This is a genomic window from Pseudonocardia abyssalis, assembly GCF_019263705.2.
Classification (GTDB): domain Bacteria; phylum Actinomycetota; class Actinomycetes; order Mycobacteriales; family Pseudonocardiaceae; genus Pseudonocardia; species Pseudonocardia abyssalis.
Genome location: NZ_JADQDK010000001.1, coordinates 3,684,645 through 4,139,442, shown reverse-complemented (window position 1 = coordinate 4,139,442; position 454,798 = coordinate 3,684,645). Strand labels below are relative to the sequence as shown.

The following is a 454,798-nucleotide window of genomic DNA, read 5'->3' as shown; positions in this document are numbered from 1 at the left end:
TGCTGGAGAACGGGCTGTTCGACGGCGGATGGGCCGCGCGGACCGCGTTCCGCGCGTTCGACGGGGAGCTGCCGGCCCCCGCCGCGGTCGTCACCGTCCGGCCGCCCTCCCTGGGCGCCTCGCCCGACCATCTGCCGATGCGCCCGGCCACCGGCTGGTCCGGGAGTCCTGACCTGCCCGCCGGGCTGGACGTCCCCGGGCCGCGACCGCGGCTGCTGGTCAGCCGCAGCACGGTGCCCGGGCCCGGTGCGGGGGATCCGACCCGGGCGGTCCTGGCCGCCGCGGACGGCCTCGACGCCGACGTCGTGCTCGTGCGGCCCGCGCCGAGGATCGCCGCGGGGCCCCTGCCCGCCAACGTCACGACGACCGGCTGGATCCCCCTGGACGCCGCACTCCCCGCCGCGACGGCGATCGTGCACCATGGCGGCGCGGGCACGACTCTCGGCGCGCTCGCCGCGGGGCGCCCGCAGCTCCTGCTGCCCGGGATCGGTGACCGCCGGGGCAACGCCGAGGCCGTCGCGGCGGCGGGCGCCGGGCTCGCCGAGCCGGTGCGCGGGATCACCGCCGAGGTGCTGACCCGCCTGCTCACCGATCCGGCGCTCCTGGTGGCGGCGGAACGCGTCGCCGCCGAGATCGCGGCCATGCCGGTCCCCGAGGACCTGGTCGGCCCGCTGCTCGCGTTCACCTGACGCGGGACCGGTTGCAGCACGGTCACCGTTGCGGCACACGCGTAACGACCGCCCGTGCGCCACCGAGAATGCGATCGACATCGCCCCGCCGTCCCGACGACGGCGGGGTGCGGGGTGGTCGTCCATCAGCGGGCCGGGACGGCGGCGGAAGAAGGAGAAGTCATGGGAGAGCGCACGCGCTCGATCGGTGTCCGTGCGATGGTCGGGGCGTTCGTCCTGGCGGGTGCGACCGGGTGCGGCGGCACGACCCCGGCCCAGGCGCCACCGGCCGCGGCTCCGACCACCACGGCGAGCGCCGCGGCCACCACCGAGGCGGCGGCGACCGGCGCACCCGCCGCCGGACGGGCGCTGGCGCAGGTCTTCCCGAACGTGGACGACGCCACGTGCGTCCCCTCGGGCGGCGACGTGCGCACCGGCACCGGCGCGGTCCCGACCGAGGCGTACACGTGCGACTACTCCTCCGTCGCCCCCAACGCCACGGTGATCTTCGCGCAGTGGCCGGACCAGACGGCCGCGCAGGCCTGGTACCAGGACACCGTGGACCTCGGTGCACGGGTCGAGAACTTCGACAAGTGGCAGGTCGGCGGCGTCGACGAGGGACCGCTCTACACCGCCCGGAACGCCAACGACGTGGTCATCTCCACCGGCGTCTACGAGAACCTGCCCTACACGTGGGAGATCCGGACCGCCACGCTCGACGAGTCGAACACGATCTTCAACCAGCTGCAGCTGAAGGGCGCGGCCGGCATCGGCTGAGCTCGCTCAGGACTCGTGGTCGAGCAGCCGCTGCTTGACCTCGACCCCCCAACGGAACCCGCCGAGCGTGCCGTCGGTGCGCAGCACCCGGTGGCACGGCACGAACAGCGCCGCGGCGTTGCGGGCACAGGCCGACGCCGCCGCCCGCACCGCCGCGGGGCGGCCGGACCTCGCGGCGTACTCGGTGTAGGTCACCGGCGCGCCCGCCGGCACGGTGCGCAGCACGTCCCAGGCGTGCTCCAGGAACTCGCCGGACCGCTGGCGCACCGGCACGTCGTCGATGGCCGAGAGGTCGCCCTCGTGGTACCGGGTGATCGCCTCGCCGACGGCGCCGAGGTCGCCCTCGGTCGTCGTCGCCGGGCGCAGCGAGGAATGGATCAGGGGCAACAGGTCGTCGAGCGACGCCGTCCAACCCGAGGCCAGCACGGCCCCGGTGTCGTCGACGACGGCGGTGAACGGTCCGATGGAGGTGTCCAGCGTGGAGTGCGTACTCATGATCTCCTCCGGGGAGTCGCTGCGGCTGCCCGCCACAGGTGGGTCGCGGCGTAGGAACGCCAGGGTTTCCAGGTCTCCGCGCGCACGGTGAGGCCGTCGGCATCGGACGGGAGCCCGAGTGCGGCGGCGCCGTGGCGCACGGCGAGGTCGGTGGCGAGCAGCTCGTCGGGATCGCCGACGAGCCGCATCGCGAGGTAGCCGGCCGTCCACGGGCCGACGCCGGGGAGCGCGACGAGCGACTCCCGCAGCCCGACGGCGTCGCGGCCGGGGTCGAGCACGAGCGAGCCGTCGGCGACGGCCGCGGCCAGCCCGACGACCGTCGCGATCCGCCGCGCCGGCCCGGTCAGCACGGACCCGCCGTGCTCGGCGATCGCCTCCGCCGTCGGGAACAGCAGGTCCGGGCCGTCCGCGGCGAGTGCCGGTGGGAGCCGGGTGCCGAGTGCCGCCGCGAGCCGGGCCGTCGCGGTGACGCCTGCGGCCAGCGAGACCTGCTGACCCAGCACCGCGCGCACGGCCGTCTCCAGCCCGTCGACGGTGCCGGGCACCCGGATCCCGGGCACGGCCGCCACCCGCGGTGCGAGCGCCGGGTCGGCGCCGAGCACCTCGTCGACGGCCACGGGGTCGGCGTCGAGGTCGAGCAGCCGGCGCAGCCGGGCGACCGCGGGGCCGAGGTCGCGAGGGTCGGCGAGGCGGAGTGTGGCGCGGACGTGTGCGTCCGACGGCGCCAGGTCGACGGTCGCGGCACCGTGCGGCAGGCGCAGCGTGCGGGCGTAGTGCCCGTCGGTCACCTGCTCGACGTCCGGCAGCGCCCGGGCCGCGAAGTGCGCGAGCAGGCCGTCGGCGTCGAAGGGCGCGCGGTGGGGCAGCCGCAGCACGAGCGTGCCCGCGACGGGCGCGGGATGGCGCCGCCCGGCCTCGGTGCGCAGCACGGTCGGCGCGACGCCGTAGACCTCGCGCACCGTGTCGTTGAACTGCCGCACGCTCGTGAACCCGGCCGCGAACGCGACGTCGGCCATGCCGAGCGGCGTCGTCTCGATCAGCAGGCGCGCGGTGTGTGCGCGGTGCGCGCGGGCGAGCGCGAGCGGCCCCGCGCCCAGTTCCGCGGTCAGCACGCGCGTGAGCTGGCGCGTCGAGTAACCCAGCGAGGACGCGAGCCCGCCGACGCCGTCGCGCTCCACGAGGCCGTCGGTGATCAGTCGCATCGCGCGGGCGGCCAGGTCGGCGCGGAGGTTCCAGTCCGGCGAGCCGGGCACGGCGTCGGGGCGGCAGCGGCGGCACGCACGGTAGCCGCGCAGCTGGGCCGCGGCGGCCGTCGGCAGGAACTCGACGTTGGTGCGCTTGGGCTTCATGGCCGGGCAGGACGGGCGGCAGTAGATCCGGGTGGTCCGCACGGCGGCGATGAAGTGACCGTCGAACCGCGCGTCGCGGGAGGCGAGGGCGTTGTAGCAACGGTCGTGGTCGAGGGGCACGGGAGCGACTCTGCCACCGTCGGCCGGCGCGCACTGGCGGGAATCGGACGTGGCTCCGGCGCGCAGATGAGAGCCGTCTCATCGGACTCTCACGGTCCGGTCACCCCGGTCGCCCAGGATCGTCGACATGCGAACCCCCCTGACCGTGGCGATCGGCGTGCTCGTCGTCGCCGGGGTCGCGGTCGGCGTCGGCTCCGTGCAGGCCGCGACCGAGGACCCCGTATCCGTCCAGCCCATCCGCGTCGAGGCGCCCGACGCGGTCGACCCCGCGGCCCCCGTCCCGGTGGCCCCACAGGATCCCACCCCGCAGGCCCCGGCCGCGCCGCAGGACGTGTCCCGGGACCCGGACGGCTACGTCGCACCCCCTCCGGCCGACGACGACGATGACGACGGACCCGACGACGACCTCGACGATGACGACGACGGCTGACCCTGCGACGCTGCGCCGGTCGATGACACCGCTCCCGACGACACAGCGCCCGACGACACCGCTCCCGACGACACCGCTCCCGACGACACTGCGGCGGGCGACCGCCGGCCCGGCCCGCCCCCCGTTCCCCGAGGACCCCATGACGAGCACGCCGCGCCTGCGCCTGCCGGGCACCGCGCGCACCCGGATCGTCGGGTGGGTGCTCGCGCTCGTCCTGCTCGCCCTCGGGGTCGTCACGGTCGTCACGTGGCGGCTGCTGATCCAGGACACCGACGCCCGGATGCGCGGGGCGCTGCTCAACGAGGTGCAGGAGTTCGGCTCCGTCGTCGCCGACGGCGTCAACCCGCGCGACGGCGCCCCGTTCCTGTCCGTCGGCGACGTGCTGGACGCCGCGATCGCCTACAACCAGGCGCGGCCCAACGAGAAGTTCCTCGGCTACGTCGACGGTGCGTTCGCCTACCAGAGCCGCCGCGCCGACGCCGCCCCCGCCGTGCTGCAGAACGATCCCGCGTTCACCGCGCTCGTCGGCGGCGTCACCGAGCCGGTGCAGGACACCTACGGGAGCAGTGCCGGCGAGGTGCTCTACCTGGCCGTGCCGATCGAGTTCCCGGACCCGCAGGGCAGTACCGGCGTCATCGTCGCGGCCTACCTCGCCGATGCGGAGCGCGAGGCCGCCCACTCCGCGGCGCGCGTGATGCTGCTGGTCGGTGCGCTGACGGCGCTGCTCGCCGCGGGCGGGGCCTGGCTCGTGGCGGGCCGGATCCTGCGCCCGCTGCGCGACGTCGCCGACACCGCGCGCTCCATCACCGAGACCGACCTCTCGCGTCGCATCCCGCTCGGCCCGGGTGGGCGGGACGGGTCGAGCGACCGCGACGAGCTGCGGGACCTCGTCCGCACCGTCAACGCCATGCTCGACCGCGTCGAGACCGGGGTCGACGTCCAGCGCCGCTTCGTCGACGACGCGGGCCACGAGCTGCGCACGCCCATCACGATCGTCCGCGGGCACCTCGAGGTGCTCGACGCCCATGACCCGGCCGACGTCACCTCCACCGTCGAGCTCGTCGACGACGAGCTGGAGCGGATGAACCGGATGGTGTCGGACCTGCTGCTGCTCGCCCGCTCCGAGCAGCCGACGTTCCTGCACCCCGAGCAGGCCGACGTCGGCGAGCTCACCGAGGACGTGTTCGGCAAGATCGTCAAACTGGGGGAGCGGGAGTGGGTGCTGGAGACCGCCGCGCGCGTCGCCGCCGTCGTCGACCCGCAGCGCGTCACGCAGGCGATCGTCGCGCTCGCCGACAACGCCGTCCGCTACACCCGCCCCGGCGACCGCATCGCGATCGGTTCGCAGCTCGCCGGTGGCCAGCTGCGGTTCTGGGTCGCCGACTCCGGACCCGGCATCGCCGAGGGCGACCGCGCGCGCATCTTCGAGCGGTTCGCCCGCGGCACGTCCACCGGCCCGCGCTCCGAGGGCGCCGGGCTGGGTCTGTCCATCATCCGCGCCATCGCGGTCGCCCACGGGGGCCAGGTGCTGCTCGACAGCGTCGTCGGCCGGGGCGCCACGTTCACCATCGCCGTCCCGGCGATCCTTCCCGAGGAGAACCCGACGTGAGTCGCATCCTGATCGCCGAGGACGAGCCGCGGATCTCCGCGTTCGTCGAGAAGGGGCTGACGGCCAACGGCTTCGTCACCACGGTCGTCGCCGACGGCCTCTCGGCCTTCGACCACGCCGTGACCGGGGCCTACGACCTGCTGGTCCTCGACATCGGCCTGCCCGGCATGGACGGGTTCGAGGTGTTGCGCACGCTGCGCTCCGACCGCTGCGCGATCCCGGTGATCGTGCTGACGGCCCGCGACAGCGTGCAGGACACCGTCGCCGGGCTGGAGGGCGGCGCCGACGACTACATGCCCAAGCCGTTCCGGTTCGAGGAGCTGCTCGCGCGCGTCCGGCTGCGGCTGACCACCGAGCGCTCCGCCGAGCTGACCGTGCTCACCCACGGCGGCCTGCAGCTCGACCTGCGCACGCGCCGCGCGCAGGTCGAGGGGCGCACCGTGGACCTGTCGGCCCGCGAGTTCGCGCTCGCCGAGACGTTCCTGCGCCACGCGGGGCAGGTGCTCTCCCGCGAGCAGCTGCTCTCGCACGTGTGGGGCTACGACTTCGACCCCGGCTCCAACGTCGTCGACGTCTACGTGCGCTACCTGCGCCGCAAGCTCGGTGCGGAGCGCATCGTCACGGTGCGGGGGATGGGCTACCGACTCGACGCGATCGACTGAGCGGCCTCAGCCGCAGACCGCTCCGAGCACCCCGCCGCAGGACGCCCCGAGCGGTTCGGTGACGCGTCCGAGCAGGGAGTCCGGCCGGTCCCCGGCCTCCGTCCCGGCGTCGGATCCGGCCCCGGAGCCGGTGTCGGAGCCGGTGTCGGCGTCGGCCGACCCGCCGTCGGGCTCCCGCGACGGCTGGTCCGCGGGGGGTGCGTCCCGGGTGGGTTCCTCGAGGCGCGGCGCGGGCGCCGGCGCGGCCGGGCCTTCCGCCGGGACCGCGACCGGAGCAGGGGTCGGCGCGGGCGCGGGCGCGGCGACGGGTGCCCGGCGCGGGGCCGGTTCGGCGGCGCGGCCCGGGGCGCGGCGGGCGGGCTCGGCCACGGGCTCCACGAGGACCGGTGCGGGGGCGGCCGCCGCCGGCTCGGGCTGGACCTCGCTGGCGGGCAGCTGCGGCACCAGACCCTCCCGGGCCGTGGCGTCGGCGTCGACCGCCTGCGCCGCGGCGGTGTCGGCGACGGCCTCATCGGAGAGCCGGACCACCGTCGTCCCGCTCGCGACGAGCGCCGCCCCGGCCGCCGCCGCGAGCAACGTCCGGACGATTCCGCGCACGAGCCCCACCCCCGGTCGCCTGCGATGTCTGGCGGGCAGACGGTACCGCCGATCGGCCTAGCGTGGCGAACGGTGGGTACCCACGCCGCGCGAGCCCCTCCCTCCCCGCCCCCGAGTCGCTGTTCCTCAGCCCGCGAGTCGCTGTTCCTCCGCCCGCGAGTCGCTGTTCCTCAGCCCGCGAGTCGCGGGATTCCCGCCCCCGAGTCGCGCCTGCGACCGGTCCGGTGGCGGCGACTACGCTGGTACCTCGTGTCACTCACCCTCGGGATCGTCGGCCTGCCCAACGTCGGCAAGTCGACGCTGTTCAACGCCCTGACCAACAACGACGTGCTCGCCGCGAACTACCCGTTCGCCACGATCGAGCCCAACGTCGGGGTGGTCCCGCTGCCCGATCCACGGCTCGCCGAGCTCGCGAAGATCCACAGCTCGGTGAAGCTGGTGCCGGCCGTCGTGTCGTTCGTCGACATCGCCGGGATCGTCAAGGGCGCGTCCGAGGGGGCGGGGCTGGGCAACAAGTTCCTGGCCAACATCCGCGAGTCCGACGCGATCTGCCAGGTCGTGCGCGTGTTCGACGACCCGGACGTCATCCACGTCGACGACCGCATCGACCCGGCGTCCGACATCGAGACGATCTCCACCGAGCTGATCCTCGCCGACCTGCAGACGCTGGAGAAGGCCGTCCCGCGCCTGACCAAGGAAGCGCGGATGCAGAAGGACCGCCGCCCCGTCCTGGAGGCCGCGGAGCAGGCCGTCGAGATCCTCAACGGCGGCACCACGCTGTTCGCCGCGGGCGTCGACACCGAGCCGCTGCGCGAGCTGACGCTGCTCACCACGAAGCCGTTCCTCTACGTCTTCAACGCCGACGAGGGCGTGCTCACCGACGACGCGAAGCGCAAGGAGCTCGCCGAGCTGGTGGCCCCGGCCGACGCGGTGTTCCTCGACGCCAAGGTCGAGTCGGAGCTGCTCGAGCTGGACGAGGAGTCGGCGCGCGAGCTGCTGGAGTCGATCGGCCAGGCCGAGCCCGGGCTCTACTCCCTGGCCCGCGCCGGATTCCACACCCTGGGCCTGCAGACCTACCTCACCGCCGGGCCGAAGGAGGCCCGCGCGTGGACGATCCCGCAGGGCGCCACCGCCCCCCAGGCCGCCGGCGTGATCCACACCGACTTCGAGCGCGGCTTCATCAAGGCCGAGATCGTGTCCTACGACGACCTCATCTCCGCGAAGTCGATGGCCGCCGCGAAGGCCGCGGGCAAGGTGCGCATGGAGGGCAAGGACTACGTGATGGCCGACGGGGACGTGGTGGAGTTCCGCTTCAACGTCTGACCGTCACCGCGATCCCGCGGCCACCAGCCTCGCCGTGAGGGGCTCGAGCGCGGCGAACAGCTCGTCGAGCTCGGCGGGGGACAGGGCGTCGTACGGCGCGGCGGCGAGTTCGTCGGTGAGGTCCTCGATGCGCTGTTTGGTCTCGCGGCCGGCGTCGGTGAAGTGGCCCCCGGCGTCGACGAGCCCGCGCTCGCGCAGCCCGTCCATGACCTCGACCAGCCGCTCCCTCGGCAGGTGGTGGATGCGCCCGAACGACTCCGGCGGGTGGATGCCCATCTCGAGCGCGGACAGTACGTGGGCCTCCGCCCCGCCGATGCCGGTGCCGAGCAGGACGGCGACGTGCCCGTCACCGCGGTGCTCGCGCAGCATGGTCGCGGAGTGCCACAGCCGGGTGACCGGGTCGCTCGGCACGGGGAGGGCGCGCCATCCGGCGTACAGCACCCGCCCCTGCACGGGCGCGCTCGTGGCCGCCACGGTGACCAGGTCGGCGGCGCGTGCCAGGCCGGGCGAGTCGGCCAGCCCGTCGCCGAGGATCCGCCGCACGGAGGCCGCGCTGCCCCGGCGCCACGAGGCGAAGGACGTCTCCGGCGGGACCGTCTCCCACGCACTCGGGATGTGGCGTGCGACCTCCCCGTCGGCGAAGCTGTAGAAGGCCGCGTCCACGACCTCCGCCGGCACCCGTCCCAGCGGCGCGGCGCGGCTGGCGAAGTAGCCGTCCCAGTAGGTGCGGTGGCCGAGCGCGGTCAGCTCCTCGGCGGACTCGCCGGCGAGGTAGGTGACCAGGCAGATCGGCTCGAGGAGCTCGAACATGCGGCGGGCGGTCGTCGTGGCGGTCATGCTCCTCCGACGTCGTGGGTGCCCCGGACTCATCGGTCCGGGCCGGTCCTGTGTGCCCCGCGATCTGCCGGGAGCGCGCGGAAGGGCTCGGGCCTACTGCGCGCTCCACGGCCGGAGCCCCCCGGTACCTTCCCCGGCCCGCGCGCCCGTGAGATCGACCTCCGCGGCCGTCGCGGTGGTGGCGGTGCGGCCGGGGCCGCTCTGGAACCCCCAGTACAGGTTGGTGTGCGCGATGACCTGCGGGGGCGGCGGGGCGCCGTAGGCCGTGAGGTCCTCCGTGGTGTGGGCGTCGGTGACGAGGACGGTGTCGTAACCGCGGACGAACGCGCCGTGCAGCGTGGCGCGGATGCAGGCGTCGGTCTGGGCGCCCGCGACGACGACCCGGCCGACCCCCAACCCGGCGAGGACCTCGGCCAGTTCGGTGGCCTCGAAGGAGTCGCCGTGCTCCTTCTCGATGCGCGGCTCGTGGTCGGCGGGGTCCAGCTCCGGCACGACGCCCCACGTGTCGCTCCCCCGAGGGAACTCGTCGTCGGTCTGTTGCACCCACACCACCGGCACCTGCTCGTGGCGGGCGCGGGCGACGAGCGCGGCGACCTTGCCGACGACGGCGTCGCGATCGTGCGCCTCGACGACGACACCGTTCTGGACGTCGACGACGAGCAGTGCGGTGTGCGGGCGGTCCGGCCAGGTGGTCACGGACCGACCGTATCGCCGCCCCCTGACATTCTCCGGCGGCCGGAGCGATGATTCCCCGGCGGCGGGCGGGTCTCCTCCCCGTCAGCCCGTCCGACGCAGGAGGTACCCCGTGCAGTCGTCCCGCGAGACCGTGTGGTCGCTCGTCCACGACGAGCGCGCCGCCCTGGCCGCCGACCTCGCCGACCTCGCGCCCGAGCAGTGGGCCGTGCCGTCGCTGTGCGGTCGGTGGTCTGTGGAGGAGGTCGTCGCCCACCTGACGGCGGCGGCGAGCCTGGGCCCGTTCCGCTGGATCCGCAGCATGGCGGGCGCCCGGTTCGACGCCGAGCTGCACAACGCCCGACGCCTCGCCGAGCACCGCGGTGCGACACCCGCGGAGACGCTGGCCCGGTTCCGCGCGGTCGTCCCGAGCACGACGGCCGCGTCCGGGCACACGCCCGCGTGGCTCGGGGAGGTGGTGGTCCACGCCGGTGACCTCCGCCGCCCGCTCAGGCTGCCGCACTCCCCGTCGGTCGAAGCGGCCACGGAGGTCGCCCGCTTCTTCGCCTCCCGCGACTTCACCGTGAACAGCCGGACGGCGATCGCCGGGCTGCGGCTGGAAGCCGTCGACGGGGAGTTCGCGACGGGCGAGGGCCCGCTCGTGCGCGGCACCACCGTCGCGCTGGTGATGGCGATGTCCGGCCGGGCGGCGTTCTGCGACGACCTCGAGGGCCCCGGCGTCGAGACGCTGCGGGGTCGGGCCTGACCGCTCACGGTCCGAGCAGGTCCCAGCGGTTGCCCGCGACGTCGAGGAACACGGCGATCCGGCCGTAGGGCTCGGTGCGGGGGTCCGTCACGAACTCCACCCCGGCAGCCGTCATCCGGTCGTGCGCGGCGGCGAAGTCGTCGACCCGCAGGAAGAAGCCCACCCGGCCGGCGGCCTGTGCGCCGACGGCCGCGGACTGCGTCGGCCCGTCGGCTCGGGCCAGCAGCAGCCCGGTCTGCGCCCCGGGTGGTCGCACCACCACCCAGCGCTTCGGCCGGCCGTCGTTCGTGAGCGAGGGGGAGTCGTCGACGAGGTCGAACCCGAGGACGTCGACGTAGAAGGCGATGGCGGGGTCGTAGTCGTCGACGACCAGCGTGACCAGCTCGATGTGCACCGCCGGACTTTAGCGTCAACCCGGGGTTGACGACACTCGATCGTCAACCTACGGTTGACGCATGACGATCCGCATGGACAACCCCGTCCGCCTCGACGACCTGATCGCGGCCATCTCCTCGGTCCACGAGGAACCGCTCGAACGCCTCTCCGGTGCGGTGATCGCCGCCGATGCCCTCGGTGACGTCGCCGACCACCTCATCGGCCACTTCGTCGACCAGGCCCGCCGCTCCGGGGCGTCGTGGACGGAGATCGGCGCGAGTATGGGTGTCACGAAGCAGGCCGTGCAGAAACGGTTCGTGCCGAAGGCCGACACGGCGGAGAACTTCAGCCGCTTCACCGCACTCGCCCGCGGTGCCGTGGTGGCGGCGCAGAACGCGGCGCACGCGGCGGGCAACGACTCGATCACCCCCGCCCACCTCGTGCTGGGGCTGCTCGCCGAACCCGGCTCGGTGGCCGCTGCGGCGTTCGCCGCACAGGGGGTGGAGCCCGCTGCCGTGCGCGCCGCGGCGACCGCGGTGCTGCCGCCACCGGCCGCGGAGGTCCCCGCCCTGATCCCCTTCGACGCCCCGGCCCGCAAGGCGCTGGAGCTGACGTTCCGGGAGGCGCTGCGGCTGGAGCACGAGACCGTCGGCACCGGGCACGTCCTGCTCGCGCTGCTGGAGGTGGAGGACGGCGACGGACCGCTGTCGGGTCTCGGCCTCCGCAAGTCCGTCGTGGACGCGACCCCGGACGGGGAGCTGGAGTCGTAACCTCCTCTCCCATGAGGCGGATCGCGGTGCTGATGGTGGCGGCCGGACTGGCGGTGCTCCCGGCCTGCGCGCCGGCCGCGGCGACGGCTCAACCGGAGGCGGCTCCCGGTGCGCCCGGCATCGGCGACCCGTACTTCCCGCTCGACGGCAACGGCGGCTACGACGTCGACCGCTACGACCTCGACGTCACCTACGACCCGCCCACCGACGTCCTCACGGGCGTCGCGCAGGTGTCGGCGCGCGCGACGCAGGGGCTCTCCGCGTTCAATCTCGACCTGTCCGGGCTGGAGGTCCGCGCGATCACCGTCGACGGCGTCGACGCCGCCTTCGCCCGCGACGCCGGCGAACTCACCGTCACCCCCGCGGAACCGATCGCCGACGGGGCCCCGTTCACCACCGTCGTCACCTACGACGGGGTGCCGCGGCTCGTCGTGGACAGCTTCGGTTCGGCCGGGTTCTTCGCCACGGACGACGGGGCGCTCGTCGTCGGGCAGCCCGACGTCGCCGCGACCTGGTTCCCCGTCAACGACCACCCGCTCGACCCGGCCGCCTTCACGTTCCGGATCACCGCGCCCGACGGCCTGGCCGCGATCGCCAACGGCGTGCTCGACTCCACGACCAGCAGCGGCGGCCTGACCACCACCACCTGGATCGCCGATGAGCCGATGGCGCCGTACCTGGCGGGCATGGCGATCGGGGCGTTCGACGTACAGGCGTACGAGCGGGACGGCATCCGCTACTGGGACGCGTTCGCACCCGGTCTCGGCGCGGCCGACGCGGTGGCCCGCGCCTCGCTCGCGCGCCAGCCCGAGGTGCTGGGCTACCTGCAGGAGGTGTTCGGGCCCTACCCGTTCGACGCGGCGGGCGGCATCGTCGACGACGAGCCGCGGCTGGAGTTCGCGCTGGAGAACCAGACCCGCCCGATCTACTCGCCGAGCTTCTTCGCCGACGCGGTCTCGGGCGATTCGGTCGTCGTGCACGAGCTGGCCCACCAGTGGTTCGGTGACGGCCTGCCGCTCGCCCGGTGGAGCGACATCTGGCTCAACGAGGGCTTCGCGACCTACGCCGAGTGGCTGTGGGCCGAGCGCGAGGGCACCGCCACCGTCCGGCAGCAGTTCGACGAGGCCGCCGCGCTCCCGGCTGCCGACCCGTTCTGGTCGGTGACGATCGGCGACCCCGGGTCCGAGCGGATCTTCGACGAGGCCGTCTACGTCCGCGGCGCGATGACCCTGCACGCGTTGCGCACCGCCGTCGGCGACGAGGCGTTCTTCCGCATCCTCCCCGGGTGGGCGGCGACCCGCGCCGGGACGAACGTCGCGACCGCCGACTTCGTCGCGTTCGCCGAGGAGGTCTCCGGCCAGGAGCTCGACGAGCTGTTCACCATCTGGCTCGCGACGCCGCAGAGGCCCGCCGGGCTCGGCTGACGGGAGTCAGCGGACGAGGCGGATCCCCTGGCGGGGGATGGTGCAGACGGGCTCGGCCGATCCGGAGGCCAGCAGGCGCAGCACGCCGGCCATCGCCCAGCACCGGTCCTCGTGGGAGCTGTCGGTGTCGATGTAGAGCACCCAGCCGTTCTCGGTCGACTCCAGGCGGGCCACGGAGTCGCGCATCGACGTGTAGACGACGCCGGCGAGTGTGCGGACGCCCTCGACGAGCTCCTCGGCTGCGGCCGACGTCCTCATTCCCATGGCCGGCCGACCGTGGGCGGGGCGGGGCGTTCACAGGGCACGCTACGACTCCTCGTGCGGTAGTGCGCTGCGACGCGAGGTCAGGGCGGGGTCAGCACAGTGCGGGCCCGGGCCACTGGTCCTGGCCGGGTCTCGGGGTACGTCCCTCATAGCGGTGACCGGGTCGCCGGTGTTGCACGCCCGGGCCGACTGCACCGGATCAGTGCAACGGCACGGGGTCCCGATCACCGGCTGTCAGCGCGCGGCTCACCGGTTGGGCCGTTGTGACGGCGGCGGGAGGGGGCAGCCGACTTCGGCCAGTCGACGGCCGTGTCCGCCGCGCGGGCCGCCGGCACCGCCCCGTCGCGGTCCTGTGCGGAGTCGGCGACCGCCGCGCGGACCAGGGCCAGGATGGCGTCGCGCATGACGTCCGGCAGCCGCTCCGTGCCCTCCGGCAGCAGCGCCGCGAGCGCGCTGGCCTGCGAACGGACGTCCAGTCCGACCGCACGGGCGGCGGCGAGCACCACGGTGGTGATGTCGACGTCGAGCACGGTGGCGATGACCGTCAGGGACGCGGGGTCGGGGAACCTCTTCTGCGGTGTGCCGGAACCCAGTTGCTGCCACCGGCCGCGGGTGAGTGCGTGCGCCGAGCGGTTCTCGAGGTCGGTGTAGGACCAGCCGTGCTCCGCCATCCGGTTGCGGATGAGCTGGTTCAGCATCACCGGCACGTCGCCCGGTCCGGTCGGTCCCGTCACGCGTCGGCCTCGCTCCTCGTGGGACTCGCTCACAGTCGACCGGCCGTCGCCCTTGACGCTTGGTGCATCACCGCTTGACAGACCGTAGTGCAAGGCGCAGGCTGTTGTTTGTCAAGCAATAGAAGACGGTCACGGGTCGATCACTCGGTCGCGTGAGCGTACAGGCCGTCACCGGCGTCGGTGACGCCATCACGTCGTCCGGACGCCCGGCCCGCGGCCCCCGAGGCCGCACGCGTCCCGGTGCGACGTGTCCCCGGCTGCTCGAGGCCGCTCCCCGCCGCCTCCGCGGCGCACATCCCCTTCCGGCGCGCCCGCCGGCTCATCTCGGCACGCCCTGGACGGGGTGGCCGACCCCTGTCTGGAGACGACGTGCCCACCATGAACCAACCCGTGCCGCCGGCCGGCACGAGACGGGCCCGCATCGGTGCCGCCGTCACGGCCACCGTCGCGCTGCTCGTGACCACGCTGATGCTGCTGGCCGCGGGTACCGCGCTGGCCGCGACGGCGGTGCCGCTCGGCACCGCGGCGAGCTTCGCCGTGCTCGCGGGCTCGACCGTGACCAACACCGGTCCGACCCAGGTGTCCGGTGACCTCGGACTCAGCCCGGGCTCCGCCGTGACCGGGTTCCCGCCCGGTCTGGTCAGCGGCGGCACGCAGCAGGTCGCCAACTCCGTCGCGCTGCAGGCCCAGTCGGACCTGACGATCGCCTACGACAACGCGGCCGGTCAGCCCCGCGACGCCGCGTCGGGCACCGAGCTCGGCGGGCAGACGTTCGTCGCGGGTGTGTACGGCGACGCCGGACCGCTGGGCCTGACCGGCACCGTGACCCTGGACGCCCAGGGGGACCCCGGCGCGGTGTTCGTCTTCCAGGCAGGTTCCACCCTGATCACCGCGTCGAACAGCACGGTCGCCCTCATCAACGGCGCGAACGCCTGCAACGTGTTCTGGCAGGTCGGCAGCTCCGCGACGCTGGGTACCGGCACCACGTTCCGCGGAACGGTCATGGCGCTGACCTCGATCTCCGCCAACACCGGCGCGACCGTGCAGGGCCGTCTGCTCGCCCGCAACGGCGCCGTCACCCTCGACAACAACGTGATCAACCGGACGGGCTGCGCGGCCACCCCCGCTCCCGAGCCGACCACGACGCCGCCGACCACGACGACGGCCCCGCCGACGACGACCACGACGGCCCCGCCGACGACGACCACGACGGCCCCGCCGACGACGACCACGACGGCCCCGCCGACGACGACCACGGCCCCGCCGACGACGACCACGACGGCCCCGCCGACGACGACCACGGCCCCGCCGACGACGACGACGGGCAACCCCGGCAACCCCGGCAATCCTGGGAACCCGGGCAATCCTGGGAACCCGGGCAATCCTGGGAACCCGGGCAACCCCGGTAACCCGGGCAACCCCGGTAACCCGGGCAACCCCGGAAACCCGGGCAACCCCGGAAACCCGGGCAACCCCGGAAACCCGGGCAACCCTGGAAGCCCCGGTAACCCGGGCAACCCCGGTAACCCGGGCAACCCTGGAAGCCCCGGTAACCCCGGAAACCCGGGCAACCCCGGAAACCCGGGCAACCCCGGAGACTCTGATGAGTCCGACGTTCCCGGTGACGAGGACAACTCCGACAACGGCGAGGGCGTCGACAACGGTGAGGACTCCGGCAGCGGCGAAGGTGTCGAGAACGGCGACGACACCGACAACGGTGACTCCGAGGACCGGGGGGACGTGACCACCCCGGCCGCCGGGAGCGGTTCCGGTAGCGGCGGCGGTGACGGCGGCGTGACCGGGGGCAACGGATCCGGTTCCGACGTCGTGGTCCCGCTCGGTTTCCCGGCCACCGGCGCGGGCGGCACGGCCGGCCCCGACGACGTGGCCTGGGTGCTCGCCGGCGGGTTGGTGCTCCTCGGCTCCACCGCGCTGGCCCTGCGGTTCCACCGTCGCCGGAACGTCCGGTGATCGCCGCCGGGCGGCGGTTCCGGCCGGGCGGGCGGCCCGTCGCACCTGCCTGCACGCGACCGCGGGACCGTCGACCCGGCGTACGCCGGTGAGGCCCGGTCGGTGGCGGGTACCCCGGATCGGGCGGGAGCGGTGGGTCGCCGTGGCCGCCGGGCTGGTCCTGCTGCTCGGTGCGGCGGTCGTGCTGCCGTGGGTGCTCGACCGGCCGGTCCCGGCGGCCGGGGACGCCTCCGCTCCGGCGGCGGTTCCGGCCGTCGTCCCGGTCGCCGTCGTCCCGGTGTCGCGGCCCGTCAGCCTCGACATCCCCGCGATCGAGCTGGCCGGCTCCCCGCTGGGGGAGCTGGGGCTCAACACCGACGGGACCGTCGAGGTGCCCGTCGACTACTCCATGGCGGGGTGGTTCGACCTCGGGCCCACACCCGGTCAGGTCGGGGCCTCCGTCATCCTCGGGCACGTCGACTCCACCACCGGTCCGGCCGTGTTCTTCCGCCTGCGCTCCCTGGAGGCGGGCGACCAGGTGGACGTGGGGCTGGCCGACGGGACCGTGGCGCGGTTCGCGGTCGGGTCGGTCGAGACGTACCCGAAGGAGGAGTTCCCGGCCCGGCGGGTCTACACGTCCGCCGGGTCGCGGGACCTGCGGCTGGTGACCTGCGGCGGTGAGTTCGATCCCGTGGCCGGCCACTACGAGTCGAACGTCGTCGTCTACGCGACCCTGCTCGACACCGTCCCGGCGTGACCGCCCACCGGTCGAGGCGGCCGGACGACTGGCCGGACGTACTGGCCTCGCTGACGACCGAGCTCGACGACTGCACGGCCTACGTCGTCACCGTGGCCGACCGCGTCACCCACGAGATCGACGCCTACGGCCCGCTGGGCGCCGAGCAGGCCGTCCACGAGGCCGACCAGGTCCTGCGAGGGCTGCGGGACGAGGAACTGCAGAGCGTCTCGGTACGGGTGGTCCGGCTGCACACCGTGCCGGCCCCGGTCGCCGGGGTCGGTCACCCCGTGACGGACGACCGGCCCCGACGCCCCGCCACGGCCGACGCCAGCTCGTCCAGGACTTCGGCGGTGGTGTCCCAGCCCATGCAGGCGTCGGTGACCGACTGCCCGTAGGTCATGTCGGCCCCGAGCTCCTGGCGTCCACCGACGAGGAAGCTCTCCAGCATCACGCCCACGACGCCGCGCTCCCCGCCGGCGATCCGGGTGGCGACCTCGCGGGCCACCCCGGCCTGCCGCACGTGGTCCTTGCCGCTGTTGGCGTGGCTGGCGTCGACGATCACGCGCTCGGGCAGCCCGGCCTTGCGCATCCGTGCGAGCGCGGCCGTCACCGAGTCGGTGTCGTGGTTGGGGCCGCCGGAGCCGCCGCGCAGGATGACGTGGCAGTCGGGGTTGCCCGCGGTGGTGATCAGGGCGGCGAGGCCGTCGGGGTTGATGCCCATGAACACGTGGCTCGCGGCCGCCGCGCCCACCCCGTCGACGGCGACCTGCACGTCCCCGTCGGTGCCGTTCTTGATCCCCACCGGCATCGACAGCCCGCTGCACAGCTGGCGGTGCACCTGGCTCGCCGCCGTCCGCGCGCCGATCGACCCCCAGCTCACGACGTCGGCCAGGTACTGCGGCGTGATCGGGTCGAGGAACTCGCAGCCCACTGGCAGCCCGAGCGCGGAGATCTCGAGGAGCAGGCGGCGCGCGGTCCGGAGTCCGGCGTTCACGTCGAACGTGCCGTCGAGGTGTGGGTCGTTGATCAGGCCCTTCCACCCGACGGTCGAGCGCGGCTTCTCGAAGTAGGTGCGCATGACGATCCGCAGCTCACCCTCGTGGCGGGCGGCGACCGCGGTGAGCCGGTGGGCGTAGTCGAGCCCGGCGGCCGGGTCGTGGATCGAGCAGGGGCCGACGACGACGAGCAGGCGGTCGTCGAGGCCGTCGAGGACGTCGACGACCTGGGCGCGGGCCCGCGTCACGGTGTCGGCGACGGTCTCGGAGACCGGGAGGTCGTGGCGCAGCAGCGACGGTGAGATCAGCGGGCTGACGCGCGTGGTGCGGTGCGCGTCGAGTGCGGGAACGGTGAGCACGGGAGGCGGTCCTTGCTCCGGGGAGCGGCCCGCCGAGAAGTCCCCGTCCGAGCCGTTCGATCCGGCTCGTGGGGAGGAGGTCAGCGCAGCGGTTCGACCGCCGACCCCACACGGGCCGGATCGGTAAACCAGTACTGGCGCTGCACGGGGCGACCGTACCAGCCCGGTCACCCGTTCATGGTCGCGATCTGGATGAGGTTGCCGCAGGTGTCGTCGAGCGTGGCCACGGTGACCGGCCCCATGTCGGCCGGTTCCTGCACGAACCGCACCCCGGCCGCGCTGAGCCGCTCGAACTCCGCGTGCACGTCGTCGACGCCGAAGGAGGTGAACGGGATGCCGTCGGCCACCAGCGCCTCCTTGAACGGGGTGGCGGCCGGGTGCGCGGATGGCTCCAGCAGCAGCTCGGTGCCCTCGGGGTCCTTCGCGGAGACGACGGTGAGCCAGCGGTACTCGCCCATCGGGACGTCGTGCTTCTTCACGAACCCGAGCACGTCGGTGTAGAAGGCGAGCGCCTTGTCCTGGTCGTCGACGAACACGCTGGTGACGGTGATGCGGATCATGACTGCTCCCGGATCGGCCAGCGCTCGGTGATCGAGCGCAGCGGGGTGGTGTCGAGGTGGTGGAACTTGTAGCGGCCCTCGCGACGGGTCGTGACCAGGCCGGCCTCCTCCAGTACGGCGAGGTGCTGCGAGATCGCCTGCCGCGACGACGTGAGCCCGTGCTTCATCGTCAGGCGTGAGCAGATCTCGAACAGCGTCTGGCCGTCGCGGTCGACGAGCTCGTCGAGGACGGCCCGCCTGGTCGGGTCGCCGATCGCCTTGAACACGGCGTCCACGCGACCTTTATAGGCAAGTAGCTACTTGCCTGTCAACCCCGCCAGTCCAGGCACAACACCGTCGAGTCGTCCTTGAGCGCGCCGCCGGTCGCCTCGATGACGGAGTCGCTGAGCGCGCGCACGACCTCGCGCGGGTGCAGGTCGACCGTCGTGCCGAGCACCGCGGGCACGTCGACGTGGGCGCTGTTGCGGTCGAGCACGCCGTCGGTGACGAACAGCAACCGGTCACCGGGGCGCAGCGCGATCTCCTGCACACCGTGGTGGGACCCGGCGTAGAGCCCGAACGGCAGGTCGATGTCGAGCTCCACCTCCGACACCCGCCCGTCGCGCAGCAGGATCGGGAACGGGTGCCCGGCGTTGACGAGGGTCGCGCGGCCCGTCGCGAGGTCGATCCGGGCGACCTGGCCGGTCACGAACTCGCCGACGGGGGAGTGCTCGGTCAGCGCGTCGTTGGCCGTGTCGACCTGTTCCTGCAGGTCCAGGTTGCGTCGGCGTCCGTTGCGCAGGCTGCTCACCAGCACGGTGGCCAGCAGTGCCGCGCGCACGTCGTTGCCGACGGCGTCGGTGATCGACAGGTGCAGGGTGTCGCGGTCGAGCGCGTAGTCGAACGTGTCGCCGCCGACGGTGCTGGCCGGCTCCAGCCACGCCGCGAGGCTGAACTCCTCGGCGTCGAGGCTGAACGCGTCGGGCAGCAGTCGCCGCTGGATCTCCGCGGCGAGGGTGAACGGGGCGGTGCGCTGGCCCCACTCGAACAGGTCGGTGTAACGGCGGTTGGCCACGACGACGTACCCGAACGCCTGCGCGACCTCGTCGATCTCGGTGAGTGCGGCGTCACCGGGCGCATGGGGGAGCCACAGCTCCAGTACGCCGATCGCGTCGCCGCGGACGGTGACCGGCACCGTCACCACGACGCCGTCGTGCTGCTCGCGCACGTCGGTGATCTGTGCCCGCAGTACCTTCTCGTACACGCTGCCGGCGAGGGTTATCGTCTCCGCGACCTCCTCGCCGCGGCGCCGCGTGCCTGCGCGGGCCCAGCTCGACCGGTCGAAGCGCACCACGTACCGGCCGGAGTAGTCGGCGATCAGCAGGTTGACGTCGCGCGCGCCGATCACGTCGCCGAGCTCGCTCTCGGCCACGTCGATCGCGTCGACGGGGGCGGCCGCGTCGATGCGGCCGAGCAGGGTCCGGCGCGTCATCCGGGCCCGCCGGCGGGCAGCGTGGCCGCGTGGTCGGGCACCTCGTGGAACCGCTCCCGTGGCGGGCGCTCGTAACCGCGCTGCGGCGGCCGCCTGGGCAGCTTCAGCCTCCGGCCCGGGATCGGTTCCCAGGGCACGCTGGCCAGCAGGTGGGCGATCATGTTGATCCGGGCGCGGCGCTTGTCCTCGGCCTCGACGACGTTCCAGGGCGACGACGCGGTGTCGGTGTGGGCGAACATCTCGTCCTTCGCCCGCGAGTAGTCCTCCCAGCGGGTGATCGATTCGAGGTCCATCGGCGACAGCTTCCACTGTCGCATCGGGTCCTTCATCCGGCCCCGGAAGCGACGCTCCTGCTCGCCGTCGCTGACGGAGAACCAGTACTTGCGGAGCAGGATCCCGTCCTCGACGAGCAGGTCCTCGAACACCGGTGCCTGGCGCAGGAAGCGGGCGTGCTCCCCGGGGGTGCAGAACCCCATGACGCGCTCGACGCCGGCGCGGTTGTACCAGCTGCGGTCCAGCAGCACGATCTCGCCGGCGGCCGGGAGGTGCTCGGTGTAGCGCTGGAAGTACCACTGCGTGCGCTCGCGCTCCGACGGCGCGGGCAGCGCCACGATCCGGCAGATGCGCGGGTTGAGGTACTCCGCGACCCGCTTGATCGCCCCGCCCTTGCCCGCGGCGTCCCGCCCCTCGAACACGACGACGAGCCGTGCGCCGGTCGTCCGTACCCACTCCTGCATCTGGACCAGCTCGCCCTGCAGGCGCAGCAACTCGGTCTCGTACGGGATGCGCGGGAGCCGGGCCATCGGGCCATCGTGCTAGTTGAGGACCCAGATGGCGAGGTTCAGTGTCGAGGCGAACGTGACCCATGCCAGGTACGGGACCAGGAGCAGTGCCGCGGGGCGGCTGTGCCGGGCGAACAGGACGATCGTCGCGACGATCGTCAGCCACAGCAGCACGATCTCGACGAACGCCACCCCGAACAGTCCGGCGCCGAAGAACAGCGGCGTCCACAGGGCGTTGAGGACGAGCTGGGCGGCGAACACCGACAGGGCCGAGCGGGCCCCGCTCCATCCCGCCGTGCGCCAGACCAGCCATCCGGCGACGGCGATCGTCACATAGAGGACGGTCCAGACCGGGCCGAACAGCCATGCGGGCGGGGCCCAGGCGGGCTGCACGAGCGCGCCGTACTGGTCGGAGGCGGACGCCGCGGCGAGACCTCCGACGAGGGCTGCGGCCGCGGCGGCGACCCCGAATCCGGCGAGTCCGACGGCGGCGACGGGCAGGGAGGGGCGGGTGTATGTGCTCACGATGAAGAGTCTTCACCATCGAGAGATATCGTGCACGTCCGAACGTCGTGTCACGCGTCTCGACGCAGCATCCGGTAGGTCGTCAGGCCCATGCCGACGGCGACGTAGCACAGGGCCCGCAGGGAGCTCTCGATCATGCCGTCGAGCGGGAGGGGGTCGCGCAGCGCATCGGCCCCGGCGCCCCAGCCGCTGGTCAGCAGCCACGGACCGAGCCACTCCAGAGCCGGGATCGCGGCCAGCACGCCGAACACGATCAGCCCGCCCAGCACCGAGGCCAGCACGACGAGCGGGTGCTCGGTGACCGCGGAGACGGCCAGCGCCACCGCGCCGACCGCCGCGAGCTGCCCCACCACCCAGACGACGACGAGCCCGACCCGCAGCAGCGCGTCGCCCAGGCCGACCGCGGTGCCCGACAGCGTGACGAGCTGGCCCTCGGCCCCGCCCACCACGACGAGCCCGGCGATCACGCCGACGACCGCGACCACGAGGGTGGCCAGCGTGGCCACGACGAGCACGCCGAACGCCTTCATCGCCACCAACCGCAGCCGCGACACCGGCGAGAGCAGCAGCCCCCGCAGCGTGCCGTGGGCGCTCTCCCCGGCGATCGCGTCGGCGGCGGCCATCGAGACGGCCAGAGGCAGCAGCAGCGCGAGCGACAGCGTCATCGCCGCGATCGGGAGCACGAGACCGTTGCCACCGATCGCGGTGATCAACCCGGGGCCGCGGCCGGTGGACCCGGCGACGGCGACGCCGATCGAGATGAGGATCGGGATCAGCGCGAACAGGCCGAGCCCGACGAGCGTGCGCGGGCGGCGCAGTACCCAGCGCAGCTCGGCACCGAGCAACCGGCCCAGTGGCGCGGTGCGGGGTGGGTCCAGGACCGTCACGGGGTCTCCTCGGTCAGTCGCGCGAACAGCTCCTCCAGCCGGGCGCGACGGCGCCGGGCCTCCTGCACCGCGACGCCCGCGCGCACGAGCAGCGCGATCGTCTCGGCGGTGGGCGGGCCGTCCTCGCCGACCACGACACCGGGCTCGTCACCCGGAGCCGCGTACGCGGGCACGCCCGCGGCGCGCAGGGTGTCGAGCGCGAGGTCGACGTCGGTGGTGACGACGTCGAGCCCGCCGGTGCCCGACTCCAGCAGCGCGGCGAGCTCGCCCGCGGCCACCAGCGACCCGGACTGCAGCACGGCGACGTGCGTGCACGTCGCCTCGACCTCGTCGAGCAGGTGCGACGACACGATCACCGTCGACCCGGCGGCGTGCAGCTCGGCGATGATCCGCCGGACGTCGCGGGTGCCGGCGGGGTCGAGGCCGTTGGTCGGTTCGTCGAGGACGACCAGGCGGCGCGGCAGCAGCAGCGCCCCGGCCAGCCCCAGGCGCTGCTTCATGCCGAGGGAGTAGCCGCGGAACCGGCGGCCCGCGGCGGCGGAGAGCCCGACACGGTCGAGCGCGGCGTCGACCGCCCCTGCCATCTCGCGCGAGCCCAGCAGCGGCTCGGTGGCCGCCACCCGCAGCAGGTTGTCGCGGCCGGAGAGGAACGGGTGGAAGCCCGGACCCTCCACGAGCGCGCCGACGTGCGGCAGCGCGCGGGCGGCGTCGTCGGGGATGGGGTGGCCGAGCAGCTCCGCGGTGCCGGAGTCGGCCCGGGTGAGCCCGAGCAGCATCCGGATCAGCGTGGTCTTGCCGGATCCGTTGGGGCCCAGCATGCCGAGCACGGAACCGGCGGGTACGTCGAGGTCGATGCCGTCGACGGCCACCGTGGAGCCGAACGTCTTGCGCAGCCCCACCGCGCGCGCGGCGAGGGGGCTGACCGCGGCGGCCGGAGGGGGTGTCGCCGCGGTCAGCGTCGAGGGGGTCGTCACTGCGCGAGGGCCTCGGTGAGCACCTGCTCGGGCACGGCACCGGCGGCGACGCGGCCGTCATCGGTGACGATCGCGTTGGCCACGGCGGTGCTGATCAGCGTCCCGCTGCCCCACGGGCCACTGACCGGGGAGCCGAGCGCGGTGAGGTCGAAGCCCTCGGGGTCGTCGCCCTCGGGCACGGCGGGGGCGGTCGCGAGGACCACCGTGTCCCAGCCGTCGCCGACGATGCTCGGGGCGGTGGCGCCCTCGGGACGGCCCTCCGGTGCGCCGTCGGGACGGTCGGCGCCGGGCTCCACCACGGTCGATCCGGGCGGTGCGGTGAACGTGAACAGCGCCGGGTCCTGCGCGCCGAACGTCAGCTCGGTGAACCCGACCTGCAGCGCGGGGTCGGAGGATCCGGTGGCCAGCACGGTCATCCGCAGCGGCACGCGCTGCTCGGAGTCGACGGCGATGCGCACCTCGCGCAGCAGCGTCCGCTCGTCGGGGGCCGGGGTGAGGACCAGCTCGTAGGCGGGGCGCCCGGCGACCTCGGCCGTGCCGTCGACGGTGACGACGCTGCTGGTCTGCAGCGTCCGGATCGCCTCGGTGGCCGCGGCGGTCGGGTCGGTCATGTCGGAGGTGTCCGCGCGGCCGTCCTGGCGGGTGCCCTCGGTGACCGTGCGGTCCTGCGAGTCGTAGGCCCAGAACGTGGTGCCGTCACTGACGAACGTCTTCTCGCCGTCGGAGGTGGGGAGCTGCACGCGCCCGCCGCCGTCGCCGTTCGACCAGATCCGGGCGGTGCTGGTGCCGTCGCCGGCCTGGGGCACGTCGGGCAGGACGGGCAGGCCGAGGGAGTTGTCCAGCTCGACGGTGCCGGCGAACGCGTCCGGTTCGGCCGCCAGCACCGAGGCCACCAGGTCCTCCGGGGTGACGGGCGGCAGCTCCGGGGCCGCTCCCGCACCTCCCGGCAGCGCCAGCAGCCCGAGTCCGACCACTCCCGCGACCGCGATCCCCGCGGCCGCCGTGCGGCCCGTCGTCCATCGTCCGGTTCCCATGGACACAGCCTGACGCACGGCGGCTGAGAGGCGGCTCAGCGCCTGAGAGGAACCTGAGGCCGGCCGCCGTCGATGGCGGTACGTTCCCGGGGACATGGCGCGCGTGCTGGTGGTCGACGACGAACCCGGCATCCGCACGGCCATGGCCAGAGGCCTCACCTCCGAGGGCATGGAGGTCGTCGCGCGCGGCGACGGCGACTCGGCGCTCGAGGCCGCGCTCACCGGCAGCTTCGACGCGATCGTCCTCGACATCATCCTCCCGGGCCTGTCCGGCTACCGGGTGCTCGAGCAGCTGCGGTCGGCGGGTGTCGACACGCCGGTGCTGCTCGTGTCGGCCAAGGACGGCGAGTGGGACCAGGCCGACGGCCTCGACCTCGGGGCCGACGGCTACCTCGTCAAGCCGTTCGCGTTCGTCGTGCTCGTCGCGCAGCTCAAGGCGATCCTGCGCCGCCGTGACGCCGCGCTCGGGCGGGTCGGGCAGCGCGTGCGGCTCGGGTCGCTCGTCGTCGACCCGGTGGCGCGGGCCGTGAGCTGGGACGGCGAGCCGGTGGAGCTCTCCCCGCGCGAGTTCGCGCTCCTGCACGCGCTGGCCAGCCGGCCCGACACCGCGGTCGCCAAGGACGACCTGCTGCGCATCGTCTGGGGTGACGAGGGGGCCGCGAGCCGCAACGTCGTCGAGGTCTACGTCGGGTACCTGCGCCGCAAGCTCGACGCCGTCGGCGCCGGGCAGGTGCTGCGGACCGTGCGCGGGTTCGGGTACCTCGTCTCGTCGTCATGAGGACCTGGTGGGCCGCCCGGGGTCTGCGGTTCCGGATCACCGTGGTCGTCGGCGGGGCGGCACTGGTGGCCCTGCTCGCGCTGAGCCGGCTCGGGGTCGGGCTGTTGTACTCGACGCTGCTCGCCGCGGCCGACGAGGAACTGCGCGCCGACGCCGCCGCCGTCGTCGTGCGGCTGGAGGCGGGGGAGGTGCCCGCGTCGCTGCGCGTCCCGACGGTGCGGATCGTCGACACCGCGGGTGATCCGGTCGACGGCGGGCGTGCGTTGCCGCTGGAGCAGCGCGAGATCCGGACGCTGGCCGCAGGCGACGGGGTCGTCGTCGGCTCCTTCGACGAACTGCGCCGCTACCTCGCGGTGCCCGCCGTGCTGCCCGACGGATCGACGCGACTCGTCGTGGCCGTCGGCGACATCGTCGGGGGGGCGGTCCTGCTGGCCAGGGGGGCCGGGGCGTTCGTGCTCGGGGCGCTGCTGGTCGCGGGTGTCGTCGCGACGGCGTCGTGGGCGGCGACGCGGGCCGCGCTACGCCCGGTGGAGCGGCTGCGCTCGGCGGCGTCGATGCTCCCGGCAGGGGAGCGGCTGCCCGTACCGCCCGCCCATGACGAGCTGCGCGCGCTGGCCGAGGAGATGAACCGGCTCCTCGCCCGCCGCGACGACGCGGTGGCCCGGCTGCAGGTGTTCACCGGCGACGCGGCGCACGAGCTGCGGTCCCCGGTGGCGGCGATCCGCGCGCAGGCGGAGGTCGCGGTCGCGCACCCGGACCCGGACCTGGCCGACGAGACGCTGCGCGCGGTCGCGGTGGAGGCCGAGCGGTTGTCGGTCCTGCTGTCGGACCTGCTCGCACTGGCCCGCGCCGACGCCGGTCGCCGCCCGGACCCCCGCCCCGTCGACCTGGTGGCGGCCGCCCGTTCCGCCCTCGCCCGCGCCGGTGCGCCGCCCCCGGCCCTCGACCTGGTCGCCCCCGCGCCGGCGCTCGTCGCCGCCGGGCCCGCCGAGGTCGACCTGGTGCTCGACAACCTGGTCGCCAACGCGCGGCGCCACGCCCGCTCCGTCGTCCGGATCGGGGTGCTGCCCGCCGGGCGCTGGGTGCGTCTGGTGGTGGAGGACGACGGGCCCGGTATCCCGCCCGCCGACCGCGAACGGGTCTTCGACCGCTTCGTCCGCCTGGACCCGGAGGCCGGCGGAGGGGCGGGCCTGGGACTGGCCCTGGTCGCGGCACTGGTGACGGGCCGGGGCGGGCACGTGGTGGCCGGGGAGGCGACGGGGGGCGGGGCGCGCCTGGAGGCCCGCTGGCCCGCCGCCACCCCGACCCCCACCCGCTGACGCCCGCGAGTCGCCGGGTCTACGCCCACGAGTCGCGGGTGCTGGCACCATCGCCGGGTGCCGGTGCTGCGTTCGACGACCCTGATCACCGCCCCGCCCCGGACCGTCGCCGGGGTCCTTCGCGACGTCGACGTGCTCGCCGCGGCGCTGGGCCGGTACGGGCACCGGCTCGGTGCGCCGGCGCGGTGGCTGGGACCGGAGGACGAGGTGCGGATCCGGCTGCGCCCCGGGGTGTCGCTGCGGGTGCGGGTCGAGGCGGTGTCACCGGCCGGGGTGCGCGTCACCTGGCGGGGCGGGGCGCACGCCGTCACCCTCGCCCCGGTCGACGGCGGGACGCGGATGGTCGGCGAGGTGCGCTGGAGCGGCCCGGTCCCGCACGGTCAGGTCCGGCGGCTGCTGTCCGCCCGCGCGGCCGCGGTCACCTCCGCCGCTGAGGCCCTCGTCGCGGCGCGGGCCGTCGTCGCCACCGCGCTGGTCCGCGACCGCTCGGTGCTGGCCGCGCAGCGCACCCGGCCGCCTGCGCTCGCCGGGCTGTGGGAGCTGCCGGGCGGGCGGGTCGAGGAGGGGGAGTCCGATGCCGACGCCGTGGTGCGCGAGTGCCGGGAGGAGCTCGGGACGGAGGTCGTCGTCGACGGGCGGCTGGCCACCGACCTCCGCATCGACGCAGGCGTGCTGCGCGTCCACACCGCCCACCTCGCCGACGGGGGGCCCGAGCCGCGGGCCCTGGAGCACTCCGGGCTGCGGTGGGTCACGGCGGCGGAGGTGCCGGGCGTCGACTGGGTGCCGGCCGACCGCGCCGTGGTCGCCGACCTGGTGGACCTGCTCCGACCATGATCAGCGGATCGGAACCGGCGGCGGGGCCGGGCCCGCGGACGGTTCCGAAACGGTGATCACCGCGATCCGGCGTTCGCACGAGCACCGGATCCGGGCCGGAACGGAACCGGGAGACGTCGGGATCCGTCGAAGTCGGTCATGTCCATCGACTCGTTGCTGGCCCGCCAGGCGGGCGTCATCTCCCGTGAGCAGGCCCACCGCGCGGGCCTCTCGCGCGACGCGATCGACCACCTCGTCCGCCGCAGGCGCTGGCGGCCGCTGCACCCGCACGTCTACCTGGCGGCCGGGCACCGGTTAGACGACGAGGTCGCCGTCCGCGGGGCCGTCCTGTGGGCCGGTGACGGCGCGGTGCTCTCCGGGTGCGCCGCCGCGTGGTGGCACGGCATGGCCGACCGCGCACCGACCGCGGTCCGGGTGACGGTGCCGCGGCACCGCAACCCGCGCGGCCGCCCCGCCGTCGACGTGCGGCGGCGTGCGCTGGACCCGGTGGACGTCACCGAGGTCCGCGGGATCGCGGTCACCGCCCGGCCGCTCACGGTCGTGGAAGCCTCGGTCGACCTCGGCGGCCGGTTCCTCGACCGGGCGCTGCAGCGCACCGTCCGCTTCCCCACGGTGTACGCGGCGCACTGCCGCAACCTCGGTGCCCAGGGATCGGCGCGGGCCGGGCAGCTGCTGATCGCGGCCGCCGATCGCTCGGCGTCGGAGGCGGAGCGGCTGCTGGTGAGGATGCTGCGCGCATCGGGTGCTCGGGGCTGGCACTGCGGGTTGCCCGCCTCGGGGTTCCTGATCGACATCGCGTTCCCGGAGGCGATGGTCGCCGTCGAGATCGACGGATGGGCGTGGCACATGGACGCGGTGCGGGCACAGGCGGACAAGCGCCGGCAGAACGTCCTGGTCCGGGCCGGCTGGACGGTCCTGCGCTACACCTGGCACGACCTCGTGGAGCGGCCGGGGGCGGTGCTCGCGGAGATCGGGTCGGAGGTCCGCCGGGCCCGCCGCGCCCGATGATCGAGGACTGGGAACGGGGAGCGGGTCGGGGCCCGCACCCGGTTCCGGGACGGCGATCATGCTCGGTGCCGCCCTGCCCGTGGGAGCACCCTGCGTCTCGTTCCCCGGGACCGGGACGCGGTGGCAAGGAGTGATTTTGGACACGTGTCGCCGCGGGGGCGCGGTCCACGGAGCGGGCCGCGGGCGAGCGGCGCCACCCGTCGTCGACGCGACGGATCGCGCTCCGGCGCCCGGTACGGCGGGCGGAGCGTCCACGAGACCCGGGTCACGGCCGGGAGGATGACAGTACGCCCGATCTACCGCCCGTCGCCCGATCTTCGCCGCTCATCGGACCGGAACGGGCGAATCGGTTCAGTAGACGCGTGCGGCCTTGACCGCCCGGCGGAGCTCCTTGCCCCGCAGTCCCCGGCTCTCGATCTTGTCCAGGCGCAGTGCGACCACCGGGCAGTTGGAGCAGCGCGTCGGCTTCGAGCGGCAGCACTTCTTCTTCACCTTGCCCATGATGAGGAGAGCCTAGGCTCACACCTGGGCGAGGGCCAGGAGCCGGACGGGCTACCGTGAACTGTGAGCACCACAACCTCCGATGCCCCCGCACGCCCCGGCGCGATCCGCGGGGACGGCGCGCTGCGCAACGTCGCCATCGTCGCGCACGTCGACCACGGGAAGACCACCCTCGTCGACGCCATGCTCCGCGCCTCGGGCGCGTTCGGTGAGCGTGCGGCCGTCGTCGACCGGATCATGGACTCGGGCGACCTCGAGCGCGAGAAGGGCATCACGATCCTCGCGAAGCACACGGCGATCAACTGGCACGGGATGACGCTCAACGTCGTCGACACCCCCGGCCACGCCGACTTCGGTGGTGAGGTCGAGCGCGGCCTGTCGATGGTCGACGGCGTCGTGCTGCTCGTCGACGCCTCCGAGGGCCCGCTGCCGCAGACCCGCTTCGTCCTCCGCAAGACCCTGATCGCCGGGCTGCCCGTGGTGCTGGTCGTCAACAAGACCGACCGCCCCGACGCCCGCTGCGAGGAGGTCGTCGACGAGAGCCTCGAGCTGCTCCTGGAGCTGGCCGACGAGCTCGAGCTCGACGAGACCATGACCTCGCGCCTGCTCGACCTCCCCGTCGTCTACGCGAGCGGGCGCGCCGGCCGGGCCAGTCGCAACCGCCCCGCCGACGGCGACCTCCCGGACGAGCCGGGGCTGGAGAGCCTGTTCGACGTCATCTCCGAGACGGTCCCGCCGCCCGCCGACGACGCCGACGCGCCGCTGCAGGCCCACGTCACCAACCTCGACGCCTCGTCGTTCCTCGGCCGGATCGCGCTGTGCCGGGTCCGCGCGGGCGTCATCCGCCGCGGCCAGCAGGTCGCGTGGATGCAGGACGGCGGCAAGGTCAACCGCGTCAAGATCACCGAGCTGCTGCGCACCGAGGCGCTGACCCGCGTGCCCACCGACGCCGCGTACGCCGGTGACCTCGTCGCCGTCGCGGGCATCCCGGACGTCACGATCGGCGACACCCTCGCCGACCCCGAGACCCCGGTCGCGCTGCCGCGCATCCACGTGGACGAGCCCGCGATCTCGGTGACGATCGGCATCAACACCAGCCCGCTCGTCGGCCGCGACCCGCACCCGGGCACCAAGCTCACCGCCCGCCAGGTGAAGGGCCGGCTCGATTCCGAGCTGATCGGCAACGTGTCCCTGCGCGTGCTCCCCACCGAGCGCCCCGACGCCTGGGAGGTGCAGGGCCGAGGTGAGCTGGCCCTGGCGATCCTGGTCGAGACGATGCGCCGCGAGGGCTTCGAGATGACCGTCGGCAAGCCCGAGGTCGTCACCCAGACCATCGACGGCAAGCTGCACGAGCCGTTCGAGCAGCTCTCCGCCGACGTCCCCACCGAGCACCTCGGCGCCGTCACCCAGCTCCTCGCGGGCCGCAAGGGTGAGATGAGCCAGATGGTGCACGGTGACTCGCGCGTCCGCCTCGACTACCGCGTCCCGTCGCGGGGCCTGATCGGCTTCCGCACCGAGTTCCTGACGATCACGCGCGGAGCGGGCATCGTCAGCCACGTCTTCGACGGCTACGGCCCGTGGGTCGGCGAGATCAACAACCGCCTCCGCGGCTCGCTGATCGCCGACCGCACCGGCCCCGTCACCGGCTACGCGGTGGAGCAGCTCGCCGACCGTGGCGTGCTGTTCATCGGCCCGGGCACGCAGGTGTACTCGGGAATGGTCATCGGCGAGTACACGCGCGCCGAGGACCTCGAGGTCAACATCGTCCGCGAGAAGAAGCTGACGAACATGCGGAAGTCCACGAGCGACGAGCTGGTCAAGCTCACCCCGCCGACGGTGCTGAACCTGGAGCAGAGCCTGGAGTTCTGCGCCAACGACGAGTGCGTCGAGGTGACGCCCGAGTCGGTGCGGATCCGCAAGGTCGAGCTCGACTCGCACCTGCGCGGGCGTCAGCGCTCGAAGGCGAAGGCGGCGGCCGGCTGATCGGCGGCGGGCGGACCGGGTCACCCGACCGAGTGGCAGGATGACCGGGTGATGCGCGCCGTGGTCCTGGCTCTGCTGACGGTCCTGCTGGCCGCCTGCACCCAGGTGCCGCTGGCCGAGCCGCCCCCGGTGGCGCCCGAGCCCACCGCGCAGCCCGAGCCGAGCGAGCTGGTGGTCGGCGTCGAGGATCTGGGTGCGGGCTTCAACCCGCACCTGCTGGCCCACTCCTCGTCGCTCACCACGGCCGTGGCCGCGCTCGTGCTGCCGTCGGTCTTCCGCCCGGGCCCCGACGGAGTCCCGCAGCTCGACCGCACCATCGCCACCAGTGCCGAGGTCGTGTCCACCGAGCCGTTCACGGTGAGCTACGAGCTCAACCTCGAGGCGTCCTGGTCGACGAACACGCCGATCGCGGCGGAGGACTTCGTCTACCTGTGGGAGCAGATGCGCGCCGACGCGGGCGTCGCCGACGCCGCGGGTTACCGCCTCATCACCGACGTGCGGTCGCGCGCGGGCGGCAAGGCCGTCGACGTGGTGTTCGACGAGCCGTACCCGGCCTGGCAGGGCCTGTTCTCCGACCTGCTGCCCGCCCACCTGCTCAAGGACGCCCCCGGCTCCTGGATCGGGGCGACGACGGGCGGCCTGCCGGCGTCGGGCGGCCCGTTCCGGATCGCGACGGTCGACGCGGGCCGCGGCGAGGTCGTGCTCGCCCGCAACGACACCTACTGGGACACCCCCGCCGTCCTCGACACCCTGGTCCTGCGGCGCCTGGACGACGCCGCGATGGCCACCGGGCTGGCCGCCGGTGACGTCGACGTCGCGCTCTCCGAGGCCGACCCCGCGATCCGCACCGCGCTGGGCGGCCTGAGCCCGGTCCCGCGCACGCAGCTCGCCCCGCTGCCGACGGTCACCCAGCTCGGCCTGCGCTCCGTCGACGGGCCGCTGCGCGACGCGCGCGCCCGCCAGGGCCTCGCCGCGCTGCTCGACCGCGAGGCGATCCGGCTCTCCGTCGCGCCCGAGGCCCTCCCGGCCGACGCGTTCGGCCTCGCCCCCTCCGAGCCCGGGTACGCGGCGAGCGCCCCCGACGGCGCCCCCGCCCGGCCCGACCCGATCGCGGCCGAGCAGCTGCTCCGGTCCGCGGGCTGGGCCCGGGACGCGTCCGGGAACTGGACGGTCGACGGGCAACCGGTCGCGCTGGTGATCGGCTCGGCGGCCGAGCGGCCGGAGGACGGTCGCGTGGCGCGGCTCGTCGCGGCGCAGCTCACCGTGGCCGGGATCGACACCACCGCAGTCGAGTCGCCCGCTGCGGAGCTGTTCGTGCAGGGCAGTGCGCCCGCCACCGAGATCACCGCGACGACCGCGCCGGCCACGACGTCGTCGGCGGCCCCCGCCACTTCGTCGGCCGCCCCGACGACGGCACCGCCACCCGGCGGGGGAGTGGCGGTCGACGTGATCGTCGGCCCGCGCACCGTCGGCGGCGCACCGGGTACGGAGCTCGCCTCCGACTACGGCTGCGCGCTGCCCACCGCGGTCGTCCCCGATCCGCCGTCGACGCCCACCGGCTTCTGCTTCCCGGCCCTGCAGCTGCTCCTGGAGTCGCTCGCGGCGGGCAGCGGGGAGGACGACCCGGCCCGGTTCGCCACCGCGGAGCGGGTGCTGTGGATGCAGCTGCCCGCTCTCCCGCTGTTCCAGCCGGTGGGCCTGGTGGTCAGCAGCGCGGCCGCCGACGCCGCGACGGGCATCGCGCCGGGCCCGCTCACCGAGGGCCCGCTCGCCGGGGCCGCCCGGTGGAACGAACCGGCTCGCTGAATCAGGGGCGCCGGTAGCGCGTCACCCACAGGTCCGGCTCGACCTCCGCCTCGTCGGTCACCCGGAACCCCGCCCGCTCGTAGAGGATGCGGGCGGGGTAGTTCGCCCGACCGGTCGACACCGTGACCGCGCCGGGGGCGAGGTCGAGGACGTGGGCGACCAGCGCCGTGCCGACGCCCCGCCGGAACGCGCGTGGGGCGACGACGAGCCGGTCGATGTCGACGACCCCGTCCGCGGCCGTGGTGGCGACGGCCCCGAGCAACCCGGTCTCGTCGCGGCAGCCGTACCAGGCGAGCCCCGCGGTGGCGAGCGAGTCCAGGGTGTCGTGCAGGGCCGGGATGGCGTCGGTGCCGAGCAGTGCGGCCTCGACGAGGTACGCGTCCCGTTGCACCCGCAGCAGTTCGACGTCGGGCGCCAGGGGTGCGACGGGAGGCGTCATCGGCTCGGGTGGGCAGCCGGATCAGGTGGGCAGGAGGTACTGCTCCTCGGCGTGGTGGCACGCGCTGGCGTGGCCGCCGGTGCGCAGCTCCAGGGCCGGCTCCTCCTCCGCGCACAGGTCCGTCGCCTTCCAGCACCGTGTCCGGAACCGGCACCCCGACGGGGGGTTGACCGGGCTGGGGACGTCGCCGGTGAGGCGGATCCGCTTGCGCCCGACCCGGACCGACGGGTCCGGCACCGGCACGGCCGAGAGCAGCGCCTGGGTGTACGGGTGCGACGGGCGCGTGTAGATCTCGTCCTCGGTGCCGATCTCCACGATCTTGCCCAGGTACATCACGGCGACGCGGTCCGACAGGTGCCGCACCACCGACAGGTCGTGGGCGATGAAGACGTAGGACAGTCCGAAGTCGCGCTGCAGGTCGCCGAGCAGGTTCATCACCTGCGCCTGGATGGAGACGTCGAGCGCCGACACCGGCTCGTCGCAGATGATCACCTCGGGCCGCAGCGCGAGTGCGCGGGCGATGCCGATGCGCTGGCGCTGGCCGCCGGAGAACTGGTGCGGGTACCGGTTGATGAAGTCGGGGTTCAGGCCGACGACGTCGAGCAGGTCCTGCACCTTCTTGCGGCGCTCACCCTTCGGCGCGACCTCGGGGTGGATCTCGAAGGGCTCCCCGATGATGTCGCCGACCGTCATGCGCGGGTTGAGCGAGGTGTACGGGTCCTGCAGCACGATCTGGATCTGCCGGCGCAGCGCCTTCAGCTCCTTGCCGCGCTTGCCGAAGATGTCCTCGCCGTGGAACCGCACGGACCCGCCGGTGGGCGGCTCCAGGCGCATCAGCACCTGCGCGAGCGTCGACTTGCCGCAGCCGGACTCGCCGACGACGCCGAGCGTCTCGCCCTTGTTGAGCGTGAACGACACCCCGTCGACGGCCCGCACGTGCCCGACGGTGCGCTTGATCGCGATGCCGACCCGCACCGGGAAGTGCTTGACGAGGTTCTCGACCTCGAGGATCGGTTCGTTCTTCTGCAGCGATGTCACGCGCTCACCAGCTCCTCGGCGAACAGGCAGGCCGACGAACGGCCGCCGGGCAGTGGCTCCAACGACGGCACGACCTCGCGGCAGCGGTCGACGGCCATGGGGCAGCGGGGGTGGAACGGGCAGCCGGACGGGATGTTCGTCAGGTTCGGCGGCAGGCCCTTGATGGCCCGCAGCTCGGTGCCCTTGCTGTCCAGGCGCGGGATCGACTCCAGCAGCGCCCGCGTGTACGGGTGGCACGGGTTGGCGTAGAGCGCGTGGACGTCGGCGTTCTCGACGATCCGCCCCGCGTACATCACGGCGATCCGGTCGGCGACCTCCGCGACCACACCGAGGTCGTGGGTGATGAGGATCAGGCCCATGTGGCGCTCGGTCTGGATGTCCTTGAGCAGGTCCATGATCTGGGCCTGCACGGTGACGTCGAGGGCGGTGGTGGGCTCGTCGGCGATGAGGACGTCGGGGTCCAGGGCCAGCGACATCGCGATCATCGCGCGCTGCCGCATGCCGCCGGAGAACTCGTGCGGGTAGTTGCGCACCCGCTGCGTCGCGCCGGGGATGCCGACCTGGTCGAGGAGCTCGACGGCCCGCTTCTCGGCGTCCTTCCTGCTCATCCCGCGCCGGGTGCGCAGCTGCTCGCCGATCTGGAACCCGACGGTGTAGACGGGGTTCAGGGCGGAGAGCGCGTCCTGGAAGATCATCGCGATGTTCTCGCCGCGCAGCTCGCGGCGGCGCTCGTCCTCCGCGGTGAGCAGCTCCTCGCCGCGGTAGCGGATCGAGCCCGCGGTGATCCGCCCCGGCGGCATCGGCAGGATGCCCATGACGGTGTTGGCGGTGACGGACTTGCCGGAGCCGGACTCGCCGAGCACGGCCAGGGTCTCGCCGGCCGCCACCGAGTAGCTGACGCCGTTGAGCACCTTGGCCACGCCGTCGCGGGTGTGGAACTCGACGTGCAGGCCGTCGACCTCCAGCAGGGGGCCCGTGGTGTCGCCGTTCTTGTTCAGGTCCACGTCAGCGGCCCTTCGGGTCGAACGCGCTGCGGACGGCGTCGCCGAGCATCACGAACGCGAGCACGGTGACGATCAGGAACGCGCCGGGGAAGACGAGCAGGGTGGGGGCGACGCGCAGCGAGGTCTGCGCCTCGCTGATCATCACGCCCCAGGAGACCACGGGGTCGCGCAGCCCGATGCCCAGGTAGGACAGGGTGGCCTCGGCCCCGATGAACGCGCCGAGCGAGATCGTGGCGTAGACCAGCACCGGGGCCACGCAGTTGGGCAGCATGTGCTTGACGATGATCCGCAGCGGCCCGGCCCCCAGCCCGCGCGCGGCGCGGACGTAGTCCTGGTTGCGCGCGGCGATCGCCGCCGACCGCATGATCCGCATGACCACGGGCCAGCCGAGTGCGGCCATGGTGCCGATGACGATCGCGGAGATCCCGATCGGGTTGTTGCCGACGGCGTCGCGGAACGTCGAGAGGATGACGATGGCGCCGAGCACGAACGGCAGGCCGAAGAACACGTCGGCGAAGCGGGAGATGACCGAGTCGACCCGGCCGCCCGCGAACCCGGACACCAGCCCGAGCACGCCGCCGATGAGGACGGTCAGCACGGTGGCGAGCACGCCGACGACGATCGAGACGCGGGCGCCGTAGATCGCCCGGGCGAACACGTCGCGGCCCAGGGCGTCGTAGCCGAAGATCGCGTCCGACGACGGACCCCGGCGCGAGCGCGACAGCTCGCCGACACCGGGGTCGACGGAGGTGAACAGCTGCGGGAACGCCGCGATGACCAGCAGGATCACGATCAGCACCGCGGACACGATGAACAGCGGGCGGCGGCGCAGGTCGTGCCATGCGTCGGAGGTGAGGCTGCGGGGCCTGTCGGTGGTGGTGGGCTCGCCGGGGGCGCCGGCCTGGCTGAGCGGGGTGGGGCTCGCGGTGGCGATGGCCTGCGGGTCAGTCAAGGCGGATCCTCGGGTCGAGAACGGCGTACAGCACGTCGACCAGCAGGTTCATCAGCAGGTAGACGATGACGAGGAGGACCACCACACCGGTCACGGTGATGCCCTCCTTGGTGACGATCGCACGGAAGACGAGCCCGCCGATGCCGCGGATGTTGAAGATGCCCTCGGTGACGATCGCGCCACCCATCAGCGCGCCCAGGTCGGTGCCCAGGAACGTGATCACCGGGATCGCGGAGTTGCGCAGCAGGTGCACGCCCACGACGCGGCGCGGGGTGAGGCCCTTCGCGACCGCGGTGCGCACGTAGTCGGCGCGCTGGTTCTCCGCGATCGACGTGCGCATCAGCCGGGTCACGTACGCCATCGACAGGCTGCCGAGCACGAACGCCGGGGCGATCAGCTCGCCCCACGTCGGGTCGATCGACACCGTCGGGCTGATGATCCCCCAGCGCAGGCCGAGGAACGTCTGGACGACGAAGCCGGTGACGAACACCGGGACCGCGATGAGGAACAGGGTGGACACCAGCACGAGGTTGTCCAGGAAGCCGCCGCCGCGCAGGCCGGTGAAGACTCCCGCGGCGAGGCCGATGACGGCCTCGATGAGCAGCGCCAGCAGCGCCAGCCGGATGGTCGTCGGGTAGGCGTCGGCGATGAGCTCGCTGACCTGCAGGCCGGAGAACGTCTCGCCGAAGTCGCCGGTGAGGAGGTTGCCCAGGTACTGGAAGTACTGGGAGAAGATGTTGTCGTCGAGGTGGAACTTCTCGCGCATCTCCGCGACGTACGCCGGAGGGCACGGACGGTCGCCGCACTTGGCGGCGAAGGGGTCGCCCGGGATGGCCCAGACGAGTGCGTAGATCAGGAACGTCGTCCCGATGAACACGGGGACGAGCTGGAGCAGCCGACGCAGCACGTAGCGGCCCACGAATCACCTCCTGGGTGCGGCGCGGCCCGTGCCCGGTGGGGTCGCGAGGCCACGGTCTGACCCACATCCACAGCGTAGGGCGGCGACCGGGGTGCCCGGCCGCCGCCCTGAGCTGTGGTGGGTCGTGCTGGTCGTTACTCGGACACCGTCGCCGTGAGCAGGTCGAGCTCACGGAACTGGTTGGTGGTCGCGGTGGACATCCGCGGCGACCAGCCGGCCTGGGTGGTCGAGTAGAACGTCGGGATGGTGGGCATGTCCTGCAGGATCAGGCGCTCCGCCTCCTGGTAGAAGCCGAAGCTCTCCTCGGTGGACGGGGCCGAGTCGCCCTGGGCGAGCAGCGCGTCGACCTGCGGGTTGGTGTACTCGCCGTCGTTGGAGGACGCACCGCTCCTGTAGAGCGGGTTGAGGAAGTTCTCGATCGACGGGTAGTCCGCGGACCAGCCGGTGCGGAACGGCGTGGTGGCCTCACGGGCGTTGATCGTGGTGCGGAACTCCGCGAACGTCGGCACCGGCACGAAGTTGCAGGGGATGCCGGTGGCGTTGGTGATGGAGATGCAGAAGGCCTGGAAGACCTCCTGGTTGCCCGCGCCGTCGACGTTCGAGGTCAGCTCGATCGGACCGGTGAAGCCGGCCTCGGCGAGCAGCTGCTTGGCCTTGTCCGGGTTGTACGTGCACAGGTCGCCGCACTGGCCCTCGACGAAGCCGTCGAGGCCGGGCGGGACGACGCCGGCGGCCGGGTCGCGCAGACCGTCGTAGACCTGGTCGCTGACGGCCCGGCGGTCGATGGCGACCGAGAGGGCCTGGCGCACGCGGGGATCGGCGTACTTCGGGTCGTAGACCGGGAACGCGATCGTGTTGATGCCGAGGTAGGTCGTGTTCGAGTTGCGGCCGGCGAGGTCCTGCTCGAAGAGCCGGCCGACCAGCGACGAGGGCGGCAGCTGCTCCATGTAGTCGAGGTTGCCGGACACCAGGTCGGCGTAGGCGGCCTCGGGCGAGGCGTACGAGCGGTACTCCACGCCCCCGATGCTGGGCTTGCGCTCGCCCGGCCAGTCGGCCCAGGTCTCGAGCGTGATGTTGGCGCCGGGCTGGCGGTCGACGTAGCGGAACGGGCCGTTGCCGATCGGGGCGGCCTCGAAGCCGGCCTGGTCGGTGAAGAACGACGCGGGCAGCGGGGCGAACGCCGAGTAGCCGAGGACCGTCGGGAACACCGAGAACGGCGCCGTCAGCGCGACGGTGAACGTCTTGTCGTCGACGATCTGCAGGCCGGACATCGTCTCGGCGGCGGGGGCCGGGGCCTCCGCGGGGCCGGACTCGCCGTCGGGGTCGGTCGGGTTCACGTCGGCGAAGCCCTGGATCTGGCTGAAGAACGACGAGTTCTGCTGGGCGTTGGGCCCGTACGCCGCGAAGTTCCAGGCGTCGACGAAGCTGGAGGAGGTGACGGGGGTGCCGTCGTGGAACGTCCAGTCCTTCAGCGTGATCGTGTAGTTCTGCGAGTCGGTGGTCTCGATGGACTCCGCGACCTCGTTGTACGGCGCGGCGTCCTCGGTCTCGTAGCTGACGAGGTTGCTGAACAGCGAGTCGATGACCTTCCCGCCGCCGACCTCGTTGGTGTTGCTCGGCACGAGCGGGTTCTCCGGCTCGGTGCTGTAGACGCTGATGGTGGCGGCGGCTCCGTCGCCACCTGCGCCGCCCGCGGAATCGCCCCCGCCGCCCCCGCACGCGCTGGCGAACAGCGCGACGGAGACACCGACGGCGAGTGAGGCTGCAACTCGACGTGATCGCATGTGTTTCCAAATCTGACAGGCGCGGCGGAACGGGTGGCGCTCCTCAGCCGCGATCCGGGCAATGTGACCGCACAGTAACCGCAGTCCCGGCGGCGGAAGATAACAAATCGGTTGCGCGCCGGACCTCGCTCGTCCGACCCCGGTGAGCTGCGCGGACCGCCTAGGCTCGACTCCGTGACCCGTTCCCCCACGGACCGAGGGGCGCGCCGGATCGTGTTCGTGCACGCCCATCCCGACGACGAGACGCTCGCGACGGGAGGCACCCTCGCGACGCTCGCCGCCCGTCCCGACACCGCCGTCACGCTGGTGACGTGCACGCTCGGCGAGCAGGGCGAGGTGATCCCGCCGGAGCTCGCGCAGCTCGGTCCGGACGACGCCGACCAGCTCGGCGGCTACCGCATCGGCGAGCTCGCCGGGGCCTGCGCGGCGCTCGGCGTCAGCGACCACCGCTTCCTCGGCGGGGCCGGCCGCTGGCGCGACTCGGGCATGGCACTCGCGGGTCACGGCGTGCGGGCCGCCACGCCCGAGGTGCTGCACCCCCGGGCGTTCGCGGCCCCGGAGGCGTTCGACGACCAGGTCGGCGCGCTCGCCGCGGTGCTGGCCGACGTCGCGCCGCAGGTCGTCGTCACCTACGGCCCCGACGGCGGCTACGGCCATCCCGACCACGTGCGCGCGCACGAGATCACCGTGGCCGCGGTGGCCCGGGTCCCGGCGCGGCTGTTCCACACGGTCATCGGGCGCTCCACCCTCGACGCCGGGCTCGCCGGGCTGGCCGGCACCGCCGGCGTGCCGTTCCGGATCCCCGCGCCCGACGAGCTGCCGAGCGTCCCGGACGCCGCGGTGACCACCCGGGTGGACGTGTCCGGGGTGCGGGCGGCGAGGATCGCGGCGATGCGGGCGCACGCCACGCAGATCTCGGTGTGGGAGCAGGGTGGTGTCGTGGCGCTCGCGATGAGCAACGGGGTGGCGCAGCCGCTGCTGGACGTGGAGGAGTTCTCCGGTCCGGCGGGCGGGCTGTTCGGGGACGGGTCGTGACCGCACCCGGGAACGTGGTCGCGCGCGAGATCTCCCCGCGGCCGGAGTCGCGCCTGGCCGGGATCGGGGCACTCGTCCTGCTCGTCCTCGACGGCGTGCTGCTCGGCGCGTTCGGCGTCGCGTTCGCGCAGATCTACACCGGCGGCGTCCCGGTGCCGATGGGTGTGGTGCTGACGGTGCTGATCCTGCCGTGGCTGGTGCTGCGCGCGGGGGAGATCGACGACCGGCCCGCGGTCACCGGTGCACCGATCGTCGCGTGGTTCGCGGTGGTGGCGGTGCTGGCCGTAGCGGGTCCGGGCGGCGACGTGCTGGTGCCGATCAACTGGCAGTCCGGGGCGCTGGTGCTCGGTGGGATCGCGGCGGGGCTGTGGGCCCTGCAGCGCGTGATGAACGGGGAGTTCCGTGGCTGACACGACATCGAGCGGGCCGATCACGGACGGGGCGATGGTGGCGGCGCTGCGGCCGTTCGTCCGGGCCACGCGCCCGGTGCTCGACGGGCTGCGGGAGACCGACCCGTTCGGTCTGCGGGCGCGGGTGGCGGCCGTGCAGGGTCCTGACGACGAGCGCGGCGTGCGGGAGAAGGTGCTCGACTTCCTCGCCTCCGTCGAGATCCCCGGCACGGCGGCGTGGGCGTCGATGCAACCCGCGCAGCGGTCGCGCTGGTGGGTGCGCCGCGTCGGCCGGTTCACGACGCTGATCGCGGCGATCCCCGGCATCGGCGGGGTCCTGGCGAAGCGGCTCCCGGTCTCCTCGGCACTCGGCGCGGCCGGGCAGGGGCTGGTGCTGGTCGCGATCGCGGGCGAGCACGGCGTCCACGACGAGGACCGGCTCATCGGGCTGCTCGGTGCGGTGCTGTTCCGCCGCGAACTCGTCGTCGAGCGACCGGACGCGGCGGCGGACGAGGTGGCCGACGCCCGCGCCGCCGAGCTCACCGGTGACCTCGACGGGGCCGACAGCCGCCCGACGCTGCCGCGCATCGGATCGGCCGTGTGGCGGCTGGGTCGGGCGCTGTTCGCCGTCGAGGCGGAGCTCGACAAGCACCCGCACGGCAACTGGTTCCACTCCGCCCTGAGCAACCTCCCGGTCGTCGGGGTGGTCGGGAAGTACCTGGGGGAGTGGTCCGGGCTCAAGCGCGCGGCCCGCGAGGCGGAGAAGCGCCTGAAGGTCGCCTGACCTATCGGACGGGGGGTACGAGGTACCGGTAGCGGTGGTGCTCGGTCCAACCGGTGCCCTCGTAGAGGGCGCGGGCACCGGTGTTGTGCAGCGCCACCTGCAGGACACCGAAGCGGGTGCCCCGGGCCCGCGCCCACCCCGCGGCGGCGGCCATCAGCGCCGCGCCGAGCCCCCGGCGGCGCGCGGCGGGCACGACCTCCAGCCAGGACAGGTGCAGGTGGTCCTGCGCGACGGTGGCCCGGACCTGCCCGACCGCCGCGCCCGCCGGGTCGCGCGCGAGCACGAACGCGGTGGAGCCGTCGGCGGGGTCGAGGACGTGGCGCTGGACAGGGGTGGGGGTGCCGCCGTGCAGGCCCATCGCCCACCAGTCCGGGTCGGGGCGGTCCGGGGTGGTGATCGTCCAGGGACCCCCGTCGGCGGTGACGCCGGCCAACCCGGTGACGAGCACCGCGACCTCCGCGCCCGCCGCGTGCCCGGTGTCGAGCACCCAGCCCGCCCCCGACACCGCGGTGTCCCACGGCGACCCCGTCGGCACCGTGACGCGCGGCGGGATCCCGTGCGCCGCGGCGAAGGCACGCACGGCGTCGAGTGCCTCGGGGACCGGCATCCCGGGGTCGCCCAGGGCCAGTGCCGCGTTGGCGCGGCCGGTGTACCCGCCCGCGGCGCGCAGCCGCCACGCGCCGAGCCGCTCGTCGGCGGGGGCGGGCCAGGCGTCGGCGCACAGCTCCTCCAGGTGCACCACCGCTCCCCACGACGCCCGGCGCGGCGGTGCGGGCGGGACGGCGCGCACGGCGACGACCGCGTCCCGCGCGACGTGCACCGGACCACGGCGCGTCTCGACGGTGACGGTGTCGGGTCCCGGGGTCAGCTCGCCCACGGCGTCGCTGAACAGGGGCCGGCCGTCGCGGTCGCCGACGCGGTGGCGCAGGGACACGCGGCGGCCGGCGAGCGAGTCGAGGAGATCCACTCGGCTATCCTCCGACGACGCGCGTCACACCGCCCCGGCTGGGTGCGACGTCCCTTCCCGATACATACTGTCCACGCCCCGACCTGCCCGACCGGAGGACCCCCGTGACCTACGTGATCGCCGAGCCCTGCGTCGACCTCCTCGACAAGGCGTGTATCGAAGAGTGTCCGGTGGACTGCATCTACGAGGGCGGGCGGATGATGTACATCCACCCCGACGAGTGCGTCGACTGCGGTGCCTGCGAGCCGGTCTGCCCGGTCGAGGCCATCTACTACGAGGACGACGTCCCCGAGCAGTGGACCGCCTACACCAAGGCCAACGTCGACTTCTTCGACGACCTGGGCAGCCCCGGCGGCGCGTCGAAGGTCGGCAAGACCGAGATGGACGTCGAGCCGGCCAAGAGCCTGCCCCCGCAAGAGCACGACGAGTGATAGGGCAGCTACCCGACTTCCCCTGGGACTCGCTCGCCGAGGACAAGGCCCTCGCGGCCGCGCACCCCGACGGCATCGTCGACCTCTCCGTCGGCACCCCGGTCGACCCGATCGCGCCCGTCGTGCGGGCCGCCCTGTCGGGTCCGGCCGCCGACGAGCCCGGCTACCCGACGACGCACGGCCCCGTGTCGCTGCGCGTCGCGATCGCGGGCTCGCTGCTGCGGCGCTTCGGCGTCACGGTCGACCCCGTCGCGGTGCTGCCGACGATCGGCTCGAAGGAGCTCGTCGCCTGGCTGCCCACGCTGCTCGGCGTGGGCGCGGGCGACACCGTCGTCATCCCGGAGCTGGCCTACCCGACCTACGAGGTCGGCGCGCGGATCGCCGGGGCCACCCCCGTGCGGTCCGACGGGCTCACCGCGCTCGGCCCGGCTCGGGTCGGGCTGGTGTGGGTGAACTCGCCGTCCAACCCGACCGGTCAGGTGCTCCCGCCCGAGCACCTGCGCAAGGTCGTGGCGTGGGCCCGGGAGAGGGGTACGGTCGTCGCGTCCGACGAGTGCTACCTGTCGCTGAGCGACGGCGCCTCCTCCATCCTGCACCCGGACGTCTGCGGCGGGTCGCACGAGGGACTGCTCGCGGTGCACTCGATGTCGAAGTCCTCCGGGCTCGCCGGGTACCGCGCGGGCTTCGTCACGGGTGACCCGGCGCTGGTGGCCGGCCTCCTCGAGGTGCGCAAGCACGCCGGAATGATCGTCCCGCGGCCGGTGCAGGCCGCGATGGAGGCCGCCGCGTCCGACGACACGCACGTCACCGCGCAGGCCGCGGTCTACGCGGCGCGGCGCGGGCGGCTGCGGGTGGCGCTGGAGAAGGCGGGCCTGCGCGTCGACCACTCCGGGGCCGGGCTCTACCTCTGGGCCACCGCGGGGCGGCCCTCCCGGTTGACGGTGCGGGAGTTCGCGGCGCAAGGTGTCCTGGTGGCACCGGGGGAGTTCTACGGACCGGCGGGGGCGCAGCACGTGCGCGTGGCGCTCACCGCGACGGACGAGCGCATCGACGCGGCGGTGGCCCGGCTCGCTCCGTGAGCACCGTCGTGCGTCCCACGGCGGTGCGGCCGTGGGTGGTCCTGCTCGGCCTGCTCGCGCTGGCCGTGAACCTCCGTGCGTCCCTGGCGGGCTACCCGCCGCTGCTGGAGTCCGTGCGCGCCGAGCTGGATGCGTCCGCGGGCGTCGCCGGGCTGGTGCAGGCCGGCGCCGTGCTGATGATGGGCGCCGGGTCGTTCGCCGGGCCCGTGGTCGGCGCCCGGTTCGGCCGGGAACGCGCGCTCGGCGGGGCGGTCGGGCTGGTCGCGCTGGGCGGGCTGCTCCGCGGTGTCCCCGAACTGGGTCCGTCGACGGCGCTGTGGTCGCTGATCGGCGGCAGCCTCGTCGTCGGGGCCGGGATCGGGCTGGCCGGCGTGCTGCTGTCGGGGGTCGTCAAGGAGCACCTCGCCGAACGCGCCGGGCTGGCGACCGGCGGGTACGTCGTCTCGATGATGGTCGGGGCCACGGTCGCCAGCGCCGTCGCGGTACCGCTGTCGGTGGCGCTGGGCGGCTGGTCGTTCTCACTGGCGGTGTGGGCGGTGCCCGCGGTGTTCGCCGTCGCGCTCTGGACGCCGATCGCGCGCCGCGTGCCGGTGCCCGAGCGAACCGGCCACCGCACGCTGCTGCCGTGGCGCGACCCGTTCACCCGCCTGTCGGCCTGCTACCAGACCGGCACCTCGGTGATGTTCTACGGCTGGCTGACCTGGCTCGCGCCCTACTACGAGGGCCAGGGCTGGAGCCCGACGCAGGCCGGGCTGCTGCTCGCGGTGTGGAGCGTGACGCAGATCCCGGCCGCGCTGCTGGCCCCCGCGTTCGCCGAGCGGCGTCGGCGCTGGCGGTTCTGGGCGATGCTGACGCTGGCCTGCGGGGTGGCCGGCACCGTCGGGGCGGCGGTCCTGCCGATGCCCCCGCTGCTCGGCCCGTGGATCTGGGTCGTGCTGATGGGCGTCGGCGTCGGCGCCGGGTTCCCGCTCGGTCTCACGGTGATCGCCTGGCGTACGCCCGACGGCGCGGCGAGCTCCGCCACCACCGGGTTCGCGCTCGGCGTCGGCTACACCGCGGCCGGGCTCACCCCCCTGCTGATGGGCGTGCTCCTCGACGTGACGGGCGCGTACCCGGCCGCGATCGCCGTCCTGCTCGCGGCAGGTGCGCTCCAGGCGTTCGCGATCGTGAAGATCGGCGACCGGCCCGTCACAGGCTGATCGCGGCGACCTTCTCCCACGCCGGCCACCACTGCGCGCGCTTCGCCTCGGCCCGGGTGCGCTCACGTTCCACCAGGCGGCCCGCGACGAACACGACGTGGGCGTCGAGATCGTCGCCGAGGCCGTCGAGCAGCTCGCGGATGCGGGTCTCGGCGACGCAGGCGTCCTGGTGGTCGCCCAGGACCTCCTGCAGCTCCTCGGTGGCCCCGAGCAGCTCCTTGATCGACTTCCCGGTCGGGGTGCCGCGGAACGCCGGCTGCACGAGCTCGCCGGTGTAGCGCACGCGCTTGCCGTGGATGCGCAGCGCGTGCAGCACCTCGTCGGGCGGGTCCTCCCCGGCCCTCCGCACGGCCTTCGTCATCTTCGCGGCCTCGGCGCGGATGAGGTCGATCAGCTCGGGCTGCGCCTGCGTGGCCGACGGCGTGGGCAGGGGCAGCCGGATCGCGTCCGCGATGCGTTCCACCAGTGCGAGGTAGCGCGGGGCGTCGAGCGCGGCGAGCATCTCGGCCCGGGCCTCGACGTGCTCGGCCTCCAGAGCGGCGACCAGCGCCTGCCCTGCCTCCTGCTCGGCGGCGGGCAGCGCGGCGACCTCGCCGCGCAGGCGCAGCAGCATCACGTCGAGATCGCGGACCGGTCCGAGTGCACCGCCGAGCCAGCCCAGCTCGGCGCGCAGGCCGTCGCCCCAGGTGAGGTCGAGCAGCGGACGCGCGGCCTTGAGAGCGGCCCGCATCCGCCGCACCGACACGCGCATCTGGTGCAGGTCCTCGATGTCGTCGCCGGTGCGGGTGCCCGGGTCGTGCTTCAGGAGGGCGCGCAGGCGCAGGTCGAGGGCGGCGCGGACGTGGTGCGGAGGGGCGTCCGAGGGCGCCGCGGTGAGCGGGGCCGGCAGGTCGAACGCCTCGGCCGACATCGATCGGTGGCGGCGGGGGGCAGCAGTGGGCACGACGGGAGAGCCTAGTTGGCGTGCAGCGCCGAGTTGAGCGCGATGCCCTCGCCCGTGCGGGGGAGCACCTCGACGGCGCCGGACACCGAGTTGCGCCGGAACAGCAGACCGTCCCGGCCGGACAGGGTGCGGGCGGGCGTGGTGGAGCCGTCGGGGCGGGTGACCTTCGTGCCCGCGGTGACGTAGAGGCCCGCCTCGACGACGCAGTCGTCGCCGAGGGAGATGCCGATGCCCGCGTTCGCGCCGAGCAGGCAGCGCCGTCCGATCTCGATCGTCTCCTTGCCGCCGCCGGAGAGCGTCCCCATGATCGACGCACCGCCACCGACGTCGGAACCGTCGCCGACGACCACACCCGCGGAGATCCGCCCCTCCACCATCGACGAGCCGAGCGTGCCCGCGTTGAAGTTGACGAAGCCCTCGTGCATGACGGTGGTGCCCTCGGCGAGGTGCGCGCCCAGGCGCACGCGGTCGGCGTCGGCGATCCGGACGCCCGACGGGACCACGTAGTCGACCATCCGCGGGAACTTGTCGACGCCGTAGACGGTGACGGGGCGGCGGGCGCGCATCCGCATCCGGGCCAGCTCGAAGTCGGGGACCCCACACGGGCCGCGGTCGGTCCAGACGACGTTCGCGAGCAGCCCGAACTGGCCGTCGAGGTTGACCTCGTGCGGGGCGACGAGCCGGTGGCTGAGCAGGTGCAGGCGCAGGTAGACGTCGGAGGCGTCGACGGGCGGGTCGGCCAGGGACCCGATCGCGGTGCGCACGACGACGGTGCGGACCCCGCGGGCGTCGTCGACCCCGGCCATGGGCTCCAGGTCGGCGGCGACGTCGGTCGCGTCGGGGCCGAGCGCGGGGGCGGGGTACCAGGTGTCGAGGACCGTTCCGGTGGTCAGGGTGACGGTGGCCAGGCCGGTTCCGGAAGCGCCCTCGCGGCGCGGTGTGGTGCTCACGCGACGACGTTATCCGGTGCCGGTCACGACCGGCCGGCCGCCGCCGCGTGCGTCCACGGCCCCCCGCCCGCCTGGCAGTGGGGTGGCTTCGCTCCGACCTGGTTGCGGTAGAGCCACCCCACTGCACGGTCGGGGGTGGCTCGGTGCCCTGCCGCGCGTCGTGTCGCGACTAGCCTCGCCGTCGTGACCTCCCTCGACCTCACCGCCTCGCCGATCGACCTCTGCGCCGCGCTCGTCGACACCCCCAGCGTCTCCGGTGACGAGGCCGGGCTCGCCGACGCGGTGGAGACGGCGCTGCGGGAACAGGCGCCGCACCTGGAGGTCCTGCGAACGGGAGACGCGGTGCTCGCGCGCACGCACCTCGGCCGGGGGGACCGGGTGCTGCTGGCCGGGCACCTCGACACCGTCCCGATCGCCGACAACGTGCCGAGCCGCCGTGACGGGCACCTGCTCCACGGCTGCGGCACCTCGGACATGAAGGCGGGCGACGCCGTCTTCCTGCACCTCGCCGCCACGCTCCCGGAACCGCGCCACGACCTGACGTTCGTGTTCTACGACTGCGAGGAGGTCGAGGCCGCGCGCAACGGGCTCGGGCGCATCGAGCGGGAGCACCGCGACTGGCTCGTCGCCGACCTCGCGATCCTCGGGGAGCCGACCAACGTCGGGGTCGAGGCGGGCTGCCAGGGCACGCTGCGTGCGGAGATCTCCACCACGGGGCGCCGGGCGCACTCCGCACGGTCGTGGCTGGGCGACAACGCGATCCACAACGCGACCCCGGTGCTCCAGCGCCTCGCCGCGTACATCGCCCGCGACGTCGACATCGACGGCTGCGTCTACCGCGAGGGGCTGCAGGCCGTCCGGATCGCGGGTGGGGTGGCGGGCAACGTCGTGCCGGACGCGTGCGTCGTCACCGTCAACTTCCGCTTCGCCCCCGACCGCGACGCCGCGGCCGCGGAGCGGCACGTCCGCGAGGTGTTCGACGGCTTCGACCTCGCGGTCACCGACCTGTCGCCGGGCGCACTGCCCGGTCTGACGGCCCCGGTGACCCGGGAGTTCGTCGCCGCCACCGGTGCCGTGCCGAGCGCGAAGTACGGCTGGACGGACGTCTCGCGCTTCGCCGGACTCGGCATCCCGGCGCTCAACTACGGCCCCGGCGACCCGAACCTCGCCCACACCCGCGAGGAGAACGTCGACACCCGCCAGATCACCGAGTCCGTGGACGTACTCCGCCGGTTCCTGCGGTGAGCGCCTCACTACCCTGACGGACATGAGAGGCCGTGGGGATCAGCGCCCCGACGAGAAGCAGAAGGGCCCGATCGTGCTGCGCGGAGAGCGCCGCAACGAGTCGACCACCACCGACCAGCGGCTGCTCGACTCGCGCGGCCCCAGCGACTGGGTGCACACCGACCCGTGGCGGGTCATGCGGATCCAGGCCGAGTTCGTCGAGGGCTTCGGGATGCTCGCCGAGCTGCCCCGCGCCGTCACGGTCTTCGGCTCGGCCCGCACCCCGCGCGACCACATCGAGTACGCCCAGGGCCGCGCGCTGGGCACCGCCCTCGCCGAGGCCGGCTACGCGGTGATCACCGGTGGCGGGCCGGGTGCGATGGAGGCCGCGAACAAGGGCTGCTCCGAGGCGGGCGGGCTGAGCGTCGGGCTGGGTATCGAGCTGCCGTTCGAGCAGGGCCTCAACGACTGGGTCGACCTCGGGATCAACTTCCGCTACTTCTTCGCCCGCAAGACGATGTTCGTCAAGTACTCGCAGGCGTTCGTCTGCCTGCCCGGCGGGTTCGGCACGCTCGACGAGCTGTTCGAGGCGCTGACGCTGGTGCAGACGAAGAAGGTCACCAAGTTCCCGGTGGTGCTGCTGGGCACCGACTACTGGGGCGGGCTCTACGACTGGATCGCCAAGACCGTGCTGGAGAACGGCAAGGTCGGCGAGAAGGACATCAAGCTGCTGCACCTCACCGACGACGTCGACGACGCCGTGCGGGTGGTGCACGAGGCCTACAGGGCCTGGGAGGACGCGCACTGATGAAGGTGTGCGTGTACTGCGCGTCGATCGAGACCATCGCCCCGCACTACCCGGCGCTCGCCGCCGACGTGGGCCGGGAGATCGCCGCGCGCGGTTGGGAGCTGGTCTCCGGCGGCGGGCAGCGCTCGATGATGGGCGCGGTCGCCACGGCGGCGCGGGCCGGCGGGGCCCGCACGACCGGCGTCATCCCGCGGTCGATGGTGGAGCGCGAGTGGGCCGACCTCGACTCCGACGAGCTGCTGGTCACCGAGACCATGCGTGAGCGCAAGGCCCTCATGGAGGCCCACGCCGACGCGTTCCTCGCCCTGCCCGGCGGGCTCGGCACCTGCGAGGAGCTGTTCGAGGTGTGGACCTCGGGCTACCTCGGCATGCACGCGAAGCCCGTCGTCCTGCTCGACCCCGACGGGCACTGGACGGGCCTGCTCGACTGGGTCCGCGGGCTCGGCGAGCGCGGGTTCGTCACACCCGACGCGATCGCCCGGCTCGTCGTCACCAGCGACGTCGCGGCCGCGCTGGACGCCTGCGGGACGGGCGTGGCCGTGCCACCATCGACCGTGTGATCCGTTTCGGCACCCGCGAGCCCGCCCAGGACCGCGCGCTGGTGATGGCGATCGTGAACCGCACCCCCGACTCCTTCTACGACCGCGGCGCCACGTTCTCCGACTCCGCGGCGATGGCGAAGGTCGACGCGGCCGTGGCCGAGGGTGCCGACATCATCGACATCGGCGGGGTCAAGGCCGGTCCGGGCGACGAGGTCGACGCCGCGGAGGAGATCCGCCGCGTCATCCCGTTCGTCGCGGCCGTCCGCGCCCGCCACCCCGACGTCGTGATCAGCGTCGACACCTGGCGCGGCGAGGTGGGCAAGCTCGCCGTCGCCGAGGGGGCCGACCTGCTCAACGACACCTGGGCCGGGGCCGACCCGAGCCTCGGTGAGGTCGCCGCGGGTACCGGGGCCGGGATCGTCTGTTCGCACACCGGGGGAGCGGTGCCGCGGCGCCGCCCGCACCGCGTCCGCTACGCCGACGTGGTGGCGGACGTCATCGCCGACGTCGTCGGGCAGGCCGAGGACCTCGTCGCGCGGGGGGTGCCGCGGGAGGGCGTCCTGATCGACCCGACCCACGACTTCGGCAAGAACACCTTCCACGGCCTGACGCTGCTGCGCCGCGTCGACGAGCTGGTGGCCACGGGCTGGCCGGTGCTGATGGCGTTGTCCAACAAGGACTTCGTCGGCGAGGCGCTCGGCGTGGAGCTGAACGAGCGGCTGGAGGGCACCCTCGCCGCCACCGCGCTGGCCGCCGCGGCCGGGTGCCGGGTGTTCCGCGCCCACGAGGTCGCCGCGACCCGACGTACCGTGGACATGGTCGCGGCCATCGCGGGCACCCGCCCGCCGGTGCGGACCGTTCGCGCCCTCGCGTAGGAGTTCGATGCAGCCCAGTACCGACGCCTGGTTCGCCCGCCGCACCTGGCAGGAGTCGGCATGGACCGTCGAGGAGCTGGTGGCCGCGAAGGCCGGTCGCCGCGTGTCGGTCGTGCTGCCCGCGCTCGACGAGGAGGAGACGGTCGGCGCGATCGTCACCGCGATCCTGCCCCTGACGACCGGTGCGGCCCCGCTGGTCGACGAGCTGGTCGTCGTCGACTCCGGGTCGACCGACCGCACCGTCGCCCGCGCCACCGCGGCCGGGGCCCGGGTCGTGCACCGCGCCGACGTCCTGCCGGAGCTGGAGCCGCTGCCCGGCAAGGGGGAGGTGCTCTGGCGTTCGCTCGCCGCCACCGACGGCGACGTGATCTGTTTCCTCGACTCCGATCTCGTCGACTTCGATCCCGGATTCGTCCCCGCCCTCCTCGGCCCGCTGCTCGCGGAGCGGGGCGTCGCGCTGGTGAAGGGCTTCTACCGGCGCCCGCTGCGCATGGAGACGACGCAGAACGACACGGGTGGGGGTCGGGTCACCGAGCTCGTCGCCCGTCCGCTCCTGGCCGCACTGCGCCCCGAGCTCTCCGGGATCGTGCAGCCCCTGGGCGGGGAGTACGCGGCCACCCGGGCGCTGCTGGAGTCCGTACCGTTCGCGACGGGGTACGGCGTCGAGATCGGGCTGCTGCTCGACACGCACTCCCGGCTCGGCCTGGACGCGCTCGCGCAGGTCAACCTCGGCGTCCGCAAGCACCGCAACCGCTCATTGCTGCAGCTCGGCGTCATGTCCCGGCAGATCGTGGCGGCCGCGCTGTCGCGCTGCGGACTGGCCACCGGGGGCGGGGAGCTGACGCAGTTCGTCCAGGTCGGCGGCGAGTGGCAGCCGTCGACGATTGACGCGCCGGTCGCGGAACGGCCGCCGATGACCACGGTGTCGGGGTCCCGTGGTTCCATCTCGGGGTGGGGACCGCGCTGATCTACCTGTTCGTCGTCGTGCTCGTCGCGGCGGCGTTCTTCGGGGTCGCCGCGTTCGTGTTCGGCCGCGGCGAGGAGCTGGCGCCACTGGCGCCCGACGCCACGCCCACCCGGCTGCCGTCGGGGGAGATCGCCGGGGAGCACGTGCGCGAGCTGCGCTTCCCCCAGGCCGTGCGCGGCTACCGGATGACCGAGGTCGACTGGGTGCTCGACCGCCTCGCCGAGGAGCTCGACCGCGTGGGCGCCGAACGCGACGGACTGCTCGGCCGCGTCGCGGAGCTGGAGGGATCCCGGTCGGTGCGCACGAGCCCGAGCGGCGAGGACCGGGGGCTGGAAGGATCGCCGCCATGAACAACCGGGTCGAGCTGACCGTTCCCGTCGACGTCAACGCGCCCGTGGAGGCGGTCTGGCGCACGATCACCGACTGGCCGGGCCAGGGCGACTGGATGCTCGGCACCCGCGTCGAGGTCGTCGGCGGGGGCGACGGCCGCGAGCTGGGCGCGTCGCTGCGGGCCGTCACGGGCATCGGGCCGCTCGGCGTCACCGACACGATGGACATCGTGGAGTGGGACCCTCCGAAGCGCTGCGTCGTCCGGCACACCGGCAAGGTCGTCAAGGGCGACGGCGTGTTCGAGGTCGTCGAGCTGGGCCCCGAGCGCGCCCGCTTCCTGTGGACCGAGCTGCTCGACCTCCCGCTGGGCCCGCTCGGCCGGGCGGGCTGGCCGCTGGTGCGCCCGGCGTTCCGCGCGGGCGTCGAGATGTCGCTGCGGAAGATGGCGCGGCAGTGCGAGCAGGAGTACCGCCGGGGTGCCTGACGACGGGGTCCATGACGGCAGGGTCCGCTGCGCGTGGGCGGGGTCCGAGCCCGAGTACACCCGGTACCACGACGAGGAGTGGGGACGTCCCGTCCGTGGCGTCACCGCGATGTTCGAGCGGCTGAGCCTGGAGGGCTTCCAGTCCGGGCTGTCCTGGATCGTCATCCTGCGCAAGCGCCCCGCGTTCCGGGCGGCCTTCGCGGGCTTCGTCCCCGAGGAGGTCGCCCGGTTCGACGACGCCGACGTGGAGCGCCTGCTCGGCGACGCCGGCATCGTCCGCAACCGGTCCAAGATCGCGGCGACGATCTCCAACGCCCGCGCGGTCCTCGACCTCGACACCCCGCTCGACGACCTGCTGTGGTCCTTCGCGCCCGCGTCGCACGTCCCGCCCGCGACGTTCGCCGACGTGCCTGCCACCACCCCGGAGTCGGTCGCGATGGCCAAGGAGCTCAAGCGGCGCGGGCTCCGTTTCGTCGGGCCGACCACCTGCTACGCGTTGATGCAGGCCGTCGGACTGGTCGACGATCACGTCGCGGAGTGTTGGAGATCCGCTCCGCAGCGTGAACCTTGGGCGGATTGATCGCTCCGGTTGCGGCCCTGTCCCTCCGATGAGGAAAGATGTTCCTCAGCATCCCGTCCTGCGCTCTCCCCGGCGCAGCGGCGCCCTGCAGACATGATGACGGAGGGAGCAGGACATGGCGGCGATGAAGCCCCGTACCGGTGACGGTCCCCTGGAGGTGACCAAGGAGGGACGCGGCATTGTCATGCGCGTCCCGCTGGAGGGCGGTGGCCGCCTGGTCGTGGAGATGTCGGCCGAGGAGGCCAGCGACCTCGGCGACGCCCTCAAGGCCGCATCCGGCTGAGACACGGGACCACCCCGGTGGTCCACCGAACGACACGGCACCCGCACGCGAGGAAGCGTGGGGGTGCCGTTCGTCGTCCGGGGCCGGGTCAGAGCAGCGAGCGGTAGATGTCGACGGTGCGGGCCGCGGCCTGCTCCCACGCGAACTCGCGCTCGGCGCGCACCCGCCCGGCGGCCCCCATCCCGGCGGCGCGCGACGGGTCGGCGAGCAGGGCGTTGACGGCGTCGGCGATGCCCGTGCGGAACTCGTCCTCGGCGTGCTGGTCGTAGTGCACGAGGGTGCCGGTCACCCCGTCCTCGACGACCTCCGGGATGCCGCCCACGTCGGACGCGACGACCGCCGTGCCGCACGCCATCGCCTCGAGGTTGACGATGCCCAGCGGCTCGTACACCGACGGGCAGACGAACACCGTGGCCGCCGACAGGAGCTGGCGGATCTCCGCCGTGGGCAGCATCCGGCGCACCCACACGACGTCGCCCCGCGCGGTGGCGAGCTCGGCGACGGCCTTCTCGGTCTCCTCGGCGATCTCCGGGGTGTCCGGCGCGCCCGCGCACAGCACGACCTGCGCCGCCGGGTCGATGCGGTGCGCGGCCGCGACCAGGTGCCCCAGTCCCTTCTGCCGCGTGATCCGGCCGACGAACACGACGATCGGCCGGTCGGGGTCGACACCCGCGGCGCGGACGGCGTCGCGCCGCTCGTCGGGGTGGTAGAAGACGGTGTCGATGCCGTTGTGCACCACGTGCACCCGTGTCGGGTCGAGCGCGGGGTAGCAGTCGAGGACGTCGGTGCGCATGCCCGCGCTCACCGCGATCACCGCGTCGGCGTACTCGTAGGACGTGCGCTCCACCCACGACGAGAGCCGGTAGCCGCCGCCGAGCTGCTCGGCCTTCCACGGCCGCCGCGGCTCCAGCGAGTGGGCGGTGACGACGTGCGGCACCCCGTGCAGGATCTTCGCCAGGTGCCCGGCCATGTTGGCGTACCAGGTGTGCGAGTGCGCGATGTCCACGCCGTCCAGGGCGGCCACCATCGACAGGTCGACGCCGAGGGTCTGCAGCGCGGGGTTCGCACCGGCGAGCGCTCCGGGCGCCCGGTGGGCGTAGGTGTCGAGTGCGCCCGTACGGGGTTCCCCGAAGCAGTGGACATCGACGTCGATCAGGGCCCGCAGCGCAGGTACGAGGTGCTCGACATGGACCCCGGCCCCCCCATAGACGTCGGGCGGGTATTCACGGGTGAGCAGGCCGATGCGCACGCCGTGCACCGTAGCCGCCCGGAGACCCCCGCGGGTTGTCGTGCTCCGCACGGATCCAGATGTGGCCGGGCACGGGCCGAGGCCACTAGGCTCGGCACCGTGATGCTGCGGGGATGGCTGCTGTGACGGGCGCTCGGCTCACGGCTGCGTCGCCCCGCGGTCTGCCGGCCAACGTGCTGGGCATCGTGCTGGCGGGCGGTGAGGGCAAGCGGCTGTGGCCGCTCACGGCCGATCGGGCGAAGCCCGCCGTGCCGTTCGGCGGCAACTACCGCCTGATCGACTTCGTGTTGTCCAACCTGGTCAACGCCGGGCTGCACCGCATCTGCGTGCTGACGCAGTACAAGTCGCACAGCCTCGACCGGCACATCTCCACGACCTGGCGCCTCTCGAGCGTCCTCGGGCAGTACATCACCACGGTGCCGGCGCAGCAGCGGCTCGGCCGGCGTTGGTACACCGGCAGCGCCGACGCGATCTTCCAGAGCCTCAACCTCGTCTACGACGAACGCCCCGACTACATCGCGGTCTTCGGGGCCGATCACGTGTACCGCATGGACCCGAGCCAGATGATCACGCAGCACATCGAGAGCGGCGCGGGCGTCACCGTCGCCGGTATCCGGGTGCCGCGGGCGGAGGCGAAGGCGTTCGGCGTCATCAACTCCGACGAGTCCGGGAAGATCATCGAGTTCCTGGAGAAGCCGTCCGACCCGCCGTCGGTGCCCGACGACCCCGACCTCACGTTCGCGTCGATGGGCAACTACGTCTTCACCACCGAGGTGCTGCTCGACGCGCTCAAGGCCGACGCCGAGGACGGCGACTCCGACCACGACATGGGCGGCGACATCATCCCGCGCCTGGTGAACGAGGGGCAGGCGTCGGTCTACGACTTCGCCGAGAACGTCGTGCCCGGCGCCACCGACCGCGACTCCGGCTACTGGCGCGACGTCGGCACGATCGACGCCTACTACGAGGCGCACAACGACCTGTGGTCGGTGCACCCGATCTTCAACCTCTACAACGACCGTTGGCCCATCCGTACGGCCACCGCGCCGCTGCCGCCGGCCAAGTTCGTGGAGGGCGGCATCGCGCAGGACTCCATCGTCGGCTCCGGCACGATCATCTCCGGGGCGATCGTGCGCCGCTCGGTGATCAGTCCCAACGTGCTCGTGCACGCGGGGGCGGAGGTGTCGGACTCGGTGATCCTGCCCGGCGTCCGCATCGGTCGCGGGGCCGTCGTGCGCGGCGCGATCCTGGACAAGAACGTCAACATCCCGGACGGCGCGCTCGTCGGCGTCGACCTGGCCACCGACCGGGCCCGCTACACCGTGAGCCCGGGCGGCGTCGTGGTGCTGGGCAAGGGCCTGACGGCCCTCTAGACGACCAGGCCCGGAGACCGTGGCCGGAGCCACGGTCTCCGAGCACCAGGGGGATCAGACCGTCTTGCTCGCGTGCTGGTCGATCAGGCGGCCCAGGCGGGGCAGCGCCTCCTCGACGTTCTTCTGGCCCTGCGGGCGCAGCTTGCCGTAGACCTTCTTGACGGCGTCGGAGCTGCTGCCCTCGGCGCGGCGGTCGCTGACCGACAGGAGCGCGTTGGCGGCCTCGGCCGGGCGGGCCGAGAGGTAGGCGCCGAAGTCGGTGCCCGCGGTGGCGCGGTAGTCGGCGTAGAACGGCTCCAGCGCGGTGGCGAAGTCGGGCAGCATCTTGTCGACCGCACTGGTCACGATGCCCGGCTTGACCTTCTTGACCGTGGCGTACCCGGTCTTGATGACGGCGCCGGAGACACCGCCGGAGTCCGAGACCTCCTGGTCGACCAGCGTCTGCAGGTCCGTCACGACGGTCGGGCGCCGGGTCGGGTCCAGCAGGATGGCGTTGAGGGTCTGCGTCACGGGTGTGTCGTCCTTTCTGATCCACTCACCGAGGCATCTCGGCCGGGCAGGACGGTAATGCAAGATCGAACTCGCGAAGCGCCCGGGGCACCCGATCAGGTGGTGACCACGGCGGCCAGCAGCCCGTCGCCCAGCGGGAGCAGGACCGGGACCAGGCGCTCGTCCTCGCGCACCTGGCGGGCGACCTCGCGCAGCGCGACGCTCGACACGTCGGTGGCGGCCGGGTCGGTGACCCCACCGGTGAGGACGCCGGCCATCGCGACGATGCCGCCGGGGCGCAGCAGGCGCACGGCCTCGTCGAGGTAGCGGGGGTAGTCGGCGGCGGCGGCGTCGACGAAGACCAGGTCGTAGCCGCCGTCGGTGAGCCGTGGCAGCACTTCCAGGCCCATACCGTTGATCAGGCGCAGCCGTCCGGGGGCGTATCCCGCGGCCACGAACGCCGACCGGGCGACGCGCTGCGCCTCCGGGTCGACGTCGATCGAGGTCAGGACGCCGTCGACGGCCATCCCGCCGAGCAGCCACAGCCCGCTGACGCCCGCGCCGGTGCCGATCTCAACGACCGCGCGCGCGCCGATCGCCGCCGCGACGAAGCGCAGACCGACCCCGCAGCCGGGCCCGATCGGGGCGCAGCCGAGCGCGTCGCCACGGGTGCGCGCATCGCGGACGACGTCGTCCTCGGTGAGGTACCCCTCGACGTAGTCGCGGACGGCCCACGGGTAGCCGTCGTCCGTGCGGACGGTCATGGGGGGAAGGCTACTGGGTGGCCGTCGCCACGTCGGGGAACTGCACCTTCACAGGTTCCTCTCAGTCGCTTCTCACCCCTCGTTCACAGACGTAGGGCACCGTGGTGCACAGATCGGTCGGGGTCGTCGGCCGGTGCACCGCAGATCGGGGAACTCCCCGGAGACTGAGGACGTTGGCACGAGCAGCACGACCCGCGCCGAGAGGGTTCGAGAAGATCATGACCGACGGCCTGGCCACCGCCACAGCCCCGCAGCACACCGACGCGGTGCTGTCCGGCGAGACGGTGCTGCCCGGTGGCACGGTTCTGCCCGGTGAGGGGGCGCCGTGGACCCCGCCGACGTGGGACGAGGTCGTGCGCGAACACGCGGACCGGGTCTACCGCCTCGCGTACCGCCTCACCGGCAACCCGCACGACGCCGAGGACCTCACCCAGGAGACGTTCGTCCGGGTGTTCCGCAACCTCGCGTCGTACCGCCCCGGCACGTTCGAGGGCTGGTTGCACCGGATCACCACCAACCTGTTCCTCGACATGGTCCGCCGGCGCGCGCGCATCCGCATGGAGGCGCTGCCCGACGACTCCGAGCGCATCCCCGGCCGCGGACCCGAGCCCGAGCAGGTGTTCTCCGACACCCACCTCGACCCGGCGCTGCAGGCCGCGCTCGACGAGCTGCCCCCCGAGTTCCGTGCCGCGGTCGTCCTCTGCGACGTCGAGGGGCTGTCCTACGAGGAGATCGGCGCCACGCTCGGCGTGAAGCTGGGTACGGTGCGGAGCAGGATCCACCGCGGCCGCGCCGCGCTGCGGGCCGCGATCGAGCGCGACCGGGCCGCGGGGCGCACCGCGGGCACGCAGGAGGAGGTCAGGGCATGAGCGAGCGTCGACTGTTCACGGTGAACACGTCCGACTGGGGTCAGACACACCTCACGTCGGACGCCGTCGTGGCCTTCGTCGACGACGAGCTCGCCCAGCGACCGCACGCCCGCGCCACCCAGCACGTCGCCGCCTGCCCGGACTGCGCGGCCGAGGTCGTGGCCCAGCGCCAGGCGCGCACCGCCCTGCGCGGCGCCTCCTGCCCGTCGCTCCCGACGTCGCTGCTCTCCGCTCTGCGGGCCATCCCGCAGGACACCGATCTCCCCGACGTGCCCGCCGGTCTCGCCGTCAGCACCGAGGGGCAGCTGGTCTCGGTGCTGCGTGCCGACGCCGTCCCCGCCGACGCCGTCCCCGCCGACACCGGCCGTCCCGGCTTCGCCGACGGGCAACGGACGCACGGTGCGCGCCCGGCCGCGGCACGGCGCCTGCGCCTCGGCGCCGGGGTCGCCGCCGCCTCCGGTATCGCCATCGGCGCGCTCGCCTTCGGCACCGCCGCACTCCCGTCCGTCCCGGGCCCCACCGCCGACCGCGGTGTCCTCGGAGGGTCCGTGCTGGGCGTGTCCGGTGTCGTGCCGGCCCGCCTGGGTCTCGACGCCACCACCGCGGCCGAGGATGCCCGGCTCGGCGGCCTGCGCGCCCCGCGCACGTTCCTGCGCCACGGCCTGCGCTGACGGCCCCCGGGGCCCGGTACACGGACTTCACCCCGGCTGCGGCAGGCTGACCACGGCCCGTCCCGCCCGCCGTCCCAGGAGTCCCCGCCGCCGATGACTGACCGCGCGACCAGCGACGCCGCCCGGGATCCAGGGCGTCCGGCCGACCCGGAGGACGGGCAGGTGAACGGGGCCGGGCCGCCGCGGCTGGAGCCGCGCCCGCTCGACCGTCCCGCCGTCGACGCCTCCGCGGAGTCGGTGTTCGGCCGCCCGGCCGGGCTCGCCGCGGGGTTCGCCACACCCGCCGCGCGGGCCGCGGCCCCGCCGGTCGCGACCGGCGCCCCGCCCGCACTCGCCGCGGCGTTCGGGCGCCCGGCCGCCGGCGCCGACGCGCTGCAGCGCCCGCCCGGCTCCGGGGCACCCGATCCCGGCGCGGACGACCCGCTGTGGGCCGGGGCCGAGGACGACCCGTGGCGCGACCCCGCCAGCGGGGTCGCGCTCGGCCCGCCCGCGGTCGACCCCGCGGCCCCCGCGGCCGCACCCACCGACGAGGGGTCACGCCTGAGCCTGCGCGAGGTGCTGTTCGGGCGCCGCGTCCACCCTCGCGCGCTGGCCCTGCTCGCCGTGGTCGCGCTCGCCGTCGGCGCGGTCGGCGGGATCGTCGGCCGCTTCACCGCCGAGGGCGCCAACTCGCTGACCGAGCCCGGCGCCACCCTCGCGTCGGTCGAGCCGGCCATCGCGCGCCCACCGGGCTCCGTCGCCGACATCGCCCAGCGGGTCGTGCCCGCCGTCGTCTCCATCGAGGTGCGCGTCGGCGAGGAGGGCGGCACCGGCTCCGGTGTCGTCATCGACGGCAGCGGCTTCGTGCTCACCAACAACCACGTCGTCGCCCCGGCCGCGGAGGTCGAGGGCGCGACGATCGAGACGGTCTTCAGCGACGGCACCCGCACCAGGGCCGCCATCGTCGGGCGCGACCCGAAGACCGACCTCGCCGTGATCCGCGTCGGCGTCACCAACCCGGTGGTCGCGCAGATCGGGACGTCGTCCGCGCTGGCCGTCGGCGACGCCGTGATCGCCGTCGGCTCCCCGTTGGGGCTCGCCGGCACCGTCACCGAGGGCATCGTCAGCGCGCTCGACCGGCCGGTGCGCCTCGAGGGCGGCGGCAACGTCAACGCGGTGATCGACGCGATCCAGACCGACGCCGCGATCAACCCGGGCAACTCCGGCGGCCCGCTGGTCGACGCCACCGGGGCCGTCGTCGGGATCAACACCGCGATCAGCAGCATCGGCGGGGGCGAGGGCGGGTCGATCGGGCTCGGGTTCGCCATCCCCATCGACGACGCCCGCGTGATCGCCGAGGAGCTCATCCGCACCGGGATCGTGAAGCACGCCGAGCTGGGCGTGAACGCGCGCTCGGTCGAGGACGACACGTCCGCGGGTGCGCAGGTGCAGAACGTCCAGCAGGGCGGTGCCGCCGCCGCGGGCGGCATCCTGGAGGGCGACGTGATCGTCACCCTCGGCGAGCGGAGCATCGCGGGCGCCGACGAGCTCGAGGTCGCCGTCCGCGAGTTCGAGCCGGGCGCCACCGTGCCCGTCGGGCTGATCCGGGAGGGCCGTCCGCTGACGGTCTCGGTGGTACTGGCCTCGGACTGATCCGGGGCGCGAGTAGGATCGGACCATGTTCGACAGCGTCGGCTGGGGCGAGATCATGGTGTTGGTCGTGGCCGGGCTGTTCATCCTCGGTCCCGAACGGCTCCCCTCGGCCGCCGCCTGGTTGGGCGGCGCGATCCGCCAGGTCAAGGAGTACGCCTCCGGGGCGCGCGATCAGCTCAAGGGCGAGCTCGGCCCGGAGTTCGACGAGCTGCGCAAGCCGCTGGAGGAGCTGCGCGGCCTGCGCAACTTCAACCCGAAGACCGCGGCCACCCGCGCGCTGTTCGACGACGGCCCCGCCGAGAAGCCCAACGGGTTCGCCCCGAGGAACGGCACGGGCAACGGCTCGCCGTACCTGTCCAAGGAGAACGGCGGCACCCCCCAGCGCCACCCGGCCACCGGCCCGGCACCGGAGGCGCTCGCGAAGAACGAGCGCCCCCCGATCGACCCCGACGCGACCTGATCCTCAGCCGAGGGGCGGCCGCGGCCGCTGCAGGTGCCAGGAGGTCGTCGACTGGTACGCGTGGGCGGCGGCGAGCACGGCCGCGTCGGCGTGGCGGGGCCCGACGATCTGCAGGCCGATCGGCAGGCCGGCCCGGGTGAATCCGCACGGCACGCTCGCGGCGGGCTGCTGCGTCATGTTGAACGGGTAGGTGAACGGCGTCCAGGACGTCCAGCGTTCCCGCGGCCACCCCGACGGCACCTCGACGCCCGCCTCGAACGCCGGGATCGGCAGGGTGGGGGTCAGCAGCAGCGAGTAGCGGGTGTGGAACTCGCCCATCGCCTTCCCGAGGTCGTTGCGCACGGCCATCGCCGTGAGGTAGTCGAGCGCGCTCGCCCCCGCGCCCTGCTCCGCGACGCGCACCAGGGCCGGGTCCATCTGCGCGCGCTGCTCCGGCCCCAGGTGCTCGATCGACTTGGCGGCTCCGGAGAACCACAGCGTCTCGAACGCATCGACGGGGTCGGTGAACCCGGGGTCGGTCTCGGTGATCGACGCACCGAGCGTCGCGAACACGTCGACGGCCGACTCGAACGCCGCGGCCACCTCCGGGTCCACGTCGACGTAGCCCAGCGTCGTGCTGGAGGCGATCCGCAGCCCGGACACCTGGGCCCGCGCGACGGCGTCCGACGCGGACAGGCCGGGGGCCAGCGCCCACGGGTCGCGCGGGTCGAAGCCGGAGACCACGTCGAGCAGCAGGGCGGTGTCGGCGACGCTGCGCGTCATCGGGCCGACGTGCGCGAGCGTGCCGTACGGGCTCGCGGGCCAGTTCGGCACGCGGCCGTAGGTCGGCTTGATCGTCGAGGTGCCGGTGAAGCCGGCCGGGATGCGGACCGAACCGCCGCCGTCGGTGCCGAGGCTCAGCGCGCCCATCCCGAGCGCGACGGCCGCCGCGCTGCCGCCGCTCGACCCGCCCGCGGTCCTCGTCGGGTCCCACGGGTTGCGGGTGACCCCGGTGAGCGGGGAGTCGGTCACGCCCTTCCAGCCCAGTTCGGGGGTGGTGGTGCGACCGAGGATCACCGCGTTGTGCTCGCGCAGCCGCGCCACCGCGGGGGCGTCGACCTCCCACGGGCCCGCCGGGTCGATGGTCCGCGAGCCGCGCAGCGTGGGGCGGCCCGCGGTGAGCAGGAGGTCCTTGACCGAGGTCGGGACGCCGTCGATCGATCCCTCCGGCTCGCCGCGCTGCCAGCGCGCCTCCGACTCCTTCGCCGCGGCCTGCGCCTCGTCGGCCTGGACGAGGCAGAACGCGTTGACGACCGGGTCGTAGGTCTCGATGCGGTCGAGCGCGTCGCGGGTCGCCTCGACGGGGGAGAGCTCGCCGGAGCGGTACGCCGCGAGCAGTTCGACGGCGGTGAGGTCGGCGGAGGTCATCGAGCACTTCCCGTCACGAAGCCCAGCGTCTTGTCCACGACGTTGGCCAGCGGCTCACCCGCCCGGTAGCGGGTGAGGTTGTCGACGAACAGGGTCTCCAGCTCGTCGCGCCAGCCGAGGATGTCACCCGACATGTGCGGGGAGACGATGACGCCCGGCAGGTCCCACAGCGGGGAGCCGGCGGGCAGGGGCTCCTTCTCGAACACGTCGAGGGCGGCCCCGGCCAGCGTGCCGTCGCGCAGTGCGGCGACCAGGTCGTCCTGCACGACGAGCGCGCCGCGGCCGACGTTGATCACGCGGGCCCGCGGTGGCAGCAGGCCCAGCGTCGTGGCGTTCAGCATCCCGCGGGTGGAGTCGGTGAGCGGGGCGGCGAGCACCAGCCACTCCGCGCGTGGCAGGAGCGTGGTCAGGTCCTCGATCGGGTGCACGCCCTCGTCCGCGCGGCGCCCCACCAACTCGACGCGCATCCCGACCGCGGCCAGCATCGCGGCGGTCGCGCGCCCGATCGGACCGCTGCCGACGACGACGGCGGTGCGCCCGCCGACCCGCTCGTTCTCCCGGTGCCGCCACTCCCGCCGCGACTGCGCGTCGATCGTGCCGGCGAGGTCCTTGGCCATCGCGATGACGAGGCCGGTGACGTACTCGGCGATCGGGGTGTCGAAGACGCCGCGCGAGTTCGTCAGCACGACGTCGGAGTCGAGCAGCGCCGGGAACGTCAACCGGTCGACGCCCGCGCTCGCGGTGTGCACCCAGCGCAGGGAGTCGGCGGCCGGGAACGCGTCGCGCACGGCCGTGGACATGAAGTCCCAGACCAGCAGGATCTCGGTGCCGGGGAGTGCCGCTGTCAGCGTGTCATCGGTGACGAAGCGGACACCCGGTCCGTCGAGGTGTTTCGGACGGTCGGCGGAGTGCAGGATCGTGATGACGGGATCGTGCCCCTGATCTGCGGAAACGGGCACGTTCATGATCCTCTCGACGGGTGCGGGTCGACCGATTGACACGCTAGGAAGCGTTCGTATGATTGTCAACAATCTGCCTGCCCAACCCGAGGTGATCTCTGTTGTCCAAGCTCCTGCGCATCAGCCTCGAGCGCCGCGGCGTCTCGTGCGTGGCCGAACTGCTCGAGAAGCAGGCCCCGCGCACGGTCGCCGCGGTGTGGGAGGCGACGGCCGACGGCCCGCTCGCCGGCCCGGCCCAGCACGCCAAGTACGCGCGCAACGAGGTGTACACGATCGTCCCGCGGTTCGGCCCGCGGATCGGCCACGAGAACACCACCGTCACCCCGATCCCGGGGGACCTGTGCTACTTCGACTTCTCCGGCGGCGTCCTCGACGAGGCGTTCAAGGCCGACCAGGGCATCGACAGCGAGGCGGGCGGCATCGACCTCGCGATCTTCTACGGCCGCAACAACCTGCTCATCAACGGTGACGTCGGCTGGGTGCCGGGCAACGTGTTCGGCGCGATCGTCGAGGGGCTCGACGTGATCGCCGAGGCGTGCCACGACGTGTGGCGCTCCGGGAGCGTCGGTGAGCGTCTGGTCTACGAGCGCGCATGACGACCGTCGGCATCCTGTACCCGGGCTACTCCGCGGAGGACGACTACCCGCGCGCCGAACGGCTCCTCGACGGTCCCCGCCTGCCGCTGGTGCACACCGAGATGCGCGAGGACGCCCACCGCGTCGACGCGCTGCTCGACATCGGGGGCGACGACGTCCTCGCCGCCGGGGCGCGGGCGCTCCCGGGCCCCCTCGACTCGATCGTGTGGGCCTGCACCAGCGGGAGCTTCGTCTTCGGCTGGGACGGCGCCACCGCGCAGGTCGAGGCACTCGGTGTCGCGGCGGGTGTCCCGGCGTCGAGCACGTCGTTCGCGTTCGCCGACGCCTGCGCGCACCTCGACATCGCCCGCGTCGCGGTCGGCGCGACCTACCCCGACGACGTCGCGGAGCGGTTCGTGGCGTTCCTGGCCCGGGCCGGGGTGACGGTCGTCCGGCTGTCCGCGCGCGGGATCGTCACCGCGGCGGAGGTGGGTACCCTGCCCGCCGACGACGTGCTCGCGTTCGCGGAGGCAGCCGATCACGCCGACGCGCAGGCGGTGCTGCTGCCCGACACCGCGCTGCACACCGTCGACCTGCTCGACGCCCTGGACGCGCGCGTCGGCAAGCCGGTGCTCACGGCCAACCAGGTGAGCATCTGGCAGGGGCTGCGGCTCGCCGGCGCGGGTGGTCCGCGCCCCGGCCTGGGGCGGTTGTTCGCGACGTGACCATGGACCTGACCGATCTGGAACCGGTCGAGCGCCGCTCCACCGCGGCGATCGTGGCCGACCGCATCCGCACCGCGATCATGCGCGGCACGTTCCCGCCGGGCACGCAGCTCGGCGAGGTGGAGCTGGCGACCAGGCTCGGGGTGAGCCGCGGGCCCCTGCGGGAGGCGATGCAGCGGCTCGTCGCGGAGGGGCTGCTGCGCAGCGAGCGGCACCGTGGGCTGTTCGTCCGCGACCTCGATGCCGCCGACGTCCGCGACATCTACCACGCGAGGGCGTCGGTCGAACGGGCCGCGGGCCTGCTGCTGCTCGACGGCGACCGCGCCGGCGCCGCCGACCGCCTCGACGACGCGCTGGCCGCGATGGCCACCGCGGTGGCCGCGGGCGACCCGGCGGCGATCGCCGACTCCGACCACGCGTTCCACGCCGAGCTCGTCGCGGCGTCGGGGAGCCCGCGGCTGCGGCGGATGGCCGACGGGCTGCTCGTCGAGACCCGCATGTGTCTCGCCGCGCTGCAGCAGACCGCGCCGCCGCCGGAGGGGCTGCTCGCCGAGCACCGCGAGCTGTGCGAGGCCGTGCGGGCCGGGGACAGGGACCGGCTCACCGCCGCTCTGGAGGCGCACATGGCCGACGCGGTGACCCGCCTGCTGGCCCCGGTGGCCGTCACGACAGCGACGCAGGCTCCTGCGCCGCCCGCGTAGTCGCGAGCCGCACCGCCAGCACCACGCAGCCGGCACCGAGCAGGACGCCGTGCGCGATCCGCAGGCCGGGCGGGGCGAAGAACTGCGGCAGGAACAGCACCATCCCCGCGGCGAACAGCACGGCGTCGCGCCGCAGGGCCACTGCGACCCGCACGGCGGACACGGCCATCGTGACCAGGCCGACGCCGAACACGACCGTCTGCACCGGGCCCATCCGGACGGCCTCGGCCAGTGCCGCGAGTTGCTCCGGGTCGGTGACCCGTCCGCCGAGCGCGTGCAGTGCGAACGTCTCCGCGCCGTAGTAGGCGATGGTCAGCCCGGCTCCGGTCCACCACAACCCGGTCGCGGGACCGAGTCCGCGGTCGCGCCGGGTCAGCGCGACCAGGCCGAACCCGGTGAGCAGGAACGCCGCCACCGCGGCGAGGTGGGCCACGAGCCACGCGGGGGAGGCGAACGCGGCGGCGGTCGCGGCCGGATCGAGGTCGCCGTAGGGGCGGACGGCGGGGTAGAGGACGAACAGGGCGCCTGCCGCCGCGAAGGCGACCGCGCCTGCGGTGTCGGAACGGTGCGGCACGGGATCCTCCGTGGATTCGAGAGCAGTGCTCGCAGTTTGTCCGGGGGAGCGGAGCGCGTCAAGAGCATTGCTCTCGACGGTTGACACTGCTCCGGCCGGTGGGTCCGGGCGCCGGGCGTGGTCCTCACCGCAGGGAACGGACGACGTCCGCCGACGGCGGCGGCCGCGGGCGTGCCGGGGGCGCAGGTCGGGCTGGTCGAGGGCCGGGACCACGGGGTGGATCGAAGACGTCCCCGCCCCGGTCCTCGTGGAGTTCGTCGGGGCCCGAGTCTTGCCCCGGCCCGGGCGCATGTGTTTCCCTCGACGTTGTCGACAATCCGACAACATCAGGAGTGCTCATGGCTCGGCTGTCCCCCGTCCTCCAGCAGGCGACCCCCGTGCAGGTCGCGCGTGGCGAGGGCGTCTACCTGTACGACACCGACGGCCGCCGGCACCTCGACTTCACCGCGGGCATCGGGGTCACCAGCACCGGGCACTGTCACCCGCGCGTCGTCGCGGCCGCGCAGGAACAGGTCGGCACGCTGATCCACGGTCAGTACACGACCGTCATGCACCAGCCGCTGCTCAAGCTCACCGAGCGCCTCGGCGAGGTCCTGCCGGCGGGCATCGACCGCGTGTTCTTCCTCAACTCCGGCAGCGAGGCCGTCGAGGCGTCGGTGCGCCTCGCCCGCCACGCCACCGGCCGTCAGACGATCATCGCGTTCGACGGCGGCTTCCACGGCCGCACGATGGGTGCCGCCGCCCTCACGACGTCCGGCGGGAAGATCCGCGCGGGCATCGGCCCGATGATGGGCGGGGTCGCGTTCGCGCCGTTCCCCTACGCGTTCCGCTACGGCTGGACCGAGGAGGAGACGGTCGCGTTCTGCCTCAAGGAGCTCGACCGGATCCTGGTCACCGCCGCGCCCGCGCGCGACGTCGCCGCGTTCCTCATCGAGCCGGTCCTCGGCGAGGGCGGCTACGTCCCGACGTCGCCCGCGTTCCTGCGGGGCCTGCGTGAGCGCGCCGACGCGCACGGCATCCTGCTGATCGCCGACGAGGTGCAGACCGGCTACGGCCGCACCGGGAAGTTCTGGGGCCACCAGCACGCCGACGGCGTCACCCCCGACATCCTGATCACCGCGAAGGGGCTCGCGTCGGGCTTCCCGCTCTCCGCGATCGCGGCCCCCGAGGCGATCATGAGCAAGGCGCTGCCGGGCTCGCAGGGCGGCACCTACGGCGGCAACGCGGTGTCCTGCGCCGCCGCGCTGGCCACGCTCGACGTCATCCAGGACGAGAACCTCGTCGCCAACGCGGGGGAGCAGGGCCTGCGGCTGTTGGAGGGCCTGCGCAAGGTGGCCGTCGAGCACCCCGGCATCGCCGACGTCCGTGGCCTGGGCCTGATGGTCGGCAACGAGTTCCTGACGCCGGACGGGGCGCCCGACGCGGCCGCGGCGGCGAAGGCCCATGCGGCCGCGGCCGAGCGCGGCCTGCTGCTGCTGACCTGCGGCCCGTTCGGCAACGTCGTCCGGATGATCCCGCCGCTGATCGTCACCGCCGAGCAGATCGACGACGGCGTGGCGCTGTGGTCGGAGGCCGTGCGCGCCTGACCGGTCGCGCACGGGCCGCGTCAGCGGCTGACCGGCGTCAGGTTCAGGCTCATCCCGGCCAGGCCGCGGGCGCGGGTCGTGAGCTTGTCGGCCACCTTCTTCAGGGCCTTCGCGCTCGCGCTGTCCGGGTGCTCCAGGACGATCGGGGTGCCGGCGTCGCCGCACTCGCGCAGCGCCGTCTCCAGCGGGATCTGGCCCAGCAGCGGCACCGGCGCGCCGATCGCGCGGGTCAGCGAGTCGGCCACGGTCTGCCCGCCGCCGGACCCGAAGATCTCCATCCGCGAGCCGTCGGGCAGCTCCATCCACGACATGTTCTCGACGACGCCCGCGATGCGCTGCTTGGTCTGCAGCGCGATCGACCCGGCCCGCTCGGCGACCTCGGCCGCGGCCTGCTGCGGTGTGGTGACGACGAGCAGTTCGGCGTTGGGGATGAGCTGCGCGGTGGAGATGGCGATGTCCCCGGTGCCCGGGGGCAGGTCGAGCAGCAGGATGTCGAGGTCGCCCCAGAACACGTCGGCGAGGAACTGCTGCAGCGCGCGGTGCAGCATCGGGCCGCGCCACACGACGGCCTCGTTGCCCGGCGTGAACATGCCGATCGAGATGACCTTCACGTCGTGCGCCTGCGGCGGCATGATCATGTCGTCGACCTTGGTGGGCAGGGTGGTGGTGCCCAGCATGCGCGGGATCGAGTGGCCGTAGATGTCGGCGTCGACCACGCCCACGGACAGGCCGCGGGCGGCCATCGCGGCGGCCAGGTTGACCGTGATCGACGACTTGCCGACCCCGCCCTTGCCCGACGCGACGCAGTACACGCGGGTCATCGATCCCGGCTGCGCGAACGGGATGACCGGCTCGGCCGCGTCACCGCGCAGCCCGCGGCGCAGCTCGGTGCGCTGCTCGTCGTTCATGACGTCGAGCTCGACCGTGACCTCGCTGACGCCGGCGACGGCGCCCACAGCGGCGGTGACGCGCTTCGTGATCGTGTCCTTCATGGGGCAGCCGGCCACCGTGAGGTACACGCCGATGTGCGCGATGCCCTCCGGGGACACCGACACGCTCTTGACCATCCCGAGGTCGGTGATCGGCTTGTGGATCTCCGGGTCCTCGACGGTGGCCAGAGCAGCGCGCACGGCCTGCTCGATCGTGGTGGTCTCAGTGGAGGTGGACACCCCGTCATGCTACGTGGACGGCCGGATCCCGCCCGCCGGTCCGTACCATCCCTGGACGTGCCCTCCCGTGACGTGACCGACACCGCCTCGACCGCTGCGGCGCGCGTCACCCCGTCGGTCGACCAGCTGACGGCCTGGCGGGCGTTCCTGCGGGCCCACGCGACGATCACGCGGGCGCTGGAGTCGGAGCTCGTCGCGGAGCAGGACCTGTCGCTGGCCGCATACGACGTGCTGGTGCAGCTGGCCGAGGCCCCGGACCGCCGGCTGCGGATGACGGAGCTGGCCGACGCCGTGCTGCTCTCGCGCTCCGGGGTCACGCGGCTCGTCGACCGCATGGAGCGCGTCGGATTGGTGGCGCGCACGCGCGTCGAGGGCGACGGCCGGGGCGTGGCCGCGGAGCTGACCGACGAGGGCTACCAGCGGTTGCGGGTGGCCTCGCGCACACATCTGGCGGGCGTGCTGCGGCACTTCGTCGCCCGCCTCGACGCCGACGACCTGTGCGCCCTCGAACGGATCAGCCGCCGACTCTCGGGCTGACCTTCTCCCCTAGGCGCTCCAGCTCGCCCCGCAGGTAGTCGCGGGTGACGACCTCGCCCACCGCGATCCGCAGCGCGGCCAGCTCGCGCGCCAGGTACTCGGTGTCGGCCTTGGTGCGCTCGGCGCGGGTGCGGTCCTCGTCGAGTGCCACCCGGTCGCGGTCGTCCTGGCGGTTCTGCGCCAGCAGGATCAGCGGCGCGGCGTACGCGGCCTGGGTGGAGAAGGCCAGGTTGAGCAGGATGAACGGGTAGGGGTCCCAGCGCAGCGACACCGCGACCAGGTTGAGCACGATCCAGACGATCACGATGACGGTCTGGATCGCCAGGAACCGCCCCGTGCCGAGGAACCGGGCGATGCGCTCGGAGAACTTCGCGAAGGCGTCGGGATCGAGCTCGAAGCGGCGACGGCCGGGCCGGTCGAGCCGCCTGCGGGGGGCGTCAGGCATCGGTGGTCTCCGGCTCCGGGTCGTGCGCTGCCTCGTCGGTGAACCGGTCGCGCCAGTCCGTCGGGAGCAGGTGGTCGAGGACGTCGTCGACGGTGACGGCGCCGAGCAGGTGGTCCTCGTCGTCGACGACCGGCCCCGCCACGAGGTTGTACGCCGCGAAGTACCGCGCGATCTCGCCGAGCGTCGCGGCGGGGGACAGGCGGGCGAGGTCGGTGTCGAGCACCCCGGCGACCAGCTGGAACGGGGCTTCCCGCAGCAACCGCTGGACGTGGGCGCACCCGAGGTAGCGCCCGGTCGGCGTCTCGGCGGGCGGGCGGCAGACGAACACCATGCTGGCCAGCGCGACGGGGAGGTCGGGGTTGCGGATGCGGGCGAGGGCCTCCGCGACGGTGGCGTCGGGGCGCAGGATCACCGGCTCCGGCGTCATCAGCCCGCCCGCGGTGTCCGAGGAGTAGCTCATCAGGCGGCGCACCGGGGCCGACTCGCCGGGTTCCATGAGCGCGAGCAGGGCGTCGGACTCGGCCGTGGGCAGGTCGCCGAGGAGGTCGGCGGCGTCGTCGGGGCTCATCGCCTCCAGCACGTCGGCCGCGCGCTCCGAGTCGAGGTGGGCGAGCAGCGTGCGCTGGTCGTGGTCGGACATCTCCTCGAACACGTCGGCGAGCCGCTCGTCGTCGAGGTTGTCGACGACCTCGTGCTGTCGCTTCGCCGGCAGCTCCGACAGTGCCGCGGCGACGTCGGCGGCGCGCATCGTCTCGAACACCGACAGCAGGCCCGCGGTGCCCTGGCGGTCGGTGAGGGAGAGCCCGGTGACGGCGCTCCACGGCAGCTCCTGCACGTGCCCGCGCCGCGTCAGGCCGTGCCGCCGGGCCCGTACCGCGAGGCGGCTGACCACCCAGTCCCGCGAGCGGGTCGGCTCGATCGCCGCGTCGACGACGACGGCCGTCGTCCCGCCGTCGTCGATGGTGACCGGGGCGTCGAGGAGCTGGCCGACGACCAGCGTCTCGTTCGGCCGCTGGGTGAACCCGCGCAGGCTCACCGATCCGGTGGCCAGTGTGACCGCGCCGGGGTCGATCGAGGTGACCCGCAGCATCGGCACGAAGATCCGCCGCCGCGTGACCATCTCCACGAGCAGCCCGAGGACCCGCGGCGGGTTGGCGTCGACGCGGACCGTGACGACGACGTCGCGCACCCGGCCGATCCGCTCGCCGTCCGGGCCGAACACGGACAGCCCGACCAGCCGTGCGACGAAGACACGGTCCATGGCCATGGGGCGCAGCGTAGAGCGCTGGTCCAACCCGCCCCGGCTACCGTCTCCGGTCGTGTCCGGCGGGGGCCACGACGGGGATCGACGTGTCCGCCGCGCTCGCGGCGATCCGGTGTCGCCGCCCCGGGTCGCCCGGCCTGTTCGCGTGGCGGGCCGGTAGACAGGACGCATGACAGGACAGGCGACATGATCCCGTTGCGCTACGACGTCGTCGACGTCTTCACCGACCGCGCCTACGCCGGCAACCCGCTGGCCGTCGTGCACGGCGCCCACGGGCTGACCGCCGGGCAGATGCAGGCGATCGCCGGGGAGTTCAACCTGTCGGAGACGGCGTTCCCGCTGCCCCCCACCGGCGGGGCCGACTACCGCCTGCGGATCTTCACTCCCGGGCGCGAGCTGCCCTTCGCCGGGCACCCGAGCGTCGGGGCGGCCTGGGTCCTGGCCCGCGACGGGCTGATCTCCACCGGGGAGGTCGTGCAGGAGTGCGGGGCCGGTCTGCTCCCCGTGCGCGTCGACGACCACGGCGCGCAGGTCACCGGTGGGGCGTCCGAGGTCGGGCCGTCGCTCGACGGGGACGCGCTCGCCGCGGCCGTCGGGCTCGCTGCGGCCGACGTCGACGCGGCGGTGCCCGCCGGGGTGGCCGGGGCGGGCGTGCCGTACGCGTACGTCGTCGTCCGGCCGGACGCGGTGGCCAGGGCCGTCCCGGACCCGACCGCGGTCCGCGCGCTCACCGACGGACTCGTCGGGCTGGTGGTGGTGTCGTTCGACGCGGGCGCCTCCGCCGCGCACATGCGGATGTTCGCCCCTGACGTCGGCGTGACGGAGGACCCGGCCACCGGCTCCGCCGCCGTCGCGCTGGCGGTGTTCCTCGTCGATCGCGGGGTGCTGGCGGCCGACGGCCAGAGCGGCTTCACGGTGGCGCAGGGCGCGGAGATCGGCCGCCCGTCGACGCTCGGTGTGCTGGTGCACGCCGATGCGGGCGCGGCCGTCCGCACGTCGGTCCGGGGCACGGTGAGGCCCGTGGCCCGCGGCGAGCTGGTGGCGTCGCCGCCGCTGTGACGGCGCTACCGCGGCGTGCCCGGTGAGGCGGGGAAGATGTCTTACTGTCCTTCGGTGATGCGGCGCAGGCCCGGTGGTGATCTGGTTCCCGCCGGTGGCGGTCACCGCGCTGGTGGTGCTGGTGCTCGGCGCGTTCGACCTGGCCGACGCCCGGACGGCCCGCCGCCGGGTGAGAAGCCCATCACCCCGGGGCGCCGCGCAGCGGCACTCCGTGCCAGCATCCAGGTCCACCCGCCGACGTCGACGAGGAGCCTTCACCGATGACCAATCAGATCCGTCCCCGCCGCTCGTGCCTGGCCGTGCCGGGGTCGAGTCAGAAGTTCATCGACAAGGCCCGGACGCTGCCGGCCGACCAGGTCTTCCTCGACCTCGAGGACGCGTGCGCGCCGCTGGCCAAGCCCGGTGCCCGCAAGACGATCGTCTCGGCGCTCAACGAGGGCGGCTGGGAGGACAAGATCCGGGTCGTCCGCGTGAACGACTGGACCACGGAGTGGACCTACCGCGACGTCACCGAGGTCGTCGAGGGTGCGGGCGCCAACCTCGACGCGATCATGCTGCCGAAGGTGCAGACGGCCGAGCAGGTCGTCGCGCTGGACCTGCTGCTCACCCAGATCGAGAAGTCGATGGGCTACGAGATCGGGAAGATCGGCATCGAGGCGCAGATCGAGAACGCGCTGGGCCTGACCAACGTCAACGCCATCGCCGCCGCCTCGCCGCGCGTCGAGACCATCATCTTCGGCCCGGCCGACTTCATGGCCTCGATCAACATGAAGTCGCTCGTGGTGGGCGAGCAGCCCCCCGGCTACGACGTCGGCGACGCCTACCACCACATCCTCATGAGCATCCTCATGGCGGCGCGGGCCTACGACAAGCAGGCCATCGACGGCCCGTACCTGCAGATCAAGGACGTCGACGGCTTCCGTCGCGTCGCGGGCCGCTCCGCCGCGCTCGGCTTCGACGGCAAGTGGGTGCTGCACCCCGGCCAGATCGACGCGGCCAACGAGACCTACAGCCCGCTGCAGAGCGACTACGACCACGCCGAGAACATCCTCGACGCCTACGAGTACTTCACCTCCGAGGCGGGCGGCAAGCGCGGCGCGGCGATGATCGGCGACGAGATGATCGACGAGGCCAGCCGCAAGATGGCCCTGGTGATCTCGGGCAAGGGCCGGGCCGCAGGCATGGAGCGCACCGACCGGTGGACCCCGCCGGAGTCCTGACCCGGCAGCACGGGTGAGATCGACACCACTGGGGTCGGGCGCCGTCGGAACCCCGATGACGTCGATCTCACCCGCGGCGCACCGGTAGCGGTGTCGGCCGGCCGTCGACGAACACGCGGCCGCCGGGAGCGAGCGCGGCGGCGATCCGGGCCCGGGCCGCCCGCCCCGCCACGGGTGGCGGCCCTCCAGCGCCCCCACCCGCACCGCGAACACCACGTCGAACGGGGCTCGTCCGGTCGCCGGACGAGGTCCTCGATCGCGACCTGGCGCACGTCGATCCGCCCGGCGTCGATCTCCTCGGCGCAGGCGCAGGCGCAGGCGCAGGCGCGGGCGCAGGCGCGGCGACCGCTGCGGCCGAGCGGTCGATCGCGACGACCCGGCCGTCGACCAGGCGCCCCGGCGACCGCATGGGCGGCCGCACCCGGGCCGCAGCCCACCTCCAGCACCCGCGACGACGGGGTGAGCGGCCGGGAGCCGACGACCGCGGCGAGAGCGGGGTCACCCGGCCACCGAAGCGGCCATGATCACCGCTACCCGCGCATCAGCGCCCTGACCAGGGCCGCAGCGTGCGGTGGAGCCGATCTCCCGGTCCGCGGACGCGATCCCACCCGGAGCCCGACCGGGTGGTCGTGGGGAGGTTCACAGGGTTCACCGCGCTGCCGGACCGGGTCGCACAGGATACTTACCACCCAGTACCCAGCGCCGGGACGCACCCGGCGGCCGATCGTCCGTCCGGAGGAATGACCATGGCCCGGCTCGCCCAGACCGCAGGTCTCACCGAGATCCAGCAGGAGATCCTGTCCACGGTCAAGACGTTCGTGGACAAGGAGATCATCCCGCACGCCACGGCCCTGGAGCACGCCGACGCGTACCCGCAGGACATCGTCGACGGGATGAAGGAGATGGGCCTGTTCGGGCTCACCATCCCCGAGGAGTTCGGCGGGCTCGGTGAGTCGCTGCTGACCTACGCGCTCGTCGTCGAGCAGATCGCGCGCGGCTGGATGAGCGTCTCGGGCGTGATCAACACCCACTTCATCGTGGCGCACATGATCGCCCATCACGGCACGCCGGAGCAGAAGGCGAAGTACCTGCCGCAGATGGCGCTGGGGGAGACCCGCGGCTCGTTCTCGATGTCCGAGCCCGACCTCGGCTCCGACGTCGCCGCGATCAAGACGAAGGCCGTGCAGGACGGCGACGACTTCGTCATCGACGGCGCGAAGATGTGGCTGACCAACGGCGGCACGTCCACGCTCACCGCGGTACTGGTCAAGACCGACGAGGGGCAGCCCAAGCCCTACCAGAACCTCACCTGCTTCCTGGTGGAGAAGCCGGTCGGCTACGGCGAGGTCGCCCCGGGCCTGATCATCCCCGGCAAGATCGACAAGATGGGCTACAAGGGCGTCGACACCACCGAGATGGTGTTCAAGGGCCACCGGGTGCCCGCCGACCGGATCCTCGGCGGCAAGCGCGGCGGCGGCTTCGCCCAGATGATGGACGGCGTCGAGGTCGGCCGCGTCAACGTCGCCGCCCGCGCCTGCGGCATCTCGATCCGCGCGTTCGAGCTGGCCGTCGAGTACGCCCAGCAGCGCTCCACGTTCGGCAAGCCGATCGCCCAGCACCAGGCGATCGCGTTCAAGCTCGCCGAGATGGCCACCAAGGTCGAGGCCGCGCACCTGATGATGGTCAACGCCGCGCGGCTGAAGGACTCCGGCGAGCGGTTCGACGTCGAGTCGGGCATGGCGAAGCTGATCGCGTCGGAGTACTGCGCCGAGGTGACGCAGGAGTCCTTCCGCATCCACGGCGGCTACGGCTACTCCAAGGAGTACGAGATCGAGCGCCTGATGCGCGAGGCCCCGTTCCTGCTCATCGGCGAGGGCACCTCGGAGATCCAGAAGACGATCATCAGCCGCGGCCTGCTGAAGGAGTACAAGCTCCGGTAGGTCTCGATCCGGGTGTGATCCGTGCCGTCTGCGGCACTACGGTGCAGGCCGAGGCGTTGTAGAAGCAGACACACCACCCACGGAGGCCCGAAATGAGCACACCGTTCGGCGGGCCCGCGCGCACCGCGCCCGGCCTGCCCAACCTGCCGACCCCGCCCACCGGCTGGCCGGTCGGCTCGTACGCCACCTACGAGGAGGCGCAGCGGGCCGTCGACCACCTGGCCGACTCCGACTTCCCGGTCCGCGACGTCACGATCGTCGGTGTCGACCTGATGCTGGTGGAGCGCGTGATCGGCCGGCTGACCTGGGGCCGGGTGCTGATGTCCGGCGCGGCGTCGGGGGCCTGGTTCGGGCTGTTCGTCGGGTTGCTGCTGAGCCTGTTCAGCGGCAGCGAGGGCGGCACCTTCGGGCCGATCCTGGTCGGCCTGGCCAGCGGCGTCGTGTTCGGGCTGGTCTTCGCGGCCGTCGGCTACGGCGCCACCCGCGGCCGGCGCGACTTCACCTCGGCCAGCCAGATGGTCGCCGGCCGCTACGACGTCCTGTGCCAGCCCCGCAACGCGGAGAAGGCCCGCGAGCTCCTGGCCAAGCTGGCGATGGGCGGCCCGATCCAGCAGAGCTGACCCGCCCCGGTGCCACCCGGTCGGTCCACGTGCGACGCACCGGTGGGCCCGGGCGGCGCCGGTGCGGGAGGATCGGTCCCGTGAGCCCCAAGCAGCAGCCCGGCCGGATCGACGCCGGCAACGTCTCGCGGTCGTTCGACGTGCACGCGCGCACCTACGACAAGCTGGTCGGCTCCAACCCCGGCTACCACGAGCACCTGCGGCTCTCGGCGAAGCGCATGGGGCTGGCCGGGGGCGGCGCCGGGCTGCGGCTGCTCGATCTCGGCTGCGGCACGGGTGCCTCCACGGCCGCGCTGCTCGACGCGGCCCCGCAGGCGCAGATCACCGCCGTCGACGCGTCCGCGGAGATGCTCGCGCAGGCGACGCGCAAGACCTGGCCGTCGACCGTGCGGTTCGTGCACGCCAACGCCGAGGACCTCGACCCGGCCAAGTTCGCCGGGCCCTACGACGGCATCCTCGCCGCGTACCTGCTGCGCAACCTGACCGACCGCAACGCCGCGCTGCGGCGTTACCGCGGGCTGCTCAAGCCGGGCGCTCCGCTGGCCGTGCACGAGTACTCCGTGCGCGACTCAGCCCGCAGCCGCGCGGTCTGGACGTCGGTGTGCTGGGGCGTGATCATCCCGATGGGGCGGCTGCGCACCGGCTCGACCGACCTCTACCGCTACCTGTGGCGCAGCGTCCTCGACTTCGACGGCGTCGAGGACTTCACCGGCCGGATGACGGCGGTGGGCTTCGAGGACGTCCGCGTGCAGACGATGCCGGGCTGGCAGCAGCACATCGTGCACACGTTCCTCGGCCGCAGCCCCGGCGTCGCGGCCGGTGCCGACTCCGAGGCCCCCACCCCGCCCGACGGCCTGGACCTGACGAAGTAGCCACCGGGCCGGACGCGGGGGCACCGCGGGCACGGTGCACACCGGGCCGCCCCCGTGCACACGTCGTGGCCCGTCCACCGCGACCGTGCGGTCTGCACGGTCGGTGGGTCAGTGGCGGGAGCGCAGGTCGTAGCGGCGTTCGGCGTAGTCGAGGTCGTCGCGCCACAGCCGCTTCGCGACGATCGTGACCAGCGGACGGATCGCCGCCGCGACCCTGCGGGAGTGCCCGAACCCCGGCCGGTCCGAGTGGGCGACGACGGCCTCGACGACGGCGGTGCGGGGGCGGCCGTCCGGACCGGGGCGCAGGGGCGTCGCATGGGTCTCGACGACCGAGCCGCTGCCCTCGCCGTCGACGATCTCCATCGTGATCGTGCGGGGGTCCGGGCAGGTGAACTCGGCCTTCACCGGCACGCCGAGCCGACGGCCGAGGGTGAAGGTGACCTCGACGAGGAAGCGGTCCTCGGCGGGCGGGCAGTCGAGCGGGGGAGCCGACAGCACCCGCAGGTTCGCGAACGAGTACGGGTGGAACCACGCGCCGTGCCACGGGTCGAGCCGGTTGGCCAGGACGTCCTCCGGCTCGCACCGGCCGATCACGGTGGCGACCGTCGGGAGGCTGCGGGCCGGGTCGGGGCGGGGTCCGAGCACCGGGGCGTCGGTGACGGCCTCGCCCGCCTCCTCCAGCCGCACCCAGGCCAGCACTCCGTCGTCGTGGGCGGGGAAGGTGCGCCAGCCCGGCCGTCCCTCGGGGCCGAGCGCGAGCCCGTGCCAGCGGCAGACGACCCGCCCGTCGTGGACGGGGGTGTCGCACAGTGCCGCGCCCAGGTGCGGGCAGGCGCCGGGGCCCGCGTGCAGGGTGCCGTCGGCGGAGCGCCACAGGATCACCTCGCGCCCGCCGACGACCCGGCCGAACGTCGTCCCGGGCCGGACCTCCCTGCTCCCGGCCACCACGAACCAGCCCCCCGACGGCCGGGCCCGCGCCCGGGCCAGCGCGGCCCGGATGATGCCGGGCCTGGCGTCGGCCCAGGTCGGGGACTGCTCGGCCCATTCCGGGCGGCGGAGCAGGCGCAGGGGGTTGACGGGGCGGTCGGAACGGTGCTCGTTCACGCGCCCCAGGCTAGGGCTGCGCCCGGGGCGCGGCGCGTCGACCCGCGAGCGTCACAACCAGTGGTTGCGCCGGAACTGCCGGAACAGGAAACCGCAGATCAGCACGATGGACAGCAGTACGGCCGGATAGCCCAGCGGCTGCGAGAGCTCCGGCATGTACTCGAAGTTCATGCCGTAGATGCCGGCGATCATCGTGGGCACCGTGATCAGCGCGGCGTAGGCGGTGATCTTCCGCATGTCGTTGTTCTGCTGCATCGTGATCTTCGCCAGCGACGCGTCCACGAGCGTGGTGAGGAGTTCGTTGAACCCCGCGACACGCTCGACGACGGTGACGAGGTGGTCGTCGACGTCACGGAAGTAGGAGCGCACGTCGTGCGGGATCAGCGCGCTGTAGCCCTCGGTCAGCTTGCGCAGCGGCGTCGACAGCGGGACGACCGCGCGCCGCAGCTCCAGCACCTCGCGCTTCATGACGTAGATCTGCTCGGCGTCCATCGTGGAGCGCGGCGTGAAGACCTGCGCCTCCAGCTCGTCGATGTCGTCCTCGATGGCCTCGGTGACCTCGAGGTAGGTGTCGACGACGCGGTCGGCGATGGCGTGCAGCACGGCGGCGGGGCCGAGTGCGAGCTGCTCGGGGTCGGCCTCGAGCCGGCTGCGGACGTCGCGCAGGGAGGAGTGCTTGCCGTGCCGGACGGTGATCGCGAAGTCGGACCCCACGAACACCATGACCTCGCCGGTCTCCACGATCTCGTGCTCGGCGGTGGGCTGCCCGTTGCCGATGTAGCAGACGGTCTTGAGGACCATGAACAACATGTCCTCGTAGCGCTCCAGCTTGGGGCGCTGGTGGGCGTGCACGGCGTCCTCGACGGCGAGCTCGTGCAGCCCGAAGACGTCGGCGATGCTGGTGATCTGCTCCTCGTCGGGCTCGTGCAGCCCGATCCAGACGAAGCCCTCCTCACGCTTGCGGACCTCGGCGAGCGCGCCGTCGTGGGTCCAGCGGCCGGGGAGGCGCTCGCCGTCGACGTACACGGCACAGTCGACGACGTAGGCGGAGACGGGCACGCGGAGCTTGGGAAGCAGCGGCTCGGAGATGCGGGTGGTGATGCGCGACGCGGCCCGGATGGCGGGACGGATCGAGGACAACGGCGGCACGGGGTACCTCCAGGAAACTCGGAACGCACGGAACGCGCCCCGGACCCGGAGGAACCCGCTAGTGGCGGGCTCGGTCGGAGGCGCGGCGACTACTACAACCGGGTGCCGTCGGCACCGCGCTCACCTCACATCTCATGTGTCGATCACTACCCGCCGTCCGACGGGCCGTTGACTAGATTACTCCTCCGGGCAGTACATCGGCTGAGGAGGCGTTCACGTTGCAGTTCGGGCGGTACTACGAGGAGTTCGAGGTCGGCGCGGTCTACAAGCACTGGCCCGGGAAGACGGTCACCGAGTACGACGACCACCTCTTCTGTCTGATCACGATGAACCACCACCCGCTGCACCTCGACGCGCACTTCGCCGAGGAGACCACCGAGTTCGGCAAGAACGTGGTGGTGGGCAACTACATCTACTCGCTCCTGCTCGGCATGAGCGTGCCGGACGTGTCGGGCAAGGCGATCGCCAACCTGGAGGTCGAGTCGCTCAAGCACACCAAGCCGACGTTCCACGGCGACACCATCTACGGCGAGACCGAGGTGCTGGACAAGACGCCGTCGAAGTCGAAGGACGACCGCGGCGTCGTCTACGTCGAGACGCGCGGCTACAAGCAGGACGGCACCGTCGTGTGCACGTTCCGGCGCAAGGTCATGATCCCCAAGAAGTCCTACGGCGACGCGCGCGGCGGCGAGCAGGCCGGGCGCCCGACCCCTCAGGTCTAGGCGGGCAGCGCCCCCCACGTCGCGAGCGTCTGCACGAGCTCGTCGACGAGGGGGAGCGCGGCGAGGTCGGCAGCGGAGCACCACCGGGCATCGAGCGCGTCGTCGCCGGCGAGCAGCGCGCCGCCGAGCACGGTGCAGGCGTAGTCGGAGATCAGGTACGGGCCCCGCGTCACTCGCCCGATCAGGCGACCGGGGGCGACGTCGAGACCGGTCTCCTCGCGCATCTCGCGCATCAGTGCGGCCGCGTCGTCCTCACCGGCCTCGACGCGCCCGCCCGGCACGGACCACAGCCCGCGACCAGGCTCGTTCCCGCGGCGGATGAGCAACAACCGACCCACGGCGTCGTACGCCAGGCCCCCCACACAGGGAGTCAGATCGTTACGTTCGGTCACAGATGCGCACCGTACTTGCCCGCGTGCCGGATACCCTGGACCGCGCGGGTGCTGTACAAATCAAGTCGTAGTCAGACCCACTTCGGTTCGGAACGGTGGTACGGGTGAACGTCAGGAAGATCGTCGGACTGCTCGCGATCGCGCTGCTGATCTTCTTCGTGGTCACTCAGCCGGGGAGCGCCGCCGACTCGGTGCAGAACATCGGCAACATCCTCACGAACGCCGCCAACTCGCTCGTCACGTTCTTCACCGAGCTCGTGTAAGGCCGTGCTCGCCCCCCGCGAGATCGACGAGTACCTGCTCCCGACGGAGCGGCGGGTCATCCGCGTGCGTCAGCACTGGGCCGTGATGATGAAGCACCTCACGGAGACGGCGCTGTTCCTGCTCCTGCTGGTGATCGTCCAGCTGTGGATCGAGCCGAACACCCCCGCCTCCGGCACACCCGGCTTCGGCGCGGTCGTCGCCGACAACATCACGTTCTACCTGGGCCTGGTCGCCGTACTGCGGTTCACCGTGCTGACGATCCTGTGGTGGATCGAGCGCATCGTGATCACCGACAAGCGCGTGATGCTGGCCGAGGGGATCATCGTCCACAACGTCAAGATGATGCCGCTGGGCAAGGTCACCGACCTCACGTTCCAGCGCACGCTGGGCGGCCGGATGTTCGGCTACGGCACGATGATCGTGGAGTCGGCGGGTCAGATCCAGGCGCTCAACCGGATCGACTACATGCCGCGCCCCGAGGAGATCTACGAAGCGCTCTCCGAGCTGGTGTTCGGGGAGAAGGGCAAGACCCGCGCCACCGGCATGCTGGCCCGCCCGCGCTGGCGGAAGTGACGGGTTAACCTCGGGCGTGGCCCGCCCCCCGAGGATCGACCTGCACACCCACTCGACCGTCTCCGACGGCACCGACACGCCCACCGGGCTGGTGGCCACGGCCGCCGCCGCGGGTGTCGACGTCCTCGCGATCACCGACCACGACACGACCGGTGGCTGGGACGAGGCCGTCGCGGCGCTCCCGGCCGGGATGCGGCTCGTGCGCGGGGCCGAGTTCTCGTGCGTCAGCGAGACGGGGCGCGACGACGACGAGGTGTCGGTCCACCTGCTGGGCTACCTGTTCGACCCCACGCACGAGGCGATCGTCGCCGAGCAGACCCGGCTGCGCGAGGAGCGCCACCACCGGCTCGTCGGGATGGTCGGGAAGATGGCCGACGCCGGGTACCCGGTCGACGTCGAGACGGTCTTCGCCTACCTGCCCGAGGGGGCGAGCGCGGGGCGGCCGCACCTGGCGCGTGCGCTGGTCGCCGCGGGCGTCGTCGAGAGCGTCAACGAGGCGTTCGCGAAGCTGCTCTACACGGGCAGCCCGTTCTACGTGCCCAAGCGCGACACGCCCGTGCGCACGGCCGTCGAGATGGTACGGGCCGCCGGGGGAGTGGCGGTGTTCGCGCACCCGCTGGCGCGCAAGCGCGGGCGGGTGATCGAGCCGTCGGTGCTGGTCGAGCTGGCGGCGGCGGGGCTGGGCGGCGTCGAGGTCGACCACCCCGACCACAGCCCGGAGGACCGGGCCCTGCTGGCCGACCTCGCCGCCGGACACGGACTGGTCACGACCGGGTCCAGCGACTACCACGGCACCAACAAGACCACCCCGATCGCGGCCGAGACCACCGCCGCCGACGCCCTCGACGCGCTCGTGGAGCGGGCCGTGGGCGGCATCGAGGTCGTCACCGGCTGACCGCTACCGTTGCTCCGGTGGACGGACAGCTGGGCTTCGACTTCGTCGCGCCCCGGCTGGTGAAGGTCACGCCCGCGCGGCTCGGCACCTGGCGGGACTGCCCCCGCCGCTACCGCCTCGGCTACCTCGACCGCACCTCGCGCGGCGGGGCGTGGGCCAGCAGCACCCTCGGCGCGGTGGTGCACCTGGCGCTGCGCGCGTTCTACGCACTGCCCGCCGACCGTCGCACCCCCGACGCTGCCGCCGCGCTCGTCGACCGCAACTGGAACGGCGAGGGCTTCCGCGACCTCACCCAACAGCGCGAGTACCGCGAGCGGGCCCGGGGCTGGGTGGCCGCCTACGTCGCCGACCCGGCCGGACTGGCCGACGGGTCCGAGCCGCTGGGCGTCGAGCAGTGGGTGTCGGTGTCGACCGAGCGCATCGTGGCCGAGGGCCGGGTCGACCGCATCGACGCCCGTGGCCGCGAGGCCGTGATCGTCGACTACAAGACCGGGCGCCGCCACCTGTCCGCCGCCGACGCGCGCGACTCCGAGGCGCTCGCGCTGTACGCCGTGGCCACCTCCCGGACCCTGCGCAAGCCGAGCACCCGCGTGGAGCTGCACCACCTGCCCACCGGCGAGGTGCACGCCTTCGAGCACGACGCGTCGACGCTGCGGGCCGCGGTCCACCGCGCCGAGGAGACCGCGACGGAGCTGGCCGACGCCTCCGACGCGCTGGCCGACGGCGGCGACCCCGAGGCGCTGTTCCCGCCCCGGACGTCGCCCGGCTGCGGCACCTGCGGGGTGCGCCGGCACTGCCCCGAGGGGCGCGCGGCGGCCCCGGAGCCCGCGTCATGGGAGGGGCTGGCGCCGTGAGGGCACTGCGGAAGGTCTCCGGGGTGCTCGCCGGCGGGCTGGTCGTGCTCGCCGTGGCGCTGGGCGTCGCCTGGGTCGCGGCGACCCGCACCGGCGCACCCGGTCCCGCCGGGAGCTTCCTGGCCTGGCACGCAGTGGCGGCGGTGGCCGCGGTGGTGGCCCAGATCCGGGCCGACCGCGCCCCCGACGGCCGCGGCGCGGGGGCCGCGCTCGTCGTGCTGGTGATCAGCGCGGTGGTCCTGGCCGCCCTGTGGCTCGCCTGACGCCGAGGAACGCTGCGCGCAGCGCACCCAGCCCGGCGGTGGTGGCGATGTCCGGGACGCGCGGGATGCCGTAGAGCCGCTTCGCCCACGGCGGCAGCAGCCCGATCGCGACGGCCGCGACCGCGGTCCACGCCGGCCGGGCCAGCGCGAGCGACGCGGCCATCTCCCCGAGCGGCCCCACCGGTAGCCCGACCGGGATCCGCGTCGGGATCGGCGCGAGCGCGAGCCGCCGCGCCGCGCGCCGGGCGATCGGGCTCGCCACCAGCTCCGGGCGGACCTCGGCGAAGTAGGCGTCGACCTCGGCGCGGCTCACCGGCAGGTCGACAGCGCCGAGCAGCGCGCCCGCCCGTACCTGCTCGGCGAGGAAGCGGTCCTCCTCTCCCGGGTCGATCAGTCCGAGCCGGCGCACCGCGGCGGAGAACGAGCTGACCTCGGTGACGTGCACCCAGCGCAGCAGGTCGGGATCGTCGGCCGAGTACTCCCGGCCGGTGACCGGGTCGGTGCCGCGGACCGCGGCGTGGATCCGCCGCACCCGCGCCGCGGCGGCGTCGGCCGTGGCGGTGTCGGCGAACGCCAGCGTCGTGACGTACTCGGCGGTGCGCTGCAGACGGGGCCAGAAGTCGTCGGGGAACGACGAGTGCTGGTCGATCCCCGCCATCGCCCGCGGGTGCAGGGCCTGCAGGAACAGGGCGCTGAACCCGCCGATCAGGGCGGCCGGGTCGCCGATCACCCGACGGGTGGCGCTGCCGGGCGGGAAGTAGCCGGTACTCACCCTCCGAGGCTATGGAGTGGGGACGAGTGCGGCCACTCGGTCGCCGCGCTGCTCCAGCAGCACGTCACCGTCGACGGCGGGGACGACCGGCGCGCCGGGGTCGGGTCGGTCGACGGGCAGGAACCGCTCCGGGGTGCCGCGGTCGGGGTCGAGGACCCGGATCCCGCCCTCGACGGGGACGAGAAGGTCGATGCCGTAGCGGACGGGCGGGCCCAACGCGTCCGGGAACGTCCAGAGCAGGGCGAGCTGCCCGGCGTCGAGCGCGAGGACCGATGACCCGGTGAACCAGTAGCGGTGGGAGTCGTCGGCGGAGGTGGGGACGACGCCGCCGGGCGGGTCGACGACCTCCCCGTCGACCTCGCTGACGGAGAGCTGCACCCCCGCCGCGTCGTAGACGACGAGCCGTGCGGGATCGGGCAGCGCGACCGCGACCTGCTCGTCGGAGACCGCGACGACCGCGGCCCCGGAGCCCGGGAGCAGCACGGAGAACTCCTCCTCCGGCTTCTCGGCCCCGTCGGCGCCGTCGGCGGCGAGCACGGTGAGCCGGTCGGTGGCGTCGTCCGGGCAGCGCTCGAGCACCGCGACCCGGCGCCCGCCGAGCGCGGTCGAGCCGTGGGTGCACCCGGGCCGCGGCTGGCGCCCGACCTGCTCCTGCGCCGGGACGACGCCGTACTCCAGGGTGCGGACCAGGTCGGAGCGCCACACCTCGAGGTGGTCGGTACCGGTGGCCAGCACGTAGGTCTGGTCGGCGAGCAGCCGCGTGCCCGGCCGGGCGTCGGGGTTGCGGGCGCCGACGCGTGCGCCGGTGTCGCCCTGCAGCATCGTGACCTCCGAGCAGTAGGTGCCGTCGCCCGCGCCCGGGTCCTCCCCGTTGGCGTAGACGGCCAGCACCCGGCCCGCCTCGACGCCGGGGAACCCGGCGCCGACGGTGCACAGCGGCAGGTCGCGCGCGTAGCTCCAGCGCTCCTCGCCGGTGCGCGCGTCACGACCCGAGACCGTCGACCCGTCGGCGGTGACGACGGCCGGACCGGCCACGACGGGGACCGGCGTGCCCGGGCTGGCGGCCTCCCAGGCCTGCGCGAACGCCACCGGGGCCCCGGACGCCGGGGGCGGGATCTCGATCGGGACCTCGGCGACGCGGTCGGTGGTACCGGCGACGTCGCTGGTGACGGAGACCGTCACGACCAGGGCGGCCAGGACCGCCGCGATCACCCCCGCCGCGACCAGGTCGCGGCGGGAGCGTCGTTCGGGCGGTGGTGCGCGGAACATCGAGCGCGGGGTGGGTCAGCTCGCGGCGGCGTTCTCGGAGGAGTCGTCGGAGTGCGGCCCGTCCGACCCGGCGCTGCGGCCACGGCCGCCCCGGCGGCGACGGCGGCGCGGACGGCCGTCCTCACCCTCGGCGCGCGGGCCGCTGCTCTCGGGTCCGGCGGTGGGTGCGCCGGAGTCCGCGGCCGGAGCGGCCGCGTTTGTCGGGGCGTCGACGGCGCGGGACTCGGCGGCGCGGGACTCGGCGGCGCGGGACTCGGCGGCCTCGCCACCCTCCAGCGTGACGCCCCCGCGGCTGCGGGTGCGCGACCGCGACCTGCGCGGCTTGCGCTCGGGAAGCACGACGTCCTCGGCGCGCTTGGGGCCGCGGTCACGGTCGCGACGGCGGCCGCCGCCCTGGTCGCCCTCGGTGTCGACGTACTCGGCCTCCAGCCCGGCCCGGGTGCGCTGCGAGTGCGGCAGGCGGCCCTTGGCGGTGGTGGGGATTCCGAGGTCGGTGTAGAGGTGCGGAGTGGTGGAGTACGTCTCCGGGGCCTCCGGCATGTTCAGCGACAGGTCGTCACTGATCGTCTTCCACTTGTGCAGCTCGTCCCAGTCGACGAGCGTCACCGCGACGCCGGTCTTGCCCGCGCGGCCGGTGCGGCCGATCCGGTGGACGTAGGTCTTGGAGTCCTCGGGGCACTGGTAGTTGACGACGTGCGTGACGTCGGTGACGTCGATACCGCGGGCGGCGACGTCGGTGGCCACCAGTACGTCGACCTTGCCGGAGCGGAACGCGCGCAGGGCCTGCTCGCGGGCGCCCTGTCCCAGGTCGCCGTGCACGGCGGCGGCGGCGAAACCGCGGTCGGCGAGGTCGTCGGCCACGCGCTGCACGGTGCGCTTGGTGCGGGCGAAGACCATCGTGAGCCCGCGGCCCTCGGCCTGCAGCACGCGCGTGAGCAGCTCGACCTTGTCCATCGCGTGCGCGCGGTAGACGTGCTGCGTGGTGTTCTCGTGCGTGGAGCCCGAGTCGGGCTCCTCCGCGCGGATGTGCGTGGGCCGGTGCAGGAACGCCCGCGAGAGCGCGAGGATCGGGCCGGGCATCGTGGCCGAGAACAGCATCGTGTGGCGCTGGTCGGGCAGCATCCGCAGGATCTTCTCGACGTCGGGCAGGAAGCCGAGGTCGAGCATCTCGTCGGCCTCGTCGAGCACGAGGGCCTTGACGCGGCCGAGCACCAGGTGGCGCTGCTCGGCGAGGTCGAGCAGGCGGCCCGGTGTGCCGACGACGACGTCGACGCCCTTGCGCAGGGCGGCGAGCTGCGGCTCGTAGGCGCGCCCGCCGTAGATCGCGGTGACGCGGATGCCGAGGTGCTTTCCGGCGTCGGCCAGGTCGGCCGCCACCTGCACGCACAGCTCGCGCGTGGGGACGACGACGAGGGCCTGCGGGACGTCGCGGGTGCGGTCGGCGGCCTCGCCGTCGAGCGTGCCGGCGGGCTGCTCCGACGGCGGGGTGACGCGCTGCAGCAGCGGCACGCCGAAGCCCAGCGTCTTGCCCATGCCGGTGCGGGCCTGGCCGATGACGTCCTCGCCGGCCAGGGCCAGCGGCAGCGTCAGCTCCTGGATCGCGAACGTGTGGACGATGCCGGCCTCGGAGAGGGCCTGCACGATCTCGGGACGGACGCCCAGGGAGGCGAAGGTGGGGGACTCGGGGCGGACGGGGGCGTCGCCGGTGAGCGGCTTCGCCTGCGCTGCGTCCTCGGGGGCTGCCCCGATGATGGGGGTGGAGTTATCGGTCTCGACGGACAGGGTGATCGCCTCTCTCCGCGCACAACTGCCGGGGCCGGCTCGTCGACCGCGCGGCGCGGGCGCCCGGTTCGGGGCCTCACCGTGCGGGAGAGCCGACGAGGCGCTGCACGCACCAGGTCGTTGCGGCCTGACCGTCGTCGGATGCGGGCCGCGGGTAAGCGCGCACCCCGTACGGGTGCTGCGCTGGGTCGCATCCTACCCCGTGGGTCACCCCGCACGGCAGTGCGGAGTACGGGTGGTCGCGTGACGTGTGCCGCCCCGACCGGGTGGCGCCGCCCTCTAGGCTTCGGACCATGCGCAGATCAGGGCTCCTGCTGTGGTGACGGCGGTCGACGGCGGCACCGCCGCCGGCCGGGCCACGATCGACCTGCTGGGGGTGCTGGCCTACGGCGAGCTGTCCGCGTTCGACCGGCTCGCCGAGGACGCCCGGCACGCCCCGACGCTGAGCGGGCGGGCCGCGCTGTCGTCGATGGCGGCCGCGGAGATCGGGCACTTCCGGCTGCTGGAGGAGCACCTGCAGGGGATCGGCGTGCCGATCGAGGACGCGATGGCGCCCTTCGTCGTCATGTGGAACGGCTACCACGCCTCGACCGCGCCGCGGAGCTGGCTGGAGTCGCTGGTCAAGGCCTACCTGGGTGACGGGCTCGCGGCCGACTTCTACCGCGAGGTCGCGGCCTGGGTGTCCGGCCCCACCGGCGAGCTCGTGCGCCACGTGCTGGCCGACACCGGGCACAGCGCGTTCGCCGAGCGCGAGGTGAAGGCGGCATGCGCGGCCGACCGCCAGGTGCACGACCGCCTCGCCCTGTGGGGGCGGCGGCTGCTCGGCGAGGCCGTCACCCAGGCCCAGCACATCGTCGCCGAGCGCGACGAGCTGGCCGAGTTCATCGTCACCGGCTCCGGCGACCTCGCCGGGATCGGCGCCCTGCTGCGGCGCCTGCAGTCCAACCACGGCAAGCGGATGACGAAGCTGGGGCTGTCCTAGTTCGGTCACGGCCGTGCTTCGGTCACGGCCGTGGTTCGCTCACGGCACACCGCCCGTCCATGCCCGGGCCCGTCCGCTCGACTAGCCTGGTCGGCGCACGTACACACATGACGACCAGGAGGTCCCCCCGTGGAGGTCAAGATCGGCATCGCGGAGAGCCAGCGCGAGCTCGTGGTGTCCAGCGACCAGACGGCGGACGAGGTCTCGAAGCTGGTCGACGAGGCACTCGGTGGCGGCGACGGCCTGCTGAGGCTGGTCGACGAGAAGGGCCGCAAGTACATCGTCCGCTCGGCCCAGATCGCCTACGTGGAGATCGCGCCCGAGGAGGGTCGCCGGGTCGGCTTCGTCTGATCCGTCCGACGCAGCGGGTCCGACGCGGTGAGACGGTCCCGGCCGGTACATCCGGTCGGGATCAGTCGTCGTCGAGTGCGGGTTCCTCGACGGCGTACGGGAGCCGGCCGACGCCGGTGACCCGGTAGCGGCCCCACGGGTCCTGATCGCCGATGCGGGCGTCGGCGCGACCGCCGTCGGTGCGCAGCTCCAGCCGGCTCGACGCGGCCGTGAGCGCGCCGAGCAGAGCGGGCTCGACGTCGCGTTCCAGCGACAGTCGCCCGAACCAGTGCAACCGTCCGTCGTGCGGCTCGTGCCGGGCGCCCAGGACGACGCGGACCGGCACGTCCCGCCCGTCGACGGTGAGCGTCGCGGGCCCCCGGTAGCCGTCCTCGTGCTCGTCGTCGGTCATGTCGGCTCTCCCGTTCCGGTGGGCGGCAGCAGGCGCAGCGGGGCGTGCGGGGTGGCGGCGTTCTCGTCGCCGAGCACACCCGCGACACCGCCCCAGATCAGCGTGGTCAGGTAGTCGGTGATGGCCTCGCGGCTCATCGTCTGGCGCTCCAGCCACCAGTCGCCCGCGCTCTGCACCATGCCGACGAGCCCGATGGCCCAGGCCTCCGCGCCGCCCGGGTCGAGGTCGGCCTCGCGCAGGCGTACGCCGATCAGCGACGACAGCAGGCTCGCGATGGTCTGGCGGACGTCGTCGACGACCTCGGCTCCCGGCGTGTGCTCGCCGGGATTGTGTACGACGAAGCGCCAGAGCTGTGGCTCGTCATCGACGCCGGACAGGAAGCCGTCGATGATGCCGCGGATGTGCTCCTTGGGCTCGCGGTTCTTCATCAGCTCCGGGGCGATGCGGGCCATGAGCAGCGCGGCGGCCTCGTGCCCGACGGCGCGGTGCAGGTCGGCGCGGTCGTCGAAGTGGCGGTAGAGCACGGGTTTGGTGATGCCGGCCTCGGCGGCGATGTCGGCGACCGAGACGCCCGGGCCGTGCCTGCGGACCGCGTCCATCGCGGCCTGGACCATCTCGGCCCGGCGCTGCGCGCGGCGGGCCTGGCGGTCGGTCGGCTTGACAGGAGGCTCCACTGGAGGCACGGTACCAGAAGTAACAGTTACCGTTGGTAACACTAGGAGGGGCGATGACTGCTGGAATCGCGAGCAAGGTGGGCGACCGCGAGGCGACCGCGGCCCGGCTGCTGAAGTCGTCGATGGACCACTCCTACGAACCGAGCATCGACATCGACTGGAGTGCGCCACTCGTCGACGGGATGTGGGGCGTGCCGGAGCACCGCGTCTCGCTCTACGGCACCGAGCTGTGGGACACGCTCTCCGACGAGCAGAAGCGCACGCTGTCGATCCACGAGCTGTGCAGCGTCGCGCGCATCGGGTTGTGGTTCGAGATGATCCTCATGCAGATGCTGCTGCGGTACTCCTACGACCGGGACCCCCGCAGCGGGCACATCCAGTACGCGCTGGTCGAGATCGCGGACGAGTGCCGGCACTCGATCATGTTCGCGAGGATGAACGCGCACTGCGGCGTGCCGGACTACCGGCCGCGCCGGGTCACCCACGAGCTGGGCCGGCTCTTCAAGGCCGTCGCCTCGGGCCCCGCGATGTTCGCCGGCACGCTGTTCGTCGAGGAGATCCTCGACCAGATGCAGCGCGAGGCGATGCGCGACGAGACCGTGCAGCCGCTCACGCGCATGGTCAACAGGATCCACGTGACGGAGGAGGCCCGGCACGTCAGGTACGCCCGCGAGGAGCTCGTCCGGATGATGCCGAAGGTCAACGTCGCCGAGCGCGCCCTGGCCAACTACCTCACCGCGCGGATCGCCTACGTCGTCGCGACGAACCTGATCCACCGCGACGTGTACAAGTCGGTCGGCATCGACCCCGCCGTGGGGTACCGGACCGCTCAGGCCAACCCGCACCATCAGGAGATGATGCGGTGGTCGGCGCGCAAGCTGGTGCCCTTCCTGCGCGAGCAGAAGCTCATCGGCGGGCCGACGGAGATCCTCTGGCGGAAGGCGCACCTGGTCTGATGTCCACCCCATCCCTGACCGCCGCGGACGGCGTACCCCTGCACCTCGAGGTCGACGGGTCCGAGTACGCCCCCGTGACGGTCGTGCTCGCCCACGGCTGGACGCTCGACTCCTCGACCTGGGCGCCCGTCGCGGCCGCGCTCGCCGGGCCCGGTGTGCGCGTCGTGCGCTACGACCACCGCGGGCACGGGCGCTCCGGCGTCGCCGACCCCGCGTCGCTGACGCTCGACCAGCTCGCCGACGACCTCGCGCTCGTCATCGCCGAGGTCGCACCCACCGGGCCGCTGGTGCTGGCCGGGCACTCGATGGGCGGCATGACGCTGATGGCGCTGGCCGACCGGCATCCCGACGTCGTGGCCCGCGCGGCCGGGATCGCGCTCGTCGCGACGGCGTCGGGCGGGTTGGCGAACACCTCGTTCGGCCTTCCGCAGCGGACCGTGCCCGTCGTGCGGCGGGTGGAGGAGCGGCTCTACGGGTCGAAGCGCTGGTCGGCGGGGTCGCGGCTGGGGAGCCCGCGCGCGCTGGCCCCGGCGATGCGCTGGCTGCTGCTCGGGCCCCGGGCCGACCGCGACGCCGTGCGGATCACCGTGCGCGCCGTGGCCGCCTGCCGCCCGTCGACGGTGTCCGGGTTCCGCCCGACGCTCGCCGCGCACGAGCGCGACGCCGCGCTGGCGGTGTTCGCCGGGATCCCGACCGTGGTGCTGGCGGGGTCGCGCGACAAGCTCACCCCGGTCTCCGCGTCGCGGCGCATCCACGCGGCGCTGCCGTCGGCGGCCCTGACGATCTTCCCCGACGCGGGCCACATGCTGCCGGTGGAGCGGGTCGCGGGAGTTGCGGGGCGGCTGGGCGCACTGGTCCGCGGGGCCGTCGGGACGGAGCGGCACCGGGCCTCCTGAGACGCGCGGTGCCGCCCGGGCTCCTCGGGCGGCACCGTCGCCCCGTCCCGCGCCCGCCCCGCCCCGCCCCGATGGCAGCAAGGCCACTTTGCTGCCATCTCGTTGCGGCATGGTGGCTTTGCTGCCATTCGGGCGCGGGCATCCGGGGCGCGGCATCCGGGCTGGGAGCCGCGGACACGGAGCCGCGAGCCACGAGCCGGGGCGGGCGGGCGGCGGGGTCGGGTGTCAGGGGCTGATCAGCGGGAAGCCGGCCAGGCCGCGCCAGGCGAGGCCTGCGGCCAGCTCGACGGCCTCGTCGCGGGGCACGGTCTTGCCCGAGTCGAGCCAGTACTGCGCCGTGACCTGGCTCAGTCCGACCAGCCCGACGGCGAGCAGCCGTGCGCGCGGTTCGTCGAGCCCGGCGTCGGTGGTGACGGCCTCGGCGATGAGGTCGATGCAGCGGCTCGACGCCCCCTCGACGACGGCAGCCGCCTCCGGCTCGCCGCGCAGGTCGGACTCGAAGATCAGTCGGAACGAGCTGCCCTCGTCGGCGACGAAGTCGAAGTACGCCGAGACCGACGCGCGGGCGCGGTCGCGGTTGTCGCCGGGGTGGCTCAGCGCCGCACGGACGCGGTCGACCAGCTCGTCGGCGTAGGTCGTCAGCAGAGCCCGGTAGAGCTCCATCTTGCCGGGGAAGTGCTGGTAGAGCACCGGCTTGCTGACGCCGGCCTTCTCGGCGATGTCGTCCATCGCCGCGGAGTGGTAGCCCTGCGCGGCGAACACGTCGCGGGCGGCGACGAGCAGCTGCGCGCGGCGGGCGCTGCGGGAGAGGCGCGCCCCGCGGTTGGGGGGCGCGGTGGCCTCGGTCATCGGCCCGGGGAGTGGGTCATCGGCGGCGGCCTTCCGATCGCGTGCGTGCCCCGGTCCGGGGCGAAGCCACACACTACCCGCTGGTAGCCCCGATCGGGTGGGCCGCTCCCGTCGGGAAGCGGCAGCGCCCGCAGCGCGAGGACCAGCAGCGCGACGCAGGCCGGGACGGCCCCCGCGGTGGCCGGGCCCAGCGCGCCCGTGGTGGCCGTGGCCGCGCCGAGCGCGGCCGCGACCAGTGCCGCGACCTGTGCGGTCCGCCGCCTGCGGGTGCCCGCCCGCGGGGCCGTCGCCATCTCCAGCCAGCCGCGCGCCACCCCGTCCCACGCGACGCACCACACCTCGACCCCGCGCGCGGCGGCCCGTGCCGCGGCCTCGGTGGGGGACACGCCGTGGGCGGCCAGCCAGCCCGGCGGTCCGGCGAGTGCCGCGTGCGCGACGACCCGGTCCGGGCCGTCCAGCTCCGAGACCACTCCGCGCAGGCCGGTGGCGGGGTCGCCGTCGGGGTCGGACACGCCGGGCAGAGTCGCGTGCCGGGCCTGCGCCGCGGTGGCGACGGCGTGGCCGACCGGCGCCGTCCCGCCCTGCGCGACGTGCAGTGCGCCCGCCGTGCGCAGGACTCCGGGTCCGTGCGCGGCGGCCACGACGATCCGCGGCGGACCGTCGGCGAGCCGGGGGAGCAGCAGCAGGGCGCACGGGCATCCGGCCACCAGCACCGCGACCGCCGCAGCCGCCCCGCCGGCGGCGTCCCCCGCGCCCAGCCGGAATCCCAGCGCGGCCACGGAGAGAGCCGGGAGCGCCAACCCGAGCAGGCGCACCCCGCGGACCTCGCCCGGCGCACCACCGGGCCGGTCGCGGACGAGCAGCAGCGCCGCCAGCGCGGCCGCCGCGTCGAGCGCCAGCACCGGCGCTCCGGGCGGCTGGGTCATGCCGGGCACCCCGGCCCCGCCCATCAGCAGCACCGCCACCGACCAGCCGAGCGCGCCGAGCGCGCCCGCCCCCGTCAGCAGGCCGGTCGTGTCGCGGACGGAGCGCACCGACCGCAGCCCGACCAGTACCACCGGTACCGCCAGTGCGAGGGCGACCCACTGCCAGTTCCGGAACTGCCACGGAGGTGCCGCCGAGAGCACGACGACGGCCACCGTGGCGGCCGCCGCCGCACCGGTGCCGGGTCGCACGTCGGCCACGCGCGTCAGCCGACGTCGACGGTGAACTCGGCGGTCCGCACGACCCCGCCGTGCCGGAAGTCCAGGAACAGCCGGTACCCGCCGGACGCCGGCACCTCCGCGACGAACGCGACGCCGGGTCCCGAGCGGTCGGTCGGGGCGGGCGTCGCCGCGCTGGGGTGCACATGCAGGTAGGCGAGGTCGCTGCGGCGCAACGCGACGAGGTGGCCGAACGCGCCGAGGTAGGGCTCCAGGTCGGTGACCGGGGCGCCGTCGAGGCTGACGGTGGCGAACACCGGCGAGGACGTGCCGGGGACGAGGTCGCCGTCGAGCCGCACCTGGTAGCCGTCGACCTGCGCCACCCGCGACGGCCCGAACGGGATCGGGGTGAAGTCGCCGGGCGCGAACAGGTCGGTGCCCAGCACGAGCTCGGGGCCGCCGGTCGGCACGAAGTCGGCGTAGACGCGGTAGATCCCGCCCGCGGGCAGCGTCAGCGGGACCCGCCACACGCCGTCGGGCCCGAGCGCGGGGTGCAGGTGCTGGAACCCCGCGGCGTCGCGGCGCACCACGACGAGGTGCAGCAACTGCTCGTGTTCGACGTCGAACGCGGTGACCGGGGCCCCGTCCGATCCGGTGACGGTGAACGCGTACTCGCCCGCCATCCCCGGCTCCAGTGTGTCGACGGCCGGGACGAGCGTGTAGCCCGCGGCGGTGGCGGCGAGCCCGTCGGTGCCGCCGTCGTCCGCGCCGTGCGCCTGCCCGTCGGAGGACTGCCCGTCCGAGGAGTGCCCGCCGGACGGGTGGGCCGCCACGGCGGGAACGGCGGCGGGGGGCTCGCCGACCGCCGACCCCACGCCGAACGCCGCACCGAAGACGACGGCCAGCGCGGTGGCGTACCCGGCGACGCGGACCGCGGTGTTCATACCCGTACAACGCGCGACCCGACCGGCGGTGGCGGGTGGGTGTTGACAACTGAGGGCCCGTCACGTTACCTGTGGTAACAGTAACCACCGGTAACACCCAATGAAGGGTCCGGGCATGAAGGTCACCGACCGCGAGTCCGTCGCCGAGCGCCTCCTGCGCTCGTCCCTGGAGCACTCCTACGAGCCGGCGATCGACGTCGACTGGGACGCGGACCTCGTCGCGGGTCTCTACGGCATCAGTCCCGAACGCTGCTCGCTCTACGGCACCGACCTGTGGGACGGGCTGACCGAGGAGCAGAAGGTGACGCTGTCGATCCACGAGATCTGCAGCATCGCGCAGGTCGGGCTGTGGTTCGAGATGATCCTCATGCAGATGCTGCTCCGGTACTCCTACGACCGCGACCCGCGCACCGGCCACGTCCAGTACGCGCTCACCGAGATCGCCGACGAGTGCCGGCACTCGATCATGTTCGCCAAGCTCGCCGCCCGCTTCGACGTGCCCGACTACCGGCCGGGCGCGCTCGTGCACGCGCTCGGCGGGCTGTTCGCGGCGACCGCGGGCGGGGCGGCGATGTTCGCCAGCGTCCTGGTCGCGGAGGAGACCCTCGACCAGCTCCAGCGCGAGTCGATGCGCGACGAGCGCGTGCAGCCGCTGAGCCGCATGGTCAACCGGATCCACGTGACGGAGGAGGCGCGGCACGTCCGCTGGGCGCGCGAGGAGCTGGCGCGGCTGATGCCCCGGCTCACCGACCGCCAGCGACGGGTAGCGCAGACGCTGACGCCGGTCGTGTCGTTCGTCGTCATCCGCAGCCTGATCCACCCCGGGGTGTACGCGAGCGTCGGGCTCGACCCGGCCACCGCCCGCCGGGCGGCGCTGGCCAACCCGCACCACCGCGCGTCGATCGCCTGGTCGGCGCGCAAGCTCATGCCGTTCCTGCGGGAGGTCGGCATCGTGGGCGGGCCGCTCACCCGGTTGTGGCGGTGTGCCAACCTGATCGACCGGACGGACTAGTCGGGCGCTGCGGCGACGGGGGTGGGCGTGGACGAGATCATCGCCGACGTCGGGCGCAACTGGTACATCTACCTCTCGATGCCGCTGGTCGCGGCCGTCATCGGATACTTCACCAAGATTGTCGCGATCGAGATGATGTTCCGGCCACTGGAGTTTCGGGGCATCCCGCCGTACCTGGGCTGGCAGGGCATCGTGCCGCGGCGCGCGGCCCGGATGGCGAGCATCGTCTGCGACACGATGACCGAGAAGCTCATCAGCCCGGAGGAGATCTTCGACCGGCTCGACGCCGAGCGCGTGGCCAAGGAGATCGAGAAGCCGCTCCTGGACAACATCGAGACCATCACCCGGCAGGTCGCGACGCAGTTCCAGCCCGGGCTGTGGGAGTCGATCCCCGAGGCCGTGCGCCGGATCGTCATCGGGCGGGTGCAGAAGCAGGCGCCGGTGATCGTCGAGCACATGATGGCGGCGATCAAGGACGACATCGACGGGGTCTTCGACCTCAAGGACATGATCGTCACGAACCTGGTCAAGGACAAGGCGCTGCTCAACCGCATCTTCAAGGAGGCGGGGCACAAGGAGTTCGCGTTCATCCGGTACTCGGGGATCTACTTCGGCGCGATCATCGGGCTGCTCCAGGCGGTGGCCTGGGCCCTGCTCAAGCTGCCGATCATCATGCCGATCGCGGGCGGGCTGACGGGGTGGTTCACCGACTGGCTCGCCCTGAAGATGATCTTCAACCCGAAGCGGCCGACGCGGTACTTCGGCCTGTTCGTCTGGCAGGGGCTGTTCCTCAAGCGGCACAAGGAGGTGGCCGCGGCGTACGGGGAGCTGATCGCGAAGGAGATCATCACCCCGCACAACATCATCGAGGCCGTCCTCACCGGGCCCATGTCGGACAAGCTGTTCGTGATGGTGCAGAAGGAGGTCCAGGTCGTGCTGGACTCCCAGGCCGGGCTGGTCAAGCCGCTGCTGGTGTTCTCCGTCGGCAGCACCCGCTACCAGGAGATGAAGCGGATCGTCAGCGCCCAGGTGATGTCCGCGCTGCCGGAGACCATGGCCTACATGGAGGACTACGCCGAGGACGCCATGGACATCCGCAACATCCTGGTCACCAAGATGCAGGAGCTCTCGCCCGAGGAGTTCGAGGAGATCCTGCGCCCGGCGTTCTCCCAGGACGAGTGGATCCTGATCACGGTCGGGGCGGTACTCGGGTTCGCCGTCGGCGAGCTGCAGTCCTACGCGGTCGTGCACTTCTCCGTCTGACCCCGCGAGTCGCTGCTTCTCCGCCCGCGAGTCGCTGTTTCTCCGCCCGCGAGTCGCTGTTTCCGGGCCCGCGAGTCGCCGGTCCTCGACCCGCGAGTCGCGTGCTTCGCGCCCGTGATTCGCGGCGTCAACGGGCTGAGATCCGGCGACTCGCCGGGCGGGAAACAGCGACTCGCCGGCCGGGAAACAGCGACTCGCGGGCGGGGAACAGGCGACTCGCGGGCGGGAATGTGGCGACTCGCGGGTGGGTGTCAGTCGTCGCGGGGGTGGCGGCCGTTCCCGTCGGTCGCGCGGGGGAGGGGGACGTCCAGCGGCGCCGTGCGGGGCACGACGACCGCGGGCTCCGGCGGGAGGACCTGCTCCCACGCGTAGCGGGTGGGGCGGTCGACCACCGGCTCGACCCGGACCTGGGCCGCGCCCGCCGGTTCCGGGGCGGGCTCGACGTCGGCGTGCGGGTGGCAGGCGTCCCACAGGTCCCGGCCCAGCGGCGAGATCCGCACCGTCGCGCGGACGAACCGGGCCCGGCCCTCGGCGCGGGCGGCGTCCTCGGCGTCGCGCACCGTCTGGTCGGTCATGAGGATGTCGTACTGGACGTTCAGGTCCGTGGCGGCCTCGCCGAGCTCGACGAGGTCGAAGTGCAGCAGCCGCGACAGGTACCGCGGCACCGACGGCAGTACCGCGACCCCGGCCGCCCGCCCGACGGTCGAGGCGTAGGACAGCATCCGGCGCGACCCCGACACGCCGGTGCGGCAGTCGACGTGGACGACCGGGTAGGTGCTGCCGTCGGCGAGCGCGGACAGGATCCGGGCCTCGTCGGGGACGAGCTGGCGCAGCAGCGCGAGGTAGAGGTACTCCCTGGCCCGTTGCTTGGACTGCTCCAGCGACCGCCCCAGCAGCTCGGCCATCGCCACCCGCAGCGGCTCGGTCTGCTTCGGCGGCGGGGCGTTGCGCGTGGGGTTCTCGACCGGGCCGTCGGGGGCGCCGTCGTCGAGGGGGTCGACGGTGTCGAGTCGGCGGCGCAGCTCGGACAGCGCGACCCGTTCGAGCTGGCCGAGCTCGGACTCGACGGCCGCGGCCCCGGGCAGGCGGCGGGCCATCTCGGTGCCCGTGCGGGCGGCCCACCGGGCGAACGTGCCGGCCCGGGTGACGAGCGCCTCCGCCTGGGCGTTCAGCCCGTCGGCCGGGGACGGCGTGTTGTCGTGGGACACCGGGACACCCTCCGCGGAACGGGTCGGATGCGGCGGAAGCTATCACCGCCGCACATGTTACCGATGGTAACTCACACCACCAGGACTGGCCGGACGCCCGCCGCGGGGGTGATGCTCGGGGGGTGAGCACACAGGTATCGGCCGAGCGCGGCCTCCGCGAGCCGTGGCCCGGACGGGAGATCACCTCCGGCGGCGTCACCCTGCACGTCCGCGAGACGCCGGGGCCCGACGGGATCCCGGCCGTCTACGTCCACGGGCTGTCCGGCTCCGCGACGAACTGGACCGACCTCGCCGGGCTGCTGTCCGGGCGGGCCACGGGCACGGCCGTCGACCTCCCGGGGTTCGGCCACTCGCGCCCGCTCGCGACCCCGGACTGGTCGCCAGACGGCCACGCCGACGCCCTGATGTGCTTCCTGGCCGGCCGCGGCGAACGCGTGCACCTGCTCGGCAACTCCCTCGGCGGCGCGCTGTCGATCAGCGTCGCGGCCCGGCGGCCCGAGCTCGTCGCCTCGCTGACGCTGGTCTCCCCGGCGATGCCCGACCGCAGGCCCGACCCCCGCCGCATCGCCGACCCGCGGCTCGCGCTGGCCATGGTCCCGGTGCTCGGGCGGCGGGCGAAGGCGCAGATCGCGGAGCTGACGGCGACCGAGCGCGCCCGGCAGACGATCCGGCTGTGCTTCGGCGACCCGGGCGTCGTGCCGCCGCACCGGCTGGCCCAGGCGGTGGCCGAGCTCGAGGCGCGTGCGGGGCTGCCGTGGGCGCGCCAGGCCGTCATGGGCACCGCGGGTCAGATGATCGCGAGCTGGGCGCTGGGCGGGCTGTGGCGCCAGGCCGCGCGGGTGCAGGCGCCGACGCTCGTCGTCTGGGGCGGCCTCGACCGGCTCGTCTCGCCCCGGCTCGCGGCCCGCACCGCGGCGACGATCCCGGGTGCGCGGCTGCTGATGCTGCCCGGCGTCGGACACGTCGCGCAGATGGAGGCGCCGGAAGCCGTGGCCGAGGCGGTCGCCGAACTCTGGGAAGATCCCGCTGCGGTCTGACGTTGCCGCACACAGACGACGACAACCGAGGAGCATGTCCCATGGCGCTACCGCCGCTCGTGGAGCCGGCCGCCGAGCTGACGAAGGACGAGGTGGCGCGCTACAGCCGTCACCTGATCATCCCCGATGTGGGGATGACCGGGCAGAAACGGCTGAAGAACGCGAAGGTCCTGGTCGTGGGGGCGGGCGGCCTCGGCAGCCCGGCCCTGCTGTACCTGGCCGCCGCGGGCGTCGGCACGCTCGGGATCGCCGAGTTCGACGAGGTCGACGAGTCCAACCTGCACCGCCAGGTCATCCACGGCCAGTCCGACATCGGGCGGCCCAAGGGTGAGTCGGCGCGCGACTCGATCAAGGAGATCAACCCGTTCGTCGAGGTGCGGCTGCACCCGGTGCGGCTCGACAGCTCCAACGTGCTGGACATCTTCCGCGACTACGACCTCATCCTCGACGGCACCGACAACTTCGCCACCCGCTACCTGGTGAACGACGCCGCCGTGCTGTCGGGCAAGCCGTACGTCTGGGGCTCGATCTTCCGGTTCGAGGGCCAGGCGTCGGTGTTCTGGGAGGACGCGCCCAACGGCAAGGGCCTCAACTACCGCGACCTCTACCCCGAGCCGCCGCCCCCCGGCATGGTCCCGTCCTGCGCGGAGGGCGGCGTCCTGGGCGTGCTGTGCGCGTCGATCGGCTCGATCATGGTCAACGAGGCGATCAAGCTCATCACCGGCATCGGCGAGCCGCTGCTCGGCCGGCTGATGGTCTACGACGCGCTCGAGATGAGCTACCGCACGATCAACATCCGTAAGGACCCGGAGACGAAGCCGATCACCGAGCTGATCGACTACGACGCGTTCTGCGGTGTGGTGTCCGACGACGCACAGAGCGCCGCCGCGGGCCACACGATCACCGCGACCGAGCTCAAGGAGATGTTCGACGCGGGCAAGGACTTCGCCCTCATCGACGTCCGCGAGCCGCACGAGTACGAGATCGTCAAGATCCCGGGCTCGGTGCTCATCCCCAAGGACCGCATCCTGTCCGGTGAGGCACTCTCGGAGATCCCGCAGGACAAGCCTGTGGTGCTGCACTGCAAGTCCGGTGCCCGCTCCGCCGACGCGCTCGCGGCCCTGCACAAGGCCGGCTTCCGCGACGCCGTGCACGTCGGCGGCGGCGTGCTGGCGTGGGCCAACCAGGTGGACAGGAGCCTGCCCACCTACTGACGCCTCTCCGCCGACGAACGGCGCGCCCGCCCACTCCGGTGGGCCGGCGCGCCGTTCGTCGTAGGGCCCCGGGACCGCTGCAGGGTGACAGCGGGGTGGGCCGGTCCGTCGCGCCACGCGGCCGGCCGACGCTCTGCGCGCCGGCCGCGGACGGAGCGTGAGAATCGACCCCCTCATGTACGCAGCGTCACTCTGACCAGCGGGTACTTCCCACTTGGAGCAGTGACAACTTCGGCTCGTCGAGGTACGTTCGCCTCTCGGAAGATCAAGTTCAGCAGCCGCGGTGATCGTCACCCGGGCGGGTCTGCATCCGCCCGCCGTCGGCGGGGGGGCGTGGGGCGATGACCGAGGCGACACGGCGGTGCGCCCTGCCCGGGTGCGCGGTGGCCATCGAGGACCTGCCCGGCCGACCGCCGCGCCGCTACTGCACCGCGGCCCACCGCGCGGCCGCGCGGCAGGCCCGCCGCGCGTCGATGCAGTCCGGGTCCGACGCCCGGCTGGCGGCCACGCTGCCCTGGCTGGCCGAGCCGGCCGACGTGCCCGACGCGCCCGCACCGGGCGACCCCGATCCCTCCTCGGAGCCCGCGGCGGTCGCGCCGCAGGTGCCGGTCAACCGCGCCGCGCGCCGGCGGGCGGCCGCTCTCGTCCGCCGCTCCGACACCCCGCCCGGTCGTCGCACCCGCGGCCTGAACGCCCCGGTCCCGCACCGGCGCCGCGCGCTCGCGGTGCTCGGCGCGGCCGGGATCCTCGCCGGCGGCTACGCCGTCACCGCGTCGCAGCCGACGTCGCCGACGGCCACCGAGGCCGCCGCCGCGTCGGAGGAGGAGTGGGCCCGCGACGCGCGCGTCACGCTCGCCTCGGTCAACCGGCAGCTCGACACGATCGCGCAGGTCGAGGCCGAGTGGCTGCGGCTCCCCGCGGAGCAGCGCTCGGCGAGCCCGACCGCCCCGGTGGAGGCTCTGGAGCAGCGTCGCGAGCTGCTGGAGAACCGGCGCGCCACGCTGCTGTCGCAGCTCGACTCGTTCGAGGAGCTCGACGCCGTGCGCGCCGACCTCGCGGAGGCCGAGCGCAGCCTGTCCAGCCTGGAGACGACGCTGGCCGCGGCGCCCCCGCCGTCGCAGCGCTCGCCCGAGCAGGCCACGGCGCTCTCGGCGCTCGACGAGCAGCGTGACCTCCGGATCCGGCAGCGCGACGCCCGCCGCGACGAGCTGGCCGCGCTCGAGGGCGGGGTCGAGAACGCGGTGGCCCGCCCGCTGCCCGACGACGTCGCCGTGACCGAGCAGGTCGGCGAGGACGTCCGTCAGGTCATCCGCGGGGAGGACGTACCCACGCCTGCTCCGACCACCCCGCTGCCGACCCGCCCCGACGTCGTCGGCGGGCGCGAGGAGCCGGGCGGCGCCCCGCGCCAGGACGTCGACACCAGCGGCCCGCCCGAGCCACGGGGTCCGGGTGACGAGGCGGTCGGTGTGCCGCCGACCCCGCCACCCGCGGAGCCGGCCGTCCCGGCCCCGGTCCCGGCTCCCGAGGGCCCGGTCGACCAGCTCGCGCAGGGTGTCGACGGCGCCGTCGACGGCACCGCCGACACCGTCGGGGGAGTGCTCGACGGGGGTGCGCGCGAGCGGGACCGGGAGAGGTCGGCCGACCGGCCCGGTGAACCCGCCCCGGCCCCTGCTGAGGCTGCCCCCGCCGAATCGCGCCCTGCGGAGCCGGCCCCGGCCCCGGAGGAAGCGGCGGGGCCGGTCGACACCGTCGAGGACGTCGTCGACGGGCCGGCGCCCGGCGAGCCCGCAGCCCTGGACGTCGCAGCCCCGGACGTCGCAACCCCGGACGTCGCAACCCCGGACGTCGCAGGGGGGCCGGACGAGGCGGGCCCGGTCGGGGAGGTCGTCGACACGGTCGGGGGCGCGGTAGGCGAGGTCGTCGACGGGGCGGACCAGCCCGCCGACGAGGCGCGCGACCGCGATCGCGACCGCGGGGCCCGCGAGGACGCCGACGCGAAGCGCACCGCGGAGCAGGATTCCGTCCCGGCCCCTGCCGCGCCGGCGCCCGCCGCCGCGGCGCCCGCTCCCGTCGCGGACGCGATGCCCCCGGTCGTCGACGACCGGTACCCGGACACCCCGTCCGACCTGCGGGTCGCCCCGGCGGCCTCGGTCCGCGACGCCGACGGGGCACGGTCCGACGACACGTCACCGCCGGAGGACGGTGCCGCGGTCCGCGGCGCTCCGGTCCCGGGTGACCCGGCCCCGAGCGGCCCGTCCGACGACGCTGAGCTCGCCCTCGACGTCGTCCGGTCCACCCCGGCCGCGGCGTGGACCGCGCCGTTGGTCGAGGCGGCCGTCGAGGAGACAGCCCGCCAGGAGTCTGCCGACCCCGAGGCGTCCGCCTCCGCTCCGACGAGCACTTCGCCGATGAGCGGCGGCACCGGCACGACGGGCAGCGAGGAGGCCGTCGCGGCGGCTCTGGGCATGTGGGGTGTCGACGACGAGAGCATCGACGCCCTGAACGAGGCGGCAGCGTCGTCGGCGGCGGGGTCCGGCTCCGACGAGTCGGATCTCGCCGCGGCGTACGGGGTCCCGCCGGACTCCGCGTCCTCCTCGGACTCCGGGACGTCCTCGGGGTCCGGCTACGACCAGGCCGAGCTCGCGGCGGCCTACGAGCGGGCGGTCGTCGAGGCGTACGGGATCCCCGCGGACGAGCCCGACGGATCCGACGGTGCGGACCCGGACGGGTCCACCGGGATGTCCTCCCAGGACTCGGGCGGCACGTCGAACGACACCGACCCGACCTACGACACCGACCCGACCTACACCGACACGACCTACACCGACGACACGTCGGGCTACGCGGACAGCACGACCGGCGAGGACGCGGCAGGGGCCGACGACCCGTCGGGCACGGACGACTCCGACGCCGGCGACCAGGACGGCGACCAGGACGGCGACCAGGACGGCGACCAGGGCGGGGACCGGGACGGCGACCGGGGCGGGGACCGGGGCGGGGAAGAGGACGACCTGGAGATCGAGGACCTCTCGGAGGACCACCCCGGCCCGGCCGAGGACACCGGCGTCGACGACGTCGAGTACTCCGCGGACGCGGATACGGAGGACACGGACACGAACACGAACACGAACACGGACACGGACAACGGCGACACGGAGGGCTCCGACGCCGCCGACAGCGCCGAGGGGCCGGCGGACACCGTGGACGAGTCCGACTCGGCCGAGGACCCCGACGAGGATTCGGGCGGGGATTCCGACGACGGGGAGTCCGGCCAGGGGGACTGACGGTGACCACGGGGGCCGACCTGCACGATCCCCGCTACCCCGCCCCGCGTGGCGCCGTCGATCGCGGACCGTCCGCCGGTAGCGTGCCCGAACGTGACAGCAGCTCCCGTCCTCCCGAGCGGACCCACGGGGACCACCCTGCCGCCGCACGTCCGCACCGCCTTCGGCGTCCAGGACACCGATCCGCGCCCCGTCGTGTGGGCGGGCAGGCGGGCCTGGCACTGCGGCGACGTCCTCGTCCGCCCGGTGCCCGACAACGCCGTGGCCGCGTGGTCGGCCGGGGTCCTCGACGGCCTGCAGGTCGAGGGCCTGCGCCTCGCGCATCCGGTGCGGTCCTCCGACGGCCGCTGGGTCGTGGCCGGGTGGGCCGCGAGCCGCTACGTCCCGGGCGTGCTGGAGCCCCGCTACGACGCCGTGATCGAGGCGGCCAACCGTCTGCACGCCGCCACCGCCGAGCTGACCCGGCCTCGCGTCCTCGACGGCCGCGACGACCTCCTGGCCCGGTCTGCGGCCGCGGCGTGGGGGGAGCGCAGGCTCAGCCTCGACCCGGCCACCGGCGGCACCCTCTACGCGGAGCTGGCGGCGTACCGCACGGCGGTGCAGGTCACCCCGCAGGTCGTGCACGCGGAGCTGTTCGGCGCGGTCCTGTTCGACGGCGACGTGCCCGCTCTGGTCGATCTCGTGCCCGCGTGGCGCCCGAAGGAGTGGGCGGCCGCCGTCGTCGTCGTCGACGCCCTGGCCTGGGGCGGAGCCGACGACACCCTCCCGCACCGCTGGGCCCACCTCGACGAGTGGCCGCAGATGCTGCTGCGCGCCGCGCTCTACCGCCTCGCCCTGCACGCCCAGCACCCCGAGGCCTCCGCCCGCACCCTGCCCGGCCTGGAGCGCGCCGCCGGCCTGGTCACCGCCCTGCTCTGAGGCTCACACCTGCCGCAGGGCGCCGTGAGAACCGGTTATCGCGCGTGACACGTGAACCGGACGAGTCCGTAACGGGCCGTGCCTAGCGTTCGACGTCGACCCACCCGACGACGGAGAGATGAGGCCGGCGTGACCACGACGGACCAGGAGCAGCCCCAGGCACGGTCAGCGCTGGCCGGTCGGTGGATCGACCACTGGGACCCGGAGGACGCCGGGTTCTGGCAGCGCACCGGGGCGAAGGTCGCCAACCGCAACCTCTGGTTCTCGATCCTCTCGGAGCACATCGGGTTCTCGATCTGGACGATGTGGTCGGTGCTCGTCCTGTTCATGGGTCCCGAGTACGGCATCGACGCGGCGGGCAAGTTCTTCCTGGTCGCGGTGCCGACGCTGGTCGGGGCAATCCTGCGGCTGCCCTACACGTTCGCCGTCGCGCGCTTCGGCGGCCGCAACTGGACCGTCGTGTCCGCGCTGCTGCTGCTGCTCCCCACGATCCTGGCCGCGATCGTCATGCAGCCCGGCACGCCGTACTGGGTGTTCATCGCGGTCGCGGCCGTCGGCGGGCTCGGCGGCGGCAACTTCGCGTCGTCGATGACGAACATCAACGCGTTCTTCCCGGAGCGGAAGAAGGGCTGGGCCCTCGGGCTCAACGCCGGTGGCGGCAACATCGGCGTGCCGGTGATCCAGCTGATCGGCCTGCTCATCATCGCCACCGCGGGCACCGGAGCGCCGCGCGTCCTGCTGGGTGTCTACATCCCGCTCATCCTGGTCGCGGCCGTGTTCGCCGCGATCAAGATGGACAACCTGACGTCGGTCAAGAACGACACCGGTGCGTTCCGGGAGTCGATCCAGGAGAGCCAGACCTGGGTCATGGCGTTCCTCTACATCGGCACGTTCGGCTCGTTCATCGGCTACAGCTTCGCGTTCGGCCTGGTTCTGCAGAACCAGTTCGGCCGCACGCCGCTGGAGGCCGCGGCCGTCACCTTCATCGGCCCGCTGCTCGGCTCGCTGATCCGCCCCGTCGGCGGCACGCTCGCCGACAAGCTGGGCGGCGCCCGCGTCACGTTCTGGAACTTCCTCGCGATGGTCGTCGCGACCGCCGTGATCATCGGGGCGTCGGCGATCGACTCGCTGGGCCTGTTCACGGCCGGGTTCGTGCTGCTGTTCGTGTTGACGGGGTTGGGCAACGGCTCGACCTACAAGATGATCCCGGCGATCTTCCGCGGCCAGGCGCGGGTCGCGATCGCGGCCGGCGCCGACGAGGGGGCGTCCTACCTGCGGGCCCGCCGCATCTCCGGTGCCGTGATCGGTATCGCGGGCGCGGTCGGGGCGCTCGGCGGGCTGTTCATCAACCTGGCGTTCCGCCAGTCGTTCATGACGACGCAGTCCGGCGACACGGCGTACTGGTCGTTCCTCGCGTTCTACGTCGTCTGTGCCGTGGTGACCTACGTCGTCTACCTGCGACCGGCCCCGGTCGACGCCACCGCGCCGCGTGCCGCGTACGCCGGCGTCTGACCGTTCACGACCGCACACGATCGGCCGGCTTCACGGAGCGTGAGAATCTCACTCTCCGTGAAGCCGGCCGGTGTCGTCAGTTGAGCGGCTGCGTGCCCTCGGGCAGCGCCCCGCCGGCGAGCAGGTCCTTCGTCAGGCCGGCCAGGTGGGTCAGCGCCGAGCGCTGCGTCCACGGGCCGAACGAGATGCGCGCGACGCCGAGCTCGGCCAGGCGGGCCTGCGGCAGCGACCCGGGCACGTTGATCACGCTGACCTTGCGCTCGCCGATGCCCTCGACGAGCGCGACGACGGTGGGCTCGTCGAGCTTGCCGGGGACGAACACGCACGGCGCACCGGCGTCGACGAACGCGCGGCCGCGCTCGATCGCGTCCTTGAGCACGTCGGCCTTGTCGCGGTCGCCCGCCTTGACGAACGCGTCGGTGCGCGCGTTGAGGACGAAGTCGACGCCTTCGGACTCGCCCGCCTTCAACGCGGCCTCGACCGCGGCGACGGCCTCGGCCAGCGGCGCCATCTTGTCCTCGAGGTTGGCCCCGACGATGCCGACGCCGATCGCGCGGCGCACGGTCTCGCCCGCGTCGCCGTACCCGCTCTCGAGGTCGGCGGTGACGGGGATGTCGACGGCGGCGGCGATGCGCCCCACCATGTCGATCATCAGGTCGCGGGGGATGTTCTCCCCGTCGGCGTAGCCCAGCGTCGCGGCGATGGAGTGGCTGGCGGTGGCGAGGGCCTTGCTGCCCTGGTCGGCGACGACCTTCGCGCTGATCGCGTCCCAGACGTTGACGACGACGAGGATCTCGGGATCGGAGTGCAGACGCCGCAGCTCGGCGGCCTTATCGGAGAGGGTCACGGGCGCAGGCTACGTCGGGTGCGACCGCCCTGCCGGGCCGCGGGGCTCACCGCTCCCACCTGCCGATGTGCGGGGCGCGTAACCCCGGTGTCATCCGACGCCGCGTGTCCGTAACGGCCGCTACCTACCGTCGGCGCCATGTTGGAACTCGTCGTCATCGGCAACGGGATGGTCGGGCACCGCCTCGTGCAGGCCCTCTGTGATCGCGATTCCGCGGGCACCTGGCACATCACTGTGCTGGGCGAGGAGACCCGTCCCGCCTACGACCGGGTGGCCCTGTCGTCCTACGTCGACGGGGTGAGTGCCGAGGACCTGACGCTGCCCTCCCTCACCGTCGACCTGCACCTCGGCGACCCCGCCGTCGCGATCGACCGCGACACGCGACGGATCACCACGGAGACCGGCCGCGTCCTGCCCTACGACGCGCTCGTGCTCGCGACCGGTTCGGTGCCGTTCGTGCCGCCGGTGCCCGGCCGCGACCTCCCCGGCTGCTTCGTCTACCGCACCCTCGACGACCTCGACGCGATCAAGGCGGCCGCCGCCGACGCCGTGGCCCGGCCCGGTGCCGGCCGGCGGTCCGCGGTCGTCGTGGGCGGGGGCCTGCTCGGCCTGGAGGCGGCCCGCGCGCTGCGCTCGCTGGGGCTCTCGCCGCAGGTCGTCGAGATCGCGCCCCGGCTCATGCCGGTGCAGGTCGACGAGGGCGGCGGGGCGTTGCTGCGACGGCTGGTCGAGACGGAGGAGCTGCAGGTGCGCTGCGGTGTCTCCGTCAACGGGATCGCCGAGGATCGCGGGCGGCTGGTGGCCACCCTGTCCGACGGTGTCGAGCTGGACGCCGACCTCGTCGTCTTCTCCGCCGGCATCCGGCCCGCCGACGCGTTGGCCCGCGCGGCCGGGCTGCCGGTGGGGGAGCGCGGCGGGGTGCTCGTCGACAACCGCTGCCGGACCTCCGACGAGCATGTCTGGGCGATCGGCGAGGTCGCGGCACTGGAGGGGCGCACCTACGGGCTCGTGGCGCCGGGGTACGCGATGGCCGAGGTCGTCGCCGACCGGCTGCTCGGCGGTCCCGCGACGATGACGCCCGAGGAACTCGACATGTCGACGCAGCTCAAGATGCTGGGCGTCGACGTGGCCAGCTTCGGCGACGCCCAGGCGACCACCCCCGGTGCGCTGGAGGTGGTCGTCAACGACCCGGTGGCCGGGACCTACGCCAAGCTGGTGATCTCCGACGACGCCCGCACGCTGCTCGGCGGCGTGCTCGTCGGCGACGCCTCGAAGTACGCCGCGCTGCGCCCGCTGGTCGGCTCGCCGCTGCCCGCCGACCCGGTCGCGCTGATCGCGCCCGGGGGTGTGGAGCTGGGGGCCGACGCCCTGCCGGACTCGGCCCAGATCTGCTCCTGCAACTCCGTCACCAAGGGCGCGATCGTGCACGCGATCGGCGACGGCGCCGACACCGTGGCCGCGTTGAAGAGCTGCACCAGGGCCGGCACCAGCTGCGGATCGTGCGTGCCGCTGCTCAAGAAGCTGCTGATCGACTCCGGCGTGCAGGTCTCGAAGGCGCTGTGCGAACACTTCGCGCAGTCGCGGGCGGAGCTGTTCGAGATCGTCGCCGGGTCGGGGATCCGGACGTTCTCCGAGCTGGTGTCGCGCTTCGGTCAGGGGCGCGGTTGCGACATCTGCAAGCCCGCCGTCGCGTCGATCCTCGCCTCGCTCGGCACCGGGCACGTCCACGACGGCGAGCAGGCGACCCTGCAGGACACCAACGACCACTTCCTCGCCAACCTGCAGCGCAACGGCACCTACTCGGTGGTGCCGCGGCTGCCCGGCGGGGAGGTGAGCCCCGCGCAGCTGATCACGATCGGCGAGGTCGCCCGTGACTTCGGGCTCTACACCAAGATCACCGGCGGGCAGCGGATCGACATGTTCGGCGCCCGCGTCGAACAGCTTCCCGCGATCTGGCGCCGGCTCGTCGACGCCGGGTTCGAGTCCGGGCACGCGTACGGGAAGTCGCTGCGCACGGTGAAGTCGTGCGTCGGGACGACGTGGTGCCGCTACGGCGTGCAGGACTCGGTCGGGCTCGCGGTGGCGCTGGAGCTGCGGTACCGGGGGCTGCGGGCGCCGCACAAGTTCAAGTCCGGGGTGTCGGGGTGTGCGCGCGAGTGCGCGGAGGCCCGCAGCAAGGACTTCGGGATCATCGCCACCGAGGAGGGCTGGAACCTCTACGTCGGCGGCAACGGCGGGTTCACCCCGCGGCACGCCGAGCTGCTGGCCTCGGACCTGGACACCGAGACCCTCGTGAAGCTCATCGACCGGTACCTCATGTTCTACATCCGCACCGCCGACCGGCTGCAGCGCACGGCGCCGTGGATCGAGTCGCTCGACGGCGGCCTCGACCACCTGCGCGCGGTCGTCGTCGAGGACTCCCTCGGCATCTGCGCCGACCTGGAGGCCGCGATGGAGCAGCACGTGGGCAGCTACGCCGACGAGTGGCGCGGGGTGCTGGAGGACGAGGAGAAGCTCGCGCGGTTCGTGTCCTTCGTCAACGCGCCCGACACGCCCGACCCGCTGGTGCAGACCCGCGAGGAGCGCGGGCAGCGCGTGCCGGTCGCGCTCGGGCTGCCGGGGGTGGGGGCGTGACGGCCACGGAGACCACGGTCCGCTGGGCGACCATCTGCCCGCTCGACCGGTTGATGCCCGAGCGCGGGGTCGCGGCGCTCGTCGGGGACGTCCAGGTGGCGATCTTCCGGCTGCACGACGGCTCCGTGCACGCCGTCGGCAACGTCGACCCGTTCTCCGGGGCCGCGGTGATGTCGCGCGGGATCGTCGGCGACCGGGGCGGCGTGTCGACCGTCGCGTCACCGATCTACAAGCAGGTGTTCAGCCTCGTCGACGGGCGCTGCCTCGACGACGCCGACGTGTCGTTGCCCTCTTATCCGGTGCGCGTCGCGGACGGACAGCTGGACGTCGGGCTACCGTGGTAGCCGCCGTGACCACCACCACCGCATCCACCACGTCCCCCGTCGAGGTCCCCCCGCTGGCCGGGTTCACCATCGGCGTCACGGCCGCGCGACGGGCCGAGGAGCTCGGCACGATGCTGGAGCGCCGCGGAGCGTGCGTGCTGCACGGGCCCGCGCTCCGGATCGTCCCGGTCTCCGACGACACCGACCTGCAGGCCGCCACGCGCGACCTCATCGCGCGCCCGCCCGACATCACCGTCGCCACCACCGGGATCGGCTACCGCGGCTGGGTCGAGGCCGCCGACGGCTGGGGCCTCGGCGAGGACCTCCTCGCCGCGCTGGGCTCCGGCACGCTGCTCGCCCGCGGCCCGAAGGCGCGCGGGGCGATCCGGGCGTCCGGGCTGGTCGACGCGTGGTCGCCGCCGTCGGAGTCGTCGGCGGAGGTGCTGGAGTACCTGCTCGCGGGCCCGCTCGAGGGCAAGCGGATCGCGGTGCAGCTGCACGGCGAGCCGCTGCCCGACGTCGTCGAGGCGCTGGAGATCGCGGGCGCGTCCGTCGTCCAGGTGCCGGTGTACCGGTGGCTCCCGCCCGCCGACCTCGGCCCGCTCGATCGCCTGCTCGACTCCGTGCTCGCCGGCTCCGTCGACGCCCTCGCGTTCACCAGCGCCCCCGCCGCGGCGAGCCTGCTGGCCCGCGCCGGCGAGCGCGGTGTGCGCGAGGACCTGATCGCCGTCCTGCGCGGGCCGGTCCTGTCGCTGTGCGTCGGGCCGGTCACGGCGGCGCCGCTGGAGGCCGTCGACATCCCGACGGTGCAGCCGCAGCGCTCCCGCCTCGGGGCGATGGTGCGCAAGCTCGAGGCCGAGATGCCCGACCGGGCCCGCCGGCTTCCGGTCGCCGGGCACCTCCTGGAGCTGCGCGGGCAGGCCGTGCTCGTCGACGGTCGGCTGCGCGCGGTGCCACCCGCGGGCATGGCGCTGCTGCGGAGCCTCGCCCGCCGTCCCGGCCGGGTGGTGGGCCGCGCCGACCTGCTGCGCGCGCTGCCCGGCGGGGGCGACGACGAGCACGCCGTGGAGACGGCGATGGCGCGGCTGCGAGCCTCGCTGGGCGAGCCGAAGCTGGTGCAGACCGTGGTCAAGCGGGGGTACCGGCTCGCGCTCGATCCCACGGGCGGCGGGCACTGCCAGAACGGGGACGGCCGGTGAACCTGCTGCTCGTCGCGCACGGCACACGCGACCCGGCCGGTGCGGTCGTCACGGAGGCGGTGGCCGCACTCGTCCGGCACCGGCTCGGGGTGCGCGTCGAGCCCTGCTACGTCGACGTGCGGCACCCGACGCCGTCCGACGCACTCGCGGACCTGCCCGGGCCCTGCGTCGCCGTCCCGATGTTCCTGGCCGCGGGCTACCACGTGCGTGTCGACGTCCCGTCGCAGATCAGCGCGACGGGACGCTCCGACGTCGTGATCGGGGAGACGTTCGGACCCGATCCCGCTCTCGTCGGCGCGGCGGCCGACCGGCTGCGCACGGCGGGGCTGCGCGACGGGGACGCCGTCGTGCTCGCCGTCGCCGGGTCCAGCGACCCCTACGCGCAGGCCGACGGCGAGCGCGCCGCCCGGCGGCTGGGCCGTGCTCTGTCCCGTCCCGTCACGCTCGCGACCATCGCCACCGGCGGCCCGAGGGTGGGCGACGCGGTCGCCGCGCTGCGCGACGGCGGGGCCCGGCGGGTCGCGGTGGCGTCCTGGCTGCTCGCCCCCGGGCTGTTCCAGCGCACGCTCGACGAGTGCGGGGCCGACGTCGTGGGGGCCCCGATCGCCGCGCACGACGCCGTGGTCGAGCTGGTGGTGGACCGGTACCGGGCCGCGACGGCCGCGCAGCGGGACACGGCGGAACTGCGCACGGCCTGACCGGTCGGCGTTCGGCCGCCGGGGAACCGGGGTCGTCCGCAGTCGGTTCCATGCAGCTCGGTGCGGTTGTGCGGGTCAGCGCGGGTCGGCTCGGCGGCGGCGGGGGAGCCGGCCGTCGACCAGGAGGACGCCCTCGGCGCGCAGGCGGGCACTCTGCTCCCGCGCGACCTGGGGCGCGCACGTCCCGTCGGCGCGCAGGACGCGGTGCCACGGCAGGTCGTGGCCGTCCTCGGAGAGGATCCGGCCGACGAGCCGTGCGCGGCCGGGGAGCCCGGCCCGCGCGGCGACCTCGCCGTAGCTCGACGTCTCGCCCGGCGGGATCGCGCGGACCACCTCGCGGATCCGCTCGACGGTCTCCTCGTCGATCACCGCAGGAACGCGCGGATGTGCTCCGCGACCTCGGCCGTGCGCTCCAGGAACACCATGTGCCCGGAGTCGACCGGGGCGACGGTGAGGTCGTCGCCGAGGGCGGCGCGGCAGGCGTCGACCCACGCCGGGGCGACGAAGTCGGCCTTCGTGGCCGGGACGAGCAGCGTCGGCCCGACGGGGGTGATCGCGGTACGCGCCATCTCGCCCCAGGCCGCGACGACGGCGGCGCGGGAGTAGCGGTAGCGCCACCGGTCGCCGTCGGGGACGAGATGGGCGGCGAGCTCGGCGTCCACGAGGTCGGCGGCGATGCCCTCCCAGCGCTGGGTGCGGTCGGCGCGGGCGGCGGCGAGATCGGGGTAGGACTCGTCGGCGCGGGTGTCCTCGGCGGTCTCCAGCATGTCCTGGGGGTCGAGGCCGATGGCGGGGTCGAGCAGGACGAGCCTCTCGACGCGCTCGGGCGCGATCCGGGTCAGGTGTACCGCGATCGCGCCGCCGAAGGAGTGCCCGATCACCGGGACGCGGTCGAGCCCCTCGGCGTCGAGGACGGCGAGGAGGTCGGTGACGTGCTGCTCGAACCCCCAGGGCGGGGCCCATGGGGAGCGGCCGTGGCCGCGCAGGTCGACCCCGATCAGGCGGTGGTCGGGCAGGGCGTCGGCGAGGACCCGCCAGCGCTCCCCGTGCCCGGTGACGCCGTGCAGGGCGAGGACCGGATCACCGTCACCGAACGAGTGCAGATGCAGCGGGCTCACGGTGGGGATGCTCGCACGGGCGGGTCCGGGATGGCAGTAAAGCCACCTTGCCGCGAAGAGACGGCAGCAAGGTGGCTTTGCTGCACTACGCACGCGCACCCCACCGCGGAACTGTCGGGGGTGGGTGGTTGCATCCCTGACGTGACCCGCACCCTCCCCTCCGCCCGCGTGGCGCCCGGTCTCGTGCGCGCGCCGCGCCGGGTCGGGGTCGTCCCGGAGTGGGACGCCGCCGCGCTGCGGGTGCTCGCGCATGCCGCGGGGCCGCTGAAGGTCCTCGGCGGTCCGGGCACGGGCAAGACCACGCTGCTGCTCGCCGCCGTCGCGGGGCGGGTGGCCGCGGGGGAGGACCCGGCGCGCACGCTGCTGCTGGTCGGGAGCAGGCGCGCGGCGGGGGAGTTCCGGGAGCGGCTGGCCGATCTCGCCGGCGGTGCCGACCGCACGCTGCGCGAGCCGCTCGTCCGCACCGTCCACTCGTACGCGTTCGGCGTGCTGCGCCTGCACGCCGCCCGCCACGGCGACCCGCCGCCGCGCCTGCTGGCCGGCGCCGAGCAGGACGCCGTGGTGCGCGATCTGCTGGCCGGTGAGCTGTTCGACGAGGTTCCCGGCTCGGGCTGGCCCGACCGGCTGCGTCCCGCGCTCGCCCTGCCCGGGTTCGCCGCCGAGCTGCGTGAGCTGATCCTGCGGGCCGCCGAGCGCGGGCTGGGTCCCGACGAGCTCGCCGGGCTGGGCGAGTTGCACGACGTGGGGGCCTGGAGCGCGGCGGGCCGGTTCTTCCGCACCTACGAGCAGGTCACGCTGCTGCGCGGCGCCGCGGGCCGGGGGGCCCCGCAGGCCACGGCACCCGCGCTCGACGCCGCCGAGCTGGTTTCCGCCGCCCTCGACGCGCTGGCGTCCGATCCCGAGCTGCTCGCCGCCGAGCGGCACCGCGTGCAGCACCTGCTCGTCGACGACGCCCAGGACCTCGATCCCCAGCAGATGGAACTGGTGCGGGCGCTCGGTTCCACCGCCCGCACCGTGCTGCTCGCGGGCGACCCCGACCAGGCCGTCCTCAACTTCCGCGGGGCCGACCCCACGGGGATGACCGCGATCGAGGCCGACACGGTCGTACTCGGTGTCGACCACCGCAGCGCCCCCGCCGTGCGAGCGGCCGGGGCGCGGTTGGCCGCCCGGCTGCCCGGGGCCGGTCCGGGTCGTCGGCGCGTCGGTCCGCCGGGCGAGGCCGGTCCGCCGGGCCCGGCGGATCTGGCCGCGCCGTCCGGTTCGGCCGATGTGGCCGGGCCGCCGGGCCCGGCGGATGTGGCCGCGCGGTCCGGTTCGGCGGATGTGGCCGGGCCGTCGGACGCGGCGGAGCCGCCGACCGCCGGAGCGCCCACCCAGGACGGCGTCGTCGACGTCCGCATCTTCGCCTCCGCCGCCCAGGAGGCGGGCTGGGTGGCCGACCGGCTGCGCCGCGCCCACCTCACCGACGGTGTGCCGTGGTCGCGGATGGCGGTGCTGTCGCGGTCCACCCGCCGCTCGTTGCCCACGCTGCGCCGCGCGCTCCTCGCAGCCGGTGTCCCGATCGCCGCCCCGCCCGACGAGCTGCCCACCGCCCGTCAGCCCGCCGTCGTGCCGCTGCTCATGGTGCTGCGCTACGCCGCCCGCCCCCAGGAGCTCGACGCCGACGCCGCCACGGCCCTGCTCACGTCCCCGCTGGGCTCGGCCGACCCGATGCGGATGCGCCGCCTGCGCCGCGGCCTGCTCCGGCTGCACGCGGGAGGCCCCGACGCCGAGTCCGGCGAGGGGTCCGATCCCCTCCTCGTCGACGCCCTGCGCGCCGCCGCCCGCGGCCGGCCCGACCCGCTGTCGGCCCTCCCGGCCAACGAGACCGCCCCACTGCGCCGCGTCGGGGCCCTGCTGGCGCTCGCAGGCGAGGCCGTGCGCGACGGCGAGAGCGCCGAGGAGGTGCTCTGGCGGGTGTGGCAGCGGTGCGGGCTGGGGCAGCGGTGGAGCGAGTCCAGTGCGCGGGGCGGCCCGGCGGGCGCCGCGGCCGACCGCGACCTCGACGCCGTCCTCGCCCTGTTCGACGCCGCCGCGCGGCACGCCGACCGGTTGCCGGGCGCAGGCGTCGTCGGCTTCACCGAGTACCTCACCGAGCAGCACCTGCCCAGCGACTCGCTCGCCGCCCGCGCACCCCACAGCGACGCTGTCGTGCTGCTCACCGCGCACGCCGCCCGCGGCCGGGAGTGGGACGTCGTCGCGGTGCCTGGGGTGCAGGAGGGGGCCTGGCCCGATCTGCGGCTGCGCGGGAGCCTGCTCGGCAACGAGCGGCTGGTCGATCTCGTGGCCGGGGTCGCGGCGCCGCAGGAGACGGTCTCGCGGATGGCTCCGCTGCTGGCCGAGGAGCGGCGGCTGTTCTACTCCGCGTGCACCCGAGCCCGCACGATGTTGCTGGTCAGCGGTGTGCAGGGGGAGGACGAGCAGCCCTCGCGCTTCCTCGACGAGCTCGATCCCCTGCCTGCGGAGAAGGCCGAGCGGGCGGTGCACCGCCCGGGGCGCTCGCTCGTGCTCGCGGAGCTGGTCGGGGAGCTTCGCCGGGCGGTCTGCGACCCCGTCGCCGATCCGGCGCGGCACGCCCGCGCGGCGGCGTCGCTCGCCCGCCTCGCCGAGGCCGGCGTGCCCGGGGCCCATCCCGACCAGTGGTACGGCCTCGCGCCGCTCTCGGCGCAGGCCCCGCTGCGTGAGCCCGGCGAGGTCGTGCCGGTGTCGCCGTCCGACGTCGAGAAGATCCTGCGCTGCCCGCTGCGGTGGGTGCTGGAGCGCCACGGGGGGAGCGACAACGGGGCACTCGCGGCGATCACCGGGTCGCTGGTGCACGCGCTCGTCCAGGCCGCGGCGGCGGGCGCGGAACAGGGGGAGCTGGAGACGGCCCTGCAGGCGGCGTGGGCCCGGCTCGACGCGGGAGCGCCGTGGTTCGGCCGCCGCGAGCTCGTCCGCGTCCGCGGGATGCTCGCGGCGTTCGACGAGTGGGTGCGGTCGAGCCGCGCCGACGGGCTGCGGCTGGTCGCCGTCGAGCAGGCGGTGCAGCTCGACCTGCCGCCCGACGAGGTCGAGGTCGGCACCCCCGGGCCCTGGCTGCGGCTCAGGGGCCGCGTCGACCGCCTGGAGGCCGACGCCGAGGGCCGACCGGTCGTGATCGACGTGAAGACGGGCAAGACGGCGGTGAGCGCCCGCGCGGCAGCGGAGCACCCGCAGCTCGCGGTGTACCAGCTGGCCGCCGCGCTCGGTGCGTTCGGCGACCTCGTCGATGCCGCGGCCGGCCCGGGCGGTGCCCGCCTGGTCTACGTCGCCGACCGCAAGGCCGGCGGGGAGGCGAAGGAGCCCGCTCAGCCCCCGCTCGACGAGGACGGCGTCCAGCTGTGGCGGGCGGTGGTGCGTGATGCGGGGGTGCAGTCGTCGGGATCGGTGTTCGTCGCACGCCTGGGCCCCGACTGCGACCGCTGCCCGGTCCACACCAGCTGTCCCGCCCACGGCGCCGGCCGCCCGGTCACGGAGGCGTGATGCGCCACGCGCCGTCACGCCGGCCGGGCTCGTACGGAGGTCCGTGTGCCCGCACACAGGGCCGGACCTGTGTGCCGCCCCCCGCACCCGTGTGCGGGCGGCGGGACGGGTAGGAACAACCGGTGCTCCTCACCCCCCGCGCGCTGGCGACGGCCCTCGGCGTCGACCCGCCGACCGAGGAGCAGGCCGCCGTCATCTCCGCCCCGCCGCGCCCGGCCCTCGTCGTCGCGGGGGCGGGGGCGGGCAAGACCGAGACGATGGCCGCGCGGGTCGTCTGGCTCGTCGCCACCGGTGAGGTGCTGCCCGAGCAGGTCCTCGGCCTGACGTTCACCCGTAAGGCCGCGCAGCAGCTCGGGGCCCGGGTGCGGTCGCGGCTGCGGCGGCTCGCAGGGACGCGCCTGCTCGACGAGCTCGACCCCAGCGGCGAGCGCCGCGCGGCCGTGCTGGCCGGGGAGCCGACCGTGTCCACCTACCACGCCTACGCCGGGCGCCTGGTCGGCGAGCACGCGCTGCGCCTGCCCGCGGAGCCTGCGGCGCGGCTGCTCAGCCAGACCGCGGCGTGGCAGCTCGCGCACCGCGTCGTCAGCACCTGGGCCGACGACCTCGACATCGACCGGGTGCCCGCCACCGTCACCGGCTACCTGCTCTCGCTCGCGGGTGAGCTGGGCGAGCACCTCGTCGAGACCGACGCCGTGCGCATCCACGCCGAGCGCCTCGTCGAGACGCTGTCGTCGGCGCCCCGCGGGAAGGGGCAGCGGGCCGAGCCGTCGCTCACCTACAAGCGCTGGATCGACGCCCAGCGGATGCGGCTCGAGCTGCTGCCGCTGGTGGAGGCGTTCGCGGCGCGCAAGCGGGCGGAGCGGGCCGTCGACTTCTCCGACCAGCTCGCCATCGCGGCCCGCGTCGCGGAGAGCCACCCCGAGGTCGGGGAGACCGAGCGGGCCACCTACCGCGCGGTGCTGCTCGACGAGTACCAGGACACCGGCCACGCCCAACGGGTGCTGCTGCGGGCGCTGTTCGGCACGGTGCCCGGCGAGCCGGTGCGCGCCGACGGGCCCTCGGTCACGGCGGTGGGTGACCCGTGCCAGTCGATCTACGGGTGGCGCGGCGCGAGCGCGGGCAACCTCGTCCGCTTCCGCACCGACTTCCCCGCCGCGCCGGACGAGCCCGCCGACGAGTTCGGCCTCCTCACGAGCTTCCGCAACCCCGCCGAGGTGCTCGCGCTGGCCAACGCGGTGTCCGAGCCGCTGCGGTCGGCACCGGGGGCCGTCGGCGTCGGGGAGCTGCGGGCCGGGTCCACCGAGGTGCGCGGCGACGTGCGGGTGGCGTTGCTGCCCGACGTCGCCACCGAGGTGGGTTGGCTGGCCGACGCGATCGCGGAGCAGTGGACCGACGAGCGCACCCCCAGCTCCGCGGTGCTCGTGCGCCGCCGCGCCGACATGGACGCGGTCGCCGACGCGCTGCGCTCGCGTGGGCTCCCGGTCGAGGTCGTCGGGCTGGGTGGGTTGATCGACACTCCGGAGGTGCGCGACCTGGTCAGCGCGCTCAAACTCGTCGCCGACCCGTTGGCCGGGCCGTCGGCGATCCGCCTGCTCACCGGGGCCCGCTGGCGCCTCGGCGTCGCCGACCTCGCCGCCCTGTGGGCCCGCGCGCGTGAGCTGGTGCCCGGGTCACCCCCGCGGTCCGGCCCGCTGACGCCTGCAGAGCTCGCGATGGGGGCGCTGCCCGCCGAGCAGGCCGAGCAGGCGGGCCTGGTCGACGCCCTCGACGACCCGGGCGACCCGGCCCGCTACACGGCGGCGGGCCACGACCGGATCGTGCGGCTGGGCCGTGAGCTGAGCTGGCTCCGTGCCCGCGCGGCGGCCCCGCTCACCGACCTGGTCGCCGACGCCGAACGCCTGCTGCTGCTCGACGCCGAGTCCGCCGCCCGCCCCGGCCCGGTCGGCCGCACCCACCTCGACGCGTTCGCCGACGTCGTCGCCGAGTTCGCCTCCGGCGCCGAGGTGGCCACGCTGCCCGCCCTGCTCGACTACCTCGACACCGCGGAGCAGGCCGAGGACGGGCTCACCCCGGGCGACGTCGAGGTCGCGCAGGACCGCGTCCAGGTGCTCACCGTGCACGCCGCGAAAGGATTGGAGTGGCAGGTCGTGGCCGTGCCGCACCTCGTCACCCAGGTCTTCCCCGGCCGCAAGATCGGCGGTACCTGGCTCACCGACCCCTCCGAGCTCCCGGTGTCGCTGCGCGGCGACGCGATCGACCTCCCCGGGCTCGACCTGTCCGCGAGCACCGACCGCAAGCAGGTGGAGAACGCGGTCAGGACCCACTCCGAGTCCCTCGACGAGCGCCGCCTCACCGAGGAACGGCGGCTGTTCTACGTCGCGCTCACGCGCAGCGAGCGGGTGCTGCTGGTGTCCGGGCACCGCTGGCCCGCGGCGGGGGAGAAGCCGAAGGATCCCTCCGAGTTCCTGGAGCAGATCCGGCTGGCCGTGCCGGAGTGCGTCGAGCAGTGGGCCGACCCGCCGGAGGACGGCGCGGCCAACCCCGCGATCGTCGACGGGCCGGGCCTGCCCTGGCCGCTCGACCCCCTCGGCGCCCGGTCGGCCGACGTCCACGCCGGGGCCGACCGCGTCCGGGCCGCCCTGGCCGACCTCGACGCCGCCCGCACCGCCCGGGCCGACGCCGCCGACCCGGGGTCCCAACTGGAGCTGCTCGACGTCCCCGCCCCGGTGATCCCCGCCCCGGAGGTCCCCGCCCCGGAGGTCCCCGCCCCGGAGGTCCCCGTCCCGGAGGTCCCCGCCCCGGAGACCGTCGGTCCGGACGGTCGGCATCCCGAGGACCCAGGCCCGGAGGAGCCCGACCCCGACGAGCCCGAACCCGTCGAACCCGGCGGCGGTGCCGGGTTCGACCCGGCCGATCCCGAGGGCTGGGCCGCCGACGTCGAGATCCTGCTCGCCGAGCGGGCCGCCGCCCGCGCCCGGCCGACCGTCGCGCTGCCGGCGCAGCTGACCGTCAGCCAGCTCGTCGAGCTCGCTGCCGACCCGGCGACGCTGGCCTCGCGCCTGCGCCGCCCCCTGCCCCTGCCGCCGAACCCGCACACCCGCCGAGGCACCGCGTTCCACGCCTGGCTCGAGCAGCGCTTCGGCGCGGCGCAGCTGCTCGACCTCGACGAACTGCCCGGTGCGGCCGACGAGGACGCGGTGTCCGACGACTCGCTCGCCGAGCTGCAGGAGGCGTTCCTGGCCAGTGAGTGGGCGGAGCGGCGGCCGGTCGAGGTGGAGGTGCCGTTCGAGACGATCGTCGCCGGGGTGGGGGTGCGCGGCCGGATGGATGCGGTGTTCGGCGACCCCGACGGTGGCTGGACGGTCGTCGACTGGAAGACCGGCGCCCTGCCCGACGACGCCCGGCTCCCGGCCCTGTCGGTGCAGCTCGCTGCGTACCGGCTGGCCTGGGCAGCGCTGGTCGGGTGCCCGCCCGAGCAGGTCCGGGCGGCGTTCCACTACGTGCGCGCCGACGTCACGGTCCGCCCGGCCGATCTCCTCGACGCCGCGGGCCTACGTGGGCTGCTGGAGTCGGTGCCTACAGCAGGGAGTCCAGCTTCGTGACGGTGTTCCAGTTCCGCGCGGTGACGGTGATGCCGAGGTGCTTCTCGGCGAACGCGGCCAGGGGTGGCGCGGCGAGCAACCCGTCCGGGCACCACTGGTAGATCACCCGCGGACCGAGTGCGGCTCCGTCCGGATCGAGGGCCGCGACGTCGTGCTCGGCGAGCAGTGCGGGGTCGGGCGTCGCGGACAGGACGTGCGCCATCATCCGTGACCCGTTCGTCGCCACCTCGGCGAACGGGTTCCCGTCGACGATCGCGCGCAGCTCGTCCGCGGTGAGCACGACGGTGCGGACCTCGAACCCGAAGCGCCCGCGCAGGGCCGCCTCGATCCGCGGCACGTGTTCGCCGTCGGGCCCGCTGACGGTGGCGTTCCCGCTGTTGAGGTGGGTGCGGACGGCGGAGAATCCGAGTTCGCCGAGCAGGTCCCGCAGGTCCGCCATCGCGAGCCGCTTCGCGGTGCCCACGTTGATCCCGCGCAGCAGCACGACGAACCGGGTCATGCGGCCAGCCTAGTTCGCCGTCGGTTCGCGGAGATCGGTCCGCGCCGCCCGAAACGGCCCTCGGAAGGGCCTCCGTGCACGGACGATCACGATCTTGCCGGCCGAGACGCGTCGTCGACGGGGTGCAGCGGGTGGGCGGCCCCGGCGATGCCGTCGGAGTGCGGGCGTCGGCGGGCTACCGCGCGTCGCGGCGGACCTTCAGAGCCCAGAGGACGAGCAGGATCTGCAGCGGCAGCCGCCCGTAGGCGATGGCCTGCTCGCCGACGGAGCGGTCGGACCAGTCGATGGCCATCTTGATGTTCGCCGGGAACACCGCGACGAACAGCGCCGCGGCCGCGAGCCCGCCGAGGCGCCGGGTGCGCGGCACGGCGACGGCGCCGGCGACGCCGAGCTCCGCGGCACCGGAGGCGTAGGTCCAGAACCGGGCCGTGCCGGGCAGCTGCCCGGGAACCATCGAGTCGAAGAAGTCGGGGGCCACGAAGTGGGTGAATCCGGCGGCGGCGAGGAAGCCGGCGAGTGCGATAGCGGCGCGGGAGTTCACGCCGGTGATCGTCGCACGGGCGTCGCGGGCTACCCTCCGCGCGTGAGGAGCGAGGTGCGCCGCCGGCCGATCGCCGACCCGACGCTGGTCGGTCCGGTGCGGATGCCCGATTCGACGGTCACGCCGCTGGTGTCGTTGCTCCGCAGGCTGGCGATCGCGATGGGGGCGCTCGTCGCCACCGCACTGATCGTCTACTTCGGTCGCGACGGCTACATCGACAACAACGCCGAGGGCAGCCCGATCAGCCTGCTCGACGCGTTCTACTACTCGACGGTCTCCGTCTCGACCACCGGTTACGGCGACATCGTGCCGGTCAGCGACGCGGCCCGGCTGTGGACCACGATCGTCGTCACGCCGCTGCGGTTGATCTTCCTCATCACGTTCGTCGGGACCACCGTCGAGCTGCTCACCGAACGCTCCCGGCAGTCCTTCCGGATCGAGCGCTGGAGGTCCAGGTTGCGCGACCACACCATCGTCGTCGGCTACGGCACGAAGGGGCGCGCCGCCGTGGAGACCCTCCTCGGCGACGACAAGCGGCCCGACGACATCATCGTCGTCGACACCGACCGCGCCCAGCTCGACGCGGCGTCCGCACTCGGGCTGGTCACCGTCACCGGCAACGCGACCCGGTCGAGCGTGTTGCGGATCGCGGGGGTGGCGCACGCGTCGGCGATCATCGTCGCGACGAACCGCGACGACACCGCCGTGCTGGTCACGCTCACCGCCCGCGAGCTCTCCCCGACCATCCGGATCGTCGCGGCGGTGCGGGAGTCGGAGAACGTGCACCTGCTGCGGCAGTCGGGCGCGAACTCGGTCGTGGTCTCGGCGGAGACGGCGGGGCGGCTGCTCGGGGCGGCGACCACGAGCCCGAACGTCGTCGAGGTCGTCGAGGACCTGCTGACGCCCGACGCCGGCTTCGCGATCAGCGAGCGCGAGGTGGAGGAGGCCGAGGTCGGCGGTTCGCCGCGGCACCTGGGCGACATCGTGCTGGCCGTGGTGCGCGGCGACACGCTGCACCGCGTCGACTCGTCGAAGGTCGACTCCCTCGACCGCGGCGACCGCCTGCTCTACGTCCGCAAGGCCACCCCGCCCGACGAGGACTGACCCCACCCCCGCGGGTCGGGGTCTCGTGGTGGCCGAGTCGGGTTCAGCCCGTGAGCAGCGCCCGGGGGGTCGCCCCGACTCGCGCGTGGCAACAGCCCGACTCGCGGACCGCGAGGGCCCGACTCGCGGGCAGGGAGAGCCCGACTGGCGGGTGTCAGGGGGTGGGGAGGGTCAGGGTGAACGTGGCGCCCCGACCGGCCGGGATGTCGGCGTGGCGCAGGTCCCCGCCGTGGGCCCTCGCGATGCCCCTGGCGATCGCCAGCCCCAGACCCGCGCCCCCGTCGTGGGCCGTGCGGGCCTCGTCGAGGCGCACCAGCCGGTCGAAGATGCGCTCGCGGTCGGCGGGCGGGACACCGGGTCCGTCGTCGGACACCTGTACCTGCGCGCCGGGGCCCACCTGCACCGACACCGCGCCGTAGCGCTGTGCGTTGTCGAGCAGGTTGGCGATCACCTGGGCGAGGCGGGCCGGGTCGGCGAGCACGGTGACGGGGGTGCCGGCGACCTCGATCGTCCGGTCCGGCGCCCGCAGCCGCACGCGGTCGGCCTCGGTCCGGGTCAGCGCGAGCAGCTCGACGGGCTCGCGGCGCAGCTCGATGCCGGCGTCGATGCGGGCGAGTGCGAGCAGGTCGTCGACCAGCCGTCCGGCGCGATCGCTCTCGCGCAGCAGCAGCAGGTGCAGGCGGTCGCGCTCCTCGGCGTCGAGCCCGGGGGAGACGGCCGCCTCGGCCACCGCGCGCACCCCGGCGAGCGGGGTGCGCAGCTCGTGCGCGGCGTCGGCGACGAACCGCCGAGTCCGCGCCTCGGACTCCCTGGCCTGGCGTTCCGCACCCTCCAGCTCGTCGAGCATGTCGTCGAACGCGGCGGCGGTGCGTCCGAGCTCGGTGTCGGTGCGCGCAGGGGCGAGCCGGCGGCCGCGGTCGCCGCGGGTGATGGACCGGGCGAGCGCGGTCATGTCGTCGAGCGGGGCGAGCGCGACGCGGGTGGTCAGCAGCATCACGACCCCGGCGAGGGCGAGCCCGCCGACGCTCAGCAGGAACAGCGTGCGGCGCAGGCGCTGCTGGGCGGAGGTGACGCCGTCGTCCACGGCCACCAGCGTGAGCTGCGACCCGTCGGCGAGGGGCCGGCGCAGGACGTCGTCGTCGCCGCGGCCCCGGCCCCGCCGGTCGCCGTACACCTCCCCGTCGGCGGCCACCAGCACCGCCCGGATCCCCGGCGCCTCCACCTGCCGAGCGATCTCCGCGGCGTCGACGCCCCGACCCACCAGCTCCCCGGCGAGAGCGGCACGCACCGTGAGCTGGCCGCGCAGGTCCGCCCGGCTCTGCGCGGTGAACACGACGTCGGTGAGCACCCCGACGACGAGCAGCACCGCCGCCAGCACCAGCAGGCTCAGCGCGGTGACGCGGGCGCGCAGCGAGTGCCGGTTCACGCCTCTGCCCGCAGCACGTACCCGAGCCCGCGGACGGTGTGCAGCAGCCGCGGCTCGCCGAGCTTGCGCCGCAGCGCGGAGACGTGCACCTCGACCAGGTTCGGGTCGTACTCGGTGTAGCCCCACACGCGCGTGAGGATCTGCCCCTTGCCGACGACGCGGCCGCGCTGGGTGGCGAGGTAGTCGAGCAGTCGCAGCTCGGTGGCCGTCAGCTCGATCGGCACCCCGGCCCGGCTGACGGCCCCGGCGGCGGCGTCGACGAGCAGGTCGCCCACCTCCACCGTCGACGGCGTGCGCCCCATCCGCCGCAGCACCGCCGTCACCCGCGCCACCAGTTCGGCCAGCGCGAACGGCTTCACGACGTAGTCGTCGGCGCCGCCGTGCAGGCCGCGCAGCCGGTCTTCGACGCCGTCGCGCGCGGTCAGCATCAGGACCCCGGCGTCGCTGTGCCTGCGCACGACCTCCAGCAGCGCGAACCCGTCGCGGCCGGGGAGCATGACGTCGAGGACGACGAGGTCGGGACGGAACGTCTCGAGGTCGCGCTCCAGCGCGCTGCCGTCGACGCGGCCCGCCGCGTCGAACCCGGCGGCCGTCAGCCCGCTCAGCACGGCGGTGCGGATCGCCTCGGCGTCCTCGACGACCAGCACGCGCGCTCCCACACCGCCATCCTGCCCGCCCGCCGCTGAAGATCGGCTGAAGGAGCGCCTGTCTTCAGGGTCCGGTCAGGTTCGGGCAGCAGGCTCGGCAGCGTCACCCCGACGACCCGAGGAGCCCCGATGACCGCCCCCGAAGCCCCCACCCGACGCTGGCGACGGCCGCGCGGCCGCGCGCTGGTGATCGGCGCCGTCGTGCTGGCGGTGCTGATCGTCGCTGCCGTCGTCGCCGCACTGCTGATCCCCGGCGGCGGCCCTGGCCGCGACGGGCGGGACGGCCGCGGGGGACCGGAGATCGGTCTGACCGGCGAGTCCGGCGAGCTCGGCGACGGTCCCGGCCGGGGGCCGAGGGGTGAGCGCGACCGCGACGGGCTGGGCGAGGGCCCCGTCCTCATCGGATCCGTCGTCTCGACGGCGGAGGGCACGCTCGTCGTCACCCCCGACGGCGGCGCGCAGCGCACCCTGCGCACGAACGACGACACCCGCGTCCGCGGAGCCGGCAACGCCGCACTCGGGGACCTGACGGCGGGGGAGCGCGTGGTCGTCCGCGTCGACGGGACGGGTGACGCCGCGACCGCCGTCGCGATCCTCACGCCGCAGGCGCGCGTCACCGGCACCGTCACCGCGCTCACCGGCACGAGCGCGACGGTGGTCGCCGCCGACGGCCGCACCGTCACCGCCGACCTCACCGCGCTCGCCCAGCAGCCCGTCGTCGGCGACGTCGTGGTGCTCACCGGTACCGTCGTCGACGGCTCGACGCTGACCGCCGACGGCGTCCGGTTCCTGCCCCGCGCGAGCTGACCTCGTGCGCGGACGAGGCGGCCGGGGCAGCCGTTTCCGCTCACGGGCGGCGCAGCCGCTCCCGCACCACCGACGCGGCGGCCGCCCGTAGTGCGCCCCCCGGACCCAGGGCCGAGAGACGCACCTCCACATCGGACCGGTGCACGACCCGCTCGCCGAGCCGGTCGTGCACCGCGGCGCGCAGGGGCTCCCCGAGCCGGGGGTAGATCCCCCCGAGCACGACGACCGGCACGTCCAGCAGGTTGACGGCGCCGGCCAGCGCGATGCCCAGAGCGCGGGCGGCCCCGTTGAGGACGTGTGCGGGCAGGGCGTCGAGGTCGGTGGTGCGGCCCGCGCGCAGCAGCGCCTCCTGGCCCGCGACCTGTTCCAGGCAGCCGTGCCCGCCGCACCGGCAGTTCGGTCCGTCCGGGTCGACGACGACGTGCCCGAGCTCCCCCGCGCGCCCGCCGGCCCCGCGGAACAGCTGTCCGCCCAGCACGATCCCCGCCCCGACCCCGACGCCCCCGGAGACGTACAGCGCGTCCGGTGGGCCGTCGGCGAACCACAGCTCGGCGAGCGCGGCGAGGTCGGCCTCGTTCGCGGTGCTCACGGGTAGGCCGTCGAACTCGGGTCCGACGACGGTGCCGGACCACTGCGGCAGGTTCGGTGCCCGCGCGACGACGCCGTCGTCCCCGACCACGCCGGGCACCGCCATCGCCGCCCCGACGACGTCCAGCCCGGCCTCGGCGCGGACCGTGCGGGCGAGAGCGAGCGCACGGCCGATGGCCACGCCGGGGTGCGCGTCGCGGTGGGCCGACGGGATCCGGGCCGTGGCCCGCACCGCGCCGGTGAGGTCGACGACGCACGCGGCGACGTGGTCGACCTCGATCTCGATCCCCAGCCCCGCCGGTCCGGACCTGTTGAGCTGCAACGGGTTCGCCGGCCGACCCGGCCCGCTGGGCTCGGCGGCGAGCTCGTCGAGGAGCCCGGCGTCGAGCAGTTCCTCGACGAGTGAGGACACGGTGCCGCGGGTCAGTCCGGTGCGCCCGGCGATCGCGGCCCGCGACACCGGTTCGGCGGCGACGACCTCACCGAGCACGAGCGCGAGGTTGTGCCGCCGGACGTCGCCCCCGGCGGCCCGTGCGCCCGCCCCGCGCGCCGCGAGGCCCCGGCCCGCGGTCACCGCGGCCTCGACCCGGACGTGCGCGACGAGAGCCCGACCGGCGCTCCACCGGACCCCGACCCGCGCACCACCACACGCCGACTCGCGCGCATTCAGGCCCCGACCCGCGGGACGGTCAGGTCGCGGGCCTGCGCGTAGCGCTCGCGCACGGCGGGGGTGGGGGAGGCGTCGAAGGACTCCGTGTCGGCCGCCTCCCACACCGGGGGGGCGGCCGATCCGGCGAGCACCCACGCCGCCTGCCGGGCCGCCCCGTCGGCGACGTACTCGCCGGGGGTCGGCCGCAGCACCGGCCGCCCGAACACCGACGGGGCGATGCGGGCCACCGCGTCGGAGCGGGCCCCGCCGCCGACCAGGAACACCCGGTTGACCGGCACCCCGGCGTCGACCAGTGCGTCGAGGGCGTCGGCGAGCCCGCACAGCAGCCCCTCGACCGACGCCCGGGCCAGGTGCGCCGGGGCGGAACTGCCGAGCGTGAGGCCGTGCAGGGCACCGGTGGAGTCGGGCCGGTTGGGCGTCCGCTCGCCCTCCAGGTACGGCACGAGCACGAGCCCGTCCGATCCGGCCGGGGCCGAGAGGGCGAGGCGGGAGAGTTCCGCGTGGTCGACGCCCAGCAGCATGCCCGCGGCGTCGAGCACCCGCGCGGCGTTGAGCGTGCACACCAGCGGCAGGTGCTCGCCGGTCGCGGAGGCGAACCCGGCGACGATCCCGGTGGCGTCGGCGGTGGGGGTCGGGCTGATCGCCGACACCACGCCCGAGGTACCCAGCGACACCACGACGTCACCGACCTGCGCCCCCAGGCCCAGTGCGGCGCCGGCGTTGTCACCCGCGCCCGGGCCGAGCAGGAGCCCGTCCGGGGTGCGGCCGACGGCCTCGCCCGGTCCGAGGACGCGCGGGAGCAGCACGTCGGACCGGCCCAGCGCCCGTTCCAGCAGGTCGAGGCGGTAGCCGTCCGGGCCCCAGTAGCCGGTGCCGGAGGCGTCGGAGCGGTCGGTGACGAGGTCCTCGAGCGCACCGGTGCCGCGCAGCTTCCACGTCAGCCAGTCGTGCGGCAGGCACACCGCCGCCGTGGTCGCGGCGTTGTCGGGCTCGTGCGTGGCGAGCCAGCGGAGCTTGGTGGCGGTGATCGAGGCGACGGGCACGCTGCCGGTCGCGTCGGCCCACGCCTGCGCGCCCAGCTCGTCGACGAGGTCGCGCGCGGCGTCCGCGGACCGGGTGTCGTTCCACAGCAGCGCCGGACGCACGACGTCACCGGACCCCGACAGGCACACCATCCCGTGCTGCTGGCCCGCGACGGCGATCGCCTCGACGCCGTCGAGCCCGCCCGCCTGCGCGAGTGCCTCCTGCAGCGCCGACCACCACGCGGCCGGATCGACCGACGTACCCGACGGGTGCGGCGCCCGGCCGTGGCGCACGAGCGCGCCCGAGGTGGCGTCCCGGATGACGACCGTGCACGACTGCGTCGACGAGTCGACACCGGCCACGAGCGTCATCAGTGCCCCCTCGTGCGCGGAAACCGTGGTCGGGACGACGTTATCCGCGCACGGGTGGTCACCGCGCCCCCATCAGGTGCTCCACCGCCAGCTGGTTGAGCCGCCCGAAGCCGTAGCCCCGCTCGCCCGCCTTGTCGGCGTCGTAGTCCTCGAACGCGGTGCGGTCGGCGGCGAGGTCGGCGAGGGTCTCGCCGGGGTTCAGCGTGGGGGTCGACAGCTCCGCCACCCCGGCCGTGGCCAGCGCCTCGAGCACCTCGGGGTCGGAGCGGAACGCGGCCGCCCGCTCCTTGAGCAGCAGGTAGGTCCGCATGTTCGCCGCGGCGGAGTCCCACACGCCGGTGACGTCCTCGGTGCGCAGCGGCTTGTAGTCGAAGTGTCGCGGGCCGTCGTAGGACGGGCCGCCGCCCGGCGCGCCGTGCTCGATGAGGTCGACGAGCGAGAACGCGTTGATCAGGTCGCCGTGGCCGAAGATCAGGTCCTGGTCGTACTTGATGCCGCGCTGGCCGTTGAGGTCGAGGTGGAACAGCTTGCCCGCCCACAGCGCCTGCGCGATGCCCGCGGAGTAGTTGAGCCCGGCCATCTGCTCGTGCCCGACCTCGGGGTTCACGCCGACGATGTCGCCGTGCTCGAGCCCGGCGATGAAGGCGAGCGCGTGCCCGAGCGTGGGCAGCAGGATGTCGCCGCGGGGCTCGTTGGGCTTGGGCTCGATCGCGAACCGGATGCCGTAGCCCTGCTCCTTGACGTACGCGGCGAGGGTGTCGATGCCCTCGCGGTAGCGGTCGAGCGCGGCCTGGATGTCCTTGCCGGAGTCGACCTCGGCGCCCTCGCGCCCGCCCCAGAACACGTAGGTGGACGCGCCGAGCTCTGCGGCCAGGTCGAGGTTGCGCAGGATCTTGCGCAGCGCGAACCGGCGCACGCCGCGGTCGTTGCTGGTGAACGCGCCGTCCTTGAACACGGGGTGGGTGAACGTGTTGGTGGTCATCATCGGGACCACGAGGCCGGTCTCGTCGAGCGCGGCGCGGAAGCGGGTGAGGATCCGGTTGCGCTCGTCGGGGGTGGAGCCGAACGGGAGCAGGTCGTCGTCGTGGAACGTGACGCCCCAGGCGCCCAGGTCGGAGAGCCGGTGCACCGACTCGACGGGGTCGAGCCAGGGCCGCGTGGCGGTGCCGAACGGGTCGGCGGCGGGCCAGCCGACGGTCCAGAGACCGAAGCTGAAGTGGTCGTCACGAGTCGGCTGCACCACGGGGAACCCCTTTGTTCGGTGATCGTACAAACTCGCCCACGGTAGCGTGCCGGGCGTGCGCCTGGCTACGTGGAACGTGAACTCCGCCCTCGTCCGGCTGCCGCGGCTGCTGCCCTGGCTCGACGAGCGCGCCCCCGACGTCGTCTGCCTGCAGGAGACGAAGGTGACCGACGAGCAGTTCGCCGAGGCGTTCGACGAGCCGCTCAAGGAGCGCGGCTACGAGGTCGCGCACGTCGGGGAGGGGCGGTGGAACGGGGTCGCGCTGCTGTCGCGCGTCGGCCTGGAGGACGTGCGGCGCGCGCTGCCCGCCGCCCCGTCGTTCAACGACGCCGTCGAGGCCCGTGCCGTCACCGCCACCTGCGGCGGGCTGCGCGTCACGTCGGTCTACGTGCCCAACGGCCGTACCCCCGACGACCCGCACTACGCCTACAAGCTGGAGTGGCTGGCCGCGCTCGCGGCGTCGGTCGGCGACGCGGCGACCACCGTCATCGCCGGCGACGTCAACATCGCCCCCACCGACGACGACGTGTGGGACCCGGCCCAGTTCGTCGACTCCACCCACGTGACGCCCGCCGAGCGCGGCGCGCTCACGACCCTGCGTGACCTCGGCCTGGCCGACGTCGTCCGCGACCGCTGGCCCACCGAGCGGTTCTTCAGCTACTGGGACTACCGCGCGGGCCGCTTCCACCAGGACCAGGGCATGCGCATCGACCTGGTGCTCGCGGGCGCCGACCCGGCGGGCCGCGTCGCCGCGGCGTGGGTCGACCGCCAGGCGCGCAAGGGGTCCGGGCCCAGCGACCACGCCCCGGTGATCATGGACCTGGACACCGCCCCGGACGGGGACATCGGCCCGGTCGTCCCGCCGCCGTCGAACCCGAAGCGGCGCCGCTAGGCCGTCCGCCCGGCCAGCACCGCACCCAGCGCGGCCAGCCCGACGAGTACGGCCACCAGCACCGGCAGGGCGACGCCCGGGGCCACCAGCACCGCGAGCAGCGCCCCGCCGAGTCCGATCATCGACGCGGTCGTCAGCTGGTCGGCGATCTGGGCGGCCGAGCTGTGGAAGCCGACGGCCTCGGGCGCCGACTTCTGCAGCAGCAGGAACGACACCGACGAGAACCCGAGCCCCATCCCGACGCCCGCGAGCGCCCAGAACGGCAGCGCCAGCCACGGCAGCCCCCAGGCCGGGGCGACGAGCAGCATCCCCGCGGCGCCGGTGCCGAGCGCGCAGAAGCCGATCCGCAGCAGCCGGGCGCGGGACAGGTCGGGACGGCGGCCCTGCCACGCCGCCGCGCTCGACCACCCCAGCGACCCGACGATCAGCGGCAGTCCGGCCGCCGCGAGCGTCCAGCCGTGGGTGCCGTTGAGCATGAGCGGCAGGTAGGAGTTGACGGTGAAGAACACGCCCGCGAGCAGCCCCCGGGAGATGACGACGACGGGCACGCCGCGCGCCGCCCGGAACACCCCGTCCGGCAGCAACCGGGGCACCGCGGGCACCAGCAGCACGACCGCGACCCCGGCGGCGACCGCCCCGGCCGCGCTGCCCTGCTGCGCCGCCCAGCTCAGCGCGGAGACCCCGACGGCCGCGGCCGCCGCGGCCGGTACCAGCCCGCGGCGTGCGGGGGCCACCGTGCGCGTCGGGTCCGGCGGTCCGAGGCGCCGCACGGCCGGCACCACGAGGGCGACCGCGAGCGCCACGAACGGCACGAGCCCCAGGAACACCCAGTGCCACGAGACGGTGTCCGTCACCAGCCCGGCGACCGGTGGCCCGACCAGCGACGGCAGCACCCACGCCGAGGAGATCAGTCCGAACACCGCGGGCCGCGCGCGCTCGGGGTAGACGAGCGCGATCAGCACGTAGACACCGACGCCCAGCGCGCCCGCCCCGAGCCCCTGCAGCAGCCGCCCGAGGAGCAGTTGCGGCATCGACACCGCCGTACCGGCGACGAGCAGCCCGATCCCGAACAGCACCGGAGCGACGACGAGCGGCACGCGCGGCCCGGCGCGGTCGCTGAAGCGCCCACCGAGCACGGTGCCGAGGACCGACGCGGCCATGAAGGCCACGAACGGCCACGCGTACATCGACACCGCGCCGAGGTCGGCGACGAGTGCGGGCATCGCGGTCCCGACCCCCATCGCCTCGAACGCGACCAGGCTGATCAGCAGGACCAGACCGAAGGTCGTCGACCGGCGGTCGGGTCCGAACAGCTCCGTGCGGACGGCGGTCGGGACGGTCATGGAACGATGGTGCTCCCTGGACCCGCGTGGAGGTCGACGCGGTCGCGGGTCATGATCCACCCGATCGGGGGGTTCGGCCCCTCCGAGGCTGCGGGGGCGCGGCGGACGCGTCAACCTCCGAGGCGCTCCCCACCGCTCCCCGGAGGTACCGATGAAGATCCGTTCGATGTCGGCGACGCTCGCCGCGTTCGCCGTCCTGACCGTCAGCGCCTGCTCGTCACCCGCACCCGCCGACCCGGCCGCACCGCCCGCCGCCGGCGCGCCCGCGTCCGCACCCGCCGACGCCGCCGGAGCCGGGACGGCTGCCCTCGGCGGCGCCCTCACCGCCGCGACCGGGCTGGCCGCCCTCGGCGGCCTGGGCCAGGACCAGGGCGCCGGCGACCAGGTCCGCGCCCTCGGCGGGCAGCTGTCGAGCGACGCCGAGTCCCTGACCGCGCAGCTCCGCACGCTCGCCGAGGAGCAGGGTGTGGCCGTCACCGACGCGCTCACCCCTGAGCAGCAGGCCCAGCTCGCCGACCTGGGTGCCCGCAGCGGTCAGCCGTTCGACCAGGCCTGGCTGAACGCCGCGGGTGAGGCCCTCGCCCAGGCCCGCAGCGCCGCCGAGGCCGTCCTGGCCTCCCCGGACGCCTCGCCCGAGGCGAAGGCCGCAGCCCAGGAGGCCCTCGACCGCCTCGACGCGCTCGCCGCGAGCCTCGCCGACGCCTCCACCGCGGCCGGGGCCGACGCCCCCACCGCCGTCGACGCGGGCAACGGCGGCCAGGCCGCCCAGGACGCCCCGCTGCTCGCGATCGCCCTGCTCGGTGGCGGCGTGGCGTTGGTCGGAGGCGCCGCGTGGCGTCGCCGTCAGGTCTCCTGACACCCACCCCCTCCGTGCGCCGGTGGCCCCTGCGGGTGGCCACCGGCGCCGGTCTGGCGTGCCTCGTGGCCGGGGGTGCGCTGCTGTTCACGGGCCCGGGTCCGGCCGACTTCGGGGCGGCGCCCGCCGCATCCGCCCGCCCCGCTCCGGCGGTTCCCACCGACGGGACCCCGTCCGCCGTACCGCCGGTCGTCGTCGGGACCGTCCCGGTCGAGCTGGCCCTGCCCGGTCGCGGTGTGCTCGCCCCCGTCGTCCCGGTCGGGACCGCCCCGGGCGGCTCGATGGTGATCCCGGACCCACCCTCGACGGTCGGCTGGTGGGCCCCCGGCCCGCTGGCCGGCAGCGCGACCGGGGTGGCCGTACTGGCCGGGCACGTCGACACGGCCGCCGACGGGCTCGGCGTGCTCGCGGTGCTGCGCGAGGTCGGGCCGGGGGAGGAGGTCGTCGTGCGCGGGGCCGACGGGCGCGAGCTGCGCTACGTCGTCGCCGCCCGTCGGGAGTACCGCAAGGCCGACCTCCCGCTCGACCTGTTCACCGGCGACGGCCCGCCCGGACTCGTCCTGATCACCTGCGGCGGGGCCTTCGACCCGGCGACGGGGCACTACCAGGACAACGTGGTGGTGCACGCGGTACCGGTCTGATCACCCCGGAACCCGGCCGATCACGGCACGGACGTCGCCCGTCGATCTCCGCGGGCGACATCGACGCCGTGATCGGCGGGGTGACGTCGTGACCCCGCCGCAGTCCCGGGCGGGACCGTGGCAACCTGTCCGGCGTGAGCACCAGCGTCGACGTCCCCACCGAAGCCCCCGAGTTCGCCGCCGTCCGCGAGGCCGCCGTCCGCGCCGCAGCCGCCGCGCCGGGGGTCCGGGCGGCGGGCGGTGCCGCCGTCGACGCCGCCCTGCGCGCCGCCGCGACGCTGCTTCGCGAGCGCTCCGCCCAGCTGCTGGAGGCCAATCACGTCGACGTCACCGCGGCCGAGCAGAACGGCATGGCTCCGGGCCTGCTCGACCGCCTGCGCCTGACGCCCGAGCGGATCGCCGAGATGGCCACCCAGCTCGACGTCCTCGCCGCCACCCCGGAGCCCCCGCTGCAGCGCGAGGTCCGCACCCTGCCCACCGGCGAGCGGGTGTTCGAGCGGCGCGTGCCCGTCGGCGTCATCGGAGCGGTGTTCGAGGCGCGCCCCAACGTGACCGTCGACGTCGCCTCGCAGGTGCTCAAGGCCCGCAGCGCCGCCGTGCTCCGCACCGGGGCGGCGGCGCTGGGCTCCGCGCGTGCGCTGGTCGACCTCGTCCTCGCCCCGGCGCTGGAGCAGCACGGCGTGCCCGCCGGCGCCGTGCAGCTCGTGCCGACGCCCGGCCACGCGGGCGCCGACGCGCTCGTCGGCCTGCCGGACCTGGTGCCGCTCGTGGTGGTGCGCGGCAGCGGCGAGGTCACCCGCCGCCTGTCCGCGCTGGGGGCGGCCGCGGGCACCCGCGTGCTCGCCCATGCCGACGGCGGCGGCGTGCTCTACCTGCACGGGTCCGCCGACGAGGACGACGTCGAGCGACTGGTCACCGAGTCGACCGACCGCCTCGGCGTCTGCAACCGCCTCAACCTGCTCCTCATCGACGCCGACGCCTACGACCGCCTCTGGCCGATCGCCGAGGAGGCGCTCGCCGACCGTGACATCACCCCGAGCCTCGCCCCGCACGACCACCCGCTCGGCCACGAGTGGGCGCTCGACTCCGGCGCCGAGGCCCACGTGACGGTCACGACCGTCGACGGCCCGGTCGACGCCGCGCTCACCGCGGCCCGTGAGACGTCCGGCCTCGCCGCGTGCGTCTGTGCCACCGACGCCGACGCGGCCACGGCGTTCATCGACGCCTACACCGGTACCGGCGTCTTCTGGAACACCACGACCCGCCTGCTCGACGGCTACAAGCTCCTCGGCCTCCCCGAGACCGGCATCAACGTCGATCACACCCCCGGCCCGCGGGGCCCGGTCACCTACGTCGACCTGAGCCTGCGCCAGTTCGTGGTGCTCCCGGCCGTCGCGCACGAGGGATGAGCCGCGCGCTCGTCCTCGTCCACACGACGGCTCCCGGCGACGGGATCCGGAACGCGGGCACGATCGCGCCCGCGTTGGCCGAGCAGGGTTTCGACGTGACGATCGGCTCTCTCGTCGAGGAGGGAACCCCCGTTCCGGAGACGTTCGACCTCCTCGTCGTCATGGGGTCCGCGGAGTCCGTGGCCGACGACGCCCTGCCCTGGCTGCCCCGCGAACTCGCGTTCGTGCGGCGGACGCTCGCCGCGGGGGTCCCGGTGCTGGGGATCTGCTTCGGCGGGCAGCTGCTGGCCCGGGCGCTGGGCGGCACCGTCGGCCGGGCGCCCCGGCCCGAGCGCGGGTTCGTCACCCTGGGCACGGCCGACGCCGACGTCCTGCCGCCCGGCACCTGGATCGAGTTCCACGACGACGCGTTCACCCTGCCGCCCGGCGCCGTGGAGATCGCCCGCAACGACGTGTGCGTGCAGGCCTTCACCCATGGCGCGCACATGGGGGTGCAGTTCCACCCGGAGATCACCCCGGACGTCCTCGCCCAGTGGGTGGAGTCGTGGGGGAGCCGCGGTCGCGAGGCCGTCGAGGCCGAGTTCGATCTCGCCGGCCTCGTCGCCGAGCTCGACGGGCGGGCGGCGGCGAGTGCGGCCGCGTGCCGGGACCTCGTCGCCCGCTTCTGCGCGCGGCTCCCGCACGCCGTCGACGTCACGGCGGACTAGATTCGGCCACGTGCTGCACAGAACCGCGCTCGCCAACGGGCTCCGGGTCCTGCTGGTCCCCGATCCCGCCACCCCCGTCGTCGGCGTCGCGGTGCACGTCGACGTCGGGTTCCGGTCCGAGCCCGAGGGGCGGACGGGGTTCGCGCACCTGTTCGAGCACCTCATGTTCCAGGGCAGCGAGAGCCTGGAGAAGCTGGCGCACTTCCGCCACGTCCAGGGCTCGGGCGGGGTGTTCAACGGCTCGACGCACCAGGACTACACCGACTACTTCGAGGTGCTGCCCGCCGCGGCGCTGGAGCGGGCGCTGTTCCTGGAGGCCGACCGCCTCCGCGCGCCCACGCTGTCGCAGGAGAACCTGGCGAACCAGATCGACGTGGTGAAGGAGGAGATCCGCCTCAACGTGCTCAACCGGCCCTACGGCGGGTTCCCCTGGATCCTGCTGCCGCCGGTCCTCTACGACACGTTCCCCAACGCGCACAACGGCTACGGCGACTTCTCCGAGCTGGAGCAGGCCTCCCTCGACGACGCCGCGGCGTTCTTCGACACCTACTACGCCCCGGGCAACGCGCAGGTCACCGTCGCCGGGTTCATCGACCTCGACGAGACGCTCGCCCTGGTGGAGAAGCACTTCGGCGACATCCCGGCCCGCCCCACGCCGACGCGCCCGTCGTTCTTCGAGCCCGTTCCGGGGGTCGAGCGCCGCCAGGCCGTCCCCGACGCCCACGCGCCGCTGCCCGCACTCGCGATGGGGTTCCGGTTGCCCGACCCGGCCACCGACCTCGACGGTTACCTCGCCCACATGCTCCTCGCCTCCGTCCTCGGCGACGGTGAGGCCGCCCGGCTGCAGCGCCGGCTCGTGCACGCCGACGGGCTGGTCACCGACATCTCCGCCGCCGCGGGCCTCATGGGCTCCCTCGACGCCCGCGACCCCGACACGTTCACCGTCACCGCGGTGCACCCCGCCGCCGTCGACCCGGACCGCGTCATCGGAGCGGTCGACGAGGAGCTGGAGAAGCTCGCCGCCCAGGGTCCGAGTGCCGACGAGCTGTCCCGCCAGGTCGCGCGCTGGTCGGCCGGGGCGCACCAGGAGAACGACCGCGTCATGTACCGCATGCTCGGCCTGGGGGCGCGCGAGCTGCTCTACGGCCGCGCCGAGATCACCGACGAGCTGCCCGGCCGCCTCGCCGCCGTCACCCCCGACGCCGTGAGCGCCGCCGCGGCGTCGCTGCGCGGTGCCGGGCGCGGCGTGCTGCTGGTCGAGCCGGGCAAGGGAGAAGACGCATGACGACGGCCACCCACCGCAGCGCCGAGGAGATCGGCCGCACGCCCACGGGGGCTCGCCCGCTGCCGGACCTGGGCGTCACCCGCGAGGTGCCGCTGCCCGACGTCACCGACACGACCCTGCCCAACGGCCTGCGCGTGCTCGTCGCCCGCCGCGCGAGCGTGCCGATGGTCGAGCTGCGTCTGCGCGTCCCGTTCGCCGATCCCGCACCGGGCGGCGGGCACCCGGCGATCGCCGAGCTGCTCTCGGAGACGCTGCTGACGGGCACCGCAACCCGCGACCGCGTCGCCGTCGACGACGATCTCGCCGCCGTCGGGGCCGACCTCGGTGCGAGCGTCGACCCGGAGCGGCTGCTCGTGCACGGGTCGGGGCTCGCCGACGGGCTGCCGGTGATCCTGGACGTCCTCGCCGACCTCCTCACCGGGGCCACCCACCCCGACCACGAGGTCGCCCGCGAGCGGGAGCGGCTGGTCGAGCGCATCGCCGTGGCCCGCGCGCAGCCGCGCACGATCGCCCGCGAGGCGCTGCAGCGGGTCCGCTTCGGCACGCACCCGATCACGGCGGAGATGCCGACGGCTTCGGATGTCACGGCAGTGACATCGGAGCAGGTGCGGGCCACGCACGCCGCGTCGCTGGTGCCGCGGGGCTCCACGCTCACCCTCGTCGGCGACGTCGACCCGGCCGCCGCCACCGCCGCGGTCGAACAGGCGCTGGGGTCCTGGACCTCGTCCGCGACCGCCCTCGAACTGGCGGCCCCGCCGTACCCGGCCGCCGGTGATCTCGTACTGGTGCACCGGCCGGGATCCGTCCAGTCGCAGCTGCGCCTGTCCGGTCCGGCGGTGCCCCGCGAGGACCCCGCGTACGCCGCGCTGCAGCTCGCCAACCTCGTGTTCGGCGGCTACTTCTCCTCACGCTGGATGGAGAACATCCGCGAGGACAAGGGCTACACCTACGGCGCGCACTCCGGCTCCGAGTTCATCCCCGGCGGTGCGGTGCTGGGCGTCGACACCGACGTGGCCAGCGACGTCACCGCCGCAGCCCTGCTGGAGACCCGCTACGAGCTCGGTCGGCTCTCGGCGGTACCGCCCACGGCCGCCGAGATCGACGCGGCCCGCAGCTACGCCGTCGGCTCGCTGCTGATCTCCCTGGACAACCAGGGCGGGCTGGCCTCGACGATCGCCGGGCTCGCCGCCGTCGGGCTCGACCTGGACTGGCTGCGCGAGCACCCCGCGCGGCTGCACGCCGTCACCGCCGACGACGTGGCGGAGGCGGCGCTGCGGTTCTTCGCTCCGTCCGGTTTCTCGGGCGTGGTCGTCGGGGACGCCGACGTCATCGGCCGGGGCGTGCGGGCACTGGGCGGGATCGCGTGAACTTCGACCTGCTCGTCGAGCCCGTCCTGTCCCGCTCCGCCGTCGACCGAGACGAGCCGCTGCGCACCGACACCGCCCGCCAGGTGGCGGGGTGGCCGTCGGCGCAGCTCGTCGTCGTCGATGCCGAGGGGCGCACCCCCGTCGTCTGGGACACCGAGCCGGACGCCGGCTTCCGCGTCGGCGACGCCGGCAGCTGGGACGTCGGCGGCGGCGCCCGCCTGAAGACCCGCGCCACGACCGGTGACGTCCCGCCGCCCGACGCGGTGCTGCTCGGCGAGCGCGACGGCGTCGCGTACTGGGGGGTGCGCGGCAAGCCCGACCTGGTGGCGGGCGACGACCCGACCGAGTGGGCCGACCTGCGGATGACCGGCGCCGTCCTCGACGCACTGGGCGCCGGCCTGTTCACCACCGCCGTCGCCGCGCTGAACTGGCACGACGCCGCCGGCTTCTGCGCGCGCGACGGCTCGCCGATGCACCCCGCGAACGCGGGCTGGCACCGGCACTGCGAGGCCGCCGCCCACGAGGAGTACCCGCGCACCGACCCCGCCGTCATCTGCCTGGTGCACGACGGCGCCGACCAGGTGCTCCTCGCCCGCCAGCCGGTGTGGCCGCAGGGGCGCTACTCGGTCCTCGCCGGGTTCGTCGAGGCGGGGGAGTCGCTGGAGGCGTGCGTGGAGCGGGAGATCCACGAGGAGGTCGGCGCCACCGTCACCGACATCCGTTACCTGGGCAGCCAGTCGTGGCCGTTCCCGCGGAGCCTGATGGTCGGCTTCCAGGCCGTCGCCGACCCGACGGCGCCCCTGGTCCCCGCCGACGGCGAGATCGCGGAGGCCTTCTGGGCCACCCGGGCCGACGTCCGGACGGCACTGGCGGCGGGTGACTGGAGCGCCCGCACCGATGCCCCGTTCCTGATGCCCGGCAAGGTGAGCATCGCCCGCAGCATGCTGGAGGCCTGGGCCGCCCTCTAGTGCACGGACCGCGGGGCCGGCACACAGGTTCCTCCCTGTGCGCCGGCCCCGCGGTCGTGTGTGCGAGCTAGGCGGCGAGCTTCTCCTGAACCTGCTTCAGGCTGGGGTTCGTGGCCGTCGTCTCGTCGGGGAACAGGATCACGGGCACCGTCTGGTTGCCGCCGTTCACGCCCTCGACGAACCTCGCGGCGTCGGGGTTCCGCTCGATGTCGATCTCCGTGTAGGCGATGCCGGCCTGGTCGAGCTGCAGCTTGAGGCGCCGGCAGAAGCCGCACCACGTCGTCGAGTACATCGTCACCTGGGACATGCCCGGTGCAACAGCGCGGCGGGCGCAGGTCTTCCCGCCGCGGGTGTCAGGATGGTCGCGTGCGTGATTCGGGTCTGGACGACGAGCAGCGGGCCGCGGTCACCGCACCCCGGGGCCCCGTGTGCGTCCTCGCGGGGGCGGGCACCGGCAAGACCCGCACGATCACCCGCCGCATCGCGCACCTGGTCAGCACCGGTCACGTCGCGCCGGGCCAGGTCCTCGCGGTGACGTTCACGGCGCGCGCGGCGGGGGAGATGCGCACCCGTCTGCGCACCCTGGGCGTGTCCGGCGTGCAGGCCCGCACGTTCCACGCCGCGAGCCTGCGCCAGCTGCGCTACTTCTGGCCACGCGTCGTCGGCGGTGACCAGTGGCAGCTGCTGGAGGGCAAGCTGCGGATCGTCGGGCAGGCCGCGGCGCGGCTCAAGGCCGGCACCGACGCGGCCTCGCTGCGCGACTTCGCGGGCGAGATCGAGTGGGCGAAGGCCTGCCTGATCACCCCCGACGACTACCCGGCCGAGGTGGCGCGCCGCAGCCGCGACATCCCCGGCCCGGCCGAGCAGGTCGCGGCCGTCTACGCCGGGTACGAGGCGCTGAAGAACCGCGCCGAGATGCTCGACTTCGACGACCTGCTGCTGCACACCGCGGCCGCGCTGGAGAACCACGCGGGGGTCGCCGAGGAGTTCCGCGACCGCTACCGCTGCTTCGTCGTCGACGAGTACCAGGACGTCACGGCCCTGCAGCAGCGCGTGCTCGACGCCTGGCTGGGCGAGCGCGACGACCTCACCGTCGTCGGCGACGCCAACCAGACGATCTACACCTTCGCCGGCGCCACCCCGAAGCACCTGCTCGACTTCCCGCGCCGCTTCCCCGAGGCCGTCGTGGTGCGGCTCGAGCGCGACTACCGCTCCACCCCGCAGGTCGTGTCGTGCGCCAACACGCTCATCGGCGCCGCGCGCGGGCGGGTCGCCGGCAGTCGGCTCGCCCTGATCGGGCAGCTGCCGCCCGGCCCGGAGCCCGACTTCACCGAGTACGACGACGAGCCCGCCGAGGCCGCGGCGGTGGCCGCGCGGATCAGCCGGCTGATCGACGACGGCGAGTCGGCGGGCGAGATCGCCGTGCTGTTCCGGATCAACGCGCAGTCCCAGGCCTACGAGCAGGCGCTCACCGAGGCGGGCGTGCCGTTCCAGGTCCGCGGCGGGGAGCGGTTCTTCTCCCGGCCCGAGGTGCGCAAGGCGATGAGCGTGCTCCGGATGGCGAGCGGGCGCACCGACCCCCTCGTCGACGCCGTGCGCGAGGTCCTCGCCCCCGTCGGCCTCACGCACGAGCCGCCCGGCGGTGCGGTGCAGCGGGCCCGGTGGGAGTCGCTGCTCGCGATCGTCGAGCTGGCCGAGCAGCTCGTCGCCGACGAGCCCGACGCCGACGTCCGCCGCTTCTGCACCGAGCTCGACGTCCGCGCCGACGCCGCGCACCCGCCCGCCGTCCAGGGGGTCACGCTGGCGTCGCTGCACGCGGCGAAGGGCCTGGAGTGGGACGTGGTGTTCCTCGTCGGGCTGGCCGACGGCACGCTGCCCATCCAGCACGCCGACGGCGACGAGGCCGCGATCGAGGAGGAGCGCCGCCTGCTCTACGTCGGGGTGACGCGCGCCCGGCGCCGCCTCGCGCTGTCCTGGGCCCTGTCGCGCCAGCCCGGCGGTGCGCGCAAGCGCCGCCGCAGCCGGTTCCTCCACGGGCTGATCCCGGACTCGCACCCGGCGTCGCGGATCGCCGCGACCTCCGGGGGCACCGGCACGAAACCGAAGTGTCGCGTGTGCGGGTCGCCGCTGCTCGGCGTCGACGCGCTCAAGATGCGCCGCTGCACCGACTGCCCCTCCGACGTCGACACCGAACTGCTCGACCGCCTCCGTGGCTGGCGGGCCGACGAGGCCAGGGAACAGCAGGTCCCGGCCTACGTCGTGTTCACCGACGCCACCCTGACGGCGATCGCCGAGCACCGCCCGGCCGACAGCGCCGCGCTGGTGTCGATCCCCGGCATCGGGGCCCGCAAGCTCGACCGCTACGGCCCCGCCGTCCTCGCCCTGGTCAGCGACGCCTGAACCCGCGTGCGAGAAAGTTCCCGTAAATAGGTTGCCCACCCCGGCGGGGTATCCCTAACGTATCTCCCGACGGACTGCACCAGCCCGTTTCTCACCACGACCATCCGCAGAGGAGGTGCCCACGATGATCACGATGACGGTCTCCCTCGTCCCGGTTCACGGCACCCGTCTGTGGACCGAGCCCGCCTCCGTGCAGGCCTACGCGCGTGGCACGAAGCCGCGCTCGTCCGTCGTCACGTTCGCGGGTATCGATCTCGACAACAGCACAGGTATGTCCGCGGTGAGGTGTCGTCTCAGGTAGATGCCGACACGCACCGGCAGCAGGTTGAAGCCGCGGACCCCACAGGGTTCGCGGCTTTTTTTGTTTTTCCGGTAGCAGCACGAGTACCAGGAGGTAGTGCGGTGCTAGTCCGATCAGTTCCGTTGGACGGCGGAGCGATCAGTCCCGACCAGATGGGCGGCGACTCCGCCCCGCTGGGGTCCCTGCTCGCGGCGTTGGATTCGCTGGGGCAACCCCGCGCCGGGCTGGACCTGCCCTGTCGCTCCGGCGACGCCGACCTGTGGTTCGCCGAGGCTCCCGTGGACCTGGAGCGGGCCAAGGGTCTGTGCGGGGCGTGTCCGATCCGGGCCGAGTGCCTGGCGGGCGCGCTGTCACGCGAGGAGCCGTGGGGGGTGTGGGGCGGCGAGATCTTCGAGCGCGGCGCCGTCATCCCGCGCAAGCGGCCCCGGGGCCGACCCAGCAAGGCCGACCTGGCCCGCGACCGCGCGTACGCCGCGGCTTCGGCCTGACCAGCAGCAACCACCAGACAGGAGTCGTTCCGATGACCTACTTCATCGCTTCCCCCGCAGGCCCCGGCGCGATCCGCGACCGAGAAGACCACCACACCCGAGGACACGGCATGTTGCTCATGGATGAAGCACTGGCTCGATCCCGACAGCAGGAGGCCGAACAGGCCGCACGCGACCACGCGCTCGCTCGTCAGCTCACGGCCGGACGGCGGTGGTCGTGGCTCGCGGCCTTCGCCGCCCGCCGGGCCGAGCGCGCGCGTCGCGCGCTGCGGTAGCCGACCCGCGGCACCCTCTGAGCGGTGCCGCCCCGAATCCGACGGCGCCCCGGTCCTCCCGTGACCGGGGCGCCGTCGGCGCGTCAGCCCGCGGTGGGGGAGTCCTCGAAGATCCAGGGGTTCCAGTGCCGGACGATGCCGCGCAGCGGGACGTCGGCGTCGAGCTGGCAGAGCACGCCGATGGTCCCCATCGTGACGCGGTGCACGAGCAGGTACTGCGCCGGCAGGTTGAGCTCGCGGGCGGTGTTGAACTGCGGGCTGCGCAGGTCGCCCACGCGCTCGGCCTGCTTCTGCAGCCAGGCACGGTCGAAGCGGAACGACTCGGTGTGCATCGGCTCGGTGAAGGGCGCGAGGTAGGCCATCGCCTCGTCCGCCGTCATCTTCGATCCCTGCCGCACGAAACCCTCCCGGCGCAGGTGCGCGAGCAGGTCGACGGGCCGTTCCGCCAGCGCGAGCCGCAGCATCTCCGACAGCGGCCGCGGCATCCCGTCGGGCAGCCGGGCCACGGCGCCGAAGTCGATCACCATGAGGCGGCCGTCGTCGAGCAGCAGGAAGTTGCCCGGGTGCGGGTCGGCGTGCAGCAGGCCCACCCGTCCGGGTGAGGCGTAGAGGAACTCCGAGAGCTGCAGCGCGGCGTGGTCGCGCTCCTCCTGGGTGCCGCGGGTGATCACGTCGGACAGCTTCCGTCCGGTGACCCACTCGCTGACCATCGCCTTGGGGGCGGATGCCACGACCTTCGGCACCTTGACCTGCGGGTCGCCGTCGTAGGCGGCGGCGAAGGCGCGCTGGTTGTCGGCCTCGTCGCGGTAGTCGAGCTCCTCGGCCATGCGGTCCTGCAGCTCGGTGATCAGCGGCCGGATCTCCAGGCCGGGCATGAACGGTTGCATGACCCGGCTCATCCGCGAGAGCTGGCGCAGGTCGGACAGCAGCGCCTGCTCCGCGCCCGGGTACTGCACCTTGACGGCGACCTCGCGGCCGTCGCGCCACACGGCGCGGTGCACCTGACCGATGCTGGCCGCGGCCGCGGGGGTGTCGTCGAACTCGGTGAACCGGCTGCGCCAGTTGCGCCCGAACTGCTCGGCGAGCATCCGGTCGACGTCGCGCGGGGGCATCGGCGGGGCCGCGGACTGCAGCTTGACCAGCGACTCCCGGAACGGCGCGGCGTACTCCTCGGGCACCGCCGCCTCGAACACGCTCAGGGCCTGGCCGAACTTCATCGCGCCGCCCTTGAGCTCGCCGAGCACCGCGAACAGCTGCTCGGCGCTCTTCTGCATCATCTGGGCGGAGATCTCGTCGCCGTCGCCCCCGGCGAGTCGACGTCCCCAACCCGCCGCGACCCGTCCGGCCGCCCCGAGCGGGAGGCTGGCGAGCTTCGCGGTGCGGGCGGCCGTGCGCCGTGGGATGTCCGTCACCGCTCCAGTGTCCCCCGAGAATCACCCACCCCGCATGTCGCCGGGGGGTGTCTCGGCCCACCGCACCCGCAGTCCGGATGCCGTGACCACCTGCGGGTGAGGCTCGTCGCGGCCCCGACGTCCAACTCGATCGTGGCGTCCAGCGCGGGAGGCGCGGCGGTGTCGTCCAGCGCGGCGAGGGCCTGCGCGGTGCCCAGTGCCGCGGTCGCGACGACGCAGGCCGGATCGGCGGCGCCCGTCGTGCCGACGAGCGCGACCACGACGCCGGGCCAGTCGGGGTCGCGGTCGCGGCGGTGCAGGTCGAGGCAGCGCAGGCACGCCGAACGCCCGGGCAGCACCAGCGGCCCGACGACGCCGACGCCGTCGCGCAGCCGGACCGGGAGGTGCGCGACTCCGTCGGAGAGCAGCCGTTCGACCAGTCGGGGCGGCGGGGCCTGCGCGTCGGCGAGCACGACGAGGTCGGGTGCGAGCCGCTGCGGCACCGCCGTGACGACGGTGCCCGGGACGAGCCGCGCGGCGGCCCGGGCGACCGCGCGGTCCCGGCGCACCCCACGGTCGACGTCGACGAGACCGGTACCGAGGTCGCCGCCGGTGACCGTGCCGTCGGTGTCGAGGTGCACGGTGCCCACGCCCGCCCGGACCAGCCCGACGACGACGCCCGCGGCCAGCGGCCCGTCCCCGACGACCAGCACGACGTGCTGGGCACGGCGGCCGCTCACCCGACGGGCCGCGGCCGCGTCGACGACGCACCCGGCGTCGAGCAGGGTGTGGAGCAGGTCCACCGCGGTCGCCTCGTCGGCCCCGCGGTGCACGGCCCGGTCGACGAGGGGACCGGGCTCGACGGGGGAGGCGAGCTCGTCGAGCATCAGAGCCAGAGGTGGGTCGAGGTCGTCGACGACGACCCCGCGGTCCGGGCACAGGCCGATCCGTCGCGAGCGCGCCCCGACCGCGAGCAGCGAGAGGTGCGGAGTCAGGGAGATCAACGCGGGCAGCGGGTGCACGGGGTCGATGGTGCGCCGGATCCGTGCCCGCCCGCGCGAACCATCCACAGTCGACCACGCGGGTCTGTGGACAACTCACGTCGTCGTCCCGTCGTGACCTGCGGGGACTAAACTCGGGCCATGGCGTTGCCCGCGGTCGTCGAGGTCCGGCGCAGTCATCGCCGCAAGCGCATGGTCAGCGCGCGGCGCGAGGGCGACACCGTGATCGTGTTCATCCCCGGGTGGATGAGCGAGAGCGAGGAACGCCGCTGGGTCGACGAGATGGTGTCGCGGCTGGAGCGCAGCGAGGCCCGGCGCCGTTCCCCGGGCCGCACCGGCGACGACGCGCTGCTCCGCCGCTGCCTCGACCTCAACCGCCGCCACCTCGACGGGCTCGCCGTGCCGGAGACCGTCCGCTGGGTGCCCACGATGCGCACCCGCTGGGCGTCCTGCACGCCCGCGGACAGGACGATCCGGATCAGCGAGCGGCTGCGCGACGCGCCGGGCTGGGTCGTCGACTACGTGCTCGTGCACGAGCTCGCGCACCTGCTCGAACCCGGCCACGACGAGAAGTTCTGGACCTGGGTGCGCCGCTACCCGCGAACCGAGCGCGCGATGGGTTACCTCGAGGGGCTCTCCGCGGCCGCCGGGCTGGGGCTGGTCGGCACCGACGGCGACGAGCCCGAGCCCGAGCCCGAGCCCGACTAGCTGTCCTTCTTCCCGTCGTCCTCGGGGTCGGGAGCGGCCTCGGTGTCGGCCAGCTTCTCCAGCTCCGCGATCGGGTCGCCCACCTCGTCGCGGGCGACGAACGCGGCCGGGTCGTCGAGGTCGTCGGCGGACGGGATGAGGTCCGGGTGGGCCCACAGCGCGTCGCGGCCCTCCGCGCCCCGCTGCTCGCCGAGCAGCCGCCACAGCTCCGCGGCGGCGCGCAGCCGCCGCGGCCGCAGCTCCAGCCCGACGACCGTGGCGAACGTCTGCTCCGCCGGCCCACCGGACGCGCGACGGCGCCGCAACGTCTCGCGCAGCGCCTCCGCGCCGGGCAGGCGCTCGCCGATCGCCTCGGCCACGACCGCGTCGACCCAGCCCTCGATCAGGGCGAGCAGCGTCTCCAGCCGCGCGAGGGCGGCCTTCTGCTCGGGTGTGGTCTCGGGCTCGAACATCCCGGAGCCCATGGCCTCCTGGATCGCCGCCGGGTTGGACGGGTCGATGCCGCGGGCCAGTTCCTCGATCTTCGAGGTGTCGATCGTGATGCCCTGCGCGTACTCCTCGACGGTGCGCAGCAGCCGCTCCTTGAGCCAGCCGACGTGCGCGAACAGGCGCTGGTGCGCGGCCTCGCGCGCGGCGAGGAACAACAGCACCTCGCTCGCCGGGCGGTCGAGGTCCTTCGTGAACTTCTCGACGTTCTCCGGCAGCAGCGCGGCGACGCGGTCGGGGCCGACGGGGATGCCGATGTCGGTGGAGGTCAGCACCTCCGCGGCGAGCGTGGCGAGACCCTGCCCGAGCTGGGTGCCGAACGCGAGCCCGCCCATCTGGCCGAGCATCGCCATCATCGGGCCGGCGGCGGCGCGCGCCTCCTCGGGCAGCGCGTCGGTCCACGCGCTGCCCATCCGGCGCGCGACCGGGTCGACCAGGCGCTTCCAGGTGGGCATGCTCGCGGTGACCCACTCGCTCGCCGACCAGGCCTTCGTCGACGTGGCGCCCGCCGGGAACCCGGTGGCGGCGTCGAGCCACAGCTCCGCCAGCTTCACGGCGTCGGACACCGCGGAGCGCTGCGCGCCCGTCAGCGACGAACTGGTGGCGGCGAGCTGCTGCGTGGCCATCTGCGCGGCGAGGTCGTAGTTGACCGGCCCGTCGCCGCTGCTCTGCGCCTGGCTGAGCATCTGCCCGAGCTGGGTGAGCATCTGCCCGAGCTGGCTGACGTCGAACCCGCCCGGACCGCCCATGCCGGGCAGGCCCCCGAGGCCGGGGAGCCCACCCGGGGGCATCCCGGGGAGGTTGCCGAAGCCGAAGGGATCGACCGGGCCGTCGGCGCCCGACCTGTCGGGGCCCTCGTCCCGTCCCTTGTCGGAGTCGTCGCGGTCGGAGGGTCCGAACCCGAACGGCGGCTTGTCAGTCATGGGTCCACGGTACGCGCGACGGGCGGCCCGGGGTGTTCGCCGTGGGCCGCAATGCGGCGACCACCGTAGGTGCCCCTCACCTGGCGCGGCATAGGGTGCGCGATCGTGAGTCGTCGCATGTTGACCGTCGTGGCCGCCACGCTGCTGGCGCTGTCCCTCGGCGTGATCGGCGCGACGCTGCCGGTGCCGTTCGTCGCGCTCGGACCCGGGCCGACGTACGACACGCTGGGCGAGTACGAGGGCGCGCCGATCATCGACGTCGCCGACCTCCCGACGTACCCGACGTCCGGGCACCTCAACATGACGACGGTGTCGGTCACCGACAAGCTCTCGCTGTTCACCGCGCTGGCCCTCTGGCTGTCGCCGGAGCGTCGGCTGGTCCCCCGCGAGCCGATCTTCCCGTCCGACCGGTCCACGCAGGAGGTCCAGGACGAGAACGCGGCCCAGTTCACCTCCTCGGAGCTCAACGCGGTGTCCGCGGCACTGACCGAGCTCGGCACGCCCGCGTCCGTGGTCGTGGTCGGGGTCGTCGCCGATTCGCCCGCCGACGGCCTGCTCGAGCTGCAGGACCAGATCGTCAGCGTCGACGGCGTCCCGGTGAGCACGGCGGAGGCCGTCACGGAGCAGCTCGGCGGGTCGGCGCCGGGTCAGACGGCGTCGCTCGTGGTCCGCCGGGCCGGTGAGGAGCTGACGGTGCCGGTCGTCCTCGGGACGCGGCCGGACCGCCCGCAGGGTTTCCTGGGGATCACCCCGGGCCTCGGCCCGCTGCCCGGCGCCGACGTCACGATCAGCCTCGGCGGGATCGGTGGCCCGTCGGCGGGACTGATGTTCGCGCTCGGCGTCGTCGACAAGCTGACGCCGGGGGAGCTCACCGGCGGCACGTTCGTCGCGGGAACGGGGTCGATCGGGCCGTCGGGCGCGGTGTCGGCGATCGACGGTGTCCCGTTCAAGATGATCGCCGCCCGCGAGGTCGGGGCCACGGTGTTCCTCGTGCCCGCGGCGAACTGCGAGGAAGCGGCCGCGACGGCACCCGCCGGGCTCACCCTCGTCCGCGTCGACACCCTCGACGACGCCGTCAGCAGCCTGGACGCGCTGCGCGACGGCTCGGCGACGCCGCCCTGCTGAGTCTCGACCGGGCACCGAATCGGACACGCCCCACGGGAACCCCACACGGTCCTCGTAGAGTTGGGTGAGCAGGGCCTGTTCGCGGGCTCGCACATTGTCAAGACCCTGGAGCGTGTCTCGTGGCCATGCGGCCCCCGGTGGGAGCCCCGACGCTCACTCGTCGCACCCGGATCCTGCTCGCCGTCGCGGGCGTGCTGGTCCTGTTGTTGCTCGGTGGATCGCGGCTGATCAACTTCTACATCGACTGGCTGTGGTTCGGCGAGGTCGGGTTCCGGGGCGTGTTCACCACGATCCTGTTCACCCGCATCGTGCAGTTCCTCGCGGGCGGGCTGCTGATCGGCGGCCTGGTGGCGCTGGCCCTGTGGATCGCCTACCGGTCGCGGCCGGTGTTCGTGCCGCTGTCGGGCCCCGAGGACCCGATCGCCCGCTACCGCACCGTGATCATCCAGCGGCTGCGGCTGTTCGCGATCGGCATCCCCGTCGCGGTCGGCCTCATCGCCGGGCTCGCGGCGCAGGGCGACTGGCAGATCGTGCAGCAGTTCCTCAACTCCACGCCGTTCGGCATCGCCGACCCCGAGTTCGGCCTCGACGTCAGCTTCTACGCGTTCCAGCTGCCGTTCTACCGGCTGCTGCTGAACTGGCTGTTCGTCGGCGTGGCGATCAGCTTCGTGGTCGCGCTCGTCACCCACTACATCTTCGGCGGCATCCGGCTCACCGGCCGCGGCGGCCAGGTCTCCGGCGCCGCGCGCGCCCAGCTCGCCGTCCTCGCGGGCGTGTTCGTGCTGCTCAAGGCCGTCGCCTACTGGCTCGACCGCTACGAGCTGCTGTTCTCCGACCGCAACCCGCTGTTCAACGGTGCCACCTACACCGACCTCAACGCGGTGATGCCGGCCAAGCTGATCCTGCTGTTCATCTCGCTGATCTGCGCGGCCGCGTTCTTCGTCGCGGTGTTCCGCAACAACCTCCAGCTCCCCGCGATCGCCACCGTCCTGCTGGTGCTCTCCAGCGTGCTCGTGGGTGCCGCGTGGCCCGCGATCCTGCAGCAGTTCGTCGTCGCCCCCAACGCGCAGGCGCGGGAGGCGGTGTCGATCGAGCGCAACATCGCCGCCACCCGTGACGCGTACGGCCTCACCGACGCCACGGTCACCGAGGTGCCCTACAGCGGCGAGTCCGAGGCCACCCCGGCCGAGGTGCGGGCCGAGACGGCCACGATCCCGAACATCCGGATCCTGGACCCGGCCCAGCTCACCGACACGTTCACGCAGCTCCAGCAGCGCCGCACGTTCTACGGCTTCCCGGAGACCCTCGACATCGACCGCTACCGCGGCACCGACGGCACGATGCAGGACTACATCGTCGGCCTGCGCGAGCTGCGCACCGCGGGCCTCGCCGGCAACCAGACGGACTGGATCAACCAGCAGCTCGTCTACACCCACGGCAACGGCATCGTCGTCGCCCCGGCGAACCAGGTGAACGCCGCACTCGACGACGCGGGCGGCGAGGGCGGCCTGCCCCGCTTCACCAGCATCGACACCACCAACTCGATGAGCGAGGCCCTGCCGGAGAGCCTGCGGGTCGAGCAGCCGCGCACCTACTACGGCGAGCTGATCCAGGGCTACTCGATCGTCGGCGCCCCGGAGGGTGCCCCGCCGGTCGAGTACGACTCCGACACGCAGCAGTACACCTACGACGGCAAGGGCGGGGTCCCGCTCGACAACATCGTCAACCGGCTCGCCTTCTCCGCCTACTACGGCGAGCGCAACATCCTCTTCAACAACTCGATCAACGAGAACTCGAAGATCATGTACGTGCGCGACCCGGCCGACCGTGTCGAGCTGGTCGCGCCGTGGCTGACGGTCGACGGCGACCCGTACCCCTCCGTCGTCGACGGGCGGATCACCTGGATCGTCGACGGCTACACCAGCCTCGACAACTACCCCTACGCCGAGCGCACGCAGCTCGGTGAGGCCACCGCCGACACGCTCGCCGGTGGGCCGGGGGTGCGCCCGGAGCTCAACCGCGAGGTCAGCTACCTGCGCAACTCGGTGAAGGCCACCGTCGACGCCTACGACGGCACCGTCACGCTCTACGCGTTCGACGAGTCCGACCCGGTCCTGCAGACGTGGATGAAGACCTTCCCCGACACGGTGCAGCCGTCCTCGGCGATCAGCCCGAGCCTGCGCGAGCACGTGCGTTACCCGGAGGACCTGTTCAAGGTCCAGCGCGACCTGCTCACCAGCTACCACGTCGACAACCCCGGCGAGTTCTTCTCGAACGTCTCGTTCTGGGAGGTGCCCTCGGACCCGACCCCGGCCGGTGGCGGGGCGGGCGGGCTCGCGCAGCCGCCGTACTACCTGCTGGCCGGGCAGCCGGGCGGCCAGGCGTCGGGTGACCCGTCGTTCCAGCTCACCAGCGCGCTGGTGTTCCAGAACCGCGACATCCTCTCGGCGTACATGTCGGCGAGCTCCGATCCGGGGACCTACGGCCAGATCACGCTCCTGCAGTTGCCCCCGGACACCCAGGAGCTGGGTCCGCAGCAGGTGCAGAGCCGGTTCGTCGGCACACCGGTGGTGAGCCAGGAGCTCGGCCTGCTCGCCCGCAACGGGCAGAGCTCCGTGATCAACGGCAACCTGCTGACGCTGCCCGTGGCCGGTGGTCTGCTCTACGTGGAGCCGGTCTACATCCAGCGCGCCAACGAGGACTCCAGCTACCCGCAGCTCGCCCGCGTCCTGGTGAGCTACAACGGCCGCGTCGGTTTCGCCCCCGACCTGGCCACGGCACTGGACCAGGTGTTCGGCGCGGGGGCCGCGGCCGATGTGCCGACGACCCCGGGCACCGTCGCACCCGACCCCGGAACCGCGGTGCCGAACACCGGTGCGGGCGCCACCCCGGAGCTCGCGGCGGCCGCCGCGGGGATCCAGACCGCCATCACCAACCTGAAGGCGGCTCAGCAGAGCGGCGACTTCGCAGCCCAGGGCACGGCACTGGCCGCGCTCGACGCCGCGGTGCAGCAGTTCCAGGCCGCCCAGGCGGCGCAGCCGGCCGGCTGAGACGCAGGTCTCGATCACGACCCGACCCCCGCGGACCCACCGGTTCGCGGGGGTCGGGTCGTTCCCGGCCCTCTGACCTGCGGCGGCCGGTGGGTACCCCCCGGTGCGGGGAGGTTTCCGGGAGGTGTACTGTCGTAGACACAACAGAACAACAGCGTCGCGGGGTGGAGCAGCTCGGTAGCTCGCTGGGCTCATAACCCAGAGGTCGTAGGTTCGAATCCTACCCCCGCTACTACGCAGAACGGCCCTCCAGGGATCTCCTGGAGGGCCGTTCTCGTGCGTGCGCTCAGGTGGGGTCGACGTCGCACACCGGGAAGTGGACGGACGAGGCGCACTTCACCCACCACGTCTCGGTGCCGCGTCGCAGTTGGACGGCCCAGCGGTCCTCGAGGGTCCGGTCGGGCGGCATCAGGCGGACGATGCGTGCCCAGAGGAGCTCGCCGTCGGGCCCCAGCGGCATGCGCGTCCACCAGCCCGTGAGCATCGACCCGGGGCCCATGGTCGGCACGGTGCCGGGCAGGTCGCCGCTCACGGCCGCAGCTCGGCGCGCGCTGCGGCGCCGTCGACCAGCGCCCGGAGCCGGGCATCGGTGTCCTGCGGGGTGCCGTGGACGAGCCGTACCCGGTCGCCCGGTTCAGGACCCCGGACGGCACCGGCCACGATCCGGCGGACGCCTCGCCGTTCTCGGTGGCGGTGAGCAGCACGGCGAACCGTCTTCGCCGATGTCCGGTCCCCGCACGTCTGGGGAGGTCGCACGGCTTCTCCTCTCGTGTGTCCGGGACCGGCCGAGCGGGGAGCAGGACCAGGGATGCATCCGCAGCCGGCAGGGACATGCCGAGCCTAGGAGCCCACGGGGCTCGCAACCATCCTCAGATGAGGTGGTCGGTCCGGTGTAACCCGCGAGGCGTCGGCGGCATCTGTGTCCACGAGAGGCCACCCCGGCCGCCGCGAACACCCCCGGAGGATCCGATGTCCGAGTGCTACGACCCCGCCCCGATCGACACCACCACCCCCGCCCAGCCCGACATCGAGGACGGCACCTTCGGCTACGTCGACCTCGACGGCGACGGCTACACCGAGACCACCCAGCTCGACACCAACGGCGACGGCACCCTCGACACCGTCCTGGTCGACGTCGACGGCGACTTCTACGACGACCTCGCCGCGTTCGACAACACCCCCGGCGACGGCACCTTCACCGCCGACGTCATCGCCCTCGGCTTCGACGCCGACGGCCTCGCCGACGTCGTCCTCGACGACACCGACCTCGACGGGATCTTCGAGACCACCACCCCCGGCGCCGACGAGCCGCTGCCGTACGCGAACCCGTACGAGACCTCCGCCGGTGTGGCCCCGCTGGGCCAGATCTTCGCCCCGCAGTCCTGACCCGGCGGCAACGCCCCGGTGCACCGGGCTACGTCAGCACCGTGCACGCCACCTTCCGCAGGATCAGGGCCGTCCCCGACGTGGCGACGGAGGTCGCGGCGCCGATCCGGGCCGAGTACCTCCCGCTGCTCGACGGTGTCGAGGGCGTCATCTCCTGCACGCTAGTCGACCTCGGCGACGACGAGGTGACCAGCATCGGTCGTTCACCACCGCTGCGAGTGCCGAGCAGGCCGACCGCCGGTCGCCGCACCGCTCGACGCCGCGCGGGGAGGTCCTGGCCGACTTCCGGCCGGGGGCCTGACGGCTCACCAGCCTAGCGATCCGCGGATCCGGCCCTCCAGGAGCGTGGCCATCGACGCGGCGTACGTCGCCGTCAGGTGGTTGTCGTCCATGTAGACGAGCACGTTGCCGCGCTCGGCGGGGCACAGGACGTCGTCGCAGACGGCGTCGGCGATGTCGAGGAACGCGACGTTCGACGGCACGTCGGTGCGCGCGGCGTACGGCGGGTCCGGTGCGTAGACCTCCTCCCGCGCCACCCCGCACTCGACGGCGCCGCGTCCGACCTGCTGGATGCAGTCGGCGGGGGAGTAGTCGAAGCGGGGGTTGTCGCGGACGGCGAGGACCGGGATCCCGAGGTCGGCGAGCTGCTGCCAGCGCTGCACGAAGCCGTCCGGCGTCTGTTCGGTGAGCCCGACGCGGACGTCTCGGCTGGCGAGGGTGACGACGGCGTCCGGCTGCAGATCGGCGATCTCCGCGGCCGCGGCCTCGTTCCAGTCGAGGCAGGCCTGCTCGTCGGGGACGACCTCCGAGACCGTGGAGAACGGGCAGGCGCCGAACACCATCGAGATGAGCTGCCAACCGGACCGCTCCGCGATCGGCACGAGCGCGCCGGCGAACTGCTGCACGTGGGAGTCGCCCACCAGGACGATCCGCCGCTGGGGCTCCTCGGCGACGGGCAGGCGGCAGGAGTCCCACGGGAACCGCGACAGCGGCGCGCAGTCCCAGTTCTCCAACCGCACCCAGTCCTCGGTGACGCCGGCGGGTGCCGGCAGCAGGTCGGCGACCGGGACGTCGCCGCCGACGGCACCCGGGTGCAGGTCGCTGCCGACCACTCCGTCGCTGGAGGTCCGCGCGACCGCGACGAGCTGCCAGCTCGCGGTGACCGCCAGCACGACGGCGAGCCCGGCGACGGCCACCCGGAACGGGTCCTTCGGACGCTGCACGATCCACTCGGTGACCACCGACAGGGCCAGCGCCACCGCGATGACGGTGAGGCCCGCGCCGAGGCCGAGCTGCTCCTGGCGCGTCGACACCAGCACCAGCACCAGCAGCGGCCAGTGCCAGAGGTAGAGGGCGTAGCTGAGGTCCCCCAGGCGGCGCAGCGGCGCGCTGGACAGGATCCGGTCGGCGCCCGAGCGGGATCCGGTGTCGCCCGCCAGGAGCACGAGCGCGGCGCAGGTCGTCGGCCAGAGCGCCGCGTAGCCGGGGAACACGGCGTCGACCTGGAGCACCAGCCCACAGGCCACCAGCCCGACGAGCCCGGTCCAGCCCAGCCGCACCCGCAGCCACGCCGAGAGGCGCACGCGGTCGATCGCCAGCGCGAGCAGCCCGCCGAACGCGAACTCCCACAGCCGCGTGACGGTGTGGAAGTAGGCGAAGGGCTGGTCCACCGAGGTGAGCAGGATCGAGAAGCCCAGCGACAGGACGAACACACCGGCGAGCAGGTACGTCAGGTGGCGGCGCGGGGAGGCGCCGGTACTGCGGGCGGCGGCCACCACGGCCAGCATCAGGACGGGCGCGGCCAGCATGACCTGCACCTGGATCGACAGCGACCAGAAGTGCTGCACGACGCTCGCGGAGTTGTTCTGGGCCGCGTAGTCGACGGAGTCGGCCGCCAGCTGCCAGTTCTGCAGGAACAGCGACGACGCCAGCACCTCGCGCACCGCCTGCAGCCACCGCGACTCCGGCAGCACCAGAGCGCTGCCGAGGACCGTGCCCAGCAGGACGATGAGAGCGGCAGGCAGCAGCCGCCCCAGCGTCCGCGCCCACTGCCGCAGCACCGGCACCGCGGTGCGCGTGGTGGAGCGCAGCAACTGGCCGGTGAGCAGGAAGCCCGTGATCACGAAGAAGACGTCGACGCCACCGGAGACCCGGTTGAACCACACGTGGTAGACGACGACGAGAACGACCGCGACCGCACGCAGGCCCTGTAGTTCGGGGCGGAACCGACGCTGCGTCGCGACGGAGGGCCCGGGAGCCGCTGGTGCGGGTCCGGTACTCGTCATGCCGTACGGGGTTCCTTCGCTGCGTCGGGTGAGGGCACCATGATCTCATGCGCATCGACGACGTCCCGCTCACCGGTGAGCCCATCCGCCTGGGCCAGTTCCTCAAGCTCGCCGGGCTGGCCGAGGACGGCGGCCACGCCCGCGAGCTGATCGAGGCGGGCGAGGTCGAGGTCAACGGCCGCCCGGAGAGCCGCCGGGGCGCCCAGCTGCGGGCCGGCGACGTCGTCGCGGTGCACGGGCGCAAGGCCCGGCCGGTGCTCTGACTCACCCGTTCGGCTCGGCGTCGGCCGGATCATGTGCGTCCGGTCCGGGGCTGGTGGCGCTGCCCTGTGGGCGTTGCCGCCCGGGGGCGGCCGCAGCGGCCTCAGTAGCCGACGTAGCTGCCGGCGGAGTTGGTGCGCCCGCCCGCCTCGAGGGTGTCGAGGCCGTAGGTGTCGATCATGTAGCGGATGCCGGCGGTGATGTTCGCGACCGGGTGCGTGATGGGCTGGTCGGCCAGGCTCGGGTGCACGTAGTGCCGGTAGGTCGACGGGATCGTCTGCATGAGGCCCTGCGACGGCGTGCCCGCGCGGGCGTTGGAGTCCCAGTTGTTGATCGCGCGGGGGTTGCCGCCCGACTCCTTCATGATGATGTTGTGGACCGACGGCGCGAGCGACTGCGACAGGTCGAGGATGTCGAGGGCCTCGGCGATCCAGCCGTCGAGACCGCCCTCGGCGATGACGGCGTCGAGCTCGGCGCGCTCGGCGGCGATGCGCTGCTCCTCGGCCTGGCGCTCGGCCAGTTCCTGGGCCATGACGTGGGCCTTGTCGAGGAACGCGAGGTCGGCGATCTCGGCACCGTCGGTGGTCGCGGTGTCGTAGGAGACCGGCGCGAGCATGCCCGTGGCGGCCGAGGGCAGGTCGGCGATGAACGTGGAGTCGGCCGATACGAGAGCGGCGTCGATGGTCTCGGTGGCATCGGCGGCGGTGGCCGAGTCACCGGGGGAGGGGAGCAGTGCGGTGAAGGTGCCGGTGGCGACCGCTCCGACCGCGGCGGCCGAGGCGACCACGGTGTTGCGCAGCGACGGGCCCGTGGGGGCGGGGCGGTCGGCGGCGTGATGCCGCGCGGAGCCGGAGGGGGCGCGACGCGCTCGCGTGCCCTGCGGGGAACGATGTCCAGCCACGAACCAGCCCTTTCAGCGCTCGGGGGAGCGAACCGATCACTGCGGCCGGTCGGGGGTCCGGTTGGGCCGGATGGGGAGTTCCGGCCCAGTGCGTCGTGATCGGTTCGTAACGCTGAGGCAGGACCTTACGAGACGTCGTTACAGCCCCACAAGGTGACACGCTGCCTGTCGTCGCAGCTCGCCTGCCGTTCGTCGTACCCGGGCGGCGGTAGAGGTGTAACGAACGGCCGCGGCGAACGGTCACCGAGCGCGACGAGTGACGCTCCGTGTCGGGAGCAGCAGGCAGGAGTCGCCGAACTCGTGCCACTGGTAGGGCCGCTCGTCGGACGCGGCGTAGGCCCGCCCCACCAGCTCCGCACCGGCGACGGCCTCGAGCAGCAGCAGGTGCGACGCCTCCGGTTCGTGCCACCCGGTGACGAGCCCGTCGACGACGCGGGCGGGGTGGTCCGGGCCGAGCACCAGGTCGGTCCAGCCCTGCGCGGGGTGGACGGTGCCGTCCGGTGCGGCGGCCGTCTCCAGTGCGCGCGTGACCGTCGTGCCGACGGCGACGACCCGCCCGCGGGTGGCGTTCACCGCGGCGGCCGTGGTCTCCGGCACCCGGTACCGCTCCGGCAGTGGCACCTCGTCGGCCTCCGGGGAGGACACGCCGGTGTGCAGCACGATCTCGGCGATGGCGACGCCGCGGGCGCGCAGGGCGTCGAGCACGGCCGGGGTGAACGGGCGGCCCGCGCTCGGCATCTCGGCACTGCCGAGCTCGCCGGGCACCGGCGTCGCGAACACCGTGCGGTACTCGGCGAGCGGCCACTGCTCCCGGACGTAGGAGTAGCGGATCGGGCGGCCCGCGGCGGCGAGGTAGCGCGCCACCCCGCCCTCGACGGGGATCGTCGCCCGCCACAGCCGTCCGGGCGCCGCCCCCGGGACCTCGGCGTGCAGCGTCGCGACGACCCCGGCGGGCAGGGCGACCGGCTCGCCCGCGACGGCATCGGTGACGCGCCGGCCGTCGGGCGTGCGGAGCTCGACCACCAGCCCGCCGCCGCGACCGGGCCCGGAGACGTGCAGCAGCACGGGCCGCCCGTCCGCGCGCCGGCCGGGCAGCGCGGCGGGTTCGGTGTCGGAGGTGTTGACGACGAGGAGGTCACCCGGCTCCAACATGGCCGGGAGGTCGCGGAACCGCCGGTGCCCGATCCGCTCCCCGGCGACCATCAGGCGGACGCCGTCGCGCACCGCGGGGGGTCGGGTGGCGGACGGGCCCGCGGTGAACCGGGTGGTGGGCCGGGCCCGGGTCACGACCTCACCGCCGGCAGGTCGGCGGCGCGGTACCGGCCGCCGGGCGGGCGCTCGTCGAGGAGGCGCAGGAAGGCCGGGACGACGGTGTGCGGCTCGGGCCGGTCGGAGATGTCCTCGCCGGGGAACGCGCGCTGGTGCATCGCGGTGCGCATGTCGCCCGGATCGACCGCGTAGACCCGCACGCCCGGCTCCTCGACGCCGAGCACCGCGGCGAGGTGGTCGAGGGCGGCCTTCGCCGAGCCGTACCCGCCCCAGCCCCCGTAGGCCTCGACGGCGGCGTCCGAGCTGAGCGCGACGATCGTGGGCGCGCCCGCGGCCCGCAGCAGTGGGAGGGCGAGCTGGGTCAGCGCCAGTGCGGCGACGACGGTGGTCTCGTGGACGGCGCGCAGGGCGTCGAGGGGATAGGCGGACAGTGGCGGCAGCGGCGACGGGCCGAGCTCGCCCGCGTTGTGCACGAGCAGGTCGAGCCCGCCGAGGCGCTGCGCGGTGGCGACGAGCCCGGTGCGGTGCGCGGCGTCGGTGACGTCCCCCGGCACGGCGACGACGCCGGGGAGGTCGGCGGTGGCGGCCCGGAGGCGTCCGGCGTCGCGGCCCGTCGCGAGGACGGTGGTGCCGCGTGCGGCGAGGGCGGCGGTGAGGGCGAGGCCGAAGCCCTGGCCGGCCCCGGTGACGATGGCGATGTCGTGGGTCATGCGACTACCGTGCAACCTGAAGTCAGCTTCAGGTCAAGGAGAGTGCATGGACGCGCACGACCTGCTCACGATCGGCGAGGTGGCCGACCGCAGCGGCTTCCCGCCGTCTGCGCTGCGGTTCTACGAGCGGGAGGGACTGCTGCGCACCACGCGCACGTCGGGCGGGCAGCGCCGCTACGAGCGCTCGGTGCTGCGGCGCCTGGCGTTCATCCGCGCGGCCCGGACCATCGGCGTCGGGCTCGACGAGGTGCGCGAGGGTCTCGACCGGCTGCCGAACGGTCGGACGCCCACGAAGGCCGACTGGTCGCGGCTGTCGAAGGCCTGGCGCGGGCGGCTCGACGAGCAGATCGACGCGCTCGTGGCCCTGCGCGACGGCCTGGACTCCTGCATCGGCTGCGGGTGTCTGTCGCTGGCCCGGTGCCGGCTCTACAACCCCGGCGACCGGGCCGCCGAGGCGGGCTCCGGCGCCCGCCTGCTTCCCCCGCTGCTACGCCGCACGCCGGCCCAGGGCGTCTGACCGGGCCCGCTCCGGATGGCGGTGAAGCCACTGTGCCGCCGTCTCGTGGCGGCACAGTGGCTCTACTGCAGTTCGGGTCGGGCTACTTCGTGCCGCAGGCCGGCAGGGCCTCGGGGCGCTCGCTGATCCAGTCGGCCACGTCCTGGGTGATCTCGGGGCCGTTGCGGTGGAACTCCACCCCGTGCCCGATGCCCGGGTAGCTGTTGAACGTGACGTCGTCGCTGCTCAGGAACGTCGCCTCGTCGATCGGGGCGCCGGCGGCGTTGAAGATCTCGTCGGCCTCGGCGATGAGGGTGAGGACCGGGACGTCGATGAGCGGCGCGACGGCGCGCGAGGGCTGCGGACCGATGGAGAGGATCTCGCCGGCCGGGGTCTCGTTCACCAGCGGGTGCAGGGCCCTGACGAGCTCCGGGTCGGCCAGGTCGGTGAACAGGAAGCTGTCGCGGGTCTCGTGGTCACCGAAGAAGAAGGGGTAGTCGTCGGTGAGCGTCCGCGGCACCTCCTGCGTCGCGATCTGGGCGGTGAACCGCTCGGTGGCGAGGTGGGTGAAGCCGGACAGGATCAGGGCGTCGACGTCCTGGTAGAGCCCGGCCTGGAGCTCGGACTCCTCGCTGCCCGCGGAGTGCCCGATCAGGCCGACGTGCTCGTAGCCGTCGGCGCGCAGCTGCTGGGTGACCTGGTGGCTGGCGTCGGCCAGCGCCTCGACCGTGACCGTGTAGCCGTTGGGCCGGTCCGACGCGCGGTAGGGGTGGTCGGGCTGGCCGTAACCGAGCTTGTTGAGCGCGAGGAAGGAGACCCCCGACTCCTTGACGATCTTCCGGGCGATCGAGTAGCGGTCCTGTTCGAAGGGGATGTCCCAGTACCAGGCGCCGGTCGTCAGTGCGTGGTTCGCCTGCACGACCGACGTCCGGCAGCCCTCCTGGCCCGCGGGCTCGTAGAGGAAGCCGCGCAGGGTGTACGACGAGCCGGGCTCGAGCTGGTTGGAGACCTCGAAGTCGATCGGGGTGACGGTGACGTCCTCGTCGGACTCGGGGGCGCTGTAGTCGGAGAGCTGGGGGTCACCGGGCAGCGCGTCCTCGGGGAGGGCGGACGCGGAGCCGGCGAAGACCGCGAGGGGGATCGCGGTGGCGCAGACGGTGAAGGCGGCGGCCATGAGGCGCAACCGTTGACGGGAGAGCGGCACGTTGTACTCCGAACGGACGCTGGGGAGCGTGGACGGCCGGACCATATGGAGTAACGAATGCGCCTCAAAGTCGACACAGTGTCCGGACTGTTAATGAAGTCTCACGCATTCGGCCTAGTGGCCGTGAGTCAGCCGAGCCTGCCGCAGCGCCGAACGCCGGATCTTGCCGGTGTCCTCCCGCAACGGCCCGTCGACGCGCTCCCACGTGCGCGGGATCTTCGTGCTGGTCAACCGCGCGGCCACGTGGGCGCGGAGGTCCCCGTCGGACACCTCGGCGGCGAGCTCCACGATCGCGTGCACGCGGGCCCCGAGGTCGTCGTCGGGCAGCCCGATCACGCAGCAGGACAACACGTGTGGGTGATCGGCCAGCGCCGCCTCCACCTCGGCCGGGTAGACGTTGGACCCGCCGACGAGGATGAGGTCGCTGCGGCGGTCGGCGAGGAACAGGTAGCCGTCGGCGTCCATGTGCCCGAGGTCGCCGATCGACTCCCACCCGTCGACGAACCGCGACTCGGCCCCCAGGTAGTGGTAGGTCGTGGTGTCCGGCGGCGGGCGCATCCACACCTCGCCGACCTCGCCGACCGGCAGCGGGGTTCCGTCGGCGTCGGCGATGCGCATCTCGCCGGACACCGGTCGGCCCACCGATCCGGGGTGCTCCAGCCACTCGACGCCGTCGATCATGCAGACGGCGAGCGACTCGGTGCCCGCGTACAGCTCCACGACCTTCTCCGGCCCGATCCACTCGATCCAGGCCCGCTTGACCGGCTCCGGGCACGGCGCGCCGACGTGCAGCAGCGTTCGCACGCTCGACAGGTCGGCCGCAGCCCGGACGTCGTCGGGGAGGCGCAGGATGCGGCCCATCAACGTCGGCACCGCGTAGAACCAGTGCACGCGGTGGCGGGTGACGGCGTCGAGGACGTGTGCGCCGTCGAACCGGTCGAGCACCAGCAGCGGACAGCCACGCAGCAGCGCGATCAGCGAGAACATGAACGGCGCGTTGTGGTACAGCGGCGCCGTGACGGCGAAGACGTCACCGGGCCCGCCGATCCGCAGGCGCTCCGCGCGCGCGGTCACCTCGTCCGTCCATCCCGCGGCCCCCGCAACGATGATCTTGGGACGCCCGGTGCTGCCACCCGACGTGGGAGCCTTCCAGCTCGGGGGCAGCGCCGGCGGGAGCGGGTCGGGCGACAGCGACGGGTCGGGGGTCCAGGTCGACGGCAGCCACGGGCGGTCGGCCGCCTCCAGCCCGACGACGATCGGCGGGTCCGCGATCTCCACCAGCGCCGCCAGCTCGGCGGCGGGCAGCTTCGCCGACACCGGCTGCGGCACCGCGCCCAGCTTCCAGGCCCCGAGCACCGCCGCATAGAAGGCGGCCCCGTTGCCCAGCCCGATCGTCACGAGATCGTCCTGGCGGACGCCCGAGGCGGCGAACTCCCGCGCGGCCCGGGTCGACGCCGCGGCCAGTTCGACCCGCGTGACCGGACCGTCGGGCGCGTACAGCGCGACGGCGTCCGGATCGTGCTCGGCGAGGCGGTCGAAACCGGTGCCCACCGGAATGTGGTCGTCCACGGTCCCCCCGGTTAGCGTGGCAGGAGTGATCTACGAGATTCGTGAGTACACCACCGTTCCCGGCCGGTTGCCTGCCTTGGTGAAGCGCTTCACCGAGCACACCACACGGTTGTTCGCGAAGCACGGGATGGGGCACTCGTTCCTGTCCACCACGGAGCTTGGCGCGAACTCGAACAACGAACTCGTCTACGTCATGACGTTCGAGGACTACCACGACATGGCGACGAAGTGGGCGGCGTTCCAGGCCGACCCGGAGTGGCGGGAGGTCCGCGCGGCCAGCGAGGCCGACGGTCCGATCGTCGCGTCGATCTCGCGTCGGGTGCTGCGGGGGATCCTGTGAGCCGGACGCTCCCGTTCGAGGGCGTCGACAACGTCCGCGACGTCGGTGGCCTCCCGCTCGCCGGTGGCGGAACGACCCGCCACGGAGTGCTGCTGCGCACCGGATCGCTGCACTTCGCCACGGCCGCCGACGTCGAGCGGCTCGTCGACGGCTTCGGGCTGACGCTCGTGCTCGATCTGCGCACGCCCCGCGAGATCGACCGCGACGGCCCCAGCCCGGTCGCGACGGCCGGTGTCGAGACGGTGCCGCTGACGTTCATCGGGGCGAGCCGCGAGTACCTCCCCGAGACCGGCGACGACACCGACCCGCTGCTGCGCAACTACCTCGGCTACCTCGGCGACCATCCGGCCAACGTCGCCGAGGCGGTCCGGCGGCTCGCCGCGGCCGACGCCGGGCCCGCCCTCGTGCACTGCGCGGCGGGCAAGGACCGGACCGGTGTGCTGGTGGCGCTGGTGCTCGACGTCGTCGGGGTGGAGCGCGCCGAGGTGGTGGCCGACTACGCGCTGTCGGCGGAGAACGTCGAGGCGATGTTCCGCCGCTGGACCACCGCCGCCGGGGAGGAGATGCCGGCCGACCTCACCCCGCACAAGCCCCGCGCCGCCGTGATGGAAGCCGTGCTGGCCCACCTCGACGCTGAGCACGGCGGCGCCGCGGGCTGGCTGCGCGCCAACGGCCTCACCGACGACGACCTGACCCGGCTACGCGCACGGTTCGCCGGTTAGGGGAGCTCCTCGATCGCCACGGCGGTGTCGAGCTTGCGCAGGGCCCACGGCTCACCGGTCACGGCGGGCCAGCCCCGGCGCCGCGCGCTGAGCGTGACCTGACCGGCCGACAGGTCGTCCCCCCCGGCCTCGGCCATCAGCAGGCCCGACTCCTGCGCGGCGCGGGGGTCGAGCTGGTCGATCACGGTGATCGGGAGGTCGAGCAGCACCCCGAGCGCCGCGTGGTGCTCGGGCGAGAGCACCGACCACGCCTTGCTCAGCGCGGCACTGGGCACGGCGAGCACGATGTTGGCCTCCACCGCGGCCCACACGAGCGCGCGGACGTACACCGGACGACCGGTGGCGAAGGCGATGAGCGCGGAGGCGTCGAGCACCCGGCCGCCGATCACTGAGCGTCACCCATGCCGGGCGCCTAGACCGCGGCCGCAGGCGGCGCGAGCCGCAGCGTCTTGCGGGCCTCGTCGAGCTCGTCGGGGGGCGGCGGGCCGCCGTAGAGGTCCTCGAGGGTAGCCAGCGTCCGCTCGCGGACCTGGCGTGCCGCCACGGCCTCGGCGATGTAGGCCGACATGCTCGACGCCGCCCCGCGGCGCACCGCGCCCCGGGCCTCGTCCACCAGGTCGGCCGGCAGGCTCACCGTCACACGCTCGCTGCGCATGTGCGGAGAGTACTGGGCCGTGCGGGTTCGTGCACACAGAACCTCTGGGACGGGCGGCGCAGGTCGACCGGTGCCCGGTGATCCGCGAGTCGCTGGATCTGCGCCCGCGAGTCGCTGGATCTGCGCCCGCGAGTCGCTGGATCTGCGCCCGCGAGTCGCTGTGCGTCGACGGCAATCTCACCGAACGGCAGCGGCAAACTCGCCGGGGTGGGCGGCAAACTCGCCGGGGGTGGGCGGCAAACTCGCGGGTCAGGTGGGGTCGGTGCCTCGGACGGCGGCCACGAACAGGGCCAGGGCCGCCAGGAGGGCCGTCGTTGCCAGCCACGTCCCCGCCCCGCCGCCGTCGACCACCGTCCAGAGGGCCGCGACGAGGGGGGCCGGGGCCGTCAGGGGGAGGTCGGCGAGCAGTTGCCTGCGCAGCGGGGCGTACGCCGAGGCACGGGCCACGGCCGTGGCGTCGGGACGCGCGGGGTTGTCGGTGCGGTGCCCGCGCGGTTCGCTCGACCGCACCGGGCCGCTCGGCGGGACCAGCCGCCCGTCGATCTCGGCGGCGACGTACCGGTGCCGCAGCGGGTCGCCGCGCAGCCGGACCGACGCGGGCGAGGGGAGCACGGGCAGGGCCGGGTCGAAGTGCAGGGGGATCCAGCGCGGCGGGACCGTCGCGGTCTCCAGCCACGAGCGCCCGGTGAGCCCCGACCGGATCCGGACCCGCCCGACGTCGAGCGTGCGCGGCGGCTGCGCGAGCGCACGGCCCCGGGAGAGCACCTGCCACGTCCCGACGGCCACGACGAGGACCGCCACGAGTCCGGCGAGGACGAGCGTGCCCAGCGCGCGGTCGGCGCCGGCGAGGACGGCGGCGCCGGGGATCAGCGGCGGCCCCGAGGAGGAGTAGGCCACCTCGGTGCGGGTGCCGACCGGCGGCGGTGGCCCGGCGAGCTCGACCGGGTCGCTCCGCTCGATGCCGCCGGTCGGGATCCACGTGAGGGTCACCGCGTCCCCGTCGACGGCCGTGACGGTGCCGAACGTGCGCTCCGTCGCGGCTCCGAGGACCGACGTCGCCGACGCGAACGCCGTGCCCGCCAGGACGGCGAGCACGGCGCACACGGTCAGGACCAGCGCGGACGTGACGAGCCCGTACCGCAGGGCGCGGGGGGCCGCGGTCACGTCCGCGCCGAGGATCATCCGGCGGTGAAGCCGGAGTCGACGTACTCGAAGTCGGCGTTGCCGCGGGCTCCGAAGTTGGCCAGCGTGGAGCGCACCGCGTACGCGCCGGTGGCGGAGTACAGCGGCAGCTGCGGCATCTGCTGCCAGATGAGCTCGTCGATCTCGTTGCCGAGCTCCGCGCGGCGCGCATCGTCGAGTTCCTGGAAGGCCTCGGCGTACAGCGCGTCGATCTCCGGGGTGCCGATGCTGCCGTAGTTCTGGTCGCCGGTGGTCCCGTAGATGTTCTGGGTGGACTGCACCGGGAAGGGGGTGCCGCCCCAGACGAATCCGACCATGTCGAAGTCGCCCGGAGTCACGTACTGGTCGAACAGGTCGGCCGACGCGGCCGGCACGAACTCCACTCCCACACCGATCGCCGTCAGCTGGGAGGCGACGAGCTGCGAGATCTGGTCGCTGATCGGGTTGCCGGCCGTGGTGACGAAGCGCAGGTTCAGCGGCTGCCCGTCCTTGGTGCGGACCTGCCCCGCTCCGGGGGACGTCCAGCCCAACCCGTCGAGGGCCGCGGTCGCGGCGGCGGGATCGAAGGCGACCGGGGCTGAATGGTCGACGTAGTTCTCCGAGCCCTCCGGGTACAGGTAGCTCCCGTACGGGCCGGCGTCCGGCACGATCTGCCCGACGAGAGCGGTCGCGACGATCTGCCGGTCGATCCCCTGCGCGACGGCGCGACGCAGCGCCGGATCGGCAAGGATCGCGCCCGGCCCGCCGTTGAAGGTGATGTGGTTGTACTGCGGCGGGGCGGCCTGGCGGATCTCGACCCCGGCGATGCCCTGTGCGCGCTGGAACAGATCGACGCTCGACCCGATCTCGTAGAAGTCGATCTCGTTGTTGGCCAGGGCGTCGGCCAATGCGTCGCGCTCCACGACGCGGTAGATGATGCGGTCGAGCTTGGCCGGTTCGCCCCACCAGTTGTCGTTGCGAACCAGCGTGATCGTCTGGGCGGTGGTGTCGACCGTCTCAAGCCGGAACGGGCCCGCTGTCAGCGGCATGGCGTTGATCCAGCCCTCGTTGAACGTGGCCGGATCGGTGTTCGTCGACGCCGGGTAGATACCGTCGACGAAGATGCTCTTCCACTCGGCGAACGTCGTGCCGAACGTCGCGACGGCCTGCTTGTCGTCGACCCCGCGCTCGACCGAGGTGATGGCGTCGTAGCCAGAGGTGCCGGCGACGAGGAACGCCTCGTTCGTGCCGTTGAGGGCCTGCCATTGCGCCTGCATGTCGACCCAGGTGATCGGGGTTCCGTCGTCCCAGGTGGCTTCTGGGTTGATGGTGTAGGTGACGACCTGCGGATCCTGCGAGGTTAGCTCGATGCTGGTGAAGTAGTCCTCGTTCACCGCCACGGTGCCGTCCGCCTGCGCCACGAAAGCACGCGGGATGACCGCGTCCATCACCTCCTTGTTCTCCCCGAGCGTGCCGTCGAGCTGGTTGCGGTTGAAGTTGTCCGGGATCGCATCGAGCACCCAGCGCAGGTCGCCGCCGTCCTGTACCTGGTCGCGGGGCAGCGGGTTGGTGTCGTTCTCCCCGGCGCCCTCGGTGGCCCCGGCCAGCCCGCCACCCTGCGCGCCACCTCCGCCCACGCCGCCGCAACCGGCCAGCACCAGTGCCGCGGTGGCGGCCAGTGCCGCCAGTACCGCTGATCTCGATCGCATACGGGTTCCTCTCGGTGTCACAGCAGTCGGTGTCACAGCAGTCGGTGTCACAGCACGGCGTGCGGTGCGGCGAAGTGGCAGGCCACCTCGTGGTCGGCGGTGGAGCGGGCCTGCCGCTGCGGGTCGTCGGTGACGCACCGCTGCCGGTCGGCCTCGTCGAGCGTCAGGTGGCGGAAGCAGCGGGTCCGGAACCGGCAGCCGGACGGTGGGTCCGCCGGGCTGGGCATGTCGCCGGTGAGCAGGATCCGTTCCCGCGCCCGCTCGACGGCCGGGTCCGGGATGGGGATCGCCGAGAGCAGGGCCTGGGTGTACGGGTGCTCGGGGGCGGTGAAGACCGTGGCGACGTCACCGATCTCGACGATCCGCCCGAGGTACATGACGGCGACGCGGTCGGCGATGTGCCGCACCACCGACAGGTCGTGCGCGACGAACAGGTACGCGAGCCCGAGCCGGACGCGCAGCTCCTCCAGCAGGTTGATCACCCCGGCCTGGATCGAGACGTCGAGCGCGGAGACCGGCTCGTCGAGCACCAGCAGCTTCGGCTCCAGCGCGAGCGCGCGGGCGATCCCGATGCGCTGGCGCTGCCCGCCGGAGAACTCCGCCGGGTAGCGCCCGGCATGCTCGGGCCGCAGCCCGACCAGCCGCAGCAGCTCCGGCACCCGCCTGCGGATCTCCTCGGGCGGGACGCGGTGCGTCGAGAGCGGCTCGGCGATGATGTCGTGCACCGGCATCCGCGGGTCGAGCGAGGCGATCGGGTCCTGGAACACGACCTGGACGTCGCGGCGCAGCGCGGTGCGGTCGCGCCGGCTCAACCCTCCGACGTCGCGACCGAGCACCTCGACGCTCCCGCGCTCCGGCGGCGTCAGCTCCAGGATCTCGGTCAGCGTGGTGGTCTTGCCGCAGCCGGACTCGCCGACCAGGGCCAGCGTCTCGCCGGACCGCACGTCGAAGCTGACGCCGTCGACGGCCTGCACGGTGCCGACGCGGCGGCGCAGGATCGACCCCGCCGTCACGGGGTAGTGCTTGACCATGTCCTCGACGCGCAGCACGACGTCCCGCTGCGAGCGCGGGACCTCGGGGGCCGCCTCGATCACCGGCACGTCGAAGACCTGCGCTGCGTCGCGGCGCACGAGGTCGCCGCTGCGGTGGCACGCCGCGTGGTGGCCGGGGCGCACGGCGTCGAGCGTCGGTTCGGTCTCCCGGCACAGGTCGACGGCGAGTGGGCACCGCGGCTCGAACGGGCAGCCCGGCGGCAGCTCGGCCAGCGACGGAGGCTGCCCCTCGATCGGCACGAGCGGCTGCCGCGGTCCGGCGTCGAGGCGGGGGATGGAGCCGAGGAGCCCCAGCGTGTACGGCATCCGCGGGTACTCGTAGAGCTCGTCGACGGGTGCGGTCTCCACCGCGCGTCCGGCGTACATGACGAGCACGCGGTCGGCGACGCCCGCGACGACCCCGAGGTCGTGGGTGATCAGCACGATCCCGGCGCCGGTGACCTCGCGGGCGGTCCTGAGGACGTCGAGGACCTGCGCCTGGACCGTGACGTCGAGGGCGGTCGTCGGCTCGTCGGCGATGATCAGGTCGGGGTCGTTGGCGATCGCCATCGCGATCACCGCGCGCTGGCGCATGCCGCCGGAGAACTCGTGCGGGAACGCGCTGACGCGGTCGCGGGCGTGGGGGATACCGACGAGGTCGAGCAGCTCGATCGCCCGGGCCCGCGCATCCGTCTTCGACATGCCGCGCCGGTGGATCCGCAGCGCCTCGACGATCTGCGCGCCGACCGTGTGGACCGGCGTCAGCGCGGAGAGCGGGTCCTGGAACACCATCGCGACGCGCCTGCCGCGGATCTCCGAGAGCTCGGCGTCGGAGCGGCCGAGCAGTTCGGTGTCGCGGAACCGCACCGAGCCGGTGACGCGCGCCTGCCCGGGCAGCAGCCCCATCACGGCCATCGACGACACCGACTTGCCCGACCCCGACTCGCCGACGATCCCCAGCACCTCGCCGGGCGCCACGTCGTAGCTCAGGCCGCGCACCGCGTCGACGCGCCCGGCCTCGCTCGGGAACGACACCGACAGGTCGCGGACGGAGAGCACCGGGCCCGAGGGCCCGGCCGCAGGGTCGCCGAGCATGCGGTCGGTAAGCGTCACGCCGACCCCATCCGGCCGGCATCGGAGCTCGAGTCCAGCGCGTCGCGCAGGCCGTCGCCGACGAGGTTGAACGACAGGATCGCGACCACGAGGAAACCCGCGGGGAACAGGAACAGCCACGGGTAGGTCTGCGACGACCCCAGCCCCGACGCGATCAGCGTGCCGAGGGAGACGTCGGGCGGCTGCACGCCGAACCCGAAGAACGACAGCGTGCTCTCCCCGAGGATCGCGACGCCCATCCCGATCGTCGCGTCGACGATCAGCAGCGAGGACATGTTGGGGAGGATGTGCCGAAAGATGATCTTCCACGGCGGGACGCCCATGAACTTCGCGGCCTTGACGAACTCGCGCTCGCGCAGCGACAGCGTCAACCCGCGGACGATCCGGGCCGCGATCATCCAACCGAACCCGGCCAGCAGCACGACGAGGATCAGGAAGCTGCCCCCGGCGAACGCGGGGGACAGGATCGCGATGACGAGGAACGCCGGCAGCACGAGCATGAGGTCGACGACCCACATGAGAACGCGATCGGTCCAGCCGCCGAAGTAGCCCGCCGCCGCGCCGACGACCGCGGCGAGCGCGGTCGCGATCAGGCCGACGAGCAGGCCGATGATCAGCGACTTCTGCAGCCCGACCATGGTCTGGGTGAACAGGTCGCCGCCGATCTGCGTGGTGCCGAACCAGTGGTCGGCCGACGGGCCCTGCAGGAACGCGGTGTAGTCGAGCTCGGAGTAGGACCACGGGCTGAACAGCGGCGCGACGTAGGCGAGGAGGAACAGCACCACCACGACCACGACGCCGACCATCGCCGAGCGGCTGCGCAGGAACCGGCGCAGCACCAGCCGTCCGCGGGAGGTGAGCACGTCGGCGGGTCCGGGTTCGGCGACCGGTGAGGTGCCGCCGGAGACAGGGGTGGACACGGCGTCACCTGATCCTGATGCGCGGGTCGAGCGCGGCGTAGAGGACGTCGGACAGCCAGCCGGAGACGAGGATCAGCACGGCGGCGAAGAGCGTCACGATGGCGACGATGTTGGTGTCCTGGCGCTGCACGCCGTAGACGAACCAGTCGCCCATCCCGAACCAGCCGAAGATCCGCTCGGTCAGCACCGCCCCGGTGAGCAGCAGCCCGAAGCCGAACGCGAACAGCGTGGCCATCGGGATCAGCGCGGTGCGCAGGCCGTGGGTGAACAGGGCGCGGCGGCGGGTGAGGCCCTTCGCGCGGGCGGTGCGCAGGAAGTCGCTGCCGAGCACGTCGAGCATCGCGCTGCGCTGGTAGCGGCTGTAGAGGGCGATCTGGCCGAGTGCGATCGCGAGCGTCGGGAGCACGAGGTGCTGCAGTCGGTCGACGAGCTCGGCGAACGCGCTGCCCTGGAAGCTGGGCGTCACCTCGCCCTGGAAGAACAGGATCGTGGTGCCGGCGGCGGCGTTGAGCTCGAGGCCGCCGAACTTGAGCAGCTGCGCGAGCACGAACACCGGCGTCGAGAGCAGCACGAACGAGAACACGGTGCTGACGTAGTCGCTCACCTTGTACTGGCGGATCGCGCCCGCGACGCCGACGACGACGCCGATCGCGATCCCGATGACGGTGCCGAGCAGCAGCAGCCGCAGGCTGACGCCGACGCGGGCGAACAGCTCGGCCCCGATGTCGGTCCCGGTGACGGTCGTGCCGAAGTCGCCGCGCAGGACGTCGCCGAGCCAGCCCAGGAAGCGCAGCGGGATCGGGTCGTCGAGCCGCAGCTCGGCGCGCTTGGCCAGGATGACCTCGGCCGGCGGCGGTGGCGTGCGCTCGTAGTAGCTGGCGAGCGGGTTGAACGTCAGCGAGGCCAGCGAGAACGTCGCGAATGCGGCGATGAAGCAGAGCGCGACGTAGTTGGCGAGCCGTCGCAGCAGGAACCCCGCCATGCCCCTCCTCGCCCTCCGGACGGCGGATCACGCCCTGTCCGGCTCGATGCCCGGGGCGGAAGCGGTGGTCCGCCTGGGCTACTGGCCGGTACTCTGAGCAGACGCGTGTGTGATACGCGTGAAGCAGTTGCGCAGTCGTGTCCGGAATCGGTCACGAGGGGTCGCGATGTGACTCGACCGGGGTGGGTGCCCTGTTACGCCGTCCGGGTCCGCTGTGGATGCGGGCCCGGCACCGGGGTGGCACGGTGGAGCGATGCCACCCGCCAGGGCGACGCCCGTCAACGCCACCGCCGCGTCCCTCCTCGGCCTGCTCCACGAGGGGCCGATGAGCGGCGGCGAGCTGGTGGCGGCGGCGGGGGAGCGGTTCGGGTCGTTCTTCGCGGTGACCCGCAGCCAGGTGTACCGGGAGCTGCCCACCCTCGCCGCGGCGGGGCTGCTCAAGCCGGGCAAGCAGGGGCCGCGGGCGTCGCAGCAGTACGCGATCACCGCGGCGGGCCGTCGCTCCTTCACGGCGTGGCTGACGGCGGGCACCGCGTCCGACCCCGTCCGCAGCCCGCTCGTGCTGCGGCTGCTGCACTCCGGCTCCCTCCCCCCGAAGCAGCGGGCCGCGCTCGTCGGCGACAGCCGGGAGGCCTACGCGGAGCGGCTGACGGCCGCGAAGGCCGTGGCGAAGGGGGAGCGCGACCCGTACCGCAGGGCCGTCGCCGACTTCGCCGTCGCCCACACCCGCGCCATGCTCCGGCTGCTGGACGCCGTCCCGGACTCCTGAGCCCCCCGCGTACGCTGGAGCGTTGTGAACCCCGACGCCGCAGCCGACCACAAGGAACTCACCACCACGCTGGAGAGCATCGAGGCGGTCACCGACCTGCCCGCGCTGCGCGTCGAGATCGCCGACCTCGAGGACCAGGCGGGCCAGCCCGACCTGTGGAACAACCCGGACGAGGCGCAGAAGGTCACCAGCCGGCTCGCCTACGCCACCGGTGACGTGCGGCGGCTCGAGGAGCTGCGCCGTCGTCTCGACGACCTGCCCCTGCTCTACGAGCTGGCCGAGGACGAGGGCGACGCGGGCGCGCTGGCGGAGGCCGACGCGGAGCGCGCCAAGCTGCGCGCCGACGTCGAGGCCCTCGAGGTGCGCACGTTGCTCTCGGGCGAGTACGACCAGCGCGAGGCCCTGGTCACGATCCGCGCCGGCTCCGGTGGCGTCGACGCCGCCGACTTCGCCGAGATGCTCATGCGCATGTACCTGCGCTGGGCCGAGCAGCACGGGTACGGCGTCGACGTCTACGACACCTCCTATGCGGAGGAGGCGGGCCTCAAGTCGGCCACCTTCGCCGTCCACACGCCCTACGCCTACGGGACGCTGTCGGTCGAGCAGGGCACCCACCGGCTCGTCCGGATCTCGCCGTTCGACAACCAGGGCCGCCGCCAGACCTCGTTCGCAGCGGTCGAGGTGACGCCGGTCGTCGAGACCAGCGACCACATCGAGATCGACGAGAAGGAACTGCGCGTCGACGTCTACCGGTCGTCGGGGCCGGGCGGTCAGGGCGTCAACACCACCGACTCGGCGGTGCGGCTGACCCACCTGCCCACCGGCATCGTGGTGTCCTGCCAGAACGAGCGGTCGCAGATCCAGAACAAGGCGTCGGCGATGATGGTGCTGCAGGCCAAGCTGCTGGTGCGGCGCAAGGAGGAGGAGCGGGCCCTGATGGACTCGCTCAAGGACTCCGGCGACGCCTCGTTCGGCAACCAGATGCGCTCCTACGTGCTGCACCCGTACCAGATGGTGAAGGACCTCCGGACCAACCACGAGGTCAACAACCCCGCCGCGGTGCTCGACGGCGACATCGACGGGTTCATCGAGGCGGGCATCCGCTGGCGGCGCAACGAGGCCAACAGCACCGACTGACCGCGGACACCGTCCGCAGGGCCGGACCGGCGGCACCGAGTCCCCCGCGAGTCCCCCGATCACCGCCCGCGGGTCCCCCGTCTCGCGCCAGGAGTTCCTCGTCCCGCGCCCGCGAGTCGCTGCTTCCGGGCCCGCGAGTCGCCATTTCTGCGCCCGCGAGTCGCTGTTGCCCCGCCCGCGAGTCGTGTCGGTGCGCGATCACGGGCGCTGGTCCGCCTGCATCCTCGTCATGATCAGCGTCCGGGAACGGGCGCCGTGCCCTGGCCCGCAGCCGGCTCCCATTCAGTGATCTTGGGCGGCCGGCGGTGTTCTGACAGTCGCTGCCGCCCGCCCCGGCGCTCCGGGCCACCGGGCGCGAGGTGGAGGACGGGTCGGGCGTGGAAGCGGCGACTCGCGGGCGGGGAGGCAGCGACTCGCGGGTGGGGATCGGGGGCTCGCGGGGTGGTGGGCGGGGGGAACCTGCCCAGTGGTCGGTGTGCCGCGCCGAGGGGGCGGGTCGCGTGACCGCCCTCGCCCCCCGTCTGGGTACCGTGCCCGGGTGATCCGCCTCGAACGCGTCACGAAGACGTACAAGACGTCCACGCGCCCAGCGCTGGACCGGGTCTCGGTGAACGTCGAGAAGGGGGAGTTCGTCTTCCTCATCGGGCCGTCCGGGTCCGGCAAGTCGACGTTCCTGAGGCTGCTCCTGCGCGAGGACGTCCCGACGCGCGGCAGCATCTTCGTCTCCGACATGGACGTCGCGAAGCTGCCGCGGCGCCGCGTGCCCAAGCTGCGCCAGCGCATCGGGTGCGTGTTCCAGGACTTCCGGCTGCTGCCGAACAAGACCGTCGGCGAGAACGTCGCGTTCGCGCTCGAGGTCATCGGAAAGTCCAGCGGGACGATCCGCAAGGTCGTGCCCGAGGTGCTCGACCTCGTCGGGCTCGGGGGCAAGGCCGACCGGCTCCCGAACGAACTGTCCGGCGGTGAGCAGCAGCGCGTGGCCATCGCGCGCGCGTTCGTCAACCGGCCGCTCGTGCTGCTGGCCGACGAGCCCACGGGCAACCTCGACCCGGACACCAGCCAGGACATCATGCTGCTGCTGGAGCGGATCAACCGCACGGGCACGACGGTGGTCATGGCGACGCACGACCACTCGATCGTCGACTCGATGCGCCGCCGCGTCGTGGAGCTGGACATGGGCCAGGTCGTGCGCGACGAGATCCGCGGGGTCTACGGGGTCGGTCGGTGAGGGCCGACTTCGTCACGCGGGAGGTCTTCACGGGCCTGCGCCGCAACGTCACGATGACGATCGCGATGGTGCTGACCACCGCGATCTCGCTGGGCCTGGTCGGCACCGGGCTGCTCGCCGTCCGCACGATCGACCGCACCGAGCAGCTCTACAGCGACCGCGTCGAGGTGCAGGTCGCGCTGACGGCGGACGTGTCCGCCGCCGACACCGACTGCAGCCAGCCGGTCTGCCAGGGGCTGCGGACGACGCTGGAGAACTCCCCGCTCGTCGACTCGGTGCGGTTCGAGAGCCAGCAGCAGGCCTACGAGCGCTACCTGGAGCTGTTCGAGGGACAGGCCCTGGCCGACGTCGTGCGGCCGCAGTCGCTGCCGGCGACGCTGCGGGTCCGGCTCGCCGACCAGGAGGCCGGGGCCGCGGCCGTCACGCAGGCGATGACCGGGCAGGTCGGCGTCCGCAACATCATCGACCAGCGCGCCGTCGTCGCCAAGCTGTTCGACTTCCTCGGCGGCGTCCGCAACGTGACGTTCGCGCTCGCGCTGGTGCAGGCCGTCGCGGCGCTGTTGCTGATCTCCAACACCGTGCAGGTCTCGGCGTACACCAGACGCACCGAGGTCGGCGTCATGCGCCTGGTCGGGGCCACGCGCTGGTACACCCAGCTCCCGTTCCTCATCGAGGCGGTGGTGACGGGGCTGGTCGGCGCACTGATCGCGTCGGCGGGGCTGCTGGCGGGCAAGTACCTGTTCATCGACCAGCTGCTGTCGGGGATCGTCTCCAACGGGGTGGTGCCGCCGATCGAGCTGGCCGACATCATCTGGGTCTCGCCGATCCTGGTGATGGTCGGCGCCGGGATCGCCGCCGTCACCGGGTACGTGACGCTGCGCCTGTACGTGCGGCTCTAGATCGGCAACCCGGTAGCCCCTCCGCGTAGGCTGGAGAGGTGAAGGAGACGGGCCGGAAGGTGATCGCGCAGAACCGCCGTGCGCGCCACGACTACTCCATCCTCGACGAGTACGAGGCGGGCGTCGCGCTGCTCGGCACCGAGGTGAAGAGCCTGCGGCTGGGCCGGGCGTCGCTGGTCGACGCGTTCGCCACCGTCGACGACGGCGAGATCTGGCTGCGCGGCCTGCACATCCCGGAGTACACGCAGGGCAGCTGGACCAACCACGAGCCCCGCCGCACCCGCAAGCTGCTGCTGCACCGCGGCGAGATCGACCGCCTGATCGGCAAGATCAAGGAGGGCGGGCTCTCGCTGGTGCCGCTGTCGCTGTACTTCTCCGACGGCAAGGTCAAGTGCGAGCTGGCGCTGGCCAAGGGCAAGAAGTCCTACGACAAGCGCACCGACCTCGCCAAGCGCGACGCTCAGCGGGAGATCCAGAAGGCGTTCGGCCGGGCCGCGAAGGGTCGGGCCCGCGAGATGCGCTCGTGACGGTCCCCGCGCCGCCCACGTCCGATGCCGACGTCCCGCGCTTGCTCGACGACCTCGGCCTGCCCGGACTCGTCGACGTCCACGTGCATTTCCTGCCCGACAACGTCATGGACAAGGTCTGGGCCTACTTCGACCGCGCGGAAACGCACTACGGGCGGGCCTGGCCGATCCACTACCGCACCCCGGTCGACGATCGGCTGGGCGCGTTGAAGGAGTTGGGCGTCACGGCGTTCGCGCCGCTGGTCTACCCGCACAAACCGGGGATGGGGCGCTGGCTGACGGAGTGGGTCACCGACTTCGCCGCCCGGACCGACGGCGCCGTGCGCACGGCCACGCTGTTCCCCGAGCCCGACGTCGCCGACTACCTCGGTGCGGCGGTCTCCGCGGGTGCGCGGGCGGTGAAGGTGCACGTGCAGGTCGGGGGCTTCGACCCGCGTGACCCGCTGCTGCGCCCGGCATGGGGGCTGCTCGCCGACGCGGGCGTGCCGGCGATCGTGCACTGCGGCCACGGTCCGATCCCCGGGGAGCACACCGGCCTCGACGTGTTCGGCGAGGTGCTGGCCGAGCACCCGCGGCTGCCCGTGGTGCTCGCGCACGCCGGGATGCCCGACTTCGTGGGCGCGCTCGACCTCGTGCGCCGCCACGAGCACGTGCACATCGACACGACGATGGTCGGCACGCCGTACTCGCAGGCGATGGCGCCGCTGCCGGACGACTGGGCGGCGCGGCTCGTCGACGTCGCCGACCGGGTGGTCTACGGCTCCGACTTCCCGAACATCCCCTATCCCGCGTACGAACAGGTCGCGGCGGTGGCGGGGTGGGCGGCGGCCGACGACCGCCTCGGCGCGGGGTTCCTGCGCTCGGTGCTGCACGACACGCCCACCCGGCTGCTCGGCCTGTAGCCGCACACGGGCCGCGGGGGCGACACGCAGGTCCGGACCCGTGTGTGCGGGCCCCGGGAGGTGTGTGCGAGCCGAACCGGGATGAATCCTCGGCCGCGAGGCGTTAGTCTGTTCTGACGCCCGACGGTCGGGCGCGCAGGGGGTGAACGGTTTCGACTTCGTTCGTCGATCAAGGGGAAGCGTGCCGAGGAAGGCGACGATGATCTCGTTAACCATCCGTCGCAAATTTATAAGCGCCGATTCCAATCAGCGCGACTTCGCCCTCGCCGCCTGAGCGAGTGTGAGTCTGTCGGCCCGCGGGTGCTCCCGCCGCGGATCCCGGCATCAGCTAGGGAGCTCACCTGTCCGCCCGGTCGCGGGGCGGACGGGGACACCAAACAGCGACTGGGATCGTCACTCCGGCTCGTTCGCATGACCGGGGGATCCGAGTAGAGGCATAGCGGACTGCGCACGGAGAAGCCCTTGTGGAGCGACGGAGGACCCGGGTTCGATTCCCGGCACCTCCACCCCTGACAGAGCCCCCGCCGACACCGTCGGCGGGGGCTCCGTCCTTCCGGTGCCCAAGTCGTTGGCATCACTATTGGTGCGGCCGAACGGGGACGCCGAAGAGGACCGCCGCCACCTTTCCGATGGCCCGGGGCGCGTGTCCCTTCGACCCTCCGCCGGCACCGACGCCGCTGCGCGAGCACGAGCCCGTCAGCCGGGTCCGGCTGTGGGACGGCACCGGGGCGTGGCTCGTCACCCGGAACGCCGACGTCCGCGCCGTCCTGTCCGACCCGCGCGTTTCAGCTCCGACATGCCCACGCCCGGCTACACGAGACCACGGCCAACCAGCTGGCGCCCGGCACGCTCGTGCTGCTGGAGCACCCCGAGCAGGCCGCGGAGCTGCGCGACACCGACGACCCGCAGGCGGTCCGCAACGCCGTCGAGGAGCTGCCGCGGCTGCTGGCGATCGTGCACAACGCGCGCGCCCGCGTCGCCATCGAGGATGTGGAGATCGGGGGCTGCGGCGGTTACCGGACCTGCGCGTGGTCCGGGAACCGGACGAACTGGACTACAGGAGCGACAAGGTCGTCTACGGCGTGCACGGGGCGCCGGTGAGCTGGTGACCTGCACAAGAAGGTCTCGGCGATTCCGGGGAGCGGTGGCACACTCTCCGGCGTGACGCCCCTGTCTCGTGGCGAGAACCGGCCGCTGACCGGCGACCGGGTCTCGGTCTCGATCGCCTCCCCCGTCCCGGTCGACGTCTCCGCGCTGCTCCTCGGCCCGAACGGCCGGGTGCGCAGCGACGGGGACTTCGTGTTCTTCAACAACCCCGTCGGCGCCGGGGTCACGCACCACCACGGTCGGGGCCGGGGCGATCTCGTCCAGGTCGACCTGGCTGCGGTCCCGGCCGACGTGGAGACCGTCGTGGTCACCGCGAGCCTGGACGGATCGGGCCCGGCGACGTTCGGCCAGGTCGCGCCGCCCGTCGCCACCGCGAACGAGTACTCGTTCGAGATGGCGGGGCTGCGCACCGAGTCGGCGGTGGTCTGCGTCGAGATCTACCGGCGCCAGGGCGGTTGGAAGGTGCGGGCGGTCGGGCAGGGCTTCGACGCCGGGCTGGCCGGCATCGCGTCGGAGTACGGCGTGAACCTCGACGACGACCCGCCCGCCGCGCCCCCGGCCCCGCAGCCCCCGGCCCCGCAGCCGGCTGCACCGGCCGCTGCGCCTCCGCCCGTGCCGTCGTCGTGGCCCCCGCAGGGTCAGCCGTCGCCGCCCCCCGTCCCGGCACAGCCGGCCCCCGCGCCGGACCGGTTCGCGCTCTTCCCGGACGCGCAGCAGCCGCCTGGCGCGCACCCGCCCGCCGCGTCCGCTCCGGCCGTCGGCCACCCGCCGTCGGCACCTCCCGGGTACCCGCCCGGTGCGCACCCCCCCGCCGGCTACCCGCCTGCACCTCCCGGTGGGTACCCGCCGCCCGGCGCGTACCCGCCGCCCGCGGCCCAGCAGCCGCCGCCCGCCCCGTACCCGCCGTCCGCCCCGCAGACCCCCGCCCCGCAGCCGTACGCGCCGTCGCCCGAAGGAGCCCCGCCCATGCAGAGCGACCTGTTCAGCCCCGACCACGCCGAGGTCGCCGGGCAGGGCATCCAGAAGCAGGGCGGCAAGATGGCCCGGGTCTCGATGGGGGGCGGCGACCTGATGGCCCGCGCCGGGTCGATGGTCGCCTACCAGGGCGACCTGCGGTTCGAGGCGCTCGGGTCCGGCGGCATCGGCAACATGATCCGGCAGCGGCTCACCGGTGAGGGCGTGCCGCTGATGAAGGTCAGCGGGCGCGGCGACCTGTTCCTCGCCAACGCGGCCAGCGACGTCCACCTGATCGACCTCGACGGCTCCGACGGCCTGACGATCAACGGAGCCAACGTGCTCGCGTTCGACTCCTCGCTGTCCTACCGCATCGCACGGGTCTCCGGCGCCGCCGGTTTCGCCAGCAACGCGGGGCTGTTCAACTGCGAGTTCACCGGGCGCGGCCGCATCGCGATCACGACCGAGGGCACGCCGGTCGTGCTCAACGTGGACCAGCCGACCTACGCCGACCCGCAGGCGGCCGTCGCGTGGTCGGCGAGCCTGCAGACCGGTCTGACCAGCAACGACACGTTCAACATCGGCACGCTGATGGGACGCAGCACCGGCGAGCGGTACACGCTGTCGTTCACCGGGCGCGGCTTCGTCATCGTGCAGCCCTCGGAGCTCCCGCCCGGTGGTCTCGTCGCCGGGACCGGCGGCGGGGAGCAGGCCGGCCAGGGCGGCGTCGGCGGCGTGCTGGGCGGGCTGCTCGGCGGCCGGTAGGGCAGGCTGGGCGGATGGACCGTGCGCATGATCTCGTCGTCTACGGCGCCACCGGCTACGTCGGGGAGCTGACCGCCGCGTACCTCGCCGAGCACGCGCCCGCGGGCGTCCGGATCGGGTTGGCGGGGCGGTCCCGGGCGAAGCTGGAGGCCGTCCGCGGCCGGCTGCCGCAGGGGGCCCGCGACTGGCCGCTGCTGGTCGCCGACTCCGCAGACGCCGACGCACTGGCGGCGCTCGCCGGGTCCACCCGGGTGCTCGTCACGACCGTGGGCCCCTACGCCCGCTACGGGCTGCCGGTGGTCGAGGCCTGCGCGCGGGCGGGCACGCACTACGCCGACCTCACCGGCGAGGTGCTGTTCCACCGCGACGCGATCGACGCCGTCGACAAGATCGCCCGGGACACCGGCGCGAAGATCGTGCACTCCTGCGGCTACGACTCGATCCCGTCCGACCTCGGCGTGTTCGTCCTGCACGAGCGCGCCGCGGCCGACGGGGCCGGCGGGCTCGTCGACGTCGATCTCGTCGCGAGCGCGAAGGGCGGCTTCAGCGGCGGCACGATCGACTCGATGCGCGCGCAGGTCGAGGCGGTCGCGGCCGACCCGTCGCGGCGGCTCGTCGTCGGCGACCTGCACTCGCTGAGCCCGGAGCGCGCGGCCGAGCCGGTGCCCCGCCAGCCCTCCGACGCACCCCTGCCCGGACGCCGGGGCGAGCGCGGGACGTGGACCGCCCCGTTCGTCATGGCCTCCTACAACACGCGGATCGTGCGGCGCAGCAACGCGCTGCTCGACTTCGCCTACGGCCGCTCCCTGAGCTACGGCGAGTCGATGGGACTGGGTACCGGGCCGGTCGGGGCCGTCGTCGCGGTGGGCGTCACCGCCGGGCTCGTGGGGCTGCTCGCCGGGTTCTCGACGGCCCCGACCCGCGCGGTGCTCGACCGCCTCCTGCCCAAGCCGGGTGAGGGCCCGAGCGAACGGGCGCGCGCGGCGGGGTGGTTCCGCATGGACATCGAGGCGACGACCGACAGCGGCCGCCGTTACCACGCGAAGGTCGCGGGGACGGGCGATCCCGGGTACGCCGCGACGGCCGTCATGCTCGGGGAGAGCGGGCTGTGCCTGGCGCTCGACGACCTGCCCGACCGTGCGGGTTCCCTCACCCCGGCCACGGCGATGGGATCGGCACTGGTCGAGCGGCTGGTCACGGCCGGGCACACCTACACGGTCACCGACCGGAGGTAGGCGGGCCAGCTGCCGTGGCTGCTGATGTCCCGCGCGCCGGGTGGCCTGCGGACGCAGACGATCCCGAGCGCGGAACCGTCGGCGAGCTCGACCGGCCCGATCCCCAGCGGGGAGGGCAGGGCGCAGACGAGCGCGCCGATCGCGTCGACGGGGATCCGGTGCAGCTCCACCTCGACGGCCGCCCCCCCGTCGTCGACGGCGACGAGTCCGCCGCGCGGCACCCCCGGCCCGGGCAGCGTGACGAGCCGGTACGCGGGCGCGGTGTGGACCTGCCGCTCGAACCGTGCGCCGAGGGCGACCAGCTCGGGGTGCAGGGGCTGTCCGGTGCGGTGGGCGGCCACCACGGCGAGCAGGGCGGAGGCGCCCTGCTCGCCGTGTCGTGCGCGGTCCGTCATGCGAGGGGCACCTCGGAGACGTGCGCCGCGACGATCCGCCACCCCTGCGGGAACCGGAACCAGGTCTGGCTCTGCCGGCCCTCGGTCCCGCTGCCGGGGTGGTCGAACAGGGTGGTGACGACGGCGGTGTCGTCCCCGAGCGGCACCACCGCGGTCTCGCGGAGCCGTCGCCCGGGTGGGACGCCCGGGTGCTCGCGCCGCCATGCCAGGATCTCCTCGGCGCCGTCCTGGCGGTCGGCGACGCCGAAGCGGCGGCACCGCGGGTCGTCCCAGAACAGCTCGGTCAGTACGGCGAGATCCCCGTCGAGCAGGGCCCGCTCGTAGCGCTCGAACGCGGCGCGCACGTCCTCCCCGGTCACAGTGGGGTGGCTCTGCTCCCACCCGGCCGCAGTGAAGCCACCCCACTGCGAGCCGGGGTCGGCGGAGCGGGTCACGCGGTCGCCGGGCGGGTCGTGTCCATCGGGGCCAGCGCCGCTGCCGGTTCCTCCGCCGCCCGCTGGGCCGGGAGCTCCGTGTCGGTCGTCGCCGTCTCCTCGGTGTTCTTCGTGAGGAGCCCGAAGGCCAGCAGGATGATCCCGGCGAACAGGTAGCCCAGCGCGATCTGGCCGCCGACGTTCCAGCCCACCGACTCGGCGTGGATCAGCCCGATGAAGCCCAGCGCTGCGCCGATGAAGCAGTAGATCGCGGCCGGGACGAACTTCTTGTCGATGATGAACACGACGATCGAGCCGAGCACCATGCCGGCGAGGATCGCGCCGCCGCCGAGCAGCAGCGTGCCGTGGTAGACGAGCCCGGCGTTCGCGAAGCCCTCCTCGCCGACCTCGGCGGGGGTGGCACCGGCCGCGCCGACGGCGTTGGTCATCAGCCCGCCCGCCCACGACGCGATGTTCGGGATGATCGCGAACACCACCGCGATCGCGTGCCGCTTCGGCACCTCCTGGAACGCCTGGGCGCCGATCAGCAGGCCGATGTAGAGCAGGATCGGGACGATCGCCGGCAGCGGGAGCAGGGCCCCGAGCAGCGAGAACATGCCGAGGAAGCACATCAGGGCGATGAAGACCCCCGACGCGAGGGAGTAGCTCGTGCGGCCGCCTGCGGCCTTCCAGCCGGGATGGCCGATGTAGACGGCGGGCGGGAACGGGCAGCCCATCGCCGCGCCGACGATCGCACCGGCACCGTCGGCCCCGAGGATCGCGCGCAGGTTGTACTCGTCGCCCGCCGCCGCGGCGCTCTCGACGTTGGCCATGCCCTCGGTGAAGTTGTAGATGCCGAGCGGGATGGCCGTCGCGAGCAGCGGGGCGACGTTGGCCAGGCCGTCGACCAGGCGGGGGATGTCGAACGTCGGCAGCGAGAGCGCGACGTCACCGGCCGCGTCGATCACGTTCGGCACCGACATGTAGCCGCCGATCCAGCCGATCGCGGAGCCGACGAGCAGCGCCGCGAGGCCGACGGGGATGTCGCCCGGCAGCTTCAGGTCGGTGAAGAAGCCGATCAGGATGATCACCATGACCGGGAAGGCGATCCACAGCGCCTCCCACATCTGGGCGGCGGGGCGCATCGAGATGAACGCGATCGAGATGCCGGCGAGCGTGCCGAGCATGGCGGCCTGCGGCGTGTACTTGCGGATGAACGGACCGACGAACGCCCCGACCAGCACGATGATCCCGATGATGAACGACCACGCGAGCCCCGAGGTCCATGCGACGATCGGGTCGCCCGTCGCCAGGTAGATCGGCAGCATGATCACGAAGACGACGATGAACATGTGCGGCACCGACGGGCCGTAGGGCATCGCGCAGACGTCGGTGCGGTTCTCGCGGCGGGCCAGGCGGCGCGCGAGGTAGGTGTAGTAGACGTTGCCGATCAGCAACTGCACGCCGAGCGCGGGGAGGATCACCCCGAACACGTCCGCGCCGGGGATGTTGACGACGCCGAGGCAGAGCCCGGAGAGCACCAGCACGTTGACCAGGGTGTTGAAGCCCAGGCCGAAGAACGCGTTGGTGTCGCCGGAGACCCACCAGGAGAGCGTGATCGGTTCTTTCTCGACGGTCGTCATGACGGGATCTCCTGGAGGGTGAGGGCCGAGAGGAAGGCGGACGAGGGGGCGACCCAGCCGAAGATCCCGCCCTGGGCGGAGATCATCTCCAGGCCCACGCGCTGGAACTCGGGGAAGTAGGAGCCGACGCAGTCCGACAGCACGAGGCACTCGTAGCCGCGGTCGTTGGCCTCCCGGACGGTGGTGTGCACGCACACCTCGGTCGTGACGCCCGTGACGATCAGGCTGGTGATGCCCAGCTCGGCGAGCTCGGCGCCGAGCGAGGTGCCGTGGAACGACCCCTTGCCCGGCTTGTCGATGACGAGCTCGCCGGGCAGCGGCGTCAGCTCGTCGATGATGTCGTGGCCGTACTCGCCGCGGACCAGGATGCGGCCCTTCGGCCCGGGCGCGCCGATGCGCAGCGACGGGTCGCCGCGGTTGAGCTTGGCCGGCGGGCAGTCCGACAGGTCGGGGACGTGGCCCTCCCGCGTGTGGATCACGGTGAGGCCGACCTCGCGGGCGGTGGCGAGCACGATCTGCAGCGGTGGCACGACGGCCTGCAGCCACGAGACGTCGTTGCCGAGGGTCTCGCCGAAACCTCCGGGCTCGACGAAGTCGCGCTGCATGTCGATGATCACCAGCGCGGTCGTGGCCGGGTCGAACTCGAAGGGGTAGGGGTCGGCGGGCAGGCTTCTCACGCTGTGGTCCCCTCGATGACGGCGGTCGACGTCGCGACCGCCCCGAAGACCCCGCCCTGCATGGTCACCATGTGCAGCGCGGCGTCGTGGTTGGACGGGTCGGTGGCGCCGGTGCAGTCGGAGAGGATCAGGCACTCGTAGCCGCGGTCGTTCGCCTCGCGCATGGTCGTGTGCACGCAGACGTCGGTGGTGATGCCGGTCAGGACGATGTGCGTGATCCGGTTCGTGCGGAGCACCAGGTCCAGGTTGGTGGCGTAGAACGCGCCCTTGCCCGGCTTGTCGAGCAGAACCTCACCGGGGATCGGGGCGACCTCCGGCACGATCTCCCAGCCGGGTTCCCCGCGGACGAGGATCCGCCCGGTGGAGCCGACGCTGCCGATCTCCGCGCCGATCCGGGCGCTGCGCCAGCGTTTGTTGGCGGGCAGGTCGGAGAGGTCGGGGGAGTGCCCCTCGCGGGTGTGGATCACCAGCATCCCGGTGGCCCGGGCGTGCTCCAGCATCCGAGCGGTGGCCGGCAACCCGGCTCGGGTGAGCCCGATGTCGTAGCCCATCCGGTCGACGTAGCCGCCGGGCCCGCAGAAGTCGACCTGCCAGTCGATGCAGATCAGCGCGGTGTGCGCGGCGTCGACCGATCCGTCGTAGGGCCAGGGGTAGGGGTTCGCGGCGACGGGCCCGATCCGGGCCCTCGTCTGCACCGTCGCGGTCATGTCGGCTCCTCCGCGGGAATGAGTGCGTCCTCGGTCATGCGGCCTCCCTGGTGATCAACTGGTGCGCGGCGGAGATCAGGCGGTCCTCGGAGAAGGCCGGACCGAGCAGGGTGACGCCGACCGGGCGGCCGTCGGCGGTGAACCCGGCCGGGACGGCGACGGCGGCGAGGTCGAGCAGGTTCGCGAACTGCGTGTACCGGCCGAGGACGAGGTTGCGGGCCACGGGCTGCTCGGCGATCTGCGCGCGCGTGAACGTCGTCGGGACCGTGGGGAGGAGCAGGGCGTCGGCGCGACCCCACAGTCGGTCGGTCGCGGCCCGGAGCTCCTGCAGGCGGTGCAGCCCGCGGAAGGCGTCGACCGCGGTGAACTCGACGCCCTTCCCGACGACGGCGCGGATGACCGGCAGCACGTCGTCGGGGTGGTCGGCGAGGACGCCCTCCAGTCCGGCGAGGCGCTCGGCGACCCAGGGGCCGGAGTAGAGGAGGTCGCCCGCCTCGCGCAGGGGCGCGATCGGGGTGGTGCCGACGGCGCCGGCCCCGGCGGCGACCGCGGCGAACGCGGACTCCATCGCGGTGTCGCCATCGAAGTCCAGTTCGTCCGGGAGAAGGAGCCGTGCGCGGAGAAGCGGGTCAGGGCCACCGTCTCCGCGCAGGGGTCGGGACCACGGATCGGCCGCATCGGGCTGCGCGATGACCGCCAGGACGTCGGCCGCGTCGGAGAGGTCCTGGGTGAACACGCTGACGCAGTCGAGCGAGCGGCACGCGGGCAGGACCCCGGCCGTGCTCACCAGGCCGCGGGTGGGTTTGAGTCCGACGATCCCGTTGAGCGCCGCGGGGACCCGGCCGGAGCCCGCGGTGTCGGTGCCGAGGGAGAACGCCACCTCGCCCGCCGCCACGGCGACGGCGCTGCCCGAGCTGGAGCCACCCGAGATCAGGTCGCCGCCGAACACCGACTCGCACGCGCCGTAGGGGGAGCGGGAGCCGTTGAGGCCGGTGGCGAACTGGTCGAGGTTGGTCTTGCCGACGACGATCGCGCCCGCCTGCCGCAGCAGCCGGACCGCGGTGGCGTCGACGGCGGGGGAGTGGGCGAAGGCCGGGCACGCGGCCGTCGTCGGGAGGCCGGCGACGTCGATGTTGTCCTTGACGGCGAACGGGACGCCGAACAGCGGCCCGGGGTTCAGCGTCGCGACCTGGTCGTGCAGCTCGTCGCGGGTGAAGCGGGAGATCCAGACGGCGTCGTCCCCGCGCTCGGAGATCCGGGCGAGTACGGCGTCGACGACGTCGTGGGGGGTGAGCGTGCCGTCCCGGTAGGCGGCGCGCAGGGAGCGCACGCCGAGCGGGATCGTCGCGAGGTGCATTCTGTCGATTGTCGACCGTTTGGTGTCGACGGCACGTCTGCGCTGTTAAAGCCGTGTGACGCCGGTCCCTCAGGCGTCGAGCTCGGGCGCCAGGTAGGTGCGGGCGCCGTGGTGGGCCAGCTCGGCGAGGACGGCGTCGAGGGCGCCGGAGTCGACGGCGTCGCACAACCGGCGGTGGCGCTGCGCCCCCTCCAGCGGCGACGCGACCTCGGCCTCGCGGCGCAGGTTGGTGGCCATGTAGAGCTGCAGCTGGGTGAGCACCGGCTCGTAGCTGCGCACGAGCTGCTGGTGGTCGGCGAGCCCGACGAGCGCGAGGTGGAACGCGCGGTGCCCGGCCGCCTGCTCCGCGGCGTCGCCACCGGCCGCGGCCCGCTCCATCTGCTCGGTGGCGGTGCGCAGGGCGGCGGTGGACGGGCGGGCGCCGCCGCCCAGTGCGACCTCGACGGCGAAGCGCTCCAGGGCGTCGCGCAGGCTGAACAGCTCGTCGATGTCGCGGGCCGACAGTTCGGTGACGCGCACGCCGCGACGGGGGAGGTGTTCGACGAGGCCCTGCTGGCCGAGCAGGCGCAGCGCCTCCCGCAGGGGTGCCCGGCTCGTACCGAACCGACGGGTGAGCTGCTCCTCGACGAGCCGTTCCCCGGGCAGCAGCTCGCCGCTGAGGATCTCGCTGCGCAGTCGGCGCACGGCGAGCTCGACGAGGCTGCTCGCCTCCAGTCCGCCGTCGACGGCGGGCTCTGCGGTCACTGCTGATCTCCTCGGCGCCGGGGTGCTGTCGGTTCAACAGTGTCAGAAGCCGCGGGGATGCGGGGTGTGGGCGAGCGCGGCGTAAGGTCGGATCGGTAGCAATGGCACGAACCGGAGGGGGCCACGGGTGGTCGAGGTCGACGCCCCGCGCGCCCCCGTGCGCCTGCCGCGCGAGATCTGGGTGCTGGTCGGCGCCTCGTTCATGATCGCCATCGGCTTCGGGCTGGTCGCCCCGACGCTGCCCATCTTCGTCCGCAGCTTCGACGTCGGGATCACCGCGGCCGGGCTCGTGATCAGCGCGTTCGCCCTGGCCCGGCTGGTGTTCGCGCCGTCGAGCGGCTGGCTGGTGAGCCGGATCGGCGAGCTGCGGGTCTTCAACGCCGGGCTGCTGATCGTCGCGGTGTCGACGGCGGCGATGGCGTTCGCGGGGGAGTACTGGCACCTCCTCGCGCTCCGGGCGTTCGGGGGCATCGGGTCGACGATGTTCACGATCTCCGCGGTGTCGCTGCTGATCCGCCTCTCGCCGCCGGAGATCCGCGGGCGCGCGTCGGGCATGTGGGCCACCGGGTTCCTGCTCGGCAACATCGTCGGGCCGCTGGCCGGTGGCGGGCTCGTCGCGATCAGCCTGCGCGCGCCGTTCCTGGTGTACGCGGCGGTCCTCGTCCTCGTCGTCATGATCAGCGCGGTGCTGCTGCGGGGGCGGACGGACCTGCCGGCACCGGCCCCGGGGGCGGTCCCGGCCGTCGCGGTCACGTTCCGCGAGGCACTGGGCCACCGGACGTACCGGGCCGCGCTGGTGGCCAACTTCGGCGTCGGCTGGGCGGTGTTCGGGGCCCGCGTGGCGCTGGTGCCGCTGCTCGTCGTCGAGGCGCTGGGGCAGCCGGAGGCCTGGTCGGGGATCGCGCTCGCGGTCTTCGCCGCCGGCAACGCGGCCACGCTCGTGGTCTCCGGGCGGTTCGCCGACCGGTTCGGTCGCAAGCCCCCGATGCTGCTCGGGCTGGCGGTCGCCGCGGTCGGCACGGGCGTGCTGGGGTTCGTCACCGATCCGGTCGCGTTCCTCGTCGTCAGCCTGGTCGCGGGGCTCGGCAGCGGGCTGGTGAATCCGCCGCTGCAGGCCGCGGTCGGCGACGTCATCGGGTCGGGCGGGCGCGGGGGAACGGTGCTCGCCGGGTTCCAGATGGCATCGGACCTCGGGGCGATCCTCGGACCGGTGCTCGCGGGCGGGTTGGCCGAGCTCGTCGGGTACGGGCCGGCGTTCGCGATCACCGGCGGCGTGCTGGCCGTCGGCTGGCTGTTCTGGCTGCGCGCGCCGGAGACGCTGCCGCGTCTGGCTATCCCGCGACGTTGACGCCGATCAGCGCCCCGACGACGAACGTCGCCCCCGCCGCGATCGCGCCGAACATCAGCTGGCGCAACCCGGCGAGCCACCACGGCCGGGTGGTGAACCGCGACGTCAGCGCCCCGGCGATGACCAGCCCCACGCCGCCGACGACGAGCCCGAGCAGCAGCGAGGAGGAACCGAGCAGGTAGGGGATCAGCGGGACGATCCCGCCGACGGCGAAGCAGAGGAACGACGAGATCGCCGCGGTCCACGGCGACGGCTTGTCGTCCGGGTCGACTCCGAGCTCGTGGGTGATGTGGACGCGGACGGCGAGCTCGGGGTCGCTGTGCACCTCGGCCGCGACGGCCTCCGCGGTCGTCCGGGTCAGCCCCATCTCCTCGTACATGTCGGCCAGCTCGGTGCGTTCGGCGTCGGGGTGGCGGCGGATCTCCGCCCGCTCGACGTCGACCTCGTGGCGGACGGCGTCGTTCTGCGTGTCGACGGAGGCGAACTCGCCCAACGCCATCGAGAACGCGCCTGCGACCAACCCGGCCATGCCCGTCAGGATGATCAACGAGCGCCCGCCCCCGCCCCCGCCGACGCCCGCGACCAGCGCGATGTTCGTGACGAGACCGTCCATCGCCCCGAACACCGCGGCGCGCAACCACCCGCCGCTCACGTCGGAGTGGTGGTGGTCGCTGTCGTGGGCGGCGAACTCGGCGGGGCCCGGAGCCTGCGTCATGGGGACATCCTGCTCCGGTCGCGGCTCCCGTGCTCGCGGATGAGACTGACGCGATGCCCGCCCCGCTCTGGATCTTCGCCGACCAGCTCGGCCCGCACGTCCACGGGCCGCACGCCGACCGCGAGGTCGTGCTCGTCGAGTCGGCGCGCGTGCTGCGCAGCCGCCCGTTCCACCGCCAGAAGCTGCACCTGGTCCTGTCCGGCATGCGCCATCTCGCCGACGAGCTGGGCGACCGCGCCACCTACCTGCGCACCGAGACCTACCGCGAGGCGCTGGAGCAGGTCGGGCGCCCGGTCGTCGTGCACGAGCCGACGTCGTTCGCCGCGGCCGATCTCGTCGCCAGGCTGCGGGCCGAAGGGCTCGTCGAGGAGATCCTGCCGACGCCGACGTTCGCGTTGTCCCGCACCGACTTCGACGACTGGGCCGGCGACCGCGCGACGTTCCGGATGGAGGACTTCTACCGCGCCCAGCGGCGTCGCTTCGAGGTGCTGATGGAGGGGAGCGAGCCCGTCGGCGGGAGGTGGAACTACGACGCCGAGAACCGGGAGCCGCCGCCGAAGGGGGCCGCGACGCTCGACGTGCCGGGGCCGTGGCAGCCGCCGGAGGACGCGATCGACGACGAGGTCCGCCGCGATCTCGACGCCCTGGACCTACCCACCGTGGGCGTCGACGGCCCGCGCTGGTTCGCGGTCACCGCCGACGAGGCGCAGACGGCACTCGCGCACTTCGTCGAGCGGCGGTTGCCGCACTTCGGCCCGCCCGAGGACGCCATGCTCACCGGCGACTGGGCGATGGCGCACTCGCTGCTGTCGGTGCCGCTCAACCTGGGCCTGCTGCACCCGCTCGACGTCGTGCGCGCGGCGGAGTCGGCGTACCGCGCGGGGTCGGTGCCGCTGCCCGGAGCGGAGGGGTTCATCCGGCAGGTGCTGGGGTGGCGCGAGTACGTCTGGCAGCTGTACTGGAGGTTCGGACGCTCCTACCGGCGACGCAACGAGCTCGGCGCCCGCACGCCGCTGCCGGAGTGGTTCGCGACGCTCGACTCCGACGCGGTGACGGCGCGGTGCCTGTCGACGGCGCTGGAGGGCGTCCGCGACCGCGGCTGGACCCACCACATCCAGCGGCTCATGGTGCTGGGCAACCACGCGCTGCAGCGCGGCTACGACCCGGCGGAGCTGTCGGACTGGTTCCGCGAGGCGTTCGTCGACGGGTTCGAGTGGGTGATGCCGCCCAACGTCATCGGGATGAGTCAGCACGCCGACGGCGGGATGCTCGCGACGAAGCCGTACAGCTCGGGCGGGGCCTACGTGCACAAGATGTCCGACCACTGCGGGGGCTGCGCGTTCGACCCGAAGAAGCGCCTGGGCGACGACGCGTGCCCGTTCACGGCCGGATACTGGGCCTGGACGCACCGCCACCGCGACCTGCTCGCGGCCAACCACCGCACCGCCCGCGCCGTCGCCGGGATGAACCGGCTGAAGGACCTCGACGCGGTGCTGGAGCAGGAGTCGGCCCGCGAGCACTTCTGATACCTCGATAGGTTGGCGACGTGTCGCGGGAACGGGTGCTCGACGTCGTCGGGACGCTGGCACGGTTCGGCCTCGCCGCCGTCTGGCTGCTCTCCGGCATCCCGAAGGCGCTCGACCCCGACCAGACCTATGTCGCCGTCCGCGCCTACGACGTGCTGCCGGACCTCGGCGTCGAGCTGGTGGCGGGGATCCTGCCGTGGCTGGAGATCGCCCTCGCGGTGCTGCTGGTGCTCGGGCTGGGTACGCGCGCGGTCGCGGTGGTGTCGGCGGGGCTGCTGCTGGTGTTCGTCGCCGGGGTGACGCAGGCCTGGGTGCGCGGCCTCTCGATCGACTGCGGGTGCTTCGGCGGTGGCGGGCAGGTCGAGCCGGGTCAGACCGCGTACGTCGAGGAGCTGGTGCGCGACACGGGCTTCATGGTGCTTGCGGCATGGTTGGTGGTGCGTCCGCGGACGCTGTTCGCAGTCGATTCTTGAGGAGCGGTCATGGGTGGGGCCTCGCGCAACGAGAAGAAGCGCAAGCAGGAGGCGGCGAACGCGCGGCTGCGCGCAGCCGGGATCACGCCGCGGAAGGGCCAGCAGACGGGCGACGGCAAGCGCACCACGTTCATCGCGGTGGCGGTCCTCGCGGTGGTGGCGCTGGTCGTCGGTGTGGTCGTCCTCGTCACCCGCGACTCGGGCGACACGGCCTCCGCACCGACCTACACGGCCAGCACGGCCGACGGCGTCGTCACCGCGGGGAGCGGGCCGATCGTCGTCGACGTCTACGAGGACTTCCTGTGCCCGGTCTGCGAGCGCTTCGAGGAGCGCTACGGCCAGGAGCTGACGGACGCGATGAACGCCGGGCAGATCACGGTGCGGTACCACTCCGTCGCGATCCTCGATGAGCTGACCGACCCCGTCGGCTACTCCTCCCGCGCCGCCAACGCCGCCCTGTGTGCCGTACCCGCCGGCATCTACCCGGCGTACCACTCCCGCCTGTTCGACGAGCAGCCCGCCGAGCGCAGCTCCGGCCTCACCGACGAGCAGCTCACCGCGTTCGGCACGGAGCTGGGCGCCGACCTCGGGGCCTGCATCGGCGGGGCCGCCAACGCCGACGCCGTCGCGTCCGTCTCCGAGGCGGCCACCTCCGACGCCGCCCTGCGGAACGCCGACGGCGACTTCGGCACGCCGACGGTCCTGCTCGACGGCGCCCGCGTCGACATCAGCGACACGGGCTGGCTGCAGAAGGCGCTGGCGTCCTGAGCCGGTCGGGGGTCAGTGCGGGTCGTCGTCGCGGCGGTCGCCGGGACGGATCCGCAGCTTGGCGGCGATGCGGGCGAGGGCCTGCCGGTCGGAGCGGGTGAGGGGGTCGAGCACCAGCTCCCGCACCGAGCGCACGTGCTCCGGCGCAGCGGCGACGACCACCTCCTGGCCTGCGTCGGTGAGGACGGCGAGGGTGTAGCGGCCGTCGTCCGGGTCGGGGCTGCGCTGCACCCAGCCCCGCCGCTCGAGCCGCTTGACCACGTTCGACAGGCGCGAGAGCGAGCCGTTGGCCAGGAAGGCCAGCCCGCTCATCCGGATCCTGCGGTCGGGTGCCTCGGAGAGGTGGCTGAGCGTCATGTACTCGAAGAGCGTGATCCCCGCCGCGCGCTGCAGCGGCGCCTCCAGCCGCCCCGGCAGCAGCAGGGCGATCGAGATCACCCCGGTCCAGGCCTCCTTCTCCTCGGGATCGAGCCAGGGCGTGGCGGTCATCGGGTCACTCTACGACGGCGTTTGACTTCACACGTGAAGTGGGTGATGGTGGTGTCACTTCAAGCGTGAAGTTATAAGGAGCGGTGATGACGGTCTCCCTGATCAATCCCGACGGCCATCCGGTCGTCCCCCTCTACCACCACGTCGCCGTCGCCACGGGCAGCAGACACGTGTACGTCGCGGGGCAGGTGGCCTGGGACGGGAACGGTGACCTCGTCGGGCCCGGCGACCTGACCGGCCAGGTGGTGCAGGTGTACCGCAACGTCGGTCGGGCGCTGGCGGCGGCGGGGGCGACGTTCGACGACGTCGTCCGCTTCACCTGGTACGCGGCGGGCTGGAAGCGGGAGATGTACGACGACTTCACCGCAGGCGTCGAGCAGGCGGGGCGCGAGCTCGGGATCTCGACCCCGCCCGCGGCCCTGATCGGCGTCGAGATCCTGTTCGAGCCGGGGATCCTGGTCGAGGCCGAGGTCACCGCCGTCGTCGACTGACCACCGTCGACCGCCTACCGGAGCCAGTCGGCCTCGGGTCGGGTCCCCCCGAGCCGGCGCCCGAAGAAGTCGAGGATCAGCTCCGCGCGCTGGATGCGGTGCCGCGGCGATCCCGCGCGCGAGAGCTCGTGGCCCTCCTCGGGGAACCGCCAGTACTCGACGTCGCGGCCGAGCAGGCGCAGCGCGACGTAGAGCTGGTCGGCCTGGCTCGGCGGGCACCGCAGGTCGCCGTCGGAGTGCAGGATCAGCAGCGGTGTGCGGATGTCGCGAACCCGGTGCACCGGTGACTGGGCCCGGTACACCTCCGGCGCGTCGAGGTGGCCCACGCCGATCTCGTGGCGGAACAGGCCCGCGGCGTCGGAGTCCCACTCCAGCGACTCCAGGTTGTTGGCCGCGCGCTCGCTGCAGGCGGCGGCGAACCGGTCGGTGTGCGCGACCAGCCAGGTCGTGAGGTAGCCGCCGTAGGATCCGCCGAGGACGCCGACCCTCCCCGCGTCCAGCTCCGAGTGGCGCGCGAGTGCCGCGTCGAGGACGGCGAGGACGTCCTGCGCGGCCCGGCCCGCCCAGCCCGACCCCGGGTGCTCGGTGGCCTCGGGCGCGCGGATCTCGCGGGAGAACGCCTCGGTGTCGCCGGTGGAGCCGTGCGGGTTGCACCAGACCACGGCGTACCCGGCGGCGGCCCACATCTGGAACTCGTCGAACCAGGCGTTGGGGTACTGCGTCATCGGGCCGCCGTGGACGGAGAGCAGGACCGGCAGGTCGTCACCGTCGGGGCGGAGGATCCAGGCGTCCACCCCGTCGACGGTGAAGCGCTCCGGTTCGAGCGCCGTCGGGAGGCCCGCACCGAGGTGGGTGAGCCGCCGCTCGGCGCCGTCGGGGCCGCGGACGAACAGTTCGCCGGGTGCGGTGGGGGTGGAGGCGACGAACGCGATCGTGTCTCCGACGGCGTCGAAGCCGCGGATCGCGCGGGTGCCGCCGAGGACCCGTTCGGGGGCGGCCCCGGGGCGCACCCGGTAGACATGCACGTCGCCGTGGTCCTCGACCGGGAACAGGACGTCCCCGCCCGACCACAGCGGCGGGCGGGCGCCGGGGAACGGGGCGCACTGGCGGTCGAGTGCGGTGCTGACGGGTGTCTCCGCGCCGGTCTCCGCGTCGATCACGGTGACGTGGTTGTGCGAGGGGATGATCCGCACGTCGTCGGACAGCGCGGCGATCCGGGCGCCGTCGGGGGAGTAGGCGGGCATCCACAGCGAGCGGGCCGAATCGGTGAGCGGCCGCGGCTCGGTGCGGCCGGTGGGGTCGAGGACGTGCAGGTCGGCGCGGAGGTCGAGGTCGCCGTCGGGGCGGCGGACGGCGGAGACGACCAGCCGCTCGCCGTCCGGCGACCACGCCGGGTCGCCGTCGTGGTCGTGCGGCCCGCCCGCCACCTGCACCGGCGTGCCCGACCCGTCCGCGGCGACGACGAACACCCCGCGCGGCCGGTCGATCGTCCAGCCCGTGCCGTCGACACGGGAGAACAGCCGGTCGATGCGCCGCGGCGGCCGGGCCCGCTCGTCGTCGCCCTGGCCGTAGCGCTTCGCCCGCTCCCGGGAGGCGAACGCGATCCGCGTGCCGTCCGGGGACCACGCCGGCGACTCGACCGCCTCCGGCCGCGCGCACACCGTCACGGTCTCCCCGGGCCCGCCGACCGGCACGACCCGCAGCGATCCACCGCCGTCGTCGTCGGCCCGGGTGAACGCCAACCGCCGCCCGTCCGGCGACCACCTCGGGTTCCCGTCATCGCCGCTGGTGATCGGGTACGGAGCGGTACCCCCGTCGACGTCCGCCAGCCACACCGCGCTGCGGTAGCGGTTGGCGGCGAGGTCGACGCGGGTGACCGTGAACGCCACCCGGCGACCGTCCGGGGACAGGGCGGGAGCGGACACGGACACGATGCGGGCGATGTCGGCAGGTTGCACGGGGCGAAGCTAGGTGAGGGCGCCCCGGTTGTCGCCGGAAATCGGGGCTCGTGTAACTTCTTCGAGGCAAGGGGCTGTGGCGCAGCTGGTAGCGCACTTGACTGGCAGTCAAGGGGTCAGGGGTTCGAATCCCCTCAGCTCCACCCTTCTTCACCAGCGGAAACACTCCGTTTGAGTTGCCCACACCGACGGTCATGGTGCCGTTCGTGGTGCGAAACCGCTCTAGCGTTGCATCATGACCTCCACGGCGCCGCGACGCCGGGCCCGTTCCAAGGGCCGCATCGAGCAGCTCCCTAGCGGGTCGCTCCGGGTCGTCGTCTACGCCGGCCAGGACCCGCTTACGAAGCGCCGGCACTACCTCCGCGAGATCATCCCGGCCGGCCCCCGCGCAGCCGTCGAGGCGGACAAGGCCCTGCGCCGGCTCGCCGTTCAGGTCGACGAGGAGCGCAACCCGCGCACCACGGCCACCGTCGAGCAGCTGCTGACCGAGCACTTCGAGCTGCTCGAGGTCGAGCCCAGCACGCTGTCGACGTACCGGACGCTCGCGCGGACCCACATCGTGCCGCTGATCGGCAAGCAGAAGGTCGGTGCACTGCGGGCCGCGGTGTTCGACTCGTTCTACGCCGAGCTGCGCCGCTGCCGATCGCACTGCAACCGGCGGCCCTTCGTCGAGCACCGGACCGTGCGCCCGCACAACTGCGACCACCACTGTGGCCCGCACAACTGCGACCACCACTGTGGCCCGCACAACTGCGACCACCACTGTGGCCCGCACCGCTGCCGCGGCCTGTCCCGGTCGACCATCCGGCAGATCCACGTCATCCTCAGCGGTGCCCTGAAGCGGGCCGTGCGTTGGCGCTGGCTCTCGACCAACCCCATCGAGCACGCCCAGGCCCCGCCGCAGCCGGCGGCCAAGCCGCAGCCGCCCAGCGCGGACGAGGCGGCCCGCATCCTGAACGAGGCGTGGAGCGATCCGGACTGGGCCGTGCTCGTGTGGCTGACGATGGTGACCGGCTTCCGCCGCGGCGAGCTGTGCGCCTTGCGCTGGAACGACCTCGACGTCGTGAACGGGGTGCTGACCGTCGCGCGCTCGATCGCCCAGCTCGACGGGGAGACGTGGGAGAAGGACACCAAGACCCACCAGCACCGCCGGATCGCCCTGGATCCGGACACGGTGGCGCTGCTGGCCGGTCACCGGCAGCGGTACATGGATCTGTGCGCCGGCTTGGGCTTCGAACTGCCCGCCGACGGCTTCATGTTCTCGCGCGACGTGGACGGCTCGACGCACCTGAAGCCGACGACGGTCGGACAGCGGTACTCACGGCTGGCGCGCCGGATCGGCATCAAGACGACAATCCACAAGCTGCGGCACTACTCGGCCACGGAGCTGATCGCGGGGTGTCGACGTGCGGACGGTTGCGGGCCGGCTCGGGCGGCGGGACGACGATGCTGCGGGTATACGCGGCATGGGTCTCGGAGGCGGACCAGCGGGCTTCTGCGGGCCTTCTCGACCGTCTACCGCAGCGTCCAATGAGTAGGCCAGGCTCGATCGATTCGGCCGAGCGTGAGGCCCGCAGTCCGTTCCAAGTCGTCGCCGCCGAGCTGCGGTGTAGCGCACGACGGTCCGCCCGACCGCGGCGATCAGCTCGGGCTGCGCGATGTCGAGAAACCTACCGTCGAGGCTCTGCGGCCCGTAGCGGTTCCGGATCTTGGCAAGGCGGTCGTCGACCGTCAACCGCTGTCCCTCCGGGCCCGTGACCATGTCGCAGTACCAGAGCGCGTTGCGAAGTGGCGTCTCCTCGTCGGGGAACTCGGCGACGTCGGCATCGCAGCCCCGCAGCTCCGCTTCCCTCAGCGCGCACGAATGACGAGCGACCAAGGCGCAGAGGTGAGCTGGCATGTCCTGCGTCTGTAGGAACCGGGCACCGTCGAGCGGATGAAGCGTCGTGGTGGCCAGGTCGGGCGCGTAGCCGATATCGTGGAGGACGGCTGCATTGACCAGCAAGTCGCCGTCGCTGAAAGCAGGCGCACGTCCTGCCTCGGCAGCGACCGAACGCACGTGAGCCCACCGTCGGGGCAAGGTCCCGCTCAGGTGCCGCTCCGCAGTCTGTTCGGCCAAACGCATCAGACCCATAGCGCTAGATCTGGAGCTGCGTTCGTACCGCCACTGTCAGGCGCCGATGCTCAATTGGGCAGGCCGCCCGCACACTGGTGCGGGTGGCGCGCGCGTCCGGCTCGTGCCTTCCGGGACTCGAAGACCGACACGCTCCTGTATGCGGGCGGGTACCGACCGGCGGCAGAAGGAGGACAGGCATCTGCGGGTTCGATCAGAGTAGGTAGCTCCCGGCGTCGATCGCCAGAGCTGCACCGGTGATGTACCGGGCCTCGTCACTGGCGAGGAACAGCAGTGCGTTGGAGATGTCGACGGCCTCCACCCACGGGACAGGCAGCAGCTGGAGACGGCTCGACGCCTCGGCGAACTCTCCCTTCGTGGCGCCCTGCTTGCCGGCGAACAAGTCGTAGATCGGCTGGTTGTGGATCATGTCGGTGTTCACCTGCGTGGGGTGGACGCTGTTGACCCGGATGCTGTCGGGCGCGAGTTCCATCGCCAGGGTGCGGGTCAGACCGACGATTCCGTGCTTGGCCGAGACGTAGTGCGCCATGTTGGCGTATCCACGGGTGCCCGCGACCGAGCTGGTGAGGGTGATCGAGCCACCCCTGCGGCCGGCCTTGAGGTGGGGAATCGTCACTTTCACGGTGTGCCACACACCGGTCAGGTTGATGTCGATCATCGTGCGCCACTGGTCCTCAGGAAGCGATTCAGCAGTGGTCGGCGTGCCGACGACTCCCGCGTTTGCACTGACGATGTCGAGCCGTCCGAGCTGGCTGATGCCGTCGTCGACGGCGGCCTGTACCGCGTCGAGATCCCGCACGTCCGCCTTCCTCGCGACGATCCGCCGGTCCAGAGCCTCGACCTGGCGCACGGTCTCTGCGAGGTCCTGCTCCGTCGCGGCGGGGCTTACCTCGTAGGGCACCCCTTCGCAGATGTCGATCGCGATGATGTCTGCGCCCTCCTCCGCCAGTCGCAGCGCGTGCGAGCGGCCCTGCCCGCGCGCAGCACCGGTGATGAAGGCGACCTTGCCCTCGACTCGTCCTGCCATGATCTTCCCCCTTGCGTGGATGCTGGTGGTGCTGGTTCTTGGGCGGACCACGGTCACCGGGTCAGGTGCTCCGCAGCCCGAGGTCGGCGAGGATGCTCGCCGCGACGACGTCCGAGTCGGGCGATGCAGCGGCGTCCGGCTGCAGGAGTCCGCAGGCCCGGGCCCTGCCGTGCGCCCGGACGTAGATGACGACGCCGCAGTTCGTCCGACCGAACTCCTCGAGGGCCCCGACGAGCTCCTTCCGGCAGATGCACGACTCGGCTCCGAAGACGTCACCGGCGAGACACTCGTCGTGGACGAGGACGGGCACGTCGCCACGAGCCGTTCCGGCGACCAGAGCCAGGTGCTCGCTGCCGGAGGGAAGCTCTCGGTAACCCAGGGCACGGAACGTCCCGAAGGACGTCGGCATGGCCGCATCGGCGATGCGGACCAGCCGCGGCTCGTGGCGGAGACGGTAAGAGACGATGTCGGCAACGGACAGGTGCACGAGGCCGTGCTCGTCGGCGAAACGCGTCAGCTCGGCACCCCTCGCCATCTCGCCCGGCCGGTCGGCGGAGACGATCTCGCACAGGGCGCCGGCCGGTGCGAGCCCCGCGAGACGGGTCAGATCCACGGCCGCTTCCGTGTGGCCCGGTCTCTTGAGGACTCCCCCCGCGTGTGCGCGCAGGGGCACGACGTGGCCCGGCCGCAGGAAGTCCGCCGGGGACGAGGAGCCGGAGCCCAGCGCGGCGATGGTGGCCGCTCGGGAGGCGGCGGAGATCCCCGTCCCGGTACCGCGCAGGTCGACGGTCACCTGGTAGGCGGTCCTGAACCGGTCCTGGTTGTCGTGGGTCATGGGTTCGAGCCCCAGCCGCTCGCAACGCTCGCCGGGCAGGGCGACGCAGAGGAAGCCCGACGTATGCCTGACGGTGAACGCGACCAGCTTCGGAGTGGCGAGCTCCGCGGCGAAGATCAGATCGCCCTCGTTCTCGCGGTCGTCGTCGTCGACGACCACTACGGGATCGCCGGCAGCGAGGGCGTCCAGTGCGGCGCGCACTCGCTGCTCCGCAGTGCATCGGGAGTGGTTGTTCCGCTCCAGCGCCCCGGTTATGCACGTGATCTTCATCGATCTAGGCCGTCGCGAGCCGGCGGAACCGGCTGCCGTGGAAGACCAGGGGCGCGATGTCCGGATCGACACGCAGATTGTGGACCCGGAGCAGGATGACGTCGTGGTCGCCTGCGGGGACCTCGGCGTGGATGCTGCAGTCGAGCCACAAGGTCGCCCCTTCGACGAAGACGCCACCCCCCGTCGAACTCGTCCAGTCGCTCTCGGAGAACCGGTGGTCCGCCGCGCCGGCCAATCGCCGGCACACGCCTTCCTGTTCTTCCCCGAGCACGCTGAGCCCGAGGCGTCGCCGGGTTCGGAGGGACGGCCACGTCGTCGATGCGTGCCGCATGCTCACCGAGACGAGCGGGGGTTCCAGCGATACGGAGGTGAAAGAGCTGGCAGCCACCCCGATCGGGGTGCCGTCCACGTCGGCGCAGATCGCAGCGATTCCTGACGGGAAACAACCGAATGCACGCCGGAGTTGCTTTTCGTCGATCACGGCTTCGAACACGGGGCACCCATTCTCGTCATCGGGATGTGGTGTGGGGCGATGAACCGCCGGACGAGCTACGGGCGGCCGGCGTGCGGGACGTCGACCCGCAGCGTCAGCAGTCGGGACTCGTGGGTGGCTGCCCGCGCGGCGGGATCGAAATCGGGGGCCGCGCACACGAACAGGGTTCGTCCGTCGTCCCCGCCCAGCATGCAGGCGAAGACACCGCTGTCGACCTGCACCTCGTCGACGATGTCGCCGCCCTCCTTGACGTGGAGGAGCTTGCCGCTCAGGGCGTCGGCGATCCACAGGGCGCCCTCGGCGTCGAGGCAGCAGCCGTCGGGCGCGACCTTGACCTGGCTCAGGACGGTGCTGAAGTCCGGCCCCTCAGGTACCCCCCCGAACTCGGCCCAGACGCGCCGGTTCGTCAGCCGCCCGGTGTCATCGACGTCGAACGCCGTCACTCGGTTGGCGAACGTCTCGCCGACGACCAGGACGTCGTCGTCGGTGATGACGCTCCCGTTGGGGAAGTGCAGGCCGTCAGCGGCCTGCGCGACGGTGCCGTCCGGGTCGACCCTGACCAGGGCCGTAGGTGCGGGATCCGCACCCGCGCCGAGATCGAAGCCGAAGTTGCCGACGAACGCCCGCCCGGCAGAGTCCACGACCATGTCGTTGAGGTTGCCGCCGACGTGCCCGCTGAGATCTGCGTGGACGACGACCTGCCCGTCGTGCTCCTGTCGCAGCAGGGTGCGGTCCCGTGCCGAGACCACGAGCAGTCGGCCGTCGGGCAGCCAGCCCAGACCGCCCGGCTGGTTCGGCACCTCGAGCTCGGTCCGGAGGCCGGACCCGTCCTCGGTCGCAGACAGGACCCGGTTGGTGTAGAAGTCCGAGAACCAGATGCGACCGTCGTGCCACCGCGGGCATTCCGTGAATGACATTCCGCTGACGATGGTGGTTAACGCGTCCATGGGTCAGCTCCTTTCGTCGTCAGAACAACTGGTGTGGGGCAACGCTCGGCAGTGTTGCAGGGAGTACGGGTCTCGAGTTGTCGCATTCTGGGACCCTCGTGATTCCGCCCGGTGTAGCACTTCGCTACACCGTCGGCGCAGATCCGCCCGATAGCGTCCGCGGTCGAGCAATTCCCTCAAGAATCGACAAGAACGGAGACCTCCAGTGCAGGCGAGTCTTCAACTCCTGTTCCAGAACCTCGACACGGGCAAGTCGGACGCAGAGCTCTACGCTGCGGAGCTGGGTCTGGCCGAGCTGGCCGAGTCCCTCGGGTTCTCGGCGATCTGGTGCGTCGAGCACCATTTCGACGCCGAGTACTCGATGTGCCCGGACAACATGCAGCTGTTGTCCTACCTCGCTGCCCGGACCGACAGCATCGAACTGGTCCCCGGCGCGATCATCCTGCCGTGGTGGACGCAGCCGCTCCGCGTCGCCGAGAAGGTCGCCCTGTTGGACATCCTCGCCGGGGGCCGGGTCCGCCTGGGTCTGGGTCGAGGTCTGGCCCGGAGCGAGTACAAGTCGATGGGCATCGACATGAACGAGTCCCGAGATCGTTTCGACGAGGCTGCCGAACTCGTCCTGAACGCACTCGATACCGGTACCGCGGTCGGCAACGGCCCGTACTTCACCCAGCCCGCCGCCACTCTCGCTCCCGCGCCCCCCAGAGGCTTCCGCGACCGGATGGTGTGCATCGCGATGTCCCCGGACTCGCTCAGCGTCGCCGCCCAGATGGGTGCCGCCATGGCGACGTTCGTCCAGTTCCCCATCGAGCAGCACGCTCCGCTGATCGCCTCCTACCAGGAGGAGTTCCGTCAGGCGCAAGGCCGGGATGCGCCCCCGCCCACCCTGACCGAGTTCGTCGTCTGCTCCGAGGACGCGGAGGAGGCGGAGCAGTTGGCCACCGAGCACATCTCCCGGTACTTCATCTCGGTGATGAAGCACTATGAGTTCGCCGGAGTGCACTTTGGTGACACGAAGGGCTACACGTCGTACGACGCAGTGGCGGCCATGATCCGAGACGCCGGCCAGGAGGCCGCTGCGCAGGGGTACGTGCAGGCGCAGACGTGGGGGACCCCCGACCAGATCATCGAGAAGATCCGTGCCCGTCGTGAGGTCATCGGGGACTACGACCTGAACTGCGCGTTCTACTACGCGGGCATGCCGGTCGAGAAGGCGGAGGCGAGCATGCGCCTGTTCAGCGAGAAGGTCATCCCCGAGCTCAAGGCCTTCTGAGGGCTGTCGGAGGTGGACCCGGACGACCCGGGTCCACCTCCGGACACCTGACGGCACGACGCGCCGACGATCAGCCGGCCGTCCCGTTCTGCTACACAATCTCGCGACGCACCGCCGGTAACCTCCACCTCGCGACGGCTGCCACCGGCCGTCCTGTGCTGCCAACGAGGGCGGACGGGAGGCCTGCAGATGCCGAGCTGGCTCGATGAATTCTCTCGAGCTCGCGACGAGTTCCTCTCGTCCTCCCTCTCGCGGCTGCCGCCGTCTCCCGAACTGATCCGCCCCACGGTCTACGAGTCCTGGCGACGGTCCCGTCTCCAGGGGCTCCATCCGGAAGAGGTCGAGCCCCGCCACCTGACCGAGATCGAGTCCGACGGGTACCTCTCCCGTACGGTCACCCAAATCGTGACCAAGTACGAGGCAGCCCTCGAGTACGGGGCCTATGCGCTGGTCCTCACCGATCGCGACGGTCGACTGCTCCACCGGTGGGTGAGGAACCCCGGTCTCGCCGCGGTGATGGACGGCATCGGCGTCGCCGCCGGTACGACCATGGACGAGTCGACCGTCGGGACGACGAGTCTCGTGGCCATGCTGACCGGTCGACCTGAGATGATCAGAGGTCCCGAGCACTTCTCGGAGAAGTTCCGGGACTTCAGCTGCTCGAGCGCGCCGATCGTCCACCCGGTCAACCGCAGGCTCCTGGGGAGCGTCTCGCTCATCTGCCGCCTGGGGGACACCGCGCCGATCATGCTTCCCTGGATCATCGAGTTCGTGGGGGCGGTCGAGGACGCCTTGCGGGCCAGAGCGTCCCGACGGGAGCAACGGCTCCTCGACGCCTACACCACCCACAACCGCGACGCGCGTCGTCCCGTGGTCGCGCTCGACTCGAGCACGATCATCACCAACGCCGCGGCAGCCCGACTCCTCGGCGGGGTCGACCAGAGCCTGCTGTGGGAACACGCTCGTCGTAGTCTCGTCGATCGATCGACCGGCCCGAGCACCCTGACGCTTCCGAACGGTGAGGTCGTGACCGTCGACTGCCGCGCGGTGTCGAGCGACGAGCACGACTCCGGTGCGGTGCTGATGCTCAGGAGTGCGGCCCCCCGTCGACGCGGCGAGGGTTCGTCCGCGATCGCGGCGCAATCGGGTGAGCTGCCGCGTCTCGTCGGCCGGAGCGACAGCTGGCAGACGCTGTGCCGACAGGCGGCGGGTGTGCGTGGTGGCACATCACCGGTCCTGGTTACGGGCGAGTCGGGTACCGGGCGACTCGCCGTCGCCCAGGCGCTGCAGGGGTGGCACGACGTCCGCGTCATCGACGCCGCCGACGCGTCGTCACGTGGACGCAAGAAGTGGTGTCGCGACCTCGCCTCCGAACTGGACGGCTCGGGCGTGTCCGTGGTGATCCGGCACGTCGATCTCCTCGCCCCACCCCTCGCGCTGGCGGCAGTCGCCGTCCTTCGTCGGGCATCTCCCGTCCGGCTCCTGGGAACAGCCGAAAGGGCCGGGGTCGAGTCGGCGAGGCACAACGCGCTGATGGACTCGTTCGTGTCGGTGCTGGATGTGCCGCCGCTCCGCGACCGACTCGATGATCTTCCCGTTCTGCTGGCGGCGTTCACGGACCGGGCAAGCGGCGGCCGGGCGGACCTCGAGTGGATGCCCGAGACCGTCCAGGCACTCAGCCGGGTGGACTGGCCGGGGAACCTCAGCTCGCTCGACGCGCTCGTCCGCCGGGTCGTGGCCGGCCGGTCCACCGGCCGCCGCATCGGGGTGGCGGATCTGCCACCTGAGTACCTCACACGGCGGGCCCGGCGACCGCTCGCCAGCCTGGAGCAGACCGAGGCCCACGCCATCCTGGCCGCGCTGCGGGCTGCCGGTGGGAACAAGAACCAGGCCGCGCTCTCGCTGGGGATCGCCCGGTCCACGCTGTACCGCAAGGTGCGGGCCCTCGGCCTGGACCTGTCCTCCACCGTCTACTGATCAGGCGTACGACGTCAGCGGGTGAAGACGATCTTCCCGGCCACCTCTCCGTCCAGCATGGCGCGGAAGCCGTCGGCGGCCTTCTCCATCGGGAGCTCGAGGCCGATCTCCGGGGAGATTCCGGTGTCCGCGACGAAGGCGAGGAGGTCGATCAGCTCCTGCCGGGTGCCCATCGTGGATCCCTCCACCCGGATCTGCAGGAAGAACAGGCGCTGGAGGTCGGCGGAGGGCGCGGCTCCACTGGTGGCACCGCAGCAGATCACCGCGCCGCCCGGGCGGACCGAGCGCATGGAGTGGGCCCAGGTCGCCTCACCGACCGACTCGAAGACCGCATCGACCTTGCCGGGCAGCCGGGCGCCCGGCTCGAAGGTCGCGTGAGCGCCCAGCCGTTCGGCCAGCGAACGCTTCTCCTCCGTCCGGCCCGTGACCCAGACCCGGATGCCGGCGGCGGCACCGAGCTGCACGAGTGCCGTCGACACGCCGCCGGCCGCACCCTGCACGAGCATGGTCTGACCAGGACGCAAGCCGGATTTGGTGAAGAGCATCCGGTACGCCGTGAGCCAGGCCGTGCCGAGAACGGATGCGGCCTGCGTGGACACCCCTGCCGGGACCGGTACGACGTTGCGCTCGGGCACGATCACGACGTCCGCGAACGCGCCCTGGTGCTTCTCGGTGAGCAGGGTGCGCCGCGGGTCGAGTGTCTCGTCGCCCGACCACGCCGGGTCGCCGATCACCGGGTACACCACGACCTCGGTGCCGTCCGGGAGCGTTCCGGTCGCGTCGCCACCCAGGATCATCGGGTACTGGTCCGGCTTCAGGCCGACCCCGCGCAAGGTCCAGAGGTCGTGCATGTTCAGGCTGGCGGCCCGGGTGCGCACCGGCACCCAGCCCGCGGGGATCTCGGGCTCCGGGCGTTCGCCGACGACGAGGGCGGCGAGGGGATCGGCGGGGTTCGGCTCACTGGCGTAGACGGCGAACACGGCACTCCTTCAGTTCGATGATCTTAGAAACGTAGACACATCGAACTGTCTGGGCAACGGGTGCGTGACCACGCCCACGGCGGAGGAGGTCGATCTCCGAGGTGCTATGCGAGCATGGACGTCGATGAGCACGGATTCCCCGCCCGCCCCTCCGGTCCCCTCGCTGCGTGACTCCTACGTCGCGTTCGCGAAGGCGATCGCCGATCCCACGCGGCTGGACATGCTGCTGCTCATCGGCGCCACGGGGGAGTACCCCTGCACGAAGCTGGAGCAGAAGCTGCCGATCAGTAAGTCCACCATCTCGTACCACGTGAAGGTCCTGACTCAGGCCGGGCTCGTCAAGGTGCGACGGCAGGGCCGGTTCTTTCACTACGAGCTGCAGCGCGACGTGCTCGACTACTTCGCACCGGACCTGCTGACTCGGCTCCTGGCCGGCAGCATCGAGGGCGACTCCTGACGGGCGTGGGGGAGCGTCATCGCGCTCGCCCCGGTCGGCCGGAGGGCCGGGTCAGCCCTGCTGGACGTCGGCGGTAGCGCGGATGTCTGCTGAGCGATGGCTGGCCCTGGAGCCAGGCGGCGGTCGCGTCGTCGAGGGCCTGCCAGCAAGAACACGGTCGTCACAGCTCCGTCTCGAAGGCGGCTCGAACTGTGCGGGGACTACTCACCCCGACGGCTTGGCGCGATCCGGTCGCGTGGTGCGGCGCGTGGTGCGACCGGACGTCGCGTGGCGGAGCAGCGGTACTCACGCCTGGTGGTGCGAATCCGCCCCGGCGTCGCCCCAGGACCTCAACAGTGCGCCTTCTCGATCACGCTCCGAGGCCCGCTGCGATCGGGACGCCCCGGCATGCCCGTCATCGACGTGCAGCCGAGGCGTCCCGTTGTCGTATCTGCCGATCCGTCGGCTCAGGAGGTGGCGAGGAGCTCGCTGAGGTACTGGTCGACCTGCGCGATGTAGGTGGGCGCCACGCCGAACAGCCCGAGGTGGCCGAGGACGTCGTCGATCACCCGCAGCTGCGAGTTCGGCGTCAGAGCCTGCTCGGTCTCGTGGTCCCGCACGGGGAAGAACATGTCCTCGTTGATCGGGAGGATCCGGGTGGTGGCCGTGCTCCTGCCGAGTGCTGCGGCGAGGTCACCGCCGGTGTGCCGGGCGACGTCGCCGCGCTGCCACTTCCAGGCCATGCACAGCAGGTCGTTCGGGTCCATCGCGGTGAAGTAGGGCTCCAGGAAGCCCGCCATGAACGCTTCCTTGGACTCGAACTCCAGCGCCCGCCACACCTCCTGCTTCCAGAACTCGGTCGAGAAGCCCATGACGGCCCAGATCCCGGCGTGGCGCTTGAGCCCGTCGACGACGTCGGCGTTGGAGGAGTACTCGCCGTCCTTGAAGCCCGGATCGGAGGTGATGGCCTCGACCAGGGCCTTGGTGTAGAGGAAGTCGTGCGGCGTGTTCTGCGCGGTTCCCGCGATCGGTGCCGCGCGCCGGACCTTGTCCGGGAAGCGGACCATCCACTCGTAGGTCTGCTGCGCACCCATCGATCCGCCGACCACCAGTTGCAGGGTGTCGATCCCGTAGTGCTCGCGCAGCAGCCGCTCCTGGGCCACGACGTCGTCGCCGATCCGGACGTGGGGGAACCGTGACATGCCGATGCCGGCGTTGGCCCCGGAGGCGTTGTGCGGGCTGGTCGAGAGGCCGCCGCCGATCTGGTTGATCACGACGATGAAGTACTCGTCCGGGTTCAGGGCGTGGTCGGACCCGATGTAGACGTCGCGGAAGATCTGGTGGGATCCCGAGTACCAGGTCGTGACGAGGATGGCGTTGTCCTTGGCCTCGTTCAGGGTGCCGAAGGTGGCGACGGCGAGCTGGCAGTCCGGAATCGAGCCGCCTTCCTCCAGGTCGAGCCGGCCGACACTGATGAGGTCGTAGTCGCCGTGGAACTCGTGCGAGTAGTACGGGTTGTCGATCATGTCGTTCCTCCTAGCGGGCGGTGTAACCGCCGTCGATGACGAGTTCGGAACCGGTGACCCACTTGGCCTGGTCGGAGGCCAGGTAGACCACGCCCCAGGCGATGTCGTCGGGGTCGCCGGTACCGCCGAGCGGGTGGGCGGGGTCGAGTGCGCCCCGGGCGTCGGCCTCGGACAGGCCGGCCTCGCTGGCGTAGCGGTGGACCATGTCGGTGAAGATGAAGCCGGGGTGGACCGAGTTGACCCGGATGTTCTCCGGCGCGTAGGTGAGTGCGTCGTTCTTGCTCATCGCGCGGACCGCGCCCTTCGAGGCGTGGTACGGGGGGATGTCGGCACCGCCGAGGATCCCGTAGATCGACGAGATGTTGACGATCGAGCCGTGTCCCGCGGCGCGCATGTGGGGGATCACGTGCTTGGTGCACAGGAAGACGGCGGTCGAGTTGACCGCCATGACCTTCTCCCAGTCGGCGAGGTCGAGCTGGTCGGTCGGCTTGTTGACGCCCTCGATACCGGCGTTGTTGACGAGCACGGTGATGCTGCCGAGCTCCTCGACGACGGAGGCGAGGGACGACGAGACTCGGTCCTCGCTGGTGACGTCGACGCTCCTGAAGATCGCCTTGGCGCCGTTCGCCGTCAGCTTCTCGGCCACGTCCTGGCCCCGCTCGTCACGGTCGAGGATGGCGACCGCGGCGCCTTCCTCGGCCAACCTGGCGGCGATGGCCGCTCCGAGACCGTTCGCGCCGCCGGTGACGACGGCGACCTTGCCGTTGAGACGAGCCATAAGGGCTTCCTCCCGAGAATGGGTGTACGTGCACAGCTAGGACGACTGTCGACGTGTCTCACGGGGCGGCCGTGTCCGATGTTGGGACACGTCGCCGTCCAGGACGGGAGAGCAAGATGGGTGCGGACACGAGGAGGTGCCGCCCGTGAGCGATTCCGCGGACCGTCGCTACCTGCTGGCCGTGGCACGTGCGAACTTCCTGGAGGGCGCCGGCGAGCCCGTCCGCAGCGGTGTGCCGGACCACGTCCTCGCCTCCTGGCGGCGCAGCGTCTCCCGAGGAGTCCAGCCCTCGGTCGTCGAGAGCCCGTACAGCACCGAGCTGGATCTCGGTTCGCGGCTCGTGCGGTGCGCCCAGCCGGTGCTGGACCAGCTGGTGGAACAAGTGGCCGACATCCCGATGTGCGTCGCCCTCACCGACGGCAGGGCCCGGCTCCTGATGCGCAAGGACAGCTCGCCTTCCTTCGGCCGCGTCACCGACCGCGTCTGCTTCGCGCAGGGCTTCGGCTACGCCGAGGAGGCGGTGGGCACGAACGGCGTGGGCACGGTGCTGGAGTACGGCCAGTCGGTGCACATCGTCGGCCCGGAGCACTTCGTCGACACCTTGCAGTCCTTCGCGTGCGCAGGTGCCCCGATCCGGGATCCGTTCACGGGGCGGATCGAAGGGGTGCTCGACATCAGCTGCTTCGCCGACCACTCCAGCCCGATCCTGCACTCGATGGTCAAGGCGGCCGCAGCGCGCATCGAGCGCAACCTGCTTGGGGACCGCAACCAGGGGCACCAGGCGCTGTTCGACCTGTACTCCCGTGTCGACGCCAGGTCGCGGGAAGCCGTACTGGCGGTCGGCCCTACCCTCGTCATGGCCAACACGCGCCTGCAGGCGGCCCTCGACGCCAGCGATCGGGACGGTCTGGAGAGCCACGTCCGGTTCCTCATGCGTCGGCCCGCGACGATCGACGACAGGATCGATCTGCCGTCCGGTGTGCGTGTCCGGTTCCGCGCCTCGACCGTCGCGGTCGGTGATGAGGTGGCGGGGATGGTCGGCGTGGTCACCGTCCTCCCGGAGGTTGCCGGGACGGCGTTCCCCCACAGGGCCGGTCGGCCGGCGACGCCTGGGAACGAATCCCTCCGGAGCCCGCGTCCGCGCACTGTCGAGTCCAGCTCTCCCTCGTTGCGCACAGCTTCATCCACGGTCGCCGACGCCGTGGAGCACGGTCACGCGGTCCTCGTTCTCGGTGAGCCGGGTAGCGGCCGCTGCGCGCTGCTGCGCGAGCAGTTCGGCCGGCGGCACCCCGCAGGTGAGAGCGTCGAGATCCTGCCGGACGAGCTCGCGGCAGCCCCCCGAGATGCGGCGTCGCGGATCCTCGGAGGACCGGCGGGCTCGGTCCTGCACATCTGCCGGGACATCGATCGCGTGCCGGCCGCGGCGGTGACGACCTTCCTGGACCGACTCGCCGGAGCCGGTGACGACATCCCGCTGTTCGCCGCCACGAGCGCGGAGCCGAGTCGGTCGGACGGACTGCACCCCACCCTGCTGACGCTGTTCGGGACATCCGCGACCGTGCCGCCGCTGCGTCACCGCGGCGCTGATCTGCCCGCCCTGACGACGTTCCTGCTCTCGGAACTCGCGCCGCACCGCGACGTCCACCTCACGCGGGAGGCTCAGCGCATCGTCGCCGCCTACCACTGGCCCGGGAACGTCCAGCAGCTGCGGAGCGCCCTCGTCGACGCCCTTCGGGTACGGCCGGTCGGCGCGATCGACGTCGCTGACCTGCCCGCCTACTGCCAGAGCGCACCGCGGCAACCCCTGCGACCTGTCGACGAGGCGGAGCGCGACGCGATCGTCGCGGCGCTGCGAGACGCCGGGGGGAACCGCAAGGCCTCCGCTGCGGCGCTCGGCCTCGCGAGGTCCACCCTCTACCGCAAGATCCACCAGTACGGGATCACCGACTGAGTCGATCATGTTCCGTTATCGGACACCTCCACCCCGTGAGACACAGCTCACGATGAATCCGATCGTGATGCCGCACACGAAGGGTTCACCGACGATGACGTCCGCAACAGAGGTCGACAAGGCCGTCCAGCAGTTCGACGCGGTGGTGCTCGGCGCCGGCGTGTCCGGGCTCTACCAGCTGCACCAGCTGCGCGAGCAGGGCTTGAACGTGAGGGCGTTCGACGCCGCGGGCGACGTGGGCGGGACGTGGTGGTGGAACCGCTACCCGGGCGCCCGGTTCGACTCCGAGAGCCACGTCTACCAGTACCTGTTCGACGAGAGCCTCTACACGGACTGGTCCTGGAGCCAGCGGTTCCCCGACCAGCCCGAGATCGAGCGGTGGCTGCAGTACGTGACCGAGCGGCTCGACCTGCGCCGCGACATCCGGTTCAACACCAGGATCACCGCCGCGCACTACGACGAGGAGCGCGGCCGGTGGACCGTGCACACCGACCAGGGCGACGTCATCGACACCCAGTTCTTCATCTCGTGCGCCGGCATGCTGTCCGCGCCGCTGAAGAACATCGAGGGCACCGACACCTTCCGGGGCGAACTGGTGTTCAGCTCGTCCTACCCCGCCGAGGGTCTCGACCTAGGGGGCAAGCGGGTCGGCGTGGTCGGCGTCGGGGCGACCGGGATCCAGATCATTCAGACGATCGCGTCGCAGGTCGGGCACATGACGGTCTTCGCCCGCGGCCCGCAGTACACGCTGCCGATGAAGAACCCGACGTACACCCAGGCGGACCAGGACGCCTACAAGGCCCGCTTCACGGAGGTGGCGGCCAAGCTCCCGCACACCTTCAGCGGGATGGAGTTCGAGTGGGAGCACACCTGGGAGGGCACCACCCCGGAGCAGCGCCAGGAGATCCTGGAGGAGTGCTACCAGGACGGCTCGCTGAAGCTGTGGCTGGCCAGCTTCGGCGAGATGTTCTTCGTCAAGGAGATCAGCGACGTCGTCTCGGAGTTCGTCCGCAACAAGATGAGTGAGCGGCTGAAGGGCGACCAGCACCTGATCGACACCCTCATTCCCACCGACTACGGGTTCGGGACGCACCGCGTTCCCCTCGAGAACGGGTACCTGGAGGTCTACCACCAGGACAACGTCGACCTCGTCAACGTCCGGGACAACCCGATCGCGCAGATCCGCCCGGAGGGCATCGAGCTCTCCGACGGCACCGTGCACGAACTCGACGTGATCATCCTGGCGACCGGGTTCGACGCCGGCACCGGAGCGCTCACCCGCATCGACATCCGCGGCCGCGAGGGACGCGAGCTCGCCGACGAGTGGGGCCGCGACATCCGCACGACCATGGGCCTGGCCAAGCACGGCTACCCGAACCTGCTCACCACGGCGGTCCCGCTCGCTCCGTCCGCGGCCCTGTGCAACATGACCACCTGCCTGCAGCAGCAGACCGAGTGGATCTCGTCCGCGATCAAGGACCTCCGCGAGGAGGGCAAGACCACGATCGAGCCGACCGAGGAGGGCGAGGGCGCTTGGGTCGAGCACCACGACGAGGTCGCCGGCGCGACGCTGGTGGCCGGTACGACGTCGTGGTACCTGGGCTCGAACGTGCCCGGTAAGCCGCGCCGGGTGCTGTCCTACCTCGGGGGGGTGGGCACCTACCGGCAGAAGTGCGACGAGGAAGCCGCCAACGGCTACCCCGCCTTCGTCCGGCGCTGACAGCGGTCGCAGACGAGTCCGGGCCGAGCCCTCGGGCTGCGGGCCCGGGCTCGTCTGTCTCCTACGCACGGCCGGGCGAGACGTTTCCGGGAACGGATTCCCGCTCAGCTCGTTCCTGAGCCGGCATCGACGTTGGCGTGGTGCATCACGTGGTGCGAACACCAGCGCGTGGTGCGGCTGCGGATGTGCGATGTCGTGGTGGCGGTCCCTCAAAGGGGGCAGGGGTCAGGTGGTTCGAATCCCCTCAGCTCCACCCTTCCTCACCGGCGGGAACACTCCGCCCGAGTGGCCCATCACGACGACGGTCGTGGTGCGCGGTCTCTCCACTTCGCGCCACGGGTACATCACGACCCGCTCACACAGCCACGCCACTGCACCCGCGAGATCATCATCCGCCCGTTGACGCCACCGCTCGCCGGACCGGCGCGGCTCAGGGGGCGAGAGCAGTAGTCGCTACAGGAACGTCGTGGAGGATCGCCGCAACGTCTCCGCGGGGCCGACGCCGTAGCGGGCGCTGTAGGTCGCGGTGAACCGCCCGTAGTGGTTGAGCCCCCAGCGTCTCGCGACAGCGGAGACTGTGGTCTGGTCCGGGTCCGAGGCGTGCAACTCGGCGTGGATCTGAGCAAGTCGGAACTCGCGCAGGTAGGCCATGGGTGGCCTTCCGACGTGCCGGCGGAAGCCGTCTTCCAGTGCCCGCACGCTCAGCCCGGCCGCCGTCGCCAACTCGGTCACCGAGACGATCTCCGCGGCCTTCGTCTCGATGAGCTCCAGGGCATTGCGGATGCTCGCGGGGGGTTCCACCCGACGGGTGTCGTCCAGCTGATCGACGTAGTTGTGCGGCTGTGCCCGCAGCAGACCGCTCATCGCCAGCCTGGCGAGTCCCCCGGCCATGACCGGATCGGTCGTCATGCCGTCCCGTCTGTCCAGCTCGGAACGCAGGAGTTGCAGGATGCGAAGGAACGACCCGCCGCGCGGTGCCCCGAGATCCATCTCGAGGTCGAAGCGGAGGGGTGCGACCAGCGACCTGCCGAGCAGCGAGGCCAGCACGCGCTCCAGCGTCGCCGGCTCGAAGCGGGCGGTGACCAGCCGGCAGTCCTGGCTCCAGTCCTCGAAGAACACCGGTTCGCGGGGGGACACGACCACGCCGCGCCCGCGCGAGGCCACGACCGAGCCCTTTCCCGAACCGACCCGCACGTGCCCCACTCCCGCGAACACGACGACGTAGTACCCGGGCGGTGGCGCGTAGAGCCGGACGTCGGTCCCGAGTTGGATGTAGCCGAAGTCCAGGCCGGGCATCCCGTTGGTCCACAGACGCATGTCGAGCCGGCTCGATCGGCCCGCGATCTGCAGCTTGTGCGGGGCGTAGGCCTCCGAGATCGCGGCGCTCGCCTCGTCCAGGTCGCTCGTCTGCACGAGGGCTCCGGCCGGAGGCTGAACCTCGGCGAGGACCCCGCCCCCGGGCGATCGGCTCGGCTCCATCGCGCGATCACCTCCCCTGCTCGTCACGGCATCGGGCCGGCCGTCGCCGGTGCTCGGAGCCCGACCATCCTAAGGTCCGGGTAGGGCAGTGGGAGCCGGTTTCCGCTGCCGAGCATCCGGCTGTCGCTGACGATGCTCAGAAGGACCTGGCTGCAGGCACGACCTTCTCGGCGACGTTGCGGAGGTACCGCGCCGACTGTTCGAAACGACATGTCCGGCCGGTGGGCCATGAGATGTCGTCGCTGCTCTCGCAGCGGACTTCTGGGCGCGGAAAGCGGACGGAGCCCAGCGAGGATCGGCTGGTCGAGCGCGTGGGTCAGTCCTAGCGTGAATCACGCATCCTGCAGTTCGTGAACCGTGAACGCGGAAACAAGGCAGGCCCGTGTGTCGACGTGGACGGAGTCCCCAGTGGTCAAGTCCTGGCTTTTCGAGATCTTCAGCTACCCGTACGACCAGGATCCGGCGAAGTTCGACCCGCAGTTGTGCAAGGAGCTCTACGACTGGAAGCTGGATTCCTGGGTCGCCGCCGAGGACTACGGTTTCGACGGCGTGTTCTTCTCCGAGCACCACTTCACGCCGTACAGCATCAGCCCGTCGCCGAACCTGCTCGTGGCGACGCTGGCTCAACGGACGAGCCGGATGAACATCGGTGTGATGGCGAACATCACCGCCTTCCACAACCCGCGCCGGCTCGCGGAGGAGGGTGCGATGCTCGACCACCTCACCGGTGGTCGGCTCGAGATCGGAATGGGGCGCGGGGTCGACGAGCCCGAGTTCATCCGCGAGGGCGTCAAGATGGAGGAGACCCGCGCACGGTTCGAGGAATCGGTCGCGCTCATCCAGTCCGCGTGGAAGGAACCCACCTTCACGTTCACGGGGGAGTTCTACAACTACGACAACGTCGGCATCTGGCCCCGACCGCTGCGCCCCGAGCTGCCGATCTGGGTCACTGCGCTGAGCCCGCAGACCGTGGCGTGGGCGGCCCGACAGAACTTCAAGTTCACCTCGGTCTTCTCCCCGACCGAGAACATGCGGACGATCTTCGAGGGCTACAAGAAGGCCGCCGCCGATGCCGGTCGCGATGCGGAGCCCACCGACATGGGCGTGTGCCGCAACGTGTTCATCGCCGACTCCGAGCAGGAGGCGCGCGATCTCGCCGAACCGGCCTTCGACGCCCTGTTCGCCGCCTTCAAGGAAGCGGCCGTGTTCAGCGACCTCGACAACGTGCCCGCCGGCTACGAGCACTACCAGTCGTTCTTCCGGCCGTTCGCCGGTGACGACGTCTCCTTCGACGCCCTCGTCGGGATCGGGGCGATCTGCGTCGGGACGCCGGCGACGGTCCGGGACCAGATCGTCGACCAGGTGGAGACGATCGGCTGCGGGAACTTCCTGAACTGGGGGTCGTTCGGCAATCTCACCAAGGAGCAGACCATGCGCTCCTACCAGCTCTACGGCGAGCACGTGGTACCCGCTCTGCACTCTCTGTCGGTCTAGCCGTGGCCTCCGACCTGGCGCTGTGCTGCATGTCGCACACCCCGCTGCTGTGGACCGCCGATCCGGGCGAGTCCGTCAGGCGTCGCGTGGACGACGCGCTGCGCGGTGCGAGGGAGTTCGTCGACGCCTTCGAGCCCGATCTCGTCGTCGTCTTCGGACCCGACCACTACCAGGGCTTCCGCTACCAGCTCATGCCGCCCTTCTGCGTCGGGACCGCGGCGACGGCCATCGGCGACTACGGCACGAGCGCCGGTGACCTCGACGTGCCCCGGGCGCTCGCCGACGACCTGATCGTCCACCTGCTTGCGGCCGACCTGGACGTCGCCATGTCCGAGAAGATGGTCGTGGACCACGGCATCTCGCAGCCGCTGGACATCCTGTTCGGCTCGTGTACGGCGAGGCCCATGATCCCGATCTTCATCAACTCGGTGGCCGAGCCGCTGGGGCCGCTGCGGAGGATCCGGCGCCTCGGACACGCCGTGGGGGAATGGGCCGGGCTGCTGGATCGGAAGGTGCTGCTCGTCGGTTCGGGCGGCCTGTCCCACGACGTGCCCATCCCGCGGCTGCGCGAGGCGTCACCGGAGGCCGCCGCCTATCTGGTGGACCGGCGCCGCACCCCCGCCGAGCAGCAGGCCCGCGAGAAGGCCGTGTACGAGGCAGGTCAGGCGTTCGCGCGCGGCGACTCCCCGCTCATGCCGCTGAACCCCGAACTCGACCGGGAGATCCTGCGGCACCTCGAGATCGGTGATCTCGCGCATTTCGACACGGTCACCGTCGAACGCCTCGGCGAACAGGGCGGCAGTTCCGTCCACGAGGTGCGGTCGTGGATCGCCGCGCACGCCGCACTGCAGGCCGCGGGGCACTACCGGACCGAGTCGTCGTTCTACCAGCCGGTTCCCGAATGGATCATCAGCTTCGGGATCACCACAGCACTCACCCGAGAAACGGCCAGGTGACAGAGATGATCGAGAAGGACGAGGTCGTCCGAACCGCCGACGGACCCATGTCCGTCACCATCCGCCACCCCGAGCGGGACGGCCCGTCTCCCGTGGTCGTCGTCTACCACGACGGGCCGGGCCTGCGGGAGGACATCCACGACGTCACCAGGAGACTGGCGGACGCCGGCTACTACGCGGTCCTCCCTGATCTCTACCACCGGATCGGGCCCAGGATCTCGTTCGACATGGCCGGGATCGGCCGGGGGCCGGGCTCGCCGGAGTTCGAGCGGTTGATGGCAGCGGTCGGCTCCCTCGACGACGTCGAGGTGCTGGCCGACACGGCCGCGATGCTCGACCTCATCGCGAAGGACCCCGCCGCCGGCGTCGGCGCCAAGGCGGCCATGGGCTTCTGCGTGGGTGCGCGCCTGGTGTTCCGCCTGCTCGCGGCCGATCCGGACGGGTTCGCCGCCGGCGCGGCCATGCACCCGTCGTTCTGCGTCACCGACGATCCGGATTCGCCGCACCGGAGCGTGGGGGACATCTCCGCCGAGCTCTTCGTCGGTTTCGGGGCGGCGGACACCCTCGCGTCGCTCGAACTCAACCAGCCGTTGCGTCAGGAGTTGGCCCGGCCGACGGTGAACGCCACCGTCGAGGTCTTCGACGGGGCCGATCACGGGTTCATGTTCCCGCGACTCCCGTCCTACGACGAGCACGCGGCGTCGACGTCGTGGGACCGCACCCTCGCGATGTACCACCGAGCCCTGGTGGACCGGTAGTGGAGACGCGGGACCTGGCCACCGGCCCGGACACCACGCACCTCGCGACAGCCGGGGACGAGCAGGGAGAACCGCTGCTGCTCCTGCACGGGACCGGGCCGGGGGCCACCGGGGCACTGAGCTTCCGGCCGATCCTGCCCGGCCTGGCGACGTACCGGTGTCTCGTGCCCGACCTGGTCGGGTTCGGCCGGAGCAGCCACCCCGAGGACCTGCCCGCCGGGCCGGGACCGTGGTTCGCGCGGCGCGTCGACGCGGTGGTCGCGCTGCTGGACGAACTCGGGATCGACAGGGCCCACCTCGTCGGACACTCCTACGGCGCACGGGTGGCGCTCGAGCTCGTCCTCCGCGCCCCGCAGCGGATCGGGCGGGTGGTCCTGCTGGCGGCCGGTGGAACGCCGGTGAAGGCCGATCTGAGGAAGCTGACCGGCTTCTACGACGATCCGGGCGAGGCGTCGATGCGCGCACTGGTGGCCGCGCAGCTGTCCCGCGGTGACGTCGACGGCATCGACGACTACGTCGGCGAGCGCTTCACCGTCGCGGCGCGGCCCGAGGTCCGGCGGTCGTTCCAGGCGGCGACGGCCGCGGGAGATCCCGCGCCCGTCTACGACGGGTCGGTGCTCGCTGCTGTCACCCATCGGGTGCTCGCCGTGCACGGGAAGGACGACGGGACCATCTCGCCCGCGGCGAGCCGCTTCCTGTCCGAGCATCTTCCCTGCGCGGACCTGCACCTCTTCGCGGACTGCGGGCACCTGCTGCAGTTCGAGGTCCCGACGCGCCTCGGGGCCCTGACCCGGGAGTTCCTGGCGGGCGGACGGTGACCGCCGTCGCGACCGACGGCCAGACGTCGATCCTGGCCGATCCGACCGCTGCCGACGCGCCGCGACGGGCCTCCGGAGCTACCCCGGCGCCGTGATCGCCGTAGGCGCCACGCAGACGGCGTCCCGACGGCCGTCGCGTCCGGCTCGTTCGTCGGTGTGTGGATGGACCCCACCGCCCGGGCCGTCGGTACTCGCTGCTGCGCACGAGTGGGTGTGCGGGTGGATCGCATCGACGACCGGGGGACCGGTTCGCCGGGGCCGGTCGTCCACGGTCCAGGGTCGACGACCCGGCCGAGGCTCTGGGCAACGGCGCGGCGGCCGGCAGGTGGGCTGCCGTCCCGGCCGGGGACATCGTCGCCACGGCCCTGTCGTACGGGGACGCCCTCGCGGGCAAGGTCATGCGCAGGCCGAGGCGGGTGCGGCGGCGTTCGTCGAGAGCCTCGGGTTGCGCCCGCCGGACGTCGGTGGCCCGGAGATGGCGCACCGGCTGGAAGGGATGGGCCTGGTCACGGTGGGCCTCGCCGGGAACGGGTGGGCCACTGGGACCTCGCCCTCGGCGTCAACGGGTCCACCGGTTGATCCCGGGGGTGGAGGCGGCCGACCACCTGCGCGGCAGGTTCCCCGGCGCCGGGTCGTCCGCGGCCCGCCGGCTCGGGCGCCCGGGCGCTCAGGCCCTGCCCCGCGGCCGGTCCCGACCGAGGGGCACGACCGCGGGGGAGCCGGTGACCGGGTCGGCCACGACGAGGCAGCGCAGCCCGAAGACCTCCTCCACCAGCTCCGCGGTGACGATGTCCGACGGAGCGCCCTCGGCGACGACGGCCCCGTCCTTCATGGCGATCAGGTGGGTGCCGTAGCGCGCGGCGTGGTTGAGGTCGTGCAGGACCGCGATCAGGGTCCGCCCGGCCAGGTGCAGGTCGGTGAAGAGCTCGAGCAGCTCGATCTGGTGGGTGATGTCCAGGAACGTCGTCGGTTCGTCGAGCAGCATGATGCCGGTCTCCTGCGCGAGGGCCATCGCCACCCACACCCGCTGGCGCTGCCCGCCGGACAGCTCGTCGACGAGCCGGGTCGACAGCCCGCTCACGGACGTCGCCTCCATCGCGTGGAGGACGGCCTGCTCGTCGGTGTCGGTCCACTGCCGGATCAGTCGCTGGTGGGGGTACCTGCCACGGGAGACGAGGTCGGCGACGGTGATCCCGTCGGGCGCGATCGAGGACTGCGGCAGGAGCCCGATGCGCCGGGCGACCTCCTTGGCCCGGTACGTGTGGATGTCGGTCCCGTCGAGGACGACCTGACCGGCGCTGGGCCTGAGCAGTCGGGAGAGGCCACGCAGCAGGGTGGACTTGCCGCACGCGTTCGGTCCGACGATCACCGTGAACGACTCGTCCGGGATCGACACGCTGAGGGACCGCGAGATCACCCGCCGGTCGTAGCCCAGGGTCGCGGAGTCGACCCGCAACCGGACGTCGTCGACGGCCGTCGACGACGCCTCGCCGTCAGGGGCGTGGGGGAGGGTGTGCGACGGCATGGCGTCCGGCAATCGAGGTTCTCCTACGTCGTGGCGGGCGGTGCCGCGCGGGTCCTGAATAAACTTAGCCTCAACTAACTCTGCCTGCTACTGTCATTGCAGGATGCCTCAGGAGCTCGCTCGCCCGGGCGAGGAAGAAGGGTTCGCGGACGATGCCTGTGCAGGATGCGACGGATGCGCGCCGCGTCGACACCATCGGGTTCGGGCCCACCGACGCCGGCCCGGCGATCGCCGTCGAGGCGCGCGACGTGGAGCCTCCGCCCGCCGATCGACGGCGCCGCAGCTCCCCTCGTGACCTCCGCGTACGGGGCGCCACCCGGCCCCGGGGGGCCTGTCCGCCGGTGATCCGCACGACCTGACGGGGCCGGTACCCGCGGGACGGGGACCGGCCGGTCCCGGTGCGCCCGGGGGTCGAGCACGGCCACGGGCCCGGCTCACCGCTGCCGCCGGCTGCTTCCGTGCGCGCGGCCGGGCCCCGTGCGCCGCCGCCCATCCAGAACGCCTGCACGCACGTGCGGCCGACCGCCGTACGCGAGACGACCGGAGGAGACGACGATGGCGAAGAACCCGTTCGACGACGACGAGGGCAGCTTCTACGCGCTCGTCAACCACGAGGAGCAGTACTCGCTCTGGCCGACGTTCAAGCCGGTTCCCGACGGATGGACCGTCGCCTACGGTGGTCCGGACGGCAGCCGGCGCCAGGAGGTCCTCGCCTGGATCGACGAGAACTGGACCGACCTGCGCCCGAAGTCCCTGCGCGACGCCATCGCGCGGTACGAGTCCACCCCCAGCTGATTTCGAGAGAGGCCGTTCGATGCTCCGCACCGTGCTCGGCAGCAAGATCCACCGCGCGACCGTCACCCAGGCCGACCTGCACTACGTCGGCTCGATCACCATCGACGAGGACCTCGTCCGGGCCGCGGGCCTGGTCGAGGGGGAGAAGGTGCAGGTCGTCGACATCACCAACGGCTCCCGCATCGAGACCTACGTCATCACGGGCACCGCGGGCTCGGGCGGCATCTGCATCAACGGCGCCGCCGCGCACCTGGTGAACCCCGGTGACCTGGTCATCATCATGTCGTACCTCCTCGCGCAGGAGGACGAGCTGCTCACCCACGAGCCGCGCATCGTGCACGTCGACGCGGACAACCGGATCGTCGCGCTCGGGCAGGATCCCGCGGAGCCGGTCCCGGGCGCGGTCGACCAGGTCTCCTCGCGGAGCCTGTAGTGACGCCGGAACCACTCGTGACCGATGGGTTCGTGCCCTACCCCGTCGACGTCGCCGGGAGGTACCGGCGCGACGGGCACTGGACCGACGAGACGCTCCCGGAGCCGCTCTTCGCCTCGGTGGGCCGCCACCCGGAGCGGACCGCGGTCGTCGCGGGCGACGAGGCCCTGACCTACGGCGAGCTGGGCGACCGCGTCCTGCGCGTCGCCGGGGGTCTCGCCGACCTCGGCGTCGGACGGGGCGACCGGGTCGTGGTGCACCTGCCGAACGTGCCCGCGTTCATCGTGTTCGTCTACGCGATCTGGGAGCTGGGGGCCGTCCCGATCTTCGCGCCCGCGGCCCACCGGCGCACGGAGATCGAGCAGTTCGTGGAGCACGCCGGGGCCCGCGCCTACGTCACCGTCGCGACGCACGCCGGAACCGATCTCGCCGCACTGGCGGCCGAGCTGACGGCGGCCCACCCCGGTCTCCGGACGGTCGTACTGGACGCCGACGGTGCGGGCGCGGTGCTGGACCGCCTGCTCGAGCACGCCCCGGTCGCGCACGAGCGCCGATCGGCGCCGCAGGACGTCGCACTTCTGCAGACCTCCGGCGGCACGACGGGGCGCCCCAAGCTGATCCCGCACACGCACGAGACGTACGGGCACTCGGTACGGCTGAGCATCCCGCTCTGCGGGATCGGGGCCGACTCCGTGCAGCTGATCGCGGTGCCGATCTGCCACAGCATGTCGGTGCGGTCGCCGGGCTTCCTCGGTGTCCTGCAGGCCGGGGGGACCGTCGTGCTCGCGCCCGACGGCAGCCCGGACACCGTCTTCCCCCTCATCGAGCGGCACGGCGTCACGCAGGCGTCGGTGGTCCCGCCGCTGCTGCTCGCGTGGTTGAACTCCTCGCTGCGGGAGCACCACGACCTGTCGAGTCTCGAGAGCCTGCACGTCGGCGGGGCGAAGCTCAGCGCCGAGTCGGCCCGGCGGGTGACCCCCGAGCTCGGGGCGATCCTGCAGCAGGGGTTCGGGATGGCCGAGGGCCTGGTGAACTACAACCGGCTCGACGTCGACGAGGAGACGAAGGCGAACTGCCAGGGCCGGCCGGTCTCGCCGGGCGACGAGCTCCTCGTCCTCGACGACGACGGCGCACCGGTCACCCCCGGGTCGCCCGGGCACCTGCTCACGCGGGGCCCGTCCACCATCCGCGGCTACTACCGCGCGCCCGAGCTGAACGCCGCGAGCTTCACCGAGGACGGCTACTACCGCACAGGCGACATCGTCGTCCGCGACGAGCGCGGGTACATCACCGTCGTCGGGCGGTCGAAGGACCAGATCAACCGCGGGGGGGAGAAGGTCGCGCCGGAGGAGGTGGAGAACCTGGTCCTCGCGCTCGACGGCGTCCACGACGTCTCGGTCGTCGGTGTCGCCGACCGGGTGCTGGGGGAACGGGTCAAGGCCTACGTCGTGGCCCGCGAGGGCGTCGACCCGTCGACGCTCACGCTGGGCGTCATCCGCAGGCACCTCCGCGAGCGCGGGCTCGCCGAGTACAAGATGCCCGACGCGCTGGAGGTCGTCGCGGAGTTCCCGCGCACCGCCGTCGGCAAGGTGAGCAAGCTGCTGCAGCGGCAGGGGTAGCCGCCGGGGCCCCCGCCGCCCGCCATGATGGACGGATGGCTTCCCGCGGAACCACCGGTGCCGCCGGGCTCCTGGCCAGGGCCCGGGACGGTGTCCTGCTCTACGGCCTGACCCCGCCGCGGGCGGGCACCACCCCGGAACAGGCCGACGCCGTCGCCGAGGCGGCCCTGACCCGGCTCCGGTCGGTGCAGGTCGACGGGCTCGTCCTCTACGACGTGGACGCCGAGGCGGACCGGGCCACGACGCCGCGGCCGTTCCCGTTCATGCCGATGATGGATCCGGCCGTCTTCCTCGACCGGCACCTGGCGGGCTGGGCCGGGCCGGTGGTCGTCTACCGCGCCGTGGGCAAGTACACCGGCGACGAGCTGGGTCGGTGGCTGGCGCAGACCCACCGGGACCGGGTGCTGACCGTGCTGGTCGGGGCGGCGTCCCGGGACCAGGTGGTGCGGACGAGCCTGCCCGAGGCCTACCGCCGGCACGCCGGGCTCCCGCGTCCGCCGCGCATGGGTGGCGTCGTCATCGCCGAGCGGCACTCGACCGCGGGAGCGGAGCACCGGCGCATGCTGCGCAAGCAGGATGCCGGCTGCGAGTTCTTCGTCTCCCAGGTCTGCTACGACCTGGACCGCACCCGGAACCTGCTGTCCGACTACGCCTACGGCTGCCGCGACCTCGGTCTGGACCCGCGGCCGGTCGTGCTGACCCTGGCGCCGTGCGGCTCGGTGAAGACCCTGGAGTTCATGTCCTGGCTCGGCATCGACGTCCCCGGCTGGCTGCGGACCGAGATCGCCCGGTCCGGGGACCCGCTGGCGGTGTCCTACGAGCAGTGCGTCGTCAACGCCCGGATCCTCATCGCGTTCTGCCGCCGGCTCGGCCTGCCGTTCGGGATCAACGTCGAGAGCCTCACCAACCGCAAGGTCGAGATCGACGCCTCGATCGACCTCGTCCGCGAGATCCGGGGGCAGCTGGACCGAGCGTGAGGTGGCTACCGGCTCCGGACCTCGTGCACGAGCAGCCACAGCAGGTAGCCGCCCCCGAGCACGACCGTGACCACCCCGACCGGCAGCGCGACCGGGAGCAGGTTGAGCGCGGCCACGTCCGCGGCGGCCAGCAGCACCGCACCGGTGAGCGCGGAGGGCACGACGGCGATGCCGGGGGCGCGGCACAGGCGCCGTGCGATCTGCGGGGCGGCCAGGGCGATGAACGCGATCGGCCCCGTCGCGGAGGCGACGACGGCGGTGAGGGCGACGGCGATCACGATGACGGCGAGCCGGACGGGCTCGGCGCGGGTGCCGGTGGCCCGTGCGGCGTCGTCACCGAGCTCGAGCTGCCGCAGCGCCCGCCCGAACGTCGCGAGCACGACCAGGAGGGCGAGGACCACGCCGCCGCCGACGAGCGTCTCCTGCCACCCGAGGCCGCCCAGCGTGCCCGCGCCCCACGCGGCGGCGGCCAGCGCCACCTCGAGCTGGGCGGAGAGCATGAGCCAGGTGTTGAACGACGTCAGCATCGCCGAGATCGCGATGCCGACGATGATGAGACGGAACCCCTGCACGCCCTGCCGCCAGGCGAGGAGGTAGATGACCGCCGCGGTGGCGATGCCGCCGGTGAAGGCGCCCGCGGTCAGCTGCAGGTAGGAGCCCTGGACCACGACGATCACGATGAGTGCGCCCGTGTACGAGCCCGCCGAGATGCCGATGATGTCGGGGGAGGCGAGCGGGTTGCGGGTCAGTGACTGGAACACCGCACCCGCGGCACCCAGGCCCGCGCCGAACACCACGGCGGCGATGGCGCGGGGGGCCCGCCACTCGAACACGACGGTGCGCGCGAACCCGGCCGCGGGGTCGTCGGTGAGCGCCGCCCACACCTGGGCGAGCGAGAGCGGGTAGTCGCGGAGGGCCAGCGCACACGAGGTGACGACCACCGTCAGCGCGGCGAGGAGTGCGCTCACGACCAGGGTGCGCGCCTGCCAGCGCAGCGCCATGCGGCTGCGACGCAGGACCCAGGTGCGGCGGCCGAACTCCACGGTGCCGACGGACTTCCCGGTGCTCCCGGACTGCCCGGTGCCCGCGGGCTTCACGGTGTTCGTGCTCGTGGGCCTCACGGTGGTCACAGGCCGCTCGTCTTCCGCCGGCGGACGAGGAGGATCAGGATCGGCGCGCCCACGAAGGCCATGACGATGCCCACGGGCAGTTCCCCGGGGCGGATCACGGTGCGGCCGACGATGTCGGCCGCCAGCAGGAGGGACGGGGCGAGGAGCAGGGTGGCGCCGAGGATCCAGCGCTGGTCGGGCCCGACGATCCACCGGGCGACGTGCGGCACCATGAGGCCGACGAACCCGATCGGCCCCGCGACGGCGGTCGCCCCGCCGGCGAGCAGCGTGACGGCGAGGACGACGACCACGCGCGTGCGGCCGATGTGCGCACCCAACGACTTCGCGAGGTCGTCGCCGAGCGCGATCGCGTTGAGCGGCCCCGCCACGGCGACCGCGAGGAGCACGCCGACGACGAGGAACGGCAGGACGGGCAGGAGCACCTCCCAGCCGCGGCCGACGACGCTGCCGGCGTTCCAGTTCCGCATCTGCTCGAAGGTGCGCGGGTTCAGCAGCGTCAGCGCGCTGACGACCGCGAACAGCATCGCGCCGAGCGTGACGCCGGCCAGCGTCAGCTGGATCGGATCGATGCCGGCACGGCCCGCCGAACCGATGAGGTACACGACGACCGTGACGAGGAACGCCCCGAGGAACGCGAACCACACGTACCCGCCGGGCGAGGACACCTCGAACACCGCGATCCCGAGCGCGACGAACAGCGCCGCGCCCGCGTTGACCCCGAGGATCCCGGGGTCGGCGAGCGGGTTGCGGGTGAGCGCCTGGATGAGCATGCCGGCGACGCCGAGCGCGATCCCGACGGCGAGGAGCACCGCGGTGCGGGGCACGCGCAGGCTCCACACGACGTAGGCGTCGCCCTCCCCGGTGTCGTGGAGCAGGGCGTCGACGACCGTGGTCAGCGGGATGTCCCTCGACCCGACCGCGATGCCGACCAGCACGAGGACCGCCAGCGCCGCGAGGGCGGCCAGCAGGCCCAGCAGCCGGCGCCGGTTCGACGCCGTCACCGGACCGCGGGCCACGGGGCTGCGGGTGGCCGTCGCGGTCTCCATCGGAATTAGGGTAGCCTACTCTCATGATCATCGTCGGCTCGGGCGCACTGGTGTGGCGCGCCGCCGCGCACGCCGTCTCCGCGGGCCGGACGGTCGACGCGGTCGTCCATCCCCGGGGAGAGGCGGTGCCCGCGCGGGCACGGGGGCTCGAGTGCCGGGCCACCGACGACGTCAACGAGCTGGCAGGGTTCCTCGACGACACCTGCGGCGACCGGCTGGTGTGCTCGACGGGGAACCCGTTCCTCTTCCGCGCACCGGTCCTGGACCTGGGGCTGACGATCGTGAACGTCCACGGGGGCCCGCTCCCCGGTTACCGCGGGCTCCCGCTGGCGGCGGCGGCGTTCGCGATCCTGCGGTCGGAGCCGGAGTTCGGCGTGACGCTGCACCGGGTCGACGCCGGGATCGACACGGGGGCGGTCGTCGACCGGCGGACGTTCCCGGTGTCACCGACGGCGACCCTGGAGGAGCTGTCGATCCAGGTGACGCAGGCCTGCCACCGGATCTTCGCCGACAACCTCGACACCCTCGACCGCGCGCCCGCGCCCCACGACGCGGCGGAGGCGCCAGGGGAGTACTTCGGGATGGCGCGACTGGCCGGGATCGCGGCCCACCGCGACGACCCCGCCTTCGCCCGGGCCACCGACCTGGGTGTGTTGGAGGACTTCCACCCGGCCTACGCGGAGCTGTTCGCGGCGGCGCGCAGCGGGGCCCCCGCGGCGTAGCCCCCTGCGCCCCGGCCCGCCGGTGCCTCGAGCTCGTGTGCCTGCCACTCGCGCGGTGCCGTCCCGTGGAAGCGGGAGAAGGCGCGGCTGAAGTTCGCGACGCGGCCGTACCCGACCTGGCCGGCGACCGCGCTGGGCGCGGTCCCCCCGACGAGCAGGTCGCGGGCGATGCGCATGCGGGCGGCGTGCCGCCAGCTCGCGAACGTCATGCCCGTCTCGCGACGGAACGCGGCGTGGACCTCGGGGGGCACGTCGTGCGCCGCGTCCCCGGCGCCGACCCGGCGGAGGAACCCGTCGGCCACCGCGCGGGCCCGCACGTCGGTCGGCATCGGCACCGTGCGGGCGCGCTCGACGGCGAGCTGGGCGTCGAAGACGCCGACGATGTGCCGGACGTGGTAGCCCGTGGGGTGCAGCAGGGTGTTGCCGCTCACCGAGCAGTGCAGCAGGTAGGTGTCCCAGCTCGGCGGGAAGCGGGCCTTCACCGGCTCCGGGACGTGCACGCAGTCGGCGCACACGTCGCCGAGGGGCACCGCGATCGAGCCCGCGGGCAGCAGGCTCTCGTACTCCGTGCCCGCGGGCGCCCACACCGCGTCGCCGCGTCGCGTCGCGAAGCTCGCGTCGCCAACACGGGATCGGCCCTCGCCCCGGTAGATCCAGGTCAGCTCGTTCCACCCGGCCACCCCCTGCGACCGCACCGGACCCGTCGCGCGGGGCGGATCGGAGGAGTGCGCGGGGGCGCGGGGGCGCGGGCGCGCCGGGGCGAGGGCCCCGACCCGTGCCGCGTAGTCGCGCGGGGCGGTGCCGTAGCGCTCCCGGAACGCCCGGGCGAAGCTCTGGCGGCCGGCGAACCCGGCACGCGCGGCGGCGTCGGCGACCGTACCGCCGGCGGTGAGGTGGTCGCGTGCGACCGACAGGCGCCACAGCGCCCGCCAGCGCGCGAAGGACAGCCCCGTGCCGTGGTGGAACTGGCGGCGCAGGGTGCTGGGGCTGCACGCCGTGGCGGCGGCCCACTCCTCGAGCGTGTGGTCCAGTGCCGGCTGTCGCCGCAGCTCGCGCGCGACGGCGGCGGCCGCACCGGCCCGCGGCACGGCGGGCGGGTCGTCGGCGGGTGCCCCCGTGCGCGGCAGTTCCGGGCCCGCCGCGGTGAGCACGGCGAGCAGGTCCGACGTCCGCGGGCCGTCGTGGCGCCGCATGCCCTGCGCGTACCGCGCGACGAGCCAGTCGCGCCAGCGGTCCTCGACGGCGAACCGGACGACCCGGTCGGGGGCGTCGGGCACCGCGGCGGCCGGCACCGACACGGGGACGGCGACCGAGCCGGCCTCGGTCCACATCTCGTGGTCGGGGCCCGGCGGCAGCCAGATGCCGGTGCCCTCGTCGACGCGGTGGCGCTCCCCGTCCGCGAGGCGCACGTGGGCCCGGCCGGTGTGCACCCACATCATGAGGTGGTCGCGCGCGTGCGCCTCCCATCGCGCGGCCTTGTGACCGGCGGGGATCGGCGGAGGGTCCGTGCTCAGCACCCTGCTGCGCTCCTCCGATCCGGTGACAACCAGCTGACAGCTTCCGCACCCTATTCTGAGGTTACCGTTGCCTAATATCAACACCGTGCCTCCGACGTCGCGCGCGCTCGCCGTGCACCCCGTCACCCTGCGCGAGGTCGAGGTGTCCCGTATCGAGGACATCACGCCCGGGATGCGCCGCGTGACCTTCACCGGTGCCCAGCTGCGTGCGTTCACCTCCGACAACGGCCTGCCGCAGCCGGACCTCGTCAGCGGCGGCTTCGACGACGACATCCGGCTCCTCTTCGCCCACCCCGGGCAGTCGGAGCCGGTGCTCCCCGTGCAGGCGCAGGGGAAGCTGGACTGGGCGAAGGACGCGCGCCCGCTCTACCGCGCGTACACCGTGCGTCGCTACGACCCCGGGGCCGGGGAGCTCGACGTCGACGTCGTCCGGCACGGGGTCGGGGTCGCGGCGACCTGGGCCGACCGCGCCGAGCCCGGCGACCGCATCCACTTCTTCGGCCCGCACTCGTCCTCGGGCCCGCCGCCGCCGTCGGACTGGCTGCTGGTCGCCGGCGACGAGACCGCCCTGCCCGCCATCGGCCGGCTGCTGGAGGAGGCCCCCGCGGACACCCGCGCACAGGTGTTCGTCGAGGTCGCCGAGCGGAGCCACGTCCAGCCCCTGCGGGAGCTGCCCGGCGTCACCGTCACCTGGCTCGTGCGCGAGGGGGCCACCGACCTGCTGCGCGACGCCGTCCGCGGCGCCGCCTGGTGGCCGGGCGCGCCGTTCGCGTGGGTCGCCGGCGAGCGGACCGTGGTCCGCGACATCCGCCGGCACCTCGTCGAGGACCGCGGCATGCCCAAGAAGGACATCGACTTCACCGGGTACTGGAAGCGGGCCGACGTCGTCGTGCTCGCCGACGACGCGGCCACCCCGGACCCGGACAGGAACACCGAGGCGTTCCAGAGGTTCCACGACCTCGTCGACCTCGTCCCGGCGATCGCCATCCGCGTCGCGGTCGAGCTGGGGATCGGCACACTCCTCGCCGCCGGTGCCGCGTCCGCGGCGGAGATCGCCGCGCGGACCGGCAGCGACGAGCGGGCGCTGGGCAAGTTGCTGCGCTACCTGCGCTCGATCGACGTCGTCGCGGAGACCGGGGACGACGAGCCGGGCCGCTTCACGCTGACCGAGGTGGGTGACTTCCTCGCCGACGACTACTGGGCCGGCCTCCTCGACCCGAACGGCTCGTACGGGCGGCAGGCGCAGGGGATCTTCGGCCTCGCCGAGTCCGTCCGCTCCGGGAGGGCCTCGTACGCGTCCGTCACCGGGAGCGAGTTCGCGCAGCTGCGGACGAAGCAGCCGTTCGAGGACCGGCTCCTGGACGGCGTCGCCGAGGGTGCCGTGTACCTCGGTGCCCCGCTCGCGGACTCCGGTGCGTTCGAGGGCGTCGAGCACCTCGTCATCCGGTCCGACGGCGCGGGCGTCGAAGCACGCGAGATCACCGCCCGGCACCCCGGCCTGCGCGTCACGATCAGCGCACTGCCGGCGCAGGCCGACTGGCTCCGCCGCGACCTGCCCGCGTCCGTCCCCGACGCGGCACACCGGGAGCGCATCGGCGTCATCGAGCAGACGGTGATCGATCCCGCCCCCGACGCGGCCGCGGTCCTCCTCGTCTTCGCGCTGGGCGCGCTCCCGGACGACGACGCGGCCGCCACGCTCCGCGCCGCCGCGGCGAACCTCCCCACCGGCGGCCGGGTGCTGCTGATCGAGGACCTGTTCGACACCGAGCAGCTCGACGAGCACGACGGCGAGGCGGACCTCCTCGCGCTGACCCGCGACGGCACCGGTCTGCGCACCGAGGACGAGCTGCGCGCGGTCGTCGCCCTCGCCGGGCTGCGCGAGGCCGGTACCCGGGCCATCGGCTGGGGCACCGTGCTCCGCGAGCTCGTCACCTGCTGAGACCTTCCCCCGAGAGAGAAAGGAACGCACCGCATGAGTCAGCTCACGACGCGCCGGCGTCTCACCTCGCTGGTCGCCGGAATGCTCGGCGCCGCCCTCGTCCTGAGCGGGTGCGGCGGCGGTGCGCCGGCCACGGACGCCCCGGCGGCCGCTCCCGCGGGCGACGCCGTCACGATCGCCACCGCCTACGGCGACATCACGCTGGACGACAAGCCCGAGCGGATCGTGGCCCTCTCCTCGCGCCACGTCGAGTTGCTGAACCTCCTCGACGAGCAGCCGGTCGCGTGGGCGGACTACCTGACGACGGCCGAGGAGGTGCCGCTCTACTACCCGTGGTTGGACGGCGGCCTCGGGTCCGATCCCGACCCGAACCTGTTCACGGCGGACTACCTGCCCTCGGCCGAGGCGATCGCGGCTCTGCAGCCGGACCTCATCCTGACGACGATCTGGCAGACCGACGAGGCGACGTACGAGCAGCTCTCGCAGATCGCGCCGACGTACGTCGGGACCGAGCAGGGCACCAACACCAGCTGGCAGGACGACCTGACCTCGCTGGCCGCGCTCACCCGCCACGACGCGGCCGTCGTCGCCGAGGCCCAGGCCGAGTACGACGCGACCTTCGCCGCGGCGGCCGCGAAGCTGCCGAACCTGCAGGGCAAGACGTTCTACATCGCGGCCCTCGGCGAGGGCGACCAGCTCTGGCTGACCGAGTACGGCGCCGCGCCCGTCATGGCCCTGGGGATGACGGCGGGCGAAGGCCAGCCGCTGACCGCTGCGGAGGCCCCCGACGCGCCGAAGTTCTCCCTGGAGAACGCCGACCAGCTCACCGCCGACGTCGTGTTCATCGCCACCGAGCACCGCGACCCCAGCGGTGCGTTCCGCGCGGCGCTCGAGGCCGACCCGCGGGTGGCGGCCCTGCCGGCGGCGCAGAACGGCGCGCTGTTCTACCTCGACAGCACACAGTGGGGTGCCGTGAACGGCGGCAGCTCCGCGAGCGAGGAGTGGTGGCTCGACCAGATCCTGCCGGCCCTGCAGCAGGCTCGCTGATCCGGAAGCACCAGCAGCACGGGACGAGGGCCCGGTCGTCGTCGGACGGCCGGGCCCTCGTCCCTGTGTGCGGGGTCTACGACGTCGCGAGGCGGGCGGCCCAGCCGTCGAGCAGCGCCTCCGACGCCGCCGGTCCGAGGATCTGCAGCTCGACGCCGTCCGGTGTGAGCGTGTAGCGGGCGATGACGTCGTACAGGGCCTCGAAGCCCTCCGGACGCCCGGGATCGGCGGGGGGTCCGAACAGTCGGGTCAGCAGCACGCCCGGCTGGGGCGCCCGGCGCAGGCGCGGGCGGCTCGCCTTGCCCAGGTGGCGCAGCAGTTCCTGCCACGGTGCGTACGCCGGTGCCGGCCCCGTGCCCGCGAGGACGGGGTACACGCTCGTGAACGCCCCGGGCAGGGTGCCCGGGTCGGCACGCAGGTGCGTGCGCAGATCCCACTCCAGGTCGATCGTGCGCGGGGTGTCCGACCACGCGGCGACCGCGGCGGTGAACCCCGCCTGCACTGCCGCCTGCCCACCCGTCCCGGGCACGGTACGAGAGGCGGAGACGGGGCGGGAGGCGAACCGGTCCCGCGGCGCCGGTTCGACCGCGGCGGGGAGCGCGAGCAGCTCGTCGATCCAGCCGTCGGCCGCGGCGTCGGCCTCGATCGTCGGGACGAGCCCGGCGAGCGCGGCCGTCGCCTCCGCCACGGTCCGGGCCCGCGCGGGCGCGGCGGATCCGCCGAGGTGTGCGGCGATCCGGGCGGCCAGATGGTGCAGCGTCGCGCGGTCGGCCGCCAGGCCGTGGACGGCGACGACGAGGTCGGTGCCCCCGGCCGACGCCACGATCGCGGCGTGCAGGGTGCGTCCGGCCGTGACGTCGACCCGGGCGACGAGCTGGTCGCGGACCGCGTCCCCGTCCAGGACCGACGCGCTCCCGGCGGCGACCTCGTCGGTGTACGGGGCGATCTCCGTCGTCCACAGCAGCCTGTGGCGTGCGGTGACCCGTTGCCGCAGTCCGTCGACGTCGCGCAGGACCGCGCCGACGGCGCAGCGCAACGCCCCCGCGTCGGCCGGGCCGGGCAGGGCGACGACCTCGGTGAGGACGAATCCGCCCAGGGGCAGACCGGACAGCCGCAGCCGGTGCTGGGCGACGGTGGGCGCGATCGCGACCGGTTCGCCACCCGTCGGCTCGGCGGGGGGAGCCGGCGCGACCGCCTGCGCGGCGGCGAGCCGGGCCGGGGTGCGCAGGGTGAACACGTCGCGGACGCCCAGGTCCAGGCCGTGTCCGCGGGCGAGACGGGCGAGCGCCATCGCGGAGATGCTGTCCCCGCCCAGGGCGAAGAAGTCGTCGTCGACCCCGACGGCGGGCAGTCCGAGGACCTCCGCCGCGGCCGAGACCAGCCACCGCTCGGCGTCGGTCGCGGGCGCCCGCGTCGACGTCGACCGGGTGGGATCGGGCGCCGGCAGTGCCGCGCGGTCGACCTTGCCGGTCGGCGTCAGCGGCAGGGCGTCGAGCACCACGACCGTCGGCGTGACGTGCATCGGCAGGGTCGCGGCGACCGCGTCGCGGACGCGCCCCTCGTCGAGGCGGTGGCCGTGCAGCGCCGTCACGTACCCGACCAGCCGCGTGGTGCGGCCCGACTCGTGCACGGCCGCGGCGGCCCCGCGGACGCCGGGCACGGCCGCGAGCGCGGCCTCGACCTCCTCCAGCTCGATGCGGACGCCGTTGACCTGCACCTGGAAGTCGCGGCGCCCGACGTAGTGGAACCGCCCGTCGGCGGAGCGGCGGGCGAGGTCGCCCGTCCGGTAGAGGCGGCCGCCGGACGGATCGAGGGGGTCGGGCACGAAGCGCGACGCCGTCAGCGCCGGTCGGCCCACGTAGCCGCGGGCCACCTGGACGCCGCCGACGTAGAGCTCGCCGACCACCCCGTCGGGGGCCGGGCGCAGCCAGGGGTCCAGCAGGAGAGTCCGGACGCCCGGCACCGCCGCACCGATGGTCGTCGGACCGCCCGCCGCGGCGGCGGCCTCCGCGTACGTGACGTCGCCCGCGACCTCGGAGGACCCGTAGGAGTTGACGACCGTCGCGTCCGGGGTGGCCGCGGCGATCGCCCCGACGACGGAGAGCGGCAGCGCCTCGCCGCTGCTGATCCAGCGCCGGACGCCCGCGAGGCGGGGGCCGCCCGCCTCGGCGATCGCGCGGAGCAGCGTCGGCACGCCCGTGGTCTGCGTGACACCGTGGGTGGCGATCAGGCCGGCCAGCAGGTCGGCGTCGGCGGTCTGCGTCTCGTCGGCGACCACGAGAGCGTGCCCGGCGAGCACGGCGGCCAGGGTCTCGGTCGAGCCGTCGACGAAGCCGATCGAGGTCTTCGCGAGATGGACGCCGGTCTGCGCGCGGTCCCCGTCGGACCACAGCCGCAGCGCCCAGTCGAGCCGGTTCGCCAGTGCGGCCTGCGTGCCCAGTACACCCTTCGGGGCGCCGGTCGAGCCCGACGTGTAGAGGAGGTACGCGCCGTGGTCGCCGTGCAGCGGGGTCGGTCGGTCGGCGTCGGTGAGGGGCTCCGGGGACAGCGCCGCGATCCGCTCCGCCGTGGCCGGGTCGTCGACGAGGACGACCTCGCCGGGCAGGCGGACGCCCGCCTGTTCCAGGTCGGCGGCACTCCCACGGGTGGCCAGGACGACCGCCGGGTCGGCGTCGGAGAGGTGGTGCGACAGCCGGGCCGCGGGGTGGCGGGGGTCGAGCGGGACGACGACGCCGCCCGCGGTGACCACCGCCAGCAGCCCGACGACCAGCTCGGGGGAGCGCGGCAGGGCCAGCGCGACCCGGGTGTCGGGTCCGACGCCGGACCCGACGAGGCGCCGGGCCAGCCGGTTCACCCGCCCGCCCAGCTCGGCGTAGCTCCACGCGACCTCCCCCTGGACGATCGCGGCGGCGTCGGCCGAGTCGCCGAACCGCTGCGCGAGCCGGTGCGCGAGCAGCGCGGGCGGTGTCGTGGGGTCCGGGGCGTGCGGTGCGGGGTCCGGTGCGCCCAGCGTCGTGAAGACGGTGGCCCGCCGGTCCGTGCCGTCGACGATCAGCTCGACCACCCGCAGGTAGAGGTCGGCGATCCGGTCGGCGGTGGCGTCGTCGAGGGCGCCGCGGTCGTTGGTCACCGCGACCGAGACCGACTCGTGCAGCGTGACCAGCGCCGTCAGCCGGTAGTGCGGTGCCTGGATGTACTCGATCCGCCCGAGGCGCACCTCGCCGTCGTCGTGGGGGCGCCGCAGGTTCTCGATCGAGAAGAGGGAGTCGAACAGCTCGCGGACCCCGAGCGCGCCGTGCACGTCCAGGAGCGGCACGTGCTGGTGGTCGAGCACGGTGGTCTCGGCCGCGACGAACCGGTGCACGACGTCGTCCACCGCGTCGCGGTGTGACCAGCGCACGCGCGTGGGCACCGTGTTCAGCAGCATCCCGACGATCCGGTCGATCCCGTCGACGTCCTCGCCGCGCCCGGCCGTCGTGGATCCGAACACGACGTCGGTGCTGCCCGTGAGGCAGCCGACCAGGACGCCCCACGCGGCCGTCATGACCGCGCCCTCGCTCACCGAGCGGGAGCGGGCGTAGGCGGTGAGTGCCGCCCGGTGGCGGCCGTCGAGCGCGCGGGCGCGACGGCCGAACCCGGTCCCGGAGCCGGGGACCGGCAGGTGCTCGGCGACCAGCGTGGGGCCCTCGACGCCGTCCAGGTACCCGGTCCAGGCGGCCACCTCGACCTGCGGGTCGCGGCCGCGGGACCACCAGCGGAGGAACTCGGTGTGCTGCGGCGCGTCCGCGTCGGGGGGATCGCCGCGGTAGGTGGCCATGACGTCGTCCCAGACCAGGGCGACCGACCATCCGTCGGCGACGATGTGGTGCACCGTCTGGATCAGGCGGTGGAGCCCGTCGGCGACGGCGACGAGGGCGAAGCGCATCAGCGGGGGGCGGGTCAGGTCGAAGCCGCGGCGGCGCTCCTCGTCGGCGACCCCGCGGACGAACTCGTCGGTCTCCCGGTCGTCGGGGACGCGCAGCGTGCGGAACCCGGGTGGCTCCGTGGCGCCGATCGCCGAGACCACCCGGCCGGAGCGCGTGAGGTGGAAGCCGGCGGTGAGCGCCCCGTGCCGCGCGACGACCGCGTCGGTGGCCCGCTGCAGGCGCGCCGCGTCGAGCGGGCCGGTCAGGTCGACGATCTGCTGGACCACGTAGGGGTCCTCGCCGGTCGCGGCGACGGAGTGGAAGTAGATGCCGGACTGCACCGACGTCACGGGCAGGATCTCGCGCGGGCCCGCCGCGGTGAGGTCTGCCGTGTCGGCCTCGTCCAGGCTCAGGAGCGGTGTGTCGTCGGGCTCGGCGCCGTCCGTCGCCGGGCCGCCGAGGGCCTCGGCCAGGCGGCGCGGGGTGCGGTGGGCGGCGATGTCCTTCGCGCGCAGCGTGCGCCCCTCGGACCGCAGAGCCAGCACCACGGTGACCGCGACGATGCTGTCGCCGCCGAGGGCGAAGAAGTCGTCGTCGGCACCGACCTCGTCGACGCCGAGGGCGTCCGCGAGGACCTCGCACAGGAGCCGCTCGTCGGGGGTCCCCGGCGCGGTGCGGGCGCCGGTCGGCGCCTCGAGCGGCACGGGCAGGGCCCGGCGGTCGACCTTGCCGTTCACGGTCACGGGGAAGCGCTCCAGGACCACCAGGGTCGCGGGCACCATGTACTCGGGGAGCCGTTCCCGGCACCAGCGGCGCAGCTCGTCGACGTCGATTCCGTCGCCGGGGCTCCCTGCGTCGGAGATCGGGGTGACGTAGCCGGTCAGGCTCTCGGCGCCGGTGGCGCTCGTCGTCAGCGTCACCGCCGCCTGGCGCACGCGCGGGTGGCCGGACACGGCCACCTCGATCTCCTCCAGCTCGACGCGCCGGCCGCGGATCTTCACCTGGTTGTCGGCGCGGCCGAGGAACTCCAGCGTGCCGTCCTGCGTCCAGCGGGCGAGGTCGCCGGTGCGGTACATCCGGGAGCCCGCGTGTTCCGTACCGTCGTCGAACGGGTTGGCCACGAACGCGGCGGCGCTCAGCCCCGAGCGGCCGATGTAGCCGCGGCCGAGCAGGAACCCGGCGGCGTACAGCTCCCCGCCGGTGCCGACCGGGGTGGGGGCCAGGTCCTCGTCCAGGACGTAGAGCTGCGTGTGCGGGTTGGGGCGACCGATGGAGGTCGCGATCCGATCCGCGCTCTCCCGGTAGATGACGTGCGAGACCCCGATCGTCGCCTCGGCGGGCCCGTACCCGTGGTAGAGCGTGGTGGTCAGCTGCCGCCGGAACCGGCGGAACAGGTCCGGGGTCAGGACCTCCCCGCCGCACCACACGTGCCGCAGGCCCGCCAGCGCCGACCCGGCGCCGTCGGGACGGGCCCCGTCATGTCCGGCCGCGGCGTCGAGGGCCAGCAGGACGTCGAGCATGGAGGACACGAGGTAGACGAAGGTGACGTGCTCCTCGGCGATCAGCCGCAGCAGGTGCTCCGGGTCCTTCTCGCTGCCCGGCGCCGCGACGACGACGTAGCCGCCGCAGACCAGCGGGAGCAGGATCTCGTTGACCGAGATGTCGAAGGCGAGCGGAGCCTTGAACAGCGACGCGTCGCCGGGTGAGAACCCGAGCACGTGGTCGCGCTGCCAGAGCAGGCGCTCGCAGATCGCCTCGTGGCGGATCATGGCTCCCTTGGGGGTGCCCGTCGAGCCCGAGGTGAAGATCACGTACGCCAGCCGGTCGCCGGTGATCGCAGGCAGCGGGGCCGGCGGCGGTGCGGAGCCGGGGTCGTCGAGGTCGACGACGATGCGCTCCACGGACAGCGGCAGGTCCTCGCCCGGGGCGACGAGGGCGATCCGCGCCGAGGACTCCGCGATCACCTGCTCGCGGCGGGCGGCGGGCCACTGCGGGTCGACCGGGGCGAACGCGCCGCCCGCGGCCATGCTCGCCAGCACCGCGACGACCATCTCGGCCGAGCGGGGCATGCAGATCGCGACGACGCCCTCGGTCGGCAGTCGAGCGGCCCGGAGCCGGAGCGCGAGCCGATCCACCCGTTCGGCGAGCTCCCGGTAGGTCAGCCGCCGTTCCCCGTCGACCAGGGCCGGCGCGTCGGGGGTTGCGCGGACGGCGGCGGCGAACAGGGCCGGGACGGTCTGCGACACCGACGGCACGGAGCGGTCGTTCCAGCGCTCCTGCAGCACCGTGACGTCGGTGTCCTCGGCCCGGGCGCGCTGCGTCCCGGGGCGTGCGGCGGAGAGCATGGTCCTCCCGGATCAGGGTGTGTCGCGGTCGCTTCTACGACTCTGCGGAGCAGGGCCGAGATCTTTGCCATCCGCAGAAAGTATCGTTAGCGTTACCTAAGTGAACCACGGTGACGATCGGTCGCGGAAGCTCTTCCCCCTCACCCGTGCGCAGCGCGGGGTCTGGGCGGCGCAGCAGCTGTTCCCCACCGCGACGGCGTACCGGGTCGGCCAGCTGGTGTGGCTCGACGGCGACGTCGACACCGCGTTGTTCGCGGAGGCCGTGGCCCGGACGTTCACCGAGTCGGCCGCGCTGCGGGCGCGGTTCACCGACGGCGACGGGCCGCCGCAGCAGTGGGTCGACGACGCCGCCGAGCTGCCCACCGGCATCGTCGACGACGCCGCCGACGACGTGGAGATCCGCCGCCGCGTCCGGGAGTCGTTCGACGTGGCGACGGACCTCTCGGGGCCCGTCGTCTCCTCCTCGACCCTGCACCGCCGTACGGACGGCGACTGGGTCTGGGCGTTCGCGACGCACCACGTACTGGTCGACGCCTACGGCCTGTCCCTGTTCACCCGCCGGGTCGGTGAGATCTACTCGGCCCGCCTCGGCGGGGAGGAGCCGGTGGCGCGCTGGTACGGCGAGTGGTCGGACGTCGCCGCCGCCGAGGGCGCGCAGGCCGTGGATCCCCCCGCCGCCCCGGGTCGCAGATCCACCCGGCCGCGCTGGGACACGGTGTTCGCGGTCAGCGAGGCACGGGGCCACGCCGCGGGCGTCGACTCCGAGGGCCTGTTCGCGATCTCGGACCAGCGCGCGCCGCTGCCGCTGCCGTCGTCGATCGGGGCCGACCTGAAGGCCGCGGCCCGCGGCTCCCGGGTGAACTGGGCCGCCTACGTGACCGCGCTGTGGGGCGTCTACGACGCACTCGCGGAAGGCCGGCAGGAGCTGCTCCTGCGCGTGCCGTTCATGATGCGGCACGACGCCGCCGCGCTCCGCACGCCCGGGATGCTGGTCACCACCCTCCCGGTCGCCGTGCGCCTCACGGGCGACGCGACGGTCGGCGACGTCGCCCGCGACGTCGCCGAGCAGCTGCGGACGACCGGCCGCGACGAGCGCTGGACCGAGGAGCGGATCGCCCGGAGCTGGCCCGGGGGCGAGCTGGACTACCGGACCCTCCCACTGATCAACATCAAGGCGTTCGACTACGAGGCCCGGTTCGGCGCCGTCGTCGGACGCCAGGAGACCGTCAACCCCGGACCGGTCGGGCGCCTCGACCTCACCGTCTACTCCGACCCGGTCCACGGGTTCCGCATGGAGCTGGCCGGCAACGAGGCGTTCACGGACGCGGCCGGCCTCGCGCGGCACGCGGAGAACTTCGCCCGGTTCGTCGAGGCCGTCGTCGACGGCGACCCGACCGAGCGCGTCGCGGAGCTGCCGTCGGTGGTCGGTGGATCCGACGGCGCGCGCGTCGACGCGTGGTCGACGGGACCGTCGATCGACCGCGAGCCGACCGATCTGGACGCGCTCATCCGCGCCCAGGCGACGCGGACCCCGGACGCGGTCGCGATCATCGACGACGGGGACGGGGACACCCTGACCTTCGCGCAGTTCGACGTCCGGACCAACGCGCTGGCGGCGCTCCTCGTCGAGCGCGGCGTCGGGGCGGGGGACCGGGTGGGCGTGCTGCTGCCGCGCTCGGCCGACCTCGTCGTGACCCTGGCTGCGGTCGCCCGGGCCGGGGCGGCGTGGGTCCCGGTCGACACCTCGTACCCGCCGGACCGCGTGGAGTACGTGTTCACCGACGCCGGGGTGTCGGCCGTCATCACCGACACCGCGACCGCCGCGGCCCACCGGGAGGGGCTCGCGGGCGTCCACGCGGAGCGGGTCTGCCTCGACGACGCGGGCGTCGTGGCGGAGCTGGAGCGCGGCCGGGCCGCGGCGCCGGTGCTCGCCCGACCGCTCGTCCCCGCCGACACGGCCTACTTCGTCTACACCTCCGGTACGACGGGCCGCCCGAAGGGCGTCCGCGTCACGCACCGGGGCATCGTGAACCGGCTGCTGTGGGCCGTCGAGGTCCACGGTCTCGGGCCCGAGGACCGGATCCTGCAGAAGACCCCCGCCACCTTCGACGCGTGCATGTGGGAGTTCTTCGGCGGGCTGCTGGTCGGCGGCACGGTCGTCGTCGCGCGTGACCAGGGCCACAGGGACCCGGAGTACCTCGCCGACGTCATCGCGCGCCGGCGGGTGACGGTGACGCACTTCGTCCCGTCGATGCTCCAGGCGTTCCTCACCTCGGAGCCCGACCCGGCGCGGCTGAGGTCGCTGCGGCAGGTCTTCGTCTCGGGCGAGGCGTTCCCCGTCGCGGCGGTGGCGCAGGCCCGCCGCGTGTTCGGCGACGCGCGCATCGACAACGTGTACGGGCCGACCGAGACCACGGTCGACGTCACCTACCTGCCCCTGGACACCCCGGACGGCCCCCTCGCCCTGGATCCGCGCCTGTCCGTCGTGCCGATCGGCGGCCCGCCCCCGAACGTGAGCACCCTCGTCCTCGACGGGTGGTTGCGTCCGGTCGGGCCGGGAGTGGTCGGCGAGCTCTACATCGGCGGTGTGCAGCTCGCCGACGGGTACGCAGGGCGGTTCGGCCTGACGGCGGAGCGGTTCGTCGCCGATCCGTTCGGGGCCGCCGGTTCGCGGCTGTACCGCACGGGCGACCTGGTCCGGTGGGACGACACCGGCAGCCTGGAGTACCTGGGCCGCACGGACGACCAGGTGAAGGTCCGCGGTTTCCGGATCGAGCTGGACGAGGTCCGCGCGGTTCTGGAGCAGCATCCGGACGTCTCGGGGGCCGCGGTGCTCGCCCTCGAGAACCCCGCCGGGGGGAAGTTCCTGGCCGCGTACGTGACGGGCACCGTGCTCGCGGACGACCTGCGCGGGTTCGCGGGAACGGTGCTGCCGGACTACATGGTCCCGACGACCGTGACGCGGATCGAGACGTTCCCGGTCACGGCGAACGGGAAGCTGGACCGGGCCGCGCTGCCGGTGCCGGACCTGGGTGCCGGTGGTGGGGGCGGGCGTGCCGCGGAGTCGGCGGCGGAGCTCGTGCTGGTGTCGGTGTTCCGGGACGTGCTGGCCCTGGACGAGGACGCCGTCGTGTCGGTCGAGGACGACTTCTTCCGCCTGGGCGGCGACAGCATCCTGTCGATCCAGGTCGTGACCCGGGCGCGGCGGCTCGGGGTGCTGGTGACCGCGGCCGAGGTGTTCACCGCGCGGACGGTGGCCGCTCTGGCGGGGCTGTCGCAGCGGCGGGCCTCCGCGGAGGTCCCCGGTGCCCCGGCGGAGGTGGCGGAGTCCGGGTTGTGGCCGATCGCCGCCGCTGCGGTGGACATGCCGGGGTTCGGGGCGTTCACGCAGTCGTTCGTGTTCACCACGCCGGCCGGGCTCGACGAGGACGTGCTGGGGCGGGTGCTGGGCCGGGTGGTCGAGCACCATCCCGCCCTGCGGGGCCGTCTGGTCCGCGGCGACGGGGCGGTCCGGTTCGAGGTCGGCGAGCCGGGTGCGGTGGTGGTGGGGGACCGGTTGCGGGTCGAGCCGTCGGAGGGCTGGGCCCGCCGGGTCGACGGGCTCACGGCGGAGCTGTCGGAGTCGCTGGACCTCGACGCGGGTGTGCTGTGGCGGGCGGTCTGGTTCCCGGGTGCGGGCCGGCTGCTGTGGGTGATCCACCACCTCGTCGTGGACGGCGTGTCGTGGCGGATCCTCGGTGACGACCTGGTGCAGGCGTGGGAGATCGAGACCGGACGGTCCTCCGAGGCGTTGGCGCCGGTGGGGACGGGTCTGCCCGGCTGGTCCGCGGCGCTCGCCGCCCGGGCGGCGGACCCGGACGTCACGGCGCAGGCCGACCACTGGGCCGGTGTCGTCACCGGGGCCGACCCGTTGCTGGGGTCGCGGGCGCCGGACCCGGTCCGGGACACCTACGCGTCGGTCGACCGGATCGAGGTCTCGCTTCCGGCGGAGGTCACCCGCGCCGTGCTGACGGCGGTGCCGCACGTGCTGTCCGCGGGGGTCGACGACGTCCTGCTGGGCGCGCTCGCCGTCGCGGTGGGGGCGTGGCGGGCCGGTCGGGGTGTGGACCACCGTCGGGTGCTGGTCGGTCTGGAGGGCCACGGCCGGGAGGAGGCCCTGATCCCGGGGAGCGACCTGTCGCGGACGGTCGGCTGGTTCACGACCTGGTACCCGGTCGGGCTCGACACCGACGACGTCGACCCGGTGGCCGCGGTCAGCGGACCGGACGCCGCGGCGGATGCGGTGCTGCGGGTGAAGGAGCACCTGCGCGCCGTCCCGGCCCGCGGGATCGGCTACGGCCTCCTGAGGCCCGCGCTGCCGGAGGGGAACAGCCCGCAGATCGGGTTCAACTACCTGGGCCGGTTCTTCAGCACCGCCGACGCGTGGGCCACCGCCCCCGAGCACCCGGGGCTGCGCGCGCATCTCCCGCGGGAACGACCGCTGCCCGCGCTGATCGACATCAACGCGGCGGTCGTGGGCGCGGGCGGCGACGCCGCGCTCGTCGCCACGTTCGACATCGCCCGCTCCGCCGTCCCCGCGAGCGACGTCCGCGAGATCGCGGACCTCTGGGTGCGGACGCTCTCGACGCTGCGCGCCTTCTCCGACGCCGCGCCGGTCGCGCGCCGCTCACCGTCCGACGTCACCGCGGACGGCGTCACCCAGGCCGACCTCGACGGGTGGACGGCCCGCTACGGCGAGGTCTCCGACGTCCAGCCGCTGACCCCGCTGCAGCGGGGAATCGTCGTCGAGTCCCTGCTCGCAGACCCGGGCGACGGGGAGTCCGGCGGCATCGACGTCTACGTCACCCAGACCGTCCTGCGGCTCGAGGGCGACCTCGATCCCGACCGGCTGCGCGGCGCGTTCGCGCACGTGCTGGAGCGGTACCCGAACCTGCGCACCGCGATCGCGCCGACCGCGGCGGGCGAGCACGTCGCGGTCGTCCCGCGTGCGACGACGGTGCCGTTCGCCGTCGAGGACGCCGCGGGAGACCCCACCGCCGTGCGGCGCGCGGCCGACCGTGACCGCGCCGTCGCGTTCGACCTCGGGGCGACCCCACTGCTGCGGGTGTGCCTCGTGCGCACCGCCCCCCACACGCGCACCGCCCCCGAGACGCACAGTGCGGTGCTCACGATGCACCACGTGCTCGCGGACGGCTGGTCCATGCCCCGCCTCGTCCAGGCGCTGGTCGAGGCCTACCGGTCGCCGGCGGAGACGTCGTCGCCCGTGCCCGATCGCGCCCACCGCGACTTCCTCGTCTGGCTGAACGCCCAGGACGAGGCCGCGTCGGTGACGCGCTGGACGCACGCCCTGGGCGCCGTCGAGGAGCCCACCCTCGTGGCCCCCGGCGTCTCCTCGGGATCGACCGCGTTCCCCGACGAGCGCCTCGTCGAGCTGGACCCGGACCTCTCCGCCGCGCTCCACCGGGCCGCCCGGCGGGTCGACGCCACGTTGAGCAGCCTCGTGCAGGCCGCCTGGGGCGTCCTCCTCACCACGGTCACCGGGCAGGACACCGTCGTGTTCGGCGCGATCGTCTCCGGGCGGCCCGCCGACGTCGACGGCATCGAGGACGCGGTCGGACTGTTCATCAACACGGTCCCCATCCCCGTCGCCGTCGGCGCGAACCCCTCACTGGCCGACCTCGTCCGGCAGGTGCAGGAGCACAACACCGGGCTGATCGAGCACCACCAGGTGCCGCTCACGGAGCTGCACCGCGCGACCGGGCACAACCCCCTGTTCGACACGGTCGTCGTGTACGAGAACTACCCGTTCGACGAGGTCGGCCGCCCCACGGACCGCCCGGCCGAGCTCGTCGTCGCCGACATCGAGATCCGCGACTCGACCCACTACCCGCTCGCCCTCGCGGTGCTGCCCACGGCCGACCGCATCGGGTTCCGCCTCACCTCCCGACCCGACCGGTTCGACGCGGCCGCCGTCGACCGGTTCTGCGCCGTGTTCCTGCGGATCCTCGAGGCCTTCGCCGTCGACGCGGCCGCCGACACCCGCATCGCCGACCTGGACGTCGCGGGCGTCGTGGACACGGACGAGACCCCCGGTGCCGGCCCGGCCGCGACGATCGACTCGCTCCTGCGCGAGCGGGCCACGGCGACACCGGATGCGGTCGCGCTCGTCGACGACCACGACGGCACCCGGCTCACCTACGCCCGGCTGCACGCGCGGATCGACGCCGCCGCCGCGCTGCTCGCCGAGCGCGGGATCGGCGCCGCGGACCGCGTCGCCGTGCTCCTGCCTCGGTCGACGGAGCTGGTGGTCGTGCTCGCGGCAGTGCTCCGCGCGGGCGCCGCCTACGTCCCGGTCGATCCCGCACACCCCGCGGAACGGATCGCGCGGATCCTCGCCGAGTCCGGGGCCGTCCTCGTCGTGACCGACGGCCCGGTCGGCGCCCCGGCGCCCACGCTCCTCCTCGACGACGTGCGGTCCCGCCTCGACTCCGGGGCGTCCGCGACGCCGTCGCGCCCCGTCGCGGCGGGCGACACGGCGTGCGTCGTCTTCACCTCGGGCACGACGGGCCTGCCCAAGGGCGTCGCGCTGTCGCACCGCGCGCTGGTCAACCGGCTCTCCTGGGGCCGGGAGGTCCTCGGACACGGTCCCGGGTCCGTCGCGCTGGCCAAGAGCGGCCTCGGGTTCGTCGACGCCGTGACCGAGCTGTTCGGCCCGCTCGTCGCGGGGGCGACGGTCGTGGTCGTGCCCGATCCGGTCGCCGGCGACCCGGCGGCCCTGGTCGAGGCGATCCGTCGGCACCGCGTCACGCACCTGCTCACCGTGCCGTCGCTGGCCGACGCGATGGCGCCGGACGCGGCGCTGGGGTCGCTGCGGTCGTGGGTCTCCTCCGGTGAGGCGCTCACCCGGGCCACGGCCGGGCGGATGCGCCGGGTGGCGCCGGGCGCGGTCCTGCGCAACTTCTACGGCTCCACCGAGGTCACCGGCGACGCCACGCTCGACACGGTGCCCGCGACCGGCGCGATCACCCTGGGCGCACCGCCCGTCGGCACCTCCGTCCGCGTCCTGGACCGGTGGCTGCGTCCGGTCGGGCCGGGCGTGGTGGGGGAGCTGCACGTCGGTGGTGTGCAGCTCGCCGACGGGTACGTGGGCCGGGCCGGTCTGACCGCGGAGCGGTTCGTCGCCGACCCGTCCGGGTCGGGCGGGCGGCTGTACCGCACCGGTGACGTGGTCCGCCGCGACGTCGACGGCCGGCTCCACTACCTCGGCCGGGTCGACGACCAGGTGAAGGTGCGCGGGTTCCGGGTCGAGCCGGACGAGGTCCGGGCGGTGCTGGAGCGGCATCCCGACGTGTCGGGGGCCGCGGTGCTCGCCCTCGACCACCCGGCCGGGGGGAAGTTCCTCGCGGCGTACGTGACGGGCCCTGTGCCCGTGGACGCCCTGCGCGCGTTCGCGGGGACGGTGCTGCCGGGCCACATGGTCCCGACGGCCTTCACCCGGGTGGACGAGTTCCCGGTCACGGCGAACGGGAAGCTGGACCGGGCGGCACTCCCGGTCCCCGACCTCGGCGCGAGTACCGGCGGACGCGAGCCCGGGACCGACACCGAGATCGTGCTCGCGGGCGTGTTCCGCGACGTCCTGGCGCTGGACGAGGACGCCGCCCCGTCCGTCGACGACGACTTCTTCCACCTCGGCGGGCACTCCCTGCTCGCGACGCGGGTCGTCGCACGGGTGAACGCCGCGCTGGGCTCGGCCCTGACGCTGCGCGACGTGTTCGACCACCCGACCGTCGCGGCACTGGCCCGCGTCGTCGGCGACGGCGGACCGGGCCCGCTGCTGCGCGTGGGGTCCCTCGAACGGCCAGCGGACCTGCCGGTCTCCTACGGGCAGCAGTCCCTGTGGCTGATCGAGCGCCTCGGCGGCCCGGCCGGGCGGTACACCGTGCCGGTCGTGATGCGGCTCGCCGGCGACGTCGACGAGGCGTCGCTGGGTGCCGCGCTGCGCGACGTGGTCTCCCGCCACGAGGCGCTGCGCACCCTCCTCGTCGAGGACGACGGGCGGCTGCACCAGCGCATCGTCGCGGCCGACCGCGCCGCCGATCTGCTGCCCCTGACCGCGGAGGACGTCACCGGCGCCGACGCGGTCGACGCGCGGATCACCGAGCTCGTGCAGACCGGGTTCGACCTGGCCACCGACATCCCGGTCCGGGCGGGGCTGCTGCGCCTGTCCGCTGCGGAGCGCGTGTTCGTCCTCGCCCTGCACCACCACGCGGTCGACGAGTGGTCGCTGCGCTCGCTGCTCGGTGACCTGTCCACGGCCTACCGTGCGCGCGTCGCCGGGCACGCGCCGCAGTGGACGCCGTTGACGGCCCAGTACGCGGACTACGCGCTCTGGCAGCGCCGGGCGCTCGGCGACGCCGCCGACCCGGACTCCGCGCTCGCGGCCCACCTGCGGCACTGGCGCGACGCGCTCGCGGACGCCCCGGAGGAGTCGACGATCTGCGCGGACCGCGTCCGGCCCGCGGAGCCGGGCCACCGCGGCGCGGACGTGTCGTTCGCCCTGGACCCCGACACCGTCGACGGCCTGCGTCGGGTCTCCGACGGGTCGGGGGCCACGATGTTCATGATCGCCCAGGCCGCCGCCGCGGTGACGGTGTCGGTGCTCGGCGGCTCCGACGACGTCGTCATCGGTTCCCCGGTCGGGGGCCGCACGGCCGACGGCCTCGAGGACCTGGTCGGCTACTTCGTCAACACCCTCGCGGTCCGGCACCGCCTGGGCCGCGCCGACACCCTCGCCGACGTGCTCGCGGCGACGCGGCGGACCGTGCTGGACGGGCTCGCCCACCAGGACGCACCGTTCGAGCAGGTCGTGGCGGCGTCCGGCGCGGAGCGGTCCGTCAACCGCAACCCGCTCTTCCAGGTCATGCTCACCCACCACATCGGTGCGCAGACGCAGGGACTCGTCCTCGACGGCGTCGACGTCGCCACGCGCCCGGTCACGCTGGGGGCCGCGAAGGTCGACCTCGACCTGGCGTTGCAGGAGACGCCCGCGGGCGTCACCGGGTTCCTCACCTACGCCACCGACCTGTTCGACCGGTCCACGGCGGACCGGTTCGTCGCCGTCTTCCGCAACGCGCTGCACGCCGTCGCGACGACGCCCGACGCCCGGATCGCCGATCTCGCCCTGCTCCCCGACGCACCCGGTCCGCTGGCGGGACCCGTGCTCGACGTCCCCGGCACCACGCTCGACGCGCTGGTCCGCGCGCAGGCCGCGGCGTCACCCGACGCCGTCGCGGTGGTCCACGACGACGGGACGGAGCTGACCTACGCGGAGTTCGACGCGCGGGTGGACGCCCTGGCCCACGTCCTGCTCGACGCCGGTGTCGCGACGGGCGACCGGGTGGCGGTGCTCGTGGGGCGCCACGCGCGGCAGGTCGTCACGCTCGCCGCGGTGCTGCGCGCCGGCGCGGCGTACGTGCCGATCGACCCGGCGTACCCGACGGAGCGGATCGGGTTGGTCCTGGAGGACGCGGCCCCGAGCGTCGTGGTCGCCGACGCGGCGGCCGCGTCCGCGCACGCCGCGGCGCTGACCGGTGTGCGGCTGGTGGACCCGGCCGAGGCCGCGATCGGTGGCCCCCCGGTCCTCGCGCGTCCGCTGACCCCCGCCGACGCGGCGTACGTGATCTTCACGTCCGGCACGACCGGGCGGCCCAAGGGCGTCGTGGTCCCGCACCGCGCGATCGTGAACCTGATCCGGTGGCGGCAGGGCGTCTTCCCGCTGCGGGCGGGCGACCGGGTGCTCCAGAAGTCCTCGGTCGGGTTCGACGTGTCCGTCCCGGAGTTCTTCTGGCCGCTCGCGGTGGGCGCCGCCGTCCGCATGATCCGCGACGGCGGGGAGAAGGATCCCGCCTACCTCGCGGCGCTGCTGCGCACCGAGAGCTTCGGGTACGCGGACTTCCTGCCGAGCGTCGTCCGGGCGCTCGTCGACGACGGCGAGGACCTGTCGACGTTCCGCGTCCGGCACGTCACGGTGGGCAGCGAGAGCGTGCCGGTGTCGGTCGCGCGGGAGCTGCGCGCTCCGGGGCGCACGGTCTGGAACCTGTACGGGCCGACGGAGGCGACGGTCGAGGCCGTCGGCTACGACGTCGCCGGGCTCTCCGACGACGCGACCTCCACCCCGATCGGCGGTCCCCTCGCCAACACCTCCGTCCACGTCCTGGACGGCTGGTTGCGCCCGGTCGGACCGGGCGTGGTGGGCGAGCTGCACCTCGGCGGTGTGCAGCTCGCCGACGGGTACGTGGGCCGGGCCGGTCTGACCGCGGAGCGGTTCGTCGCCGACCCGTCCGGGTCGGGCGGGCGGCTGTACCGCACCGGTGACGTGGTCCGCCGCGACGTCGACGGCCGGCTCCACTACCTCGGCCGGGTCGACGACCAGGTGAAGGTGCGCGGGTTCCGGATCGAGCCGGACGAGGTCCGGGCGGCGCTGGAGCAGCACGCCGAGGTCTCGGGCGCGGCCGTGCTGGCCGTGGACCATCCGGCCGGGGGCAGGTTCCTGGCGGCGTACGTGACCGCCGCCGCCGGTGCGGCGGCGGATGCCGAGGCCTTCGCGGAGGCCGTGCGGACGTTCGCCGGATCGGTGCTGCCGGACTACATGGTCCCCACGACGGTGATCCGCGTGGACACGTTCCCGGTCACCGCGAACGGCAAGCTGGACCGGGCGGCGCTGCCGGTGCCGGACCTGGGTGGAGGCGGTGGCCGGGCCGCGGAGTCCCCGACCGAGCGCGCGCTGGTGTCGGTGTTCCGCGACGTGCTGGCCCTGGCGCCCGCTGCCGGGCTGTCGGTCGACGACGACTTCTTCCGCCTGGGTGGCGACAGCATCCTGTCGATCCAGGTGGTGTCGCGGGCCCGGCGGCTCGGCGTGGTGGTGACCGCGGCGGAGGTGTTCACCGCGCGGACGGTCGCGGCTCTGGCGGAGCTGTCGGACGGGCGGGCCGGGGCTCCGGTCGCGGCCGTGGGAGTGGTCGCGGAGTCGGGGCTGTGGCCGATCGCCGCGTCCGCGGTGGACGACCCCGGGTTCGGGGCGTTCACACAGTCGTCGGTGTTCACCACCCCGGCCGGGCTCGACGAGGACCTGTTGGGGCGGGTGCTGGGCCGGGTGGTCGAGCACCACCCCGCCCTGCGGGGCCGCCTGGTCCGCGGTGACGGTGCGGTCCGGTTCGAGATCCGGGACCCCGGTGCCGTGGTCGTGGGGGACCGGTTGACGGTCGAGCCGTTCGACGGCTGGGTCGGGCGGGTCGACGAGCTCACGGCGGAGCTGTCGGAGTCGCTGGACCTCGAGGCCGGTGTGCTGTGGCGGGCCGTGTGGTTCCCGGGCGACGCCGAGGGGCGCCTGCTGCTGGTCGTTCACCACCTCGTCGTGGACGGGGTGTCGTGGCGGATCCTCGGCGACGACCTGCGCCACGCCTGGGAGATCGAGACCGGGCGCGGCACCGACGCGCTGACGCCGGTCGGGACGGGTCTGCCCGCCTGGTCGGCGGCCCTCGCCGCCCGCGCTGCGGACGCGGACGTCACGGCGCAGGCCGACCACTGGGCCGGTGTGGTGTCCGGCGTGGATCCGTTGCTGGGGTCGCGGGCGCCGGACCCGGCCCGGGACACCTACGCGACCGTCGGCCGGGTCGAGGTGTCGGTCCCGGCGGAGGTCACCCGTGCGGTCCTGACCGCGGTCCCGCACGCGTTGTCCGCGGGGGTCGACGACGTCCTGCTGGGTGCGTTGACGGTCGCGGTCGGCGCGTGGCGGGCGGAGAAGGGTGTGGACCACCGGCGGGTGCTGGTGGGTCTGGAGGGTCACGGCCGGGAGGAGACGCTGGTCCCGGGCAGTGACCTGTCCCGGACGGTCGGCTGGTTCACGACCTGGTACCCGGTCGCGCTCGACACCGGCGAGATCGACCCGGTGGCGGCGGTGTCCGGCCCGGATGCCGCGGCCGATGCGGTGCTGCGCGTCAAGGAGCACCTCCGCGCTGTCCCGGCCCGCGGCATCGGGTACGGGCTCGTGGGTCCCGCGCTTCCGGAGGGGAACCGCCCGCAGATCGGCTTCAACTACCTGGGGCAGTTCTCCACCGCCGATGCCGGCGGTGCGTGGGCCGCCGCGCCCGAGCGCCCGGGACTGCAGGCGCACCTCCCCGAGGATCTCCCGCTGCCCGCCGTGATCGACGTCAACGTCGCCGCCGTGCCGGACGGCACCGGCGGGCAGGTGCTGACGGGTGTCGTCTCCTACGCGGCGGGGATCGTCGGCGAGATCGACGTCCGCGAGATCGTCGACCTGTGGGTCGAGGCGCTCACCACCCTGCACGCCCGCACCCCCCGCGGGATCCGCCGCTCCCCGTCCGACCTCACCGCGCGCGGCCTGACCCAGGCCGACGTCGACGGGTGGGAGGCCCGCTACGGCCACCTCGCGGACGTGCAGCCGCTGACGCCGCTGCAGCAGGGCATCGCCTTCGAGGCGATCATCGGAGGGTCGGGTGTCGGCGCCTCGGTCGGCGTGGACGTCTACACCACCGAGACCGTCCTGCACCTCGACGGCGACCTCGACGTCGACCGGCTGCGGCGCGCGCTCGACGCCGTGCTCGACCGGCACCCGCACCTGCGGGCGGCGATCGCGGCCACCGGGTCGGGGGAGCACGTCGCCGTGATCCCCGTCGACGTCGAGGTGCCGCTGACGGTCCTCGACGCGTCCGGTGCCCCGGACCCGGCGGCGGCCCGCCGGCAGGCGGCGGACGCCGCCCGCGCCGTGACCTTCGATCTCGCGTCCGCGCCGCTGCTGCGCACGACCGTCGTCACGACGGCGCCGCGGGAGCACGCGGTCGTCCTCACGATGCACCACGTCCTCGCGGACGGCTGGTCCATGCCCCGGTTCGTCCGGGAGCTCCTGGAGGCGTACGGATCCCCGGGGGCCGCGCGCACGGGCACCACCGGAGCCGATCCCGCGTACCTCGCCTTCCTGCGCCGGCTCGACGACCGTGACCGTCCCGCGACGACCGCGGCGTGGACGCGCGCGCTGGCCGCGGTCGAGGAGCCCACGCTCCTCGCCCCCGGCGCCGCGCCGGTGTCCGAGGGGTTCCCCGAGGAGATCGCGTTCGCGGCCGACGCCGACACCACCGCAGCGCTGACCGCCGTCGCGCGGAGCGCGGGGTCGACGCTGAACAGCGTCGTGCAGACGGCGTGGAGCGTGTTCCTGTCCACCGTCACCGGGCAGGACACCGTGGTGTTCGGGTCGACCGTGTCGGGCCGCCCCGCCGACATCGACGGCATCGAGGACGCGATCGGGCTGTTCATCAACACGATCCCCACCCCGGTCACCGTCGACGGCACCGCGGGCCTGGCCGAGCTCGTCCGGCGGGTGCAGGACCAGAACACCCGCCTGCTCGAGCACCACCACGCCCCGCTGTCGGAGCTGCAGCGGCTCGCCGGGCACAGCCCGCTGTTCGACACGATCGTCGTCTACGAGAACTACCCGCTGGACGGGAGCGACATCGGCCGCTCCCACGGCGGCGTCCGGCTCCGCGACGTCACCGGCCGCGACGCGACCCACTACCCCCTCGCCCTGGCCGTCATCCCCGGTGCGACCGGGATCGCGTTCCACCTCACCTACCGGGCCGACCTCCTCGGCGCGGCCACGGCGCAGCGGTACGCGGCCGCCTTCCGGGGGATCCTGGAGACGATCGCGACGGAGCCCGAGCGGCGGATCGCCGACCTGCGCACCCTCCTGCCCGCCGACGAGCGCGACCTCGCGGCCTGGTCCACCGGACCCGTCGTGGGCGGGTCCGACACGACGCTGGACGCACTGCTGCGTGCGCAGGCGGCCCGCACCCCGGAGGCGGTCGCCGTCGTGGGCGACGACGGCCACGCGGTCACGTACGCGCAGTTCGACGCGCGGGTCAACGCCCTCGCGCACGTCCTGGTGGCGCGTGGCGTCGCGGTCGGCGACCGGGTGGGGATCGTCCTGCCCCGCAGCGCCGACCTCCTCGTCGCGGTGGTCGCCGCCGTCCGAGCCGGCGCCGCCTACGTGCCCGTCGACCCGCAGTACCCGGCCGAGCGGATCGGCTCCGTCCTCGACGACGCCGACCCGGCCGTCGTGCTGACGGACTCACGCACGTCCGCCGCACTCGACCGCGCTCGGCCGGTCGTCGAGATCGACCACCGCGGCGTCGCGGACGCGCTCGACGCCGGCCGCGTCGGGCCGCCCGTGCTCGCACGGCCCCTCGTGCCCGCCGACACCGCGTACGTGATGTTCACGTCCGGCACCACGGGCCGCCCCAAGGGCGTCGCCGTCCCGCACCGGGCCATCGCGAACCTGATCGCCTGGCGGCAGTCCACGTTCCCGCTGGCCGCGGGCGACCGCGTGCTGCAGAAGTCGTCCGTCGGGTTCGACGTGTCGGTCCCCGAGATCTTCTGGCCCCTCGCCGTGGGTGCCGTCGTCCGGCTGATCCGCGCCGGGGGTGAGAAGGACGGCGCCTACCTCGCCGACCTGCTCCGCACCGAGCGCTTCGGGTACGCCGACTTCCTGCCGACGGTCGTCGGCGCGCTCACCGCGGGCGGCGACGACCTGTCCTCGCTGCGGGTCGACCACGTCACGGTCGGCAGCGAGAGCGTCCCGCCCCGGGTCGCGCGGGCCCTCACCGCTGCGGGGCGCGCGGTCTGGAACATGTACGGGCCCACCGAGGCCGCCGTCGAGATCGCCGGGTACGACGTCGCCGGGCTCCCCGCCGACGCGACCACGACCCCGATCGGCCGCCCCCTGCCCCACTCGTCGTTCCGCGTGCTCGACACGTGGCTGCGCCCGGTCGCCCCCGGCACACCCGGCGAGCTGTACCTCGGGGGAGCCCAGCTCGCCCAGGGGTACCTCGGCCGTCCCGCCCTGACCGCGGAGCGGTTCGTCGCCGACCCGTCCGGTGGCGCGGGGGAGCGGCTGTACCGCACCGGTGACGTGGTCCGCTGGAACGACGACGGCCAGCTCGAGTACCTCGGCCGGGTCGACGACCAGATCAAGGTGCGCGGCTTCCGGATCGAGCCGGACGAGATCCGCACCGCGCTCGAACTGCACCCCGACGTGTCGGGGGCCGTCGTGCTCGCGCTCGACCATCCGGCCGGCGGGAAGCAGCTCGCCGCGTACGTCACGGGGCCGGACTCACCGGACGTGGAGACAGCACTGCGGGCGTACCTCGCCGCCCGCCTGCCGGAGTACATGGTGCCCGCCGCGATCCTGGTCGTGGACGCGTTCCCGACGCTCGCGAACGGCAAGGTCGACCGCCGCGCGCTCCCCGCACCCGAGCTGGGCGGCGGCGGTGGGCGTGCGGCCGAGTCGGAGACCGAGCGGGTCGTCGCCGCGGTGTTCCGCGACGTGCTCCGCCTGCCCGCGCACGTCGACCTCGGCGCGGACGACGACTTCTTCCGCCTCGGCGGCGACTCGATCCTGTCGATCCAGGTCGTGTCCCGGGCCCGGCGCGCGGGTGTCGTCGTCTCGGCCGCGGAGGTCTTCACCGTGCGCACGGTCGGCGGGCTGGCCGCGCTGGCCGACGGCCGGGCCGGGACCGCGAGCGCATCCCTCCCTGAGGTGTCCGACTCGGTCCTGCTGCCCATCGCGGCGCAGCACGTCGGCGAGCCCGGGTTCGCGTCCTTCACGCAGTCGTTCGTGTTCGTGACCCCGCCGCAGCTCACCGCCGACCGGCTCGAGCGGATCCTGGCGCGCGTCGTCGACCATCACGGCGCCCTGCGCGGGCGACTCGTCCGCGACGACACAGGATGGCGGTTCCGCGTCGAGGAGCGCACGGCGACGCACGTCGCCGACCGCCTGAGCGAGGAGGCCGCCTGGTCGCCGGACCGCCTGCGATCCGCCACCGAGCGCCTCTCGCTGGACCTGGACCCCGAGGGGGGCGTGCTCTGGCGCGCCGCCCGGTTCCCCGGTGACGACGACGGGGCCTCCACCGGACGCCTGCTGCTCGTGGTCCACCACCTCGTCGTGGACGGGGTCTCCTGGCGGATCATCGGCGACGACCTGCGCCACGCCTGGGAGCTGGAGACCGGCGCGGTGACGGAACCGCTGCCGCCGACCGGCATGAGCGTCACGACCTGGGCGGAGGCGCTCGCGCGCCGCGCCGCGGACGACGACGTCGTCGGGCAGCTCGCGCACTGGACCGCCGCGACGGCCGACGCGGGAGCGCCGCTCGGCACCCGGCCGCTCGACCCGGCCGTGGACACCTATGCAGTGGCGGGGGCGGTCCCGCTTGAGGTCTCCGCCGAGGTGACCGGATCGCTCCTGGTCGACCTGCCGTGGCTGCTGACGGCGGGCGTCGACGACGTCCTGCTCGGCGCACTCACCAGCGCGGTCGGCGCCTGGCGCGCCACCCGTGGCACCGAGCAGGGCGCGGTGCGCGTGGGGCTGGAGGGCCACGGCCGCGAGGAGTCGCTGGTCCCGGGCAGCGACCTGTCGCGCGCGATCGGGTGGTTCACCGCCTGGTACCCCGTCTCGCTGTCCACCGACGACGTCGATCCCACCGCCGCGGTCGCGGACCCTCGTGCCGGGGCCGACGCGGTCCTCCGGGTCAAGGAGCACCTGGCCCGCGTCCCCGCCACGGGCGTCGGGTTCGGGCTGCTGCGCCACGTCAACCCGGACACGCGCGGCGCCCTCGCGAGCGGCGCGGCTCCGCACATCGGGTTCAACTACCTCGGCCGGTTCACGGCGACGCCGCAGGCACAGCAGCCGTGGGACAACGCGGCGGACGCCGCCGGTGTCGACGGGTACGTCGCCGGGGAGCTGCCGCTGCCCGCGGCGCTCGACGTCAACGTCGAGGCCGTCGACTCCGGGGACGGTCCCGTCCTGCGCGGCACGCTCACCTACGCGACGGGCCTGCTCACCGAGGCCGACGCCGCGGAGCTGGCCGCGCTCTGGACGCGCGCGCTCACGACGCTGCACGACTACGCCCGCGGCACCCGGGCCGTCCGCCGCTCCGCCTCCGACCTCACCGCGGACGGCGTCGGCGCCCACGACATCGAGGTGTGGGAGGACCGCTACGGCCCGCTGAGCGACGTCCAGCCGCTGACCCCGCTCCAGGAGGGCCTCGCGTTCCAGGCGGGGCTCGCCGCCGAGGACGTCGACGTCTATGTCGTGCAGAGCGTCTTCCACCTCTCCGGGCCCGTCGACGCCGGTCGGCTGGAGACGGCACTGGGCCGCGTGCTGGAGCGGTACCCGAACCTGCGCGCCGGGATCGCGCCGCTCGCGGGCGGCGCTTCCGTCGCCGTCATCCCCGAGACGGTCGCGATCCCGTTCCGGGTCGTCCACGACGTCGCCGAGCCCGCGGAGCGCGTGCGACAGGTCGCCGACGAGGACCGCCTGACGCCCTTCGAGCTCGACCGGCCCCCGCTCGTGCGCGCGGCCCTGGTCAGCGGAACGGACACCGAGCACCAGTTCGTCCTGACGCTGCACCACGTCCTCGTCGACGGGTGGTCCACCCCGCTGCTGATCACGGCGCTGTTCGAGGCGTACGCCGATCCCGGGCGGCGCCCCGAGCCCGAGACCGCCTACCGGGAGTTCCTGACCTGGCTCGGTCGTCGCGACCGCGCCCGGTCCGAGGCCGCCTGGACCCGCGCGCTGGAGCCGGTGACCGGAGCCACGCTCGTGGCGGGGCGCCCCGGGATCGGTGTCACCGAGTCCACCCTGGCCGTCGTCGACGGCGGGGTGGGCGCCGCGGCGTTCGGGGAGCTGTCCGGCCTCGACGCCGGGGCCACGATCAACACCGTCGTCCAGACGGCGTGGGGCATCGCGCTCGGCGAGCTGCTCGGGGAGGAGACCGTCGTCTTCGGCGTGATCGTCTCCGGGCGCCCGGCGGACGTCGACGGGATCGAGGACGCCGTCGGCCTGTTCATCAACACGATCGCCACGCCCGTGACGGTCCGCGACGGCCTCGCGTTCTCGGAGCTGGTCTCCCGGCAGCAGGAGCAGAGCACCGCCCTGCTGGAGCACCATCAGGTCCCGCTGTCGGACCTGCACCGGATCGCGCGGCAGACCCCGCTGTTCGACAGCCTCGTCGTCTACGAGAACTACCCCGCCGACGCGGAGAGCCGGGACCGCGTCGAGCGGGCCACGGGCTTCGCCGTGCGCGACGTGGCGGGCAGCGACGCGACGCACTACCCCGTCACCCTCATCGTCGAGCCCGGCGGGACCCTGGGCCTGCGCGTGGCGTACATGCCCTCGCTGGTGTCGCGGGAGACGGCGGAGCGCCTGCTGGAGACGACGCGGCTCGTGCTGGAGCACGGGGCGCGCTCCCCGCGCCTGAGGGTCGCCCACCTGCGCGAGCTCGTCCGCGTCGCGCGGACGGCCGCGTCCCCGGACGGGGCGCCGCACGCGGGCTACCGACTCCCGCTCGCCGGGTTCGGCATCGGGGACGCGGACCTGTGGCGCGCCGCCGTCACGCAGGTCTCGCACGCACTCTCCGCACCGGCCTGCCTCGCGGTCGACGAAGCGGGTGCCGGCTGGATCGTCACCGACGCGACGCCGAACCCCGGGGCGCTCGACGTCGTCGCCGACCTCCTGCCCGCCCTCGTGGCGGCGTACCGGGCGGGGGCGGTCCTCGAGGTCGTGCCCGCCCCGGACGCCGGGGCCGTCGGGGACTCCTCGGACGAGGCGCTGGAGGCGATCCTCGACGACCCGTTCTGGGAGGACTGGCTGGACGCCTTCGTCGATGTCGCGCCCGTCGAGCTGCCGCGCCGCGCGGGCGGCGAGGACCGCGGCCGCTGCGGTGTCGCGGCCTCGCGCGGGTCGGTCCGGGAGGCCGCCGCGCCCGCCGACGAGCGGGCGTCGGCGATCGGGGCGCTGCTGCGCGCACTCGGTCCCGACCTCGCCGACGGTGCCGTCGTCGAGATCGAGGAACCGGCGCGCCCGTCCGCGACCCGGCGGTTCCCGGTCGCGGTCGGCGGGGCCCCGTCGGGAGCCGACGCCGGCCTCGCGTGGGAGCCCCGGCACGCCGACGAGCACGCGATGCTGCTCGCGAGCCCGGTCTTCGCCCGCTACCTCGACGACGTGCCCGAGCCCGTCCTGCGCATCGGCGTGTTCCGCACCGGAGCCCGGCCGCTGGCGGACGACGGGCACCCCGACGACGTCGGGGTGAGCGCACGGATCCTCGTCGGGCCCGACGAGGAGCTGACCGTCGAGGTCCGCGTCGCGCCCGGCGTCGACCTCGACGCGCCCGCCGTCGCCGCCGCCCTCGCCGCCGACCTCGACGAGTACGGGCTCGCCCTGCTGCCCCTCCTGGCGCAGGCCGGGCCGACCCTGCGCCGCGTCGACCGGTTGCCGATCACGGCCGCCGAGGCCGAGCAGGTGCGGGCCCGGTACGGGACCGACGCCGAGGTGCTGCCGCTCTCCCCGCTGCAGAGCGGCCTGCTCTACCACATGGTCCGCGCGCGCGAGACCGACGACCACCACGCCTACGTCTCGCAGGTCACCCGCGAGCTGACGGGCTCCGTCGACCCCGCCCGCATGGCGGACGCGATCGCGACCGTGCTGGGCCGCTACCCGAACCTGTCCGCCGGGTTCGTCGCGCTCGGCGAGGGGGAGGTGCAGGTCCTCCCGGCCCGGGGGCCCCTCCCGTTCCGGGTCGTCCTGCGCGACGGCCGGCACACGACGGACGCGGAGGCGTTCTTCGCGGCCGAGCGCACGGCGCCGTTCGACCACGAGGAGCCGCCGCTGCTGCGGTTCGTCCTCCTGGAGCGGGCCGCGTCCGAGTGGACGCTCGCGATGACCTTCGAGCACATCCTCATGGACGGCTGGTCGCTGAACCTCGTGATGGGGGAGATCCTCTCGATCTACGGCGACCCGACGTACGCCGACCGCACCCCCGCCGCGTCGTTCCGCACCTACCTCGACTGGCTCGCCGGCCGCGACGGCGACGCGGCCCGCTCCGCGTGGCGCGACTACCTCGCCGACCTGCCCGGCCCGTCGGTGATCTGGGCGGAGGGTGGAGACCTCACGGGCGACCGGATCGAGACCGGCGAGGTCCACCGGGACCTCGCCGCCGTGGAGGCCGCGCGGGTGTACGCCGCCGCGCGCGAGGCGCGGGTGACGGTCGGCACGCTGCTGCAGGTCGCGTGGGGTATCGCGCTGGGGCGGCTCACCGGCAGCGGGGACGTGGTCTTCGGCAACACCGTGTCCGGCCGACCGCCCGAGCTCGACGACGCCGAGCGGATCGTCGGCCTGCTGTTCAACACGCTGCCGATGCGGGTGCGCCTCGACCCGTTCGAGACCCTCGCCGACATGCTGGCCCGGGTGCAGGGCGAGCAGGCGGAGGTCATCGACCACCTCTACGCCTCGCTCAGCGACATCCAGGACGACGCCGGTGTCGGCGCGCTGTTCGACACGCTGTTCGTCGTCCAGAACTTCCCGTACCGCGCCGCCGGGGCCGACTCCGCCGCCGCGGCCGACCACGACGCGGCGGTGACCGGCGGCGGCCTGAACGACGCCACGCACTACCCCGTGACGTTCGCGGTGAACCCGTGGATGGACGGTGACCGGGCGTCGGTGCACGTCCGGCTGTCGTTCCGGCGCGACGCCTTCGACGACGCCGCCGCGCAGACGTTGTGCGAGCGCTACGTCCACGTGCTGCGTTTCCTCGTGGACCACCTCGACGAGCCGGTGGGCCGCGTCCCCGCGCTGCTGCCCGGAGAGGAGGTCCGCGCAGGCGCGGTGACCGACCCCCCGGTCGACGAGGTGACCGTCGCCGGCCTGCTGGAGGAGCGGGTGGGGCGCTCGCCCGACCGGATCGCGCTCGTCGCGCGCGGGCGCCGGTTCACCTTCGCGGAGTTCGCCGCCGAGGTGCACCGGTACGCGCGTCTCCTGATCGAGCGCGGCGTCCGCCCCGAGCACCGGGTCGCGCTGCTGCTGCCGCGCGACGAGCGCATGGTCGTCGCCATGTTCGCGGTGTTCGCGGTCGGCGCGGCCTACGTGCCCGTCGACGCCGAGCACCCCGACGACCGGATCGCGCACATGCTCGACGTCGCACGGCCCACCGTCACCCTCGTCACCGACCGGGACGCCGCGCGCCCCGGGTCGGGGGCGGGCGACGTCGTGAACCTGGACGACGCCGCGGTGCGCGACCGGATCGCCGCCCTGCCCGCGTCCGCGATCACCGCGGCCGAGCGCGGGGGCGGGGTCTCGCTCGACCACCTCGCGTACATCATCTTCACGTCCGGTTCGACGGGCCGCCCCAAGGGTGTCGCGATCGGCTACCGCGGCCTGACGAACATGTACGCCAACCACGTCGAGAAGATCTTCGACCGCGTCGTCGCGCACCAGGGCGGCCGCAGCATGCGGATCGCGCACACCACGTCGTTCTCCTTCGACGCCTCGTGGGAGCAGCTGTTCTGGATGCTGAACGGCCACGAGGTGCACGTCATCGACGAGGAGCTGCGGCGCGAGCCCGAGCGCCTCCTGGCCCACTACGACGCCGAGCACATCGACGGCTTCGACGTGACCCCGTCCTACGGGCAGCTGCTCGTGGACCAGGGGATGCTGGACCGCGACCGCCCGACGGGCCGATCGGTGGCCGCCGACGGCGAGGGCGTCGTCTTCGTCTCCCTCGGCGGCGAGGCCGTGCCCGAGCGGCTCTGGCAGCAGCTGCGCGACGCGCCGGGTGTGGAGGCCTACAACCTCTACGGGCCGACGGAGTACACGATCAACGCGCTCGGGGCCGACCTGGCCGACAGCCCGACGTCGAGCGTCGGCACGCCGATCCTCCACACCCGCGCCTACATCCTCGACACGAGCCTGCAGCCCGTGCTCGACGGCGTCGCGGGCGAGCTGTACCTCGCGGGCGCGGGCGTCGCCCGCGGGTACTGGGAGCAGCCCGCCGCCACCGCCGAGCGCTTCCCGGCCTGCCCGTGGGAGCCGGGCGCGCGGATGTACCGCACGGGGGACCTGGCGCGGTGGACCGCCCGGGGCGACATCGAGTACCTCGGCCGCACCGACGACCAGGTGAAGATCCGCGGGTACCGCATCGAGCCGGGGGAGGTCGCCGACGTGCTGGTGGCCGACCCGCAGGTGGCGCGCGCCGCCGTGGTCGCCCGCAGGGACGCCTCCGGGGCCACGCAGCTGCACGGCTACGTCGTGCCCGCCGCGGGGCTGCCGTCCTCGGTCGACCTCGACGCCGTGCGCGCCCGCGCGCGCGCCACACTGCCCGACTACATGTTGCCCGCGGGCCTCGCCGCGGTCGCGCAGATCCCGCTGACGGTCAACGGAAAGGTCGACGCCCGGGCGCTGCCCGCGATCGAGGTGGCCGGTGCGGAGCACACCCCGCCGCGCACCCCGACGGAGCAGCTGCTCGCCAGGGCGGCCGCGGAGCTGCTCGGGCTCGACCGGTACTCGGTGGCCGCGAACTTCTTCGAGAGCGGGGGCAACTCCCTGCTCGCGATGCGCCTGGTCGCGCGGGTCAACGCGGTGCAGCGTCCGGACGGGGGTGACCACGGCCTGCTGGTCCGCGACGTCTTCGCCCACCAGACGGTCGTGGCACTGGCCGAGCACCTCGACGGGTGGTCGGGCACGGCGGGCCCGACGGTGGGCGAGGCGATGCTGCTCCCGCTGCGCGAGGTCCCGGGCGACACGACGCTGTTCTGCTTCCACGAGTACACGGGCGTCGCCACGATGTACTCGCACCTCGTGCCGCTGCTCCCCGCCGACTGGTCGGTGTACGGCATCCAGGATCCGGTGCACGGCGGCGCGGACGTCGACTTCGCGGACTTCGCGGAGGCCTGCCGCGCGTACGCCGACGCGGTCGTGTCGCAGCGGCCGGAGGGCCCGTACGACCTGCTCGGCTGGTCCTACGGCGGGCATCTCGCGTACGGCGTCGCCCAGGAGCTGGACCGGCGTGGCCTGGGGGTGCGCGCCCTCGCGATCATCGACGCGATCCCGATCGCCGACGGGCCGCTGCAGGAGGACGTCGAGCCGGTCACGGTGACGATGGCCGACCTGCGGAGCGACACCGGGCTGCAGGACCGGATCGCCGCGACGATCGAGGAGGAGGTCGGACCCGAGCTGGGTGAGCGGATGTTCGGCGGCCTCGACGCCACGCAGCGCCGCGCGATCGCGGTCGCGGCGACCCGCGTCGACCTGCTGCTGACCGCTCCGACGGACGGCCGCCTCGACGTGCCGGCGCTACTGGTCGCGGCGGCGGGCGAGGACGACCGCCCCGATTCCTACACCGCGCAGCTGGAGGGCATGTGGTCCGCGTTCCTGCCGCGGCTGGAGACCGTGCGGGTGGACACCCCGCACTCCGAGATCGTGCTCGGCGCAGGTCAGGCGCAGCGCTGGGTGCCCGCGTTCGTCGACCTGGCCGACCGTTCCCCCGTTCCGACAGAAGGAGTCGAACACCGATGAACCCCCGAACCCCGATCATTCTCAGTGCCGAGCAGGTGGCGGCCGACGTCGCCGACGTCCTGTTCGCCGAGGTGGCCGACCTCGACGGCGAGTCGGACCTCCGCGACCAGGGCATGGACTCCGTGCGGGTCATGGAGCTGGTGGAGAAGTGGCGCGGCGACGGGATCGAGGGGCTCGACTACGTCGTGCTCGCCGAGGATCAGCGGCTCGCGCGCTGGGCCGCGGTGCTCGCCGGGCTCCAGGGCGTGGGCGAACCCGCGGGATGAGCGGTCACCGCGTCCTGCAGCCGACCGGCGAACCGCGCCAGGGCCTCCGCGCCCTGGCGTGCGACCTCGTGCGGCGGACGCGTGCGGTACCCGGGGTTGAAGATCTCCAGCGACAGCGGCCCCGCGTAACCCGCGGACACGACCGACGCAACGGGGGTCAGCAGGTCCATCTCGCCCTCGTCCGGGAAGCACCGGTGCCCGCGGCTCCACGAGACGAGGTCCAGGGCGAGCCAGGGGGCGTCGGCGAGCTGGAGGAACCCCACCGCGCCGTCGGGCAGCAGTTCCAGGTCGGCGGTGGTCTCGCCGCCCGCGAGGAGGTGGAACGTGTCGACGACGAGCGACAGGCCCGGGTGCGCCGCGGTCCGCACCGCGTCCCACGCGTCGGTGACGCGGTTGATGTGCGTGCCCCACACCAGTGCCTCGAACGCGACCTCCATCCCGTCCTCGGCCGCGGCGTCGGTCAGTGCGACGAGCTGCGAGACCGAGAGGTCGCGGCTGGGGTCGGCGTCGTCGTCGGTGTTGGAGACGACGAGGATCGAGCGTGCGCCGAGCTCGCCCATCACCCCGAGGTGGTGCCGGAACCGCGTCAGCACGGCGCCGAACTCGTCGGGGGAGACCCCCTCCGCGCGCCGGAACGGCTGGTACAGGTCGATGGTCAGGCCGAGGTCCGCGCAGCGCTGCGCGCACACCGCCGGGGTCATCCCCGAGGTGCGCAGGTCGTCGTCGAGCAACTCGATGCCGTCGAATCCCGCGGCGGCGGCGGCATCCAGCTTCTGTTCGAGGCTCCCGCCCAGGGAAACCGTCGCCATGCACGTCGTGAGGGTGTTCATGCCTGGTGCGCTCATCTCCTGGGAGAAGTTAGGTAAGCTTACCCTATATGGGTCACCAGGGGCCTGCATAGGAGTCGGGTCGTGCGGCGTCAGAGCGTGCAGCGGGCGTCGGCGGGCTTTCGGGCGATGACGTGGATCAGGTGCTCTCCGCACTGCGCCCGCCGAGGTGGGCGGCGAGGTGCCGCTCGATCGCGCGGAAGAGCCTGACCTGGTTCTCCGGGTTGTCGAACCCGTGGCCCTCGTCCTGCGCCACGAGGTACTCGACCGGCACACCGCGGGCGCGCAGCGGGGCGACGATGTTGTCGGACTCGGACTGCACGACGCGGACGTCGTTGGCGCCCTGGGCGACCAGCAGCGGGGTGCGGATCCGGTCGACCAGGGTGACCGGCGACCGGCGGCGCATGTCGGCCAGGGCCTCGGGGTCGTCGGGGTCGCCGACGTAGGCGATCCAGTTGTTGGTCATGTTCGCCCGCACGAACGGGGGCAGCGCGGACAGGAAGCTCGCGAGGTCGGAGATGCCGACGTAGTCGACGGCGGCGGCGAACCTCTCCGGCGTGACGGTGACCCCGACGAGTGCTGCGTAGCCGCCGTAGGAGCCGCCGACGATGCCGAGGCGGTCCGGGTCGGCATACCCCTGCGCGACCGCCCACTCGACGGCGTCGATCAGGTCGTCGTGCATCGCGCCCGCGAACTCGCCGATCGCCGCGGTCAGGTGCCGGCGCCCGTAGCCGGTCGACCCCCGGAAGTTCACCTTCAGCACGGCGTAGCCGCGGTTGGCCAGGAACTGCACCGCCGCGGTGTAGCCCCAGGTGTCGTGCATCCACGGCCCGCCGTGCACGAGCAGTACCAGCGGCAGGTTCCGCGGCTCGACGCCGACCGGCAGGGTGAGGAAGGCGTGCAGTGGCAGGCCGTCGCGGGCCGGGAACCGGACCGCGGTCGTCGATGGGTTGTCGGCGGGGTCGCGGCTCCCGTCGCGGAACAGCAGGCGGGCGTCGCCGCTGGTGTGGTCGTAGAACCACGTCGTCGGGGGTTCGCGGTCGTGGATGAAGGTCGCGACCCAGCGCTGCTCGTCGAGATCCGAGCTCACCCAGCCCAGCACGCCGTCGGTGAGCTGCTCCAGAGCGGTCTGGATCTCGGCGAAGTGCGGGTCGATCGCCACGACCTGTGGCCGGTCGCCGGTGAAGCGGGCGGCGATGACCTCGCCGGTGCGCCGGCTGGCGAACACGGTCGGCGGCAGGGTGTCGGCGACGGAGCTGAGCGTGTCGAGGCTGTGCCCCTCCATGGCGGCGACGACGGTCCGCCCGCCGGTGTCGCGGTCCAGGCGCACCAGGCACAGGTCGTCGGACCCGTGGTAGTCGCCGAGCAGGGCGCCGCTGCCGTCGGGAAGGGGGAGGAGGAACACCCCCATCGGGTGCTCGGGGCCACCGAGTCGGTGCAGCAGGCGCCGCTCGGCGGTGTCGCGGTCGACCGCGAAGACCTCGTGGGTGCCGTCGTCGGCGCGCGAGATGAACCAGGTCGCCGCGCCGTCGCGGTCGAGGAGGAAGAACTCGGACGGGTCGGTGCGCTCGACCAGCGGGGTGGTCTCGCCGGTGGCCAGGTCGATGCGGAACACGTCGACGTAGAGCGGGCGGGGGTTCATCCAGACGATCGCGGTGCCGGGCACCGTGGTCTCGGTGTCGGCGGCGAACACGCGCGATCCGGGGCCCATCGGGGTGAGGTCGACGGCGGGCTCGTCCGGGGTGTCGAGGTCGACCCGGTAGAGGTGCCAGTCCTCGTTGCCGTCGGTGTCCTGCAGGTACAGCAGCCGGCGCGGGTCGTCGGTCCAGTAGTAGGTGGTGATCCCGCGCCGGGTGTCGCGGGTGACGCACACCGCGTCCTCGTGGGTCTCGTCGATGCCGCGCACCCAGACCTGGCGCCGCCCGTGGGCCGGGGCCAGGTAGGCGATCCGCGTCCCGTCGGCGGACAGCGACGGCGCGGCGAACTCGGGGTCGGCGAACAGGTCGTCGAGGTCGATCAGGGCGGGCATGATCACTCCGGTCCGGTGTCGGGGGTGGAACCGTGCTGCGACCCCCACGGAACACCGTGCCGCTGCGGCACGGTCAAGCTCCACACGATCGGAGGACCGTCGGTGATCTCGACGGCGGCCGGGACGACCGGCAGTGGCGGCTCGGCGACCGCCCGGGCGCCGACCGCGTGCGGGAGTGCCGGATCGGGATCGGGCGCCTCGGCCGTCCCGGCGGCGGACCGACCTGGGAACCGGGGGCGTACGCCGCACTCTCCGGCTCCTCCAACGTATAGCGCACCGGGGGTCTTGCGGCAAGACCCCCGTCGTGCCGCAGACTCTCCCGCCGATGCCCAGGACCTGGGGAGACGGGGGAATCGATGATTGACGTGATCGTGGCGGGCGGTGGCCCGACGGGGCTGCTGCTGGCCGCCGAACTGCGGCTGCACGACGTGCGGGTGGTCGTGTTGGAGCGGGACGCGGAGCCGACGAGGGTGGTGCGCTCGCTGGGCCTGCACGCGCGCAGCATCGAGGTGCTCGACCAGCGGGGGCTGTTGGAGCGGTTCCTCGAGCACGGCACGCGGTACCCGGTCGGCGGGTTCTTCGCCGGCATCACCGCGCCCGCGCCGGAGGGGCTGGACACCGCGCACGGCTACGTCCTCGGCATCCCGCAGCCCGTCACCGACCGGCTGCTCGCCGAGCACGCCGCCGAGGTCGGGGCGGAGGTGCGGCGCGGGTGCGAGCTGGTCGGGATCGCCCAGGACGACGACGGCGTGTCCGTCGAGCTGGCCGACGGCTCGACGCTGCGCTCGCGCTACCTCGTCGGCTGCGACGGCGGGCGCAGCACGGTGCGCAAGCTGCTCGGCGTCGGCTTCCCCGGGGAGGCCACCCGGATCGAGACGCTGCTGGGGGAGATGGAGGTCGGCGTGCCGCCCGAGACGGTGGCCGCGGTGGTGGCGGAGGTGCGGAGGACGCGGCGGTGGTTCGGCGTCGGGCCGATCGGGGACGGGGTGTTCCGCGTCGTCGTGCCCGCGGAGGGACTGGCCGGGGACCGCACCCCGCCGACGCTCGACGAGGTCGCGCGGCGGCTCCGCGCCGTCGCCGGCACCGACTTCGGCGTGCACTCCCCGCGCTGGCTCTCCCGCTTCGGCGACGCCACCCGGCTGGCCGAGCGCTACCGGACCGGCCGGGTGCTGCTCGCCGGAGACGCCGCGCACGTCCACCCGCCGGTGGGCGGGCAGGGGCTCAACCTCGGCCTCCAGGACGCGTTCAACCTGGGCTGGAAGCTGGCCGCCGAGGCGAACGGGTGGGCGCCGGAGGGGCTGCTGGACAGCTACCACTCCGAGCGGCACCCGGTCGCCGCCGACGTGCTGGCGAACGTGCGCGCCCAGACCGAGCTGATGTCCGTCGAGCCGGGGCCGCAGGCCGTGCGGCGGCTGCTGTCGGAGCTGATGGAGTTCCAGGAGGTCAACCGGTTCCTGACCGAGAAGATCATCGCTATCGGCATCCGCTACGACCTCGGCGACGACCATCCCCTCGTCGGCCGCCGGCTCCGTGACGTCGGGTTGGCGCGGGGGAGCCTCTACGGGCGGATGCACGGCGGCCGCGGACTGCTGCTCGACCGGACCGGCCGGCTGGCGGTGGGGGGCTGGGCGGAACGGGTCGACCACGTCGTCGACGGCGGTGCGGAACCGGACGTGCCCGCGGCGCTGCTGCGGCCCGACGGCCACGTGGTGTGGGTCGGGGAGGACCAGCAGGAGCTGGACGACCGGCTGGGCCGCTGGTTCGGCGACCGGGTGCCGGCCGGGTAGCCGACCGACGTTCGGGAAAGAGGACCTCCATGCGCGGCATCCGGCGCGGCGAGAGGCGTTCGGTCGTGTAGACCGACCTGACGTTTGGGTACGCTGGCGGTTCCCGACCGAGGAGCCGTCCATGCCCCGTCCCAGCCGCCGGCCGGAGATCCTGCTCGCCGCGGGCGAGGAGTTCCGCGAGCACGGCTACGAGAACGCGACGCTCGAGAGCATCGGTGCGCGGGTCGGCATCCTCAAGGGCAGTATCTACAACTACGTCGGGAGCAAGGAGGAGCTCCTCCTCGCCGTCGTCGAACAGCCGGCCAGGGCCCTGCTCGCGGAGCTCGACCTGCTGCGGGCCGACACGCACAGCAGCGTGACGGTGCGGTTGCAGGAGCTGATCCGGATGCAGGTCCGGATCTTCAGCGAGTGGTACCCGGCGGCGTTCGTCTACCTGCGCCACCTCGGCCACGTCGTGCAGTCGCCGAAGTTCGCCGAGTTCCGCGAGATGGACGGGCGCTACATGGCCGCGGTCGAGGGGCTGCTGGCCGAGGGGGCGGCGTCGGGGGAGTTCTCGCTCGCCGCGGAGCCGCGCACGGTCGCCCGCGCGATCGTCGGCATGCTCGACTGGATGCAGCACTGGTTCACCCCCCGCGGCGAGGTCGAGGACCTCGAGCTGGCCGACGAACTGTTCGCGATGGCGCTCGGCGGGTTGATCGCGGGGGGCAGCATGCGGGCGCTCAACCGGTCGCCCCGGCCGGCCCCCGCCGCGCCCACGCGCCCGTGAACGACCCCGTTCCCGCCTGGCGGCTCGACGGCCGGGTCGCCGTCGTGACCGGGGCGTCGTCGGGACTCGGGGCGTACTTCGCGAGGGTGCTCGCCGGTGCCGGTGCGGACGTCGTCATCGGGGCCCGGCGCACCGCCGAGCTGGCGACGGTGCGCGAGGCGGTGCTCGCGGCGGGCCGCCGGTGCGTCGCCGTCGCCGCCGACGTGACCGCCGCGGACGACTGCGCGGCGCTCGTCGCCGCGGCCGAGGAGCTCGGCGGCGTGCACGTCCTGGTCAACAACGCGGGGACGGGCTACGCGGCCCGGGCGGAGCGCGACGACCCGGACCGCGCCGCCCGGCTGATCGAGGTGAACCTGCTCGCCGCCTACCGGATGGCGGCGGCCGTCGGGCGGTCGATGATCGCCCGCGGGGTGGGCGGGTCGATCGTCAACATCTCCTCCGCGCTCGGCCTCGGGCCGGGCGACGTCCCGCAGGCCGCGTACTCCGCGTCGAAGGCCGGGCTGCTGGGGCTGACCCGCGACCTCGCCCAGCAGTGGTCGGGCCGCCACGGCATCCGCGTCAACGCGCTCGCGCCCGGGTTCTTCGAGTCCGAGCTGACGGCGCCGCTGCTGACCCGCGATGACGGGCTCGCGGCGGTCGTCGCCCGCACCCCGCTGGGCCGGGTCGGACGACTCGACGAGCTGGCCGGCCCGCTGCTGCTGCTCGCCTCCGACGCCGGTTCGTACATGACCGGCGCGACGCTGTGCGTCGACGGCGGGTGGACGATGCACTGACCGGAGCGGTCAGGGCCGGTCGAACACCACCGGGAAGCGCAGCATCCCGCGCGAGAGCAGCACCGGGTGCCAGCGCAGCTCGTCCTCGGCCGGCCGCAGCCCGGGCAGCCGCTCCAGCGCGCGGGGGATGGCGACGGCGGCCTCCAGCCGGGCGAGCGGCGCGCCGAGGCAGTAGTGCATCCCGACGCCGAAGCCCAGCTGTCGGCCCTGGCGGCGGGTGATGTCGAGCCGGTCCGGGTCCTCGAACACGGCCGGGTCCCGGTTGGCCGACGACGGGCACAGGAAGACCCGCTCGCCGCGGCGCAGCGTGCGCCCGCGCAGCTCCACGTCGTCGGCCATCAGCCGGGCGACGGTCTTGGCCGGCCCGTCGAAGCGCAGCAGCTCCTCCACCGCACCCCCGACGAGGGCCGGGTCGGCGGCGAGCAGCGCGCGCTGCCCGGGGTCGCGCAGCAGGGCCAGCAGCCCGCTGCCGATCAGGTTCGTCGTGGTCTCGTGGCCGGCGAACAGCAGCAGCACCCCGGTGGAGATGACCTCGTCCTGGCTCAGGGCGTCGTCGTCGTCGCGGGCGCTGATCAGCGCGGACAGCAGGTCGTCGGCGGGGTCGCGCTCGTGGTCGCGGACCAGGCCGGTGAGGTACTCGGTCAGCTCCGCCATGCCGTTGGCGCCCGCCGTGTGCCGGTTCGGGTCGCCCATGCCGCCGAAGACGAGCCCGGTGATCTGGTCGGACCAGTCCTTGAACCGGGGGTGGTCGCGCCGCGGCACGCCGAGCATCTCCGCGATGACGGCGGCGGTGAGCGGGTAGGCGTAGTCGGCGATCAGGTCGGTCGTGCCGGTGCCGGCGGCGAGTGCGGCGTCGAGCAGCTCGTCGGCGACGTCGACGACCCGCGCCCGCACCCGGTCGACCGCGCGCGGGGTGAACGCGCGGCTGAGCAGCTTGCGCAGCCGGGTGTGGTCGGGCGGGTCCTGGAACACCATCCAGTCCTCGAGGACGCCGAACGCGGCCCGGACCGCCGGGTCGGCGTCGGGGCCGTCGAGCTTGGCCCTGCGGTAGGGGGAGATGCGGTCGGAGGAGAACCGCGGGTCGCGCAGCGCGTCGGACACGTCGTCGAAGCGGGTGACGAACCAGGACCGGTACTTCTCGCTCCAGTGCACGGGATCGTGCTCGCGCAGCGCGGCGAGCAGCGGGTAGGGGTCGCGGACGGCGTCGTCGCCGAGCAGGTCCGCGCGGGCGAGGTCGATCGACGCGCTCACGGTGCCTCCAACACGGCGACGACGCAGGCGTTGCCGTCGAGGACGGACACGCCGCCGCCCATGGTCTCGACGACGCCGATGCGGGCGCCCTCGACCTGGCGGCCCGCGGCCTCGCCGCGCAGCTGCCAGGTGATCTCGGCGAGCTGGGCCAGCCCCGTCGCCCCCAGCGGGTGACCCCGGGACAGCAGGCCGCCGGACGGGTTCACCGGGTGCGCCCCGCCGAGCGCGGTCACCCCGGCCGCCGCGGCCTCGCCGCCCCCGCCCGCAGGGGCCAGGCCCAGCGCCTCGGTCGTGACGATCTCGCCGATGGTGAAGGCGTCGTGCACCTCCAGGACGTCGACGTCGGACGCCCCGGCCAGGCCCGCGGCGGCGAACGCGTCGGCGGCGGTGTCGCGGACGACGTCGTGCCCCCAGACGTGCGGTGAGGCGTGGTTCCACGGCGCGCCGGTGCGCATCGCGACCCCGCGGACGGCCACCTCGCGGGCCCCGCCGGTGGCGGGCGCGAGCACGGCGGCCGCGGCGCCGTCGGAGGTCGGGCAGCACTGCAGCAGCGTGAGCGGGTCGGCGATCATGCGCGAGGCCAGCACCTCCTCGACGGTGTGGCGGCCGGAGTACTGGGCGCGCGGGTTGTGCAGGGCGTGCGCGTGGTTCTTCACCGACACCGCCGCGAGCTGCTCGGGCGTCACGGCGCCGAGGTGCAGGTAGCGGGCCGCGGCCATGGCGTAGAGGGCGGGCAGCGCGAGCCCCGAGCGGCCCTCCGGGTCGGTGGGCTCGGGGGTGATGGCCCCGGCGAACGCGGTGCTCATCTGCTCGACGCCGAGAGCCAGCACGCGGCCGTACCGGCCGGTGCGGACCGCCTCGTGGGCCTCGGCGAACGCGGTGGTGCCGCTGGCGCAGGCGTTCTCCACCGTGACGATCGGGACACCGGTGACGCCCATGGCCCGCAGCACCCGCTGCGCGACCCCGGCGGGGCCGAACACGGTGCCGACCCACACCGCGTCGACCGCGTCGACACCGGCGTCGGCGAACGCCTCGTGCACCGCGTCGAAGGCGAGGCCGACGAGGTCGCGCTCGGGCTGGCGGCCGAAGTGGGAGGTGCCGACCCCGTGCACGGCGACGGCGCTCACGCGAGCACCTCCACCCGGACGTCGCCGTCGGCCGACGGTGCGGTGAGCCGGACCCGGGCGCCGATCGGCGGGGCGGCGTCGCCGGTGAGGTGGGCGAGGACCCGCGGGCCGTCGTCGAGGTCGACGTAGGCGAGCACGTACGGCGGGGTCCGGCCGGGCACCGGGATGCGGACGACGGTCGCGCTCCACACCGTGCCGTCCGGGCCGAACTCGGCCGGGCCGACCTCGCCGCGGCAGGCCGGGCACCGCGGCCAGGCGAACGCGGCGACCCCGCCGCACGCCGGGCAGAGCCGTCCGGCGACGCGGTGCAGGCCGTCGGGACCCGTCTGCACCACGGGTCGCGGGTCGGCGAGGGCTGGGTGCGTCACGCCGCCATGTAAGCAAACGTGGGTCCAGTTATCAACAGGCCGACAGGCGCATCGACGTCGACTCTTGACAGTCCGGGTGGTCCAGGCCACATTACTCGCACCGCTGTTACCGAACCGCGGTTTGTACTTGTGGGACCTGACTCAGGAGGACCGATCGATGAAGTTCGGCTTTTTCACCATGCCGGAGCACCCGCCGATCGAGAACTGGACGCTGTCCTACGACCGCGACATCGCGGCCATCGTGGAGGCCGAGCGGCTCGGGTTCTCGGAGTTCTGGATCGGTGAGCACCACACCGGTGGCTACGAGAACGTGCCCGTCCCGGAGTACATGATCGCCAAGGCGTCGGCCGTGACGAGCCGGATCCGCCTCGGCACCGGCGTCGTCAACCTGCCCTACCAGGACCCCTTCATGGTGGCGGAGCGCCTCGCGTTCCTCGACCACCTCACCCACGGCCGCCTGGAGTACGGGTTCGGCGGCGGCGGGCTGCCCACCGACAAGGCGCTGTTCGGCCTGGAGCCCTCCGAGGCCGCGCCGCGCACCAACGAGGCGCTGGAGATCATCTGGCAGCTCCTGACGTCCGACGACCCGGTCACCTACGAGGGCGTGTACTGGAAGTACGAGAACCGCCAGCTCCAGGTCGGGCCGTACCAGGACGTCCCCCCGTTCGCGATCGCCGGCCTCACGGGCCTGCACAACTACGCCAAGTGCGGCGCCAACGGCTGGAAGCCGCTGAGCGTGCACTTCGCCCCGATCGACAACGGCACCTACGACCTGGCCCCCGACCTCGTCGGCATGGGCAAGGCGATGCTGGAGGCCGGCGCGGCGTCGGGCATCGACCCCGCCGTGACCCGGGAGAACTGGCGCGTCGTGCGCGAGGTCTACGTGACCGACGACAAGAACCAGGCGATGCGCGACATCCGCGAGGGCGTCAAGCGCTCCTACGACTACCTGCTCGGGCTCGGGCTCGGCGCCCTGATGAAGAAGGGCGAGGGCATGGAGGACCCCGACCTCACCTTCGAGTGGATGGCCGACAACATCCCCTGGATCATCGGCAGCCCGGACGACTGCATCCGCCAGCTCAAGGAGATGGAGGAGGCCACCGGCGGCTTCGGCACGCTGCTGATCAACTGCCGCGACTGGGTCACCACCGACAAGTGGAACCGCTCGCTGGAGCTGTTCGCGCGCTACGTCACGCCGCAGTTCACCGCGCGCGAGCGCATGGGCCGTCGCCAGCGCATGGCCAACGTGGCGCTCGGCATCGCCTGATGGCGGCGGCGATGAGCAGGCTCGCGGGCAAGGTCGCCGTCATCACCGGTGGCGTGCAGGGCATCGGCCGGGCGGTCGCGCTGCGGTGCGCCGCCGAGGGCGCCGCGGTCGTGATCGGCGACCTGCAGGACGACGACTCGACGGCGCAGGAGATCACCGCCGCCGGGGGCCGCGCCGTCCACATCACGATGGACGTGCGGCAGCGCGGCGACTGGAAGCGGCTCGTCGACGAGGCCGTCGGCGGGTTCGGCGGCCTGCACCTGCTGGGCAACATCGCCGGCGTGACCAACACGCTCGGCCCCGACAACGTCGTCGACCTCGACGACGCGGGCTGGGACCACGTCATCGGCACCGACCTCAAGGGCGTCTGGCTGGGCATGCAGGCCGCGATCCCGCGGATGCTCGACGGCGGCGGGGGCAGCATCGTCAACATCGGCTCGATGGCGGCGCTCAAGGGGCTGGAGAACCTGGCCGCCTACTCCGCGGCCAAGGGCGGGGTCGTCAGCCTCACCCAGCAGGTGGCGATGGAGTACAGCCCGCGCGGGATCCGGGTGAACTGCATCTGCCCCGGCACGATCGACACCCCCATCCTGGCGGGCATCACCGAGGGCATGCGCGAGAACTTCGTGGCGGCGCACATGATCCCGCGCCTGGGCCGGGCGGAGGACATCGCGGCGGCGGCCGCGTTCCTGTTCTCCGACGACGCCAGCTTCTGCACGGGGCAGGCCATGCCCGTCGACGGCGGCTGGAACGCCAAGGGGAGCGCCGGCTGATGGACCTCTCCGGACAGACCGCCGTCGTGACCGGCGCGGGCAGCGGGATCGGCAAGGCGATCGCGGCGGCACTGCTGGAGGACGGCGCCAACGTCGTCTCGCTGGAGGTCTCGCCGGACAACATCAAGACGGCCACCGAGGAGCTGGACGGGGGTGACCGCCTGGCCTGGTACGAGGGCTCGGTGGCCGTCGCCGCCGACGTCGAGGCGACCTTCGCGCTCGCCGGTGACCGCTACGGCCCGGCGCAGTACCTGGTCAACAACGCGGGTACGGCGTCGCTGTCGCTCGTCGTCGACACCTCCGAGGACGACTGGGACCTGATCGTCGACACCTGCCTCAAGGGCACGTTCCTGTGCACGAGGGCGTTCGCGCGGCAGGCGATCGCGGCGGGCTCGGGCGGGGCGATCGTCAACATCGCCTCGCTCAACGCCGTCGCGGCCACCGACGGCCTGGGCCACTACTGCGCGGCCAAGGCCGGGATCATGCAGTTCACCCAGGTCTGCGCCGGCGAGCTGGGGCGCCACGGCATCCGGGCCAACTCGATCGGGCCGGGCACCGTCAACACCCCGCTGGGCGCCGGGTTCACCGTCGGGCGGATCGGGCAGGAGTTCCTGGACCGCACGCTGGTCGCGCCGCCGCGGCACCAGGAGCCCTCCGACATCGCCGACGTCGCGCTGTTCCTGCTCTCGCCCGCCGCCGGGCGGATCACGGGACACTTCGTGCCCGTCGACGGCGGGCAGCACGTGCGGGGGCTGCACTCCTACTGGGACGTGGCCGAGGCGCAGGGCCTCGTCGCCCGCCCCTGACGGCACGAGGAACCGGGAACGGAACGAGGAACGGCACATGGGCAGCAGCACGGCAGGTCCGCGGGGCTTCCCCCGCTACTGGGACGAGGAGCGCGAGACCCTCGCGCCCGCGGAGCGCGACCGCGTGATCCTGGCGCGGATGCAGCACCAGCTGCACCACGTCTACGCGGAGCTGCCGTTCTACCGCCGGCACTACGACGCACACGGGTTCCACCCCGACCAGGTGCGCGCGATCGAGGACTTCACCACGAAGGTCCCGGTGATCACGAAGAAGATGCTCGTCGCCGACCAGCGCGAGCACCCGCCGTTCGGCAGCTACAGCCGTCCGGTGCCGCCCGGGGAGATTGCCCGCATCCACGGGTCGTCGGGCACCTCGGGCGTGCCGACGATGTACGCGGTGTCGCGCACCGACTGGGAGCGCGCGGGCGAGGTCCACGCGATGGCGCAGTGGTGCGCGGGCGTGCGGCCCGACGACATCGTGCAGGTCGGGTTCCCGTTCGGCCTGTTCTTCGGGGGCTGGGGCGTGGTGCAGGGGGCGGAGCGCATCGGCGCCACGCTGTTCCCGCTCGGCATCACCGACTCCGAGCGGCACCTGGAGCTGATCGACCGTCTGGGGTCGACGATCTTCAGCGCGACCCCGTCCTACTGCATCCACCTGCTGTCGGTGGCCGAGAAGATGGGCATCGACCTGCGGGGCAACACGGTGCGGCACCTGCTCGTCGGCGGGGAGCCCGGCGGGAGCCTGCCGGGCACCCGGAAGATCATCGAGGACGGCTGGGGCGCCACCGCGGCCGACGCCGGCTCGACCTCGGAGATGTACCCGTTCCAGACCAGCGTCGGCTGCACCGAGGGCACCGGCACGCACCTCTACACCGACGAGGTGTTCACCGAGGTCGTCGACGCGGCCGACCTCAACGTCCCGATCCCGGTCGGGCGGCGCGGCGCGGTCGTCTACACGCACCTGTGGCGCGACTCCCAGCCGATGATCCGGTTCGCCCCGGGCGACGAGACCTACCTCGACACCGACCCGTGCCCGTGCGGGCGCACCTACCCGCGCCTGCCCGAGGGCATCCTCGGGCGGCTCGACGACATGCTCGTCGTCCGGGGGGCCAACGTGTTCCCCAGCGCGATCGAGACCGGCCTGCGCACCGTCACCGAGCTCGGTCCCGAGTTCCGCATCCGGGTGAGCCGGGCCGGGGCGCTCGACGAGCTGACGGTCCAGGCCGAGCTGGGGCACCCGGCCGTCACGGAGCTGGACGCGCTGGCCCCGGCCGACGGCGACGCGCGGCGCGCCGACATCGTCCGCCGGGCCGAGGACGCCCTGCGGCGCACGGTCGCGATCCGGGTGCCGGTGCAACTGCTCGACCCCGGGACCCTGCCCGAGACGACCTTCAAGGCCCGCCGCGTCGTCGACGAGCGGCCCGGTCGCTGAGCGGAGCCATGATCGACGCAGCGTGACGATCCGGCTACGCGTACACGATGTGATGTCGATGGGACGGACGGTGTATCCCCGGACGGGTCGGGCGCGTTGACGGAGCACTACGCCTACGGAGCTGCTCCCCGGTCGGTACCAACCGGGAGGGTGGCGAGCGTCGCGTGGATGCGGGCGCGACGGGCCCGGCCGGCAGGTTCGGCCGGGCCCGTCGCTTGCCCGACGTGGCACGATCTCCCGGGTGACCGGCAGACCGGACGACGCGCAGCACCTGCGCGACCTCGCACGGCTGCGGCGCGTGCGCGACCGGATCGACCGGGAGTACGCCGACCCGCTCGACGTCGAGGCGCTGGCCCGCGGCGTGCACATGTCGGCCGGGCACCTGAGCCGGCAGTTCCGGCAGGCCTACGGGGAGTCCCCGTACAGCTACCTGATGACCCGGCGCATCGAGCGCGCGATGGCGCTGCTGCGCCGCGGCGACCTCAACGTCACCGAGGTCTGTTTCGCCGTCGGCTGCTCGTCGCTCGGCACGTTCAGTACCCGCTTCACCGAGCTGGTCGGGGTGCCCCCCAGCGTCTACCGGCGCGAGGAGGGGAACGCGACGGAGGGCATGTCCCCGTGCGTCGCGAAGCAGGTGACGCGACCGGTCAGGAATCGAGAAGCACCGGTCGCCGCGCCGCACCTAGCGTGATCGCCATGGACCTCAGCATCTACAACTGCTTCCTCCCCCACGACGACCACGAGGCGTCGCTGGCCTTCTACCGCGACACCCTCGGCTTCGAGCTCCGCAACGACGTCGAGTACGGCGGGCTGCACTGGCTCACGATGGGCCCCGTCGGCCAGCCCGGCACGTCGATCGTGCTGCACCCGCCCGCCGCCGACCCCGGTGTCACCGACGACGAGCGCCGCGTGATCTCCGAGATGATGGCCAAGGGCACCTACGCCGGCATCAACCTGGCCACCACCGACCTCGACGGCACGTTCGAGAAGCTGCAGGCGGGCGACGCCGACGTCGTCCAGGAACCGACCGACCAGCCGTGGGGCGTCCGCGACTGCGCCCTCCGCGATCCCGCGGGCAACATGATCCGCATCTTCGAGGTGAACTGATCCCGTGCACGCCGCCGACAGCCACGACCTGATCCGCGTGCAGGGTGCACGCGTCAACAACCTCAAGGACGTCAGCGTCGAGATCCCGAAGCGGCGGCTCACGGTCTTCACCGGCGTCTCCGGCTCCGGCAAGAGCTCGCTGGTGTTCCACACGATCGCCGCCGAGTCCCAGCGGATGATCAACGAGACGTACAGCGCGTTCGTCCAGGGCTTCATGCCGACGCTGGCCCGGCCCGAGGTCGACGTCATGGACGGCCTGACGACGGCGATCATCGTCGACCAGCAGCGGATGGGCACCGACCCCCGATCCACCGTCGGCACCGCCACCGACACCGGTGCACTGCTGCGCATCCTGTTCAGCCGGCTCGGGCAGCCGCACATCGGCTCGCCGCAGGCGTTCTCGTTCAACGTGGCCTCGATCAGCGGGGCGGGCGCGGTCACGATGGAGCGCGCCGGGCAGAAGATCAAGGAGCGGCGTGAGTTCAGCATCACCGGCGGCATGTGCCCGCGGTGCGAAGGCCGTGGCTCCGTCAACGACATCGACCTGACGGCGCTCTACGACGACACCAAGACCCTCAACGAGGGCGCGATCACCATCCCCGGTTACAGCATGGAGGGCTGGTTCGGCCGCATCTTCCGCGGCTGCGGGTTCTTCGACCCGGACAAGCCGATCACGAAGTTCACCGAGAAGGAGCTCCACGACCTGCTCCACAAGGAGCCGACGAAGATCAAGGTCGAGGGCATCAACCTGACGTACACGGGCCTGATCCCGCAGATCCAGAAGTCGTACCTGTCCAAGGACATCGACGCGCTGCAGCCGCACATCCGCGCGTTCGTGGAACGGGCCGCCACGTTCACGACCTGCCCGGACTGCCACGGCACGCGCCTCTCCGAGCTGGCCCGCTCGTCGAAGATCGCGGGCATCAGCATCGCCGACGCCTGCGCGATGCAGATCAGCGACCTCGCCGCGTGGGCGGGCGACCTCGCCGAGCCGTCGGTGGCGCCGCTGCTCACCACGCTGCGGCACACCCTCGACTCGTTCGTCGAGATCGGGCTCGGTTACCTCTCGCTGGACCGGCCGTCGGGCACGCTGTCCGGCGGCGAGGCCCAGCGCACCAAGATGATCCGCCACCTCGGCTCGTCGCTCACCGATGTCACCTACGTCTTCGACGAGCCCACCATCGGCCTGCACCCGCACGACATCGCGCGGATGAACAACCTCCTGCGGCAGCTGCGCGACAAGGGCAACACGGTGCTCGTCGTCGAGCACAAGCCGGAGGCGATCGCGATCGCCGACCACATCGTCGACCTGGGCCCGCGCGCCGGGTCCGCCGGTGGCGAGGTGGTCTTCGAGGGCACCCTCGACGGGCTGCGCGCCAGCGGCACGCTGACCGGCCGCCACCTCGACGACCGCGCCGCGCTCAAGCCGTCCGTGCGGACGTCGACGGGGGCGCTGGAGGTGCGCGGCGCCGCCACCCACAACCTGACCGGCGTCGACGTCGACGTCCCGCTCGGCGTGCTCGTCGTCGTCACCGGGGTGGCGGGGTCGGGCAAGAGCTCGCTCATCCACGGTTCGGTGGCCGGCCGGGACGGGGTCGTGGCGATCGACCAGGGCGCGATCCGCGGCTCGCGCCGGAGCAACCCGGCCACCTACACCGGGCTGCTGGAACCCATCCGCAAGGCGTTCGGACGCGCCAACGGCGTCAAGCCGGCCCTGTTCAGCGCCAACTCCGAAGGGGCCTGCCCCAACTGCAACGGTGCCGGCGTGATCTACACCGACCTGGGCGTCATGGCCGGGGTCGCCATCACCTGCGAGGTGTGCGAGGGCAGGCGGTTCGACACGGCGGTGCTGGAGTACACCTTCGGGGGGAAGGACATCAGCGAGGTCCTCACGATGCCGGTCGCCGAGGCCGCGGGGTTCTTCGCCGCGGGCGACGCGAAGACGCCGGCCGCGGCGAAGATCCTGCAGCGCCTCGTCGACGTCGGGCTCGGCTACCTCACCATCGGCCAGCCGCTCACCACGCTGTCCGGCGGCGAGCGGCAGCGCCTCAAGCTGGCCACGCACATGGGGGAGAAGGGCGACGTCCTCGTCCTCGACGAACCGACCTCCGGCCTGCACCTGGCCGACGTCGAGCAACTGCTGGGGCTCCTCGACCGGCTCGTCGACGACGGGAAGTCGGTGATCGTCATCGAGCACCACCAGGCCGTGATGGCGCACGCCGACTGGATCATCGACCTCGGCCCGGGCGCCGGCCACGCAGGCGGGCGGATCGTGTTCGAAGGTACCCCCGCCGACCTCGTCGCCGCCCGCTCCACACTCACCGGTGAACACCTCGCCGCGTACGTGGGTGCCTGAGCCGAACGGCCGGGGGTTCAGCGGCATCCGGATGCGGGTACTGCTCCATCGTGGCCGACGTCCTCGATATGGCGATTCCCGCGCAGGCGTGTGCGCCCTGGCGGGTGCGCCGGGCCGTGTCGGACTGGCTCGGCGGGCTCTGCGGCGTGTCCCCGCTGTGCGACACGGGGGAGGACCTCGTCTACGCGGTGAGCGAGGCCGTCGCCAACTGCGTCGACCACGCCTACTCCGGCGACGGGCCCGGGGCCGTGACCGTGACCGTGACCGGGCACATCGTCCGGCTGGGCGGGGCGCGGTCCCCCCGCGTCGGCTGCCTCGGCCCGTTCCGGATCGAGCTCGCCATCGGCGACTCCGGCCGGTGGAAGGAGCCCGCGCGTGAGCCCGGTGACCGCGGCCGCGGGCTGCGGATGATCGAGGCGTTCGTCGACGCGCTCGAGGTCGACCGCGCCCGCACCGGGACCACGGTCACCGTGCGGCAGCTGATGGACTGCCCGGCCCACCGCGCCCGGTGAGCGGTCCTACCGGGTGGCGACCGCGGACCCGGTGGGGACCGGGATGCCACGGTCGGCGGCCCAGAACATCGTGTCGACGGCGACGGCGTCCCAGTCGACGGCCGAGGTGGTGCTGCTCGGCGCCGAGCGTGTGGAGTCGTCGTGGACCTCCATGTGCCACACCAGCTCCGGGTCGGAACCGAGCATCACCCGGCGCCGGGCCGCGCGGCGCGTGGCCCGGGCACCGACGGCGGCGCGCACGAGTCCGCGGACGGCGCCGCGCAGTACCGAGCCGCCGGGGTCGGGTGCGAGGTCGGCGAGCCCGAACGGGCGGTAGCCCTGCAACGCGAGGCAGGTCGCGATGTCCCACGCGCCGCCGGTGTAGGGCATGAGTCGCAGGATGCCGGCGTCGACGCGCAGTGCGTCGCCCCGCACCCCGAACGTGCTGGTGGTGGCATAGGACCGGTACCAGGATGCCGCACCGACGCGTGGCGCGTCGGTGATGCCGTCGGTGCCGGGCTGCCTCCGCCGCACGGCGCGGCAACCGGACGCCTCGACGTCGAGCGCGTCGGAGCCGTAGAGCGTGAAGTACGCGGCCTCGGGGAAGGCCGTGGCGGCGGACCGCAGCGTCGTGAAGGTGTCGGGGGAGTAGAGGTAGTCGTCCTCGGCGAACCACACGATGTCGTCCGGGCCGCCGGACAGGGCGGCCTCGCGGGCGACGACGGCGCGGAACGAGGCGCGGTTGCTACCGCCGTCGATCTGCCGGACCGTGCCGTGGGCCTCCATGAGCGCCAACCGGTCGGCCGGGATGCCGCCGTCGTTGACGAAGACGAACTCGATGTCGGACCCCAGGGGTTCCGCGGCGCGCAGCACCGAGGCCAGGGCCAGGGTCTTGCTGTAGTAGGCGGGGCGGGGCTTGGTGTTCTCCGCCTCCGACGACCGGTAGACGACGCGCACTCGTGGACTCACGTGATCCACGCTAGAGAGGCACCGGCAAGCGTCCGGTGCATGCAAGGTTAGGAGACGGCTAACGTCGCTCCGGCAAGGTCACAGCAGAGGGAGGAGTCGAGGTGCGAACACGGATCGTGATGCTCGCGGTCGCGTCGGCCGCGGTGGCCATCGTGCTCTTCGGGCTGCCCCTCGCTGTGGCCGGAGCGCTGTACGCGCAGCAGTACAAGGTCCTCGACCTGGAACGACAGGCCGAACGGTCCGCGATGCGGGTGTCGCACTCGCTCGCCGACGGTGAGACGCCCGACGGGGGCGACCTCGACGACTTCGCCGATCTGACGTTCCGGTCTGCGTACGATGGTGACGGAGAGTGGCTGCTCGGTCGCGGACCGATGACGGCAGACGAGTTCGTCCTGAAGGCGCTCCGCGGGCGGGTGGCCACCGGGTCGAGCGACGGTGATCTGGTCGCGGCCGTCCCCGTGATCGACCAGGGCGACGTGGTCGGCGTCGTGCGGGTCTCCGGGTCGTCGAGCACGCTGCTGTGGCCCGTCGGGCTGGCCTGGATCGGGATGGTCGCGCTGGCCGGGGTGGCGATCGGGGCGGTGTGGCTGCTGGCCCGTCGGCAGGCCGCCCGGATGGCGCTGCCGCTCGACCAGCTCAGCACCGCTGCGCAGCGGCTCGGCAACGGCGACTTCTCGGTGCGGCTGCCGCCCGTCGCGTACGCGGAGATCGACGCCGTCGGCGCCTCGCTCAACCGCACCGCCGCCCGGCTCGACGACCTCCTCGCCCGCGAGCGCGCGTTCTCCGCCGAGGCCTCCCACCAGTTGCGCACCCCGCTGACGAGCCTGCGGCTGGGCCTGGAGTCGGCACTGGAGCGCCCCGGCGAGGATCCGCGCCCCGCGCTGCAGCAGGGGCTGCGCTCGACCGAGCGGATCGAGCGCACCGTCGAGGAGCTGCTCGAGCTGGCCCGCGACACCCACGGTGCCGTCGACGCGCTCGACGTCGGCGCGCTGCTCGCCGAGACGCGGGGGCAGTGGGCGGCGCAGTTCGACAAGCAGGGCCGCCCGCTGATCCTCGTCGTCGATCCGCAGACCCCACCCGCGTTGGCCTCCGGCGCGGCCGTCCGTCAGGTGCTGGCCGTGCTGCTGGAGAACGCTCTGGTGCACGGTTCGGGGCCGGTCCAGGTCACCGCCCGCGACGCGGGTGACGCCGTCGGCATCGAGGTGAGCGATCGCGGCCCGGGCATCACGCTGACCGACTCCGAGCTGTTCACCCGGCGCTCGCCGTCGGCCACCGGCCACGGGCTCGGCCTCGCACTGGCCCGGCGACTCGCGGAGGCCGAGGGCGGTCACCTGCGGCTGGCCCGGCCGTCGCCCCCGCAGTTCGCGCTCCTGCTGCGGGCGGCGTCGATGCACTGACCGTCAGGGTGCCTCGAGCCGGTAACCGTGCCCACGCACGGTGACGATCTGGGGCACCGTGCGCCCGGTCTCGGACAGCTTGCGGCGCAGCGCGGCCACGTGGACGTCGAGCGTCTTCGTGGAGCCGAACCAGTGCTGGTCCCAGACCTCCGACATCAGCGTCTCGCGGCTCACCGCCGACCCCGGCTCGACGATCAGCCGCGCGAGCAGGTCGAACTCCCGCGGCCGCAGCGGGAGCTCGTTCCCGTCGACGGTCGCGCGGCGGCTCTCGACGCTCACCGTGAGGTCGCCGACGGAGTGCGTCGCGGCCGTCTTCGCCGGCTCGGTGCGGCGCAGGTGGGCGCGCACCCGCGCGACGAGCTCGGCCAGCGGCACCGGCTTGACCAGGTAGTCGTCGGCGCCCACCTCCAGCCCGACGACCACGTCCATCTCGCGCGCCCGCGCCGTCAGCATGACGATCACGGTGGTGGGGAGGACCAGCCGGAGCTGGCGGCAGACCTCCAGCCCGTCGAGGTCGGGGAGGCCGAGGTCGAGCAGGACCAGGTCGATGTCGGCCGACGCCCGGTCGAGCCCCCCGCGCCCGGTGCGCTCCCAGTCGACTGTGTGCCCGTGCAGCGCGAGGCTCGACCGCAGGAGCTCGCCGATCTCCGCGTCGTCCTCGATCACCAGCAGGTGACTCATGGCCTCCACCCTAGGGATCGCGTTCGTCGCCACGTTCGGGTGGACCGTCACTCCCGTCGGTGTCACGGGTGCTGCGCTCCGCTACAACGGATCGACCAGCACATCCGACGTCGGGGGACGCGAGCCATGAAGACGATTCCCGCCCAGAGCACGCGGACCGGCCCGATGCACGCCGTCGGGGACCGGGTCGGCTGGGGCCCGACCCCGCGCTCGCGCCGCAGCTACACGGCACGTCCGGACGGCCGGTTCATGCGGGGGTTGCGGGCGACCTGCTACGTCCTCACCTCGCTGGCGAGCCTGGTGTTCCTGGCGCTGGTGGTCTACGGGTTCGTGCGGTTCGGTCAGCTCCAGCAGGTGTTCCCCGGCGCACCGTAGTACCCCCGGCGAGGGTGCCGGCGCCGCCGGGCGAGTTCGCTGCCGGTGCACGGGGAGTCTGCGCTGGGAGCCCTGGCGCTGGTCGCGGTGAGGTGTCCTGCTGGTGCTCGTCGAGCGCTGCTGAGGCGTGGCGAGTCGGCTGATCGCGCCCGGCGAGTGCCAACCTGGTGAGGGATCTGTCCGACACTCCTACCTCCGAGCTGTTCCCTGGAGTCCGGCGGGTGAGTGAGAACGAGGCGTTGGATCGGACCCGCCGGGACTATGACGAGGTCGCCGAGTTGTACGACGACATGGTGCGACAGGGCGACCAGGTCATCGATGCGCTGTCAGCGGCGATGATCAACGCCTTCGCCGAGCTCGTCCGCGCCGGTGGGTCGGTGGGTGCTGTGGTCGATGCGGGTTGCGGTCCCGGACAGTGGACCGATCACCTGGATCGAGCCGGTATCCGGGCCTACGGGATCGATCTGTCACCGGCCATGGTCGCGATCGCCCGCCGGTATCGTCCCGACCTGCGCTACGAGGTCGGTTCCCTGCTCCATCTCGACGCAGGGGACGAGTCGATCGCGGGCGTCCTGGCGCACTTCTCGTTGATCCACACGCCGCCGGACCTGCTTCCGCGCGTCCTGAGCGAGTTCGCCCGCGTGGTGGAGCCGGGCGGACCCCTGCTGATCGGTGTGCAGATCACCGACACCGCAGACGCCAACGGTTGGGTCCCGTATGACCACAGAGCCTCACCGGCGTATCTGTGGACCCTCGACGCGCTCGCTGACCGACTGCGCGAGCACGATTTCGCCGAGCTCGGACGCCTGCGAATCGTTGCTCCGGCGCCAGGCAAGCCCCCCGCCGGGTACTTGCTGGCGCGCCATGACGCGAGAAGTACCGAATGACGTTCGCCGCACTGGGCGGGCAGTCTGGTGGACGGGCGATCGTCTAGATCAACACGCCCCACCAGGAGCTTCACCGTGCTGTCCTACCCGTTCGGGACGACCGTGTCCGGCGCGAGGAGGCGCAGCGGCGGGGGATCGCGGTCGAGTACGGCCACCGGCTCGTCGACGCCCTGCCCGACGGTGACGGCACCCGCGCCGTCTTCTCCGACGGCAGCACGGCGACGGCGGACCTACTGGTGGGGCCGACGGGGTGAACTCCCGCGTGCGCACGCTGATCGACCCGGGGCCACCGCGCCGCGGCTGCTGCCGGTGCTGAACGTGGGCGGGTTCGCCCCGCCGCAGGAGACCGGTGCGGAGCCCGGCGTCTACGAGATGGTCTTCGGTCGTCGCGCGTTCTTCGGCTGGGCGGTGGCCCCGGACGGGTGGGGTCTGGTGGTTCGCGAACCCGCCCTGGCACGCCGACGCGGCCGGGCTGACCGACCTGCAGTGGCGGACCTGTCTGCGTGAGCTGTTCGCGGGCGACCGGAGCCCGCGACGGCGATCGTCGACTCGACCCCCGGCGAGCTGCGGGGATGGGAGTCCCGCGACCTGCCGTCGGTGCGCCGGTGGCACGGCGGCCGCATGGTCGTGATCGGCGACGCCGCGCACGCGACGTCGCCCGCGTCGGGGCAGGGGGCGTCGATGGCGGCGGAGGACGCGGTGCAGCTGGCCCGCTGCCTGCGCGACCCCCCCGACCCCGGGACGGCGTTCACCGCCGACGAGGGCCTGCGCCGCGACCGCGTGCAGCGCATCGTCCGGGCCGGGGCCCGGACCGGCGACCAGAAGGCGGCCGGTCCGGTCGGACGGGTCCTGCGCGACGCCCTGATGCCCCTGGCCCTGCGGATGGGGCGTCCCGGTGCGCAGAGCCGGATCCAGCACCACCACGTCGACTGGGACGCGCCCGTGCCCTCGACGTAGGTCAGCTCGCGAGCATCTCGGCGATCACCGCGTCGACGGCGGCCGGGTCCTCCGGGCGGAGCCCGAACATGCCGAAGTGCCCCATCGGCGTCTCGATCGGGCGGTAGTGACCGTTCGGGATCTGCGCGCAGTCGGCCTCGCAGTCCTCCGGGGGGAAGAACAGGTCCTCGGTGAACGGCACGACGAAGAACTGCGCGGTGATCCGGCCGAGTGCGGCGGCGAGGTCGCCCCCGGTGTGGGCGGAGATGTCGCTCGCGCGCCACTTGCGGCCCTGAGCGATGAGGTTGTTGGGGTCCATCGGCGCGAAGTAGCCGCGGATGAAGCCCTGGCGGAAGTCGTCGGAGGACGCGAACCCGAGGCCGCGCCACAGCTCCTGGCGGAAGAACGCCGAGGACAGACCCATCAGCGAGAACGACACCGCGAGCCGCTGGAGCCCGAGCCGGACCTCGGCCGGATCGTCGTAGAAACCGTCGCGGAACGCGGGGTCGGAGGTCAGCAGCTCGTTCCAGGTGTCGATGAAGATCTGGTTGTGGACGGGGTTGCGCGCGGTGGCGGCGAACACCGCGGCGCGCGGCACCATCTCCGGGAACCGCACGGCCCACTCGTAGGTCTGCTGGCCACCCATCGACCAGCCGAGCACGGCCCGCAGCGTCGTGATGCCGAAGTGCTCGGTGACGAGGCGGTGCTGCGCGATCACGTCGTCGGCGATGGCGACGAGGGGGAACTGGCCGCGATCGAACGGCGCGGGCGTGTTCGACGGGCTGGAGGAGAAGCCGCCGCCGAACTGGCCCGGCAGGATCACGAAGTGCGTCGCGGGGTCGAGCGGGCGGCCCTCGCCGACGTAGGCCTCCATGAACGCCGACGTGCCGGAGAACATGTGGGGCGCCAGCACGGCGTTGTCCCTGGCGGCGTTGAGCGTGCCGATCGTCTTGTAGCCCAGGCGGGCGTTCGGGAGGGTGTAGCCGGTGGTGAGGGCGAAGTTGCCCAGCTCGAAGTACTCGTGCGGACCATGGACGTCATCGGTGTAGTACCCGGACAAGATGGTGCCTCCTGCGTCGGACTCGTACGCGGCAACCGTTGCCGGAGCAAGGATTACCGCGCACGAGTCCGCAGCGCCAGCTATCGGGCCGGGTCGACCGCCACCGGTTCGCGGTGGGCCTCGTGGTGGTTGGCGTTCTTCGGCGTGGCCAGCACCGACCTGGTCTGCTCGTCGAGCGCGGCGTCGGACAGCGCGCCGTTGCCCGCGAGGACGGTCTCCAGCGCCTCCAGCCAGTGCTCGTAGTACGACCAGGGCTCCGCGCCGCCGTCGGTCTCCCACTTCTTGATCGAGTCGATCAGGGAGAGCTGGAACTCCGACCACTCGTACTGGCCGGCGTGGTACGCCGCAACGGCCATGGCGAACGCCCGCACCTCCCACGGCTGGTCGAAGGACCGCTCGGCGTCACCGCCGCCGGGGAGGTCGCAGACCAGCGTCTCCACGCGTCGCCGGGCGTCACCGAGCTCGGTGGCGTCCTGGCGGAACGCCATCAGGCGGCCTTCGCGGCGCCGACGCCGATCATCGAGTCGCGGCTGACGAGCGCCGCGAGCGCCTTCTCGTCGAGGCCCTCGGTGCCGGCCGGGCGCTGGGGGAGGACCCAGTAGCGCATCTCCGACGAGGAGTCCCAGACGCGCACCTCGACGGAGTCGGGCACGTCGAACCCGAAGTCCTCGCGCAGCACCTTGCGGGGCTCGCGCACGATCCGGGCACGGAAGGCCGGGTCCTTGTACCAGTTCGGGGGCAACCCGAGAGCCGGCCACGGGTAGCAGGAGCACAGCGTGCAGGTGATGACGTTGTGCACGGTGTCGGTGTTCTCGACGATCACCATGTCCTCGCCCTGCAGCCCGCCGATGCCCATCTCCGCGCACGCCTCGGTGCCGTTGGCGAGCAGGCGCGCCTTGAACTCCGGGTCGGTCCAGGCCTTCGCGACGACGGCGGCGCCGAGCTGCGGGCCGACCTCGTTCTCGTAGATCTCGACGAGGCGGTCGATCGCCTTCGTCGTCATGATCCCCTTCTCGATCAGGATCGCCTCCAGCGCCTTGACGCGGGCGGCGATCTCCTCCTGGGTGCGGACGGTGGCGGTCATCAGGCGGCCTTCCCGGTGGTGGCGGCGAGGGTGATGTAGGGCTCCCAGACGTCGAAGTACACGACGCCGTTGGGCTCGGCGGCCTCCGCGCCCCAGAGCTCGGTGTTGGTGAACTTGACGGTGTAGACGTGCTCGGGGGCGTCCGGGCCGCCGTTGCCGGCGCTGTCGGGGTAGATGAACGTTCCGTGCGCCAGCTCGATCACGCCCGTGCGGCCGCGGATGTAGCCGGCCTTGCGGGTGTGGCCGTACGGGACGTCGGAGGCGACGGTGACCCGGTCGCCGACGGAGAACCGCGCGACCTTGTCCGACGGGCGGCCCGCCGGGGCCCCGGCCTTGACCACGCCGTCGACGAACGCCAGCAGGTCGGGGTCGTCCTTCTCCTCCGGCAGCGGCGCGTCGGGGTTGTCCAGGTAGTACTGGGTGCGCCTGTCGAGCTCGGCCTCGTCGAGCAGGCCCTTGGCGAAGCCGTGGTGCTCGACGGCGTGCACCCAGTGCTCGTAGTAGGGCGAGAGCAGGTACGTGGCCGGGTGCATCTGCTCGATGCCGTACCGGAAGGAGTCGATGCCGAAGAACCCGGCGCGGAAGGTCATGGAGAACATGGCGAACGCCGCCTTCTCCCACTCCGCCCGGTACACCGGCTCGTTCTCCGGGATCTCGACGGGACCGAGACCGTCGGTGCCCCCGAGGTCGTGCACGCCGTTCATGCCTGGCTCCCTGCGGTAGCTCCTGCCGGCGTCGGGAAGCCCCCGACCGCCTGTTCGTACGTGTGGGCGACACGCAGCACCGTGGCGTCGTCGAACTGCTTGCCGATGATCATCATTCCGGTGGGGACGCCGTCGACCAGACCGGCGGGGACGCTGCATCCCGGGTGCCCGGTGACGTCGGTGACGCAGGTGTTGGCCACCATCTCCAGTGCGCGGCCGATGATCTCCTCGCGCGGCGCGTCCGGGTCGGGGATGACCGTGGAGTGCATCGGCGTGGTGGGCAGGACCAGCACGTCGTAGCGCGAGAGCGCCTCGTCGTAGGCGGCCCGCAGCTGCACGGCGAGGTTCTGCGCCATCCCGTAGTGCTTGCCCTGCTGGGTGTTCAGCGCGTGCTTCCCGGCCAGCAGCACCAGCTTGACGGTCTCGGAGAACTGGCTGCCGTCGGCGCGCCACTGGTTGCCGTAGTGCTCCATGACCTCGGGGTCGTAGAGGCCCTTCCAGTTCAGGCCGTACCCGTTGAGGTCGACCATCTGCGACGCGGCGCCCTCGACGGAGATGACGTCCCAGATCTTCGCGCCGTGCAGGTGCCACGGGACGGAGACGTCCTCGACGACGAGCCCGGCGTCGCGCAGCGACTCGGCCGCCGCGCGCACGGAGGCGTCGACGCCGGGATCGGAGTTGGCCAGGCCGAAGCCCTCGGTGAGGATCCCGACCCGCAGGCCCTCGGCTCCGCGGCCCAACGCGGCCACGTAGTCGTCGGGCACGAGGTCGCGGGGCTGGCGCGGGTCGAACCCGTCCGGTCCGGCGATCACGTTCAGGACCAGTGCGGCGTCGGCGACGGTGCGCGTCATCGGGCCGACGTGGTCGATCGACTGCTCGATCGGGAACGCCCCGGTGTAGGGCACCAGTCCCCAGGTCGGCTTGTGCCCGACGATGCCGGACCACGATGCGGGCATCCGGATCGAGCCGCCCTGGTCGCCGCCGGTGCCGACGTCGACGAGCCCGGAGGCGACGAGGGCCGCGGTGCCCGAGGAGGATCCGCCGGTGGAGCGCGTCTCGTCCCAGGGGTTGCGGACCGCGCCGGTGCGCGAGGTGTGCGATCCGCCGGAGAAGCAGAGGTCCTCGCAGACCGACTTGCCCGCGATCGTGGCGCCCGCCGCGAGCATCCGGCTGACGATGGTGGCGTCGCGCAGCGGCGTGTACCCCTCCATCGTCTTCGAGCCGTTCATCATCGGGACGCCGGCGACGGCGGTGTTGTCCTTGACCGCGACGGTCTTCCCGGCGAGGGGGCCGGTGCCGCCCTCGGTGATGGACGTCGTGACGTACCAGGCGTTGTACGGGTTGTCGGCCGGCTCGGGGCGGGTCCAGGCCCGCTCCGGCATCGTGGGCGCGGACGCGTCGTAGAGCTCCTCCACGACGTCCCACGACGCGAGCAGGCCGTTGACCATGGGGGAGAACGACTCGACGGCGACGGCGTCGAGTCCGAGGCCGTAGTGCGCGGAGACCGCGCTCAGATCGTCGGGATCGGGGGGACGTACGGGCATGGCTCTCTACCTCCGGCAACCGGTGAGAGCGCGACGCTATTGATTCGAATCACCACATGTCAATAGGTAGTGGCGCGTTGTCAAGATCCTTGACGCGGCGGACTCACGGCGAAACCACCCGCCACCGCCTCCGCGACGAACAGGTCCTGCCGGACGGTCTCCGGACCCGTCACGGTGACCGGTCCGCGCGGGAACTCCGAGCGGCTCGACCGCAGTTCCCTGGCGATCGTGCGCGGCTCGTCCTCTCCGGCGCGCCGCGCCGCGCCCGCGTAGAGGTGCACCGCCTCGTACGCGGACTCCGCGATGCTCGACACCGGCGGGGCGAACCGGCCGTAGGCGTCGCGGTAGCGCCGCAGGAACGCCGTGTTGGCGGCGCCGTCGAGCTGCTCGAAGTAGCCCGAGACGCCCCACATGCCGACCGACGCCGCGTCGCCGATCCGTTCGCGGGTGGGCTCGTCGAGGGTCAGGGCGAGCGTGCGGCACCGGTCGCGCACCCCCATCGCGTGGCACTGGCGCTCGAACGCGACGAGATCGGCCCCGACGAACGAGGACAGCACGACGTCGGCGCCCGTGGCCGTGATCCGCTCGATGAGCGGGGTGAAGTCGCGGGTGCCCAGCGCGGCGAACCCCTCGCCGACGATCGACGCCCGGTGCTCGGCCAGCACCGGGCGGGCCATCGCGTGCACGACGTGCGGCCACACGTAGTCGTTGCCGGCGAGGAACCAGCGGCGCCCGCCGGCCGCGCGCATCAGCGGTGTGACGGCGGCGCGCAGCTGGTCGGCGGGCCGTTCCCCGAGCTGCAGGCAGAGCTCGCCGCCCAGCCCGCCCTCGTTCATCAGCGTCTGCACGAGCAGCACGCCGGACCCCCGCAGCTCCGCCGCGGTGCGCACGAACGTCGCCGACGTGGTGGTCGCGAGGATCGTGCGGCAGCCGGCCCGGACCAGTCGCCTCGCCTCCGCGGCACCCGTCGCGGCGTCGGTGCCGTCGTCGCCGACGAGCAGGCTCAGGCGCCGCCCGCGGACGCCGCCGTCGGCGTTGACCTCGTCGACGGCCATCGTCGCCAGGTTCTCGGTGGCCGCGGCGAACACGCTCCCCGGCCCGGACTTGCTGGTGAGCAGCCCGACGAGGTGCTCCCCGCTGTGGCGCTGCTCGGGCACCGGATGGCCGCGGCGGCGCATCAGCCAGGCCAGTCCGGTGTCGTCGAGGTCGGCGACGATCCGCACCCGGGTGCCGGCGCCGTCGCTCTCGAACAGTACGCGCAGCCGGCCCCGCCACGGCTGGTCGAGCCGTATCTCGATCCGGCCCGGCCGGGACGGGCCGGGCGGCCGCAGTGCGGTGATCCGGCCGAGCAGCGCCACCCGCTCCCCGCCGAGCGGGGCCTGCAGTGCGACGACGGCCCCGACGGCGACCCGGTCACAGGTGGCGTCGAGCAGCCAGCCCACCCCGGTCTCGGAACCGAACAGTGCGAAGACAGCCGCGGGCGGGGCCTCGATGCTCGTCTGTGCCGCAACGGCGAGGCCGCCCATCACATGGCTCGGCTGTCCGTACCGGAGGTGGACTCCGCGGCGACCCTGGCCGCGTCGAGGGAGGACTGGAACAGCTCCTGCAGCAGCCGGATGACGTCCTGCGCCGGGCCCGTGGGGTCGACGGCGTACATGCGGAAGCGGCCGGTGCGCCGCTCGGTGATGAGACCGGCGGTGCGCAGCACGCGCAGGTGGCTCGACACGGCGGTGCGGCCGACCCGGGAGATCGCCGCGGACAGCTCGCCCGCACTGCACTCGTCGTGCTCGGCGAGCACGGCGAGGATCTCGCGCCGCACCGGATCGGCGAGCGCGTCGAAAGCCAGGTCGGAGGCCACGTGTGGAGACTAGCCGACGCGCTGCAGCCCGAGAACGCGCAAGAGCTCCAGCGCTTCGGCCCCCCGACCCCGGCGCCGCGGAGTACACGAGCAGCCGCTGGTCGTCGGCGTCGACGGCCTGGGAGTTGCAGTCCAGGAGAAGTGGACCGAGCTCGCGCAGGTCCCAGAGCCGGGTGAACACCGGGCCGGCTGCGCGCAGGTCGGCGACGAGAGCCGGCGCAGGCCCGGGTCGGCGGGGGTAGCGGGCGGCGGTGCGCCGCAGGTCGGAGACCGGTGCGCGGTCGGGCCGCTCACGGTCGGGGTCGGTCTGGTCGCGGTGCGGGCCGGTGAACGAGGAGCGGGCGAGGTTGCGCTCGGCGGGCGGCAGCGCGGAGGAGCCGCCGAGCGGCGCGGCGGCCCGCGGGCCTGTTCCGGCCGGGTCAGGTAGACGGCGGACATCCCGGCGAGCTGCGCCACCTCCTCGCGGCGCAGACCGGGGTCCGGTGGCGCAGCCCGGCCGGCGACCCGACGTCCTCGGGGCGCAGCCGCTCGCGCCAGGTGCGAAGCGCGGCGCCGAGCCCGGTGCGGTCCATGGGCCCGGGATGCCCGGTCCGGCGGCGCGCGGCCGTCCCTCGACGACCCGGCGGTGCGGGCCCGCACCGCCGCCCTCCGCGACGAGCTGCGGGCCGCAGGCGGGGCGACCCGGGCGGCGGACCTGATCGAGGCGGAGCCGCACCGACCCGCGCACGGGCGCGTCAGCGCTGCAGCAGCAGGAACCGGGTGCCCTGATCGTCGACGCAGGGGGCGACCGGACCGAACCGGGCCGTGGTGGGCTCCTCCGCGGTTCCGCCCGCCGCCCGGGCCGCCGCGGTCGCGGCCGCCAGGTCCGGCACGGTGAACGTCGGTACCACCGAGGGCACCTCGTGGCCGCCGTCGAGCCCGGTGCGGGGTCGGGTGCGCTCGCCGTCGACGGTGCCGTTCCAGTAGCCCGGGCGGCCGCGGCCCGGGGAGAACCCCCAGCCGAGCACCGTGCCGTAGAAGGCGCGGGCGCGGGTGGCGTCGGGCAGTCGCAGCTCGGCGTACTCGGGCACCGTCACCGGCGCGCCGGGCCCCTCGAACAGCGCGAACGCGAGGCCCTGGTCGTCGACGCAGTCGGCTACCCGGCCACCGTGGTCCTCGACCGGCTCGGTCGCGGTGCCGCCCGCGGCGCGCACCACGGCGACGGCGGCGTCCAGGTCGTCGACGGCGTAGCCGCAGAACAGCCCGGCGGTCGACCCCGAGGAGATCCCGAGCCGGCCGAGGTCGCCGAGCACGGCGCCGTAGAACGCGCGTGCCCGGTCGGCGTCGGGTGACCACAGCGATGCGTAGACGACGTCGCCGTGCCGCGCGGCCGGGACGTCGCGGGAGACCATCCAGCGGTGCCCGGACGGGTCGAGCACCGTCCCGCCGCGGCCGTACGGTGACTCGGTGACGGCCCGCTCCAGCGTGCCGCCCGCGGCGACCGCCCGCGCGACGACGGCGTCCGGGTCGGCCACCTCGAGGCGCAGCGACTGGCTCACCCCGCCGCGGGTCGCCGGCGCCACCAGCCCCATCTCGGGGAACTCGTCGGCCAGCATGAGGACGCTGTCGCCGAGCGCCACCTCGACGTGCCCGGTGCGGCCGTCGGGCATGACGATCGGGTCGCCGCGGCGGACGGCGCCGAACACCGTCACGTAGAAGTCCACGGCCGCGACGGCGTCGGTCACGGCGAGGTACGGGGTCAGCGCGTGCATGCGGGCGGTGGTGCGGGGTGCCTCGAGCGTGGTGGTCATGGGGTCCTCCCTCGGGTCGAGCAGGGCGCGCTCCAGGCGGGCGCGCAGGGCACGGGCGAATGCGGGGTCGGGGTCGACGGCCTCAACGGGGATGCGCAGGGCGTCCAGCGGATCGGTCATCGCACACCGTCGGAGTAGCCGCGGCGGAACGCGGCGTGGGCGCGGCTGAGCAGCGACTCCGTGGCGTGCACGGTGCGGCCCAGCGCGCGGGCCACCTCGCCGACCGGGAGGCCGTCGAGGTAGCGCAGGGTCAGCGCGGCGCGGTGCAGCGCGGTCTGGGTGTCGAGCACCTCGCGGGCCACCACGGCGTCCACGTGCTCCTCCCAGGGGTCCTCGAACGTCTCGGTGATCTCCTCGACGGCCCGCAGACCGCGCTCCTCGCGCTCGGTGGCCCGCCAGTGGTCGACGAGCTTGTGTCGAGCGATCCCGATCAGCCAGCCGACGTTCATCGCGGGCGGCGGATGCCGCCTGCTCGCCGTGACGGCGGCCAGGAACGTCTCCGCCGTCAGGTCCTCGGCGAGTGCGCGACGCCCGCAGCGGGCGAGCAGGTAGCCGTAGACCTGCGGGAGCGCGTCGTCGTAGAGCGCGAGCAGCGCGGGACCCGGTTCGGGCCGGACCGCTGCGGGGCTCATGTCCCTCCGTCGCGCGGGGGCCGCGGACTCCGTCGGCACATCACCCGATCGGAGCAACCGACTCGGGGGCGGAGAAGTGGCGACTCGCGGGCCCGTCCCCGCGAGTCGCTGTTTCCGCGCCCGCGAGTCGCTGTTTCCGCGCCCCCGAGTCGCCGGATCACCGCCCGGCCAGGAAGTCCCGGAAGACGGTGAGCCAGCGGTCGACGGCGTCCAGGTGCGGGCCGTGGCCGGAGTCGGGGAAGATCTCGGTCCGCACCGACCCGCCCGCCTCCGCGTAGCGCTCCAGCAGCGCCCGGATCTGGCCGACCATCGGCTGCGGCGGGTAGACGTCCGCGCCGGGCCAGCCGGGCACGATCCCGGCCTCGCCGAGCGTGCCGAACTCCAGCATCGACCCGTCGGCGACGACCAGGTCGCGCCCGCCGTGCGTCCACAGGACCGGCGGCTTCTCCGCGACGTCGACCAGCCCGGTCCAGTCGCAGTACTTCGGGGACAGCGCGTTGAGGATCCCGGTGACGCCCGGTGCGAGGCCCGGCCAGTTCTGCGACGCCGTGGAGTCGCCGGGGTAGCCGCCGTCGCCGACGAGGGTGAGCAGCACCTCGTCGACCAGCACGTCCTCGCGCGCCTCGGTGTGCTCCGGCGCCCAGTACAGCCCCCTCATGACGTTGCGGATCGAGAACGGGCTGTCGGTGCCGCGGTCACCGTCACGCAGGCGCTGCACGAGCTCGGGGTTCGCGCCACCCCCGCCGGAGCCGGCGGCGTCGGGGAAGCAGAGGGTGCCGTCGGGGAACGTCCCGCCGAAGCCGTGCGGGGAGACCGGGTCGACGAACGTCAGCGAGGCGGCGGGGCGGGCCGTCGCGTAGCGGGCGATCGCCGCACCGGCCGTCGACCAGCCGACGAGGTGCGTCGGCGCGGTGATCCCGAGGGCCCGCAGGAACGCGTCGAGGTCGTCGGCCCAGTCGTCGAGGCCGCGGGTGGCGTCGATCGGGGCCGGTTCGGACCGGCCGAAACCGCGCATGTCCGGCGCGAGCACGCGGTACTCGGGCAGGGCGGGCATGAGGTGCTCGTAGAACCGGCCCGTCGACAGGTTGCCGTGCACCATCACGATCACCGGGGCGTCGGTCGGGCCGGACTCCAGGTAGTGGGTGCGGAGGCGGTCGGTGTCGATCGTCGCGGAGCTCACGCCCGGGAGGAGGTCCATGGCGCGGATGCTCTCGGTCGGCCGGACGGGGGTCAAGAGCCGCGACTCGCGGGCGGGAATCACGCGACTCGCGGGCGGGAATCACGCGACTCGCGGGCGGGGAGACAGCGACTCGCGGGTGGTTAGGGTGCGGGGCATGACGGAGCGGATGGGTGTGGCGGTCCACGGCGGCACGTTGGCGACCGCCGTGGGTGCGGCGGTGCGGGCGCAGGAGCGCGGGTTCGAGTCCGTCTGGACCACCGAGTTCTACGACCGCTCCGCCACCGTGTCGCTCGCGGCGATGGCGCTGCGGACCTCGACGATCACGGTGGCATCCGGCATCGCGTACGCCGTGGGCCGCAGCCCGCTGGTGCTCGCCGCCGAGGCCCGCGACCTCGCCGAGCTCTCCGACGGCCGGCTCGTGCTCGGCCTGGGCACCGGCACGCGCACGATGCAGCGCGACTGGCACGGCGTCGACGGCGCCTCGCCCGCCCCGCGCGTCGAGGAACTGGTGCCGCTGCTGCGCCGGATCTGGGCGATGGACGCGTCCGGGGTCCAGCACGAGGGCCGCTTCTACCGGATGGCGCTGCACCCCACCGCGGAGATGACGCCCCGCGACCCGATCCCCGTCTACCTCGCCGGGTTCAACGCGCGGATGGTGCAGGCGGCGGGCGCCGTCGCCGACGGGCTGGTCGGGCACCCGATCTTCACCCGCCGCTACGTCGACGACGTGGTGCGCCCGGCGCTGGCCGCGGGTGCCGCGAGGTCGGGCCGCACGGACGATGTCCCGATCGCCGGGTACGTCATCACCAGCGTCTCCGACGACGGCGACCGCGCCCGCCGCGACGCCGCCGCCCAGATCGCGTTCTACACGGTGGTGCGCACGTACGCGCCGCTCGTGGAGCTGGAGGGGTTCACCAGCGAGGTCGCCGCGATCCGCGACGCCTGGAAGGCCCGCGACCACGATGCCATGATCGCCGCCGTCAGCCCCGCGATGCTCGACCGGATGGCCGTCGCCGGCACCCCCGACGAGGTGCGCGACCGGATGCCCGCGTTCCACGGCCTCTACGACCGCCTGCTCTGCTACATCCCCAGCTACGGCCTCTCGGCGTCGGAGATCGGTGACCGCGTCGACGCCGCGATCGACACGTTCGGGAAGTAGTCGAGTTGGTGTTGGCTCTGGTGCGGATCAGGTGACAGGCTCCTCACGGTCGGGGGTCGGCGCGGTCGCGCAGTGACCCCCGGTGACGAGATCGGGGGGAACGTGCGGAGAATCGTGACGGCGGCGGTGACGGCCGGGTTGCTGGCGGCGGGGATGGCGGTGGCGCCCGGGGCGCAGGCGTCGACGCCCCCGCCGGGCTTCACTCCCGCGCCGGTGGTGTGGGGGCCGTGCACGGCGTCGGCGCTCGTGTCGGCGGGGGCCGAGTGCGGGTTCGTCGAGGTCCCGCTCGACCACGACGACCCCATGGGCACGACGATCAGGCTCGCGGTGTCGCGCGTCGTGCACACGACCCCGGAGTCCCAGGGCGTCATGCTCGTCAACCCGGGCGGGCCCGGCGGGTCGGGCCTCACGCTGGCCCTGCTCGGTGGTGCCGTCCCGAACGGTGCCGGTGCGTCCTACGACTGGATCGGGTTCGATCCCCGCGGCGTCGGCTCCAGCGAGCCCGCCCTGAGCTGCATCCCCGACTACGCGGGCTTCAACCGCCCCGACTACCAGCCCGAGGCCGGCACCGAGCAGGCGTGGCTGGACCTGTCGACGTCCTACGCCGACGCGTGCGCCGCCGACGGCGGTGAGCTGCTCGACCACCTGAAGAGCATCGACACCGTCCGCGACATGGACCTCATCCGCGCCGCGCTGGGCCAGGAGCAGATCAACTACTACGGCTTCTCCTACGGCACCTACCTCGGCCAGGTCTACTCGACGCTGTACCCGGACCGCGTGCGCCGCATCGTGATGGACGGCGTCGTCGACGTCCGCAACATCTGGTACGAGGCCAACCTCAACCAGGACGTCGCGTTCGAGCGCAACATCGGCGCGTTCTTCGACTGGATCGCGAAGTACGACTCGGTCTACGAGCTGGGTGCCACCGGCGACGAGGTCGAGGCGCTCTACTACACGGTGCAGGACCAGCTCCGGGCCGCGCCCGCGGAGGGCATCGGCCCGTCGGAGTGGAACGACCTGTTCCTCAGCGCCGGTTACAACGTGCTGGCCTACCCCGGCATCGCGCAGGCGTTCTCCGCCTACGTCAACAACGGCGACGTGTCCGCGATCGTCGATGCGTACGGCTTCGACCCGGCCGCTCCCGACGACAACGGGTACGCGATCTACCTGGCCGTGCAGTGCACCGACCTGGAGTGGCCGCAGGACTACGACCAGGTCCGCGCCGACAACGAGCGCGTCGACGCCGAGGCCCCGTTCGAGACCTGGGCCAACGCCTGGTTCAACGGGCCGTGCTCGTTCTGGCCGGCGAAGGCGGGCACGCCCGTCGAGGTCGACGGCAGCGGCGTCGACAGCGCCCTGCTGCTCAGCGAGACCTTCGACGGGGCCACGCCGTTCGACGGGGCGCTGAACGCCCGCGAGCTGTTCCCGAACGCGGTGCTGGTGGAGGGCGTCGGCGGGTACACACACTCGGCCTCGCTGTCCGGCGTGGCGTGCACCGACACCATCGTCGCCGACTACCTGGCCACGGGCGCCCTGCCCGAGCGCAAGCCGGAGAGCGACGTGTCCGACGTGCAGTGCGACCCGCTGCCCCAGCCCGACCCCACGGTCCCGGCGCCGGCAGGTTCCTGACCCCGCACGACGAACGGCCCGCTCGCCCGACAGGATCGCGGTGAGCGGGCCGTTCGCCTGGGGCGGGTCAGGCGTACGCGCCCGCGGACGCCTGCTTCGGGTCGGCGCCGTGGCTGTTCGGGCCGCGGGTGCCCTCCGACACCAGGAAGACGATCAGCACGATCGCGCCGATGACCGGGATGAGCCCGATCAGCAGCCACCACCCGCTGCGGTTCGTGTCGTGCAGCCGCCGGACGGCGACGCCGAGGCCCGGCAGCAGCACGGCGAGCGAGTAGATCGTGCCGAGGATGCCCAGGTTGAACGAGAGCCCCGCCGAGCCGGCCCCGGCCGACGCGGCGAACGCACCGGAACCGAGCACGAACCCGTCGATCGCGGACAGCACGATCACGGCGATCGCGTTGAACAGGGCGAACATCCAGTACTCGGTGCGCCGGGCCCGGCCGGAGAAGTCGACGTACTGCTTGATCACCTTGACGTACCAGTTCATGTCGCCTCCAGTTGGGCATCGGAAGCGACAGACTGGCACCGGACCGCGTCCACCGGTAGGTCTACATGGGACGCGATCCGGTCTCGATCAGGCGAAGTGCACGTACTCGTACTCGAACGGCTTGTCGTTGATGCCGGTGCTCGGCGGGGCGATCCAGCCGGCGATCTTGCCGGGCTCGTAGACCGGGCGCATCAGCGACTGGACGTGCACCTTGTCGGCGTCGCTCGGCAGCCACCGGTCCTTGTTGGCCTCCCACACGTCCGGCCCGACGACGTCGCCCTTCGGCGTCACGTGGTGCCCGCGGAACAGCCCGACCTCGCGGTTGAAGCCGACGTGCGGCAGCGCGAGCCGGCGGTCGACACCGGCCTTCTCCAGCACGCGGTTCCAGCGCTTCATGCCGGTGGCGCAGTCCTGCACGTACTCGTTGCGCAGGTCGTGGTTCAGCGCGACGAGCGCCGAGACCTCCTCGGTGGTGACGACGCCGTCGCGCACCAGGTCGACGTGCGAGGCGTCCTCGGTGAGCAGGTGGTCGTCCTTGCGGCGCTCCTCCTGCCAGCGACCCTTGAGGCCGGCGGTGAAGTAGTTGGCCGCGTTCGTCGACTTCTCGGAGCCGAACAGGTCGAGCGAGACCGAGTAGTGGAAGTTGATGTACTTCTGGATCACGTCGAGCGGGATGCCGCCGTGCGGGGCGATGTCGTCGGTGTCGTGCTCGCGCATCAGCTCCGCGGTGCGGGTGACGACGCGGTCGATGCCGGTGGTGCCCACGAACATGTGGTGGGCCTCCTCCTTGAGCATGAACTCGCACGTCCGCGACAGCGGGTCGAACGCCGACTCCTTGAGCGTGCCGAGCTGGTACTTGCCGTCCCGGTCGGTGAAGTAGGTGAACATGAAGAACGACAGCCAGTCCGGCGTCTCCTCGTTGAACGCGCCGAGGATCCGGGGGGAGTCGAGGTCGCCGGAGTTGCGCTGCAGCAGTGCCTCGGCCTCCTCGCGCCCGTTGCGCCCGAAGTAGGCGTGCAGCAGGTAGACCATCGCCCAGAGGTGACGGCCCTCCTCGACGTTGACCTGGAACAGGTTGCGCAGGTCGTAGAGCGACGGCGCGGTCTCGCCGAGGCGGCGCTGCTGCTCGACGGACGCGGGCTCGGTGTCGCCCTGGATGACGATGAGGCGCTGCAGGTCGGCGCGGTACTCACCGGGCACCTGCTGCCAGACCGGCTGGCCCTTCTGCTCGCCGAACGCGATCTTGCGGTCGGCGTTGTGCTCGGAGAGGAACACCCCCCACCGGTACTCCTCCATCGCGACGTGGCCGAACGAGGCCCAGCCCTCGCGGCCGACGTCGACGGCGGTGCGGAGGTAGACGTCCTCGGTGGGGACGGCCGGGCCCATCGTCTTCCACCAGTTGATGAAGTTGGGCTGCCAGCTCTCCAGTGCGCGCTGGAGCTTGCGGTCGCCGGCGAGATCGACGTTGTTGGGGATCTTCTCGCTGTAGTCGATGCTCATGGTCAGACCCGCTTCCTGTCGAACTCCGCCTTGCGTCCCGTGCCGTACTTGCGCAACGCACCTTCAGGGCCGGATGCGTTGGGTCGAACGAAGATCCAGTTCTGCCACGCGGTGAGCCGGGAGAAGATCCGCGACTCCATCGTCTCCGGGCCGACGAACCGGTGGTTCGCCTCCATGCCGGTCAGCGCGTCGGGGGACAGGGAGGCCCGTTCCTCCAGCATGATCCGGACCTCGTCCTCCCAGTCGATGTCGTCGGGGGCGTCGGTGACCAGCCCCAGTTCCATCGCCTCGGCGGCGTCGATCCGGCGGCCGGTCTCCTGGCGCAGCTTCGCGAGGGTGTCGTCGTCGCCGTAGAAGCGCGAGCCCAGTCGCGAGAGGCCGTTGGGCATCGGGAACGTGCCGAAGTTCGACGCCGAGAGCACCAGCTGCGCGGGCTCGCCCTCCTCGTCGGCCTCCTCCATGAAGCCGTCGAGCATGTACTGGCGGTCGCACGCCAGCGCGAGCTCCAGCAGGGCCCCCGCGAAGCACGACCCCGGCTCGATCAGCGCGATGAGCGAGCGCGACGTGACGTCGAGGCGCTTGAGCACGCGCTTGAAGTAGTGCCGGATCTCGTTGACGAGCCAGTCGGAGCCGGAGAACTGCTCGATGACGCGCTCGAAGGCCAGCGCGTCCTCGACGTCGCCCTTCGTGCGGATGATCCAGGTGCCCAGCTCGAGCTCGTTGGCGCGCAGCCGCAGGATCAGGTCGTCGAGCTCGCGGGTCATGGCCAGCGGCCAGAACTGCGCCCCCAGCTCGTGGACGCGCTCGACGGTGTCGGGCACGTCGCCCTCCGGCCCGTGCACGGTGATGTTCACCAGGCCGGCGTCGCGGTCGTAGGTGGCGGTGACGTGGCGGTATCGGATCCCGTCGGCGTCCTCCTCGCGCTGCAGCGGCGGGAGCGGCACGCCGGTGGCGTCGGACGGGCGGTCCGACGCGGCGGCGGCGGTGGCGGCGCGCTCGGCGACCGTCTCGTCCCAGGCGCGCTTGGGGATCACCTCGTCGACGAGCTTCCACTCGACGGCCTGCTTGCCGCGGGCGCCCTCGGACTTGGTGGCGAAGACGTCGGCGCGGTCCTTGCGGACCTTCCGCTTGTCGATCACACGGGTGAGGCCGCCGGTGCCGGGCAGCACGCCGAGCAGGGGGACCTCGGGCAGCGAGACGGCGGAGGAGTTGTCGTCGATGAGCAGGATCTGCTCGCACGCCAGCGCCATCTCGTAGCCGCCGCCCGCCGCGGTGCCGTTGACGGCGGCGATCCAGGTCTGGCCGGAGTTCGCCGTGGCGTCCTCGATGCCGTTGCGGGTCTCGTTGGTGAACTTGCAGAAGTTCACCTTCCACGGGTGGCTCGACTGGGCGAGCATCCGGATGTTCGCGCCCGCGCAGAAGTTGCGGTCCTTCGCGCTGGTGAGCACGACCGCCTTGACGCCGGGGTGCTCGAAGCGCAGCCGCTGCGTGGCGTCGTAGAGCTCGATGTCGACGCCCAGGTCGTAGCTGTTCATCTTCAGCTCGTAGCCCGGGACGATGCCGGCGGTCTCGTCGATGTCGAGCCGCAGGTACGCGACCTCGCCCTGGACGTCGAGCTTCCAGTGGCGGTACGTCGAGGGCTCCGCGTCGAAGGAGACCGTGGGGATCTCGGCCTGGTCGGGATCTGCGGTGGTGGTCATCCGTCCTCCGTTGGTCGGGCATCACTCTACAAGATTCGACCGATCCGCGCCATCGGTGTAGAACGTCGAGCGGGGACCGCTCAGCCCTGCGCCTCCGCCACGTCGGTGACGGCCTGCGGGGCCGGCGCGACGGTGGCCGCGGCCAGCTCGCGCAGCCGGAAGCGCTGGATCTTCCCGGTCGCGGTACGCGGCAGCTCGGAGACCTCGACGACGAGCCGCGGCCGCTTGAACGCCGCCAGCCCGGCCCGGCAGAACGCGATGACCTCGTCGGCGTCGACGACGACCCCGGGCTTCGGGACGACGTAGGCCACCGGCTTGTCGAGCCCGTCGGTGTCGGGCACCCCGACGACGACGGCCTCGGCGAGGCCGGGGTGCTCCATCAACCGGGTCTCCACCTCCGACGGGCTGACCCAGATTCCGCCGACCTTGAGCACGTCGTCGGCGCGGCCCAGGCAGGTGTAGCTGCCGTCGGCGCCGCGGACGTACTGGTCGCCGGTGCGCATCCACTCGCCCTGGAACACCATGCGGTTGACCTCGGTGCGACACCAGTAGCCGGTGCAGATCGAGTCGCCCGCGATGTAGAGCATCCCGGGCTCGTCGGGTCCGTCGATCACCGTTCCGTCGGTGCGGCGCAGCTCCACGCGGTAGCCGGGGACGGGGAACCCGGAGCTGCCCGGCACCACGGCGCCGGGGAAGTTGGAGATGAAGATGTGCAGCGCCTCGGTGGAGCCGATGCCGTCGAGGATCTCGAAGCCGTACTGGTCGCGCACGCCGTGGAACATCCGCGCGGGCAGGGCCTCGCCCGCCGACACGCCGTTGCGGACGGTGGCGAACTGCTCGCGTGGCAGGTCGGCGGCCATCAGCGGGCCCCAGAAGCTCGGGCCGCCGAAGAACAGGGTGACGCCGTGCTGCGCGGTGAGCTCGCCGAACCGCGCCGGGTTCGGGCGGGCGGGCTCGAGCACCGTGGCCGCGCCGACCGAGAGCGGGAAGAACAGCGAGTTGCCGATGCCGTAGGCGAAGAACAGCTTCGCGCCGGACAGGCAGACGTCGTCGGGCCCGATCCGCAGCACCTCACGTGCGTAGGTGTCGCAGACGAAGCGGATGTCGGCGTGCCGGTGCATCGCGCCCTTCGGCGTGCCGGTCGTGCCGGAGGTGTAGAGCCACAGCGCGGGCGACTCCTCCCAGGTCGGGTAGGGCGCGTCGAGGGGCTCGGCGGTGCGCAGCTCGTCCCAGGTGAGCGTCGTGACGCCGGGTACCTCCGGTGCGGTGTCGCCGGTGAGGACGAGGTGACGCAGGTCCGGTGCCCCCGTGGCGGCGATGGTGACCGAGGCGGTGAACTCGCTGCTGCCCAGCAGGACGCGGGCGCGCGAGTCGACGACGAGCTTGGCCAGCTCGGGCCCGGTCAGCATCGTCGACGACGGCACGGCGACCGCGCCGACGTACATCGCGGCGAGGATGCCCGTGGCGAGCTCGACGTCGTCGACCATCGCGAGCAGCACCCGCTCCTCGGGACGCACCCCGATCGCGACGAGCCCGGCGGCGACGCGCCGGACCTCCTCGGTGAGCTGGAGGTAGGTGAGGGACCCGCCGGGGTGGTGGATCGCCACCCGGTCCGCGTCCCCCGCGGTGACGCGGTCCTCGGTCAGAAACGTGGCGGCGTTGAACGAATCCGTCATGGTGGTGGCGCTCCGTGTTCGGGGTCACCGGACTCTACTGGTGGGCGGTCGGCCGTCAACGTTTCCGTAGATCTTCCCAAGACATGCGCACCCTGCTATGAACCGTGTGGCGCGCCGCAATGCGGCTACCGAACCCCCGACTGTTCAAGGGAGAACACATGCAGACTCGCGGAGCGATCGTCCGTCAGGCACCCGGCAAGTACGAGGTCGTCGACCTCGAGGTGGACGACCCCCGTCCCGGCGAGGTCCAGGTCAAGCTCGTGGCCTCCGGCCTGTGCCACTCCGACGACCACATCGCCACCGGCGACATCCCCGTGGGCGTCTACCCGTTCGCGGGCGGCCACGAGGGCGCGGGCATCGTCACCAAGGCCCCGGCCAACCACAAGGGCATCAAGGAGGGCGACCACGTCGTCTTCTCGTTCCTGCCCTCCTGCGGTCACTGCCGCTGGTGTGCCTCGGGCCAGCAGAACCTGTGCGACCTCGGCGCGGGCCTGCTCGCCGGCTCGCGCTGGGAGGACACCTCCAGCTTCCGGCTCAAGCTCGCCGGCACCGACACCCCCGTCGGCCAGATGTGCGGCATCTCGACGTTCGTGGAGACCACCACCGTCTCCGCCGACTCCGTGGTGAAGGTCCCCAGCGACCTGCCGCTGGACAAGGTCTGCCTGCTCGGCTGCAACGTCGGCACCGGTTGGGGCGCCGCGGTCAACTCGGCGCAGGTCCAGCCCGGACACACCGTCATCGTCATGGGCATCGGCGGCGTCGGCATCAACGCGGTCCAGGGTGCGGCGCACGCGGGTGCGGCCAACATCATCGCCGTCGACCCGATCGCGCTGAAGCGCGAGAACGCCACCCAGCTCGGTGCCACCCACGGCGTCGAGACGATGGAGGAGGCCACCGAGCTGGCCAAGCAGTTCACCAACGGCCAGGGTGCCGACTCGGCGATCATCACCGTCGGCGTCATCAAGCCCGAGTACGTCGGGCAGGCCATGGCGTCGATCCGCAAGGCGGGCACCGTCGTCGTCACCGCGCTGGGCAACATCGCCGACACCACCCCGCTGCCGGTCTCGCTGGCCGACGTCACGCTGTTCCAGAAGCGCATCCAGGGTTCGCTGTTCGGCGAGTCGAACCCCAACTGGGACATCCTGCGTCAGATCGAGCTCTACCGGGCCGGCGTGCTGAAGCTCGACGAGGTCATCACCACGACCTACACCCTCGACCAGGTCGCCGAGGGCTACGAGGCCATGCACGCGGGCACGAACCAGAAGGGCGTCATCGTCTACAGCTGACGTCCCGCACTTCCCCCACCGGTGAACGGCACCCCCACGGGGGTGCCGTTCCCGTGTGTCCACGAGAGGAACAGAGTGACCACGCCCACCCCCGTCGTCGGCCTGCGCCGTGAGCGCGAGGTGCTCACCGTCGCGCTCGTCACCGGCCGGCACGTCGTCATCGAAGGGCCGCCGGGCACCGGCAAGTCGACGCTGCTGCGCTCGATCGCCCGCGACACCGGGCAGGAGGTCGTGTTCGTCGAGGGCAACGCCGAGCTGACGCCCGCGCGGCTGGTCGGCCAGTTCGACCCGTCGCAGGTGCTCGCCACCGGCTACCAGCCCGACTCCTTCGTCGACGGCCCGCTGATCACCGCGATGCGCACCGGCGGGCTGCTCTACATGGAGGAGCTCAACCGCGTGCCCGAGGAGACGCTCAACGTCCTCATCACCGTACTGACCGAGGGCGAGATCGCGGTCCCGCGCCTGGGCACCGTGCACGCGGGCAAGGACTTCCGGCTGATCGCCGCGATGAACCCGTTCGACGCCGTCGGCACCGCGCGCGTCAGCCAGGCCATCGCCGACCGCATGTGCCGCGTCGTGCTGGGCTACCAGGACCTCGACGGGGAGCGGGCGATCACCGCATCGGTCAGCGGGCTGGCCGGCACGTGGGTCGATCTGTCGGTGACGCTGACCCGCGCGACCCGCGAGCACCGCGACGTGCGGATGGGCTCGTCCGTCCGTGGCGCGATCGACCTGTCACTCGTGCTCACCGGGCTGGCCGACCTCCGCAAGGAGACCGAACCGTCGAGGGAGACCGCGCGCGACGCCGCCTACGCCGCGCTGTCGGGTCGCATCCGGATCGTCGACGGTGTGGACCGCACCGCCGAGTCGGTGATCGACGAGCTGCTCGACGCGCACTGGCCCACCGACGAGGACCCGACCGAGTCCCCTGACGACACGGAGTCCCCGGACGCAGAGGGAAAAGCTCCTAGCCCGGGCCACAACCCGGGCTTCCAGCAGCGGTCGCGCCCCGGCCGCGAGCAGCCGGGCCGCACCCAGGGTCGGCAGCAGATCGCGGCCAACCACCCGTCGTTCGAGGAGGTCTCTCCCGAGCCGGGCGAACTCGACGTCGACGCCCTCGACCGCCTCGCCGGCGAGGACCCGGAGGGCGCGGCGGCGATGCTCGCCGACATGGCCGTGGCCACCGACGTGCAGCTGCGGGCGGCCGCGCGCCGGCTCGCGGGACGGGTGTTCATCCGGCTCGGGCGGGTCGGTCCGGCGAAGGCGCGGGGTACGCGGCGGCTCGGTCCGTCGCGGCGCCTCGACGGCGACCTGGACCTCGACCGCACGCTCGAGGCGTGGGACCCGTCGGCGTCGCGGCGGCCCGAGGAGCTGGTCACCCGTACGTGGACCGCGCACCGGCGCGCGGTCTGCCTCGTCGTCGACATCTCGGGGTCGATGAAGGGCCTCGCGGTCGCGCTGGCCGCGGTCGCCGCGGCCGGGGTGGTGGTGGCCAACGAGAACGGGCCGCCGCAGCTGCAGCCGTCCGTGCTCGCGTTCGGCGCGGGGGTGAAGGTGCTGCAGGCGCAGGGGGTGCGGCGCCCACCGGAGGACCTGCTGTCGGACCTCATCGCGCTGCGCGGCCACGGCACCACCGACCTCGCGGCAGGGTTGCGGGAGGCGTCGAAGCAGCTCGCGTCCGCGGTGGCCGACGAGCGGTTCGTCGTGCTGCTGTCGGACTGCCTGCACACCGCGGGCGACGACCCGGCCGAGGCGCTGGGCGGCATCGACCGCCTGCACGTGCTGGTCCCGCTCGGCGGGCCGGAGGCCGAGGCCGCGGCGTTCCCGCTGGCCACCCGGGGTGGGGGACGGGCGCAGGTCGTCAAGCGGTTGGCGGAGATCGCCCCGGCGCTGACCCGCATCCTGGCCTGATCGCTGCTCGTCGCACGTCGTCGCCCCGCCGCGGGCCGTGGCGTGCGGCGCGCGCCGGTCTCGGAGGCCGGCGCGGCGCGCGAACTCGGCCCTCCGCCCCGCCGTGCCGTCGTGGGGCCGAGGTGGACGGCCACCGCGTCCGCCCCGGCGCCGGTGAACGCGCGCACGTCGTGGAGTGCTCGTCGGGCGGGACGATCTGCAGGTGCACGCGCACGGCTCTACGCGGGCGGTCGGGCCGGGGCCGTAGGCTCGGTGACGTGGGAACCATCGTCTCCTTTCACGCCCATCCCGACGACGAGTCGATCGGTTCGGCCGGCACCCTGGCCCGGGCCGCCGCGGCAGGGCACCGGGTGGTGCTCGTCTTCGCCACCCGCGGTGAGCTGGGCGAACCCGTCCCCGGCGTGCTCGAGCCGGGGGAGCAGCTGCCGGTGCGGCGCTCCGCGGAGTGCTACGCCTCCGCCGCGGTGATCGGCGCGAAGCGCGTCGAGTTCCTCGGCTACACCGACTCCGGGATGATCGGCGAGCCGAGCAACGAGGCCCCGTACTGCTTCTGGCAGGCCGACGTCGAGCACGCGGCCCGGCGGCTCGCCGTGATCCTCGACGAGGAGGAGCCCGACGTCCTCACCGTCTACGACGACAACGGCGGCTACGGCCACCCCGACCACATCCAGGTGCACCGGGTGGGGAAACGGGCCGCGGAGCTGTCGGCGGTGCCGGTCGTCGTGCAGGGCACGATCAACCGCGACTGGATGCTGCGCGGCCTCAAGGCGCAGAACCCGGACTTCACCCCGCCCCCCGGCCTCGACACGATGGGCAAGGCCGAGGCCGAGATCACCCACCGCGTCGACGCCGTCGACTTCGTCGAGCAGAAGCGCGCGTCGATGCGGGCCCACGCGAGCCAGATGGGCCCCGACCACTTCATGCTGACGATGCCCGACCCCATGTTCGCCCTCGGGATGGGCACGGAGTTCTACATCGTCGACCCGCCGATCAACCCGGCGTCGGCGCCGGAGATCTTCGAGGAGCTGTTCCTCCCCCTGCGCTGAAGCGCCCGGGGTGCGCCCGTTCGGCCCGGATCGCCGCGGGCTCGGTGTCGCGGTGGATCCGGCCCCGGCACACCAGTTCCACGGCCAGCGCCACCGCGACGGTCTCCACGGCGAGGAGCAGCACCAGCACGAGCAGCTGCACCGCTCCGGCCTGGACCGGGGACGCCCCGCCGAGCAGCATGCCCACGAACGCGCCGGGCAGCGTGACGAGGCCCACCGTGCGGGTCTGGTCGGTCACCGGAACCAGCGCCGACGCCGCCGACGGCCGGGCGATCTCGATCGCGGCGTCCCGGGCCACGAACCCCAGCGACAGCGCCGCCTCGACCTCGCCGCGACGGGCCTCCAGCTCGTCCAGGGCCCGCTTCCCGGCCAGCGCGGTGGCCGTCATCGTGCCGCCGATGAGGATGCCCGCCGTGGGGATCACCGAGATCCCGTTCGCCGGTACCACCCCGGCCAGCACGAGCGCCCCCACCACCGGGAGCGGGGTGACCGCGACCGGCAACGCCGCCCACCAGCCGCTGCCGCTGCCGGTCATCCGCCGTCCTGCGGTGCGTGCCGCCACCACGACCATCACGGCGACGAACAGGGCGCTCAGCGCGAACGACCCGACGATGCCGCCGATCAGCATCGACACCACGCCCAGCTGCAGCGTGGCGCGCAGGGCGGCGGTCACGGTGGCGCGCGAGGTGCCCAGCCGCGCCGCCCAGGCCACTGCCGCACCCAACAGCACGGCCACCACCATGGCCACGGCCAGGGCCGGGCCGATCACGATGTTCACGTGACGAGATCCTGTGCGGCGCGGCCGGACCGCGCCACCGCGGCATCCTCCGAACGGGTGCAGGACGCCCCGGACGGCCGTCGTCACAGGTTCGGTGCGACGCCCGGTGGGCCTTCGACAGCGAGTAGAGCTAAGCTCCGACCCGAGCTCAACAGACCACCGCAGGGAGTGAACACGTGACAGCCGTCGCCCCCAAGCCGATCACGTCGCGCCCGTACCCGGCGCGCCGCACCGGCAAGGGTTCCACGTTCCTGAAGATGCTCAGGACGACGGACCCCAAGGACATCGCGATCCTGTACATGGTCACGTCGTTCGGCTTCTTCCTGGCCGGTGGCGCGATGGCCCTGCTGATGCGCGGTGAGCTGGCCGTGCCGGGGCAGCAGTTCCTGTCCAGCGAGCAGTACAACCAGCTCTTCACCATGCACGGCACGATCATGCTGCTGCTGTACGCGACCCCGATCCTCTTCGGGTTCGCGAACTACATCGTGCCGCTGCAGATCGGCGCCCCCGACGTCGCGTTCCCGCGGCTCAACGCGTTCTCCTACTGGCTGTTCCTCTTCGGCGGCCTCACGGTCATCTCGGGCTTCCTCACGCCGGGTGGCGCCGCCGACTTCGGCTGGTTCGCCTACACCCCGCTGAGCAACGCGACGTACTCCCCGGGTGCCGGCGGCGACCTATGGATCGTCGGCCTGATCGTCTCCGGTCTCGGCACGATCCTCGGTGGCGTCAACTTCATCACCACGATCGTCTGCATGCGCGCGCCCGGCATGACGATGTTCCGGATGCCGATCTTCACGTGGAACATCTTCGTGACGGCGCTGCTCATCCTCATTGCGTTCCCGGTGCTGACCGCCGCCCTGTTCGGGCTGCTGGCCGACCGGCACCTCGGCGCGCACGTGTTCGACCCCGCCAACGGCGGCACGATCCTCTACCAGCACCTGTTCTGGTTCTTCGGCCATCCGGAGGTCTACATCGTGGCGCTGCCGTTCTTCGGCATCGTCTCGGAGATCTTCCCGGTGTTCAGCCGCAAGCCGGTCTTCGGCTACAAGACCCTGATCTACGCGACGATCGCCATCGCGGTCCTCTCGGTGGCCGTCTGGGCGCACCACATGTACGCCACCGGTGCGGTGCTGCTGGCCTTCTTCTCCTTCACCACGTTCCTCATCGCGATCCCCACGGGCGTCAAGTTCGTCAACTGGATCGGCACGATGTGGAAGGGCAAGCTGACGTTCGAGACGCCGATGCTGTTCTCGGTCGGCTTCCTCGCCACGTTCCTCTTCGGTGGCCTGACGGGCGTGCTGCTCGCGTCGCCGCCCATCGACTTCCACGTCTCCGACACCTACTTCGTGGTGGCGCACTTCCACTACGTGCTGTTCGGCACGATCGTGTTCGCCACCTACGCCGGCATCTACTTCTGGTTCCCGAAGATGACCGGCCGGATGATGGACGAGACGCTGGGCAAGTTCCACTTCTGGACCACGTTCGTCGGCTTCCACATGACGTTCCTGGTGCAGCACTGGGTAGGCAACGAGGGCATGCCGCGCCGCTACGTCGACTACCAGCCGCAGGACGGGTTCACGTTCCTCAACTCGTTCTCCTCGGTGGGCGCGTTCGTGCTCGGCGCCTCGACGCTGCCGTTCATCTGGAACGTCTTCAAGAGCTACCGCTACGGGCGCGTCGTCACCGTCGACGACCCGTGGGGCTTCGGCAACTCCCTGGAGTGGGCCACGAGCTGCCCGCCGCCGCGGCACAACTTCACCGAGCTGCCCCGGATCCGCTCCGAGCGCCCGGCGTTCGAGCTGCACTACCCGCACCTGGTCGAGCGCTTCCGCGAGGAGGCCCACGTCGGCGGCCACGCCGCCCCGTCGGAGATGCTCACCCAGGCCGTCGGTCGCGAGGAGCAGCCGAACGGCGACCCCAAGTCCCGTTGACGCGGTGGCCGACACCAGCGTCCTCATCACGGTCACCGGACCCGACCGTCCCGGTGTCAGCTCGGTGCTCTTCGCCGCGCTGACCCGGCACGGCGTCGACCTGGTCGACGTGGAGCAGGTCGTCATCCGTGGCCGGCTCACCCTGGGTGCGCTGGTCACGGCGCACCACGACCCCGAGGGGTTGCAGGAGGCCGTCGAGCAGGCGATGGCGGGCATCTCGATGCAGGTGCAGACCTCGATCGGGGCCGACCCGTCGGTCCGGCACTCCACGCACGTCGTCGTGGTCACCGGGCGGCCGATCTCCGCGCGGGCGTTCGGGTCGATCGCGCAGGCGCTGGCCGACGCGGGCGCCAACATCGACGCCATCCGCCGCGTCGCCGACTACCCGGTCACCGGCCTGGAGCTGATGGTCTCCCCGGTGCCCGGCCAGAGCTCGCAGGACTACCCGCCCGGCACGCTGCGCACGAAGCTGGTCGAGGTGGCGCGCGCCGCGGGCGTCGACGTCGCCGTCGAGCGGGCGGGGCTGGCGCGGCGGAGCAAACGACTGATCGTGTTCGACGTCGACTCCACGCTCATCCAGGGCGAGGTCATCGAGATGCTCGCCGCGCGGGCCGGGGCCGAGGACGAGGTCCGGGCCGTCACCGAGGCGGCGATGGCGGGCGAGCTCGACTTCACCGAGTCCCTGCGCCGCCGCGTCGCGGTGCTGGCAGGGCTGCCCGAGTCGGTGCTCGCCGAGGTCGCCTCGGAGCTGGAGCTGACGCCGGGCGCGCGCACCACGATCCGCACGCTCAAGCGCCTGGGTTACCGCTGCGGGGTGGTCTCCGGCGGCTTCACGCGCGTCATCTCCGGGTTGGCCGAGGAGCTGGGGCTGGACTTCTGCGCGGCGAACGAGCTGGAGATCGCCGACGGGCGGCTCACCGGCCGGGTCCTCGGCGAGGTCGTCGACCGGCCGGGCAAGGCCGTCGCGCTGCGGCGCTTCGCGGAGACGTACGGGGTGCCGCTGGAGCAGTGCGTGGCCGTCGGCGACGGGGCCAACGACATCGACATGCTGGCCACCGCGGGGCTGGGCATCGCGTTCAACGCCAAGCCCGCGCTGCGCGAGGTCGCCGACACCGCGCTGTCGCACCCCTACCTCGACGTCGTGCTGTTCGTGCTGGGGATCACCCGCGACGACATCGAGCGGGCCGACGCCGCGGAAGGCATCGCGCGGCGCGTGCCGATCGCGTGACCGCGCTCGCGCCGCTGGTGGGCCGCTTCACCGGGCCGCGGGTCGTCGTCCCGCCCGAACCCGACGGCGTCGTCCGCGCGATGCCGCTGGTGTTGCGGCTGGAGAAGCCGCCCGCGTCGCGCACACCGGTGCTGGAGGCGGCCGCCGCCGCGGCTCTGGCCCTGTGCCTCGACCCGCGCGCCGAGCCGGAGGGGGAGTGGCACGAGGCCGTGTCGACGTGGGTGGCGAGCCGGATCCGCAAGATCGCCCGCCGGGCCCGCGGTGCCCACTGGGCGGCGGTGCAGGACCTGCCGGGCGTCACGTGGACGGTGGGGGACGCGCAGGTCCGCGCGCTGCTGCCCGGCCCCGTCGACGACGTGCCGCGCGTCCTCGGGCGGCTGCAGATCGGCGGCACGGACCTCGAGCCCGACTCGCCCGGTCCGGCCCCCGACGGCCCGGTGATCTGGGTGAACGCCGCGCTGGAGATGACCGTCGGCAAGGCCGCGGCGCAGGTCGGGCACGCGTCGATGCTGTACGCGGCGGCGCGCGGGCTCACCGCGGTGCCGGCGTTCGCCGTGCGCTCCGTGCAGCCGGAGCAGTGGGAACGGCTGTGCGCCGACCCCGCCGGGGTGCCGGTGCGCGACGCCGGGTTCACCGAGGTGGCGCCGGGCACGATCACCTGCATCGCCCGATGATGTCGGGGGTCGCTGGCATGCTGCGCCGGTGACCGCCCGCCGTATCGACGCCGCCGAGCGCCGCGCCCGCCTCGCGCTGCGGCACCGGCACGTGCCGTCCGCGCGCACCGACGACGTCGTCGCGATCACCGACGACCTCGTCGCGCTGCACTCCACCGACCCCGTCACGGTCTACCTGTCGGTGGCGGCGCGCATGCGCACGCCTGCGCTGGAGCCGCTCTCAGCCGCGCTCTACGACGACCGCACGCTGATCCGCCACCACGCGATGCGCCGCACGCTGTGGGTGTTGGGCCACGACGCGGCCCGGCTGGCCCACCACGGGGCCACCCTGGCCGTCGCGCGGGTGCAGCGACGCGACCTGCTGGCGTCGATCGGCGCGAGCGGCATCGCCGACCCCGGGGCGTGGCTGGCCGCCGCCGACGAGCGGGTGCACGCGCTGCTCGCCGCGGAGGGCCCGCTCACCGCCCGCGAGGTGGGCACGCGGCTGCCCGAGCTGGCGCGGCCACTGACGATCGGCGCCGGGAAGTTCGCGGCGACGCAGGCCGCGCACTCCCGCGTCCTGCTCGTACTGGGCTTCACCGGGCACGTCATCCGGGCCCGCCCGACGGGGACGTGGATCAACGGCCAGTACCGCTGGGCCGCGGCCGACCCGTGGCTGCCCGGCGGGTTCGGCGAGGCCGACGTGCGTGAGTCGGCGGCGGGGTTGGTGCGGCGCTGGCTCCGCGCGTTCGGACCCGCCACCCGCACCGACGTGGCGTGGTGGGCGGGCTGGACGGTCGCCACCACGAAGACCGCGCTCGCCGACGTCGGGGCGGTGCAGGTGGAGCTCGACGAGGGCACCGGCTACGTGCTGCCCGACGACGTCGACCCGGTGGCGCCGCCGGAACCCTCCGCGCGGCTCCTGCCCGGCCTCGACCCGTCGACGATGGGGTGGAAGCAGCGGGGCTTCCACCTCGATCCCGAGCACGCGCCGCTCCTGTTCGACCGCAACGGCAACGGCGGCCCGATGCTGTGGGTGAACGGGCGGATCGTCGGCAGCTGGGTGCAGCGCAGGGACGGCGTGATCGCGATGCGGCTGCTCGCCGACGTCGGGGCGGAGGCCGTCGCGGAGCTGGAGCGCCACGCCCACGAGCTGGAGGGCCTGCTCGGCGACGTGCGGTTCGCCGTGCGCTACCCGGCCCCGGTGCAGGCCGAGCTCATGGCGTGAACCAGGGTTGAGGGGTGGATACGTCGAGACAGCGGGTCCTGGCCCGGGGCGGTACCCGGCGCGGGCGCCCGGGCGCGGCCGTGGAGCGGCCGCCGGTGGAGACCGTCACGGCGGCCTACGTCGAGCTGGCGCGCACCCGCGTCGTGCTCGGGGCGCAGGAGCTGGAGGCGCAGCTCGCCACCCGGTTCGGTCTCCCCGCCGACGACGAACTGCTGCTCGACGCGGGCGACGAGGCGATGCTCGACCCGTCGTCGCCGATCACGCTGCTGGCGCCCGAGGTCGTGGTGCACGCCCCCGAGCTCATGGCCGGTGCGGTGCTCACCCACCGGCTCACCGCCGAGGAGCGTGAGGGCGGCTTCCTGGTCCTCGACGTCGACCTCGCCGGGTTCGTGCGCGTGCCCGCACCCCACGTCGGCGACGAGCACCTCGACGTCGACGACGTCGACGGGGAGCTGTCGTGGATCGGCCCGGAGGACTGGCTCGCCGCGCTCCCGGCCGACGCGCTGCTCGCGGTGCGGGTCACCGCCGACGGGGGAGTCGAGCTCTCCGTCCTCGACGCCGACCCGGTGGTCCCGCCCGACCTCCTCGCGCGGGTGCGTACCGCGTACGAGGCCGAGCTGGACTCGCCCGACGAGCCGGGGCTGCCGGTGTCGGCGGAGAACCTCGTGCTCGGGGCGCGTGTCGCCGACCGCGCGGTCTTCGCCTCCCCGGTGCCACCGCTCTCGGAGCTGGCTGCGGCGGCGGGGCTGGAGCGGCGCGGGCCCGAGTTCGCGCACGCGGAGTCGGTGTGGGCCGCGGGGGAGGAGGCCGACCGGCACTGGCGCCTGATCGACCGCCTCGGCACCGACGGCGCCGCCACCACCGCGTTGGAGGCGCTCGACCTGCTCGCCGACCCCGCGGGTGATCCCGGCACCCTGCGCCGCGCGCTGGAACTGCTGCAGGAGCCCGACGTCCTCGTCGCGGTCACCGAGGAACTGCTCGTCGACGGCGACGCGGAGCGGCTCGCCGCGTACGTCGTGCTCGCCGACCGGATGGTCGCCGCGGCGGGCACCTCGCCCCGCGCCGCCGTCGCGCGGTGGATGGCTGCCGCCGCGGCCGAGCGCGACGGACGGGTGCTCGACGCCGAGTCGCACCTTCGGGCGGCGTGCAGCGAGGCCGAGGGCTGGCCGTTCGTGGAGGACCGCCTGGCCTGGTACGAGTCCGACCGCGGCCACGCCGCCGCGGCCACCGGACGCTGGCGCTCGATCGGCACCCCCGACGACGACCCCGATCTCGCCTTCGCCGCGCGCGCCGCCTCCGGGCTGGGCGCCGAGCCGGGCCGCAACGAACCGTGCTGGTGCGGGTCGGGGCGCAAGTACAAGCAGTGCCACAGCGGGCGGCCGATGTCGCCGCCGCTCGCGGAACGCGTGGGCTGGCTGTGGCGCAAGTCGATCGCGTACCTGGAGCGACGCGGGGGCACGGCCGAGGAGGACCTGATCGACTACGCGTCCTGGCGCGCGGGCGACGCGGGTGATCTCGACGCCGCCTACGTCGACCCGTTCACCGCCGACGCCGCGCTGCACGAGGGCGGATGGTTCGCACAGTTCCTCACCGAGCGCGGGCCGCTGCTCCCCGCCGACGAGGCGGCGCTGGGTGCGTCCTGGCTCGACGCCGACCGCGCGCTCTACGAGGTGCTCGCCGTCCGACCCGGCGACGGGCTCGACGTGCGCGACCGTCGGGGTGGGGAAGCCGTCACGATCACCGAGCGCACCGCGAGCACCACGGTCGAGGTGGGGGCGCTGCTCTGCGCCCGCGCCGTGCCCGACGGCGGCGGCGGGCACCGGTTCGTCGGCGCGGTGCTCCCGGTCCCGCCCGCCGCGGAGTCCGACCTGCGCGAACTCCTCGACGTGGGCGACCCGTCACCACTGCTGGCCTGGGCCGCGACCCACCTCCCGCTCACCCCCGCTCCGACCTGACCGCCCACGCCGACGGCGGGCGCGCACGCCGTCGCTACGCCCGCGCACCTCGCTACGCCCCGAGCACCGTCGAGGGTGCGCGTGGGCGGCGAAGGTGCGCGTGGGGTGCGGCCGGAACCCGCGCGCCGCTCCGCGCGCACGTGTTGTCGCTACGCGCACTGTCGAGAGTGCGCGGCGGGCGTGAACCTGCGCGTGGGGTGCAGGGGACGGCGAGCGACGTCGCCACCCACGACGGCGACGGGTGTGCCTCCGGGCCGAGGGCGACGCCTGCTCACCCGCCGGTGGTGAAGAACTGCCGGAGCCGCGTCGCGACCGGGTCGAAGGAACCGATGTCGCGCCAGATCCAGCGGGCCATGCGCCAGCCGCAGGCGCGGATCGCGTCCTCGCGCACCTTCTCCTCGAAGAGCACGTCACCGACGGACCGGCCCGGATCGAGGAGCCTGCCGTACTTGATCCTCCCGTCGAACTCGCCGACCGTCCGTAGCTGCGGCCAGGCGAAGTCGACCCGCCCGACGACCGCGCCGTCGCCCGTCCGGATCTCGTACTGGAGCACCGGCGGTGGCAGGCCGGCCCGGTGCATCGCCACCCGACTGCGGGACTCACCGGGGCTGCCCGCCCCGCCGTCGGCGAACCGGATCGCACGCAGAGCCTGCGGGGCCCCCCGCCAGAGCTCGGCCCGGGTCTGCGCGGCGAGCAGCGCCGGACGGTCCAGCGGCAGCATCGCGAGCGCGGCGTCCGCGACCACCACCGCCTGCTCGAACGGCACCGTCCGCGCCACATCGGTGACGGTGCGGGCCGGCGTGGTGACCCGCAACCCGTCGACGACGGTCACCTCCTCCTCGACCAGGGGCGACACGTGCCGGTGCACCCCGCGGGTGAGCCGGCCGCCACCGCTGCCGTCGCGGGAGACGTGCACCCGGGTCAGGTCCTGGCCCCATACCGGGAGTCCGAGGGCCACTGCTGCGGAGGTGTGACTCAGCACCCAGCCCGGTGCGAGGTGGGGGAGCGTGGCCCGGATCAGGAGGAGGTGCTGCGCCTCCGGGGTGTCGGGCTGCGGATCGAGTGGCCGGACGTAGCTGCCACGGCGGACGGGGCTCAGCACGCCCGACTGCCGCATCCGCTGCACCTCGGCACTGGTCCAGCCCGCGCCCAGGAGCTCACGGCGGAGGGTGAGTGGGGGGATGCTCATGGCCACGACTCTGGTGGGACGCCCGCACCCCGCGGAACCCCCGACGCCGCAGCTGTGGACAACCGGGTCCGATGTGGATAACCGCCTCGCCGCGCGCGCACCGTCCCCCCTCGCGCGCACCGTCGAGCGTGCGCGTGACGGTCGGGGGTGCGCGTGGGAAGCGTGCTCGGCTCCCCGACGGGCCCACGCGCACCTCGTGCCCCGACGCGCACCCTCGAGCGTGCGCGTTGCGGCCGGACGTGCGCGCGGCGGCCGGGCGTGACGGCCGGACGTGCGTGGCGACGACGTCTGCGCGCCGCCGCGAGGCGCACTCAGGCTCCGCGCAGGCGCCTCAGGGCCGCGTGCACCTTGTCGCGGTCGTCGGTCTCCCAGAACGGGGGCAGGCTCGCGCGGAGGAAGCGTCCGTAGCGGGCCGTGGCGAGGCGGGAGTCGAGGATGGCGACGACACCGCGGTCGTCCATGCCCCGCAGCAGCCGCCCGGCGCCCTGGGCGAGCAGGAGGGCGGCGTGGGTGGCGGAGACGGACAGGAAGCCGTTGCCGCCGCGGGCGTCGGTGGCGCGCTGCCGCGCCGCGACGAGGGGGTCGTCGGGCCGGGGGAACGGGATGCGGTCGATGATCACGCAACTCAGCGACGGGCCGGGCACGTCGACTCCCTGCCACAACGACAGCGTGCCGAACAGCGACGTGGCGTCGTCCTCGGCGAACTTCTTCACCAGCTGCATGGTGGAGTCCTCGCCCTGGCACAGCAGCGGGGTGCCCAGCCGACCGCGCAGTGCCTCGGTGGCCTGCTTCGCCGCACGGGTGGACGAGAACAGGCCCAGGGTGCGACCGCCCGCGGCCTCCACCAGCCCGGCGATCTCGTCGAGGGTGGCGGGGGCGAGGCCGTCGCGCCCGGGTGGCGGCAGCCGCTTCGCGACGTAGAGGATCCCGCTCTTCGCGTGTGCGAACGGCGACCCGACGTCCATCCCGGACCACTTCGGGGCGCCCAGCTCGTCGGACGGGGCGTCCGACGGCGGCAGGCCCCACTGCCGGGCCAGCGCGTCGAAGTTGCCGCCCAGCGCCAGCGTGGCGCTGGTCAGCACCACCGTCGACCGGCCGAACAGCCGCTCGCGCAGCAGCCCGCCCACCCACAGCGGGGCGGCGCGCAGCACCTTGTGCCGGGAGCCGTCGGGCCCCTGCTCGCCCAGCCACACGACGTCGCGGCGCTTGGACGGGTCGGGCTCGGCGAACGCCTCGATCAGCCGGACGGCGACCTCGGACACCTCGTCGAGCGCGGCGAGTGCCAGCTTGCGCGCCACGGCGGCGTCGGGGTCGTCCTTGCGCTCGGGCCCGAGCGACTGGCGGCACTCCCCGGCGCTGTCGCGGATCGTCGAGAGCACCCCGGACGCGGCGGGGGACAGGGCGTCCCAGCGGCCGGGCGGCAGGTCGTCGAGCACCATCGCCAGGCCCTCGCCGGACTCGGCGAGCCGGTCGGCGACGGCCTGGTCGACGAGCTTGCCGAGGCGCCGCGCGGCCGCGCCGACCATGCCGGACGTCAGCTCCGCGGTGGCGACGCCGGTGACGCGGTCGACCAGCTCGTGCGCCTCGTCGACGACCACCACGTCGTGCTCGGGGAGGACCGGGCGGCCCTCCAGCGCGTCGATCGCGAGCAGTGCGTGGTTGGTGACGACGATGTCGGCCTTGCCCGCCTCGGCCTTCGCCAGCTCCGCGAAGCAGTCGTCGCCCACCGGGCACTTCGACGCACCGACGCACTCCCGCGCGGTGACCGACACCTGCCGCCACACCGCCTCGGTGACGCCCGGGACGAGCTCGTCGCGGTCGCCCTTCTTCGTGGTGTCGGCCCACTCGTGCAGCCGCTTCACCGCGCGGCCCATCGCGGAGACCGCGAACGGGTCGAACAGCTCGTCCTCGGGGTCGACGTCGTCGGGGCCGTGCAGCTTGTTGAGGCACAGGTAGTTGCGCCGACCCTTGAGGATCGCGAACGTCGGCGCGCGCCCGATCAGCGGCTTCAGGGCCGCGGCCAGGCGGGGCAGGTCGCGGTCGACGAGCTGGCGCTGCAGCGCGATCGTCGCCGTCGAGATGACGACGGTGCTGTCCTTGGCGATCGCGTGGTGGATCGAGGGCACGAGGTAGGCCAGCGACTTGCCGGTGCCCGTGCCGGCCTGGACGGCGAGGTGCTCGCCGCTGCTCAGGGCGGTGCGCACGGCCTGGACCATCGCGTCCTGGCCCTCGCGCCGGGTGCCGCCGACGGCATCGACCGCGGCCTCCAGCAGCTCGGCGACACCAGGGAGGGAGGTCTTGGCCGGCACCCGGAGGAGGCTACTCGGCGGTGGGGGAACCCGGACCGGAACCGTTCGACGCACACCCCTTGTGACCATGGGCACACCCGGGTAGAAATCGTGTCACGGAACGGCGACAGGCCAAGGCCGGATCGGTGGAGAAGATCCGTCCTCCCGGTCGCAGTTCCCGGCACGAGCACCGGGTACCCACGCGGAGCACGCCGCGAAGGCACCAGGCCGTGGGTCTGCATCGGACGGCGACACCCGTCCTTCGATGCCGAGACCACCCACACGGCCGACCGCGCACGCCTGGTAGCCCGCTGACTCGTGTCCTCGAACGCCGCCTGTGTCCACCGCAGGCGGCGTTCGGCTGTCCGGGGCCGATGCCATCACCTGTTCGAGCGAAGGCACAATGGACGAAGTGACCGCCACGCAGCTGCGCCTCGAACCCGCCTCGTTCCCCGTGCTCGTCGAGCACCCGGCCCGCTACAGCGACCTCGACCCCAGCCGCCGGATCGGGCGCGACGCCCTCGTCCGCTGGTTCGAGGACGCCCGCGTCGCCGTGGAGCGCGACACCTTCGGCGGCGACCTCGGTACGCGCCTGAGCGGCGAGATGCGCCTGCTGCTGGCCGCGGTCCGCGTCGACGTCCTCGCCCCGCTGCGGGTGGCCGGGCAGTACCGCATCGGGCTCGGTGTCACGCACGTCGGGTCGACCTCGTTCACCTACGTCTACGCCGTGTTCGCGGGCGAGGAGTGCGTCGCGACCGGGGAGTCGGTCAGCGTGCACGCCACCGCCGACGGCCCGACCCCGCTGCCCGACCCCGTGCGCGCCGCGCTGGAGGGGCTGCGGGTGGTGGGCGACCCGTCCCCGCGCAGCGGCCGCGACCTCGTCGTCCGCGAGGCCTACCCGTTCCGGCTCGACATCCGCACCCGCTTCGGCGACATCGACACCAACCGCCACGTCAACAACGTCGCGCTCGCCGGCTGGTACCTCGACGCGCTCGCCGAGCTGCACCTCGACGTCCTCGGCTACCCGACGGGCGGCCCGCTCGACGGCCTGCAGCCCAGCTCGCTCACCGTCCAGTACCTCGCCGAGGTGCACTACCCGGGCATCTACCAGCTGCGCGTCGGCGTCCTGGAACTCGACGCGGAGACCGTCACCTACGCCTGCGGCCTCTTCGACGGCCCCCGCTGCATCGGGCTCGCGCAGGCGACCGGCGCCCACCACGCGCAGGCGGTCGACGGCGGGCTCGTCGAGCTGTCGGCGACGCTGGAGCCCTTCCGGATGCGGAAGGTCTAGGAGACCGAGATTCCGGCCGCCCGCAGCTCGTCGAGCGCGCGGGCGGTCGAGTCCGGGGCGACGCCCGCGCACAGGTCGAGCAGCACGGTCGTGTCGAGCCCGGCCGCCGCGGCGTCGAGCGCGGTGGCCCGCACGCAGTGGTCGGTGGCGACGCCCACCACATCCACGGCATCGACGCGGCGCTCGACGAGCCAGTCGCGCAGCGTCACCCCGAACGGGTCGGCGCCCTCGAAGCCGGAGTAGGCGGCGGTGTACTCGCCCTTGGAGAACACGGCCTGCACCGGCCCCACGTCGAGCGCCGGGTGGAACGACGCCCCCGGCGTGCCGACGCGGCAGTGCGGCGGCCAGCTGTGCACGAAGTCCGGGGTGTCGGAGAAGTGGTCGCCCGGGTCGACGTGGTGGTCGCGGGTGGCGACGACCACGTCGTACCCGCCCATCCGCGCGGAGACGGCGGCGGCCACCGCGGCACCCCCGGCGACGGCCAGTGAGCCGCCCTCGCAGAAGTCGTTCTGCACGTCGACGACGATCAACGCCCTCGTCACGCGAACACCGTGGGGATCGCCGGCTCGCCGCGCGAGAGCTTGAGGCCCTCCCACGGCACCGACACCAGCGCGCCGCGCAGGCGTTCGCGGGACTCGTCGAGCGTCGGCAGGTCGGGCACCGGTTCGCCGCCGCGGACCAGCGGCACCGGCAGCACGCGGTCGTGCGGCCCGACCGGGACGCGGGAGCCGACCGCGTGCACGACCTCCTCCACCGCGGTGCCGGTCGGCTTGAACCGGCGCACCGCCGACTTCGCCCCGCCGCGCGATTCCTTCGCCGCGCTGCGCTTCGTGACCGGCCGCCCGTCCACCTCGACGAGCTTGTAGACCATCCCCGCCGTCGGCGCCCCCGACCCGGTGACGACGGACGTGCCGACGCCGTAGGAGTCGACGGGTTCGGCGCGCAGCGAGGCGATCGCGTACTCGTCGAGGTCGCCGGACAGGACGATCCTCGTGGTGACGGCGCCGAGCGCGTCGAGCTGCTCGCGGGCCTGGCGGGCGAGCTCGCCGAGGTCGCCCGAGTCGATCCGGATCGCGCCCAGTCCGGTGCCCGCGGCCTGCACGGCCAGCTCGACGCCGCGGCGGATGTCGTAGGTGTCGACGAGCAGCGTCGTGTCGGCGCCGAGGGCCTCGACCTGGCTCCGGAACGCGCCCAGCTCGTCGTCGTGGAGCAGGATCCAGGCGTGCGCGGCGGTGCCGGCGGTCGGGATGGCGTGGCTGCGCCCGGCCTCCAGGTTCGATGTGGCACCGAACCCGGCCAGGTACGCCGCCCGGGCCGCTGCCACGGCGGACGCCTCGTGGGTGCGCCGTGACCCCATCTCGATCAGCGGGCGCCCGGCCGCGGCCGTGACCATCCGCGCGGCCGCGGAGGCGATCGCCGAGTCGTGGTTGAGGATCGACAGCGCGAGCGTCTCCAGGATCACCGCGTCGGCGAACGTGCCGCGGATGGTGAGGATCGGCGAGCCCGGGAAGTACAGCTCGCCCTCGGGGTAGCCGTCGATCTCGCCGGTGAAGCGGTAGGCCGCGAGCCAGTCGAGCGTGGCGGCGTCGACGACACCGGACAGTGCGGCCAGCTCCTCGTCGCCGAAACGGAACCGGGTGATCGACTCCAGCAGCCGCCCGGTGCCCGCGACGACGCCGTAGCGGCGCCCGTCGGGGAGGCGTCGGGCGAAGACCTCGAACACGCAGCTGCGGTCGGCGGTGCCGTCGGCCAGCGCCGCGGCCACCATCGTCAGCTCGTAGCGGTCGGTGAGCAGGGCGGTCGAGACCCCGCCCGCCTGCGGGCCACCACTCATCGTGCTCCCTCGCTGCCCTCGGTCGCCCGCTGCGCGGCCACGCTGCGCCGATGATCCGGTCGCTGACGCTTCCTCATGGGAACGCACCCTATGTCCCGTGCCACCATGGGAGACATGACGGCGCCGCTTCCCGCCCCCACTCGGCAGACGGACACCGCGGTCGAGGAGGACGTCGCGGGTGACGTCCCGTGGCAGGCGATCGTCTGGAACGACCCGGTCAACCTCATGTCCTACGTGGCCTACGTGCTGCAGAAGCTGTTCGGCTACCCCGAACCGAAGGCCACTGCGCTGATGCTCGACGTGCACCACAAGGGCAAGGCCGCGGTGTCGGCGGGCGACAAGGACAAGATCGAGGCGGACGTGGCGAAGCTCCACGCGGCCGGGCTGTGGGCGACCATGCAGAAGGCGTCGTAGATGAACGGGTGGAAGAAGTCCGGTCGCGGGTCGAAGGTGCGGCTCGTCGCGTCGCTGGAGGCGCAGGAGGCCGCGGTGCTGCGCGGGCTCGTCGCCGAGGTGAAGCAGATGCTCGCCGGGCGCGTCGAGCAGAACCCGACCGACGAGCTCGCGATGATCACCGGCATCCGCACCGGCCCGTCGACGCGCCCCGACGACCGCGTGCTGGCCCGGCTGCTGCCCGACTTCACCACCGAGGACGCCGACCTCGCCGCCGGTCTGCGCTCGCTGCACGAGCCGGAGCTGATCGAGGCCAAGGACGCCGCGGCCACGCTCGTGCTCGACACGCTGCCCGAGTCGGGCGGGAAGATCGAGCTGACGGTCGAGCAGGCCGACGCCTGGCTCGCCGCCCTCAACGACGTCCGCCTCGCGCTGGGCACGGCGCTCGACGTCAGCGAGGACATGCCCGAGCAGCTCGACCCCGACGACCCCCGCTCGTCGCACCTCGGGGTCTACCAGTGGCTGACGTTCGTGCAGGACGCACTGGTGCAGAGCCGCATGCAGGTCCGCTAGTCCGTCACCGTGATCCGGTCCTGCGCGGGCGGGGCCAGCCCGGGGTTGGCGCCGAGATAGGAGAGCAGGGCGTCGAGGTCGATCTCCGCGCCGGTGAGGTCGGTGCCGTCGGCGAACGCGGTGAAGTTGTCGCCGCCGGCGGCGAGGAAGTTGTTGACGGCCACGCGGTACGGCGCGGCCGGGTCGACCGGGACGCCGTCGATCGTGATCGCGGTGACGCGGTCGCCGACCGGCGCGGCTTTCGACCAGCTGTAGTGCAGCGTCGAGGAGATCTGCAGGATCCGCGGGCTCGACTGACCCGCCCACTGCTGCTCCAGCACCGCGTCGAGCTGGGCGCCGGTGAGCGTGATGATCTGCATGATGTTGCCGAACGGCTGCACCGTGAACGCCTCGCCGTAGGTGACGACGCCGTCGGGGGCGAACGGGAGGTCGGCGCGGATCCCGCCGGGGTTGGTGATCGCGACCCGGGCGCCGGCGTCGCGGGTGGCGGCGAGCTGGGCGTCGGCGATGACGTCGCCGAGCGGGGTCTCGCCCGACGGCCCGCCGCTGCGCAGCAGGTCGGCGGTGATCGAGCCGACGGGCTCGTCCGCGATCGGCGCGGCGTCGGTGACGGCCTCGTCGACGATCGCCTGCACCGCCGCGTCCGGCTCGACGTCGCGGGAGACGACCTCGTTGCGGGCGGTGGTGCTCTCGCGGACGACGTCGCCGGTGGTGGGGTCGACGACCAGGTCGAGCACCGACAGCAGCCGCCCGAACGACAGGCCCTGCACCAGCGGGCGCGGGTTCCCGGCCGGGTCGGGCTGCGCACAGACGTACTGCTGGTGGGTGTGTGCGGTGAACACGGCGTCGACGTCGGCACCCACGCCCCGCGCGATCGCCGAGCCCGCGCCGCCGGGCTCGACGGAGCAGTCGGACGGGCCGCCGCCCGCCCCCTCGTCGCCCTGGTGCACGAGCAGCACCTGCGCGGCGACGCCCTGGGCGGTCAGCTCGGCCGACGCGGCGTCGGTGGCGGCGATCTCGTCGCCGAAGGTCAGGCCGGCCACCGCCTCGGCGGTGACGACGGTCGGCAGCTCGCGCAGCGTCACCCCGATGACGCCGATCCGGACCCCGCCCACCTCGACGACCGTGCTCGTCGGCAGGGCCGGTGCGCCCGCGGTGTCGAGCACGTTGGCGCCGAGGAACGGGAACGACGCGCCGTCGAAGTCGGGGCGGAAGACGCAGCCGTCGACGGGGTGGCAGCCGCCGTCCTGCAGCCGCCGCAGCTCGGTGGAGCCCTCGTCGAACTCGTGGTTGCCGACGGTGCTCGCGGCCACCCCGAGCGCGTCGAGGACCTCGATCGTGGGCTCGTCGTGGAACAGCGCCGAGGCGACGGGGGAGGCGCCGACGTTGTCGCCGGACGACAGCAGGACCGTGTTCGCGGCCTCGGCCCGCAGCCGCGCGACGTGCGCGGCGAGGTAGGCCGCACCGCCCGCCTCCACGGACGTGCCCGCGGCGTCGTCGACCTCGCCGGACGAGCCCGACGGCGGCTCCAGGTTCCCGTGCAGGTCGTTGAACGCGACGATCCGCACCGGCACCGGTTCGCCGCCGGCGACCGGCGCGGAACCGCGCACGTTGCGCACCTCCAGCGCGACGATCCCGGCCACGACCAGGACCAGGACGGCGACGAGAGCGACGACGGCTGGACGCGAGAGCTTCCGGGTCTGCGACGGCACGGGCGCGAGTATCGCGGCGACCGGAAATCCGTGCCGACCGGAACGGGGGCGATCTAGTTTCGGCGGTGTGAACATCGATCTGAACGACGGGGTGCACGTGTTCGCCACCCTCGCGCCCGGCACCACGATCGACGTCGAGCCGGTGGCGTCGATCGTCGAGCGGGAGGGCCGGACCGTGGTGCTGCCCGAGGCCGACGCGCTGCGGCTCGGCCTGGCCGCGACCTACCGCTGCGCGTGGATCACCCTGCGCGCGTACACCGCGCTCGACGGCGTGGGCCTGCTCGCCCGGGTGACGGCGGCGCTGGCGGCGCGGGGGATCAGCGTCAACCCGGTCGCGGGGTTCCACCACGACCACCTGTTCGTCTCCGTCGAGCGGGCGGGTGACGCGATGGAGGTGCTGGCGGGGCTGCCCGAGGGCTCCACCCGCGTGGTGGTCGGCGAGTACGAGACCGACGACGACCCGGGCCGCGTCGACCGCGACGCCGTGTGGGCGTTCCTGTCCACCGAGGCCTACTGGAACGGCTCACGGACCCGCGCCGGGTTCGAGGCGCAGCTCGCCGCGTCCCGGCGGCAGGTCGGGGCGTACCGGCGCGACACGGGGGAGCTCGTCGGTTTCGCCCGCGCCGTCACCGACGACGTGACGTTCGGCTACCTCGCCGACGTCTTCGTGCTCCGCTCCGCCCGCGGCGCCGGGCTGGGCAAGGCGCTGGTCGAGGCGATGCTCGACGGGCCGGGGCGGATCCGCTGGGTGCTGTTCACCGACGACGCCCACGACCTCTACACCCGCTACGGCTTCGCCCCGCCCGGTGACACCTGCCTGGTTCGCCGCCCTGTGACCGCATCCGCCGCCGGGGTGCGACCGCCCGGGAACGCCACGTAGGCTGGCGTGGTGCTGCAGATCCGCGCCGACCTCGTCGAGGAGATCATGGCGCACGCCCGTGCGGAGCATCCCCACGAGGCGTGCGGGATGATCGCGGGTGCCGAGGGCACGGAGCGGCCCGAGCGGTTCTTCCGGATGACGAACGCGGCGAAGCCGACCGGCGACGCCGAGGCGCAGGAGCGCGAGCAGGCCCACCGCGCCCTCGTGCTGGGCGAGGCGCACGCGGAGTACCGGGGCGAGCGACGTTCGTCACTGACGTACTACACGTGGGACGTCAAGGAACGGCTGCGCGCGCAGCGCGCGATGGACGCCGCCGACGAATGGCCGACCGTCATCTACCACTCGCACACACGCAGCGAGGCGTACCCGTCGCAGGTCGACATCGACGTGGCGTCCGGCCCGGCCAACGACCCGCGCATCCACTACGTGATCGTCTCGACGCGTCCCGACGCCGAGCCGCGGGTGCGCGGGCACGATCTGCGGTCGTTCCGGATCGTGGACGGTGTGGTCACCGAGGAAGAAGTCGACGTCGTGGAGACTTACATGTTCGCGCACACCGGCGCGGACGACGTCCCGGACCTCGGCTGACGTCCGTCTCGACCCCGTCCGTCCTTCACCTGGAGAGCATTCGCATGGCCACCGTGTCCGTCCCCACCATCCTGCGCACCCACACCGACGGCGAGAAGTCCGTCGAGGCGACGGGCAGCACCGTCGCCGAGGTGATCGCCGACCTCGACGCCAAGCACAGCGGCATCGCCGGTCGCCTGCTCAACGACGGCAAGCTGCACCGCTTCGTCAACATCTACGTCGACGACGAGGACGTCCGCTTCTCCGGTGGCCTCGACGCCCCCGTCAAGGAGAACTCGACGTTCACGATCCTCCCCGCGGTCGCGGGCGGCTGATCATCCGATGCGGTACGACTCGCTGATCGCGGCGGTCGGGGACACGCCGCTGGTCGGGCTGCCGAACCTCTCACCCAGTGCCGACGTGCGGCTCTGGGCGAAGCTGGAGGATCGCAACCCCACCGGCTCGATCAAGGACCGCCCCGCGCTGGCCATGATCGAGAAGGCGGAGGCCGACGGCCTGCTCACCCCCGGCTGCACGGTCCTCGAGCCGACGTCGGGCAACACCGGCATCTCGCTGGCGATGGCCTGCAAGCTCAAGGGCTACCACCTGATCTGCGTGATGCCGGAGAACACCTCCATCGAGCGGCGCCAGCTGCTGGAGATGTACGGCGCGCGGATCATCTCCTCGCCCGCGGCGGGCGGCTCGAACCAGGCCGTCGCGATGGCCAAGGAGCTGTCGGCGGAGAACCCGACCTGGGTGATGCTCTACCAGTACGGCAACCCGGCCAACTCCGACGCGCACTACCGCACCACCGGCCCGGAGATCCTCCGTGACCTGCCGACGATCACCCACTTCGTCGCCGGTCTCGGCACCACCGGCACGCTCATGGGCACCGGCCGGTACCTGCGCGAGCACAAGCCCGACGTGCAGATCGTGGCGGCCGAGCCGCGCTACGGCGAGGTCGTCTACGGCCTGCGCAACATCGACGAGGGCTTCGTGCCGGAGCTGTACGACCCCGAGGTGCTGACGGCGCGCTACTCCGTCGGCAGTCACGACGCCCTGCGCCGTACCCGGGAGCTGGTGGAGCGCGAGGGCATCTTCGCGGGCATCTCCACCGGCGGCATCCTGCACGCCGCACTGGCCGTCGCGGAGAAGGCGGCGGGCGCGGGCGACCGCGCCGACATCGCGCTGATCGTCTGCGACGCGGGCTGGAAGTACCTGTCGACGGGTGCCTACAGCGGCGAGCTCGACGACGCCGCCGACGGCATCGAGGGCCACCTCTGGGCCTAGCGCCCTGGGCGCGGGCGAACCAGCCGCCGCCGGGGACGTCCGGCGGTGGTGGCGGCCCGGGGCATGTGTTCGAGCAGAAGCGAATCGTCGCAGCTCAGGGACCGTTCGGCGCATCGTTGGGTTCGTGGTCGGGCGGTCGCCGAACAATCGACGGTGGCCCTCCTCGGTACGGGTGCGCGGGTGCCGGCCGGGTGGCGGGTCGCCCGAGGAACAACCGGATTGCCTGGCTGGGTCGGCGGCCGTCCCCGACCGACGTGCCCGGCTCCCGACCCAGCCCTCCTGCCGGGTGGGGCGAGACGTCCGGTGGTCCCGAACCGCAACCCCACCGCCCGGATCGACCGCGTGTCCGACCGGCTGGCGTCCTGGCCCGCGGTAGCCGGACCACGGCCGAAACCGGCACCCGGCTGCGCGTCTGAGACGCCCCGGAATGCCTACCGACCATCACGTCGATCGGCAGCGACGAACCCGCCGAGCACCGTCGCCGAACTCGCCCAGCGCCACCTGCACACTCGCCGGCGACTGCAGCTCACTCGCCGGGCGATGCAGCAAGCTCGCCGAGCGTCTGCGGCAAACTCGCCGGGCGCCGTCGGCAAACTCGCCGGGTGGTGGTGGCAAACTCGCCGGGCGCCGTCGGCAAACTCGCCGGGTGGTGGTGGCAAACTCGCCGGGGTCCGGTCGGGCGTTCGGCCCACTCCCACCCCCGGTCCCGTCGGTACCCTCGGAACCATGACCGCCCCGGTGCCCCGCCGCACAATCGGCCGCGTGCTGCCCGCCGCCCCCGGCCGCTCGGCGGTCACGATGCTGGTGTTCACGGTGTTCCTCTACGTCGTCGAGGTCGCCGACGTGATCTCCGGACAGACACTGCAGTTCAACGGCATCGTCCCGCGCGACACCGGGGATCTCGACGGCATCCTCTGGGCCCCGCTCCTGCACGACGACTGGGCGCACCTGGCCGCCAACACCCTCCCGTTCCTGATCTTCGGGTTCCTCGCGATGGCGGGCGGTATCCGGCAGTTCGTGCTGGTCACGGCCACGATCTGGCTGCTCGGCGGGCTGGGCGTGTGGCTCACCGGCGACGACAACAGCTACCACATCGGGGCGTCCGGGCTCGTGTTCGGCTGGCTCGCGTTCCTGCTCACGCGCGGGTTCTTCGCCCGCAGCGGGCGCCAGATCGCGGTGGCGATCGTGCTGTTCCTGGTCTGGGGCGGCATCCTGTTCGGCGTGCTGCCCGGGCAGCCGGGGATCTCCTGGCAGGCGCACCTGTTCGGGGCGGCCGCGGGCGTGCTCGCCGCGTGGATGGTGGCCCGCGCCGACCGACCCGAGCCGGTGCTCCCGGCGACGTAGGCTCGGCGGTGTGACGCCCGACCTCGACGCCCCGATCGGCATCTTCGACTCCGGCGTCGGCGGTCTCACCGTCGCCCGCTCGATCATCGACCAGCTGCCCGCGGAGCGCGTGGTCTACGTCGGCGACACCGCGCACGGCCCGTACGGTCCGCTGGCGATCGCCGACATCCGCCGCCACGCGCTCGCCGTCGGCGACTCCCTGATGGAGCGCGGCATCAAGGCGCTGGTCGTGGCCTGCAACACCGCCACCGCCGCCTGCCTGCCCGACATCCGTGAGCGCTATCCCGTGCCGGTCGTCGAGGTGATCCGGCCCGCGGTCCGCCGGGCCGTCGCGGCCACGCACACCGGACGGATCGGGGTCATCGGCACGCGGGCCACGATCGCCTCGGGCGCCTACGTCGACGCGTTCACCGCGGCGCGCGACGTCGAGATCACGGCGGTCGCGTGCCCCCGTTTCGTCGACTTCGTCGAGCGCGGCACCACCAGCGGCCGCCAGGTGCTGGGTCTCGCGCAGAGCTACCTCGAGCCGCTGCAGCGCGCCCGCGTCGACACCCTCGTCCTCGGCTGCACGCACTACCCGCTGCTCAGCGCGGTGCTGCAGATCGTCATGGGCCCGGACGTCACGCTCGTCAGCAGCGCGGAGGAGACGGCGAAGGACGTGGTCCGGGTGCTGTGGGAGGCCGGGCTCGCGCGCGAGCCCGGCCCGCTCGCCGGGCCGCACGAGTTCCTGGCCACCGGTGACCCGGAGCCGTTCGCCCGCCTGGGCCGCCGGTTCCTCGGGCCCGAGGTGGGCGCGGTCGCGGCCCTGACCTCGTGATCTCGCCGTTGCGCCTCACCCTCCTCGCCGGCGGCGCGTTCGCCGTCGGCACGAGCGCGTACGTCGTCGCCGGGCTGCTCCCGCAGATCAGCGCCGAGCTCGGTGTCTCGATCTCCGCGGCAGGCCAGCTGACGACGGCGTTCGCCCTCGCCTACGCCCTCGGCGCGCCGTTGCTCGCCACCCTCCTCGGCCGCCGGGATCGCCGCGGCGTGCTCGTCGCCGCGCTGCTGATCGCCGCGCTCGGCAACCTGCTGTCCGCGCTCGCGCCGAGCTACGGGCTGCTGATGGTCGGGCGGGTGCTCACGGCGCTGGGCGCGGCCGCGTTCACCCCGGCCGCGACGCATGCCGCCACCCTGCTGAGCCCGCCGGAGCGCCGCGGCCGGGCGGTGTCTGCGGTGTTCACGGGCATCACGCTGTCGCTGGTGGTGGGTGTGCCCGCGGGCACCCTGATCGGCGGGATCGTGGGGTACCGCGGGGTGTTCGCCGTGGTCGCGGCACTGTGCCTGGCCGGGGCGCTCGGCGTCCGCGCACTGCTGCCGACGGTCGACGCCCCGGCCCCGGTGGGGCTGCGCGAGCGCCTCGCCGTGGCCGCCGACCGCCGTGTGCTGACGATCCTCGGCATCACCGTGCTCGGGCTGATGGCCGTGCTGACGGTCTACACCTACATCGCCCCGCTGCTCGCCGAGTCCGCGGGCGTCACCGGGCCGCTGCTCGGCGCGCTGCTCGTCGTCTACGGCATCGGCGCCCTGATCGGCAACGATCTCGGTGGGCGGCTCACCGACCGCTTCGGCAGCCGTCGCCCGCTGCTCATGACGCTGCCGGTGATCACACTCGCGCTGGTGACGCTGCCGTTCACGATCACCTCGGTCGTCGGGGCGGGGATCGCGATGTTCGTGCTCGGCGGCGGGTTCGTCGTCAACGCGCCGGTGCAGACGCGGCTCATCGAGCTCGCGCCGTCGGGCAGCGCGCTCGTGCTCTCGCTCAACGCCTCGGCGATCTACCTGGGGATCGGGCTGGCCGGGCTGGTCGGCGGGGGAGTCGTCGCCGTGTTCGGGGTGCTGGCGCTGCCTCTCGTCGGGGCCGTCCTCTCCCTGGGCTCCCTGGGGCTCCTGGTGCTGGCACTGAGGCAGGAACCCGCACCCGGTAGCGTCGCCGCGTGATCGACGCGCTCGTGCTGGTCGTGGTGGTGGCCCTCGGTGCGGTCGCCGTGTACGGCCTCGTCACCACCGTGCTGAACCGCCCGCCCGACCGCTGGACCCGCCTGGCCGTCGCCGGGGTCGTCGCGCTGCTCGTCGTCCAGGCGGCGATCGCGGCGGTGCGGGTGTTCTCCGGCGTCGAGCTGCCCGAGACGTCGACGTTCCTCATCTACCTCGTCGTGTCGGTGTGCGTGCTGCCGATCGCCACGCAGTTCGCCACGGCGGAGCCGACGCGCTGGGGTGGTGCGGTCGTCGCCGCGGGCGCGATCGGCACGGCGGTCGCGGTGGTCCGGCTCCAGGGGCTGTGGGACGCCGGTGCCTGAACGGACGTCGAGCGGCTTCGGCCGCCTGCTGATCACCGTCTACGGCATCTTCGCGCTGTCGGCGACCGCCCGCGCGGGGGTGCAGATCGCCACCCGCTTCTCCGAGGCCCCGCTGCCCTACCTGCTCTCGGCGCTCGCGGGCGTCGTCTACATCCTCGCGACGATCGGGCTCGCGCGCAGCGGCCCCGGTGCGCGGCGGCTGGCCTGGGGGGCCGTCGGGTTCGAGCTGGCCGGGGTGCTGGTCGTCGGGATGCTGTCGGTGTTCGACGCGGGCGACTTCCCCGACGACACGGTGTGGTCGGAGTTCGGCCGGGGCTACGGCTACATCCCGCTCGTCCTGCCGCTGGTCGGTCTGTGGTGGCTGCGGCGCACCCGATCGCGTTAGCGTGACGGCCATGCGCCTGCTCGTTCTCGGCTGCTCGGGCAGCGGCCCGGGGCCGTCCTCACCCGCGTCCGGGTACCTCGTGGAGGCCGGGGACGTCCGGCTCGTGATGGACCTCGGCAACGGCACCCTCGGCGCGCTGCAGCGCCACCTCGACCCGTGGTTCCTCGACGCCGTCGCGTTCTCGCACCTGCACCCCGACCACTGCGCCGACTTCACCGCGCTCGTCGTGCACCGCCGCTACCACCCGTTCCCGCCCGCCGACGTGGGCCGACTCGCGGTGTTCGCCCCCGTCGAGGCGCCGGACCGCTTCGCCGCCGCCTACGCCCCCGACGCCGCCGAGCGCGCCGAGACCGACCTGACCGACGCGTTCGACTTCCGCCCGCACGTCGCCGAGACCGCGATCGGCGACGTCGTGCTGCGCACCGCGGCCGTCGACCACCCCTGCGAGGCCTACGCGCTGCGCGTCGAGCACGGCGGGCGCAGCCTCGTCTACAGCGGCGACACCGGCCCCACCGACGCTCTCGTCGAGCTCGCCCGCGGCGCCGACGTCCTGCTCTGCGAGGCCACCTGGCCGCACGTCACCTCGGTGTGGGACGAGCCGCCGACCGGCGTGCACCTGTCCGGCCGCCAGGCCGGAGAGCACGCCGCGGCCGCGGGTGTGGGCCGCCTGCTGCTCACCCACTGCCCGCCCTGGTTCGACGCAGCCGAGCTGGCGGCCGAGGCGAAGGCGGCGTTCGGCGGACCGGTCGAGGTCGTCGCGGCCGACGCCGGTTACGACGTCTAGGACCACACGGCCGACGCCCCCGCGTGGCCGATCCAGACCACGAGTGCGGCCACGGCCACCCCGACGACCGCGGCGGCGACCGCCAGGCCGGGCGCGAGCCGGGACGCGGCCACGGGCCCCGCATGGCTCCCCGCCGCCACCGGCACCCGCCGGTCGGCGTACACCACCGCGGCGAGCAGGGCGACGAACAGCACGGCGGCGGGCAGCAGGAACGACGCGCGGGCGGCGTGCTCGGCCACCAGCGGGCTCCCGCCACCCGTCGACGACCGCAGCTGCCATCCGCTCGACGACGCCAGCGGCACCGCGACCGCCCCGCCGAGGGCCACCAGCAGGGTCGGGATCGCGAGCACGCGCCGCCACGCCGGCCGCGCCGCGGCGGCCAGGGTGCCGACCGCAGCCAGCGGCAGCAGCACCACGACGGCGTGGACGATCAGCGGGTGCAGCGGCAGGCCCACGACGGTGTACATCCGGACATCCCACACGAACGGTGGTGAGGCGGGCGTGACCGCGGCGCGCATAGGGTGTCCTGCGTGAACCGACTCGATGGCAGGACCGACGACGAACTGCGCCCGGTGAGGCTGACCCGCGGCTTCCAGGCGCACCCGGCGGGCTCGGTGCTCGTCGAGTTCGGGGGCACGAAGGTGCTGTGCGCGGCGAGCGTGACGCAGGGCGTGCCGCGCTGGCGTACCGGTTCGGGCCTGGGCTGGCTCACCGCGGAGTACGCGATGCTGCCGTCGGCCACGCACACCCGCAGCGACCGCGAGTCCGTGAAGGGCCGCGTCGGCGGGCGCACGCACGAGATCAGCCGGCTGATCGGCCGCTCGCTGCGGGCCTGCATCGACCTCAAGGCGTTGGGGGAGAACACCATCGCGCTGGACTGCGACGTCCTGCAGGCCGACGGCGGCACCCGCACCGCGGCCATCACCGGGGCCTACGTCGCGCTCGCCGACGCCGTCACCTGGCTCGGCGCGCACGGTCGCCTCGCCGACCCCCAGCCGTTGTCGTGCCAGGTCGCGGCCGTCAGCGTCGGGGTGGTGGACGGGCGCGTGCGCCTCGACCTGCCCTACGAGGAGGACTCGCGGGCCGAGGTCGACACGAACGTCGTCGCCACCGACCGGGGCACGCTGATCGAGGTGCAGGGCACCGGGGAGGGAGCGACGTTCAGCCGCGCGACCCTCGACGCCATGCTCGACTCCGCGCTCGGCGGCATCGAGCGGCTGTGCGCGGCGCAGGCCGAGGCGCTCGCCGCGCCCTACCCCGGCGAGCTCCCGTGAGCGCGCGGATCCTGCTCGCGACCCGCAACGCCGGGAAGCTCGTCGAGCTGCGGCGGATGCTGTCGGGGTTCGAGATCGTCGGGCTCGCCGACGTCCCCGAGTTCCCCGACGCGCCCGAGACCGGCGCGACGTTCGCGGAGAACGCGCTGGCCAAGGCCCGTGACGCCGCGGAGGCGACCGGTCTGACATCGGTGGCCGACGACTCCGGTCTCGCCGTCGACGCCCTCAACGGCATGCCGGGCGTGCTGTCGGCGCGGTGGAGCGGGCGCCACGGCGACGACATCGCCAACCTCGAGCTGCTGCTCGCCCAGCTCGGTGACGTGCCCGACGACCGCCGCGGCGCCGCGTTCGTCTGCGCGGCGGCCCTCGTGGTGCCCGGCGGGACCGAGACCGTCGTGCACGGGGAGTGGACCGGCACGATCGTGCGCGCGCCCCGGGGCACCAACGGCTTCGGCTACGACCCCGTCTTCGTACCCGACGGGTCCGACCGCACCTCGGCCGAACTCAGCGCGGACGAGAAGGACGCGGCATCGCACCGGGCACTGGCCCTCGCCGCGCTCGTCCCGCACCTGCAGGCGCTCTCCGACTGACGCACGCGCCCGCCCGCCCGCCCGGCCGCACCGACCCGGCCCGCGCCGGATTGCAGCACAGCCACCTTGTCGCAACGAGACGGCGGGGAAGGTGGCCCTACGGCAACGGGGGCGGGGCAACGGGCGGGCGCGCCCACCCGACGCCGGGTTCAGCCCTCCGGGGCCTGTTCCTCGGCCAGCACCCGGCGGGCCACCCCGAACGCCGAGTTCGCCGCCGGAACGCCGCAGTAGATCGCGGTCTGCAGCAGGATCTCGACGATCTCCTCGCGGGTGAGCCCGTTGCGCAGGGCCGCGCGCAGGTGCAGTTCGAGCTCGGCGAGGTGGCCGTGCGCGACGAGGGCGGTGAGGGTGACGGCGCTGCGCATCCGGCGGTCGATGCCCGGGCGCGTCCAGACGTGGCCCCAGGCGTACTTCGTGATCATCTCCTGGAAGTCGGCCGTGGTGGCGTCGGCGCGGGCCAGCGCGGCGTCGACGTACTCCGGGCCGAGCACCTCGCGGCGCACCGCCAGGCCGTCGGGATCGAGGTCGAGGCCTGCAGGATCGGATGCAGTCGTCACGGCGATCACCGTAGCCGGATGACGGGCGGGTGGCGGCCGGGTGACGGGTGGGGTGCGCGTCACCCGGCGCGACGACGGGGGAGGGTCCGCCGGTACCGTCGACGGCGTGAATCCCCGGCGTGTGGCCCTCGGTCTCGTGGCGCTCGTCGCCGCCGTGGTCGTGGTGCTCACCGTGCGCTCCGCGGGCCTGCCCGACGTGCGCGGGGCCGTCGAGGCGTCGGGGGTCTGGGCGCCGCTGCTGTTCGTGCTGTTCTCCGGCGCCGTCACCGTGACGCCGGTGCCGCGCACCGTGTTCACCGTCGCCGCCGGGGTGCTGTTCGGCTCGGTCACGGGCGTCCTGCTGGCCGTCGCGGGCACCACCCTCGCCGCCGCGGCCGCGTTCTGGCTGGTGCGCCTGCTCGGGGCGACGTTCGTGGAGCGGCACGCGCACCGCCGCGGAGTGACCTGGGTGCGCGCCCGCCTCGACCGCAGCGGCCTGCTCGCCGTCCTGTCGCTGCGGCTGATCCCGATGGTGCCGTTCGCGGTGCTGAACTACGCGGCCGGTCTCTCCGGCGTGCGCTTCGTCCCGTACGTGCTGGGCACCGTCCTCGGGATCCTGCCCGGCACCGTCGCCGTGGTGGTCCTGGGCGACGCCGTGACCGGAGGTAGCCCCCACCCGGTCCTGCTGACGGTTTCGCTGGTCTGCGGGCTGCTGGGCATCGGGGGCGCGCTGCTGGCGGCCCGCCGCCCGGCGGTCGCCGTCACCGCGGACTGACGACGCACGGTAGCGGGTGGGTCGGTGCCGACGGCGGGATTCGAACCCGCACTGTCCCGGCCCTAAACCGGTGGCCTCCTGCCAGTTGGGCTACGTCGGCTGGCATTGCGCCCGCACCACATGTCGGTGGGTGCGTGGCGGTTCGGGCACAGGATACGGACGTTCTCCAGCCGGTTGTCGGTGTGGTCGCCGTTGCTGTGGTCGAGCGCCGGCGGGAGCGGCTGTCCCCGCGCTGACGCAGCCGGTCGGACGAGACCGCGGTCGAATCGGCTACCAGCAGTTCGGACGGCGGTCGGGCTCCCGGCCGGGGAATCGTCGGCCCTGTGCCCCTCCCTGCCCGCCGCCGAGGTAGCCGGTGTCGAGGTCGTGTCGCCGGTTGTGTGCGACGAGGTCCGGAACGGACCACCGTTGGGTACCCGGCCCGCGTGACGGAGCACATCGTGCACGGATCCGCCGTCCGCGACCGTGGCGGCGGGGCTGCTCGTCGGTCCAGCTCCGGGGTCGAGGCATCCGAGGGGGATTCAGACGTTCAGGTCCCGCCGCAGCTTGCCGACGTGGCCGGTGGCGCGGACGTTGTACTGCGCCACCTCGATCTTCCCCTCCGCGTCGACGACGAAGGTCGAGCGGATGACGCCGGTGACGGTCTTGCCGTACATCGTCTTCTCCCCGAACGCCCCCCACGCCGTGAGCACCGACCGGTCCTCGTCGGAGAGCAGCGGGAACGTCAGGGACTCCTTGTCGCGGAACTTCGCGAGCTTGGCGGGCTTGTCGGGGGAGATGCCGACGACGTCGAGGCCCACCTCGCCGAGGTGGGAGAGGCTGTCGCGGAAGTCGCAGGCCTGCTTCGTGCATCCCGGGGTGCTCGCCGCGGGGTAGAAGTAGACGACGACGCGGCGGCCGCGGTAGTCGGCGAGCGAGACGGGCCTGCCGTCGGCGTCGGGGAGGGTGAAGTCCGGCGCGGCGTCACCGGGGGAGAGGCGGTTGGTCATGCTCGCGATCCTGGCACGACGCCCCGACACCGTGTGATCTACGGTGGCGACCTGCAACTGCCGCACTACACAGGAGGCGTCGTGGCCCGCGACCCGGACACCATCCAGCGTGAGATCGAGAAGGCCAGGGACGCCCTCGCCGAGAGCCTGGACGCCCTCGGCGAGAAGGCGAGTCCCAAGCGGTTCGCCGACCAGGGCAAGCAGGCGGTCCAGGTCCGGCTCGCCGACCCCCGGATCAAGTACGGCCTGATCGCCGTCGGCGCGCTCGTCGGCATCGCGATCCTGAAGAAGCTCTTCAGCTAGCCCCTCTGCGCGGCCGCGAGCTCGAGGGCCGCGGCCCGGTCGGCGCCGTCGGCGACCAGCGCCCGGTAGCGGGCCAGGTGGCGGGCCGCGCCGAACCCGGCGACGGCCACCAGCCGGTCGTCGACGACGTAGCCGACGACGGTGCCGCGGACCGCGCCGCCGTCGAGGCCCGCCCCGAGCAGGGGCAGGACCTCCGCATCGGCGGTGGGGTGCCCGATGAGCTGGATCTTGAGTCCGAACTGGTCGGACCAGAAGTACGGCACGGTCGACGGCGGCGGGTCGACGCCGAGGATGTCGTGGGCCACCGCGGCGGCCTGGTCGCCCGCGCTCGTCCAGTGCTCGGTGCGGTGCCCGTCCCAGGCGGCGACGTCACCGACCGCCCACACCCCGGGCAGCCCGTGCACGCGCCCGGTGGGCCCGCAGGCGAGCCCGTTCGCGATGTCCAGGGTGCGGCCGGCGGCGAGCCAGCCGAGTTCCGGGGCGCCCCCGACGCCGACGACCACCACGTCGGCGGTGAGCTCCGTGCCGTCGGCGAGCACCACGCCGCCGTCGACGAACCCCGTCAGCGACGTGCCGGTGCGCAGGTCGACGCCGGCCTCGGTCATCAGCCGCGCGGCGACCCCGCCCAGCACCGCGCCCAGCGCGCGTTCGGCGGGCACGGCCGCGGACTCCAGCACGGTGACCGCGATCCCGCGACCCACCGCCGCGCTGGCGACCTCCGCCCCGATGAACCCGCCCCCGACCACCAGCAGCGACGACGCCGTGGCCAGTGCCGCGCGCAGGGCGAGGGAGTCGTCGAGGGTGCGCAGCGTGAACGCGGTGTCGGGCTGTCCGGGCAGCGTCCGCGCCACCACCCCGGTCGCGACGACGACGGCGTCGCCGTGCAGCGAGGACCCGTCGGAGAGCTCGAGGGCGATCGAGCCGCGCTCGCCGTGGCGCAGCGCGACCGCGGACGTGCCGAGGTGGGCTCGCACACCCAGCTCACCGAGCGCGTCGACGTCGCGGAGGACGACCTTCTCCGGCTCCCAGTCGCCGGTCAGGACCTGCTTGGACAGCGGCGGACGGTCGTAGGGGGCGTGGGACTCCGCGCCGACGAGGCTGATCCGGCCCTGGTGACCGGCCGCACGCAGCTGCTCCGCCGTGCGCAGCCCGCCCAGGCCCGCCCCCACCACCAGCACGTGCTCGGGTTGCATGGGGCCATCCTGACCGATCACGTCCGGTCAGCCGACGCGGGTGTCGGGGTCCAGTCGGCTGCGCAGCCGGTCGAGGGTCTGGGACAGCAGGCGGGACACGTGCATCTGTGAGATCCCGACCTCCTCGGCGATCTGGGTCTGCGTGCGGTTGCCGAAGAACCGCAGCAGCACGATCGTGCGCTCGCGCTCGGGCAGCTCGCTCATGACCGGTCGCAGGGCCTGCATGAAATCGACGCGGGCGAGCTCGGCGTCGGCCTCACCGACGAGCTCGCCGACGGTGGCGCTGCCGGCGTCGGAGGACAGCATCTCGTCGAGCGAGGAGCTGCGGTAGACCTCCGAGGCCTCCAGGCCCTCCAGGACGTCGGAGACGGAGATGCCGAGGTGCTGCGCGATCTCGCTGGGCCGCGGGGCACGCCCGATCTCCTGGGCGAGGTGCGACACGGCGCCGTTGATCGACACGTGCAGATCCTTGAGCCGCCGGGGCACCCGCATCGACCAGCCGAGGTCGCGGAAGTGCCGGCGCACCTCGCCGCTGATCGTGGGCACGGCGAAGGAGAAGAAGTCGGAACCGCGTTCGGGGGAGAACCGGTCGACGGCGTTGATCAGGCCGACGGTCGCGACCTGGACCAGGTCGTCGAGGGGCTCGCCGCGGTGCGCGAAGCGCCGGGCGATGTGCTGGGCCACGGGTAGGAAACCGGTGACGAGCTCGTCGCGCAGCCGCTCGCGCGCCGGGTCGTCCGCAGGCAGTGAGGCGTACCGCTCCAGCAGGGGTGCCAGGTGGCCGTACTCGGAGTCGCCTCTGGTCACCGGGGTGGGTCGCCGGCGAGCTTGTCCAACCGGATGCCCACCGTGGGGCGTCCGCCGTTCACCCCGGGGCCGGACAGGACGTCGACGTCGTCGGCGAGGGTCTGCAGGACCCGCCAGCCGAAGGTGTCGGTCGACACGGTGGGGGCCGGCTCCCCGACCTCGACCTCGGCGCGCACCTCGATGCCGTCGGCGCGGACGTGGAACGTGCAGTGCAGGACCGAGCGCGGGGCGGCGACGTCGACGAGCGTGGCGCACGCCTCGTCGACGGCCATCCGGAGGTCGGAGATCGCGTCGAGATCGAAGTCGGCGCGGGCGGCGAGATCGGAGGCGACGGCCCGGATGGTCGGGATGAGCGCCGCACTGGCCGAGGTCCGGACCTCCACGGTGGACACCCCGTCGAGCGTCTCGGCGGGATGGGGGGAGTCCAGATCGGACACGCTGCCGGTCTCCTTCCGGGTCGTGCTGGTGCCGGTCGTGCCGGACCGGTCGTGGTGGTGCTGAGGGGTCATCTTGCTACCCCGGGCACCGGGAGATCAATCGAGGCCCGCCTCACGCGGGCCCAGGGAGTCCCGCGGACGCCCGGTCCTCGTGCAGTTCGAACAGCTGGTCGGTCCCGGTGATCGCCAGCGGGCGCCGCACCTGGCGGCCGGAGGCGACGAGGCGCAGCTTGCGGCGGGAACGCTCCGCGCGGTGGGCGGCCTGGATCAGCACGGCCAGACCGCTGGAGGCGAGGAACGTGACGCCGTCGAGATCGGCCACCAACGTGGCGTCGTCCGTGTCGAGCAACGAGTGCAGGGCCGCCTCGAGGTGCGGCGCGGTGACGGTGTCGATCTCGCCGCACACCGTCAGCAGCGCGGTGCCCGGCGCGGGGCGGGTCAGCACGGTGTCGATGGATTGAGCGGCGTCTCCGTCACCCGTGGTGGACGGGATCGTGTCGAACACTCGGGGTACCTCCACGCGCGGGCGGCAGAACGGTCCGCGGACGGTGCGCACGGACGACCGCGCCGGTCTCGGCCGGCGACGTACGGCGGCTGTTGGCTCAACCGCGTCTTCCCCGGACCCTACCGTCGGTGGTCGTCGCGGGCACGGGGTGGCGGCCTCTTCTAGAGTGTTCGCCGTGACCGAGATCTCCGGCACCGCGGGCGTGGCCCCGGTCGCGGCCACCGAACTCCCGCACGTCGTGCACGGGGCGCCCGCCGCCGTCCTGATGATCGACCTCGCCACCCGCGAGGTCGTGTACGCCAACGCCTCCGCCATCGAGCTGACCGGCGACCGGGTGCACCTGCCCGTCGACGTCGACGCGTGGGGGGACGCCGCAGGGCTCACCGACCTCGGCGGGCAGCGGATGAGCGAGACGAACTCGCCGCTGTCGCTGGTGGCCGCCGGCGTACCGGTCGCGGGCGAGCCGGTGGCCGTGCACGACTCCGCGCGGCGCGGGTCGACCGTCACCGACGAGCAGCGCGACGCCAGCGAGGGCCGGTTGCTGTGGGTGACCGGATTCGGGCTCGCAGGGGTGGCGCCGACGCCGGAGGGGGCCGGGCTGGAGTCGCGGGCCCTGGTGGTGTTCCTGCAGATCTCCGGCACCGAGCACGGCGACCGACGTCAGCTCGAGGTGCTGCGCGACCGCGCCGTCGTGGCCACCGAGATGTCGTTCACCATCACCGACCCCCGCCGGCCCGACGACCCGCTGATCTGGGTCAATCCGTCGTTCACCCGGCTCACCGGGTACACCTACGAGGACGTGGTCGGCCGCAACTGCCGGCTGCTGCAGGGCCCCAACACCGACCGGGCGGAGATCGAGCGGATCTCCCGGGCGCTGAGTCGTCGCGAGCCGTTCACCTCGGTCCTGCTCAACTACCGCAAGGACGGGTCGGCCTACTGGAACCAGGTGTCGATCTCCCCGGTCTTCGACGGCGCGGGTGAGCTGATCAACTTCGTCGGCGTGCAGAACGACGTCACCGAGCGGGTGACGGTCGAGCAGGAGCGCGCCACCGCGCTGGCCGACGCGGAGTCCAGTCGCAGCCAACTGCGCCTCCTCGCCGAGGCCACCACCCAGATGACCGAGGCCCTCGACGTCGGTGACGCCTGCGCCCGGCTGGCCCGGATCGTGGTGCCGCAGCTCGCCGACCTGTGCGCGGTCGACCTGTTCGACCGGCCGGGGGTGAGCGCGCCGACCCGCCTGGCCGTGGCCGCGCGCGACGCCGCCGACGAGGGCCGCCTGCGCCGCATGGGCGAGTTCCGGGCCCATCCGGTGGGCGAGGCGGGCGCCACGGGCCGCGTGCCGGTCGGCGACGTACCGCGGTTGATCGCCGAACTGCCCGAGACGGGGGCCGAGCGGCACCCCGACGACCCCGGGTCCGCGGCGGTCTACGACGAGCTGCGGTTGCGGTCGGCGATGGTCGTGCCGATCCGGGCGCGCGGGCGTGTGCTCGGCACGCTGACCCTGCTCACCCAGCTGCCCTACGGCCGCCGGTACGGCTCGCGGGACCTGCACCTGGCCGCCGATCTCGCGGGCCGCGCCGGGCTGACGGTCGACAACGCCCGGCTCTACGAGGTGGAGCACGCCGCCGCGGCCACGCTGCAGCACAGCCTGCTGCCGGTGGTGCCCGAGGTCGCCGGGCTGCAGGTCGCGGCGCGCTACCTCGTCGGCGCCGACGGCAACCAGGTCGGGGGCGACTGGTACGACGTCCTGCCGCTGCCCGACGGGGCCGTCGGCATCGCGGTGGGCGACGTGGTCGGGCACGACCTCGCCGCGGCCGCCGCGATGGGGCAGCTGCGCGGCGTCGTCCGCTCCTACGCGTGGGAGGGTCGCGGTCCGGGCTCGGTGCTCGACCGCTGCGACCAGCTCGTGCAGGGCCTGGAGATGGCCGCGATGGCCACCGCGTTCTACGCCCGCATCGAGCCGCCCGACGCCGACGGCGTGCGCGTCGTCCGTTACGCCAACGCCGGGCACCCCGCGCCGCTCGTGCTGGGGCCCGACGGCGGGCTGCGCCGCCTCGACGAGCAGCGCTCCCCGATGATCGGCGCGGTCCCGATGTTCGGCCACTCGTCGGGCCGGGTGCGCGCCGAGGCGGAGCTGTCCTGCCCGCTCGGCTCCGTGCTGCTGCTCTACACCGACGGGCTGACCGACATGGCGGGCCACGACGCCGACGAGCGGACGGCGCTGCTGGAGCGCACCGTCGTCGCCCAGCGGCCGGGCGTCGAGGCGGAGGAGCTGGTGGAGGGCGTGCTGGCCGCGTGCGCGCCCACCCGGCTCAGCGACGACGTCGCGCTGCTGGCGGTCCGGCTCACGGCCTGATCACGGAACGGTTGCGTCACGGCTGCGTGAAGTCGCCGCTCGGAGATCGTTCCGGGCCGCTGGGCGTATGTACCCGTGCACGGTGCACGGGTACCCGCCGGACGCGGTTCACTCGTTCCCGAAAGGCCGGATCGGCGGGCAACGGAGCCCGCGGGCGGCATGGTCTGAGGGGGCGGTGGATGGTCGCGGAACCGGTGGGCGGACTCGTCGCACCAGAGACCCCCTCCGTCGCCGACCGGTTAGTCCGACCGGTCACGCAGCGGCGGTTCGTCGCCGTCTCGGTGTGCACCGTCGAACTGCTGCGGCCGGGGTCCGATCTCGTCCGTCTGCTGGAGGGCGGCCGGTCGGTCGATCTGCTCGTGGCCTGTGACGACGGCCCCGTCGGCGACCCCGCCCCGGTCGGGGTGCTGGGCGTGGGCGACGCCGTGGAGCTCGGCGGCCACGACGACGACCTCGACGACGACGACCGCGACGACGGCGGCGAGCTGCGGGCACGGGCCGCGGAGCTCGGGCTCCCCGACCTGGGTGTGCACCGGCTCGGGCTGCGCTCTCCGCTCGGCCCGGGGGCCGAGGACGACCTCGTGGCCGCGCTCAGCGAGCTGGTGGGGTTCGACCCGGAGCCGGGCGTCTACCTCCTCGGGCCGGCCGTCGAGCCGGGCCGGGCGGGCGTCGACCGGGCGGTGGTCGACCGCGCGGTCCAGCGGATCGCTCAGGTCTACGGCATCCCGCTGCTGCGCTACCGCTGCCACGAGCTGACGGTCGTCGACGCGGGCTGAGGCCCTGCCCACTCCGCGGGGCGAGGTGGAATGGCGGTTTCTGCGGGCCCGTTGAAGGGTGCAGGTACGCACGACCGACACCACCACACCCCCGGAGGTCCCGTCATGGGTGCATCCCAGGCCCACCCCATCCCCAGCACTCTCGACGATGCCGCGCGCGATGTCACCGGCGCCGCGCTGCAGGCCACGCTCGTCGACATGATCGACCTGTCACTGATCGCGAAGCAGGCGCACTGGAACCTCGTCGGCCGCCAGTTCCACGACGTGCACCTGCACCTCGACGAGCTGGTCGACACCGCCCGCCTCTACTCCGACACGGTCGCCGAGCGCGCCGCTGCCGTCGGCGTCTCCCCGGACGGCCGCACCGCCACCGTCGCCGCCACCACCGGCATCGCGACGCCCGAGGCCGGCTGGGTCCAGGACCGCGATGTCATCGCGCAGGTCTTCGAGGCCCTCGACGGGGTCGTCGGACGACTGCGCCCGCGCATCGAGGAGACCGACAAGACCGACCCGGTCACCCAGGACCTCTTCATCGGCATGGTCGCCGAGCTGGAGAAGGCCCGCTGGATGTGGCAGGCCCAGAACATCGGCTACCAGAACTCCTGAGCCCCGGGCACGAAGAAACGGGCCCACCCCCCGCGGGTGGGCCCGTTCCCGTGTCGGACCGGATCAGCTGGCGAGCGGGACCCCGCGCTGCTCCAGGATCACGCGGCGCTCGGCCTCGGCCAGCCCGCCCCAGACGCCGAACGGCTCACGGGTCTCCAGCGCGAACTCGCGGCACATGTCGATGACCGGGCAGCGGTGGCAGACCTCCTTGGCCTGTGCCGTGCGCCGGGCGCGTGACGGGTTCCGCTCGCCGTCCGGGTGGAAGAAGCTGGCGCTGTCCATGCCGCGGCACGAGCCGAGGCGCTGCCATTGCCAGGCGTGGTCCATCGGGCCGGGGAGCCGGGAAACGTCGCTCATCGCGGGAGTCACCTCACATGCGTCCGTGCCCGGGGAACTACCGGGCGATCGGAGCACTGATTCCCGCGTCAGCGGTGGACCAAACGCCGAACGGGGTCCCTGGACGCAGGTGTGATGCGGATCACGCCCGGCGGGGCCGATCTCAGGTGGCGACGAGCGCGGCTTCCTGGGTCTCGTGGATGTCGAACAGCGGCACGAGGCCGGCGATCGTCAGCGGGCGCAGGACCCGGCGCGCGGTGCAGACGAGCCGCAGCTCGGTGCCGGCGGTGTGGGCGGCCTCGCGCACCTCGATCAGCGCGGCGAGCCCGCTGGTGCCGAGGAACGTGACGCCGTCGAGGGCGAGCACGACCAGCTCGGTGCCCGTCTCCGGGGCGAACTGGTCGAGGACGGCCGCGCGCAGCTGGGGCGAGGTGAGCATGTCGACCTCGCCGCCGACCTCGATCACGACCTGACCGGGCCCGGCGGGCCGTGTGGCCAGGCTGATCTGGTCGTCCGCATCCCCGCCACGACGGATCGGGGCGGGGTCGGGGGTCGGGTTCTCACGCGTCTCGGACATCGCGGTACACGGTAGGGCTCAGGGGGGTGCACTGCCACCCGAGGCGCGGAGCCGGTGCGCCCCGTTCGGGGTGCGCACGGTGCGTCCGGTGCGCCCGAGCAGCTCCAGCAGCGGCACGGCGACCCGCCGGCTGGTGCCCAGCGCCTGCCGGGCCGCGCTCGCGGTGAACTCCGTGGGCAGGCCGGCGAGCGTCGCCACCGCGCGGTCGTCGGCCCCGGCGAGGAGCACCACCCCGTCGGCGAGGCGGAGCAGTTCACCCGCGCGCACCAGCGACGCCAGTTCGCGTGGACCGAGGCCCAGCTCGGCGAGCCGTGCGGCGTCGGGTGCGGCGAAGGGCTCCCGTGCCAGGTCCTCGCGCAGCGCCTCCAGCCCCGCGACGACGGCGGGCGTCAGTCCCGCGGCCGCCGTCCGGACGACGCGCCCGTCGCGGTGGACGAGCCCCGGGGCGTACGGCAGGACCGCGTCGAGGAGCCGGGTGTCGGGCAGGTCCGCGGAACGGCGGGCGGCCTCCGTCGGCAGGCCGGGGTCGAGCGGGTCGGCGCGGTCGTGGGCGTCGACGGCGGCGGCGAGGTCGCGCGCGGCCGTCACGGCGCGGTCCGGGTCGACCAGCCAGGGGCCCGACCCGAGACCGTCGACCGGGACGCCCATCGCGGCCAGTTCGGCACGCCGCACGATCCCGCGGCGGCGCAGCTCCGTGCCCGGGTCGGCCCGGCCGTCCATCGTGTCCAGCACGACGGCGCGGGCCGCCGCCGAGCCGCGGCGACGCAGGTCCGGTGGGCGGACGTCGAGCACGCTGATCCCGGCGCGTACGCGGCGGCGGCCGGGGTCGCGCAGCACGGCCCGGTCGCCGATGCGCAGCGGCAGCGGGTGCCGCAGCCGCAGGCGTGCGGTGTCGGCACCGAGCGGACGCACGTGGACGGTGACAGCGGCGGACCCGACGTGCAGGGTGAGCTCCCGCGGCAGGTCGTCGTCGCCCGAGTCCAGGCGCACGTCGACGGTATCGGTGGTGAGCCACGCACCGGGGGTGAGCAGGACGTCGCCCCGGGTCAGGGTCTCGCGCGGCACCCCCCGCAGGTTGACCGCCACCCGGCTGACCCCGCCCACCTCCCCGACGGGTTCGCCCCGGCTCTGCAGCCCGCGGACCGACACCCGCCGCGTGCCGTCGGTCCCGGCCAGCTCCAGGTCGTCGTCGACCCGCAGACGCCCGGCCTGCAGGGTCCCGGTGACGACGGTGCCCGCGCCGCGCACGGTGAACGCGCGGTCGACCCACAGCCGGACGTCGGCGGCGTCGTCCGGGGCGGGCAGGCGGTCGACCAGTGTGCCCAGCGCGGTGCGCAGGTCGTCCATCCCGGCGCCGGTCCGGGCCGACACCGCGACGGCCGGGATCCCCTCCAGCGTCGTGCCGCGCAGGTGGGAGCGGGCGTCGTCGAGCGCGAGGTCGGGTTCCAGGAGGTCGCTGCGCGTGATCACCAGCAGGCCGTCGCGGACGCCGAGGGCGGCGAGTGCGTCGAGGTGCTCGGCGGACTGGGGCATCCAGCCCTCGTCGGCGGCGACGACCAGCAGCACCGCGGGCACGGGCCCGATCCCGGCGAGCATCGTCGTGACGAACCGCTCGTGGCCCGGGACATCGACGAACGCGACGGTGCGCGCGCCGATGTCGGTCCACGCGAAGCCCAGGTCGATCGTCATGCCCCGGCGGCGCTCCTCGGCGAAGCGGTCCGGCTCCATGCCGGTCAGAGCGCGGACGAGCGTGGACTTGCCGTGGTCGACGTGACCGGCGGTGGCCACCACCCGTGCGCGGTGACCGTTGCCGGGGCCACGGTCACCGCGCACGGCCGACCGCCTCCACCAGCGCGTCGTCGGACTCCGGCGGCACGGCCCGCAGGTCGAGCAGGCACCGGCCGTGCTCCAGGCGGCCCAGCACGGCGGGCCGACCGGCGCGCAGGGCGGCGGCGTAGGACGCGGGCAGCGAGAGCGCGGCGCTGGGCAGCGCGACGCCGGGCGCACCGCCGCCGCCGACGGTCGAGGCGCTGTCGACGACGGCCGCGTCGACGCCGGGGAGCCGGGCGAGGATCCGCTCCGCCCGCGTCCGCAGCGTCGCCCGGTCGGCGTCCAGGGCGAGCCGGGTGGGCGGCACCGGCCCGCGCAGGGTGGCCTCGAACGCGGCGAGCGTCAGCTTGTCGACGCGCATCGCACGGGCGAGCGGGTGGCGGCGGATGCGGGCGACGAGGTCGGCGCCCTCGCCGGGCGCGCCGAGCAGCAGCCCGGCCTGCGGGCCGCCGAGCAGCTTGTCGCCGGACGCGGTGACGAGCGCGGCGCCCTGCGCGAGCGTGCTGGCGGCGTCGGGCTCGTCGGGGAGCAGGGGGTGCGGGGCGAGCAGCCCGGAGCCGATGTCGGCGACGACCGGCACGCCGAGCCCGGTCAGCTCGTCGACCCCGCAGGAGTGCGTGAACCCGCTGACCACGAAGTTCGACGGGTGCACCTTGAGCACGAACGCGGTGTCCTCGCCGACGGCCGCGGCGTAGTCGTCGCGGTGCACGCGGTTGGTCGTGCCGACCTCGCGCAGCCGCGCGCCCGTCGCCGTCAGCAGGTCGGGGATGCGGAACCCGGCGCCGATCTCGACCAGCTCGCCGCGGGCGATGACGATCTCCCGGCCGCCCCCGGCGAGTGTCGCGGCGACCATCGCGATCGCCGCCGCCCCGTTGTTCACCAGGTGCGCCGCGGCCGCCCCGGGCACGGCGGCGAGCAGGGCGTCGATCGCGGCGGTACCGCGGGGGCCGCGCCCGCCCGTCGCGAGGTCGAGCTCGACGTCGCAGGTGCCTGCGGCGAGGTCGAGCGCGGCCCGCGCGGCGGCGGAGAGCGGGGCCCGTCCGAGGTTGGTGTGCAGCAGCACGCCGGTGGCGTTGAGGACGGGCGCCAGCGTCGTCGGGGTGCCGGGGAGGGCGGCCAGGGCGGCGTCCGCGACGTCGGCGGGGGCGATCTCCCCGGACCGCGCGCGCGCCTGCGCGGCCACGACGGCCTCCTTCACCAGCGCCCGACCCAGCCGCTCCGCCGCCGCCGCGACGGCCGGCTGCGCGAGTACGGCGTCGGTCCGCGGCACGAGACGGCGCACGTCGGTCACGGAGGGATCGTAGGCTGCGTCACATGACCGGTCGACGTCTCACGGAGTTCAGCCACGGCGCCGGGTGCGGGTGCAAGCTCGGCCCGGAGCACCTGGCCGAGCTGCTCGCCACCCTCACGCCGCCGACCGCACCGGACCTGCTGGTCGGCACCGAGACCGGCGACGACGCCGCCGTGTGGCGTCTCGACGCCGACCGTGCGCTCGTCGCCACCACCGACTTCTTCACCCCCGTCGTCGACGACGCGCGCACCTGGGGCCGGATCGCGGCACAGAACGCGGCGTCGGACGTCTGGGCGATGGGCGGGCGGCCGTTGTTCGCGCTCAACATCGTGGCCTGGCCGCGCGACGAGCTGCCGATGTCGGTGCTCGGCGAGGTGCTGGCCGGGGGGGCGGAGATCGGCGCGGAGAGCGGGTTCGCCGTCGTCGGCGGTCACAGCGTCGACGACCCGGAGCCCAAGTACGGGCTCGCCGTGATCGGCGAGGTGCACCCGGACCGCATCCTCACCAACGCCGGACTGCGCGACGGCGACGTGCTCGTCCTGACCAAGGCGCTCGGCATCGGCATCGCGACGACGGCGATCAAGGCCGGCACCGTGCCCGCGGGCCTGACCGGGGCCGCGGTGGCGTCGATGACGCGCAGCAACGGCCCCGCCGCCTCCGCCGCGCTCGCCGCGGGCGCCACCGGCTGCACCGACGTCACCGGGTTCGGGCTGCTCGGGCACCTGTCCAAGATGGCCGCGGCGTCGGGCGTCGATGCGGAGATCGACGTCGCCGCGGTGCCGTTCCTCGACGGCGTGCGCGCGCTCGCCGAGGCCGGGACGGTGCCCGGCGGCTCGCGGCGCAACCGCGACTGGGTGGCGCCGCGCGTCGACGCCGGGGCGTACGGGGAGGTCGATCTCCTGCTCCTGGCCGACGCCCAGACCTCCGGCGGCCTGCTCTTCGGCGCGGCCCCGGAGCGGGCGGCGGAGGCGGTGGCCGCGCTGGGCGCCCCGGCCGCGGTGATCGGGACGGTCCGCACGGGCACGGGCCGCATCGCACTGCGCTGACGGCGGCCACGTTCGGGTGGCCGTCGACACGTCCCGCCGGGCCGCCTGCACAGCGAGTGCGACTCCGATCACGCCGCTCGGATGGCCAACACGGTCGGCGCGAAGCGGGAGATCCGCAAGCTCGTCGAGCACCTGTGGGAACGCGAAGCCGTCGACCGCATGACGTCGGGTACGTACAGCAACGGGACCGGACTCGTCATCCTCACGGACCGCCGGATGTTCTTCCTCGAGGACGGCTGGATGAGCCAGAGGAACGAGGACTTCCCCGTCCGGACCTCCTCCCGCTCGTCACCGGCAGCCACCCCGGGACCTGCCCCCACCGCGGACCCCGACGTCGTGTTCCACCAGCGTCGCCAGCTCGGTGGGCTGCGTGACGCAGGCGTGGTCGCTCCGTCGGAGCTCCTGTCGCGGATCTGACCCCACGGGAGATGACGCTCGGTGTCATCTCACGGACGATCAGGGTTAGCGTCGGGGCGTGATTCCCGTCGACCGGTCCTGTGCCCGCACCCGCGCCTGGGTGCACGAGGCGATCCGGCTGGTCGAGGCGGACGCCAACCGCTCCGCCGACACGCACCTGCACGTGTTCCCGCTGCCCCGCGACTGGGGCGTGCAGGTCTACCTCAAGGACGAGTCGGTGCACCCGACCGGCAGCCTCAAGCACCGGCTCGCACGGTCGCTGTTCCTGTACGCCCTGGTCAACGGGCACATCGTGGAAGGAACGACGGTTGTCGAGGCGAGCTCGGGGTCGACGGCGGTGTCCGAGGCGTACTTCGCCCGGCTGATCGGGGTGCCGTTCGTCGCGGTGATGCCGCGCTCGACGAGCCCGGAGAAGATCGGGCTGATCGAGCGGTACGGCGCGCGGTGCCACTTCGTCGAGCACGCCCCGGAGATGTACGAGGCGGCGCAGCGGCTCGCCGGGGAGTGCGGCGGGCACTACATCGACCAGTTCACCCACGCCGAGCGCGCCACCGACTGGCGGGGCAACAACAACATCGCGGAGTCGATCTTCCAGCAGATGGCGCAGGAGTCGCACCCGGTGCCGGAGTGGATCGTCGTCGGCGCGGGCACCGGCGGGACGTCGGCGACGATCGGCCGCTACCTGCGCTACCGCCGCCACGACACGCGCCTGGCCGTCGTGGACCCGGAGAACTCGTCGTTCGCGCCGGGGTGGGCGAGCGGCGACCCCGACCACGCCACCGGCCTGCCGTCGCGGATCGAGGGCATCGGTCGCCCGCGGATGGAACCCAGCTTCGTGCCCGGCGTCGTCGACCTGATGATGACCGTCCCCGACGCCGCCAGCATCGCCGCCGCCCGCTTCCTGCGCGCGCGCACCGGCACCTGGGCGGGCGGGTCGACGGGCACGAACCTGTGGGGCGTGTGCCAGCTCGTCGCCCGGATGCTGCGCGACGGGCGGCGCGGCAGCGTCGTCTCCCTGATCTGCGACGGGGGCGAGCGCTACCGCCACAGCTACGACGACGACGCCTGGGTCGCCGCGCAGGGCATGGACCTCGCGCCGTACACGGCGACGCTGGAGCGGTTCGTCACCGACGGGGTGTGGGCCCCGCCGGGGTAGGAGCGTGCGCCTCGACCGACCACGGGTGGCCGTCCGGATCGGCGAGCACGGCCGTGCGGCCCCACGGCCGGCCCCGGCGCCCGACGACCGCCGCCCCGGCCGGACCGCCGCCCCGACGAGCGCCTCGACCCTGGACTCGGCCGCCGCGGCCAGGCCGATCAGGCACTCGCCGCCCGCGGTGTGCACGGGGCGGCCGCCGAGGACCCAGCCGAAGGCGTCGGCGGGACCAGCATGAGGTGGACGCCGTCGCCGGCCGGTTCGCCGACCGCGGTGGCGAGACAGTCGCGGTGGAACGCGTGGGACCGACGGCGATCGGCGGGCGAGGACGACGGGCGCGGTGGCGGGCACGGAACGCCCGTCGTGGAGGGACGGGTCGTGGGTAGGAGGACCACCGTCGGCCGAAGTCGTCGGTCGGGGGACGAAAGGTGGACGACGTCGTCCACCGCGGCGGGCACGGTGGACGCATGACCTCGGTCCCGACGTCCGGAGCCCCGCATCTGCGGCTGCGCGCCCCCGCCCACCACGTCGATCCCCGCGCGATCACCTGGTGGCGCCTGCAGGACGCCTTGATCTGGGGTGCGGTGCTGGTCGCCGTCGGGGTGGTGCTGGTGTTCTGGCGGCCCGGGTGGCTGGTGGCGCTGGAGGTCGCGGTGGCGGTCCTCGCGGTCGTCGACGTCGTCGTGGCGCCCCCGATCCGCTACGCCCGGCACCGCTGGGAGAGCACCGCCGTCGCCGTCTACGTGCGGGAGGGCGTGTTCGTCGAGGACTGGCGCGTGGCCCCGCTCTCGCGGGTGCAGACCGTGGACACCCAGCGCGGGCCGCTGCAGCAGTGGCTCGGCCTCTCGACGGTGACGGTCACGACGGCGTCGACCGCGGGCGCGCTGAAGATCAAGGGGCTGGACCGGGACGCCGCGGTGGAGCTGGTGGAGCGGCTCACCGCGGCCACGGAGGCGACTCCCGGGGACGCGACGTGACGGTCACCGGCGCGCCGCCCGTCACCGACTGGCGGCGGCTGGACCGCCGCTCGATCTGGGTGGAGGCGGTCAAGCCGGGGGGCGGGCTGCTCCTGGCCGGCGCCGTGGCCGTCACGTTCCGGGGCTGGGACCGCGTCGGCTGGATCGAGCCGACGATCGGCGCGGTGGTGGTGGTCGGGATCCTCGTGCTGAGCGCGTGGGCCTGGGCCACGACGACGTATCGCGTCACGGCCACGCACGTCGAGCTGCGCAGCGGGCTGCTGGTGCGGTCCGCGCGGTCGGTGCCGCGCGACCGGCTGCGGTCGGTCGACCTGACCGTCGACGTCGTGCACCGGGTGGCGGGGCTCGCCGTCGTCGCGATCGGCACGGGGCGCCAGGGTGGGGAGTCCGATGACGAGCTGAAGCTGGAGTCGGTGTCGACGGCGGAGGCCGAGCGACTGCGGTCGGTGCTGCTCGTCCGGGAGGCGGCACCGGTGGGCGCCCCGGCCGACCACCGCGCCCCGCTCGCGGAGTTCGGAGCGTCCTGGGTCCGACTGGCCCCGCTGTCGCTCGCCGGGCTGGTGGCGATCGGCGTGCTGGCGGCGGCGCTCGGGCAGTTCCGCGACGCGATCGACTACGAGGCGCTGTGGGGGTCGGGCCCGGTGCGGTCGGCCGTCGCGTGGGCCGGGGGAGTGGCGCCGCCGCTGCTCGCGCTGCTGGTGATCGGCGGCCTGCTGCTGCTCAACACCGTCCTGTCGACGGTGCTCTACGTCGTGTCCTACGGCGGCTTCCGGCTGGTCCGCGACGACGACCGGACCCTGCGCCTGACCTACGGCCTGCTCACGCAGCGGTCGGTGACGATCGAGGAGGCGAGGATCCGCGGGGTCCGCGTCGACGAGCCGCTGCTGCTGCGGCTCGGTGGGGGAGCGAAGGCGAAGATCGTGGCCGCGGGGCTCGGGGTGCAGGACTCCGAGGGCAACGAGAAGCGCGACTCGGACCTGCTGCTGCCCGCGGTGCCCGTCGCGCTGGCGCACCGGGTCACGGCCGACGTCCTCGGCGCCGCGTCCTCGCCCGCCGCGGTGGCGCTGCGCAGGCACCCGGCCGCGGCACTGCGGGTGCTGCTCCTGCGGTGGGTGCCGGTGTCGCTGCTGCCGGCAGTGGGGCTCGCGGTGCCCGCGCTGCTCGGGGTGTTCCCGCACTGGCCGTGGCAGCTCGCGCTGGCTCTGGTGCCGCCGGCAGTGGCCGGGGCCGTGCTGGAGTTCGGCAACCTCGGGCACGCGCTGTCGGGGGCGTTCCTGGTGGCCCGGAGCGGGTCCGGGGTGCGGCGCACCGCCGTGGTGCGCCGCGACGGCGTCATCGCCTGGCGGTTCCGGCGCACCGTGCTGCAGCGCCGTCCGCGCCTGCTGTCGGTGACGGCCGCGGTGGCGGCCGGGAAGGGCGCCCACACGATCGCCTACGCCGACCAGGACGAGGTGCTGAGGGTCGCCGCCGATGCCGTGCCCGGCCTGCTGGCGCCGTTCCTCGAGCCCGACCCGGCTCAGGCGTAGATACGGGGTGCGGCGGCGCCCGCCATCGGGACGACCTGCCGCTCCAGGCGGGCGGCGGCGGTGAGCAGGGCCGCCTCCGAGCCGGGGCGCCCGACGAGCTGCACCCCGACCGCCCGGCCGCCGATGACGACGGGCGCCACCATCGCCGGCAGCCCGGCCAGGTTCCAGGCCTGGGTGAACGGCACCTGGCGGGTCTGCTCCAGCAGGGTGCGGGTGTAGCCGCGGCCGTGCAGGGACCCGGCGCGCGGTGCCGGCCCGGCGACGGCGGGGCCGATCATCAGGTCGTAGCCGCCGTCGTCGAGCCAGGCGACCATGCGGTCGCGCCACGCGCGGCCCGCGTGCACCCCGGGGCGGGCCCGGCGGCCCCGCCGGGCGACGGACGCGGTGCGCGGCTCGACGTCGTCGGGGTCGAGGCCGAGCGCCGCGAGGTCCTGCGCCACCCCGGAGTGCCACCGGCGCATCCACTGCGTGGCCAGGCCGCGCGGGTAGGGCGGGTCGTCGAGCACGACGGTCGCGCCGCCGGGGCCCGTGCGCAGGCGGGCGGCGGCGCCGACGGCGGCGGCGCGGTGATCGGGGTGCAGCCGCCCGATCGGCGACGGCACGCGCAGCGACAGCACGATCCGCGACGGGCCCCGGTCGCCGAGGACGACGGGCGCCCCGCTCAGCACACCCAGCATGATCGCGGCGTCCTGCGCGGTGCGGGCGAGCGGTCCGACGGCGGTCAGCCCGTTCCAGTGCTCGGTCAGCCTGCCCGGGAGCGGGACGACGCCGTCGCCCGGCTTCATGCCGACGAGCCCGCAGTACGCGGCCGGGATGCGGATCGACCCGCCGCCGTCGGTGCCCAGCGCGAGCGCGGCCATCCCCGCGGCCACCGCGGCGGCACTGCCCCCGCTCGACCCGCCCGGGTCCGACGACCCGTCGAGCGGGTTGCGGGTGGTGCCCAGCTCGGAGTGGGTGAAACCCCAGATCGCCAGCTCCGGCATCCGGGTCTTCCCGACGACGATCGCGCCCGCTGCGCGCAGCCGCTTGACCAGGTCGTCGTCGCGCCGGGCGGGTTCGGTGGAGGTGGCGGCACTTCCGTGCCGGGTGGGGTAGCCGGCGACGTCGACGCAGTCCTTGACGGCGACCGGCACGCCGGCCAGCGGCAGCGCGAAGCGGTCGGCGCGGGAGTCGACGCCCTCCGCCTCGGCGAGCACGCGGCGGGGATCGACGACCTCGAACGCGCCGACGTGGGCGTCGTGCGCCTCGATCCGGGCGAGGTGGGCCCGGGCCACGTCGACGGCGCTGCTCCAGCCGTCGTGCACGCGCGCCGCGATCTGCGCCGCGCTCGAAGACGTGAGGTCGTCCGGGTCCATCGGCTCACGATCCCACTGATCAGGGGTTATCGGCCACCGACCCGCCGGGTGGCGGTGGTAACCGAACGGGGCAGACCGCGCCGAGCAGCTCCTCGGTGTCGCCGTCGACGTCGGTGTGGAACGTCGCGTGGAAGCGGTTGATCATGTTCGACATGCCGACCGTGAAGCAGATCTCGATGATCTGCTTCTCGGTGAAGTGCTCGAGCAGGCTCGCGTACAGCTCGTCGGTGATGGGGTCGAGCCGGCTCGACGCCCGCGCGTAGCGGACGATCGCGGCCTCGTCCGGCTCGTACACGCCGTCCGGGAGGGGGTCCGCGCCGATCAGTGCGAGCTTCTGCTCGGTCAGTCCGGTGGCCCGACCGGCCACCACGTGGGTCGGGATTCAATAGTGGCAGTCGTTGGCGACCGAGGCGCCGAGGTAGGCCAACTCGCTCTGCGCGGGCGTCAACGAGTTGCGGAAGTAGGCCGCCGAGCCGAACTGCAGCAGCCCCTCGAGCACCTCGGGATGGTTGCCGACGGCCCGGTAGACGTTGAGCGTGCGGCCACGCAGTTCACGGACCCGGCCGAGCAGGGCCCTGGCGTGCGGGTCGGCACCGGGGTCGTCGGGGTCGACGAGCGGGAGTCGAGGCATGGCCGAACGGTAGGGCCGGGCCGGTGATCGCGCCGGGTGGCGGAGGCGGACGGGAATCGAACCCGCCTGGCCGAGATGCTCGGCCACGTCGGTGTTGAAGACCGCGGGGGCCACCAGGCACCCTCACGCCTCCCCGGACCCCGGGGGATCAGGCGCTGACGTCGAGCGCCTCCGGCACGCCGTCGGCCGTGTCGAACAGCGTGAGCAGACCCGTGGCCTGCAGGGCGCGGGTGACGATGCGCGATCCGCAGACCAGGCGCAGCCGGTGGCCGCGACGGTCGGCGTCGTCCTTCGCCGCGACCAGGACGGCGAGCCCGGCGGAACCGAGGAACGAGACGTCGGTCAGGTCGAGCACCAGCAACGGCACGGCCGCGATCTGCTCGTCGAGCTGGGAACGCAGCAGCGGGGCCGTCAGGGTGTCGACCTCGCCGACCACGTGGACGACGGTCGCGCCCTCGCCGTGGGCGACCACGTCGAACCGGATGACCTCGCCGACGTCGCCGGCATCCTCGGAGAGTCCGGGACCGGACACCCCGTCGTCGACGGGGGGATCGCCACTCATGCGCACCGGCTCCTCGAGGTGATCGCGGATCGCGGACTGGAAGCGCGGACTGTGTTCTCAACCGCCGGCCAACCCTACGACCGGCCCAGGACGCGCACAACATCACCCCCCGTCACCGGTTCGGAGCAATCCCCCGTTTGCCAGAATGTGATGTTGGGTACACCTGAGGAGGTACAGTCGATGGTGCGGAAGGAGCACGACGATGCCCGAGGGAACTCCGGTCGACATCCAACGGATCCGGCACGTGCTCGCCGGGGTCGCGTTCCCGGCGGCCAAGTGGCAGCTGATCATCCACGCGGAGGACTACGGCGCCGACGCGTCCACCCGCACCGAACTCTGGGGTCTGCCCGCGGGCACCTACGACGGTCTCGGTGCGGTCGTCGCCGCGCTGGGGTGGGCCGCGCCCCCGCCGCGCCGCGAGTACCGCCCCACCCCGCCCGTGCAGGCCGCGGCGCAGGACCGGCCGCCGCTCTGAGCTACCGCCCCTGGTCGCCGCCGCTGGTGAGAGCCGCGCGCAGGTCGTCCGGCCACGGGGACGGCCGTCCCGACCCCGGGTCCACGAGCACGGTCGACAGCGTGCCGCGGGCGGCGGTCCCGTCGCCGCGGAGAACGGCGAACGCGTAGCGCGCGGACGTCGTGCCGACGTGCTCGACGGCGATGTCGACGTCGTCGCGGAAGTACAACCGTGCGGTGAAGTCCACCGTCGCGTTGACGCGGGGCTCGCGCCCGAACGTCCGCTCCGCGATGCCGAGGCGCTCGTGCAGCACGGTCTCGGCCTGCTCGGCCCAGTGCAGGACCGCCGTCCAGTGGTGGTGCCCGGCGGCGTCGGTCTGGGCCCACTCGACCCGGCGCCGGATCCGCACCCGGGCCGGGTCCTGCATCTGCGTCATGGCCGGAGATCATGCCCGTATGGCTTCCTCCTCCGTGCGCCCCTTCTCCGTGCGGGTCGGCGTGCGCAGCTACGAGCTCGACATGAACGGGCACGTCAACCACGCCGTCTACCACCAGTTCGGCGAGCACGCCCGCAGCGAACTGCTCGCCGCCGCGGGCTGCTCGTTCGGCCGGATGATCGAGCACGGCATCGGCATCGTGCTGCTGGAGACCCGTGTCCGGTTCCTGCGCGAGATGCGCCACGGCGACGAGGTGGACGTCGACTGCCGCCCGGCGTTCTCGGAGCGCCGCGTGTTCACGATGGACAGCACCCTGCGGCGCTCCGACGGCGTCGTCGCCGCGGAGATCGAGGGCGTCATGGGGCTGCTGGACCAGAGCACGCGCCGGTTGGTGGCCGACCCCGGCACCCGGCTGCGCGACCTGGCGACGGACCCGGCGGTCCTCGGTCTCTGACCGGGGGTAACGCCGCGGGCGCACGGTCCGACCATCCGCCGGGGTGGTGCTACCACCACCCCCGCAGTGGGGTCAGGGGGCCGGTGCCCCGAACGTCGCGTTCCTAGGGTGGTCCGCGTGGAGGATCCGACGGGGCCCGCGCTCGTGGTGCGCGGGCTGCGCAAGACCTACGGGGCGGGCGGGTCCTCCGAGGTGGCGGTGCGCGCCCTGCGCGGTGTCGACCTGACCGTCGAGCGCGGCGAGTTCGTCGCACTGATGGGTCCGTCGGGCTGCGGGAAGTCGACGCTGCTGCACCTCGTAGCCGGACTCGACGGCGCCGACGAGGGCGAGGTGGAGCTGGCCGGCACCCGGGCCGACGACCTCGGGGCCGCCGCGCTCGCCCGGCTGCGCCGCCGCCACGTCGGGCTGGTGTTCCAGTTCTTCCACCTCGTCGAGCACATGTCGGCGCTGGAGAACGTGGCGCTGGCCGCGCTGGTCGCCGGCGAGAAGCCGGCGCGGGCGGGGCAACGGGCGCGCGACCTGCTCGACACGCTCGGTCTGCTCGACCGCTCCGACGAGCTGCCGGGCGCCCTGTCGGGCGGGCAACGCCAGCGCGTCGCGATCGCGCGGGCGCTGGCCAACCGTCCGACGGTCCTGCTCGCCGACGAGCCCACCGGCGCGCTCGACTCCGACGGTCAGGCCGAGGTGCTCGACCTGTTCGGGCGCCTGCACGACGCCGGGCAGACGATCCTCGTGGTCACCCACGCCCCCGAGGTGGCGGGCGCGGCACAGCGGGTGGTGCGGATGCGCGACGGCCGCGTCGTCGGCGACGGGCCGGGGGAACCGTGAGGCCGGGGGTCCGGGCGCGGTGGTCGCTGCTGGTGGCGGGGCTGCTGGTGGCGGCGGGCGTGCTCGTCGTCGCCGTCGCGGGGTCGCTGCTCGCCGGCGGCCCGCCGCTGCCGGTGGCCCTGGCCGTCGCGGCCGGGTGCGTGCTGCTGGGTGCGCTGGCCGGGGAGGTCCCGCCGCTGCGCCGCGCGAGCCCGACGGTGCTGGCGGCGGGGGCCGTCACGGGGGCGGTCGGGCTCGCCGCGGCCGTCGGCCTGCTCGTCGTGCCGCTCGTGCTCGGGCGCCTGCCGGTCGGGGCGGAGCGCGAGCTCGGTACGCCGCTGCTGGTGGGGGTCGCGGTGGCGGCCGTGCTGGCCCGGCCGCTGGCCCGCCGCGCCGCGCAGTCGGCCCGCGCCGCCCTTCACGGCACCCGCAGCTCCCCGGACGAGCTGCTCGACGCCGTCGCGGAGGGGGACGGTCCCGACGCCGACGACCTGCTGCGCCGCCTCGCCGAGTCGCTGCGCCGCGAGCACCGGCTCGCGCGCGTCGAGATCTGGTCGGTGAACGCGGGCGGCGACGGCGACGAGCTGGTCCGCACCCTCGCCGTACCCGCCGTCGCGGGGGATGCGGAACCGGAGCCGCTGGACGAGGCCGACCTGGCGCTGCTCGCCCGCGCGGGCGTCGGGGGGCCGGGGTGGCTGCGGCTGTGGTTGCCGAGGCTGCTGGAGGGGCGGGGTCCGGACACCCAGTTGCGGTTCGCACCCGCGGTGCACGCGGGGAAGGTGCTCGCGCTGATCGTCGTCGAGCGCACCGGCGACGCCGACGCCGTCACCGGCGCCGACGAGCGTGCACTCGGCGAGGTGGCGCGGCGGCTCGCGATCGTGCTCCGCAACCGCGCGCTGGACGAGGCGCTCACCGACACCCTCGCGGACCTGCGTCGCGCCAACACCGAGCTCCGGGCCTCCCGCGCGCGCCTGGTCAGCACGGCCGACGCGGAGCGCCGCCGCATCGAGCGGGACCTGCACGACGGCGCGCAGCAGCACCTCGTCGCGATCGCGGTCGGCCTGCGGCTGGTGCGCGACACCGCCGAGGAGGCGGGCAACGCGGCCGACGTCGAGCTGCTCGACGAGCTCGACCGCGGCGTCCGCGAGTCGATCTCCGCGCTGCGCGACCTCGCCCACGGCATCTACCCGCCCCTGCTGCGCGACGCCGGGCTGCCCGACGCGCTGCGCGCCGCCGCCGCCCGCAGCCCGCTTGCGGTGCAGGTGCGCGCGGCCGACGTCGGCAGGCACCCGGAGCCGGTCGAGGCCGCGGTGTACTTCTGCTGCCTGGAGGCCCTGCAGAACGCGGCCAAGCACGCCCCCGGCTCCGAGGTGGAGATCGGGATCGGCCGGCGCGACGGGCAGCTCGTCGTGGAGGTCGCCGACACCGGGCCCGGCTTCCCCGCGGGCGCGGCCCCGACCGGTGCGGGCCTGCAGAACATGGCCGACCGCCTCGGCGCCGTCGGCGGGTCGGTCCGCTGGGTATCCGCACCCGGCGTCGGGACGACGGTGACGGCGACGGTGCCGGTCGGATGAGCGCGATCCGGGCGGTGGCCCGCGCGGAGCTGCGTACCCGCCTGCGCCCACTGCTCGTGCTCGGTCTGCTGCTCGGGCTCGGCGGCGGGGCGGTGCTGGGGACCGTCGCACTCGCGCAGCGGACCGCGTCGGCGTACCCGCGGCTGGTCGAGGCGGTCCACCTCGACGACGCCCGCGTGGTCGTCCCCGACGACCAGCCCGACCTGACCGCGGCAGTGCCCGAGATGCCCGGGGTGGCGCGGGCCTGGACCACCGACGGCTGGGTCGCGCGGGTCGAGGGACCGGTGCTGCGTTACGTCTCCGTCGGCGCGGGGGTCGACCAGCCGCCCGGCCTCGTCGACCCGGTCGTCCTCGACGGGCGGTTGCCCGCCCCCGCCGCACCCGACGAGCTGCTCGTCGGGGAGCCGTTCGCGGAGATGTCCGGGCTGGGGGTCGGTGACCGGTTGACCCTGAAGCTCCTGACGCTGGAGGAGATCTCGCAGTTCGCGGTCGGGTTCGGTGAGCCCGATGGGTCGACGGCCGAGATGGAGGTCGTCGGCGTCGCCCGGATGCCGTACTGGGGCGGCGCGCTGTCGAACGTCCTCGCCGGGCCCGCGTTCGCCCGCGCGTACGGCGCGGACGCCGCGATCCACCCCACGTTCGTCCGGCTCGACGGTGCCCCGGGGGCGGCCGAGGCGTTCTCGGCGGCCTTCACCGAGGCGGTCGCGCAGGCGCCGCCGTCGATCGTCGGGACGTACCTGCCGGCCCGGATCGAGCTGCCGCGCGCCCAGGTCGACCCGGCCGTGGCCACCGCGGAGCGCGTGCTCACCACCGGCCTCGCCGTCGTCGCGCTGGTGCTTGCCGGCGGGGTGCTGCTCGTGGTCGGGCAGGGGCTGGCGCGCCACCACGGGTCGTCGCGCGCCGCGCAGCGCGTCGAGTCGGCGCTGGGTCTCACCGCGGGCGGCCGGGTCGGTGCGCGCCTGCTCGCCGCCGTCCCGGCCGCGGTGGTGGCGGCGCTGTGCGGGGGTGCGGTCGCGCTCGCGTCCGGTCGGTTGCAGCCGCTGGGCAGCCAGGCGCGCTTCGAGCCGACGCCGGGCCACCTGGCGCCGTGGGGCGTCGCGCTCGTCGGCGCCCTGCTGCTCGGCGTGGTGTTCCTGCTGCTCACAGCGGTCGCCGCCGGGGCGGCGGGCCGACCGCGGCGGGTCCGGGCCACCGTGTCCGGCGGGCCACGGTGGTGGCTGCCGAGCAGTCCGGCGCTGCGCCTCGGGATCGCGCTGCGGGGTGGGCGGCGGCGTCGCGGGGTCGCGGTGCTCGGTGCGGCCGCCGTCGTCGCCGGGGTGGTGGCGGGGGTGACGTTCGGCGCCGCGCTGCAGCGGTTGGTCGACACCCCCTCGCGCTACGGCCAGCAGGCCGACCTGTCCCTGATCGACGCCCGCGAGCCCGACATCGCCCGGCTCGTCACCGACCCCCGCGTCGCGGCGCTCGACGTGATGACCAGCGCCGACGTCGTCACCGCGGCGGGGCAGCCGTTCAAGGCCGTCGCGCTGGACCACCGGCTCGGCCGCATGCCGGTCGAGACGCCGTCCGGGCGCGCGCCGGAGCGGCCGGGGGAGATCGCGGTCGGGCCCCGCCTGGCGGAGCGGCTCGGCGTGGTCGCCGGCGACGTCGTCGACGTGGCCGCGCCGGGTGGCGGCACCGTCGCGCTCACGGTCACGGGCATCGTCGTCGTGCTCTCCGAGGACACGGGGGAGGTCAGTGCGCTCGGCGAGGTCGCGCTCGTCACGCCCGACGAGCTCCCCGCGATCGCCGGCGGCGAACCGCTGGTCGGGGCGTACCTGCGGGCCGCGCCGGGCCAGGCCGGCCCGCTGTTCGAGGAGCTGTCGCGCGACCTCGAGGTGTTCCTCGCCGAGACCCCGGACGAGATCCGCAATCTCGCCGACCTCGTCGCACTGCCCGAACTGCTCGCACTGGGTCTCGCGCTCGTCGGGGCGGCCGGGTTGGTGCACGCCGTGACCACCGGGGTCCGGCGCACCGCGCCGAGCCTCGCCGCGCTCGCCGTGCTGGGCGCGACGCCGCGCCAGGTGTGCGCCGCGGTCGTCGTCATGGCCGCGTCGATCGTGGTGCCCGCGTTGCTGGTCGGGGTCCCGCTGGGGCTGGCCGTCGCGCGGCTGCTGTGGTGGGAGGTGGCCACGTCCACCGGCGTGGGCGGCGACGTCGCGCTGCCCGTCGGGCCGCTCGTCGCGATCGGGCCGGTCGTGCTTCTGGCGGCCGTCGCCGCCGCGGTCCGGCCGGCGCTGCGGGTGGCGCGGACGGCTTCGGCCGCGGTGCTCAGGGAGGGCTGAGGGTGTTCTCCCAGACCGCCCGCAGCGTCGACGGGCGCAGTTCCTCCTTGTGCAGGTAGGCGGCGACCCCGGGGCGGTCGAGGGGGAACGGCAGGTCGGCGCGGGCGTAGCTGGAGCACAGCACGACGACGGTCCGCGGCGCCCGTTCCACGATCCGCGCCGCGGCCTCGACGCCGTTGATGCCGGGCAGGCGGACGTCGAGCAGGACGAGGTCGGGGAGCAGCGTCGCGGCGAGGTCGACGGCCTCCTCGCCCGTACCCGCCTCGCCGACCAGCAGGAACCCGGGCGTCCGGGTGAGCACTGCGGCGGCGGCCAGCCGGAACGGTCGCTGGTCGTCCACCACGAGCACCCGCACCGGGTCCATCGGGGGTCAGTTCCTCTGCAGGTACACGAGCACCGCGCTGACGCGGCGGTTGAGGTCGCGCTCCTCGGACAGCCCGAGCTTGGAGAAGATCGAGTTCGTGTGTTTCTCGATCGCACGCTCGGAGAGCACCAGCGTCGCGGCGATCGCGGCGTTGCTCTTGCCCTGCGCCATCTCGCCGAGCACCTCCAGCTCGCGCGGGGTGAGCCGGTCGAGGTCCGACGGCGCCGCGCGGTTCGCCGCGACCAGGCCCTCGACCACCGTCGGGTCGATCACCGATCCGCCCGCGGCCACCCGGCGGATCGCCTCGGCGAGCTCGTCGCCGTCGGCCACGCGCTCCTTGAGCAGGTACCCGCGGCGCGCGGTGCCGCCGTCGAGCAGCGTGAGCGCGTAGGACGCCTCGGCGTACTGGCTCAGTACGAGCACCCCGATCTCCGGGTGCTCCTCGCGCAGCCGCGTGGCCACCGCGATGCCCTCGTCGGTGTGCGTCGGGGGCATCCGGATGTCGGTGACGACGACGTCGGGCCGCTCCCGGTCGACGAGCGCGGTGAGCGCGGGGAGGTCGGCCGCCGCGCCGACGAGGCTGAGGTCCTCGGCGGCGGCGACGAGCCGGACGAGCCCCGCACGCAGGAGGGCGTTGTCCTCGGCAAGGACGACTCGGGTCTGCACGCGACGAGCGTAGGACGCCGGGCCCACCGGTACCGGGGTGCTGGCACCACTCCTGATCGGCCAGGGAACACCGGTCCGCCGGTGGCCCGGCCGCGGCAGCCTTCCCCCATCCACCCGACCCACCGAGGAGCAGCCCATGACCGCCGCCACCGCCCCCGCCGCGACCTTCCCCGCCGACGTCCCCGTCGCCCCCGCCACCCGCTTCCGCCGCCGCGCCGTCGGTGCCGCGGGGGTCGTCGGCGGCCTGCTCACCGCCGCCGGGTTCGCGACGACGAACTGGGAGACCTCCACCGGCACGCTCGCCTACCTCGACTCCCTGGTGGCCGACCCGATCCGCAGCCAGGTCGCCGCATTGCTCCTGCACTACGGCTACATGGGCATCGTCCCGGTGCTGCTGGCGCTGGCGGTGATGACCAGACGCCGCCACCGGGTCGCGGGCAACGTCGGGTTCGGGTTGGCCGTCGGCGGGGCGCTGGCCCTGCCCGGGCTGCTCGTCACCGACTTCTACGACATGGCGATCCGCCGGACGCTGCCCGCCGACCAGGCCGTGGCGACCTCCGACGCGGCGCAGGCCCTGCCACTGGGCGGGTTCCTGGGCGGACCGCTGATCATGGCGACGTTCGTCGGCATGACCGTGCTGGGGCTCGCCGCCTGGCGCGCCGGGTTCTTCCACTGGGCGCCCACGCTGCTGATCCCGTTCGCACTGGTGTTCCCGATCGTCGTCCCGATCGGCGTGGTGCAGGGCATCGGCCAGGGGATCGCGCTGGGCGTGTTCCTGCTCGCCGTCGGGATCACCGTGCTGCGGATGACGGACCAGGAGTGGGTCAGCGGCACGCGGGGAGCCGGCCGCTGATCCGCTCCGCCCCGCCCCGCCCCGCGCAGGCCCGGACCGCACGGTCCGGGCCTGCGTACGTGTCGTGCCCTACTCTCCGCCCGTGACGGGCCCCTTCCTCCGCGGCGACCTCGACGTGCTCCGCGTGCTGCTCGACCGGCGCGGCACCCGGCCCGGTGCCCGGACAGACCCGCACCGCGTCGCGCTCGTCGTCGGCGGGGGCGGGATGCGCGGGGCCTACGTCGCCGGGATGCTGCACGCCCTGGACCGTGCGGGCCTGCGCGAGGCGTTCGACGAGGTCTACGGGGCGTCGTCAGGCGCGGTGTCGGCGGCGTCGTTCCTCACCGGCCGCGCCGACGCGGGGGCGGCCGCGTTCCCCGAGGACCTCGCTTCCTCCGCGTTCATCGACCTGCGCCGCCTCGCCACCGGCCGACCGGCGGTGTCGATCGACCACCTGATCGACACCGTGCTCGGCGGCACGAAGCCGCTGCCGTGGGAGGTGCTGCGTGACGGCCCGGTACCGCTGCACGTCGTCGCGACCGACGCGGCCGACCTGCAGCCGCACGTCCTCACCGGCCTGAGGACCGTCGAGGACTGGCAGCGGGCCCTGCGGGCCACCGCGGCCATCCCGCTGCTCGCCGGGCCGCCGGTGGAGCACGGCGGGCGCCGCTGGGTCGACGGCTCGGTCGGCGAGCCGCTGGCGACGGCGCGGGCCCTGCGCGGCGGCGCGACGCACGTGCTCGTGCTGGTCTGCCGTCCGGAGTCGGAGATCCACGCCGTGTCCGACCTCTCGCTCTGGGCCCGCACCCTCGACGTCCTCGTCCCCGGCCTCGGCACCCTCGCGCAGGGCATCCGCCGCTACGACCTGCGCCTCGTCACCGACGCCGCGCACCCCGACCGGGGCCCCGGGCACCTGCTGGCGCTCGGCCCGTCGCGGGCGGCGGGAATCGCCGCGCTGTCCACCGACCCCTCCCGGGTCGCCGAGGCGGTCGAGGTGGGCGACGCGTCGGCGCAGGCGGCGGTAGCGTCGCTGGCATGAGTGGATCAGTGGGTCGGCCGCGCGCCGCGGTCGTCGTCACCGGGAGCGAGCTGCTCACCGGGGCGATCTCCGACAAGAACGGGCCGTGGGTCGCCGAGCGCCTCGGCGAGCTGGGGTTCGAGGTGTCGCACGTGCTGATCGTGGGCGACCGGCCCGCCGACCTCGCCGACGCGCTGGAGTTCGTCCGGGGCGCGTCGCTCGTCGTCACCAGCGGGGGGCTCGGCCCCACCGCCGACGACCTGACGGGCGAGGTCGTCGCGTCGTTCGCCGGTGTCCCGCTGGAGCTCGACGAGCCGATGCGCGCGCACATCGCCGAGATCCTCGCGGCGTGGGCGCGGCGCACCGGCTTCGACGGTCCCGCGCTGGAGGAGGCCAACCGCAAGCAGGCGATGGTGCCGCGCGGGGCCACCGCGCTCACGCCCGTCGGCACCGCGCCCGGGCTGGTCGTGACGGTGCCGGAGGGGCCGGTTGTCGTCGTGCTGCCGGGCCCGCCGCGTGAGCTGCAGGGGATGTGGCCCGCCGCGCTCGCGTCCGCCCCCGTCGCGGACCTACTGGCGACCGTGCCCGCCGCCCGGTCGCGCTCGCTGCGCTACTTCGGGCTGCCCGAGTCGGAGATCGCCGCCACCCTGCGCGAGCTGGACACGACCGGCGTCGAGGTCACGACCTGCCTGCGCCGCTCGGAGCTGGAGGTCGACCTGCGCCCGGAGCCGGGTGTGTCGACCGACGCACTCGCCGACGCGCTGATCGCCGCGCACGGGCGGCACCTCGTCAGCGCCGACGGCACGAGCACCGACGAGCTGGTCGCCGCCGGCCTGCTCGACAAGGGGTGGACCGTGGCGACGGGGGAGTCGTGCACCGGCGGGATGCTGGCGTCTCGGCTGATCGACCGGGCCGGGTCGAGCGCGTACGTGGGCGGCGGCGTCGTCGCGTACTCCAACGCGGCGAAGACCGCGCTGCTCGGCGTCCCCGCGGAGCTGATCGCGGAGCACGGGGCGGTGTCGCCGGAGGTCGCCAGGGCGCTGGCCGACGGTGCGCGCGAGCGGTTCGACGCCGACATCGGCATCGGGATCACCGGGGTGGCGGGGCCCGGCGGCGGTACCGACGCCAAGCCCGTCGGCTACGTCTGCTTCTGTGTCACCACCGCCGACGGCGTGGTGCTCGCCCGCGACCCCCGCCTGCCCGGCAGCCGCTCCGACGTGCGCGAACGGTCCACCGACACCGCGATGCACCTGCTGCTGCGGGCCGTGCGGGGCTGACGGGTCCGGGGCCGACGTGGAGGAGTACCTCGGGCCGGTGCGGGCGGTCTGCGCGGGCCTGCCCGAGGCCTACGAGGAACCGGCGTGGCACGGCGTCCGGTGGCGGATCCGGAGGAAGACCTTCGCCCACCTGCTCCCGATCGACGCAGGACGCCCGCCTGCCTACGCCCGCGCGGCCGGCACCGACGGCCCGGCGGTCGTGCTGACGTTCTCGTCCTCCGGGCCCGAGCTCGCCGCCCTGCACCACGTCGGCCCGCCGTTCTTCGCCGCGCCGTGGGGGTCCGCGATCGTCGCCATGGTGCTGGCCCCGGACGTCGACCACGCCGAGCTGGCCGAGCTGCTGACCGAGAGCTTCTGCGTGCACGCCCCGCGCACCCTGGCCGAGCGGGTGCGGGCCGGGTCTCAGTGAGCGAGGACCTGCTCGCGCAGGATGTCGGCGTGCCCGCAGTGGTGGGCCAGCTCGCGCAGCACCTGCAGGTAGACCCAGCGCAGCGTGCGCGGCCCGGACCGGTGCCCGGTCACGACGGCGTCCAGGGCCAGGTCGGCCACCGCCGCCCGGGCCGTCGCGCACGCGGCCCGGTGGGCGGCCAGCACCGAGGCGACCGTGTCGTCGTCGGTGAGCCGGAAGGACTCCTCCGGGCTCGACACCAGGCCGAGGGCGCGGCGGGACGTGCCGCCGACGCACTCCTCGAACCACACCCGCTGCATCCACGTGAGGTGCGTGAGCAGGCCGAGCAGCGTCGTCGACGACGGGACGAGGCGGCGGCGGGCCTGCTCCTCGGTGAGCCCGTCCACGGTCGCCTCGACGGCGCTGCGGTACTCCTCGACGAACGCGTCGAGCTGCGTGCGCTCGTCGTCCAGCCGCACGTCGGCCGTGCCCATCCGCGTCTCCTCCCACCCGGTCCCGCGTTCCGCCGGCGGTGAACACCGGCTCGGTGGCCCTCGACGACCCCTACCGTCGCATCCCATGACGGTCACGACGCGCACGGTCGAGTATCCCGCCGACGGGCTCACGATGGTCGGGCACCTCGCCCTGCCCTCCGGGGCCGACCGCAGGCCCGCGGTCCTGATCGGGCCGGAGGGCCCGGGGCTCAACGACTTCCAGCGCCGCCGGGCCGATGCGCTCGCCGAGCTCGGCTACGTCGCGCTGGCCTTCGACATCCACGGCGGCCGGTGGTTCGCCGACCCCGAGGAGATGCTCGCGCGGTGCCTGCCGCTGCTCGCCGATCCCGAACGGATGCGGGGCATCGGCCACGCCGCCCTCGATGTGCTGCTGGCCGAGCCCCGGACCGACCCCGACCGGATCGCCGCCATCGGCTACGGCACGGGCGGCGCGATCGCACTGGAACTCGGGCGCGACGGCGTCGGGCTGCGGGCGATCGGGACGGTCAACGGGCTGATCACGGGCCGACCCGGCGAGGCGGAGCGCATCGGGTGCCCGGTGTGGGCCGGGGTGGGGTCGGAGGACCCGATCCAGCCGCCCGCGCAGCGCGACGCGTTCGCGGCCGAGATGCAGGCCGCGGGGGTCGACTGGCGCGTCACGGTCTACGGCGGCGCCGAGCACGCCTTCCACCACCCGCCCACCGCCCCGGACGGCTCGCTGTGGGCCGACGGCTCGTACGGGCAGACCGTCCTGCCGGGCGTCGGGTATCACGCTCGGCAGGCCGCGAGGGCCTGGCGCGACGTCGTCGAGCTGCTCGCCGAGTGCCTGCCCGTGCCGGGCTGAGCCGCCGGGTCCTCGGGCGCGGGCCACCCGGGGACGACGAACGGCGCCGCCCGGCGGAACGAGTCCGCCGGTCGACGCCGTCGAGGGCCCGAGGATCAGGCGGCGGCCTTGGTCTCCCAGAAGATCTTGTCGATCTGGGCGATCAGGTCGAGGAGCTCCTGGCCGGAGGCCGGGTCGTTCGACGCCTTGGTGCCCGAGGCACCCGCGGCCTTGGTGGCCTTGTTGAACAGCTCGTGCAGCTCCGGGTACTTCTCGAAGTGCGGCGGCTTGAAGTAGTCGGTCCACAGCACCCAGAGGTGGTGCTTGACCAGGTCGGAGCGCTGCTCCTTGATGTCGATGGCCCGCGCGCGGAAGGCGGGGTCGTCGTTGCCCTGGTACTTCTCCTGGATGGCCTTGACGGACTCGGCCTCGATGCGCGCCTGGGCCGGGTCGTACACGCCACAGGGGAGGTCGCAGTGCGCGGTGGCTTCCAGCCGCGGACGGAGAATACGGGACAGCATCTGTATGGGGTCCTTCCTCGTTCGATGATCGATCTCGTTCTGTCACCCTACTCCCGGGACGTTCCCGGAACGGCGAGGAGATATGCGTGGACCGTTGGCGACGGGTCGCGGTCCGCGGTCCCTCGATGTCCCCGACGGTCCGCGACGGCGACGTCCTGCTGGTCCGGTTCGGCGCGGCGCCTGCACCGGGTGACGTGGTGCTGGTGCGCTGGTCAGCGCGTCCGCAGCAGCTGTCGGTGAAGCGGGCGGTGCGCCCCGACGGCGACGGCTGGTGGGTGCTCGGGGACAACCCCGACGGCTCCACGGATTCGCGCACACTGGGGCCCGCGGACGTGGTCGGGATCGCTTCTGCGCGAATGTGGCCGCGGCCCGGCCGGCTGCGCGGGAAACCGCATCTCTGACGTTTCAGCCACCCCTTCTTCATTGCCATTGTATGGCGTTAAGGCTTGCTTCAGCCCAGCGGTGCTTCTTGCCTATCAGTGGCAGATGCGTCTACCGTCCGCCCGTGATCAGACGCGTCCTGACCGTCCTCGGTGTCCTGCTCGTCGGGTTCTCGGCGGCCTGCGCCGCACCGACCGCGCCGGGGGGTGCGGCCGGTGCGGACGGCACCGCCATGGTCCTGGCCGACGGCTACGAGCCCGAGAGCCTGCACCCGCTGCTCGGCTACGGGGTGGAGGGCGCGTCGAAGTTCTACGACGGCCTGCTCGCGCACGACGCCGACCGCCGACTGCAGCCCGCGCTGGCCTCGGCGCTGCCGACGACCGCGGCCGACGGCCTGTCGGTGACCGTCCCGCTGCGCGCCGGCGTCACCTTCCACGACGGCTCCGCGTTCGACGCCGACGACGTCGTCGCCACCTACCGCGCGCTGCTGGACCCGGCGTTCGCGTCGTCGGTCCGCTCGGACTGGGTGACGCTCGCGGCCGTCGAGAAGCTCGACGCGCAGACCGTCCGCTTCGACCTCGCCGGTCCCGACGCCGCGTTCGCGCACCGCCTGACGCTGGGGATCGTGCCCGCGGAGGCCGTCACCGCCCCGGCGCCCGCGGAGGAGTCGCCGCTCTCGGCGCAACCCGTCGGCACCGGGCCGTACACGCTCGCGCAGTGGCGGCGCGGCGAGTCGATGGAGCTGACGGCCAACCCGTCGTACTGGGGCGGGGCGCCCGCCGTCGAGCGGATCACGATCGTCTTCGCGGTCGACGACAACACCCGCGCGCAGCGGCTGCGCTCCGGTGAGTTCGACGGCACCGTGCTGCCGCCGGCCCTGGCGCAGACGTTCGAGGGGTCGGAGTACACGGTCCGCGACCACCCGTCGGCCGACTACCGCACGGTCACCCTGCCGACCGCGAACCCGATCACCGCCGACCCGGCGATCCGGATGGCCCTCAACCACGCCGTCGACCGCCAGGGCATGATCGACGCGCTGTTCGCCGGCCGCGGGTCGCCCGCGTCGAACCCGATCCCCGAGGTGCTCTCGGAGTACAGCGAGCCCGCCGCGCAGTTCACCTTCGACCGCACCAGGGCCGGGCAGATCCTCGACGCGGCGGGCTGGGTCGCCGGTCCGGACGGCACCCGCGTCCGCGACGGGGTGCCCGCCCGGTTCACGCTGATGTACCCGGCCACCGACACGATCCGCCGCGACCTCGCGCAGGGCTTCACCTCCGACGCCCGCGCCGTCGGGATCGACGTGGCGCTGGAGGGACTGGGCTGGGAGGCGATCGAGCCGCGGATGGGCGCCGACGCGCTCGTGCTCGGCGGCGGCTCGCCGTTCGACCCCGACCTCGTCAGCTACCCGCTGCTGCACAGCTCGTACGCCGGCGACGGGTTCAACAACCCGGCGTCGTACGTGAACCCGGCGGTCGACGCCGGGCTGGACGCGGCCCGCCGGGCGCTGGACCCGGCCGAGCGCGTCGCGGCGGTGAAGCAGTGGCAGCGCGACTACGCGGCCGCCCCCGGCTTCGTGTTCCTCACCTTCCTCGACCACTCCTACGTGGCGCGCGACGAGTGGGACGGCTACGAGCAGGTCGTCGACCCGCACACGCACGGCACGACGTGGGGTCCGTGGTGGAACGTCGAGGACTGGACGCCGCGGGCGTGACGACCCGGACCCGCGAGATCGGGTGGCTCGTCGCCCGCCGTCTCGCGTTCGCCGTCCCGGTGGTGGTGGTCGTCGCCGTCGGGGTGTTCCTGCTGGCCGCGGCGTCGCCGTTCGACCCGGTCTACCAGTACTACGGCGTCGACGTGTTCACCGCGACCGAGGCCGACCTCGCCGCGACCCGCGCCCGTCTCGGGCTCGACGACGGCGTGTTCCAGCAGCTGGGGCGGTGGCTGTCCGGGGTGCTGACGGGGGACCTCGGAACCAGCCGCTCGTTCCGGCAGCCGGTGGGCCGGGTGATCGCGGAGCGGCTGCCGTGGACGTTGCTGCTCGTCGTCGTCGGACTGCTCGTCGCGGTGGTGCTCGCGCTGGTGGCCGGCACGGTCGCGGCGTGGCGGCAGGGCGGTGCGTTCGACCGGGTCGTCACCGGGATCGGGCACGCGATGGAGGGCATCCCGCCCTTCGTACTGGCCCTCGTCGCGATCGCGGTGTTCTCCCTCGGGCTGGGCTGGCTGCCGGTCGCGGGACTCACCGACGCCGGAGCGCCCGCGACGTTCGACCAGGTGGCGCGGCACCTCGTGCTGCCCGCGCTGGTGCTCGGGGTGTCGCAGACGCCGTGGCTCGTCCTGCACGTGCGCGGCTCGCTGCTCGGTGCACTCGGCGAGGACCACGTGTCGGGGGCGCGGGCGCGGGGGCTCCCGGAGCGGACCGTCGTGCTGCGGCACGCCCTGCCCACGGCCCTGCTGCCGTTCGTCACGCTGCTGGGCACGCGCATCCCCGAGCTGGTGACGGGAGCGGTCCTGGTCGAGACGGTGTTCTCGTGGCCGGGACTCGCCGAGGCGGTGGTGACGGCCGCGCTCGCCGTCGACTTCCCGATGCTGGCCGCGATCTCCGTCCTCGCGACGGCCGCGGTGCTGCTGGGCTCCCTGCTGGCGGACGTCGCGGTGGCGCTGGCCGACCCGAGGGTGACGGCCGATGGCTGACCCGCGAGTTTGCCACCGCCACTCGGCGAGTTTGCCGCAGGCGCACGCCGTCTTGGCCGTCGGCGTACGGGGCAGCGTGCACGAACGGCAGAGCCGACGTGCATCGTCGGCACACTCGCGGAGGTCGGTGTGAGCGCTGAGGTGCTGCTGGAGAAGGTCGACACCGCGGGACCGCGATGGCGGTCGGCCGCACGCGTCCGGGCCGGGACGACGCGTGGGCGGGCGGTGGGTGCGCGGGCGCGGGCGCGGCTCGTCGCGGGGGTGGGGTTGCTCGTCGCACTCGCGCTGGCCTCGGTGCTCGTCCCGTGGCTGGGCGGGCTCGACCAGCGGACCGTCGACTACACCGCGATCCGGCTGCCGCCGTCGTGGACCCACCCGTTCGGCACCGACTCCCAGGGCCGCGACCTGCTGCTGCGCAGCTTCGCGGGGCTGCAGGTGTCGTTGCTGGTCGCGGCGGTGTGCGCCGTCGTGTCGACGGTGCTCGGTGCGCTCTTCGGGGCCGTGTCCGGAGTGCTCGGCGGCTGGCCGGACCGGCTGCTGATGCGCGTGGTCGACACCGTCAACGCCGTGCCGCACCTGCTGCTCGGCATCGTCATCGTCGCGCTCTACCGCGGTTCGGTGCTCGCCGTCGTCCTGTCGATCGCCCTGACGCACTGGACGAGCGTGGCGCGGATCGTGCGCTCGGAGGTGCTGTCGCTGCGCGACCGGCCGTTCGTCGACGCCGCGATCTCCGGCGGTGCCTCGCGCCGGCGTGTGCTGTACCGGCACCTGTTGCCGGCGATCGTGCCGCAGGCCGCCCTGTCGACGGTGCTGCTGCTGCCGCACGCGGTGTGGCACGAGACCGCGCTGAGCTTCCTGGGTCTGGGGCTGCCCCCGCATCTGGCGAGCATCGGCAACATCCTGGGGGAGGGACGGGCCGCGGTGCTGCTCGGGAGCTGGTGGATCGTGACGTTCCCGGCGCTGCTGCTGGTGGCGTCCGCGCTGGCGGTGGCCGGGATCGCGGCCTGGTGGCGCGACCGCACCCTGCCGCGCCGCCGCTCGGAGCTGGGGCTGTGAGGGCCGTGAGCGGACAAGGTGGCGAGGATCTCCGCGCACCGGCAGCGCAGCTGCGGCTCGACTCCCTCACGGTGCGGTTCCGCCTGCGTGGCAGCGTCGTGAACGCGGTGAGCGACGCGACGTTCGACCTGCGACCCGGACGGTTGCTCGCACTGGTGGGGGAGAGCGGGTGCGGGAAGTCGGTGCTCGCCGCCGCGATCATGGGGCTGCTGCCGTCGAACGCCGAGGTCGCGGGCCGGGTCGAGCTCGACGGTGTTGACCTGCTCGACGCCCGCGAGCCCCACCTGCGCGACGTCGTCCGCGGCCGCCGCGTCGGGCTCGTCCCGCAGTCCGCCGCCACCCATCTGACACCCGTGCGCCGGGTCGGCCCCCAGCTCCTGGAGACCGTGCGGTCGCTCAAGCCCGGAGAGGGCATGGACACCGTGCACCGCCTCGCCGACGACGTCGGCCTCCCGCGGGAGATGCTCGACCGCTACCCGCACGAGCTCTCCGGGGGCACCGCGCAGCGCGTCGGAGTCGCGGCGGCACTGGCCGGTGACCCGCCCGTCCTGCTCGCCGACGAGCCGACCGCGGGCCTGGACCGCCCGCTCGTCGACCGCACCGTCGACCTGCTCGCCGACCTCGCCGCCCGCGGGCACGCCGTCCTGCTCATCACCCACGACCTGCGCGCGGCCCGCCGCGTCGCCACCGACGTGGCCGTGATGTACGCGAGCAGGCTCGTGGAGATCGGGCCGGCCGCGGACGTGTTCACCGACGCCTGGCACCCGTACACGCGCGGGCTGCTCGGCGCGCTGCCCGACCGCGGGTTCACCGCGATTCCGGGCCACCCGCCCGAGCTCAGCGACCTGCCGGGCGGCTGCGGCTTCGACCGCCGACGCCCCGACCTGCACACCTGCGTCCCCGACCCGACTCTGATCTGGCGCGGCGAGCGCGCCGTCGCGTGCGCGGAGGTGCCGGCGTGACCCCCTCCGCCGAGTTTGCCGATCCCGACCAGAGTGTTGGCCGGTGCGGCGCGGACGCGATCGGCCAAGACAGCGGGCGCGATCGGCAAACTCGCAGGGTGGGGGGTGCGGGGCTGCGGGCGGAGGGCGTCGTCGCGGGGTACCGGCGGGGCGTGCGGGTGCTCGACTCCGTCGACATCGCCGTCGTCCCCGGGGAGGTCGTCGGGCTGGCGGGCGCGAGCGGGTGCGGGAAGTCGACGCTCGCGCGGGTCCTCGCGCTGCTCATGGCCCCGTGGGCCGGGTCGGTCACGATCGACGGGCAGCGGGCCCGCGGCGTGCGCTACCGGGCCCCGCGCGAGCTGCGGACGGCGATCGGGGTGGTGTTCCAGCAGCCGCGCCTCTCGGCCGACCCCCGCCTGACGCTGGACGAGATCGTCGCCGAGCCGCTGCTCGCCACCGGCCGCGGGCGCGACGCGGAGTGGGAGTCCGAGCTGCACGGCCGCGTCGGGCTCACCGCGGAGCTGCGCGGGCGGCGGCCGCACGAGGTGAGCGACGGGCAGCTGCAGCGGGCCTGCGTGGCCCGGGCCCTGGTGCTGCGCCCGCGCTACCTGGTGTGCGACGAGATGACCGCGATGCTCGACGCGTCGACGACGGCCGCGCTGGTCGGCGTCGTCTCCGCGGAGGCGGAGCGGGGCACGGGCGTGCTGGCGGTGTCGCACGACGAGGAGCTGCTGGCCGTCTGGGCGGACCGCGTGGAGCGACCCTGGACCCCGTGACCGGGGGCCCGTCCGTCGCTCGGAACGGTGGACGGGCCCTGCTTCTGTGACCATGGGTGACATGACGCAGGCGGCTCGGCGGTTCGGGGACGGTCTCGCGGTCGGCCCGGACCTGGAGGGCGCGGCCGAGGTCGCCGTCGCGCAGGCCCTCGCCCCGCTCGGCGGAGCCGTCCCCGACCTGGTGTGGATCTTCGTCGCCCCGGGCCGCCTCGGCAGTGACGCCGCGGAGGCGGCCGGGCGGCGGGCGATGACCCTCGCCGGCGCCCGGACCAGCGTCGGAGGCACCTCCGGCGGAGTGATCGGCGACGGCCGTGGGGTCGAACACGGTCCCGCCGTCGCGGTCTGGGCGGCGGTGCTGCCCGGGGCCACGGTCCGTGCGGTGCGCCTCACCGCGGAGCAGTCCGAGGGCGGGGTGCGGATCGCCGGGCTGCCCACCGCGCGGTCCGACGACAAGGTCGCGGCGCTCGTCGTCGACCCGTACTCGTTCCCGGTCGGCGGCTTCCTGCAGCACGGCAACGCGGCGCTGCCCGGGTTCCCGATCGTCGGCGGGCTGACCGGTGCGCCGGGCGGGCCGGGGGCCAACCGGATGTTCCTCGACGGCGAGGTGCACGACCGCGGCGGCGTCGGCGTGGTGCTCGGCGGCGACGCGGGCGTGCGCACCGTCGTCAGCCAGGGGTGCCGCCCGATCGGGCCCGCGATGGTGGTGACGCGCGCCGATCGCAACGTGCTCCTCGAGCTGGCCGGGTCACCCGCCTACCGGCGCCTCGCCGAGATCGTGTCGGCGCTGCCGCCGGCCGAGCAGGAGCTGGTCGGACGCGGGCTGCACGTGGGCGTCGCGATCAACGAGTACGCCGACGACCACGGCCGCGGCGACTTCCTCATCCGCGGCGTCACCGGCGTCGACGAGACGGCGGGCGCGGTGTCGGTCGGCGAGCTCGTCGAGGTGGGGCAGACCGTGCGGTTCCAGGTACGCGACGCGGCCGGTGCGGGTGAGGACCTCGCGGAGCTGCTCGGCACCGAACCGGCCGCGGGCGCGCTGTTGTTCTCCTGCAACGGCCGCGGAACGACGATGTTCGAGACGGCGGATCACGACCCGGCGCTCCTGCGTCGCGTGCTGGGGGACGCGGGAGTCGCCGGGTTCTTCGCCGCGGGGGAGATCGGGCCGGTCGGTGGCCGCAACCACCTGCACGGCTTCACGGCGTCGGTGCTGACCTTTCGCTAGCGCAGCGTCCGGAAGAACGCGCGCAGCTCGTCGACGAAGATCTCCGGCTGCTCCATCGAGGGGAAGTGGCCGCCGACGTCGGGCTGGTGGAAGTGCCGGATGTCGGTGTAGCGCCGGGCCAGCCACGACCGCGGCAGCCGCCACAGCTCCTTGGGGAACAGGGTGATGCCGGTGGGCACCTCGACCGGGTCGAGCCTGCGGCGCTTGTAGCTCTCCCAGTACAGCCGCGCCGAGGACGCCGCGGTGCCGGTCAGCCAGTAGAGCATCACGTCGTCGAGCATCCGGTCGCGCGGGATGACGTTCTCCGGGGGGCCGGCGGAGTCGGTCCAGTCCCAGAACTTCTCCACGATCCACATGCACTGGGCGACCGGCGAGTCGAGCAGGCCGTAGCCCAGCGTCTGCGGCCGTGTGGCCTGGATGGCGGAGTAGCCGGCGCGGTGGGTCTCGAAGTAGCGCCGGTCGGTGAGCGCGGCCTCCTCGGCCTTCGTCAGCGGCGGCACCGCCCCGTCGGGCGGGCGCTGGGCCAGCGGCAGCGTGATGTGGATGCCGATGACGGACTCCGGCATCCCGGTGCCCAGTGCCGAGGTGATCATCGAGCCCCAGTCGCCGCCCTGCGCCGCGTAGCGGTCGTAGCCGAGGCGGTCCATGAGCTGCGCCCACGCCGTGGCGATGCGCTCCACGCCCCACCCCGACGTCGACGGCTTGTCGCTGAACCCGTATCCGGGCAGCGAGGGGATGACGAGGTGGAACGCGTCGCGGGGGTCCGGCGGGTCCACGAGGTCGTCGATCACGTCCAGGAACTCGATCACCGAGCCCGGCCAGCCGTGCGTGAGCAGCAGCGGCATCGCGTTCTGGTGCCTGCTGCGCACGTGCAGGAAGTGGACCTGGACGGAGTCGTCGCCCCCGCCGTCGAGCGGCGTGCGGAACTGCGGCAGCGCGTTGAGCTCGGCCTCGCAGCGGCGCCAGTCGTAGGCGCCGCCCCAGTGCTCGACGAGCTCGCGGGCGTAGTCCAGCGGCACGCCCTGCGTCCACCCGTCCACCGTGGACGCCTCGGGCCAGCGGGTGCGGGCGATGCGGTCGCGCAGGTCGTCGAGGTCGGCCTGGGGGATGTCGACGTGGAACTCGCGCATGGTTAGAACTGGACCCCGCGGGTGAGGGCACCGTCGACGACGAGGTTGGTGCCGGTGATGAACGACGCGCGCGGGCTCGCGAGCATCGTGACGGCGTAGGCGATCTCCTCGGCGGTGGCCATGCGGCCGGTCGGGTTGAGGCCCATCGCGGTGGCGAACAGGTCGGGGTTGCCGCCCTCGATGCCCTCCCACACGCCGCCGGGGAAGTAGGTGTTGCCGGGGGAGACGCAGTTGGCCCGCACGCCCGCCGCGGCGTGCTCGAACGCCAGCCCGGCGACGTAGTGGATCACCGCGGCCTTCATGGTGCCGTAGGCGTCCTTGGCGAAGTCGACCTCGCGGCCCGACACCGAGGAGATCGCGACGATCGACCCCTTCGTCTCCGTGAGATGCGGCAGCGCGGCCTCGGACAGCCGCACGGTGTGCATGAGGTCGACGTCGAACGATGCCTTCCAGTTGTCCTCGCCCGGGCCGATGGCGAGCGCGCTGACGTTCGCGACGGCCACGTCGATGCGTCCGAACCGCTCGGCGGTGGCGGCCACCCAGGCGGCGAGTGCGTCGCCGTCGGCGACGTCGAGGGCGGTGCCGGTGGCGCCGAGCTCGGCCCCCGCGGTCTCGACCTCGGCGGCGTTGCGCGCGCAGAACGCGACCTGGGCGCCCTCGGCGAGCAGCGCCTCGACGACGGCCCGTCCGATGCCCTTCGTCCCGCCCGTGACGAGCGCGACCTTGCCGGCCAGCTGGAGATCCATCAGATCAGTCCTCTCGAGAGCGAACGCAGGTGGTCGTGCATGCCGCCGTGCGCGGCGGCGGCGGGGAGCAGCCGCTTCTCGATCTTGGTGAGCGCGCTGTAGTTGGTGTCGCACACGTTCGCCAGCGGCGACAGCGCGATCTGGGTGAGGAGTTGGTAGGCGTCGAGCCGGTCGAGGCCGTACAGCTCACCGAGCCAGGCGACCATCCCGACCTGCGACGCGCGCCACGCGTCCTCCAGTGGGCGGGCCGAGCCGACGACGGCGTAGTGGTCGTCGTGCTCCAGGCGGGGCCACGCCGGTGCGCCGCCCTTGATCAGCTCGACGATCAGGGTCACGTCCATCGCGCCCTCGACGGCGGTGCCGCAGCTCTCGCCCTCGCCCTGGCGGTAGTGCCCGTCACCGACGGAGAACAGGGCGCCCTCGACGTTCACCCCCAGGTAGCAGGTGGTGCCGGCCTTCATCTCCGGGGTGTCCATGTTGCCGCCGAACGTGTCGGGAACCAGGCTCGACCGCACCTCGCGCCCGGGCGGCGCCACCCCGACGGTGCCGAGCATCGGCTCCAGCGGCAGGTCGAGCTGCAGGTTCGCCGCCTCGTAGCGGATCGTCCCGGCGGTCCGGTCGAGCTGGTAGATCCACGTCCGCTCGGGCAGCGGGTCGTGCAGCGTGTACGGGTGGGTCAGCGCGCCGAAGAACGGGATCGTCGTGGACGCCGCCCAGTCCCGCGCGGGCGTCAGGTCGACGATGTGGATCGCGAGCGTGTCACCCGGCTCCGCCCCCTCAACGAAGAACGGTCCGGTCTGCGGGTTGACCTGCGTCATGTCCAGCACCTGGCTCGGCATGTCCGTGGTGCGCTGCAGCCGCCCGGAGAACGCGTCCTCGGTCCACAGCTTGAGCACGGTGCCGGGCCGGATGCGGTGGCTCGGCGCGACGCCGCCGAAGGTCCACGCGTACTGCTCGGGGGTGGGGCGGAACTCGACGACGTCCATCGGCGGGATCGTTGCCGCATCACGCGTCCCCCGCAACACCCCGCGCGAGTTTGCCGTCGCCGCCCGGTGTGATGTCCGTTCGCGGACCGCCTCCGGACAAGACCCCGGGCGGGGTCGGCAAACTCGCCGGGCGGGGTCGGCAAACTCGCCGGGGGTCAGGGGGCGGACGCGGCCAGGGAGCGCGAGGCGCCCCGGGCCGCCGCGCGGACCACCGGGACGTAGGACCGGGCGTCCGACGTCGCCGCGGGCACCACCACCGACAGCGCCGCGACGACGTCGTCGCGTGGCCCGCGCACCGGCGCCGCCACCGACAGCGCGACGAGCTCGATCTGCCCGTCGCTCACCGCCACCCCGGTGCGCCGGACGTCGGCGAGTACCCGGCGCAGCTCGGTGGGGGAGCAGATCGTGCGGTCGGTGTAGCGCCGCAGCGGAGCCGCGAGCACCTGTTCCTGCAGCTCGGGCGGGGCGTGCGCGAGGAGCACCAGCCCGACCCCCGTCGCGTGCAGCGGCAGCCGCCCGCCCACCCGGGTGATCACGTTGACGGCCGCGCGCCCGGAGATCCGGTCGACGTAGACGACCTCGGTGCCGTCGAGTACGGCGAGCTGGACGTTCTCGCCGGTCACCTCGTGCAGGTCGGCCAGGAACGGCATCGCCGCCTCGCGGAGCCCCACCGACCGCGGCGCGAGCGCGCCGACCTCCCACAGCCGCAACCCGATCCGGTACCGCCCGTCGGCACCGCGCTCCAGTGCACCCCACTGCGTCAGCTCGCCGACGAGGCGGTGCGCGGTGCTCAGCGGCAGCCCGGCCCGCCTGCCGATCTCCGTCAGGGTGAGCACGGTGTGCGAGGCGTCGAACGCCGCCAGCACGCCGAGGGCCCGCTCCGTGACCGTCACCGGGCCAGTCTTCCGTCCAGCGGAAGGCCCGTCGAGAGGGCGGGCCGCGGTGCGTCACCGTGGTCGGCATGCGGACACAGGTGGGCATCGTGGGCGCCGGTCCGGCAGGTCTGCTCCTGTCGCACCTGCTGGCGCTCCAGGGCATCGACTCGGTCGTGCTGGAGGCGCGCAGCCGCGAGTACGTCGAGAAGCGGGTACGGGCCGGGGTGCTCGAACACCCGACCGTCGAGCTGCTTCGGGAGGTCGGCCTCGGAGAACGGATGGACCGCGAGGGCCTGCCCCACGAGGGCGTCTCCCTGCGCTTCGCCGGCGAGCAGCACCGCATCGACTTCGCCGACCTCACCGGCCGTGGGATCGTCGTCTACGGGCAGCAGGAGGTCGTCAAGGACCTCATCGCCCGGCGCCTGGCCGACGGCGGGGACGTCCGGTTCGACGTATCGGGCGTGGTGCTCGACGGTCTCACCGACGACCCGGTCATCCGGTTCGACGGGGGTGAGCTCCGGTGCGACGTGATCGTCGGCGCCGACGGGTTCCACGGCGTCAGCCGCGCGGCCGTGCCGCACGCCGCGTACGACCGGCAGTACCCGTTCGCGTGGCTCGGGATCCTGGCCAAGGCCGCGCCGACGCACCACGAGCTCGTCTACGCCAACCACGTGAACGGGTTCGCGCTCTACTCGATGCGCAGCCCGGAGGTGACGCGGCTGTACCTGCAGGTGCCGCCGGACACCGACGCCGACTCCTGGTCCGAGGCGCAGGTCTGGGACGAGCTGCACGTGCGCCTCGGCACCGAGATCAACGAGGGCCCGCTGATCGAGAAGAGCGTCACGGGCATGCGCAGCTTCGTCTCCGAGCCGATGCGGCACGGGAAGCTGTTCCTCGCCGGCGACGCCGCGCACATCGTCCCGCCGACGGGTGCGAAGGGTATGAACCTGGCGATCGCCGACGTCCGGGTGCTGGCCGAGGCGCTCTGCTCCCACCTGCGCGACGGGGACGACGCCGGGATCGACGCCTACTCCGACACCTGCCTGCGCCGCGTCTGGCGCGCGGAGCACTTCTCCTGGTGGATGACCTCGATGCTCCACACGGACCCCGACGCCGACGGATTCGACCGACGCCTGCAGCTCTCCCAGCTGCGCCAGACCGTCAGCTCACGCGCCGCCGCCACCACCTTCGCCGAGAACTACGTCGGCCTGCCCCACGGGAGCGTCTGATGACCTACCGCCCTGCCGCCGACGGCACGCACCCGCCGCTCCTGTCGCCCGGGTACCGCAGCACCGCGCTGCGCGCCCCGGAGCACGCGCCGGTGGTGCTGCGGCAACGCCTGACCGAGGTCACCGGCCCGGCGCTCACCGGACCCGTCGGCCCGTCCGACCACGACCTCACCACCCAGCACGCAGGCGAGCCGATCGGGCAGCGCATCGTCGTGTTCGGGCGGGTCCTCGACTCCGACGGCCGCGCGGTGCCCGACAGCCTGGTCGAGATCTGGCAGGCCAACGCCGCCGGTCGCTACCTCCACGCCCGCGACGACTGGCCCGCCCCGCTGGACCCGAACTTCAGCGGCGGCGGCCGGGTGACGACGGGGTCCGACGGCTCCTACAGCTTCACGACGATCAAGCCCGGTGCGTACCCGTGGAGCAACCACCGCAACGCCTGGCGCCCGGCCCACATCCACCTCTCCCTGTTCGGGCGGGCGTTCACCCAGCGGCTGGTGACGCAGATGTACTTCCCGGACGACCCGCTGTTCGCCCAGGACCCGATCTTCAACTCGGTGCCCGACGAGAAGGCCCGCCGGCGGATGGTGTCGACCTTCGACCTCGAGGCCACCCGCCCCGACTTCGCCCTCGCCTACCGGTTCGACATCGTGCTGCGCGGCGGCGATCAGACCCCGTTCGAGGAGCCCCATGCCTGAGACGCCCTCCCAGACCGTCGGCCCGTTCCTCAGCATCGGCCTGACCTGGCCGACCGGGTACCTCGTGGTACCCGAGGGGTCACCGGGCGCGGTCCGCATCACCGGCACCGTGTACGACGGCGCGGGCGATCCGGTGTCCGACGGCCTGGTGGAGACCTGGCAGGCCGACGCCGACGGCCGGCTGGACGACCCCGCGTTCGGCTTCGGACGGGCCGCCACCCGATCCGACGGCGGCTACGAGATCGTCACCGTCAAGCCCGGGGCGATCGGCGACGGCCAGGCCCCGCACGTCGACGTGTCGCTGTTCGCCCGCGGCCTGCTCGATCGCGTGGTCACCCGCATCTACTTCCCCGACGAGGTCGCGGCCAACGCCGCCGACCCGCTGCTCGCCGGGATACCCGCGGACCGCGCGACCACTCTCGTCGCCGCCGACGCCGGGGAGGGGGAACTGCGCTTCGACATCCACCTGCAGGGCGAGCAGGAAACCGTGTTCCTGACCCTGTAGCGAACCGGTGAGGGCCCTCACGCGTAGATCAGGTCGCGGCGGGGAAATCTTCCGTCGATCACAGCGTTCACCGGACCACAGGGTTCACACAGGTGAGCGACGGCGCCCACCTCGGTGGATGTGATGAGCTGGACATCGATGTGAGGAGGCGGCGTGACCGCGGTTCTGGACCAGGCAGCGGCGGAGCGTCCGCGGCTGCGCGAGCGGCACCCGCTCGCCGTCCAGCTGTCCCGGTACGTCGTGGCCGGGGGCGTCGGCACGCTGGTCAACGCCCTGCTGTTCCTGCTCCTGCGCACCTGGTGGGACCTGCTCGCCGCCAACCTCGCCGCGCTCGTCCTGAGCACGCTGGTGAGCACCGAGGTCAACCGGCGGTTCACCTTCAGCGGCGAGCAGGGCCACGCCTGGCGGGCCCACGTGCAGACCGCGGGCATGGTCGTCTTCTATGCCGTCTACAGCTCCGCGGTGCTGCTCGCGCTGCACGCCACCGTCGACTCCCCGACGCCGCTGCTCGAGTCGGTCACGGTCGCCGCGGCGAGCGTCCTCGGCGGCGCGGCGCGGTTCCTGCTCCTGCGGTTCTGGGTCTTCGACGCGGTCACCGCCGACGACGCCGACGGGCCGGGCCCCGGCGACCGCGTGCGGGCGTACTGGCACGGTCACCGCCGCACGATCGTCCGGGTCGGGGCCGCCGTCCTCGCCGGCACGGCCCTGCTGCTCTCCTCCGCGGGCGCGTGCGACCCCGCCGAGTGGGGAACGGGTCGGAGCGGGTACTGACCGACCACCCGTGGCAGGCTTCGCACATGGGACACACCACCATGAAGCGGACCATCGTGACGGCCCTCGCGGGCGCCGCCCTCCTGCTCTCCTCGGCGGGCGCCTGCGGCCCGGCGCCCGTTCAGGACGACGACGACAACCCGGGCGTGTCGAACCAGCAGGAGGGTGACGACGACGCCGGTGACGACGACGCCGGCGAGGGTGATGACGACTGAACGAGGACCATCCGTTCGGAGGGGGCACCGCGGCCGGAACCGTGGATAGCGTCGAGGCATGCCCAAGTACGTGATCGAACGCGAACTGCCCGGAGCGGGCGACCTCACCGACGACCAGATCAACGACATCAGCCGTACCAGCAACCAGGTCCTCGACGGCATGCCCGACGTCCAGTGGGACCACAGTTACGTCACCGACGACAAGATCTACTGCGTCTACGTCGCCCCCGACGCCGACAAGATCCGTGCCCACGCCGACGCCGGCGGGTTCCCCGCCAACTCCGTCAGCGAGGTGCGGCGCACCATCGACCCGACGACCGGCGGTCGCTGACGCTCGACGACGGCATCGGCCGCGGGTACGCGCGGGTCGCCGACCGGACCCCCGGTGGGCGACCGCGGTGCGGGCCGCGGCGGGCGCCGCGCGCACGGTCGTCGACGTCGGTGCGGGAACGGGGTCCCACGAGCAGGGCCTGCCTGTGGTGCCGGCTGTCGAGCCGACCCCGGTGACGATCGCGCAGCGCCCACCCGGCGGCGGCGCCCCCGGTGTGCGCGGCGAGGCCGAACGGGTGCCGCTGGGCGACGCGTCCGTCGACGTCGCCCTCGCGGTGCGACGGAGTTCGACGCGGGCTGCCACCTCGTCGTGAGCGCGTGGGCGCCGGCCGCCCTACGCTGTGATCATGTCGAGCACAGCCGGGTCCTTCGAACGCGAGCCCGTCGGTATGGACGAGCGGATCCTGGCCGACGGCTCGTCCCGCTGGCCCGTGGAGGCGGGCCGCTACCGGCTCATCGCGGCGCGGGCGTGCCCGTGGGCGCACCGGTCGGTGATCGTCCGGCGGCTGCTCGGCCTGGAGTCCGCGATCTCGCTCGGCATCGCCGGCCCGCTGCACGACGAGCGCAGCTGGCGGTTCCACCTCGACCCCGGCGACCGCGACCCGGTGCTCGGCATCGAGTACCTCGGCGAGGCCTACCACGCCGCCGACCCCGACTTCGACGCCGGGATCACGGTGCCCGCGCTGGTGGACGTCGCGAGCGGGAAGGTGGCCACCAACGGCTTCCAGGACCTCACGCTGGACTTCTCGACCCAGTGGACCGCGCACCACCGCGACGGGGCCCCCGACCTCTACCCGGAGGAGCACCGCGCCGAGATCGACGAGGTGATCGCCTCGTTCTACGACTCGGTGAACAACGGCGTGTACCGGTGCGGGTTCGCGAGCACCCAGGACGCCTACGCGCAGGCCTACGGCGAGCTGTTCGACCGGCTCGACGCCCTGTCCGAGCACCTGGCCGGGCGCCGCTACCTGGTGGGCGACTCGATCACCGAGGCCGACGTGCGGCTGTGGGTCACGCTCGTGCGCTTCGACGCGGCCTACCACGGCCACTTCAAGTGCAACCGGCACAAGCTCACCGAGATGCCGGTGCTGTGGGCCTACACCCGGGACCTGTTCCAGACCCCGGGCTTCGGCGACACGACCGACGTCGAGCAGATCAAGCAGCACTACTACGGCGTGCACGACTCGATCAACCCGAGCGGGATCGTGCCGCTGGGCCCGGACGTCAGCGGCTTCCTCACCCCGCACGGCCGCGCGGAGCTCGGTGGCCGCCCCTTCGGCGACGGCACCCCGCCCGGCCCGGTGGCCGGGTCCGAGCGGGTGCCGTCCCTCGCCTGAGCGGGCCTACATGTCCATCCCGCCGTTGACCGAGATGACGCTGCCGGTGATGTAGCCCGCGTCGTCGTCGACGAGGAACTGCACCGCGCGCGCGATCTCCGAGGCCTGGCCCAGCCGCCCGACCGGCACCCGGGCGACGATCTTGTCGTAGGCCTCCTGCGGGATGGCGGCGACCATCTCCGTCTCGATGTAGCCCGGCGCCACGCTGTTGACCGTGATCCCCTTGTTGGCGGTCTCGCGCGCCAGGCTCTGCGTGAGACCGAACAAGCCCGCCTTCGACGCGGCGTAGTTGACCTGTCCGATGTTGCCCATCTGCCCGATCACCGACGAGATGTTGACGATCCGGCCGAACTTGCGCTCCAGCATGTGGTCGAGCACCGGCTTGGTCATGTAGAACGCGCCGGAGAGGTTGACGCGCAGCACCGCGTGCCAGTCCTCCACCGACATCTTGCGCATCGTCTTGTCGACGGTGACGCCGGCGTTGTTGATCAGATAGTCGATCCGGCCCTGGGCCTCCAGCACCTCGGCCACGACGCGCTGGCAGTCCTCGACCACGCCGACGTTGCCCTGGTGGACCGACACCGACCCGCCGTCGGCACCGAGCTTCTCCGCGAGCTCCTCCGCCGCCTTGCTGTTGGCGGAGTACCCGGCCGCGACGTGCACGCCGGACTTCGCCAGTGCGGTCGTGATCGCGGCCCCGATGCCCCGGGCTCCGCCGGTCACGATGGCCACTCGCCTGTCGGTCATGTGGTTCCCCCTCATTCCCCGAACGCCTCGCGGACGTCGTCTGTGGTGGTGGGTCGGTCGGTCGTGCGCGGCGTGTCCGCCGTGGTCGCCGGGGCGGCGGCCCGCTCCGGGGCGACGATCGACGGGTCGACGCGCAGCACGGCGTAACCCCCGACCGCGCCCGCCCCGAACCCGGGCGCGAACACCCGGACGGGCTCGGTGATCGCCCCGTCGCGCACGGCGTCGGCGATCGCGATCGGGATCGACGCCGCCGAGACGTTGCCCATCGTCTCGATGTCGAAGTAGAGCTGGTCGTGGCGCAGGCCGGCCTTGTCGGCGAGACCGAGGATCATGGTCTTGTTGGCCTGGTGCGGCACGATCAGGTCGATCGAGTCGATCATCGGCCGGTCGGGCCGGTCGGGGTCGGGCTCGTCGGCCAGCTCGCCGAGCATCTGGTCGAGGTAGCGCTGCACCAGCGACTTCACCTCGGGCCCGTACACGGTGATGTCGTTGTCGAACTCCGGGTTCGGCCAGATGATCGAGTTGACCTCGCTGACCGGCCCGCTGGCGTAGGTCTGCAGCAGCTCGATGTCGCTGGTCTCGCCCGGGGCCACCACGATCGCGGCCGCGCCGTCACCGAAGATCATGCGCGAGGTGCGGACCGCGCCGATCTTGTCGGAGAACTTCTCGACGCAGACCAGCAGCACCGGCCGCCGCACCTCCTGCAGCAGCCGCACGGCCTCCGAGAGCCCGTAGGGCAGGCCGGCGCACGCCGCGACGATGTCGGCCGACGCGTGGGTCTGCAGGATCCCGAGCTGCCCCGACAGCCAGCACGCCACCGACGGGATGAGCCGCTCGCTGGTGCAGGTGGCGACGAGGACCGCCCCGATCTCGGCGGGGGAGCGGCCCGAGTGCTCGAGAGCGGCGAGGGCCGCGTCGAGGGCGAGCTGCTCCAGCGGGCGCTCGGAGTAGCGCCGCTCGTCGATCCCGGTCTTCTTGCTGATCTCCGCCGCGCTCATCGGCGACCAGGAGAAGCTGGCGTTGCGGATGACGTCGTCGTTGCTGCACACGAGCTCTCCGCGCACCACCGACAGCGCCTCCAGCACCGGCTTGACCGCGAAGGCCTCGCGCACCCGCGTCGGTGGGTACGGCGTGACCGGTTCGACGGGCGGCAGCGCGGCCGGGAGGGTGGCGGTCGGGGCGGCTCCGGAGCGCACGCGGTCGATGAACGCGGTGACGTCGCGGTTGCGTGGGTGCAGCGCGATGACGATGTCGTCGTCGCCGATCTCGTCGACCCGGCGCAGCGTGGTGTCGGCGCGCTCCCACGGGTACTGGTTGTGCAGGACCATCGCCCAGCGGGAGAGAGCCTCCAGCTCCGGCACCGACTCGTCCGCGTCGAGGATGTCGGTGAGCGAGAACGTCGGGAAGTCGGGGTCGTGGGCGGGCAGCACCCAGGTCAGCGCCTCGGGCTGCGCGAGCAGCTCCGCCACGGTCGGCTTCATCGCCGGGAGCTCCGTGGCGTGGTGGCGCTTGTGCCGGAACACGTCGAAGAGCAGCGCGAACGCGCGGTCCTCGGCGTCGGCGTCGTAGGTGGCGGGCAGCGACCGGTAGGCGTTCTCGACCGCGCTGACCTTGCGCTCCCCGTCCTCCCACGGGGTGAGGACGGGCAGGAAGACGTCGCTGCGGCCGCGGGGGAGGTCGCGGAAGCGGGTCGGTCTCTTGTCGAACATCGTCATGGAATAGCGGTTGACCCAGAACAGGTTCTGGGCGAGGTCGCGCAGGAGCGGGAAGCGGCTGTCGTAGGCGCCTGCTTCGACCCGCTCCAGCAGGTCGGTCCCGGTGGGGGCCTTGGCCTCGAAGTCACGGCCGATCACGGCCGTGAACTGGTCGAGGGTGTCGAGCACCGAGAAGTCGAGCTCTCCGAGGACGGTTGCAGGGAAGACGAGCTTGCCGTGGCTGTTGATCACAAACGGCTTCACGGATCCCACTGAACGTGATGTGACCCGGATCGCACAAGCTCCGTTCGAAGGATCTTGTCCCGGCTCACTCCGACACGCCACGGATGGTCGAACGGATCACCTGGACGCGAGGTGGATGATGGTCGGCGATGACCCGACCGTCGACCCCCGCCCATCACGCGTCCGTACGCCTGCGCTCGCGCGCCCACCCGGCCCGGCGACGCCCGGCCGGACCGTGGCTCGTGGGGCTCGCCGCGGGCGTGCTGGCGAGCACGGCGGTGTTCCTGGCGCCGGCGGCGGCGGTCCCCGTCCAGGTGCTGGCGGCCCCCGCGGTCCTCCCCGTACCCGACGACCGACTCCCGGAGTGCGCCGCGGTGCTGGGGGAGATGACGCCGCGCGCCGTTCTCGCGCAGCGGCTGATGGTCGGCGTGGACGTCGACGACCCGGAGGCCGCGGCGGAGACCGTGCGCGAGAGCCAGGTCGGCGGGATCTTCCTGCCCGGCAACGCCACCGCGCTGCTGCAGGACCAGTCGCTGCGCGCGCTGCAGGCCGGGGCCCGGATACCGGTCACGGTGGCCGTCGACGACGAGGGCGGCCGGGTCCAGCGCATCGACGAGCTCGACGGCGACCTGCCCAGCGCGCGGGAGATGAGCGCGCTGACGCCGGACGAGGTGCGCGACCTCGCGGAGGAGCGCGGGCGGCAGCTCGTGGCCCGCGGTGTCACGATGGACATCGCCCCGGTCGTCGACCTCGGGGGGCAGAGCGACCGCGAGGTGATCGGCGACCGCTCGTTCGGCACCGACCCCGACGACGTCACCCGCTATGCGCTCGCGTTCGCGCAGGGGCTGCAGGAGGCCGGGATCGCGCCGGTCGTCAAGCATTTCCCGGGGCACGGCCGTGCCGACGGTGACTCGCACGCGGGCCGCGTCACCTCCCCGCCGCTCGAGGACCTGCGCACCGCCGACCTGCGCCCGTACGCCGATCTCGTCGGCCCCGGCGCCCCGCTGACGACCGGTGCGCTGCCGGCTTCGGTGATGGTCGGGCACCTCGACGTCCCCGGGCTCACCGACGGCCTGCCCAGCTCGCTCACCCCGGCCGTCTACGCGCTGCTGCGCGACGAGTACGGCTTCACCGGTGTCGTCTACACCGACGACCTGGGCGCGATGAAGGCGATCACGGGGGAGTACGACCTGCCCGAGGCCGTGCTCGCCGCGCTGGACGCGGGGTCCGACGTGGCGCTGTGGTCGGCGGGCGGCGACCCGGGCCCGATCCTGGACGCGCTGGAGCCGGCTCTGGCCGACGGCACCCTCGACGCGGCCGAGAACACCGCCGCCGTCACCCGGATCCTGCGGGCGAAGAGCGCCTGCGGCTGACGCCGCCCGTGCGCGGAAACCGTGGCCGGGACCACGGCTTCCGCGCACGAGGGTCAGCCTCCCGCTCGCTCCATCCCGCGGCGCACGGCCGCGATCAGGTAGGGCCTCAGCTCGGGGCCGGGGACGATCAGGTCCACCGACCCGACCCGCTGGGCGCGCTGGACGCTGTGGGCCGTGTCGAACTCGTCGGCCACCTGTCCGAGCTTCTCCGAGCGCACGCTGGGCCGCACCGAGGCGAGCTCGGAGGTCAGGCGCGCGGCCTCCGCGTCGTCGCCCGCCTGCTGGGCCTCCGCCACCCGCGTCGTCAGGCCGGCCACCCGCGGGTCGGCCGCGGTGCGCTTGTTGACCTCACCCGCGAACACCACCGCCGCGGCCGGCGCCCCGCCGATCACCGATGCGAACGACCCCTCGACGGCCGCGACCTCCATGTTGTCGTGCAGCGTCTTGGAGAACACGACGAACGCGCCGCCGTGGTAGCGCGACACGACGCAGAACACGATCGGCCCGTCGAAGTTGACGACCGCCCGCCCGATCTCCGCGCCGTTCTCCAGCTGCACCTCGCGCAGCGACTCCGGTGACCCGTCGAAGCCCGAGAGGTTGGCCAGCACCACCAGCGGGCGGTTGCCGCTGGCCGCGTTGATCGCCCGCGCCGTCTTCTTCGACGACTTGGGGAACAGCGTGCCCGCCGTGAACGACGACGGCCCGTCGACCGGGATCCGTCCGCGTCGCGACAGCGGGCGGGACTCGATGCCCAGCAGCGCCACCGGCTGCCCGCCCAGGTGCGCGTCGAGCACGACGACGCCCTCGGCGTCGATCATGTCGGCCCAGCGCTCCAGGGTGGGGTGGTCGGCGTCGGCGACGGCGGCCATCACGGAGCGGATGTCGAACGGCTTCTTGCGCTCCGGGTTCGTGACGGAGGAGAAGATCTCGCCGACGGTGGTGAAGTCGCAGCCCGGACCGCTGTGCGGCGACGAGGAGACGTCGCGGTCGACCGGGTCGGAGCTCGCCGCCGGCCGCGGGAACCGCTCGCCCGGCGCCCGGTAGGTGTGGTCGTAGTGGGCGAGCAGGACGTCGACGGCGCCGGAGAGGTCGGGCGCCCAGTACTGCGCCTGCCCGTTCGGGCCCATGATCCGGTCGTAGCCGCCGATGCCGAAGTTGTCCTCGGCGCTGACGCCGCCGGAGTAGTCGAGGCTCTGCTTGCCGGTGAGCACCATCGCGCTCTCCGGCGTCATCACGAGGATGCCCTTGGTGTGCATGAGCATCGTGGCCTCGGCGTTCCAGTACGGCTGGGCGCCGACGTTGATGCCGGTGACCACGACGTTGAGCTCGCCGCCGTCCTGGGTGAACTCGATGATCCCGCGTAGCACGCGGCTGATCCAGTCCATGTTCTCGGTGCCGGAGTCCATCGCGATCTTCGCGCCCGCCGACACCGCGAACCACTCGATCGGCGCGTCCAGGCGCCGGGCCAGCTCGAGCGCGGCCATCACGCGCCGGCACTCCGGCTCGGCGAGCGCGCCGAGGGCCTTCGTCGGGTCGCCGATGAGGACGACGCGGGTCATGCCCTCGGGGTAGCGGACGGTCGGCGTGGTGATCGTGCCGAGCACGAGGTTCGCGGTGTTCCCACCCGGGGCCCGCTCGACGACGACCGGGCTGCCGGCGTCGTCGAGGTCGTACTCGGTGAACGCCCCCGGCGCACCTCCGGCGTCGGGGTTGCGCAGCAGCATCGGCACCAGCTCGTAGGGGTAGACGGCCCCGCGGCGTCGCGCCCGGATGACCTTCTGCGCGTACGCGTCGAGTTCGCGCATCGGCTGCGTCGGCGGCTCGGTGACGTGGACCGTGAGCCCCGCGCCGGGGGGCCGCGACATCCGCAGCAGGTGCTCGGTCGGCTCCCCGCCCGTCGGGTCAGCCAGCCGGAACTGCACCATCACCTGCTCCAGCCCGAGCGCGTCGGTGCGCGGGGCGAGGAGCCGGACGACGTCGCCCAGCTCGGCCAGCGGCACGTCGACGACGGGCCAGACGTAGAGCAGGACGCGGTTCCACTCCAGCTTCGCGTCGGCGCGGTCGGCCGCGCGGGCGGCGCGGAGTGCGTCGAGGCAGGAGTCGAGCACGTGCTCGAGCTGGGGGAGCGCGCGGATGCTCCCGTCCTCGCCGCGGAGCAGGGACAGGTCGCGGACGTCGGAGAGCGCGACGAGCCGCGCGTCGTCGGGAACCTGCCTGCCGACGGCCCGGAACAGGTGGACGTCGACCGGTGAGGGCAGGCGGGTCAGGTCGAAGTCGTCGAACCGCCACAGACCCAGGCGCTCGGCGACCATGGGGTGCAGCCCGCGCAGCGTCTTGTCCTCGACGGGGCGGCGGTCCGGTCCGGGCCGGAAGGTGAACCAGGCCGAGCGTTCGTCGCCCTGCGGGCGGCGGACCGCGACCGCCACCTGCGCGAGCTGCTCGGGCAGCCGGCCGAGCAGCGCGAGGATCTTCTCCGCGGACCGCTCGGGGTCGGTGTCGGGCGCCTCGCCGGCGATCACGTAGAGGTCGAGTGCCACCTTGGTGTCCGCCGGGACCTGCAGCAGCAGCCGGCGCAGGTCGCCCTGCACCGCGATCGGGTCGGTGCCCGCGGGGGCGTCGGCCGAGGTGTAGACGGTGGTGGCGAGGACCGTGACGTCCTGCCCCCGGTGCGTGTAGGTCGCGGTGAGCAGTGGGCGTACGCCGCGGTCGGAGAGCTGGACGTCGTTCAGCGGCCGGATCCGGTAGTAGCGCCGCGTCATCACCTCCAGCATCGCCGCGTGGTGCCGCTCGCCGAAGACGTCGAGGATCGGCTCCGCGGCCGCGACGATCCGCTCGATGCCCTCGGCCCGGGTGGGATCGCTGGGGGCGGGGAGGGCGTCGAGCTGCTCGCGCACCTGCTGCTGGCCGTGCGCCCGCTCGGCCGCGATCAGCGGGGCGTCGAAGCAGGTGTAGCGGACGCGTCGCGCCAGGCTGCCGACGACGGGGTGCCGCAGCTGGGTGGCCGTGACGAGCTGGTCGAGCGTGCGCAGGTAGTCCTCGCGGGCCGACTCCGGCAGCGCGTCGGGGTGCGTGAGGCGCCATTGCAGCAGGGCCAGCACGACCGGGACGTGCGCGGCGGCGCGGCGGTGCGCGAGGAACATGCGATAGAGCGCGCCGGACAGCACGTCGGACGGCTCCAGGTCGGGCACGCCGTAGTGCGCGAGCGCCTGGCGCAGCCGGACCTGGAACGACTCCGGCAGTCCCTCGGCCTCGGCGTCGCGCGAGCGCAGGTAGGCGTGCAGGTACTCCTGCGGGTTGCGCTCCTGCTCGCCGGTGGGCTCGCCGTCGACGGCGCCGCGGCGGTTGCGCGAGAGCGCGCACAGGTCGGCGAAGATCCGCAGCACCGCGGTCTCGCCGGCCAGCACACTCGCGTCGTCGGGAGCCAGCGCGTCGCGGGCGGCGGTGAGCCGGGCCAGCAGCGGCCGGGCGTCGCGCTCGTCGATGTCGAAGCCGAGCACCAGGAAGCGCAGCGAGGTCAGGGCGTCGGCGGCGTCGGCCGCGGCGTCGCGGGCCAGCGGGTCGATGCCGGTGAGCGCCGAGAAGTCGACGCGCGCCCCGCCGGGACCCGCCTCGGCATCGGCGTCGGGCTGCAGGCGCACGAGCTTCGTCCCGCCCTCGACCTGGGTGTTCGCGTCGACGAGGATCTCCGCGACGCGCCCGGCGACCGGCGCGCGCAGCGCCGTCTCCAGCTTCATCGACTCCACGACCGCGACGACGTCGCCCGCCTCCACCTCGTCGCCCGCGGCGACCGGGATCGAGACGACCATCGCGGGGGCGGGCGCGCGGACGAGCCCGACCTCCCCGCCGGAGATCCGGTGCACCGCGCCGTCGACCTCGACGAGGACGTCGGGATCCTGCGGGGCGGTGAGGACGGCGTAGGTCTGCCCGCCGACGGTGAGCTTGCGCTCGAAGCGGCCGGTGCGCTCGGTGTCGACGTCGAGCGCCGTGCCGTCGAGCAGGACGCGGTAGCGGGTGCCGCGGGGCTGGGCGACGTGCAGCCGGTAGGACTCGCCGCCCGCGCGGACGTCGACCTGGTACCAGGTGTCGTGCCCGACCTCGGGGCGTCCGCGCTCGGCGGAGACGAACAGCCGCTCCCGCTGGCGCGCGACGTGGGCCTCCTGCGCCTCCACCGCGGTGGCGAGCAGGGCGACGTCGAGGCGCTGGGGCGGGGTGTAGCCCGCGGCCATCAGGCCGTCGAGCCAGGTGGTGTCGGCCTCGCCGGAGATGATCTCCGGACGGCTGAGCAGGTCGATCAGGAACGCCTTGTTGGTGGTGCCGCCGTCGATCACCGCGGCGGTCTGGTGCAGCGCGCGGCCCAGGCGGGCGCGGGCCTCGTCGCGGTCGCGCCCCCAGGCGATCACCTTGGCGATCATCGAGTCGTACTGCGGCGGGATGACGTCGCCCGCGGCGACGCCGGTGTCGACCCGGATGCCCGGGCCGCTGGGCAGCGCGAGGTGCTCGATCCGGCCGGGCGCGGGGGCGAAGCCGTTCTCCGGGTCCTCGGCGGTGAGCCGGGCCTCGATGGCGTGCCCGCGCGCGGGCGGCGCCCCGTCGGCGATGTCGGCGAGCCTTCCGCCCATCGCGACGTGCAGCTGCAGCTTGACGATGTCGACGCCGGTGGTCGCCTCGGTGACCGGGTGCTCCACCTGCAGCCGCGTGTTGACCTCCAGGAACGACAGCAGCCGCTCCTTGGGCTCGTAGAGGAACTCGACGGTGCCCGCGTTGACGTAGCCTGCGGCCTTCGCGAGCGCCGCGGCGGAGTCGCGCAGCAGCTGCTCCTGCTCGGCGTCGAGCGCGGTGGACGCCGACTCCTCCAGGACCTTCTGGTTGCGGCGCTGCACCGAGCAGTCGCGGACGCCGAGCGTCCACACGTCACCCGTGGCGTCGGCGACGACCTGCACCTCGACGTGGCGCCCTCCGGAGATCGCGCGCTCCAGGAACACCGTCGCGTCGCCCGCGGTCTTCGCGGCCTCGGACCCGGCGCGTTCGAACGCCTCCGCGAGGTCCTCGGGGCGGGTGACCTTGCGGATGCCGCGCCCGCCGCCCCCGGCGGTGGCCTTCACCATCAGCGGATAGCCGATCGTCTCCGCGTGCTCGCGGGCGCTCTCGACGTCGGCGACGGGACCGCCGCTCCACGCCGCCAGCGGCACGCCGACCTCGGCGGCCAGCTTCTTCGCCGCGATCTTGTCGCCGAGGCGCTCCATGACCTGCGCGGACGGGCCGACGAACACGATGCCCAGGTCGACGCACAGCTGCGCGAACTCGGCGCGCTCGGACACGAAGCCCCAGCCCGGCCACACGGCCTCGGCGCGGGAGGCCTTGAGCGCCCGCTCCAGCTCGGCGAAGTCGAGGTAGGGGTTGGTGCCGGTGAACGCCTGGTCCGGGTCGTCGGAGCCGATCAGCACGGACTCGTCGGCCTCGCGGACGAACATCGCCGCCCGGTCGACGACCGTGTAGAACGCGATGGTCCGCAGCGGCACGCGATCCGGCTCGGCGTTCCACTCCCGCACGGCATGGATCAACCGCATGGCGGGCTCGCCCCGGTTGACGATCGCGATGCGCTGGAACGCCTGGTTCATCGTGCTCCCCTCGTCCGATGCCGCCGGGATCGACCGGCCGACGCCCCACCCAAGCCGACCCGGCGGGGGCGGCACAACCTGCGGCCGGGGGAACACTGGTGGATCGGCGATGATGACCGCGTGACGACCATCGCCGCGGGAGTTCTCGACGTCCACGTGTCCGGCCCGTCCGAGGGGCCGCCGGTGCTCCTGCTGCACGGCTTCCCGCAGGGCGCCGACTCCTGGGACGCCGTGCTCCCCGCACTGCACGACGCCGGCTACCGCACGATCGCCCCCGATCAGCGCGGGTACTCACCCGGCGCCCGCCCCACCGGACGGGCGGCCTACCGGCTCCCGGAGCTGACGTCCGACGCGCTCGCGGTGATCGCCGACCGCGCCGGGGGCCGCGCGCACATCGTCGGGCACGACTGGGGAGCGGCCGTCGCGTGGCGGCTCGCGGCGCGGTACCCGGACGCGGTCCGGTCGCTGACGGCGGTGTCGGTGCCGCCCACCGCCGCGTTCGCGCGCTCGCTCGTGACGTCGCGCCAGGTGCTCGCGTCCTGGTACATGGGGGCGTTCCAGATCCCGTGGCTGCCGGAGCGACTGCTGCGCCCCGACGACCGCGGGTACTCCCCGCGCCTGTCCGCGGCCCTGCGCCGGACCGGTCAGACCCGCGAGCGCGCCCGCCGTGACGCCGCCCGCCTCGCCGATCCGGCCGCGCTGACCGCCGCCCTGGGCTGGTACCGCGGCATCCTCGCCTCCGGCGCCCGCGACGCCGACCCCGCCGTCACGGTGCCGACGCTGTTCGTCTGGAGCGACGGCGACACCGCACTGACCCGGCAGAGCACCGAGCTGGCCCACCGGTACGTCACGGGGCCGTACTCCTACGCGGAACTGCACGGCGTGAGCCACTGGGTCCCGGAGGAGGCGCCGGAGCAGTTCGCCGAGCTGCTCCTGGCCCACCTCGCCGCGTACCCGGGCTGACGCGGTGGAGATCCTCTCGTCCCGCGTCATCCTCCGACCGACGGACGCCGGGCGCAGCGTCGCGTTCTACCGCGACGTGCTCGGTCTCGCGATCGCCCGCGAGTTCCCCGGCGGCACGGTGTTCTTCGCGGGCAACGGGTTCGTGGAGGTGTCGGGCGGGTCGGACGGTGGCGCGCGCGACGGGGTCGTGCTGTGGCTGCAGGTCCGCGACGTCGATGCCGCGCACCGGGAACTCGCCGACCACGTGGTGCGCGGGCCGCGCGACGAGCCGTGGGGGCTGCGCGAGATGTGGATCACCGACCCCGACGGCACCCGGATCGTCCTGGTGCAGGTGCCGCCGGAGCACCCGATCCGCCGTGACACCCGGTCCTGAGAGGCGCGCCGCTACGGGGCCGCCGGGTCCACCACCTGCTCGACGTTGCGCCTGATCGTCGCCGGCGTCTCGTCCGGGCCGCCGTCGATGTCGGGGCCGTCGGTGTGCGAGGTGTGCAGCCGCACCGTCCCCTGCGAGCCCGCACAGCGGATCGTCCGGGCGCTCTCCTCGGCGGTGAACCAGGCGTCGCCCTCGCGCTTCGTGCCCTCGACGTCGGCGACGGTGTGGATCTCGTCCCCGCCCGCGGGAGCGGCCGAGCGCATGGCCGCGAAGTAGTGCGGCAGCTTCTGCACGTCGGAGAGGTGGTCGAACAGGATGCCGGGTTCGGCATCGACGGTCGCGCTGCGCTCGTGGTCACCCGTGCGCCGGGCGTACCCGGGCCCGGTGCGGCTCAACCTGCGCTCAGCCCGCGCGCAGGGCCGCGTCCAGCGGCACCGTGCGCAGGCGGGTCTGCGGCTCGACGAGGTGCCCCTCGGCGCAGCGGATCTCCACGTGCACCGGCTCGCCGCACCCCGCGTGCTCCACGCGCATGGGCGGACCGTCGGACCCGGCGAGGTGTCGGTCGCCGTACTCCAGCATGGCGAGGATGACGGGCCGCAGGTCGCGGCCGGCGGGGGTGAGTCGGTACTCGTGGCGCTCGCGGCGGCCCGGCTCGCGGTAGGGCACGCGGTCGACGAGGCCGGCGTCGGTGAGGTGCGTCAGCCGCCGCGTCAGCACGTTGCGGGCGATGCCGAGGTGGGCGGCGAGGTCGTCGAAGCGGCGGATGCCGTTGAACAGGTCGCGCAGGACGAGGACGGTCCACGCGTCGCCCACCAGCGCCGCGGTGCGGGCCACGGAGCAGCGGGTGCTGTCGAGCTCCCGGAAGTCCATGCGGCCCAGCCTAACCCGCGGATGGGTTGCGGGCGAGAACGCAGGGTGCCTAGTCTGCATCCACCATGACAACTCAGCGATCGGGCCTCGTGCTCGCGGTGACGTCGCTGGCGGCGTTCCTCGTCTTCCTCGACGTCACGATCGTCAACATCGCCTTCCCGGACGTGCGCGCGACCTACCCGGACGTGTCGCTCGCCGACCTGTCGTGGATCTTCACCGCCTACAACGTCGTGTTCGCCGCGCTGCTCATCCCCGCGGGTCGTCTGGCCGACGCCCGAGGCCGCAGGCGGGTCTTCGGGATCGGCCTGGTGCTGTTCGGGCTCGCGTCGCTGGCCTGCGCGCTCGCCCCCACCGCCGGGGTGCTCGTCGCGGCCCGCGCGGTCCAGGCCGTCGCCGCCGCGCTGCTCGCCCCGGCGTCGCTCGCGCTGCTGCTGCCGGCGTTCCCGCCCGAGCGCCGCGGTGCGGCCGTCGGGCTGTGGGGGGCCACCGGCGGGATCGCCGCCGCCACCGGCCCGGCCCTGGGCGGCGTGCTGGTCGACGCGTTCGGCTGGCGCGCGGTGTTCCTCGTCAACCTGCCGGTCGTGCTGCTCACGCTCGTCGTCGGCCGGTTCGTGCTGGTCGAGTCCCGCGACCCCGACGCCCGGTTGCCCGACCTGCTCTCCGCGCTGCTGCTCGGGGCGGGCGTCGCCGCGGTGTCGCTGGGCATCGTCCGCGGCGAGGACGGCGGCTGGTCGGACGCGGTGTGGCCGCTCGTGGCGGGCGTCGGGCTGCTGGTGGCGTTCGGTCTGCGCAGCGCCCGTGTGGCGCGGCCGCTCGTGGAGCCCGCGCTGTTCCGGCTGCGCAGCTTCGCCGGGTCGGTCGCCGGCTACCTCGCGTTCTCCGCCGCCTTCTACGCGCTGCTGCTCGCCAACATCCTGTTCCTGACGGCGGTATGGCGCTACGACGTGCTCGCCGCCGGACTCGCCGTCACGCCGGGCCCGCTGATGGCCGCCGTCGCGTCGCCGGTGGCCGGGCGCGTTGCCGACCGGTTCGGGGCGGGGGTCGCGGTGGTCGCGGGCGGACTGCTGTTCACCGCGGGGTGCATGGTGTTCGTGACGGGCATCGGCCCCGACCCGGCCTGGCTCACCGCGTTCCTGCCCGCGACGTTGCTCACCGGCACCGGGGTGGGTGCCGTCTACGCCGGTCTCGGCACGGCGGCGGTGTCCGAGCTGCCCCCCGCGCGGTTCGCCACCGGCAGTGCCGTCGGCACGTGCGCGCGCCAGATCGGGGCGGTGCTGGGCATCGCGCTCCTGCTGTCCGGGCTCGCCGCCGCGGGCTCCTCGTTCGAGGCGTTCCGCACCGGCTGGCTGCTGATGGCCGCGGGCGGGGCCGCCACGGTCGCGTGCGGCCTCGTCGTCGGTGCGGTCCGCGCCCGTCCCGTCCCCGCGCCGGTCCCCGTCTCCCAGGAGGAATCCGCATGACCGACACCGTTCCCGACGTCCGCGAGCGCTCCCACACCTGGGAGGACCCGCGGCTCACCGCGGCCGCCGCGCAGGGCGTCGACGGGCTGACGTTCCTGCGCGCACTGGCCGCGGGAGAGGTCCCACCCGCGCCGATCGCCACGACGCTGGGCTTCACGCTGCTGGAGGTCGAGTCCGGGCGGGTGGTGTTCGGGCTGGAGCCCCACGAGTACCACTTCAACCCGATCGGCTCGGTGCACGGCGGGGTGTTCGCGACGCTGCTCGACTCCGCGGCGGGCTGCGCCGTCCACTCCGCCCTGCCGGTCGGCGTCGGCTACACGAGCCTGGACCTGAGCGTGAAGTTCCTGCGCGGGTTGGGTGCGGACTCGGGGCCCGTGCGCTGCGAGGGGCTGGTCGTGCACATGGGCGGACGCACCGCGCTCGCCGAGGCCCGCCTCTACGACGGCCAGGGTCGGCTCTGCGCACACGCCACGAGCAGCTGCATGATCTTCCGGCCGGCGGCGGCCTGAGGCCCCGTGCGCCGGGGGGCGCACTGAGGGGCCCGCGCGCACGTCGCACTCCGACGCGCACCCTCGACGGTGCGCGCGGCGCGGTTCGGTGCGCGCAGGGTCGGTCGAGCGGGCGGGGCTGCCCAGGTCAGGCGGCGGCCGGGACCGGTGTCGCCGTCGTCGCGGCGGGCGTCGCGCCCGGGGTGAGGGCCGAGATCACCGCGGCCACCGCGGCGGCTCCGGCGGCGGCCAGGAACACCACCGTGTACGCCGTGGCGGCGGGCAGCGTCGCCCCGCCGACCGTGATCGTCAGCCCGCTCGCGACGGCCGCGACGACCGCGCTGCACGACGACGTCCCGAGCATCCGCATGAGCGTGTTGAGGCTGTTGGCCGCGGCCGTCTCCGTCGGCGGAACGGCGTCCATGATGAGCAGCGGCAGCGCGGAGTAGGCGAGGGCGGCACCGATCGCGGTGACGGTGGCGGCCGCCATCACCAGCAGGATCGATCCGGGCAGCACGGCCATCGACAGGTTGCCGACCGCGAGCACGATCGTGCCGGACACGAGGGTCAGGCGGGCGCCGAAACGGGCCGAGAGCCGTGCCGAGACCGGGGAGAACAGGGCCATCGCCCCGCCGATCGGCAGCAGCACGACGCCGGCGGCCACGAGCGACAGCCCGAAGCCGTACCCGGACTCCAGCGGCGCCTGCAGCACCTGCGTCGTCATGAGGAACTGGGCGAACATCGAGAACCCGATGAGGATCGAGCCGATGTTCGTCCACAGCACGGCCGGGCGTGCGGAGGTCCGCAGATCGACCAGCGGCGAGGCCGTCCGCAGTTCCATCCGCCCCCACGAGGCGAACAGCACGACGGCCGCCACCAGCAGGATGATCACCGCGGGGCTCGCCCAGCCCCAGTCGCTGCCCTTGGAGATGGCGAGGAGCAGGCAGACCAGCGCGGCGGACAGGCCGATGGCGCCGGGCACGTCGAAGCGCCCGCCCGACCGCGACGGCGACTCCGCGACCATGCGCCCGACCAGCAGGAGCAGGAGCGCCCCGAGGGCCGCGGCGCCGACGAAGAGCCAGCGCCAGCTCGTCTGCTGCGCGACGAGCCCGGTGATCGGCAGCCCGACCGCCCCGCCGATCCCCAGCGACGAGCTCATCAGCGCGATCCCGCTGCCCACACGCTCGGGCGGCAGGACGTCGCGCATGATGCTGATCCCCAGCGGCACGACCCCGAGCGACGCACCCTGCAGCACCCGCGCCACGAGCAGCATCTCGACGCCCGGTGCGAGGGCCCCCAGCGCGGAGCCGACCGTCACCAGTCCGAGCGCGACGAGCAGCATCCGGCGCTTGCCGTACATGTCGCCGAGGCGGCCGAGCACCGGCGCGCAGACCGCCCCCGCGACGAGGGTGGCCGTGACCAGCCACGTGACCGTCGACGTCGAGGCGTTCAGCAGCCGCGGGAACTGCGGCAGCAGCGGCACGACGAGGGTCTGCATGAGCGACACGGCGAGACCGCACGAGGCGAGCACCCCGATGACGAGAGCCGGTCTGGCGGCGGGACGGGGTTCGGGCACCCGATCAGGTGACCAGAGAAGGTTGCCATTGGCAAGTTGATAGCGTTCCGGCGTGCGCACGCTCATCGACGGCTCCGCCGAGTTCCGCGAGTTCTGGACCGAGCGGCACCTCTGCACGCTGGTCACGCTGCGCGCCGACGGGAGCCCGCACGTCGTGCCGGTGGGGGTCACGATCGACGTCGAGGCCGGGCTGGCGCGGGTGATCTGCCGGGGCGGGTCGACGAAGGCACGCAACGCCGCGGAGCGCGGGACGGCGGTCGTCTCGCAGGTCGACGGCGGGCGCTGGTCGACGCTGGAGGGCACCGCCGTCGTGCGGACGGACCGTGACGCCGTCGGCGAGGCGGAGCGGCGCTACGCGCAGCGGTACCGCGTGCCGAAGGAGAACCCGGAGCGGGTCGTCATCGAGATCGCGATCCGCCGGGTGATGGGCTTGAGCTGACGGGGTGCCGCACGGCACACTGAACCGGTCAAGTCCCGGCTCGACGCGGCGCCGGACCCTGCATCTCCGCTAGGAGCGCCGTGAGCGAGCCCGCCCGCGTGGTGAACCTCCCGCGCACCCCACCCGCGCCGCCGGACCTGGCGATCTCCACCCTCGGGCCGGGCCGCATCGAGTCGCCGCTCGCGGAGCTGCTCGACAACAGCCGGACCAGCGAGCACTACGTCGACGAGAACGACAAGGTCCTCCTCGACGACACCCTCGCCGGCATCACCGCCCGTGGCGTCCCGGCGGCCGAGCTGCCCGGCATGGAGCCCTGCGGACCGCGTCGCAAGATCTTCTTCGACCCGGCCAAGACCCGCGCCGCCGTCGTCACCTGCGGCGGGCTGTGCCCCGGGCTCAACGACGTGATCGCCGGGCTCGTCCGCACGCTGACCTACCACTACAAGGTCCGTCGCGTGATCGGCATCCGCAACGGCTACCAGGGCTTCGTCCCCTCCTACGGCCACGACGTCGTCGACCTGACGCCGGAGTCGGTGCGCGACATCGCCACCGACGGCGGCACCGTGCTCGGCACCTCGCGCGGGCACCAGGACCCCGACGAGATCGTCGACTGCCTGGAGCGCCTCCACGTCAACGTCCTGTTCGTCGTCGGCGGTGACGGGTCGATGCGCGGCGCGATGCGGATCGCCGCGACCGTGGCCGAGCGCGGGCTGATGATCGCGGTCGTCGGCATCCCGAAGACGATCGACAACGACATCCCCTACATCGACCAGAGTTTCGGCTTCCAGACCGCGTTCTCCCACGCCAGCGACGCGATCCGGGCGGCGCGGGTCGAGGCGACGTCCACGGCCAACGGCATCGGGCTGGTCAAGCTCATGGGACGGCACTCCGGCTTCATCGCCTGCTACGCCGCACTCGCCCGCAGCGGCGCCGACGTCGTACTCATCCCCGAGGTGCCCTTCGGGCTCGACGGCGAGGGCGGGCTGCTGGCCCATCTGCGCCGCCGCGTCCTGGAGCGGGGGCACGCCGTCGTCGTGGTGGCGGAGGGGGCGGGCCAGGAACTGCTCGGTCACGAGGGCGACGTCGACGCGTCGGGCAACGCGAAGCTCGGCGACATCGGCCCCTACCTGCGGCGCCGGATCGGCGACCACTTCTCCGACGCCGGCATCGAGACCTCCATCCGCTACATCGACCCCAGCTACGCGATCCGCAGCGTCCCCGCCAACCCCTACGACTCGGTGTACTGCGTACGGCTGGCGCAGGCCGCGGTGCACGCGGCGATGAGCGGGCGGACGGAGATGGTGGTCGGCAGGTACCGGCGGCGGTTCGTGCACGTCCCGATGGCGGCGGCGGTGAGCAGGCGCAACCAGGTCGACCCGCACGGGGACCTGTGGATGGCGGTGCTGGAGTCCACGGGCCAACCGGTCCACTTCACCTGACGCACCCCGCCCGCCCCGCCCCCTCCCCCCCGCGAGTTTGCCGCTCACGCCTCGCGAGTTTGCCGCTCACGCCTCGCGAGTTGGCCGATCGCGCCCGTTGTCGTGGCCATCCGCGTACACCGCCAACCGGGTGGCGTCGGGCACTCGCGTACACCGCCAACCGGGCGGCGTCGGGCACTCGCCGAACGCCATCGGACAACCCGCCGGGCAGGAGCGGCAAACTCGCCGGGCAGGAGCGGCAAACTCGCCGGGCAGGATCGGCAAACTCGCCGGGCGGGAGCGGCAAACTCGCGGGGTGGGAGCGGCAAACTCGCCGGGGTGGGGGCGGCGGACCCGCCGGGGCGCGGTGGCACTCCCGCCGGTGTCGGGGTGTCTCCGACGGCGGGGTTTCACGGCCGTGGTGCCGGGCGGCAGGAATACTGATCACGTGCAGGGGCTCGCGATGCGTTTCCTCGGCCACTCCACCGTCCGGCTGGAGCTGGCCGGGCGGGTCGTGCTGACCGACCCCGTGCTCACCGGGCGGGTCGGCCCGCTGCGCCGCATGGTGGCGCCGGTCGAACCCGGCGACCACGCGGGCGTCGACCTCGTCCTGCTCTCCCACCTGCACGCCGACCACCTGCACCTGCCGTCGCTGCGCCGCCTCATCGGCGCGCGGATCGTGGTGCCCCGCGGGGCGGGGGAGTGGTTGCGCGGCAAGGGCGTCCGCGACGTCGAGGAGCTGGGCATCGGCGAGGAGCTGACCGACGGCGACCTGCACGTCACCGGCGTGGAGGCCGCGCACAGCGGACACCGCTGGGGCCCGCGATCGACCCGCGGCCCGCAGGCCCGTGCGATGGGGCACCTGGTCCGGGCGGGGGAGGTCAGCGTCTACGTCTCCGGCGACACCGACCTGTTCGACGGGATGGCCGACATCCCGCAGCCCGACGTCGCGCTGCTGCCGGTCTGGGGCTGGGGCCCGTCACTGGGCCCCGGCCACCTCGATCCCGCCCGCGCCGCGGAGGCCGTCGCGCTGCTGCGGCCGCGGATCGTCGTGCCGGTGCACTGGGGCACGCTCGCCGTCCCCGGCCTGACGCGCGCCCCCGGCGCCCGCGGCGAGAACATGCGGCGGCTGCTGATCGAGCCGCCGCGGACGTTCGCCGCCGCCGTGGCCGCGTCCGGCGTCGAGACCCACGTCGCGCTGACCGAGCCGGGCGACCGGGTCGCGCTGCCGGTGCACCCGTGAGCGTCCTCGGCATCGACCTGTCCGATCCCACGTCGATCGGCTACCCCGTCGTGTTCGGCGGCGTGCTGCTCGGCTCGATCGTGCCCGTCGTGCCGACCGGGGCCGTGGTCGGCGCGGCCGCCGCGATCGCCACCAGCACCGGCCGTCTCTCGCTCGTCGTGGTGCTGCTGCTCTCCGTCGCCGCCGCGCTGATCGGCGACCTCGTCACGTTCGCCGTCGCCAAGGCCGGCAGCGCCGCGGCGCAGCGCTGGGTGGCGCGCGGGCAGTCCCGCGACCGGCTCGACGAGGTGCGCGGGCAGTTCGCGACGCGCGGCGCCCTGCTCGTCGTCGTCGGGCGGCTGCTCCCCGCGGGCCGGATCCCGGTGCTGCTCGCCGCGGGCGCGCTCGACTACCCGTGGCGGCGGCTCGTCCCCGCTGCCCTCGCGGCGTGCGTGCTGTGGGCGGTCGCGTACGCGGTGCTCGGCGTCGTCAGCGGCGGGCTGTTCGACTCACCGGTCGTGGCCACGCTCGTCGCCACCGGGCTGGTCTTCGCGGTGGCGGGGATCGGCGCTCTCGTGTCCCGGAGCAGGAAGGCGCGCACATGACACCGCCGCAGGGTGCCGGCCGGATGGTCCGCGGCGGGCGCGTCGTCGTCCGCGTGCTCGCGATCTGGCTGCTGACGACGGGCGCGCTCAACCTCCTCGACGAACTGCTCGTCGGCTTCGAGATGACGAGCTGGTGGCAGCCGACGGTCCTCGCGCTCGCGCTCGGCCTGCTCAGCGCCGTGGTGTGGCCGCTGATCCTGCGGGTCGCGCTGCCGGTCGCGGTGTTCACCCTCGGCGTCGCGTCCTACCTGGTGCTGGGCGCCGCGCTGCTGCTGGTGTCGTTCGCGATCCCGGGCGTCACGATCGTCGACCTGTCGACGGCGGTGGTCGTCGCGATCGTCATGTCGGTGGTCGGGGCGCTGGTGTCCTGGCTGTTCGGGCTCGACGAGGACGAGATCTTCTTCCGCCGCACCGCGCGGCGCTCCGGCGCCACCGACGACACCGACGACCGGCCGCCCGGTGTGGTGTTCCTGCAGGTCGACGGCCTGGGCCACGACACGCTGCGCCGCGCCCTGCGCAGTGGCGAGATGCCGGTGTTCTCCCGCTGGCTCGCCGAGGGCAGCCACCGCCTGACGCACTGGAACACCGACTGGAGCTCCCAGACCGGCGCGAGCGTCTGCGGGATCCTGCACGGCGACAGCTCCGACATCCTCGGCTTCCGCTGGTACGAGAAGGACCGCGACCACGTGATGGCGTGCTCCAACCCCGAGGACGCCGCCGAGATCGAGCGGCGCGCGTCCGACGGGCGGGGGCTGCTCGCCGTCGACGGGGCGGGCCACGGCAACCTGTTCACCGGCGACGCGCCGTACGTCTCGCTGACCATGAGCGCGGTGCCGGTGCTCAGCGGCCGCGGCCGGCGCGGGCGCCAGCACGTCGCCTCCGGCTACGGCTACTTCGCCTACTTCGCGAGCCCCGTCAACGCCCTGCGCACGCTCGGCGGGGCGGTGGCGGAGATCGTCCGGGAGCTGCGGGCGTCGATCACGCAGCGGCAGCGCAACGTGTTCCCGCGGGTGCACCGCGGGCTGTGGTTCCCGTTCGTCCGGGCGGGCACGAACGTCATCGCCCGCGACGTGGTCGTGTCCGCGATCATCGAGGACATGTTCGCCGGCCGGGCCGCCGTCTACGCCGACTTCCTCGGCTACGACGAGGTCTCGCACTACTCGGGTGTCGAGCGCTGGGACTCCCTCGCCGTGCTGCGCGACATCGACCAGCACATCGGCCGCATCCACCGCGCCACCCAGCTCGCCCCGCGCCGCTACCACGTGGTGTGCCTCTCCGATCACGGCCAGACCCAGGGCTGGGCGTTCGCCGACCGGTTCGACGAGTCGGTGGAGGAGCTGGTCGGGCGCCTGTGCGGAGCGCCGGACATCACCCGTGCGGCGTCGGGACGCTCGGAGAAGGGCTGGCAGGCCGGCACCGTGCTGGCCGAGGCGTCCGGGCGCGGGTTCGTCGCCAACCGGCTGCGCGAGCGGGTCGAGCGCGTACGCGCCGAGGAACACGCGCCGCACATCGCCGAGGACGCCGCCCGGGTGCCGCGGGTCGCGCCGGGCGTCGTCGCGGTGGCGTCGGGGCACATGGCGATGGTGTCGTTCACCGAGCACGTCGGGCGCGTCGAGCTGGAGACGATCGAGCGCGAGTTTCCCGACCTGCTGCCCGGACTCGTCGACCATCCCGGGATCGGGTTCGTGCTGGTCCGCAGCGCCGAGTACGGCCCGGTCGTGCTCGGGCGCGACGGGCTGCACCGCCTCGCCACCGGCGTCGTGCTCGGTGACGACCCGCTCGCCGGCTACGGCCCGCACGCCGCCGACCTCGTCCGGCGCGTCGACGGGTTCGGCAACTGCGCGGACATCATGATCAACAGTCGGTACGACCCGGCTACGGAGGACGCGCCGCCGTTCGAGCCGCACGTCGGCAGCCACGGGGGACTCGGCGGCGCGCAGTCGCGCGGGTTCCTGCTGCACCCGGCCGCGCTGCCGTCGCCGGACGGGGAGATCGTCGGGGCGGGGGAGCTGCACCGCGTGCTGCGCGGCTGGCTCTCCCATCTCGGGCATCCCGTTCCCGAGGGCGGCCGGCCGGAACTGCATTCGGAATCGCCGCAGAATCGTTGATCCGCTGCGGGCGGGTTGCTATCGTCGCCCCATGACTGCCGGGTCGGCCTTGCGCCGTTCACGAGATGGGTACCCGGCCAGGGCGTGAATGCCCGGCGGGCCCGTGGCCCGCCCACCGGAATCTCCACCCCTCTGGCGCCACCTCTGGCTCCGACCTGCGGCCCTGCCACCCGCGCTGTGGTTTCCCCACTCGGCCCCGCTGATCGCGGGTCTTTCCCGTGCGTACCCCCACGCCCTTTCACCGCCGCGGTATCCCTGCTGATCCGGTGGCATCCCGCCATGCCCGAAACAGAATCGAGAATGTGTGTCGAACGCCTTCAATACGCCGATCATCGAGGAGTTCCGCGCGAACCGCGGACAGGTCGGCGGTGGGTTCGAGGGAGCCCGCCTGCTCCTGCTCACCACCACCGGTGCCCGCACGGGCGCCCTGCACACCGTCCCGCTCGGCTACCTCCCCGACGGCGGCGAGCGCGTGCTCGTCATCGGGTCGGCAGGGGGAGGGCCGCACCACCCGGCGTGGTTCCACAACCTGCGTGCCGACCCCCGCGCCACCGTCGAGGACGGGGTCTTCACCTACGCCGCCGAGGCCACCATCCTCGACGGTGCCGAGCGCGACTCCGTGTTCGCCCGCGCGGCCGGGGCCGACCCCGGATGGGCCGCCTACCAGGATGCGACGACGCGGGTGTTGCCCGTCGTCGCGCTGAGCAACGTCCGGACCGGCCCGCCGAACGTGGCCGCCGACTCGCCCGGCGCGGCCCTACGGCTGATCCACGACGCGTTCCGCCGCGAGCTCGCGCTGATCCGCAGCGAGGTGGCCACCGCGGGCCCGGCGCTGGGGGCGCAGCTCCGCGTCAACTGCCTGACCCTGTGCGCCGGCCTGCGCAACCACCACGGAGGGGAGGACGCGGCGATGTTCCCGTTCCTGGACCTGACCCGCCCCGACCTCGCCCCCGTCGTCGACCGGCTGCGGTACGAGCACGAGCAGATCGCAGTGCTCGTGGCGCGGTTGCAGGAGGCGATCGCAGCCGGTGGCGCCGGGGTGACCGAGGAGGTCGACCGGCTCGCGACCGACCTGGAACGCCACCTCGCCTACGAGGAGGAGCAGCTGATCCCCGTCCTCGACGGAGCCGCGGCCCGCTGACCCCACCCCGCGAGTCGCGGGATTCCCGCCCGCGAGTCGCGAGAACTCCGCCCGCAGGTCGCGGTAGCTCGGCCTGCGAGTCGTGCCGGTACGCAGCGACTCGCAGGCGGGGATACAGCGACTCGCGGGCGGGGATACAGCGACTCGCAGGCGGGGAAACAGCGACTCGCAGGCGGGGAAACAGCGACTCGCGGGGTGGAGGAGCCGGTGCGTCAGCTGCCGGTGCCCTCCGGCGCCTCGACCTCGCGCCGCAGGATCTTGCCGGTCGGGCCCTTCGGCAGCTCCTCGACGACCCACACGTGCCGCGGGTACTTGTACGCCGCCACCCGCTCCTTCACGAACGCCTTCAGCTCGTCGGGCTCGGCCGACTCCCCGGACTTGAACGAGACGGCCGCGCCGACCTCCTCGCCCAGGTCGGAATGCTTGATCCCGATGACGGCGGCCTCGGCGACAGCCGGGTGCTCGTAGAGGGCCTCCTCGATCTCGCGCGGGTAGACGTTGTACCCGCCGCGGATGATGAGGTCCTTCTTGCGGTCGACGATCGTGTAGTAGCCGTCGGCGTCCTTCGTGGCGACGTCGCCGGTGCGGAACCAGCCGTCCGGGATCGACTCGGCCGTGGCCTCGGGGCGGCCCCAGTAGCCCTTCATGACGTTCTCGCCGCGGATCGCGATCTCGCCGGGCTCACCCTCGGCGACCTCGTTGCCGTCGTCGTCGACGACCTTCATCTCGCAGCCGGGCACCTCGAAGCCGATGGATCCGGGCTTGCGCTCCTTGCCGGGCTGGTTGAACGAGGCCACCGGCGAGGTCTCGGACAGGCCGTAGCCCTCCAGGATGACGCAGCCGAGCTTCTCCTCGAACGACTTCATGATCTCCACGGGCATCGCGGACCCGCCGGAGATGCAGGTGCGCAGGGACGAGACGTCGGCCGAGTCCGCGTTCTCGTGGTGCAGGATCCCGGCGTACATCGTGGGCACGCCCTCGAACACGGTGACCTTGTCGCGCTCGATGACCTCCAGCGCCTTGCCCGCGTCGAAGCGCGGGATCAGGGTCAGGCAGGACCCCGTGACGACCGACGCATTGAGCCCGCAGGTCAGGCCGAACACGTGGAACAGCGGCAGACAGCCCATGATCACGTCGTCCGGCGTGATCTGGATCAGCGCGTCGACGGTGGTGCGGCAGTTCGTGTCGAGGTTGTGGTGGGTCAGCTCCGCGCCCTTGGGCTGGCCGGTGGTGCCCGAGGTGTAGAGGATCACCGCGGTGTCGTCGTCGGCGCGGTCGACGACGTCGGGGGCGGGCTCCGCGTCGCCGATCTGCTCGGCGGAGGGCCCCATCGCGCCGACGATCACCGAGTCGATGCCGACGGACTTCGCGGCCTCGGCGACCGCGTCACCGCCGCCGTCCCAGCCGAACACCAGCGACATGCCGGAGTCGGTGAGGTAGTACTCGACCTCGCGCGCCTTGAGCAGTGGGTTCATCGGGACGACCGTGGCTCCGGCGAGCAGCGCCCCGTAGAACACGATCGGGTAGGCCGGGACGTTGGGGAAGACCAGGCCGACGCGGTCACCCGGGTTGATTCCGCGCCCCGTGAGCATGCCCGCGACTCCGGCGGCCGCCGAGTACAGGTCGGAGTAGGTCAGGACGGCGTCGTCCAGGCGCACTGCCGGGCGGTCGCCGTGATCGGCCGCCGTCTGCACCAGGTTGGCTGCGAGGTTCGTCATGGTCCGGGACCCTAACCGCCTGGGGTGTCCTGGGCAGATTCCGCCCGGATGACGGGAAGCAGTACGCGGTCGACCAGTGTCTCGACGAACTCCGCGTCGGCCGGCTCGTCGGTGAGCAGCAGGTGCTGCAGGGTCATCCCGCGGGTGACGTCGGCGACGAGCATCGGATCGAGGCCGTCACCGGTCTCCCCCCGCTCGCGGGCCCGCGCCAGGATCACCTTCATCAGGCGGGCCTCCTGGGAACGCAGGAGTTCCAGGGCGAGCGCACCGAGCTCCCCACTGGTGGCCGCGACGGCGAGCAGTCCGTGGGCGAGGTTGCGGGTGGGGGCGGCACTGGGCCGGTGCAGGGTGGCGACCAGGTCGCCACGCAGCGTGCCGGTGTCGGGCACCTCGTCCGGGGTGTGACCGGCGCGGGTGACGGCGTGCTGCAGCGCCGCCGTCATCAGCTCCTCCTTGCCCGACCAGCGCCGATACACCGTCTTCGCGCTGGCGTGGGCGCGTTTGTGCACGGCCGAGACCGTCAGTCGGTCGTAGCCGACCTCGGCCAGTACCTCCAGCGCGGCATCGAGGATCGCCTCCTCGCGCTCCGGGTCCGGGGGGCGTCCGGGGGCCCGTGTGGTCGACCTCATGGAAGGAATCTTCCACGCTCGGGGAACACCGGGGCGGGCACGTGCGTCAGACTACAGAGAAACGACACACTGCCCTTTCCTATCTTGACCCGATCTCGTGAAGGAACACCCATGGACGTACCGGCCCTCGTGTGGGGGTTGACGATCGTCGGCATCGTCGGCCTGCTGCTGTTCGACTTCGTCTTCCACGTGCGCAAGGCGCACATCCCCACCCTGCGCGAGGCCGCGATCTGGTCGTCGATCTACGTGGGGATCGCGATCCTGTTCGGGATCGGTGTCTGGTGGTTCGGCGGCGCCACGATGGGCACCGAGTACTTCGCGGGCTACGTGACCGAGAAGGCGCTGTCCGTCGACAACCTCTTCGTCTTCCTGATCATCATGGCGAGCTTCGCGGTGCCGCGCGCCGACCAGCAGAAGGTGCTGCTGTTCGGCATCGTGTTCTCGCTGCTCGCCCGTACCGGCTTCATCTTCCTGGGCGCGGCGCTGATCAACTCCTTCGCCTGGGTGTTCTACATCTTCGGCGCGATCCTCATCGTCACCGCGGTGAACCTGCTCCGTGAGGACGAGGACGAGGAGCAGACCGACAACTTCATGGTGAAGCTGGCCAAGCGGTTCTTCCACACCAGCGAGCACTACGACGGCGACAAGATGTTCACCTACGAGAACGGCAAGCGCATGCTGACGCCGATGCTCCTGGTGATGGTCGCCATCGGCGCCACCGACCTGCTGTTCGCGCTCGACTCCATCCCCGCGATCTTCGGCCTGACCCAGAACACCTACATCGTGTTCACGGCCACCGCGTTCTCGCTGATGGGGCTGCGCCAGCTGTTCTTCCTGATCGACGGCCTGCTCGACCGGCTCGTCTACCTGTCCTACGGCCTCGCGATCATCCTCGGCTTCATCGGTGTGAAGCTGATCCTGCACGCGCTGCACGAGAACAACCTGCCGTTCCTCAACGGTGGACAGCCGCTGCCGGTCTTCGAGATCAGCACCGGGCTCTCGCTGGTCGTCATCATCGGAGTACTGGCCGTCACCGTCGTCGCGTCGCTGTTCAGCGCGTCGGGCAAGGCCAAGAGCGTGTCCTCCGCGGCCCGCAAGCACGCCAGGGAGGCCGTCGACGCCGAGCTCGACGCCGATACCCGCGCCAAGAACTACGAGTTGCTCGCCGTCGACGAGCAGCGGATCAAGGACCTGCCCGACGACAAGCACGGCCAGGAGGTCCGCGAGGACACCGGACTGCGCGAGCTCATCGAGAAGGCCCACCAGGAACACGCACTGCGCTGACGCATCCGCGCACGGGTCAGCTGACCAGCGGGTCGCGGGGCAGGCCGAGCAGCCGCTCCGCGACCTGGTTGCGCGCGATCTCCGACGTACCTCCCGCGATCGTGATGCAGCGGGCCCAGAGGTAGCACCGCATCACCAGCTCGTTGCCGCCCGCCACCGCCGCGGTGCCGGCCAGGCGGACCGCCAGGCTCGTGACGCGCTGGGAGTGCTCGGAGGAGAACAGCTTGTTGAGGTTGCCCTCCGGTCCCGGCTCCGTCCCGCCGACCGCCCGCGCCGCCTGACGCAGCAGGAGCAGGCGCTTCGCGAGGTCCTCGGCGATCAGCGCCCCGACCTCCTTCTCCGCGACGTGCGGGTCGGGCGACGCGGCGGCCAGCGGCAGCAGGTCCTTGGCCCGGAACGGGAGCGTCCCCGCCCCGCCCCCGCCGATCGAGACACGCTCGTTGCCCAGCGTCGCCCGCGCCACCCGCCAGCCCTGGCCCACCTCGCCGACCACGTCGGCGTCCGGGACGAACACGTCGTCGAGGAACACCTCGTTGAACAGGGCGTCACCGGTCAGCTCGCGCAGCGGCCGGACGTCGACGCCCTCCGCGCGCAGGTCGATCGCCATCATCGTGATGCCCGCGTGCTTGGCCCCCGACGAGTCGGTGCGCACGGTCGCGAATCCCCAGTCGGACTCGTGGGCCCGGGTCGTCCACACCTTCTGCCCGGTGACCCGCCAGCCGCCGTCGACGCGCACGCCACGGGTGGAGATCGCCGCGGCGTCCGACCCGGCACCGGGCTCGGAGAACAGCTGGCACCACTCGGTGACGCCGAGCAGGGCGTCGCGGATCCAGCGTTCGTGCTGCTCGGGCGTGCCGTGCTGCATGATCGTCTGGATGTTCCAGGCGGTGATGCCGAGGCTCGGCAGGTCGACGCCGCGGAACTCCTGCTCGATCACCAGCTGCTCGGTGGCCGAGGCGTCGCGGCCCCACGGAGCCGGCCAGTGCGGCACCAGGTAGCCGGCCTGGACCAGCGCGGCGCGGCGGGCCGCGGCGTCCTTCCCCTCGATCGACGCGACGAACTCGCGCGCGGCCGCGCGATGGGACTCGGCCTCGGGCGGGAGGTCCAGGTCCGGGGCACGGGTGACGCGCTCGCGGACGAGGGCGGCCACGTCGCGCTCCGCGTCCCCGGTCTGCGCGACGACGGCGGCGAGGGTGATCGCGCGGCGCAGGTAGAGGTGGGCGTCGTGCTCCCAGGTGAAGCCGACCCCGCCGTGCAGCTGGATCATCGTCTCCGCGGCGCGGACGGCACCGGGCACCGAGCGGGCGGCGGCCACCGCGGCGGCGAGCTCGGCGTCGGGGGTGCCGGCGGGGGCGCGCGAGGCGTCCCACGCGGCGGCGACGGCGATCTCGGCGTCGACGAGGAGGTCGGCGGCCTTGTGCTTGACGGCCTGGAACGTGCCGACGGTGCGCCCGAACTGCTTGCGCTCCTTGACGTAGGCGACCGAGGTCTCCAGGCAGGCGGTGGCGATCCCCGCGGCCTCGGCGGCGGCGAGGACCCGGGTGAGCCGTCGGGTCACCGCGGCGCCACCGGGGAGCACGCCGAGTACGGGGGAGTTCTCCAGGGTGATCAGTGCGCCGCGCCGGGTGCGGTCGAGCAGGGCGTCCGGCACGGACCTCGTCACGGCGTCGACGACCACGACGTCGTCGCCCGCGACCAGCAGGAACATCTCGGCGAGCCCGCCGCCCAGCACCAGCCCGGCGTCGCCGGAGGCCGTGGTGCCGTCGTGCGTGACCGACCCGCCGAGACCGACCGCGCCGATCCGTGACCCGTCGGCGAGCCCCGGGAGCAGCGACGCGCGCAACTCCGGCGTGCCCGCCTCGGCGAGCACGGCCGACGCGAGCACCGTCGGCAGGAACGGCCCGGGCGCGACGACCCGCCCCAGTTCCTCGAGCACGACGGCCAGTTCCGGCAGCCCCGCACCCTCGCCCCCGTACTCCTCGGGCACGGCGAGCCCGAGCCAGCCGAGCGCGGCCAGCTCCTTCCAGATCGCGGGGAGTGCCTCGTCGGGGGAGTCGAGCAGGGCACGGGCCGCCGCCCGCTGCCCCGAGAGGGCGGAGCGGGCCACCTCGGCCAGCGTCCGGTGGTCGTCGGTGATCGCCAGTGCCATGTACTCGACGGTAGCCGTCAGACTCGCCCCGTGGGAGACACGTTCGTCCTCGTGCACGGGGCATGTCACGGCGGGTGGTGCTGGTCGCGGGTCGCGCGGCTGCTGCGGGAGCAGGGGCACGAGGTGTTCACGCCGACGCTCACCGGCTTCGGCGAGCGCGCGCACCTGCTCAGCGCCGACACCGGTCCGGAGACGCTGGTCCGCGACGTCGTCGGCGTGCTGGAGTGCGAGGAGCTGAGCGACGTCGTGCTGGTCGGGCACAGCTTCGGGGCGCTCGTGGTCCTCGCGGTGGCGGATCGCGCCCGGCAGCGGTTGCGGCGCCTGGTGATCCTCGACGGCGTGCTCGTCGACCCGGGCCACCCCGGCTTCGACGGCCTGCCGCCCGAGGCGGTCGCCCAGCGCACCGCGGCGGCGGCCGGCGGGCTCGCGTACCCGCCGCCGCCCGCGTCGGTGTTCGGGCTGGGCGACCCCGACGACGAGGCGTGGGTGGCCCGCCGCCTCACCCCGCACCCGCTGCGCACCTACACCGAGCCGTTCCCGCTGGGTACCCCGCTCGGCGCCGGCCTGCCCGTCACCTACGTCTGCTGCACCGATCCGCCCTACCCGGCGATCTCCTCTGCGCACACCGTCGCGCGGCGCGAGGGATGGGAGTGGCGCGAGCTCGCGACGGGCCACGACGCCATGATCAGCGACCCCACCGGGACCGTGGCCGAACTGACGCGTCCGCCTGTCGCCGGTTCGCGTTAATCTGCGGCCCACGACACGCAGGGGGACCGATGCAGTCACTGGAACTGGTGGCGGAGGGTCGCCGGGTGCAGGTGCCGGCCGGGAGGCCGTTCGTCATCGGGCGGGGGCCCACGGCCGACCTCGACCTGCCCGGCGAGCACGTCTCGCGCACGCACCTCGTCGTCGAGCTGACCGACGGGCGCTGGACGCTCACCGACCACTCCCGCTACGGCACCTACTCCGAGGGCAGGCGCGTCACGACGTTGGCGCTCAACGGTCCGACCGTGGTGCACCTCGGGTCGCCGCCGACGGTCACGGCGCTGGAGTTCCGGCCGGTCGGGGCGCCCGCGCGTCGGGCGCCGGAGCCGACCCGCCTCCCCGGTCCGGCGCCGGTCCCGGCGGGCGGCGTGCTCGCCCGGCAGGGCGGTGGGGCCACCATGAGCTACAGCGTGGCGGGCGCCCCGGCCGCGCGGATCACCGTGGGCCGCCTGCCCGACAACGACGTCGTCCTCGACGACCTGCTCGTCTCCCGCCACCACGCCGAGCTGCGTCGCGTCGGCCCGGGCTGGCTGATCACCGACCTCGGCACCGGCAACGGCACGTTCGTCAACGGCATGCGGGTGCAGCGGGCCCAGGTCGGGCCGCGTGACGTCATCGGCATCGGGCACGCGCTGCTGCAGATGCAGGGCGACGAACTCGTCGCGGCCGTCGACACCGGCGACGTCGCGTTCGAGGTCCGCGACATCTCCGTCGTCACCGACAAGGGCAAGACGCTGCTGAGCAACGTCGGGTTCGGGCTGGCCGGCAAGAGCCTGCTCGCCGTCGTGGGCCCCAGCGGCGCCGGCAAGTCGACGCTGCTGCGCGCGCTCACCGGCAGCCGCCCCGCCGACGTCGGCGAGGTCCGCTACGCGGGCCGTGACCTCTACGCCGAGTACGACGAGCTGCGCCACCGCATCGGCCTCGTCCCCCAGGACGACGTGCTGCACCCGCAGCTCACGGTGATCCGCGCGCTGCGCTACGCCGCCCGGCTGCGCTTCCCCGCCGACGTGCCCAGGGCCGACCGCGAGCGGCGGATCACCGAGGTGCTGCACGAGCTGGGGCTGACCAACCAGGCGAAGCAGCGGATCGACACGCTGTCGGGCGGGCAGCGCAAGCGCACGTCGGTGGCGCTGGAGCTGCTCACCAAGCCCACGCTGCTGTTCCTCGACGAGCCGACGTCCGGGCTCGACCCGGGCCTCGACAAGTCGGTGATGCAGACGCTGCGCGGGCTCGCCGACGACGGGCGCACGGTCGTCGTCGTCACCCACAGCGTCGCCAACCTCGACCAGTGCGACCGCCTGCTCGTGCTCGCCCCCGGCGGCCACGTCGCCTACTTCGGCCCGCCGCAGGAGGCCCTGGAGTACTTCGGCCAGCCCGACTTCGCGGAGATGTTCCTGCTGCTCGGACGCGTGCCGGGCGACCAGCTGGGGATGCGCTTCCGGCAGTCGATGCAGCACCGTCGCTACGTCGCCGGGGCCACCGGGCACACGCCGCGGGTCGAGTCGCGCTCGGCGCCGTCGGTCGCGCCGCCGCAGCAGCGGTTCGGCACGCAGCTCTCCGTGCTGTGCCGCCGCTACCTGTCCGTCATCGCCTCCGACAAGCAGTACGCGATCTCGCTGGCCGTGCTGCCGTTGTTCCTCGCGCTGATCGCGCGTCTGGTCCCCGGCGACTCGGGGCTGTCGGTCGCGGCCGCGTTCGCCGCCCGCGACCTCCAACCGCTGCAGCTGCTGCTCGTGCTGGTCGTCGGCGGGGCGCTGGTCGGGTTGGCCGCGGCCATCCGGGAGCTGGTCAAGGAGAGACCGGTGTTCATCCGGGAGCGGGCGATCGGGTTGTCGCTCGGCGCCTACCTGACGTCGAAGCTGCTGGTGCTCGGCGTCATCACCGGGCTGCAGGCCGTGGTGTTCACGCTGCTCGCACTGATCGGGCGCGACCTGCCCGACGAGGCCGTGCTGCTCGGGTCGCCGATCGCGGAGGTGCTGCTCGCGGTCGTCGGGGTCACGGTGGTGACGATGGCGCTGGGCCTGGCGATCTCCGCGTGGATCGACAACGCCGACCGCGGCATGCCGCTGCTGGTGCTCGTGCTGATGCTGGAGCTCGTCGTCAGCGGCGGGATCTTCCCGGTGCACGACCGTCCGGTGCTGGAGCAGCTGGCCTGGCTGGTGCCGTCGCGGTGGGCGTTCGCGATGGGCTCGTCCACCGTCGACATGAACGCGCTGCTCGCCGATCCCGACCCGTTGTGGGAGCACACGTCGCAGCAGTGGCTGCTCGCGGCGGGCGCGCTCGTCGCGATCATGGTGGTGCTGGTGGTGCTCACGTCGGTGCTGCTGCGCCGCCTCGACCCGGTCCGCGCGAAACGCTGATCCGGCGACTGCAAAGCGGAGGGGCGTCGTTCGTGGAGTCGGTACACGCACCCGACGGACGGAGACCGACATGAACGCCACCATCCCCACCCGCAGCGGCACCACCTCCGCCGCCGACGAGCTGACGGCCGACCGCGTCACCAAGTCCCTGCTGGGCTACGGCGTCATCGCCGGCCCGGTCTTCGTGCTCGCGTCGGTGACCCAGGGGCTGCTCCGGGAGGGCTTCGACCTCTCCCGGCACGCCTGGAGCCAGCTCGCCCTCGGCGGCCCCGGCTGGATCCAGGTCACGAACTTCGTGGTCACCGGCCTGATGGTGGTCGCGGCCGCGGTCGGCCTGCGCCGCGCGCTGGGCTCCGGTCCCGCGGCCACCTGGTCGCCGCGTCTGCTCGCGGCGTTCGGGGTGGGCCTGGTCGTCGCGGGGGCGTTCCGCGTCGACCCGGCGGGCGGCTTCCCGGCCGACCTCCCGCAGGCCACCGGGATCAGCGGGCCCGCGCTGGTGCACCTGCTCGCCGGGGCGATCGGGTTCGGGTGCCTGGCCGCAGCGGTGATCGTGCTGGCCCGCCGGCTCGCCGGTGAGGGCTTCCGCCGCCTCGCTCTCGCGTGCCGCGCCGTCGGCCCGGCGTTCCTCGTCGGCTTCCTCGGGATGGCGTCGGGCCTGCTCGGAGCCGCGGGCGTGCCGGTGTTCGTGGCCGCGGTGGTCTGTGTGTTCGCCCTGCTCAGTGCGGTGTTCGTGCACCGCTACCGCGTCATGCCGAACACCGACGGCCGCTGACCCGACCCCGGGAGGGAACCCCGATGCGCTACCTCGTCGTCCTCGAAGCCGTCCAGCCCGCCACCCCGCCGCCCGCCGAGCTCATGGCCGGGATCATGGCGCTGGGGGAGGCGGCCACCCGTGCCGGTGCCCTGATCGACAACGCCGGCCTCGCCCCCAGCCTCGCCGGGGCCAAGGTCTCCGTCGGCGCCGGAGCCGGGCTGCAGGTCACCGACGGCCCGTTCGCGGAGTCCAAGGAGATGATCAGCTACGCCGTCTACGACACCCGCACCAAGGCGGAGGCGGTGGAGTGGACCAGCCGGTTCATGGCCCTGCACCACGACCTCTGGCCCGGCTGGGAGGGCGAGGCGCGGGTGCTGAAGGTGATGGGCCCGGAGGACTACTGACGCGTGAGCACCGGGAGGGCCGCCGTCGAGGCGGTGTGGCGGATCGAGTCCGGTCGTCTCGTGGCCGGGCTCGCCCGCCTCACCGGCGACGCCGGCACCGCCGAGGAGCTCGCCCAGGACGCGCTGGTCGCGGCACTGGAGCAGTGGCCGGTCACCGGCGTCCCGCCCAACCCGGGCGGCTGGCTGATGACCACCGCGAAGCACCGGGCCGTCGACGGCTTCCGCCGCGCCGCGGTGCACCGCCGGGCCGTCGAGACGATCGGCCGCGCCACCCCGGCCTCGCTCGACGAGCGCGACGCCGTCGACGACGCACTCGACGACCCGGTGGGCGACGACCTGCTGCGGCTGCTGTTCACCGCCTGCCACCCCGCCCTCAACCGCGAGTACCGCGTCGCGCTCACGCTGCGCTGCCTGACCGGCCTGCGCACCGACGAGATCGCCCGGGCGTTCCTCGTCCCGGAGCCGGTGGCCGGTCAGCGGATCTCCCGGGCGAAGAAGGCGTTGCGGGACAAGGGGATCCGTTTCGAGATGCCGGGGCCCGCCGACGTCGCCGAGCGGCTCGCGAGCGTCCTCGAGGTGATCTACCTGGTGTTCAACGACGGCTACAGCGCCACCGCGGGCGACGACTGGATGCGCCCCGAGCTCAGCGCGGAGGCGCTGCGGCTGGCCCGGCTGACGGCGGCGTCGGTGCCGGACCACCCCGAGGCGCACGGGCTGGCGGCGCTGCTGGAGCTCACCCAGTCCCGCGCTGCGGCCCGTCACGACGCGACCGGGCGCCCGGTCCTGCTGCAGCACCAGGACCGGCGCCGCTGGGACCGGCTGCTGGTCCGGCGCGGCCTCGCCGCGCTCGTCCGGGCCCGGGACGCGGGCGGTGGCACGGTCGGCCCGTACACGCTGCAGGCGGCGATCGCGGCCTGCCACGCGACCGCGCCGACCGCCGCCGACACCGACTGGGCGCGGATCGCCGGTCTCTACGACGTGCTCGCCACGGCGTGGCCGTCACCGGTCGTCGCGCTCAACCGGGCGATGGCGCACGGGCACGCCGTCGGCCCCGGGACCGGGCTCGCCCTGCTCGACGCGGTCGACGCGGTGGCGCTGGCCGGCTACCCGCAGCTCCCGGCCGTCCGGGGCGAGCTGCTGGCGATGGCCGGGCGGCACGCGGTGGCGGCGCTGAGCTTCGACGAGGCGGCGGCGCTGACCCGGAACGGGCCGGAGCGCGCGCTGTTCGCCGAGCGGGCCGAGCAGGCGCGCGCCGCGGCTGATCCAATGGGCCGGTGATCGCCGACGACGCCCCCACCGGACCACTGGCGGGGGTGGTCGTGGCCGACTTCTCCCGCATCCTCGCCGGGCCCTACGCCACGATGCTGCTCGCCGACCTCGGCGCCACGGTGATCAAGGTGGAGGGCCCGCCGCTGGGTGACGACACCCGCACGTGGACCCCGCCCGTCGCCGACGACGGCACGGCCACCTACTACCTCTCGATCAACCGCAACAAGCGCTCGATCGTCCTCGACCTGCGCGACGCCGACGACCTCGCGCTCGCCCGGCGCCTCGCGGGCCGCGCCGACGTGCTCGTCGAGAACTTCAAGCCCGGCGGGCTGGCCCGCTTCGGGCTCGACCACCCGACCGTCTCCGCCGCGAACCCCGGCGTCGTCTACGCCTCGATCAGCGGGTTCGGCCCCGACTCCGGGCTGCCCGGCTACGACCTGCTCGCCCAGGCCGTCTCCGGGTTGATGAGCGTCACCGGCGAGGCCGACGGGCCGCCGCTGCGGGCCGGGGTCGCCGCGCTCGACGTCATGACCGGGCTGCACGCGGCCGTCGCGATCCTCGCCGCGCTGCGCCACCGCGACGCCACCGGCGTGGGCCAGCTCGTGCAGACGAACCTGCTGTCCGCAGCGCTGTCCGGGCTGGTCAACCACACCTCGGCGGTGCTCGCCGCCGGTGCGACGCCGCGCCGGCTGGGCAACGCCCACCTGAGCCTGTTCCCCTACGAGCCGCTGCCCACCGGCGACGGCGAGCTGATCGTCATCGCGGCCAACGACGGGCAGTTCCGCAAGCTGGCGGAGGCGATCGGAGCGCCCGAACTGCTCGACGACCCGCGCTTCGGCTCGATGGGCGACCGCAACGCCCACCGCGAGGAGCTGCGGCCACTGCTGCTGGAGCGCCTGGCCACCCGGTCCGCGCAGGAGTGGTTCGACGTCCTGTCCGCCGTCGGGGTGCCGTGCGGCCCGATCCAGACCGTCGACGAGGGACTCGCCCTCGCCGACCGCCTCGGCCTCGACCCGGTGGTGCGCCCGGGCGGTGTCCCGAGCGTCCGCAACCCCGTGACGTACTCCGCGACACCCCCGACCTACCGCCGCCCGCCCCCGGCCCTGGGCGCCGACGACGCCGAGGTCCGGGCCTGGCTGGCCGACTGAGCAGCGACTCAGGGGCGCGCAGCAGCGACCCGCGGGCGGAGAATCAGCGACTCGCGGGCGGAGAATCAGCGACTCGCGGGCGGAGAAACAGCGACTCGCGGGCGGAGAATCAGCGACTCGCGGGGATGTCCGCGAGTCGCTGTTCTTCCGCCCCTGAGTCGCTGTCCCCGGGCCCGGGTCAGTTGCCGCCGAAGGGGCTCTGGCCGAACGGGCTCTGGCCGAACGGGCTCTGCGGGCTGCTCTGCGTCTGACCGCCGCTGCTGGTCGACGCGGCCTGGTCCGGGGTGCTGCCCAGGGTGACCTCGACGGTGCGCTCGGCCCCGCCGTTCGTCACCGTCAGCGTCACCTGCTCGCCGGGGGACCGGGCGCCGACGCGGGCGACCAGGTCGGCGAAGTCCTCGACGCGGGCGTCCTGGACCTTCGTCACGACGTCCCCGGCCGCGAGCCCGGCCTGCGCCGCCGCCGACCCCGGTTCGACGGCCGCGATCTGGGCGCCGCCGCCGTCGGTCGTCGCCGCGTTGCCCTGCACGCCGAGCACCGGCTTGGTGGCCGTGCCGGAGTCGAGGATCTCCTGGGCCACGCGCTTGGCCTGGTCGACGGGGATCGCGAAGCCGAGGCCGATGCTGCCGGTGCTCTGGCTGCTGCCGGTGGCGATCGCGGAGTTGATCCCGACGACGCGGCCCTGCAGGTCGACCAGCGGGCCGCCGGAGTTGCCCTGGTTGATCGGGGCGTCGGTCTGCAGCCCGTTGTAGACGACGGCCGAGCCGTCCTCGCCCTGCACGGCCACGGTGCGGTCGAAGGCGCTGACGATGCCGGTGGTGACGGTCCCGGTGAGGCCCTGTGGCGACCCGATCGCGACGACCTGCTGCCCGACCTGCAGGTCCGCGCTGTTGCCCAGCGTCGCGGGGGTGAGCCCGGAGACGTCCTGGAGCCTGAGCACGGCGAGGTCGTAGCTCGGGGAGGTGCCGACGACGGTCGCCGCGTGCGTGGAGCCGTCGGCCAGCGTCACGGTGATCGCTCCGGTGCTGCCCGCGACGACGTGGTTGTTCGTGAGCACGTCGCCCTCGGCGGTGAGGACGACGCCGCTGCCCTCCGCGGTGCCCTGGGCGAGCGTGACGCGGATGTCGACGGTGCTCGGTGACGCGATCGACGCGGCCCCGGCGACGGTCCCCGGCTCGGCGTTCGCGACGGGCGACGCGGCGGAGGACGTGAGGGTCGTCGAGGACGAGGGGTTGTCACCGAACACGGCGTACGCGCCGCCGAAGCCGGCCCCGCCGCCGACCAGGCCCGCGATCAGGGCGGCGGTGACGATCCCGGTCATCGTGCGCGGCCGGCGCGGGCGTTCCTCGGCGACCGTGGGTGGGCCACCGGGGCCGGTCGGTCCCGTCGGGCCACCGCCGTAGCCGCCGTAGGACGGCGGCTGGTTCCACCCCTGGGGGACGTAGGCGGGCTGGGACCCGCCGTGCCCGTCGGGTGCGGGGGCTCCCGCGTAGGCGGGGACGGGGTGCTGGTCGGTGCGGGGGCCCTGGGGCGCGCTCGCGTCCGGTCCCTGCTCCCTGTTCTCGGTCATGGGCCCACGGTGAACCCCGAGTCTGGGAGGGACCTGAGACCTCGCTGGGAATCTCCTACCGGTTCTCCGCTGTCAGGGCTACCTTGACGCGCATGGAGGGCGACCCGGTCCGGACCGCGCTGGAGATCGACGTCACCGCGGCCGCGGCGGCGGTGCAGGTGGCCGCCGTCGGGGAGGCGGGCCGCCAGGCCGACGCCCTGCTCGGCGCCTGGCCCGCACCGGGCAGCGTCGAGTGGCACGCCGAGGAGGGCACCGACGCCCCGCGGCGGCGCGAGCGCGCCTGGCAGCTCCTGCAGCTGCGGATCGGACTGGGCGCGGGCCTCGACCCGCTGCCGACGGTGCTCGGCCTGCGGCGCCACGGCGCCACCTGGGAGGAGATCGCCACCGCGGCCGGGACCACCCGCCAGGCCGCCCACGAGCGGTGGGCGGGCCCGGTCCGGGAGATCCTCGAGCCCCGGTGACGGTCAGCGCAGCAGCTCGACGATCGTGGCGTTGGCGGTGCCGCCGCCCTCGCACATCGTCTGCAGGCCGTAGCGGATGTCCTTGTCGCGCATGTGGTGCACCAGCCGCGTCATCAGGACGGTGCCGGACGCCCCGAGCGGGTGCCCGACCGCGATCGCGCCGCCGAGCGGGTTGAGCCGGTCGGGGTCGGCGTCGAACTCGGCCTGCCACGCCATCGGGACCGGGGCGAAGGCCTCGTTGACCTCGAACGCGCCGATGTCGGAGACCGACAGCCCGGTGCGCTTGAGGACCTTCGCGGTGGCCGGGATCGGACCGGTCAGCATCTTGAGCGGATCGGCCCCGGCGACCGCGCCGCCGTGGTAGCGGGCGATCGGGGTGAGCCCCAGCTCGGCCGCGCGCTCGGCGGACATGATCAGCACAGCCGACGCGCCGTCGGAGATCTGCGAGCTGTTGCCCGCGTGGATCACACCGTCCTCGCGGAAGACCGGCTTGAGCTTCGCGAGGGTGTCGGCCGTGGTGCCGCGGCGCAGTCCCTCGTCGGCGACGAGGTCGGGCGCGCCGGGGACCGCGGCGAGCTGGCCGTCGAACGCCCCGGCGTCGATCGCCGCGGCGGCGAGCTCGTGCGAGCGCGCCGAGTACTCGTCGAGCTGCCGGCGCGAGAAGCCCCACGCGGCGGCGATGCGCTCCGCGCCGATGCCCTGGTTGAAGTCCTCGCCGGGGAACTCGCCGCTGGTGAGGTCGGCGGCGTAGCGCTCGCGGACCAGCGGGCCGTAGGGGCGGCCGAGGTCGCGGCCCGATCCGAGCGGCACCCGCGTCATCGACTCGACGCCACCGGCCACCACGACGTCGTACTGCCCGGCCATGACCATCCCGGCCGCGAAGTCGAACGACGACTGGCTCGACCCGCACGCCCGGTTGATCGTGACGCCCGGCACGGACTCCGGCCAGCCCGCCGCGAGCACGCCGTAGCGCCCGATCTGCGCCGCCTGGTCGCCGACCTGGTTGACACAGCCCCACACGACGTCGTCGACGACCTCCGGGTCGAGGCCCGTGCGCTGCGCGAGCGCGCGGAGCACCACCGCGGACAGGTCGACCGGGTGGACCTCGGCGAGCGAGCCCTTCCGCCTGCCGATGGGGGTGCGGACCGCGTCGACGATGACGGCTTCGGGCATGTGATCTCCTCCACGGGTCTTCCACCGGGACGACCGGACACCCGGAGCGTATGCTGGCGGACGCGAAGGGGAGTAGCTCCCAACGTCGCGGTCGACATACTGGCGCTCCGCCTCCAGCGGGCTCCCGGCCGCACGGCCTGCACCACCAGGCGAGCGAGACCTTCGATCCGGTTACGTCATCCGGGTCGGAGTGGTCCGCCACCTCGATCCGGTCCGAGATCGAGGGATGTGTCCCGTGGACGGGTTCTTGCTCGCGTGCGCCGTCAGCGCCGCCGTCGTGTTCGTCGCGGAGCTGGGTGACAAGTCGCAGCTCATGGCTCTGGCCTTCGCCACCCGCTACCGCGCGTGGACGGTGATCGTCGGTATCACCGTCGCCACCTCGGTGGTGCACCTGCTCTCCGTCGCCGTCGGTCACGGCCTCGGCGCCGCCCTGCCGACGGGCTGGATCTCGCTGATCGCGGCGGTCATGTTCCTCGGGTTCGGCGCGTGGACACTGCGCGGCGACTCGCTCAGCGACTCCGAGCAGGCGAAGGCCGCACGGGTCGGGGGGTCGGCGCTGCTCGCCGTCACCGTCGCGTTCTTCCTCGCCGAGCTGGGCGACAAGACGATGCTCGCCACGATCACGCTGGCCACGCAGTACGGCTGGGCCGGGGTGTGGGTGGGTTCGACGATCGGCATGGTGGCGGCCGACGCGCTGGCGATCGTCGTCGGGCGCCAGCTGGGCAAGCGGCTTCCCGAGCGCACCATCGCGATCGGGGCCGCGGTCCTGTTCGTCGTGTTCGGGCTGGGGCTCGCCGCGGAGGCGGTCGCGGAGCTCACGCAGGTGCCGGTCTGGAGTGCCGTCGCCGCCGTGCTCGACCACCACGCCGCGGGCTGGATCGCGCTCGGGATCGGACTGGCCGCGGTGCTGCTCGGGGCGTGGGGGCGCCACCTCGCGCAGGTGCCGGGGCGGCGGCCCTCGGCCGGTGCGGCGGCCGGCTGGGCCCGCGGGCTCTTCGCCGTGGCGACGGTGCTCGGGCTGGCCGCCCCGCTGCTCGTCGGCACCGACGTCCTCGACCCGATCGCCCTGTTCGACGACCCCGGGCTCGTCGTGATCGGGGCCGGTCTGGCCCTCCTCGGGGTCTCCCTGCTCCTGGCCGCACAGGCCCAGGTGGTGCAGGCGCAGATCGCCGCCGCGCGGAGCGGCGACCGGGTGCTCGCCACCGGTGGCCTGCGCCGCTGGGTGCGCCACCCCGGTCTGACCGGGACGGTGCTCGCGATGTCCGGCACGCTCGTGATGGTGCCGACGGTGCTGGGCGTCCTGGCCGCGGTGCTGCTCGTCGTCGCGGTGCAGGTGCAGGTCCGGGCGGTGCGGGAGCCGGCGTTGGCCCGCCTGCACGGCGAGACCTACACCGACTACGCCGCCCGCACCGGCCGGTTCCTGCCGCGCGTCACCCCCGTCGAGCACCCGGGGCTGCCGCACCGCGAGCACATGCGGGTGGGCTAGCTCGTGCGCGGAAACGCTCGCTCCGGCAGGCGTTTCCGCGCACGGGGGTCAGGAGTACCAGGTGGGCTCGGGCAGCTCGTCGCGCAGCAGGAACGCCCCCACCTCGCGGCGCTTGTACGCCACCGGGTCGTGCAGGGAGTGGGTGCGCACGTCGCGCCAGAACCGGTCGAAGCCCAGCGCCGCCGCGGTGGCCCGGGCCCCGAGCCCCTCGAAGATGCCGCTGGTGATCTCCAGCGCGACGTCGGTGGCCCGCGCCTTCACCGCCGCAACCCGAACCTCGTGCTCGCCGCGCTGCTGCTCGGTGACCTCCCACGCGTCGTGGTGGATCGCCAGGCCCTCCTGCGCCACCTGGTCGGCCAGCGCCTCGACGGCCCACAGCTTGGAGGCGTAGTCGCCGTAGAGGTCGAGCTGGTAAGGCTCGTCGACGGCCCGTTCCTGCCCGCCGTGCAGCCACGGGCGGGTCTGCGTGCGGGTGTACTCCAGCCCGGACTCCAGCGCGCCCCGGGCGATGCCCAGGTAGAAGCTGACGAACACCAACTGGATGGTCGGCACGTTGAGCGTGTTGTAGACCCGTGGCTGGAACGCCTTGTCGACGAACCCGGCCGCCGCCTCCCACGGCACGGCGACGTCGGTGATCGTGACGCTGCCGCTCTCGGTGAGGCGCTGGCCGATGTTGTCCCAGTCGTCGTGGAAGACGATGCCCGGCTGGTCGCTCGGCACGATCGCGAAGACGTGGGTGTCGGTGCCCTCCAGCACGCCCTCGAGCACGGTGACGTCGGAAACCCTGCTGCCGGTGGAGAACGTCTTCCGTCCGTTGTAGACGATCTGCGTGCCCTCGTCGCGGATCTGCACGTCGGAGTCGCGCGGGTTGACCGCGCCGCCGAAGAACCACCTGTTGCGGGTGGCGTCGGACTCGACGGCGGCGATCTGCTCCCTCGTGCCGACGAGCCGCGCGGCCCAGAACCACAGGTAGTGGTAGCCGAGCAGCTGGCCGATGGAGCCGTCGCCGGCCGCGACCTCGCGGACGACCCGGTAGGCCAGCGGCCACTCCTGACCGCCGCCGCCGTCGGCGACGGGGCCGAGGAGGGTGACGAGCCCGGAGGCCTTGAGCAGGGCGACCTCGGTGTACGGGGTCTCGGCCGCCCGGTCGCGGGCGGCGGCGTCGGACGCGAGGATCTCGCGCACCTCACGGGCGCGGGCGAGCCAGGCGTCGGCGGAGTCGGGGGTCGGCTGCGACGCCCAGTCGGGCGCTGCGGTGGGACGGGTCTCGAGCGTGGTCATGGGGTGTACCTCTCGCTGGTGTCGGAACGACGGACCGGAACGGGGTCACCGACACGCGGTGGACACCGACCGGAGCAGATCGATGTGCCGCCGGCGCGTGAGGAGCTTGGGGTACACGGAGGTCAGACCAGTGCGGGCGTGCCGCGCTCGGCGAGCTCGGCCTCTTTCTCGCGGATGATCGGCAGCACGTGCGTGCCGAAGTGCTCGACCTCCTCCTGGAAGTGCAGGTAGCCGAGCAGCATGAGGTTCGCCCCGCGGCGCTTGTACTCGACGATCCGGTCGGCGATCTGCTCCGGGGTGCCGATGAGCTGGGTGCGGAAGCCGTCGTTGTACTGGACGAGGTCCTCGAACGACGAGTCCGCCCACATGCCCTGCTTGTTCCCGGTGGACGCCCCGGCCTGCTGCACGGCGTCGCGGAAGCCCTCGACGGCCGGCTTGTTGGCCTTCGCGATGATCTCGCGCAGCGTCTCGCGGGCCTCCTTCTCGGTGTCGCGGGCGATCATGAAGCCGTTGAGCCCGAACTTCGGCGGCGTGGTGCGGCCCGCGTCCGTCGCGTGCCCGAGGACCTCGGTGACCTGCTCGGTGAAGCCCTCGTAGTCCTTGCCGTTGGAGAAGTACCAGTCGGAGACCCGGCCGCCGTTGCGCCGCGCGGCGGAGGAGTTGCCGCCCTGGAAGATCTCCGGGTGCGCGCGGCCCGGGACGTCGAAGGGCTTGGGCTTGAGGTCGAAGTCGTGGATCCGGTAGAAGTCGCCGCGGAACTCGGCGCTGTCGCTGGTCCAGATCTCGCGCAGGACGCGGATGAACTCCTCGGTGCGGCGGTAGCGCTCGTCGTGCTCGAGCCACGGCTCGCCGAGCGCGGTGAACTCGGCCTTGAGCCAACCGCTGACGACGTTGACCGCGATGCGCCCCTTCGACAGGTGGTCGGCGGTGGCGACCCACTTGGAGAGCACACCCGGCTGCCAGAGCCCCGGGTGCACCGCGGCGATGACCTTGAGGCGCTCGGTGGCGAGCAGCAGCGCGAGGGAGAAGCTCGTCGACTCGTGCTGGTGGTCGGCCCCGTAGCTGGCCATGTAGCGGACCTGCGAGAGCGCGTACTCGAAGCCGCTGTTCTCGGCGGTCCGGGCGAGCTTCTTGTTGTAGTCGTAGCCCCAGTCGGTGCGCTGCTCGATGGTGCTGGTGACCAGACCGCCGCTGACGTTCGGCACCCAGTAGGCGAATTTCAGGGGCGTGTGGAGCGATTCTTCGGACATACGGGAGCCGTTTCTGGGATAAGGGGCGGGAAATGATCGGACAAACGCGCCGGGATGCGCTGAAGCGCGATGACCTGCAGCGATCCGCCGTCAGCGACAGGCGGAAGAGGCGACGCGGAGCAGGTCGACATGGCGTCGACAACAGGACTCGCGCGCAAACATGATTTCCACCCTGCGTGGTCCGCGCGACGGTGTCAACCCCGAGCGGTATCGGCCACATTTCTCGGCGCGATCCGGCATGAACGCGCGCGCGGACGCGTTACACCGGTCATGACCACGACCCTGGACCTGCACGCCGCGTGGGACGCCTGGCACGCCGAGCGCGAGGAACAACTCCGCGAACCGCACGGCTGGCTCAGCCTGACCGCGCTGCACTGGCTCACCGCCGAGCCCTCGACGGTCGACGGCCTGCCCGGCCTCTGGAGCGCCACTGCGGACGGCGTCGTGATCACCGCGGCCGTCGCCGACGGCCTCGCGGTGCGCGGGGTGCGGGGGGCGCGCCCGGTCGACGGGACCGTGACGCTGCACCCGGTGGACGGCCTGCCCGGCTCGCTCGTGGAGGTGGGGGAGAAGGTGATCGAGATCGCGCGGCGCACCGACGAGCACGCGCTGCGGGTGCGCGACCCGCAGGCGTCGACGCGCATCGGGTTCACCGGGGTGCCGACGTTCGACGTCGACGAGCGCTGGGTCGTCGACGGCACGTACGAGCCCTACGCGGAGCCCGAGCCGATCACCGTCGACGCGGTGGTGGACGGGCTGCGGCACCATCTCACCGCTGTCGGCGTGGTCCGCTTCGTCCTCGGCGGGGAGGAGCACACCCTGGTCGCGATGCCGGGCAAGCAGGGCGGGTTGTCGCTGCACTTCCGCGACGCCACGAACGGCGTCTCGACCTACCCGGGCGGGCGTTCGGTGCAGGTGCCGGACCCGGTCGACGGGCGCGTGCGCGTCGACCTGAACCGGCTGGTGAACCTGCCGTGCGCGTTCACCGATTTCGCCACCTGCCCGCTGCCGCCGGCCGGCAACGTGCTGCCGGTGGCGGTGGAGGCGGGGGAGAAGCGGCCCTAGGCCCAGGCCCCGCCGGACAGCGCCGCGGAACGGGCCCGGAAGCCCACCGTGCCCTCGACGATGCCGTGCACCAGCTCGGCCCGGTTGCGCCCGGCGGTCGACACCGTCGGGCCGAGTGCGCGGGCCAGTTCGCGCAGCACCGGCACCGTGAAGCGCCGGTCGGCCAGGTGCTCGGTGATCTCCGTGCGGGAGTGCATCCCGCGGATCGCGTCGACGTCGCACCCGAGGTCCACGACGGGTGCGGGGCGGCGCGTGCGCGTCGGCGGCGCGCACGGCGTGTACACGAGTCGCCCACGCCCCTCGGCGAGGTCGCGCAGCTGGTCGGGGGACAGGTCGTTGAGCGCCCGGGCGATCGCGAGGCTCGCGAGGTCGCTCACGCCGCCATACCCTCGGTGCCGTCGATCTGGGCCGCGACCTCGGAGACCAGCTCGCGCAGCTCACGGGTGAGCGCGCGGCCGGTGCCGCCGAGGATGACCGGCACGCCGTACTCCGGCGCGGGTCCGTAGACGGCCTTGCTGTCGCGGATCGTGGTGGTCAGCGGAGCGACGCCCCCGGCCTCGATCCGGCTCATCACCGCGCGCTGCGCCTCGATCGGCCGGTCGTCGTGCAGCTGCACCATCGTGAACACGACCGACGCCGGCGGGCGGGTGATCGGGTCGAGGGCACGCGCGTTGTACTCGTCGACGAACTCGCGGATCTTGAGCCCGAGCGAGTCGATGCCGTTCGTCGACAGATAGTCGGGCTTCGTGGGGATCAGGAGCAGGTCGCTCGCGGCCACCGCGTTGCGGGCGATGAGGCCGAAGTTCGGCGCGCAGTCGATCAGTGCGACGTCGTACTCGGCGAACGCCGGGTGCTCCAGCCCCTCCCGCAGCCTGCTGTGCAGGTCGAGGAAGCGCTCCGGGGCCGACATCAGCTGGGCGGCCAGCATCGTGTCGACGTCGGACAGGTCCCGGTGCGCGGCGATGAGGTCGAGCCGGCCGGGCGAGCGACCCAGCTTCTCCCGCACGCGGCGCGGGGTCGACACCAGCTCGTCGGGGCTCCGCAGGGCGGTGCCGTCGTCGAGGCCGTCGAACCAGTGCTTGATGGTCCGGGCGGGTAGCAGTTGCTCGGCCCATTCCGGTGGCGTGAAGAACGAGACCGTCAGGCTGGCCTGCGAGTCGAGGTCCAGCAAGAGGACCTTCCTGCCTCGCGCGGCGAGTCCGGCACCGAGGTTGGCGGTGAGCGTCGTCTTGCCCACGCCGCCCTTGTGATTGATGATCGAGACGACCTGCACGGCTCTCCTCCCACAGTGACGCGGCGCAACCATGCCATACGCCCTGTGCACACCCTTCTCAGGGTTCGCGGCTCCCGCACCACCCGTTCGACGGTCGTTCCGGGCGGTTCGACGTCGGTGCGTTCCGACCTGATACCCGTGGTGGGGCCGCGTGTCCCGGGTGGGTGGTACGTCACACCCGGACCTCTCACGGCCGGCGTCGACGGTCCCGTCGGCGGCCGCGCGGTCGGGGTGGTGCGCGGTGGCCGGTACGACCCGTGCGACGAACGACGCGGCGGCCGGTCCGACCCGGACCGGCCGCCGCGTCGGGCACTCAGGACAGCAGGGTCGTGAAGATCTCGAGCAGGTCGGCGTCGGTGTCGGCGACGACACCGTCGAGGTACTCCGCGACCGGGGTGAGCTCGGCGGCCTGGGCGGCGCCGCCCAGGCCGAGGAGCAGTGCGGGGACGGCGACGACGCCGACGGCGACGCGGGTGGCGATGGTGCGACGGCGGGAGCTGGGGAGCTTGGACATCGGTGGTGCCTCTCTCGAGTTCCGTTCGATCGACCGAAAGTGATCGACAGGGGAGACCCTCACGGGTGCCCGGATCGCCCCGCAAGAGCACCGGACGGTTGGTAACACCCATTTGCCCGCCAGGTCACACCCCCGGATGCAGTAATTGGACGATCCGCATGTCAGCGCCTGCTTACCCAAGTGGTGTCGACTCCACCGCAGGTCACCGCCGCGACATGTGCCCGAAACCCCCGCTCTCCTAGAGTTCGGCCATGGCACCCGACATGCACCGCCTCGCCGACGACCTGGCCGCCGAGACCGCCGTCCTGCGGGCGCTGCTCGCCCCGCTCGACGACGCCGGCTGGGACGCCCCGACGCCGGCCGAGGGCTGGGCCGTGCGCGACCAGGTGAGTCACCTCGCGCACTTCGACGCGGCCGCGGTGCAGTCGGCCACCGAGCCCGACGCGTTCCGGGCCGCGCTCGCGGAGCTGACGGGCTCCGGCATCGACCCGGACGCGATCGCCGCGGGGTACCGGGGCCTCGAGCCGTCCGCGCTCATCGCGTGGTTCGACGACGCGCGGGAGCGGCTGGTCGCGGTGTTCCGGGACCTCGACCCCGGCGTCCGGGTGCCCTGGTACGGGCCGCCGATGAGCGCCGCTTCCTCGTTGACGGCGCGGATCATGGAGACCTGGGCGCACGGGCAGGACGTCGCCGACACCGTCGGGGTCACGCGCGAGCCGACGGGGCGGCTGCGCCACGTCGCCCACATCGGGGTGCGCGCGCTGCCCTTCAGCTACCTGCTGCGCGACCGCCCCGTCCCCGAGGTGCCGGTGCGTGTCGAGCTCACGGCGCCGTCCGGGCAGACGTGGGAGTGGGGCCCGGAGGACGCCGCCGACCGCGTCACCGGCCCGGCCCTGGACTTCTGCCTGCTCGTCACCCAGCGCCGCCACCGCGACGACACGGCCCTGCGGATCACGGGCCCGGTCGCGACGGAGTGGCTGACGATCGCCCAGGCCTTCGCCGGGGTCCCGGGCGGGGGCCGCAAGCCCCTCACGACCTGACCCGGCGAGTTCGCCACCCCCACCCGACGAGTGTGCCGACGGCGCACGCCGAGTTGGCCGTCCCCGCACGTGCGGGGACGGCCAACTCAATGTGCGTATGCGGCAAACTCGCCGGGGGGTTTCGGCAAACTCGCCGTCAGCGGTCCGCCGGCTCCTGCTGCTGTTGCTCGTCCTGCACCGCGGGCGGGGTGCGTCGGCTCGCGAGGACCTTGCGGATCGCGGGCAGCAGGAGCAGCACCGCGATCACCAGGTACACGATGACCGACAGCGGGGTCGAGACCAGCGTGCCCCAGTCACCATCGGCGATCTGCAGGGCGCGGCGCAGCTGCAGCTCCGCGTCCGGCCCGAGGATGACGCCGATGATCGCCGGCAGCACCGGCAGGCCGTAGCGGCGCATGAGGAACCCGATGCAGCCGATCACCAGGAGCACGATCAGGTCGACGGGCTGGCCGCTCACCGCGTACGCCCCGACGCAGGCGAAGAACAGGATGCCGGCGTAGAGGTAGGGCCGCGGGATCTGCAGCAGCTTGGCCCAGACCGGCGCGAGCGGCAGGTTGAGCACCAGCAGCAGCACCAGGCCGATGAACAGGCTCGCGATGAGCGTCCAGACCAGGTCGGGCTCGTTGACGAACAGCAGCGGGCCCGGCTGGATGCCGAACTGCTGGAACGCCGCGAGCATGACGGCCGCGATCGCGGTGGTCGGCAGGCCGAGGGTCAGCATCGTGGACAGCGTGCCCGCACTCGACGCGCTGGCCGCCGCCTCCGGGCCCGCGACGCCCTCGATCGCGCCCTTCCCGAACAGCTCGGGCCGCCTGGACAGCTTCCGCTCGGTCACGTACGACATGAACGTCGACATCTCCGCGCCGCCCGCCGGGATCGAGCCGAACGTGAACCCGATGAACGGGCCGCGCAGCCACGGCTTCCACGTGTGCCGCAGGTCCTCGCGGGAGAGCCACGGGCGGCCGACCGGGATGACCTCGTCCTTCTTGCGGCGCAGGTGCGCGGCCACCCACAGCGCCTCGCCGACCGCGAACAGCCCGACCGCGACGATGATCACGTCGATACCGTCGGCGAGCTGTGGCACGCCGAACGTCAGCCGCGGCTGCCCGGAGATCGGGTCGAGCCCGACCAGCCCGATCGTCAGGCCGATGGCCAGCGCGGCGAACCCGCGGACCCGCGAGGTGCCCAGCACCGCGGTGACCGCGACGAAGGCCAGCACCATGATCGCGAAGTAGTCGGGCGCGCCGATGTCGACGGCCACCGAGGCGACGAGCGGGGCCAGCAGCACGATGCCGACCGCCCCGACGATCCCGCCGATGAAGTGCCCGATCGCGGCCGCGGCGAGCGCCTGCGCCCCGCGACCCTGCCTCGCCATCGGGTTGCCCTCGATCGCCGCGATCACCGACGCGGACTCGCCGGGGGTGTTGAGCAGGATCGAGGTCGTGGAGCCGCCGAACATGGCCCCGAAGTAGATGCCGGCGAACAGGATGAACGCGCCGGTCGGGTCGAAGGCGTAGGTGACGGGCAGCAGCAACGCGACCGCCATGGCCGGACCGATGCCCGGGAGCACGCCGATCGCGGTGCCCAGGAGCACGCCGATCGCGGCGAAGAGCAGGTTGCCCGGCGTCAGGGCGGCGGAGAAGCCGCCCATCAACGAGTTCAGTGAATCGAGCATCAGCCGAACACCCCCATCAGCGGCCCGCCGGGCAGGTCGACGCCGAGCAGGGCGTCGAACACGATCCAGGTGACGAGCGAGACCCCCGCCGCGATCAGCGGATCGCGGGGGACCGAGCGCGAGCCGAGCGCGTAGGTCGCGCCCCAGAACAGACCCATGCCGGCCAGTGGCCAGCCGAGGATCGGGATCAGCGCGGCGGTCGCGACGAGCACGCCCGCGAGCAGCAGCACGGTGCGCTTGTCGGCGGGCGCCGTCAGGTCGACGTCCTCGCCGCCCTCCGCCTCGCCGTGCCCTCCGGAGAGCACGTCGCGGGCGAGCAGCACGGCCAGGACCACCAGCAGCGCGCCGACGAGCAGCGGCAGGGCGTGCGGCCCGAGCGGGTCGGAGCTCGTGGAGGCCTCGGAGCCGAGCAGGCTGTCGACGACGACCACCAGCCCGACCAGGCCGAGCAGCACGGAGACGCCCAGCTCGGAGCGCTCGCGGAGCCAGTCCTTCGTCAAGACCGTCATGACACCAGCCCCAGTTCCCGCAGCACGCCGGCCACGCGGTCGTTCTCGGCCGCGAGGAACGCGCCGAAGTCGTCGCCGACCAGGAACGCGTCGTCCCAGCCGTTGGTCGCCAGCGCCTCGTCCCACTCCGGCGTGCCGTGCAGGGCGGTGAAGGCGTCGACCAGCTCGGCGCGTGCGGCGTCGTCGAGCCCGGGAGGGGCGACGATCCCGCGCCAGTTCGTGAACTCGACGTCGACGCCCGACTCGGTCAGCGTCGGCGCGTCGAGGCCCGGCGCGCGCTCCGCCGAGGTGACGGCGAGGACCCGCAGCTCGCCCGCGGCGACCTGCTCGGCGAACTCGCCGAGCCCGGACACCCCGAACGCCACCTTGTCGCCCAGCACCGCGGCGAGCAGCTCGCCGCCGCCGTCGTAGGAGACGTAGTTGACCGCGCTCGGCTCCAGCCCGACGGCCTGGGCCATGAGCATCGGGGCGAGGTGGTCGGGGCCGCCGGGGGAGGACCCGCCGCCGACGGGCACCGCGCCCGGGTCCGCCGTCCACGCCGCGACGAGCTGGTCGATCGAGGTGTACGGCGAGTCCTTGCCGACGACGACGATCTCGCTCTCCTGCGTCAGCCGGGCGATCGGCGTGACGTCGGCGAGGGTGGCGGGCGAGGAGTTGGTGAACACCGCGCCGACGACGCCGAGCCCCATCGACATGACGAGCCGGTCGTTGCCGCTCTCGTTGACGGTGCGCCCGAGGCCGACGGTGCCGCCCGCGCCGGGGAGGTTGAACACCTCCACCGCGCCGGACGTGCCGGAGTCCTCCATCGCGCGGGCCGCGGTGCGGGCGGTGATGTCGTAGCCGCCGCCGGGCGCGTTCGGGACGAGCACCCGCAGCCCGCGCAGCTGGGTGCCGTCACCGCCGCCCGCGGCCGTGCCGATCAGGGGTGGCACCAGCAGCACCACGGCGATGGCCGCGAGTACTCCCAGCAGGGTCCGGGGGCGCATGTCCGTTCCTCTCCGTCGAGGTGTGGTCCGCGTCATCGTGCGTGGCGTCACGCCCGGTGTCTCGCTTCGCGACGCAACGGTCGTTGTGGTCGTTTCGGTCACGCGCGTGCCAGGCTGCGGACATGCCCGGACGACCTGCCGCACGCCGCACGCTGGCGCGGCAGTTCCTGGGGTGGCAGCTCGGCATCGTCGCCCTGCTCCTCGCCGCCGTCGCCGTGCTCGCCGTGACGCAGTCCGACGCCGCGTTCCGGGAGACCGAGGGCAGGCGGATGCTGTCGGTCGCCGAGGACGTCGCCGCCACCGCGGCGCTGCGGCAGAGCCTGGTGGTGGGCGAGTACGGCCCGCTGCCCGGCATCGCGACGACCGCGCGGAACCTCTCGGGGGCCGACGAGATCGCCGTCGCCGACGCCGACCTGGTGGTCCGCACCGCCGCCGACCCCGCCGACGTCGGGCGGCCGTTCGAACTGGGGGCCAGCACCGCGGTGACCGGCCGGTCCTGGGTCGGCTACCCGGACGGGCGCACGGTCGTCGCGCAGGTGCCGGTGATCGCCGACGACGGGACGGTCGCCGGGATCGTCGAGGCCCGCGTCGAGGCCCCGCCGCTGCTCACCGGGCTCGCCGCCGCGCCGGGCCGGACCGCGGTGCTGCTCGGCGTCGCTCTCGTCGTCGGGGTGGTGGGGTCGCTGCTGCTGGCCCGCCGGGTCCGCCGGCAGACCCTCGGGCTGGAGCCCGCGGAGATCGTCGAGCTGGTGCAGCGGCGCGAGGCGATGCTGCTCGGCGTCAAGGAGGGGGTGGTCGGCATGGACGCCGCGCACCGCGTGACGCTGCTCAACGGCGCCGCGCGCGAGCTGCTCGACCTGCCCGCCGACGCCGAGCGCGGCATGCCCGAGCTCGACGCCCTCGACGACCGCCTGCGCGACGTCCTCACCGGCGCGAGCGCGGGGGAGGACCAGGTCGTGCTGCGCGGGGCGCGGGTGCTCGTGCTCAACCGGATGCCGGTCGTCGTCGACGGGACGGAGGTGGGGGCGGTCGTGACGCTGCGGGACCGCACCGAGCTCGCCACCCTGCAGGACCGCCTCGACGCCTCCCGGCACGTCACCGACACCCTGCGCGCGCAGACCCACGAGTTCGCGAACCGGCTGCACACGATCGCCGGGCTCACCGAGCTGGGCGAGCACGACGAGGTGCGCCGGTTCGTCGCGGGTGTGGTGGCGGAGTCCGGGCAGTGGCGGCGCGAGGTCACCGAGCGGGTCGGCGACCCGGCCGCGGCGGCCCTGCTGGTGGCGAAGGCGAGCCTGGCCACCGAGCGGGGCGTCGCGCTGCGGCTCGCGGCCGGCACCCGGCTCGCCGCCGCCCGCCGCGACGCCGCGTTCTCCGCCGACGTCGTGACGGTGCTGGGCAACCTCGTCGACAACGCGATCGACGCCGCGGGTGCGGGCGGGTGGGTCGAGGCCGGGCTCGACGGCACCGGGGACGGCGTGCGGGTCACCGTCCGCGACTCCGGCCCCGGGGTCGCGACGGAGCTCGCCGACGAGGTGTTCCGGCACGGCTTCACGACGAAGGCGGCCGAGGAGCCCGGTGGGCGCGGGCTGGGGCTCGCCCTCGCCCGGCAGGTGTGCCTGCGCCGGGGTGGCACGATCGCGGTGCACAACGAGGACGGTGCGGTGTTCACCGCGACGCTGCCGGGGGTGGACCGATGAAGGTGCTCGTCGTCGACGACGACTTCATGGTGGCCCGCGTGCACAGCGGCTACGTCGCCCGGATCCCCGGGTGCACCGTGGTGGGCGTCGCGCACACCGGCGGCGACGCGCTGCGGATGGCGAAGGCGCTGCGCCCGGACCTCGTGCTGCTCGACGTCTACCTGCCCGACGTCTCCGGGCTGGAGGTGCTGCGGCTGCTGCGCACGGGTGCCACCGACGACCCGTTCGTCCTGATGATCACCGCGGCCGACGACTCGGTGACCGTCACCGGGGCCCTGCACGGCGGGGCCGCGCACTACCTCGTGAAGCCCTTCGACGCGGCCGTGCTGGCCCAGCACGTGGAGCGGATCGGGCGGGTGCGTGGGCGGCTGGCGGGGCTGGACCGGGCGGGTCAGGACGACATCGACACCGTGTTCGGCTCGCGCCCCGGCGTCGCCACCCGACTGCCGAAGGGGCTGACGTCGACCACCGCCCGGATCGTCGAGAAGGTGCTGCGCGACGCCGACGGCGACCTGTCCGCGTCGGAGTGCGCCGAGCGCACCGAGCTGTCGAGGGTCAGCGCCCGGCGCTACCTGGAGCATTTCGTCGAGACCGGGGCGGCGGTGGTGCGGCAGCGCTACGGCGGCACCGGTCGTCCCGAGCGCCGTTACCGCTGGGGGGCGTGAGCCCCGGTCGTCTGCGTCAGGATCGCCGCCGCCAGCGGCGCCACCACCGTGCCCGTGATCGCGTGGCCCATCCCCGGGATCCGCACCAGCCGTCCGCGGCCCAGCGCCCGGGCCAGGTGCCCGGAGTGCGGCGGCGGGTTGATCGGGTCCTCCGGCGCCTCGACGACCAGCACAGGCACCTCGACGGCGGCGAGCTCGTCGCCCCGGTCGAGGCCGTCCTGGGCGGCGCGGGCGTGTGCGGCGGTGTTGTCGTGGCGCCCGGCGTGGGCGATCACCCGCCGCTCCAGTGCGCGGAACCCGTCGGCGTCGAACGGGGTGCCGGTGCCGCTGAGCAGCCGCCAGTGCGCGACGCGCCAGTCGAGCTCGGCGTCGACGTCGCGGGGGTCGGCCATGTGCTCCCAGAGCGCGAGCAGCTCCGCCGACGGCGGCGGCAGGTCGGGCGAGCCGTACCCGCCGAGCGCGGCGGTGCAGAACACCGTGGCCGTGGCGACGCGCCCGGGCGCGTCGAGCAGCATCAGCTGTACCAGGACCCCGCCCAGCGACATCCCGACGACGTGCGCCCGCGGCACGTCGAACGCGTCGAGGACGGCCACGGCGTCGCGGGCGAGCTCGGCGATCGCGTAGGGGCGCTCGTCGAACGCCCACGTCGAGCGGCCGGTGTCGCGGTGGTCGTAGCGGATCACGCGGTGGCGCTCGGCGAGCCGGGCGACCAGCTCGTCGGGCCAGGTGAGCCCGGAGGCGTTGGCGCCCATCACGAGCAGTACGGGCTCGGGCGCGGGGTCCGAGCCGGTGGCGGGGAGGTCCTCGGCCCAGAGCCGGACACCGGGGGCGACGTCGACGAGGCGTTCCACGGCGGTCAGCCTGCCACAGCACGCCGCCCGGCCCCGCGGGTGCGCGGGGCCGGGCGGCGTGGGTGGAGCTGCTTACTTGAGGGCGTCGAGCAGCGCCTGGCGCTGACGGTCGCCGAGGCCGGCGGCGCGGCGCGAGACGTCGATGCCGGTCTGCTCCAGCAGCGCCGTGACCTTGGCCGGGCCGTAACCGGGCAGGCTCTTCAGCAGGTCGGCGACCTTGGTCTTCCCGACGATCGTGTCGGACTTGGCGCGGTCGAGCACCGCGGGGATCGTCTCCTCGCCACGGGCGATCGCGTCGCGCAGCTCCTTGCGGGCGGTGCGGGCGGCAGCCGCCTTCTTGAGGGCGTCGGCGCGCTGCTCGGGGGTGAGCGTGGGCAGTGCCATCTCGGGTGTCTCCTCTCCGTGCGTCCACCCCGGACGGGTGTCGACGCAGGTCATCTTCACCGACCAGCCTGACAGAACCGCACACCGCGCCGCGGGCGACCCCCTGGTGAGGGCCCTGACGCCGGTGCGCGAACGGCCCTCCCGGCGTGCGGAGGGCCGTTCGTCGCGGGGCGGGTGCCGGTCAGGTCTGCGAGCCCGCGGTGTCCTTGGTCAGCGACGGCGGCGCGCTGTCGGCCGGGTCGTGGTCGTCGTCGACCATCGTGGCCTCGTCGAACGGGTCCTGACCGGCGAAGACGCGGTCGGCCTTGGCGCGGTCGAACTCGCCGACCCAGTGCCCGATGAGCACGGTCGCGACGGCGTTGCCGGCGAAGTTGGTGACCGCGCGGGCCTCGGACATGAACCGGTCGATGCCGACGATCAGGCCGACGCCGTCGACCAGGTCGGGACGGTGCGACTGCAGGCCGGCGGCCAGCGTGGCGAGACCGGCACCGGTGACGCCCGCGGCGCCCTTCGACGCGACGATCATGAACACCAGCAACGAGATCTGCTCCCCCAGTGCGAGCGGCGAGCCCTGCGCGGTGGCGATGAACAGCGACGCCATCGTCAGGTAGATGGCGGTGCCGTCGAGGTTGAACGAGTAACCGGTGGGCACAGTGATGCCGACGACCGGGCGGGAGACGCCCAGGTGCTCCATCTTCGCGATGAGCCGCGGCAGGGCCGACTCCGACGACGAGGTCGAGACGATCAGCAGGAACTCGCGGCCCAGGTACTTGAGCAGCGTGAAGATGTTGATCCCGGCGCCGAGACGCAGCACCAGGCCCAGGATGCCGAAGACGAACAGCGCGCAGGTGAGGTAGAAGCCGAGCATGATCTGCAGCAGCGCACCGACCGCGGCCCAGCCGGTCTCGCCGACGACCGCCGCGATCGCGCCGAACGCGCCGATCGGGGCGAGCCACAGGATCATCGTCAGGATCTTGAAGACCAGCTTCTGGAAGTACCCGATGCCGCGCAGGATCGGCTCGCCCTTGGTGCCCAGTGCCTGCACCGCGAAGCCGACGAGCAGCGCCACGAACAGCGTCTGCAGCACGCTGGTGCCCACCAGCGGCGACACCAGGGTGTCGGGGATGAGGTCGAGGCCCTCGCTCTCGGTGACCTCGTAGGGCTCGTCGGGCAGGACCAGGCCGGAGCCGGGCTGCACGATGTTGCCGACGATCAGGCCGATGCCCAGCGCCGCCGTCGACATCGTCAGGAAGTAGCCCAGCGCGATCGCCCCGACCTTGCCCACCTTGGCCGCCTGCTTGACCGCCCCGATGCCGAGCACGATGGTGCAGAAGATGATCGGGGAGATCATCATCTTGATCAGGTCGACGAAGCTCGAACCGATCGGCTTGAGCGACTTGGCGAAGTCGGGTGCGACGATGCCCACGGCCACACCGAGGACGACGGCGATGATCACGGCGATGTAGAGGTAGTGGGTGCGGTCCCGCTTCGGAGCGGGCCCTGTCCCTGGAGTGGTTGACTCGGTGCTGGTGGACACGGGTTCCCCTTCGAATCCGATGGACCGGTGCGTTGCGCGTCCTCGACGGGAACGGCACCCTTCCGGCACAGGATGAGGGGAGTTGTGGTGCGCCTCACCCTTTCGTTCATTTCGTTCGACGGAGCGTACGTAGCGTGATCCTTCTGCGCCTGGTGAGGCGGTGGAGCCTCGCGGCCCAGCTGTTCGCGCTGCAGGCTGCGTTGGTCGCGCTGGTGCTCGGTGGCGTCGGCGCGGCCACCTACCTGCAGTTCGTCGGCGACAACGAGCGCGAGACGGCCGAGGAGATGCTCGGCGTCGCGCACACCCTCGCCGCGGTGCCGGACGTCGCCGCGGCCCTGGACGACCCCGACCCGTCCGCGGTGCTCCAGCCCCTGACCGAGCGGGTGCGGGCCGACACCGCCACCGACTTCGTCGTGGTCATGACGCCGGCCGGCGTCCGGTACTCCCACACCGACCCCGCCGAGATCGGGCGCACGTTCATCGGGACGATCGGGCCCGCCGCGGCCGGGAACACCACGTTCACCGAGACCTACACCGGCACGCTGGGGCCGTCGGTCCGCGCGGTGGTGCCGGTCGTCGATCCCGCGGACGGGCGGGTCGTGGCGCTGGTATCGGTCGGGCGCACCGTCACGGCGGTGTCGCGGGAGCTGGCCGGGCGGCTGCCGCTGCTGCTGGCCGTCGCTGCGGCCGCGCTGGGCGCGGCCGCGCTGGGGTCCTGGCTGGTCAGCCGGTGGCTGCGGCGCACCACGCACGATATGGGGCCGGCCGAGCTGTCGCGGATGTACGAGTACTACGACACGGTGCTGCACTCGGTCCGGGAGGGGCTGCTGCTGCTCGACCGCGGCGGCCGCGTGCAGCTGGTCAACGACGAGGCCCGCCGGCTGCTCACGCTGCCGGCGGAGACCACGGGCCGGCCCGTCGACGCGCTCGGGCTGCCCCATGCGCTGGGTGTCGCGCTCGCGGCCGGGGAGCGCCGCTCCGACGAGATCCACCTGACGGCCGAGCGGATCGTCGTGGTCAACCAGGCCCCGGCCCGCTGGGCCGGCCGCGACCTCGGCACGGTGGTGACACTGCGCGACCACACCGAGCTGAGGGCGCTGAGCAGCGAGCTGGAGACGATCCGCGGGTTCGCGCAGTCGCTCAACGCTCAGGCCCACGAGGCGGCCAACCAGCTGCACACCGTGGTCTCGCTGATCGAGCTGGGCCGCGCGGAGGAGGCGCTGACCTACGCGACCGCCGAGCTGGAGCTGGCCCGCCACCTCACCGACGCCGTGCTCGCCGGCATCGCGGTGCCCGAGCTCGCCGCGCTCGTCGTCGGCAAGGCTGCGGAGGCGGGGGAGCGCGGTGTCGAGCTGGGACTCGGGGAGGGCGCGCAGGTACCCGACGGGCTCGCCGACCCCCGCGACCTGGTCACGATCGTCGGCAACCTGCTCGACAACGCCGTCGACGCCTCGCTCGACGGCCCCGAGCCGCGGTGGGTGCGCCTCGACGCGGGCTGCGACGAGGACGGGTTCGTCCTGCGCGTCTCCGACAGCGGCCCCGGGCTCGACGACCCCGAGGCGGCGTTCGCGAGCGGGTGGAGCACCAAGCCGACGGACGGGCTGGGGCGCGGGCTCGGCCTCGCGCTCGTCCGCAGGGCCGTGCACCGCCACGGCGGTACCGTCTCGGCCGGGAACGCCCCGGGCGGCGGGGCCGAGCTGCGGGTGCGGCTGCCGGTCCGGGAGGCCCGCGCATGAACGACGACGGGCCCGTGATCCGCACCCTCGTCGTCGACGACGACCCGATCGCGCTCGACGCCCACGTCGCCTACGTGGAGCGCGTCCGCGGGTTCGCCGTGGTCGGGCGCGCCGCCACGGGGACCGCGGCGCTGCGGGCGCTCGCGATCCGGCCCGTCGACCTCGTCCTGCTCGACGTCCACCTGCCGGACATGAGCGGTCTCGACGTGCTGCGCCGCATGCGCGCCGCGGGCCACGCCTGCGACGTGATCATGGTGACCCGCTCCCGCGACCTGGAGGTCGTGCGCGCCGCCGTCGCGTTCGGCGCCACGCAGTACCTGATGAAGCCGTTCCCGGCGGGTGTCGTGCGCGCGAAGCTGGAGGGCTACCTGGCCTACCGGGAGACCGACCCGGGCCCACTCGTCGCCCAGTCCGACGTCGACGGCCTGCTCGACGCCCTGCGCGCCCCGTCGGTGGAGAGCGGGCTGCCCAAGGGGATCAGCCGCGAGTCGCTCGAGCAGGTCGCCGGGGTGCTCGGCCCCGACGCCGGGCGCACCGCGGTGGAGGTCGCCGACCTCGTCGGGGTCTCGCGGGTCACCGCGCGTCGCTACCTCGAGCACCTCGCCGACACCGGTCTGGCCGAGCGGACCCTGCGCTACGGCAGCACCGGGCGTCCGCAGGTCGAGTACACCTGGCGGCCCCACGGCGGTACCTGAGCGGCCTCAGCAGGCCTGGGCGACCGACACCGGCGTCGAGGTCAGCGGGGCCTCGGAGGTGCCGTCGGTGCCCGATCCGCCGCCCTCCGCGTCCTCGTCGGCCTCGTTCGTCTGCGGGATGTCCGACGGGGCCGCGGCGACGGTGGGCGGGGTCGCCGCCGGGTCGCGGGTGATCGCGTCCTGCACGACCTCGCGCATCAGGTCGAAGTTCGGGTCGCCGGTGTTGAAGCGGCCGTCGGACTGGTCGGGGTCGGGCAGGTTCGGGTCGAACGCGACGCTCTCCAGCTGGATCGGGCCGTCGGCGACCGACAGCAGCGCGGGCAGTGCCTGCTGCGGGATGTCGGTGGAGACGCTGTCGGTGGTGGCGGTCGCGATCGACTGGAAGTTGGTGAGCAGCTCGGTGGGCTGGTTCTGGTCGAGGATGTTCTGCAGCAGGCAGCGCTGGCGGCCCATCCGCACGTAGTCGGTGGAGTTGGTGCGGGAGCGGGCGAACGCGAGCGCGTCCTCGCCGCTGAGCTGCTGGACGCCGGGCTCGATGTAGCCGGTGGGCGGCACCGCGCGGCCGGTCGGGCTGATCCCGCCGATCGGGATGCGGTCGGGGCCGACGTCGACCCGGACCCCGCCGAGTGAGTCGATGATCGCGGCGAACCCGGCCATGTCGAGCTCGACGAAGTAGTCGAGGTCGAGCCCGAGCATGTACGAGATCGTCTGGTGCAGCAGGTTGAGCCCGGGGTCGTCGGTGGGCCCGGCCGGGGCCAGGTCCGGGTACTCGTGGCCGTAGGCGTAGACGGCGTTGAGGTAGTAGTTGCCCGACGGGCCCGCGCTGTCGTGGAAGCCGTCGGGGAACTCCTCGGCCATCGGCGACCCGGGCGGGAACTGCGCGTAGGCGATGTTGCGCGGCAGGCTGAACAGCGTCGTGCGCCCGGAGGTGGTGTCGATGCTCGCGACCATCATCGTGTCGGTGCGGGTGCCGGTGCGGTCGGGCCCGGCGTCGCTGCCGACGAGCAGCAGGTTGACGCGGGGGCCCAGCGCGGCGGCGCTGCCGGCGTCGTCGGCGAACAGGTCGCCGAGCACGGTGCGCGAGGAGTTGGCGAGGTTGGCCGCGAACCCGAGCGGTGCCGCGACCACGAGGCACAGCGCGGTGACGACCGCGACCCCGACCGCGCGATGCCCGGTGTCGAGCCCGCGTGGCTGGGAGATCAGCCAGGTGCGGACGATCACCGCGATCCAGGCGAGCGCCGCGACCACGCACGCGACGGCGGCGACGGCGAGGCCCCGCGAGGACAGCAGCAGGGCGAGCAGGTCCGAGCGCCGCAGCGTGGCCAGCAGCGCGACGAGCGTGGCGATCGCCAGCAGGAAGGGGCCGAGGATCAGCCAGCCGGTGCGGCGGCGGTGCAGCATGAGGTGCCCACTGCCCGGGGCGACGGTGGCGGCCGCGGTCGTGAGCAGCGCGCGGCCCAGTGTGCGGGGCCTGCGCCGGCCCGTGCGCCGGACCGGGGGCGGGGTGCCGCGGCGGCCGCGCGTCGCAGGGTCCTTCCCGGCAGCGGCCTTGTCCACCTCGTCTGCGGCGGCCTTCCCGGTAGCGGCCCTCGCCGTCGCGGCCCTCGCCGTCGCGGCACCGCCCGATCCCGTCGCCCCGTGCGCCGGTGTGCCCGCCGCCTCGGTGCGGGTCGGCTTCGCGGTCGCCGGGGCGGCGGCCTTCGGCGGGCCCGCCGTCGCGGCCGTGGCCTTCGCGGGGGGAGCGGTCGACGGTGAGCCCGAGGCCGAGCCCGGGCCCGAGCCCGAGCCCGGGGTGCCGGAGGGACGCGAGGGGCGGCGGCCGGCGTCGGCCGGTGGGGTGCGACGGACCGGCCGCGTGCGCAGGTCGTCCTCGTCCGCCGGGGTCGGCCGGGCCGCGGGCGGGCGCGGGGTGATCCGGGTCACCGGCTCGGCGGGATCGCGCCGGGGGGCCGCGCGGCGGGCCGCGTCGGCGGCACCCCGCTCGTAGGACGAGCGCAGGCGGGGAGCGACGGGCCGGGTCGGGTCCTCGACGAGCGGCGGCTCGGCGGCGGGACGTCGGCGCGACGGCGGCGGGGGGACCGCGCGGCCGGTCGCGCGGGTCCGGCCGCGCTCGCGGCGTTCCCGCTCCAGCTCGCGGCGTTCCCGCTCCAGCTCCCGGCGTTCGAGGTCGCGACGCTCGACCTCGCGGCGTTCGGCCTCCCGACGCTGCTGCTCGAGGCGTTCGCGCTCGGATCGGCGCGGCCACGGGGCGTCGGAGCCGGGATCGGGTCGGGGCGGCGTTCGGTCACGCCCCGGTCGGGCCCGGTCGTCCACTGCTGGTCACCCCCAGCCCTTCCTGTGCTCGCCCTGCCCCGGTGCTCGGGGCCGTGATGCCGCGTCCTGTCGCATCCGGGCTCGACGGTGAGACCACTTCCGACAGTACTGTGCGTGACCGCCGACCGAACGCCGCACCTCGTCAGGTCGACGCGGAAACGACATCCGGGCGCACACCGGTCAGGAGGACGGTGCGCTCCCACAGCGCCCGGGCCACGACACGGTCGTGCGATGCGGCGGAGCTGCCCTCCGGACGCGGGGCTCCCGCGACCTCGCCGGGCCCGCCGGGCCGATGTAGGAGCCGCCGAGGAAGTTGGTGCCGATCTGCATCTCGAAGGGGGGCGATGTCGGAAACGGTCCACCGGTCCATGGAACGACGGTCCCAGCGACCCCGATACTGGTGGGGTGCGGGTGGGTGCGGCGGCGATGGTGCTGGCCGGAGGCAGCGGCAGCCGGGTCGGCGCCGACCGGAACAAGGTGTACCTGCCGGTGGCGGGTCGCTCGGTGCTGGCCTGGTCGGTCGATGCACTGGCCGGTGCACCGGGCGTCGGGCCGGTGGTGCTGGTCGTCCGCGCCGAGGACCGGGAGCAGGCGCGCCGCGTGCTCGCGGAGGAGTGCGAGCACGCCTCCGCGGTCGAGGTCGTCGACGGTGGGGCGACCCGGCAGGGCTCCGAGCTGGCCGGGCTCCGCGCGCTCGCCGCGCGTATCTCCTCCGGCGAGGTCGACGTCGTGCTGGTCCACGACGGTGCGCGGCCACTGGCCGGGCCGGGGCTCGTCGCCGAGGTACTGCGCGTGGCCCGGGAGTCCGGTGGAGCGGTGCCGGGGGTGGGGCGCACCGACCTGGCGGTGGCCGACGGGACCGGTCTGTCGGCCCCCGTACGGCTGACGGCGGTGCAGACCCCGCAGGGCTTCCGTGCCGCGCCGCTGCTGGCCGCCTACGAGCGCGCCGAGCGGGAGGGGTTCGCCGGGACCGACACGGCGTCGTGCGTGGAGCGGTTCGCCCCGGAGGTGGCGGTGCGCCTCGTCGCAGGCGACCCGCGCAACGTCAAGATCACCTATGCGCACGACCTCGACGTGGTCGCGGGCGCCCTCGCGGGGCCCTGACCAGCCGCAGGGACTTCATTCACGGCGTCCGGCCGTACCGGGCCGGCGGTCGGTCTCGTTGACCCGAATGGCGGCACGGCTGTGCCGGGACCCGTACCCCAGCACGGGTTCGTCGAGAACGTCGCACCGAGGAGAACGCAGTGTTCGAGGGATTCAGCAAGGCATTCGTGCGCGAGGCCATCAACCGGAGCGCTGAGAACGCCGTCGACCGTCGCCGCTTCCTGCGTGCCGCGGGCATGACCGGCCTGGGCGTCGCGGGAGTCGCCGGTGGCGGCCTGGCGCTGTCCGGTGCGGCGTTCGCGTCGGACGACAGCGACGACGGCGCCGCGACCGACGCGGCCGTCCTCAACTTCGCGCTCAACCTCGAGTACCTCGAGGCCGAGTTCTACCTGCGCGGCGCGTTCGGCGAGGGCCTCAACGACGACCAGATCGACGGCTCCGGCAAGCTCGGTGAGGTCACCGGCGGCTACAAGGTCGACTTCGAGTCGAAGCTGGCCAAGCAGTACGCGATCGAGATCGCGCAGGACGAGCGCGACCACGTCGACTTCCTCCGCGCCGCCCTCGGTGACGCCAAGGTCGCGCGCCCCGCGATCGACCTGCAGGACGCGTTCTCCGCCGCCGCGCAGGCCGCAGGCCTCGTCGGCCCGGGCGAGGCCTTCGACGTCTTCGCCAACGAGGACAACTTCCTCCTCGGCGCCTACGTCTTCGAGGACGTGGGCGTCACGGCCTACAAGGGCGCCTCGCCGCTCATCACCAACAAGACCTTCCTCGAGGCGGCCGCCGGCATCCTCGCGGTCGAGGCGTACCACGCGGGTCTCATCCGCACGGTGCTGCTGGCCAAGGGCTTCGAGGACGCCGCGGGCGCCATCTCCGACGCGCGCGACAGCCTCGACGGCGACACCGACCTCGACCAGGGCATCGTCGACTCCGACGGCAACAGCAACATCGTGCCGACCGACGAGAACGGCATCGCGTACTCGCGCACCGCCGGCCAGGTCCTCAACATCGTCTACCTGAACCCGGCGTCGGTCACCTCGGGCGGCTTCTTCCCGAACGGCGTCAACGGCGGCATCAACACCAGCGACGACAACGCCTGACCGGTTTCACCACATCGCGGGCGAGCAGGACCGGAACCCCGGCCCTGCTCGCCCGTTGTACTCCGTAAGTGCCCTGAACCCTGACGGAAGGAAATCCCGTGCCGAATCTCGGTGGTTGGGAACTCATCGTCCTGCTCGGCGTCCTCTTGCTGATCTTCGGCGCGAAGAAGCTCCCCGACATGGCCCGGTCGATCGGCCAGTCCGCCCGCGTGTTCAAGGGTGAGATGAAGGGGCTCAAGGAGGACGGCAAGACCGACGGTGCCGCGCCTGCCGCGCCTGCCGCGCACCCGAGTTCGACGCTGCCCGTCATCGACGCGCCCGCCCCGACCGCGCAGATGCCGGTCGTGGAGGCCGAGCGCGTCCGTTGACCGTTCAGTGATGCAGCTCACACCGGGTCGGTGTGAGCCGCCTCGGCGGTCGGCGACGGCCTTCCGGACCGAACGCGCGTGCCGCTGACGATCACGGCCCCGCGTTTCCGGCGCCGCCACCTGATCGTGCACGACTCGATCCGCCGCTACCGTCCTCCCGTGCGTCCGGTGCCAGCCGGGCGCGGGAGGAGGACGACGTGACGGCAGGTGGCCTCGAGGCCCTGTTGACGAGCCGGACGCTGAGCGATCCGGAACTGATGGCGGCGACCGACACGGTCCCGGACCAGCGGATCCTGCCGGACGTGAGCGTCCTGAAGATCGGCGGCCAGAGCCTGATGGACCGCGGTCGCGCCGCGGTGTACCCGGTGGTCGAGGAGCTCGTCGCGGCCAAGGCGCAGCACCCGATGCTGATCGGCACCGGTGGCGGCACCCGCGCCCGGCACGCCTACTCCCTCGCCGCGGAGCTGGGCCTGCCCACCGGCGTGCTGTCCGACGTCGGCTCGGCGGTGGCCGGCCAGAACGCGTCGATGCTCGGGTTCCTGATGGCCCGCCACGGCGTCCCGGTGATCGACGCGGGCGCGCTCGGCGCCCTGCCGCTCTACCTCGCCGAGGCCCGCGCCGCGATCTTCCCCGGCATGCCGCCCTACGACATGTGGCAGCACGTGCCCGCCGAGGGCGTCATCCCGCCCTACCGCACCGACGCCGGCTGCTACCTCGTCGCGGAGGCTTACGGCTGCAAGCAGATGATCTTCGTCAAGGACGAGGACGGGCTGTACACCGCGAACCCGAAGACCGACTCCTCGGCCACGCTCATCGAGCGGATCACCGTCGACGAGCTGATCGAGCGGGACCTGCCCGACCTCGTCGTCGAGCGGCCCGTGCTGGAGCTCATGCGCCGCGCCCGGTTCGTCCGGCAGATCCAGGTGATCAACGGCCTGAAGCCCGGCCTGATCACGCGCGCCCTGCAGGGCGAGCACGTCGGCACGATCATCACCGCAGCCTGAGGAGCACCGTCATGACTTCTTCGAAAGACGTCCCGTCCCTCCTGATGCGCCAGACGCTGCTCGACCGCGAGCTCGTCAAACCCGTCGGCCGCCCCGTCATCCGACTCCTGCCGTGGCTGGAGGTCGTCTCCATCGGCGGTACCGCGATCATGGACCGTGGTGCCGACGCCGTGCTGTCCGTCGTCGACGAGCTGCGCGCGGCCCTGCCCGAGCACCGCCTGCTCATCACGACCGGCGCCGGCATCCGCGCCCGGCACGTGCTCGGTGTGGGCCTCGACCTCGGCCTGCCCACCGCCGCGCTCGCCGGTCTCGCCGCCACCGAGGCCGAGCAGAACGGCCACATGGTCGCCGCCCTGCTCGCCGCCGACGGCGTCTCCTACGTCGCGCACGAGACCGTCGCGCACCAGCTCGCCGCGCACCTGCAGGCCAGCCGCGCGGTCGTCTCCAACGGCTACCCGCCCTACGGCCGCCACGAGTTCCCGCCCGCCGTCGGCAAGATCCCGGTGCACCGTGGCGACGCGGGCACCTTCCTGCTCGCCGACGCCTACGGCGCCGCCAACGTGGTGTTCGTCAAGGACGTCGACGGGGTCGACGTGGGCTCCGGCGTGGTCGGGCGGATCGGCGCGGCCGAGCTGCTCGACACGAAGCCGGAGGCACTGCCGATCGACCCGCTCGTCCTGCAGCTGATGGCCAACGCCAAGCACGTGCGGGAGATCCGGATCGTCAACGGCCGCACCCCCGGCGCACTCACCCGCGCACTGGCGGGCGAGGACGTGGGCACGGTGATCCACGCCTGAATCCCCCCCCGAGGCCCGGCGTCTCGGCCACCCGACGGCCCGGTTGCTCGGTGGTTCCTGCGCGGCAGGGCCCGGCCCGGGCAGGCCCGGCCCCGCCCGGCAGCCCGGCTGGTCGGCGGCCGTGAGGCCCGGCCTTCCCGCCGGTACCCGGATCGATCGGCGGCGCGGTGGTGTCTCGGCGCTGGTGGGCGGTCGGACGTACGCCACGACGCGGGCTCTTCGGTGCCCGGTCGTCGGTGGCGCGGGCCGCCCGGCGAGTCTGCCGCCTGTGTCCGGTGGGTCGGCCGTTGCCGCGTGGACGGGTGCGGGGAGTGGTCGTCCGCTGGCGGGCCGGTCCACCGAGGGTCACGACGCCGGCCGGTCGGGTGCGTCTCGGCGTGGATCGGTGGGGTTCGGATCCGGGACCACCGGGTGTCTCGCCCGCTTCGGCGGGAGGGTGTGGGCCGGGGTCGGGCACGTCGGTCGGGAACAGCCGTCAGCTCGGCCCGGGTATCGGTCGTTCCTGTCGACCGGGCCTGCCGGTTGCCGCGACCCGACCTTCGCCGGGCCGGATGTCATCCGGCGATGACGGATTCTCGGCTGTCGGGGTGGCTGCGGCTCGCCATCCGGGTGTTTCGCGGACGTGGTTGTGGAATGTGCGGAGTCCGCGTCCGTTGTCGAAACTCGGTGTGGTCGCCGTCCTTCCGGCGGTGGATGTGGTCGAGGTGGCGGATGGGTGCGAGTCCGACCTGGGCGGCGATGCTGCGTTCGAGCTTCTCCGGATCGACGTCACCGATGGCGGTCTGCGATTGCGCGGGTGCTTTCGCGAACGCGAGAACGGCATCGGACTGCTCGGCGGCGATGGCCGCTTTCCGGCAGGCGACGCACGATGCGGCGCGCCCGACGGGCGGGGGTGGAGCGGGTCATCTCAGAGTGCCGGGATCACCGACTCCCCGTACGCCTCGATCGTCGCCTCCCGCGCGTCGTGCATGGCGTAGACCGCGAACTGGTCGACGCCGAGCCCGCGCAGCTCGGCGAGGCGGTCCAGGTGGGCGGCCGGCGGGCCGAGCAGGCAGAAGCGGTCGACGACCTCGTCGGGCACGAACGTCGTCGACGCGTTGCCGGCGCGGCCGTGGTGGCTGTAGTCGTAGCCGTCGCGGTCCTTGATGTAGCCGGTCAGCGCGGCGGGGACCATCTCCGACCCCGAGCCGTAGCGCGTCACGAGGTCGGCCACGTGGTTGCCGACCATCCCGCCGAACCAGCGGCACTGGTCGCGGGCGTGGTCGAGGTCGGAGGAGACGTACGCGGGTGCCGCGACGCAGATGGTGATCGACGCCGGGTCGCGGCCCGCAGCCTCCGCGGCCGCGCGCACGGTCCTGACCGTCCACTCGACGAGATAGGGGTCGGCGAGCTGGAGGATGAACCCGTCGGCGCAGCGGCCGACGAGGTCGAGTGCCTTGGGCCCGTAGCCGGCCATCCACACCGGCAGCTCGGGCACTCCTTCGGCGACCCACGGGATCCGCACCTCGGTGCCCGCGAGGTCGACGGCCCGGCCCCCGGCCAGCTCCCGGATGACGTGCATCGACTCCTCGAGCCGCGCCAACGTCGTCGGGGGGCGGCCCTGCACGCGCACCGCGGAGTCGCCGCGGCCGATGCCGCAGATCGTCCGGTGCCCGAACTGCTCGTCGAGCGTGGCGTGCATGGAGGCGATGACGGTCCAGTCGCGGGTGCCGGGGTTGGTCACCATCGGCCCGACGACGAGCCGCGACGTCCGCTCCAGGATCCGCGGGTAGACGACGTAGGGCTCCTGCCAGAGCACGTGCGAGTCGAACGTCCAGCCGTGGCTGAAGCCCAGGCCCTCCGCGCGGACCATCAGGTCGACGACGGTCTGCGCGGGCGGGTCGGTCTGCAGGACCAGCCCGATGTCCATCCCGGTCATCGCAGGTACTGGCAGGTGTCGCGGCGCAGGTACGCGCCGTCGCCGGGCTTTCCGTGGTACGCGCCGCCGTCGATCACGACGCGACCGCGCGACAGCACCGTCTCGACCTTCCCGGTGATCTCCTTGCCCTCGTACGCCGAGTAGTCGACGGCCATGTGGTGCGTCTGCGCCGAGATCGTCTGACGAGCGGCCGGGTCGTAGATCACGATGTCGGCGTCCGCGCCCGGGGCGATGGTGCCCTTGCGCGGGTAGAGGCCGAACATGCGCGCCGGGGTGGCGCAGGCGATCTCGATCCAGCGCCGTCGCGAGATGTGCCCGTCGACGACGCCCTGGTGCAGCAGGTCCATCCGGTTCTCGACGCCCGGCAGCCCGTTGGGGATCTTGGAGAAGTCGCCGATCCCCATCTCCTTCTGCCCGGTGAAGCAGAACGGGCAGTGGTCGGTGGACACGACCGACAGGTCGTCGGTGCGCAGCCCCCGCCACAGGTCGGCCTGGTGGTCCTTCGGCCGCAGCGGCGTCGAGCAGACGTACTTGGCGCCCTCGAAGCCCGGCCGCGCCAGGTCGTCGGTGGACAGGAACAGGTACTGCGGGCAGGTCTCGGCGAAGGCGTTGAAGCCCTCGTCGCGGGCCCTCGCGATTTCCGCGAGGGCCGAGCGCGCCGAGAGGTGCACGACGTAGAGCGGGGCGCCCGCGACCTGGGCCAGCTTGATCGCGCGGTGCGTCGCCTCGGTCTCCAGCAGCTCACGGCGGACCTCGCCGTGCACGCGCGGGTCGGTCTCCCCGCGGGCGAGCGCCTGCTCCACGAGGACGTCGATCGCGATGCCGTTCTCCGCGTGCATCATCGTCAGCGCGCCGGTCTCGGCGCCCTTCTGCATCGCGCGCAGGATCTTGCCGTCGTCGCTGTAGAACACGCCGGGATAGGCCATGAACAGCTTGAAGCTGGTGACGCCCTCGCCGACCAGCGTCTCCATCTCCTTGAGCGAGGAGTCGTTGACGTCGGCGAGGATCATGTGGAACGCGTAGTCGATCGCGCAGCGGCCCTCCGCCTTCGCGTGCCACGCGTCGAGGCCCTCGCGCAGCGAGCCGCCGACCGACTGGATCGCGAAGTCGACGATCGTCGTCGTGCCGCCCCAGGCCGCGGCCCGGGTGCCGGTCTCGAACGTGTCGGCGGCGTAGGTGCCGCCGAAGGGCATCTCCATGTGCGTGTGGGCGTCGACGCCGCCGGGGATGACGTACTTCCCTCCGGCGTCGATGACGGTGTCGGCGGTCCAGTTCCGGCCGACGCCCAGTGCCACGACCGTGCCGTCCTCGACGAGCACGTCGACGGCCATCTCGTCGGCCGCGGTGATGACGGTGCCGCCGGTGATGAGCGTGCGCGTCACGGGGTCGCCTCCTCGATCGCGGCGAGCAGGGCGGCCAGTCCCGCCGCCGCCTCCTCCGCCGTCAGGGTCAGGGGTGGGGCGATGCGCAGGACGTTGCCGTGCAGCCCGCCCTTCCCGACCAGTAGACCGCGGCGCTTGCAGCCCTCCAGCACGGCTGTCGCGATCTCCGGGGCGGGGTCGCCGGGCGTGCCCGTACCGGGGCGCACGAGCTCGACGCCCAGCATCAGGCCCTTCCCCCGGACGTCCCCGACGACCGGGCTGTCGAGGGCGCGCAGGCCGTCGAACAGGACCGGGCCCTGGAGCGCGGCGTTGGCCTGGAGCTTGTGGTCGAGCAGGTAGCGCAGGTTCGCGAGCGCACCCGCGGACGTCAGCGGGGAGCCGCCGAACGTCGAGATGTGGTTGGCGCCCAACGAGTCCATGATCGACGCCGGGGCGATCACGCCGCCCATCGACAGGCCGTTGCCGATGCCTTTCGCGAACGTCACGAGGTCCGGCACGGCCCCGCTGGCCTGCCAGCCCCAGAAGTGCTCGCCCGTGCGGCCCCAACCGGTCTGCACCTCGTCGGAGATCCACAGGATCCCCTTCTCCCGCAGCACCTCGGCGAAGGCGCCGAGTAGCCCGTCGGGGCCGGAGGTGAACCCGCCGACGCCCTGGATCGGCTCCGCGATGAACGCCGCGACGTCGCCGCCCGCCTGGTCGAGCACCTCGCGCAGGTCGGCGACGCACGCCGCGATGTACTCGCCGTCGGACAGGCCCGCGAACGGCGAGCGGTACTGCTGCCCGCCGTGCACGTAGTAGGTCTGGAACGGGGAGAGCGACGTCGGGCTCCACGACCGGTTGCCGGTGATCGCGATCGTCGAGAACGAGCGGCCGTGGTAGCTGTTGCGCAGCGCCAGGATCTGGTTGCTCCGCCGCAGCGACGACGCCAGCAGCAGTGCCGCGTCGTTGGCCTCGGTGCCCGACGGCGTCAGGAACACCTTCGCGTCGGGGATCTCCGACACCGTCGCGATCTGCTCCGCCAGCTCCACCATCGGCCGGTTCAGGTACAGCGTGGAGCTGTGGATGATCTTGCCGGCCTGGTCTGCGACGGCCTGCGTCACCTCGGGCAGCGCGTGCGCCGTCATCGTGGTGAGGATGCCGCCGAAGAAGTCGAGGTAGCGGTTGCCGTCGGAGTCCCAGACGTGGCGGCCGTCGCCGCGGTCGAGCTCGATCGGCTCGTCGTAGTAGATGGCGAGCCAGGACGGCAGGACCGCGCGCGTCCGCTTCAGCAGTTCCGAGCTCATGGTCTGCGGACTCACTGGGCGACCAGCGGGCCGTAGGCGTCGGGGCGGCGGTCGCGGTAGAACGCCCACTGCTGGCGCACCTCGTCGATCAGGCCGAGGTCGAGGTCGCGGACGACGAGCTCCTCGTCGGAGCCCGAGGCGGGCTCTCCGACGAACTGCCCGCGCGGGTCGACGAAGTAGCTCGTGCCGTAGAAGTCGTTGTCGCCGTACTCCTCCACCCCGACGCGGTTGATCGCGGCGACGAAGTACTCGTTCGCGACGGCCGCGGCGGGCTGCTCCAGCTTCCACAGGTAGGAGCTCAGCCCGCGGCTCGTGGCCGACGGGTTGAACACGATCTGCGCCCCGGCCAGGCCCAGTGCGCGCCAGCCCTCGGGGAAGTGCCGGTCGTAGCAGATGTAGACGCCGATCCGGCCGACCGCGGTCTCGAAGATCGGCCAGCCGAGGTTGCCGGGTCGGAAGTAGAACTTCTCCCAGAAGCCCTTGACCTGGGGGATGTGGTGCTTGCGGTACTTGCCGAGCACGGTGCCGTCGGCGTCGATCACGGCCGCGGTGTTGTAGTAGTGCCCGGAGTCCTCCACCTCGAAGACCGGCACGACCAGCACCATCCCGGTCTCCCGGGCGAGCGCCTGCATCCGCACGACGGTCGGGCCGTCGGGCACCCGCTCGGCCCACCGGTAGTGCTCGGCCTCCTGCACCTGGCAGAAGTAGGGCGCGTTGAAGACCTCCTGGAAGCCCATCACCTGCGCCCCCTGCTCGGCGGCGGCCCGCGCGTAGGACTCGTGCACCTCGATCATGGACGCGGTGTCCCCGGTCCACTTCGCCTGCAGGATGGCGGCCCGGACGATCCCGTCGGTCATGCGCCTCACGTCCTTCGAACTCGACAGCGGCCCACTGTCGGACCGGGGGACCGGTCCGCGCAAGGGGATCGTCACTCTCGCCCCCCGGCGGGGTGCCGGACAAGATCGCGGACCGGACCGTCACGCGTCGTTCACACGGCCGGTGTCGTTGCTCTGCGTGGTCGCCGGTAGCGTTCCGTCATGCGGCTCGGGTATCTCACTCACGTGGCCGGTTCGGCGCCCGCGCAGGCCTACCGCGACACGGTGACCCTCGCCGTCGCCGCCGAGGAGCTCGGCTACTCCTCGTTCTGGGTCGCCCAGCACCACGACGGCCATCTCGACGGGCTGCTGCCCTCACCGCTCGTGCTGCTCGCCGCGGTGGCCCAGGCGACCTCGACGATCCGGCTCGGCACCGCCGTCGTCGTCGCCGCGCTGGAGGACCCGCGGCGCCTCGCCGAGGACGCCGCGGTGCTCGACGTGCTCAGCGGCGGCCGCCTGGAACTGGGTGTCGGGGCCGGGGCCGACGCCACCGCCTCGGAGACCTTCGGGCGCGACCACTCCCTGCGCCACGACGAGTGCGCGACCGCCGTCGACGCCCTGCGCGCCCACCTCGCGGAGATCGTGCCCGCCGCCCCCGGCCTGGGCGGGCGGCTGTGGCAGGCCACCGGCACCCCCGACGGCGTCGCCGCGGCCGGGGCGCGGGGCATGGGGATCCTGACCGGCCGGGCCGACGCCGCCCCGCACCTCGCCCGCTACTGGGCCCGGGCCGCGGGCGAGCCGCGCGTCGCGGCCGTGCGGGTCCTCGGGCCGGGGGAACGGCCGGGCGCGCTGCTGGAGCGCTGGCGCACCGACCCGGCCCGGGAGTGGAGCACGGAACTGCTGGTGCAGACCCAGCCCGCGCACGCCCCCGTCGAGACCCATCTCGCGACGCTGCGCGCGCTCGTGGCCCCTCCACGCGACCCCGACCGGCCCGCTCCGGTGGCGCCGTTGGTGGCCGCGCTGCGCAGTGGCCCGCGTCGCGCGCCGGTTCCGTCCGGCCGAGCCGCCACCTAGTCTCGGTGGGACGTGTCCGTTCGACCACCGGGAGTGACCTCGACATGCGCCACATCGCCACGTTCTGCGGACAGTGCAACTGCGGCTGCCCGGAGCTGTTCGTCGACGACGCCGCCGTGCCGGAGAAGCGCATCGTCATCACCGACGACTTCGGCCAGCGCATCCAGATGAGTGTCGGTCAGCTCTCCGACCTCGTCGACGACATCCGCAAGGGCGTCCTCGACGAGGTGCTGGTCGGCTAGGTGTACTGCCCACAGAGGTTGAGAACGACACGCGACAGATGATCTTGGCGTAAGGGAGGGCCTCCAGGTCCGGTGTGGATAGCGACATCTGCACCCGACCCAAGGAGGCCCTCGTGCTCCACCGTAACGCCCCGCTGTCCGAGACCGGCCGGCTCCGCCTCGCCCGCTGCGTCGTCGAGGACGGGTGGCCACTGCGCCGCGCCGCGGAACGGTTCCAGGTCTCAGTCGGCACCGCGAAGCGTTGGTCAAGCCGCTACCGCACCGAAGGCCCAGCCGGGATGGTCGACCGTTCCTCCCGCCCGCACCACAGCCCGAACCAAACCCCGACCCGCACCGAGCGACGCATCATCAAAGTCCGGGTCCTGCGCCGCTGGGGACCGGCCCGGATCGGGTTCCTGCTCGGCATCGCCTCCTCCACCGTGCACCGGGTCCTGACCCGCTTCGGCATGGCCCGTCTGGCCCACCTCGACCGCACCACCGGCCAGACCGTCCGCCGCTACGAACACAAACAGCCTGGTGACCTGGTCCACGTCGACATCAAGAAGCTGGGCAACATCCCCGACGGCGGCGGCCACAAGACCCTCGGCCGCGCCGCTGGCCGCCGCAACAGAGGTAGCCGAAAGATCGGCTACAGCTACCTGCACAACGCCCTGGACGACCACTCACGCCTGGCCTACACCGAGATCCTGCCCGACGAGCGCAAGACCACCGCGGCACAGTTCTGGGCCCGCGCCGCGGCCTGGTTCCACGCACAAGGCATCGAGAACATCGCCCGCGTCCTGACCGACAACGGGTCCTGCTACCGCTCCCGCGACTTCGCCCAAGCCCTGCACAACACCGACACCGTCCACAAACGGACCCGCCCCTACCGGCCCCAAACCAACGGCAAGGTCGAGCGGTTCAACCGCACCCTGCTCGACGAATGGGCCTACGCCCAGCCCTACCGCACCGAGACCGCCCGACGAGCCGCCTTGCCCGACTGGCTGCACTACTACAACCATCACCGCGGACACACCGCGATCGGCGGCCCACCCGCCACCCGAGTCCCCAACCTCACGGGACAGAACAGCTAGGGCGCCTCGGCCCGGCCGCCCTCCGGCGTCACGGCGAACCACTTCTCGCCGACGCCGTTGCCGTCGGTGGCGCCGGGGGCGGAGTCGGCGGCGTAGCGGTACACCGGCCAGCCGGCGATGGTGAGCTGCACGCCGCCGTCCTCGCGGGTGATCGTGCCGATCGCGGCCTGGTCGACGCCGTCGACGGTCAGCGGAGTACCGGGCTCGGCGAGCACCGGCGGCCAGGTCGTCGCGCAGTCACCCGCGCAGTTCGACGTCGGCGGGTCGGCGGTGTCGCTGTCGAAACGGTAGAGCGTCCAGCCCAGCCCGTCGACGACGACGGCGCCCAGCTGGGCCGTGCTGTTCGCGGTGAGGACGGTGCCCGCGGGGGCGGTCAGGGTCTCGGGTGCGGCCGCGGGGGCGCTGCCGTACCCGTCGTCGGCGGCGCCGCCACAGGCCGTCAGGGCGACGGCGGCGACCGCCGTGACGGCGGCGAGTGCGGAAGTGCGGAACATGGGTGAACCTCCGTGGGGGAGCGGTGTGTCCACCCTCCACACGGCCGCGGCGGCGGAGTGGTTCAGCCGGGTCGCGAGGTGAGCCACGCGCACCACGCGTCGACGCCCTGCCCGGTGCGGGCGCTGGTCTCGACGACCGTGACGCCGGGGTTCACCGCCTGCAGGTTCCGGTGGAACAGCGGCAGGTCGAAGTCCAGGTGCGGGAGCAGGTCGATCTTGTTGACGAGCACGAGGTCGGCCGAGCGGAACATCACCGGGTACTTCAGCGGCTTCTCCTCGCCCTCGGTGATCGCGTAGACCATCGCGCGCCGGTGCTCGCCGACCGCGAACTCGGCCGGGCACACGAGGTTGCCGACGTTCTCGACGATCACCAGGTCGAGCTCGGGCAGGGGCAGGCGGGCGAGCGCGGAGCGCACCATCGGGGCGTCGAGGTGGCACTCCCCGCCGAAGCCGTTGGCCGTGTTGAGCAGGCTGATCTCGGCGCCGAGCCCGGCGAGCCGGTCGGCGTCGATGCTGGTCTCGATGTCGCCCTCGACGATCCCGACGCGCACCCGGGGCGGGTGGGCGCGGCCCAGCCTGATCAACGTCTCGCGCAGCAGCGCGGTCTTGCCCGCGCCGGGGGCGGACATGAGGTTGACGCAGGTGACACCGGCCGCGTCCAGGTCGGCCCGGTTGGCGGCGGCGGTGTGGTCGTTCTCGCCGAAGATCCGTTCCAGCACCTCGACGCGCTCGCCCCCGGTGGCGTAGCCGGAGTGGTCGCCGCGGTCGGCGGAGTGGCCGTGGCCGTGGCCGTCGTGGCCGCTGCCGTCGTGGCCGCTGCCGTCGTGCCGGTGGAAACGACCCATGTCAGGCCTCCGCGAGATCGAGTGTGGTGATCAGGAACTCCTCGCCCGCGACGATCTCGACGTCCTGCCCGCCGCAGTTCCCGCAGATCAGCACGGACTCCGCGAGGGACTGCCTGCGGTCGCACGGGCGGCACCGGATCGCGCCCGGGATGCTCTCGACCCGCAGCTCGGAGGAGGCGAGCGGGGTGTCGGCGTTCATCAGGGCCCAGCAGTACACGAGCGTGTCGGGGACGATCTGGCGCAGCGCTCCGACCTGCAGGTGCACGATCCGCACCTCCCGGCCGGCGGCGTGCCGGTCGACGATGTCGACGATCGAGCGGCAGATCGACAGCTCGTGCACGGGGCCTCCCGGGTGTGACCGTACACACGTTCAGCGGCGCAGCGTCTGGGACGGCGCCTCGCCCCACCGGCGCCGGTAGAGCGCGGCGAAGCTGCCGAGGTGGGCGAACCCCCAGCGCTGGGCCACGTCGGTGACCGTGACCCCGTCCGATGCGGTGGCGTCGACGAGGTCCTCGTGGGCGCGTTCCAGGCGGCGGTCGCGCAGGTACTCCATCGGGGTCGTGCCGAGCTCCTCCCGGAAGCCGAGCTGGATCGCGCGCACGCTCATGTGCACGCTGCCCGCGATGTCGGCCATCGAGACGTGCTCGCGCAGGTGGCCCTCGATGTAGTCCTGCGACTCGCGCACGACGCGGCGGGCCGCCGGTTCACCGCCGTCGCCGGATCGGCTCAGCACCAGGTGCGCGTGGTGGTTGGACGGCTGGAGCAGCAGCAGCGTGCTCATCAGCAGCTCCTCCAGCGAGCTGATGCCCTGCCCGCGGTGCACCAGCGAGCCGGGGTAGTAGACCTCGGTGTGCAGGAGCTGGATGGCGCCGTTCCAGCGCATCGCGGCGTCGGTCGTCAGGTCCATCCCGGGGGTGAACGCGATCGGCCGGGAGAGGCTGCCGCCGAGCAGGCGGGTGAGGTGGCGCTCCAGGGCCTGCTGCTCGATGCGGATCACGAGCTGCGGCGAGTCGTAGGCGAACCGCATGGTCAGCGCCGCCCCGGGGCTCGTCACGAGCGCGTGGACCGGGTCGGCGTCGTACGTCGTGCCGTCGTAGGTGCCGGTGGCGCGGCCGTTGGTCGGCATGTGCACGGCGTAGTAGGGCCCGGTGACCGGCACGTCGAGCGTGGCGGTGACCCCCAGGTCGAGGTGCAGCATGCTCACGTCGCGCAGGCGGATGCCGTGCAGGCTCGCGGCGAACCGCTCCGAGTCGATCCCGCCGATGTCGAGGGAGGCGGGGGACAGGGCGCGCCCCAGCAGTGCGCCGGCCTCGCGGACGTCCTCGGTGTAGAAGATCTCGTGGTCGACGAGCGCGGGTGGGACACCGCGCGAGCGGACGCGGCGGCGTACCGGGTCCGACGTCCGGTGCACGTCGATGAATCCGAGTCGGGCCAGGCGCGACGTGCCGTTCACCCCCCGTTCGGGGGCCGGCGTTACGCCCCCTCTAGGCCAGGAATCCTGTTCAGGAAAGCCCTGATGACCGGCTCTTCGTCCGCGTGTCAGCAGGTGTGCGCAATCGTGACAGCAACTGCGCGATGGCGATAGGCGGCCGTCCGGGTCGTCCCTAGCCTGTGGTCCGGCTCACTCCATTGCTCCGGTCTGGGAGGCCCAGGTGGCTGTGAACGGCTCAGTTGCGGTGACGGGGGACGGCACCCGTTCCCCCGCGGACGACCTGCGCGCCCGGCTCGACGAGCCCCAGGTCGCCGCGTCGCTGAACAGCCTGCTCGACCACGCCGACCTGCTCGCCATCGTGGTCGTCGCGCTCGACGGCTTCCTCGCCCGCGGTGACGTCATCGCCGACTCGCTGGCGAGTGCGATCGGGGAGATCACGGCGTCCACCGCGTCGGCGGACCTGTCGAAGGTCGACGTCCGGTCCCTCGCCCGCACCGCCAACTCGCTCGCGGAGTCCGGGCCCGCGCTCACCGAGCTGCTCGGGCCGTTGTCCGAGCCGCACACCGTCGCCGCGCTCGGCACCCTGGCGGGCGCGCTCGGCGACGCCCAGCGGTCCGCGCGCACGGCCCCGCCGGCCGGTGCCCTGTCCCTGCTGCGCGCGCTGCGGGACCCGGACGTCTCCCGGGGCGTCGGCTTCCTGCTGGAGGTGGCCCGGGCGCTCGGCCGCCGCACCACCTGACCCACCCGAACCCGACGCGCCCTTCCCACCACCGCGACAGAAGGAGTCCCCCATGGCATCCGTGCTGTGGTTCCAAGGCGGAGCCTGCAGTGGCAACACCATGTCGTTCCTCAACGCCGACGAGCCCAACGTCGTCGACCTGATCGTCGACTTCGGCCTCGACCTGATCTGGCACCCCTCGCTCGGCCTGGAGCTGGGCGCCAACGCGCAGAAGCTGTTCAACGACTGCAAGGACGGCGTCAAGCCGCTCGACATCTTCGTCTTCGAGGGCACGGTCATCGAGGGCCCGAACGGCACCGGCCGGATGGACATGTTCGCCGACCGGCCGATGAAGGACTGGGTCACCGACCTCGCCGCGCAGGCGCAGATCGTCGTGGCCATCGGTGACTGCGCGTGCTGGGGCGGGATCCCCGCGATGGCCCCCAACCCGTCGGGCTCCACCGGCCTGCAGTTCCACAAGCGGGACAAGGGCGGCTTCCTGGGCCCGGACTTCCGCTCCAAGATGGGCCTGCCCGTCATCAACATCCCGGGCTGCCCCGCGCACCCGGACTGGATCACCCAGATCCTCGTGGCCCTGGCCACCGGCCGCGCGGGGGACATCGCGCTCGACGACCTGCACCGGCCCGAGACGTTCTTCAAGTCCTTCACCCAGACGGGCTGCACCCGCGTGCAGTTCTTCGAGTACAAGCAGTCGACGACCAGCTTCGGCGAGGGCACCCGCACCGGCTGCCTGTTCTACGAGTTCGGCTGCCGCGGCCCGATGACGCACTCGCCGTGCAACCGGATCCTGTGGAACCGCCAGTCGTCCAAGACGCGGGCCGGCATGCCCTGCATGGGCTGCACCGAGCCCGAGTACCCGTTCTTCGACCTGGCGCCCGGCACCGTGTTCAAGACCCAGAAGGTCGCCGGGACCATCCCGAAGGACGTGCCGGAGGGCACCGACCACCTGACGTACATGGCGCACGCCGCCGCCGCCCGGATCGCTGCGCCGCAGTGGTCCAAAGAAGACATGTTCGTGGTCTGAGAGAGGAGCCCGTCATGACCGCACTCGACCTGTTCGTCAGCCCGCTCGGCCGTGTCGAGGGTGACCTCGACGTCCGCGTCACCATCGAGGACAACGTCGTCACCTCGGCCTGGACCGAGGCCGCGATGTTCCGCGGGTTCGAGATCATCCTGCGCGGCAAGGACCCGCAGGCCGGTCTCGTCGTCTGCCCGCGCATCTGCGGGATCTGCGGTGGCAGCCACCTCTACAAGAGCTGCTACGCGCTCGACGTCGCCTGGAAGACCTCGGTGCCGCCCAACGCCACCCTGATCCGCAACATCTGCCAGGCGGCCGAGACGCTGCAGTCCATCCCGCGCTACTTCTACGCGCTGTTCGCCATCGACCTGACGAACAAGAACTACGCGAAGTCGCCGATGTACGCGGAGGCGGTGCGCCGCTTCGCGCCCTACGTCGGCACCAGCTACCAGCCCGGCGTCGTGCTGTCGGGCAAGCCGGTGGAGGTCTACGCGATCTTCGGCGGGCAGTGGCCGCACTCGTCGTTCATGGTGCCCGGCGGCGTCATGTGCGCCCCGACCCTGTCCGACGTCACCCGCGCCATCGCGATCCTGGAGCACTGGAAGGACAACTGGCTGGAGAAGCAGTGGCTCGGCTGCTCCGTCGATCGCTGGCTGGAGGTGAAGAGCTGGGCGGACATGCAGGAGTGGGTCGAGGAGAACGAGTCGCAGCGCGAGAGCGACTGCGGGTTCTTCATCCGCTACTGCCTCGACGTCGGCCTCGACACGTACGGCCGCGGCGTCGGCAACTTCCTCGCCACCGGCACCTACTTCGAGCCCTCGCTCTACGGCAACCCGACGATCGAGGGGCGCAACGACGCGCTCATCGGCCGCTCGGGCGTCTACGCCGACGGCCGGTGGTCGACCTTCGACCAGGCCAACGTCACCGAGCACGTGGCCCACTCCTTCTACCAGGGCTCGACCCCGCGGCACCCCTTCGACGGCGAGACCATCCCGGTCGACCCCGAGGACGGGCGCAGGGAGGGCAAGTACAGCTGGGCCAAGTCGCCGCGCTACGACGTCGGCGGCCTCGGGCACGTCCCGCTGGAGGCCGGCCCGCTGGCGCGCCGCATGGCCGCCGGGGGTCCGGGTGCGCTGCCGCACCAGGACGACGACCCGCTGTTCCCGGACATGATCGCCGCGATCGGGCCCAGTGTGTTCGTCCGGCAGATGGCCCGGATGCACGAGGCCCCGAAGTACTACAAGTGGGCGCGGCAGTGGCTCGACCAGATCGACCTGCACGAGAGCTTCTACACCAAGCCCGTCGAGCACTCGTCGGGTCGCGGTTTCGGGTCGACGGAGGCCGCGCGCGGATCGCTGTCGGACTGGATCGTGATCGAGAACGACAAGATCGCCAACTACCAGGTCGTCACCCCGACGGCGTGGAACATCGGCCCGCGCGACGGCCGGGACGTGCTGGGCCCGATGGAGCAGGCGCTGGTCGGCTCGCCGATCCGCGACATCGACGACCCGGTGGAGCTGGGGCACGTCGCCCGCAGCTTCGACTCCTGCCTGGTGTGCACCGTGCACGCCTACGACGGGAAGACCGGGCGGGAGCTCTCGAAGTTCGTGATCAACGGAATGGTGTGAGCACGCCGGAGGTGGACCTGGAGCCGCCCGGCTGCGAGGTGCTCGTGGTCGGGTGCGGCAACCTGCTGCGCGGCGACGACGGCGTCGGACCGATCCTGGTCCGCCACCTGTGGGAGCGGGGCGTCCCGGACGGCGCCCGGCTCGTCGACGGCGGCACGGCGGGCATGGACGTCGCGTTCCAGATGCGCGGGGCCGGGCGGGTCGTCATCGTCGACGCCTCGGCCACCGGGGCCGAGCCGGGCACGCTCTACCGCGTCCCCGGTGCCGAGCTGGAGACCCTCCCGCCGCTGTCCGGCCTGCACACGCACTCCTTCCGCTGGGACCACGCCATCGCCTTCGCCCGCTGGGCGCTCGCGGAGGCCTGCCCCGACGACATCACCGTGTTCCTCGTCGAGGCGGCCTCGGTGGAGATGGGAGCCGACCTCACCGAGCCGGTCGTCGCCGGGATGGAGCAGGTGATCGCGCTGATCGAGCGCGACTACCTCGCGCCGCTGCGCCCGTCGGCCCCGGACGAGCCGACGGTCGAGTTCACCGACGACGGCTACCTGCGCCTCGGCGCCGACCTGGCCGGGCAGCGGTTCCCGTCCAGCGCGGCCGTGGCCATGGTCCGGGAGGGGCAGCTGTGGCTGCTGCCCCTGCGCGGCCCGCAGAGCGGCGGGCTGCTGCTCAAGCAGCGCAACCTGGCGGGCGACCGCTCCACCCTGATCCGGGAGGTCCTGTCCGACGAGGTGCCGGTCGGCGTCCGCCGCGCCGTCTGGGACCCCGACCAGGGCGCGCTGCGCGTGTCCCTGGAGCCGGAGCCGTGAGCGTCGTGACCGGGGAACCGCCGGACACGACCGGTGCCGAGAGCGTGCAGACCGTCGTCGTCGAGGACCGCGGGCGATGGGTGGTGGAGATCGTCGTCGTGTTCGCCGACGGGGTCGTCCGGCACCGCATCGACTCCTTCCACACCCGCGAGCGCGCGGAGATCTCCGCGGGCCTGATCAAGCGCGCCGCCGAACGCGACCTGCGAGGACCCCTGAATGGCTGAGACGACCGAGACGACGATCGCCGTCACGACGCTGCTCGCGGTGCGGCCCCAGCCGCTCGGCGCGTTCCCGCTGCCCGCCGGGTACCTGCTGGTGCCCGCGGGCGAGGACACCGAGGACGCCCGGCTCGCGCTGCTGGCCGGGCGCGTCCCGGACGTGTGGCCAGCCCGGTGCCGCGCGCACGAACTGGCGATGGCCGGCGACCGCGACGGCGCGCTGGCCGCGCTCGACGGGTCCGACCCCGTCACCCGCTACAACCGCTTCGTCCTCGACCCCGACGGCACCGGCCCGCCCGGGGCCGAGCTGGGGGAGTTCGCACCGCTGGTCGACCTGGTGTCGTTCGTGCTCGGCCGCAGCGACGCCCCGCCGGAGCGCGGTGCCGCGGACGGGGAGCTGGCCGCGGTGATCCTGGCCGCGCAGGCCGCCGCGGTGCTGGCCGAGCGGGACCGGGCGGTCGCGCTGCTCGACGAGGCCGCCGCACACGCCGGGGACTCCCCGCTGGGCGGGCTGCTGCTCGGCGCGTCGGCCCAGCTGGAGCCACCGGACGCCGTCGCCCGGCTGGAGCGGGCACTGCGCCTGCTGGCCGGGGCCGAGGACCTGCGGACCGGCCGGGCCGAGCTGCACCTGGCGCTGGCCGGGGCGCTGCACGACCCGGCGCACCCGCAGTTCCTGGTCCGCGCGATCCCGCACTACCACTCGGCGCTGCAGCTCGTGCTGTCGTCCGAGGCACCCGAGCTGTGGGCCTCGGCGCACGCCGACCTGGCCGCCGCGTACCTGACGATGCCGATGACCGAGGCGTCCGACCAGCTCCGGCTCGGGGTCGCGGTGCAGTCGCT

Annotated in this window: 423 protein-coding genes, 3 tRNA genes, 1 other RNA gene and 2 pseudogenes (2 of these 429 only partly in view); 243 read left to right on the top strand and 186 right to left on the bottom strand. The window is 73.6% G+C overall.

What is annotated here, in order from left to right:
• Together I4I81_RS20020 and I4I81_RS20015 are read left to right on the top strand one after the other, a co-directional pair.
• A protein-coding gene (locus tag I4I81_RS20020; protein ID WP_218603581.1) for a glycosyltransferase crosses the window boundary here: on the top strand, positions 1-689 show its 3' portion. It extends 403 nt beyond the left edge of the window; 689 of the gene's 1,092 nt are visible here — the last part of the coding sequence; the start codon falls outside the window, past its left edge; its stop codon occupies positions 687-689.
• Between the two features lie 162 nt (positions 690-851).
• On the top strand, positions 852-1,445 hold the full coding sequence (locus I4I81_RS20015) for a hypothetical protein (RefSeq protein ID WP_218603582.1): 594 nt from the start codon (positions 852-854) through the stop codon (positions 1,443-1,445).
• Between the two features lie 6 nt (positions 1,446-1,451).
• Here the strand turns inward: I4I81_RS20015 and I4I81_RS20010 are convergent, their stop codons facing one another.
• Both I4I81_RS20010 and I4I81_RS20005 read right to left on the bottom strand, forming a co-directional pair.
• Positions 1,452-1,940, bottom strand: a complete 489-nt coding sequence (locus I4I81_RS20010; protein WP_218603583.1) for a methylated-DNA--[protein]-cysteine S-methyltransferase — start codon at positions 1,938-1,940, stop codon at positions 1,452-1,454.
• Positions 1,937-3,409, bottom strand: coding sequence for an AlkA N-terminal domain-containing protein (locus tag I4I81_RS20005; RefSeq protein WP_218603584.1), 1,473 nt, complete (start codon positions 3,407-3,409; stop codon positions 1,937-1,939). The genes I4I81_RS20010 and I4I81_RS20005 overlap by 4 nt, the downstream gene beginning before the upstream one ends.
• A 127-nt stretch (positions 3,410-3,536) precedes the next feature.
• Between I4I81_RS20005 and I4I81_RS20000 the strand changes: the two genes are divergently transcribed.
• From I4I81_RS20000 to I4I81_RS19990, 3 genes are all read left to right on the top strand, one after another.
• Entirely contained in the window at positions 3,537-3,839 is a 303-nt protein-coding gene (locus tag I4I81_RS20000; protein ID WP_218616257.1) for a hypothetical protein, read from the top strand.
• A 139-nt stretch (positions 3,840-3,978) separates the two neighbouring features.
• A complete protein-coding gene (locus I4I81_RS19995; RefSeq protein ID WP_218616256.1) occupies positions 3,979-5,448 on the top strand; it encodes a sensor histidine kinase in 1,470 nt (489 codons plus the stop codon).
• Complete coding sequence (locus I4I81_RS19990) at positions 5,445-6,110, top strand: response regulator transcription factor (protein ID WP_218606428.1); 666 nt, start codon at positions 5,445-5,447, stop codon at positions 6,108-6,110. Before I4I81_RS19995 ends, I4I81_RS19990 begins: the two co-directional genes overlap by 4 nt.
• Before the next feature lie 6 nt (positions 6,111-6,116).
• Here the strand turns inward: I4I81_RS19990 and I4I81_RS19985 are convergent, their stop codons facing one another.
• Positions 6,117-6,707, bottom strand: a complete 591-nt coding sequence (locus tag I4I81_RS19985; protein WP_218616255.1) for a hypothetical protein — start codon at positions 6,705-6,707, stop codon at positions 6,117-6,119.
• Positions 6,708-6,956: 249 nt separating this feature from the next.
• Here I4I81_RS19985 and ychF point away from each other — a divergent pair, with 249 nt between their 5' ends.
• Complete coding sequence (gene ychF / locus I4I81_RS19980; RefSeq protein WP_218604566.1) at positions 6,957-8,030, top strand: redox-regulated ATPase YchF; 1,074 nt, start codon at positions 6,957-6,959, stop codon at positions 8,028-8,030.
• A gap of 3 nt (positions 8,031-8,033) precedes the next feature.
• Here the strand turns inward: ychF and I4I81_RS19975 are convergent, their stop codons facing one another.
• Positions 8,034-8,867 (bottom strand): SCO6745 family protein, encoded by an 834-nt coding sequence (locus tag I4I81_RS19975; RefSeq protein ID WP_225924642.1) that lies wholly within the window; start codon positions 8,865-8,867, stop codon positions 8,034-8,036.
• A 93-nt stretch (positions 8,868-8,960) separates the two neighbouring features.
• Positions 8,961-9,563: an isochorismatase family protein gene (locus I4I81_RS19970; RefSeq protein WP_218604565.1), complete on the bottom strand. Its 603-nt coding sequence runs from the start codon at positions 9,561-9,563 to the stop codon at positions 8,961-8,963.
• A gap of 109 nt (positions 9,564-9,672) precedes the next feature.
• Here I4I81_RS19970 and I4I81_RS19965 point away from each other — a divergent pair, with 109 nt between their 5' ends.
• Positions 9,673-10,305, top strand: coding sequence for a maleylpyruvate isomerase family mycothiol-dependent enzyme (locus I4I81_RS19965; RefSeq protein WP_218604564.1), 633 nt, complete (start codon positions 9,673-9,675; stop codon positions 10,303-10,305).
• Positions 10,306-10,309: 4 nt separating this feature from the next.
• Here the strand turns inward: I4I81_RS19965 and I4I81_RS19960 are convergent, their stop codons facing one another.
• On the bottom strand, positions 10,310-10,699 hold the full coding sequence (locus tag I4I81_RS19960; RefSeq protein ID WP_218604563.1) for a VOC family protein: 390 nt from the start codon (positions 10,697-10,699) through the stop codon (positions 10,310-10,312).
• A 61-nt stretch (positions 10,700-10,760) separates the two neighbouring features.
• Between I4I81_RS19960 and I4I81_RS19955 the strand changes: the two genes are divergently transcribed.
• Together I4I81_RS19955 and I4I81_RS19950 are read left to right on the top strand one after the other, a co-directional pair.
• Positions 10,761-11,450, top strand: a complete 690-nt coding sequence (locus I4I81_RS19955) for a Clp protease N-terminal domain-containing protein (protein ID WP_218604562.1) — start codon at positions 10,761-10,763, stop codon at positions 11,448-11,450.
• 11 nt (positions 11,451-11,461) lie between these two features.
• Positions 11,462-12,874, top strand: coding sequence for a M1 family metallopeptidase (locus tag I4I81_RS19950; protein ID WP_218604561.1), 1,413 nt, complete (start codon positions 11,462-11,464; stop codon positions 12,872-12,874).
• 6 nt (positions 12,875-12,880) lie between these two features.
• On the opposite strand, the gene I4I81_RS19945 is transcribed toward I4I81_RS19950, so the two are convergent.
• Positions 12,881-13,138, bottom strand: a complete 258-nt coding sequence (locus tag I4I81_RS19945) for a hypothetical protein (protein WP_218604560.1) — start codon at positions 13,136-13,138, stop codon at positions 12,881-12,883.
• A 224-nt stretch (positions 13,139-13,362) separates the two neighbouring features.
• The gene (locus tag I4I81_RS19940; RefSeq protein ID WP_218604559.1) at positions 13,363-13,872 is read right to left on the bottom strand and encodes a hypothetical protein; all 510 of its coding nucleotides are present in this window, start codon (positions 13,870-13,872) and stop codon (positions 13,363-13,365) included.
• A 378-nt stretch (positions 13,873-14,250) separates the two neighbouring features.
• Here I4I81_RS19940 and I4I81_RS19935 point away from each other — a divergent pair, with 378 nt between their 5' ends.
• The 3 genes from I4I81_RS19935 (at position 14,251) to I4I81_RS19925 (ending at position 16,956) form a co-directional block, all read left to right on the top strand.
• Positions 14,251-15,843: an ice-binding family protein gene (locus tag I4I81_RS19935; protein ID WP_218616254.1), complete on the top strand. Its 1,593-nt coding sequence runs from the start codon at positions 14,251-14,253 to the stop codon at positions 15,841-15,843.
• Positions 15,844-15,985: 142 nt separating this feature from the next.
• Positions 15,986-16,579, top strand: a complete 594-nt coding sequence (locus I4I81_RS19930; RefSeq protein ID WP_218616253.1) for a class F sortase — start codon at positions 15,986-15,988, stop codon at positions 16,577-16,579.
• Complete coding sequence (locus I4I81_RS19925; RefSeq protein ID WP_218605715.1) at positions 16,576-16,956, top strand: hypothetical protein; 381 nt, start codon at positions 16,576-16,578, stop codon at positions 16,954-16,956. The genes I4I81_RS19930 and I4I81_RS19925 overlap by 4 nt, the downstream gene beginning before the upstream one ends.
• Here the strand turns inward: I4I81_RS19925 and I4I81_RS19920 are convergent.
• The 9 genes from I4I81_RS19920 to I4I81_RS19880 form a co-directional block, all read right to left on the bottom strand.
• Positions 16,842-17,915: a 3-deoxy-7-phosphoheptulonate synthase gene (locus I4I81_RS19920; protein WP_218605714.1), complete on the bottom strand. Its 1,074-nt coding sequence runs from the start codon at positions 17,913-17,915 to the stop codon at positions 16,842-16,844. The two genes, I4I81_RS19925 and I4I81_RS19920, sit on opposite strands and share 115 nt — an antisense overlap.
• Positions 17,916-18,082: 167 nt before the next feature.
• The gene (locus tag I4I81_RS19915) at positions 18,083-18,475 is read right to left on the bottom strand and encodes a VOC family protein (RefSeq protein ID WP_225924641.1); all 393 of its coding nucleotides are present in this window, start codon (positions 18,473-18,475) and stop codon (positions 18,083-18,085) included.
• Positions 18,472-18,750 carry an ArsR/SmtB family transcription factor gene (locus I4I81_RS19910; protein ID WP_218605713.1) on the bottom strand — a complete coding sequence of 93 codons (279 nt, stop codon included), beginning with the start codon at positions 18,748-18,750 and terminating at the stop codon, positions 18,472-18,474. The genes I4I81_RS19915 and I4I81_RS19910 overlap by 4 nt, the downstream gene beginning before the upstream one ends.
• Before the next feature lie 32 nt (positions 18,751-18,782).
• On the bottom strand, positions 18,783-19,946 hold the full coding sequence (locus tag I4I81_RS19905; protein WP_218605712.1) for a PP2C family protein-serine/threonine phosphatase: 1,164 nt from the start codon (positions 19,944-19,946) through the stop codon (positions 18,783-18,785).
• Complete coding sequence (gene ppk2, locus I4I81_RS19900) at positions 19,943-20,749, bottom strand: polyphosphate kinase 2 (protein ID WP_218616252.1); 807 nt, start codon at positions 20,747-20,749, stop codon at positions 19,943-19,945. Before ppk2 ends, I4I81_RS19905 begins: the two co-directional genes overlap by 4 nt.
• Before the next feature lie 12 nt (positions 20,750-20,761).
• Entirely contained in the window at positions 20,762-21,253 is a 492-nt protein-coding gene (locus I4I81_RS19895) for a TspO/MBR family protein (RefSeq protein WP_372478323.1), read from the bottom strand.
• Between the two features lie 50 nt (positions 21,254-21,303).
• Positions 21,304-22,140 (bottom strand): ABC transporter permease subunit, encoded by an 837-nt coding sequence (locus I4I81_RS19890; protein ID WP_218605880.1) that lies wholly within the window; start codon positions 22,138-22,140, stop codon positions 21,304-21,306.
• Positions 22,137-23,114 (bottom strand): ABC transporter ATP-binding protein, encoded by a 978-nt coding sequence (locus tag I4I81_RS19885; RefSeq protein WP_218605879.1) that lies wholly within the window; start codon positions 23,112-23,114, stop codon positions 22,137-22,139. The genes I4I81_RS19890 and I4I81_RS19885 overlap by 4 nt, the downstream gene beginning before the upstream one ends.
• Positions 23,111-24,148, bottom strand: a complete 1,038-nt coding sequence (locus I4I81_RS19880; protein WP_218605878.1) for a LolA family protein — start codon at positions 24,146-24,148, stop codon at positions 23,111-23,113. The genes I4I81_RS19885 and I4I81_RS19880 overlap by 4 nt, the downstream gene beginning before the upstream one ends.
• Before the next feature lie 94 nt (positions 24,149-24,242).
• Here I4I81_RS19880 and I4I81_RS19875 point away from each other — a divergent pair, with 94 nt between their 5' ends.
• The 4 genes from I4I81_RS19875 (at position 24,243) to I4I81_RS19860 (ending at position 28,087) form a co-directional block, all read left to right on the top strand.
• Positions 24,243-24,926 carry a response regulator transcription factor gene (locus tag I4I81_RS19875; protein ID WP_218605877.1) on the top strand — a complete coding sequence of 228 codons (684 nt, stop codon included), beginning with the start codon at positions 24,243-24,245 and terminating at the stop codon, positions 24,924-24,926.
• Positions 24,923-26,245 carry an ATP-binding protein gene (locus tag I4I81_RS19870; protein ID WP_218616251.1) on the top strand — a complete coding sequence of 441 codons (1,323 nt, stop codon included), beginning with the start codon at positions 24,923-24,925 and terminating at the stop codon, positions 26,243-26,245. Before I4I81_RS19875 ends, I4I81_RS19870 begins: the two co-directional genes overlap by 4 nt.
• A 57-nt stretch (positions 26,246-26,302) precedes the next feature.
• Positions 26,303-27,079, top strand: a complete 777-nt coding sequence (locus tag I4I81_RS31350; RefSeq protein WP_275967476.1) for a (deoxy)nucleoside triphosphate pyrophosphohydrolase — start codon at positions 26,303-26,305, stop codon at positions 27,077-27,079.
• A 138-nt stretch (positions 27,080-27,217) separates the two neighbouring features.
• Positions 27,218-28,087 (top strand): type IV toxin-antitoxin system AbiEi family antitoxin domain-containing protein, encoded by an 870-nt coding sequence (locus I4I81_RS19860; RefSeq protein ID WP_218605663.1) that lies wholly within the window; start codon positions 27,218-27,220, stop codon positions 28,085-28,087.
• Positions 28,088-28,438: 351 nt separating this feature from the next.
• Here the strand turns inward: I4I81_RS19860 and I4I81_RS19855 are convergent, their stop codons facing one another.
• Positions 28,439-28,588: a hypothetical protein gene (locus I4I81_RS19855; RefSeq protein WP_218605664.1), complete on the bottom strand. Its 150-nt coding sequence runs from the start codon at positions 28,586-28,588 to the stop codon at positions 28,439-28,441.
• A 63-nt stretch (positions 28,589-28,651) separates the two neighbouring features.
• Between I4I81_RS19855 and typA the strand changes: the two genes are divergently transcribed.
• Entirely contained in the window at positions 28,652-30,571 is a 1,920-nt protein-coding gene (gene typA / locus I4I81_RS19850; RefSeq protein ID WP_218605665.1) for a translational GTPase TypA, read from the top strand.
• A gap of 51 nt (positions 30,572-30,622) precedes the next feature.
• The gene (locus I4I81_RS19845) at positions 30,623-32,377 is read left to right on the top strand and encodes an ABC transporter family substrate-binding protein (protein WP_218616601.1); all 1,755 of its coding nucleotides are present in this window, start codon (positions 30,623-30,625) and stop codon (positions 32,375-32,377) included.
• A gap of 1 nt (position 32,378) precedes the next feature.
• Here the strand turns inward: I4I81_RS19845 and I4I81_RS19840 are convergent, their stop codons facing one another.
• From I4I81_RS19840 to I4I81_RS19815, 6 genes are all read right to left on the bottom strand, one after another.
• Entirely contained in the window at positions 32,379-32,816 is a 438-nt protein-coding gene (locus I4I81_RS19840) for a GNAT family N-acetyltransferase (protein WP_218605899.1), read from the bottom strand.
• Positions 32,817-32,837: 21 nt separating this feature from the next.
• Positions 32,838-33,854, bottom strand: a complete 1,017-nt coding sequence (locus tag I4I81_RS19835) for an ABC transporter ATP-binding protein (protein WP_275967475.1) — start codon at positions 33,852-33,854, stop codon at positions 32,838-32,840.
• The gene (locus I4I81_RS19830) at positions 33,851-34,858 is read right to left on the bottom strand and encodes an ABC transporter ATP-binding protein (protein ID WP_226363472.1); all 1,008 of its coding nucleotides are present in this window, start codon (positions 34,856-34,858) and stop codon (positions 33,851-33,853) included. Before I4I81_RS19830 ends, I4I81_RS19835 begins: the two co-directional genes overlap by 4 nt.
• A 1-nt stretch (position 34,859) precedes the next feature.
• Entirely contained in the window at positions 34,860-35,810 is a 951-nt protein-coding gene (locus tag I4I81_RS19825; protein ID WP_225924640.1) for an ABC transporter permease, read from the bottom strand.
• The gene (locus I4I81_RS19820) at positions 35,803-36,729 is read right to left on the bottom strand and encodes an ABC transporter permease (RefSeq protein WP_218616250.1); all 927 of its coding nucleotides are present in this window, start codon (positions 36,727-36,729) and stop codon (positions 35,803-35,805) included. The genes I4I81_RS19825 and I4I81_RS19820 overlap by 8 nt, the downstream gene beginning before the upstream one ends.
• Before the next feature lie 134 nt (positions 36,730-36,863).
• Positions 36,864-38,513 (bottom strand): peptide ABC transporter substrate-binding protein, encoded by a 1,650-nt coding sequence (locus I4I81_RS19815; protein ID WP_218616249.1) that lies wholly within the window; start codon positions 38,511-38,513, stop codon positions 36,864-36,866.
• 174 nt (positions 38,514-38,687) lie between these two features.
• On the opposite strand from I4I81_RS19815, the gene mshB reads away from it, so the two are divergent.
• From mshB to I4I81_RS19800, 3 genes are read left to right on the top strand one after another with little or no spacing between them, the layout of a single operon-like run.
• Positions 38,688-39,548: an N-acetyl-1-D-myo-inositol-2-amino-2-deoxy-alpha-D-glucopyranoside deacetylase gene (gene mshB, locus I4I81_RS19810; RefSeq protein ID WP_226363471.1), complete on the top strand. Its 861-nt coding sequence runs from the start codon at positions 38,688-38,690 to the stop codon at positions 39,546-39,548.
• Positions 39,545-39,958, top strand: coding sequence for a hypothetical protein (locus I4I81_RS19805; protein ID WP_218606144.1), 414 nt, complete (start codon positions 39,545-39,547; stop codon positions 39,956-39,958). The genes mshB and I4I81_RS19805 overlap by 4 nt, the downstream gene beginning before the upstream one ends.
• Entirely contained in the window at positions 39,951-40,721 is a 771-nt protein-coding gene (locus I4I81_RS19800) for a hypothetical protein (protein WP_226363470.1), read from the top strand. The genes I4I81_RS19805 and I4I81_RS19800 overlap by 8 nt, the downstream gene beginning before the upstream one ends.
• A gap of 1 nt (position 40,722) precedes the next feature.
• On the opposite strand, the gene I4I81_RS19795 is transcribed toward I4I81_RS19800, so the two are convergent.
• Positions 40,723-41,688, bottom strand: coding sequence for a GNAT family N-acetyltransferase (locus I4I81_RS19795; protein WP_226363469.1), 966 nt, complete (start codon positions 41,686-41,688; stop codon positions 40,723-40,725).
• A 104-nt stretch (positions 41,689-41,792) separates the two neighbouring features.
• On the opposite strand from I4I81_RS19795, the gene fdxA reads away from it, so the two are divergent.
• From fdxA to I4I81_RS19780, 3 genes are read left to right on the top strand one after another with little or no spacing between them, the layout of a single operon-like run.
• A complete protein-coding gene (fdxA, locus tag I4I81_RS19790) occupies positions 41,793-42,119 on the top strand; it encodes a ferredoxin (protein ID WP_185719949.1) in 327 nt (108 codons plus the stop codon).
• Positions 42,116-43,198 carry a succinyldiaminopimelate transaminase gene (gene dapC, locus I4I81_RS19785; protein ID WP_275967474.1) on the top strand — a complete coding sequence of 361 codons (1,083 nt, stop codon included), beginning with the start codon at positions 42,116-42,118 and terminating at the stop codon, positions 43,196-43,198. Before fdxA ends, dapC begins: the two co-directional genes overlap by 4 nt.
• Positions 43,195-44,397, top strand: a complete 1,203-nt coding sequence (locus tag I4I81_RS19780) for an MFS transporter (RefSeq protein ID WP_218602827.1) — start codon at positions 43,195-43,197, stop codon at positions 44,395-44,397. Before dapC ends, I4I81_RS19780 begins: the two co-directional genes overlap by 4 nt.
• Here I4I81_RS19780 and I4I81_RS19775 read toward each other — a convergent pair.
• Together I4I81_RS19775 and dapD are read right to left on the bottom strand one after the other, a co-directional pair.
• The gene (locus I4I81_RS19775; RefSeq protein ID WP_226363468.1) at positions 44,387-45,340 is read right to left on the bottom strand and encodes a CHAD domain-containing protein; all 954 of its coding nucleotides are present in this window, start codon (positions 45,338-45,340) and stop codon (positions 44,387-44,389) included. The genes I4I81_RS19780 and I4I81_RS19775 overlap by 11 nt on opposite strands.
• Positions 45,341-45,351: 11 nt before the next feature.
• Positions 45,352-46,290, bottom strand: coding sequence for a 2,3,4,5-tetrahydropyridine-2,6-dicarboxylate N-succinyltransferase (gene dapD / locus I4I81_RS19770; protein ID WP_218602828.1), 939 nt, complete (start codon positions 46,288-46,290; stop codon positions 45,352-45,354).
• Positions 46,291-46,473: 183 nt separating this feature from the next.
• Between dapD and dapE the strand changes: the two genes are divergently transcribed.
• The 9 genes from dapE (at position 46,474) to I4I81_RS19725 (ending at position 52,383) form a co-directional block, all read left to right on the top strand.
• On the top strand, positions 46,474-47,535 hold the full coding sequence (gene dapE / locus I4I81_RS19765; RefSeq protein ID WP_218602829.1) for a succinyl-diaminopimelate desuccinylase: 1,062 nt from the start codon (positions 46,474-46,476) through the stop codon (positions 47,533-47,535).
• Between the two features lie 22 nt (positions 47,536-47,557).
• A complete protein-coding gene (locus I4I81_RS19760; RefSeq protein ID WP_218602830.1) occupies positions 47,558-48,322 on the top strand; it encodes an LOG family protein in 765 nt (254 codons plus the stop codon).
• Positions 48,322-48,882: an LOG family protein gene (locus I4I81_RS19755; RefSeq protein WP_218602831.1), complete on the top strand. Its 561-nt coding sequence runs from the start codon at positions 48,322-48,324 to the stop codon at positions 48,880-48,882. The genes I4I81_RS19760 and I4I81_RS19755 overlap by 1 nt, the downstream gene beginning before the upstream one ends.
• 44 nt (positions 48,883-48,926) lie before the next feature.
• Positions 48,927-49,739 (top strand): dihydropteroate synthase, encoded by an 813-nt coding sequence (gene folP, locus I4I81_RS19750; RefSeq protein WP_218602844.1) that lies wholly within the window; start codon positions 48,927-48,929, stop codon positions 49,737-49,739.
• Between the two features lie 7 nt (positions 49,740-49,746).
• Positions 49,747-50,706: a glucosyl-3-phosphoglycerate synthase gene (locus tag I4I81_RS19745; protein ID WP_218602832.1), complete on the top strand. Its 960-nt coding sequence runs from the start codon at positions 49,747-49,749 to the stop codon at positions 50,704-50,706.
• Positions 50,691-51,056 carry a DivIVA domain-containing protein gene (locus I4I81_RS19740; protein WP_218602833.1) on the top strand — a complete coding sequence of 122 codons (366 nt, stop codon included), beginning with the start codon at positions 50,691-50,693 and terminating at the stop codon, positions 51,054-51,056. The genes I4I81_RS19745 and I4I81_RS19740 overlap by 16 nt, the downstream gene beginning before the upstream one ends.
• The gene (locus tag I4I81_RS19735; RefSeq protein WP_218602834.1) at positions 51,053-51,520 is read left to right on the top strand and encodes an SRPBCC family protein; all 468 of its coding nucleotides are present in this window, start codon (positions 51,053-51,055) and stop codon (positions 51,518-51,520) included. Before I4I81_RS19740 ends, I4I81_RS19735 begins: the two co-directional genes overlap by 4 nt.
• Positions 51,513-52,100: a DNA-3-methyladenine glycosylase I gene (locus tag I4I81_RS19730; RefSeq protein ID WP_218602835.1), complete on the top strand. Its 588-nt coding sequence runs from the start codon at positions 51,513-51,515 to the stop codon at positions 52,098-52,100. The genes I4I81_RS19735 and I4I81_RS19730 overlap by 8 nt, the downstream gene beginning before the upstream one ends.
• A 115-nt stretch (positions 52,101-52,215) precedes the next feature.
• Positions 52,216-52,383, top strand: a complete 168-nt coding sequence (locus I4I81_RS19725; protein ID WP_084211001.1) for a DUF3117 domain-containing protein — start codon at positions 52,216-52,218, stop codon at positions 52,381-52,383.
• Between the two features lie 88 nt (positions 52,384-52,471).
• On the opposite strand, the gene glgA is transcribed toward I4I81_RS19725, so the two are convergent.
• Positions 52,472-53,632, bottom strand: a complete 1,161-nt coding sequence (gene glgA / locus I4I81_RS19720) for a glycogen synthase (protein ID WP_218602836.1) — start codon at positions 53,630-53,632, stop codon at positions 52,472-52,474.
• Between the two features lie 113 nt (positions 53,633-53,745).
• Between glgA and glgC the strand changes: the two genes are divergently transcribed.
• On the top strand, positions 53,746-55,005 hold the full coding sequence (glgC, locus tag I4I81_RS19715) for a glucose-1-phosphate adenylyltransferase (protein WP_218602837.1): 1,260 nt from the start codon (positions 53,746-53,748) through the stop codon (positions 55,003-55,005).
• A 54-nt stretch (positions 55,006-55,059) separates the two neighbouring features.
• Here the strand turns inward: glgC and I4I81_RS19710 are convergent, their stop codons facing one another.
• Both I4I81_RS19710 and I4I81_RS19705 read right to left on the bottom strand, forming a co-directional pair.
• Positions 55,060-55,515, bottom strand: a complete 456-nt coding sequence (locus I4I81_RS19710) for a DUF6918 family protein (RefSeq protein ID WP_218602838.1) — start codon at positions 55,513-55,515, stop codon at positions 55,060-55,062.
• Between the two features lie 95 nt (positions 55,516-55,610).
• Positions 55,611-56,258, bottom strand: a complete 648-nt coding sequence (locus tag I4I81_RS19705; protein WP_218602839.1) for an O-methyltransferase — start codon at positions 56,256-56,258, stop codon at positions 55,611-55,613.
• 218 nt (positions 56,259-56,476) lie between these two features.
• On the opposite strand from I4I81_RS19705, the gene sigE reads away from it, so the two are divergent.
• The 4 genes from sigE (at position 56,477) to tatB (ending at position 59,890) form a co-directional block, all read left to right on the top strand.
• Positions 56,477-57,127 carry an RNA polymerase sigma factor SigE gene (gene sigE, locus I4I81_RS19700; RefSeq protein ID WP_218602840.1) on the top strand — a complete coding sequence of 217 codons (651 nt, stop codon included), beginning with the start codon at positions 56,477-56,479 and terminating at the stop codon, positions 57,125-57,127.
• The gene (locus I4I81_RS19695) at positions 57,124-57,798 is read left to right on the top strand and encodes an anti-sigma factor family protein (protein ID WP_218602841.1); all 675 of its coding nucleotides are present in this window, start codon (positions 57,124-57,126) and stop codon (positions 57,796-57,798) included. The genes sigE and I4I81_RS19695 overlap by 4 nt, the downstream gene beginning before the upstream one ends.
• 93 nt (positions 57,799-57,891) lie before the next feature.
• Positions 57,892-59,430, top strand: a complete 1,539-nt coding sequence (locus I4I81_RS19690) for a S1C family serine protease (RefSeq protein ID WP_218616248.1) — start codon at positions 57,892-57,894, stop codon at positions 59,428-59,430.
• Positions 59,431-59,455: 25 nt separating this feature from the next.
• Entirely contained in the window at positions 59,456-59,890 is a 435-nt protein-coding gene (gene tatB, locus I4I81_RS19685) for a Sec-independent protein translocase protein TatB (RefSeq protein ID WP_218602632.1), read from the top strand.
• A gap of 3 nt (positions 59,891-59,893) precedes the next feature.
• On the opposite strand, the gene I4I81_RS19680 is transcribed toward tatB, so the two are convergent.
• A complete protein-coding gene (locus I4I81_RS19680) occupies positions 59,894-61,297 on the bottom strand; it encodes an amidase (protein ID WP_218602633.1) in 1,404 nt (467 codons plus the stop codon).
• On the bottom strand, positions 61,294-62,262 hold the full coding sequence (locus tag I4I81_RS19675; RefSeq protein WP_218602634.1) for a D-2-hydroxyacid dehydrogenase: 969 nt from the start codon (positions 62,260-62,262) through the stop codon (positions 61,294-61,296). Before I4I81_RS19675 ends, I4I81_RS19680 begins: the two co-directional genes overlap by 4 nt.
• 95 nt (positions 62,263-62,357) lie before the next feature.
• Between I4I81_RS19675 and I4I81_RS19670 the strand changes: the two genes are divergently transcribed.
• The 3 genes from I4I81_RS19670 to I4I81_RS19660 are packed head-to-tail and all read left to right on the top strand — an operon-like array spanning position 62,358 to position 64,257.
• Positions 62,358-62,852, top strand: a complete 495-nt coding sequence (locus tag I4I81_RS19670; RefSeq protein ID WP_218602635.1) for a DUF3830 family protein — start codon at positions 62,358-62,360, stop codon at positions 62,850-62,852.
• Positions 62,849-63,556, top strand: coding sequence for a maleate cis-trans isomerase family protein (locus I4I81_RS19665; protein ID WP_218602636.1), 708 nt, complete (start codon positions 62,849-62,851; stop codon positions 63,554-63,556). Before I4I81_RS19670 ends, I4I81_RS19665 begins: the two co-directional genes overlap by 4 nt.
• Before the next feature lie 2 nt (positions 63,557-63,558).
• Positions 63,559-64,257 carry a GntR family transcriptional regulator gene (locus I4I81_RS19660; protein WP_218602637.1) on the top strand — a complete coding sequence of 233 codons (699 nt, stop codon included), beginning with the start codon at positions 63,559-63,561 and terminating at the stop codon, positions 64,255-64,257.
• Here I4I81_RS19660 and I4I81_RS19655 read toward each other — a convergent pair.
• Positions 64,220-64,831: a hypothetical protein gene (locus tag I4I81_RS19655; RefSeq protein WP_218602638.1), complete on the bottom strand. Its 612-nt coding sequence runs from the start codon at positions 64,829-64,831 to the stop codon at positions 64,220-64,222. The genes I4I81_RS19660 and I4I81_RS19655 overlap by 38 nt on opposite strands.
• A gap of 338 nt (positions 64,832-65,169) precedes the next feature.
• Between I4I81_RS19655 and I4I81_RS19650 the strand changes: the two genes are divergently transcribed.
• Positions 65,170-66,417: an aspartate aminotransferase family protein gene (locus I4I81_RS19650; protein WP_218602639.1), complete on the top strand. Its 1,248-nt coding sequence runs from the start codon at positions 65,170-65,172 to the stop codon at positions 66,415-66,417.
• A gap of 20 nt (positions 66,418-66,437) precedes the next feature.
• On the opposite strand, the gene I4I81_RS19645 is transcribed toward I4I81_RS19650, so the two are convergent.
• A complete protein-coding gene (locus tag I4I81_RS19645; RefSeq protein ID WP_218602640.1) occupies positions 66,438-67,586 on the bottom strand; it encodes an Mrp/NBP35 family ATP-binding protein in 1,149 nt (382 codons plus the stop codon).
• Between the two features lie 57 nt (positions 67,587-67,643).
• Between I4I81_RS19645 and I4I81_RS19640 the strand changes: the two genes are divergently transcribed.
• The gene (locus tag I4I81_RS19640; protein WP_226363467.1) at positions 67,644-68,123 is read left to right on the top strand and encodes a MarR family winged helix-turn-helix transcriptional regulator; all 480 of its coding nucleotides are present in this window, start codon (positions 67,644-67,646) and stop codon (positions 68,121-68,123) included.
• Here the strand turns inward: I4I81_RS19640 and I4I81_RS19635 are convergent.
• Both I4I81_RS19635 and I4I81_RS19630 read right to left on the bottom strand, forming a co-directional pair.
• Positions 68,101-68,568 (bottom strand): DUF1003 domain-containing protein, encoded by a 468-nt coding sequence (locus I4I81_RS19635; protein WP_218602642.1) that lies wholly within the window; start codon positions 68,566-68,568, stop codon positions 68,101-68,103. The two genes, I4I81_RS19640 and I4I81_RS19635, sit on opposite strands and share 23 nt — an antisense overlap.
• On the bottom strand, positions 68,561-69,835 hold the full coding sequence (locus I4I81_RS19630) for a magnesium transporter MgtE N-terminal domain-containing protein (RefSeq protein ID WP_218602643.1): 1,275 nt from the start codon (positions 69,833-69,835) through the stop codon (positions 68,561-68,563). Before I4I81_RS19630 ends, I4I81_RS19635 begins: the two co-directional genes overlap by 8 nt.
• A 183-nt stretch (positions 69,836-70,018) precedes the next feature.
• Between I4I81_RS19630 and I4I81_RS19625 the strand changes: the two genes are divergently transcribed.
• The 5 genes from I4I81_RS19625 to I4I81_RS19605 all read left to right on the top strand — a co-directional run bounded on the left by I4I81_RS19625 (position 70,019) and on the right by I4I81_RS19605 (position 75,543).
• Positions 70,019-70,891: a PhzF family phenazine biosynthesis protein gene (locus tag I4I81_RS19625; protein ID WP_218602644.1), complete on the top strand. Its 873-nt coding sequence runs from the start codon at positions 70,019-70,021 to the stop codon at positions 70,889-70,891.
• Positions 70,892-71,151: 260 nt separating this feature from the next.
• Positions 71,152-72,111, top strand: coding sequence for an HpcH/HpaI aldolase/citrate lyase family protein (locus I4I81_RS19620; protein ID WP_218602645.1), 960 nt, complete (start codon positions 71,152-71,154; stop codon positions 72,109-72,111).
• Positions 72,112-72,857: 746 nt separating this feature from the next.
• A complete protein-coding gene (locus I4I81_RS19615) occupies positions 72,858-74,051 on the top strand; it encodes an acyl-CoA dehydrogenase family protein (RefSeq protein ID WP_218602646.1) in 1,194 nt (397 codons plus the stop codon).
• Between the two features lie 92 nt (positions 74,052-74,143).
• Positions 74,144-74,671 carry a YflT domain-containing protein gene (locus tag I4I81_RS19610; protein ID WP_218602647.1) on the top strand — a complete coding sequence of 176 codons (528 nt, stop codon included), beginning with the start codon at positions 74,144-74,146 and terminating at the stop codon, positions 74,669-74,671.
• An 80-nt stretch (positions 74,672-74,751) separates the two neighbouring features.
• Positions 74,752-75,543 (top strand): class I SAM-dependent methyltransferase, encoded by a 792-nt coding sequence (locus tag I4I81_RS19605; RefSeq protein ID WP_226363466.1) that lies wholly within the window; start codon positions 74,752-74,754, stop codon positions 75,541-75,543.
• Positions 75,544-75,651: 108 nt separating this feature from the next.
• On the opposite strand, the gene I4I81_RS19600 is transcribed toward I4I81_RS19605, so the two are convergent.
• Both I4I81_RS19600 and corA read right to left on the bottom strand, forming a co-directional pair.
• A complete protein-coding gene (locus I4I81_RS19600) occupies positions 75,652-76,647 on the bottom strand; it encodes a DUF5914 domain-containing protein (protein WP_218616247.1) in 996 nt (331 codons plus the stop codon).
• 51 nt (positions 76,648-76,698) lie between these two features.
• Complete coding sequence (gene corA, locus I4I81_RS19595; RefSeq protein ID WP_372453634.1) at positions 76,699-77,766, bottom strand: magnesium/cobalt transporter CorA; 1,068 nt, start codon at positions 77,764-77,766, stop codon at positions 76,699-76,701.
• A 206-nt stretch (positions 77,767-77,972) separates the two neighbouring features.
• On the opposite strand from corA, the gene I4I81_RS19590 reads away from it, so the two are divergent.
• The gene (locus I4I81_RS19590) at positions 77,973-78,518 is read left to right on the top strand and encodes a MaoC family dehydratase (RefSeq protein ID WP_372453633.1); all 546 of its coding nucleotides are present in this window, start codon (positions 77,973-77,975) and stop codon (positions 78,516-78,518) included.
• On the opposite strand, the gene I4I81_RS19585 is transcribed toward I4I81_RS19590, so the two are convergent.
• Positions 78,515-78,910 (bottom strand): NUDIX hydrolase, encoded by a 396-nt coding sequence (locus I4I81_RS19585; protein ID WP_218604478.1) that lies wholly within the window; start codon positions 78,908-78,910, stop codon positions 78,515-78,517. The genes I4I81_RS19590 and I4I81_RS19585 overlap by 4 nt on opposite strands.
• 104 nt (positions 78,911-79,014) lie before the next feature.
• Between I4I81_RS19585 and I4I81_RS19580 the strand changes: the two genes are divergently transcribed.
• From I4I81_RS19580 to I4I81_RS19560, 5 genes are read left to right on the top strand one after another with little or no spacing between them, the layout of a single operon-like run.
• The gene (locus tag I4I81_RS19580; RefSeq protein ID WP_218604477.1) at positions 79,015-79,173 is read left to right on the top strand and encodes a hypothetical protein; all 159 of its coding nucleotides are present in this window, start codon (positions 79,015-79,017) and stop codon (positions 79,171-79,173) included.
• A 4-nt stretch (positions 79,174-79,177) separates the two neighbouring features.
• Positions 79,178-79,747: a PH domain-containing protein gene (locus I4I81_RS19575; RefSeq protein WP_218604476.1), complete on the top strand. Its 570-nt coding sequence runs from the start codon at positions 79,178-79,180 to the stop codon at positions 79,745-79,747.
• A gap of 16 nt (positions 79,748-79,763) precedes the next feature.
• Positions 79,764-80,642, top strand: a complete 879-nt coding sequence (locus I4I81_RS19570; protein WP_218604475.1) for a PHP domain-containing protein — start codon at positions 79,764-79,766, stop codon at positions 80,640-80,642.
• A 17-nt stretch (positions 80,643-80,659) separates the two neighbouring features.
• Positions 80,660-81,496 (top strand): RecB family exonuclease, encoded by an 837-nt coding sequence (locus tag I4I81_RS19565; RefSeq protein WP_218604474.1) that lies wholly within the window; start codon positions 80,660-80,662, stop codon positions 81,494-81,496.
• Positions 81,493-81,759 carry a hypothetical protein gene (locus tag I4I81_RS19560; RefSeq protein ID WP_218604473.1) on the top strand — a complete coding sequence of 89 codons (267 nt, stop codon included), beginning with the start codon at positions 81,493-81,495 and terminating at the stop codon, positions 81,757-81,759. Before I4I81_RS19565 ends, I4I81_RS19560 begins: the two co-directional genes overlap by 4 nt.
• On the opposite strand, the gene I4I81_RS19555 is transcribed toward I4I81_RS19560, so the two are convergent.
• From I4I81_RS19555 to I4I81_RS19545, 3 genes are read right to left on the bottom strand one after another with little or no spacing between them, the layout of a single operon-like run.
• On the bottom strand, positions 81,722-82,531 hold the full coding sequence (locus I4I81_RS19555; protein ID WP_218604472.1) for an oxygenase MpaB family protein: 810 nt from the start codon (positions 82,529-82,531) through the stop codon (positions 81,722-81,724). The genes I4I81_RS19560 and I4I81_RS19555 overlap by 38 nt on opposite strands.
• 9 nt (positions 82,532-82,540) lie before the next feature.
• Positions 82,541-83,800 carry an Rv3212 family protein gene (locus I4I81_RS19550; RefSeq protein WP_218604471.1) on the bottom strand — a complete coding sequence of 420 codons (1,260 nt, stop codon included), beginning with the start codon at positions 83,798-83,800 and terminating at the stop codon, positions 82,541-82,543.
• Positions 83,801-83,815: 15 nt separating this feature from the next.
• Positions 83,816-85,441, bottom strand: coding sequence for a DEAD/DEAH box helicase (locus I4I81_RS19545; protein ID WP_226363465.1), 1,626 nt, complete (start codon positions 85,439-85,441; stop codon positions 83,816-83,818).
• A 460-nt stretch (positions 85,442-85,901) separates the two neighbouring features.
• Between I4I81_RS19545 and I4I81_RS19540 the strand changes: the two genes are divergently transcribed.
• Together I4I81_RS19540 and I4I81_RS19535 are read left to right on the top strand one after the other, a co-directional pair.
• Entirely contained in the window at positions 85,902-86,564 is a 663-nt protein-coding gene (locus I4I81_RS19540; protein WP_218605797.1) for a ferritin-like fold-containing protein, read from the top strand.
• Between the two features lie 129 nt (positions 86,565-86,693).
• On the top strand, positions 86,694-86,915 hold the full coding sequence (locus I4I81_RS19535; RefSeq protein ID WP_218605796.1) for a DUF3107 domain-containing protein: 222 nt from the start codon (positions 86,694-86,696) through the stop codon (positions 86,913-86,915).
• 61 nt (positions 86,916-86,976) lie between these two features.
• Here I4I81_RS19535 and I4I81_RS19530 read toward each other — a convergent pair whose 3' ends face one another.
• Together I4I81_RS19530 and I4I81_RS19525 are read right to left on the bottom strand one after the other, a co-directional pair.
• Complete coding sequence (locus I4I81_RS19530; RefSeq protein WP_218605795.1) at positions 86,977-87,306, bottom strand: DUF4873 domain-containing protein; 330 nt, start codon at positions 87,304-87,306, stop codon at positions 86,977-86,979.
• A complete protein-coding gene (locus tag I4I81_RS19525) occupies positions 87,303-87,980 on the bottom strand; it encodes a TetR/AcrR family transcriptional regulator (RefSeq protein WP_226363464.1) in 678 nt (225 codons plus the stop codon). The genes I4I81_RS19530 and I4I81_RS19525 overlap by 4 nt, the downstream gene beginning before the upstream one ends.
• Positions 87,981-88,033: 53 nt before the next feature.
• On the opposite strand from I4I81_RS19525, the gene I4I81_RS19520 reads away from it, so the two are divergent.
• Both I4I81_RS19520 and I4I81_RS19515 read left to right on the top strand, forming a co-directional pair.
• On the top strand, positions 88,034-88,936 hold the full coding sequence (locus tag I4I81_RS19520) for an AurF N-oxygenase family protein (RefSeq protein ID WP_218605794.1): 903 nt from the start codon (positions 88,034-88,036) through the stop codon (positions 88,934-88,936).
• Positions 88,936-89,832, top strand: a complete 897-nt coding sequence (locus tag I4I81_RS19515) for an alpha/beta fold hydrolase (RefSeq protein ID WP_218616246.1) — start codon at positions 88,936-88,938, stop codon at positions 89,830-89,832. Before I4I81_RS19520 ends, I4I81_RS19515 begins: the two co-directional genes overlap by 1 nt.
• Positions 89,833-90,057: 225 nt before the next feature.
• Here the strand turns inward: I4I81_RS19515 and I4I81_RS19510 are convergent, their stop codons facing one another.
• From I4I81_RS19510 to I4I81_RS19500, 3 genes are read right to left on the bottom strand one after another with little or no spacing between them, the layout of a single operon-like run.
• Positions 90,058-90,681, bottom strand: a complete 624-nt coding sequence (locus I4I81_RS19510) for a TetR/AcrR family transcriptional regulator (protein ID WP_218616245.1) — start codon at positions 90,679-90,681, stop codon at positions 90,058-90,060.
• Positions 90,678-91,865 carry a hypothetical protein gene (locus I4I81_RS19505; protein WP_218605587.1) on the bottom strand — a complete coding sequence of 396 codons (1,188 nt, stop codon included), beginning with the start codon at positions 91,863-91,865 and terminating at the stop codon, positions 90,678-90,680. Before I4I81_RS19505 ends, I4I81_RS19510 begins: the two co-directional genes overlap by 4 nt.
• 5 nt (positions 91,866-91,870) lie before the next feature.
• Positions 91,871-92,767, bottom strand: coding sequence for a DUF8832 domain-containing protein (locus tag I4I81_RS19500; protein WP_218605586.1), 897 nt, complete (start codon positions 92,765-92,767; stop codon positions 91,871-91,873).
• A 115-nt stretch (positions 92,768-92,882) separates the two neighbouring features.
• Between I4I81_RS19500 and I4I81_RS19495 the strand changes: the two genes are divergently transcribed.
• Both I4I81_RS19495 and I4I81_RS19490 read left to right on the top strand, forming a co-directional pair.
• Entirely contained in the window at positions 92,883-93,779 is an 897-nt protein-coding gene (locus I4I81_RS19495; RefSeq protein WP_218605585.1) for an AurF N-oxygenase family protein, read from the top strand.
• Positions 93,780-93,857: 78 nt separating this feature from the next.
• Positions 93,858-95,042, top strand: a complete 1,185-nt coding sequence (locus I4I81_RS19490) for a DUF445 domain-containing protein (protein WP_218605589.1) — start codon at positions 93,858-93,860, stop codon at positions 95,040-95,042.
• 251 nt (positions 95,043-95,293) lie between these two features.
• On the opposite strand, the gene I4I81_RS19485 is transcribed toward I4I81_RS19490, so the two are convergent.
• Positions 95,294-96,250, bottom strand: a complete 957-nt coding sequence (locus tag I4I81_RS19485) for an Abi-alpha family protein (protein ID WP_226363463.1) — start codon at positions 96,248-96,250, stop codon at positions 95,294-95,296.
• A gap of 122 nt (positions 96,251-96,372) precedes the next feature.
• On the opposite strand from I4I81_RS19485, the gene I4I81_RS19480 reads away from it, so the two are divergent.
• From I4I81_RS19480 to I4I81_RS19460, 5 genes are all read left to right on the top strand, one after another.
• Positions 96,373-97,287: an alpha/beta fold hydrolase gene (locus tag I4I81_RS19480; RefSeq protein WP_226363462.1), complete on the top strand. Its 915-nt coding sequence runs from the start codon at positions 96,373-96,375 to the stop codon at positions 97,285-97,287.
• 41 nt (positions 97,288-97,328) lie between these two features.
• Complete coding sequence (gene moeZ / locus I4I81_RS19475) at positions 97,329-98,501, top strand: adenylyltransferase/sulfurtransferase MoeZ (protein WP_218616244.1); 1,173 nt, start codon at positions 97,329-97,331, stop codon at positions 98,499-98,501.
• A gap of 341 nt (positions 98,502-98,842) precedes the next feature.
• Positions 98,843-101,785, top strand: a complete 2,943-nt coding sequence (locus tag I4I81_RS19470) for a hypothetical protein (protein ID WP_218616243.1) — start codon at positions 98,843-98,845, stop codon at positions 101,783-101,785.
• A gap of 93 nt (positions 101,786-101,878) precedes the next feature.
• Complete coding sequence (locus I4I81_RS19465) at positions 101,879-102,703, top strand: TIGR02569 family protein (protein ID WP_218616242.1); 825 nt, start codon at positions 101,879-101,881, stop codon at positions 102,701-102,703.
• Between the two features lie 129 nt (positions 102,704-102,832).
• A complete protein-coding gene (locus I4I81_RS19460; protein ID WP_226363461.1) occupies positions 102,833-104,215 on the top strand; it encodes a nitrate/nitrite transporter in 1,383 nt (460 codons plus the stop codon).
• Positions 104,216-104,291: 76 nt separating this feature from the next.
• On the opposite strand, the gene I4I81_RS19455 is transcribed toward I4I81_RS19460, so the two are convergent.
• Positions 104,292-105,062 (bottom strand): isocitrate lyase/PEP mutase family protein, encoded by a 771-nt coding sequence (locus I4I81_RS19455; protein WP_218603010.1) that lies wholly within the window; start codon positions 105,060-105,062, stop codon positions 104,292-104,294.
• 138 nt (positions 105,063-105,200) lie between these two features.
• Here I4I81_RS19455 and nirB point away from each other — a divergent pair, with 138 nt between their 5' ends.
• Genes nirB through I4I81_RS19435 form a run of 4 tightly spaced genes read left to right on the top strand, consistent with a single transcriptional unit; the run spans position 105,201 to position 109,916 of the window.
• A complete protein-coding gene (gene nirB, locus I4I81_RS19450; protein ID WP_218603011.1) occupies positions 105,201-107,696 on the top strand; it encodes a nitrite reductase large subunit NirB in 2,496 nt (831 codons plus the stop codon).
• Positions 107,693-108,040: a nitrite reductase small subunit NirD gene (gene nirD, locus I4I81_RS19445; RefSeq protein WP_218603012.1), complete on the top strand. Its 348-nt coding sequence runs from the start codon at positions 107,693-107,695 to the stop codon at positions 108,038-108,040. The genes nirB and nirD overlap by 4 nt, the downstream gene beginning before the upstream one ends.
• A 5-nt stretch (positions 108,041-108,045) precedes the next feature.
• Positions 108,046-109,218 (top strand): uroporphyrinogen-III synthase, encoded by a 1,173-nt coding sequence (locus I4I81_RS19440; protein WP_218603013.1) that lies wholly within the window; start codon positions 108,046-108,048, stop codon positions 109,216-109,218.
• On the top strand, positions 109,215-109,916 hold the full coding sequence (locus I4I81_RS19435; RefSeq protein ID WP_218603014.1) for a sirohydrochlorin chelatase: 702 nt from the start codon (positions 109,215-109,217) through the stop codon (positions 109,914-109,916). Before I4I81_RS19440 ends, I4I81_RS19435 begins: the two co-directional genes overlap by 4 nt.
• Before the next feature lie 75 nt (positions 109,917-109,991).
• Here the strand turns inward: I4I81_RS19435 and I4I81_RS19430 are convergent, their stop codons facing one another.
• Both I4I81_RS19430 and I4I81_RS19425 read right to left on the bottom strand, forming a co-directional pair.
• The gene (locus I4I81_RS19430) at positions 109,992-110,282 is read right to left on the bottom strand and encodes an MGMT family protein (RefSeq protein WP_218603019.1); all 291 of its coding nucleotides are present in this window, start codon (positions 110,280-110,282) and stop codon (positions 109,992-109,994) included.
• Positions 110,282-111,034 (bottom strand): alpha/beta fold hydrolase, encoded by a 753-nt coding sequence (locus I4I81_RS19425; RefSeq protein WP_226363460.1) that lies wholly within the window; start codon positions 111,032-111,034, stop codon positions 110,282-110,284. Before I4I81_RS19425 ends, I4I81_RS19430 begins: the two co-directional genes overlap by 1 nt.
• 141 nt (positions 111,035-111,175) lie before the next feature.
• On the opposite strand from I4I81_RS19425, the gene I4I81_RS19420 reads away from it, so the two are divergent.
• Both I4I81_RS19420 and I4I81_RS19415 read left to right on the top strand, forming a co-directional pair.
• Positions 111,176-114,574: an ATP-dependent helicase gene (locus I4I81_RS19420; RefSeq protein WP_218603020.1), complete on the top strand. Its 3,399-nt coding sequence runs from the start codon at positions 111,176-111,178 to the stop codon at positions 114,572-114,574.
• Positions 114,575-114,696: 122 nt separating this feature from the next.
• Positions 114,697-118,176: an ATP-dependent helicase gene (locus I4I81_RS19415; RefSeq protein WP_218616241.1), complete on the top strand. Its 3,480-nt coding sequence runs from the start codon at positions 114,697-114,699 to the stop codon at positions 118,174-118,176.
• Here the strand turns inward: I4I81_RS19415 and I4I81_RS19410 are convergent.
• Both I4I81_RS19410 and I4I81_RS19405 read right to left on the bottom strand, forming a co-directional pair.
• Positions 118,151-118,675 (bottom strand): DUF1697 domain-containing protein, encoded by a 525-nt coding sequence (locus tag I4I81_RS19410; RefSeq protein WP_218606241.1) that lies wholly within the window; start codon positions 118,673-118,675, stop codon positions 118,151-118,153. The genes I4I81_RS19415 and I4I81_RS19410 overlap by 26 nt on opposite strands.
• 175 nt (positions 118,676-118,850) lie before the next feature.
• The gene (locus tag I4I81_RS19405) at positions 118,851-119,216 is read right to left on the bottom strand and encodes a DoxX family protein (protein WP_226363459.1); all 366 of its coding nucleotides are present in this window, start codon (positions 119,214-119,216) and stop codon (positions 118,851-118,853) included.
• A 42-nt stretch (positions 119,217-119,258) separates the two neighbouring features.
• On the opposite strand from I4I81_RS19405, the gene I4I81_RS19400 reads away from it, so the two are divergent.
• Positions 119,259-120,320 (top strand): potassium channel family protein, encoded by a 1,062-nt coding sequence (locus tag I4I81_RS19400; RefSeq protein WP_372478322.1) that lies wholly within the window; start codon positions 119,259-119,261, stop codon positions 120,318-120,320.
• A 154-nt stretch (positions 120,321-120,474) separates the two neighbouring features.
• Here I4I81_RS19400 and I4I81_RS19395 read toward each other — a convergent pair whose 3' ends face one another.
• On the bottom strand, positions 120,475-121,746 hold the full coding sequence (locus I4I81_RS19395; protein ID WP_218616240.1) for a sensor histidine kinase: 1,272 nt from the start codon (positions 121,744-121,746) through the stop codon (positions 120,475-120,477).
• Positions 121,743-122,405: a response regulator transcription factor gene (locus I4I81_RS19390; RefSeq protein ID WP_218606394.1), complete on the bottom strand. Its 663-nt coding sequence runs from the start codon at positions 122,403-122,405 to the stop codon at positions 121,743-121,745. Before I4I81_RS19390 ends, I4I81_RS19395 begins: the two co-directional genes overlap by 4 nt.
• A gap of 117 nt (positions 122,406-122,522) precedes the next feature.
• Between I4I81_RS19390 and I4I81_RS19385 the strand changes: the two genes are divergently transcribed.
• Positions 122,523-123,200, top strand: a complete 678-nt coding sequence (locus I4I81_RS19385; protein WP_218616239.1) for a hypothetical protein — start codon at positions 122,523-122,525, stop codon at positions 123,198-123,200.
• 40 nt (positions 123,201-123,240) lie between these two features.
• On the opposite strand, the gene I4I81_RS19380 is transcribed toward I4I81_RS19385, so the two are convergent.
• The 3 genes from I4I81_RS19380 to xylA all read right to left on the bottom strand — a co-directional run bounded on the left by I4I81_RS19380 (position 123,241) and on the right by xylA (position 127,095).
• Positions 123,241-124,362, bottom strand: a complete 1,122-nt coding sequence (locus tag I4I81_RS19380; protein WP_218616238.1) for an ROK family transcriptional regulator — start codon at positions 124,360-124,362, stop codon at positions 123,241-123,243.
• 92 nt (positions 124,363-124,454) lie between these two features.
• Positions 124,455-125,852: a xylulokinase gene (locus I4I81_RS19375; RefSeq protein ID WP_218601856.1), complete on the bottom strand. Its 1,398-nt coding sequence runs from the start codon at positions 125,850-125,852 to the stop codon at positions 124,455-124,457.
• Between the two features lie 58 nt (positions 125,853-125,910).
• Entirely contained in the window at positions 125,911-127,095 is a 1,185-nt protein-coding gene (gene xylA / locus I4I81_RS19370; RefSeq protein ID WP_218601855.1) for a xylose isomerase, read from the bottom strand.
• Between the two features lie 55 nt (positions 127,096-127,150).
• On the opposite strand from xylA, the gene I4I81_RS19365 reads away from it, so the two are divergent.
• Positions 127,151-127,987 (top strand): exodeoxyribonuclease III, encoded by an 837-nt coding sequence (locus tag I4I81_RS19365; protein ID WP_443690142.1) that lies wholly within the window; start codon positions 127,151-127,153, stop codon positions 127,985-127,987.
• Here I4I81_RS19365 and I4I81_RS19360 read toward each other — a convergent pair.
• The gene (locus tag I4I81_RS19360; RefSeq protein ID WP_218601853.1) at positions 127,984-129,330 is read right to left on the bottom strand and encodes an MFS transporter; all 1,347 of its coding nucleotides are present in this window, start codon (positions 129,328-129,330) and stop codon (positions 127,984-127,986) included. The genes I4I81_RS19365 and I4I81_RS19360 overlap by 4 nt on opposite strands.
• Before the next feature lie 151 nt (positions 129,331-129,481).
• Here I4I81_RS19360 and I4I81_RS19355 point away from each other — a divergent pair, with 151 nt between their 5' ends.
• The 7 genes from I4I81_RS19355 (at position 129,482) to nudC (ending at position 136,563) form a co-directional block, all read left to right on the top strand.
• A complete protein-coding gene (locus tag I4I81_RS19355) occupies positions 129,482-130,186 on the top strand; it encodes a DUF4142 domain-containing protein (RefSeq protein WP_218601852.1) in 705 nt (234 codons plus the stop codon).
• A 14-nt stretch (positions 130,187-130,200) separates the two neighbouring features.
• A complete protein-coding gene (locus tag I4I81_RS19350) occupies positions 130,201-130,827 on the top strand; it encodes a class F sortase (RefSeq protein WP_218601851.1) in 627 nt (208 codons plus the stop codon).
• Between the two features lie 134 nt (positions 130,828-130,961).
• On the top strand, positions 130,962-132,236 hold the full coding sequence (locus I4I81_RS19345) for an aldehyde dehydrogenase family protein (RefSeq protein ID WP_218601850.1): 1,275 nt from the start codon (positions 130,962-130,964) through the stop codon (positions 132,234-132,236).
• Positions 132,233-132,943, top strand: coding sequence for a type 1 glutamine amidotransferase (locus tag I4I81_RS19340; RefSeq protein WP_218601849.1), 711 nt, complete (start codon positions 132,233-132,235; stop codon positions 132,941-132,943). Before I4I81_RS19345 ends, I4I81_RS19340 begins: the two co-directional genes overlap by 4 nt.
• Positions 132,944-132,953: 10 nt before the next feature.
• On the top strand, positions 132,954-134,228 hold the full coding sequence (locus tag I4I81_RS19335; protein ID WP_218601848.1) for a M16 family metallopeptidase: 1,275 nt from the start codon (positions 132,954-132,956) through the stop codon (positions 134,226-134,228).
• Positions 134,225-135,595, top strand: a complete 1,371-nt coding sequence (locus I4I81_RS19330) for a M16 family metallopeptidase (RefSeq protein ID WP_218601847.1) — start codon at positions 134,225-134,227, stop codon at positions 135,593-135,595. Before I4I81_RS19335 ends, I4I81_RS19330 begins: the two co-directional genes overlap by 4 nt.
• A complete protein-coding gene (nudC, locus tag I4I81_RS19325) occupies positions 135,592-136,563 on the top strand; it encodes an NAD(+) diphosphatase (RefSeq protein ID WP_218601846.1) in 972 nt (323 codons plus the stop codon). Before I4I81_RS19330 ends, nudC begins: the two co-directional genes overlap by 4 nt.
• Before the next feature lie 67 nt (positions 136,564-136,630).
• On the opposite strand, the gene I4I81_RS19320 is transcribed toward nudC, so the two are convergent.
• Positions 136,631-136,870 (bottom strand): mycoredoxin, encoded by a 240-nt coding sequence (locus I4I81_RS19320; RefSeq protein WP_218601845.1) that lies wholly within the window; start codon positions 136,868-136,870, stop codon positions 136,631-136,633.
• A 59-nt stretch (positions 136,871-136,929) separates the two neighbouring features.
• On the opposite strand from I4I81_RS19320, the gene I4I81_RS19315 reads away from it, so the two are divergent.
• The 3 genes from I4I81_RS19315 to I4I81_RS19305 all read left to right on the top strand — a co-directional run bounded on the left by I4I81_RS19315 (position 136,930) and on the right by I4I81_RS19305 (position 140,027).
• Entirely contained in the window at positions 136,930-138,963 is a 2,034-nt protein-coding gene (locus I4I81_RS19315; RefSeq protein ID WP_218601844.1) for an ATP-dependent DNA helicase UvrD2, read from the top strand.
• Positions 138,964-139,365: 402 nt separating this feature from the next.
• Entirely contained in the window at positions 139,366-139,752 is a 387-nt protein-coding gene (locus I4I81_RS19310) for a WhiB family transcriptional regulator (RefSeq protein ID WP_372453535.1), read from the top strand.
• A 32-nt stretch (positions 139,753-139,784) separates the two neighbouring features.
• Positions 139,785-140,027 carry a hypothetical protein gene (locus I4I81_RS19305; protein ID WP_218601843.1) on the top strand — a complete coding sequence of 81 codons (243 nt, stop codon included), beginning with the start codon at positions 139,785-139,787 and terminating at the stop codon, positions 140,025-140,027.
• A gap of 83 nt (positions 140,028-140,110) precedes the next feature.
• Here I4I81_RS19305 and I4I81_RS19300 read toward each other — a convergent pair whose 3' ends face one another.
• Together I4I81_RS19300 and I4I81_RS19295 are read right to left on the bottom strand one after the other, a co-directional pair.
• Entirely contained in the window at positions 140,111-141,439 is a 1,329-nt protein-coding gene (locus tag I4I81_RS19300) for an ABC1 kinase family protein (protein WP_218601842.1), read from the bottom strand.
• Complete coding sequence (locus I4I81_RS19295; protein WP_218601841.1) at positions 141,436-142,440, bottom strand: hypothetical protein; 1,005 nt, start codon at positions 142,438-142,440, stop codon at positions 141,436-141,438. The genes I4I81_RS19300 and I4I81_RS19295 overlap by 4 nt, the downstream gene beginning before the upstream one ends.
• A 120-nt stretch (positions 142,441-142,560) precedes the next feature.
• On the opposite strand from I4I81_RS19295, the gene I4I81_RS19290 reads away from it, so the two are divergent.
• A complete protein-coding gene (locus tag I4I81_RS19290; RefSeq protein ID WP_218601840.1) occupies positions 142,561-143,127 on the top strand; it encodes a M48 metallopeptidase family protein in 567 nt (188 codons plus the stop codon).
• Here the strand turns inward: I4I81_RS19290 and I4I81_RS19285 are convergent.
• Positions 143,124-144,536 (bottom strand): zinc-dependent metalloprotease, encoded by a 1,413-nt coding sequence (locus I4I81_RS19285; protein ID WP_218601839.1) that lies wholly within the window; start codon positions 144,534-144,536, stop codon positions 143,124-143,126. The genes I4I81_RS19290 and I4I81_RS19285 overlap by 4 nt on opposite strands.
• 117 nt (positions 144,537-144,653) lie before the next feature.
• Here I4I81_RS19285 and I4I81_RS19280 point away from each other — a divergent pair, with 117 nt between their 5' ends.
• The 3 genes from I4I81_RS19280 to I4I81_RS19270 all read left to right on the top strand — a co-directional run bounded on the left by I4I81_RS19280 (position 144,654) and on the right by I4I81_RS19270 (position 148,943).
• The gene (locus I4I81_RS19280; RefSeq protein WP_218601838.1) at positions 144,654-145,661 is read left to right on the top strand and encodes a YlbL family protein; all 1,008 of its coding nucleotides are present in this window, start codon (positions 144,654-144,656) and stop codon (positions 145,659-145,661) included.
• 125 nt (positions 145,662-145,786) lie between these two features.
• Positions 145,787-148,711 (top strand): UPF0182 family protein, encoded by a 2,925-nt coding sequence (locus I4I81_RS19275; RefSeq protein ID WP_218601857.1) that lies wholly within the window; start codon positions 145,787-145,789, stop codon positions 148,709-148,711.
• Positions 148,712-148,869: 158 nt separating this feature from the next.
• A tRNA-Met gene (locus tag I4I81_RS19270) sits at positions 148,870-148,943 on the top strand.
• A gap of 54 nt (positions 148,944-148,997) precedes the next feature.
• Here I4I81_RS19270 and I4I81_RS19265 read toward each other — a convergent pair.
• A complete protein-coding gene (locus I4I81_RS19265; protein WP_218601837.1) occupies positions 148,998-149,243 on the bottom strand; it encodes a hypothetical protein in 246 nt (81 codons plus the stop codon).
• A 437-nt stretch (positions 149,244-149,680) separates the two neighbouring features.
• Here I4I81_RS19265 and I4I81_RS19260 point away from each other — a divergent pair, with 437 nt between their 5' ends.
• Positions 149,681-150,097, top strand: a complete 417-nt coding sequence (locus I4I81_RS19260) for a hypothetical protein (RefSeq protein ID WP_218616237.1) — start codon at positions 149,681-149,683, stop codon at positions 150,095-150,097.
• Positions 150,098-150,125: 28 nt separating this feature from the next.
• Here I4I81_RS19260 and I4I81_RS31215 read toward each other — a convergent pair whose 3' ends face one another.
• Positions 150,126-150,248 carry a hypothetical protein gene (locus I4I81_RS31215; RefSeq protein WP_267460838.1) on the bottom strand — a complete coding sequence of 41 codons (123 nt, stop codon included), beginning with the start codon at positions 150,246-150,248 and terminating at the stop codon, positions 150,126-150,128.
• Positions 150,249-150,402: 154 nt separating this feature from the next.
• Entirely contained in the window at positions 150,403-152,382 is a 1,980-nt protein-coding gene (locus I4I81_RS19255) for an acyltransferase family protein (protein ID WP_218604004.1), read from the bottom strand.
• A gap of 47 nt (positions 152,383-152,429) precedes the next feature.
• Between I4I81_RS19255 and I4I81_RS19250 the strand changes: the two genes are divergently transcribed.
• Positions 152,430-152,645 carry an RNA-binding S4 domain-containing protein gene (locus I4I81_RS19250; RefSeq protein WP_218604003.1) on the top strand — a complete coding sequence of 72 codons (216 nt, stop codon included), beginning with the start codon at positions 152,430-152,432 and terminating at the stop codon, positions 152,643-152,645.
• Positions 152,646-152,746: 101 nt separating this feature from the next.
• Here the strand turns inward: I4I81_RS19250 and I4I81_RS31210 are convergent, their stop codons facing one another.
• The 3 genes from I4I81_RS31210 to I4I81_RS19235 form a co-directional block, all read right to left on the bottom strand.
• The gene (locus I4I81_RS31210; RefSeq protein ID WP_267461528.1) at positions 152,747-153,544 is read right to left on the bottom strand and encodes a transglycosylase SLT domain-containing protein; all 798 of its coding nucleotides are present in this window, start codon (positions 153,542-153,544) and stop codon (positions 152,747-152,749) included.
• Positions 153,545-153,784: 240 nt separating this feature from the next.
• On the bottom strand, positions 153,785-154,831 hold the full coding sequence (locus tag I4I81_RS19240) for an S-adenosylmethionine:tRNA ribosyltransferase-isomerase (protein ID WP_226363458.1): 1,047 nt from the start codon (positions 154,829-154,831) through the stop codon (positions 153,785-153,787).
• A complete protein-coding gene (locus I4I81_RS19235; RefSeq protein WP_218604002.1) occupies positions 154,828-155,523 on the bottom strand; it encodes an SDR family NAD(P)-dependent oxidoreductase in 696 nt (231 codons plus the stop codon). The genes I4I81_RS19240 and I4I81_RS19235 overlap by 4 nt, the downstream gene beginning before the upstream one ends.
• A 46-nt stretch (positions 155,524-155,569) precedes the next feature.
• Here I4I81_RS19235 and soxR point away from each other — a divergent pair, with 46 nt between their 5' ends.
• Positions 155,570-156,040 carry a redox-sensitive transcriptional activator SoxR gene (gene soxR, locus I4I81_RS19230; RefSeq protein ID WP_218604001.1) on the top strand — a complete coding sequence of 157 codons (471 nt, stop codon included), beginning with the start codon at positions 155,570-155,572 and terminating at the stop codon, positions 156,038-156,040.
• 82 nt (positions 156,041-156,122) lie between these two features.
• On the opposite strand, the gene I4I81_RS19225 is transcribed toward soxR, so the two are convergent.
• The gene (locus tag I4I81_RS19225; RefSeq protein ID WP_218604000.1) at positions 156,123-157,193 is read right to left on the bottom strand and encodes an alpha/beta hydrolase; all 1,071 of its coding nucleotides are present in this window, start codon (positions 157,191-157,193) and stop codon (positions 156,123-156,125) included.
• Positions 157,194-157,337: 144 nt separating this feature from the next.
• On the bottom strand, positions 157,338-158,792 hold the full coding sequence (locus I4I81_RS19220; RefSeq protein ID WP_218603999.1) for an AMP-binding protein: 1,455 nt from the start codon (positions 158,790-158,792) through the stop codon (positions 157,338-157,340).
• A gap of 25 nt (positions 158,793-158,817) precedes the next feature.
• Between I4I81_RS19220 and I4I81_RS19215 the strand changes: the two genes are divergently transcribed.
• Together I4I81_RS19215 and I4I81_RS19210 are read left to right on the top strand one after the other, a co-directional pair.
• Positions 158,818-159,132, top strand: coding sequence for an NIPSNAP family protein (locus I4I81_RS19215; RefSeq protein WP_218603998.1), 315 nt, complete (start codon positions 158,818-158,820; stop codon positions 159,130-159,132).
• Entirely contained in the window at positions 159,129-159,854 is a 726-nt protein-coding gene (locus I4I81_RS19210) for a tyrosine-protein phosphatase (RefSeq protein ID WP_218603997.1), read from the top strand. Before I4I81_RS19215 ends, I4I81_RS19210 begins: the two co-directional genes overlap by 4 nt.
• Here the strand turns inward: I4I81_RS19210 and I4I81_RS19205 are convergent.
• The 7 genes from I4I81_RS19205 to I4I81_RS19175 all read right to left on the bottom strand — a co-directional run bounded on the left by I4I81_RS19205 (position 159,851) and on the right by I4I81_RS19175 (position 167,425).
• On the bottom strand, positions 159,851-160,243 hold the full coding sequence (locus I4I81_RS19205) for a PIN domain-containing protein (protein WP_218603996.1): 393 nt from the start codon (positions 160,241-160,243) through the stop codon (positions 159,851-159,853). The genes I4I81_RS19210 and I4I81_RS19205 overlap by 4 nt on opposite strands.
• Before the next feature lie 23 nt (positions 160,244-160,266).
• A complete protein-coding gene (locus I4I81_RS19200; protein ID WP_185719846.1) occupies positions 160,267-160,509 on the bottom strand; it encodes a ribbon-helix-helix domain-containing protein in 243 nt (80 codons plus the stop codon).
• A 249-nt stretch (positions 160,510-160,758) separates the two neighbouring features.
• Positions 160,759-161,673 (bottom strand): hypothetical protein, encoded by a 915-nt coding sequence (locus tag I4I81_RS19195; protein WP_218616235.1) that lies wholly within the window; start codon positions 161,671-161,673, stop codon positions 160,759-160,761.
• Between the two features lie 14 nt (positions 161,674-161,687).
• Complete coding sequence (locus I4I81_RS19190; protein WP_218604802.1) at positions 161,688-163,379, bottom strand: ABC transporter family substrate-binding protein; 1,692 nt, start codon at positions 163,377-163,379, stop codon at positions 161,688-161,690.
• 47 nt (positions 163,380-163,426) lie between these two features.
• Positions 163,427-165,523 (bottom strand): ABC transporter ATP-binding protein, encoded by a 2,097-nt coding sequence (locus tag I4I81_RS19185; RefSeq protein WP_308187690.1) that lies wholly within the window; start codon positions 165,521-165,523, stop codon positions 163,427-163,429.
• Entirely contained in the window at positions 165,520-166,443 is a 924-nt protein-coding gene (locus tag I4I81_RS19180; RefSeq protein WP_226363457.1) for an ABC transporter permease, read from the bottom strand. Before I4I81_RS19180 ends, I4I81_RS19185 begins: the two co-directional genes overlap by 4 nt.
• A 4-nt stretch (positions 166,444-166,447) precedes the next feature.
• On the bottom strand, positions 166,448-167,425 hold the full coding sequence (locus I4I81_RS19175; RefSeq protein WP_218604803.1) for an ABC transporter permease: 978 nt from the start codon (positions 167,423-167,425) through the stop codon (positions 166,448-166,450).
• Between the two features lie 253 nt (positions 167,426-167,678).
• On the opposite strand from I4I81_RS19175, the gene I4I81_RS19170 reads away from it, so the two are divergent.
• From I4I81_RS19170 to I4I81_RS19120, 10 genes are all read left to right on the top strand, one after another.
• Positions 167,679-168,194, top strand: a complete 516-nt coding sequence (locus I4I81_RS19170; RefSeq protein WP_218604804.1) for a helix-turn-helix transcriptional regulator — start codon at positions 167,679-167,681, stop codon at positions 168,192-168,194.
• A gap of 24 nt (positions 168,195-168,218) precedes the next feature.
• Positions 168,219-169,331, top strand: a complete 1,113-nt coding sequence (gene prfB, locus I4I81_RS19165; RefSeq protein WP_218604805.1) for a peptide chain release factor 2 — start codon at positions 168,219-168,221, stop codon at positions 169,329-169,331.
• 538 nt (positions 169,332-169,869) lie between these two features.
• Positions 169,870-170,559 (top strand): cell division ATP-binding protein FtsE, encoded by a 690-nt coding sequence (gene ftsE, locus I4I81_RS19160; protein WP_185719839.1) that lies wholly within the window; start codon positions 169,870-169,872, stop codon positions 170,557-170,559.
• A complete protein-coding gene (ftsX, locus tag I4I81_RS19155; RefSeq protein WP_218606165.1) occupies positions 170,556-171,458 on the top strand; it encodes a permease-like cell division protein FtsX in 903 nt (300 codons plus the stop codon). Before ftsE ends, ftsX begins: the two co-directional genes overlap by 4 nt.
• A gap of 38 nt (positions 171,459-171,496) precedes the next feature.
• Positions 171,497-171,985 carry an SsrA-binding protein SmpB gene (gene smpB / locus I4I81_RS19150; protein WP_218606166.1) on the top strand — a complete coding sequence of 163 codons (489 nt, stop codon included), beginning with the start codon at positions 171,497-171,499 and terminating at the stop codon, positions 171,983-171,985.
• The gene (locus I4I81_RS19145; protein WP_218616234.1) at positions 171,982-172,887 is read left to right on the top strand and encodes an amidohydrolase family protein; all 906 of its coding nucleotides are present in this window, start codon (positions 171,982-171,984) and stop codon (positions 172,885-172,887) included. Before smpB ends, I4I81_RS19145 begins: the two co-directional genes overlap by 4 nt.
• 138 nt (positions 172,888-173,025) lie before the next feature.
• Positions 173,026-173,396: a transfer-messenger RNA gene (ssrA, locus tag I4I81_RS19140) on the top strand.
• 343 nt (positions 173,397-173,739) lie between these two features.
• On the top strand, positions 173,740-173,988 hold the full coding sequence (locus tag I4I81_RS31620) for a hypothetical protein (protein ID WP_372453726.1): 249 nt from the start codon (positions 173,740-173,742) through the stop codon (positions 173,986-173,988).
• 60 nt (positions 173,989-174,048) lie between these two features.
• Positions 174,049-175,713, top strand: a complete 1,665-nt coding sequence (locus I4I81_RS31205; RefSeq protein WP_218616233.1) for an AIM24 family protein — start codon at positions 174,049-174,051, stop codon at positions 175,711-175,713.
• A 14-nt stretch (positions 175,714-175,727) separates the two neighbouring features.
• Complete coding sequence (locus I4I81_RS19120) at positions 175,728-176,948, top strand: saccharopine dehydrogenase family protein (protein ID WP_218604578.1); 1,221 nt, start codon at positions 175,728-175,730, stop codon at positions 176,946-176,948.
• Here I4I81_RS19120 and I4I81_RS19115 read toward each other — a convergent pair.
• The 7 genes from I4I81_RS19115 to I4I81_RS19085 all read right to left on the bottom strand — a co-directional run bounded on the left by I4I81_RS19115 (position 176,924) and on the right by I4I81_RS19085 (position 182,884).
• Entirely contained in the window at positions 176,924-177,343 is a 420-nt protein-coding gene (locus tag I4I81_RS19115) for an allophanate hydrolase-related protein (RefSeq protein WP_218604579.1), read from the bottom strand. The two genes, I4I81_RS19120 and I4I81_RS19115, sit on opposite strands and share 25 nt — an antisense overlap.
• Positions 177,340-177,777 carry an AtzH-like domain-containing protein gene (locus tag I4I81_RS19110; RefSeq protein WP_226363456.1) on the bottom strand — a complete coding sequence of 146 codons (438 nt, stop codon included), beginning with the start codon at positions 177,775-177,777 and terminating at the stop codon, positions 177,340-177,342. Before I4I81_RS19110 ends, I4I81_RS19115 begins: the two co-directional genes overlap by 4 nt.
• Positions 177,774-179,399, bottom strand: coding sequence for a regulator (locus I4I81_RS19105; RefSeq protein WP_218604580.1), 1,626 nt, complete (start codon positions 179,397-179,399; stop codon positions 177,774-177,776). Before I4I81_RS19105 ends, I4I81_RS19110 begins: the two co-directional genes overlap by 4 nt.
• The gene (locus tag I4I81_RS19100; RefSeq protein WP_218604581.1) at positions 179,396-180,076 is read right to left on the bottom strand and encodes a cysteine hydrolase family protein; all 681 of its coding nucleotides are present in this window, start codon (positions 180,074-180,076) and stop codon (positions 179,396-179,398) included. The genes I4I81_RS19105 and I4I81_RS19100 overlap by 4 nt, the downstream gene beginning before the upstream one ends.
• Entirely contained in the window at positions 180,073-180,783 is a 711-nt protein-coding gene (gene biuH / locus I4I81_RS19095) for a biuret amidohydrolase (protein ID WP_218604582.1), read from the bottom strand. Before biuH ends, I4I81_RS19100 begins: the two co-directional genes overlap by 4 nt.
• 34 nt (positions 180,784-180,817) lie before the next feature.
• Entirely contained in the window at positions 180,818-182,140 is a 1,323-nt protein-coding gene (gene atzF, locus I4I81_RS19090; RefSeq protein WP_218604583.1) for an allophanate hydrolase, read from the bottom strand.
• A gap of 69 nt (positions 182,141-182,209) precedes the next feature.
• The gene (locus tag I4I81_RS19085; protein ID WP_218604584.1) at positions 182,210-182,884 is read right to left on the bottom strand and encodes a GntR family transcriptional regulator; all 675 of its coding nucleotides are present in this window, start codon (positions 182,882-182,884) and stop codon (positions 182,210-182,212) included.
• Between the two features lie 127 nt (positions 182,885-183,011).
• On the opposite strand from I4I81_RS19085, the gene I4I81_RS19080 reads away from it, so the two are divergent.
• On the top strand, positions 183,012-184,232 hold the full coding sequence (locus I4I81_RS19080) for an MFS transporter (protein ID WP_226363455.1): 1,221 nt from the start codon (positions 183,012-183,014) through the stop codon (positions 184,230-184,232).
• Here the strand turns inward: I4I81_RS19080 and I4I81_RS19075 are convergent.
• A complete protein-coding gene (locus I4I81_RS19075) occupies positions 184,216-184,947 on the bottom strand; it encodes a VIT1/CCC1 transporter family protein (RefSeq protein ID WP_218616232.1) in 732 nt (243 codons plus the stop codon). The genes I4I81_RS19080 and I4I81_RS19075 overlap by 17 nt on opposite strands.
• 53 nt (positions 184,948-185,000) lie before the next feature.
• On the opposite strand from I4I81_RS19075, the gene I4I81_RS19070 reads away from it, so the two are divergent.
• From I4I81_RS19070 to I4I81_RS19060, 3 genes are read left to right on the top strand one after another with little or no spacing between them, the layout of a single operon-like run.
• Complete coding sequence (locus tag I4I81_RS19070) at positions 185,001-186,473, top strand: cryptochrome/photolyase family protein (protein ID WP_218605766.1); 1,473 nt, start codon at positions 185,001-185,003, stop codon at positions 186,471-186,473.
• A 20-nt stretch (positions 186,474-186,493) separates the two neighbouring features.
• On the top strand, positions 186,494-186,946 hold the full coding sequence (locus I4I81_RS19065) for a MauE/DoxX family redox-associated membrane protein (RefSeq protein ID WP_218605767.1): 453 nt from the start codon (positions 186,494-186,496) through the stop codon (positions 186,944-186,946).
• Between the two features lie 9 nt (positions 186,947-186,955).
• Positions 186,956-187,714, top strand: coding sequence for a DsbA family protein (locus I4I81_RS19060; protein WP_218605768.1), 759 nt, complete (start codon positions 186,956-186,958; stop codon positions 187,712-187,714).
• Positions 187,715-187,726: 12 nt separating this feature from the next.
• Here I4I81_RS19060 and I4I81_RS19055 read toward each other — a convergent pair whose 3' ends face one another.
• Positions 187,727-188,203: a MarR family winged helix-turn-helix transcriptional regulator gene (locus tag I4I81_RS19055; RefSeq protein WP_218605769.1), complete on the bottom strand. Its 477-nt coding sequence runs from the start codon at positions 188,201-188,203 to the stop codon at positions 187,727-187,729.
• A gap of 86 nt (positions 188,204-188,289) precedes the next feature.
• On the opposite strand from I4I81_RS19055, the gene I4I81_RS19050 reads away from it, so the two are divergent.
• Complete coding sequence (locus I4I81_RS19050) at positions 188,290-188,694, top strand: RidA family protein (protein ID WP_218605770.1); 405 nt, start codon at positions 188,290-188,292, stop codon at positions 188,692-188,694.
• Between the two features lie 14 nt (positions 188,695-188,708).
• Here I4I81_RS19050 and I4I81_RS19045 read toward each other — a convergent pair whose 3' ends face one another.
• The gene (locus I4I81_RS19045; protein ID WP_218616231.1) at positions 188,709-190,652 is read right to left on the bottom strand and encodes a S9 family peptidase; all 1,944 of its coding nucleotides are present in this window, start codon (positions 190,650-190,652) and stop codon (positions 188,709-188,711) included.
• 70 nt (positions 190,653-190,722) lie between these two features.
• Here I4I81_RS19045 and I4I81_RS19040 point away from each other — a divergent pair.
• Both I4I81_RS19040 and I4I81_RS19035 read left to right on the top strand, forming a co-directional pair.
• Positions 190,723-190,795, top strand: a tRNA-Ala gene (locus tag I4I81_RS19040).
• Positions 190,796-190,887: 92 nt separating this feature from the next.
• Positions 190,888-192,186, top strand: coding sequence for a tyrosine-type recombinase/integrase (locus I4I81_RS19035; protein WP_218603865.1), 1,299 nt, complete (start codon positions 190,888-190,890; stop codon positions 192,184-192,186).
• A 793-nt stretch (positions 192,187-192,979) separates the two neighbouring features.
• On the opposite strand, the gene I4I81_RS19030 is transcribed toward I4I81_RS19035, so the two are convergent.
• The 4 genes from I4I81_RS19030 to I4I81_RS19015 all read right to left on the bottom strand — a co-directional run bounded on the left by I4I81_RS19030 (position 192,980) and on the right by I4I81_RS19015 (position 196,328).
• Positions 192,980-193,813, bottom strand: a complete 834-nt coding sequence (locus tag I4I81_RS19030) for a mycofactocin-coupled SDR family oxidoreductase (RefSeq protein WP_218603866.1) — start codon at positions 193,811-193,813, stop codon at positions 192,980-192,982.
• 61 nt (positions 193,814-193,874) lie between these two features.
• Complete coding sequence (gene ribB, locus I4I81_RS19025) at positions 193,875-194,849, bottom strand: 3,4-dihydroxy-2-butanone-4-phosphate synthase (RefSeq protein ID WP_267461527.1); 975 nt, start codon at positions 194,847-194,849, stop codon at positions 193,875-193,877.
• 73 nt (positions 194,850-194,922) lie between these two features.
• Positions 194,923-195,411 carry a flavin reductase family protein gene (locus tag I4I81_RS19020; protein ID WP_218603868.1) on the bottom strand — a complete coding sequence of 163 codons (489 nt, stop codon included), beginning with the start codon at positions 195,409-195,411 and terminating at the stop codon, positions 194,923-194,925.
• A gap of 56 nt (positions 195,412-195,467) precedes the next feature.
• Positions 195,468-196,328 (bottom strand): SMP-30/gluconolactonase/LRE family protein, encoded by an 861-nt coding sequence (locus I4I81_RS19015; protein ID WP_225924637.1) that lies wholly within the window; start codon positions 196,326-196,328, stop codon positions 195,468-195,470.
• Between the two features lie 235 nt (positions 196,329-196,563).
• Here I4I81_RS19015 and I4I81_RS19010 point away from each other — a divergent pair, with 235 nt between their 5' ends.
• A complete protein-coding gene (locus tag I4I81_RS19010) occupies positions 196,564-197,631 on the top strand; it encodes an LLM class flavin-dependent oxidoreductase (protein WP_218603870.1) in 1,068 nt (355 codons plus the stop codon).
• A gap of 189 nt (positions 197,632-197,820) precedes the next feature.
• Complete coding sequence (locus tag I4I81_RS19005) at positions 197,821-199,608, top strand: sigma-54-dependent Fis family transcriptional regulator (RefSeq protein WP_504739655.1); 1,788 nt, start codon at positions 197,821-197,823, stop codon at positions 199,606-199,608.
• Between the two features lie 14 nt (positions 199,609-199,622).
• On the opposite strand, the gene I4I81_RS19000 is transcribed toward I4I81_RS19005, so the two are convergent.
• On the bottom strand, positions 199,623-200,588 hold the full coding sequence (locus tag I4I81_RS19000) for a zinc-binding dehydrogenase (protein WP_218603872.1): 966 nt from the start codon (positions 200,586-200,588) through the stop codon (positions 199,623-199,625).
• 124 nt (positions 200,589-200,712) lie between these two features.
• On the opposite strand from I4I81_RS19000, the gene I4I81_RS18995 reads away from it, so the two are divergent.
• On the top strand, positions 200,713-201,045 hold the full coding sequence (locus tag I4I81_RS18995) for an ArsR/SmtB family transcription factor (RefSeq protein ID WP_218616230.1): 333 nt from the start codon (positions 200,713-200,715) through the stop codon (positions 201,043-201,045).
• Positions 201,046-201,491: 446 nt separating this feature from the next.
• Here I4I81_RS18995 and I4I81_RS18990 read toward each other — a convergent pair whose 3' ends face one another.
• Together I4I81_RS18990 and I4I81_RS18985 are read right to left on the bottom strand one after the other, a co-directional pair.
• Positions 201,492-202,550, bottom strand: coding sequence for an alpha/beta fold hydrolase (locus tag I4I81_RS18990; RefSeq protein ID WP_218601730.1), 1,059 nt, complete (start codon positions 202,548-202,550; stop codon positions 201,492-201,494).
• A gap of 10 nt (positions 202,551-202,560) precedes the next feature.
• Complete coding sequence (locus I4I81_RS18985) at positions 202,561-203,328, bottom strand: SDR family NAD(P)-dependent oxidoreductase (RefSeq protein WP_218601731.1); 768 nt, start codon at positions 203,326-203,328, stop codon at positions 202,561-202,563.
• A 145-nt stretch (positions 203,329-203,473) separates the two neighbouring features.
• Between I4I81_RS18985 and I4I81_RS18980 the strand changes: the two genes are divergently transcribed.
• Both I4I81_RS18980 and I4I81_RS18975 read left to right on the top strand, forming a co-directional pair.
• Positions 203,474-205,279: a sigma-54-dependent Fis family transcriptional regulator gene (locus I4I81_RS18980; RefSeq protein WP_218601732.1), complete on the top strand. Its 1,806-nt coding sequence runs from the start codon at positions 203,474-203,476 to the stop codon at positions 205,277-205,279.
• A gap of 94 nt (positions 205,280-205,373) precedes the next feature.
• On the top strand, positions 205,374-206,999 hold the full coding sequence (locus I4I81_RS18975) for a flavin-containing monooxygenase (protein ID WP_218601733.1): 1,626 nt from the start codon (positions 205,374-205,376) through the stop codon (positions 206,997-206,999).
• Between the two features lie 453 nt (positions 207,000-207,452).
• Here the strand turns inward: I4I81_RS18975 and I4I81_RS18970 are convergent, their stop codons facing one another.
• Positions 207,453-208,412 carry an AraC family transcriptional regulator gene (locus I4I81_RS18970; RefSeq protein WP_218601734.1) on the bottom strand — a complete coding sequence of 320 codons (960 nt, stop codon included), beginning with the start codon at positions 208,410-208,412 and terminating at the stop codon, positions 207,453-207,455.
• Between the two features lie 474 nt (positions 208,413-208,886).
• Here I4I81_RS18970 and I4I81_RS18965 point away from each other — a divergent pair, with 474 nt between their 5' ends.
• From I4I81_RS18965 to I4I81_RS18950, 4 genes are read left to right on the top strand one after another with little or no spacing between them, the layout of a single operon-like run.
• Entirely contained in the window at positions 208,887-209,972 is a 1,086-nt protein-coding gene (locus I4I81_RS18965; RefSeq protein ID WP_218601735.1) for an LLM class flavin-dependent oxidoreductase, read from the top strand.
• Between the two features lie 2 nt (positions 209,973-209,974).
• A complete protein-coding gene (locus I4I81_RS18960; protein ID WP_218601736.1) occupies positions 209,975-210,928 on the top strand; it encodes a 3-carboxyethylcatechol 2,3-dioxygenase in 954 nt (317 codons plus the stop codon).
• A gap of 5 nt (positions 210,929-210,933) precedes the next feature.
• Complete coding sequence (locus tag I4I81_RS18955; RefSeq protein ID WP_225924635.1) at positions 210,934-211,686, top strand: dienelactone hydrolase family protein; 753 nt, start codon at positions 210,934-210,936, stop codon at positions 211,684-211,686.
• The gene (locus I4I81_RS18950) at positions 211,686-212,504 is read left to right on the top strand and encodes an alpha/beta fold hydrolase (RefSeq protein ID WP_218601737.1); all 819 of its coding nucleotides are present in this window, start codon (positions 211,686-211,688) and stop codon (positions 212,502-212,504) included. Before I4I81_RS18955 ends, I4I81_RS18950 begins: the two co-directional genes overlap by 1 nt.
• Before the next feature lie 667 nt (positions 212,505-213,171).
• Here I4I81_RS18950 and I4I81_RS18945 read toward each other — a convergent pair.
• Positions 213,172-214,029 (bottom strand): ABC transporter ATP-binding protein, encoded by an 858-nt coding sequence (locus I4I81_RS18945; protein ID WP_218601738.1) that lies wholly within the window; start codon positions 214,027-214,029, stop codon positions 213,172-213,174.
• 555 nt (positions 214,030-214,584) lie between these two features.
• Between I4I81_RS18945 and I4I81_RS18940 the strand changes: the two genes are divergently transcribed.
• Genes I4I81_RS18940 through I4I81_RS18925 form a run of 4 tightly spaced genes read left to right on the top strand, consistent with a single transcriptional unit; the run spans position 214,585 to position 217,853 of the window.
• Entirely contained in the window at positions 214,585-214,824 is a 240-nt protein-coding gene (locus tag I4I81_RS18940; protein WP_218601739.1) for an MbtH family protein, read from the top strand.
• A 19-nt stretch (positions 214,825-214,843) separates the two neighbouring features.
• Positions 214,844-215,257: an aspartate 1-decarboxylase gene (gene panD, locus I4I81_RS18935; RefSeq protein WP_218601740.1), complete on the top strand. Its 414-nt coding sequence runs from the start codon at positions 214,844-214,846 to the stop codon at positions 215,255-215,257.
• A 17-nt stretch (positions 215,258-215,274) separates the two neighbouring features.
• The gene (locus I4I81_RS18930; RefSeq protein WP_218601741.1) at positions 215,275-216,876 is read left to right on the top strand and encodes a (2,3-dihydroxybenzoyl)adenylate synthase; all 1,602 of its coding nucleotides are present in this window, start codon (positions 215,275-215,277) and stop codon (positions 216,874-216,876) included.
• A gap of 35 nt (positions 216,877-216,911) precedes the next feature.
• Entirely contained in the window at positions 216,912-217,853 is a 942-nt protein-coding gene (locus I4I81_RS18925) for a methylenetetrahydrofolate reductase (protein ID WP_225924633.1), read from the top strand.
• Between the two features lie 5 nt (positions 217,854-217,858).
• Here the strand turns inward: I4I81_RS18925 and I4I81_RS18920 are convergent, their stop codons facing one another.
• Both I4I81_RS18920 and I4I81_RS18915 read right to left on the bottom strand, forming a co-directional pair.
• Positions 217,859-218,983, bottom strand: coding sequence for a FecCD family ABC transporter permease (locus I4I81_RS18920; RefSeq protein WP_226363454.1), 1,125 nt, complete (start codon positions 218,981-218,983; stop codon positions 217,859-217,861).
• A complete protein-coding gene (locus tag I4I81_RS18915) occupies positions 218,980-220,029 on the bottom strand; it encodes a FecCD family ABC transporter permease (protein WP_218601742.1) in 1,050 nt (349 codons plus the stop codon). The genes I4I81_RS18920 and I4I81_RS18915 overlap by 4 nt, the downstream gene beginning before the upstream one ends.
• A 23-nt stretch (positions 220,030-220,052) precedes the next feature.
• Here I4I81_RS18915 and I4I81_RS18910 point away from each other — a divergent pair, with 23 nt between their 5' ends.
• Positions 220,053-220,751, top strand: a complete 699-nt coding sequence (locus I4I81_RS18910) for a formyltransferase family protein (protein WP_218601743.1) — start codon at positions 220,053-220,055, stop codon at positions 220,749-220,751.
• Here the strand turns inward: I4I81_RS18910 and I4I81_RS18905 are convergent.
• Positions 220,703-222,268, bottom strand: coding sequence for an AraC family transcriptional regulator (locus tag I4I81_RS18905; protein ID WP_218616229.1), 1,566 nt, complete (start codon positions 222,266-222,268; stop codon positions 220,703-220,705). The two genes, I4I81_RS18910 and I4I81_RS18905, sit on opposite strands and share 49 nt — an antisense overlap.
• 85 nt (positions 222,269-222,353) lie before the next feature.
• Here I4I81_RS18905 and I4I81_RS18900 point away from each other — a divergent pair, with 85 nt between their 5' ends.
• Positions 222,354-224,207, top strand: coding sequence for a siderophore-interacting protein (locus I4I81_RS18900; RefSeq protein WP_218601745.1), 1,854 nt, complete (start codon positions 222,354-222,356; stop codon positions 224,205-224,207).
• A gap of 33 nt (positions 224,208-224,240) precedes the next feature.
• Complete coding sequence (locus I4I81_RS18895; RefSeq protein WP_218601746.1) at positions 224,241-225,254, top strand: ABC transporter substrate-binding protein; 1,014 nt, start codon at positions 224,241-224,243, stop codon at positions 225,252-225,254.
• Positions 225,255-225,330: 76 nt separating this feature from the next.
• On the opposite strand, the gene I4I81_RS18890 is transcribed toward I4I81_RS18895, so the two are convergent.
• A complete protein-coding gene (locus tag I4I81_RS18890) occupies positions 225,331-231,504 on the bottom strand; it encodes a non-ribosomal peptide synthetase (RefSeq protein WP_218616228.1) in 6,174 nt (2,057 codons plus the stop codon).
• 100 nt (positions 231,505-231,604) lie between these two features.
• Between I4I81_RS18890 and I4I81_RS18885 the strand changes: the two genes are divergently transcribed.
• Together I4I81_RS18885 and I4I81_RS18880 are read left to right on the top strand one after the other, a co-directional pair.
• Entirely contained in the window at positions 231,605-254,917 is a 23,313-nt protein-coding gene (locus I4I81_RS18885; RefSeq protein ID WP_218616227.1) for a non-ribosomal peptide synthase/polyketide synthase, read from the top strand.
• Positions 254,914-255,183, top strand: a complete 270-nt coding sequence (locus I4I81_RS18880) for a phosphopantetheine-binding protein (RefSeq protein WP_218600788.1) — start codon at positions 254,914-254,916, stop codon at positions 255,181-255,183. The genes I4I81_RS18885 and I4I81_RS18880 overlap by 4 nt, the downstream gene beginning before the upstream one ends.
• Here I4I81_RS18880 and I4I81_RS18875 read toward each other — a convergent pair.
• Both I4I81_RS18875 and I4I81_RS18870 read right to left on the bottom strand, forming a co-directional pair.
• Positions 255,117-255,992: a sugar phosphate isomerase/epimerase family protein gene (locus tag I4I81_RS18875; RefSeq protein WP_225924631.1), complete on the bottom strand. Its 876-nt coding sequence runs from the start codon at positions 255,990-255,992 to the stop codon at positions 255,117-255,119. The two genes, I4I81_RS18880 and I4I81_RS18875, sit on opposite strands and share 67 nt — an antisense overlap.
• 157 nt (positions 255,993-256,149) lie before the next feature.
• Complete coding sequence (locus tag I4I81_RS18870) at positions 256,150-258,039, bottom strand: S9 family peptidase (protein WP_218600790.1); 1,890 nt, start codon at positions 258,037-258,039, stop codon at positions 256,150-256,152.
• A 356-nt stretch (positions 258,040-258,395) separates the two neighbouring features.
• On the opposite strand from I4I81_RS18870, the gene rox reads away from it, so the two are divergent.
• The 3 genes from rox to I4I81_RS18855 all read left to right on the top strand — a co-directional run bounded on the left by rox (position 258,396) and on the right by I4I81_RS18855 (position 261,365).
• A complete protein-coding gene (gene rox / locus I4I81_RS18865; RefSeq protein WP_218600791.1) occupies positions 258,396-259,826 on the top strand; it encodes a rifampin monooxygenase in 1,431 nt (476 codons plus the stop codon).
• A gap of 121 nt (positions 259,827-259,947) precedes the next feature.
• The gene (locus I4I81_RS18860) at positions 259,948-260,592 is read left to right on the top strand and encodes a TetR/AcrR family transcriptional regulator (RefSeq protein WP_218600792.1); all 645 of its coding nucleotides are present in this window, start codon (positions 259,948-259,950) and stop codon (positions 260,590-260,592) included.
• Entirely contained in the window at positions 260,589-261,365 is a 777-nt protein-coding gene (locus I4I81_RS18855) for an SDR family NAD(P)-dependent oxidoreductase (RefSeq protein ID WP_218600793.1), read from the top strand. The genes I4I81_RS18860 and I4I81_RS18855 overlap by 4 nt, the downstream gene beginning before the upstream one ends.
• A 9-nt stretch (positions 261,366-261,374) precedes the next feature.
• Here I4I81_RS18855 and I4I81_RS18850 read toward each other — a convergent pair whose 3' ends face one another.
• Genes I4I81_RS18850 through I4I81_RS18840 form a run of 3 tightly spaced genes read right to left on the bottom strand, consistent with a single transcriptional unit; the run spans position 261,375 to position 264,111 of the window.
• On the bottom strand, positions 261,375-262,616 hold the full coding sequence (locus I4I81_RS18850) for a cytochrome P450 (RefSeq protein ID WP_218600794.1): 1,242 nt from the start codon (positions 262,614-262,616) through the stop codon (positions 261,375-261,377).
• A complete protein-coding gene (locus tag I4I81_RS18845) occupies positions 262,613-263,743 on the bottom strand; it encodes a thiolase family protein (protein WP_218600795.1) in 1,131 nt (376 codons plus the stop codon). Before I4I81_RS18845 ends, I4I81_RS18850 begins: the two co-directional genes overlap by 4 nt.
• On the bottom strand, positions 263,740-264,111 hold the full coding sequence (locus I4I81_RS18840; RefSeq protein ID WP_218600796.1) for a Zn-ribbon domain-containing OB-fold protein: 372 nt from the start codon (positions 264,109-264,111) through the stop codon (positions 263,740-263,742). The genes I4I81_RS18845 and I4I81_RS18840 overlap by 4 nt, the downstream gene beginning before the upstream one ends.
• A gap of 157 nt (positions 264,112-264,268) precedes the next feature.
• Between I4I81_RS18840 and I4I81_RS18835 the strand changes: the two genes are divergently transcribed.
• From I4I81_RS18835 to I4I81_RS18800, 8 genes are all read left to right on the top strand, one after another.
• Entirely contained in the window at positions 264,269-265,378 is a 1,110-nt protein-coding gene (locus I4I81_RS18835; RefSeq protein ID WP_218600797.1) for an LLM class flavin-dependent oxidoreductase, read from the top strand.
• The gene (locus I4I81_RS18830; protein ID WP_218600798.1) at positions 265,378-266,151 is read left to right on the top strand and encodes an SDR family NAD(P)-dependent oxidoreductase; all 774 of its coding nucleotides are present in this window, start codon (positions 265,378-265,380) and stop codon (positions 266,149-266,151) included. Before I4I81_RS18835 ends, I4I81_RS18830 begins: the two co-directional genes overlap by 1 nt.
• Positions 266,151-266,957 carry an SDR family NAD(P)-dependent oxidoreductase gene (locus tag I4I81_RS18825; protein ID WP_218600799.1) on the top strand — a complete coding sequence of 269 codons (807 nt, stop codon included), beginning with the start codon at positions 266,151-266,153 and terminating at the stop codon, positions 266,955-266,957. Before I4I81_RS18830 ends, I4I81_RS18825 begins: the two co-directional genes overlap by 1 nt.
• Before the next feature lie 37 nt (positions 266,958-266,994).
• The gene (locus I4I81_RS18820) at positions 266,995-268,389 is read left to right on the top strand and encodes a phenylacetate--CoA ligase family protein (RefSeq protein ID WP_218600800.1); all 1,395 of its coding nucleotides are present in this window, start codon (positions 266,995-266,997) and stop codon (positions 268,387-268,389) included.
• 241 nt (positions 268,390-268,630) lie between these two features.
• Complete coding sequence (locus I4I81_RS18815; protein ID WP_218616226.1) at positions 268,631-269,080, top strand: helix-turn-helix transcriptional regulator; 450 nt, start codon at positions 268,631-268,633, stop codon at positions 269,078-269,080.
• Between the two features lie 5 nt (positions 269,081-269,085).
• The gene (locus tag I4I81_RS18810; protein WP_218600802.1) at positions 269,086-269,496 is read left to right on the top strand and encodes a VOC family protein; all 411 of its coding nucleotides are present in this window, start codon (positions 269,086-269,088) and stop codon (positions 269,494-269,496) included.
• Between the two features lie 4 nt (positions 269,497-269,500).
• On the top strand, positions 269,501-271,852 hold the full coding sequence (locus I4I81_RS18805) for an ATP-binding cassette domain-containing protein (RefSeq protein ID WP_218600803.1): 2,352 nt from the start codon (positions 269,501-269,503) through the stop codon (positions 271,850-271,852).
• Between the two features lie 50 nt (positions 271,853-271,902).
• Positions 271,903-272,364 (top strand): ATP-binding protein, encoded by a 462-nt coding sequence (locus I4I81_RS18800; RefSeq protein ID WP_218600804.1) that lies wholly within the window; start codon positions 271,903-271,905, stop codon positions 272,362-272,364.
• A gap of 6 nt (positions 272,365-272,370) precedes the next feature.
• Here the strand turns inward: I4I81_RS18800 and I4I81_RS18795 are convergent, their stop codons facing one another.
• Positions 272,371-273,312, bottom strand: coding sequence for a hypothetical protein (locus I4I81_RS18795; RefSeq protein ID WP_218600805.1), 942 nt, complete (start codon positions 273,310-273,312; stop codon positions 272,371-272,373).
• 101 nt (positions 273,313-273,413) lie between these two features.
• Between I4I81_RS18795 and I4I81_RS18790 the strand changes: the two genes are divergently transcribed.
• The gene (locus tag I4I81_RS18790) at positions 273,414-274,709 is read left to right on the top strand and encodes a sensor histidine kinase (protein ID WP_218600806.1); all 1,296 of its coding nucleotides are present in this window, start codon (positions 273,414-273,416) and stop codon (positions 274,707-274,709) included.
• 3 nt (positions 274,710-274,712) lie between these two features.
• Here the strand turns inward: I4I81_RS18790 and I4I81_RS18785 are convergent, their stop codons facing one another.
• The gene (locus I4I81_RS18785; protein WP_218600807.1) at positions 274,713-275,390 is read right to left on the bottom strand and encodes a response regulator transcription factor; all 678 of its coding nucleotides are present in this window, start codon (positions 275,388-275,390) and stop codon (positions 274,713-274,715) included.
• A gap of 126 nt (positions 275,391-275,516) precedes the next feature.
• On the opposite strand from I4I81_RS18785, the gene I4I81_RS18780 reads away from it, so the two are divergent.
• From I4I81_RS18780 to I4I81_RS31345, 3 genes are all read left to right on the top strand, one after another.
• Complete coding sequence (locus I4I81_RS18780; protein ID WP_218600808.1) at positions 275,517-275,765, top strand: hypothetical protein; 249 nt, start codon at positions 275,517-275,519, stop codon at positions 275,763-275,765.
• A 221-nt stretch (positions 275,766-275,986) separates the two neighbouring features.
• Positions 275,987-276,652 carry a class I SAM-dependent methyltransferase gene (locus tag I4I81_RS18775; protein WP_218600809.1) on the top strand — a complete coding sequence of 222 codons (666 nt, stop codon included), beginning with the start codon at positions 275,987-275,989 and terminating at the stop codon, positions 276,650-276,652.
• Between the two features lie 540 nt (positions 276,653-277,192).
• Positions 277,193-277,609: an FAD-dependent monooxygenase gene (locus I4I81_RS31345; RefSeq protein WP_218600817.1), complete on the top strand. Its 417-nt coding sequence runs from the start codon at positions 277,193-277,195 to the stop codon at positions 277,607-277,609.
• Position 277,610: 1 nt separating this feature from the next.
• Here the strand turns inward: I4I81_RS31345 and I4I81_RS18765 are convergent, their stop codons facing one another.
• The 12 genes and pseudogenes from I4I81_RS18765 to I4I81_RS18715 form a co-directional block, all read right to left on the bottom strand.
• Positions 277,611-278,648: an alpha/beta fold hydrolase gene (locus I4I81_RS18765; protein ID WP_225924630.1), complete on the bottom strand. Its 1,038-nt coding sequence runs from the start codon at positions 278,646-278,648 to the stop codon at positions 277,611-277,613.
• 80 nt (positions 278,649-278,728) lie between these two features.
• Positions 278,729-279,136 carry a nitrile hydratase accessory protein gene (locus I4I81_RS18760; RefSeq protein ID WP_218600810.1) on the bottom strand — a complete coding sequence of 136 codons (408 nt, stop codon included), beginning with the start codon at positions 279,134-279,136 and terminating at the stop codon, positions 278,729-278,731.
• Positions 279,136-279,732, bottom strand: a complete 597-nt coding sequence (gene nthA / locus I4I81_RS18755) for a nitrile hydratase subunit alpha (RefSeq protein WP_218600811.1) — start codon at positions 279,730-279,732, stop codon at positions 279,136-279,138. The genes I4I81_RS18760 and nthA overlap by 1 nt, the downstream gene beginning before the upstream one ends.
• On the bottom strand, positions 279,732-280,436 hold the full coding sequence (gene nthB / locus I4I81_RS18750) for a nitrile hydratase subunit beta (RefSeq protein WP_218600812.1): 705 nt from the start codon (positions 280,434-280,436) through the stop codon (positions 279,732-279,734). The genes nthA and nthB overlap by 1 nt, the downstream gene beginning before the upstream one ends.
• The gene (locus tag I4I81_RS18745) at positions 280,433-281,980 is read right to left on the bottom strand and encodes an amidase (protein ID WP_218600813.1); all 1,548 of its coding nucleotides are present in this window, start codon (positions 281,978-281,980) and stop codon (positions 280,433-280,435) included. The genes nthB and I4I81_RS18745 overlap by 4 nt, the downstream gene beginning before the upstream one ends.
• An 80-nt stretch (positions 281,981-282,060) precedes the next feature.
• Positions 282,061-283,506 (bottom strand): substrate-binding protein, encoded by a 1,446-nt coding sequence (locus I4I81_RS18740; protein WP_218600819.1) that lies wholly within the window; start codon positions 283,504-283,506, stop codon positions 282,061-282,063.
• Positions 283,506-283,838 (bottom strand): ArsR/SmtB family transcription factor, encoded by a 333-nt coding sequence (locus tag I4I81_RS18735; RefSeq protein ID WP_218600820.1) that lies wholly within the window; start codon positions 283,836-283,838, stop codon positions 283,506-283,508. Before I4I81_RS18735 ends, I4I81_RS18740 begins: the two co-directional genes overlap by 1 nt.
• A gap of 121 nt (positions 283,839-283,959) precedes the next feature.
• Positions 283,960-284,205, bottom strand: a pseudogene (locus I4I81_RS31760) (MmyB family transcriptional regulator); the annotation flags it as partial.
• Positions 284,206-284,231: 26 nt separating this feature from the next.
• Positions 284,232-284,410, bottom strand: a pseudogene (locus I4I81_RS31755) (helix-turn-helix domain-containing protein); the annotation flags it as partial.
• A gap of 162 nt (positions 284,411-284,572) precedes the next feature.
• The gene (locus I4I81_RS18725) at positions 284,573-285,748 is read right to left on the bottom strand and encodes a VOC family protein (protein WP_218600814.1); all 1,176 of its coding nucleotides are present in this window, start codon (positions 285,746-285,748) and stop codon (positions 284,573-284,575) included.
• The gene (locus tag I4I81_RS18720; protein WP_218600815.1) at positions 285,745-286,260 is read right to left on the bottom strand and encodes an RNA polymerase sigma factor; all 516 of its coding nucleotides are present in this window, start codon (positions 286,258-286,260) and stop codon (positions 285,745-285,747) included. The genes I4I81_RS18725 and I4I81_RS18720 overlap by 4 nt, the downstream gene beginning before the upstream one ends.
• 157 nt (positions 286,261-286,417) lie before the next feature.
• On the bottom strand, positions 286,418-287,458 hold the full coding sequence (locus tag I4I81_RS18715; protein ID WP_218616225.1) for an alpha/beta hydrolase: 1,041 nt from the start codon (positions 287,456-287,458) through the stop codon (positions 286,418-286,420).
• Positions 287,459-287,594: 136 nt separating this feature from the next.
• Here I4I81_RS18715 and I4I81_RS18710 point away from each other — a divergent pair, with 136 nt between their 5' ends.
• Positions 287,595-288,599, top strand: a complete 1,005-nt coding sequence (locus tag I4I81_RS18710; protein ID WP_218616224.1) for an LLM class flavin-dependent oxidoreductase — start codon at positions 287,595-287,597, stop codon at positions 288,597-288,599.
• Between the two features lie 114 nt (positions 288,600-288,713).
• On the top strand, positions 288,714-290,228 hold the full coding sequence (locus I4I81_RS18705; protein ID WP_226363453.1) for an alpha/beta fold hydrolase: 1,515 nt from the start codon (positions 288,714-288,716) through the stop codon (positions 290,226-290,228).
• A gap of 67 nt (positions 290,229-290,295) precedes the next feature.
• Here the strand turns inward: I4I81_RS18705 and I4I81_RS18700 are convergent, their stop codons facing one another.
• From I4I81_RS18700 to I4I81_RS18685, 4 genes are all read right to left on the bottom strand, one after another.
• A complete protein-coding gene (locus tag I4I81_RS18700) occupies positions 290,296-290,715 on the bottom strand; it encodes a DUF805 domain-containing protein (RefSeq protein ID WP_218605083.1) in 420 nt (139 codons plus the stop codon).
• An 87-nt stretch (positions 290,716-290,802) separates the two neighbouring features.
• Complete coding sequence (boxB, locus tag I4I81_RS18695; protein WP_218605085.1) at positions 290,803-292,221, bottom strand: benzoyl-CoA 2,3-epoxidase subunit BoxB; 1,419 nt, start codon at positions 292,219-292,221, stop codon at positions 290,803-290,805.
• Positions 292,218-293,915, bottom strand: a complete 1,698-nt coding sequence (gene boxC, locus I4I81_RS18690) for a 2,3-epoxybenzoyl-CoA dihydrolase (protein ID WP_218605082.1) — start codon at positions 293,913-293,915, stop codon at positions 292,218-292,220. Before boxC ends, boxB begins: the two co-directional genes overlap by 4 nt.
• Positions 293,916-293,995: 80 nt before the next feature.
• Positions 293,996-295,591, bottom strand: coding sequence for a benzoate-CoA ligase family protein (locus I4I81_RS18685; RefSeq protein ID WP_218616223.1), 1,596 nt, complete (start codon positions 295,589-295,591; stop codon positions 293,996-293,998).
• Between the two features lie 158 nt (positions 295,592-295,749).
• On the opposite strand from I4I81_RS18685, the gene I4I81_RS18680 reads away from it, so the two are divergent.
• The 3 genes from I4I81_RS18680 to I4I81_RS18670 all read left to right on the top strand — a co-directional run bounded on the left by I4I81_RS18680 (position 295,750) and on the right by I4I81_RS18670 (position 299,834).
• Positions 295,750-296,877 carry an NDMA-dependent alcohol dehydrogenase gene (locus tag I4I81_RS18680; protein WP_218603543.1) on the top strand — a complete coding sequence of 376 codons (1,128 nt, stop codon included), beginning with the start codon at positions 295,750-295,752 and terminating at the stop codon, positions 296,875-296,877.
• 75 nt (positions 296,878-296,952) lie between these two features.
• Positions 296,953-298,788, top strand: coding sequence for an AAA family ATPase (locus I4I81_RS18675; RefSeq protein ID WP_226363452.1), 1,836 nt, complete (start codon positions 296,953-296,955; stop codon positions 298,786-298,788).
• 257 nt (positions 298,789-299,045) lie between these two features.
• Positions 299,046-299,834: a PIG-L family deacetylase gene (locus I4I81_RS18670; RefSeq protein WP_218603541.1), complete on the top strand. Its 789-nt coding sequence runs from the start codon at positions 299,046-299,048 to the stop codon at positions 299,832-299,834.
• On the opposite strand, the gene I4I81_RS18665 is transcribed toward I4I81_RS18670, so the two are convergent.
• Complete coding sequence (locus tag I4I81_RS18665) at positions 299,779-300,612, bottom strand: ABC transporter permease (RefSeq protein ID WP_308187689.1); 834 nt, start codon at positions 300,610-300,612, stop codon at positions 299,779-299,781. The two genes, I4I81_RS18670 and I4I81_RS18665, sit on opposite strands and share 56 nt — an antisense overlap.
• A gap of 176 nt (positions 300,613-300,788) precedes the next feature.
• Between I4I81_RS18665 and ctaD the strand changes: the two genes are divergently transcribed.
• The 5 genes from ctaD to I4I81_RS18640 are packed head-to-tail and all read left to right on the top strand — an operon-like array spanning position 300,789 to position 307,607.
• Complete coding sequence (gene ctaD / locus I4I81_RS18660) at positions 300,789-302,543, top strand: aa3-type cytochrome oxidase subunit I (protein ID WP_218603540.1); 1,755 nt, start codon at positions 300,789-300,791, stop codon at positions 302,541-302,543.
• A gap of 4 nt (positions 302,544-302,547) precedes the next feature.
• Positions 302,548-303,771 carry a phosphoserine phosphatase SerB gene (gene serB, locus I4I81_RS18655; protein ID WP_218603539.1) on the top strand — a complete coding sequence of 408 codons (1,224 nt, stop codon included), beginning with the start codon at positions 302,548-302,550 and terminating at the stop codon, positions 303,769-303,771.
• Complete coding sequence (locus I4I81_RS18650) at positions 303,768-304,445, top strand: aminoacyl-tRNA hydrolase (protein WP_218603538.1); 678 nt, start codon at positions 303,768-303,770, stop codon at positions 304,443-304,445. The genes serB and I4I81_RS18650 overlap by 4 nt, the downstream gene beginning before the upstream one ends.
• A gap of 28 nt (positions 304,446-304,473) precedes the next feature.
• Positions 304,474-305,652 (top strand): winged helix DNA-binding domain-containing protein, encoded by a 1,179-nt coding sequence (locus I4I81_RS18645; protein WP_218603537.1) that lies wholly within the window; start codon positions 304,474-304,476, stop codon positions 305,650-305,652.
• Between the two features lie 14 nt (positions 305,653-305,666).
• On the top strand, positions 305,667-307,607 hold the full coding sequence (locus I4I81_RS18640) for an SEC-C metal-binding domain-containing protein (RefSeq protein ID WP_218616222.1): 1,941 nt from the start codon (positions 305,667-305,669) through the stop codon (positions 307,605-307,607).
• A 271-nt stretch (positions 307,608-307,878) separates the two neighbouring features.
• Here the strand turns inward: I4I81_RS18640 and I4I81_RS18635 are convergent, their stop codons facing one another.
• Both I4I81_RS18635 and I4I81_RS18630 read right to left on the bottom strand, forming a co-directional pair.
• Entirely contained in the window at positions 307,879-308,796 is a 918-nt protein-coding gene (locus I4I81_RS18635; protein ID WP_218603524.1) for a hypothetical protein, read from the bottom strand.
• 311 nt (positions 308,797-309,107) lie between these two features.
• Complete coding sequence (locus tag I4I81_RS18630) at positions 309,108-311,105, bottom strand: ATP-dependent DNA helicase (protein ID WP_226363451.1); 1,998 nt, start codon at positions 311,103-311,105, stop codon at positions 309,108-309,110.
• Positions 311,106-311,496: 391 nt separating this feature from the next.
• Here I4I81_RS18630 and I4I81_RS18625 point away from each other — a divergent pair, with 391 nt between their 5' ends.
• A complete protein-coding gene (locus tag I4I81_RS18625) occupies positions 311,497-312,375 on the top strand; it encodes a thioesterase family protein (protein ID WP_218603526.1) in 879 nt (292 codons plus the stop codon).
• On the opposite strand, the gene I4I81_RS18620 is transcribed toward I4I81_RS18625, so the two are convergent.
• The gene (locus I4I81_RS18620; protein ID WP_218603527.1) at positions 312,372-312,917 is read right to left on the bottom strand and encodes an isochorismatase family protein; all 546 of its coding nucleotides are present in this window, start codon (positions 312,915-312,917) and stop codon (positions 312,372-312,374) included. The genes I4I81_RS18625 and I4I81_RS18620 overlap by 4 nt on opposite strands.
• Positions 312,914-314,209, bottom strand: coding sequence for a nicotinate phosphoribosyltransferase (locus I4I81_RS18615; protein WP_218603528.1), 1,296 nt, complete (start codon positions 314,207-314,209; stop codon positions 312,914-312,916). Before I4I81_RS18615 ends, I4I81_RS18620 begins: the two co-directional genes overlap by 4 nt.
• 114 nt (positions 314,210-314,323) lie before the next feature.
• Between I4I81_RS18615 and clpS the strand changes: the two genes are divergently transcribed.
• Positions 314,324-314,623, top strand: a complete 300-nt coding sequence (gene clpS, locus I4I81_RS18610) for an ATP-dependent Clp protease adapter ClpS (RefSeq protein ID WP_218603529.1) — start codon at positions 314,324-314,326, stop codon at positions 314,621-314,623.
• Complete coding sequence (locus I4I81_RS18605) at positions 314,624-315,175, top strand: DUF2017 domain-containing protein (RefSeq protein ID WP_218603530.1); 552 nt, start codon at positions 314,624-314,626, stop codon at positions 315,173-315,175.
• Here I4I81_RS18605 and I4I81_RS18600 read toward each other — a convergent pair.
• Entirely contained in the window at positions 315,172-316,830 is a 1,659-nt protein-coding gene (locus I4I81_RS18600) for a bifunctional metallophosphatase/5'-nucleotidase (protein ID WP_372453596.1), read from the bottom strand. The two genes, I4I81_RS18605 and I4I81_RS18600, sit on opposite strands and share 4 nt — an antisense overlap.
• A 124-nt stretch (positions 316,831-316,954) precedes the next feature.
• Between I4I81_RS18600 and I4I81_RS31450 the strand changes: the two genes are divergently transcribed.
• The 10 genes from I4I81_RS31450 (at position 316,955) to I4I81_RS18545 (ending at position 324,473) form a co-directional block, all read left to right on the top strand.
• Positions 316,955-317,767: a GNAT family N-acetyltransferase gene (locus tag I4I81_RS31450; RefSeq protein WP_308187688.1), complete on the top strand. Its 813-nt coding sequence runs from the start codon at positions 316,955-316,957 to the stop codon at positions 317,765-317,767.
• Between the two features lie 9 nt (positions 317,768-317,776).
• Positions 317,777-318,355, top strand: a complete 579-nt coding sequence (locus I4I81_RS18585; RefSeq protein ID WP_218603532.1) for a M67 family metallopeptidase — start codon at positions 317,777-317,779, stop codon at positions 318,353-318,355.
• A gap of 44 nt (positions 318,356-318,399) precedes the next feature.
• On the top strand, positions 318,400-318,669 hold the full coding sequence (locus I4I81_RS18580) for a MoaD/ThiS family protein (RefSeq protein WP_218603533.1): 270 nt from the start codon (positions 318,400-318,402) through the stop codon (positions 318,667-318,669).
• A 7-nt stretch (positions 318,670-318,676) separates the two neighbouring features.
• Positions 318,677-319,624, top strand: a complete 948-nt coding sequence (locus I4I81_RS18575; protein ID WP_218603534.1) for a cysteine synthase — start codon at positions 318,677-318,679, stop codon at positions 319,622-319,624.
• A gap of 726 nt (positions 319,625-320,350) precedes the next feature.
• The gene (locus I4I81_RS18570; RefSeq protein WP_218616221.1) at positions 320,351-320,968 is read left to right on the top strand and encodes a rhomboid family intramembrane serine protease; all 618 of its coding nucleotides are present in this window, start codon (positions 320,351-320,353) and stop codon (positions 320,966-320,968) included.
• 10 nt (positions 320,969-320,978) lie between these two features.
• Positions 320,979-321,785, top strand: a complete 807-nt coding sequence (murI, locus tag I4I81_RS18565; protein WP_218605426.1) for a glutamate racemase — start codon at positions 320,979-320,981, stop codon at positions 321,783-321,785.
• Positions 321,782-322,945: an MFS transporter gene (locus I4I81_RS18560; protein WP_218605427.1), complete on the top strand. Its 1,164-nt coding sequence runs from the start codon at positions 321,782-321,784 to the stop codon at positions 322,943-322,945. The genes murI and I4I81_RS18560 overlap by 4 nt, the downstream gene beginning before the upstream one ends.
• On the top strand, positions 322,942-323,304 hold the full coding sequence (locus tag I4I81_RS18555; RefSeq protein ID WP_218605428.1) for a hypothetical protein: 363 nt from the start codon (positions 322,942-322,944) through the stop codon (positions 323,302-323,304). Before I4I81_RS18560 ends, I4I81_RS18555 begins: the two co-directional genes overlap by 4 nt.
• Positions 323,297-323,689 carry a hypothetical protein gene (locus I4I81_RS18550; protein ID WP_218605429.1) on the top strand — a complete coding sequence of 131 codons (393 nt, stop codon included), beginning with the start codon at positions 323,297-323,299 and terminating at the stop codon, positions 323,687-323,689. Before I4I81_RS18555 ends, I4I81_RS18550 begins: the two co-directional genes overlap by 8 nt.
• Before the next feature lie 10 nt (positions 323,690-323,699).
• On the top strand, positions 323,700-324,473 hold the full coding sequence (locus I4I81_RS18545) for an MBL fold metallo-hydrolase (RefSeq protein ID WP_218605430.1): 774 nt from the start codon (positions 323,700-323,702) through the stop codon (positions 324,471-324,473).
• Here the strand turns inward: I4I81_RS18545 and I4I81_RS18540 are convergent.
• A complete protein-coding gene (locus I4I81_RS18540; RefSeq protein ID WP_218605431.1) occupies positions 324,470-324,940 on the bottom strand; it encodes a DUF2231 domain-containing protein in 471 nt (156 codons plus the stop codon). The genes I4I81_RS18545 and I4I81_RS18540 overlap by 4 nt on opposite strands.
• A 63-nt stretch (positions 324,941-325,003) precedes the next feature.
• On the opposite strand from I4I81_RS18540, the gene rph reads away from it, so the two are divergent.
• Positions 325,004-325,747 carry a ribonuclease PH gene (gene rph / locus I4I81_RS18535; protein ID WP_218605432.1) on the top strand — a complete coding sequence of 248 codons (744 nt, stop codon included), beginning with the start codon at positions 325,004-325,006 and terminating at the stop codon, positions 325,745-325,747.
• Positions 325,744-326,337: an RdgB/HAM1 family non-canonical purine NTP pyrophosphatase gene (gene rdgB / locus I4I81_RS18530; RefSeq protein WP_218616220.1), complete on the top strand. Its 594-nt coding sequence runs from the start codon at positions 325,744-325,746 to the stop codon at positions 326,335-326,337. Before rph ends, rdgB begins: the two co-directional genes overlap by 4 nt.
• 149 nt (positions 326,338-326,486) lie before the next feature.
• Here rdgB and I4I81_RS18525 read toward each other — a convergent pair whose 3' ends face one another.
• Positions 326,487-326,894, bottom strand: coding sequence for a carboxymuconolactone decarboxylase family protein (locus I4I81_RS18525; protein WP_218616219.1), 408 nt, complete (start codon positions 326,892-326,894; stop codon positions 326,487-326,489).
• A gap of 106 nt (positions 326,895-327,000) precedes the next feature.
• On the opposite strand from I4I81_RS18525, the gene I4I81_RS18520 reads away from it, so the two are divergent.
• A complete protein-coding gene (locus I4I81_RS18520) occupies positions 327,001-327,648 on the top strand; it encodes a TVP38/TMEM64 family protein (protein ID WP_218616218.1) in 648 nt (215 codons plus the stop codon).
• A 521-nt stretch (positions 327,649-328,169) separates the two neighbouring features.
• On the opposite strand, the gene bcp is transcribed toward I4I81_RS18520, so the two are convergent.
• Positions 328,170-328,637, bottom strand: a complete 468-nt coding sequence (gene bcp, locus I4I81_RS18515) for a thioredoxin-dependent thiol peroxidase (protein WP_218606140.1) — start codon at positions 328,635-328,637, stop codon at positions 328,170-328,172.
• A gap of 81 nt (positions 328,638-328,718) precedes the next feature.
• Between bcp and I4I81_RS18510 the strand changes: the two genes are divergently transcribed.
• Positions 328,719-328,940: a DUF3618 domain-containing protein gene (locus I4I81_RS18510; protein WP_218606141.1), complete on the top strand. Its 222-nt coding sequence runs from the start codon at positions 328,719-328,721 to the stop codon at positions 328,938-328,940.
• Here I4I81_RS18510 and I4I81_RS18505 read toward each other — a convergent pair.
• Genes I4I81_RS18505 through I4I81_RS18490 form a run of 4 tightly spaced genes read right to left on the bottom strand, consistent with a single transcriptional unit; the run spans position 328,937 to position 331,882 of the window.
• Positions 328,937-330,133, bottom strand: coding sequence for an NAD(P)/FAD-dependent oxidoreductase (locus I4I81_RS18505; protein WP_218616217.1), 1,197 nt, complete (start codon positions 330,131-330,133; stop codon positions 328,937-328,939). The genes I4I81_RS18510 and I4I81_RS18505 overlap by 4 nt on opposite strands.
• 27 nt (positions 330,134-330,160) lie before the next feature.
• Positions 330,161-330,940, bottom strand: coding sequence for a SigB/SigF/SigG family RNA polymerase sigma factor (locus I4I81_RS18500; RefSeq protein ID WP_218602743.1), 780 nt, complete (start codon positions 330,938-330,940; stop codon positions 330,161-330,163).
• A complete protein-coding gene (locus I4I81_RS18495; RefSeq protein WP_218602742.1) occupies positions 330,937-331,449 on the bottom strand; it encodes an ATP-binding protein in 513 nt (170 codons plus the stop codon). Before I4I81_RS18495 ends, I4I81_RS18500 begins: the two co-directional genes overlap by 4 nt.
• Before the next feature lie 40 nt (positions 331,450-331,489).
• Positions 331,490-331,882 (bottom strand): STAS domain-containing protein, encoded by a 393-nt coding sequence (locus tag I4I81_RS18490; protein ID WP_226363450.1) that lies wholly within the window; start codon positions 331,880-331,882, stop codon positions 331,490-331,492.
• Positions 331,883-332,057: 175 nt separating this feature from the next.
• On the opposite strand from I4I81_RS18490, the gene I4I81_RS18485 reads away from it, so the two are divergent.
• The 3 genes from I4I81_RS18485 to I4I81_RS18475 all read left to right on the top strand — a co-directional run bounded on the left by I4I81_RS18485 (position 332,058) and on the right by I4I81_RS18475 (position 335,620).
• Complete coding sequence (locus tag I4I81_RS18485; protein WP_218602740.1) at positions 332,058-334,238, top strand: GAF domain-containing SpoIIE family protein phosphatase; 2,181 nt, start codon at positions 332,058-332,060, stop codon at positions 334,236-334,238.
• A gap of 179 nt (positions 334,239-334,417) precedes the next feature.
• Positions 334,418-335,014, top strand: coding sequence for a hypothetical protein (locus I4I81_RS18480; protein WP_218616216.1), 597 nt, complete (start codon positions 334,418-334,420; stop codon positions 335,012-335,014).
• Between the two features lie 105 nt (positions 335,015-335,119).
• Positions 335,120-335,620, top strand: a complete 501-nt coding sequence (locus I4I81_RS18475) for a Dps family protein (protein WP_218602738.1) — start codon at positions 335,120-335,122, stop codon at positions 335,618-335,620.
• A gap of 63 nt (positions 335,621-335,683) precedes the next feature.
• Here the strand turns inward: I4I81_RS18475 and I4I81_RS18470 are convergent, their stop codons facing one another.
• From I4I81_RS18470 to selA, 4 genes are all read right to left on the bottom strand, one after another.
• Positions 335,684-335,977 (bottom strand): WhiB family transcriptional regulator, encoded by a 294-nt coding sequence (locus tag I4I81_RS18470; RefSeq protein ID WP_185719733.1) that lies wholly within the window; start codon positions 335,975-335,977, stop codon positions 335,684-335,686.
• Positions 335,978-336,119: 142 nt separating this feature from the next.
• Positions 336,120-336,533, bottom strand: coding sequence for an STAS domain-containing protein (locus I4I81_RS18465; RefSeq protein ID WP_218602737.1), 414 nt, complete (start codon positions 336,531-336,533; stop codon positions 336,120-336,122).
• A gap of 18 nt (positions 336,534-336,551) precedes the next feature.
• Complete coding sequence (gene selB, locus I4I81_RS18460) at positions 336,552-338,366, bottom strand: selenocysteine-specific translation elongation factor (RefSeq protein WP_226363449.1); 1,815 nt, start codon at positions 338,364-338,366, stop codon at positions 336,552-336,554.
• Entirely contained in the window at positions 338,356-339,654 is a 1,299-nt protein-coding gene (selA, locus tag I4I81_RS18455; RefSeq protein ID WP_218602736.1) for an L-seryl-tRNA(Sec) selenium transferase, read from the bottom strand. Before selA ends, selB begins: the two co-directional genes overlap by 11 nt.
• Before the next feature lie 23 nt (positions 339,655-339,677).
• Between selA and selD the strand changes: the two genes are divergently transcribed.
• The 5 genes from selD to I4I81_RS18430 all read left to right on the top strand — a co-directional run bounded on the left by selD (position 339,678) and on the right by I4I81_RS18430 (position 344,773).
• Complete coding sequence (selD, locus tag I4I81_RS18450) at positions 339,678-340,700, top strand: selenide, water dikinase SelD (protein WP_218602735.1); 1,023 nt, start codon at positions 339,678-339,680, stop codon at positions 340,698-340,700.
• Between the two features lie 81 nt (positions 340,701-340,781).
• On the top strand, positions 340,782-341,117 hold the full coding sequence (locus I4I81_RS18445; RefSeq protein ID WP_218602734.1) for a hypothetical protein: 336 nt from the start codon (positions 340,782-340,784) through the stop codon (positions 341,115-341,117).
• Between the two features lie 58 nt (positions 341,118-341,175).
• Complete coding sequence (gene cds1, locus I4I81_RS18440) at positions 341,176-342,273, top strand: L-cysteine desulfhydrase Cds1 (protein WP_218602733.1); 1,098 nt, start codon at positions 341,176-341,178, stop codon at positions 342,271-342,273.
• A 464-nt stretch (positions 342,274-342,737) separates the two neighbouring features.
• Positions 342,738-343,247 (top strand): PH domain-containing protein, encoded by a 510-nt coding sequence (locus I4I81_RS18435; RefSeq protein WP_218602732.1) that lies wholly within the window; start codon positions 342,738-342,740, stop codon positions 343,245-343,247.
• A complete protein-coding gene (locus I4I81_RS18430) occupies positions 343,244-344,773 on the top strand; it encodes a PH domain-containing protein (RefSeq protein ID WP_218602731.1) in 1,530 nt (509 codons plus the stop codon). The genes I4I81_RS18435 and I4I81_RS18430 overlap by 4 nt, the downstream gene beginning before the upstream one ends.
• Here I4I81_RS18430 and I4I81_RS18425 read toward each other — a convergent pair.
• From I4I81_RS18425 to I4I81_RS18405, 5 genes are all read right to left on the bottom strand, one after another.
• Positions 344,764-346,128 carry an amidase gene (locus I4I81_RS18425; protein ID WP_218602730.1) on the bottom strand — a complete coding sequence of 455 codons (1,365 nt, stop codon included), beginning with the start codon at positions 346,126-346,128 and terminating at the stop codon, positions 344,764-344,766. The two genes, I4I81_RS18430 and I4I81_RS18425, sit on opposite strands and share 10 nt — an antisense overlap.
• A 19-nt stretch (positions 346,129-346,147) precedes the next feature.
• Positions 346,148-346,498: a carboxymuconolactone decarboxylase family protein gene (locus tag I4I81_RS18420; RefSeq protein ID WP_218602729.1), complete on the bottom strand. Its 351-nt coding sequence runs from the start codon at positions 346,496-346,498 to the stop codon at positions 346,148-346,150.
• A 12-nt stretch (positions 346,499-346,510) separates the two neighbouring features.
• Complete coding sequence (locus tag I4I81_RS18415) at positions 346,511-346,759, bottom strand: carboxymuconolactone decarboxylase family protein (protein WP_218602728.1); 249 nt, start codon at positions 346,757-346,759, stop codon at positions 346,511-346,513.
• Positions 346,760-346,796: 37 nt separating this feature from the next.
• Positions 346,797-346,892, bottom strand: a tRNA-Sec gene (locus I4I81_RS18410).
• A gap of 15 nt (positions 346,893-346,907) precedes the next feature.
• Positions 346,908-347,321, bottom strand: coding sequence for an STAS domain-containing protein (locus I4I81_RS18405; RefSeq protein WP_218602727.1), 414 nt, complete (start codon positions 347,319-347,321; stop codon positions 346,908-346,910).
• A 202-nt stretch (positions 347,322-347,523) separates the two neighbouring features.
• Here I4I81_RS18405 and I4I81_RS18400 point away from each other — a divergent pair, with 202 nt between their 5' ends.
• The gene (locus I4I81_RS18400) at positions 347,524-347,796 is read left to right on the top strand and encodes a DUF2795 domain-containing protein (protein WP_218616215.1); all 273 of its coding nucleotides are present in this window, start codon (positions 347,524-347,526) and stop codon (positions 347,794-347,796) included.
• A gap of 1 nt (position 347,797) precedes the next feature.
• Here I4I81_RS18400 and I4I81_RS18395 read toward each other — a convergent pair whose 3' ends face one another.
• Positions 347,798-348,211, bottom strand: a complete 414-nt coding sequence (locus tag I4I81_RS18395) for an acyl-CoA thioesterase (RefSeq protein ID WP_218616214.1) — start codon at positions 348,209-348,211, stop codon at positions 347,798-347,800.
• Positions 348,212-348,230: 19 nt separating this feature from the next.
• Here I4I81_RS18395 and I4I81_RS18390 point away from each other — a divergent pair, with 19 nt between their 5' ends.
• The 4 genes from I4I81_RS18390 to I4I81_RS18375 all read left to right on the top strand — a co-directional run bounded on the left by I4I81_RS18390 (position 348,231) and on the right by I4I81_RS18375 (position 353,367).
• Positions 348,231-348,665, top strand: coding sequence for an acyl-CoA thioesterase (locus I4I81_RS18390; protein ID WP_218606437.1), 435 nt, complete (start codon positions 348,231-348,233; stop codon positions 348,663-348,665).
• Between the two features lie 117 nt (positions 348,666-348,782).
• Positions 348,783-349,493, top strand: a complete 711-nt coding sequence (locus tag I4I81_RS18385) for an ABC transporter ATP-binding protein (RefSeq protein WP_218616213.1) — start codon at positions 348,783-348,785, stop codon at positions 349,491-349,493.
• A complete protein-coding gene (locus I4I81_RS18380) occupies positions 349,490-351,046 on the top strand; it encodes a sensor histidine kinase (protein WP_218616212.1) in 1,557 nt (518 codons plus the stop codon). Before I4I81_RS18385 ends, I4I81_RS18380 begins: the two co-directional genes overlap by 4 nt.
• A complete protein-coding gene (locus I4I81_RS18375) occupies positions 351,043-353,367 on the top strand; it encodes an FtsX-like permease family protein (protein WP_218616211.1) in 2,325 nt (774 codons plus the stop codon). Before I4I81_RS18380 ends, I4I81_RS18375 begins: the two co-directional genes overlap by 4 nt.
• On the opposite strand, the gene I4I81_RS18370 is transcribed toward I4I81_RS18375, so the two are convergent.
• On the bottom strand, positions 353,354-353,731 hold the full coding sequence (locus tag I4I81_RS18370) for a response regulator (RefSeq protein ID WP_218606354.1): 378 nt from the start codon (positions 353,729-353,731) through the stop codon (positions 353,354-353,356). The genes I4I81_RS18375 and I4I81_RS18370 overlap by 14 nt on opposite strands.
• A 6-nt stretch (positions 353,732-353,737) precedes the next feature.
• Positions 353,738-354,397, bottom strand: a complete 660-nt coding sequence (locus I4I81_RS18365; protein WP_218606353.1) for a response regulator transcription factor — start codon at positions 354,395-354,397, stop codon at positions 353,738-353,740.
• Between the two features lie 136 nt (positions 354,398-354,533).
• Here I4I81_RS18365 and I4I81_RS18360 point away from each other — a divergent pair, with 136 nt between their 5' ends.
• From I4I81_RS18360 to I4I81_RS18345, 4 genes are all read left to right on the top strand, one after another.
• A complete protein-coding gene (locus tag I4I81_RS18360; protein ID WP_218616210.1) occupies positions 354,534-355,250 on the top strand; it encodes a hypothetical protein in 717 nt (238 codons plus the stop codon).
• Between the two features lie 82 nt (positions 355,251-355,332).
• A complete protein-coding gene (locus I4I81_RS18355) occupies positions 355,333-356,268 on the top strand; it encodes a patatin-like phospholipase family protein (protein ID WP_218604813.1) in 936 nt (311 codons plus the stop codon).
• A complete protein-coding gene (locus tag I4I81_RS18350; protein WP_218604812.1) occupies positions 356,265-357,524 on the top strand; it encodes a competence/damage-inducible protein A in 1,260 nt (419 codons plus the stop codon). Before I4I81_RS18355 ends, I4I81_RS18350 begins: the two co-directional genes overlap by 4 nt.
• Before the next feature lie 16 nt (positions 357,525-357,540).
• A complete protein-coding gene (locus tag I4I81_RS18345) occupies positions 357,541-357,933 on the top strand; it encodes an MmcQ/YjbR family DNA-binding protein (RefSeq protein ID WP_218604811.1) in 393 nt (130 codons plus the stop codon).
• Here I4I81_RS18345 and I4I81_RS18340 read toward each other — a convergent pair.
• Positions 357,927-358,406 (bottom strand): mycothiol transferase, encoded by a 480-nt coding sequence (locus tag I4I81_RS18340; RefSeq protein WP_218604810.1) that lies wholly within the window; start codon positions 358,404-358,406, stop codon positions 357,927-357,929. The two genes, I4I81_RS18345 and I4I81_RS18340, sit on opposite strands and share 7 nt — an antisense overlap.
• A gap of 85 nt (positions 358,407-358,491) precedes the next feature.
• Between I4I81_RS18340 and I4I81_RS18335 the strand changes: the two genes are divergently transcribed.
• Positions 358,492-359,250, top strand: coding sequence for a dienelactone hydrolase family protein (locus tag I4I81_RS18335; protein WP_218604809.1), 759 nt, complete (start codon positions 358,492-358,494; stop codon positions 359,248-359,250).
• 95 nt (positions 359,251-359,345) lie between these two features.
• Here I4I81_RS18335 and sodN read toward each other — a convergent pair whose 3' ends face one another.
• A complete protein-coding gene (sodN, locus tag I4I81_RS18330; protein WP_267461551.1) occupies positions 359,346-359,756 on the bottom strand; it encodes a superoxide dismutase, Ni in 411 nt (136 codons plus the stop codon).
• 80 nt (positions 359,757-359,836) lie between these two features.
• On the opposite strand from sodN, the gene I4I81_RS18325 reads away from it, so the two are divergent.
• The 7 genes from I4I81_RS18325 (at position 359,837) to I4I81_RS18295 (ending at position 366,817) form a co-directional block, all read left to right on the top strand.
• Positions 359,837-360,151 (top strand): S26 family signal peptidase, encoded by a 315-nt coding sequence (locus I4I81_RS18325; protein WP_226363448.1) that lies wholly within the window; start codon positions 359,837-359,839, stop codon positions 360,149-360,151.
• 104 nt (positions 360,152-360,255) lie between these two features.
• Positions 360,256-361,842, top strand: coding sequence for an ABC transporter substrate-binding protein (locus I4I81_RS18320; RefSeq protein ID WP_226363447.1), 1,587 nt, complete (start codon positions 360,256-360,258; stop codon positions 361,840-361,842).
• A complete protein-coding gene (locus I4I81_RS18315; protein WP_226363446.1) occupies positions 361,839-362,822 on the top strand; it encodes an ABC transporter permease in 984 nt (327 codons plus the stop codon). Before I4I81_RS18320 ends, I4I81_RS18315 begins: the two co-directional genes overlap by 4 nt.
• A gap of 129 nt (positions 362,823-362,951) precedes the next feature.
• The gene (locus I4I81_RS18310; RefSeq protein WP_226363445.1) at positions 362,952-363,878 is read left to right on the top strand and encodes an ABC transporter permease; all 927 of its coding nucleotides are present in this window, start codon (positions 362,952-362,954) and stop codon (positions 363,876-363,878) included.
• A gap of 5 nt (positions 363,879-363,883) precedes the next feature.
• The gene (locus tag I4I81_RS18305) at positions 363,884-364,840 is read left to right on the top strand and encodes an ABC transporter ATP-binding protein (protein ID WP_226363444.1); all 957 of its coding nucleotides are present in this window, start codon (positions 363,884-363,886) and stop codon (positions 364,838-364,840) included.
• A 98-nt stretch (positions 364,841-364,938) separates the two neighbouring features.
• Positions 364,939-365,595, top strand: coding sequence for an ABC transporter ATP-binding protein (locus tag I4I81_RS18300; RefSeq protein ID WP_218616209.1), 657 nt, complete (start codon positions 364,939-364,941; stop codon positions 365,593-365,595).
• Positions 365,596-365,656: 61 nt separating this feature from the next.
• The gene (locus I4I81_RS18295; protein WP_225924628.1) at positions 365,657-366,817 is read left to right on the top strand and encodes an FIST signal transduction protein; all 1,161 of its coding nucleotides are present in this window, start codon (positions 365,657-365,659) and stop codon (positions 366,815-366,817) included.
• Here I4I81_RS18295 and I4I81_RS18290 read toward each other — a convergent pair.
• The 4 genes from I4I81_RS18290 to I4I81_RS18275 all read right to left on the bottom strand — a co-directional run bounded on the left by I4I81_RS18290 (position 366,814) and on the right by I4I81_RS18275 (position 370,572).
• Entirely contained in the window at positions 366,814-367,947 is a 1,134-nt protein-coding gene (locus I4I81_RS18290) for an epoxide hydrolase family protein (RefSeq protein WP_218605655.1), read from the bottom strand. The two genes, I4I81_RS18295 and I4I81_RS18290, sit on opposite strands and share 4 nt — an antisense overlap.
• Before the next feature lie 2 nt (positions 367,948-367,949).
• On the bottom strand, positions 367,950-368,693 hold the full coding sequence (locus tag I4I81_RS18285) for an SDR family NAD(P)-dependent oxidoreductase (protein ID WP_218605654.1): 744 nt from the start codon (positions 368,691-368,693) through the stop codon (positions 367,950-367,952).
• On the bottom strand, positions 368,693-369,679 hold the full coding sequence (locus I4I81_RS18280) for an acetamidase/formamidase family protein (RefSeq protein WP_218605653.1): 987 nt from the start codon (positions 369,677-369,679) through the stop codon (positions 368,693-368,695). The genes I4I81_RS18285 and I4I81_RS18280 overlap by 1 nt, the downstream gene beginning before the upstream one ends.
• Before the next feature lie 155 nt (positions 369,680-369,834).
• Positions 369,835-370,572, bottom strand: a complete 738-nt coding sequence (locus tag I4I81_RS18275) for an IclR family transcriptional regulator (protein WP_218616208.1) — start codon at positions 370,570-370,572, stop codon at positions 369,835-369,837.
• Between the two features lie 68 nt (positions 370,573-370,640).
• Here I4I81_RS18275 and I4I81_RS18270 point away from each other — a divergent pair, with 68 nt between their 5' ends.
• From I4I81_RS18270 to I4I81_RS18235, 8 genes are all read left to right on the top strand, one after another.
• A complete protein-coding gene (locus I4I81_RS18270) occupies positions 370,641-371,783 on the top strand; it encodes a 4-hydroxybenzoate 3-monooxygenase (protein ID WP_218603561.1) in 1,143 nt (380 codons plus the stop codon).
• A complete protein-coding gene (pcaH, locus tag I4I81_RS18265) occupies positions 371,783-372,481 on the top strand; it encodes a protocatechuate 3,4-dioxygenase subunit beta (protein WP_218603562.1) in 699 nt (232 codons plus the stop codon). Before I4I81_RS18270 ends, pcaH begins: the two co-directional genes overlap by 1 nt.
• Positions 372,474-372,986: a protocatechuate 3,4-dioxygenase subunit alpha gene (pcaG, locus tag I4I81_RS18260; RefSeq protein WP_218603563.1), complete on the top strand. Its 513-nt coding sequence runs from the start codon at positions 372,474-372,476 to the stop codon at positions 372,984-372,986. Before pcaH ends, pcaG begins: the two co-directional genes overlap by 8 nt.
• Before the next feature lie 153 nt (positions 372,987-373,139).
• Complete coding sequence (locus I4I81_RS18255) at positions 373,140-373,757, top strand: GtrA family protein (RefSeq protein WP_218603564.1); 618 nt, start codon at positions 373,140-373,142, stop codon at positions 373,755-373,757.
• Between the two features lie 26 nt (positions 373,758-373,783).
• A complete protein-coding gene (locus I4I81_RS18250; RefSeq protein WP_218603565.1) occupies positions 373,784-373,972 on the top strand; it encodes a hypothetical protein in 189 nt (62 codons plus the stop codon).
• Between the two features lie 58 nt (positions 373,973-374,030).
• Positions 374,031-374,303: a DUF4242 domain-containing protein gene (locus tag I4I81_RS18245; protein ID WP_218603566.1), complete on the top strand. Its 273-nt coding sequence runs from the start codon at positions 374,031-374,033 to the stop codon at positions 374,301-374,303.
• Between the two features lie 67 nt (positions 374,304-374,370).
• The gene (locus I4I81_RS18240) at positions 374,371-374,616 is read left to right on the top strand and encodes a class I SAM-dependent methyltransferase (protein WP_218603567.1); all 246 of its coding nucleotides are present in this window, start codon (positions 374,371-374,373) and stop codon (positions 374,614-374,616) included.
• Between the two features lie 33 nt (positions 374,617-374,649).
• The gene (locus I4I81_RS18235; protein WP_218603568.1) at positions 374,650-375,639 is read left to right on the top strand and encodes a glutathione S-transferase family protein; all 990 of its coding nucleotides are present in this window, start codon (positions 374,650-374,652) and stop codon (positions 375,637-375,639) included.
• A gap of 6 nt (positions 375,640-375,645) precedes the next feature.
• Here the strand turns inward: I4I81_RS18235 and I4I81_RS18230 are convergent, their stop codons facing one another.
• Both I4I81_RS18230 and I4I81_RS18225 read right to left on the bottom strand, forming a co-directional pair.
• Positions 375,646-376,386, bottom strand: a complete 741-nt coding sequence (locus I4I81_RS18230; protein WP_218603569.1) for a beta-ketoacyl-ACP reductase — start codon at positions 376,384-376,386, stop codon at positions 375,646-375,648.
• Between the two features lie 11 nt (positions 376,387-376,397).
• Positions 376,398-378,344, bottom strand: coding sequence for a 3-oxoacyl-[acyl-carrier-protein] synthase III C-terminal domain-containing protein (locus I4I81_RS18225; RefSeq protein ID WP_218603570.1), 1,947 nt, complete (start codon positions 378,342-378,344; stop codon positions 376,398-376,400).
• Positions 378,345-378,472: 128 nt separating this feature from the next.
• Between I4I81_RS18225 and I4I81_RS18220 the strand changes: the two genes are divergently transcribed.
• Positions 378,473-379,696 carry a glycoside hydrolase family 3 N-terminal domain-containing protein gene (locus I4I81_RS18220; protein ID WP_218603571.1) on the top strand — a complete coding sequence of 408 codons (1,224 nt, stop codon included), beginning with the start codon at positions 378,473-378,475 and terminating at the stop codon, positions 379,694-379,696.
• Positions 379,697-379,749: 53 nt separating this feature from the next.
• On the opposite strand, the gene I4I81_RS18215 is transcribed toward I4I81_RS18220, so the two are convergent.
• A complete protein-coding gene (locus tag I4I81_RS18215; protein ID WP_218616207.1) occupies positions 379,750-385,314 on the bottom strand; it encodes an ATP-binding protein in 5,565 nt (1,854 codons plus the stop codon).
• Positions 385,315-385,434: 120 nt separating this feature from the next.
• Here I4I81_RS18215 and I4I81_RS18210 point away from each other — a divergent pair, with 120 nt between their 5' ends.
• Positions 385,435-386,277, top strand: a complete 843-nt coding sequence (locus I4I81_RS18210; RefSeq protein ID WP_226363443.1) for an alpha/beta fold hydrolase — start codon at positions 385,435-385,437, stop codon at positions 386,275-386,277.
• Positions 386,278-386,281: 4 nt separating this feature from the next.
• On the top strand, positions 386,282-386,650 hold the full coding sequence (locus I4I81_RS18205; protein WP_218604205.1) for a VOC family protein: 369 nt from the start codon (positions 386,282-386,284) through the stop codon (positions 386,648-386,650).
• Positions 386,651-386,661: 11 nt separating this feature from the next.
• Here the strand turns inward: I4I81_RS18205 and I4I81_RS18200 are convergent, their stop codons facing one another.
• The gene (locus tag I4I81_RS18200; protein WP_218604204.1) at positions 386,662-387,045 is read right to left on the bottom strand and encodes a hypothetical protein; all 384 of its coding nucleotides are present in this window, start codon (positions 387,043-387,045) and stop codon (positions 386,662-386,664) included.
• 7 nt (positions 387,046-387,052) lie between these two features.
• Positions 387,053-387,520, bottom strand: a complete 468-nt coding sequence (locus I4I81_RS18195) for a winged helix-turn-helix transcriptional regulator (protein WP_218604203.1) — start codon at positions 387,518-387,520, stop codon at positions 387,053-387,055.
• Between the two features lie 65 nt (positions 387,521-387,585).
• Between I4I81_RS18195 and I4I81_RS18190 the strand changes: the two genes are divergently transcribed.
• Both I4I81_RS18190 and I4I81_RS18185 read left to right on the top strand, forming a co-directional pair.
• On the top strand, positions 387,586-388,980 hold the full coding sequence (locus tag I4I81_RS18190) for an MFS transporter (protein ID WP_218604202.1): 1,395 nt from the start codon (positions 387,586-387,588) through the stop codon (positions 388,978-388,980).
• A complete protein-coding gene (locus tag I4I81_RS18185; RefSeq protein WP_218604201.1) occupies positions 388,977-389,489 on the top strand; it encodes a PaaI family thioesterase in 513 nt (170 codons plus the stop codon). Before I4I81_RS18190 ends, I4I81_RS18185 begins: the two co-directional genes overlap by 4 nt.
• A gap of 127 nt (positions 389,490-389,616) precedes the next feature.
• Here I4I81_RS18185 and I4I81_RS18180 read toward each other — a convergent pair whose 3' ends face one another.
• A complete protein-coding gene (locus I4I81_RS18180) occupies positions 389,617-391,044 on the bottom strand; it encodes an MFS transporter (protein WP_226363442.1) in 1,428 nt (475 codons plus the stop codon).
• 52 nt (positions 391,045-391,096) lie between these two features.
• Here I4I81_RS18180 and I4I81_RS18175 point away from each other — a divergent pair, with 52 nt between their 5' ends.
• The 6 genes from I4I81_RS18175 to I4I81_RS18150 all read left to right on the top strand — a co-directional run bounded on the left by I4I81_RS18175 (position 391,097) and on the right by I4I81_RS18150 (position 397,977).
• Positions 391,097-391,483, top strand: coding sequence for a pyridoxamine 5'-phosphate oxidase family protein (locus I4I81_RS18175; protein ID WP_226363441.1), 387 nt, complete (start codon positions 391,097-391,099; stop codon positions 391,481-391,483).
• An 80-nt stretch (positions 391,484-391,563) separates the two neighbouring features.
• Positions 391,564-392,922, top strand: a complete 1,359-nt coding sequence (locus tag I4I81_RS18170) for an ATP-dependent 6-phosphofructokinase (protein ID WP_226363440.1) — start codon at positions 391,564-391,566, stop codon at positions 392,920-392,922.
• A gap of 427 nt (positions 392,923-393,349) precedes the next feature.
• Entirely contained in the window at positions 393,350-394,144 is a 795-nt protein-coding gene (locus tag I4I81_RS18165) for an MBL fold metallo-hydrolase (protein WP_218604717.1), read from the top strand.
• Between the two features lie 11 nt (positions 394,145-394,155).
• Complete coding sequence (locus tag I4I81_RS18160; protein ID WP_218604716.1) at positions 394,156-394,728, top strand: DedA family protein; 573 nt, start codon at positions 394,156-394,158, stop codon at positions 394,726-394,728.
• Entirely contained in the window at positions 394,725-396,836 is a 2,112-nt protein-coding gene (locus I4I81_RS18155; RefSeq protein WP_218604715.1) for a phage holin family protein, read from the top strand. The genes I4I81_RS18160 and I4I81_RS18155 overlap by 4 nt, the downstream gene beginning before the upstream one ends.
• A gap of 304 nt (positions 396,837-397,140) precedes the next feature.
• Positions 397,141-397,977, top strand: coding sequence for a nitroreductase/quinone reductase family protein (locus I4I81_RS18150; RefSeq protein WP_218604714.1), 837 nt, complete (start codon positions 397,141-397,143; stop codon positions 397,975-397,977).
• A 212-nt stretch (positions 397,978-398,189) separates the two neighbouring features.
• Here the strand turns inward: I4I81_RS18150 and I4I81_RS18145 are convergent, their stop codons facing one another.
• Entirely contained in the window at positions 398,190-399,695 is a 1,506-nt protein-coding gene (locus I4I81_RS18145; RefSeq protein ID WP_218604713.1) for a long-chain-fatty-acid--CoA ligase, read from the bottom strand.
• Positions 399,696-399,706: 11 nt separating this feature from the next.
• Positions 399,707-400,324 (bottom strand): TetR/AcrR family transcriptional regulator, encoded by a 618-nt coding sequence (locus I4I81_RS18140; protein WP_218604712.1) that lies wholly within the window; start codon positions 400,322-400,324, stop codon positions 399,707-399,709.
• 111 nt (positions 400,325-400,435) lie between these two features.
• Here I4I81_RS18140 and I4I81_RS18135 point away from each other — a divergent pair, with 111 nt between their 5' ends.
• The gene (locus I4I81_RS18135) at positions 400,436-401,608 is read left to right on the top strand and encodes a TerC family protein (protein WP_218604711.1); all 1,173 of its coding nucleotides are present in this window, start codon (positions 400,436-400,438) and stop codon (positions 401,606-401,608) included.
• 16 nt (positions 401,609-401,624) lie between these two features.
• On the opposite strand, the gene I4I81_RS18130 is transcribed toward I4I81_RS18135, so the two are convergent.
• Entirely contained in the window at positions 401,625-403,757 is a 2,133-nt protein-coding gene (locus I4I81_RS18130; RefSeq protein WP_218616206.1) for an acyl-CoA dehydrogenase family protein, read from the bottom strand.
• Positions 403,758-403,787: 30 nt separating this feature from the next.
• On the opposite strand from I4I81_RS18130, the gene I4I81_RS18125 reads away from it, so the two are divergent.
• The 6 genes from I4I81_RS18125 (at position 403,788) to I4I81_RS18100 (ending at position 410,457) form a co-directional block, all read left to right on the top strand.
• Positions 403,788-404,504, top strand: coding sequence for an alpha/beta fold hydrolase (locus tag I4I81_RS18125; RefSeq protein ID WP_218601959.1), 717 nt, complete (start codon positions 403,788-403,790; stop codon positions 404,502-404,504).
• Positions 404,505-404,533: 29 nt separating this feature from the next.
• Positions 404,534-406,882, top strand: coding sequence for an FHA domain-containing protein (locus I4I81_RS18120; RefSeq protein WP_218601958.1), 2,349 nt, complete (start codon positions 404,534-404,536; stop codon positions 406,880-406,882).
• A 70-nt stretch (positions 406,883-406,952) separates the two neighbouring features.
• Positions 406,953-407,654 (top strand): DUF998 domain-containing protein, encoded by a 702-nt coding sequence (locus I4I81_RS18115; RefSeq protein ID WP_218601957.1) that lies wholly within the window; start codon positions 406,953-406,955, stop codon positions 407,652-407,654.
• Positions 407,655-407,677: 23 nt separating this feature from the next.
• Positions 407,678-408,040, top strand: coding sequence for a YciI family protein (locus I4I81_RS18110; protein WP_218601956.1), 363 nt, complete (start codon positions 407,678-407,680; stop codon positions 408,038-408,040).
• 3 nt (positions 408,041-408,043) lie between these two features.
• On the top strand, positions 408,044-409,318 hold the full coding sequence (locus tag I4I81_RS18105) for an RNA polymerase sigma factor (protein WP_218601955.1): 1,275 nt from the start codon (positions 408,044-408,046) through the stop codon (positions 409,316-409,318).
• Positions 409,318-410,457: a CaiB/BaiF CoA transferase family protein gene (locus I4I81_RS18100; protein WP_218601961.1), complete on the top strand. Its 1,140-nt coding sequence runs from the start codon at positions 409,318-409,320 to the stop codon at positions 410,455-410,457. Before I4I81_RS18105 ends, I4I81_RS18100 begins: the two co-directional genes overlap by 1 nt.
• Positions 410,458-410,635: 178 nt before the next feature.
• Here the strand turns inward: I4I81_RS18100 and I4I81_RS18095 are convergent, their stop codons facing one another.
• Complete coding sequence (locus tag I4I81_RS18095; protein ID WP_218601954.1) at positions 410,636-412,027, bottom strand: S1C family serine protease; 1,392 nt, start codon at positions 412,025-412,027, stop codon at positions 410,636-410,638.
• 92 nt (positions 412,028-412,119) lie between these two features.
• Here I4I81_RS18095 and I4I81_RS18090 point away from each other — a divergent pair, with 92 nt between their 5' ends.
• Complete coding sequence (locus I4I81_RS18090; protein ID WP_218601953.1) at positions 412,120-412,488, top strand: hypothetical protein; 369 nt, start codon at positions 412,120-412,122, stop codon at positions 412,486-412,488.
• Between the two features lie 3 nt (positions 412,489-412,491).
• On the opposite strand, the gene I4I81_RS18085 is transcribed toward I4I81_RS18090, so the two are convergent.
• Positions 412,492-413,661 (bottom strand): thiolase family protein, encoded by a 1,170-nt coding sequence (locus I4I81_RS18085; protein ID WP_218601952.1) that lies wholly within the window; start codon positions 413,659-413,661, stop codon positions 412,492-412,494.
• A gap of 235 nt (positions 413,662-413,896) precedes the next feature.
• Here I4I81_RS18085 and I4I81_RS18080 point away from each other — a divergent pair, with 235 nt between their 5' ends.
• Positions 413,897-415,147: a TMEM165/GDT1 family protein gene (locus I4I81_RS18080; protein ID WP_226363439.1), complete on the top strand. Its 1,251-nt coding sequence runs from the start codon at positions 413,897-413,899 to the stop codon at positions 415,145-415,147.
• A 48-nt stretch (positions 415,148-415,195) separates the two neighbouring features.
• Here the strand turns inward: I4I81_RS18080 and I4I81_RS18075 are convergent, their stop codons facing one another.
• The gene (locus I4I81_RS18075; protein WP_218601950.1) at positions 415,196-416,428 is read right to left on the bottom strand and encodes an acyl-CoA dehydrogenase family protein; all 1,233 of its coding nucleotides are present in this window, start codon (positions 416,426-416,428) and stop codon (positions 415,196-415,198) included.
• Positions 416,429-416,550: 122 nt separating this feature from the next.
• On the bottom strand, positions 416,551-417,678 hold the full coding sequence (sfnG, locus tag I4I81_RS18070) for a dimethylsulfone monooxygenase SfnG (RefSeq protein ID WP_218601949.1): 1,128 nt from the start codon (positions 417,676-417,678) through the stop codon (positions 416,551-416,553).
• 270 nt (positions 417,679-417,948) lie between these two features.
• Here sfnG and I4I81_RS18065 point away from each other — a divergent pair, with 270 nt between their 5' ends.
• Positions 417,949-418,743 (top strand): DUF1684 domain-containing protein, encoded by a 795-nt coding sequence (locus I4I81_RS18065; protein ID WP_218601948.1) that lies wholly within the window; start codon positions 417,949-417,951, stop codon positions 418,741-418,743.
• Here I4I81_RS18065 and I4I81_RS18060 read toward each other — a convergent pair.
• The 3 genes from I4I81_RS18060 to I4I81_RS18050 form a co-directional block, all read right to left on the bottom strand.
• Entirely contained in the window at positions 418,740-419,120 is a 381-nt protein-coding gene (locus tag I4I81_RS18060) for a hypothetical protein (RefSeq protein ID WP_218601947.1), read from the bottom strand. The genes I4I81_RS18065 and I4I81_RS18060 overlap by 4 nt on opposite strands.
• Positions 419,117-420,016 carry a ParA family protein gene (locus I4I81_RS18055; RefSeq protein ID WP_218601946.1) on the bottom strand — a complete coding sequence of 300 codons (900 nt, stop codon included), beginning with the start codon at positions 420,014-420,016 and terminating at the stop codon, positions 419,117-419,119. Before I4I81_RS18055 ends, I4I81_RS18060 begins: the two co-directional genes overlap by 4 nt.
• A 313-nt stretch (positions 420,017-420,329) precedes the next feature.
• Positions 420,330-420,530, bottom strand: coding sequence for a hypothetical protein (locus I4I81_RS18050; protein WP_218601962.1), 201 nt, complete (start codon positions 420,528-420,530; stop codon positions 420,330-420,332).
• A 251-nt stretch (positions 420,531-420,781) separates the two neighbouring features.
• Here I4I81_RS18050 and I4I81_RS18045 point away from each other — a divergent pair, with 251 nt between their 5' ends.
• Entirely contained in the window at positions 420,782-421,570 is a 789-nt protein-coding gene (locus I4I81_RS18045; protein ID WP_218601945.1) for a TIGR03084 family metal-binding protein, read from the top strand.
• A gap of 136 nt (positions 421,571-421,706) precedes the next feature.
• On the opposite strand, the gene I4I81_RS18040 is transcribed toward I4I81_RS18045, so the two are convergent.
• Genes I4I81_RS18040 through I4I81_RS18030 form a run of 3 tightly spaced genes read right to left on the bottom strand, consistent with a single transcriptional unit; the run spans position 421,707 to position 424,740 of the window.
• Positions 421,707-423,245, bottom strand: coding sequence for a tripartite tricarboxylate transporter permease (locus I4I81_RS18040; RefSeq protein WP_218601944.1), 1,539 nt, complete (start codon positions 423,243-423,245; stop codon positions 421,707-421,709).
• Positions 423,245-423,754 carry a tripartite tricarboxylate transporter TctB family protein gene (locus I4I81_RS18035; RefSeq protein WP_218601943.1) on the bottom strand — a complete coding sequence of 170 codons (510 nt, stop codon included), beginning with the start codon at positions 423,752-423,754 and terminating at the stop codon, positions 423,245-423,247. Before I4I81_RS18035 ends, I4I81_RS18040 begins: the two co-directional genes overlap by 1 nt.
• A complete protein-coding gene (locus tag I4I81_RS18030) occupies positions 423,751-424,740 on the bottom strand; it encodes a Bug family tripartite tricarboxylate transporter substrate binding protein (protein WP_218601942.1) in 990 nt (329 codons plus the stop codon). The genes I4I81_RS18035 and I4I81_RS18030 overlap by 4 nt, the downstream gene beginning before the upstream one ends.
• Before the next feature lie 122 nt (positions 424,741-424,862).
• Between I4I81_RS18030 and I4I81_RS18025 the strand changes: the two genes are divergently transcribed.
• Positions 424,863-426,440: a sensor histidine kinase gene (locus I4I81_RS18025; RefSeq protein ID WP_218616205.1), complete on the top strand. Its 1,578-nt coding sequence runs from the start codon at positions 424,863-424,865 to the stop codon at positions 426,438-426,440.
• Positions 426,437-427,105 (top strand): response regulator, encoded by a 669-nt coding sequence (locus I4I81_RS18020; RefSeq protein WP_218616204.1) that lies wholly within the window; start codon positions 426,437-426,439, stop codon positions 427,103-427,105. Before I4I81_RS18025 ends, I4I81_RS18020 begins: the two co-directional genes overlap by 4 nt.
• Here the strand turns inward: I4I81_RS18020 and I4I81_RS18015 are convergent.
• The 3 genes from I4I81_RS18015 to I4I81_RS18005 form a co-directional block, all read right to left on the bottom strand.
• On the bottom strand, positions 427,087-427,956 hold the full coding sequence (locus I4I81_RS18015) for an alpha/beta fold hydrolase (protein ID WP_218605027.1): 870 nt from the start codon (positions 427,954-427,956) through the stop codon (positions 427,087-427,089). The two genes, I4I81_RS18020 and I4I81_RS18015, sit on opposite strands and share 19 nt — an antisense overlap.
• A 72-nt stretch (positions 427,957-428,028) precedes the next feature.
• Complete coding sequence (gene mihF, locus I4I81_RS18010) at positions 428,029-428,340, bottom strand: integration host factor, actinobacterial type (RefSeq protein ID WP_218605026.1); 312 nt, start codon at positions 428,338-428,340, stop codon at positions 428,029-428,031.
• A gap of 181 nt (positions 428,341-428,521) precedes the next feature.
• Positions 428,522-429,877, bottom strand: a complete 1,356-nt coding sequence (locus I4I81_RS18005) for a cation:dicarboxylate symporter family transporter (RefSeq protein ID WP_218605025.1) — start codon at positions 429,875-429,877, stop codon at positions 428,522-428,524.
• 134 nt (positions 429,878-430,011) lie between these two features.
• Here I4I81_RS18005 and I4I81_RS18000 point away from each other — a divergent pair, with 134 nt between their 5' ends.
• Both I4I81_RS18000 and I4I81_RS17995 read left to right on the top strand, forming a co-directional pair.
• Positions 430,012-431,613, top strand: coding sequence for a sensor histidine kinase (locus I4I81_RS18000; RefSeq protein ID WP_226363438.1), 1,602 nt, complete (start codon positions 430,012-430,014; stop codon positions 431,611-431,613).
• Positions 431,610-432,308 carry a response regulator gene (locus I4I81_RS17995; RefSeq protein ID WP_225924626.1) on the top strand — a complete coding sequence of 233 codons (699 nt, stop codon included), beginning with the start codon at positions 431,610-431,612 and terminating at the stop codon, positions 432,306-432,308. The genes I4I81_RS18000 and I4I81_RS17995 overlap by 4 nt, the downstream gene beginning before the upstream one ends.
• Positions 432,309-432,314: 6 nt before the next feature.
• On the opposite strand, the gene I4I81_RS17990 is transcribed toward I4I81_RS17995, so the two are convergent.
• Positions 432,315-434,621 carry an LCP family protein gene (locus tag I4I81_RS17990; RefSeq protein WP_218616203.1) on the bottom strand — a complete coding sequence of 769 codons (2,307 nt, stop codon included), beginning with the start codon at positions 434,619-434,621 and terminating at the stop codon, positions 432,315-432,317.
• Between the two features lie 426 nt (positions 434,622-435,047).
• On the opposite strand from I4I81_RS17990, the gene I4I81_RS17985 reads away from it, so the two are divergent.
• From I4I81_RS17985 to I4I81_RS17965, 5 genes are all read left to right on the top strand, one after another.
• Entirely contained in the window at positions 435,048-435,725 is a 678-nt protein-coding gene (locus tag I4I81_RS17985) for an IspD/TarI family cytidylyltransferase (RefSeq protein WP_218603853.1), read from the top strand.
• 140 nt (positions 435,726-435,865) lie between these two features.
• Positions 435,866-436,822 carry a ferritin-like domain-containing protein gene (locus I4I81_RS17980; RefSeq protein WP_226363437.1) on the top strand — a complete coding sequence of 319 codons (957 nt, stop codon included), beginning with the start codon at positions 435,866-435,868 and terminating at the stop codon, positions 436,820-436,822.
• 98 nt (positions 436,823-436,920) lie between these two features.
• Positions 436,921-437,190 carry a Sec-independent protein translocase subunit TatA gene (gene tatA / locus I4I81_RS17975; protein WP_218603848.1) on the top strand — a complete coding sequence of 90 codons (270 nt, stop codon included), beginning with the start codon at positions 436,921-436,923 and terminating at the stop codon, positions 437,188-437,190.
• Positions 437,191-437,387: 197 nt separating this feature from the next.
• Positions 437,388-438,194, top strand: a complete 807-nt coding sequence (locus I4I81_RS17970; protein WP_226363436.1) for an amino acid kinase family protein — start codon at positions 437,388-437,390, stop codon at positions 438,192-438,194.
• A gap of 11 nt (positions 438,195-438,205) precedes the next feature.
• Complete coding sequence (locus I4I81_RS17965; RefSeq protein WP_218603847.1) at positions 438,206-438,991, top strand: amino acid kinase family protein; 786 nt, start codon at positions 438,206-438,208, stop codon at positions 438,989-438,991.
• Positions 438,992-439,898: 907 nt separating this feature from the next.
• Here the strand turns inward: I4I81_RS17965 and I4I81_RS17960 are convergent.
• From I4I81_RS17960 to I4I81_RS17945, 4 genes are read right to left on the bottom strand one after another with little or no spacing between them, the layout of a single operon-like run.
• Positions 439,899-440,900 (bottom strand): TIGR03842 family LLM class F420-dependent oxidoreductase, encoded by a 1,002-nt coding sequence (locus tag I4I81_RS17960; protein WP_218603850.1) that lies wholly within the window; start codon positions 440,898-440,900, stop codon positions 439,899-439,901.
• A gap of 5 nt (positions 440,901-440,905) precedes the next feature.
• A complete protein-coding gene (gene hydA / locus I4I81_RS17955) occupies positions 440,906-442,291 on the bottom strand; it encodes a dihydropyrimidinase (RefSeq protein ID WP_218603846.1) in 1,386 nt (461 codons plus the stop codon).
• Positions 442,288-443,574: an aspartate aminotransferase family protein gene (locus I4I81_RS17950; protein ID WP_218603845.1), complete on the bottom strand. Its 1,287-nt coding sequence runs from the start codon at positions 443,572-443,574 to the stop codon at positions 442,288-442,290. The genes hydA and I4I81_RS17950 overlap by 4 nt, the downstream gene beginning before the upstream one ends.
• A gap of 11 nt (positions 443,575-443,585) precedes the next feature.
• Positions 443,586-444,431, bottom strand: a complete 846-nt coding sequence (locus I4I81_RS17945; protein ID WP_218603844.1) for a nitrilase-related carbon-nitrogen hydrolase — start codon at positions 444,429-444,431, stop codon at positions 443,586-443,588.
• A 180-nt stretch (positions 444,432-444,611) separates the two neighbouring features.
• On the opposite strand from I4I81_RS17945, the gene I4I81_RS17940 reads away from it, so the two are divergent.
• From I4I81_RS17940 to I4I81_RS17930, 3 genes are all read left to right on the top strand, one after another.
• Positions 444,612-445,463, top strand: a complete 852-nt coding sequence (locus I4I81_RS17940; protein ID WP_218603843.1) for an LLM class flavin-dependent oxidoreductase — start codon at positions 444,612-444,614, stop codon at positions 445,461-445,463.
• A gap of 44 nt (positions 445,464-445,507) precedes the next feature.
• A complete protein-coding gene (locus tag I4I81_RS17935) occupies positions 445,508-445,705 on the top strand; it encodes a hypothetical protein (RefSeq protein ID WP_218603842.1) in 198 nt (65 codons plus the stop codon).
• 113 nt (positions 445,706-445,818) lie between these two features.
• Positions 445,819-446,778, top strand: a complete 960-nt coding sequence (locus I4I81_RS17930) for an IS481 family transposase (RefSeq protein WP_218616194.1) — start codon at positions 445,819-445,821, stop codon at positions 446,776-446,778.
• Here the strand turns inward: I4I81_RS17930 and I4I81_RS17925 are convergent.
• The 4 genes from I4I81_RS17925 to I4I81_RS17910 all read right to left on the bottom strand — a co-directional run bounded on the left by I4I81_RS17925 (position 446,775) and on the right by I4I81_RS17910 (position 449,570).
• Positions 446,775-447,272: a hypothetical protein gene (locus tag I4I81_RS17925; RefSeq protein WP_218616202.1), complete on the bottom strand. Its 498-nt coding sequence runs from the start codon at positions 447,270-447,272 to the stop codon at positions 446,775-446,777. The genes I4I81_RS17930 and I4I81_RS17925 overlap by 4 nt on opposite strands.
• A 62-nt stretch (positions 447,273-447,334) precedes the next feature.
• Positions 447,335-448,117, bottom strand: coding sequence for a hydrogenase nickel incorporation protein HypB (hypB, locus tag I4I81_RS17920; protein WP_218603705.1), 783 nt, complete (start codon positions 448,115-448,117; stop codon positions 447,335-447,337).
• A gap of 1 nt (position 448,118) precedes the next feature.
• The gene (locus tag I4I81_RS17915) at positions 448,119-448,457 is read right to left on the bottom strand and encodes a hydrogenase maturation nickel metallochaperone HypA (protein WP_218603706.1); all 339 of its coding nucleotides are present in this window, start codon (positions 448,455-448,457) and stop codon (positions 448,119-448,121) included.
• Between the two features lie 30 nt (positions 448,458-448,487).
• The gene (locus tag I4I81_RS17910) at positions 448,488-449,570 is read right to left on the bottom strand and encodes an AraC family transcriptional regulator (protein ID WP_218603707.1); all 1,083 of its coding nucleotides are present in this window, start codon (positions 449,568-449,570) and stop codon (positions 448,488-448,490) included.
• 205 nt (positions 449,571-449,775) lie between these two features.
• Between I4I81_RS17910 and I4I81_RS17905 the strand changes: the two genes are divergently transcribed.
• The 6 genes in view from I4I81_RS17905 to I4I81_RS17880 are tightly spaced (at most 52 nt apart) and all read left to right on the top strand, a layout consistent with a single transcriptional unit that may run on beyond the window.
• Complete coding sequence (locus I4I81_RS17905; protein ID WP_226363435.1) at positions 449,776-450,288, top strand: helical membrane plugin domain-containing protein; 513 nt, start codon at positions 449,776-449,778, stop codon at positions 450,286-450,288.
• 52 nt (positions 450,289-450,340) lie between these two features.
• A complete protein-coding gene (locus tag I4I81_RS17900) occupies positions 450,341-451,312 on the top strand; it encodes an NADH-quinone oxidoreductase subunit B family protein (RefSeq protein ID WP_218603708.1) in 972 nt (323 codons plus the stop codon).
• Between the two features lie 14 nt (positions 451,313-451,326).
• On the top strand, positions 451,327-452,934 hold the full coding sequence (locus I4I81_RS17895; protein ID WP_218603709.1) for a nickel-dependent hydrogenase large subunit: 1,608 nt from the start codon (positions 451,327-451,329) through the stop codon (positions 452,932-452,934).
• Positions 452,931-453,740, top strand: a complete 810-nt coding sequence (locus I4I81_RS17890; RefSeq protein WP_218603710.1) for a hydrogenase maturation protease — start codon at positions 452,931-452,933, stop codon at positions 453,738-453,740. Before I4I81_RS17895 ends, I4I81_RS17890 begins: the two co-directional genes overlap by 4 nt.
• Entirely contained in the window at positions 453,737-453,964 is a 228-nt protein-coding gene (locus tag I4I81_RS17885; protein ID WP_218603711.1) for a hypothetical protein, read from the top strand. The genes I4I81_RS17890 and I4I81_RS17885 overlap by 4 nt, the downstream gene beginning before the upstream one ends.
• A protein-coding gene (locus I4I81_RS17880; protein WP_218603712.1) for a hypothetical protein crosses the window boundary here: on the top strand, positions 453,957-454,798 show its 5' portion. The gene runs 376 nt beyond the window's last position; only the first 842 of its 1,218 coding nucleotides appear in the window; its start codon is at positions 453,957-453,959; its stop codon lies off the right edge, out of view. Before I4I81_RS17885 ends, I4I81_RS17880 begins: the two co-directional genes overlap by 8 nt.

Bases quoted from the DNA above. Each gene is read 5' to 3' on its own strand.
- I4I81_RS17895 (WP_218603709.1), top strand. From the start codon at position 451,327: ATGACCGCACTCGACCTGTTCGTCAGCCCGCTCGGCCGTGTCGAGGGT.
- I4I81_RS19675 (WP_218602634.1), bottom strand. From the start codon at position 62,262: ATGAACGTGCCCGTTTCCGCAGATCAGGGGCACGATCCCGTCATCACG.
- I4I81_RS31215 (WP_267460838.1), bottom strand. From the start codon at position 150,248: ATGACGCCCTCGACACCGTCGAGCAGCGGGAGGTACTCGGCCCGGATC.
- I4I81_RS19355 (WP_218601852.1), top strand. From the start codon at position 129,482: ATGAAGATCCGTTCGATGTCGGCGACGCTCGCCGCGTTCGCCGTCCTG.
- I4I81_RS18985 (WP_218601731.1), bottom strand. From the start codon at position 203,328: ATGGCTCGTCTCAACGGCAAGGTCGCCGTCGTCACCGGCGGCGCGAAC.
- I4I81_RS18135 (WP_218604711.1), top strand. From the start codon at position 400,436: ATGGACGTACCGGCCCTCGTGTGGGGGTTGACGATCGTCGGCATCGTC.
- I4I81_RS19050 (WP_218605770.1), top strand. From the start codon at position 188,290: ATGACGGTCTCCCTGATCAATCCCGACGGCCATCCGGTCGTCCCCCTC.
- moeZ (WP_218616244.1), top strand. From the start codon at position 97,329: ATGGCGCTACCGCCGCTCGTGGAGCCGGCCGCCGAGCTGACGAAGGAC.
- I4I81_RS18370 (WP_218606354.1), bottom strand. From the start codon at position 353,731: ATGGACCCGGTGCGGGTGCTCGTGGTGGACGACCAGCGACCGTTCCGG.
- I4I81_RS19375 (WP_218601856.1), bottom strand. From the start codon at position 125,852: ATGACGCTCGTGGCCGGTGTCGACTCGTCGACGCAGTCGTGCACGGTC.
- I4I81_RS20000 (WP_218616257.1), top strand. From the start codon at position 3,537: ATGCGAACCCCCCTGACCGTGGCGATCGGCGTGCTCGTCGTCGCCGGG.
- I4I81_RS19285 (WP_218601839.1), bottom strand. From the start codon at position 144,536: ATGACTGACAAGCCGCCGTTCGGGTTCGGACCCTCCGACCGCGACGAC.
- I4I81_RS17960 (WP_218603850.1), bottom strand. From the start codon at position 440,900: ATGGACATCGGGCTGGTCCTGCAGACCGACCCGCCCGCGCAGACCGTC.
- I4I81_RS17985 (WP_218603853.1), top strand. From the start codon at position 435,048: ATGGTGCTGGCCGGAGGCAGCGGCAGCCGGGTCGGCGCCGACCGGAAC.
- I4I81_RS18115 (WP_218601957.1), top strand. From the start codon at position 406,953: ATGAACGCCACCATCCCCACCCGCAGCGGCACCACCTCCGCCGCCGAC.
- I4I81_RS18395 (WP_218616214.1), bottom strand. From the start codon at position 348,211: ATGACGCAGATGCAGGACCCGGCCCGGGTGCGGATCCGGCGCCGGGTC.
- I4I81_RS19510 (WP_218616245.1), bottom strand. From the start codon at position 90,681: ATGACCGAGGCCACCGCGCCCCCCAACCGCGGGGCGCGCCTCTCCCGC.
- boxC (WP_218605082.1), bottom strand. From the start codon at position 293,915: ATGACCACCACCGCAGATCCCGACCAGGCCGAGATCCCCACGGTCTCC.
- I4I81_RS19360 (WP_218601853.1), bottom strand. From the start codon at position 129,330: ATGACCGTCCCGACCGCCGTCCGCACGGAGCTGTTCGGACCCGACCGC.
- I4I81_RS18025 (WP_218616205.1), top strand. From the start codon at position 424,863: ATGCCCGGACGACCTGCCGCACGCCGCACGCTGGCGCGGCAGTTCCTG.
- I4I81_RS18715 (WP_218616225.1), bottom strand. From the start codon at position 287,458: ATGGACCTCCTCCCGGGCGTGAGCTCCGCGACGATCGACACCGACCGC.
- I4I81_RS18955 (WP_225924635.1), top strand. From the start codon at position 210,934: ATGATCGAGAAGGACGAGGTCGTCCGAACCGCCGACGGACCCATGTCC.
- I4I81_RS19955 (WP_218604562.1), top strand. From the start codon at position 10,761: ATGACGATCCGCATGGACAACCCCGTCCGCCTCGACGACCTGATCGCG.
- I4I81_RS18890 (WP_218616228.1), bottom strand. From the start codon at position 231,504: ATGCTCTCCGCCGCACGCCCCGGGACGCAGCGCGCCCGGGCCGAGGAC.
- I4I81_RS18470 (WP_185719733.1), bottom strand. From the start codon at position 335,977: ATGAGCGACGTTTCCCGGCTCCCCGGCCCGATGGACCACGCCTGGCAA.
- atzF (WP_218604583.1), bottom strand. From the start codon at position 182,140: ATGCACCTCGCGACGATCCCGCTCGGCGTGCGCTCCCTGCGCGCCGCC.
- I4I81_RS18710 (WP_218616224.1), top strand. From the start codon at position 287,595: ATGACGGAGCGGATGGGTGTGGCGGTCCACGGCGGCACGTTGGCGACC.
- I4I81_RS18580 (WP_218603533.1), top strand. From the start codon at position 318,400: ATGGCCACCGTGTCCGTCCCCACCATCCTGCGCACCCACACCGACGGC.
- I4I81_RS19615 (WP_218602646.1), top strand. From the start codon at position 72,858: ATGGCCCGGCTCGCCCAGACCGCAGGTCTCACCGAGATCCAGCAGGAG.
- I4I81_RS18220 (WP_218603571.1), top strand. From the start codon at position 378,473: ATGACCCGACCGTCGACCCCCGCCCATCACGCGTCCGTACGCCTGCGC.
- I4I81_RS18975 (WP_218601733.1), top strand. From the start codon at position 205,374: ATGACGTCCGCAACAGAGGTCGACAAGGCCGTCCAGCAGTTCGACGCG.
- I4I81_RS18990 (WP_218601730.1), bottom strand. From the start codon at position 202,550: ATGATCGACAACCCGTACTACTCGCACGAGTTCCACGGCGACTACGAC.
- I4I81_RS19060 (WP_218605768.1), top strand. From the start codon at position 186,956: ATGGGTGGGGCCTCGCGCAACGAGAAGAAGCGCAAGCAGGAGGCGGCG.
- I4I81_RS19320 (WP_218601845.1), bottom strand. From the start codon at position 136,870: ATGTCCCAGGTGACGATGTACTCGACGACGTGGTGCGGCTTCTGCCGG.
- I4I81_RS19015 (WP_225924637.1), bottom strand. From the start codon at position 196,328: ATGTCATTCACGGAATGCCCGCGGTGGCACGACGGTCGCATCTGGTTC.
- I4I81_RS18680 (WP_218603543.1), top strand. From the start codon at position 295,750: ATGCAGACTCGCGGAGCGATCGTCCGTCAGGCACCCGGCAAGTACGAG.
- I4I81_RS19235 (WP_218604002.1), bottom strand. From the start codon at position 155,523: ATGACCCACGACATCGCCATCGTCACCGGGGCCGGCCAGGGCTTCGGC.
- I4I81_RS18615 (WP_218603528.1), bottom strand. From the start codon at position 314,209: ATGAGTGGTGGCCCGCAGGCGGGCGGGGTCTCGACCGCCCTGCTCACC.
- I4I81_RS18185 (WP_218604201.1), top strand. From the start codon at position 388,977: ATGACCGACACCGTTCCCGACGTCCGCGAGCGCTCCCACACCTGGGAG.
- I4I81_RS17945 (WP_218603844.1), bottom strand. From the start codon at position 444,431: ATGACCGACGGGATCGTCCGGGCCGCCATCCTGCAGGCGAAGTGGACC.
- I4I81_RS18810 (WP_218600802.1), top strand. From the start codon at position 269,086: ATGGACCTCAGCATCTACAACTGCTTCCTCCCCCACGACGACCACGAG.
- sfnG (WP_218601949.1), bottom strand. From the start codon at position 417,678: ATGTCCGAAGAATCGCTCCACACGCCCCTGAAATTCGCCTACTGGGTG.
- I4I81_RS19410 (WP_218606241.1), bottom strand. From the start codon at position 118,675: ATGACCCGGTTCGTCGTGCTGCTGCGCGGGATCAACGTGGGCACCGCG.
- I4I81_RS18145 (WP_218604713.1), bottom strand. From the start codon at position 399,695: ATGACGAACCTCGCAGCCAACCTGGTGCAGACGGCGGCCGATCACGGC.
- I4I81_RS19385 (WP_218616239.1), top strand. From the start codon at position 122,523: ATGACCGCCCCCGAAGCCCCCACCCGACGCTGGCGACGGCCGCGCGGC.
- I4I81_RS18435 (WP_218602732.1), top strand. From the start codon at position 342,738: ATGACCTCGGTCCCGACGTCCGGAGCCCCGCATCTGCGGCTGCGCGCC.
- I4I81_RS19075 (WP_218616232.1), bottom strand. From the start codon at position 184,947: ATGACGCAGGCTCCGGGCCCCGCCGAGTTCGCCGCCCACGACAGCGAC.
- I4I81_RS18040 (WP_218601944.1), bottom strand. From the start codon at position 423,245: ATGCTCGATTCACTGAACTCGTTGATGGGCGGCTTCTCCGCCGCCCTG.
- I4I81_RS19070 (WP_218605766.1), top strand. From the start codon at position 185,001: ATGCCCGCCCCGCTCTGGATCTTCGCCGACCAGCTCGGCCCGCACGTC.
- I4I81_RS19935 (WP_218616254.1), top strand. From the start codon at position 14,251: ATGAACCAACCCGTGCCGCCGGCCGGCACGAGACGGGCCCGCATCGGT.
- I4I81_RS19055 (WP_218605769.1), bottom strand. From the start codon at position 188,203: ATGACCGCCACGCCCTGGCTCGATCCCGAGGAGAAGGAGGCCTGGACC.
- nthA (WP_218600811.1), bottom strand. From the start codon at position 279,732: ATGACCGCCACCGTCCGCACCCAGGAGGAGATCGCCGCCCGCGTCAAG.
- I4I81_RS18045 (WP_218601945.1), top strand. From the start codon at position 420,782: ATGGCACCCGACATGCACCGCCTCGCCGACGACCTGGCCGCCGAGACC.
- I4I81_RS19945 (WP_218604560.1), bottom strand. From the start codon at position 13,138: ATGGGAATGAGGACGTCGGCCGCAGCCGAGGAGCTCGTCGAGGGCGTC.
- I4I81_RS18350 (WP_218604812.1), top strand. From the start codon at position 356,265: ATGAGTGGATCAGTGGGTCGGCCGCGCGCCGCGGTCGTCGTCACCGGG.
- I4I81_RS19635 (WP_218602642.1), bottom strand. From the start codon at position 68,568: ATGCCTGACGCCCCCCGCAGGCGGCTCGACCGGCCCGGCCGTCGCCGC.
- I4I81_RS18295 (WP_225924628.1), top strand. From the start codon at position 365,657: ATGACGCAGGCGGCTCGGCGGTTCGGGGACGGTCTCGCGGTCGGCCCG.
- I4I81_RS18895 (WP_218601746.1), top strand. From the start codon at position 224,241: ATGAGTCAGCTCACGACGCGCCGGCGTCTCACCTCGCTGGTCGCCGGA.
- I4I81_RS19815 (WP_218616249.1), bottom strand. From the start codon at position 38,513: ATGCGATCACGTCGAGTTGCAGCCTCACTCGCCGTCGGTGTCTCCGTC.
- I4I81_RS18020 (WP_218616204.1), top strand. From the start codon at position 426,437: ATGAAGGTGCTCGTCGTCGACGACGACTTCATGGTGGCCCGCGTGCAC.
- I4I81_RS19250 (WP_218604003.1), top strand. From the start codon at position 152,430: ATGCGCATCGACGACGTCCCGCTCACCGGTGAGCCCATCCGCCTGGGC.
- I4I81_RS19610 (WP_218602647.1), top strand. From the start codon at position 74,144: ATGAGCACACCGTTCGGCGGGCCCGCGCGCACCGCGCCCGGCCTGCCC.
- I4I81_RS18245 (WP_218603566.1), top strand. From the start codon at position 374,031: ATGCCCAAGTACGTGATCGAACGCGAACTGCCCGGAGCGGGCGACCTC.
- bcp (WP_218606140.1), bottom strand. From the start codon at position 328,637: ATGACCAACCGCCTCTCCCCCGGTGACGCCGCGCCGGACTTCACCCTC.
- I4I81_RS18785 (WP_218600807.1), bottom strand. From the start codon at position 275,390: ATGAGTCACCTGCTGGTGATCGAGGACGACGCGGAGATCGGCGAGCTC.
- I4I81_RS18945 (WP_218601738.1), bottom strand. From the start codon at position 214,029: ATGCCGTCGCACACCCTCCCCCACGCCCCTGACGGCGAGGCGTCGTCG.
- I4I81_RS19630 (WP_218602643.1), bottom strand. From the start codon at position 69,835: ATGGCCATGGACCGTGTCTTCGTCGCACGGCTGGTCGGGCTGTCCGTG.
- I4I81_RS19840 (WP_218605899.1), bottom strand. From the start codon at position 32,816: ATGACGCCTCCCGTCGCACCCCTGGCGCCCGACGTCGAACTGCTGCGG.
- I4I81_RS18825 (WP_218600799.1), top strand. From the start codon at position 266,151: ATGGACCTCTCCGGACAGACCGCCGTCGTGACCGGCGCGGGCAGCGGG.
- I4I81_RS18290 (WP_218605655.1), bottom strand. From the start codon at position 367,947: ATGCGCGAGTTCCACGTCGACATCCCCCAGGCCGACCTCGACGACCTG.
- I4I81_RS18405 (WP_218602727.1), bottom strand. From the start codon at position 347,321: ATGAGTGGCGATCCCCCCGTCGACGACGGGGTGTCCGGTCCCGGACTC.
- I4I81_RS18575 (WP_218603534.1), top strand. From the start codon at position 318,677: ATGCGGTACGACTCGCTGATCGCGGCGGTCGGGGACACGCCGCTGGTC.
- folP (WP_218602844.1), top strand. From the start codon at position 48,927: ATGGCGATCGTGAACCGCACCCCCGACTCCTTCTACGACCGCGGCGCC.
- I4I81_RS19680 (WP_218602633.1), bottom strand. From the start codon at position 61,297: ATGACCTCCGCCGACCTCACCGCCGTCGAACTGCTCGCGGCGTACCGC.
- I4I81_RS18925 (WP_225924633.1), top strand. From the start codon at position 216,912: ATGGCTTCCCGCGGAACCACCGGTGCCGCCGGGCTCCTGGCCAGGGCC.
- I4I81_RS17925 (WP_218616202.1), bottom strand. From the start codon at position 447,272: ATGTTCCGCACTTCCGCACTCGCCGCCGTCACGGCGGTCGCCGCCGTC.
- I4I81_RS18445 (WP_218602734.1), top strand. From the start codon at position 340,782: ATGGCCAACACGGTCGGCGCGAAGCGGGAGATCCGCAAGCTCGTCGAG.
- I4I81_RS18190 (WP_218604202.1), top strand. From the start codon at position 387,586: ATGACAACTCAGCGATCGGGCCTCGTGCTCGCGGTGACGTCGCTGGCG.
- I4I81_RS18860 (WP_218600792.1), top strand. From the start codon at position 259,948: ATGCCCCGTCCCAGCCGCCGGCCGGAGATCCTGCTCGCCGCGGGCGAG.
- I4I81_RS18685 (WP_218616223.1), bottom strand. From the start codon at position 295,591: ATGACGGATTCGTTCAACGCCGCCACGTTTCTGACCGAGGACCGCGTC.
- I4I81_RS18095 (WP_218601954.1), bottom strand. From the start codon at position 412,027: ATGACCGAGAACAGGGAGCAGGGACCGGACGCGAGCGCGCCCCAGGGC.
- I4I81_RS18215 (WP_218616207.1), bottom strand. From the start codon at position 385,314: ATGAACCAGGCGTTCCAGCGCATCGCGATCGTCAACCGGGGCGAGCCC.
- pcaH (WP_218603562.1), top strand. From the start codon at position 371,783: ATGACCTACCGCCCTGCCGCCGACGGCACGCACCCGCCGCTCCTGTCG.
- I4I81_RS19470 (WP_218616243.1), top strand. From the start codon at position 98,843: ATGACCGAGGCGACACGGCGGTGCGCCCTGCCCGGGTGCGCGGTGGCC.
- I4I81_RS18910 (WP_218601743.1), top strand. From the start codon at position 220,053: ATGATCATCGTCGGCTCGGGCGCACTGGTGTGGCGCGCCGCCGCGCAC.
- rox (WP_218600791.1), top strand. From the start codon at position 258,396: ATGATTGACGTGATCGTGGCGGGCGGTGGCCCGACGGGGCTGCTGCTG.
- I4I81_RS18085 (WP_218601952.1), bottom strand. From the start codon at position 413,661: ATGCCCGAAGCCGTCATCGTCGACGCGGTCCGCACCCCCATCGGCAGG.
- I4I81_RS18745 (WP_218600813.1), bottom strand. From the start codon at position 281,980: ATGCCCGTACGTCCCCCCGATCCCGACGATCTGAGCGCGGTCTCCGCG.
- I4I81_RS18375 (WP_218616211.1), top strand. From the start codon at position 351,043: ATGAGCGCGATCCGGGCGGTGGCCCGCGCGGAGCTGCGTACCCGCCTG.
- I4I81_RS19260 (WP_218616237.1), top strand. From the start codon at position 149,681: ATGTCCGAGTGCTACGACCCCGCCCCGATCGACACCACCACCCCCGCC.
- I4I81_RS18830 (WP_218600798.1), top strand. From the start codon at position 265,378: ATGGCGGCGGCGATGAGCAGGCTCGCGGGCAAGGTCGCCGTCATCACC.
- I4I81_RS18120 (WP_218601958.1), top strand. From the start codon at position 404,534: ATGCAGTCACTGGAACTGGTGGCGGAGGGTCGCCGGGTGCAGGTGCCG.
- I4I81_RS18475 (WP_218602738.1), top strand. From the start codon at position 335,120: ATGGGTGCATCCCAGGCCCACCCCATCCCCAGCACTCTCGACGATGCC.
- I4I81_RS18075 (WP_218601950.1), bottom strand. From the start codon at position 416,428: ATGACCACGCTCGAGACCCGTCCCACCGCAGCGCCCGACTGGGCGTCG.
- I4I81_RS18090 (WP_218601953.1), top strand. From the start codon at position 412,120: ATGGAGGGCGACCCGGTCCGGACCGCGCTGGAGATCGACGTCACCGCG.
- I4I81_RS19495 (WP_218605585.1), top strand. From the start codon at position 92,883: ATGAAGGTCACCGACCGCGAGTCCGTCGCCGAGCGCCTCCTGCGCTCG.
- I4I81_RS19690 (WP_218616248.1), top strand. From the start codon at position 57,892: ATGACTGACCGCGCGACCAGCGACGCCGCCCGGGATCCAGGGCGTCCG.
- I4I81_RS18570 (WP_218616221.1), top strand. From the start codon at position 320,351: ATGACCGCCCCGGTGCCCCGCCGCACAATCGGCCGCGTGCTGCCCGCC.
- nthB (WP_218600812.1), bottom strand. From the start codon at position 280,436: ATGAACGGCGTGCACGACCTCGGGGGCACCGACGGTCTCGGTCCCGTC.
- I4I81_RS17935 (WP_218603842.1), top strand. From the start codon at position 445,508: ATGCGCCACATCGCCACGTTCTGCGGACAGTGCAACTGCGGCTGCCCG.
- I4I81_RS18050 (WP_218601962.1), bottom strand. From the start codon at position 420,530: ATGTCCAAGCTCCCCAGCTCCCGCCGTCGCACCATCGCCACCCGCGTC.
- I4I81_RS18390 (WP_218606437.1), top strand. From the start codon at position 348,231: ATGGCTTCCTCCTCCGTGCGCCCCTTCTCCGTGCGGGTCGGCGTGCGC.
- I4I81_RS19905 (WP_218605712.1), bottom strand. From the start codon at position 19,946: ATGACGCGCCGGACCCTGCTCGGCCGCATCGACGCGGCCGCCCCCGTC.
- I4I81_RS19950 (WP_218604561.1), top strand. From the start codon at position 11,462: ATGAGGCGGATCGCGGTGCTGATGGTGGCGGCCGGACTGGCGGTGCTC.
- mihF (WP_218605026.1), bottom strand. From the start codon at position 428,340: ATGGCACTGCCCACGCTCACCCCCGAGCAGCGCGCCGACGCCCTCAAG.
- I4I81_RS18415 (WP_218602728.1), bottom strand. From the start codon at position 346,759: ATGCCTCGACTCCCGCTCGTCGACCCCGACGACCCCGGTGCCGACCCG.
- I4I81_RS18230 (WP_218603569.1), bottom strand. From the start codon at position 376,386: ATGACCGACAGGCGAGTGGCCATCGTGACCGGCGGAGCCCGGGGCATC.
- I4I81_RS18030 (WP_218601942.1), bottom strand. From the start codon at position 424,740: ATGCGCCCCCGGACCCTGCTGGGAGTACTCGCGGCCATCGCCGTGGTG.
- pcaG (WP_218603563.1), top strand. From the start codon at position 372,474: ATGCCTGAGACGCCCTCCCAGACCGTCGGCCCGTTCCTCAGCATCGGC.
- I4I81_RS19880 (WP_218605878.1), bottom strand. From the start codon at position 24,148: ATGGGAACCGGACGATGGACGACGGGCCGCACGGCGGCCGCGGGGATC.
- I4I81_RS18820 (WP_218600800.1), top strand. From the start codon at position 266,995: ATGGGCAGCAGCACGGCAGGTCCGCGGGGCTTCCCCCGCTACTGGGAC.
- I4I81_RS19995 (WP_218616256.1), top strand. From the start codon at position 3,979: ATGACGAGCACGCCGCGCCTGCGCCTGCCGGGCACCGCGCGCACCCGG.
- I4I81_RS19665 (WP_218602636.1), top strand. From the start codon at position 62,849: ATGACGACCGTCGGCATCCTGTACCCGGGCTACTCCGCGGAGGACGAC.
- I4I81_RS19030 (WP_218603866.1), bottom strand. From the start codon at position 193,813: ATGGCAGGACGAGTCGAGGGCAAGGTCGCCTTCATCACCGGTGCTGCG.
- I4I81_RS18835 (WP_218600797.1), top strand. From the start codon at position 264,269: ATGAAGTTCGGCTTTTTCACCATGCCGGAGCACCCGCCGATCGAGAAC.
- I4I81_RS18195 (WP_218604203.1), bottom strand. From the start codon at position 387,520: ATGGACTTCCGGGAGCTCGACAGCACCCGCTGCTCCGTGGCCCGCACC.
- I4I81_RS19340 (WP_218601849.1), top strand. From the start codon at position 132,233: ATGAGCCGCGCGCTCGTCCTCGTCCACACGACGGCTCCCGGCGACGGG.
- I4I81_RS18285 (WP_218605654.1), bottom strand. From the start codon at position 368,693: ATGGATCTCCAGCTGGCCGGCAAGGTCGCGCTCGTCACGGGCGGGACG.
- I4I81_RS19760 (WP_218602830.1), top strand. From the start codon at position 47,558: ATGAGAGGCCGTGGGGATCAGCGCCCCGACGAGAAGCAGAAGGGCCCG.
- I4I81_RS17940 (WP_218603843.1), top strand. From the start codon at position 444,612: ATGCGGCTCGGGTATCTCACTCACGTGGCCGGTTCGGCGCCCGCGCAG.
- I4I81_RS17965 (WP_218603847.1), top strand. From the start codon at position 438,206: ATGACTTCTTCGAAAGACGTCCCGTCCCTCCTGATGCGCCAGACGCTG.
- I4I81_RS19200 (WP_185719846.1), bottom strand. From the start codon at position 160,509: ATGCGCAGCGAGCGTGTGACGGTGAGCCTGCCGGCCGACCTGGTGGAC.
- hypB (WP_218603705.1), bottom strand. From the start codon at position 448,117: ATGGGTCGTTTCCACCGGCACGACGGCAGCGGCCACGACGGCAGCGGC.
- I4I81_RS19625 (WP_218602644.1), top strand. From the start codon at position 70,019: ATGATCCCGTTGCGCTACGACGTCGTCGACGTCTTCACCGACCGCGCC.
- sigE (WP_218602840.1), top strand. From the start codon at position 56,477: ATGACCGACGGCCTGGCCACCGCCACAGCCCCGCAGCACACCGACGCG.
- I4I81_RS19330 (WP_218601847.1), top strand. From the start codon at position 134,225: ATGACGACGGCCACCCACCGCAGCGCCGAGGAGATCGGCCGCACGCCC.
- I4I81_RS19275 (WP_218601857.1), top strand. From the start codon at position 145,787: ATGCGGCCCCCGGTGGGAGCCCCGACGCTCACTCGTCGCACCCGGATC.
- I4I81_RS18940 (WP_218601739.1), top strand. From the start codon at position 214,585: ATGGCGAAGAACCCGTTCGACGACGACGAGGGCAGCTTCTACGCGCTC.
- I4I81_RS18480 (WP_218616216.1), top strand. From the start codon at position 334,418: ATGGTCGCGGAACCGGTGGGCGGACTCGTCGCACCAGAGACCCCCTCC.
- I4I81_RS18880 (WP_218600788.1), top strand. From the start codon at position 254,914: ATGAACCCCCGAACCCCGATCATTCTCAGTGCCGAGCAGGTGGCGGCC.
- I4I81_RS18140 (WP_218604712.1), bottom strand. From the start codon at position 400,324: ATGAGGTCGACCACACGGGCCCCCGGACGCCCCCCGGACCCGGAGCGC.
- I4I81_RS19175 (WP_218604803.1), bottom strand. From the start codon at position 167,425: ATGGCGGGGTTCCTGCTGCGACGGCTCGCCAACTACGTCGCGCTCTGC.
- selD (WP_218602735.1), top strand. From the start codon at position 339,678: ATGACCGGTCGACGTCTCACGGAGTTCAGCCACGGCGCCGGGTGCGGG.
- I4I81_RS18235 (WP_218603568.1), top strand. From the start codon at position 374,650: ATGTCGAGCACAGCCGGGTCCTTCGAACGCGAGCCCGTCGGTATGGAC.
- I4I81_RS19520 (WP_218605794.1), top strand. From the start codon at position 88,034: ATGACTGCTGGAATCGCGAGCAAGGTGGGCGACCGCGAGGCGACCGCG.
- glgC (WP_218602837.1), top strand. From the start codon at position 53,746: ATGGCTGCTGTGACGGGCGCTCGGCTCACGGCTGCGTCGCCCCGCGGT.
- I4I81_RS18725 (WP_218600814.1), bottom strand. From the start codon at position 285,748: ATGACCGATCCGCTGGACGCCCTGCGCATCCCCGTTGAGGCCGTCGAC.
- I4I81_RS19855 (WP_218605664.1), bottom strand. From the start codon at position 28,588: ATGGGCAAGGTGAAGAAGAAGTGCTGCCGCTCGAAGCCGACGCGCTGC.
- I4I81_RS19705 (WP_218602839.1), bottom strand. From the start codon at position 56,258: ATGACCGTCCGCACGGACGACGGCTACCCGTGGGCCGTCCGCGACTAC.
- I4I81_RS17900 (WP_218603708.1), top strand. From the start codon at position 450,341: ATGGCATCCGTGCTGTGGTTCCAAGGCGGAGCCTGCAGTGGCAACACC.
- I4I81_RS19005 (WP_504739655.1), top strand. From the start codon at position 197,821: ATGCCGAGCTGGCTCGATGAATTCTCTCGAGCTCGCGACGAGTTCCTC.
- I4I81_RS18720 (WP_218600815.1), bottom strand. From the start codon at position 286,260: ATGAGCCCCGCAGCGGTCCGGCCCGAACCGGGTCCCGCGCTGCTCGCG.
- I4I81_RS18465 (WP_218602737.1), bottom strand. From the start codon at position 336,533: ATGTCCGAGACGCGTGAGAACCCGACCCCCGACCCCGCCCCGATCCGT.
- I4I81_RS19845 (WP_218616601.1), top strand. From the start codon at position 30,623: ATGCGCGCCGTGGTCCTGGCTCTGCTGACGGTCCTGCTGGCCGCCTGC.
- clpS (WP_218603529.1), top strand. From the start codon at position 314,324: ATGACGGCGCCGCTTCCCGCCCCCACTCGGCAGACGGACACCGCGGTC.
- I4I81_RS19225 (WP_218604000.1), bottom strand. From the start codon at position 157,193: ATGGCCGCCGCCTTCACCGTCTGCGCCACCGCGATCCCCCTCGCGGTC.
- I4I81_RS19490 (WP_218605589.1), top strand. From the start codon at position 93,858: ATGCCGCTGGTCGCGGCCGTCATCGGATACTTCACCAAGATTGTCGCG.
- I4I81_RS19550 (WP_218604471.1), bottom strand. From the start codon at position 83,800: ATGTTCCGCGCACCACCGCCCGAACGACGCTCCCGCCGCGACCTGGTC.
- tatB (WP_218602632.1), top strand. From the start codon at position 59,456: ATGTTCGACAGCGTCGGCTGGGGCGAGATCATGGTGTTGGTCGTGGCC.
- I4I81_RS19290 (WP_218601840.1), top strand. From the start codon at position 142,561: ATGGCGTTGCCCGCGGTCGTCGAGGTCCGGCGCAGTCATCGCCGCAAG.
- I4I81_RS19115 (WP_218604579.1), bottom strand. From the start codon at position 177,343: ATGACGGACCGCGCACGACACGGCGAGCAGGGCGCCTCCGCCCTGCTC.
- I4I81_RS18035 (WP_218601943.1), bottom strand. From the start codon at position 423,754: ATGACGGTCTTGACGAAGGACTGGCTCCGCGAGCGCTCCGAGCTGGGC.
- I4I81_RS19735 (WP_218602834.1), top strand. From the start codon at position 51,053: ATGAACAACCGGGTCGAGCTGACCGTTCCCGTCGACGTCAACGCGCCC.
- I4I81_RS19975 (WP_225924642.1), bottom strand. From the start codon at position 8,867: ATGACCGCCACGACGACCGCCCGCCGCATGTTCGAGCTCCTCGAGCCG.
- I4I81_RS18335 (WP_218604809.1), top strand. From the start codon at position 358,492: ATGACGGTCACGACGCGCACGGTCGAGTATCCCGCCGACGGGCTCACG.
- I4I81_RS19755 (WP_218602831.1), top strand. From the start codon at position 48,322: ATGAAGGTGTGCGTGTACTGCGCGTCGATCGAGACCATCGCCCCGCAC.
- ppk2 (WP_218616252.1), bottom strand. From the start codon at position 20,749: ATGGCCCGGCTCCCGCGCATCCCGTACGAGACCGAGTTGCTGCGCCTG.
- I4I81_RS18545 (WP_218605430.1), top strand. From the start codon at position 323,700: ATGCGCCTGCTCGTTCTCGGCTGCTCGGGCAGCGGCCCGGGGCCGTCC.
- I4I81_RS18110 (WP_218601956.1), top strand. From the start codon at position 407,678: ATGCGCTACCTCGTCGTCCTCGAAGCCGTCCAGCCCGCCACCCCGCCG.
- I4I81_RS18870 (WP_218600790.1), bottom strand. From the start codon at position 258,039: ATGCCCGCCCTGATCGACCTCGACGACCTGTTCGCCGACCCCGAGTTC.
- I4I81_RS19870 (WP_218616251.1), top strand. From the start codon at position 24,923: ATGAGGACCTGGTGGGCCGCCCGGGGTCTGCGGTTCCGGATCACCGTG.
- I4I81_RS18495 (WP_218602742.1), bottom strand. From the start codon at position 331,449: ATGACCCCTCAGCACCACCACGACCGGTCCGGCACGACCGGCACCAGC.
- I4I81_RS18270 (WP_218603561.1), top strand. From the start codon at position 370,641: ATGCGGACACAGGTGGGCATCGTGGGCGCCGGTCCGGCAGGTCTGCTC.
- I4I81_RS18505 (WP_218616217.1), bottom strand. From the start codon at position 330,133: ATGCAACCCGAGCACGTGCTGGTGGTGGGGGCGGGCCTGGGCGGGCTG.
- panD (WP_218601740.1), top strand. From the start codon at position 214,844: ATGCTCCGCACCGTGCTCGGCAGCAAGATCCACCGCGCGACCGTCACC.
- I4I81_RS19500 (WP_218605586.1), bottom strand. From the start codon at position 92,767: ATGAACACCGCGGTCCGCGTCGCCGGGTACGCCACCGCGCTGGCCGTC.
- I4I81_RS18740 (WP_218600819.1), bottom strand. From the start codon at position 283,506: ATGGGCGGCCTCGCCGTTGCGGCACAGACGAGCATCGAGGCCCCGCCC.
- I4I81_RS19305 (WP_218601843.1), top strand. From the start codon at position 139,785: ATGACCTACTTCATCGCTTCCCCCGCAGGCCCCGGCGCGATCCGCGAC.
- I4I81_RS18425 (WP_218602730.1), bottom strand. From the start codon at position 346,128: ATGGACCCGGACGACCTCACGTCTTCGAGCGCGGCGCAGATCGCGGCG.
- I4I81_RS19725 (WP_084211001.1), top strand. From the start codon at position 52,216: ATGGCGGCGATGAAGCCCCGTACCGGTGACGGTCCCCTGGAGGTGACC.
- soxR (WP_218604001.1), top strand. From the start codon at position 155,570: ATGGACGCGCACGACCTGCTCACGATCGGCGAGGTGGCCGACCGCAGC.
- I4I81_RS19120 (WP_218604578.1), top strand. From the start codon at position 175,728: ATGGACCGTGCGCATGATCTCGTCGTCTACGGCGCCACCGGCTACGTC.
- I4I81_RS19650 (WP_218602639.1), top strand. From the start codon at position 65,170: ATGGCTCGGCTGTCCCCCGTCCTCCAGCAGGCGACCCCCGTGCAGGTC.
- I4I81_RS19695 (WP_218602841.1), top strand. From the start codon at position 57,124: ATGAGCGAGCGTCGACTGTTCACGGTGAACACGTCCGACTGGGGTCAG.
- I4I81_RS18155 (WP_218604715.1), top strand. From the start codon at position 394,725: ATGACACCGCCGCAGGGTGCCGGCCGGATGGTCCGCGGCGGGCGCGTC.
- I4I81_RS20010 (WP_218603583.1), bottom strand. From the start codon at position 1,940: ATGAGTACGCACTCCACGCTGGACACCTCCATCGGACCGTTCACCGCC.
- I4I81_RS18780 (WP_218600808.1), top strand. From the start codon at position 275,517: ATGAAGACGATTCCCGCCCAGAGCACGCGGACCGGCCCGATGCACGCC.
- I4I81_RS19660 (WP_218602637.1), top strand. From the start codon at position 63,559: ATGGACCTGACCGATCTGGAACCGGTCGAGCGCCGCTCCACCGCGGCG.
- I4I81_RS19035 (WP_218603865.1), top strand. From the start codon at position 190,888: ATGACCTCCACGGCGCCGCGACGCCGGGCCCGTTCCAAGGGCCGCATC.
- I4I81_RS19515 (WP_218616246.1), top strand. From the start codon at position 88,936: ATGTCCACCCCATCCCTGACCGCCGCGGACGGCGTACCCCTGCACCTC.
- I4I81_RS19915 (WP_225924641.1), bottom strand. From the start codon at position 18,475: ATGATCCGCATCACCGTCACCAGCGTGTTCGTCGACGACCAGGACAAG.
- I4I81_RS18250 (WP_218603565.1), top strand. From the start codon at position 373,784: ATGGGACACACCACCATGAAGCGGACCATCGTGACGGCCCTCGCGGGC.
- I4I81_RS19620 (WP_218602645.1), top strand. From the start codon at position 71,152: ATGACCAATCAGATCCGTCCCCGCCGCTCGTGCCTGGCCGTGCCGGGG.
- nirB (WP_218603011.1), top strand. From the start codon at position 105,201: ATGTTGGAACTCGTCGTCATCGGCAACGGGATGGTCGGGCACCGCCTC.
- I4I81_RS19875 (WP_218605877.1), top strand. From the start codon at position 24,243: ATGGCGCGCGTGCTGGTGGTCGACGACGAACCCGGCATCCGCACGGCC.
- I4I81_RS18540 (WP_218605431.1), bottom strand. From the start codon at position 324,940: ATGTACACCGTCGTGGGCCTGCCGCTGCACCCGCTGATCGTCCACGCC.
- I4I81_RS19105 (WP_218604580.1), bottom strand. From the start codon at position 179,399: ATGACGACCGTCGAGAAAGAACCGATCACGCTCTCCTGGTGGGTCTCC.
- I4I81_RS18400 (WP_218616215.1), top strand. From the start codon at position 347,524: ATGCCCGAGGGAACTCCGGTCGACATCCAACGGATCCGGCACGTGCTC.
- I4I81_RS19170 (WP_218604804.1), top strand. From the start codon at position 167,679: ATGCCACCCGCCAGGGCGACGCCCGTCAACGCCACCGCCGCGTCCCTC.
- I4I81_RS17995 (WP_225924626.1), top strand. From the start codon at position 431,610: ATGAACGACGACGGGCCCGTGATCCGCACCCTCGTCGTCGACGACGAC.
- I4I81_RS18635 (WP_218603524.1), bottom strand. From the start codon at position 308,796: ATGAGCATCCCCCCACTCACCCTCCGCCGTGAGCTCCTGGGCGCGGGC.
- I4I81_RS19280 (WP_218601838.1), top strand. From the start codon at position 144,654: ATGTTGACCGTCGTGGCCGCCACGCTGCTGGCGCTGTCCCTCGGCGTG.
- biuH (WP_218604582.1), bottom strand. From the start codon at position 180,783: ATGACCGCGACGGTGCAGACGAGGGCCCGGATCGGGCCCGTCGCCGCG.
- I4I81_RS18875 (WP_225924631.1), bottom strand. From the start codon at position 255,992: ATGGCGACGGTTTCCCTGGGCGGGAGCCTCGAACAGAAGCTGGATGCC.
- I4I81_RS18360 (WP_218616210.1), top strand. From the start codon at position 354,534: ATGACCGCCGCCACCGCCCCCGCCGCGACCTTCCCCGCCGACGTCCCC.
- I4I81_RS20015 (WP_218603582.1), top strand. From the start codon at position 852: ATGGGAGAGCGCACGCGCTCGATCGGTGTCCGTGCGATGGTCGGGGCG.
- I4I81_RS18995 (WP_218616230.1), top strand. From the start codon at position 200,713: ATGAGCACGGATTCCCCGCCCGCCCCTCCGGTCCCCTCGCTGCGTGAC.
- I4I81_RS18065 (WP_218601948.1), top strand. From the start codon at position 417,949: ATGACCACGACCCTGGACCTGCACGCCGCGTGGGACGCCTGGCACGCC.
- I4I81_RS19255 (WP_218604004.1), bottom strand. From the start codon at position 152,382: ATGACGAGTACCGGACCCGCACCAGCGGCTCCCGGGCCCTCCGTCGCG.
- I4I81_RS19530 (WP_218605795.1), bottom strand. From the start codon at position 87,306: ATGACCGACGACGAGCACGAGGACGGCTACCGGGGGCCCGCGACGCTC.
- I4I81_RS19190 (WP_218604802.1), bottom strand. From the start codon at position 163,379: ATGCGATCGAGATCAGCGGTACTGGCGGCACTGGCCGCCACCGCGGCA.
- I4I81_RS18700 (WP_218605083.1), bottom strand. From the start codon at position 290,715: ATGAACTGGTACGTCAAGGTGATCAAGCAGTACGTCGACTTCTCCGGC.
- I4I81_RS18605 (WP_218603530.1), top strand. From the start codon at position 314,624: ATGAACGGGTGGAAGAAGTCCGGTCGCGGGTCGAAGGTGCGGCTCGTC.
- I4I81_RS19745 (WP_218602832.1), top strand. From the start codon at position 49,747: ATGCAGCCCAGTACCGACGCCTGGTTCGCCCGCCGCACCTGGCAGGAG.
- I4I81_RS18130 (WP_218616206.1), bottom strand. From the start codon at position 403,757: ATGGCACTGGCGATCACCGACGACCACCGGACGCTGGCCGAGGTGGCC.
- I4I81_RS18760 (WP_218600810.1), bottom strand. From the start codon at position 279,136: ATGGCGTTCCGCCAGGACGCCACCGAGCTCGGTGACGCCCGGCGACGC.
- I4I81_RS18340 (WP_218604810.1), bottom strand. From the start codon at position 358,406: ATGGGCACGGCCGACGTGCGGCTGGACGACGAGCGCACGCAGCTCGAC.
- I4I81_RS17950 (WP_218603845.1), bottom strand. From the start codon at position 443,574: ATGAGCTCGGAACTGCTGAAGCGGACGCGCGCGGTCCTGCCGTCCTGG.
- I4I81_RS18280 (WP_218605653.1), bottom strand. From the start codon at position 369,679: ATGGACGTCGTCGAGTTCCGCCCCACCCCCGAGCAGTACGCGTGGACC.
- I4I81_RS18915 (WP_218601742.1), bottom strand. From the start codon at position 220,029: ATGGAGACCGCGACGGCCACCCGCAGCCCCGTGGCCCGCGGTCCGGTG.
- I4I81_RS19860 (WP_218605663.1), top strand. From the start codon at position 27,218: ATGTCCATCGACTCGTTGCTGGCCCGCCAGGCGGGCGTCATCTCCCGT.